The organism is Enterobacter cloacae complex sp. SHL018 (assembly GCF_049237905.1).
Lineage (GTDB): Bacteria > Pseudomonadota > Gammaproteobacteria > Enterobacterales > Enterobacteriaceae > Enterobacter > Enterobacter hormaechei_C.
On the sequence record NZ_JBMKJE010000003.1, the window covers coordinates 57672 to 514742 of the forward strand.

The window sequence follows — 457071 nt, forward strand, 5'->3', positions numbered from 1 at the left end:
GGCGTGGTTTTTGTGTCAGTCACAGGGACACTTTTCCCGCCCACGGCCAGCTCGCCAAAGGAGACGTAAAACGGCGTTGGGTTTTTCGCAATGAGCTTGTTCCCCTGGCGGCGGAAGGTGATTTTTTCATAGGCTTGTAGCGCATCGGTTTCTTTCAAATCAGCAGGACGCCAGAACAGCTTCAGACGCGTTTTCATCGCGAATTGCAGCGTATTCTTGTCTTTTAAGTCAGGTGATAACGCCGAGACGGATTTCACATTCGCCAGAAATAAAGATTCGCGATCTGCGGGCAGATTTTTTTTATCGCCGGTAAAAATGATGTGCAAAAGGGTCTGACGATTTTCCTGTAATTTATAGACAGGCGGCGTAATGATGAAAGGTGCTTTTGCATCGTTGGGGTAACTCACCCAGCTTTGCACCAGATATCGAGTATGAGGGTCTTTATTTTTGAGTGCTATTTGTACTTCGGATTTATTCGATGGATAAATAATTCGCGTGCCACCGAGAACCACACTTGCCTGTACTGAACAGCAAGAGATAATCAAACATCCACCTAACAATTTTAATAAATAATTCATACTACGTTCCAGAAGGCAGCCCTTTCAGGCTGCCAAAATAGATTTAGCGATAAACAACCTCGAACGTTGCAGATGAGGAGTAGTGACCTGCTGTTGGTTTGTTATCACCAACCTGAATAACTTTCGCGGTGTAATTAAAGACAGATGCTGTGGCGCCAGTGGCATCGTTCGCAACATCGGTACCGGCTTCCGGTTCTGATCCGTTGAAAACCACGTCCCCCTTAGTCCCATTTTCATTACTGACAATGATGCCAACGTTGGTCGCATTGCCAGCGCCGGAAAGATCGTTCTTCAGGCGCTTGTATTCCGCATCCGTTGTGGTGCCGCTGAACTTGAGGTTCAGTTTGGCAACCAGCGGATCACATTTTTTCACTTCAATCTTAAAGGCCTTCGACGTCCCGACCTGACCGTCAGTGCCAAAATCAGAAGGGTAAGTATCTGCAAATGTGACGGTGGAAGTATTGGACCCCGAGCCATCAACATCAATTTCACAGGTATCCACCACAATTTTTCCGGCGAAATTTACCGTACCAGAATCATTCGCTGCAAATACCGGCAGAGAGAGTGCAGCCATAAGCGTGCTGGCCAACACCGTTGAAACAACATATTTACTCATAACAATATCCTTATATGTGATGATGAAGATATCCATTCTTGATATATACAAAAATGTTGGGAAGTCCTCTAAGGAATATCCTGTGAGGTCAGTAAATTTCTGGAGAGGATTTAATCAGATTATTCTTCATCACGTCTAGATCGCAAAATGATAACACCCGAATAATCGGACACAACTTTCTGTTTTAGATAAAAAAAAGCAAAAATTAATAATTCTACATTTTAAATTTAATAATTTTAAATATAAATGAATGTAAACATAAAAAAAGGCCGCTTAATCATTAAGCGGCCTTTTATTCAGGAAACTAATTAGTTTCCGCCAAACATGTCCTTGATCCAGCCGGCGACACCGTCGCTGTCTTTCTTCTCATTCTGCTGCTGCGGCTGTTGCTGCTGCGGCTGCTGAGGTTGAGAAGACTGATCGAACGGGTTACCTGTCGGTTCTTCTGGCTGACTTTGCTGACACAGCGCATCCGGGTTAGTCGTCCAGACCGGCAGCGTACGCATCCCGCCACCGCAGATAAAGTTGCCCGATGCGTCCACGCCCATATCAACGATATCTTCCGGGGCAACCAGGTTCAGCGGCACCGGAGACTGGTTGGCCAGGTAGCGCTGGTAAATCGACATCGCACCGCTCGCGCCATACAGTTTGGTCGGCTGGTTGTTATCGCGCCCCACCCAGGTGATGACCACTTCACGACCATCAATACCGGCGAACCAGGTATCGACGTTGTTGTTGGTGGTCCCGGTTTTACCCGCCAGATGCAGGCCCGGATACTTCGCTCCCAGCTGACGGCCTGTACCGCGCTGGACAACCTGCTGCATGGTCCATAGCGTCATATAGGCCGCCTGCGCCGGAACTGCACGTTCTGCCTGCGGGAAGCTCTGATACAGCACGGAGCCATCTTCGGCAATCACCGAACGCAGAGCGGAAAGCGGAGCACGGTTACCGCCGCTGGCGATCGTCTGGAACGCCTGCGCCACTTCGATTGGCGTCAGGTTAAGCGCCCCCAGAATCATCGCTGGCACCGGGTGCAGCTGATCTTTCGGTACCCCCAGCTTCTGCCAGGTGTCGGTAATGGCCGGCAGGCCCAGCGCCATTCCGAGGTTAACCGTTGGCACGTTCATCGAGCGGGTTAACGCATCCACCAGCATGACCTGGCCGCTGAACTGTCTGTCATCGTTCTGCGGTGACCAAACCTGGCCGTTAGGCTGGCGCAGGGAAATTGGCGCATCGGCAATCCAGGTATTCAGGCGATAAAGATTCGGCTGGCTCAGCGCGGTCAGATAGGTCGCCGGTTTTGCCAGTGAACCAATTGAACGACGCGCCTGCATGGCACGGTTATAGCCCGCAAACTGCGGCTCAGCGCCACCCACCATGGCACGAACTTCGCCGGTGTTACGGTCAACCACTACCATCGCGGTTTCCAGATCGCTCAGCTTACGCTGCTTTTTCAGCGCCGGAATACCTTCTACCGCCGCTTTTTCTGCGGCGTCCTGTGCCACGGAGTCAAAGGTGGTAAAGATCTTCACGCCGGAGAGATCTTTCACTTTATCCCCGAGCTTAGACTGCAACTCCTGACGCACCATCTGCATAAAGGCTGGCTGCGGAGAAATCACCCCACCACGCGGCTGAACGCCCAGCGGACGCGCGCTCAGCATGTCGTACAGCTCCTGGTCAATCACCTGCTGTTGTTGCAGCAGACGCAGCACCAGGTTACGACGCTCCAGCGCCAGTTTCGGGTTACGCCACGGGTTGTAGATCGACGCGCCTTTCACCATGCCCACCAGCAGTGCCTGCTGGTCAAGGCTCAGCTCTTCTACCGGACGACCAAAGTAGTACAGGCTCGCCAGCGGGAAGCCGCGGATCTCGTTGTCACCGCTCTGACCGAGGTACACCTCGTTCATGTACAGCTCAAGAATACGATCCTTGCTGTAGCGCGCATCCATCAGCACGGCCATGTACGCTTCATTGGCTTTACGCCAGTAAGAGCGTTCGCTGGAGAGGAACAGGTTTTTCACCAGCTGCTGGGTCAGGGTACTCGCCCCCTGCACCGTACGCCCGGCGGTCAGGTTCGCCAGTACCGCACGACCAATGGAGTAAAGGCTAATACCGTCGTGCTCGTAGAAGTGGCGGTCTTCGGTTGCCAGCAGGGTATCTACCAGCAGATCCGGGAAGCCATTACGCGCCACGAACAGGCGCTGTTCGCCGTTTGCGGACGACAGCATGGTGATGAGACGCGGATCGAGACGGAAGAAACCGAACTGGCGATCGTTATCCATGTTCTCAATGGTTTCCAGGCGATCGCCGTCAAAGGTCAGACGCGCGCGCACCTGCCCTTCTTTACTGTCCGGGAAGTCGAATGGACGGCGGATCATCTCAATGCTTTTCGCCTGGACGGTAAATTCGCCCGGACGGGTCATTTTCGTGACCTGACGATACTGCGTGGCTTGCAGCAGCTTCACCATCTCGTTCTTGCTGATGGACATGTCCGGCTCAAGGTTCACCATGCGGCCGTACACTGCCGCAGGCAATTGCCAGACTTTCCCGTCGATACGGCTGCGGATCTTCTGATCCAGATAAACGCCGTAAATCGCGATCAGGACAACAAAAACAATGAACAGCTTCAGCAGCAACCAGAACCAGCCGCGCTTCCCACGAGGCTTACGCCCTTTGCCTTTCCCTTTACGTGGCATCGGTTCTTCATCCTCATAATCGTCTTCATAGTCATCGTCATACTCCTCATCTCTGAGGCGACGACGGCTTACCTTTTCTTTCGCCGGACGCGTCGGCTTTCCCTTACGTCCTATTGGCTCGCGGTCATTCCCCGCCATGCTTTTTCTCCGCAACATTCAGGCGCAAAGGCCAGATTTTCTTATCTTGCACAGGTCAGTGAAAGAAGAAATCTCTCAAAGTTTGTTTCTCCCTTTCCCCGTGGGAGAGGGCCGGGGTGAGGGCATCAGGCCGCACTCCCCTTTTCGATCCATTACGAATATTTCTTCGTGCGCCGTGTCGGCGCGGTATTCGCCGGATCGTCCGGCCAGACGTGTTTGGGATATCGCCCTTTCATCTCTTTCTGCACTTCACGATAGCTCCCCGCCCAGAACGCCCCCAGATCGCGGGTGATCTGCAAGGGACGATGCGCAGGCGAAAGCAGCTCAAGCACTAACGGCACGCGCCCTTCAGCGATGGACGGCGTGGTGGCCTCACCAAACATCTCCTGCATCCGAACCGCCAGCGCCGGCGGATTATCCTCATGATAACGAATGGCAATCCGGCTCCCGGTTGGCACAGTGTAATGCCCAGGCAGTTCACTATCCAGACGTTGACGTAACGACCAGTCCAGTAAATTCTGTAACGCTGCCTTAACATCAAGCGCCTTCAGGGCGCGCAGCGAGTGTACGCCGTTCATCTGCGGCAACAGCCACTGTTCAAGCGTCGCGAGCAGCGTCTCATCATCCACCGCTGGCCACCCCTGTTCCGGCAGCCACTTCGCGGCGCAATGCAGGCGAATGCGATACTGTTCGGCCTCCGGCGTCCAGTTCAGTACGCTCAGCCCTTTTTCCCGAATGCCGTTCAGCATCGCCTGGTGTAACTCTTCCTCCGACGGCTTCGCCAGCGGTTTCGTCCCGAGCGTCAGTTTGCCAATCTGGCTACGACGGAACGCCTTCAGCGTGCCCTGGGCATCATCCCATTCCACGATGTCAGATTGCTGAAGCAGCTGCGGGCAGGCACGCGTCAGGGCGTCAATATCCACGGCAACCGCCTGTAAAATACGCGCGTCCGGGGAGTGGCTGCCCTGGAGCAAGAGCGGCGCGATCAGCCATTCGTGACGCGTCAGGGCGTCATCGCTGTCCAGCATCGCGCCCATCCCATTTGCCAGTTGATAGCGACCATCCAGCCCGCGACGGCGCGCAATCCTGTCCGGGAAAGCCTGGGCCAGCAGAGGGATAACTTTATCGCTGTCAGGCGAACCGCCCCGGCAATTCAGGCGTTTACACAGCTGCTGCGCGCGTTGTTGCCAGTTTCCCTGATGGCGAGAAAAGGCCTGTCCCAGATCGCTGCTGCCACCGCGCGGCGGCTCCTCAAGAATAGCCGCCAGTTTTGCCGCCGTGGCAATTTCATCATCGCCCTGTGCTGCCACCAGCATTGCCGCCAGACGCGGATCGTTGCCCAGCGCCGCCATTTTCTGACCGCGCGCCGTCAGTCGCTCGCCTTCCAGCGCGCCAAGCTGGGTCAGCAGGCTGCGCGCGGCGGAAAGGTTCACGACAGGCGGAGGATTAAGCCAGGTGAGCTGGTCAGGGTCCGGGCAGCCCCACTGCATCAGATCCATCACCAGCCCGGAGAGATCGCTTTGTAAAATCTCAGGCGTGCTCTGCAATGCCGCACGCTCCGCCTGCTCGGCGCTGGTTAAATGCAGGCAAATACCCGGCTCAAGACGCCCTGCTCGCCCTGCGCGCTGCACCATCGAGGCCTGGCTGATGCGCTGCGTCAGTAGCCTGGTCAGCCCGGTACGCGGATCAAAACTGGCCACCCTCTCCTGCGTACTGTCCACCACCAGGCGAATGCCTTCGATGGTCAAACTGGTTTCCGCGATATTGGTTGCCAGCACCACTTTGCGCTGCCCCGCCGGTGCGGGAAGGATCGCCTTGCGCTGGTCAGCCAACGGCAGCGCGCCGTAGAGCGGGCACAGCATAACGTCACCGTTCACCCGGGATGCCAGCTGCTCCTGTACGCGCTGGATTTCGCCTACGCCGGGTAAAAACAGCAGCAGCGAGCCGGGTTCCTGACGGAGCAATTCGGCGGTGGCGATGGCAACCGCTTCGTCAAAACGCTGATGGGCAGGCAGCGGCTGATAGCGGCGCTCGACCGGGAACGCACGCCCTTCAGAGGAGACCATCGGCGCGTCAGGGAGCGTCTGCCGGAGCCGCTCGTTATCCAGCGTCGCCGACATAATCAGCAGCCGAAGGTCGTCGCGCAGCCCCTGCTGAACGTCGAGCAGCAGCGCAAGGGCCAGATCGGCCTGGAGGCTGCGCTCGTGAAATTCATCAAGGATCACCAGCCCGACGCCGGTCAGCTCCGGATCGTTTTGCAGCATACGGGTGAGAATACCTTCGGTGACCACCTCCAGCCGCGTGGACGGTCCAACGCAGGTTTCGGCGCGCATCCGGTACCCTACCGTCTCGCCCGGTTTTTCATTCAGCAGTTCCGCCAGGCGCTGCGCCACATTGCGCGCCGCCAGCCTGCGCGGCTCCAGCAGGATAATTTTCCCGCTGATGCTCCCTTCGCGCAGAATTTGCAGGGGCAGCCAGGTGGATTTACCCGCTCCGGTGGGCGCGCTGAGCAAAACCTGTGGCGCATGTTCTAAGGCTGCGAGAAGCTCAGGAAGGACGACGGCGACGGGCAAAGAGGACACTTACGGCTCCAGAGGGTTAACATTAATCGGCGTACATTGTAGCATCGGCGCATATCATTACCGAGTCTTGCGCATGTCTGAGTCAAAACGGCTATTCTTCGCCATTGAATTACCCACCACGCTTCAACGGCAGATTGTTCGCTGGCGCGCCAGCCACTTCCCCGCGGAAGCGGGCCGCCCCGTCGTCGCCGCCAATATGCACCTGACGTTAGCCTTTCTTGGTGAAGTAAGCGCTGAAAAGCAGCGCGCGTTAAGCGCAATGGCCGGACGCATTTCGCAGCCGGGGTTTACGCTGCATCTTGACGATGCCGGGCAATGGCTGCGCTCTCGGGTGGTCTGGCTGGGGACGCGGCAGCCCCCTCGCGGACTGCTACAGCTCGCCAACATGCTGCGGGCGCAGGCCGCGCGAAGCGGCTGTTATCAGAGCCCACAGCCGTTTCATCCTCACATTACCCTGCTGCGCGACGCGGGTCAGGCCGTTGCCATCCCGCCACCGGGCTTTCACTGGTCCTTTCAGGTGAATGAATTTGCGCTGTACGAATCTGCCTTTGTACAAGGACGCACCCGCTATACTCCGCTTCAGCGCTGGACGCTGGGCGACACGTTAAGGAATCCTGATGAAGTTTAGCCCTGCACTCCAGCCCGCCACGCTGATCCAGCGTTACAAACGCTTTCTCGCTGACGTGATCACCCCTGAGGGCGAAACGCTCACGCTGCACTGCCCTAACACCGGCGCCATGACCGGTTGCGCCACGCCGGGTGACACGGTCTGGTATTCCACATCAGAAAATACTAAACGCAAATATCCTCATACCTGGGAAATGACCGAGACGCAAAGCGGGGCATTTATTTGCGTGAATACCCTGCGCGCAAATCAGCTGGTTAAGGAAGCCCTGACAAATGGAATGCTTCCTGAACTGGTGGGTTACGGCACGCAAAAAAGCGAAGTGAAATATGGCGATGAAGGCAGCAGAATTGATTTTATGTTACAGGCGGAAGACCGCCCTGAGTGCTATATTGAAGTGAAATCAGTGACGTTAGCGGAACAGGAAAACGGCTTCTTTCCGGATGCGGTAACGCTACGTGGCCAGAAGCATCTGCGAGAGCTAATGAGTGTAGCGGCGGCGGGCAAGCGCGCCGTGTTGCTGTTTGCGGTTCTGCATTCAGCCATTGAACGGTTTTCCCCGGCCCGTCATATTGATCCTAAATACGCGCAATTGTTGAATGAGGCACAAAAGCAGGGGGTAGAGATTTTCGCTTATAAAGCGGAACTTTCTGCCGATAATATGACTCTGAGATCCTCTCTTCCCATTGTCTTATAAGGGATTAGACGATTGACTAATAAGTGTTCTGGCCGCGTGCGCAAATACGCTTTTCCTCACAGGGTTGTCAAGTGTTACGTTTAGATAATTGCCATACGGAAAAGCATCTGCTATTTATAGCGACCTGATTTTTCCCCCAACACGGGGATCGATAGTGCGTGTTAAGGAGAAGCAACATGCAAGAAGGGCAAAACCGTAAAACATCGTCCCTGAGTATTCTCGCCATCGCTGGGGTGGAGCCGTATCAAGAGAAGCCGGGCGAAGAGTATATGAACGAAGCCCAGCTGTCGCACTTCAAGCGTATTCTTGAAGCATGGCGTAATCAACTCAGGGATGAAGTCGATCGCACCGTTACACATATGCAGGATGAAGCTGCTAACTTCCCGGACCCGGTCGACCGTGCCGCTCAGGAAGAAGAGTTCAGCCTCGAACTGCGTAACCGTGACCGCGAGCGCAAACTGATCAAAAAGATCGAAAAAACGCTGAAGAAGGTCGAGGACGAAGATTTTGGCTACTGCGAATCCTGCGGTGTTGAAATCGGTATTCGTCGCCTGGAAGCGCGTCCAACAGCCGATCTGTGCATCGACTGTAAAACGCTGGCAGAAATCCGCGAAAAACAGATGGCCGGCTAACGCCTGCGCTCTCACTACTCAGCTAAGGCGGGAGTCTCTCCCGCCTTGTTACCGTTGATATGTCTGAATCTCACTATATCGGGCGCTTTGCGCCATCTCCCTCCGGTGAATTACACTTCGGCTCATTAATTGCCGCGCTCGGCAGCTACCTACAGGCTCGCGCCCGTCAGGGTCAATGGCTGGTCCGCATTGAAGATATCGATCCTCCACGTGAAGTTCCCGGTGCAGCAGAAACTATTCTGCGTCAGCTGGAACATTACGGTCTTCACTGGGATGGCGACGTACTCTGGCAGTCTCAACGCCATGATGCCTACCGTGAACGTCTGGCGTGGCTTGCTGAACAGGGCCTTTCCTATAACTGCACCTGCACGCGGGCGCGAATTCAGAGCGTGGGTGGCGTTTACGACGGCCACTGCCGTACGCGGCACAACGGTCCTGAGAATGCCGCCGTGCGGCTGATACAGCGTACTCCAGTGACGCAGTTTACCGACGTACTCTCAGGAACAATTCAGGCGGATGAACGCCTGGCGCGTGAAGATTTTATTATTCACCGTCGTGATGGTTTGTTTGCCTATAACCTGGCGGTGGTTGTCGATGACCATTTCCAGGGTGTTACGGAAATCGTGCGCGGGGCGGATCTGGTTGAGCCTACCGTGCGGCAAATATCGCTTTACCAGCAGTTTGGCTGGGCGGTGCCGGATTACATCCATCTGCCGCTGGCAGTCAATGAACAGGGAAATAAGCTATCGAAACAGAATCATGCCCCGGCGCTGCCTGACGGCGATCCGCGCCCGGTTTTGATCGACGCGCTGCGATTTCTCAACCAGAATGTAACGCAGGAATGGCAGGATCTGAGTCTGGATGAATTGCTGAAAACGGCCATTGCTGACTGGGCGCTTATGGCCGTGCCAAAAATCCAGCATTCTCAAATGCGTTGCGCTGAGCTATGATTAGCCGCTTTTTTGATAACAAAACACACTACGAGGTGTACTATTTTTACCCGAGTCGCTAATTTTTGCCGTAAAGTGCTGAGCCGCGAAGAGAGCATGGCGAACGACGCTATTGCACAGCCACACATGTCGGTCATTCCGCGTGAGCAGCACAATATTTCCCGCAAAGATATCAGTGAAAATGCCCTCAAGGTGCTCTATCGTCTGAATAAAGCAGGCTACGAGGCCTATCTCGTCGGCGGCGGGGTGCGCGATTTACTGCTGGGCAAAAAACCAAAAGATTTCGACGTGACGACCAGCGCCACGCCTGAGCAGGTGCGTAAATTATTCCGCAACTGCCGTCTGGTTGGCCGCCGTTTCCGTCTGGCGCACGTGATGTTTGGACCGGAAATTATTGAAGTGGCGACCTTCCGCGGTCACCACGAAGCGGGCGTTAACGATCGCACGACTTCCCAGCGCGGCCAAAACGGCATGCTGCTGCGTGACAACATCTTCGGCTCTATTGAAGAAGATGCTCAGCGTCGCGATTTCACCATCAACAGCCTTTACTACAGCGTGGCGGATTTTACCGTGCGCGATTACGTCGGCGGTATGCAGGATCTGAAAGATGGTCTGATTCGCCTGATCGGTACGCCGGAAACACGCTATCGCGAAGATCCGGTCCGAATGCTGCGCGCCGTGCGTTTCGCCGCCAAGCTGAACATGCGTATCAGCCCGGAAACCGCAGAGCCGATCCCGCGCCTGGCGACGCTGATCAACGACGTGCCCCCTGCCCGTCTGTTTGAGGAGTCGTTAAAGCTGCTCCAGGCAGGCTACGGGTTTGAAACCTACAACCTGCTGCGTGAATACAACCTGTTCCAGCCGCTGTTCCCGACCATTACCCGCTACTTCACCGAAAACGGTGACAGCGCAATGGAGCGGATAATTGCGCAGGTGCTGAAGAACACCGATACCCGTATTCATAACGATATGCGCGTGAATCCGGCGTTCCTGTTCGCGGCCATGTTCTGGTATCCGCTGCTGGAAACGGCGCAGCGCATTACCCAGGAGAGCGGTCTCGCCTATTATGATGCGTTCGCGCTGGCGGCAAACGACGTGCTGGACGAAGGCTGTCGCACGCTGGCGATCCCGAAACGTATTACCACGCTGGTGCGTGATATCTGGCAGCTTCAGCTGCGTATGTCCCGCCGTCAGGGTAAACGCGCCTGGAAGCTGATGGAGCATCCTAAGTTCCGCGCCGCGTTCGATCTGCTCTCTCTGCGTGCTGAAGTGGAAAGGAACCCGGAACTACAGCGCCTGGCGCAGTGGTGGGGCGAGTTTCAGGTTTCTGCGCCACCGGAGCAAAAAGATATGCTTACGGATCTGGATGATGAACCGGCACCGCGCCGTCGTCACCGTCGCCCGCGCAAACGCGCACCGCGTCGTGAAGGTACGGCATGACCCTTGCGTATATCGCCATCGGCAGCAATCTGGCCTCTCCGCTGGAGCAGGTTAACGCTGCCGTGCAGGCCCTGGGAGAGATCCCCCAAAGCCGCATTGTCGCGCTGTCCTCATTTTACCGTACGCCGCCGCTCGGCCCGCAGGATCAACCTGATTATCTGAACGCCGCCGTGGTGCTGGAAACGACCCTTGACGCAGAAACGCTGCTGGATAATACCCAGCGTATTGAGCTACAGCAGGGTCGTGTCCGCAAAGCCGAACGCTGGGGACCGCGCACGCTCGATCTCGATATTATGCTTTTCGGTCACGAGGTGATTAACACCGAACGCCTCACCGTTCCGCATTACGACATGAAAAACCGTGGGTTTATGCTCTGGCCACTGTTTGAAGTCGCGCCCGATCTCACCTTCCCTGACGGCTCCTCGCTGCAAGCCGTTCTGCAAAATCTCAACGCGGATAAACCGGCCCGCTGGTAATCCCGCCTCCGCATCGATTAACCATTCCTTATTTGCGGTTAATCGATTGCCTAAAATCATTGTTCCCTCAAATGTTACTGTTAGAATGCGCAAAGATTCGCTTTTGGGCCATCAGGAAACAGTATGAAACCAACCACCATCTCCTTATTGCAGAAATGCAAACAGGAAAAAAAACGCTTCGCCACTATCACCGCGTATGACTACAGCTTCGCAAAACTGTTTGCCGAAGAAGGGATCAACGTCATGCTGGTCGGAGACTCGTTAGGGATGACGGTACAAGGACATGATTCCACTCTGCCGGTCACGGTCGAGGATATTGCTTACCATACCCGCGCCGTGCGCCGGGGTGCCCCCGCCTGCCTGCTGCTTTCCGATCTGCCGTTTATGGCGTATGCCACCCCGGAGCAGGCCTTCGAAAATGCGGCGACAGTGATGCGCGCCGGCGCCAATATGGTCAAAATCGAAGGCGGCGCATGGCTGGTCGATACGGTGAAAATGCTCACCGACCGCGCCGTGCCGGTTTGTGGTCATTTGGGGCTGACGCCGCAGTCGGTCAACATCTTTGGCGGATATAAGGTGCAGGGCCGAGGCGATGCGGCGCAGACGCTGTTTGATGATGCCGTGGCGCTGGAAGCCGCGGGCGCGCAGCTGCTGGTGCTGGAGTGTGTGCCGGTTGAGCTGGCTAAGCGTATCACTGAGGCGCTGTCGATTCCGGTGATCGGCATCGGTGCGGGTAACGTCACCGATGGCCAGATTCTGGTCATGCACGACGCCTTCGGGATCACCGGCGGCCATATTCCAAAATTTGCTAAAAATTTCCTATCAGAAGCAGGCGACATGCGTGCTGCTGTGCGGCAGTATATTGCCGAGGTTGAGTCCGGCGTTTATCCGGCCGAAGAACACAGTTTCCATTAAGGAGTCCAGGTGTGCTAATCATAGAAACCCTGCCGCTGCTGCGTCAGCATATTCGTCGGGCGCGTCAGGAAGGTAAACGTATCGCCCTTGTCCCAACCATGGGCAACCTGCACGACGGCCATATGAAGCTGGTCGATGAAGCGAGAGCCCGGGCAGATATCGTGGTAGTTAGTATCTTCGTTAACCCGATGCAGTTCGATCGCGAAGACGATCTGGCGCGCTACCCACGTACCTTGCAGGAAGATTGCGAAAAGCTCAAAAAACGTCATGCGGATATCGTCTTCGCACCGGCACCCGCAGATGTGTATCCCCAGGGCACCACTGAATCGACCTACGTCGACGTGCCGGGTATTTCGACTATGCTGGAGGGCGCCAGCCGCCCGGGCCATTTCCGTGGCGTCTCCACCATCGTCAGCAAGCTGTTTAACCTGGTGCAGCCGGACATCGCCTGCTTTGGCGAGAAAGATTTCCAGCAGCTGGCGCTGATCCGCAAAATGGTTGCCGACATGGGCTACGACATCGAGATCGTCGGCGTGCCGATTGTACGCGCGAAAGATGGCCTGGCGCTCAGTTCCCGTAACGGCTATCTGACCGCCGAACAACGTAAAATTGCGCCGGGCTTAAGCAAAGTCATGAATACGATGGCAGAGCAACTGCTGGCAAAAGAGTTAACAGCAGAAGAGATTATCGCCCTGGCTGAACAGGCGCTGAACGAGAAAGGTCTTCGTGCTGACGACGTTCAAATTCGGGATGCCGATACGCTTCTGGCACTTACAGAGACCAGCAAACGTGCGGTAATTCTGGTGGCGGCATGGCTCGGCCAGGCCCGCCTTATCGATAACAAAGTGGTTGAGCTGGCGTAGTTTTTCTACCCGGAAGATGAAAGGTAAACGTAATGATTCGCAAAATGCTGCAAGGTAAGCTTCACCGTGTGAAAGTCACTCAGGCCGACCTGCATTATGAAGGCTCCTGCGCGATCGACCAGGATTTTCTCGACGCAGCGGGTATTCTCGAAAACGAAGCCATTGATATCTGGAACGTAAATAACGGCAAACGCTTCTCTACCTACGCCATTGCCGCTGAGCGCGGGTCCAAAATCATCTCCGTCAACGGGGCGGCGGCGCACTGCGCGGACGTAGGCGATATCGTGATTATCGCCAGCTTTGTCATGATGTCTGACGAAGAAGCGCGTCGCTGGCAGCCAAAAGTAGCCTACTTTGAAGGCGACAATGAGATGAAACGTACCGCGAAGGCGATTCCGGTACAGGTTGCCTGATAATATTTATCCCACGACCCATTCCTGCGCATTTATTAAATGAATGGGTCTTTAAAAAGCATTTATAGAATTAATATTCAAACTCTCCCCGCACAACCAGACAATCCCATCACATTGATAACAAATAATTTTAAATTTACTAAACTATTCATTTAGTTTAAATCACGCACAACATCTATATTTCATTGAGATTAACAATATAATTCGCCACGAAATTTAATTTCAAATAAAAGATTTACGGGCACTTATTATTAACTCAACGAATATGGATATTTAAATGATTTCTAAAAAATATGGTTTGGCAATTGCTATGGCAAGCGTATTGGCTGCGGGTTCAGCGGTAGCAGCAGATCCTGACACCGGCACTATTACTTTCCACGGCATGGTTTCTAACAATACTTGCCAGGTCTCCCTTGACCAGAAAATCGATCAGAACGGTAACGATTTTGACGTGACTCTGGACACTGTATTTGTGCGTGATTTCGCAAACGCACTGGGTAGCACCAGCACCCTGGGTGAAAAGAAATTCAGCCTTTCACTGACCGGTTGTGATACCGCAACTGTGAAGAAAGCATCTGCACAGTTCTCTTCCTGGGCTGGCTCCTCTTCTACCGAAGGCGGTCTGCTGGTTCCACCAAGCAATGCTCAGGGTTCAGCTAAGAACGTTAACCTGGTGCTGTCAAACGACGGTAACTCAGCTGTCGATCAGATCAAAATTGACCAGACTAACAACTCCCAGAAAGCAACCATCGATGAAACTTCTGGCGCAGGAAACCTGTACTACCGCGTAGCGTACACCCAGGGTCAGGGTTGGGATGCAACAAGTAATCCAGTTTCTGCTGGTACCGTGCAGGCACAGGTTGCCTTCACCATGATTTACGAATAAGAGATTCGTAAACTTTAAATTAAGCAATCCTTCATGATGAATGAGGGATTGCTTGTGTAATTCCAAAAGGAAGTGGAAAAAATGTCTCATTCAGTCTTCATTAAGAGTTTTCAAGCCGTATTGCTCGCAACTGCCGTTTTGGCCACATCGAATGCAAGTGCGGATATTGTTATTTCCGGCACCCGTATTATCTATCCACAGTCATCGAAGGATGTTGTTGTTAATCTCGATAACCATGGAACCAAACCGCTTTTGGTTCAAACCTGGCTTGATGATGGGCGTGATGGCGTAAATCCGGAAGAGTTAAAGCTTCCTTTTATCATTACCCCTCCAGTATCCCGTATTGACCCGAAAAAAGGCCAATCCGTACGTATTACCTACACAGGTACACCTTTACCACAGGATCGTGAATCGCTTTTCTGGTTCAATGTCCTGGAGATTCCACCAAAATCAAAAGCTGCGGATAAAGAGAATCTTAACCAGCTTCAGCTGGCATTCAGAACACGTATTAAATTCTTTTACCGTCCTGACGGGTTAAAAGGCTCGGCAGGTGAAGCAGCTGAGCATTTGACATGGACGCAGAAAAAAGAAGGAAACGCGGTTAAGCTTGTTGCCCATAATAATTCACCGTATAACGTCTCCGTTTCGGCGGTAACCATTAAAGCCAGTCAAAAAACATACGACGTTGATCATAAGGCCGTTCCACCGTTCAGTGATACCACAATGACGGTTAAAGGTTTAGCTTCTGCCGTAAATGGTAAAGTAGAGTTTGATTCTATTAATGACTATGGCGGCACAGACCATCACGAAGCGGGACTAAAATAGAGCACCCTTTAATACATATAATAATTAATAGCATTAACTCTGTGGAGAGCACCCTCTCTGCACTGATTAAGTGGATGTGCCATGTTATTTAAACGTTCTCTTTTATGTCTTACGATAAGTGCAGCATTGCCTTTTTATGCCTGTGCAGAAAATATCACGCCAGCAAAAGATCTGCCTGATAATGAAGAAGAGGTCGAGTTTAACGATCAATTTCTTTTAAATGGCAGCGCTAATATTGATATTAATCGTTTTTCACATGGCAACCCGGTTTTACCGGGGACCTATCGCACTAAGATCAACCTGAACGGTAAACTGAAGTCCACCGTGGAGGTCACGTTTAAAGATAACGGAACACCTCGTGCGACCCCGTGCATAACAAAACTGCTGCTGTCACAATCGGGTGTCGACACCAGCACATTGCCTGACGGACCGGAAGACGATGAAAGCTGCGTCGATATTAAAAAATCTTTCGCTGGCGCTACGGTTAGCTATGACAGTGGCAAGCAGGTTATGGATTTTAATTTTCCCCAGATTTATGTGCTGAAACGCCCGGCGGGATATGTCGACCCATCGTTGTGGGATAACGGAATTCCTGCCGCTCTGCTCTCTTATGACATGAACGGCTGGCGTAGCGAGAACAACGGCAGTACATCAGAAAGTGCATATGTAGGGTTACGCTATGGTCTGAATATGGGGCCATGGCGCCTGCGCTCGCGTGGCAATTTTAACTGGGACAAAGATAGCGGCACAAAATACTCCAGTCAGGATGTCTATTTGCAGCGCGATATCACACCATTGAGTGCCCAGTTTGTCATCGGCGACTCTTACACGCGTGGCGAGGCATTTAACTCTATGAGCCTTCGCGGCGCACGCATGTACAGTGACGATCGCATGTTGCCAATGGGGTCCACAGGCTACGCGCCTGTCATTCGGGGTGTCGCGAACAGTAACGCGAAGGTCAGCGTCACGCAGAGCGGCAATAAGATTTATGAAACCTCGGTGCCACCAGGCGCGTTTGAAATAAACGACCTGAGTACCACAGGTTACGGAAATGATTTACTGGTAACGATTGAAGAAGCTGATGGCAGCAAACGCTCCTTTACCGTACCCTTTTCATCCGTCACGCAGATGCTCCGTCCGGGAGCCTCTCGCTGGGACGTCGGTTTAGGTGAATTAAATGACGATTCACTGATTGATGCGCCTAAAGTGGGTTACGGTACGCTTTACTATGGCCTGAATAATACGTTCACGGGTTATATTGGCGCGCAATATACCGACATGGATTTTTATGCCGGTATTCTCGGCGTGGCAATGAACACCCCTGTTGGTGCGTTTGCATTCGACGTTACGCAATCTTATGCAGATATTGAGGGGCTGGATAAATTAAGCGGGCAAAGTTATCGTTTAACCTACAGCAAAATGATTGAGTCGACGAATACTTCCTTTAACGTTGCGGCTTATCGTTTCTCGACGGAAGACTACCTGACGCTTAACGATGCGGCGCAACTTCAGGACAGTATTAGGCACCAGAAGTACTCAAACCGTAGCTATGACTCAAACGAAGCGCTATATGCAGACTATCAGCGCACCAAAAACCAGGTGCAAATTAGTCTTAACCAACCGCTAACCTCCGGAGAAGACAATTTTGGCTCCCTGTATGTAAGCGGCACCTGGCAGGATTACTGGAACGCGACGGGCTCTACTTCCAATTACAATATTGGGTATAACAATAGCTTCACCTACGGCAGCTACAGCTTGTCATTACAGCGAACCTATGATCAGAACGGCAAGAAAGACGATAGCGTTTATTTAAGCCTAAGCATTCCATTAAGTGTATTCTCAAAAGATAGAGGGAATGCCGGTGGATTCTCAAACATCAATATGGGATTACGTTCCGACCTTAAAGGCGGCACAAGCTTTAACACGTCCGCGGGTGGAAATACGCAAGATAATAAGGTGAGTTATTCCGTTAGCGCCTCGTCAAACAGTGGTAATTATGGTGACCTGAATCAGATAAGCGGCTACGGGTCCTATAACAGTGAATATGGCCCGCTGGGTTTATCTGCCTCTTTTGGTGATGACAACAGTAAACAATATTCTGCCTCCTATAACGGTGGCATGGTCATCCATTCAGGAGGTATTGCATTTGCGCCAGGGAGTATTGGTGACAACGATGCGCTGGCACTGGTCAAAGCGAGTGGTGCGAAAGGCGCCGGTATCGGCTTTGGTAACAGCGAAATAGGCAGTTCCGGCTATGGCATTCTGCCTTATATGTCTGCCTACCGTGAAAACCGCGTATACCTTGATATCAGCACGCTGGAAAACGACGTTGAAATTAAAAACACCAGTGAAATTACGGTTCCCCGCAGTGGTTCCGTTGTGCTGGTTGATTTTGCAACCGATGAAGGTCGTTCATTAATTTTAGAACTTAAGCGCACCGATAACGGATTTATTCCTTTAGGCGCTGATGTTTTAAATGAAAAAAATGAATCTATTGGCACCGTGGGACAGGCGGGGCAAGCCTATGTCCGCGGCGTTGAGGATGAAGGCACGCTTCATGTTGTCTGGGGAAGCGATAAAGACAGTAAATGTGACGTGCATTATAACGTCTCATCACATGCTCAAAAAGTAGGACTTACAACGGTGCTCAGCAATCAAGTGTGCCAGATGTAATTATTCGGGAAAATAGACGAGAGTTTGTATGAAAAAAAATCTTTATAGCCTGTCAGTCGTTGCCGTAACGATGCTGGCGTTATCAGGTTCGGCGCTCGCCGAGGGCACGAATCTCGATGTTAACTTTACGGCCAATATCCGTGAAACCACTTGTGATATGAAACTGATGGGCGGTACGGGTTCCGATACGGATCAAACACTGCTCATTGGTAACGGCGGCCAGGTGCGTCTCGACGATGTCAAAGCTGGCACCGCAAATGCCAATTTCAAAATTGTGATTGTTGAATGCCCGGCCTCTCTGACCTCACTGAAAGCCACGGTAAAAGGAAGCCAATCGGGTTATTTGCTTAGCGGCCTTGTTAATCAAAAACCAAAAGCCGATGGAGGCGCAGATTTCTCTGCTGTTGAAATTGCCAGAGCCAGCGCACCGGAGGCCCCTTTTATCATCAACTCTGACGATGATGCTAAGCGACTGGTCTGGAGTGCAACAGAAATCCAGAATAAAGAAGTTCCTTTAGTAGCCACAATACGTGAAACCAAAGTTAATAGCATGACAGTTGGTGATTTTGAGGCTACTGCGACTTTTGAATTTAGCTACGAGTAATTGGTGCAGGAAAACGGAGCAACATTATGAAATTTAAATCTACTTTTATCGCCCTGTCCGTTTCTGCACTTCTGTATTCGGGAATGGCAAACGCAGCAATTACAGGTACTGACAGTGTTAAATTAACGATAAAATCAAAAATAGTCTCGGGCACGTGTACAGCAAAAGTGCTTAACGGTGCAGGAACTGCGTCCACTGAAATTGCGTTTGGCGACGTATATAAAACCGATCTGGTAAATAAGACTCGTGTCGAGCCGTTAAAAATTGCCTTTACAAACTGCTCTGGTGTAACTAAGGCAACGGTAGCCGCAGCGAGTGGTGCAGGTGGGGGATGCTCGGGTCCGAAAACGGACGGAGATTCTTATTCTGCTGGGTTAGCAACAGGCTTCGAAATCTGGTCAGGAGTTGTAGATACTGGCGTAATGTTGAGTTGCAAAAGGCCTCCGGCGGCACAGGAGGTCACCATTGCTGACGGTGTAGGGGAATTCCCGATGAACTCACGCATTGTGATTGCGAAAGACAGAAATATTGCCGATGTTGGCACAGGTGCCGTTACTGCGCCAGTAACCTTCACAGTCACCTATCAATAATTCCAGGAACCATTATGCAACAATCACCGTTTAATTTACACCAGCCCGGTCTTGTGTTGCTTATCGGTCTGGCTGGTAGCACTCTGCCTGGCGTAAGCCAGGCAGGTTCAGGTATGGATGTAAACCTGACAGCAAACATCGTTAATAATACCTGTCGGCTAAGCGTCGAAAACGGCGGAGAGATCATTTTGCCGACCGTGTCACGAGACTGGTTTTATAACAGCGACAAGAGCGATCGTTTATCGCCAAACGATGATGAAGCTGGAACGCCTTTTACGATCCACGTAGATGACTGCTACGCGAGCAGTGCAGAAGGCGCAACGATTAACAAACTAAAATTTAGTTTTGCTCCGCAAAATGGTTTCTGGAGTAATCACAGCCAGGTGTTTAAAAACGATGCCGCAGCCAGTGCGGCTGAAAATGTGGGTATCGTTATTTTTTCAGATACGTTCAAAACTAACGTCCTGAACAGCGACGGGACATCAAACGTTATTTACGATGTCGGTGGAAGTAGTGAGAACTATATAAAGGATTATGGCTTTTACGCACGTTATCAGAATATTGGAACGATCACCAGCGGTGTGGTTATGAGTAATGTTCTGGTTAATGTCAGCTACGAATAAAGGGATTTAGAATGAAAAAATATCTCAGCATATTAGCGTTCGCGGCGCTCGGAATGTCTGGCGCAGCAAAGGCTAATTTCGAGGAGTGCAAATTTTACGGTCATGATGACCTGCTGATTATGTCTCCGGGCGCACAACCGGTTATCACTCCTCTGCCTGTGGGCACAGTAACAACTCCCATACAGATCAGTAATACGATCATTATGGAAACAACGCCTGCGTTAAAATCCCATTGTGCAGGTGGAGCGGACGGTGAAAACACCTATCAGATTACCGACAACTCAATGCTGGAAGGCTACATAGATAACAAGGCCACCTTCCGGACGAATATTCCGGGTATTGTCTATACCCTGGCGATGTATCCCGATGGTAATGGCGTCACCGCGTGGTTCCCGCCCAACGCGGGCTCCTGGTATATGACCGCACCTAATGACGATCACGAAGAGCTGCTTGACGAAAAAACCTGGCATGTGCGCATGGAAATCTATCAAACCAACGGATTCCAGGGTGTTCCTTCGGATGTTAATTTTTTAACGGCCGGTGCAGGCCCCATTGGTCAGATCATTCTGGGTGATCCAAGCAATCCGGATACATCCGATCACCCTCGTCCCCATGTGAACATGAGCGAAATGTCATTCAGCATGCCTTTAAATCGCCCGACCTGTGTCTTACGTGCGCCCACAACGGTAAACCTTGGTGACTGGTATCCCGCAGAAGTCGAAAACGGGAATACCAGCAAAGTCGAGTTCCATGTTACGGGTACATGTGTAAATACAACCGCTGTTTACTATACGTTATCCTCCACACATACCACCGCAGATAAAAAATATTTTACCAATACCGTCGAGAATACAGGTGGTGTTACTGCGGCAGGAGGCGTCGGCGTCATGATTACGGATTCTGAAAATTCTATTTACCCCGTGCCGGCAGACAGTTACCAACGTGTCATTGCTATAGGAGAGGTTGTTGGGGATCCTGTTAGTATTATTGACAGATCACTTTGGGCCACGTTGGTCAAAACCGGTAGCGATCCGGTAACCGTCGGTGTTTTCGGTACCACCGTGACCATTCAGACCACGTACGAATAACCTACCCCTGCGGCTGATTGCTGATCAGCCGCGACATCGTCTCCAGCGAATCCGTTCTTAGAATATACAGCCGCTTCAGTAAGAACGGATTATCCCCCGGCTTCACCTTCCCTTTCACCGTTGTCACTGCCAGATGAAAACCGGCATCATTCGCGGCTTTAATCGCTTTATTGTCATACCCGCCAAACGGGTACGAAACATACAGCACGCGCGGGTTGAACTGCGCCAGTGCACGCCGTGAGCGTTCAAAATCGAACAGGATCACGTGATAGCTGCGGCTCAATAAGATGGGGTGTTTATACCCATCCACGCGATGCAGAAAGTGTGTGTGAGACTGAATGTCGAACACATCCTGGATGCCCTTGATTTCCTGAACGCTCATAAACTGTAGCGATCGGGGATCCCACTTCTGAGGGTGACCTTTGATTCGGGATGAAATAATAAACGCCGTCGCGTTGAAGCCATACTCTTTCAGCACCGGATACGCGTAGCGGCTCACCGATTTCAGGCCATCATCAAAAGTGATCACCACCGCTTTCGCGGGGAGGTTCATCTTGTTACGCACGTACCCTTCAAGCTGGTACATTGTCAGCGTGGTATAGCCTTGATCGCGTAACCAGGCCATCTGATTATTAAACGCACGTACGCTGGTTGTCGTGGAGGTATGTCGAAAACGGGTGTTCTCTTCATCACGCAGGATATGGTGGTAGGTCAGAACCGGCAGTCCGTTATCTTCCTGTGCATCCAGGCTGCTGATCCACGCCAGACGATTGCCGATGCGAATTTGAAACCAGGTCTGGTTCAGGCGATCTTTCAGCTTATTCAGAATCGGATAGCGAAGATTGGCGCTTAAGGTGCCAAAGGGCGCGCTTCCGCTGCTGGGGGCGTTATACACCGGCGTGTCTTTCCAGGTGATGAGGTTTTGATTGCTGAGCGGCTTGTTCAGATCGCCCAGACTGTCCTCAACGCGTTGCTTACCCTGCACTTTTTCCAGGTGCTCTTTATCAATAAACCCCGTACCGAATCCGAAACGAAATTCATAGTAATCCGCCGCGGCCGGAAAGACGGCGAGGATCTGCCCGGCGCGGACATTGCCCACGTTCACGACGGCATTTCCCACCTGCGCCCAGATGGCCGCATCTTCGGTGGTTTGCATATATTGGGCAGGAAGGCCTTGCTGACTGGTCAGGCTGGCAGACGCACCACCGGAGACCAGTAGCAGAAGGATAAAGATAACGCGCATGAGCATGGGATATAAATCGATACGGAAAATCAGTCGCCATTGTAGCAAAAGCGACATCAATACCAATGTTTAATGCTTATACAGATCGTGAAGCAGAACGAAAGGCGGATTCTTCTGCTGCTGGTGCCACAGGCTGCTCACGCCCGGCGAGCCCTGCGCCACAATGGCGTGACGAAACTCAGCGCTACTCAACGTTGCGCGCAGCGGATACATCGCTTCGAGTAAAGGCAGGCTGATACCGGAGATTACTTCACAGTTATCATGCTTATGGCTCATTAACGCCGCTGAACGGTAAGGCGCCGCGCCCGATCTGTCGGTGAGAAAAATCACGCCATCACCGGTGTCGGTTTCATGCAGCGCGTCGCACATCATCCGGCTTAGCATATTGGTGCTCAGCCCTCGCCAGTAATTTACCGCACGACATTGCGCCAGAGGGCCAAATCGGGCCTCCAGCTTCAGGAGCATTTCCTGTGCCTCTTCATCGTGGCAGGTGATAACCCATCCCAGCATAACGTCTCTCCTTAGCAGGCGAGTAGTTTATCCAGGTGAAGGTTAGTTTACGGTGATAACTGTCAAAGAAAGTGCCCGGCAAACAGAACGTCGCCGGGCAGAAGATTAGCTACGCAGCCCACGTCCACGCTGGATCAGATACCAGCACAGCAGATAGAACGCCACGATAAATACCGCCAGCACCACAACGGTGGTGAACAGCGGGACATCGGTAATGCCGAGGAAACCAAAGCGGAAGCCGCTGATCATATAGACAATCGGGTTCAGGTGCGACAGCGCCTGCCAGAACGGCGGCAGCAGCGTCAGGGAGTAGAACACCCCGCCCAGATAGGTTAGCGGCGTCAGCACGAAGGTCGGGATCAGGCTGATGTCATCGAACGTTTTGGCGAACACGGCGTTCAGCAAGCCAGCCAGTGAGAACAGGATCGCCGTCAGCAATAGCGTGAGCGCCACGAACAGCCACGAGTGCACCTGGAACGGCACGAAGAACAGCGAAATCGCCGTCACCAGAATACCCACGCACAGCCCGCGCGCCACGCCGCCGCCCACGTAACCGGCGATAATGACGTGCGTCGGCACTGGCGCCACCAGCAGCTCTTCAATGTTGCGCTGGAACTTGGCGCTGAAGAATGAGGACGCCACGTTCGCGTAAGCGTTGGTGATCACTGCCATCATGATCAGGCCCGGCACGATAAACTGCATATAGGTAAAGCCGTGCATCTCACCAATGCGGGAGCCAATCAGGTTGCCGAAAATGATGAAGTAGAGCGTCATGGTGATCACCGGCGGCACCAGGGTTTGCACCCAGATGCGCATAAAGCGGTTAATCTCTTTCGCCCAGATGCTTTTCAGCGCGACCCAGTAAAGATGCGTCATGCCTTGTCTCCTTGTTTATCGTGCACCAGAGAGACAAACAGCTCTTCCAGTCGGTTCGCTTTATTACGCATGCTTAATACCTGAACGCCCTGCGCGCTCAGCTGGGAGAACACGCTGTTGATTCCCTGCTCGCGCAGCACTTCTACCTCCAGCGTCGAGGTATCGACCAGGCGATAGTTATACCCCTCCAGCTTCGGCAGGGCGCTTTTCGCCGCCAGATCGAGGATAAAGGTCTCTGATTTTAGCTTGGAGAGCAGGTTCTTCATCGAGGTGTTTTCCACCAGCTCGCCGTGCTGAATGATGCCGATGTTGCGGCACAGCATCTCTGCCTCTTCAAGGTAGTGCGTGGTCAGAATGATGGTGGTGCCTTTGTCGTTCAGATCCTTCAGGAAGCCCCACATGGAACGACGCAGTTCAATATCCACGCCAGCGGTCGGTTCATCAAGAATGAGCAGCTTTGGCTCGTGCATCAGCGCGCGAGCAATCATCAGGCGGCGCTTCATCCCCCCGGACAACATCCGCGCGCGCTCGTTACGCTTCTCCCACAGGTCAAGCTGTTTGAGATACTTTTCGCTGCGCTCCAGCGCTTCTTTGCGCTCAACGCCATAGTAACCCGCCTGGTTAACAACAATCTGCTGTACCGTCTCAAACGGATTGAAGTTGAACTCCTGCGGCACCAGCCCCAGCTGGCGCTTGGCGTTGACCACGTCTTTTTGCAGGTCGTAGCCAAACACGCTAACGCGGCCAGACGTTTTATTGACCAGCGAGCTGATAATCCCGATGGTGGTCGATTTTCCCGCCCCGTTCGGCCCCAGAAGCGCGTAGAAATCTCCCGCTTCGACTTTAAGATCTATCCCGCGCAGCGCCTGGACGCCCCCCGGGTAGGTTTTTTTGAGCTGTTCAAGCTCCAGTGCAATCGCCATGAATTCAACTTACCTTAAGTTCTGACACACGTTGTGTGGTTTCATTAAAAGTCGGGTTACCCTATAGTAGCGCAACGCAATCACTTGGTTACAGGTCGCTAACCTCCATGAACGACATAGATACACTCATCAGCAACAATGCACTATGGTCAAAAATGCTGGTGGAGGAAGACCCCGGATTTTTTGGAAAACTGGCACAGGCGCAGAACCCGCGCTTTCTCTGGATTGGATGTTCCGACAGCCGCGTCCCCGCCGAACGTCTGACCGGTCTTGAACCGGGCGAACTGTTTGTTCACCGCAATGTGGCTAACCTCGTTATTCATACCGATCTCAACTGCCTTTCGGTTGTTCAGTATGCCGTTGACGTTCTGGAGGTTGAGCACATCATTATTTGTGGCCACTACGGCTGCGGCGGCGTACAGGCGGCGGTCGAAAATACAGAGCTGGGGTTAATCGATAACTGGCTGCTGCACATCCGTGATATCTGGTTCAAACATAGCTCACTGCTGGGCGAAATGCCGCAGGAGCGCCGTCTCGACACGCTGTGTGAGCTGAACGTGATGGAGCAGGTCTATAACCTGGGCCACTCGACGATTATGCAGTCTGCCTGGAAACGCGGACAGAAGGTCTCCATCCACGGCTGGGCGTACGGTATTCACGACGGCCTGCTACGCAATCTGGAAGTGACCGCCACCAACCGCGAAACGCTGGAACAGCGTTACCGCTCGGGAATTGCCAACCTCAAGCTTAAGCACGTTAACCATAAATAACAAAGCCGGGGGTTTTCACCCTCTCCCTGTGGGAGAGGGCTGGGGTGAGGGCATCAGCCCGCAATTATTCGTCCAGAATCACTACTTTCCCAACATACGGCAGATGGCGATAACGCTGTGCGTAATCAATGCCGTAACCCACCACGAATTCGTCCGGGATGGAGAAACCAACGAACTCCACCGGCACCTGCACTTCACGGCGCTCAGGCTTATCCAGCAGAGTACAAATCGCCAGTGATTTTGGTTCACGCAGGCTCAGGATCTCGCGCACCTTAGAGAGCGTGTTGCCGGAGTCGATGATGTCCTCAACAATCAACACATCTTTGCCACGAATATCTTCATCCAGATCTTTCAGGATTTTCACATCACGGGTTGTGGACATGCCGCTGCCGTAGCTGGAGGCGGTCATAAAATCGACCTCGTGCGGCACCTGCACTTCACGGCACAGGTCTGCCATGAACATGAAAGAACCACGCAACAGACCGACCAGCACCATTTCGCTGCCGCTGTCCTTGTAATGTTCGGTGATTTGACGACCCAGTTCGGCGATACGCGCTTTGATCTCGGCTTCCGGGATCATCACTTCAACAGTATGTTTCATATTACTAACCAAATGATTTTAGTGAAAATCTCTCAATGCGGATGACTCTCGCTCCGGCATCGATACGCAAGCCAGCCATTATACCAGTAAATGGATAAGCCTGGCGTATGAGTTATAAAAAGCAATATTTGTGATTCCGATCACAGTTGTTAATACCTATAATTAATTGCTAGCAAATAATTAACAAAACTGACGAGTACTTTTCTATGGCTGAAACAAAAACTAAACAGCCGCGTCTACTGGTGACATTAACAGCCGCGTTTGCCGCATTCTGCGCGCTGTATTTGTTAATCGGTGGCGTATGGCTGGTCGCGATTGGCGGCTCCTGGTACTACCCGATTGCGGGTCTGGTTATGGTTGGCGTAACCGTCCTGCTTTTACGCAGAAAACAATCTGCTCTGTGGCTGTACGCAGCGTTACTGCTCGCAACCATGATCTGGGGCGTCTGGGAAGTCGGGTTCGACTTCTGGGCGTTGACGCCGCGCAGCGACATTCTGGTCTTCTTCGGTATCTGGCTGATCCTGCCGTTTGTCTGGCGTCGTCTGATCGTCCCTTCCAGTGGGGCCGTGGCCGGTCTGGTCGTTGCCCTGCTGATTAGTGGCGGCATCCTGACCTGGGCCGGTTTTAACGACCCGCAGGAGATCAACGGTACGCTGAACGCGGAATCCACGCCGGCTGCGGCTATTTCGCAGGTGGCGGACGGTGACTGGCCTGCTTATGGTCGTAACCAGGAAGGTCAACGCTACTCCCCGCTGAAGCAGATCAACGCGGACAACGTGAAAAACCTGAAGGAAGCCTGGGTATTCCGTACCGGCGACCTGAAGATGCCAAACGATCCGGGTGAGCTGACCAACGAAGTGACCCCGATTAAAGTGGGCAACATGCTCTACCTGTGTACGGCGCACCAGCGTCTGTTCGCGCTCGACGCGGCTACCGGTAAAGAGAAATGGCACTTTGATCCACAGCTGAACTCCAACCCGTCGTTCCAGCACATTACCTGCCGCGGCGTCTCTTACCACGAAGCGCGCGCCGATAATGCCAGCCCGGAAGTCATTGCCGACTGTCCTCGCCGCATTATGCTGCCGGTGAACGATGGCCGCCTGTTTGCCATTAACGCTGAGACCGGCAAGCTGTGCGAAACCTTCGCCAATAAAGGCATTCTGAATCTTCAGACCAACATGCCGGACACCACGCCAGGCCTGTATGAGCCGACCTCCCCGCCAATCATCACCGATAAAACCATCGTGATTGCCGGTTCGGTAACGGATAACTTCTCTACCCGTGAAACCTCCGGCGTTATCCGTGGTTTCGACGTGAACACCGGTAAACTGCTGTGGGCCTTCGACCCGGGCGCGAAAGATCCTAACGCGATCCCATCGGATGAACACACCTTTACTTTTAACTCACCGAACTCCTGGGCACCAGCAGCGTATGACGCGAAGCTGGACCTGGTCTACCTGCCGATGGGCGTGACCACGCCGGATATCTGGGGCGGTAACCGTACGCCGGAGCAGGAACGTTACGCCAGCTCCATCGTGGCGCTGAACGCAACAACCGGTAAACTGGCATGGAGCTACCAGACCGTTCACCACGATCTGTGGGATATGGATATGCCGTCCCAGCCGACGCTGGCGGACATTACCGTTAACGGTAAAACCGTACCGGTGATTTACGCCCCGGCGAAAACCGGCAACATCTTCGTGCTGGATCGCAGCAACGGTAAGCTGGTTGTGCCTGCACCGGAAAAACCGGTTCCGCAGGGCGCGGCCAAAGGCGACTACGTCACCAAAACGCAGCCGTTCTCTGACCTGAGCTTCCGTCCGAAGAAAGATCTCAGCGGTGCAGACATGTGGGGTGCCACCATGTTTGACCAGCTGGTGTGCCGCGTGATGTTCCACCAGCTGCGCTACGAAGGGATTTTCACCCCGCCTTCAGAGCAGGGTACGCTGGTCTTCCCGGGTAACCTGGGGATGTTCGAATGGGGTGGGATCTCCGTTGACCCTAACCGTCAGGTCGCCATCGCTAACCCAATGGCGCTGCCGTTCGTTTCCCGCCTGATCCCTCGTGGTCCGGGTAACCCAATGGAGCAGCCGAAAGATGCGAAAGGCAGCGGTACCGAAGCCGGTATCCAGCCGCAGTATGGCGTTCCTTATGGTGTGACCCTGAATCCGTTCCTTTCTCCGTTCGGTCTGCCGTGTAAACAGCCTGCCTGGGGTTACATCTCCGGTCTGGATCTGAAGACCAACAAGATCGTCTGGAAGAAACGTATTGGTACGCCACAGGACAGCATGCCGTTCCCGATGCCTGTTCCAGTGCCGTTCAATATGGGTATGCCAATGCTGGGTGGCCCAATCTCCACCGCCGGTAACGTGCTGTTCATCGCGGCAACCGCAGATAACTACCTGCGCGCGTACAACATGACCAACGGTGAGAAACTGTGGCAAGGCCGTCTGCCAGCCGGTGGACAGGCAACGCCGATGACCTATGAAGTGAATGGCAAGCAGTACGTTGTCATCTCTGCGGGTGGTCACGGTTCGTTTGGCACGAAGATGGGCGACTATATTGTCGCGTATGCACTGCCTGACGACGCTAAGTAACGAAAAAGCCCGGTGGCGCTAACGCTTACCGGGCCTACGGGTGCCCTATGTAGGCCGGGTAAGGCGAAGCCGCCACCCGGCTTTTTTTATACGGTAAAACCGAGCATCATCCCCGTATCTTCATGCTCCAGCAGATGACAGTGGGCCATATAGGCAAACTCTTTCGGCGCCTCGTGGTCAAACTTCACCAGCACCTCGCTGACGCCGCCTTCCACCCTCACCGTATCTTTCCAGCCCGCACGATGCGCCTCCGGCGCTTTACCATTTTCAGACAGAATACGGAACTGCGTGCCGTGGATATGGAACGGGTGCAGCATCATGTCGCCTTCGCCTGAAATCACCCAGCGTTCAAACTGCCCTTTCGTGGCGGCGAACATGGGCGTGTTCATATCGAACGCTTTGCCGTTGATGCGGTTGGCGTTGTGGAAATCGAAACCATGGCCGCCGTGATCCATGCCGCCCATTTTACCGTGGTCCATATTCATATGGCCCATCATCTGCCCGTGATGCATTCCCGCCATGGCCTGATTGCCGTACTTCTTCATCAGCGCCTGCATGCCCATCATGTCTAGCATCGGATCCATAGAAAGCTGAAGTTTACGCTGCGTAAGCCCGTCCAGCGACGGGAGTGCTGGCAGCGTGGTGAGGGTCTCCGGCAGCGTGCCGGAGGCGGTGATCTGTAGCGGCTGAATGCGCAGGACCGGATGCGGCTTATCAAACGGCGCAACGGCCATCCCCATCTGGCTGACCGGCAGGGTCACCAGGTCAAACGCTTTGCCATCGCTGATATCCACCAGCACCTCGAAGCGCTCCCCCATCAGCATCGGCAGCTCGCTCACCTTCACCGGCTCCGGCAGCAGGCCGCCGTCGCTTGCCACCACGTAAAGCGGGCGTTTATCGCTGGTGGCGAAGTTCAGCGAGCGGGCGTTACAGCCGTTAAGCAGACGTAAGCGCAGCCAGCCTTTTGGCGCAGCATGCTGCGGGTAGATCGCGCCGTTGGTCAGGAGTGTATCGCCAAACCAGCCTACCGCCGCGCTCATTACGTCCAGCTGATAGTCAATTTGCCCGTCAGCGTTGAATTTTTTGTCCTGCACAATCACCGGGACATCGTCGATTCCCCACTGTTTCGGCAGGCGCAGCAGGCGGCTTTCATCGTCTTCAATCAGCACCAGGCCGGCCAGCCCCATCGCCACCTGATGGCCCGTTTTGCCATGCTGATGCGGGTGGAACCAGCAGGTCGCCGCGCGTTGTTCCGGAGTAAAGGTTACGCTGCGTTTACCACCAGGCCTGATAATGCCCTGAGGCCCTCCATCCACTTCGCCCGGGACTTCCAGCCCGTGCCAGTGCAGCGTGGTCTCTTCCGCAAGCGTGTTATGAATGTCTACCGTCACCGCCTTCCCTTTGCGTAACTGCAACGCCGGGCCGAGCAGATTGCCGTTATAGCCCCACGTCGTGGCGGCGTGCTGACCGAACGTGGTTTTACCGGCCTGCACCACAAGCTGAATGCGGCTGCGGGCATCTGCGGCGAGTAATTCAGGAATGGGTAAAGCCGGTCTGTCGGCGGCAAAAACGGCGCGGCTCCAGAGAGGTAACGCGCTGGCAACCCCCAGTGCGGCAGAAAATTTTAAAAAATCACGACGTTGCATGTGCATTTCCTTATTTCCAGCAGGCGATCTTTTGAGCATAAACCCTCCCCTTACCGGAAGGTCAAGCACGGCGGCAATAATAAAGATCGTCGGCCTGGCATCAAGTATGCTAACGTTAATTTTCCGTGATGCAGTGGTAAAGGCAATGAAGACGTTTTTCAGAACAATTTTGTTCGCCAGCCTGATGGCGATGTGTGCGAACAGTTACGCGCTAAGTGAAAACGAAGCGGAAGATATGGCCGATCTGACGGCAGTTTTTGTTTTTCTGAAAAACGATTGTGGTTACCAGAATTTACCCAATGGGCAAATTCGTCGCGCACTGGTCTTTTTTGCCCAGCAGAACCAATGGGACCTCAGCAACTACGACAGCTTCGACATGAAGGCGCTCGGTGAAGACAGCTACCGTGATTTAAGCGGTATTGGCATTCCCACTGCTAAAAAATGCAAAGCGCTGGCTCGCGATTCACTCAGCCTGCTCGCCTACGTGAAGTAACCTTCCCGACGCCCCTTGTTGACCCGTTAACCGCCTCACGGCGGTGTTGTGTTGCGCCCATCTGCCGGATGTAATGGATGTTAACGAAGGAGGTGCTCCCCATGACCGAAAAAACGGTATGGCAAGAAACACTGCATGACCAGTTTGGTCAGTATTTTGCCGTGGATAACGTGCTCTATCATGAGAAAACCGATCATCAGGATTTGATAATCTTCGAAAACGCCGCCTTTGGCCGCGTGATGGCGCTGGACGGCGTGGTGCAAACCACCGAGCGCGACGAGTTTATCTATCACGAAATGATGACCCACGTCCCGCTGCTGGCCCACGGCCACGCGAAGGACGTGCTGATTATCGGCGGCGGCGACGGCGCGATGCTGCGTGAAGTCTCTCGCCATCAGAATGTCGAAACCATCACCATGGTGGAAATCGACGCCGGTGTGGTGTCGTTCTGCCGCCAGTATCTGCCCAACCATAATGCCGGCAGCTATGACGATCCGCGGTTTAATCTGGTTATCGACGATGGCGTCAATTTTGTTAACCAGACCACGCAAACGTTTGATGTCATTATCTCTGACTGTACCGACCCTATCGGTCCGGGCGCGTCGCTGTTTACCTCGTCGTTTTACGAAGGCTGCAAGCGCTGCCTGAAGCCTGGCGGAATTTTTGTGGCGCAAAACGGCGTTTGCTTCCTGCAACAGGATGAAGCACTTGATAGCCACCGTAAGCTGAGCACCTATTTTGCTGACGTCAGCTTCTACCAGGCGGCGATCCCCACTTACTACGGCGGGATCATGACCTTTGCCTGGGCGACGGATAACGACGTTCTGCGCCATCTCTCTACCGAGATCGTGCAGGCCCGCTTCCACCAGGCCGGACTCCAGTGCCGCTACTACAACCCGGCGATCCACACCGCAGCCTTTGCGTTGCCTCAATATCTGCAAGACGCGCTGTCCTCAAAGGAGGTGAACTAATTGAAAAAGCTTAAACTGCATGGCTTTAACAATCTGACCAAAAGCCTGAGTTTTTGTATTTACGATATCTGCTACGCCAAAACAGCAGAAGAGCGCGATGGTTACATCGCCTATATCGATGAACTCTACAACGCCAACCGTCTGACCGAGATCCTGACAGAGACCTGCTCGATTATCGGCGCGAACATCCTGAATATCGCGCGCCAGGATTATGAGCCTCAGGGTGCGAGCGTCACCATTCTGGTGAGTGAAGAGCCGGTTGACCCGAAGCTTATCGACAAAACCGAGCACCCCGGCCCGCTGCCGGAAGTGGTAGTCGCCCACCTGGATAAAAGCCACATCTGCGTGCACACCTACCCGGAAAGCCACCCGGAAGGCGGGCTGTGTACCTTCCGCGCGGATATTGAAGTGTCGACCTGCGGCGTGATTTCACCGCTGAATGCGTTGAATTATTTAATCCACCAGCTGGAATCCGATATCGTCACTATTGATTATCGCGTGCGTGGTTTTACCCGTGATATCAACGGCATGAAGCACTTCATTGATCATGAGATCAACTCCATTCAGAACTTCATGTCCGAGGACATGAAGTCGCTGTACGACATGATGGATGTGAACGTCTATCAGGAGAATATCTTCCATACCAAGATGATGCTTAAAGAGTTCGATCTTAAGCACTATATGTTCCATACCAGGCCGGAAGATTTAAGTGACGAAGAGCGTAAGGTCATTACCGACCTGCTCTGGAAAGAGATGCGCGAAATTTACTACGGCCGTAACATTCCGACCGTGTAAACGTGATCCGGAGCAGGGACGCTTCGGGGAGTTACTTCTGTTTCATAAAATCGCGGTAGGCGTTCAACACGCTCAGAAAGTCTTCCACGCCGCACAGCGACAGGCTCTCTTCGTCGTAGTAGCTCATCCCCTCTTCCATCTCATCACCCGAGAACTCAAGTTGGTTGGCGCGCACCATCACCTCTTCGCCATCCATCCACAGCGTGTATTCGTGCCCGGCGCGTAGCCAGGAGCGTTCACTGCCTTTCACCGTTTCCGCCGCCTGTTCGACTTCATCCAGCAGCGCGAGGTTCTCTTTCACCTCTTCGTTAAACCAGTGTCCAACGGCTTCGTGCCCCATCGACATTCGCACTTTCACCACGCCGGTGATGTCGCGCAAAAATTCGTAATCCATAGCGTTTTCCTCTGCAAAGCCATTAGGGTAATTATCGCAGCAGAGAGGAAGAAAAAAAGCGGGAGAGGTGGGAGGAATGAAAATAAAAAACCCACCGACGTTGCGATGGGTTTTGTAGGCCCGGTAAGCGTAGCGCCACCGGGCAATAGGTCAGGTGCGGAGCGGTCTGGTGCCCTCACCCCCAGCCCCTCTCCCACGGGAGAGGGTAGTATTTATACTGCGGTCTGGAAGATCACCCCGTCAGCCTTCTCGGTGTACTGAGAGAGCTGGTCGAAGTTCAGATAACGATAAGTATCCACCGCCGTCTTATCTACCTGCGCCACAAAGGTCTGGTACTCTTCCGGCGTTGGCAGTTTGCCAATCAGCGCCGCAACCGCCGCCAGCTCCGCAGAGGCCAGGTAAACGTTCGCCCCGGTTCCTAAACGGTTAGGGAAGTTACGGGTTGAGGTGGAAACCACCGTCGCACCGTCGGCCACGCGCGCCTGGTTGCCCATACACAGGGAACAGCCAGGGATTTCAATACGCGCCCCGCTCTTACCAAACACGCTGTAGTAACCCTCTTCGGTCAGCTGCGCCGCATCCATACGGGTTGGCGGCGCCACCCACAGACGGGTCGGCAGCTGGCCTTTGTGGGTATCCAGCAGCTTACCGGCAGCACGGAAGTGGCCGATGTTGGTCATACAGGAGCCGATGAACACTTCGTCGATCTTATCGCCCTGCACGTCAGAGAGCAGACGCGCATCATCCGGATCGTTAGGCGCACACAGGATTGGCTCTTTGATATCCGCCAGATCGATCTCAATCACCGCCGCGTACTCTGCGTCTGCATCGGCTTCCAGCAGCTGCGGATCCGCCAGCCATTTTTCCATGCCCTGAATACGACGCTCCAGCGTACGACGGTCGCCGTAGCCTTCCGCTATCATCCACTTCAGCAGCACGATGTTGGAGGTCAGATACTCAATAATCGGCTCTTTGTTCAGCTTGATGGTACAGCCCGCCGCAGAACGCTCGGCAGAGGCATCGGTCAGCTCGAACGCCTGCTCCACTTTCAGATCCGGCAGACCTTCAATTTCCAGAATGCGGCCAGAGAAGATGTTTTTCTTGCCTTTCTTCTCGACGGTCAGCAGACCCTGTTTAATGGCATACAGCGGGATCGCGTGCACCAGATCGCGCAGGGTAATGCCCGGCTGCATTTTACCTTTGAAGCGCACCAGCACCGACTCAGGCATGTCCAGCGGCATTACGCCGGTCGCCGCAGCAAACGCCACCAGACCGGAGCCCGCCGGGAAGGAGATACCGATTGGGAAACGGGTGTGGGAGTCACCGCCGGTACCGACGGTATCCGGCAGAAGCATGCGGTTCAGCCAGGAGTGAATCACGCCGTCACCCGGACGCAGGGAGACACCGCCACGGTTCATAATGAAGTCTGGCAGCGTGTGGTGCGTGGTTACGTCAACCGGCTTCGGATACGCCGCGGTGTGGCAGAAGGATTGCATCACCAGATCGGAAGAGAAGCCCAGGCACGCCAGGTCTTTCAGTTCATCACGGGTCATTGGGCCAGTGGTGTCCTGAGACCCCACGGAGGTCATTTTCGGTTCGCAGTACGCGCCAGGACGGATACCAGTGACGCCGCAGGCGCGACCCACCATTTTCTGCGCCAGAGAGTAACCGCGGTTGCTCTCGGCCACGTCTTTCGCCTGACGGAATACGTCACTGTGCGGCAGACCCAGCGCTTCACGCGCTTTGGTGGTCAGGCCACGGCCGATGATCAGCGGAATACGGCCACCGGCACGCACTTCGTCGATCAGCACGTCGGTTTTCAGCTCAAAACTGGCCAGCAGTTCGTTGGTTTCGTGGTTGCGCACTTCGCCTTTATACGGGTAAACGTCAATCACGTCGCCCATGTTCAGGTTGCTCACATCCACTTCAATTGGCAGCGCGCCCGCATCTTCCATGGTGTTGAAGAAGATTGGCGCAATTTTGCCGCCGAGGCACAGGCCGCCGCCGCGCTTGTTCGGCACGTGCGGAATGTCGTCGCCCATGAACCACAGCACGGAGTTGGTGGCGGATTTACGGGAAGAACCGGTACCGACCACGTCACCGACGTAAGCCAGCGGGAAACCTTTTTGTTGCAGGGCTTCGATCTGTTTGATCGGGCCAACCACGCCTGGCTGATCCGGCTCAATGCCTTCACGGGCGTTTTTCAGCATCGCCAGGGCGTGCAGTGGGATATCCGGGCGAGACCATGCATCCGGAGCCGGAGAAAGGTCATCGGTGTTGGTTTCACCGGTCACTTTAAAGACGGTAACGGTAATTTTTTCAGCAAGCTGAGGGCGGTTCAGGAACCATTCGGCATCGGCCCAAGACTGCATCACCTGCTTCGCGTAAACGTTGCCTGCTTTGGCTTTTTCTTCCACATCGTAGAAGTTATCGAACATCAGTAGCGTTGAAGAGAGCGCTTTGGCAGCAATTGGCGCCAGCTTGTCGTTATCCAGCGCGTCAATCAGCGGATGAATGTTATAGCCGCCCTGCATGGTGCCGAGCAGTTCAATCGCTTTTTCAGGAGTAACCAGTGGGGAGGTGGCTTCGCCTTTGGCAACGGCGGCAAGGAATCCGGCTTTTACGTAGGCAGCTTCATCTACGCCAGGCGGTACACGGTTGATCAGCAGATCTAACAGGAATTCTTCTTCGCCCTCAGGCGGGTTCTTCAGCAGCTCGACGAGCGCGGCCATTTGGGTTGCATCTAACGGTTTGGGTACAATTCCCTCGGCGGCACGTTCTGCTACGTGCTTACGGTATTCTTCTAGCACGACGGTTCTCCTCGCTCTCATTGTCATATGCGGCGGGCGTTCTCTTCACGCTCCTGTGAGACAGCAGTTTGTAGGGTAAATGCCCGATACCGCGTCGGGCAGCATAGCAGGATTTCTGCACAGTGTTAATCTGTTTACAAAAAAGCAACATTAAAAAATTTGCTGAATCGTTAAGCATGGTATAGCACCCCGTCACCGGGCCCGAAAGCAGTTCCGTAAGTTTGTCGCCACCCCAGCAACTAGCTGCTGGCCGCTCGCAAGAGCGGCCTTCTGAATGTCCGTCGCCTGCTCAGCCATCCGATATAATTGTGCAATAAATACTCACACTCTTTATCCGGATGCTTCGGAGGTTTTCCCAACAAAAGTCAAAACTGTAAAACACGGGTGAATGATACTCGCGGCAACAGCAACGCCTCACGGCACTGCACTCGTCTCGTTGGAGTCAATCTATGAAGTTGCCTTTTAAACCACATCTTCTTGTTCTGCTTTGCAGTGCGGGGCTGTTTGCCGCCTCAGGCGTCATGTTCGTTAAAAGCCGCGCGACGGAACCTGCTCCCCCACCTGCGCCGGTAGCTCCGCAGCTCCCCGACCCGGCAGCACAGCCTGCCCCGGTGGCGACTCCGGCCTATACCGCCGCGCAGATCGATCAGTGGACCGCGCCCATTGCGCTCTACCCCGACGCGCTGCTGTCGCAAATTCTGATGGCCTCAACCTATCCGGCGAGCGTGATTCAGGCCGCCCAGTGGTCAAAGGACAACCCTAAAATGCAGGGCGATACCGCCATTCAGGCGGTCAGCGGGCAGCCATGGGATGCCAGCGTGAAATCGCTGGTCGCCTTTCCGCAGTTAATGTCGTTGATGGGAGAAAACCCGTCGTGGGTACAGAGCCTCGGCGACGCCTTTCTGGCCCAGCCAAAGGATGTGATGGATTCCGTGCAGCGTCTGCGCCTGCTCGCGCAGCAGACAGGCACGTTGCAATCCACCCCGCAGCAGACCGTCACCACCGTGAAAAAATCTGCGCCAGCCTCCACCAGTACAGCCGCGACGTCAACGTCGGCTAGTCCGACGGTGATTAAAATTGAGCCAGCCGATCCACAGGTGGTTTATGTCCCTACCTACAACCCTTCCACCGTTTACGGCACGTGGCCAAACGCCAGCTATCCGCCTGTGTATCTGCCCCCGTCTCCCGGCCAGCAGTTTACCAATAGTTTCGTCAGAGGCTTTGGCTATAGCCTCGGCGTAGCCACTACCTATGCGCTGTTCAGTAACATAGACTGGGACGATGACGACGAACATCATCACGATCATGATGACGATCACCACGGCGGTTATTCGCATAACGGCGATAACATTAATATTAATGTTAATAACTTCAATAAGATCACCGGCGAGCACCTCACCGATAATCATCAGGTCTGGCAGCATAATCCGGCCTACCGCAACGGCGTGCCCTATGCCAATAGCCAGCTTGCCAGCCGCTATCATCAGACTTCAGTGCCGGGCGGGTTGAGCGCTACCCGGCAGCAGCCGGTCAACCGCGATAGCCAGCGGCAGGCTGCGATGGCGCAGGTACAGCAGTCGACGGGCAAAACCCTCACACAGCTACAGCATGGCGACGCGCATTTCCCGCAACATTCAGCGTCCGCGCAGCAGCTAAAGCAGCTCTCTCAGCGCAGCAACTATCGCGGCTACGACAGCGCGCGGCCCCACGCACAACGGATGAATAATACTCTTGCGCAAACCAGACGCCCGACGCAGGTTCAGCATCAGCCGCTGCGGGCAAACGCCCTGAGCGGCAACGACAGCCGTTCGGCCAGCTGGCAGGCCCAGCACCAGCGCGGGCTGCAAAGCCGCCAGCACGCGTCGCTGAACAGTGAGCAGCGTGCCAGCTTCCGCCAGCAGCTGTCCGAACACCATACCGAACACCGTGAATTCCATCGTCGTTAAGGGAGCCGCTATGAACATGAAACCGATCGGTGGAATGCTGTTGTTGATGGTATCCACCTTCGCCTGCGCCCAGCAATCCTTCTCCACGCCTGAGCAGGCAGCCAATGCCCTGGCGAAGGCCATCAGCGAGCAGAATGAGCGCGCGATGGCCGACCTGCTGGGGGATAACTGGCGCGACTATCTGCCACCTGAAGGAGTTGATCCGGAGGCGGTGGCTCGATTCCTGCGTGACTGGAAGATATACCATCGTACCGAAATCAGCGGCGATATAGCCCATCTGTCAGTTGGCGATAACGGCTGGCAACTCCCCATACCGGTAGTGAAGAAAAAAGAGGGCTGGCAATTTGATATGCAGAAAGCGGCTGATGAGATCCTGACCCGCGAAATCGGCCGCAACGAACTCGCGGCTATCGGAGCGCTGCACGCCTACGTCGACGCACAGCAGAGCTACTACGCCATGAACCACCGCTATGCGCAGAAGATTGTCAGCACGCCAGGGCTAAAAGACGGCCTGTACTGGCCCATCTCGCCGGGCGAAGCGCCAAGCCCGCTGGGTCCCGCCTTCAGCCCGCCGGAGCCGGGTATGGGCTATCACGGCTATCGGTTCCGCATTCTGCCGGATAAAAATGGCTTTGCGATGGTTGCCTGGCCCGTGAGCTATGGTCAGACGGGGGTAATGAGCTTTGTCGTTAACCAGGATGACAAGGTGTATCAGGCAGACCTCGGCAGTGAAACCGCCAGAAAAGTCCAGGCATTGACCGTGTATAAACCTGATACATCCTGGCAGCCCGTGGCACCGTAAACGTCCGGTGGCACCTCGCCTGCCCGGTCTACGATTTTTGTAGGCCGGGTAAGCGCAGCGTCACCCGGCTATGTTTTTACAAAATATTCACCAACTGAGCTTCCAGTATAGGTTTCGCTTCTTCTAATTCAGATCAACATTGTTCGCAATGGAGACCACTCAAGAGAGAAACTTATTTCTGTTTCGCTTTCGGGGTTGGCAGCACGATCATTTAACAAAGCTATAGGTAACATTTCCCTGCAAATCTGCTGGCATCTTTGTTATATCCGTTCTGGACTCTTCGCCCCATTCTAAGAGACGATCATCGTTGCGCAAGGCGCAAAAACGATATCCACAAGAATATATTGCGCGAATATCATAAAGTTCGTTTGTGACGGGGGTTGTGTCTCCGCCCTCATCTTCATATCCCCAGGCAACAACGCTACCGTCACGACGAAGCGCCGCAAAAGCATTCCAGGCAGATGTCAGGGAGACGACATCTGACAAATCCTCGGGCATTTTTTGAGCAACATGCCCCCAACAGTACACCTTACCCTCTGAAGTTAAAAAAGCATAACTGCCATTAACAGCTGCTTGCACATCAATGATATTTCTTAGACTTGCAATTTCTGCTGGCAGTTCGGTCAAATTTCTGTTTTTCCCCCAAAAAACCACACTGCCATTTTGTCTTAAGGCAATAAAAGTTGAACTTGTACGGTATACGGAAACAATATCCGTCAGGCTAGCAATGTTATCCGGAATGTCAGCACCATATTCCATACTGCCCCAAGCAAAAATACTGCCTGACGACCTGAGCGCTACAAATGCACCCACGTTACTGTAAAGAGTGCTTACATCATGCATTTCTTTCAAATGTACAGGAATCTCTCCCCCATATGATGTGTCCCCCCAAGTGATAACATGGCCATTTTTGGTAATTCCCGCGAAGGCATATTCTGTGGTCTGGATAGCGATGAAATCCTTCCTCTCAGCAATATCTTCTGTAAAATCGTTATGTGATATTCCATCCGTCCACTGCATGACCTGGTTATTAGCTCGCAACGCCAGATAGGTATAATTTCCGTTGTCATCCCAGTATTGGGCCACGTTAATATCCACTATATCATTCAGGGCCGCAACGTCAGCTGGCAGAGGATTAATATCATCAACAGACCAGGTAAACACCTGACCATTGGCGTTTACGGCAGCGGAAGAATCCATACCACCAAAAATTGACCTGACATCATGATTACGATCACTGACGGGTGATGTACCACCATTTTCTAGCATCCCCCACGCTACAACAGTACCGTCATTTTTGATGGCAGCTAACGCAGAACCTGAACCACCAAAATTGCTGATATTAATAACATCACCCAGCCGATAAACATCAGAATTTGCCAGCAAGCGTACATTTGGGCGGGTATCGGTGAAAACAGGTCCAGTAAAGCGCGGTGCGGATTCATCTTCATACCACCAGTCAACGCTGACTGGCTGTAGGGTCTCTTTATCAAGGGCTACAAGCTTATGGGTCGCACTCGCCCAACCACTCCCTAATTGTGTTCTGGCCCCCATGACTTTTAAATCACGAATACCAGAGGTCGATTCATAACTATTCATAATAACTGGTTCCTTTTAATAGAGTAATCCCAGCGATAGTTATATTACCTTTCTATTTTAAGTCAAATTAACCAAGCCACTCCTAAAAAAAACATAAACACAGCGACTTATACAAACCCATTAAAAATTAAATGAATCATTTGATTCGCGAATACATTTAATTAACCATGTACAAATATTTTATCTATTCTGCATTTAAATTGATAATTAACACTAAGATATGGACTTTAAACCAAAAAAAACGCCTCCTTCGGAGGCGTTTCGCAATCAAGAAGAAACTTATTTCTTCTTCGCTTTCGCGTTTGGCAGGTCCGTAATGCTACCTTCAAACACTTCTGCCGCCAGGCCCACGGACTCGTGCAGAGTCGGGTGAGCGTGGATGGTCAGCGCGATGTCTTCCGCGTCACAGCCCATTTCGATAGCCAGACCGATTTCACCCAGCAGCTCGCCGCCGTTGGTACCGACAATCGCACCACCGATCACGCGGTGAGTCTCTTTGTCGAAGATCAGTTTGGTCATACCGTCTGCGCAGTCGGAAGCGATAGCACGGCCAGAAGCAGCCCACGGGAAGGTGGCGGTTTCGTAGCTGATGCCTTTCTCTTTCGCTTCTTTCTCGGTCAGACCGACCCATGCAACTTCTGGCTCGGTGTAGGCGATAGATGGGATCACTTTCGGATCGAAGTAGTGCTTCATGCCGGCGATAACTTCAGCGGCAACGTGACCCTCGTGAACACCTTTGTGCGCCAGCATTGGCTGACCGACGATATCGCCGATAGCAAAGATGTGCGGCACGTTGGTGCGCAGCTGTTTGTCAACGCGGATGAAGCCACGGTCGTCCACTTCCACGCCAGCTTTGCCCGCGTCGAGGTTTTTACCGTTCGGCACACGACCGATAGCCACCAGCACGGCGTCGTAACGCTGTGGTTCGGAAGGGGCTTTTTTGCCTTCCATAGAAACGTAAATACCGTCTTCTTTCGCTTCAACGGCAGTCACTTTGGTTTCCAGCATCAGGTTGAATTTCTTGCTGATGCGTTTGGTGAAGACTTTAACGATGTCTTTGTCGGCAGCCGGGATAACCTGGTCGAACATTTCAACCACGTCGATCTCTGAACCCAGCGCATGGTACACGGTACCCATTTCCAGACCGATGATACCGCCGCCCATAACCAGCAGGCGCTTAGGAACGGTTTTCAGCTCCAGCGCATCGGTGGAATCCCACACGCGTGGATCTTCATGTGGAATGAATGGCAGTTCGATTGGGCGAGAGCCTGCCGCGATGATCGCGTTGTCGAAGTTAATCACGGTTTTGCCGTTTTCGCCTTCCACTTCCAGGGTGTTCGCACCGGTGAATTTACCCAGACCGTTTACCACTTTCACTTTACGGCCTTTGGCCATACCCGCCAGACCGCCGGTCAGCTGAGTGATAACTTTCTCTTTCCAGGTACGAATTTTGTCGATGTCGGTTTTCGGCTCGCCGAAGACGATACCGTGTTCAGCCAGCGCTTTGGCTTCTTCGATAACTTTCGCTACGTGCAGCAGCGCTTTAGAAGGGATACAGCCGACGTTCAGACAAACACCGCCGAGGGTGCTGTAACGTTCTACGATGACGGTTTCCAGACCTAAATCCGCGGCGCGAAATGCTGCGGAGTAACCTGCCGGGCCTGCCCCAAGTACTACGACCTGAGTTTTGATTTCTGTGCTCATCATGACCTCTTAATGTATACCCGTCGTCCACCGGGTCGTTCTATCCGCCCGTATTTTACAAAATTGTTAACAATTTTGAAACAACAAACGGCTCACGAATTATCGCTTTCACCAATAACCTCAAAAACCCCATGAGATTATCAGAAAAAAGCCGGCCGACTGGCCGGCTTTTCGATTACATCACCAGGCGGCGAATGTCGCTCAGCATGTTGTTGATGATGGTGATGAAACGCGCACCATCAGCCCCGTCGATCACGCGGTGGTCGAAGGACAGAGAGATTGGCATCATCAGACGCGGCACGAACTCTTTGCCATTCCACACCGGCTCCATCGCGGACTTGGACACACCGAGGATAGCCACTTCCGGCGCGTTCACAATCGGCGCGAAGTGGGTGGTACCCAGGCCGCCGATGCTGGAGATAGTGAAGCAGCCGCCCTGCATTTCGCCGGCAGTCAGCTTACCATCACGCGCTTTTTTGGAGATGGTGGTCAGTTCACGGGACAGCTCAGTGACGCTCTTCTTGTTCACGTCTTTAAAGACCGGAACAACCAGACCATTTGGCGTATCAACCGCAACACCGATGTTGATGTACTTCTTCAGCGTCAGCTTCTGGCCGTCTTCGGACAGGGAGCTGTTGAAGCGAGGCATCTGCTCAAGGGCAGCGGCAACCGCTTTCATGATGAAGACCACTGGAGTGAACTTCACGTCCAGCTTACGCTTCTCAGCTTCGGCGTTCTGCTGTTTACGGAACGCTTCCAGATCGGTGATATCGGTCTTATCGAAGTGGGTAACGTGCGGGATCATTACCCAGTTACGGCTCAGGTTCGCACCCGAGATTTTCTGGATACGGCCCAGTTCCACTTCTTCGATTTCACCGAACTTGCTGAAGTCCACTTTCGGCCATGGCAGCATGCCCGGGATACCGCCACCGGCAGCAGCAGGTGCAGCTTCGGCGCGTTTCACCGCATCTTTCACGTAAGCCTGAACGTCTTCGCGCAGGATACGGCCTTTACGACCAGTGCCCTTCACTTTCGCCAGGTTCACACCGAATTCGCGCGCCAGGCGACGAATCAGCGGAGTCGCGTGGACGTAAGCGTCGTTTTCAGCGAACTCAGATTTTTCTGCTTTAGCAGCAGGGGCAGCAGCCGGTTTAGCAGCCTGAGCCGGTGCAGCAGCCGGTGCCGGAGCAGCCGCGGCAGCTGGAGCGGCGGCAGGTGCTGCGCCTTCCACTTCGAAGACCATGATCAGAGAGCCGGTAGATACTTTGTCGCCGGTGTTGATTTTGATCTCTTTAACGGTACCGGCGAACGGCGCAGGCACTTCCATAGAAGCTTTGTCGCCTTCAACGGTGATCAGTGACTGTTCAGCGGCAACTTTGTCGCCCACTTTTACCATCACTTCGGTCACTTCAACTTCGTCACCGCCGATGTCCGGTACGTTAACGTCTTTCACGCCGCCAGCAGCCGCTGGTGCAGCAGCCGGAGCCGGAGCAGCTTCCGCTTTCGCTGGAGCCGCAGCGCCTTCAGCGCCCGCCACTTCGAAAATCATGATCAGGGAACCCGTAGACACTTTGTCGCCGGTGTTGATCTTGATCTCTTTAACGGTACCCGCGAACGGTGCCGGCACTTCCATAGAGGCTTTGTCGCCTTCTACGGTGATCAGTGACTGCTCGGCCGCAACGGTATCGCCCACTTTCACCAGGATTTCAGTGACTTCAACTTCGTCACCGCCGATGTCAGGCACGTTCACTTCTTTCGCTGCCGCGGCCGCTGCTGGAGCAGCAGCAGGAGCGGCTTCTTTCTTCTCTTCCTGCGCAGGTGCAGCAGCTGCTGCACCGTCGGCGGAATCGAAAATCATGATCAGTTTACCGGTCTCGGTTTTATCGCCAACAGAGACTTTGATCTCTTTAACGATGCCAGCCTGAGGAGACGGGACTTCCATAGAAGCTTTGTCGCCTTCTACGGTGATCAGCGACTGTTCAGCTTCAACTTTGTCGCCCACTTTGACCAGGATCTCGGTGATTTCAACTTCATCAGCCCCGATGTCCGGTACATTGATTTCGATAGCCATTATTCTTTTACCTCTTACGCCAGACGCGGGTTAACTTTATCTGCATCGATGTTGAATTTGGTGATTGCGTCTGCAACCACTTTCTTATCGATTTCGCCACGTTTAGCCAGTTCGCCCAGTGCTGCTACTACCACGTAGGAAGCATCAACTTCGAAGTGGTGACGCAGGTTTTCGCGGCTGTCAGAACGACCGAAGCCGTCAGTACCCAGTACGCGATAATCATCAGCTGGAACGTAAGTACGAACCTGCTCAGCGAACAGTTTCATATAGTCAGTAGACGCCACCGCTGGCGCGTCGTTCATCACCTGAGCGATGTACGGAACGCGTGGGGTTTCCATTGGGTGCAGCATGTTCCAGCGCTCACAATCCTGGCCATCACGCGCCAGTTCAGTGAAGGAGGTAACAGAGTACACATCGGAACCCACACCGTAGTCTTTCGCCAGGATCTGCGCTGCTTCACGAACGTGACGCAGGATAGAACCGGAGCCCAGCAGCTGAACTTTACCTTTGCTACCTTCGATGGTTTCGAGTTTGTAGATACCTTTACGGATACCTTCCTCGGCACCTGCTGGCATTGCCGGCATGTGGTAGTTTTCGTTCAGGGTGGTGATGTAGTAGTAAATATTCTCTTGCGCTTCACCGTACATGCGCTGCAAGCCGTCATGCATGATGACTGCCACTTCGTACGCGTAAGACGGGTCGTAAGAGATACAGTTAGGGATAGTCAGAGACTGAATGTGGCTGTGACCATCTTCGTGCTGTAGACCTTCACCGTTCAGGGTCGTACGACCAGAAGTACCACCGATCAGGAAGCCGCGAGCCTGCTGGTCGCCTGCCTGCCAGCACAGGTCACCGATACGCTGGAACCCGAACATGGAGTAGTAGATGTAGAACGGGATCATCGGCAGGTTGTTGGTGCTGTAAGAAGTCGCAGCAGCCAGCCAGGATGCGCCTGCACCCAGTTCGTTGATACCTTCCTGAAGGATCTGACCTTTCTCGTCTTCTTTGTAGTATGCAACCTGCTCACGGTCCTGCGGGGTGTACTGCTGACCGTTCGGGCTGTAGATACCGATCTGACGGAACAGACCTTCCATACCGAAAGTACGCGCTTCGTCGGCGATGATTGGAACCAGACGATCTTTGATCGACTTGTTCTTCAGCATCACGTTCAGGGCACGAACGAAAGCGATAGTGGTAGAGATCTCTTTGTTCTGCTCTTCCAGCAGCTGAGAGAAATCTTCCAGCGCTGGCAGTTCCAGCTTCTCGGTGAAGTTAGGCTGACGAGCAGGCAGGTAGCCTTTCAGCGCCTGACGACGTTCGTGCAGGTACTTATGCTCTTCAGAACCTTCCGGGAAGGTGATGTAAGACAGTTTTTCTACCTGCTCATCGGTCACTGGAACGTTGAAACGGTCGCGGATATAACGCACGCCGTCCATGTTCATTTTCTTAACCTGGTGAGCGATGTTTTTACCTTCTGCGGTATCACCCATGCCGTAACCTTTAATGGTGTGGGCCAGGATCACAGTCGCTTTACCTTTGGTTTCACGCGCTTTTTTCAGTGCAGCGTAAACTTTCTTCGGATCGTGACCACCGCGGTTCAGCGCCCAGATCTGCTCGTCAGTCCAGTCTGCAACCAGGGCTGCGGTTTCAGGATATTTGCCGAAGAAGTGCTCACGAACGTAGGCACCGTCTTTGGATTTGAAGGTCTGGTAGTCGCCGTCAACGGTTTCGTTCATCAGCTGGATCAGTTTACCGCTGGTGTCTTTACGCAGCAGCTCATCCCAACGACCGCCCCACATCACTTTGATCACGTTCCAGCCAGCACCTGCGAAGATGCCTTCCAGTTCGTTGATGATCTTGCCGTTACCGGTTACCGGACCATCCAGACGTTGCAGGTTACAGTTGATGATGAAGCACAGGTTGTCCAGCTTCTCACGGGTCGCGATGGTGATCGCGCCTTTAGATTCTGGCTCATCCATTTCACCGTCGCCCAGGAAGGCGTAAACGGTCTGCTCAGAGGTGTCTTTCAGACCACGGTGTTCCAGGTACTTCAGGAATTTAGCCTGATAGATCGCACCGATTGGACCCAGACCCATAGATACGGTCGGGAACTGCCAGAACTCAGGCATCAGTTTAGGGTGCGGGTAAGAAGACAGACCCTTACCGTGAACTTCCTGACGGAAGTTGTTCATCTGCTCTTCAGTCAGACGACCTTCCAGGAAGGCACGTGCATAGATGCCCGGAGAGATGTGGCCCTGGAAGTACACCAGATCGCCGCCATCTTTCTCGTTAGCTGCACGGAAGAAGTGGTTGAAGCACACTTCGTAAATGGTCGCAGAAGACTGGAAGGACGCCATGTGGCCACCCAGTTCCAGGTCCTTCTTGGATGCGCGCAGAACGGTCATGATGGCGTTCCAGCGGATAGCAGAACGGATACGGCGTTCCAGATCCAGATTGCCCGGGTATTCCGGTTCGTCTTCGACGGCAATCGTGTTTACGTAGTTGCTAGCCCCTGCACCTGAAGCCACTTTCACGCCGCCTTTGCGTGCTTCTGAAAGCAGCTGATCAATCAGATACTGAGCGCGCTCAACACCTTCTTCACGGATGACCGATTCGATCGCCTGTAGCCAGTCGCGAGTTTCGATCGGATCCACGTCATTTTGGAGACGTTCTGACATGGGGGTATTCCTTATCTATCTAATACGTTGATTTGTCTGGAACCTGTCCCATTGTATTTTCGTCAGAAAACACAATAAGACAGGTTCTGCGTTTAGTTGCCGCGCTCTAAAAGTACCTGGCGCTTAATCCTTTCGTTGCTGTATGCGGCGTAATGAACGTTCGCGACGCGATTGTTCACGGCTGCGGTCCAGCAAGATTTCCTCAATGAAAGCCAGATGGCGGTGCGACGCTTCGCGCGCCTGCTCCGGTTCCCCGGCCATTATCGCCTCGAATACTCGGGTGCGATGGTTGCTTACCAGCGGGAGCATCTCCCGACGGGCATACAACAATTCAAAATTCTGACGAACGTTCTGGGCCAGCATCGGCTCCATGCAGCGTAGCAGATGGAGGAGCACCACGTTGTGCGCCGCTTCGGTGACGGCAATTTGATACTGGACGACGGCATTGGACTCGGCGTCTAAATCGCCGGACTGCTGTGCCCGTTCAATGGCCTGATGCAGCTCGCGAATACGTACGCGGTCTTCATCAGTGCTGCGAAGGGCGGCGTAATAAGCCGCGATACCTTCCAGCGCGTGACGGGTCTCAAGCAGATCAAACTGGGATTCTGGGTGGTCAGAGAGAAGTTCTACCAGCGGGTCGCTGAAGCTCTGCCACAGGCTGTTTTGCACAAAGGTTCCGCCACCCTGGCGACGGAGCAACAGGCCCTTTGCTTCGAGACGTTGAATCGCCTCACGCAGAGAGGGGCGTGAAACGTCGAACTGTTTTGCCAGCTCGCGTTCTGGCGGGAGCTTCTCGCCCGGGCGCAGTGTCCCTTCGAGAATCAAAAACTCCAGCTGCTGCTCAATCACATCGGAAAGTTTTGGTTGGCGAATTTTGCTGTAGGCCATATTCCCTGTCTTACGCCTTTTTGCCCGGAGTCAATTGGTCTTACCAATTTCATGTTCGTATCGCTAAAGTAACAAAGTATTCACCTTCTGTCCATATTGGTTTTGATTGAAATCAGTAAACCCGGCACATTTTAACAACCTTACAGAACTAACGTTTCAGGAATGTAACTTTGCACAAATGAAATGGTTACTACCAAAGAGGCAGTTTTAACCATAATGAAACGAGGGTTTTTGCAATCTGAAGCGATTCAACAAGGCAAAAAATGAAAATTCGCCCTCTTCTGACGCATTTCTATTCTATAGGTTGGGGTATGAGGGGTTAACGTACCGATTTACAATTGGTTTCTTTTTATTCAAGTCGTCTTCATCCCTTCATAAAGCAGGTGCATTCGCTGGCGCTTACCACTATTCTTGCGCTAACGGAAGCCATCTCCGCTTTTTTCGGTATCGTTAACCGTAAAGAAATAAATACAGAATATGGACTTTCATAATTACACACGCACAGCGTGAACATAACAACCACACACGAGGTTTCAAATGGAAGCTCAACAGCATGGCGATCAGCTAAAGCGCGGCCTTAAAAACCGCCATATTCAGCTCATCGCCCTGGGCGGTGCTATTGGTACTGGCCTGTTTCTGGGCAGTGCATCGGTTATCCAGTCGGCCGGTCCGGGCATTATTCTGGGGTACGCGATTGCGGGTTTTATTGCATTTCTGATTATGCGCCAGTTAGGTGAAATGGTTGTTGAGGAGCCGGTCGCAGGCTCATTCAGCCACTTCGCCTATAAATACTGGGGCAGCTTCGCAGGTTTCGCCTCGGGGTGGAACTACTGGGTTCTGTACGTTCTGGTTGCCATGGCCGAGCTGACCGCCGTTGGGAAATACATTCAGTTCTGGTACCCGGAGATCCCCACCTGGGCGTCTGCGGCGGCCTTCTTCGTCATTATCAATGCCATTAACCTGACCAACGTAAAAGTGTTTGGTGAGATGGAGTTCTGGTTTGCCATCATCAAAGTGATTGCCGTTGTAGCGATGATCATCTTCGGCGGCTGGCTGCTGTTCAGCGGCAACGGCGGTCCGCAGGCCACCGTGCGCAACCTTTGGGAGCAAGGCGGGTTCCTGCCGCACGGCATGACCGGTCTGGTGATGATGATGGCAATTATCATGTTCTCCTTCGGCGGTCTGGAGCTGGTGGGCATCACCGCCGCGGAAGCCGACAACCCGGAGCAGAGCATCCCGAAAGCCACTAACCAGGTTATCTACCGTATTCTGATCTTCTATGTGGGCTCCCTGGCGGTCCTGCTCTCCCTGCTGCCATGGACGCGCGTGACGGCGGATACCAGCCCGTTTGTGCTCATCTTCCACGAGCTGGGCGACACCTTCGTGGCGAACGCGCTCAACGTCGTGGTGCTGACCGCCGCGCTCTCCGTTTATAACAGCTGCGTTTACTGCAACAGCCGTATGCTGTTCGGCCTGGCGCAACAGGGCAACGCACCGAAAGCGCTGCTTACCGTTGATAAGCGTGGCGTACCGGTTAATACCATCATCGTGTCGGCGGTCGTGACGGCGCTGTGCGTTCTGATTAACTACCTGGCACCGGAATCTGCCTTCGGTCTGCTGATGGCGCTGGTGGTTTCCGCGCTGGTGATTAACTGGGCGATGATTAGCCTCGCGCACATCAAGTTCCGCCGCGCCAAGCACCAGCAGGGCGTAACCACGCGCTTCCCTGCCCTGCTCTATCCGCTGGGGAACTGGGTTTGCCTGCTGTTCATGGCAGCTGTGCTGGTCATCATGCTCATCACCCCAGGCATGGCGATTTCCGTCTACCTGATCCCGGTCTGGATTGCGATCCTCGGCGTGGGTTATATGGTGAAACAGAAAAATGCCAAAACGGTGAAAGCGCACTAAGTGTTTTCTCGCTGTACTCGCGGTTGCGGGTACAGCGTCTTGTTACCTTCCTCACAAATTCGCGCCTACAGCAAAATCCTCCATATCACCGCCTTTATATTGCAACGCATATATTCGTTTGCCAGCGAATAATTCTCTCCATACCGAAACCCGGAGAGCTGTCGATGAATAACAACAAACTGTCAGTAAAAGAAAAGATCGGCTATGGCATGGGTGACGCCGGATGCAACATTATCTTTGGCGCCATCATGTTATTTGTTAACTACTTTTATACGGATATTTTTGGTCTGGCTCCTGCACTGGTTGGCGTTTTACTCCTGTCCGTACGCGTCATTGATGCCGTCACGGACCCAATTATGGGCGCGATTGCCGACCGTACCCGCAGCAAATATGGCCGGTTTCGTCCATGGCTGCTGTGGATTGCCTTCCCCTACGCGCTGTTCAGCATTCTGATGTTCACCACGCCGGAGTGGAGCTATAACAGCAAAGTTATCTATGCCTTTGTCACCTACTTCCTGCTGTCGCTGACCTATACCGCCATCAACATTCCGTACTGCTCGCTGGGCGGAGTGATTACCAACGATCCCAAAGAGCGCGTCGCCTGCCAGTCATATCGCTTCGTGCTTGTCGGCATCGCCACGCTGCTGCTGTCGCTGACGCTGCTGCCGATGGCCGACTGGTTCGGGGGAGATGACAAAGCCAAAGGCTACCAGATGGCGATGACCGTGCTGGCGCTGATTGGTACCTGCATGTTCCTGTTCTGCTTCGCCACGGTGCGCGAGCGCGTGCGTCCGGCGGTGCAAACCCATGACGAACTGAAAAACGACCTGAAAGACGTGTGGAAGAACGACCAGTGGGTGCGGATCCTGCTGTTAACCCTGTGCAACGTCTGCCCTGGCTTTATCCGCATGGCGGCCACCATGTATTACGTCACCTGGGTCATGGGGCAAAGCACCCATTTCGCCACGCTGTTTATCAGCCTGGGCGTGGTCGGCATGATGTTCGGCAGTATGCTGGCGAAAGTGCTGACCGACCGCTGGTGTAAGCTGAAGGTCTTCTTCTGGACCAACATCGTGCTGGCGATTTTCTCCTGCGCCTTCTACTTCTTCGACCCGAAAGCGACGACAACCATTGTCGTGCTCTACGTCCTGCTGAACATCCTGCACCAGATCCCGTCACCGCTGCACTGGTCGCTGATGGCCGACGTGGACGACTACGGTGAATGGAAAACCGGGAAACGCATCACCGGGATCAGCTTCTCCGGCAACATCTTCTTCCTGAAGCTGGGTCTGGCGATTGCCGGGGCAATGGTCGGCTTCCTGCTCTCCTGGTACGGCTACGACGCGGGCGCAAAAGCGCAGAGCGCGGATGCCATCAACGGGATCGTGCTGCTGTTTACCATCATTCCCGGCATTGGATACTTAATTACCGCGGGCGTAGTACGTCTGCTGAAAGTGGACCGTGAGACCATGAAGCAGATCCAGTCCGATCTGGAAAAGCGTCGCACCAACTATCGCGAGCTGAACGATTATCAGGAACTCAAAGCCGCTGAGACTAAATAAGGAAAGCCGAATGCAAACCTGGCCAAACCCGTTTATTGAACAACGCGCCGACCCGTATATCCTGCGTCACGATGGGCAATATTACTTTATCGCCTCCGTACCAGAGTACGAGCGGCTGGCGATCCGCCGCGCGGACTCGCTGGAAGGTTTACGCGATGCCGAAGAGGTGATTGTCTGGCGCAAGCCCGACACCGGCCCGATGAGCCAGCTGATCTGGGCACCGGAGCTGCATCATATCGACGGCAGGTGGTACATCTATTTTGCCGCCACGCATACCCAGGCGCTCGATCAGCTCGGGATGTTCCAGCATCGCATGTTTGCCATTGAATGCGCAGATGGCGATCCGCTCACCGGTACGTGGGTGGAAAAAGGGCAAATCAAAACCCCGTTTGACACCTTCGCGCTGGATGCCACCACCTTTGTTCATCAGGGTAAACGCTGGTATCTGTGGGCGCAAAAAGCCCCGGACATTTCCGGTAACTCCAATCTTTACCTGTGTGAAATGGAAAATCCGTGGACGCTGAAAGGCGAGCCGGTGATGCTCAGTAAACCGGAATATGACTGGGAGTGCCGTGGGTTCTGGGTCAACGAAGGCCCGGCGGTGCTGTTCCATGGCGATAAGCTGTTTATCAGCTATTCCGCCAGCGCCACCGACGAGAACTACTGCATGGGATTACTGTGGGCAGACCTGAATGCCGATCCGCAAAACCCGGCTAACTGGCATAAATCCCCGCGCCCGGTGTTCGTCACCAGCTACGAAAACCGTCAGTATGGGCCAGGCCATAACAGCTTTACGCAGACGCCGGAAGGCGAAGATGTGCTGGTCTACCACGCGCGAAACTACACTGAAATTGAAGGCGATCCGCTTTACGATCCCAATCGCCATACTCGCCTGAAACTCGTCCGCTGGAACGAAAACGGGATGCCTGACTTCGGCATCCCGCCCGCGGATACGCCGTAACGGCTTCGGCGCGCTGGGTCAGACCAGCGTGCCGTAAATCGTCAGCAGCGCCACAATCACCACCACCACAAAGGATGTTTTCTTCGCCATCGAGACGGCAGCTTTTGGCGTTGCGACTTTGTCCGTGTGCGGCTCACGCGCCAGCGAGAACTGTGCCAGTCGGGTTAAAACCTGATACTGCGAGGTATGGCGGTCTGCAAGGGAGACAAACCACGCGGGCAGCGCCTTTTCACCGTGACCGATGAGGGCATAGACCACGCCTACCAGACGCACCGGAAGCCAGTCGAGCACGTGCAGGATGGCATCAATGCCGGACTGTAGACGTTCATGCGGCGTAAGATAGCGGGCAAGCCAGGTCTGCCAGGCGCGCAGGAACGCATAACCCATCAGCAGTACCGGCCCCCAGGGTCCGCCCACCACGAACCAGAACAGCGGCGCCAGGTAGTAACGGAAGTTGATCCACAGCAGCGCGTTTTGCAGCTCCCGCAGAAACTCGCGTTCATCGCAATCCGGCGGTACGCCGTGGATCATCGTCAACTCGCTCGCCATCGCGCCGCGCGCGTGGGCATCATCCCGGGAAGCGGCTTTCAGATACGCGTGATAGTGCAAACGCACCTTGCCCGCGCCAATACACAGCACGCCGAGCAGGATCCACACCACCAGCAGCGGCACGTTGAAAAAGAGGCCGTAAAGCGAGCGCAGCAACAGGAACGTAATCGCCATCACGCCTGCCGCCATTAGCAGCGTGCGCAGCATGGAAAAATGCCTGATGCGGCGGAATAACACCTCCAGCCGATGATCCAGATGCCAGTGCTCGCCGAGCTTAAACAGGCGTTCAGCGATCATAACCAGCAGCATGGTAAACAACGTCATGTTATCTCCTTATCTGACGACGTGGTAAGCATGGCGTGAAACCGGGACCAGTCAAACGCCGGGCCGGGGTCGGTTTTTCTTTCGGGGGCGATGTCGCTGTGCCCTGTAATATTGTCTGCAATGGCGGGATAGCGCCCGATTAACGTTTGCGTTACAGCAACCAGTTTCTCATATTGCGCATCGGTGTAAGGCGTGGTGTCCGTTCCTTCCAGTTCAATTCCAATGGAGAAATCATTGCACCGCTCGCGCCCCTGATACATCGACACGCCAGCATGCCAGGCTCGCTTATCAAAAGGAACATACTGAACCACTTCGCCATCACGACGGATCAGACAGTGCGCAGATGCGCAATCTCAGCAAAGAAGGGGTGGGCATCGGGATCTATCGTTCCAGTGAATAACGCATCGATCCACGGACCGCCAAACTCACCCGGCGGGAGACTAATATTGTGAACCACCAGCAGTGTGGGCTTTTCATCCTCCGGGCGGCAGTCGTGGTGCGGCGACGGTACATGCCGCGCGTCCACCAGCCATCCGTTTTCTAACAACATGCTGGAACTCCTTATCTATGGTGCTGTTACTCGGTTCAGAGTAGCATGTTTCAATATTATGATTCGTTACCAATTTGGAGTTTTATCATGCCGCCTCGCCGCTATAACCCCGACCACCGACGTGACGCGCTTCTGGAACGTATTAATAGTGATATCCCGGCAAGCGTTGCCCATGCCCTGAAAGAAGATCTCGGCGGCGACGTCAGCGCCGATAACGATATTACCGCCCAATTGTTGCCAAAAGAGACACGCTCGCATGCGGTGATCATCACCCGCGAAGCGGGGGTTTTCTGCGGCAAACGCTGGGTTGAAGAGGTCTTTACCCAGCTGGCAGGCGACGAGGTGCAGGTAACATGGCACGTTGAAGACGGTGATGCGGTCACGGCGAATCAGCCACTGTTCGAGCTGGACGGCCCGTCCCGCGTCTTGCTGACCGGTGAACGCACCGCGCTCAATTTTGTGCAAACGCTCTCTGGCGTTGCCAGTGAAGTACGCCGCTACGTTGACCTGCTGGCAGGCACCCGCACGCAGCTGCTGGATACCCGTAAAACCCTGCCGGGCCTGCGCACCGCGCTGAAATACGCGGTACTCTGCGGTGGCGGCGCCAACCATCGTCTGGGGCTATCCGATGCCTTCCTGATCAAAGAGAACCACATTATTGCCTCTGGCTCGGTGCGTCAGGCCGTGGAAAAAGCCTTCTGGCTACATCCGGATGTGCCGGTCGAAGTGGAAGTGGAAACGCTGGAGGAGCTGGACGAGGCCATTAAAGCGGGGGCTGACATCATCATGCTCGATAACTTCGACACGGAGCAGATGCGTGAAGCAGTCAAACGCACAAACGGCCAGGCGCAGCTTGAGGTGTCCGGCAACGTGACGTTCGACACCATCCGCGAATTTGCTGAAACCGGCGTGGATTACATCTCCGTTGGCGCCCTGACCAAGCACGTCCGCGCCCTCGACCTCTCGATGCGCTTCAAATAAATTATCCTCCCCTCTCCGCCCGGAGAGGGGAAATACGAAACCGCTCGCAATTACGCTGTCCTTCTCTGCAACACTGAATCATTTCCCTGAAAGCCCCTTCACGTTCACGCTTTTGTCCCTCGTTTCTGCATGCTGGCACTGCCACAGTAGCGCCACTTAACGTAAGGAGCAGACATGAACAGACAACACGGATTTACCCTGATTGAGCTAATGGTGGTCATTGGCATTATTGCCATCCTGAGCGCCATTGGCGTTCCGGCCTATCAGAACTACCTGCGAAAAGCGGCGCTCACCGATATGCTGCAAACGTTCATCCCCTACCGCACCGCCATTGAGCTTTGCACCCTGGATCGTGGTGGTGTGGATAGCTGCGACGCAGGCACCAATGGCATCCCCTCCCCGACAACCACACGTTACGTTTCAGCGATGAGCGTGGCAAAGGGGGCCGTATCGTTAACAGGGCAGGAAAGCCTTAACGGACTTGAAGTGCTCATGACACCGATCTGGAGCGACGGTAACGGTATGACGGGCTGGACGCGTGACTGCAAAATTACGTCCGACACGGCGCTCAGACAAGCCTGTGAAGATGTTTTCCGCTTCGACAACAACTGACAGGAGTGGACAATGAATACCGAACAGCTAATGACGCTCTGTCAGCGCCATCACGCACTGCTACTCGCAAGCGACACCGATATGATCAGCATTGCGGTGGTGGGTAATCCTGCCTCTGAGCTGATGGAAGCGTTACGCTTCGCCACGCAGAAGCGTATTGATATTGAGTGCTGGACGGCAGAACGGATGGAAAAACGGCTTCAGTCCGTCTCATCATCACACCTGCCGGGCATAGCGCCAAACTCAGCCGCTGACGTGCTCAGTACAACCTTGCAGCAGGCAGTAAACCAGCGGGCTTCTGACATCCATATTGAACCGACGGAGCACGGCTACCAGATCCGTTTGCGAATCGACGGTGTTCTCTACCCGCAACTGCCGATCTCTGCCGCCCTCGGGACGACGCTTGCCGCACGCCTGAAGGTGCTGGGTCAACTGGATATTGCGGAGCGCCGCCTGCCGCAGGACGGCCAGTTTACGGTGGAGCTGGCAAGCGTCCCCGTCTCTTTTCGTATCGCAACCCTTCCCTGTAGTGGTGGAGAAAAAATCGTGCTTCGTCTGCTTCACCAGGTACAGCAGGCACTGGAGCTTGAACAGCTGGGGATGAGCGCAGACCAGCAGGCCCGTTTTGCCGGGGCGCTTAACAGCCCTCAGGGGTTGATTCTGGTCACCGGCCCGACCGGTAGCGGGAAAACGGTGACGCTGTACAGCGCGTTACAGGCGCGAAATACCCCTGACGTCAATATTTGCAGCGTGGAAGATCCCGTTGAAATCCCGCTTGCAGGCTTAAACCAGACGCAGATTAATCCGCGCGCGGGGCTGACCTTTCAGAGCGTGCTGCGTGCCCTGCTCAGGCAGGATCCTGACATCATTATGGTGGGTGAAATTCGTGACGGCGAAACGGCAGAAATTGCCATTAAGGCGGCGCAAACCGGGCATCTGGTGCTGTCCACCCTCCATACTAATTCGACGACTGAAACGCTGGTACGGCTGCAACAGATGGGCGTCGCGCGCTGGATGATCTCTTCGGCGCTCTCGATGGTGATTGCCCAGCGACTGGTGCGCCGTTTATGTCCGTACTGCCGACAGGAAGCCAGCCGCCACACCGAATTACCCCGCACGCTGTGGCCCCGGCCGCTTCCTCGCTGGCAACCCACCGGCTGCGATCGCTGCTACCACGGTTTTTATGGTCGCGTAGCCATTTTTGAAGTGCTCGTCATCGACGACACGCTGCGGCAGGCCATCGCCAGCGGAGCAAGCACGGAGGTGATTGGGTCCAGCGCTCGTCAGGCGGGAATGACCTCTTTGTTTGAGCATGGCTGCATGGCCGTAGAACAAGGGCTGACCACGCTCGAAGAGCTGTTGCGCGTCCTGGGAATGCCCGATGGCTGCTAATTCGCTCTGGCGCTGGCGTGCCCTGAACACCGAGGGGGAGGTGCAAACCGGCACCCTCTGGGCCATCGACCGTGACGCAGCTTACACGGCTCTGGTGCTTAAACAACTGCACCCGCTGGCGCTAAAACGCTGTCAGCAGCGCCACCGATGGCAGGTGCAGCACTGCTACGATATTTTTCGCCAGCTCGCCACGCTGCTACAGGCTGGACTCACGCTATCCCAAAGCCTGCACATGCTGGCGGAACAGCATCCTTTGCAGCACTGGCAGGCGCTGCTGCACAGTCTTGCTGATGACCTGAGCGAAGGTTGCGCCCTGTCAGAGGCCATGAAGAAATGGCCAGAGGTGTTTAGCCCTCTTTATGTCTCAATGGTGAAGACGGGTGAGCTGACGGGTAAGCTCGAAGCCTGCTGCCGTCAGCTTGCGCAGCAACAAAAATCCCAGCAGCAGCTCAGTGCGAAGGTGAAGAAAGCGCTGCGCTATCCGCTGATCATCCTGACGCTGGCCGTTTTCGTGGTGCTGGCGATGGTCACGCTGGTTTTGCCTGAGTTTGCTGCAATCTACAAAACGTTCAACACCCCGCTCCCTTTGCTCACGCAGGCAGTCATGGGGCTGGCGGCCTTGGTTCAGGCGCATATCCTCACCCTTTTGACCCTGCTCGTGGCAATGGTTGTCATCGCCTGTAAGCTGCGGCGGCATCCACGCTGGCAGTATGTCTTGTTACACGTACCGGTGATGGGCACGCTGACGCGCGGGCAAAAACTGGGGCAGATTTTTACCGTGCTGTCATTAACCCAGCAGGCCGGAATTGCCTTTTTACAAGGACTGGAGAGTGTGGAGGAGACCGTTGAGAGGGGCTACTGGCAGGAGAAACTCCGTGAGATACGCAGCGATATCGAACAGGGGATGCCCGTGTGGTCCTCCTTCCAGAAGGCCTCTGTTTTTACGCCACTGTGTATTCAGCTCATTCGCACCGGAGAAGTGTCGGGTTCACTGGATGTGATGCTGATGAATCTGGCCCGCCATCATACGGAACAGACATTTCAGCAGGCAGACAATCTGGCAGCGCTTCTTGAGCCTTTGCTACTGGTCGTGACGGGTCTGATTATTGGCACGCTGGTGGTGGCAATGTATTTGCCGATTTTCCATCTGGGGGATGCAATGAGCGCGGGGTAATGCTGGCGCACGGACGCGCGCCAGCCGTAGCCGTCAGAGGCTATTGAATACGCGGTTTTCCTGCTCCTGAACGCGGATAAACGTCGTGCGTTTCGTCAGCTCTTTCAGGCGGGAAGCACCAACGTAGGTGCAGGCAGAACGCAGACCGCCGAGGATATCGCGCGCCGTGTTTTCGACCGGACCACGCAGTGGCAGCTTAACGGTTTTGCCTTCCGCCGCACGGTATTTCGCGACACCGCCCACGTGACGGGTCATCGCGGATTCAGAGCTCATTCCGTAGAACAGCATGAACTTCTCACCGTTTTCTTCCACCACGGTACCGCCGCTCTCTTCGTGACCTGCCAGCATGCCGCCGAGCATCACGAAATCCGCGCCGCCGCCGAAGGCTTTCGCGACATCGCCTGGCATGGTGCAGCCACCGTCGCTGATGATCTGGCCGCCCAGACCGTGCGCAGCGTCAGCGCATTCAATTACCGCAGACAGCTGCGGATAACCCACACCGGTTTTCACGCGCGTGGTGCAAACGGACCCCGGGCCAATGCCAACTTTCACAATGTCGGCCCCGGAGAGGATCAGCTCTTCACACATTTCACCGGTCACCACGTTGCCCGCGATGATGGTTTTGGTTGGCCAGGCCTCACGTGCCTTGCTGACGAACTGAACGAAATGCTCGGAATAACCATTTGCCACGTCAATGCAGACAAAATTCAGCGCCGGATTGGCGTTCAGGATCTGTTTGGTTTTCTCGAAATCTGCATCAGAGGTACCGGTCGAGACCATCACATGCTTCACCACGTCAGCCGAGGCGGAGGCGACAAACGCATCCCACTCTTCAGCGCTGTAGTGTTTGTGTACCGCAGTAAGGATGTCGAATTGCGCCAGTGCGGTCGCCATCTCGAAGGTCCCGACGGTATCCATGTTGGCCGCGATAATCGGCACGCCAGACCACGTCTGACCGGAATGCTTAAAGGTGAATTGACGTTCGAGTTCAACGTCTGAGCGACTTTTCAGTGTAGAGCGTTTAGGGCGGATAAGAACGTCTTTGAAACCTAACTTCAGATCTTCTTCGATACGCATGTGCGGATTCCTGGGGTTAGAGGCAAATATATTAAAAGCACAACTCCAGTGACGCTATCATACGCACTAATACCTGCTCCGCAAGACTGCGAAATTCTCTTTTTTTACGCTACAATCCTATAAATTTACCTGGTAAAAAGCGGGTAAAGAGAGCTAAACATTGGCTGTTGTAAGTTTGAATTTTAAGCAACTGATTTTAAAACTGAATAATTCCCAGGATCTGATTTAATGGGGTATATCGTCGCATTAACCGGCGGCATCGGTAGTGGTAAAAGCACCGTTGCGCATGCGTTTGCTCGTCTCGGCATCACGATTATCGACGCCGATATCATTGCCCGTCAGGTGGTAGAACCCAATACACCCGCCTTAAACGCCATCGAAGCGCATTTTGGTCGCCGTGTGATACAGGCTGACGGCACCCTGAATCGTCGGCAGCTGCGTGAGTGCATATTTTCCGTTCCAGCGGAAAAAGCCTGGCTTAATGCCCTGCTCCACCCCATTATCCACCAGGAAACTCAGCGTCAGATTGCCGCAGCCAGTTCGCCCTATGTGTTGTGGGTGGTCCCGTTACTGGTGGAAAATCAGCTTCAAAATAAAGCAGACAGAACGCTGGTGATTGACGTTTCCCGCGAAACGCAAATCCAGAGAACCATGGCGCGTGACCATGTTTCACGCGAGCATGCTGAACAAATTCTTGCCGCACAGGCCACGCGCGAAGCGCGCCTCGCCATTGCGGATGATGTTATTGATAATAACGGCGCACCAGATGCCATTGCATCGGATGTTGCTCGTCTGCACGCGCAGTATCTGACCTTCGCCGCGCAGGCCGTTGCACAGGAAAAACCATAATGTCGACTTATATCCTTTTTGAGCACCCGCTTAACGAAAAAATGCGTACCTGGCTACGCATAGAATTTCTTATTCAACAGCTTTCACAACATCTGCCTGTCAACGATCACGCCACCGCGCTGCATTTTTTCCGCAACGTGGGCGATCTGCTGGATGTGATTGAACGCGGCGACGTCCGCACTGAGCTGTTGAAAGAGCTGGAGCGCCAGCAGCGTAAATTACAGGCCTGGGCCGAAGTACCGGGCGTGGATCAAAGTCGAATTGACGCTTTACGCAAGCAGCTAAAAAACAGCAGCACGACCCTGATGGCCGCGCCGCGCGTTGGCCAGTTTTTACGAGAGGATCGTCTGATTGCGCTGGTGCGCCAGCGCCTGAGCATACCGGGCGGATGCTGTAGCTTTGACCTGCCAACGCTGCATATGTGGCTGCACATGCCGCAGGAACAGCGCGATCGCCAGGTGAACAGCTGGCTGGGCAGCCTGGAGCCGATGAATCAGACGTTATCCCTGATCCTCGATCTTGTGCGTAACTCTGCCCCGTTCCGCAAACAAACCAGTCTCAACGGTTTCTATCAGGATAACGGCGACGACGCCGATCTTCTGCGCCTGAACCTGTCTCTTGGCGAGCAGCTTTACCCGCAAATTTCCGGGCATAAAAGCCGTTTCGCGATCCGCTTTATGCCGCTGGACAGTGAACATGGCACCGTGCCGGAACGCCTCGATTTTGAACTGGCCTGTTGTTAAGGAGTGCCAATGTCTGACGTAACCACCGTAAACTGCCCAACCTGTGGGAAAACTGTCGTCTGGGGAGACGTAAGTCCATTTCGCCCATTCTGCTGTAAGCGCTGTCAGCTTATAGACCTGGGCGAATGGGCGGCGGAAGAGAAACGCATTCCGAGCGAAGGCGATCTCTCGGATAGCGATGACTGGAGCGAAAACCAGCAGTAACGTTCAAAGCCTGCTGGCGCGTCGCTTAGCAGGCCTACGGTTGTGCGGCCAGCCGGAGGATCACAGGCTCATTGGCAGGCGGGAATTTTTCCGCATCGCTGGCCTGAAGCTCAATCCAGTTACCCGGCTGCCCCTCTTTTCCCCACGGCTCACCTTCCCAGTTTTCAACCAGCCAGAACCACAGCGTGATGTGACGATCCGGAAACTGGTACTCCAGCTTATCGAACAGCGTTGCGCCAAGCGGGGTGATCCCCACCTCTTCCTGAAGCTCACGCACCAGCGCCTGCTCCGGCGTTTCACCTGATTCGATTTTTCCGCCGGGGAATTCCCATTTGTTGGCCATGTGCGCATCGGCGGCACGTTGGGTAATGAAGATCTGATTTTGCGGGTTGCGAATGATCCCGACAGCAATTTGCAGTGTTTTCATCATGTCACTTCCATAAAAAAGGCGCAGATATCTGCGCCTTTTCAGTTTGTTATGTTCTTAACTCAGACGGCCGTGGCACGCCTTGTATTTTTTGCCGGAACCGCATGGGCACGGATCGTTACGACCGACTTTACGATCGCCCGTCTGCGCTGCGATTGCCGCTGCGGCTTCGCTCTCATCGGTCTGATGGCTCAGCTGCTGCATCTGTGCCAGACGCTCAGCTTCTTCACGACGCTGCTGCTCCATCGCTTCCACTTCTTCCGGCATACGCACCTGAACTTTGCTCAGGGTGCTGATGACTTCATACTTCAGCGACTCCAGCATGGCAGCAAACATGGAGAAGGATTCACGCTTGTACTCCTGCTTCGGATCTTTCTGCGCATAACCACGCAGGTGGATACCCTGACGCAGGTAGTCCATTGCCGCCAGATGCTCTTTCCACAGGGAGTCCAGGGTCTGCAACATTACGCCTTTCTCGAAGTGACGCATCATCTCTGCGCCAACCACTTCTTCCTTACGCTTGTAGACGTCCAGCGCGGTTTCGTAGATACGCTCGCGCAGGGTCTCTTCGTGCAGCTCAGGCTCTTTGTCCAGCCACTCTTTGATTGGCAGTTCGAGATCGAAGTCGTTTTTCAGACGTTCCTGCAAACCTTCGATATCCCACATCTCTTCCAGAGACTGCGGCGGAATGTGCGCGTCGATAGTGGCTTTGAACACATCTTCGCGAATGCTGTTGATGGTTTCGCTCACGTCGGACACGTCCAGCAGTTCGTTACGCTGGGTGTAGATCGCACGACGCTGGTCGTTGGCAACGTCATCATATTCCAGCAGCTGCTTACGAATATCGAAGTTGCGGCTTTCTACTTTACGCTGGGCGTTCGCAATCGCTTTGGTAACCCACGGGTGCTCGATCGCTTCGCCAGGTTTCATGCCCAGTTTACGCATCATGCCGGACACACGGTCAGAGGCGAAAATACGCATCAGCGCATCTTCCATAGACAGATAGAAGCGGGAAGAACCGGCATCACCCTGACGACCTGCACGACCGCGCAGCTGGTTATCGATACGACGGGATTCATGACGCTCGGTACCAATGATGTGCAGACCACCGGATGCCAGCACCGCGTCGTGACGCACCTGCCAGTCGGCTTTGATCTGCGCGATTTGCTCTGGGGTTGGGTTTTCCAGCTCCGCCACTTCGGCCTGCCAGCTACCGCCGAGCATAATATCGGTACCACGACCCGCCATGTTGGTGGCGATGGTTACGGCAGCCGGGTAACCGGCCTGCGCAACGATATCTGCTTCTTTAGCGTGGAACTTGGCGTTCAGAACGTTGTGTTTGATGCCTGCTTTGGTCAGCTCGTTAGATACCACTTCGGATTTCTCGATGGAGATGGTCCCCACCAGTACCGGCTGGCCCTTCGCGGTACGTTCGCGAATATCTTCGATGATCGCCTGAATTTTTTCCGCTTCAGTCATGTATACCAGGTCCGGCATATCCTTACGGATCATCGGACGGTTGGTAGGTACTACCACGGTATCCAGCTTATAGATGGAGCTGAACTCAAACGCTTCGGTATCTGCGGTACCGGTCATCCCCGCCAGCTTCTCGTACAGACGGAAGTAGTTCTGGAAGGTGATGGAGGCCAGCGTCTGGTTTTCGTTTTGAATATCCACGCCTTCTTTCGCTTCCACGGCCTGGTGCAGGCCATCGGACCAGCGACGTCCCTGCATGGTACGGCCGGTGTGTTCATCGACGATGATGACTTCGCCGTCTTTAACGATGTAGTCAACGTCGCGGGTGAACAGGGCGTGCGCGCGCAGTGCGGCCGTTACGTGGTGCATCAGCATGATGTTGCTCGGGGAGTACAGAGACTCGCCCTCTTCCATAATGCCTTCAGCCACCAGCAACTCTTCGATTTTCACCAGGCCGCGTTCGGTCAGGTTGACCTGACGCGCTTTTTCATCCACGGAGAAGTGACCTTCACCCTGGAAGGTATCGGAGTCTTCTTTCTCCTGACGCAGCAGGTGAGGAATGATTTTGTCGACTTTACGGTACATCTCGGAGCTGTCTTCGGCCGGGCCGGAGATGATCAGCGGGGTACGCGCTTCATCGATCAGAATGGAGTCAACCTCATCCACCAGCGCATAGTGCAGTTTACGCTGGACGCGCTCTTCCGGGCTGAACGCCATGTTGTCGCGCAGGTAGTCGAAGCCGTATTCGTTGTTGGTGCCGTAGGTGATATCTGCGTTATAGGCTTCACGCTTGGCAGGTGCCGGCAGGCCGGACATGTTAATGCCTACGGTCATGCCGAGGAATTCGAACAGCGGACGGTTGTTTTCGGCGTCGCGCTGCGCCAGATAGTCGTTGACGGTAACAACGTGAACGCCCTTACCCGTCAGCGCATTCAGGTAAGCCGGCAGCGTTGCCGTCAGGGTTTTACCTTCACCGGTACGCATTTCCGCGATGCAGCGCTCGTTGAGCACCATCCCGCCCAGCAGCTGCACGTCGAAGTGACGCATGCCGAACACGCGTTTACTGGCCTCACGTACAACGGCGAAGGCTTCCGGGATCAGGCTTTCTAAGGTTTCACCTTTCTCCAGACGCGCACGGAACTCCGCGGTTTTCGCTTTCAGCTCATCATCAGTGAGCTTCTCCATCGCCGGTTCCATACCGTTGATGACGTTCACAGCTTTGCGCATGCGGCGCAGGGTACGATCGTTACGACTACCAAAAACTTTGGTTAACAATTTGATTAGCATAATAAATTCTCAAACGCCCCAGTCGGGCAGATAAATTAAGGTATTGAAAAAGGTTAATTTAGCTGAGGCGTTGAGGCCCGGCACGGATGCCGTGAACCTGGCTAATCCATGTCGAAACAGAGAAGGATGCAGGGGAAACAAAATCCGTTTGCGCCGTCTGATTTACGGTCACTGGCGGCTGGTTGTCCTGCGTCAGAAGCGCATTAAGCGTATCGAGCAGGGCAAGATGCTGAGCCTGAACCGGCAGCGTTTCTTCCGCAACAGGCATCGTCTGCGGCGCCATCGCGAACGACAGATGGCGGATAACCGTGCGAATCGCGTGCTGCTGCCAGTAATCAACGGAGAAATTAGGACGGCGGCTGGCTTCAAGCCATGCGAGATTAGTGAAGTTAACCCGTGTGGTGAGATCGTGTTTGGTCGTCGTGGAACGTGCTGGCGTGGCCGCGTCTGCGCTGTTGCTGAGCACAGGCAAGCCGAAACTCGCCGCGACCATCCCCAATAAGAGATGCGGCCAGAAGTAACGTCTGCCAAATTGTCGCCAGCGCGTCAGTATTCCGCTCACTTGCTCCACCACGTTCGCCCGCCAGTGCAGGCTGAGTTCAGTTATTCTTTTTTAGCGCCCAGATATTACCACTAAAGCCAATACACGGCAGCAGGAATGACACCTTGCAGCAGGTAAAAACGGTCAATAATGCAGCGAACACACCGTTATTCGGCACCCGACACAGGCCAGGGGTGAGGGGGACAAATTAAAGAAGGGCAGAAATAAAAACGACTGGCTTCCCTGGTCGGAGAGAGTACCAGGTGAACCAGTCGCTTTTATTAAGAAACGGCTTTAACCCTTAAGCCAGGACCCAAGTCGGGGCTTTGAACGCCAGCGGCAGTTCAGCTTCGTCTTCGAAGGTCACATATTCCCAGGCTTCCTGTTTTGCCAGGACGGCCTGCAACAGTTTGTTGTTCAGTGCATGACCGGATTTAAACGCGGTAAATGCACCAATGATGTTGTGACCACACATGAAGAGGTCGCCGATCGCGTCCAGCATTTTGTGACGAACAAATTCATCTTCAAAACGCAGGCCGTCTTCGTTCAGTACGCGATAATCGTCAACAACGATGGCACAATCGAAGCTGCCGCCCAGGCACAGGCCGCGGGATTGCAGATATTCGATATCACGCATAAAGCCGAAGGTACGTGCTCGGCTGATCTGACGCATGAACGCATCCGCAGAGAAGTTCATCGCATAGCGCTGGGTGCTGGAGTCAATCGCCGGATGGTTAAAATCGATGGTGAAATCCAACGAGAAACCATTGTACGGTTTGAATTCAGCCCATTTGTCGCCATCTTCGACGCGAACGGTCTCTTTAATGCGAACAAATTTCTTCGCGCAGTTCAGTTCTTCGATGCCGGCATCCAGCAACAAATAAACGAACGGAGCAGCACTCCCGTCCATGATCGGGATTTCTGGCGCATCGACTTCAACCATAATGTTGTCGATACCCAGACCCGCCAGGGCGGCGTTCAGGTGCTCTACGGTAGAAATCCGCACGTCATGCTCGTTCACCAGACAAGTACAGAGCATAGTATCACGCACAGATTTGGCATCGGCCGGAAAATCTACCGGTGGATTCAAGTCGGTGCGACGATAGATGACCCCGGTATTGGCCGGCGCAGGGCGTAACGTCAGTGTGACTTTCTTGCCGGTATGTAAACCGACACCCGTCGCCTGAACGATACGTTTAAGTGTCCTTTGTTTGATCATCGTATAATCTCGCCAAATTAACTATCCAACCGAGAGTGTATATCACTAACGGTGGGCCAGTTTAGCACAAAGAGCGCAAATCCCCAAATTCCAGCCAATTCTTAGTCAGCTTGCTTACGCAGGAACGCCGGGATATCCAGATAATCTGGCTCTTTTGCCGTTTGTGGAGTCGGGTCGTTCACCACTTTCGCAGCGGGTTTTTGCTCCTGAGTCAGAGGCGCCATACCGTGCTGCTGGTAACGATCCATAACCGGCTGCTGAGTCTGTTTGTTGGTCACCAGGGTGATCTCAGGACGCTTGTCCATACCGATACCGGTGGCCACAACGGTCACACGCAGTTCGTCGTTCATTTCCGGATCAAGGGACGTACCGATAACGACGGTCGCGTTGTCAGAGGCGAACGCACGGATGGTGTTACCCACGGTTTCGAACTCATCCAGACGCAGGTCAAAGCCAGCGGTAATGTTGACCAGCACGCCGCGCGCACCAGACAGATCGATATCTTCCAGCAGTGGAGAAGAGATCGCCATTTCAGCGGCTTCTTCCGCACGGTCTTCGCCGCTCGCCACGCCAGAGCCCATCATCGCGTAGCCCATCTCGGACATCACGGTGCGAACGTCTGCAAAGTCAACGTTCATAAGACCAGGACGGGTAATCAGTTCAGCAATACCCTGAACCGCGCCTTTCAGCACGTCGTTTGCCGCGCCAAAGGCGTCCAGCAGAGAGATACCGCGACCCAGCACTTTCAGCAGCTTGTCGTTCGGGATGGTAATCAGAGAGTCCACGTGCTTGGACAGCTCGGTGATACCCTGCTCCGCGAAAGCCATACGCTTCTTACCTTCAAAGTTGAAAGGCTTGGTCACGACAGCAACGGTCAGAATACCTAAATCTTTAGCGACTTCCGCCACAACGGGTGCTGCACCGGTACCTGTACCGCCGCCCATACCCGCTGCGATGAAGACCATGTCTGCACCGTCCAGTGCAGCGCGCAGCGCTTCACGATCTTCTTCTGCCGCGTTGCGGCCCACTTCCGGGTTAGCCCCTGCTCCCAGACCTTTGGTGATGCCACCACCGATCTGAATCGTCTGGCCAACAGCCGTTTTACGCAGCGCCTGCGCATCGGTGTTCACCGCGAAGAATTCAACACCTTCGATGCGCTCGCGCACCATGTGCTCTACGGCGTTACCGCCGCCGCCACCGACGCCGATGACTTTAATCACCGCGTCGTTGGTTAATTCCATAGGTTCAAACATAATCTCTCTCTCCGTTGTGCCTGTCGCCCGAGACCGCTAATTCTCTCCGGTCTCTTAAAAAAATTAAAACTCTTTTCGCAACCAGGTGTTAAGTCGTTTGACCCAAGACCCCACCGAGACGCGTTTTTCCACTTCTGCTTCACCACTCAAATGGGATTCTTTCCCGTAGTGCAGCAGGCCCACGGCCGTTGAGTAATACGGCTCCTGAGCGTAATCCGTTAAACCGGTAATATTCAGCGGCGCACCAATACGCACCTGCGTATGGAACACGCGCTGAGCGCAGGCCGCAAGACCTTCAATTTGCGCTGCCCCGCCGGTTAATACAATCCCCGCCGCGAGATGATGTTTCACACCCTGCTGGCGAAGCTGTTCCTGTAACTGCAAAATCTCTTCGTTGACCAAGTTGAGCAGCTCGGTATAACGCGGCTCAATCACCTCTGCCAGCGTCTGGCGTTGCAGGCTGCGCGGCGGTCGCCCGCCTACGCTCGGCACTTCAACGCTCTCGTCTTTGCCGACGATAGAGCCCAGCGCGCAACCATGGCGCACTTTAATCGCCTCTGCATCGCTCGGTGGCGTACCAAAGGCGTAAGCGATATCGCTGGTCACCACATTCCCGGCGTACGGGATCACTTTGGTGTGGCGTAACGCACCGCCGGTATAGACGGCCATGTCCATTGTACCACCACCAATATCGACCACACAGACGCCCAGTTCACGTTCGTCTTCGGTCAGCACGGAATAGCTCGCGGCAAGACCGGCGAAAATGAGTTGGTCAACTTTCAGGCCACAACGTTCAACGGCTTTTACAATGTTCTTCGCCATATCATTGTGACATGTGATCAGGTGCACTTTTGCCTGCATACGCACGCCCGACAGACCGACCGGATTCTTGATGCCTTCCTGGTAGTCGATCGCGTATTCCTGCGGGATCACATGCAGCACACGGTGCTCGTCGCGAACACGCACGGATTTCGCCGTGTGGACAACGTTCTCAACGTCTTCCTGCGTCACCTCTTCTTCAGAAATCGGCACCATACCGATTTCATTCTGGCAGCTGATGTGCTTACCAGACAGGGCCAGATAGACAGAGGAAATCTGGCAATCTGCCATCAATTCAGCCTGGTCGATGGCGCGCTGAACGCATTTCACCACCGACTCAAGGTCGTTTACCCCACCTTTATCCATACCACGGGAGGGGCAGCTGCCCACGCCAATGATATTGACCATACCGTCGGGCAGAACTTCCCCTACCAAAGCGGCAACCTTCGCGGTGCCAATCTCCAGTCCTACTACCAATTTTCTGTCCGTCGACTTGATCATTGTTGTTCTGCCTGTACCTGTGCCTGATTTTGTTGCTGATTAGGTTCCTCGACCGGAGCCGGCTCCCAACCGACTGCTGCGCCTGAGTCATAGCGCAAATCAACGTAGCTTATCCGTTTGCCATCCGTCTGCGCCTGCTGCTGTAAAACCGGGTAAAGTTCTACAAAACGCGCCAGACGTTTCATTGTGTCGCCGCGGCCAAGATTGAGCTTAATGCCATTCGTTAGGGTCAACTGCCAGGAACGGCGCGCCGTCATCGCAGCATCTTTTAACGTAAAGCGATCCTTAGCCAGCACCTGCCCCATCTCACGAAAACCCTGCAATACTTCGTTTTCGCTGCCTTCCGGGCCATACAACATCGGTAAATTCTGCTTGTTGACACGATCGCTCGGAACGCTGAACGAATTTCCGTCTACGTCAACCATATGCTGATCATTCCAACGCGCAATCGGCACATATTCAACCAGATGAATCTTCAATTCATCTGGCCATTGTTTTCTGACACTCGCCTGTTTTATCCACGGCAGACGTTCAATCTGACTTTGGATAATGTTGACGTCCTGCGTCATAAAGGTGCCAGGCGACCCAAGCGCCAGAACCGACTGGCGAATGTCATCGTTACGCGTGTAGTGTCGCTCCCCGGTCACCACCAGCTTCGACAGCGGCAACCGCTGCGCGTCTTCCATCCAGCCCAGCACCATCCAGCCGCTGATAAACACGGTGCACAGCACCCCGAGCAGGAAGATGATCCCTGCAAGACGCGTTCCATTACTCCGGCGCGAAGAGGAGTATTCTTCTTCGTCATCGCGGTTGCGCGTGTTCAATGCAGCCTGAGACATATCAGCCCGCCTGGTCCAGAATACGTACGACTAACTGCGAGAAGCTCATTCCCGCCTGACGCGCCGCCATCGGCACAAGGCTATGGCTGGTCATACCCGGAGACGTGTTTGCTTCCAGCAGATAAAATTGCCCGTCACCGTCAAGCATCACGTCAATGCGTCCCCAGCCACGACATCCCAGCACATTCCAGGCTTTAAGCACCAGAGACTGTAATTCGGCCTCACGCTCTGCTTCAAGACCCGCTGGGCAGAAATATTGCGTCTCATCAGAGAGATACTTCGCCTCATAATCATAGAAGACTCCGGCGGGTTGGATGCGAATTGACGGTAAAATTTCTTCGCCAAGCATCGCGACGGTAAATTCCGGCCCGCTAAGCCATTTTTCAATCAGAACTTCTTCATCATGTTGAAATGCCAGTGCTAAAGCGTCAGCCAAATTTACAGCTTTATCGACTTTGGACATTCCCACGCTCGACCCTTCACGGCTCGGCTTCACAATAACCGGTAAGCCCAGTGCCGCAATGCGTGTCTTAACGCTGTCCGACAGACCCAATTCATATTCACGACGCGTCAGTGCAACCCATGGCGCAACGGGCAGGCCCGCCCCCTGCCACAGCAGTTTGCTGCGCAGTTTATCCATGGAGATGGCGGATGCCATCACGCCGCTGCCGGTGTACGGCATGCCGATCAGCTCCAGCAGCCCCTGCAACGTGCCGTCTTCACCGCCGCGACCGTGCAACGCGATGAAGGCTTTATCGAAGCCCATCGCTTTCAGCTGCGTAACGTCCACCTCTTTCGGATCAACCGGATGCGCGTCCACGCCACCTTCACGCAGGCCCGCCAGCACGGCAGCGCCCGAATTCAGAGAAACCTCGCGTTCGGCGGAAGTGCCGCCAAACAGGACAGCAATCTTATCAGCCATGACGCTCGTCCTCCTGAGTTTGCGGCTTCAGTTTGATTTCAGCTAAGGTACGGGCGATTTTGCCGATATTTCCCGCGCCCTGAATCAGGATCAGATCGTTACCCGTCAGGACCGGGGCAAGCATTTCAGCCACCTGCGCCGGGTCGGGAACCAGAATAGGATCCACTTTACCGCGTCCACGGATGGTACGACATAAAGAACGACTGTCCGCACCCGGAATCGGAGTTTCACCCGCTGCATAAACATCCAGCATCAGCAGGGTATCAACCTGCGAAAGGACGTTGGCAAAATCGTCATACAGATCGCGGGTACGCGTGTAACGGTGCGGCTGGAAGATCATGACCAGATTCTTTTCCGGCCAACCCGCGCGTGCCGCTTTGATGGTTGCGTCCACTTCCGTCGGATGGTGACCGTAGTCGTCTACCAGCATCGCAGAACCTGGCTTACCGTTTACCGGCTCCAGCGGGAATTCACCGAGGAAGTCGAAGCGACGGCCCGTCCCCTGGAAGCTCTCCAGTGCGCGCAGGATCGCTTCATCGTCAATGCCTTCTTCTGTCGCAACAGCCACCGCCGCTGCCGCATTCAGGGCGTTGTGACGTCCCGGAGCGTTCAGGGTGACATGCAGCAGGTCTTTATCCTGACGCGCGAGGGTGAAATGCCCCTGCGCACCGATCTGCTTGTAATCTTCTACGCGTACATCCGCGTCTTCGCTGAAGCCGTAGGTCGTAATTTGACGCCCGACGCGCGGCAGCAGCTCGCGAATAACCGGATCGTCCACGCACATCACCGCACGGCCATAGAACGGCAGGTTGTGCAGGAAGTTAATAAAGGTCTGCTTTAAGTTCTCGAAGTCGCCCTGGTAAGTGTCCATATGGTCAGCTTCGATGTTGGTGACGATCGCCACCATCGGCTGTAGATGCAGGAACGACGCATCGCTCTCATCCGCTTCCGCAATCAGATAACGGCTGTGGCCCAGACGCGCATGCACGCCAGCGGCTTTCACCAGACCACCGTTAACGAACGTCGGGTCGAGACCCGCTTCCGCATAAATGCTGGAGACCATCGCTGTTGTGGTGGTTTTACCGTGCGTACCGGCCACCGCAATGCCGTGACGGAAACGCATCAGTTCCGCCAGCATTTCCGCGCGACGGATCACCGGGATGCGCGCCTCATGCGCCGCAACGATTTCCGGGTTATCCGCGGAGATAGCGCTGGACACCACAACCACGCTCGCATCGCTCACGTTTTCCGGGCGATGATTGAAATAGATAGTCGCCCCCAGCGACGCCAGCTGCTGCGTAACAGGGTTTGGCGCCAGGTCAGACCCGCTGATCTGATAGCCTTCGTTAGCTAACACTTCGGCAATACCGCCCATGCCAGCACCACCGATGCCGACAAAGTGAATGTGCCGGACGCGACGCATCTCGGGCACGATAGAACGCAGTTTTGCCAGTTGTTGTGTATTCATTCTCTAAACGCCATCGACTACTTCAAAAAAATCGTGCAGCGCAACACGCACTGCGAGAATTATGCCTGGGCTGCCAGGCTCACTTCTTTTGCCACCCGTTCCGTTGCATCCGGGATAGCGGTCGCGCGTGCGCGTTGCGCCATCTCCAGTAATACATCCCGGTTCCAGCCCGCCAGGGTAGTGGCGACCGCATCAGCGGTAAATTGTGGCTGCTCAAAAATCTTCGCTGCGCCCGCTTTCTCAAGCGGCAGCGCATTCCAGTACTGCTGTCGGTCTTTGTGCTGGAACGGCACAAACAGCGCCGGTAAACCGGCGGCGGCGATTTCGCTCACCGTCAGCGCGCCCGAGCGACAGACCACAACATCGGCCCAGGCATAGGCTGCGGCCATATCATCAATAAATTCAGTCACTTTATGCTGCGGCTGACCTTCCTGCACGTAGGCCTGCTCAACGGTCTGCTGAGCGCCCTTCCCGCTCTGGTGCCAGATGGTCACCGCATCACCCAGTTTTGCCGCAACCTGCGGCATCGTCTGGTTTAAAATACGTGCGCCCTGGGAACCGCCGACGACCAGCACGCGCACCGGCCCTTCGCGACCCGCCAGACGCGTATCTGGCAGCGGCAGCGCCAGCACGTCCACACGTACCGGATTCCCTACGACATCCGCTTTCGGGAATGCCCCGGGGAAGGCCTGCATAACTTTGGTAGCGATTTTTGCCAGCCATTTGTTGGTCAACCCGGCAATACCGTTCTGCTCATGCAGAACAACGGGGATGCCCAGTGACCACGCCGCCAGTCCGCCCGGACCGGAAACGTAACCGCCCATGCCCAGAACGACGTCAGGCTTAAAACGCTTCATAATGGCGCGCGCCTGACGCCAGGCATTGAAAATGCGCACCGGCGCCAGCAGCTGCGCCTTGATCCCTTTGCCACGAAGGCCAGAAATACGAATAAAGTCGATCTCGATACCGTGTTTAGGTACCAGATCGGCTTCCATGCGGTCTGCGGTTCCCAGCCAGCGTACCTGCCAGCCCTGTTCCATTAAATGGTGCGCAACCGCCAGTCCCGGGAACACGTGTCCACCGGTACCGCCTGCCATCACCATTAACCGCTTCGGTTGATTCATCGTGAACCTCGTGTAAACGCCTGAGCTTTCTCCAGACGCGTTTCATAATCTATGCGTAACAAAAACATGATGGCCGTCGACATGATCAACAGACTCGAACCACCATAACTGATCAACGGCAACGTCAGACCTTTGGTCGGCAGCATACCCGCTGCCGCCCCAACGTTTACCAGCGCCTGGAAGCTAAACCAGATACCAATTGAGCAGGCCAGGAAACCGGAGAAGCGGTGATCGATCTCCAGCGCTTTCCGGCCAATCGACATGGCGCGGAAAGCGACGAAGAATACCATTAATAGCGCCAATACCACACCGATATAACCCAGTTCTTCCCCAATAATGGAGAAGATGAAGTCGGTGTGCGCCTCCGGTAAATACTCCAGTTTTTGTACCGAGTTGCCCAGGCCTTGACCCCAGACTTCGCCGCGGCCAAACGCCATCAGCGACTGCGTCAGCTGGTAACCGCTGCCGAACGGATCTTCCCATGGGTTCCAGAACGAGGTCACACGGCGGATACGGTAGGGCTCGGCGAGGATCAGCAGCACCACCGCCGAAATCCCCATCCCGATGATGGCAATGAACTGCCACAGTTTTGCGCCCGCCAGGAACAGCATCGCCAGCGTAGTGACAAACAGTACGACTACCGTACCGAGGTCGGGCTGCGCCAGCAGCAGGATCGCGAGGACCAGAATCACGCCCATCGGTTTTAAGAAGCCACGAAGGTTGTTACGAACTTCGTCAACTTTACGCACCAGGTAGTTAGCCAGGTAGCAGAACAACGACAGTTTGGTGAACTCCGCGGGCTGGATACGCAGTGGCCCAAAGGCAATCCAGCGTGATGCCCCGTTAACGGAGCTCCCGACAACCAGAACGATCAACAGCATGATGATTGAGGCGATGAGCATGGCTGTACTGTGCCGCTGCCAGAACGACATCGGCAGGCGTAAGGTGATCATTGCCAGGCAGAACGCGAGAATGATGTACAGCCCGTCACGCTTGGCAAACAGGAACGGGTCGTTTGCCAGACGCTGTCCGACAGGCATTGACGCCGAGGTGACCATAATAAAGCCGATCGCTGCCAGCCCCAGCGTGAGCCAGAACAGCGTGCGGTCGTACATGATCAGGCTGTCGGAATCTTTATCCCGGGAAGCCATCACCCAGCCTTTCAGCGCCGTAAACAGCCATACCAGGATACCAAATCCTGGCAGGCGCGGCATTTTCAGGCGAGGGAGAGATAAACGCATCAGCCTAACTCCTTCGCCAGGCGGGTAAAGACATCACCCCGCTGTTCGAAACTCTTGAATTGATCGAGGCTGGCACAGGCTGGCGAGAGCAGTACCATATCGCCGGGCTTCACGCGTGGGGCGATGAGGCGCATCGCCTGCTCCATGGTCTCGGTTTGCTCGGCGACTTCAGGACGCAACGCCGCCAGCTCGCTGCCATCGCGGCCAAAGCAATACAGGCGCACGTTATCACCGTTGAGGTACTGCTTCAGCGAGGAGAAGTCAGCCGATTTACCGTCGCCGCCCAGCAGCAGGTATAGCGTGCCATCAACGTGCAAACCGTTCAGTGCCGCCTCGGTGCTACCCACGTTGGTCGCTTTGGAATCGTTAATCCAGCGTACGCCGTTGTGCTCCAGCGCCAGCTGGAAGCGGTGCGCCAGGCCGGTAAAGGTGGTGAGCGCCTTCAGGCTTGAAGATCGCGGCAGGCCAACGGCATCCGCCAGCGCCAGCGCCGCCAGAGCATTGGTGTAGTTATGCTGGCCGGAGAGCATCATCTCTTTCACGTTCAGCACTTTCTCACCTTTCACGCGTAGCCAGGTTTCGCCCTGCTGACGATTAAGGTGATAGTCACCCATGTTAATACCGAAGCTAATGCAGCGTTCGTCTGCGCCGCGCACCGGCATGGTGAGTGCATCATCGGCATTCACTACGCAAACTTTGGCATTTTCATAAACGCGCAGTTTGGCCGCACGGTACTGCTGCAAGCCGAACGGGTATCTGTCCATATGATCTTCGGTGACGTTTAGGATCGTCGCCGCCGCCGCATGCAGGCTTGAAGTGGTTTCCAGCTGGAAGCTGGAAAGCTCAAGGACGAACAGCTCACACCCTTTATCAAGCAGCATCAGAGCGGGCAGACCAATGTTACCGCCCACGCCGACATTTTTGCCCGCCGCCTTCGCCATTTCCCCCACCAGCGTGGTGACGGTGCTTTTACCGTTTGAACCGGTAATGGCGACGATCGGGGCCTGCGCCTCCCGGCAGAACAGTTCGATATCGCCGACAATCTCAACGCCCGCATCCGCGGCGGCGCTCAGGGAAGGATGCGCCAGCGCCATACCGGGGCTGGCAACAATCAGATCGGCGGCCAGCAGCCACTCATCATTCAGACCACCCAGGTGGCGTTCAACCTGCTCCGGCAGCTTGTCCAGACCCGACGGAGAGACGCGCGTATCCATCACGCGCGGCGTCACGCCACGCGCAAGGAAAAAGTCCACGCAGGAGAGGCCGGTGAGGCCTAACCCGATGATAACGACTTTTTTGCCCTGGTAATCTGCCATGATTAACGTACCTTCAGCGTTGCCAGGCCAATCAGCACCAGCATCAGCGAAATAATCCAGAAGCGCACAATGACGCGCGGCTCCGGCCAGCCTTTCAGTTCATAGTGGTGGTGAATCGGTGCCATACGGAAGATGCGCTGACCGCGCAGCTTGAAGGAACCGACCTGCAAAATCACAGACAGCGTCTCAACCACAAACACACCGCCCATGATCACCAGCAGGAACTCCTGACGCAGCAGCACGGCGATAATGCCCAGCGCGCCGCCCAGCGCCAGTGAACCGACGTCGCCCATAAAGACCTGCGCCGGATAGGTGTTAAACCACAGGAAGCCCAGCCCCGCCCCGACAATCGCCGTACAGACGATCACCAGCTCACCCGCATGTCGCAGGTACGGGATGTGCAGGTAGTTTGCAAAGTTCATGTTACCGGTCGCCCACGCCACCAGCGCGAAACCGCCCGCGACAAACACGGTTGGCATGATGGCCAGGCCGTCCAGACCATCGGTCAGGTTGACGGCATTGCCGGTGCCGACGATCACAAAGTAAGCCAGCAGAATGTAGAACAGCCCCAGCTGCGGCATCACGTCTTTGAAGAACGGCACCACCAGCTCGGTGGCCGGGGTGTCTTTTCCTGCCAGATAAAGCGCGAAGGCCACGCCCAGCGCAATCACCGACATCCAGAAATACTTCCAGCGGGCGATCAAACCTTTGGTGTCTTTGCGCACGACTTTACGATAGTCGTCAACAAAACCGATGATCCCGTAGCCAACCAGGACGGTCAGCACGCACCAGACGTAGGGGTTAGACGGATAGGCCCACAGCAGAACGGACACCACAATCGCGGTCAGGATCATGATCCCGCCCATGGTCGGCGTACCGCGCTTGCTGAAGTGCGATTCCGGACCATCGTTGCGTACAACCTGGCCGAAAGAGAGTTTTTGCAGACGGGCAATCATGCGCGGGCCCATCCACAGCGAGATGAACAGCGCAGTCAGCAGGCTGACGATGGCGCGAAACGTCAGATAGGAAAAGACGTTAAAGCCTGAGTAATATTTGACCAAATGTTCGGCCAGCCAAACTAACATGTCCCGTTCTCCTGTAATGCGTGCACAACCTCTTCCATGGCGGCACTACGTGAACCTTTAACTAAAACAGTCACAATCTGTTTTTCTGTAATCAATGCCTTCAGGCGTTCGATCAGTGCAGATTTATCGGCAAAATGTTCGCCAACTTCACTGGCATCGGAAATGGCCTTGCTCAGCGTGCCTGCGCTCAATACGCGGTCAAGCCCGGCGGCTTTCGCCGCTTCACCCACCTGAACATGGCAGGCTTCGCTTTCATCACCCAGCTCGGCCATATCGCCCACAACCATCACGCGATAGCCCGGCATCTCAGACAAGACCTGCACGGCCGCCGTCATGGAGCCGACGTTAGCGTTGTAGGAGTCATCCAGCAGAAGTTTGTTTTCAGCCAGCTGGATCGGGAAAAGACGCCCCGGCACGGCTTTTAAATTTGCCAGACCTGCTTTGATCGCCGCGTGTGAGGCACCTACCGCCATTGAGAGCGCTGCCGCAGCAAGCGCATTGGCGATGTTATGACGACCGGGCAGGGGCAGCAGCACCTCGATGTCGCCCGTTGGGGTCGTGAGGGTGAACTCGGTGCCGTGTGACGTCACATGAATGTTGGTCGCCGAAAAATCACTGTTTGCCGCATTCGGTGAGAAGCGCCAGGTTTTGCGTGAACCAATGATGCTCTGCCAGTTCAGCCAGTCGTTGTTATCGGCGTTCATAATGGCGATGCCGTCATCCGGCAGTCCGTTATAAATTTCACCTTTCGCTTTCGCCACACCGGCCAGCGAACCAAAACCTTCAAGATGTGCCGCCGCCAGGTTATTCACCAGCGCCGCTTCCGGACGCGTCAGGCTAACGGTCCAGGCGATTTCGCCCTGATGGTTAGCCCCTAACTCAATCACCGCATATTCATGCTCGTTGGTCAGGCGCAGCAGCGTCATCGGTACACCGATGTCATTATTAAGGTTGCCCGCCGTATAAAGCGTGTTACCGCACTGGCTAAGGATCGCCGCCGTCATCTCTTTAACGGAGGTTTTGCCCGACGAGCCCGTCAGCGCCACGACGCGAGTCGGTACCTGCTGGCGAACCCATGCCGCCAGCTCGCCAAACGCCAGGCGCGTATCTTTCACCACAATCTGCGGCAAATCGATATCGAGCTTACGACTGACCAGCAGCGCGCCCGCGCCGTTATCTTTAGCCTGTTGCGCAAAATCGTGGGCGTCAAAACGCTCGCCCTTCAGCGCCACAAACAGGCAGCCCGCCGTCACCTTACGGGTGTCGGTGGTCACAGCCTCAATGGTCAGATCCTGACCATGCAGCATCCCCTGCAATACCGCAGCGGCCTTGCTTAACGTAATGCTAATCATGCCACCACTCCCAGCAGACGCGCTGCCGTCACGCGGTCGGAGTAATCCAGACGACGATTGCCGACGATCTGATAATCTTCATGACCTTTACCGGCCAGCAGAACCACATCGTTCTCCTGCGCCTGCATAATGGCGTTAGTCACGGCCTCCGCACGGCCTTCGACCACGCGCGCACGACCCGCATCCAGCATGCCCGCCAGAATGTCATTGATAATGGCCCGCGGCTCTTCGGTACGCGGGTTGTCATCGGTTACCACGGGAATATCCGCGAACTGCTCAGCGATGGCGCCCATCAGCGGACGTTTGCCCTTGTCGCGATCGCCACCGCAGCCAAACACGCACCAGAGCTTGCCTGCGCAGTGCAGACGCGCCGCTTCCAGCGCTTTTTCCAGCGCATCCGGCGTGTGTGCGTAATCCACGACCACCGTCGGCTTGCCCGGCGCGCTGAACACTTCCATGCGGCCACAGACCGGTTGCAAACGCTCAGCCGTTTTCAGCAGATCCGCCATCGGGTAGCCCAGCGCCAGCAGCGTCGCCAGCGCCAGCAGCAGGTTACTGACGTTAAAGGCCCCCATCAGGCGGCTTTCAATCTCACCTTCGCCCCAGGTGGAAGCAAAGCGGATCGTCGCCCCACTATCGTGGTAGTTCACCTCGACCGCCTTCAGCCAGCGGCCACGGCAGTTCGGATTAATGCGATCTTCCATCGACACCGCCACCGCATCCGGCAGTTTTTCCAGCCAGCGACGACCGACTTCGTCGTCGGCGTTAATGATCGCCTGTCCGTGGTGGTGAGTGGAATAAAGCAGCCATTTCGCCGCTTCGTAGTGCTCCATATCACCATGATAATCAAGGTGATCGCGGCTCAGGTTAGTAAAGACAGAGGCAGCAAATTTCAGGGCCGCCACGCGATGTTGTACCAGACCATGGGAAGAGACTTCCATCGCAGCGAAGGTCGCCCCCTGCTCAGCGAGGCCCGCCAGCACGCGCTGCACGTCAACCGCCGAGCCTGTAGTATTTTCCGTCGGGCTTACTTTGCCCAGAAGACCGTTCCCCACCGTGCCCATGACGGCACCGGTTTCGCCCAGCAGCTGCGCCCACTGCGCCATCAGCTGAGTGGTGGTGGTTTTTCCGTTGGTTCCTGTCACGCCAACCAGCTTTAACTGGTCGGAAGGTTCGTTGTAAAAACGTCCTGCCAGCGCGGAGAGACGCTCATTCAGCTGGCTGAGATAGATGACCGGCACGCCGTGCATTTCACGGATCTCACCGTCTGTTGCCTCATCTTTGGCCTCAGCAATAATGGCAGCAACACCTTGCGCAATCGCCTGCGGGATATAACGACGCCCGTCCGCCTGATGACCCACTACTGCCACAAAAAGATCGCCAGAAGCCGCTACGCGGCTGTCCAGTACCATCTCTCGCAGTGCTCGCGCAGGTAGCATAGGCACCCACGGAGCAAGAAGGTCGCGCAAATTACGATCTGCCACCTGTTCCCTCGCCTTGATTAATTACAAATTCACTTTTTTCGCCCGTCGCCAGCGCATCCGGTTCAATGTTCATGGTGCGCAACACGCCGCCCATAATAGCCCCGAACACAGGCGCGGAGACGGCGCCGCCGTAGTATTTACCCGCCTGCGGATCGTTGATGACGACCACCAGTGCAAAACGCGGATTGCTTGCAGGCGCTACGCCTGCGGTATAGGCAATGTATTTGTTGATATAGCGGCCGTCCGGCCCCACTTTTTTCGCTGTACCGGTTTTAATGGCGATACGATAGCCCTTAATTGCGGCCTTCACGCCGCCACCGCCAGGTAACGCGACGCTTTCCATCATATGCACGACGGTACGAACGATAGATTCCGGGAAAACACGTTCCCCCGGAACCGGTGGATCAACTTTGGTGATCGACAGCGGACGATAAATGCCATAGCTGCCAATCGTTGCGTAGACTCGCGCTAACTGTAAGGGAGTTACCATTAGCCCGTAGCCGAAAGAGAAGGTGGCCCTCTCTATGTCAGACCACCGTTGTTTTTGAGGATATAAGCCACTGCGTTCTCCGACCAACCCCAAATTGGTCGCCTTTCCCAGCCCAAAACGTGAGTAAGTATCTACTAACGCTGAGGACGGCATCGCTAACGCCAGTTTTGACACACCGACGTTACTCGACTTCTGTAAGACCCCGGTCAGGGTCAGTTCGCTGTAACGTGCCACGTCTTTGATTTCGTGACCGTTAATTCGATAAGGAATCGTATTCAGAACGGTATTTTCGTTGACGATGCCTCGCTGTAGAGCCGTCATCACCACCATAGGTTTTACGGTTGAGCCGGGTTCAAACACATCGGTGATGGAGCGGTTACGCATTGCATCTTTTGCTGTACCGGCAAAATTATTCGGGTTGTATGAGGGGCTACTGGCCATCGCCAGCACTTCACCTGTCGCCACATCCACCAGCACGGCGCTGCCCGATTCCGCCTTGTTAAACGCGACGGCGTTGTTCAGCTCACGATAGACCAGCGCCTGCAAGCGTTCATCAATACTCAGGGCCAGGTTGTGCGCGGCCTGGCTGTCTGTCGAGGAAATGTCTTCAATGACGCGACCATAGCGGTCTTTACGCACGATTCGCTCGCCAGGCTGGCCGGTAAGCCACTTGTCGAAGCTTTTTTCAACGCCCTCAATCCCCTGGCTATCCACGTTGGTAAAACCAATCAGGTGCGCGGTGACTTCGCCCGAAGGATAGTAACGGCGGGATTCTTCCCGCAGATGAATGCCCGGCAGCTTCAGTTTCTTAATGTAGTCAGCCATGTCAGGGTTCACCTGACGGGCAAGATAGATAAAGCGCCCTTTCGGGTTGGCGTTAACGCGCGACGCCAGCTGATCCAGCGGCATTTTCAACGCGTCTGAGAGCGCCTTCCAGCGGTTATCAAGCGTGATCCCGCCTGCATCGTGTAACTCTTTCGGATCGGCCCAGATCGCCTTCACCGGCACGCTCACCGCCAGCGGACGCCCGGAGCGGTCGGTGATCATCCCACGAGAGGTGGAAACTTCCTGCACGCGCAGAGAACGCATATCCCCCTGACGCACCAGCATGTCAGGCGCGATGATTTGCAGCCACGCCACGCGTCCAAGCAGGAAACCCAGCGCCAGTAAAATGCAGCCGCAAAGCAACGCAAAACGCCAACTGACAAAGTTGGCCTGTTCTTCCTGGCGTTTTGGTTTTAGCGTTTTTGCCGCTGCTTTCATGCGTCGCGTTTTCCCTTATTTTTGTACTACGATATTTTCCTGCGAAGGATCAACATGCTGTAATTGCAGTTTTTCCGTTGCGATCCGTTCAACCCGGCTGTGATCGCCGAGCGCGTTTTCTTCAAGGATCAGATTTCGCCATTCAATATCCAGCGCATCGCGTTCCAGTACCATCTGTTCGCGCTGCGCAGTCAATAAACGGGTATGGTGAGCGGTGGTGACCACCATGACTGCCGTCACAATGATGCAAATGAACAAGCAGAGTGGCAGCTTCCCAAACCGCAAAAGATCGTCGCCGATCACGCCAGGCAAGGCATGGCGCTCGTTGCTTCCTAACGATCCCTTAACTTTGCTTAGGGTCTCTGTCACTCTGCTGATCATGCGTTCGTCCTCTCTGCAATACGCAGCACTGAACTACGGGCACGTGGATTCTCTGCCACCTCTTCTTCGCCCGGCATCAACTTGCCTAATGCTCGCAACTGTCGGCCTCCCAGCTTTCTGAGTTGTTCTTCCGTCATCGGCAGCCCAGCTGGAACCTGCGGACCGCGGCTTTGTTCACGCATAAAGCGTTTTACGATGCGATCTTCCAGCGAATGGAAGCTGATGATGGATAACCGCCCACCCGGGGCCAGCACGTCGAGCGAGCTTTTTAGCGCCAGCTCTATTTCCTCCAGTTCACTGTTTACCCAAATACGAACCGCCTGGAAGGTACGGGTCGCAGGATGTTTGTGCTTATCCTTCACCGGCGTTGCCGCCGCGATGACTTCTGCTAGCTCTTTGGTGCGGGTCATTGGCTCAACGCGGTTGCGCTCCACGATGGCGCGGGCAATACGTTTGCCAAAGCGTTCTTCACCGAAGGTTTTGATTACCCAGGCGATATCCGCTTCGTCAGCAGTTTGTAGCCACTCGGCGGCGGATTGTCCGCGCGTCGGGTCCATCCGCATATCCAGCGGCCCATCACGCATAAAGGAGAAGCCGCGTTCTGCATCATCAAGCTGTGGTGAAGAGACGCCAAGATCGAGAAGAATCCCGTCGATCTTGCCGGTCAGGCCGCGCTCAGCGACATAATCCGCAAGCGCAGAGAAAGGTCCATGCACGATGGAAAAGCGAGGATCATCGATGGTTTGCGCAACGGCAATCGCCTGCGGATCGCGGTCAATTGCCAGCAGGCGTCCTTCCGCTCCAAGCTGAGAGAGGATCAAACGCGAGTGACCACCGCGACCAAAAGTGCCATCAATATAGATGCCGTCTGGACGAATATTCAGGCCGTTAACGGCCTCATCCAGCAGCACCGTTGTATGTTTATAATTTTCCATCATATTTATAGAGACAAGTCCCGCAGCCGTTCCGATAATGTTGCGGAATCAGACTGCTCAGCGTCGATATCTTCCTTGACCTGTTGATACCAGGTCGTTTCGTCCCACAGTTCAAACTTGTTGAACTGCCCGACCAGCATCACTTCTTTAGTCAGACCGGCATGTTGCCGCAACACAGGCGCAATCAATAATCGCCCGGCGCTATCCATCTGACATTCACTGGCATGTCCCAATAACAGCCGCTGTACGCGGCGTTCCTGCGGGTTCATGCTCGACAGTCGCGACAGCTTTTGCTCAATGATTTCCCATTCAGGCAAAGGGTAAAGCAGCAGGCAGGGGGAGTTGATGTCAATGGTGCAAACCAGTTGACCCGAAGCGTTCTCAATCAGCTGGTCGCGATATCGGGTTGGTACCGATAAACGCCCTTTGCTGTCGAGATTGACTAACGTTGCTCCACGGAACATGCCAGCCTCACCCCTCCTCACCACTTTAACCCACAAATTCCCACCTGAAGGAGTTTACGGAGCGAGGGAAAAGCTTGTCAAGCCAGGACTCTCTCTATACCGGCGTGAAAGCACCGTATTTACAGAGCAAGAGTGACCTGGCTAATAACTACACAACTGGCGAGGCAAAATTAACGTTATGAATATTTGTAAGAAAAAAACCGAATATGCACACGAGCGTTAAGACTCACTCAATATCATCGCAGGGAAATATAAAGTGTCAGTTTGCGACGCGGGCAGCATTTTAAGGCATATCGCCGGGGGATAACAGCACCAGATTAAGCGCAAGGCAATATGGATTCGTTCGTGTACATTGAGGGCTGAAGGGGACAGTAAAAAATGGCTGAATATTCATCGGCTGGCGGCTGTTTGTAACAAAACAATACAAAAGAATGCCCGTTAAAAATTATAATTGCGCTTTTTAACGCCAAAACGGATTCAGAAAAATAGCCGGCTACGAATCTTAGAGATAAATCCTAATTTTTATCCGGGAATTATTTCCCGCAATAAATGCGCCGCAAAAGGGGCAGTTTTACCGCCCCTGTGGAAATATTAATGGCGGCTCAAAATCCCGCGCCGATAGAGATTACGTTTGATACGCGTAAGCCCGGGTTTCGGTTTGCGAGGTTCATCCAGGCTTGCCAGAACAATCTCAAGCACGCGCTCGGCGACGTCGCGGTGACGCTGAGCCACGGCCAGCACCGGACATTGCAGGAAGTCGAGCAGTTCGTTATCGCCGAAGGTCGCAATCGCCAGATCGGATGGCAGCTTGCCATCGCGACGTAACGTCACGTCCATCACCCCCTGCAACAGGGCAAACGAGGTGGTAAACAACGCCTGCGGCATCGGGTGCGTTTCCAGCCATTTCTCGAACAGCTGAGCAGCCGCTTCGCGCTCATAGCTGTTGGCATACAGATAATGAACGTCACGCGGATCGTCTTTCCACGCCGTACGGAACCCTTGTTCACGCAGGAAGCTCACGGATAGTTCAGGCAAAGCGCCAAGATAGAGCACCGTTTCCGCCGGGAAGGTACGCAGCTCGGCAGCCAGCATTTCTGCATCGTCCTGATCGGCGCCTACGACGCTGGTGAAATGTTCACGATCCAAAGCACGATCCAGCGCCACAATCGGGAATGGATCGTTCGCCCAGCGCTGATAGAAAGGATGCTCGGGTGGTAAAGAGGTCGACACGATGATGGCGTCAACCTGACGTTGCAGCAGATGCTCAATGCAGCGCATCTCGTTGTCGGGCTGATCCTCGGAGCAGGCAATCAACAGCTGATAGCCCCGCTGACGAGCCTGACGTTCAAGATAGTTGGCGATGCGGGTATAGCTGGTGTTTTCCAGATCCGGGATCACCAGGCCAATCGAGCGGGTGCGTCCGGCACGTAAACCTGCGGCGACAGCATTCGGATGGTAATTATGCTCACGAACGACTGCCATCACTTTCTCAACGGTCTTATCGCTGACACGATACTGCTTTGCTTTACCGTTAATCACATAGCTGGCCGTGGTTCTCGACACGCCGGCGAGCCGGGCGATTTCATCCAGTTTCACAATTGCCCCTCAAAAAAAGAAAAAAGTCCATGGCCCTGTCAAGGTTATGGTTAAATATTTTAACATCTAAACGCAGAATAGCTTTCACGGCAACCGCTTTTGTCCGCGTTGTCGGCGGATTACGCAAAAAAAAGCCCGGCTTTGGCTACCGGGCTGAAAGAGGCGAACCTTTTGCGCAACTAACGCATGATTTTATCGCCGCGCGAGAGGCCAACAACGCCAGAGCGCGCAACTTCAACAATTTTTGCCACATCCCTGACGGAGGCCAGGAACGCATCCAGCTTATCGCTCGTTCCGGCAAGCTGCACAGTATATATAGAAGGCGTGACGTCAATGATCTGCCCACGGAAAATATCCGTGTTACGCTTGACCTCTTCACGGCCATAACCGCTGGCCTGAATTTTCACCAGCATCACTTCACGTTCGACGTAAGCCCCCTGCCCCAGCTCGCTGACGCGCAACACGTCCACCAGCTTGTGCAATTGCTTTTCGATCTGCTCAAGCACTTTCGCATCGCCGACAGTCTGGATCGTCATGCGGGAGAGCGTTGGATCATCGGTCGGCGCAACGGTCAGGCTTTCAATGTTGTATCCGCGCTGCGCAAAAAGCCCAATGACGCGTGACAGTGCGCCCGACTCATTTTCCAGTAATACAGATAATATCCGGCGCATATCAGGTTCTCTCCGTTTTGCTTAACCACATTTCATCCATACCACCGCCACGGATATGCATCGGATAAACGTGCGCTGTGCCGTCGACGATGACGTCCATGAAGACGAGGCGATTGTTTTTAACGTGCTCAAGCGCTTCGCCGAGCTTCGCTTCCAGCTCTGACGGATCGGTTACCCGCATGCCAATATGACCATAGGCTTCAGCCAGACGGACAAAGTCCGGAAGTGACTTCATATAAGACTGAGAGTGACGGCCGGAATAAATCATATCCTGCCACTGCTTCACCATACCGAGGTAACCGTTATTCAGGTTAAGCACCAGCACTGGCAACTCATATTGCAGCGCAGTAGAAAGCTCCTGAATATTCATCTGTATACTGCCATCACCCGTTACGCAGATAACCGTTTCGTTCGGCAACGCCAGCTTCACCCCCAGCGCGGCGGGCAGACCAAAGCCCATCGTGCCAAGCCCGCCTGAGTTGATCCAGCGACGCGGTTTATCAAACGGGTAATACAACGCAGCGAACATCTGATGCTGGCCTACGTCAGAAGTGACATACGCCTCGCCTTTGGTCAGATGCCAGATCGTCTCGATCACCGCCTGCGGCTTGATGTTTTCACTCTGCGTGTCGTATTTAAGGCACTGACGGCCGCGCCATTGTTCGATTTGCTGCCACCAGTCACGGATCTCATCCAGCGGTTGAGAGGCGGTCTCCTGCGCCAGCAGTTCCAACATTTGATCCAGCACCTGTCGTGCGTCCCCCACGATGGGCACATCCGCCGGCACCGTTTTAGAGATAGAAGTAGGATCGATATCAATGTGTAGCACCGTTGCATTCGGACAGTATTTCGCCAGGTTATTGGTGGTGCGATCGTCAAAACGTACGCCGACGGCAAAAATCACATCAGAATGGTGCATCGTCATATTGGCTTCATAGGTGCCATGCATACCCAGCATGCCCAGCGCCTGACGGTGGGTAGCCGGGAATGCCCCCAGCCCCATCAGCGATGACGCGACAGGAAGATTCAGCTTCTCAATCAGTTCGCGTAGTTGCGTTTCACAGGCTGCATTGACGGCGCCGCCCCCCACATAGACTACGGGCTTTTTCGCAGCCAGCAGCGTTTGCAGCGCACGCTTAATCTGGCCTTTGTGCCCTTGCGTCGTCGGATTATACGAACGCATGCTCACCGACTCAGGCCACAGGTAAGGCAGTTTATTCGCGGGATTGAGAATATCTTTTGGCAGATCGACAACCACTGGCCCAGGACGACCGCTGGCGGCCAGCCAGAAGGCTTTTTTCAGCACGCCCGGGATATCTTCCGTTTGCTTAACCAGAAAGCTGTGCTTCACCACAGGGCGTGAGATCCCCACCATGTCGCATTCCTGAAACGCATCATAGCCAATCAGTGACGTCGCCACCTGTCCGGAGAGAATGACCAGTGGAATAGAGTCCATATACGCAGTCGCAATGCCGGTGATGGCATTGGTCGCTCCCGGCCCCGAAGTGACCAGCACTACACCCACTTCGCCCGTGGCGCGGGCCAGGCCGTCAGCCATATGCACAGCAGCCTGTTCATGACGAACCAGAACATGATCAATACCGCCTACCGTGTGCAGCGCGTCATAAATATCGAGAACCGCGCCTCCGGGATAGCCGAACACTTGTTTCACGCCCTGATCGATAAGCGATCGGACGACCATTTCCGCGCCAGACAACATCTCCATGCTTTGCCTCCAGGCTTTTGTTATAGACGGTCAACAGAATTCATTTCCGCGCCGTCTTCTGACAGGGTGAACCCATCTTATAATGTGCAGAGTGATGGATACCTTAACCGCTCGTTATGAGGCAGGCAATTAGCAAACGGAATGCGGGAATGGGCAATAAAAGCAGAAAAAATAGCTGTCAGACACGAATATGGTGAATTCGTCTGGTATGAGGGGAGACGCTAATAATTCATCTCTTAAAAAGAGGATGGATCAGGAAATCATCTATTTTTAAGCCGCCCTGAGCGTCTGAAAAAATGCTCACAGAACAAAATATTGCCTGCATAAAAAATCACAGAATAAACCGCATGGCACCATGCGGTTTATTCACCCTGACTTATCGACGACAAATATTGATCAGCAACTCTTCCATCCACTGGTGCCCTTTATCCCGCCCCGCCGCTTCATGCCAGGAAAGATAACAGGTACGGCTATTCAGCTTGAGCGGCAGAGGTAAAATTTGCAGGCTCAGCGAATCGGAGAACTCTTCAGCAAGCCAGCGCGGTGCAATAGCGACTAGCTGCGTCTGAGAAACGACATTTAAAACGCTGACCATCGCCATCCCCTGATAGGCCACGCTGGCTTGTTTATCGGCAGTGTCATACCACGGCTGACTGAACGAAGCATATCTGTCCAGAGCAACAACGGCATGCTGCTCGCTGTAAACATCGCTTTCACGCAGCGGCGAATTCATGCGTGGATGTTTTTTGCTGGCGACTAACACCATTTCATCTTTAAACAACGGAACACAGGCAAACTCTGGACGGCGAAACTCTTCGTAGCCCAGAACGAACTCCGTTTCCTGATAACGAAGCTGGTGCTCAGTGTTTTGATTTAAAGATGATTTAAAAACGAGATGAATATTAGGAGCAATCTGTTCAACTTTATTATATATAACAGACGTCAAATAATTGTCTAACGGACTGCAAACACAGAGATGGAAAACCCGCTCACTGCTTAAAGGTTCAAACCCTGAGCCGGGAAGCTCATTTTGAACCAGCTGTAGCGCCTGACGAATCGAACCGAATAGCTGGAATGCACGCGCCGTGGGCTGGATACCTCTTCCATACCGGACGAATAACTCGTCGTTAAACATCACCTTAAGTCTGGCTACGGCATTACTCACGGCAGGTTGAGACATTCCCAGAGATTGCGCTGCTCGCGTAATATTCTGCTCCTGCATAACTGCATCAAATACAGTTAACAGGTTGAGATCCACTGTGCGTAACTGAGGCTTAACCCCATCATAAGGCTGTGGTTGGTTAATATTATTTTCTGGCATTTCTGACTCCACTGTCACGCTAAATTCCCTTTGCCAAAGTACAGTAATAACTTCGAAAAATATGATTTACCATGCATATACAACAAGCGAAAGGAAATTATTTAAAATTCAGAATATATAAAGAACCCTCATTCAAGAGATGCCATTAAGCATCCCCTGAATGAAGAGCTAAAAATCGTTCAAATGATATCTAAAACTTTAATGCAGGCATGAAACCATAAAGCTGGCAAATACACAATCACCGCCTTAGTTAATAATAACTTAAGTATTATTAAACTATGAAGGGCATACACCACGATTTCATTAACAAAATGATATCAATATTGATAACTTTCCCGCCCATGATTCATTCATAGAACTTATAACCCAATGAAATAAAACACATTCCATTTCACAGCACATCGGTAAAAATACTGTGTTCAATTGCTACCAATTATATTCAAATTATTCCAGAGATGAATCTCAAGTCCAATAATAGACAATTAAATCGGTTAACAGCGTAAAAACCAGCACAATTAGCTAATGTGTTTATCCTGCGCTGAGTGGCCGTTTTGCCTGAGAGGGGTTGACATGAGTCAGCGTATCCAGTACCACTAAAAGCATATCGCATTCATCTGGAGCACGATTCATGATTCGCACCCTTCGTTTCACCGGTCTACTACTACTAAACGCATCCACTGTGCGCGGTAGACTGGCGGGCGAAATTCAGCGTTGAATCGTCTTCAGTAAAACTAAAAACCCGCGCCACTGCGCGGGTTTTTTTATGCTCGTAGCAAGGCGCCCTAAGACTGACAAGGACCTAACCCATGAGCCAGCAAGTCGTTATTTTCGATACTACTTTACGTGACGGTGAACAGGCATTACAGGCGAGCCTGAGTGTTAAAGAAAAACTGCAAATTGCGCTGGCCCTCGAACGCATGGGTGTAGACGTAATGGAAGTCGGCTTTCCCGTCTCCTCACCGGGTGATTTCGAGTCAGTACAGACCATCGCCCGCACCATCAAAAACAGCCGCGTGTGCGGTCTGGCTCGCTGCGTTGAGAAAGATATAGATGTGGCCGCAGAATCCCTGAAAGTTGCAGAAGCCTTCCGTATCCATACATTCATAGCCACCTCCCCCATGCACATTGCCACCAAGCTGCGCAGTACGCTGGATGAAGTGATCGAACGTGCGGTGTATATGGTCAAACGCGCGCGTAACTACACTGATGACGTCGAATTCTCCTGTGAAGATGCGGGCCGCACACCGATTGACGATTTGGCCCGTGTGGTAGAAGCCGCGATTAATGCCGGAGCCAGAACCATCAACATCCCGGATACCGTCGGCTATACCATGCCGTTTGAGTTCTCCAACATCATCACCGGCCTGTATGAGCGCGTACCTAATATTGATAAAGCCATCATCTCTGTTCACACCCACGATGATTTGGGTCTGGCTGTGGGCAATGCCATCGCTGCCGTCCACGCCGGCGCGCGTCAGGTAGAAGGGGCAATGAACGGCATTGGTGAACGCGCCGGCAACTGCTCGCTGGAAGAAGTGATCATGGCGATCAAGGTGCGCAAAGACATTATGAACGTACACACTCGCATCAATCACAACGAAATCTGGCGCACCAGCCAGACCGTGAGCCAGATTTGCAATATGCCGATCCCGGCGAACAAGGCGATTGTTGGTACTGGCGCGTTCGCTCACTCCTCCGGTATTCACCAGGATGGCGTGCTGAAGAACCGTGAAAACTACGAAATCATGACTCCGGAATCCATCGGTCTGAACCAGGTTCAGCTGAACCTGACCTCGCGCTCTGGCCGCGCGGCGGTGAAACACCGTATGGAAGAGATGGGGTATCAGGACAGCGATTACAACATGGATCAGCTGTACGACGCATTCCTGAAACTGGCTGACAAGAAAGGCCAGGTCTTCGATTACGACCTGGAAGCGCTGGCATTCATCAACAAACAGCAGGAAGAGCCAGAACACTTCCGTCTGGACTACTTCACCGTTCAGTCAGGCTCAAGCGATATCGCTACCGCCTCCGTCAAGCTGGCCTGCGGCGATGAAATTAAAGCGGAAGCCGCCAACGGTAACGGCCCTGTTGATGCCATTTACCAGGCGATTAACCGCGTCACTGAGTACGACGTAGAGCTGGTGAAATACGACCTGACGGCAAAAGGGCACGGTAAAGACGCCCTGGGCCAGGTTGATATCGTCGTCAACTACAACGGTCGCCGCTTCCACGGTGTGGGTCTGGCGACAGATATCGTCGAATCCTCCGCGAAAGCGATGGTGCATGTCCTGAACAACATCTGGCGCGCCGCCGAAGTCGAAAAAGAGTTGCAACGCAAAGCTCAGAATAAAGAGAACAACAAGGAAACCGTGTGATGTCGAAGAATTACCATATTGCTGTGTTGCCGGGTGACGGTATTGGCCCGGAAGTGATGGCACAGGCGCTGAAAGTACTGGAAGCCGTTCGTTCGCGTTTTGCGATGAAAATTACCACCAGCCACTACGACGTGGGCGGTATTGCGATTGATAACCACGGTACTCCCCTGCCGAAAGGGACTGTAGAAGGCTGCGAGAATGCCGATGCCGTTCTGTTTGGCTCAGTGGGTGGCCCTAAGTGGGAACACCTGCCTCCAGCAGAGCAGCCAGAGCGCGGCGCGCTGCTGCCGCTGCGTAAACACTTCAAACTGTTCAGCAACCTGCGTCCCGCGAAGCTGTACCCGGGGCTGGAAGAGTTCTGCCCGCTGCGCGCCGATATCGCCGCCAACGGTTTCGACATTCTCTGCGTGCGTGAGCTGACCGGCGGGATCTACTTCGGGCAGCCAAAAGGCCGCGAAGGCAGCGGTCAGCATGAGAAAGCGTTTGATACCGAGGCCTATCACCGTTTTGAAATTGAACGTATCGCTCATATCGCGTTTGAGTCAGCGCGCAAACGCCGCCGTAAAGTGACCTCTATTGATAAAGCGAACGTGCTCCAGTCGTCTATTTTGTGGCGCGAAATCGTCAGTGAAGTTGCCAGGCAGTACCCGGACGTTGAGCTGTCACATATGTATATCGACAACGCAACGATGCAGCTGATCAAAGATCCGTCCCAGTTTGACGTGCTGCTGTGCTCCAACCTGTTCGGCGATATTCTCTCGGATGAATGCGCGATGATCACCGGCTCCATGGGCATGCTGCCCTCGGCCAGCCTGAACGAAGAAGGCTTTGGCCTGTACGAACCGGCGGGCGGCTCCGCGCCGGATATCGCAGGTAAAAACATCGCCAACCCGATTGCGCAGATCCTCTCCCTGGCTCTGCTGCTGCGCTACAGCCTGGATGCAGGCGATGCAGCAACCGCAATTGAAAACGCCATTAACCGGGCATTAGAAGAAGGCGTCCGTACCGGTGATTTAGCACGCGGCACGGCGGCAGTCAGTACCGATGAAATGGGCGACATCATTGCCCGCTATGTCGCTGAAGGGGTGTAATCATGGCTAAGACGTTATATGAGAAGTTGTTTGATGCGCACGTTGTTTACGAAGCACCAAACGAAACCCCACTGCTGTACATCGACCGTCATCTGGTACACGAAGTGACCTCTCCTCAGGCATTTGACGGCCTGCGCGCGCATAAGCGCCCGGTGCGTCAGCCGGGTAAAACCTTTGCCACGATGGATCACAACGTTTCCACCCAGACCAAAGACATCAATGCATCTGGCGAGATGGCGCGTATCCAGATGCAGGAGCTGATTAAGAACTGTAACGAGTTTGGCGTGGAGCTGTACGATCTGAACCACCCCTATCAGGGCATCGTCCACGTAATGGGGCCTGAGCAGGGGATTACTCTGCCGGGCATGACCATCGTCTGCGGCGACTCCCACACCGCGACGCACGGCGCATTTGGCGCCCTGGCGTTCGGGATTGGGACCTCTGAAGTTGAACACGTTCTGGCGACGCAGACCCTGAAGCAGGGCCGCGCCAAAACCATGAAGATTGAAGTGAAGGGTAAAGCTGCGCCGGGTATCACCGCGAAAGATATCGTGCTGGCGATTATCGGCAAAACCGGCAGCGCAGGCGGCACCGGTCACGTCGTGGAATTCTGCGGCGACGCTATCCAGGCGCTGAGCATGGAAGGTCGTATGACCCTGTGCAACATGGCCATTGAGATGGGCGCCAAAGCAGGCCTGGTGGCCCCAGACGAAACCACCTTCAACTATGTGAAGGGGCGTCTGCATGCGCCGAAAGGTCAGAATTTTGACGACGCGGTAGCGTACTGGAAAACCCTGAAAACGGACGAGGGGGCAATTTTTGATACCGTTGTGACGTTACAGGCGGAAGAGATCGCCCCGCAGGTCACCTGGGGCACCAACCCGGGCCAGGTGATTTCCGTCAACGACAGCATTCCTGATCCGGCCTCCTTTGCCGATCCGGTCGAACGTGCCAGTGCGGAAAAAGCGCTGGCTTACATGGGGCTGAAACCCGGCGTACCGCTGACCGACGTGAGCATTGATAAAGTGTTCATCGGCTCCTGTACCAACTCCCGTATTGAAGATTTACGCGCAGCGGCAGAAATTGCTAAAGGCCGCAAAGTGGCGCCGGGCGTGCAGGCGCTGGTTGTGCCGGGCTCCGGGCCGGTGAAAGCCCAGGCGGAAGCGGAGGGTCTGGATAAGATCTTTATTGAAGCAGGCTTCGAGTGGCGCCTGCCCGGCTGCTCCATGTGTCTGGCCATGAACAACGACCGCCTGAATCCGGGCGAGCGCTGTGCCTCCACCAGCAACCGTAACTTTGAAGGCCGTCAGGGCCGCGGTGGGCGCACCCACCTGGTCAGCCCGGCAATGGCCGCCGCTGCGGCAGTCACCGGTCATTTCGCCGATATTCGCAGCCTGAAATAAGGAGACAATCATGGCAGAGAAATTTACCCAACATACGGGCCGGGTTGTCCCTCTGGACGCCGCTAACGTCGATACCGACGCGATCATTCCTAAGCAGTTTTTACAGAAAGTGACGCGCACGGGTTTTGGTGCGCATCTGTTCAACGACTGGCGTTTCCTCGACGATAAAGGCGAAGTGCCCAACCCGGAGTTCGTCCTGAACTTTCCGGAATACAAAGGCGCCTCCATTTTGCTGGCGCGGGAAAACTTTGGCTGCGGATCGTCGCGTGAACATGCGCCCTGGGCATTAACCGACTACGGCTTTAAGGTGGTTATCGCCCCAAGCTTCGCGGATATCTTCTACGGCAACAGCTTCAACAACCAGCTACTGCCGGTGACGCTGAGTGACGAACAGGTCGATGAACTGTTTGCGCTGGTGCAGGCGAATCCCGGGATTTCGTTTGAGGTGGATCTGGAAGCGGAAGTGGTCAAAGCCGGGGATAAGACCTACAGCTTCAGCATTGATGCGTTCCGCCGCCATTGCATGCTGAACGGTCTGGACAGCATTGGCCTGACGCTCCAGCACGAAGAGGCCATCTCCGCCTACGAGAAAAAACAGCCTGCGTTTATGGGCTAAAGGCAATGGCCCGCAGGGCGCGGGCCATTGATAAGGGTGCGTTGAGGCTCAACCACTCTGGAGAGGCGGGGCCCCCCCCGCCAATACCGCTAACGTTTTGCTTCGTAAGCCAACACTGCCGCCAGCTCTGTTTTCTCCTGTCTGAAGTGCAGCTCACACAGCGAGTCGCGCACCATCCAGGTGAAGATCAACAGCGTCGTACAGATCAGAAACAAACCTAACAGCAGAGTACGTTTTGGCATTCCAGCCTCCTTATTGCTTTTCGGCAATGAAGAGACTAACCTCGCAATGTTGGTTGTGAAGTTGGTCTCCCCATCAGTTTTTTGATGTGGGACTCTCCACTGTTTGCCTCTTGCGAAAGCCTGAGGCAAACAGCCTCAAGCACCCGTCACGCACTCTATGCGCCTTCTCTGCGCCTGTCAGAAAATCGTTTCATTTCGTGAAGCCGCCTTCCAGAATCAAACGTCTTTTACCCGGCACGTCAGCATCAGCGTGACGAGCGAAATCACTGCGATCACCCAGTACACGGATGCATGCCCATAGCTTTGCGACAGCGCCCCCTGAATCACCCCTGCCAGAATCACGCCGGTAGAGATACTGTTGGTAAACAGCGTGGTCGCGGAGCCTGCGCGCCCCGGCATTAAATCCTGGAACCAGAGCATGCCTATCCCGGCAACGATTCCGATAAACACCGCGTTAAACAGCTGTAAAGCCAGCAAGGCTTCACGCGAATGGAACAGGATCAGCCCCGCGTAGAACAGTACCCCGGCCGCCACGGCGACGACCATCATCCGACGCTTTCCGAAACGTTTGACGTAGTAACCCGCCAGAATCATCGCCGGGATCTCCAGCCCGGCAGCGGTGCCCATCAGAATACCCGCGAGCTTGTCGGGCAGTCCCAGATCGCTGCTGATCCACAGCGGCATATCAATAATGTACATGGTGTTGCAGGTCCACATCAGCGTGGAGGCGATAAACAACATGCGGACGTTTTTATCCTGCCAGCCGCTCACCTGCGTGATGGGCTTGTCCGTCACCTGCTCTACGCGCGCCACCGATGGCAGCGCAAAGGCTATCAGCGCCAGGCTGATGACAAAAATCCCCGCCGCGATGGAAAACATGGTGGTGAAGCCGTAGTTCAGCGCCAGCATAAACGCCAGCGGCGGACCGATGACCCACGCGAGAGAGAGCTGCGCACGCATCACCGAGCTGAACATCACCACTTCCCTCGCCGAGCTGTCGGCGTACTCCCGGGCCAGGGCGAACAGTTGCGGCATCGCGGTGTTCGCCAGAGAGGCCAGCAGCACGCCGCAGGTAATGAGCGTCAGGTAATGGCGGTTGAAGGCAAACAGCAGCGCGTTGCCCACGGCCATGGCGCAACAAAAGAGGATCAGCTTACGGCGATCGCCCTGGCTGTCGGATCGTTTCGCCAGCCACAGGCTGACGAGGATCCCGGCAATGGCGTTGACGGTGTAGAACAGACCCACCCAAAACGGCTGCGCCCCCACCTCGCGGCTGAGAAACAGGCTCAACGTCGGCGCCTGTAGCGCGCCGGCCACACCCATCATGAAGGCCACCAGCATAAAAGCGGCGTACACGCCATTCAGGCGTCGCCCCATCGTCATCAACCAGAGCATGCGCAAGTCCTTATGAAAGCGAATCGAAATTGGGTGAAATAGTAAACGAAAAAAGCCAGCAAAAAACATTTTGCTGGCGGGTGATTAGCACCAATACTCAGTCACACATGATCGAGGCGAGTTAGCGAGAAGAGGTCGGTTTCGTAACGTCCCACTGCATCAGATCTTCCAGTATTCTCAGCCGCTGCTCTGCGCACTGGCGGGCCAGCCAGGACACTCCCTTTGTCGCTGAAAAATAGTGCTGATAAAACTGACGTGCGGTAGACCTCTTCATAATTTACCTCCTCGCTTCATCGAAAAGGATTATTGGCTTAATATAGGGATTAATAAATTGCTGATTTTTTGTCAGGAGTTCCCCTTTTATGCCTTCCGGTCGTCTGCAACAACAATTTATCCGCCTCTGGCAGTGCTGCGAGGGGCAATCGCAGGAGACCACGCTGAACGAGCTGGCCGAGCACCTCAACTGCTCCCGGCGTCATATGCGCACGCTCCTTAATACCATGCAGCAGCAGGGCTGGCTAAACTGGGAGGCCGAAGCCGGACGCGGCAAGCGTTCGCGCCTGACTTTCCTTTATACCGGCCTGGCGCTACAGCAACAGCGGGCGGAGGATCTGCTGGAGCAGGACCGCATCGATCAGCTGGTCCAGCTGGTGGGCGACAAAGCCGCCGTGCGCCAGATGCTGGTCTCGCATCTGGGACGCAGCTTTCGTCAGGGACGCCACATTCTGCGGGTGCTTTACTACCGCCCAATGAAAAATCTGTTGCCCGGTACGGCGTTACGTCGCTCTGAAACCCACATGGCCCGGCAGATTTTCAGCGGCCTGACGCGGATAAATGAGGAAAACGGGGAACTGGAAGCGGATATTGCCCATCACTGGCAACAGGTGTCTCCGCTGCACTGGCGCTTCTTTCTACGCCCCGGCATTCATTTCCACCATGGACGCGAGCTGGAGATGCGCGACGTTATCGTCTCTTTAGAGCGCGCCCGCACGCTGCCGCTCTATTCGCATATCGCACGGATCCACTCTCCAACGGCCTGGACGCTGGATATTGAGCTTTCGCAGCCGGACAAATGGCTTCCGTGGCTTCTGGGCTACGTGCCATCAATGATCCTGCCTGCCGAGTGGCGCTCCCTGAACAATTTTTCCAGCCAGCCGATTGGTACGGGCCCCTACTCCGTTACACGAAATAACAGTAATCAGCTGAAGATCCGCGCCTTTGATGATTACTTTGGCTATAGGGCGTTGATCGACGAAGTGAACGTCTGGGTGTTACCGGATCTCAACGAAGAGCTGAGCGCAGGCCTGACCCTGGAAGGGCCAACAGCCGGTGAAAAGGCGTTCGAAAGCCGCCTGGAGGAGGGCTGCTACTACCTGCTCTTTGATAGCCGCAGCCATCGCGGGGCAAACCACGACGTCCGCAGGTGGATAAGCCATATTCTGGCGCCCGCTAACCTGATTTATCACGCAGAGGAGCAATACCAGACCTGGTGGTTCCCGGCCTATGGCCTGCTCCCACGCTGGCACCATGCGCAGCCCGTCCGCAGTGAAAAGCCTGCCGGACTGGAGACCATCACCCTCAGCTACTATCGCGATCACATTGAGCATCGTTTTCTGGCGAGGATCATGAGCACGCTGCTGGCAGCCGAAGGCGTGACGCTGGCGATACAGGAAGTCGATTATGATGAATGGCATCGCGGAGACGTCATCAGCGATATCTGGCTCAACAGCGCAAACTTTACGCTGCCGCTTGATTTCTCGCTCTTTTCTCACCTGTACGAAGTGCCCCTGATTCAGCACTGTATCAACCGGGACTGGCAGCAGGACGCCGCGCGGTGGCGCGCGGGAGAAATGGATCTGGCCGCCTGGTGTCAGGAATTACTGACCGGGCAGACGATCGTACCGCTGATTCACCACTGGCTGCTGATCCAGGGGCAGCGCAGCATGCGCGGCCTGCGGATGAATACCCTCGGCTGGTTTGATTTTAAATCCGCCTGGTTTGCGCCGCCGGAGCCATAACGCTTTCGTAATATTCACCAAATCATTACAATAGCGCCGTTCTCAACGGGGTGCTGCATCACTGATGTGCGCTGAGATAATACCCGTCGAACCTGATCCGGATAACGCCGGCGAAGGGATTTGAGGCTGTCTCTCAAAATCCTTTGCCACTCAACCCTGAGGTGCAAAGTGTTAAAAAACGTTCTTCCTCTGCTGGCGCTGTTTGCGCTGCCTGTTTTTGCTAAGCCCGTTCTGACGGTCTATACCTACGACTCCTTCTCCGCCGACTGGGGCCCCGGCCCGGTGGTAAAAAAAGCCTTTGAAGCCGACTGCAACTGCGAGCTGAAATTCGTGGCGCTGGAAGATGGCGTCTCGCTGCTCAACCGTCTGCGCATGGAAGGCAAAAACAGCAAAGCCGACGTGGTGCTCGGGCTGGATAACAACCTGCTGGAAGCCGCCACCCAAACCAGACTGTTCGCCAAAAGCGGTTTGGCGGCAGATGCCGTCAACGTACCGGGCGGCTGGAAAAACGACACCTTCGTTCCCTTTGATTACGGTTACTTTGCGTTTGTCTACGATAAAAACAAGCTGAAGAATCCGCCCAAAAGCCTGAAAGAGCTGGTCGAAAGTGACCAGAAATGGCGCGTAATTTATGAAGATCCGCGTACCAGCACCCCGGGTCTGGGGCTGCTATTGTGGATGCAGAAAGTCTACGGGGATAAAACGCCGGAAGCGTGGCAGAAGCTGGCCGCGAAAACCGTTACCGTCACCAAAGGCTGGAGCGAAGCCTACGGCCTGTTCCTGAAAGGCGAAAGCGATCTGGTGCTGAGCTACACTACCTCTCCGGCCTACCACATTATCGCCGAGAAAAAGGATAACTACGCCGCCGCGAACTTTGCTGAAGGGCATTATTTGCAGGTGGAAGTGGCCGCCCGCACCGCCGCGAGCAAACAGCCGGAGCTTGCCGAAAAATTCCTGAAATTTATGGTCTCCCCGGCATTCCAGAATGCTATTCCGACAGGAAACTGGATGTACCCGGTCACTGACGTTGCGCTGCCGGCAGGCTTTGAGCAGCTAAACAAGCCGCAAACCTCACTGGAATTTACGTCGCAGCAGGTTGCCGCCCAGCGCGCCGCATGGATTAGTGAATGGCAACGCGCCGTCAGCCGCTGATCCCCGGCTGGTTAGTTCCCGGGCTGCTCGCCGCCATACTGATGGTGGTCGTCAGCCTGGGTGCATTCCTTGCGCTGTGGTTTAACGCGCCAGAGAGCGATCTGCTCGCCCTCTGGCACGACAGCTATCTCTGGCACGTCATCCGTTTCTCCTTCTGGCAGGCGTTTCTCTCCGCGCTGCTGTCGACGATCCCGGCCATTTTCCTTGCACGCGCCCTCTATCGCAGACGTTTCCCCGGCAGGCTTGCCCTGCTGCGGCTGTGCGCGATGACGCTGATCCTGCCCGTGCTGGTGGCGGTGTTCGGTATTCTGAGCGTCTACGGTCGGCAGGGCTGGCTGGCATCCCTCTTCAACCTGCTTGGTCTGGAATGGACCTTCTCCCCTTACGGCCTGAAAGGCATTCTGCTGGCGCATATTTTTTTCAATATGCCGATGGCGACGCGCCTCTTTTTACAGGCGCTGGAAAACATTCCCGGGGAGCAGCGTCAGATTGCCGCCCAGCTTGGCATGCGCGGCTGGTCGTTCTTCCGCTTTGTCGAATGGCCGTGGCTGCGACGCCAGATTGCCCCGGTGGCCGCGCTAATCTTTATGCTCTGCTTCGCCAGCTTCGCGACCGTGCTTTCTCTCGGCGGCGGGCCGCAGGCCACCACCATTGAGCTGGCGATCTATCAGGCCTTAAGTTACGACTACGATCCGGGCCGCGCCGCGCTGCTGGCGATGGTGCAGATGGTCTGCTGCCTGGCGCTGGTGTTACTCAGCCAGCGGCTGAGTAAAGCGATCCCCACAGGCAGCAATCACTTGACAGGCTGGCGCGATCCGCAGGACAGCCTGCACAGCCGCGTCGCGGATTTTATGCTGATCGCGCTGGCCCTCCTGCTTCTGCTGCCCCCGCTGCTGGCCGTTATCGTTGATGGCCTGAATCGCAATGTGTTGTCGGTACTGCAACAGCCTGTCCTGTGGCAGGCGACGTGGACCTCATTGCGCATCGCGCTGGCAGCCGGGCTGCTGTGCGTGATCCTGACCATGATGCTGCTCTGGAGCAGCCGCGAGCTGTACGCGCGTCATGCCCGTAAAGCCGGACACGCGCTGGAACTGACGGGTATGCTGATCCTGGCGATGCCGGGTATTGTGCTGGCGACCGGATTCTTTTTACTGTTCAACAGCACCATCGGCCTGCCGGAAAGCGCCGACGGCATCGTCATTTTTACCAACGCACTGATGGCCATCCCTTACGCGCTCAAGGTGCTGGAAAACCCGATGCGCGACGTCAACAGCCGCTACAGTTTGCTGTGTCAGTCGCTGGGCATGCAGGGCTGGCAGCGTCTGAAGGTGGTCGAACTGCGCGCGCTAAAGCGTCCGCTGGCCCAGGCGCTGGCGTTTGCCTGCGTGCTGTCGATTGGCGATTTTGGCGTTGTGGCCCTCTTCGGCAACGAGGATTTCCGCACGCTGCCGTTCTGGCTTTATCAGCAAATTGGCTCCTATCGTAGCCAGGACGGCGCCGTCACGGCACTTTTACTGCTGGTGCTGTGCTTTGCGTTATTTACCGTTATCGAAAAACTTCCGGGGCGTGATGTTAAAACTGACTGATGTAACCTGGCTTTATGAGCACCTGCCAATGCGTTTTACCCTCTCCGTTCGTCAGGGAGAGCGAATCGCAGTGCTTGGCCCCAGCGGGGCCGGAAAAAGTACCCTGCTCAATCTGATTGCCGGTTTTTTGCAGCCTGCCAGCGGGTCGATCGTCATTGATAATGGCGAATATACCTACGCTCCGCCGGCTAAGCGCCCGGTGTCGATGCTGTTCCAGGAAAACAATCTGTTCAATCATCTTACGGTGTGGCAGAATATCGCGCTGGGTATGGATCCGGGGTTAAAACTCAGTGTTGCGCAGCGTCAGACGCTGGAGGCGATCGCCGAACAAATGGGCCTGGCTGCGTTTATCAACAGACTACCGGGTGAGCTTTCCGGCGGCCAGCGCCAGCGCGTGGCGCTGGCACGCTGTCTGGTGCGCAAGCAGCCGCTGCTGCTGCTCGACGAACCCTTTTCGGCGCTCGACCCGGCCCTGCGTCAGGAGATGCTCTCGCTGGTTGAGGAGGTTTGCGAGCGCGAGCAACTGACGATGCTGATGGTTTCGCATAGCATCGAAGATGCCGCACGCATCGCGCCGCGATCGGTGGTGATCGCGGAGGGACGTATTTTGTGGGATGGGGAAACAGAAGAACTTCTGAGTGGTAAGGCGGGGGCGTCTTCACTTTTAGGTATTCGTGAGGTCTGATGCCCTCACCCTTGCCCTCTCCCACAGGGAGAGGGAAAACACCTTAACGGCTCACCACCTTCAACAGGATCTCACCGTACACCGGCATCAGCGGGTGGCGAATCAGCGCCACCAGCGCCACGACAGCCACCCCCAGCGTCAGCGGGGCCAGCCAGAGCAGGCGAGAGCGCGGAAGATAGCGCGTCAGGCGATCAACACTGGCTTTCGCGCTGCGCCACAGGCGCCAGCAGAGCCAGACCGCCAGCCACAGCAGGACCGCCGTTCCCAGCAGCAGCCACTTGAACTCACCGCTTTGCATACCGTCAGGAATATCGATGGCCGCGCCCGCCAAGATCCCCGGCAGGAAGTAGAACGGCGGCCAGAAGACGCAGCCGATGATGTTCGGCACCACAAACTTCGCGACGGGCAGATCCAGCATCCCGGCCACCATCGGCACCAGCGGGCGCGTTGGGCCAACGAAGCGCCCCACGAGGATGGTGAACATGCTGTGCTGGTGCAGCGCGTGCTCGGTTTTATCCAGCAGCGCTTTATTTTTTTTCATGAACGACCAGCGGTGCAGCGGCTTCTTAAAGCGCCAGCCCAGCCAGAAGGAGATCCAGTCCCCCAGCAAACAACCGATGATACCGGCCATCCACGCCTGCCAGAAATTGACCTCGCCGCTGCCGATAAGCGCCCCAAGCCCCGCCATCATCACGGTGCCGGGCAGGATCAGCCCGACCAGCGCCAGCGACTCCAGAAACGCCACCAGCGCCACGGCGATGAGCGAATACATAACGGACTGGGTAATAAAATGTTCCAGCAATGCCTGCATAACTATTCCGGTCAGAAAACGAATCAGCGATTCTGCTTAGCGCCCTGCACCGCGTCAAGGCATCAATTGTCTGAATAGTTTACAAGATGCGCCTGAAGTTCACCTGAATGTTTACCGATTATTCACATCCCGCACGGAATTCGCTCGGGCTGGCACCGGTGCACTTCTTAAACACGCGAGAGAAATAGAGCTGATCTTCAAAGCCGACGTTACGCCCGACGGTGGCGATAGGCATTCGGGTGGTGCTGAGCAGCAGTTTCGCCTGGCTGATGCGCTGATCCTCACGCCAGCTGAGTACACTCACGCCAAGCTGCTGGCGGAACAGATGAGAGAGCCGTGACGGCGACAGACACACATGCTGGGCGACGCTGGCAATATCAAACTGGCTGTCGGCAAGGTGGTCGCTGATGTACTGGCAGGCGTCGCGGACGCGGTTGTCCAGCGGCGGATTAAGCGACTCGTTGATGGCCTCCATGCGGCGCAGCAGCACCTGTTCAAGCAGGTTGATGGCCAGCAGTTCGGCGTAGCGCCCGCCCGCCTGCCCTGCCTCAATAATCTGTGCGAACAGCTCACGGAACTGCGCCAGATGCGCCTCATCCGGGCGATATAAACCGGTATGGGCGAAAATGGCCGGCCACGAGAGCCACTCCTGCCAGTAGGCGCGCGGACGGAAATAGACCCACTGGTGATACCACTCTTTGGCATCCGGATGGCGCCCGTAGTGGTGGATCTCCCCCGGCGGGAACAGCAGCATATCACCGGGGCGGCAGATAAACTGCTGATCCCCGTTTTTGACGACCCCTTCTCCGCGTACGGTCAGGTTGAGGATATATCCCTTCATGCCAAGAGGGCGATCGACGTAAAAATCGAGATATCCCTCGGCCTCAATTGGCGTCAGCCCCGCCACCAGATGGGCGTTAAATGAGTAGCCCGGCAGTAAGGGATCGTTTTGCGGTTCGGCCATAGATTCAGTTCTCCCAAGGGTCCTGAAGGAAACCAATTGTCCATATCGATAAAAGCAGTATAAAAATGGCCCGCGAAAAGATCCAAAAAGCATCACGCCTCTTTTACGTCCGCCATGTTTCAGCCTTTTCCCCTGATTTGTCCGCCAGTACGGGCAGATAAGCAGTAACAAAAGTGTCTATAAGTGCGGCAGAAATGTCCACATAGAATATTTGCACGGCGTCACACTTTGCGTGGCTACAGCAATTTAGTCCATAAGATTAGCGGATCCTGCCTGACGATTTTTGTCCCCAGTCTCTAATGTTCTTCCATACCTGTTTTTTGGATGGAGCAACACCATGGCAATTGCAATTGGCCTCGATTTTGGCAGCGACTCAGTTCGCGCGCTGGCAGTGGACTGTACGACTGGCCAGGAGATAGCAACCAGCGTTGAGTGGTATCCGCGCTGGCAAGAGGGGCGCTACTGCGATGCGCCGAACAACCAGTTCCGCCACCACCCGCGTGATTACATTGAATCAATGGAAGCGGCGATCAAAACCGTGCTGGCGGAGTTGACGGACGCCCAGCGGGCCGATGTCGTGGGGATTGGCGTCGACAGCACTGGCTCAACGCCTGCTCCTGTCGATGCCGAAGGCCGCGTACTGGCGCTGCGACCGGAGTTTGCCGACAACCCGAACGCCATGTTTGTGCTGTGGAAAGACCATACCGCCGTGGAAGAGGCGGAAGCCATCACCCGCTTATGCCATCAGCCGGGCAAAACTGACTACTCACGGTATATCGGCGGAATTTACTCCAGCGAGTGGTTCTGGGCCAAGATCCTGCACGTTACCCGCGTGGACGCGTCGGTCGCACAGGCAGCGGCATCATGGATTGAGCTATGCGACTGGGTTCCCGCCCTGCTCTCCGGCACCACTCGCCCGCAGGATATCCGCCGCGGCCGTTGCAGCGCCGGGCATAAATCGCTGTGGCATGAAAGCTGGGGGGGGCTGCCTCCGGCAGCGTTCTTCGATGAACTCGATCCGATCATCAACAAAAACCTGACATACCCGCTGTTTACCGACACCTTCACCGCCGATATTCCGGTCGGTACGCTCTGCGAAGAGTGGGCGAAACGCCTCGGTCTGCCGCAAAACGTGACCATTTCCGGCGGCGCGTTCGACTGCCATATGGGTGCCGTGGGCGCGGGTGCGCAGCCCAACACGCTGGTGAAAGTTATCGGCACCTCCACCTGTGACATTCTGACGGCAGATAAAGCCAGCGTCGGCGACCGCGCGGTGAAAGGCATCTGCGGTCAGGTTGACGGCAGCGTGGTACCCGATTTTATCGGCCTCGAAGCGGGTCAGTCCGCCTTCGGCGATATCTACGCCTGGTTTGGCCGCGTGCTCGGCTGGCCGCTGGATCAGCTGGCTGCCGCGCGTCCTGAACTGAAAACGCAGATTGCCGACAGCAAAAAACAGCTCCTGCCGCAGCTCACCGAAGCCTGGGCAAAAAATCCGTCTCTCGACCACCTGCCGGTGGTGCTGGACTGGTTCAACGGGCGTCGTACGCCGTTTGCCAACCAGCGTCTGAAAGGGGTGATTACCGATCTCAACCTCGCGACCGACGCGCCCGCGCTGTTTGGCGGCCTGATCGCCGCCACCGCGTTCGGCGCGCGCGCCATTATGGAGTGCTTCACCGGGCAGGGCATTGACGTAAACAACGTGATGGCGCTGGGGGGCATCGCCCGTAAAAACCCGGTGATTATGCAGGCCTGCTGCGACGTGCTGAACCGGCCGCTGCAAATTGTGGCCTCCGATCAGTGCTGTGCGCTGGGCGCCGCGATTTTCGCTGCCGTGGCCGCAGGCGTCCATGCGGATATCCCGACCGCGCAACAGCATATGGCGAGCGCCGTCGAAAGTACGCTCCAGCCGCAGACTCAGCAGGCACAACGCTTTGAACAGCTTTATCAGCGCTACCAGCAATGGGCAAAAAGCGCCGAACTTCACTATCTCCCTGTCGCCGCCCCGGCCAAAAGCACCGCGGACACTACGGCAACCCTGACACATTAAGGACACGATAATGACCATTTTTAATAATTATGAAGTGTGGTTTGTGATTGGCAGCCAGCATTTGTACGGACCGGAAGCGTTGCAGCAGGTGACGAAACACGCGGAGCACGTTGTGAATGCGCTGAACGCGGAAGCCAAACTGCCGTGCAAACTGGTGCTGAAGCCGCTGGGTACCACCCCGGACGAAATCACCAACATTTGCCGCGATGCCAATTACGATGACAAATGCGCTGGCCTGGTGGTGTGGCTGCACACCTTCTCGCCAGCCAAAATGTGGATCAACGGCCTGGCTATCCTCAACAAACCGCTGCTGCAATTCCACACGCAGTTCAACGCCTCCCTGCCGTGGGACAGCATCGACATGGACTTCATGAACCTGAACCAGACCGCGCACGGCGGCCGCGAGTTCGGCTTCATCGGCGCGCGCATGCGTCAACAGCATGCCGTGGTGACCGGGCACTGGCAGGACGGTCAGGCACAAAAACGCATTGGCTCCTGGATGCGTCAGGCGGTATCTAAGCAGGATACCCGCCACCTGAAAGTGGTGCGTTTCGGCGACAACATGCGCGAAGTGGCGGTCACCGACGGTGATAAAGTGGCCGCGCAGATTAAATTTGGCTTCTCCGTCAACACCTGGGCGGTGGGCGACCTGGTGCAGGTGGTGAATGACATCAGCGATGGCGACGTTAACGCGCTGGTGGACGAGTACGAAAGCAGCTATCGCCTGACGCCTGCGGCACAGGTCAACGGTGACAAGCGCCAGAACGTGCTGGATGCCGCACGTATTGAGCTGGGCATGAAGCGTTTTCTGGAACAGGGCGGCTTCCATGCCTTCACCACCACCTTTGAAGATCTCCACGGCCTGAAACAGCTCCCGGGTCTGGCGGTACAACGTCTGATGCAGCAGGGCTACGGCTTTGCGGGCGAAGGCGACTGGAAAACTGCCGCTCTGCTTCGCATCATGAAGGTGATGTCGACCGGTCTACAGGGCGGCACCTCTTTTATGGAGGACTACACCTACCACTTCGAGAACGGCAACGATCTGGTGCTCGGCTCGCACATGCTGGAAGTGTGTCCATCCATCGCGGTTGAAGAGAAACCGATCCTCGACGTGCAGTACCTCGGCATTGGCGGCAAAGCGGATCCGGCCCGTCTGATCTTCAACACCCGTACCGGCCCGGCCATTAACGCCAGCCTGATTGACCTCGGCGATCGTTTCCGCCTGCTGGTGAACTGCGTCGATGCGGTTGAAACCCCGCATTCTCTGCCGAAGCTGCCGGTCGCCAACGCTTTGTGGAAAGCGCAGCCTGACCTGCCAACCGCCTCGGAAGCCTGGATCCTGGCCGGCGGCGCGCACCACACCGTATTCAGCCACGCGCTTGACCTGAACGATATGCGTCAGTTTGCCGAGCTGCACGACATCGAACTGACCGTAATTGATAACGACACCCGTCTGCCAGCCTTTAAAGACGCGCTGCGCTGGAACGAAGTCTATTACGGTTCAAAACGCTAAGTACGGAGTGCCCGGTGGCACTTCGTTTACCGGGCCTACGGTTCTGTAGGCCGGATAAGCGCAGCGCCATCCGGCAGGAGACGACAATGTTAGAAGATCTCAAACGTCAGGTACTCGAAGCCAACCTGGCGCTGCCAAAACATAACCTCGTAACCCTGACATGGGGCAACGTCAGCGCCGTTGACCGGGAAAAAGGGGTGTTCGTGATCAAGCCTTCCGGCGTGGATTACACGGTAATGACCGCAGAAGACATGGTGGTGGTCAGCATCGAAACGGGTGAAGTGGTTGAAGGCAATAAAAAGCCCTCCTCCGATACGCCCACTCATCGCCTGCTGTATCAGGCCTTCCCGACCATCGGCGGGATTGTGCATACCCATTCGCGTCACGCGACCATCTGGGCGCAGGCGGGCCAGCCTATACCGGCCACCGGCACCACCCACGCGGACTACTTCTACGGCACCATTCCCTGCACGCGTCTGATGACCGATGCGGAGATCAACGGTGAGTACGAATGGGAAACGGGGAACGTGATTGTCGAAACCTTCGAAAAACAGGGAATCGACGCGGCGCAAATGCCCGGCGTGCTGGTGCACTCCCACGGCCCGTTTGCCTGGGGTAAAAACGCGGAGGACGCGGTGCACAACGCGATCGTGCTGGAGGAAGTCGCCTATATGGGGATCTTCTGCCGCCAGCTGGCACCGCAGCTGCCGGATATGCAGCAAACCCTGCTGGATAAGCATTACCTGCGTAAGCACGGTGCGAAAGCCTACTACGGGCAGTAAACCCTTGCCCGGTGACGCTGCGCTTACCGGGCCTGCGGAACCTGTAGGCCGGATAAGCGCAGCGCCATCCGGCGGAACAGACACTGTATAAAACCCCAGCAAACACCCCTCAACCAGGCTATAATCAGGCCTGGTTTGTTTTATGGGATAACGGCGTGACGCAGGCGCAAGAAGGCTTTTTACTGACCAGACACTGGCGGGATACCCCTCAGGGTACTGAGGTTGAATTCTGGCTGGCAACGGACAACGGCCCGCTAAACGTTACGCTCCCGCCGCAGGAGTCCGTGGCCTTTATTCCTGAAGCTCACGTCGAGAAAGTGAAGCAACTGCTGCACAGTGAAAACAACTGGCGCCTTACGCCGCTCCAGCTGAAAGATTTCCACCGCCAGCCGGTTTACGGCCTTTATTGCCGCGCTCATCGCCAGTTAATGCGCTATGAAAAACTGCTCCGTGAAGCAGGCGTGACGCTTTACGAGGCCGACATTCGCCCGCCTGAACGCTTTCTGATGGAGCGGTTTATCACCGCCCCCGTCTGGGTAGATGGCACCGCGCAAAACGGCAGGATCGTTAACGCGCGCCTGAAGCCTAATCCGCACTATCGCCCGCCGCTAAAGTGGGTGTCGCTGGATATTGAAACCACCCGCCATGGCGAACTGTACTGCATTGGCCTGGAAGGCTGTGGGCAGCGGGTTGTCTATATGCTCGGGCCGCCGAACGGCGATGCGTCCGCGCTGGATTTTAATCTGGAGTACGTCAACAGCCGCCCGCAACTGCTGGAGAAGCTTAACCAGTGGTTTGCCGAGCACGATCCGGATGTTCTGATCGGCTGGAACGTAGTGCAGTTTGACCTGCGCGTGCTGCAAAAACATGCCGAGCGTTACCGTATCCCGCTGATTCTGGGGCGCGGCAACAGTGAGCTGGAGTGGCGTGAGCACGGTTTTAAGAACGGTGTTTTCTTCGCGCAGGCTAACGGTCGCCTGATTATCGACGGCATCGAGGCGCTGAAATCCGCCTTCTGGAACTTCTCTTCCTTCTCGCTGGAAGCGGTCGCCCAGGAACTGCTCGGCGAAGGTAAATCCATCGACAATCCCTGGGACCGAATGGACGAGATCGACCGGCGCTTTAATGAAGATAAGCCGGCGCTCGCTACCTATAACCTGAAAGATTGCGAGCTGGTGACGCAGATCTTCCACAAAACCGAGATCATGCCGTTCCTGCTGGAGCGCGCGACGGTGAACGGTCTCGCGGTCGACAGGCACGGCGGCTCGGTAGCGGCCTTCAGCCACCTCTATTTTCCGCGAATGCACCGGGCAGGGTACGTTGCCCCCAACCTCGGGGACGTGCCGCCGCAGGCCAGTCCCGGCGGGTACGTGATGGACTCCCGGCCAGGATTGTATGACTCGGTGCTGGTGCTGGATTACAAAAGCCTCTACCCGTCGATTATCCGCACCTTCCTGATCGATCCCGTCGGGTTGGTTGAGGGCATGGCGCAGCCAGACGATGCGCACAGCACCGAAGGTTTTCTTGGAGCACGCTTCTCGCGCGAAAAACACTGCCTGCCCGAAATTGTGGGAAACATCTGGCACGGCCGCGACGAGGCGAAGCGTCACGGCAACAAGCCGCTCTCACAGGCGCTGAAAATCATTATGAACGCCTTTTACGGCGTGCTGGGTACCAGCGCCTGCCGCTTCTTTGATCCCCGTCTGGCGTCTTCCATCACCATGCGCGGGCACGACATTATGCGCCAGACCAAAGCGCTGATTGAATCTCGGGGCTATGACGTGATTTATGGCGATACCGACTCCACCTTTGTCTGGCTGAAAGCGGCCCATTCAGAAGACGACGCCGCGCGAATCGGCAAAGAACTGGTCGCCTACGTGAACGACTGGTGGCGCGAAAATTTGCAAAAAGAGCGGTTAACCAGCGCCTTAGAGCTGGAGTTTGAAACCCATTTCGCCCGCTTTTTAATGCCGACCATTCGCGGGACCGATCAGGGCAGCAAGAAGCGCTACGCCGGACTGATTCAGGAAGGCGACACGCAGCGGATGGTGTTTAAAGGGCTGGAGACAGTGCGCACCGACTGGACGCCACTGGCGCAGCAGTTCCAGCAGACACTCTACCTGCGGGTGTTTCGCAATGAGCCTTATCAGGATTATGTACGCGACACCATCGCCAGCCTGATGGCGGGCGAACTTGACGCGCAGCTGGTGTATCGCAAGCGCCTGCGCCGCCCGCTGGCGGAGTATCAGCGTAACGTTCCCCCCCACGTGCGTGCCGCGCGGCTGGCGGACGAAGAGAACGTTCGCCGGGGACGCGCGCCGCAGTATCAGAACCGGGGAACAATCAAATACGTCTGGACAACTAACGGTCCGGAGCCCGTTGATTACCAGCAGTCTCCGTTCGATTACGATCACTACCTCACCCGCCAGCTTCAGCCGGTTGCGGAGGGAATTTTACCGTTCATCGATGACGACTTTGCTACACTAGTGACAGGACAACTTGGGCTATTTTGACGCGTGACGAAACCGTTGCCATCCAGTACCATAGCGCCCTTTCCATTCCCGGACCCATTTTTCGATGACCGTCTTTTTTGACGGGGTCGAACTATTGCCTGCAATTAAAGATTAGAGCCGAACAACTATGCCTTTTACACTTGGTCAACGCTGGATCAGCGATACAGAAAGCGAACTTGGATTAGGAACCGTCGTTGCCGTCGATGCGCGCATGGTTACCCTCCTTTTCCCTGCTACCGGTGAAAACCGCCTGTACGCTCGCAATGACTCCCCTGTTACCCGCGTAATGTTCAACCCGGGTGACACCGTGACCAGCCACGAGGGCTGGCAGCTAAAGGTTGAAGACGTAAAAGAAGAGAATGGACTGCTCGCCTACATCGGAACGCGTCTTGATACCGACGAGACGAATGTCATCCTGCGCGAAGTGCTGCTCGACAGCAAACTGGTTTTCAGCAAGCCGCAGGACCGTCTGTTTGCCGGGCAAATCGACCGAATGGATCGCTTCTCCCTGCGCTACCGCGCGCGTAAGTTCCAGAGTGAACAGTACCGCATGCCGTGGAGCGGCCTGCGCGGTCAGCGTACCAGCCTGATCCCCCACCAGCTGAATATCGCCCATGATGTGGGCCGTCGCCATGCGCCTCGCGTGTTGCTGGCTGACGAAGTGGGCCTGGGTAAAACCATCGAAGCAGGCATGATCCTGCACCAGCAGCTGCTCTCTGGCGCCGCCGAGCGCGTGCTGATTGTGGTGCCGGAAACGCTGCAACACCAGTGGCTGGTCGAAATGCTGCGCCGCTTTAACCTGCGCTTCTCCCTGTTCGACGACGAGCGCTATGCCGAAGCCCAGCACGACGCGGACAACCCGTTTGAAACCGAACAGCTGGTGATCTGCTCCCTGGACTTCGTGCGCCGCAGCAAGCAGCGCCTGGAGCACCTGTGCGACGCTGAATGGGATCTGATGGTCGTCGACGAAGCACACCACCTCGTCTGGAGCGAAGACGCGCCAAGCCGTGAATACATGGCGATTGAGCAGCTTGCCGAGCGCGTACCGGGCGTTCTGCTGCTGACCGCAACGCCGGAGCAGCTGGGCCTTGAGAGCCACTTCGCCCGTTTGCGCCTGCTCGACCCGAACCGCTTCCACGATTTTGAGCAGTTTGTTGAGGAACAGAAAAACTACCGCCCGGTGGCAGACGCCGTCGCGCTGCTGCTGGCAGGTAATCGTCTCTCTAACGATGAACTTAACACCCTGAGCGATCTGATTGGCGAGCAGGATATCGAGCCGCTTTTGCAGGCCGCGAACAGCGACAGCGATAACGCGGGATCTGCGCGTAAAGAGCTGATCGACATGCTGATGGACCGTCACGGCACCAGCCGCGTGCTGTTCCGTAACACCCGTAACGGCGTGAAGGGGTTCCCGAAACGCGAGCTGCACACCATCAAACTGCCGCTGCCGACCCAGTACCAGACGGCGATTAAAGTCTCCGGCATTATGGGCACCCGTAAATCTGCGGAAGATCGCGCGCGCGACATGCTCTACCCGGAGCAGATTTATCAGGAATTTGAAGGCGACACCGGCACCTGGTGGAACTTCGATCCGCGCGTGGAGTGGTTAATGGGCTACCTGACCGCGCACCGTTCCCGGAAGGTGCTGGTGATCTGCGCCAAAGCAGCCACCGCCCTGCAACTGGAACAAGTGCTGCGCGAGCGCGAAGGTATTCGCGCTGCTGTGTTCCACGAAGGCATGACTATTGTCGAGCGCGACCGCGCCGCAGCCTGGTTTAGTGAAGAGGACAGCGGCGCGCAGGTTATGCTGTGCTCCGAAATCGGTTCTGAAGGCCGTAACTTCCAGTTCGCCAGCAATCTGGTGATGTTCGATCTGCCGTTTAACCCGGATCTGCTGGAGCAGCGTATCGGCCGTCTGGATCGTATCGGTCAGGCGCATGATATTCAGATCCACGTGCCGTATCTGGAGAAAACCGCCCAGTCCGTTCTGGTTCGCTGGTATCACGAAGGTCTGGATGCGTTTGAACACACCTGCCCGACCGGTCGCACCATTTACGATCAGGTGCATGCGGATCTGATCGGTTACCTCGCGGCCCCGGAAAACACCGAGGGTTTTGATGAGCTGATCAAGTCCTGCCGCGAGAAGCACGACGCCCTGAAAGCCCAGCTGGAACAGGGTCGCGATCGCCTGCTGGAGATCCACTCCAACGGCGGTGAAAAAGCGCAGCAGCTGGCCGAAAGTATCGAAGAACAGGACGATGACACCAGCCTGATCAGCTTCTCCATGAACCTGTTCGACATCGTCGGCATTAACCAGGACGATCGCGGCGAGAACATGATCGTGCTGACCCCGTCCGATCATATGCTGGTGCCGGATTTCCCGGGCCTGCCGGAAGACGGCTGCACCATCACCTTTGAGCGTGATGTGGCGCTTTCCCGCGAAGATGCACAGTTCATCACCTGGGAGCACCCGCTGATCCGCAACGGTCTGGATCTGATCCTCTCCGGCGATACCGGCAGCAGCACCATCTCCCTGTTGAAGAACAAAGCCTTGCCTGTGGGCACGCTGCTGGTGGAGCTGATCTACGTTGTGGAAGCGCAGGCGCCGAAACAGCTTCAGCTTAACCGCTTCCTGCCGCCAACTCCGGTGCGTCTGCTGCTGGATAAAAACGGTACGAACCTGGCCGGCCAGGTGGAGTTTGAAAGCTTCAACCGTCAGCTGAGCGCGGTGAACCGCCATACCGGCAGTAAGCTGGTGAATGCGGTGCAGCAGGACGTGCATGCCATTCTGCAACTGGGTGAAGCCCAGGCCGAAAAAGCGGCCAGAGTGCTGATCGATGCGGCGCGTAGCGAAGCCGATGAGAAGCTTTCTGCCGAGCTGTCGCGTCTGGAAGCGTTGAAAGCAGTGAACCCTAACATTCGTGACGATGAGCTGGCCGCCATTGAGAGCAACCGCCAGCAGGTGCTGGAAAGCCTGAATCAGGCGGGATGGCGTCTCGACGCCCTGCGTCTTATCGTTGTGACGCATCAGTAAGCGGAGCGCAAGATGGTAATGGAGCCCTACAATCCCCCGATGGATCCGTGGCTGGTCATTCTGTATCAGGACGAGCACATTATGGTGGTTAACAAGCCGAGCGGCTTGTTATCCGTGCCGGGGCGTCTGGAAGAGCATAAAGACAGCGTGATGACGCGTATCCAGCGTGATTATCCCCAGGCCGAGTCTGTCCATCGTCTGGATATGGCGACCAGCGGCGTGATTGTGGTGGCTCTGAATAAAGCGGCAGAACGCGAGCTGAAGCGTCAGTTCCGCGAGCGCGAGCCGAAGAAACAGTATGTCGCGCGCGTCTGGGGCCATCCGGCGCAGGCGGAAGGGCTGGTGGATTTACCGCTGATTTGCGACTGGCCGAACCGGCCAAAGCAGAAGGTGTGTTACGAAACCGGCAAGGCCGCGCAAACCGAGTATGAAGTGCTGGAGTACGCGCCGGATAACACCGCGCGCGTCCTGCTGAAGCCGATTACCGGGCGCTCCCACCAGCTGCGTGTGCATATGCTTGCGATGGGTCACCCCATTCTGGGGGACAGGTTCTATGCGCCGCCGGAAGCGCTGGCGTTAGCGCCGCGCCTGCAACTGCATGCGCAGACGCTCACCATCACCCACCCTGCTTTCGGCAACGCCATGACGTTCAAAGCCCCGGTGGACTTCTGAAAAAATGGCCCGACACTGTCGGGCCATTTTTTTATTTAAAACCTTTCTGCTCTTTAATTAGCTCGTAGGCTTTCTGGATTTCCTGCGCTTTCTGTTTCGCCATCTCCATCATCTCTGGCGGCAGGCCTTTCGCCACCAGCTTATCCGGATGGTGCTCGCTCATCAGCTTACGATAGGCGCGTTTGATGGTCGTAACATCGTCAGACGGCTTCACGCCGAGGACGTTACAGGCATCTTCAAGCGTAGGGCCACGCTGCGCCTGCTGCCAGCCGCCGCCGGACGATTGCTGCTGATAACCGCCGCCAAAGTGCGCGCCGCCCTGCATCATGCGCAGGAACTGATCGAACTGCATGCGGGAAATGCCCAACTCTTCAGCAATCACATACAGGACGTCCCGTTCATTCGGATGCAGAGAGCCATCCGCGAAGGCGGCCTGGATTTGAATTTCCAGAAACATCCGAATTAAATCAAAACGCCCGAAACAGATGCTACGGAACTGCCGCATTTTTTCACGCAGCGGGTAGTGATCTGATTTACCAATCCGGAACGCATTCTGCGCCGCGATGCGGGATTCGCCGTGCAGATTCATGCGATCCATAAAGACGCTGGCCACCTGAATATCGGCTTCCGTTACGCGTCCTTTTGATTTGGTTAAGTGCCCCATCACCTCGAAGGTGGTGGAGAAAAAGAGTGACTGGCGCTCGCGCTGGTTGGCAAACCAGGCCATTTTGCGGCTGCGTGCTTTATCAAACATATGGCCGATAATGAGGCCAAGAACGACACCCCAGAATCCGGCACCCATAATAATTGCGAACGCAACGCCGATTATTTTACCCCAATACTGCATATACTCCCCGAATGGTCATGTTCCTGGCCGACGCAACGCCATCATTACAGTGGTCGCGCCACGGTCAATTGAGGGACATCGCCTATAATTTGCATTATCATACTCGTCATTCGATAGCGAGCCTAACACTCTGGCGCGCAAACGGGCAGGATTAACGCTGGTACTGCGCTGATGAGTAAGATAGTCTCTGAGCGTTTGTAAGCCGTAGCCACTGATGACGGAACAATAAAATACAACGTATGAAAAAACGTATCCCCACCCTTCTGGCCACAATGATTGGCACCGCCCTGTATAGCCAACAGGGGCTCGCAGCCGATCTCGCCTCGCAGTGTATGCTTGGCGTCCCAAGTTACAATCGCCCACTGGTGAAAGGCGATACGAATGACTTACCCGTCACCATTAATGCCGACAGCGCAAAAGGTAATTATCCTGACAATGCGACCTTTACGGGCAATGTCGATATTAACCAGGGAAACAGTCGCCTGCTTGCTGACGAAGTGCAATTGCACCAGAAGCAACCGGAAGGTGCTCAGGCGCCTGTCCGTACGGTGGATGCGCTGGGTAATGTGCACTATGACGACAATCAGGTCATCCTGAAAGGTCCGAAAGCCTGGTCGAATCTGAATACCAAAGACACCAACGTCTGGGAAGGTGATTACCAGATGGTCGGTCGTCAGGGGCGCGGTACCGCGGACCTGATGAAGCAGCGCGGCGAAAACCGCTACACCATTCTCGAAAACGGCACGTTTACCTCCTGTTTGCCAGGGTCAAATACCTGGAGCGTTGTGGGCAGTGAAGTGATCCACGACCGTGAAGAACAGGTTGCAGAGATCTGGAACGCCCGTTTTAAACTCGGCCCGGTGCCCATTTTCTATAGCCCTTACCTGCAACTGCCTGTGGGTGACAAACGTCGTTCAGGTTTCCTGATCCCGAACGCCAAGTACAGCACGTCGAACTACTTTGAGTTCTACCTGCCGTACTACTGGAACATTGCGCCCAACATGGACGCCACGATCACGCCGCACTATATCCATAAGCGCGGTAACATCATGTGGGAGAACGAATTCCGCTATCTGACCAAGGCGGGCGCGGGTCTGATGGAATTTGATTATCTGCCATCAGATAAGGTGTTCCAGGACGAGCATCCGAGCGAAGGTGATAAGCACCGCTGGATGTACTACTGGAAGCACGCCGGGGTATTGGATCAGGTGTGGCGTTTCAACATCGACTACACCAAAGTCAGCGATCCGTATTACTTCAACGACTTTGATTCTAAATACGGCTCCAGTACCGACGGTTACGCCACGCAGAAATTCAGCGTGGGCTACGCCATTGAGAACTTTGACGCGACGGTGTCGACCAAGCAGTTCCAGGTATTTGATACACAATCGCGTAGTACCTATGGTGCCGAGCCGCAGCTGGACGTGAACTGGTATCAGAACGATGTGGGTCCTTTCGACACGCGCGTTTATGCTCAGGCGGTCCATTTCGTCAACACCAACTCGGATATGCCGGAATCAACGCGTCTGCATATCGAGCCGACGATCAATCTGCCGTGGTCAAACGACTGGGCGAGCCTGAATACCGAAGCCAAAGTGATGGCCACCCACTACCAGCAGAAGAATCTGGACTGGTATAACAAACGCTATGGCACCGATCTTGAAGAATCGGTAAACCGTACGCTTCCGCAATTCAAAATGGACGGGAAGCTGATCTTCGAACGTGATATGGCTCTTCTCGCGGATGGATACACCCAGACGCTTGAGCCACGTATGCAGTATCTGTACGTGCCATATCGCGATCAGAGCAAAATTCAAAACTACGACTCGTCGTTCCTGCAATCTGACTATAGCGGTCTGTTCCGTGACCGTACCTACGGCGGCCTTGACCGTATCGCGTCTGCTAACCAGTTAACGACCGGCGTCACAACGCGCGTATATGATGATGCTGCCGTTGAACGTTTTAACGTTTCTGTTGGTCAAATCTACTATTTCACCGAGTCTCGTACCGGTGATGACGACATTAACTGGGAGAAAGACAACAAAACGGGCTCACTGGTATGGGCGGGCGACACCTACTGGCGCATGACGGATCGTTGGGGTCTGCGCGGTGGTGTTCAGTACGATACACGACTGGACAATATCGCGACGGGCAGCGCTGCCATCGAATATCGTCGTGATGAAGACCGCATGTTGCAGTTGACGTACCGTTACGCCAGCCCGGAGTATATCCAGGCGACGCTGCCAAACTATGCGAATACAGACCAATACAAAGACGGTATTTCACAGGTGGGTACCGCCGCGAGCTGGCCGATCGCCGATCGTTGGTCAGTCGTCGGGGCCTACTACTATGACACGAATGCCCAAAAACCTGCTGACCAGATGCTGGGTCTGCAATACAACTCCTGCTGTTACGCAATACGTGTCGGTTACGAACGCAAACTTAACGGCTGGGATACGCAAAACAGTCAGGGCAAATATGATAACGTGATCGGCTTTAATATCGAGTTGCGCGGCCTGAGTTCTAACTACGGTCTGGGCACGCAGCAGATGCTGCGCTCGAACATTCTGCCGTATCGTAGTTCATTGTAATGTGCTTGATTTACAACGTAATCCGCTTTGCGGTTAATTGAAATGGAAAAAGTATGAAGAACTGGAAAACGCTGCTACTCGGTGTCGCTATGGTTGCGAATACCAGCTTCGCGGCCCCACAGGTTGTCGATAAAGTCGCGGCTGTGGTTAACAACGGCGTCGTGCTTGAAAGTGACGTTGACGGTTTGATGAAATCTGTAAAGCTCAACTCGGGCGAAGCAGGTCAACAGCTTCCGGATGACGCTACGCTGCGCCACCAGATCCTGGAGCGTCTGATCATGGATCAGATTGTTCTTCAGATGGGCCAGAAAATGGGCGTGACGATCTCTGACGAGCAGCTCGATCAGGCGATCGCCAACATTGCAAAGCAGAACAACATTACCCCGGATCAGATGCGTAGCCGCCTGGCCTACGACGGCATCAGCTATGCCACCTACCGTAATCAGATCCGTAAAGAGATGCTGATTTCAGAAGTGCGTAACAATGAAGTCCGTCGCCGCGTCACCATCCTGCCTCAGGAAGTGGATGCCCTGGCAAAACAGGTGGGGAATCAGAATGATGCCAGCACTGAGCTTAACCTGAGCCACATCCTGATCCCACTGCCGGAAAACCCAACTTCCGATCAGGCGGCTGAGGCGGAAAGCCAGGCGCGCGCTATCGTTGAGCAGGCGCGTAATGGCGATGACTTCGGCAAGCTGGCGATCACCTATTCCGCTGACCAGCAGGCGCTGAAAGGCGGCCAGATGGGCTGGGGCCGTATTCAGGAGCTGCCATCCCTGTTTGCCCAGGCGCTGAGCACGGCGAAGAAAGGCGACATCGTCGGTCCAATCCGTTCCGGTGTGGGCTTCCACATTCTGAAAGTGAATGACCTGCGCGGCCAGAGCCAGAACATTTCGGTTACCGAAGTACATGCGCGTCATATCCTGCTTAAGCCGTCTCCGATCATGACTGACGATCAGGCTCGTGCGAAGCTGGAACAGATCGCCGCAGACATCAAGAGCGGTAAAACCACCTTCGATAAAGCGGCAAAAGAGTTCTCTCAGGATCCTGGCTCTGCAAACCAGGGCGGTGACCTGGGTTGGGCGGCAGCGGATATTTACGATCCGGCTTTCCGCGATGCGTTAATGAAGCTGAATAAAGGCCAGATGAGCGCGCCGGTGCACTCCTCCTTCGGCTGGCATCTGATCCAGCTGATGGACACGCGCAACGTGGATAAAACCGACGCGGCGCAGAAAGACCGTGCGTATCGCATGCTGTTTAACCGTAAGTTCTCTGAAGAAGCCGCAACCTGGATGCAGGAACAACGCGCCAGCGCTTACGTAAAAGTGTTGAGCAACTGATGAAACCGCATCGTGTTGTGATCACCCCCGGCGAACCCGCCGGGATTGGGCCTGACCTTGTGGTTCAGCTCGCCCAGCGCAGCTGGCCGGTAGAGTTGGTTGTCTGCGCAGATGCAACACTGTTACAAGACCGGGCAGCTTTGCTCGGTCTGCCTTTAACGCTCCTCCCTTACGTTGAAGGCCAACAGCCCGCACCGCAGCAGGCGGGGACTCTCACCCTGCTTTCTGTTCCGCTCCGTGCGCCTGTTGTCCCCGGTGAGTTACACACCGAAAACGGCCACTACGTTGTCGAGACGCTGGCGCGCGCCTGTGACGGTTGCCTTCAGGGCGAATTTGCCGCCCTGATCACCGGTCCGGTGCATAAAGGCGTGATCAATGACGCGGGCATTCCGTTTACCGGGCATACCGAATTTTTCGAAGAGCGTGCGCACAGCCCGAAAGTGGTGATGATGCTGGCAACCGAAGCAATGCGCGTTGCGCTGGTAACAACGCACCTGCCGATCAAAGCCATTCCGGATGCCATTACGCCTGAACTCCTGCGTGAGATCATTGGCATTTTGCATCACGATCTGCAAACCAAATTCGGCATTCCGCAGCCGCATGTGCTGGTTTGCGGCCTGAATCCGCACGCGGGTGAGGGCGGACATATGGGCACCGAAGAGATCGACACCATCATTCCGGTGCTTGAGGAGATGCGGGCGAAGGGGATGAACCTCAGCGGGCCTCTGCCTGCCGACACCCTTTTCCAGCCCAAATACCTGGATAATGCCGACGCCGTACTCGCGATGTACCACGATCAGGGTCTGCCCGTGCTAAAATACCAGGGCTTTGGCCGCGGGGTGAATATCACCCTCGGTTTACCCTTTATTCGAACGTCCGTTGACCACGGTACTGCGCTGGATCTGGCAGGCCAGGGAAAAGCGGATGTCGGCAGTTTTATTACGGCGCTTAATCTCGCCATCAAAATGATTGTTAATACTCAATGACTAATCGAGTCCATCAGGGCCACTTAGCCCGTAAACGCTTCGGGCAAAACTTCCTCAACGATCAGTTTGTGATCGACAGTATCGTTTCTGCCATTAATCCGCAGAAAGGTCAGGCCATGGTCGAAATCGGCCCGGGTCTTGCCGCGCTGACCGAGCCGGTAGGCGAACGCCTCGACGAACTGACCGTTATCGAACTCGACCGCGATCTGGCCGCGCGTCTGCAAACGCACCCGTTCCTCGGGCCGAAGCTGACGATTTATCAGCAGGATGCGATGACCATGAACTTTGGCGAACTGTCAGAAAAAATGGGACAGCCGCTGCGCGTGTTCGGTAACCTGCCGTACAACATCTCCACCCCGCTGATGTTCCATCTGTTTAGCTATACTGATGCCATTGCCGACATGCACTTCATGTTGCAAAAAGAGGTCGTTAACCGTCTGGTTGCAGGGCCGAACAGTAAAGCGTATGGTCGTTTAAGCGTGATGGCGCAATATTACTGCAACGTGATCCCGGTATTAGAAGTACCGCCTTCCGCATTCACGCCACCGCCAAAGGTAGATTCTGCGGTTGTGCGCCTGGTGCCACATAAAACGATGCCGTACCCGGTCAAAGACCTGCGCGTGCTGAGCCGTATCACGACAGAAGCCTTTAACCAGCGCCGTAAAACGATTCGTAACAGCCTTGGCAATCTGTTTACCGTTGACGTATTAGCTGAGTTGGGCATCGACCCGGCAATGCGTGCGGAAAATATTTCCGTAGAGCAGTACTGCAAGCTGGCTAATTACATCAGCGACAATGCGCCGCCGAAGGAGAGCTAAGCCATGATTGATTCGCCCCGCGTCTGTGTTCAGGTTCAAAGCGTCTACATTGAGTCCCAATCCACACCGGATGAAGAACGTTTTGTCTTTGCTTATACCGTAACCATTCGCAATCTGGGGCGGATGCCTGTGCAACTGCTCGGGCGCTACTGGCTTATCACCAACGGCAATGGCCGTGAAATTGAAGTCCAGGGCGAAGGCGTGGTCGGTGAACAACCCCATATCGCCCCTGGCGAAGAGTATCAGTACACCAGCGGCGCGGTCATTGAAACGCCGCTGGGTACCATGCAGGGCCATTATGAAATGGTCGATGCCGACGGCAATGCTTTCCGCATTGCTATTCCCGTATTCCGTCTCGCCGTACCTACACTTATTCATTAATCTAATGTCTACATATCTGATTGGCGACGTTCACGGTTGCTACGATGAACTGATCGCATTATTAAAACAGGTCGACTTCACCCCCGGGCAGGACACGCTCTGGCTGACGGGCGACTTAGTGGCGCGCGGTCCCGGTTCCCTGGACGTCCTCCGCTATGTCAAATCGCTGGGTGACAGCGTGCGCATGGTGCTGGGCAACCACGATCTGCATCTGCTGGCCGTATACGCCGGGATCAGCCGTAATAAGCCGAAAGATCGCATTACCCCCCTGCTGGAAGCACCGGATGCCGATGAGTTGCTCAACTGGCTGCGTCGCCAGCCGCTGCTACAGATTGACGAAGAGAAAAAACTGGTGATGGCGCATGCCGGCATCACGCCTCAGTGGGATCTTGAGACGGCAAAAACCTGCGCGCGCGACGCCGAAGCGGTGCTGGCGAGCGACTCCTACCCGTTCTTCCTTGATGCGATGTACGGCGACATGCCAAATAACTGGAGTGATGACCTCAGCGGCCTGGCACGACTGCGTTTTATCACCAATGCTTTTACGCGGATGCGCTACTGCTTCCCGAACGGGCAACTGGATATGTATTGCAAAGATACGCCTGAAAATGCCCCTGCGCCGCTTAAGCCATGGTTTGCGATTCCGGGCCCCGTGACAAACGAATACAGTGTGGTATTTGGCCACTGGGCATCGCTGGAAGGAAAAGGCACCCCGGAAAATATCTATGCGCTGGATACCGGATGCTGCTGGGGCGGGGATTTAACCTGCTTACGCTGGGAAGATAAAACTTACTTTGTGCAGCCATCCAACCGACAGCTGGACTTAGGCGAGGGTGAGGCAGTCGCCTCCTGAAGATGTTTATCCTCTCCCTTCGGGGAGAGGATAAAACCGTTAACGACGTTCCAGAATTTCGAAGCAGTAGCTGTGTGAGTTCTGCGCATCCGCATCGTGAAACTCACTGAATACGGACTCCCACTCGTCCGGATCGTAATCCGGGAAATGGGTATCCCCTTCCACTTCCGCATCAATGTGCGTCAGATACAGTTTCTGCGCTTTTGGCAGGAACTGCTCATACACACGCCCCCCGCCGATCACCATGATCTCTTCGGCATCGCCGCAGGCGGCAATGGCTTCATCTACGGACTTAACCCACTGAACGCGATCGTCAGTGCCCGGCTGGCTACTGATCACAATATTCTTACGACCCGGCAGTGGACGACCAATCGACTCCCAGGTCAGGCGGCCCATCACTACCGGCTTGTTTAACGTAGTACGTTTAAACCATGCGAGATCGGCAGGCAGGTTCCACGGCATGGCGTTTTCCATGCCGATAACGCGGTCTACCGCCAGCGCTGCAATCAGACTGATCATTGAAAATTTCCCGAATGCAAAAAATTGCCGCCACTATACGGAAAGCTTAATCTTTCGTCGACTGGCGGCAGGGTAAAGAATTAGAAATTTTTTAATATTGCTGGCAACTCCACTTCACGCAGAGGGTTTACTCTCCGGTTCATCCGCAGGATCACCAGTATGCTTGCCCTCTTCCGTTCCTTGCCAGCCGTGGCGCTGAACCAGCGACAGATGATTACGATCCTCGTTGATGATCTCCGTCAGCATGGTGCTGGTGCGTTTAAACACCGCAGCGCGTTCGGTTGCCGTACTGCTCGCCATCGCCACCATCTCTTCCACCATCTCATGATTAAAACGGCGGAACAGATCGGCACGCTCACGTGCCTCATACGCGCCAAGCCCCAGGCTTTCCAGCGCCATGCGGCCAGATTTGAGCGCCCCTTCGAAGGTTTCACGTTCAGGGGCTGCCACACCCGCCTGACGCAGCTGGATGTAGTGATCCACATCGCGCGCACGGGAGATAATGGTCAGATGCGGAAAATGCTCTTTAACCAGCTCAACCATCTGCATACTGGTCTCTGGATCGTCAATGGCATTAATCAACACCTCGGCTTTCGCCGCCCCGGCGGATTCCAGCAGATCAACTCGGGTCGCATCACCGTAAAACACTTTCATATCGAATTTACGCAGCGTATCGACATGGTCAGGATCGTGATCGAGGATAACCATTTTGACTCCGCTGGAGAGCAGTAAACGGCCAGTAATCTGCCCGAAGCGGCCAAATCCGGCGATGATCACCCGCGGCTGCTCCTCGTCGATCTCATCGGCTTCTCGCTCCTGTTCGCTTCCCGTTTTCTCCAGACGCGTCAGCAGCACCAGCAGGATCGGCGTTGCGGCCATCGACAGCGCAACCGCCAGCGTCAGCGCTTTTGCCCATTCCGGATCGAGTACATTTGCCATCTGCGCTGCGCCAAAGACAACGAAAGCAAACTCACTCCCCTGCCCCAGCAGCACGGCAAACCAGCGGCGTTGCGGTTTTGGCACATTTAACGGGCGGGCAATCAGCCACAGCATCGCCATTTTAATGACCAGGAAACCCACCAGCAGAATGATGATGCGCAGCGGATGGGTTACCAGCGTCCCGAAGTCGATAGACATCCCGACGCCGATGAAAAACAGCCCCAGCAGCAATCCTTTAAACGGCTCGATATCGCTTTCCAGCGCGTGACGGTATTCGGAGCTTGCCAGTAAGACCCCCGCGAGGAAGGCGCCCATTGCCATCGACAGCCCGGCCTCTTCCAGCAGCAATCCAAAACCAAACACCAGGAATAACGCAACGGCGCTGAATACTTCGCGCAGGCCAGAGCGAGCAACAAAGCGCAGCAGCGGACGCGTTACGTAGCGACCAAGCAGAACAACCAGCGCCAGCGCACCGGCAACCTTCAGCGCTGATAAGGCAAATGCCCCCAGCGTCGTTGATGCGCCGCTGGTTGCCAGCAGCGGGATCATCGCCACCAGCGGGATGGCGGCAATATCCTGGAACAACAGTACGGAGAAGGTGCTGCGCCCCATTTGCGACACCGTCAGATTACGCTCGTTCATTGCCTGCATGGCAATCGCCGTCGAGGAGAGCGCCAGCGTCATGCCGATCAGCTCTGCGACTTTCCACTCCATCCCCAGCAGAATGCAGAACCCGCCCAACAGCAGACCGCAGGCCAGCATTTGCAGGGCGCCTCCGCCAAACACCGAGGCGCGCAGTTTCCACAGCCGCTGCGGATCCAGCTCCAGACCAATCACAAACAGCATCAGCACCACGCCGATCTCCGCAAAATGCAGGATCGACTCGGCATCCGTCACCAGCCGAAAGCCCCAGGGGCCAATCACACACCCGGCAATCAGATAGCCGAGCACCGAGCCCAGCCCCAGACGAACCGCCACGGGCACAATTAATGCCGCCGCGCCGAGGTAAATCAGCGCCTGTATCAGCGTATGGCTATCCATTGTGCGTCTCCTGCCACTCAAGTAAACGTTGTTTGTAGTGACGAGCCTGCGCCTGCAAGGTTTCATCGTCGCAGACAAAGGTACAGTGCATCGCAAAAGGCGGAAGCCAGTTCAGACCGCAGTAAAGGGCAGTAGCCTGGAGCGGCTGCGCCAGCACGTCAAATCCGGGGAAGGCGCCAATCTCAAAGTGGCTTTCCCCCCCGCCGGTGGTAACAGCCCACATCAGGCTTTTGCCCTGAAGCGCGTTGCCGTTGTGCCCATATGCCCAACCGTGGGAGAAAACTTTGTCGATCCACAATTTCAGCAGCGGAGGCGTGCTGTACCACTGCATCGGATGCTGCCAGACGATCAGATCGGCACGGGAGAGCGCCTCCTGTTCGGCGGCGACATCGATATTGAAATCAGGATAGAGTTGATAGAGGGAACGTATCTCTACGTTTTCAAGCGTCCTTGCCTGCTCAAGCATCCGCTTATTCGCATGCGAGTGCTGCGGATAGGGGTGCGCATAAATTATCAGAATCATGTATATGCCCGTCTTTTACTTTTCTTGTAGCAATGAGTGTAGACAGTTACCACCCCGACTTAAAGAGGCCATCTTACGCTTCAAAGTAAAACGCAAGTATTGGCAATCATCACCACCTTAACAGCGATTACGGCGCTAAAGAAAGAAAACGACGCGTACGACAAATTCATGCCGCAAAATAATAGTAATAACTCATATTGCCAACAGATATTTTTAGAGGACCTTAAGTCATTCTTTAATAAAACAGTCTGTACATAACCCATTGAAAAAATAATAATTTTACGCTCTTTGTTTTGAGCTCATTATTTAGGCGGTCGATATACGTTTCACACACGTGTCGAATATTCCTTCTCACTCAAATGGATGTGTACATGAGCAACAAACCCTCCCAATTAAATAATACAACCAAAACTCTGGGAAAGATATTTCCTGCCTTGTTGATATGCACCCCTGCGGTTGCGTTTTCTGCAACGATTGACCAATCAACTTCTGTTCCTCAAGATTTCTCAGCCGATGCTGAATATGTTATTAATAAAGACGTGACGATATCTTCCGCAGATAGTGAAGCGGCGGTATCTGTCACTGGGTTTACTATCAATAATATCACTAACGAAGGGAATATTTCCGGTAGGGAAACTGGCCTGGATATAAATACTGCCGCGCAACGTGTTGTGGTGAATAACGAGGAAGGTGCCGCCATCACATCGAAATCGGCTACAGCTATTAGTATTGAATCAATGCAAGGTGAAATTAGCAACCGTGGGAATATAACCGCTTTTGAGGATGGTATATTCGTTAGTGAAAACTCATCGGCTGTAAGTATTTCAAATAGCACAACCGGAGTTATTAAAGGTAAAACTGGCCTGAACGCACTTGCAGGCGTTGCCATTAATAATGCGGGTACGATCACTGGCACAGCGAATGATGGAATCGCTCTGAGCGAGGGTAACACTAAGGTCATAAATACTGGTAACGTGCAGGGTGCGCAATACGGTTTTAATGTAACGAATAATGCAAAAGTAGATATCACGAATAGCGGAACGATTAGTGGTGATACAGCCGCTGTTATGTTTGCCAGCAATAAAAATAACACCCTGGTGCTTGATACGGGTTCCACTCTTATCGGTGACGTTATTTCCACCAATTCCACGGGAAACACTCTCACCCTGATCGGCACCGGTACGGAAGACAGTAACTTTGTGGGTCTGAACGAAGGCGACGGTTTTGCCAGTATAAAAATGATGGGCGAAAATTGGGCGCTGTCGGGCGATCTCGATATTATTGGCTCTGGCGATTCCTTGCTGATAGACACGGGCGCGTTAACCCTGTCAGGCGCGGTATCGAATACCGGTAATACTCGGGTGGCCAAAGATGCTTCGTTGCAACTGGGCGATGGCGAAAAAACCGCGACCCTCAGCGGTGGGCTCACCAACAACGGTACCGTCATTTTTAACCAGGGAAGCGATTTCACTTTCGCCACCGACATGACCGGTAGCGGTAACGTCGAAAAAGTTGATTCCAACACCCTGACCCTGACGGGCAAAAATAGCTATACAGGGGATACGGTTCTGCACGGCGGCACCACGCTGGTCTCCACCGACGCAACGCTCGGCGTCAAGGGCAGTAACGCCACCGTTACCGTTGAAAATGGCGCGACCTTTGCCACCGCAGGCGAAGTGAACAACAACATCGCGGTTCTTAGCGGCGGTACGCTGGCGGCATGGAATGCAGTCCAGGGTAACTCCACGCTCAGTGCTTCCGGCGTCGATACCATCAACGGCAACGTGACTAATGGCGGCACGCTGTTACTCAGTGCGGCTAATAATAGCGTTGGCAATAATTTTACGATTAATGGCGACTACACCGGCTCTGACGGTAGCCAGATCGTAATGAACAGCACCCTGGGTGAAGATAATTCACCAACTGATCACCTCACTATTACGGGTAGCAGCTTCGGTCAGTCTGGCATCAGCATCACCAACATTGGCGGCGCAGGCGCGCAAACCATTAACGGTATGGAAATTGTCAGCATCGGCGGCAGTTCCGAAGCCCAACTGACGCTGGCAAAACCGGTCGTCGCAGGCGCCTGGGAATATAACCTCTACCAGCACAGTGACGGCAACTGGTATCTGGAATCAAAGGCGACGCCTTCTGATGAGCCTTCCGACGACACCGATGACGGTGGCAATACTGATGATGGCGATAACACCGACAACGGCGGCAACACCGACAACGGCGGCAACACCGATAACGGCGGCAACACCGACAACGGCGGCAACACCGATAACGGCGATAACACCGACAATGGCGGCAATACAGACAACGGCGGCAACACCGATAACGGCGGTAGCACCGACAACGGCGGCAACACTGACAACGGCGGTAATAATACGCCGGAAGTCATGGCACCTGAAGTGGGTGCTTACTTAGGTAACTACCTTGCCGCACAGAGCATGTTCCTGCATAAGCGTGACGATCGCGACCAGATCACCTTCCGCAATGAAGACGACCTGAACACCTGGATGTACGTTAAGGGTCGCTATCACGAGAACGATGCGGGTGGCGATAAAGTCAGCTACGACACCACCACCACCGTACTGCAAGTCGGCAGCGATTTCATGAGCAAGCCAATGGATAACGGTATCCTGCGTGCTGGCGGGATGTTCGGTGCAGGCCAGGCGAAGACCCACTCTGATGCGAAGCACAACGTACTTGACGCACAGGGTAAGGTTGATGGCTTCAATGTTGGGCTGTACGCCACCTGGCAGGAAGATCAGAAATTACGTCTGGGCAGCTACGTTGATACCTGGGCCGCTTACAGCTGGTACAACAACAACGTCACCAGCAATCGCAACGATGAAGACTACGATAGTGAAGGTTTCGCCGCGTCTGTTGAAGTCGGCCACGCGTGGATAATCCAGTCTGAAAATGAACGCACCTGGAAGATCGAGCCGCAGGCGCAGGTGATCTACAGCTATCTCGATCAGGAAAATCATACCGATCGCGACGGCGTACGCGTCACTACCCTGGACAATGACAGCGTCTTTGGTCGTCTCGGCGTTAAAGCTAGCTACTTCCAGCAGAAGGACGTCAAGGCCTGGCAGCCGTACGTTGCGGTTAACTGGTTGAAAGGTGCTGGTCAAAACGATCTGGCATTCAACGACGAGACCGTCAGCAACGATACGCCGGAAGATCGTGGTCAGTTAGAGTTGGGCTTAACCGGCAACCTGAACGAAACCACGACGATCTCCCTGCGTGCCAGCGGCGAGTGGGGTGAAAACAGCTATGCCGCCTACGGCGGTCATATTTTGTTAAACCATCGCTGGTAATCGAGCATCCTGAAGCAAAAAAGCAGTGGCATGTGCCACTGCTTTTTTTTAGTTATCCAGCTCGCCCATTGATTTAACCTGGTCACGGTTAATCTGTTCAGTTTGACCGGTTTCGGCGTTTTTGTACGATACCAGACCGGTATCGTCATCCACCTGCGGTTTCCCGTCAGTAACAATCGTTTTGCCATCGGTGGTTTTTACGGCCTGATTGGACGAACAGCCCGCCACGGTGAACATTGCGGTGGCAGCCAGAACGGAAGCGATCAGTAGTTTATTTTGCATGGTGTATTCCCCTGCTCTCAGTTGAATTTTCGTTATCGACCTAACTATTTTAGGCTAACTGACTGAAAGCGGATGAAAAACCAGAAGGTTCTTAAGATGGGAAAATTGCCCGGTAACCGGATGGCACCGGGCAATGTGTGTTACTTGCTAATCTGAGCGTGCATTTCCTGTACCGAAATCACCTTCTCGGTGGCATCCGCATTCAGCGCCATGGCCGTCGCGAAACCGCCGTTCAGGGTGGTGTCGTAATGCACTTTGTACTGGAGCGCGCTGCGGCGAATCAGTTTGGAGTCTTCAATCGCCTGGCGACCTGCGGTGGTGTTAATGATGTAGGTGTACTCGCCATTCTTAATGCGGTCCTGAATGTGCGGACGACCTTCATGCACTTTGTTCACCAGACGCGGGTTGATACCCGCTTCACCCAACACAATCGCCGTACCGTGAGTGGCGTCCAGCTCGAAGCCCTGTTTCAGCAGCTTGGCGGCCAGGTCAACCACGCGCTCTTTATCGCCTTCGCGAACGGAGAGCAGCGCACGGCCAGATTTTCTCATGGTGGAGCTACTGCCCAGCTGCGCTTTCGCAAACGCTTCTGCGAAGGTACGGCCAACGCCCATCACTTCCCCGGTAGAGCGCATCTCTGGCCCTAACAGCGGGTCAACGCCCGGGAATTTGTTGAACGGCAGTACCACCTCTTTCACCGAGTAGTAAGGCGGGATAATTTCTTTCGTGACGCCCTGCTGAGCCAGCGTCTGGCCAGCCATCACGCGCGCCGCCACTTTCGCCAGCGGAATACCGGTCGCTTTGGAGACGAACGGTACGGTACGCGCCGCACGCGGGTTGACTTCAATCAGATAGACTTCGTTGTCTTTTACCGCGAACTGAACGTTCATCAGGCCGCGAACCTGAAGCTCGAAGGCCAGCTTCTGCACCTGCTGGCGCATTACGTCCTGAATCTCCTGGCTCAGGGTGTACGCTGGCAGAGAACAGGCGGAGTCACCGGAGTGCACGCCCGCCTGCTCGATGTGCTCCATGATGCCGCCAATCAGCACCCTTTCGCCGTCGCAGATGGCATCCACGTCGACTTCAACCGCGTCGTCGAGGAAGCGGTCGAGCAGCACTGGCGCATCGTTGGAAACGCTCACCGCCGTCTGGAAGTAGCGACGCAGGTCCGCTTCGTCGTAGACGATTTCCATCGCGCGGCCGCCCAGTACGTAGGATGGACGCACCACCAGCGGGTAGCCGATCTCTTTCGCTTTCTCAACGGCCATTTCAATTGCGGTCACGGTGGCGTTCGCCGGCTGTTTCAGTTTGAGACGGTCAACCGCCTGCTGGAAACGCTCGCGGTCTTCCGCACGGTCAATCGCATCCGGGCTGGTGCCGATAACCGGCACACCTGCTGCTTCCAGCGCGCGCGCCAGCTTCAGCGGAGTCTGGCCGCCATACTGCACGATCACGCCTTTTGGCTTCTCGATGCGCACGATTTCCAGCACGTCTTCCAGGGTGACCGGCTCGAAGTAGAGGCGGTCGGAAGTGTCGTAGTCGGTCGAGACGGTTTCCGGGTTACAGTTGACCATAATGGTCTCGTAACCGTCTTCGCGCAGCGCCAGTGAGGCGTGTACGCAGCAGTAGTCAAACTCGATGCCCTGGCCGATACGGTTTGGACCGCCGCCCAGCACCATAATCTTGTCGCGGTCGACGGACGGGTTCGCTTCGCACTCCTCTTCATAGGTGGAGTACATGTATGCGGTATCGGTCGAGAATTCAGCCGCACAGGTGTCCACGCGCTTGTAGACCGGGTGCAGGTCGTACTGGTCGCGCAGCTTGCGGATTTCCGCTTCACGCACGCCCGCCAGCTTAGCCAGACGCGCATCGGCGAAGCCTTTACGCTTCAACATGCGCAGGAAGTCTGCGTCCAGGCCGTTGATGCCCAGCTCCGCCACTTTCTCTTCCAGACGCACCAGCTCTTCTATCTGCACCAGGAACCAGCGGTCAATGTTAGTCAGGTTAAATACGCCGTCGACGGACAGGCCCGCGCGGAAGGCATCGGCGATGTACCAGATACGCTCTGCGCCCGCGTCTTTCAGCTCGCGGCGGATTTTGGTCAGTGCTTCCGGGTCGTCCAGGCTGACTTTCGGGTCAAAGCCGGTCGCGCCCACTTCCAGGCCGCGCAGCGCTTTTTGCAGGGATTCCTGCTGCGTGCGGCCAATCGCCATGACTTCACCAACGGATTTCATCTGGGTAGTCAGACGGTCGTTGGCACCGACGAATTTCTCGAAGTTAAAGCGTGGAATTTTGGTCACAACGTAGTCGATGGACGGTTCGAAGGACGCTGGCGTGCGGCCGCCGGTGATATCGTTCATCAGCTCGTCAAGGGTGTAACCCACCGCCAGTTTCGCCGCCACTTTCGCAATCGGGAAGCCGGTGGCTTTGGAGGCCAGTGCGGAGGAACGGGACACGCGCGGGTTCATTTCGATAACAATCAGACGGCCGGTTTTCGGGTTCACCGAGAACTGCACGTTAGAGCCGCCGGTTTCCACGCCGATTTCACGCAGTACCGCCATCGAGGCGTTACGCATGATTTGGTACTCTTTGTCGGTCAGCGTCTGAGCTGGCGCAACGGTGATGGAGTCGCCGGTGTGGATCCCCATCGCGTCGAAGTTTTCGATGGAGCAGACGATGATGCAGTTGTCGTTTTTATCACGCACCACTTCCATCTCGTACTCTTTCCAGCCAATCAGCGATTCATCAATCAGCAACTCTTTGGTTGGGGAGAGATCCAGGCCGCGCTCGCAAATTTCTTCAAACTCTTCGCGGTTGTAGGCAATGCCGCCGCCGGTGCCACCCATGGTGAAGGAAGGGCGGATGATGCACGGATAACCCACTTCAGCCGCAACGGCCAGCGCTTCTTCCATATTGTGCGCGATACCGGAACGTGCGGTATCAAGGCCAATTTTCTTCATGGCCACGTCGAAGCGGCGACGGTCTTCTGCTTTATCAATCGCGTCGGCGGTCGCACCGATCATGGTCACGCCGAACTCTTCCAGCACGCCCTGACGCTCCAGCTCCAGCGCACAGTTCAGCGCCGTCTGGCCGCCCATGGTCGGCAGCACCGCGTCCGGACGCTCTTTCTCGATAATTTTGCGTACCACTTCCCAGTGAATCGGCTCGATGTAGGTCGCATCCGCCATTTCCGGGTCGGTCATGATGGTGGCCGGGTTAGAGTTTACCAGGATGACACGGTAACCCTCTTCACGCAGGGCTTTACACGCCTGCGCGCCGGAGTAGTCGAATTCGCAGGCCTGGCCGATGACAATCGGGCCAGCGCCAAGGATCAGGATGCTTTTTATGTCTGTACGTTTTGGCATGGTCTTCTCAGCTCCTGATTATTTAGCGGTCTTACGGTATTGCTCGATAAGTTCGATGAAGTGATCGAACAGCGGCGCGGCATCGTGTGGGCCCGGGCTGGCTTCAGGGTGGCCCTGGAAGCTGAACGCAGGCTTATCGGTGCGATGGATACCCTGCAAGGTACCATCGAACAGTGACTTATGCGTCACGCGCAGGTTAGCTGGCATCGTCGCTTCATCCACAGCGAAGCCGTGGTTCTGCGCGGTGATCATCACCGTGTTGTTGTCGATATCTTTCACCGGGTGGTTACCACCGTGGTGGCCAAACTTCATCTTGACGGTGTTCGCTCCGCTCGCCAGCGCCAGCAGCTGATGGCCGAGACAGATGCCGAATACCGGGATGTCGGTTTCAAGGAAGGACTTGATGGCGTCGATAGCGTAGTCGCACGGCGCCGGGTCGCCAGGACCGTTAGAGAGGAAGATGCCGTCCGGGTTCATCTTCAGAACATCTTCAGCAGAGGTTTTCGCCGGAACCACCGTCAGGCGGCAGCCACGGTCAACCAGCATACGCAGGATGTTGCGCTTGGCGCCAAAATCGTAGGCCACCACGTGGAACGGCAGCTCGCTTTCCGGTTTCGCTTCCGGCAGGTCGCCTTCCAGCGTCCAGCTTCCCTGCGTCCAGCTGTAGGCTTCAGCGGTGGTCACTTCTTTCGCCAGGTCCATACCGTTCAGTCCCGGGAAGGCTTTCGCTTTTTCCAGCGCCAGCGTCGCATCGAGGTTATCCCCTGCGATGATACAACCGTTTTGTGCACCCTTCTCGCGCAGCAGACGCGTCAGCTTACGGGTATCGATATCGGCAATCGCCACAATGTTGTGGCGCTTCAGGTAAGAAGAGAGGTCTTCGGTGTTGCGGAAGTTGCTGGCAATCAGCGGCAGGTCGCGAATGACCAGGCCTTGCGCATGTACCTGAGAGGATTCTTCGTCAGCCGCATTGGTGCCGACATTGCCGATATGAGGATAAGTAAGAGTAACGATTTGGCGAGAATAGGAAGGATCAGTGAGGATTTCTTGATAACCGGTCATTGAAGTATTGAAAACGACTTCCCCAACCGCCGAACCCGTTGCCCCTATGGCCCGACCGATAAACTGGGTTCCGTCTTCCAGAACCAATAGCGCTGACTTAATCAAAACACCCTCCAGAGAATATTCACTCACTTTATTTGCATATTAATTCATAACCATGTCATGGATCAATGCAAATGTGTTGCCAGCGGATTTTTGGCAAACGGCGGCATTCTGGGGATTTGCCATGTAAAAGTCAACTTAAAACGGGAGTTTTGTATATTCTTTTGCAAGCCTGGCGGTCTGAAATCAGATTAAGCGGCAAAAAGATCAACTAAATCACTGTGGAAACCGCTTGCGCATGCAGTTTAATAGAAAGAAACGTCTTGCAGGAATAAAAAGTGGACCAAATGGTCAAAATTTACAGTTCAACAACAGAAATTATCGAGAAAACACTTACTTTAAATCAGTTAGACACAATAAACACCCCAAACAGACAAAATAAAAGGGCAATAAAATATTGCCCTATGCAATCAATTAATTACGACTGCAATAACCACATCACGAAGGGTAATAATGCTTACAAATTGTTGAGTTCGAGGACATCTCGCATATCAAAAAGACCATTACGCTTACCTTTCAGCCACAATGCCGAACGTACCGCCCCGTTTGCAAATGTCATGCGGCTGGATGCTTTATGAGTGATTTCGATCCTTTCGCCAATATCGGCGAACATAGCGGTATGTTCACCGACGATATCACCCGCGCGAACGGTGGCAAACCCAATGGTGCCAGGCACGCGCTCGCCAGTGTGGCCTTCGCGAGAATAGACCGCGATGTCTTTCAAATCTTTATCCATTGCACACGCAATCGCTTCGCCCATTGCCAGCGCCGTGCCTGACGGAGCATCGACTTTGTGGCGATGGTGCGCTTCGACGATTTCAATGTCGGTGTATTCGCCCATCACCTTCGCCGCCTTCTCCAGCAGTTTCAGCATGACGTTTACCCCCACGCTAAAGTTTGCCGCAAAGACAATCGCAATCTCAGTGGACGCATCCTGAATGGCTTGCTTACCGACCTCGTCAAAACCGGTGGTGCCAATCACCATCCCTTTACCGTGCTGACGGCAAAACGCCAGGTGAGCCAACGTGCCTTCAGGGCGGGTAAAATCGATAAACACGTCAAAGTCTTCTTTCACCGCCTCAAGGCTGCTCTGCACGGTAACGCCCGTCTGACCTGCGCCTGCCAGCTCGCCTGCATCGGCTCCCAAAAGCGATGAACCTTCACGCTCCAGCGCCGCGCCAAGCGCCACGCCATCCATCTGTAGTGCCGCCTGAATCAGCTGACGGCCCATACGTCCGCCCGCGCCCGCAATGGCGACGCGGATCTGTGCATCATGCATAGTTATTCTCTTACGTTAAAATGATGTAAATCGTTTTCAGATTAACCAGCCTTTGCACAGGCTGCCACAGAAAACGCCGATAATTAGAATTTAATGATAAACAGGGTGAGATATCAGTGAAAGACATGATCGTCAGCGAAAACCACATGATTCCCGCACCACCAGCGCAGGCGGCAGAATGATTCGTTTGGCGGGTTCGTCGTTGCCCTGTATGCGGCTGTAAAGTAACTCCCCTGCCTTACGACCAATCTCTTTCGCCGCCACCGATACGGTGGTCAATGCGGGCTGCACCAGAGCCGCTTCGGTAATATCATCGAAACCGACCAGCGCAAAATCACATCCCGGCTCACGGCCCATCTTGCGTAAGCTTTGCATCACCCCCAGCGCCACAACATCCTGATAGCAAATTGCCGCACTGATGTGTGGATGCTCGAGAAGTAACGCCTCTGCCACGCGCGCGCCGTCGCTTTGGCTGGCGTGAGAGGTTCTGATCCAGGCAGGATTCGGCGTCACGCCGTACTCCAGCAGCTTGCTGGTAAAGCCCCCGATACGCTGCGCCCGAGAGCCCGAATTCTGGCTCCCTCCAATGAACGCAATGTGCCGATGGCCCATTCTGAGCAGATGCTCCGTCGCCATCTGCGTGCCTAAGAAGTTATCCGTTCCGACAAAATCAAAATCCGGATCGTTCAGCGGTCGCACAACCATGATAGCCGGAATATTGCGCCGCTTCAGACCCTCAAAAAAGGCCTGGGGCGTTTCCCGAGCCGCACACAGCACCATACCGCCGACGTTATTACGCATCAGTGAATCAACAAATTTTTGCTGTCGCTCTGCCGATTCCTCGCTATTCGCCAGAAAAAGCATCAGCTCGTGGCGCTCCATTTCATGACTTAGCCCTGCCGTCATCTCGCTATAAAAAGGGTTGGTGATATCGTGCAAGAGCAGCCCGACCTGGTTACTGCTGCGGTTACGTAAATTGGCTGCCGTCTGGTTATAGACATAGCCGGATTCATCCAGCGCCTTAAGCACACGTTCGCGCGTGCTTTGCGAAATGCGGCCTTTGTTGCAGAGCACCATTGAGACCGTCGCCGTTGACACGCCGGCGCGTTTCGCAACATCGGCCAGTGTAATTCCTGTCATGTTGTCTCCTTCATCATCACTACAGGTTAATCGAATAACCTGTTTTTTGCATTTTTCCCTGTGAGACTCTTCACATTACCGCTGTTGTTCTGGATTCGATTCGCATTTATGGCGGGTTAATCGCGTTAACCACTCTTCTCAAATACGGTTAATCGAATAACCTTAAATAACGATTACGGAGGATACAATGACAACCTACGACAAATTCCCCACGGTGGCGATACAGGGTTTTGATGACAGCGCCTGGCAAGGCTGGGAAGCAATAACCCGCGTTCTTGAGTTAAAAACCCAACAGCGCAGCCGCACGGTGCTGGTGATTGACTGCTATCCGGGCGTGCGCATGACCGAGCTTGAAGAGAACGTGCTGCCGCGTCTACGCCCGACGCTGGCGATCAATGCTGAACAGGCGCGACGGGATGAGTGTGCCATTCATGAGATGCTGGCACGCAACCTCACAGACGATCGCGTCTTTGGCGTTCTCTCCTGCCACCAGCTTGGAGAGTTTTTCGATCCCGCGCGTCTGGAGGCGTTGCAGGTTCAGGTGAACCAGTGTTCCGGGGGGCTGATTGTGATCTACGGACCCGGTGCGACGCTTGTCCATCCGGGTGATGTGCTGGTGTATGCCGATCTGCCGCGCTGGGAGATCCAGCAGCGTATGCGGCGGGGTGAGACTGGGAACTGGGGCGCAGATAATCAGCAGGAAGATATGCTTCGTCGCTACAAGCGCGCCTTTTTTGTCGAATGGCGCGTCTTCGATCGCCACAAAACACCGCTGCTCAGGCGCACCGATTTTTTACTGGATACAACCCAGACGAACCAGCCCGCGATGGTCAGCGGCGAGGCCCTGCGAGCCGGGCTGAAGCAAACTACCACCCAGCCTTTCCGCGTGGCGCCCTTTTTCGATCCTGGCGTCTGGGGCGGCCAGTGGATGAAACAGCAATTCGATCTCGATCCCTCTGCACCCAATTACGCGTGGTGTTTTGACTGCGTGCCCGAGGAGAACAGCCTGTTACTGCGTTTTGGCGCAGTGCGGATCGAGATCCCCTCTCAGGATCTGGTTTTGCTTGAGCCCCGTGCTCTGCTGGGCGAGAAAGTTCACGCACGTTTCGGCGCGGAATTCCCGATCCGTTTTGACTTCCTCGACACCATGGGTGGCCAGAATCTGAGCTTCCAGGTCCACCCCATTACCGAGTACATCCAGCAGCAGTTTGGGATGCACTATACCCAGGATGAGAGTTATTACATTCTGGAAGCGGAGCCGGGTGCCGTCGTCTATCTGGGGACCAAAACCGGCACAGACCCTGAGGCCATGATGGACGATCTCAGGCGCGCGGGTAGCGGTGAAAAACCGTTTGATGACGACCGCTTCGTTAATCAGATCCCGGCAAAAAAGCACGACCATTTCCTGATCCCGGCTGGGACGGTGCACTGCTCCGGCGCGGGAACCATGGTGCTGGAGATCAGCGCTACGCCGTATATTTTCACCTTCAAACTGTGGGACTGGGGCCGCCTGGGCCTGGACGGGCTGCCGCGCCCGGTACACCTGGAGCACGGTGAAAAGGTGATCGACTGGCAGCGCGACACGCGGTGGGTACATCAGCATCTGGTGAATCAGTTCGAACCTGTCGCGGAAGGAAACGGCTGGCGTGAAGAGCGTACTGGCCTGCACGAGCGTGAATTTATCGAAACCCGCCGCCACTGGTTTAGCGAACCCGTTTTGCACCACACCGGCGGCGGCGTGAACGTGCTGAATCTGGTAGAGGGCGAAGAAGCAATTGTCGACAGCCCAACCGGTGCATTTGAGCCGTTTACCGTCCATTACGCCGAAACCTTCATCATTCCGGCAAGCGTAGGTGACTATCGCATTTCACCTTCAGCCCGTGCTTCCGGACACCCCCTCGCGACTATCAAAGCCTGGGTAAGGAGCTAACGATGATTCATTTTATTGTCGCCACTCATGGGCCGTTAGCCGCCGCGCTGCTGGAGAGCGGCCGGATGGTATACGGCGAGCTCCCCAGCGTACATGCCGTTTGTCTGACCGAACAGGCGGGAATAGAGGGCTTCCGGCAGGATTTCATCGCCACGCTGGAAGCGGCAAGCGTCAACGCTGACGGCGTGCTGGTGCTGTGCGACATGCAAAGCGGCACGCCGTGGAACGTGGCCTGTGAGGCCGCGTTTAACCCATATACGCAGCCGCCGGTCGCCGTGGTGGCTGGAGTCAACTTCCCGATGCTGCTGCAAACCGATGAGGTGATGATGGCTCGCGATGTTCATCAGGCTGCCGGGCAGCTTATCGAACTTACTCTGCCGACGCTGGTACAGGCGAAACCGGCAGATACTGCACAGACAGACGATTTTTAAGGAGCCGCATATGAGTATTTCTTTTGTACGCATTGACGATCGCGTGATCCACGGGCAGCTCATTACACGCTGGGCCAGGGAGCTGCCCTGCGACGGCATCGTTGCCATTGACGATGCCGTTGCGGCCGATCCGCTGTTATCGTCGGTCATGAAAGGAGCCGTATCAGATACTAAAGTGTGGCTGTTCGATACGGCAACCGCGATCGAAAAACTGCCAAAAGTGATTGCCAGCGAAAAGCGCTATTTCGTGATTGGCAAATCTCCACTCACGCTACAGCGCATTGAGCAGGCGGGCATTAGCCTGAAAAACAGCAACGGAAAAATTAACGTGGGCCCGATGAGCGCCCGGGCTAACACGATCACCATCGGCCCGAATCAATCGGTAACCCAGGATGAAGCGGCAGCGTTCGAGTGGCTGACCGGGCAGGGACACGCGATTGAATTCCGCCTGGTTCCCGATGCCAGTTTTTATACCTGGCAGGATGCCAGACAAAAGCTGAAATAAGGAGCAGATCATGATTATCGAAGCGGCTTTAATTGGCCTGCTGTGTTATCTGGGCGCACTCAGTAGTCCGTGGCTTTTAGGGCTGACGGGCGGCTGGTATCTCATCTCCCGACCGCTCATTTCCGGGATGCTGGTTGGCCTGATCCTGGGCGATATCAAAACCGGGATTATGATTGGCGTAGCGGTGCAGGCGGTGTATATCGCAATGGTGACACCCGGCGGCTCGATGCCAGCAGATTTAAACTTTGTGGCTTATCCGGCCATTGCGCTGGGAATACTTTCCGGCAAAGGACCTGAGGTTGCCGTCGCGCTGGCGGCGACTATTGGGATCGCCGGAACCATTCTCTTCAATGCGATGATGGTGCTGAACTCCTTCTGGAACCATCGTGCGGATGTGGCGCTGGAGAACGGCGACGAGCGCGGGATCTACCTCAACAGCGCCATCTGGCCGCAGGCGATGAATTTTGTGCTGCGCTTTGTGCCTACCTTTATCGCCGTCTTTTTTGGCGCACAGTACATTAGCGGGTTTATGGACAGCCTGCCGCACATCGTCCTCTCCACCATGAATGTGCTGGGCGGCATCTTGCCCGCCGTCGGTATTGCCATCCTGCTTAAGCAGATCATCAAAAGCTATACCATGCTCATCTACTTTCTGGTGGGCTTCGTTTGCATCGTTTTCCTGAAACTCAATATGGTCGCGCTGGTGATCGTGGGCGCCCTGCTGGCACTGATTCATTACAACTATAAACCCGAGGCACCGCAGGCCGTGGCTTCAGCACCTGTCCCTGACGACGAGGATGAATTCTGATGGAAGAACGTAAACTCACCCGCAAGGATCTGCGCCGCTGCTGGCGAGCGTGGATGATGCACAACCTCTCCTCAATGAGCTTTGAACGCCTTGAATCCTTCGGCTTTTGCCTGAGCATGCTGCCGGTCGCAAAAAAGCTCTATCCCGACCCGGTACAACGTACCGAGATGCTGCGCCGTCACGCGTCGTTCTACAACACGGAGCCACAGATTGGCGCGATCGTTAACGGTATGGCGCTGGGGCTGGAGGAGAAAAAAGCCAACGGCGAGCCGATTGACGGTGAAACCATAAATACCCTGAAGGTAGGCCTGATGGGGCCAATTGCCGGGATCGGCGATTCGATGATCCCCGGCATGCTGATCCCGATCCTGCTTAGCATTGGGATGGCGCTGGCGGCAGGCGGAAATATCCTCGGTCCACTGTTTTATACCGTTGCCTGGCTGGCCATCATTATCCCTGGCTCCTGGTTCCTGTTTCTCAAAGGCTACCAGATGGGATCAGGCTCCGTGGAGATGCTGGTCAGCAGCAAATCTACCCGGCTACGGGAAGCTCTCTCGCTACTGGGCGTATTTGTCATGGGCGGCGTGGCGGCCAGCTACGTGAAGCTCGGCACCGGGCTGGAGTTCATCACCCGGGACGGGGTTAACATTCACGTTCAGCAGATGCTGGACGGTATTTTCCCGCAGCTGCTTCCGCTGGCGGTGGTGCTGGGGACTTGGTATCTGATGGCAAAACGCGGCGTGTCGCCGGTAAAAGCCATGATATTGCTGCTTATACTGGCAGCGCTTGGCGTGGCGTCCGGTTTGTTTGCAGGATAAGAAAACCGGGGCAATGCCCCGGCTTCTTTATGGATGGAAGTTATTCCACAGTTCTGCGACTTTATCCGGACGCGAAATAAACTGGAACCGTGCGGGGTCATCAATAAACTGCTGATAAACAGGCGCATCAGTAATGCCGAATTCCGGATAACTTCTCGGCGTAATCATCTGCAAGCGCCCAGGTCTGTAGTGACAGTTATGCTGCCAGACAATATGATTACCCTGAACTAAGGGATACCAGGCCAGACCTTTTCGTGCACGAACGGCCTCATACTCAAAGCCATATTCCCGATCGCACCACGCACCAAACGTCAGCGGCTCATTGGGCGAGGCCGAAATCGTCGCATGGCCCCATCCGGGAGGGACCAGTACCTTTTCACCCGGCCCCGCGAGTACCGCAAAACAACGTCCCGGATCGTCGTCCACATACTCCTGCATGTAGATAATCGCTTTACCCTGCCAGATTTCGTACAGCTCAGGGGGCGACCATCCGCTGTGCTGGCTAATACGGTGAACATGTCCCTGGCTGCGGACCGGCTCATCGCCAAGCGTGCCTGCCGCGTAGGTGACCACACCAAAAAGCAGCATGCGTTTTTCGAGCTCCGGCCTGTCCGCCAGACGCGCCACGTCCATCGCGATGGCATACACCTGTTCAGGCCCTTCGCAGTCCGGATTGCGCAGCGACGGGCGGATCTGATCCAGCGTTCTGATCTCCGGCATCGGCCCGGTAACATCCTCTCCGTAGCAAAAACCGAGCGGCTGACGGTTGATGGTCATATCAAGGCCATAGTTAGCCATGGCGCACCTCGTAACCTTCCCCGGAGGCAAAGATCCGCAGGGTGAAGCCCTCTGCCAGCGCCGCATAGTCGTGTCCCGCAATGCTCGGCCAGACGGCAAGGGAGGATAGCGTCTCGTTGCCAGTGTTAATCAAACGATGCGCTGTAAAAGGAGGAATAATATGCACGGAGCCAGCCGTCACCTGCTCAAGCCGCGCGTCGCCCGCCTCCGTTTGCAGCAGCAACAAGCCACATCCGCGCAGGCCAAAATAGACCTCGCCCTGTTCGCGGCGCTGATGAAAATGACCGCGAGTCATAAAGAACTCATCGCCCACGTTACCCGCACGCAGGTGAGTTACCCCAACGAAGAGTGCCCCTTCCCCTACGGGCGAGCCCAGTACGTCTACGTCATACACACTTTTTTGAGGATTGCCGCACTTCCACGCCTCGCCGTCTGCGAAGATCCCAGGAAGATCCGCAAGACGAGTCGTTTTGCGGATAAGCGGCCCGCCGGCTAGCGCGCCGGTAGCCCACGTCAACTGAGGTGGCAAAAAGATGTCTGAATTCATATCGCTCTCCGGCCCGAGGAGAACAGCAATATCATGATGGCAGATTAAACGATTAACCTAGTGATAAAAGCGTCAATATTGATGGTGAATCACAGTTAACCAGAAACAAAAATGCCGGAGGCTTTCGCCACCGGCATTTTGAAGATTGAGAGGACATTATTCCACTTCGCGGGCGTCGATTCGCAGCTCTTTCGGCACTTCGAAGACAATGTTCTCTTCACGGCCTTCCAGCGGCACCGCTTCGCCACCGCCCAGCTCTTGCAGGCGGGCAATGACGTTTTGCACCAGGATATCCGGCGCTGAAGCGCCTGCGGTAACACCGACGCAGGCCGCGTTTTTCACCCACGCTTCCTGAATGTCCGTTGCGTCGTCGATCAGAAAAGCTGCTTTCCCCATACGCTGCGCCAGTTCGGCCAGTCGGTTGGAGTTAGAGGAGTTTTTCGAGCCGACCACCAGCACCACATCCGCCTGTTCAGCCAGGGCGCGTACGGCTTCCTGACGGTTGGTGGTTGCATAGCAGATATCATCTTTGCGCGGCCCGACGATTTTCGGGAAGCGCTGGCGCAGGGCGTCAATCACGTCTGAGGTGTCGTCTACGGAAAGCGTCGTCTGGGTCATAAACGACAGACGGGCTTCGTTTTTCACGTCCAGCGTAAAGACATCTTCCGGTGATTCGACCAGGTACATGCCCCCTTCCGGGTTGCTGTACTGGCCCATGGTGCCTTCAACTTCCGGGTGACCGGCGTGACCAATCAGAATTGACTCTTCACCACGACGGCTGGCGCGCGCCACTTCCATATGCACTTTTGTCACTAACGGACAGGTGGCATCGAATACGGTCAGATCGCGGCTTTTCGCCTCGTTGCGTACCGCCTGAGAGACGCCGTGCGCGGAGAAGATGAGGATTGCGCCGTCCGGCACTTCGCTGATCTGCTCGATAAAAATCGCACCGCGCTCGCGCAGGCTGTCGACCACGTAACGGTTGTGCACCACTTCGTGACGCACGTAAATCGGCGCGCCGTAAATCTCCAGCGCGTTTTCAACAATGCTGATAGCGCGGTCTACACCGGCGCAGAAGCCGCGCGGGTTAGCCAACAGGATCTGCATTTTACTCCTCCAGTGCCGGATCGATCTCCAGCACTTCGACATCAAAATGAACGGTACGCCCGGCAAGCGGATGGTTGAAATCGACGGTGATAGAATCGCCGTTGATTTCTCGGATCACGCCAGGCATTTCGCTGCCGTCCATAGCGGTAAAGAGCATAATCGCCCCGATTTCTGGTTCACCCGCATCCATAAACTCACGACGCGAGAAATACTGGATCAGGTCCGGGCTTGGCACGCCAAATGCCGCATCCGGCTCCAGCGAAAACGCTTTTTTCTCGCCCTCTTTCAGACCCAGAAGCTGCTGCTCAAGGCCTTCAGACAGGGAGGTGTCACCCAGACGAAACAGCGCTGGTTTGCCATTGTTGCGGGTGGATTCGGCCGTGGAGCCGTCATCCAGCTTCAGCGTGAAATGAACGAGAACCGCGCTGTTGCTCTGTACGGATTTAGACATGCAAATTGCTCGCTTGTTTTGGGTCACCTGTTGCCCGGTGGCGCTACGCTTACCGGGCCTACGGGGGCCACAAATTCTGTAGGCCGGGATCGCTACGCGTCACCCGGCTGGTTTTGTTACGCCTGCTCTTTCGCGGCCGGTTTAGGCAAGAAGCCTTCCAGCACGATTAACGCCGCACCAACGCATATTGCGCTATCGGCGAGGTTAAAGGTCGCGAAGTGCCAGTCGCCAACGTAGAAGTCGATCATATCGACCACAAAGCCGTGCCACAGGCGGTCAAACAGGTTACCCAGCGCGCCGCCAATGATCAGCGCGTAGGCGATATTATTCAGCTTTTGCGTGGCCTTTGAGCGGTACATCAGCACCGCCAGCACGACGCAGATACCGATAGCGATACCCGCGAAGAACCAGCGCTGCCAGCCACCGCTGTCGGCAAGGAAACTAAACGCCGCACCATAGTTGCGGGCATAGTGCAGGTTAAGCGACGGAAACAGCGGGACCGTATCCCCCAGAGCGAAATTCTGGAGGATCAGGAACTTGCTGCCCAAATCAATAATCAGCACCACCACCACCAGCCACAGCCAGCGCAGTCCTGTTGAACAGAGAGTTTTACTCATCAGGCAAACTTACGTTTTTCGCCGTCACCGGCGACGTTGCTTACACAGCGTCCGCAGATGTCTGCGTGTTCCGCCACCTGACCGACATCAGTGGTGTAATGCCAGCAACGCGGGCATTTTTCACCGTCGGCTTTGCTCAGTGCGACCTTCAGTCCTTTGAGCAGTTCACTCTGCTGAGCATCAGCAGTAGCTTCGGCATAATCCGCAACTTTCGCACCGGAGGTCAACAGGACAAATCGTAATTCATCGCCCAGCGCGGTCAGTTTGGCCGCCAGCTCCGGTTCGGCGTACAGGGTCACGGTCGCTTCCAGCGAACCACCGACTTTCTTGTCAGCGCGCGCCTGCTCGATAACCTTATTCACTTCGCCACGCACTTTCAGCAGCTCGTCCCAGTAGGCATCGTTCATTGCTTCAGTGCTGGAGAGGTCGAACAGACCTTCGTACCACTCGCCGGTGAAGACATACTTCTCGCGTTCGCCCGGCAGGTAACCCCAGATTTCATCCGCGGTGAAGGACATGATCGGCGCCATCCAGCGTACCAGCGCCTCTGCGATGTGGAACAGCGCAGTCTGGCAGCTACGACGCGCCACGCTGTCCGCTTTCGCGGTGTACTGGCGGTCTTTGATGATGTCGAGGTAGAACGAGCCCATCTCGATGGAGCAGAAGCGCATCAGGCGCTGCACCACTTCGTGGAAGTCGTAAGACTCATAGGCTTTAAGAATATCTTCCTGCGCCGCTTTCGCGCAGCCTACCGCCCAGCGATCGAGCACAACCATCTCTTCCGGCTTCACCATGTCTTTCACCGGATCGAACCCGTTCAGGTTCGCCAGCAGGAAGCGCGCGGTGTTACGAATACGACGATAGCTGTCAGCAGCACGTTTCAGGATCTCATCAGAGACCGCCATTTCGCCGGTGTAGTCGGTAGAGGCCACCCACAGACGCAGAATGTCCGCGCCCAGTTTGTTCATCACGTCCTGCGGAGAAACGGTGTTACCGATAGATTTGGACATCTTACGGCCCTGACCATCCACGGTGAAGCCGTGGGTCAATACCTGGCGGTAAGGTGCTTTACCCTTCATGGCGGTGGAGATCATCAGCGATGACATGAACCAGCCGCGGTGTTGGTCAGACCCTTCCAGATACATATCGGCAGCGTGACCAGCAAACTCCGGACGCACGTCAACCACGGAGGAGTGGGTAGACCCGGAGTCGAACCACACGTCCAGGGTATCCGGCACTTTCTCGTAGCTGTCTGCGTCAGCGCCCAGGATGTCGCGGGCGTCGAGATCCCACCACGCCTGAATGCCGTCAACTTCGACGCGCTTCGCCACTTCTTCCATCAGTTCCAGCGTGTTCGGGTGCAGCTCCTGCGTCTCTTTATGTACGAACAGAGACATCGGCACGCCCCAGGTGCGCTGACGGGAGATACACCAGTCAGGACGGTTAGCCACCATGGATTCGATTCGCGCCTGGCCCCAGTCAGGGATCCACTGCACGCCTTTGATCTCTTTCAGAGACTGCGCGCGCAGGCCTTTCTGGTCCATGCTGATAAACCACTGCGGGGTTGCACGGAAGATGATCGGGGTCTTGTGACGCCAGCAGCACGGATAGCTGTGCTGCATTTTCTCAACGTGCAGCAGCGCGCCGCTGGTGCGCAGCATGTCAACGATGATGTCGTTAGCTTTAAAGACGTTGATGCCGTCCAGCGCCGGGTACGTGCCTGGCAGGTAAGAGCCGTCCGGACCAACCGGGTTAGCGATTTCCAGACCATATTTCAGGCTGATGTTGTAGTCGTCAGGACCGTGGCCACCGGCGGTATGCACCGCACCGGTACCCGCGTCCAGCGTGACGTGGTCGCCCAGAATCGCCGGAACGTCGAAGTCAAGGAACGGGTGTTTGAAGCGCATCAGTTCCAGCGCGTCGCCTTTTACGGTGCCCAGCACGGTGTAATCGGTGATGTTCGCGCGTTTCAGCACGCTTTCGACCAGGTCTTTCGCCAGGATAACCGCACGGCCATCAATCTGCACCAGCGCATACTCAAACTCGCCAGAAAGGGAGATCGCGCGGTTAGCAGGCAGCGTCCACGGGGTGGTGGTCCAGATCACCAGAGAGATCGGGCCGCTTACACCAGGCAGACCAAATTTAGCTTTGATCGCATCCTGATCGACCGCTTCGAAGGCCACGTCGATAGAAGGCGAGGTTTTGTCGTAATACTCCACTTCCGCTTCTGCCAGCGCAGAGCGGCAGTCGACGCACCAGTGCACCGGCTTCGCGCCTTTGTGCAGGTGACCGTTGCCGATGATTTTACCCAGCGCTCGGATGATGTTGGCTTCGGTTTTGAAGTCCATGGTCAGGTACGGATGCGACCAGTCACCCAGCACGCCCAGACGGATGAAGTCAGCGCGCTGACCGTCAACCTGGGTGGCAGCGTATTCGCGGCATTTCGCGCGGAATTCTGCGGCGGTGAACTTCTCACCCGGCTTACCGTACTCTTGCTCAACTTTCAGCTCGATTGGCAGACCATGGCAGTCCCAGCCCGGAACGTAAGGCGAGTCATATCCCGCGAGTCCTTTGGACTTCACGATAATGTCTTTCAGAATCTTGTTTACAGAGTGACCAATATGAATGCTGCCATTCGCATATGGAGGGCCATCATGCAGAATGAAGGTTTTTTTGCCTTTTTTGGCTGCACGAATGATGCCGTACAGGTCATCATCGGTCCAACGCGCCAGCATTCCCGGTTCACGCTTGGCGAGATCGCCGCGCATCGGGAACCCTGTTTCCGGCAAATTCAGGGTTGATTTATAGTCACTCATCAGATTCTCGGTTCCGTATTTATCACGTAGGCAGTTAAGCCGGTTCTAAAGCCCAAAAAACTCGCGGGCCGTTAATTCATCTCGCGCGATTTGCGCTTTAAGTTCATCCAGCGAAGCGAATCGCTGTTCATTGCGTATTTTTTTACGCAGTATCACATCTATATGGCGACCGTAGAGGTCCATTACAACGTCCAGCAGGTGTACTTCTAACTGTTGACGCACACCGGCAACCGTTGGACGTGTGCCAATGTTGGCGACGCCGTAGAAAGGCTTCTCGCCCAGTCCTGCCACTTCCACCGCATAGACCCCTTTAACCGGGGAGACCTGACGACGCAGCGGTATATTCGCCGTCGGGAAACCTATCGTGCGGCCCAGCGCATCGCCATGGACCACGCGACCTGAAATTGTGAACGGGTGACCCAGCAGCGTTTCTGCCGTGTCCAGTTCATCGTTCGCCAGCGCCTGACGTACCGCCGTGCTGCTGACGCGCACGCCGCCCTCACAGAAGGTCATCGTGCTGGTGACGTCAAACCCGTACTCCAGGCCAGCCTTCTGTAATAACAAGAAATCGCCCTGACGACCAGCGCCAAAGCGGAAATCATCGCCCACGGCGAGAAACTGCACGCCAAGCTGCCTGACCAACAGGTCGCTGACAAAATTTTGTGCGGTCAGCGCGGCAAAACGACGGTCGAACCTTACGCACAGGACGTAGTCCACCCCTGACTCCGCCAGGTAGCGTAACTTCTCACGCAGACGCGTCAGCCGCGCGGGGGATTTCTCGCCTGCAAACAGCTCCAGCGGCTGAGGCTCGAAAATCATCACCACGACGGGCAGGCCTCGCGCCTCGCCTTCTTTACGCAATCCCTGCAACAGCGCCTGATGCCCACGATGCACGCCGTCGAAATTACCAATGGTCAGCACGCACCCGTGCGGGGCTTGACTGAGATTATGTATGCCGCGTATCAGCTTCATGACTGGCTCAAAACAGTGAAAATCGCCAAAGTATACCTTGTACAACGGTTAAGGTTAACCGGCGATTGTTCACGCTAAACAGAAAGCCGTATGATTTCATCACGCTGACCTTTCGCAGCAAAAAAATCTGCCCGCGAACTGCGATTTTTACGCCGAAAAGCTGTATTCACGAACGACAAGCTGGTAGAATCCTGCGCCATCACTACGTAACGTAGCGTCGCCACATTAACGGCGCTTATTTGCACAAATCCATTGACAAAAGAAGGTATAGAGGGCATATTCCTCGGCCTTTGAATTGTCCACATAGATCATATTTGGGAGTTGGACCTTGGCTAATATCAAATCAGCTAAGAAACGTGCCGTTCAGTCTGAAAAGGCTCGTAAGCACAATGCAAGCCGTCGCTCTATGATGCGTACTTTCATCAAGAAAGTATACGCAGCTATCGAAGCTGGCGACAAAGCTGCAGCGCAGAACGCATTTAACGAAATGCAACCAATCGTGGATCGTCAGGCTGCTAAAGGTCTGATCCACAAAAACAAAGCAGCGCGTCATAAAGCAAACCTGACCGCGCAGATCAACAAACTGGCTTAATCGCCACTTGTTGTTGCTTGTTTGAAAGAACCCGCTTAACGCGGGTTTTTTTATGTCTTCAGATTGCCGGCGGCGTAAAAAGCGCCGAATAGTCGCGATTGCAGATTCGCTGCACCGCCGGGTGCTGAATCATCCTTTCGGCGAATATGGCGTGATACTCTTCCATCACGTTATCCACCCTGCCGATCTCGGTTATTTTGTCGTCTGAATAGAGATCGTGCGCGTACAGCGTCGGAGCAACGAAGATAGCGTTATGCGCTTCGCCAAAGGCTTTCATCAGCGCCGCATCGTCGAACTCACCGAGAATTTCTACGTTCAGCCCCTGCGAGTTAAACCAGTTCAGCAGCTTCCGTCCGAGCATGGACCTCCGACCCGGCACCAGCAAGCGGCGCTCTTCCAGGCAGGCAGGAAACGGTTTTTCCGGTGGCGGATTGATGCACCAGAAACTGACGCCGCATTCGCCAATTTTCACCGAGAACAAGCCTTCCTGCTGCGTGGAATCGATAGGGCAATCCGAAATAATCATATCCAGCTTATGCTGGCTCAGCTGTTCCAGCAGCATCTCGTGAGTGGACTCAAAGCAGCGTAAATGGATCTGTTCATCTTCCACCACCGCCGCATCCAGCACGCCACTCACCAGCCGTTTGGACAGCGCATCCGCCACCCCCACGTCAAAAAGCAGGTTAGACTCTTTGCGGTAGTTGACGATATCCAGCATCTCCTGGCTCAGGGTGAACATCTTGTCCGCATAGCGGAATACCAGTTCACCCAGCTCGCTCGGCTCAATGCCACGCCCTTTCCGCTTAAAAAGCTTTCCCTGCAAGCGCTCTTCCAGGGCTTTGATTTGCCCGGTGATAGTCTGTGGCGTCAGGTAGAGCGCCTCTGCGGCACCCACGACCGAGCCCTGCTTGTAGACATGCCAGAAGTAATAGAGATGGTTATAGTTCAAATGAGACATCACGTTTTCACTCCCTGATAGTTTATCGGGAGAAGGCTTCCCTTCTCCCGGTTTCCTGTTATGCCTGGACAGCCTGTCCGGACAATTTCACCTTCAACAAGGTATAACCAATGACTGCGGCCAGTAATGACCCGATGAGAATGCCGAGTTTTGCCCAGACGATAAGCTCAGGCGCGTTTGCGCCAAACGCCAGCGTCGAGATAAAGATCGACATGGTGAATCCAATACCGCACAGCACGCCGACGGCCATAATCTGGCTAAAGGTGGTCCCGTTTGGCAATGACGCCAGCTTCAGCTTCAGCGCCAGCCAGCAGAACAGGCTGATACCCAGCGGCTTACCGATAAACAGACCGGCGATGATACCCAGCGGCAGCACGGAGGTGAGTCCGTCCAGAGTAACCCCGGCCAGGGAAACTCCCGCGTTGGCAAACGCAAACAGCGGCAGGATCATAAAGCCCACCCACGGATGAAGCACATGCTCCAGCTGTCTGGCTGGCGATTTGCCGTCCTGCTCCTTCAGCGGAATAAAGAAGCCAACGATGACGCCCGCCAGCGTGGCATGCACGCCAGACTTCAGCACCGCCGTCCACAGCACCATGCCCACCAGAATATAAATACCCGTACGTCGGACGTTGAAGACGTTCAGCAAGGCCAGCACCACAATAGCCACGGCCGCCACGCTCAGCGACAGAACCGACAGATCGCTGGTGTAGAACAGCGCGATAATCACGATAGCGCCCAGATCATCGATAATCGCCAGCGCCATCAGGAAAATTTTCAGTGCTACCGGGACGCGGCTACCGAGCAAGGCTAAGACCCCGAGCGCAAACGCGATATCCGTTGCAGCCGGGATCGCCCAGCCGTCACGCGCAACCGGATCCTGCCACGCAAACGCGAGAAAGAGCAACGCCGGAACGATCATCCCGCCAATCGCCGCGATCACCGGAAACGCCGCGCGCTGACGGCTGGCAAGCGAACCGATCACCAGCTCACGTTTAACCTCCAGACCCACCAGCAGGAAGAACACCGCCATCAGCGCATCGTTGATCCACAGCAGCATGTTCTTGTTAATTTCCAGCGCCCCGACTTTCAGCTCGACGGGCGTTTCCAGAAATGCGTGATAGAGATCGCGCGTCATGCCCATATTGGCGAGCAGCATAGCGGCCGCAGCAGCAATAATCAGGATGACGCCGCCGGATGCCTCACTGCTAAAGAAACGGTGTAGTAATTTCACGTTTAAACTCTCTTTTACAACAATACCTCGTTAAAACCATAATATCAGCGCAAACAGATCGGTAAAAACAGATTAATATTGGGTATATATTCAGTTTAACCGAGGAATAACGCTATAAACAAAAAGCCCGGAATTGCTTCCGGGCTTTAAAGGATAGTAACCAGCTAGCGGGTTAGCGGGTTAAATCGTCGAAGAATTTTTTGACGCCATCGAAGAAGCTTTTGGAGCGCGGACTGTTTTTCTCACCCGTCGGGCCACCAAAACTCTCCTGAAGCTCTTTCAGCAGCTGTTTCTGCTTATCGTTCAGGCCGACCGGCGTTTCCACGACCACGCGGCATAACAGGTCACCCTGCGCGCCACCGCGAACGGATTTAACGCCTTTGCCGCGCATGCGGAACAGCTTCCCGGTCTGGGTTTCGCCGGGGATTTTCAGGTTAACGCGACCGTCCAGCGTCGGCACTTCGATTTCGCCACCCAGCGCCGCCATCGCAAAGTTGATCGGCACTTCACAGTACAGGTTGTTACCTTCACGCTCGAAGATGGCGTGCTGCTTCACCTGAACCTGAACGTACAGATCGCCTGCCGGTGCGCCGTGCTCGCCGGCTTCACCCTCACCTGCCAGACGGATGCGGTCGCCCGTATCCACGCCTGCCGGGATCTTAACGGACAGCGTTTTGGTTTTCTCCACGCGACCGTGACCGTGGCATTTGGTGCACGGATCTTTAATCAGCGTACCGCGACCATGACAGTGCGGACAGGCCTGCTGCACCGCGAAGAAGCCCTGGCGCATCTGCACCTGACCGGAACCGTGACAGGTTGGGCAGGTCTGTGGCTGAGTCCCCGCTTTCGCGCCGCTGCCGTGGCAAACGTCACACTCTTCCAGCGTCGGAATACGGATCTCTTTGGTGACGCCGCGAACCGCTTCTTCAAGCGTCAGCTCCATGTTGTAGCGCAGGTCTGCGCCGCGCGCCGCGCGCTGACGACCACGTCCGCCGCCGAAGATATCGCCAAATACATCACCAAAGATATCGCTGAAATCAGCGCCGCCGCCGAAGCCGCCGCCACCAAATCCACCGCCGCCCATGCCGCCCTGTTCAAAGGCCGCGTGACCGTACTGATCATAGGCCGCACGTTTTTGTGCATCGGTCAGGACTTCGTAGGCTTCTTTAATCTCTTTAAATTTGGCTTCAGCCTCTTTGTCACCCTGATTACGGTCAGGGTGGAATTTCATGGCCAGGCGCTTATACGCCTTTTTGATTTCACGCTCTTCCGCAGTTTTCGGAACGCCTAAAATCTCGTAATAGTCTTGCTTTGCCATTGGTTTTTTTAAGCCCCTTAACATGCGAGCACGGGCGTGGAGAATTCTCCTACGCCCGTGCCGATTACTTACCCTGCATCAGGGCGATTATTTTTTGTCTTTCACTTCTTCGAACTCAGCGTCGACAACATCGTCGTCTTTCGCGTTGTTCTGGGAAGCATCAGCGCCCGCCTGCTGCTGTGCGTGCTGCTGCTGAGCGATTTCCATCAGCTTCTGAGAAACCTGTGCCAGCTCCTGCATCTTCGCTTCGATGTCCGCTTTGTCTTCGCCTTTCAGAGACGTTTCCAGCGCGCTCAGTGCAGTTTCGATCGCAGTTTTGTCTTCCGCTGGCAGTTTATCGCCCGCTTCTTCAACCTGCTTACGGGTGCTGTGCAGCAGATGGTCACCCTGGTTACGGGTCTGAACCAGCTCTTCGAACTTACGGTCGGATTCCGCGTTAGCTTCGGCATCACGAACCATTTTTTCGATTTCCGCTTCGTTCAGGCCAGAAGATGCCTTGATGGTAATCTTCTGCTCTTTACCGCTATTTTTGTCTTTCGCAGACACATGCAGGATACCGTCAGCATCGATGTCGAAGGTGACTTCGATCTGTGGCATGCCGCGTGGTGCCGGGTTAATACCGTCCAGGTTGAACTGACCCAGAGATTTGTTATCCGCCGCGCGCTTACGCTCACCCTGAATCACATGGATGGTTACCGCAGACTGGTTGTCTTCAGCGGTAGAGAACACCTGGCTGTGTTTCGTCGGGATAGTGGTGTTTTTGTTGATGAGCGGAGTCATCACGCCACCCATGGTTTCGATACCCAGAGACAGCGGGGTAACGTCCAGCAGCAGTACGTCTTTTACTTCACCCGTCAGAACACCACCCTGAACCGCAGCACCGATAGCAACCGCTTCGTCCGGGTTCACGTCTTTACGTGGCTCTTTACCAAAGAATTCAGCCACTTTCTTCTGAACCATTGGCATACGAGTCTGACCACCTACCAGGATAACGTCCTGAATGTCAGACACGGACAGGCCAGCGTCCTGCAATGCAACTTTCAGTGGCTCGATAGAACGGTTCACCAGGTCTTCTACCAGGCTTTCCAGTTTCGCACGGGTCACTTTGATGTTCATGTGTTTTGGACCGGTCGCGTCTGCGGTGATGTACGGCAGGTTCACGTCGGTCTGCTGAGCGGAAGACAGCTCGATCTTCGCTTTCTCAGCGGCTTCTTTCAGTCGCTGCATGGCCAGCGGGTCGTTACGCAGGTCAATGCCCTGATCTTTCTTGAACTCGTCAACGAGGTAGTTGATCAGACGGGTATCGAAGTCTTCACCACCCAGGTGGGTATCACCATTGGTTGCCAGAACTTCGAAGGTTTTTTCGCCGTCAACGTCGTCGATTTCGATAATAGAGATATCGAAGGTACCACCACCCAGGTCGTAAACCGCGATAGTACGGTTGCCAACTTCTTTATCCAGACCGTAAGCCAGTGCTGCTGCGGTTGGTTCGTTGATGATACGTTTTACTTCCAGACCTGCGATACGGCCAGCATCTTTGGTTGCCTGACGCTGAGCATCGTTGAAGTAAGCAGGTACGGTGATAACAGCTTCAGTTACCGGCTCACCCAGGTAATCTTCCGCGGTTTTCTTCATTTTCTTCAGCACTTCAGCAGAGATCTGCGGAGGTGCCGTTTTGGTGCCTTTCACATCAAGCCATGCATCGCCGTTATCGGCTGCGATGATTTTGTAAGGCATGATGGAAACGTCACGCTGAACTTCTTCGTCCTGGAAGCGGCGGCCAATCAGGCGTTTGATCGCAAACAGGGTGTTTTGCGGGTTTGTCACGGCCTGACGTTTAGCCGGCTGACCAACCAGAGTTTCACCATCCTGGGTATAAGCAATGATAGAAGGCGTGGTGCGATCGCCCTCGGCGTTCTCCAGCACACGTGCAGTAGTGCCATCCATAATCGCTACACAAGAGTTGGTAGTACCCAGGTCGATACCAATAATTTTACCCATCTAAACGTCTCCACTAAAAATTCAGTCAACATGTGGTTGTGTACCTGTAATAAGGGCAGAACGTGCTTTTTCAACTGCCCAGATTTGATTTTTTTCAGGTCCACACACTGCGGTTGCTTACAAGATGGGGTCACAACAGCATCCATCAAGGGGGAAGGATAAAAAATTTTTTAATTTCACCCCGGTGAGATCATAGACGGCGTCGATGCCGCCCATTATGATGCCGCGCCCCGTCAGGTAGAACTGGCGCGGGTTTAACCATTTCACCATATTAATGATGATTTTTTTGAGGACTTATGGGCAACACTAAGTTGGCTAATCCGGCTCCGCTGGGCCTGATGGGTTTTGGCATGACCACCATTCTGCTGAACCTGCACAATATCGGGATGTTCCCGATGGACGGCATTATCCTGGCGATGGGCATTTTTTACGGCGGTATCGCACAGATCTTTGCGGGCCTGCTGGAATATAAGAAAGGCAACACCTTCGGCTTAACCGCCTTTACCTCTTACGGTTCCTTCTGGCTGACTCTGGTCGCAATTCTGCTGATGCCTAAAATGGGCCTGGCAGAGGCGGCAAACGCCCATTTCCTGGGCGTGTACCTGGGACTGTGGGGCGTGTTCACCCTGTTCATGTTCTTCGGTACCCTTAAGGCGAACCGCGCACTGCAATTCGTCTTCCTGAGCCTGACCGTACTGTTCGCTCTGCTGGCCATCGGTCACCTGGCGGATAACGAAGGCATCGTTCACATTGCCGGCTGGGTAGGTCTGGTTTGCGGCGCAAGCGCAATCTACCTGGCCATGGGTGAAGTGCTGAACGAGCAGTTCGACCGCACCATTCTACCGATTGGTGAAAAACACTGATCCCTCTGTCGTGCCCGCGTCGCGGGCACGACGTCCCTCTGACTGGCGAAGCCACACCCCCAAAACCAGTCCCATCAGCGATAACGCCAGCACGTACCACGAAGGTGCAAGGGGTGACACCCCCATCAACACCGTCACCACAATCGGGGTCAGCCCACCGAAAATGGCATACGAGACATTATAAGAGAAAGAGATCCCAGTGAAGCGTACCTCCGGCGGGAAGGCGCGGACCATTACGTACGGTACGGCGCCAACGACGCCCACGCACAGCCCGACGACACCGTACAGCAGGAACAGCTGTTCAGGATGGGTGCCCGCAAGATGATAAAATGCCCAGCTCGACGCGGCCAGAAGCAAACTGCCGACAATAAAGGTCGCGCTTGCGCCGAAACGATCCGCCGCCAGCCCGGCGGCCAGACAACCAAAGCAGAGCATAATTGTCGCGATACTGTTCGCCTGTAACGTCACGGCAGGCGCAAAACCGTACTGTTTTTGCAGCCAGACCGGCGACATCAAAATGACCACCACGATCCCCGCAGACAGCAGCCAGGTCAGAAGCATCGACACCATTACCGCTTTTTTATGCCGCACTACTACGGTTTTCACCGGCAGTTCTTGCGCCAGCGCCTTCCGCTGCTGCATTTCCAGAAATATTGGCGTCTCTTGCAACCAGCGTCGCAGGTACATTGCCACCAGCCCAAACGCCCCGCCCAGCAGGAACGGTATACGCCAGCCCCAGTCGTGAACGGCCTGTTGCGTCATGCTGGTATTGATGATGGTTGCAACCACGGAGCCAAGCAGGATCCCGATCGTCAGCCCTGCGGTCAGCGTTCCGCACGCAATGCCGATGCGGCGCACCGGGACGTGCTCAGCGACAAACACCCAGGCGCCCGGCACTTCCCCGCCGATGGCCGCGCCCTGGAGAATACGCATCAGCAGCAGCAATAACGGGGCGATAATGCCCATCGACTCATAGGTAGGCAAAAGCCCAATCGCCAGCGTCGGCACGGCCATAAGCAGGATGCTGAGGGTAAACATCTTCTTGCGCCCGACCAGATCGCCAAAGTGCGCCATGACAATGCCGCCCAGCGGACGCGCCAGATAGCCGGCAGCGAAAATGCCGAAGGTTTGTACCTGACGCAGCCATTCCGGAATATCCGCCGGGAAAAACAGCGCCCCCACAACGGCGGCGAAGAAGACAAAGATGATGAAGTCGTAAAACTCCAGCGCGCCGCCCAGGGCAGCGAGCGTGAGGGTTTTGTAGTCCTGTCGATTCAGAGGTCGGGTGTTATGTGACATAGCGAACCATTGTGCATGTGTTGTGGATTATTTTTTACAGCAATCGTAAAGAAAAAATTACTATATCGTAAATCCATTTACACGCTACCGCGGCTGGCGCTAATGTCACATTTTAAAGAATTTCAGGAGATTGTTTCGCGGCGAGCGCTTTTAGGGCGAAATGCTGCTACCACATTGCCGTCAGTTTCCACATACGGACCGTCAAGCAGTTGTATACAATACGGTACACTTGCAAAGATACCGTGGACGATAACGCTGCCGTCCTCGGCTTTTACCCCTTCCAACGTTTCTTTTATCGACTTCGGCTGCCCCGGCAGGTTCAGGATCAGCGCCTGTTTGCGGATCACCCCGACCTGACGGGAAAGAATGGCCGTCGGGACAAAGTGTAGACTGATCTGGCGCATCTGCTCACCGAAGCCCGGCATTTCACGATCGGCGATAGCCAGCGTCGCGTCCGGCGTTACATCGCGGCGCGCGGGGCCGGTTCCGCCCGTCGTCAGCACCAGGTGGCAGCTCATCTCATCCACCAGTTCACACAGGGTTTGCTCGATGATCGGTTGCTCGTCCGGGATCAGGCGAGTCTGGATCTCAAACGGGGTAGTGAGCGCGCTGCCCAGCCACTCTTCCAGAGCAGGGATGCCTTTATCCTGATAAACACCGCTGGAGGCGCGGTCAGAAATCGACACTAAGCCGATGCGTAAGGTATTCATATCCATTCCATTCAAAAAGTACTGATTAAAGGGAATGATACACGCAGAGAGAAAATTCAGACAGAGGCGGGGGAAAGACGCGTGACCGGGAACCCGGTCACGCAGAATGATTACAGCAGGTCGCCGATCATTTTTTCCAGTTTTTCCTGGTCGATAGCAAACTTACGGATACCGTCCGCCAGTTTATCTACGGCCATTGGATCCTGGTTGTGCTGCCACAGGAACTCGGACTCGGTGATGCGCTCAGGGCGTGCTTTCACTTCGCCGGTGTAGGACAGTTTACGCTCGATAGCACCTTCGCTTTCTGCCAGCTCTTTCAGCAGCGCAGGAGCGATGGTCAGGCGGTCACAGCCAGCCAGCTCGATGATTTCGCCGACGTTACGGAAGCTTGCGCCCATAACAACGGTCTCATAGCCGTGCTGTTTGTAGTATTCGTAGATTTCAGTCACTGAAATCACGCCAGGATCTTCAGACGCCGCGTACTCTTTCTTGTCGGTGTTGGCTTTGTACCAGTCCAGAATACGGCCCACGAACGGAGAAATCAGGTATACGCCAGCTTCGGCACATGCACGCGCCTGCGCGAAGGAGAACAGCAGAGTCAGGTTACAGTTGATGCCTTCTTTTTCCAGCTGCTCAGCAGCGCGGATGCCCTGCCAGGTAGACGCCAGTTTGATCAGGATACGGTCATTGCTGATGCCCGCATCGTTGTACAGTTTGATCAGGCGTTTTGCTTTTGCGATAGACGCTTCGGTGTCGTAGGACAGGCGAGCATCAACTTCGGTAGAGATACGGCCAGGAACGAGCTTCAGGATTTCCAGACCGATGTTCACTGCCAGTTTGTCAGTAGCATCCACAACCTGCTGCGCGCGGTCATTGCTCTGTGCTTTTGCCCAGGTCACCGCCTCGTCGATCAGTTTGCGATACTCAGGGATCTGCGCGGCGTTAAGGATCAGAGAAGGGTTGGTTGTGGCATCCTGCGGCTGGTACAGCTTCATTGCCGCGATATCTCCGGTGTCAGCGACGACAGTGGTGAACTGACGAAGGGAGGTCAATTTATCCGTCATGATAGTGTTTCTCTTTTAACGTGCCCTGGATAATTCACACTACCGACAGCTTGCCAGCAGCGGAAAAATGACAGGTTTACTTGTTAGGGGGATGTAACCGGTCTGCCCTGATGATAACACGAGTGAGAGGCAGCGCAACCGCAGACAGTGCGCTTAGGCAGAGTATGATAAACTCAGAATATTAACAGGCTGCTAAGTAACAGCATGCACAATCAGTGGTAGCGCTTACATATTCACTTTGGCATCAACAAGAGGGACGTTAGTGCCTGATTTCTTTTTCTTTATCAACGAAGTCCTCTGGGGTTCGATCATGATATACCTGCTTTCAGGAGCAGGTATCTGGTTTACGTGGCGCAGCGGTCTGATTCAGTTTCGCTATATCCGCAAATTTGGCAGAAGTCTGAAAAACAGCGTCACCCCACAGCCGGGCGGCCTGACCTCGTTTCAGGCGCTCTGTACCAGCCTGGCCGCGCGCGTCGGCAGCGGTAACCTGGCCGGTGTCGCGCTGGCGATCGGCGCGGGCGGTCCGGGCGCGGTATTCTGGATGTGGGTGACGGCGATTATCGGTATGGCCACCTCCTTTGCTGAATGCTCGCTTGCGCAACTCTACAAAGAAAAAGACGGCAAAGGTCAGTTTCGCGGCGGTCCCGCCTGGTATATGGCTCGCGGGCTGGGAATGCGCTGGATGGGCGTTCTGTTCTCGATCTTTTTGCTGATTGCCTATGGCCTTATTTTCAATACCGTTCAGGCAAATTCCGTCGCCCACGCGCTGCGCTTTGCCTTCAATTGTCCGGAGTGGCTGACGGGCGGCGCGCTTGCCCTTCTCACCCTGCTGACCATTGTGACCGGGCTCAAAGGGGTTGCCCGCCTGATGCAGTGGCTGGTTCCGCTGATGGCGCTGCTGTGGGTGTCCACCAGCCTGATGGTATGCGCGATACATATCGACGAGGTGCCGAACGTCATCGTCACCATTTTCCAAAGCGCGTTCGGCTGGCGCGAAGCGGCTTCCGGCGCGCTGGGTTACACCCTTAGCCAGGCACTCACTGCGGGTTTTCAGCGGGGTATGTTCTCCAACGAAGCGGGAATGGGCTCCACGCCGAATGCCGCCGCAGCGGCCGCATCCTGGCCCCCACATCCCGCCGCGCAGGGCATTGTACAGATGATTGGCGTCTTCACAGACACCATTGTTATCTGCTCCGCCAGCGCGATGATAATGCTGCTGGCCGGTGCCGCTGAACAACCGTCCGGTAGTACGGCAGGCATTCATTGGGTACAACAGGCGCTGGTCTCCCTCGTCGGCGGCTGGGGCGCGGGCCTTGTCGCACTTGTCGTGGGACTTTTTGCCTTTAGTTCCATTGCGGTGAACTATATCTATGCCGAAAACAACCTTATCTTCCTGAAAGTTGACTCGCGTCTGGCCCGCAACATCCTTCGCGCGGGCGTGCTGGCGATGGTGTTTGTAGGTTGCCTGCTCAGCATGCCGATGATCTGGCAAATAGCGGACGTCATTATGGCGCTGATGGCCATCACGAACCTGACGGCCATTTTGCTGCTTTCACCGGTTGTGGCGCTGATCGCGCGCGATTATCTGCGTCAGCGCAAGCTCGGCGTACAGCCCGTCTTTGACGCCTCACGCTATCCCGAAATCGAGTCACAAATTGCCCCTGGCACCTGGGATGATTTGCCGCGGCAATAACAGCTATCGATCAATTCAGGGCGATTTTTTGTTAAAGTCGCTCTAAATTTCCTGCAAGGACTGGATATGCTGATTCTGATTTCACCTGCCAAAACGCTCGACTACCAGAGCCCGCTCGCCACTGAGCGTTATACCCAGCCGGAATTGCTGGACTACTCGCAACAGCTGATCCACGAGGCGCGTAAGCTTTCGGCTCCGCAAATCGCTTCGCTGATGAGCATCAGCGATAAACTCGCCGACCTGAATGCCACCCGTTTTCATGAGTGGCAGCCTGACTTCACGCCCGCCAACGCCCGCCAGGCGCTGTTGGCCTTCAAAGGTGACGTCTACACTGGCCTGCAAGCAGAAACGTTTAGCGAAGCCGATTTCGATTTTGCCCAGCTGCATCTGCGCATGTTATCCGGCCTGTACGGGGTGCTGCGACCGCTGGATCTGATGCAGCCGTATCGTCTGGAGATGGGTATCCGCCTGGAAAACGCTAAAGGTAAAGATCTGTACCAGTTCTGGGGCGATGTCATTACCGACAAGCTTAACGCGGCGCTGCAAGCCCAGGGGGACAACGTGGTGATCAACCTGGCCTCCGATGAGTACTTCAAATCGGTGAAACCGAAAAAGCTGGATGCGGACATTATCAAGCCGGTGTTCCTCGACGAGAAAAACGGCAAATTTAAAGTGATCAGCTTCTACGCCAAAAAAGCGCGCGGTCTGATGAGCCGCTTCATCATTCAAAACCGTCTGACGAAGCCAGAGCAGCTCACTGGCTTTAACAGTGAAGGGTATTTTTTCGACGAGGCATCGTCAGGAAAAAACGAGCTGGTGTTTAAGCGTCACGAGCAATAAAAAGACAACCCCGCCAGCTGGCGGGGTTTGTGTTAATGGTGCTTCCGGTCCGGGCCCGGGCGACGATCGTCATGACGGTGGTGATCGTCACGATCGCGATGTTCATCGTGCGGACGCCAGTGGTTATCGCGCCAGTCATAGTGCGCTTTCCACCAGTCATGGTCGCGCCAGCGGCCGCCATCCCAGTAGTGCCCGTTATTATCCCGATCGCCAATTTGCAGTTTTACCGCTGGCACGAGGGTGATCTCAGCTGCCTGCACCGCCATGGGAGCGACCAGCATCAGTGAAAGCGCGATAAGTGCAGGTTTCAGTGTAGACATAGGTGACTCCTTATTCTTCTTGCCCAACGTGGGCCGATGTAAGGAGAGTACGTGATGGGGACGGGGGATGTTATTCTCTGCAATCCTAAACGCTAAGTGACCGCATTTATTGGGAATTTCTGCTTTTTTCCTGCTGTTTTTCTCCTTAATTTCTTCACAAAAAAGCCGGGTGGCGCTGCGCTTACCCGGCCTACGATGAGTTCGCCGTTGTAGGCCCGGTAAGGCGAAGCCGCCACCGGGCAGCACAATCACGCTCGGGTCATCATCAGCTTACGCAGCGCGGCAAAGTCTGCGGGCAGCTCATGAGACAGCAGCGGCAGGTCGGCGCGATCGGCCAGCTCTTTTGGCAGCGGCAGCGTTTCCCCCAGGATCGCTTCCACGCTCTCTTTGAACTTGGCCGGATGGGCGGTGCCGAGGAACAGGCCATACTCACCCGGTTGAAGCTGATCGCGCAGGGCACGATAGGCAATCGCCGCGTGCGGCTCAGAGGTATAGCCCACCGCTTTCAGCTCGCGCATGGTGGCTTTAGTGGTTTCGTCCGTCACCGCTGCGTAACCCAGATCGCCCAGACGCCAGACCTTACGGCGGAACAGCTCTTCCACACGCGGCCAGTTGTTAGGCTGTGACACATCCATCGCATTGGAGAGCGTGGCCTGAGTCGCGTTCGGCGCCCATTTTCCGTCCTTCAGGAAACGCGGCACGGTGTCGTTGGCGTTGGTGGCGGCGATAAAGCGCTTCACCGGCAGGCCGAGTGATTTCGCCAGCAGGCCTGCCGTCAGGTCGCCGAAGTTCCCACTTGGCACGGAAACCACCAGCTGATTGCGCGCGTCCTGCGGCAGCTGCGCCACCGCTTCGAAGTAGTAGCAGATCTGCGCCAGCAGACGGCTGATGTTGATGGAGTTGGCAGAGTTCAGCCCCAGCGCCGCCTTCAGCTCTTCGTCATCGAAGGCCTGCTTCACTAGCGCCTGACAGGCATCGAAATCGCCGTCGATCGCCACGGTTTCAATGTTGCCCCCAAGGGTGCAGAACAGTTTTTCCTGAAGCGGGCTGATTTTGCCTTTCGGATAGAGGATCACCACGCGGACGTTTTTCAGGCCGTAGAACGCATGGGCCACCGCCGCTCCGGTATCGCCTGAAGTCGCGGTAAGAATGGTCACCGGTTTGTCGCCGCTAATGTGGGTCAGCATCTGCGCCATAAAGCGACCGCCGAAATCTTTGAACGCCAGCGTCGGGCCGTGGAACAGCTCCAGACAACCAACGTCAGGCTCCACCTGCTTCACCGGCGCCGGGAAAGCAAACGCCGCACGCACGCGCTCTTCGAGCAGCTCCTGCGGGATTTCGTCGCCGATAAAGGCAGACAGAATTTTGGTGCTGCGGGTGACAAAGTCCTGCTTCAGCAGCTCATCGATTTCGGTCAGCTGAAATTCCGGCAGGTCGTGGGGGAAGAACAGCCCCTGATTTTTGCCAAGCCCCTGCGTTACCGCCTGCGCGAAGCTGACCTGCTCGTTATGATCTTTAAGGTTGTAGAGTTTCATTCGTTATCCCAGTACTCGTGCGCCAGCCGTGTCCAGACGGCAAATATGAACAAAGCCTTCCTGATTTTGCAGGTAGTGTTTAGAGAGCCAGTCCGCCACGCGCTGCGCGGTGTCTGGCTTGTCGCATAAGGCGAACAGCGTCGGGCCGGAGCCGGAGATGCCGCACGCCTGTGCGCCGATATCCATGGATGCCTGTCGCGCTTCGTTAAAGCCCGGCAGCAGCTTCGTGCGATACGGCTCGGCAATGACGTCTTTCATCAGTTTCGCCGCCAGCTGCGGCTGACGGGTGTAGCAGGCGTGAATAAAGCCCGCCAGATGACGCCCGTGGGCGATACAGTCCTGACGACGATACTGCGCCGGCAGGATCGCACGCGCTTCGGCGGTAGACACTTTAATGCCCGGATAGGCCAGCACCCACAGCCACTCATCAAACCCTGGCACCTGCTGGCTGATGATGCCATTTTCTTCAATCATCAGCTGCATGCCGCCAAGGAAGCACGGCGCCACGTTATCATAATGAATGCTGCCGGAGATGCGCCCTTCCAGCTCGCCCATCAGCGCCAGCAGACGGCTGTTGTTCAGCGGCTTGCCGCAATGCTCATTCATCGCCACCAGCGCGGCGACCACCGAGCAGGCGCTCGAGCCCAGCCCCGAACCAATCGGCATGCTCTTTTCCAGCGTCATGGCGACCGGCACGTTTTTGCCGATCTCCTGACAGAAGCGTTCCCAGCACTGATAAACGATATTCTCGCGCGGTTCAGACGGCAGCTTACTGGCGAAGCGGCCGATGTTATTCAGACTGAAGCGCTCTGCCGCCTCAACCGTAACCGTATCGCCCAGCAGCGAACCGTCCACCGGCGTGACCGCCGCGCCCAGCACGTCAAATCCGACGCTCATATTGGCGCTGGAAGCCGGGGCATATACTTTAACCATCTTAAACTCCTAACTTCCATGACAGGGTACGCAGCAGATCGGCAAACACGCCTGCCGCCGTCACATCATTCCCTGCGCCATAGCCGCGAAGCACCAGCGGCAGTGGCTGATAATAATGGCTGTAGAACGCCAGGGCGTTCTCGCCGTTTTTCACCTTGTACAGCGGATCGTTGCCATCCACTTCGGCAATCTTCACCCGGCAGACGCCGTCTTCTTCAATGTTGCCAACATAGCGCAATACCTTACCTTCATCACGGGCTTTCGAAACGCGTGCGGCAAAGGCGTCGTCAAGCTGCGGCAACCTGGCCATAAAGGCGCTGACGTCACCGCTGTCATCAAATTCTGCTGGCAGCACCGGCTCAATCACGATATCCGAAAGCTCCAGCTCGCGGCCAGTTTCGCGCGCCAGGATCAGCAGCTTACGCGCCACGTCCATGCCGGAGAGGTCGTCGCGCGGATCCGGCTCGGTGTAGCCCAGCTCGCGCGCGGCGCGGGTGGCTTCCGACAAGCTCATCCCTGCGTCCAGCTTGCCGAAGATAAACGACAGGGAGCCGGAGAGGATGCCGGAGAAACGCTGTAGTTCGTCGCCCGCGTTCAGCAGGTTTTGCAGGTTCTCGATGACCGGCAGGCCCGCGCCCACGTTGGTGTCATACAGAAACTTACGGCGCGACTTACTCGCCGCCAGCCGCAGCTGATGATAGTAATCCATCGACGAGGTATTGGCCTTTTTGTTTGGCGTCACCACGTGGAACCCTTCGCGCAGGAAGTCGGCGTACTGATCGGCCACCGCCTGGCTGGAGGTACAGTCAACAATCACCGGGTTAAGCAGGTGATATTCTTTCACCAGGCGGATCAGGCGGCCCAGGTTAAATGGCTCTTTCGCCTCTTCCAGCTCCGCCTGCCAGTTTTCCAGATTCAGACCGTGGACGTTAGTCAGCAACGCTTTCGAGTTCGCAATGCCGCAAACGCGCAAATCGATATGTTTCTTCTTAAGCCACTCCTGCTGGCGCTTCACCTGCTCCAGCAGCGCGCCACCGACACCACCGACGCCCACCAGGAACAGCTCAATCACCTGGTCGGTGTTGAACAGCATCTGATGCACCACGCGCACGCCGGTAGTGGCGTCATCGTTATCCACGACAACGGAAATGGAACGCTCTGATGAGCCCTGGGCAATCGCCACGATATTGATATTAGCCCGCGCCAGCGCGGCAAAGAATTTGGCGGAGATACCGCGCAGGGTGCGCATGCCGTCGCCGACCACAGAGATAATCGCCAGACGCTCCTGAATCGAGAGCGGCTCCAGCAGCTCTTCTTTCAGCTCCAGATAGAACTCTTCTTCCAGCGCGCGACGGGCACGCAGGCAATCACCCTGCGGAACGCAGAAGCTGATGCTGTATTCGGAAGAAGACTGCGTGATCAGCACCACGGAGATCCCGTTGCGGGACATAGCGGCAAAGACGCGTGCCGCCATGCCGACCATGCCCTTCATCCCCGGGCCGGAGACGCTGAACATCGCCATGTTATTGAGGTTAGAAATGCCTTTCACCGGCAGGTCATCTTCATCCGCGCTGGCGCCAATCAGCGTGCCCGGCGCCTGAGGGTTACCGGTATTCTTAATCAGGCAAGGGATTTGGAACTGGGCAATCGGGGAGATGGTACGCGGGTGAAGAACTTTAGCGCCGAAGTAGGAAAGCTCCATCGCTTCCTGGTACGACATCGACTTCAGCAGCCTGGCGTCCGGCACCTGGCGCGGATCGCAGGTATAAACGCCGTCGACGTCAGTCCAGATCTCACAACAGTCTGCGCGTAAACAGGCCGCCAGCACGGCAGCGGAGTAGTCAGAGCCGTTACGCCCCAGCACCACCAGTTCGCCCTTCTCGTTACCGGCGGTAAAGCCTGCCATCAGGATCATATGGTCAGACGGGATTTTGCTCGCCGCAATACGGCGTGTCGACTCGGCAATGTCGACGGTGGATTCAAGGTAGTGGCCCACAGCCAGCAGTTTTTCAACCGGATCGATGACCGTCACGTGGTGACCGCGCGCTTCCAGCACGCCAGCCATGATGGCGATAGAGAGTTTTTCACCCCGGCAAATCAGCGCCGCGTTGATGCTGTCCGGGCACTGACCAAGCAGGCTGATACCGTGAAGAACGTGTTTAATCTGGGCAAATTCAAGTTCAACGGTGCTTTTCAGCTGCGCCAGCGGGAAACCAGGCTGGGCGTCGGCCAGCCCCTGAAGCAGATCGGCAAAGATACGCTCGGCGTCGCTGATGTTCGGTAGTGCATCCTGACCACCGATGGTTTTTTCAATCATCGCCACCAGGTGGTTCGTGATTTTGGCCGGGGCAGAGAGCACGGTGGCAACCTGCCCCTGCCTGGCGTTGCTTTCCAGGATATCGGCAACACGCAGAAAACGTTCTGCATTTGCCACTGACGTACCGCCGAACTTCAACACTCGCATGGTTCTACCTCATTTCCTTTAGCCGAAAAAAAAGCCCGCACTGTTCAGGTGCGGGCTTTTTTCTGTTTTTCCTGTACGCGTCAGCCCGCATCGTTACCTGTGGTAATGATGATGGTTGTAGTAATGGTGGTGATGCTGATGCGTTTCATGGATGTTGTGTACTCTGTCATTATTATCTGTCTGTGCTCTATTCTTTTAGGGTTAAAGGATCGAGCCCCTTAAGTCAATGAATTTTTAATTCGATCACAATTCGAGATATTCTCACGTCCCGCTGCGGGCAGATTTATTTTCATCGGAATACCCCAGATGCAACCCCAGACATCAGCAGGATCGGCCATAATAAAAACCTATGACACTATTTTACTCGGCTAATTTTTTTTTCAATATCATGAAGCAATCGGTGCAGCATTGCCGTGTCGCGCTGCTCAAGACGCCCCAGGCGCTGCTGTAACCAGTCCACCATTTTTTGATCGTCAGCGACGCCCAACTGCTCAAGAAGCTTATCTGCACGAACACGCAGTGCCGCCAGCTGGTTTTCATCCGAAACTGTCACCGGTGGCTGAGAAATTTGTATTAAGGATGCTAATTGATAGCAATAGACCATCACCGCCTGCCCCAGATTGAGTGACGGATAATCCGCCACCATCGGCGCGCCCGTCAGCACGTCAGCCAGCTCCAGCTCTTCGTTAGTCAGCCCGGAATCTTCTCGCCCAAACACCAGCGCGGCTTTCTCCAGCCACTGGCTTTTCTCTTCCAGCATCGGCACCAGTTCAGCAGGCGTGGCGTAATAGTGAAACTTCGCCCGGCTGCGCGCGGTCGTCGCGACGGTAAACGAAATATCGTGGAGTGCGTCGGCGAGCGTAGCGTAAGTGGTTATATTATCGAGAATATCACCCGAACCGTGCGCCACCCAGCGCGCACCAGGCTCCAGATGCGCCGTGCTGTCCACAATACGCAAATCGGTAAAACCCATAGTCTTCATGGCACGCGCCGCAGCGCCAATATTTTCAGCTCTTGCTGGTGCCACCAGCACAATCGACAGATGCATTTACGCTCTCTTTTTAATCAGTTAGCAGGTAAAAATGTGATTCAGTTCAACATATTACGCAGCACGAATTTACAATTTTGCAACACAAATCACCGAAATAGCGTTTCATAACAATTAAAAAAAGCTAAACTATTTTGTGGCTGAACAATCAGTTAGAATGTTAACAGAAGTCCATTATCCTTATGTTTTGTAATGATAATGACCATATGAATACTCTTTTCTGATTGGATTCGTACCGTTTATCAATCAATGTCCGCAACTAGTTGGTTTATTGAAAAATTGTGACAAAGGCTAGCATTCAGCTACGATGATTTCATCAAACTGTTAACGTGCTACAATTGAACTTGATATATGTCAACGAAGCGTAGTTTTATTGGGTGTCCGGTGTCACTTAGCCTGTTATGTTGCTGTTAAAATGGTTAGGATGACAGCCGTTTTTGACACTGTCGGGTCCAAAGGGAAAGTACCCACGACCAAGCTAATGATGTTGTTGACGTTGATGGAAAGTGCATCAAGAACGCAATTACGTACTTTAGTCACGTTAAGCCGATCATGTTAATTTGCGACATGCATCAGGCAGGTCAGGGACTTTTGTACTTCCTGTTTCGATTTAGTTGGCAATTTAGGTAGCAAACATGCAGACCCCGCACATTCTTATCGTTGAAGACGAGTTGGTAACACGCAACACGTTAAAGAGCATTTTCGAAGCAGAAGGCTACGATGTCTTTGAAGCGACCGATGGCGCAGAGATGCATCAGATCCTTTCTGAAAATGATATCAACCTGGTGATTATGGATATCAACCTGCCGGGCAAAAACGGGCTTCTTCTGGCGCGCGAACTGCGTGAACAGGCGAACGTCGCGTTGATGTTCCTGACGGGCCGTGACAACGAGGTTGATAAAATTCTTGGTCTGGAAATCGGCGCGGATGACTACATCACCAAGCCGTTCAACCCTCGCGAGTTAACCATTCGTGCACGCAACCTGCTGTCCCGCACCATGAATCTGGGTACGGTAAGTGAAGAGCGTCGTAGCGTCGACAGCTACAAATTCAACGGCTGGGAACTTGATATCAATAGCCGTTCGCTGATTAGCCCGAACGGTGAGCAGTACAAACTGCCGCGCAGTGAATTCCGCGCGATGCTGCACTTCTGCGAGAACCCGGGCAAGATCCAGTCCCGTGCAGAACTGCTGAAGAAAATGACCGGTCGTGAGTTGAAGCCACACGATCGTACCGTTGACGTAACCATCCGTCGTATTCGTAAGCACTTCGAATCTACGCCGGATACGCCGGAAATCATCGCCACGATCCATGGTGAAGGCTATCGTTTCTGCGGTGACCTCCAGGAGTAATTCTCCCGTCACGCAGTAAAAAACGGCGCATTTGCGCCGTTTTTTTTATCAATGCCACGGCATAATCGGTACCGCGCTTATCGCGTTTTTCGGTGAGCCGTCCACGACTTTGTCGGAATAAGCCAGATAAGCCAGGGTGTTACGCTTCGCGTCATAAAAACGGACCACCTGTAGCTTTTTGAACACCAGCGAGGTCCGTTTCTGGAATACGACGTCGCCCTGCGCTTTGCCGTTTTTGATTTTGTCACTCAATTCCACCGGGCCAACCTGCTGGCAGGAGATGGCCGCGTCAGACGTGTCTTCAGCCAGCCCCAGGCCGCCTTTAATCCCGCCGGTCTTTGCCCGGCTGACATAGCAGGTGACGTTCTTAACGTCCGGATCGTCAAAGGCTTCCACCACAATTTTGTGGTCCGGCCCAAACATTTTAAACACAGTATCCACGGAGCCAATTTGCTCCGCCTGTGCCACGCGCCCTGCCATCAGCGCCAGTGCTGTAAAGACTAAAACCTTGTATTTCATATTGTTACCATTCATAAAAATTACGCTGAGCGATTATTCAACAGGTTAGATAAAAATGTAGCAAGATCACAGCATTAGAATATATCCGCACATAAATCACTACAAAAAGCATTTATGCGCAAAAAAAACACTGAATGCTAAAACGTCAAAAAATGCTATTATCCGCTAACCTGTAAACAGGCACCTGCGGCAGTTTTAAGGATGAGGATAGTATATGGATCAGGCTGGAATTATTCGCGACCTGCTCACCTGGCTGGAAGGTCATCTCGACCAGCCTTTGTCACTGGATAATGTGGCGGCAAAAGCAGGCTATTCCAAGTGGCATCTGCAAAGGATGTTCAAGGATGTCACCGGTCATGCTATCGGTGCCTATATTCGCGCACGTCGTTTATCAAAGTCTGCTGTCGCGTTGCGCCTGACCGCGCGACCAATCCTGGATATTGCCCTGCAATATCGCTTCGATTCACAGCAAACCTTCACCCGCGCCTTTAAAAAACAGTTCTCGTTAACGCCAGCGCTTTATCGCCGCTCGCCGGACTGGAGTTCCTTTGGTATGCGTCCGCCGCTGCGTCTGGGCGAGTTTGCGATGCCAAAATATGAAATCATCACCCTGCCGGAAACGCACCTGGTCGGCACCACGCAGAGCTACTCCTGTTCCCTGGAGCAGATCTCCGAGTTCCGCCATCAGATGCGCGTTCAGTTCTGGCGCGAATTTTTAAGCCATGCTCCGGCGCTCCCGCCGATTCTGTATGGCCTGAACGAAACGCATCCCAGCCAGGAAAAAGACGACGAGCAGGAGGTGTTCTATACCACGGCGCTGACGCCTGACATGGCGAACGGTTACATTCATGGCTCGAAGCCTGTCGTGCTGGAAGGCGGCGAGTATGTGATGTTCTCATACGAAGGTTTAGGAACGGGCGTTCAGGAGTTCATCCTGACCGTTTACGGGACCTGCATGCCGATGCTGAATCTGAATCGCCGTAAAGGTCAGGACATTGAGCGCTACTATCCGGCGCAAGATGCTAAACCGGAAGAAGGCCCTATCAATCTGCGTATGGAATTCCTGATTCCGGTACGTCGTTAACGCTGCAACTCATCCAGTGCAGGGGCATCAAGATGCGAAATGTCCCCTGCCATCTCAACTACCCACCCCGATGCCAGCCAGGCACTTTCCTGATAGTCGATACGGGAAATGGAACAGTTGCGCAGACGCAAACGGCGTTCGGCGTAAGCCGGCAGTCCCAGAATGGTGCTCACCAGGCAACCCAGCGCGATACCGTGGCTTACCAGCAGCGGTCGGCTACCTGCCGGGAGTTTCAGGCACTCGGCCAGCGCGGCATGCATGCGCACGCTCAGCTCCTGCATGGATTCCCCTTCAGGGATGCGACCATCTTCAGTGCCGTTCACCAGCGTGCGACGCCAGCCTTCTTCGGTTTCCGTCAGCGTATCGATAGGACGTTTTTCCAGCACGCCCATATCCAGCTCGCGCAGACGCGGTTCGAGGGTCACGTCGCAGCCACAGGCATCGGCGATGATGCGTGCCGTCTGCTGCGTGCGGCCTAAATCACTGGAGATGACGTGAGTGATACCCAGCGTTCTGGCGCGCTCCGCCACCTGCCACGCTTGCTGCACACCTTTGTCGGTGAGAGGACTGTCTGACTGGCCTTGAATACGTCGCTCGGCGTTCCACTGCGTTTCACCGTGGCGAACAAGGTATACCTGTAACATGCTTTTTTTCCGTTATACTGCGATGAATTTTTTAAATCGAGCTTAATTATGCACCATGTTGTCTCTGCTACCACCAATCCTGCCAAAATTCAGGCAATTCTAAGGGCATTTGAAGAGATCTTCGGCGAAGGATCCTGCCATATTGACGCCGTCGGCGTCGAGAGCGGTGTGCCGGAACAGCCGTTTGGCAGCGAGGAAACACGCGCTGGCGCACGAAATCGCGTGGCGAATGCAAAAGCCGCCGCGCCAGACGCTGACTTCTGGGTCGCGATTGAAGCAGGCATCGACGAAGGGGCGACCTTCAGCTGGGTTGTCATCGAAAGCCGTGAGCAGCGCGGCGAAGCGCGTTCTGCCACGCTGCCGCTGCCGGAAGTCATACTGGAGAAAGTCCGCGCGGGTGAGGCGCTGGGGCCGGTAATGTCGCACTACACCGGCATTGATGAAATTGGTCGTAAAGAGGGGGCGATTGGCGTCTTTACGGGTGGCAAGCTTACGCGTTCAGGCGTTTACCACCAGGCCGTTATTCTGGCGTTAAGTCCGTTCCATAACGCGATTTATCGTTAAGTTTGCAGGCCGGATAAGGCGAAGCCGTCATCCGGCGTTTTTCAGCAATACCGCTTCCAGCCACTGACGCAGTTCAACCGGCGCCGACTTCAGGCTGTTTGAACCACGGGTGATGGTCGCGATGCCCGCGCCCAGCTCGTTTTTCAGCTCGCGCTGGCTCATTTCGCCGCGCAGCAGTTCCTCAATAATGCGTACCCGCGTGCCCAGCGCTTCGCGTTCATCGGGCGTCAGCATCAGCTGTAGCAACGGTAAATGCAGATCTTTGTCGTAAGACTGGCGGAGCAACTCCACAAAACGAAGCCACTCCTGATGACGCTGTTCGGCCATGGCCGAGGAATACGGGGAATGCTGGGTCATGTTATGCTGCCTCTTGTACTCATTAGCGAGTACAGCATAACACAACCCGCGCCGATCAGTAACGTCTCTGCCACTCGGCATCGCTCATCAGGGTATCTTTCTGCCCCATGAAGTAGCGATAGTAGGCGTCATAAGCCAGCACATTCTTCACATAGCCGCGCGTTTCCGAGAACGGAATGCTCTCGACAAACGCCACGGCGTCGATGCGCCCTGCGCTGTTGCCAAGCCATGTCCGCACGCGGCCAGGCCCGGCGTTGTACGCCGCTGACGCGAAGATACGGTTATTACCGAACTGCTGATAGACGTACTGCAAGTAGCTGGTACCGATGTTGATGTTAGTCTCCGGATCCAGCAGCTGGGACGGGCTGCTGTAGCCTGGAATATTAAACATCTTCACCGTGTGCGTCGCGGTACCCGGCATAATCTGCATCAGGCCGCTGGCACCCACCGGAGAACGCACTTTCGGGTTCCAGGCGCTCTCCTGACGGGCAATGGCCATCGCGTAGCTTTGCGGAATATCTTTGCCGCTGGTGTAGCGATCGAACAGATCCTTATAAGCCAGCGGGAAACGCTCTTCGAGATGATCCCACAGTTTGCCGGCGATCGTCGCCTGCACGCTCAGATCCCACCAGCGATTATCAAATGCATAGCGGGCAAGCTGCGCTTTCTCATCGGTGGTACGGCTGGTGACCAGATTCGCCCATTCGCTGCGCGCGGTATTATCCAGATTCCAGTACATCAGCTCGCGCACGCGCGCCATTTCCGGCCCCTGCGTCAGCGCCGGGTTCGCGTTGGCTGGCGCTTTGTCGATCTTCAGGGTGTACTCCTCGCCCAGACGCTGCGCCGCCGCCATCGGGTAGAATCCACGCTGCTGCATCAGGGAGTGGAGGATCTCTTTGGCTTCATCTTCACGACCACGTTCCAGCAGCATGTCCGCCTGCCAGTAACGCCATTCATCTTTCTCTTTGGCATCCATCGGCAGACGCGCCAGCCAGGTATTGAGGCCGCGACGATCGCCCGTTCCCAGTGCCATGCGCACGCGACGCTCCACCAGCGAGACAGAGTTTGAACGCATCACCGCATCATCACGCCAGCGCGCCTGTTCGTCGGTGACATCTGTCCCCATCAGTCGCCATGCCACGATATCGCGCAGCTCCTGGGTTTGATCGTCATTAAGCTGCTGGGCCTGCACCAGCTGCGGGATCATCAGCCGGGCGTTTTCCACATCATCGCGCGCCACGCTGGCAAAGGCCACCGCCGCCATCTGGCGGGTAAAATCGGTCGCGCCGGTGGTACGCGCAAACGTCAGCACAGTATTGGGATCGTTTGCCAGACTGATAACGGCAGACGCAATGGTCTGATAATCTGCGGGCATCTGGCCCGCCAGCACGGTGACCAGCCGGGTGTTTCCGGCCTTCATCGCCAGGCGAATACGTTCCAGGTAAGAGAGCGGATCCTGCTTGCCCGAGGCGCGCCAGGCGCTGAACAGCGGGTCACAGGCGTTTGGCTGGCTTTTGCCCGTCAGCCACAGCTCTTTCGCGCCGGTCCAGGCTTCCTCCTGCTGACCGGTCGCCCATTTCGCATAATAGTAATTACACTGCGCTTCCGTCGCGCCCGGTTTATCCGGGCTGAAAGCCAGCAGGCCGCGCCAGTCTTCGCGACGGGCCAGCTCGTTCACAAACCGGGACTTCAGGGTGCGCGCAGGCGGCAGGGTCGGGTTCGCCTGAATGAAGTTATTCACGGTGACGGTCGGTTGATTCATGAGATCGTCCGTGATCTGACGATACTCAAGATACGGATACAGCGGATAATCCTTCAGCGTCGGCATCAGCGCCTGCACGGTATCCATCTGCTTGTTGTCCCATGCCTGTTTAATCTGGGCATAGCGGTTACGTTGTTCATCCAGTGAATCGGCATGCACCGCCTGGCTTACCGCCATTACGCATACGCTGGCAGCCAGCAGACGCCAGACCACCCGTTTGGCTTTTTCCACAAGCTCTTCCTCATTGTTTTTCGTCAGTTGCAGCGTCTTGCCACGTCAAAGTTACATCAACTTATGCTAACCAGGCATCCCACAACGCGCCACGTCATGGACACTTTTTTACCTTTCTTGCGCGTTTTAACACTCCCGACGTTCCTGGCTGGGATTAGGGCGTGAAAAAGGCTACACTTCGAGGCTGAAATTCATTCTCATCACGATAAAAGAGGCGAAGTCCAACGTGGCTCAATTCGTTTATACCATGCATCGTGTCGGCAAAGTTGTCCCGCCGAAACGTCATATTCTTAAAAATATCTCGCTGAGCTTCTTCCCGGGCGCAAAAATCGGTGTTCTGGGTCTCAACGGTGCCGGTAAGTCCACCCTGCTGCGCATCATGGCCGGCATCGATACAGACATCGAAGGTGAAGCCCGTCCGCAGCCTGGCATTAAGATCGGCTACCTGCCGCAGGAACCTCAGCTGAACCCGGAACACACCGTGCGTGAATCCGTTGAAGAAGCGGTATCCGAGGTGGTTAACGCCCTGAAAGGTCTGGATGAAGTGTATGCCAAATACGCCGAGCCGGATGCGGACTTCGACAAACTGGCCGCTCAGCAGGGCAAATATGAAGAGATTATCCAGGCGCACGACGGTCACAACCTGAACGTGCAGCTGGAGCGCGCGGCCGATGCCCTGCGTCTGCCAGACTGGGATGCGAAAATCGCTAACCTGTCCGGTGGTGAACGCCGTCGCGTGGCGCTGTGCCGCCTGCTGCTGGAAAAACCAGACATGCTGCTGCTCGACGAACCTACCAACCACCTGGATGCGGAATCCGTGGCGTGGCTGGAGCGCTTCCTGCACGACTTCGAAGGCACCGTGGTGGCGATTACCCACGACCGTTACTTCCTTGATAACGTGGCAGGCTGGATCCTGGAGCTGGACCGCGGCGAAGGTATTCCGTGGGAAGGCAACTACTCCTCCTGGCTGGAGCAGAAAGATCAGCGTCTGGCGCAGGAAGCATCTCAGGAAGCGGCGCGTCGTAAGTCTATCGAGAAAGAGCTGGAGTGGGTGCGTCAGGGCGCGAAAGGCCGTCAGTCCAAGGGCAAAGCCCGTCTGGCACGCTTCGAAGAGCTGAATAACACTGAATACCAGAAACGTAACGAAACCAACGAACTGTTTATTCCACCTGGCGCACGTCTGGGGGATAAAGTGGTTGAAGTGACCAACCTGCGTAAGTCCTACGGCGACCGTCTGCTGATCGACGACCTGACCTTCTCCGTGCCGAAAGGCGCTATCGTTGGCATCATCGGTCCGAACGGCGCAGGTAAATCAACCCTGTTCCGCATGATGTCCGGTCAGGAACAGCCTGACAGCGGCTCTATCACCCTGGGTGAAACCGTGAAGCTGGCTTCCGTGGACCAGTTCCGCGACGCAATGGATAACAGCAAAACCGTGTGGGAAGAGGTTTCCGGCGGTCTGGATATCATGCGTATCGGCAACACCGAGATGCCAAGCCGCGCTTACGTTGGCCGCTTTAACTTTAAGGGCACTGACCAGGGCAAACGCGTGGGCGAGCTGTCCGGCGGTGAGCGCGGTCGTCTGCACCTGGCAAAACTGCTCCAGGTTGGCGGCAACGTTCTGCTGCTTGATGAACCTACCAACGACCTGGACATCGAAACCCTGCGCGCGCTGGAAAACGCCCTGCTGGAGTTCCCGGGCTGCGCGATGGTTATCTCGCACGACCGCTGGTTCCTGGACCGCATCGCAACCCACATCCTGGACTACCAGGACGAAGGTAAGGTGGAGTTCTTCGAAGGTAACTTCACCGAATACGAAGAGTACAAGAAACGCACGCTGGGCGCAGACGCGCTGGAGCCGAAGCGTATTAAGTACAAGCGTATTGCGAAATAAAAGCAAAACGGCAACTTCGGTTGCCGTTTTTTATGTTTGTAACCTCTCCCCGTGGGAGAGGGCCAGGGTGAGGGCATCAGGCCGCACAGTGTGTAGGCCGGGTAAGGCGAAGCCGCCACCCGGCTTTTTTATTTGCCCACGTAATACCGCTTCACCTCATCAAACTGCATCGCAAAGTCGATATAGCTCATCAGCGCAGGCGAATTGAGCTTACGGCTCGGGTAGGCCAGCCAGAGATCGTTTCCCTCAACGCTCCACGCCGACAGCACCTTCACCAGCGCGCCCTTTTCGATCTTATCTTCCAGCAGGAATGCGGGTAACAGCGTGATCCCCGCCCCGGCAATGGCGCATTCCCGGGCGTACACCAGGTTATCGGTCATATGGGCGTTATCCGGCAGATACCGATAATCCTCACTCTCGCTTCGCAGAAGCCACTCCGACCATGCCCGGTGCGTAATGCAGCGGTGCTCCACCAGCTGTCGGGGATGGATTAACGGCGCCCGACGCGCCAGGTAGTGGGGCGAGGCCAGCATGTAGCGCGGACAGTGCCCAATCATGCGGCCAATCAGGGAAGAATCCTGCGGTTTGCCGGTGCGCAGCGCCACGTCAAAGCCAGACTCGACCAGATCCACCACGTCGTCTGAGATCGACACATCCAGCGACACGTCCGGATAGCGAAGCTGGAACTCGGCATTCATATGCGCCAGCAGCGTCGCGCCAATTCCCGCCGGACAGGTGATCCGCAGCCGCCCACTGGGGTTTTCGCGCAGCCGCTGAATGGCATACTCCGCGCGCTCGCTGGCCGCCAGCATCTCGCGACAGTGCACCAGATAGTGCTCGCCTGCAAACGTCAGGCTGATCCTGCGCGTGGTGCGATTCAACAGACGGATCCCCACCTGCTGCTCCAGCTGGCTAATCCGCTGGCTGACACTGGATTTCGGCAGTTCCGCCTTCTGCGCCGCCGCGGTAAAGCTGCCCATCTCGGCTACCAGCGCAAACAGCGCCATATCCTGAAGCTGTTTAAACATGATTGTTCACCCTGTACGAACGCTGAGTTCTGGATTGTCCATCTTATCATGCAGCTGACCACTTAATAGACTAGCCTCAACAAAACGCATGCCATTGAGGAGCACACCATGTCAGTGAAAGCCATTGCCGTTAACCCGGAAAATCCGTCCACCTTCGTTGAAATCACTCCGCCGATGCCGCAGCCCGGTGAACACGATCTGCTGGTGGAGGTAAAAGCCGTCTCCGTAAACCCAGTGGACACCAAGGTACATGCAGGCATTGCCAAAAGCGGCCTGAAGGAGCCGCGCATTCTCGGGTGGGATGCCAGCGGTATCGTACAAGCCGTTGGGGCTGGCGTCACCGGATTCAAACCGGGTGACGAAGTGTGGTACGCGGGGGATATCACCCGTCCGGGCAGTAATACCACGCACCAGCTGATCGATGCGCGCATTGTCGGGCACAAGCCTGCAAGCCTTGACTGGGCCGCCGCGGCTGCATTGCCGCTGACGGCGCTCACCGCGTGGGAAGGCCTGTTTGAACGGCTGAAGATTCAGGATGCCGACGCAGATAAAACGCTGCTGATAATTGGCGGCGCGGGTGGAGTCGGATCGCTGGCGATCCCGTTTGCGAAGCACAACAGCAAGGTGAAGATCGTCGCAACCGCTTCACGAGAAGATTCCGCCCGGTGGTGTCGCGATCGCGGGGCTGACATTGTCGTAAATTACCGCGACCTGAAGGGAGAACTGGCGAAACAGGGGCTCACCTTTGTGGATTACATTTTTATCCTCAACGATACCGACGGGCACTGGGATGCGGTCAGCGATCTGATTGCCCCTCAGGGAGACATTTGTTCCATCGTTGAAAACGCGCATCCGCTGAACCAGGACAAGCTGAAGTCCAAATCTGCCGCCCTGCACTGGGAATTTATGTACACCCGTAGCATGTACCAGACCACGGATATGGCGCGTCAGGGTGAGATTTTAGATGAGGTGGCGAAGCTGGTGGATAACGGCGTGGTGGAAAGCTCGCTCAGCGAAACGCTGCACGGGCTAAGCGTGGAAAGCATTACCGAAGCGCACCGCAGGGTGCTGGAGGGGCATATGCGTGGGAAGGTGGTGGTTGAGTATTGAGTGTGGGCTGATTCCCTCACCCCGGCCCTCTCCCAAAGGGAGAGGGCGATTAAAGCCCCCTCTCCTGGTGGGAGAGGGGAAGTTATTAACCCTGCTCCCCCATCATCTCCTTCACCAGCTCGACGCAGCGCAGGAAGCGGGAGTCGTAGTCCGACTCTTCCACATGTACAAACTCAACGTTGTTCTCGTTAAGCATCTCTACCAGCATGGTCTGGAACTCCCGCCTGTCCACCGAGCTGCCCAGGCTGCGCATGCCGTCGGCCACCCACGGGGTATTGTTTTCCAGCAGGATCACCAGGTCAAAGCGGTATTCGTCAATCAGCGCCTGCACAAACGGGTGCTCGCGCCCTTCGTACTTTTTGCAGAACGCCTGCGTGGTGACGAAATCGGTATCAATAAAGGCGACTTTATTGGCGTATTTCACCGCAAAATCAATGTACTGGGCATGACCGAGCGCGATTTTATCGTAGTCGGAATACTGCAACGCCATCTCGTCGCCGCCAAGGTGTGAGAAGACGTAATCGCGGCCATACTCCCACGCACTGGTGGTATTGAAGATGTTAGCCAGCTTATTTACCAGCGTCGATTTCCCGCTCGACTCGCCGCCGAGGATCGCCACCGTACGCACGAAGAACGGCTTCACCTCGGTCGGGATGTAGTCCCAGTAACGGAACGGGTTCTCGCGGATCTGCGCCCCGCTGATGTTCATGAAGGTGCGTTTAGGATCGATCAGCACCGTCTCAATGTCCAGATGCTCGCGGAACTGCGGCGCGTCGGACTCTTCAGAGGTGTAGATCCAGTTAGGCGCAATGCCCTTCTCTTCCATAAACGCTTTGATGCCGTTGCTCCACACGTCCCAGCCGTGCGGGTACGGTTCCATGCCCTCTTCGTTAAAAGCATGAATGCGTATATTTTTCTGGTACTTAAAGGTCTGAAGCAGCCAGCGCAGGCGGTCCGGCACGGTGGGCTGCTGCGACATGGCGCTGTCTTCAAACAGCTGGCGATCGCGGGTTTCATCATAACCCATGATGATATGCAGCTCGTCGACCTGGCTACAGGCGCGCTGGATCAGATAGATATGCCCGGTATGCAGCGGGTAGAACTTACCGAACACCACGCCAATGTTCTTTTGCATCCGCGGAAATTCAAGCCCCAGAAAACGGTGCAGCGCTTCCAGCTTCTGCGCGCTGGGGCTTTTGATTTTGGCGTTCAGCAGTTGGCTCAGGTAGCCCTTGGTCATGCCGCTGGCGTCCGCCACCTGCTGCAACGTGCAGCCCTTCTGGCGGATAGCGGTCTTGATGTAGTCAAATGATGACATAAATTACGGTGCCTCCTGCAAAATCGAATACGTAATTATAAGTCGTCAAAGACATTTAACGCATCTGCAAGTTTTTTAACGCCAAAAACCTGCATCCCTTCCGGAATTTTTTTCGGCACGTTGGCGGCCGGAACAATCGCGCGGCGGAAGCCATGTTTTGCCGCTTCGGAGATACGCTCCTGACCGCTCGGCACCGGGCGGATCTCGCCGGCCAACCCTACCTCACCAAATACCACCAGATCCTGCGGCAACGGTCTGTCGCGCAGGCTGGAGACCATTGCCAGCAGCAGCGCCAGGTCCGCGCTGGTTTCCGTAACCTTCACCCCACCAACCACGTTGACGAACACATCCTGATCCGCCATTTGCAGACCGCCGTGACGGTGCAGCACCGCCAGCAGGATCGCCAGGCGGTTCTGTTCCAGACCGACCGCCACGCGCCGCGGGTTGCCCATCATCGATTGATCCACCAGCGCCTGAATTTCAACCAGCAGCGGACGCGTCCCCTCCCACAGCACCATCACCGAACTACCGGACGTGATCTCGTCGCCACGGCTCAGGAAGATGGCCGACGGGTTGCTGACTTCGCGAAGCCCCTGCTCGGTCATGGCAAACACGCCCAGCTCATTCACCGCGCCAAAGCGGTTTTTATGGCTGCGCAGGGTACGAAAACGGGAATCCGCATCGCCATCGAGCATCACCGAGCAGTCGATACAGTGTTCAAGCACTTTCGGTCCCGCCAGCGAGCCGTCTTTGGTCACATGACCAACCATCACAATCGCCACGCCGCGCGTTTTGGCAAAGCGCGTCAGGTAGGCCGCGGTTTCACGCACCTGCGCCACGCTTCCCGGTGACGACTGAATGTCAGCCATATGCATCACCTGAATGGAGTCAATCACCATCAGCTTCGGCTGCTCTTCTTCGGCGATCATGCAGATCTGCTCGATGCTGGTTTCCGAAAGCATATTCAGATTGCCGGTCGGCAGGCCGAGGCGGTGCGCGCGCATCGCCACCTGCTGAAGTGATTCTTCCCCCGTGACGTACAGGGTTTTCATCTGTTCGGCTAGCTTGCAGAGCGTTTGCAGCAGCAGGGTCGATTTACCCGCGCCCGGGTTACCGCCGATCAGAATGGCGCTGCCCGGCACTACGCCACCGCCGAGCACGCGGTCAAATTCTTTGAATCCGGTGGAAAAGCGCGGCAGCGCTTCCAGGCTGATATCCGAAAGTTTTTGTACCTTCGACACGCCTGCATTGCCCGCATAGCCGCTCAGCCGTTCATTGCGGGCCACGCTCGGCGAAGCCGCCACACCACGCACTTCGGTGATGGTGTTCCAGGCATGACAGGCGCTGCATTGCCCCTGCCAGCGCGGATAATCCGCACCACATTCATTACAGACAAATGCGCGTTTTGGAGCTTTCGCCACGGTTTACCTCGTTATTTCTGTGCGGTCTGCGCGCCGGGTGGCGCTGACGCTTACCCGGCCTACAAAAGCAGGCCGCTATTTTTGATTAATGCTGCCGGAGAGAATACAGAACACCCCCATCAGATCAGCATGACGGATAGTGACTTCCGTCTTTTCATTCACTTTCGGCTTGGCATGGTAGGCAATACCCAGCCCGGCAACTTTGATCATCGGCAGATCGTTCGCGCCATCGCCGATGGCGACGGTCTGCTCGACCGGAATGGCATATTTCTCCGCCAGACGCGTCAGCGTATTGGCTTTGTACTGCGCATCCACGATGTCGCCGATGACCTGTCCGGTGAGTTTGCCGTCCATGATCTCCAGCTCGTTTGCCACCACGGTGGTCAGACGCAGCTTGTCACGCAGGTAGTCGGCAAAGAAGGTGAACCCGCCGGAGGCAATCGCCACTTTCCAGCCGAGCGTCTCCAGCTTGAGCACCAGCTGCGTCAGCCCAGGCATCAGGGGCAGTTCATCGCGCACCTGACGCAAAATGTTAGCATCGGCCCCCTTCAGGGTCGCCACGCGCTGTCTCAGGCTGGCGGTGAAATCCAGCTCGCCGCGCATCGCGCGCTCGGTGACTTCCGCCACCAGCTCGCCGCTGCCCGCCAGTTTAGCAATCTCGTCAATACATTCGATCTGAATGGCGGTGGAGTCCATGTCCATTACCAGCAGGCCGGGCGTTTTCAGGTGCGGAATTTTGCCGAGGGGGGCAACGTCCAGCCCGGCGTCGTGCGCCAGACGCGTGGCGCGCTGCGTCAGGGAACCCGCCAGGCGAATAACCTGATAATCTTCCACGCACCAGGCCGCAACGATGACCATCGCTGCGCCCAGTTTGGTTTGATACTGGGTGAGGCGTTGCTTATCCAGGCCGCGTCCGTACAGCAGCCAGCCGCTACGGCCAGCGTGGTAATCGAGAGGCATCACCTCATCGCCACTTAAAGAGAGCGGCAATCCTGGCCATAAAGAGACATCCGTTGGCAGGTCGCACCAGGTAATGTTCGGCATTGAAGCTCCTGTAATTTCGTTCGCGCCGGAAGGTTCCAGAGGGAAAATAACGCATGAGGCTACCCTGTAACCATCACTTCTGGCAACATTAAGCCGTAAATTTTAAGCAGGTGGAATATGGCTCGCGCAAAACTGAAATTCCGGCTTCATCGCGCCGTGATTGTCCTGATCTGTCTCGCACTATTAGTGGCGCTGATGCAGGGGGCATCCTGGTTTAGCCAGAATCACCAACGACAGCGTAACCCGCAGTTTGAGGAACTGGCCCGGACGCTGGCGCGCCAGGTGACGCTCAACGTTGCGCCGTCTATGCGCACCGAAACGCCGGATGATAAGCGAATAGCCCAGGTATTGCGCCAGCTTACGGAAAACAGCCGCATTCTGGATGCAGGCGTGTACGATGAACAGGGCGACCTGATTGCCCGCGCGGGTGAGCATGTCGACGTGCGCGACAGGCTGGCGCTGGATGGCAAAAAAGCCGGTGGTTACTTCAACCAACAAATCGTCGAACCCATTCAGGGCAAGAATGGTCCGCTCGGCTATTTACGTCTGACACTCGACACCCACACCCTGCCAACCGAAGCCAAACAGGTGGATAACACCACCAATATTTTGCGCCTGATGCTGCTGCTCTCGCTGGCGATTGGCGTGGTACTGGCGCGCACGCTGCTCCAGGGCAAACGCACCCGCTGGCAGCAGTCGCCGTTCCTGTTAACCGCCAGCAAGTCGGTTCCCGAAGAGGAAGAGAGCGAGAAGAAAGAATAGTGATAAAGTAGGCGGATGATTCGGAAAAGGAACTCTGCCATGTCGACGTTACGCCTGCTAATCTCTGACTCTTACGATCCCTGGTTTAACCTGGCGGTGGAAGAGTGCATCTTCCGCCAGATGCCTGCCACCCAGCGCGTCCTGTTTCTCTGGCGCAACGCCGATACGGTCGTTATTGGTCGCGCGCAAAATCCGTGGAAAGAGTGTAACACCCGCCGTATGGAAGAGGACAACGTCCGCCTGGCGCGCCGCAGCAGCGGCGGCGGTGCGGTGTTTCACGATCTGGGCAACACCTGCTTTACCTTTATGGCGGGCAAGCCGGAATACGACAAAACCATCTCGACCTCCATTGTGCTTAACGCGCTCAATTCACTCGGCGTGACGGCTGAAGCCTCGGGACGTAACGATCTGGTCGTGAAAACGCCTGAAGGCGACCGGAAAGTGTCAGGCTCAGCCTACCGCGAAACGATGGATCGCGGATTCCACCACGGCACATTATTGCTGAATGCCGATCTGAGCCGTCTGGCAAACTATCTGAATCCGGACAAGAAAAAGCTCCAGGCCAAAGGCATTACCTCCGTGCGCGGTCGCGTGGCGAATCTGGTGGAGCTCCTGCCGGGGATTACCCATGAACGCATTTGCGATGCGATCCGCGAGGCCTTTTTCAGGCATTACGGTGAACGCGTAGAAGCCGAGGTGATTTCTCCGGATAAAACCCCGGATCTGCCAAACTTCGCGGAAACCTTCGCCCGCCAGAGCAGCTGGGAGTGGAATTTCGGTCAGGCACCGGCGTTTTCACACCTGCTGGATGAGCGATTTACCTGGGGCGGCGTTGAGCTGCACTTTGACGTCGAGAAAGGCCATATCTCTCGTACCCAGGTATTTACGGATAGTCTTAATCCGGCACCGTTAGAAGCGCTGGCTGCACGTTTGCAGGGCTGTCTCTATCGGGCAGATATGCTGCAACAGGAGTGTGACGCGTTACGTGTTGATTTTCCGGAACAGGAACAAGAGTTGCGGGAGTTATCGGCGTGGATTGCGCAGGCAGTACGCTAATAAAAAAGCCCGCTGGCGCTCTGCTTAGCGGGCCTGGAAAACCGCTGGCCGGGTCAGGCGAAGCCGCCACCCGGCACAACAGGTATTACTCTTTATCGCCGAGCAGAACGGATTCCAGCGCGATTTTGATCATGTCGTTGAAGGTGGTCTGACGCTCGGCAGCGGTAGTCTGCTCGTGGGTACGGATGTGGTCAGACACGGTGCAGATGGTCAGCGCTTTCGCACCGAATTCAGCCGCCACGCCGTAGATACCGGCCGCTTCCATTTCCACGCCCAGAATGCCGTATTTTTCCATCACGTCGAACATGTCGCCTTCTGGCGAGTAGAACAGATCGGCAGAGAACAGGTTGCCCACGCGCGCGTCAACGCCCAGCGCTTTTGCCGCGTCAACCGCGTTACGCACCATGTCAAAGTCAGCGATGGCCGCAAAGTCATGATCTTTAAAGCGAATGCGGTTGACTTTAGAGTCGGTGCACGCGCCCATGCCGATCACCACGTCACGCAGCTTAACGTCCATGCGCACTGCGCCGCAGGAGCCGACACGGATGATTTTCTTCACGCCGAAATCGGTGATCAGCTCTTTGGTGTAGATGGAGCAGGATGGGATACCCATGCCGTGACCCATCACGGAGATTTTGCGGCCTTTATAGGTGCCGGTGAAGCCCAGCATGCCGCGCACGTTGTTCACTTCACGCACGTCTTCGAGGAAGGTTTCTGCAATGTGCTTCGCGCGCAGCGGGTCGCCCGGCATCAATACGACGTCAGCGAAATCACCCATTTCTGCATTAATGTGAGGAGTTGCCATCTTCAGTTCCTTTTACATTGTTGTTTTTGCCGGGTGGCGGCTACGCCTTACCCGGCCTACATTCTGTTCTCCCTCTCCCGATGGGAGAGGGCCGGGGTGAGGGCATCAGGCCGCACCCAATCCGTTTAGAACATAGCCTTGCCATATTCCATGTCAGACGTACCAAAGTATTTCGCAATCGTCTGGCCGATGTCCGCGAAGGTTTCACGGTGACCCAGCGAGCCCGGTTTGACTTTCGGGCCGTACACCAGCACCGGAATGTGCTCACGGGTGTGGTCGGTACCGGTCCAGGTCGGGTCACAGCCATGGTCAGCGGTCAGGATCAGAATGTCATCTTCCCCCACCAGCTCCATCAGCTCTGGCAGACGGCGGTCAAACAGCTCCAGACCCGCAGCATACCCGGCGACGTCGCGACGGTGGCCCCAGGAGGAGTCGAAGTCCACGAAGTTGGTGAAGACAATGGTCTTATCGCCCGCTTCTTTCATCTCTTTGATGGTGGCGTCGAACAGCGCATCCAGACCGGTCGCTTTGACCTTTTTGGTAATGCCGCAGTTGGCGTAAATGTCCGCGATTTTACCCACGGAAACCACGTGGCCGTCTTTCTCGTCGACGAGTTTTTGCAGCACGGTCGGCGCCGGTGGCTCCACGGCCAGATCGTGACGGTTGCCGGTACGCTGGAAGTTACCCGCTTTGTCGCCGATAAACGGACGCGCGATAACGCGGCCAATGTTGTAGCCGCCTTCGGTCAGCTCTTCACGGGCGATCTCGCACAGCTCGTACAGTTTATCCAGGCCAAACGTCTCTTCATGGCAGGCGATCTGGAACACGGAGTCAGCAGAGGTATAGAAAATCGGCTTGCCGGTTTTCATATGCTCTTCGCCGAGCTGATCCAGAATCACGGTACCGGAAGAGTGGCAGTTGCCGAGGTAGCCCGGCAGGTTGGCGCGCTTCACCAGCTTATCGAGCAGCTCCTGCGGGAAGCTGTTCTCGTGATCGGAGAAGTAGCCCCAGTCAAACAGCACCGGCACGCCGGCGATTTCCCAGTGGCCGGACGGAGTATCTTTCCCGGAAGAGAGCTCGTGCGCCCACGCGTAGGCGCCCACCACTTCCGCGTTACCGTCCATACCGGCTGCGATCTTACCGGTAGAGCCTTCATGCGCTTTTACCAGCCCCAGACGGGTCAGGTTTGGCAGGTTCAGAGGGCCTTTACGACCGTTGTCCGCTTCGCCTTTTGCACAGGCTTCCGCGATGTGACCCAGGGTATCGGAACCCACGTCACCAAATCGTTCTGCATCTTCGGTTGCGCCGATGCCGAATGAGTCCAGCACCATAATAAATGCACGTTTCATAATTGTTCTCCGTACTTAGTGCTTCATAAAAATGCGATCAGATCAGTATACCGCTATTCAGTGATACGACGATAGACCGTCGGTGTGGTTTCCGGTGCTTTATCGTCAAGAGATATTGCCGCCTTCACCGCTTTCGCCGCGTCCTGCCAGCTGGCTTCATCTTTCGCGTGGATCACCGCCAGCGGACGTTGGCCGTCAACGCTGTCGCCCAGACGGGCCATATCGGTAAAGCCGACGCTGTAATCAATGGTGTCCGATGCCTGACGACGACCGCCGCCCATAGACACAACAGCCATGCCGAGCGCGCGGGTATCCATAGCCGAGACAAAGCCTTCGCTGTCCGCATAGACCGCTTTGCTGAGCATCGCGGTGGGCAGGTATTTCGCGTAGTTTTCCACGAAGTCGGTCGGGCCTTTCTGCGCCGCCACCATCCGACCAAAGATCTCCGCCGCTTTGCCGTTGTCCAGCACCGCCTGAAGCTTCGCGCGGGCTTCCGCGTCGTCTTTGGCCAACTTGCCGGAGATTAACATCTCAACGCACAGCGCCATGGTGACATCGAACAGGCGCGGGTTACGGTATTCGCCTGTGAGGAACTGCACGGCCTCACGGACTTCAACCGCGTTACCAGCGCTGGAGGCTAGCACCTGGTTCATGTCCGTCAGCAGTGCAGTGGTGCGCACGCCCGCGCCGTTGGAGACGCCAACGATCGCTTCGGCCAGCGCCTCAGAGAGTTCATAGGTTGGCATAAACGCGCCGCTGCCCACTTTCACATCCATCACCAGCGCATCCAGACCTTCCGCCAGTTTTTTGGCAAGGATAGAGGCGGTGATCAGCGGGATGGAGTCTACGGTCGCGGTAATGTCACGCGTCGCGTAGAAACGCTTGTCAGCCGGAGCAAGAGAGCTGGTCTGGCCGATAATCGCCACGCCAACGTCTTTAATAATGTCGCGGAAGCGGTTGTCATCCGGGAAGATATCGAAGCCCGGAATGGCTTCCAGTTTGTCGAGCGTACCGCCGGTATGACCCAGGCCGCGCCCGGAAATCATCGGGATGTAACCGCCACAGGCTGCCACCATTGGGCCAAGCATCAGGGAGGTCACGTCGCCCACGCCGCCGGTGGAGTGTTTGTCCACAATCGGGCCGTTGAGGTTGAGGCTTTTCCAGTCCAGAACGGTTCCTGAATCTCGCATCGCCATGGTCAGCGACACGCGCTCAGGCATCGACATATCGTGGAAGAAAATGGTCATCGCCAGAGCCGCAATCTGCCCTTCAGAGATGGTGTTATCACGAATGCCCTTGATAAAAAAGCGGATTTCTTCGTCGCTTAATGCATGACCATCACGTTTTTTACGAATAATTTCTTGTGCGAGAAACACGGTAACCTCCATGCGGAATCGGGTGAATGGCGGCGGATATGTTGACCCGCCCTACGATCCTGTAGGCCGGGTTAGCGTAGCGCCACCCGGCAATTCAACTTAGTAGCTGCTTGCGCTCTTACCGTCACCGTGACCCAGCGCTTTCAGCAGGCTGGCCAGCAGGCTGGACGCGCCGAAGCGGTAGTGGCGGGAATCGGCCCAGTCGGCGCCGAACAGCTCGTCGGCAATCGCCAGGAACTGCTGCGCGTCTTCTGCGGTACGCACGCCGCCCGCCGGTTTGAAGCCAACGGTTTTGGACACGCCCATATCACGGATGACTTCCATCATGATGCGTGCGCTTTCCGGAGTAGCGTTGACCGGCACTTTACCGGTAGAGGTTTTAATGAAATCCGCGCCCGCTTTGATGGAGATTTCAGACGCCTTACGAATCAGCGCCTCTTCTTTCAGCTCGCCGGTTTCGATGATCACTTTAAGCAGCACGTTTGCCGCCGCACACGCGTCCTTACAGGCTTTCACCAGGTCAAAACCGACCTGCTCGTTGCCGGCGATCAGCGCGCGGTACGGGAATACCACGTCAACTTCGTCCGCGCCGTACGCAATCGCCGCGCGGGTTTCTGCCAGCGCGATCTCGATATCGTCATTGCCGTGCGGGAAGTTAGTTACGGTGGCAATGCGCACATCCGGCGTGCCCTGCTCTTTCAGCGTTTTGCGGGCAATCGGGATGAAGCGCGGATAGATACAGACGGCGGCGGTGTTACCCACTGGCGTTTTCGCCTGATGGCACAGGGCGATGACTTTTTCATTGGTGTCGTCATCGTTCAGGGTGGTCAGGTCCATCAGTTTCAACGCGCGCAGGCTGCTTGCAGTTAAATCGGTCATAACATTCTCCAACGGCAGTGCCGTATAAATTTTACCTTGCGGGTCTGTGAGTATTCTAACATTCACCCGCATCCACACTTCGACATTCATCACAGTTAATGAAAACTGTGTGCAAATTTGCATTACTGTAATGAGATCTTCTTCAAATTTTAGTGCGTTAATTGCTGACTAAATCGGCGATATCCCCGTTCTGATCAAAAGCGCCACCAGGCTGGCTTCCTACAATTCGTTCACCATCCGCAGAACAACCAAGGAAGTGAACATGCCCGACGCCCTGCAACAACGTTGCCAGCACATTGTGACCAGCCCGGTGTTAACCCCGGAACAAAAACGTCATTTTCTGGCGCTGGAAGCGGAGAACAATCTGCCCTATCCCGCTCTGCCAGAGGCGGCCCGCGCCGCGCTGGACGAGGGATTCATCTGCGACATGTTCGAAGGCCATGCGCCTTACAAACCGCGCTACGTGCTGCCGGACTACGCTAAATTTCTGGCTAACGGCTCAGAATGGCTGGAGCTGGAAGGGGCTAAAGATCTGGATGATGCCCTCTCGCTGCTCACTATCCTTTATCACCATGTTCCGTCCGTCACATCAATGCCGGTCTATCTGGGCCAGCTCGATGAGATACTCAGCCCCTATGTTAAAATTCTAACACAGGATGAAATCGATAGCCGAATAAAACGTTTCTGGCGTTACCTGGACAGAACCCTGCCCGATGCGTTTATGCATGCCAATATCGGCCCGGCGGATACGCCTGTCACCCGAGCCATCCTTCGCGCGGATGCCGAACTGAAGCAGGTTGCGCCGAACCTGACCTTTATCTACGACCCGGATGTAACCCCCGGCGATCTGCTGCTGAGCGTGGCGGAAAACATTTGTGAATGTAGTAAACCGCATATTTCTAATGGCCCTGTGAATGATAAAATTTTCACAAAAGGTCGCTATGGCGTGGTGAGCTGTTACAACTCCCTGCCGCTGGCGGGCGGCGGCAGCACGCTGGTGCGCCTTAACCTGAAAGCGATCGCGGAACACAGCCGCTCACCGGAAGACTTTTTCACCCGTACCCTTCCCCACTACTGCCAGCAACAAATCGCGATCATCAATGCGCGCTGCGATTTTCTATATGAACAAGCCGGTTTCTTTGAGAATAGCTTCCTGGTGAAAGAGGGGCTGATTGATGCCGATCGCTTTGTGCCGATGTTTGGCATGTACGGTCTGGCCGAAGCGGTGAATGTGCTGTGCGAGAAAGCAGGCATTACGGGACGTTACGGTAAGAACGAACAGGCCAATGCTCTGGGCTACCGCATCAGTGAACAGCTTGCGGCGTTTGTTGAAAACACGCCGGTGAAACACGGCTGGCAGCACCGCGCGATGCTGCATGCCCAGTCTGGGATCAGTTCCGATTCTGGCACCACGCCGGGCGCACGTCTGCCGTACGGCGACGAACCGGACCCTGTCAGCCACCTGCTGGCCGTGGCGCCGCATCATAAACACTATCATTCGGGGATCAGCGATATTCTCACCCTGGAGGAAACGGTTAAACGCAATCCTCAGGCTGTGGTGCAGCTGTGCCTGGGGGCGTTCAACGCCGGTATGCGTGAGTTCACCGCGAATGTAGCCGGAAACGACCTGGTGCGCGTCACCGGGTATATGGTGCGGCTCTCCGATCTGGAGAAATACCGGGAGGCCGGCTCGCGCACCAACACCACCTGGCTCGGCGAGGAGGCCGCGCGCAATACCCGTATTCTGGAACGTCAGCCGCGCGTGATAAGCCATGAACAGCAGATGCGCTTTAGTTAGTCAGGTCATACCCTTCTCCTGCGTGGACGGGCCGGGCAGCCGCCTGGCGTTGTTCCTCCAGGGCTGTAACCTGCGCTGCAAAACCTGCCACAACCCGTGGACGATAGGGCGCTGCAACGACTGCGGCGACTGTGTTCCCCACTGTCCTCATGATGCGCTGGCAATTCAGGCCGGGCGCGTCTGGTGGCAGGAGAGTCACTGTCAGCAGTGCGACACCTGTCTGCACCTGTGTCAGCAGCAGGCGACGCCGATGGCGCAGCGCTATAGCGTCGAGGAGATCCTCTCCCGGGTTCGCACGTCCGCGCCGTTTATTGAGGGCGTGACCGTCAGCGGGGGTGAGGCCACCACGCAGCTGCCGTTTTTGGTTGCGCTGTTCACCGCGATCAAAGCCGATCCGTCCCTGCGCCATCTGACGTGCCTGGTGGACAGCAACGGCCTGTTAAGCGAAACCGGCTGGCAAAAGCTGTTACCGGTGTTTGACGGCGCGATGGTGGATCTGAAAGCCTGGGGCAATGAACATCACCGTTTTCTGACCGGGCGCGAAAACACGCAGATCAAGCAGAGCATCCTCTGGCTGGCCGATCGTCATCGCCTGACGGAGCTGCGCCTGCTGGTGATCCCCGCTCGGTGTGATTATCTGCACCATCTGCCATCGCTGACCGCTTTTATCCACGCGTTGGGGAACGTTCCTGTGCGGATCAACGCGTTTCATGCTCATGGGGTTTACGGGGAGGCGGCGCGATGGCGGAGCGCCACGCCGGAGGACATCGAGCCGCTGGCGCAGGCCCTGGAACGGCAGCAGATCACGGTGATCCGCCCGGCCCTTTATCTATAGCGTGATGCCGAAGACCGCGCGGGTGTTTTCCAGCAGCGCGCTGGCAATCACATCTTCAGGCTCCTGACGCAGCTCACACAGCACATCAAAAACGCGCGCCGCCTGCTCCGGGCGGTTGGGCTGGCCCTGAAAACCATTCAGCGGCATGTCAGGCGCATCCGTTTCCAGCAGGAGCGAGGTCAGCGGGAGCTGCGCCATCACATCACGGGTTTTGCTGGCACGCGGATAGGTAATGGTGCCACCGACGCCAATCTTATAGCCCAGCTCAATAAAACGTTGCGCCTGCTGAAGGCTTCCAGCGAAACCATGGACCACGCCCCTGCGCGGCACGTCGATACGCTTCAGGTGCATCGCCAGTTTGTCATGGGTACGTCTGGAGTGGAGGATCACCGGCAGATCGTGGCGCTTTGCCAGCCGGAGCTGCGCATCCAGGATCGTCTGCTGGCGCTCAAACTGCGGATCTTCACGATAGAGATCGAGGCCGATCTCACCGATGGCAACCAGCTTCGTATCCGCATTTTGCAGCGTGGCATCCAGCCTGTCGAGATGGTCATCAAGATGGTGCTCAATAACGATCGGATGCAGACCCAGCGCGGCATACAGCGCATCGTGCTCCCGGGCAAGCGCCAGAACTTTGTCGAATCTCGCCGCTTCAATAGCGGGCACAATAATGACTCTCACACCGGCCTCAGCCGCGCGCGCAATACTTGATGTTTCCTCCCCGCTAAACGGCGGGAAATCAAAGTGGCAATGGGTATCGATAAAGCAGTGCGTCACGCCAGATCCTCGTTATCGAGTAAGCCATCGTTGGCCTGCGGCGCGTCCACCAGCGGCATCGCCACCGCGTCATTGGCCACAACGGCAGGCGGCAAAATGATGCTTTTATGCCGATGAAGAGGCGGTTGCTCCGCCAGCATTTTCCCGACGGTCGCCAGGAAGTAACGCCCGCACAGCCGCCCCGTTTTGTAATCCATACGCAACGCAGGCAGCCGACTGCCCAGCGCCATGCTCAACAGCGGCTTAGGCGGATAAATTTCAAAGATGCGCAGCTTGCCCGGTGGTTTTTCAATGAAACGCTGCATCGCGCCGTAGGTGGTTTCATGCTGCTTCGCGATATTCACCAGCGGTTGCAGGCTGCTGTCGCCCAGCCAGCGTTCCATCCGCTTAAACCACTGTGGGGTGTAATACATCTGCGAAGGCACCGTGCGGATCACCACAATGGTTTTTGCCCCGCGCCGCGCCGCCTCCTGTACCGGCACCGCGTCGCTGATACCGCCGTCAAGATAGCTTATCCCCTCCAGCAGGGCGCCGGTGCGGTAGAATCCCGGGATCGCGCTGGACGCGCGGATGATATCCAGCCAGTTCTCTTTCTGCGGCGAAAAGTAACCCGGCGAATAGTCATCGCCACGGCTGGCGCACATCCAGAACTCTTTGCCGGTATCGAACAGACGTGACGCGGTATCCATGGCCAGCGGCATCTGGCTGGAGGTAGCATCCAGTAACCAGTCGAGATCGATCAGGTTCCCGCCGCGTACGAAGCGTACCGGATTGAAGAATTCTTTGGAGGTGGTGTAGCGCATAATCACTTTGCGCGCATAGCCGGGCTGGTTGCAGACATAGGCGGAGAGGTTCTGCGCCCCGGCAGAGGTACCGAAATAGAGATCGAACGGGTTGAATTGTGCGCGCATAAATTCGTCAAGCACGCCAGCAGTGAAAATACCGCGCTGCCCTCCCCCTTCACAGACCAGCGCAAGCTGGCCTGCATGAAACGGTTTTAACGTCAGCGGCGCAATATTGCCGAGCGTAACGGGAATTCGTTGCCCCACCTCTGCCTTCCTGTTTTCATTATTTTGATGAGACACAGTAACGCACTTCCCCGGTGGTTCTCAAACGAGAAAAAGCCAGTCACGAGGACTGGCTTGAGTTTGTTTAATAAATATTGCGTTTGCTACGGGCGACGTCGACCCGTAAACAGGCTGACCAGGAACAGAATAATACCGACGACGAAGACAATTTTCGCTGCCCATGCCGCGGTACCCGCCAGTCCACCAAAGCCCAATGCGGCGGCAATTAACGCGATAACCAGAAATATAATGCCCCAACGAAACATAAGCCTCTCCTTTACCATAGTTAATGTCGGCCGCTAAACGTGAGCGCTCAGGTCACTCACCGGCTTTTCCAGAATCGTTTTTATTTCGCCCGCGGTTTTCAGCCTGCGGGCGAATGGTACTGCTTTACTTCGTTTTCAGATCGTTTTTGACGCTTTTCACACCATCAATAGCTTTCGCAATTGACTCGGCACGATCGCTTTGTGCCTGATTCTCAACCGTACCGGACAGCTGGACCACACCATCGGTGGTTTCAACTTTCACCATACGGGATGGCACGATGTCGTCAGCTAACAGTTTAGCTTTGATTTCGCTGGTAGTTGCTGCATCTCCGGCATAGCCCTTCACCGACGATTCTTTGCTGTCACGTACGTGCAATTTGTCGCTGACGGAGCTTACGCCCTCAACGCCTTTTGCCACTTTAACGGCTTCTTCGGCCTGGGTCTGGCTTTCAACGAAACCGCTCAGGGTGACAACCTTGTTGTCGGTTTTAACAGAAATATCGGTGCTCTTGATGGATTCGTGATCCACCAGTGCGGCTTTCACTTTTGCTGTGATTGAGCTGTCATCCATGAAATTACCGACTTTATTCATAGAGCTATCGATTTTTTCCCCTGCGGTATTGGCGGAATTTTGCGCTTTATCCATGGTGCTGGTTTCCGCCAGAGCAGAACCGCTTACCAGGACACTACCCAATGTTACAGCCAGCAGAGTTTTAGAAATCTTCAGTCTTGTCATATTCATCGATTTATTCCTGTGTTTTGCCCATTATTTGGGCGACATACTTCCCTAATCTTGGTTTTATATATTGCGAATTAACACCGGGGCAAAATGGAGAACCAATGGACATGCATTGAACAGTTAATTCATCCACGCCCGGTGCTAAACACTGAGTTAAATATAGATCACAATCAGAGGGGTGCATTCAGAATTGGGGAAAAAACGAACGAATAGCGAAAAATTGCGGTGAATTAAGAACATTCCGCAAGGGTTTAATAACACAGGAATTAAAGAAGAGCACGGCGGCTGCCGTGCTCTGAAAGGAAATTAATGCTCGCGCGTTTTGCGGAACTGAACATCAGGATAACGTTCCTGCGTCAGGTTCAGGTTTACCATGGTTGGGGCGATATAGGTCAGGTTATCGCCACCGTCCAGCGCCAGCTGAACTTCGTTCTTACGTTTAAATTCTTCGAATTTCTTCACGTCAGAACACTCAACCCAGCGCGCCGTCGCCACGTTCACCGATTCGTAAATCGCTTCCACGTTGTACTCGCTCTTAAGACGGGCAACCACCACGTCGAACTGGAGCACACCCACCGCGCCCACGATCAGATCGTTGTTGGCGATTGGGCGGAACACCTGTACCGCGCCCTCTTCGGAAAGCTGGACCAGGCCTTTCAGCAGCTGCTTCTGCTTCAGCGGATCGCGCAGGCGAATGCGGCGGAACAGTTCTGGCGCGAAGTTAGGGATACCGGTGAACTTCATCATTTCGCCTTGCGTGAAGGTATCGCCAATCTGAATGGTACCGTGGTTGTGTAAACCAATGATGTCACCCGGATAGGCTTCTTCTACATGCGAACGGTCACCCGCCATGAAGGTCAGCGCGTCGGATATCACTACGTCTTTACCGATACGGACCTGACGCAGCTTCATGCCCTTTTCGTACTTACCGGAAACCACGCGCATAAAGGCGACGCGGTCGCGGTGTTTCGGGTCCATGTTGGCCTGAATTTTAAAGACGAAGCCGGAGAACTTCTCTTCCTTCGCTTCTACTTCGCGGGTGTCGGTTTTACGCGGCATCGGCTGCGGGGCCCACTCAACCAGACCGTTGAGCATATGGTCAACGCCAAAGTTGCCGAGTGCGGTACCGAAGAAGACCGGGGTAATTTCACCGCTCAGGAACAGCTCTCTGTCGAACTCATGCGACGCGCCTTTAACCAGCTCCAGCTCATCGCGCAGCTGGGCGGCCAGCTCTTCACCGACAGCGGCGTCCAGCTCCGGGTTGTCCAGACCTTTCACAATGCGGACTTCCTGAATGGTGTGGCCCTTACCGGTCTGGTACAGGTAGGTTTCGTCTTTATAGAGGTGGTAAACCCCTTTGAACAGCTTGCCGCAGCCAATCGGCCAGGTGATTGGCGCGCAGGCAATCTTCAGCTCGTTTTCCACTTCATCCATCAGCTCCATCGGATCACGGATGTCACGGTCGAGTTTGTTCATAAAGGTGAGGATCGGCGTATCGCGCAGACGGGTGACTTCCATCAGCTTGCGGGTACGATCTTCAACACCTTTCGCGGCGTCGATCACCATCAGGCAGCAGTCCACCGCCGTCAGCGTACGGTAGGTATCTTCGGAGAAGTCTTCGTGCCCCGGGGTGTCCAGCAGGTTCACCAGGCAGTCGTGATACGGGAACTGCATCACGGAGGTGGTAATCGAAATACCACGCTGCTTTTCCATCTCCATCCAGTCGGATTTAGCATGCTGGCTGGAGCCACGGCCTTTAACGGTACCCGCGGTCTGGATCGCCTGTCCGAACAGCAACACCTTCTCGGTGATGGTCGTTTTACCGGCATCCGGGTGCGAGATAATGGCAAAAGTGCGGCGTTTGGCCACCTCTTGCAGATAAGGAGACAACGTCATAATCAATTCTTCTTAGGTAAGCGCGGCAGCAGGCCGCGCATCATGGAATACGAAAAATGCGGCTATTTTACCCATCAACAGGGGGCAGGCAATCATTGTTTACACAGGAGCTGCTCCAGTTCGTTCAATGACGTAACGGTCCAGGTCGGCTCGATGCCTTCCGGCAGCGTGCGACCATGCGCATTCAGCCAGACGGTCGACAGGCCCGATCTCATACCTCCCAGAATATCAGATTCTGCCGTATCCCCCACCATCAGCACGCGATCGCGGTCAGGATTGCCCGCTTGCGCCAGCGCATAATCGAAAATACGCGGATCCGGCTTCGGTACGCCCACCTCTTCGGAGATCACCAGCGCGTCGAAATGATCGCGCAGGCCGGTGCGTTCAAGGCGGATCTGCTGAAGCGCGGTAAAGCCGTTGGTAATGATCCCAAGCTTCACCTTCTCTTTCAGCGAATCCAGCAGAGAAACGGCGCCGGGCAGCGGCGCGCAGATATCCGCCATCGCATTCAGGAAGGCCTCGTTCAGCGCCCCAGGACTGACGTTTAACCGTTCAGCCCACACGTCAAAACGCTGATGCTGAAGCTGTAACGCGGTGATGGCTCCGTTCTGGTAATCCACCCACAGCGGTTTGTTCACCGCCTGATAGTCCTGAAAATCTTCCGCGGTGAACGTCACGCTATAGTCGAGAAACATCCGCTGTAGGCCGCCGAACGAGTCAAACGTAAACAGCGTTTCGTCGGCATCAAAGAAAATCCAGTCCCATTTCATCGTTACAACCTTATTTTCGTTATCCAATCGGCAGAGCCATGATAATGGCGTCTTCACGTCCCTCTGCGGTGGGGTAGTAGTTACGGCGGATAGTCGCCTCGTTGAAGCCTAAGCTTTCATAGAGCGCGATGGCGGCGACATTGGACGCGCGCACCTCCAGCCACAGGGTGAAAACGTCACGGGTTTCCAGCTCACGAATGAGGTGCTCAAGCAGTTCCCTGCCCAGCCCGCGGCGCTGGTAAGCGGGATCGACCGCAATATTAAACAGCGTCGCCTCGTCCAGAACGACCTGCGTGATGGCGAACGCAGCCATCGCACCGTCAACGTCCAGGCGGAGATTTAAATAGCGTTCGCCCTGATTGCTGGCAAACGTCTTTTCGCTCCACGGAAAGGCATGGGCGCGGGTTTCAATCGCGAACGCGGTGGTCAGGTCAGCCGTCGTGAGGGAAGAAATCGTGTTCATATTCGCAAATTTGTTGCCATAGCGCGCTACGCGCTTTTGGGTTGGCTTTCAGTTCGTCCAGCGCTGGCGAACTGATCTGGCTTCCTTCAAGAGGTAGCTCGTCCACCGCCCCGATTCGCCAGCTGTTACAGCGGCTGTCAGGGGGAAGCATCGCGACGCTTTCAGGCGCCAGCTGTAATACCTGATCGCGGGTCACCTTCAGGGTGCGAAGGACATCCTCAATCAGGGGCTCGTTCAGGGCAGGCGGCGCTTCTGCCACCATCACCAGGCGGACATGCGCAGGTATGGAGATGGCTATTTCGCCCCGCAACGCCGTCGGGCGACGCAAAGCCCACTGGGTAATGCCCAGCTGCTGCAACTGCCAGTCTCGTCGGGATGTCATAGCGAAAACTCCTGTCTCTCAGGCGCGCAAATATAGCAAATGTGTCGAAACTGCGCCATCTACCTACTATAATCCCCGCCTGAGTTTATTGAGGAACAATTCATGTCTGCATTTACCCCGGCAAGTGAAGTCTTGCTGCGTCACAGTGATGATTTCGAAGAAAGCCGTATTCTGTTTGCCGGAGATATGCAGGATGACCTGCCCGCGCGTTTCGACTGTGCTGAAAGCCGTGCCCACACCCAGTACTATCACCACTGGCAGGTGCTGAGCCGCCAGATGGGCGAGCGCGCGCGCTTTAGCCTGGCGGCGGAGCAGAGCGATATTGCTGACTGCGATACGCTCATTTACTACTGGCCGAAAAACAAGCCGGAAGCCCAGTTCCAGCTGATGAACCTGCTTTCTCTGCTGCCGGTCGGCTGCGATATTTTTGTTGTCGGTGAGAACCGCAGCGGGGTGCGTAGCGCAGAGCAGATGCTCGAAGCCTGGGCGCCGCTGACGAAAATCGACAGCGCCCGTCGCTGCGGACTGTACCATGGTCGTCTGGAAAAACAGACCACCTTCGATGCCGACGCCTTCTGGGACGAGTACCAGCTTGACGGCCTGACCATTAAAACCCTGCCGGGCGTGTTCAGTCGTGATGCGCTCGATACGGGCAGCAAGCTGCTGCTGTCCACCCTGACGCCTCACACCAAGGGCAAGGTGCTGGACGTCGGCTGTGGCGCGGGCGTGCTGTCAACGGTTCTCGCCAGCCACTCACCAAAAGTGCGTTTAACCCTGTGTGACGTGAGCGCCCCGGCAGTAGAAGCCAGCCGCGCCACGCTTGCTGCGAATGGCATAGAAGGTGACGTGTTTGCCAGCAACGTTTTCTCCGACGTGACCGGTCGCTTTGACATGATCATCTCTAACCCGCCGTTCCACGACGGAATGGAGACCAGCCTTGAAGCGGCGCAAACGCTGATCCGTGGCGCAACCCGTCACCTCAACAGCGGCGGTGAGCTGCGTATCGTAGCGAACGCCTTCCTCGCGTACCCGAAAGTGCTGGATGAAACCTTTGGCTTCCACGAAGTGATCGCCCAGACGGGCCGCTTTAAGGTCTATCGCACCGTGATGACGCGCCAGGCGAAAAAGTAAACCCCCGGTCCGGCGATGGCCGACGCTGCCATCGCCCATTTTTGCAGCAATCAAAACAACGTGCGCAATTTTCTGTTGACGTAAAGCTGAAAACATCTAGAATGCGCCTCCGTGGTTACGATACTTTTACAGTGTCGATGGTATGCGAAGGTGGCGGAATTGGTAGACGCGCTAGCTTCAGGTGTTAGTGTCCTTACGGACGTGGGGGTTCAAGTCCCCCCCCTCGCACCATAAATCACGTTGATATTGCTCGCACTGGGCGAAGGTGGCGGAATTGGTAGACGCGCTAGCTTCAGGTGTTAGTGTCCTTAGGATGTGGGGGTTCGAGTCCCCCCCCTCGCACCAACGAGGCGATATCAAACCAGTAAGATGACTGTGCGAAGGTGGCGGAATTGGTAGACGCGCTAGCTTCAGGTGTTAGTGTCCTTACGGACGTGGGGGTTCAAGTCCCCCCCCTCGCACCAATTATCTTACATCCCCTCAGCAGTGCCTCCTGTTTTTCCCTTTTATTTCAAACTCATCAGAATCACCAGCAGTCCACTGATTAGCGCAACGCATGATGGCAGCAGCACGTAATGCCGTAACTGTTTGTGCCAGATCATCGCGGATGTCACCAGCAAGCCTGAAACAATCATTGCTTTCCAGACATCAATGGGGAGATCGGCAAACATTAGCCCACCGATAATGGAACCAGGCAGTAATATTCCCCACCCACTTCCCAGCGCTTTGCTCAACATGGTTTCACCTCTCGCACTGATAATGATAACCAGTATCATATGATAGTAATTATCACTTGTCAGCATGCGACGTAAGAAATTGCGCCAGCAATTGCTTTCCCATAATGACAGAGAATGTGTAAGGTGATAAATTGCCCACCTGTTAACTTCCGATAAAGTTTTTCTGATAATAAAAATTCAATTTTGTAGCGCCCAATATTACACAACAACACCTTGCTCATTGTTTTAATTGAGTTTTAATAAAAACGCATATGACATCACAATCCTGGCTGTCTTTAGTCAACAAGAAATATCAGCTATCTTTACGTTTGTTTTTATTTCTGAACGCCGCATCAGCATTGTTCTCGGTAACAAACCCTCTCTATTCCGTGCGTGTGTTATCAGTCCCGCTCTTTGCCGTACTGACTATCAGCACAGGCTTACTTATCTGGCACTGGAAAAACAGCACGCGAAAAATAAATATCCCTGTTGTTTCAGCTATTTTTGGTCTTTTATGGGCCTGGCAGATCGTCTCTAAATTTCTGTTAATCACGCACGATCACGCGACCTATTTAATGATGGCGCTATTAACAGTGCTTTTTATAGGGTCTCTGGCGTTCGCAAGTAATATTAAAGCCTTTACGTTACATTCATTTCCCGCTTTTATATCCTGCCTGTGGCTTAGTCCGTCCGAAAACTGGCTGAGAATGGCCTATTTTTTCGCGCTGCCGGTGGTCGCCATTGGTATCCATCATGTTCTTCAGCGGCGCAATGACCGTTTCGCCCAGGAGCTGCTTTCCGAGATGCTGGAGGAGCGCGAAACCCTGACCGATCTCAGCATGATGGACCCGCTCACCGGCCTATATAACCGTCGCGGGCTGCAAAGCCGGCTGGAGAATCTTCCCAGGCCTGACGCTGGCGAGCACTTCGTGCTGCTGATGGATATCGACCACTTCAAAGCCTACAACGACCATTATGGCCATATGATGGGCGATCAGGCCTTGATCAGGGTCTCGGCTGCGATACGCGACGCCGTGCGCTCACGCGATGTTGTTGCCCGGTTTGGCGGGGAAGAATTTATGGTGCTGTTGAGTAACATCCCGCTGGAGCAAGCGCGACAGACGGCTGAACGCATACGTCAGAAGGTTTACGATCTTAAAATCCCCCATATGTTTAACGAAAGCGTCGCCACTAACGTGACCATCAGCATCGGCATCGCCATGTTCGAGGGTGAAGACGTTGAAGGCGCGCTGGCGAAAGCCGATAAAGCCCTCTATGAAGCCAAGCATATGGGACGCAACAGCATTCTGCTGAGCGACGAGCTTCATACCGCCTGAAACCGCCTTCACAGCGCCAGGATAAAACGCTTGCGCTCGGTTTTATCTATAGTTAGGATTGGCAATCATTATCATTTAGATTTGTAATCCACACTATGGCGACTCGTACCGCACACATCGTTGAGCCCCTGCTCTGGCGAGCTCCACTCTCCGCCGGGGAAACGACGCTTGCGGATGCCATTCGGGAAAAAATTGCCGTAACGCGCGCCCATCTGCTGGATTTCATCAAACTGGATGAAGCACCGCCGCATCATGCTCTGACGCTGACTGAGTGGCAACGCCCTGCGGAGCTGCGGTCACTGCTGGCAACCTATTCCGACCATATTTATCGTAACCAACCTACCCTGACGCGGGAAAACAAACCGCTGTTATCCCTCTGGGCACAGTGGTATATCGGGCTGATGGTGCCGCCTGTCATGCTGGCCCTGTTGACCCAGGAAACGATGCTCGATCTCTCGTCGGAGCATTTCCATGTTGAGTTTCATGAAACCGGGCGTGCTGCCTGTTTCTGGATTGATGTACACGAAGATCCGAGCGCGAGACACCTGTCAGCGCAGGCGCGTATGGAACGGCTGATTACAAGAGCGCTGGTTCCGGTCATTGATGCGCTGGAAGCGACGGGAGAGATTAACGGCAAACTGATCTGGAGTAATACCGGGTATCTTATCCACTGGTATTTAACGGAGATGAAGCCGCTGCTCGGCGACGAGAAAGTGGATGCACTGCGTCAGAGCTGTTTCTTTGCCAGACAGCTGTCGGATGGACGGGATAACCCTCTTTACCGCACCGTGGTTCCGCGTGAGGGACTTCTGGTACGTCGTACCTGCTGTCAGCGCTACCGTTTGCCGGACGTCCAGCAGTGTGGCGATTGCACGCTTAAGTAGTCTGGCCTACCCTCTCCCGCAGGGCTAATGCCTGCACAGGCGGCCCCCCTCTCCCTTGAGGGAGAGGGCTGGGGTGAGGGGGAACATACGGCTCTGGTGGTCATTAAACGGCAACTCGCGTTGCCGTTTTGCTTTTACCTAAGCGACCTGCTGATTTTCCTCTTCTCCATTACGCTGTGCTTCTTCCGCTTCCTGCTGAAGCAACTGTTTCTCGTACACCTTGAAGAACGGGAAATAGATAATGGCGGAAACGCAGGCCAAAACCAGCACCAGAATGGCTGCACGGAAATCCCAGCCCAGCGCCCAGGCGGCACCAACCGGAGCCGGTGCCGTCCACGGCACAACGGAAATCACGCGGCCAATCAGATCAAACTTCATCGCTGCCCATGCCAGCACGGCATTAACCATCGGCGCCAGCAGGAAAGGAATAAAGAACACCGGGTTCATCACAATCGGCGTACCGAAAATCACCGGTTCATTGATATTGAAAATGCTTGGTACCACGCTCAGACGTCCAATGGAGCGCAGGTGCGCGGAGCTGCTACGCAGATAGCAGAACACCAGCCCCATCGTCGCCCCCGATCCGCCGATAACGATAAAGAACGTCCAGAAGGCTTCCATAAAGATGTGTGGCAAAGGCTGGCTCGCCGCCAGCGCGGTCTGGTTCGCCCCCAGGTTTGTCAGCCAGAACATTTGCAGCATCCCGGAGACAATCGCCGCGCCGTGGATCCCGGCAAACCACAGCAGGTGGCCAATCAGCACCGCCAGCAGGATCGCAGGCAGCGAGTCAGCCGCAGAGACCAGCGGTTTGAATATCGACATGATGGCCTGTGGGATCAGCATACCGAACTGCGACTGGATCAGCAGGCTCAGCGGGTATAGCGTGAGCACCACCACCAGCACCGGGATCAGCAGGTCAAACGAGTTTTTGATCATCGGTGGAACCTGGTCTGGAAGGCGGATCCCGATATTGTGTGCTTTCAGGAAACGCATCATCTCAACGCAATAGATCGCCACCAGAATCGCGGTGAAAATACCGGTCCCTCCCAGGCTATCCACCGGTAAAGCGCCTTTGGTTTTAGGGGCGGCGACCAGCAGGAACGCCATCAGCGACAGCATCGCGCACATGAACGGATCCAGCTGATGCGTTTTAACGTAATGTTTGCCCAGGTTGTAGGCAATAGCCGCACAGATATAAAGGGACATCACCCCCATTGTCATATCAAACGGCGTCAGAATTTGACCTTCAAACTGCTTCGCCATATCCAGCCAGGCGCGAGCAAAACCCCAGGTGGTATCAGGCGAAAAAGGCGGGTAAGCGAACACTAATAAAAACGAGCCTACAATCATAAACGGCATCGCTGAGATAAACCCGTCACGAATAGCCATAACGTGACGCTGGGAAGAAATGCGCCCGGCAATAGGGCTGACATAATTTTCAACGAAGCGGAAAATCAGATTAAATGCAGCGTGGTTGGCAGACATAGCAGATCTCCTGTCAGACGTTCGTTTTGGACGCTCTCACGTCACACGTTGTTCCATACATCAGCGTCACAACCTTGCCGGATCGTGTACCTGCGGTACTGCTCAAACGGAATGGTTTCATAATTAGCTCTTATTATTAGATACAGGGGAAGTTACACACTTAGTATTAATCTCTGCATCACGCTCTGCAACCGGTTACTGTAACCGGTTTCTGTGAATGTGAAGGCGATCCAGAAATCGCCCCTGACGGATATTTGTTACTTAAGGGATATTTACAGCGACTAAATTCTTATGACAGATTACGCAGGATATTTGTCAGGAGGAATCAATGAGTTTGCAGTCTGTACAACAGTTTTTTGCCGAACACGCTCCGGATATAGAGATCATTGAGCTTAACCAAAGCACAGCGACTGTTGCCCTTGCTGCTGCCGCGCACAACGTTGAACCCGGCCAAATTGCCAAAACGCTGTCACTGAAAATTAAAAATGACGTGATTCTGGTGGTTGCAAAAGGCGATGCGCGTCTGGATAACAAAAAGCTTAAAGAGACATTCGGCGCAAAAGCCCGCATGCTCAGCAGCGATGAGGTAGTCACCCTGACGGGTCATCCTGTTGGCGGCGTCTGCCCTTTCGGACTGGAAAATCCGCTCTCTGTTTACTGTGACATCACATTAAAACAGTACGCGGAAGTGTTACCCGCAGCGGGTGCCATCCACAGTGCGGTGCGTATATCGCCCGACAGAATGGCGGAGCTGACCGCAGCAAAATGGGTCGATGTCTGCATTTAAACGTTGCGCCAGAAGAACTCTGGCGCACCACTTAACGCTGAGAGAATGAAGGAACGGTGAGAGCTGAACGACGCACTTCCCGGGCAGGGAGATGCGCCAGGATATCCGCCGCATCCAGTAATCCCACGTCAGAATTGACGCCCAGCTTTACCATTGCGTTAAACTTATGCGCCCGGATGGTTTTAATATTGCGTTCAAGCTGCGCCGCAATTTCAGGGATTGAAAATCCCGATGACATATAACGCAGTATTGCCCTTTCGGTTGGGCTTAACATACGATTCTGGCTCACACACCAGTGATTGTACATGTTGTCATTCACCTGATGCGTTTCGCTGAGTAATGTCTCCAGCCCCTCCATTAGCTGCTTTAGCGGAACCGATTTACTGATTATCCCATGCAAGCGAGAAGGCGAAAGATGGCTGACCAGCCTCGCCTCCATTTCGTCAGAGGCCAGCACGATACGCTGGACGTCGCTGTGGGTGAAGGTGAGATCCCGTAAACAGGCCAGACAGTTTCTCCGCTCTTCACGCTCATCAGACAGTGAATAGATAACCGCATAGAATGAGATATCCGAGAGCGCCGCTTTAAAGCTGGCGAATCTGCTAAACAGGTGCACCTGGTAATGGCTCAGGGCGGGCATCGCAAAGAGATGCTTCAGCCCTACAGCGCTCATTGAGCAGCTTTCGATGACGGCGATATGTCTTGTTGCAGTGGTCTTTTCCATTCCTCAAACTCTCCATAAGCCGACATTAAACTGAGTTCTCGCATTCCCTGGGTACTGCTTATCCACGCGTACATATCGGCATTACTGCGAAGTGATAAGCGGCGCATTGCACTGTTTTTCTGTGCACTGATCGTTTTATTACTTTTATTCAGCAGCGTGGCTATTTGGTTGATTCCCCAACCTTTACCTAATAAACGCAACACCTTGCGTTCAGAGTGGGTGAGCGCAATCATTTGCTCACTCTCTTCTTCAATATCGGACGTTTCCGGTATTAATAACGTCTGGCTTATTCGCTCGGCACGTTCACTGCCCGCGCGAATAGCGTTAATAACGCCTTCGATCGGTTCCATATCCGAAAGCAGCGTGCTTTCCGGACGCATAAGAAGCTCTACTGCAAGTGGATAAAGGGGACGCGAGACAAGGAATATCCAGTGAATGTCCCGATACTGATTCATTAATCCATAATACTGCTCAAGCGTGCCGCGAGGATTACGATACTCACCTGAAGTATCGGCAATAACGACCCCAGCGCGACGCAATTGTAGTAGCGTCAACTCCTGCATCGAACGGCAGTACGTTATTTCAAAATCAGGAAAATGACGCGTCATGACGCCACCTAGCCCATTTTGCATAACCGGCACTCTACTAATCACCACTCCGTGTTTACCATTCAATGGCAACATAGACCCTCCCTGTCATAAATTCATTATTTAAGAACGAACTAACCCTACGAGTTTAAACACGCTTGCATCCCTCAGTACAAAACGGCTTAATACTCGCAAATCAGAAGAAATGTCACATGGGTTAAGAAACGCCCAATACTGGCTTAATATCGCATAAAGACCACAAAACTTTAATTAAGATTGCGTGAAAAGATTGAAAATATGAAATTAGAAATACTTAATATATTGTCTTTATAAATCTCTATTTTTATATTCATTAAATAAATAGAAAGTGCGGTTTTCTCCCCCTGCTCACGCGACTGATTGCACAAATGTTGATCTGGCCCAGCGCAAAGGGCCCGGCCCTTTGTGTTAAAAGTAAGCAATCTCTCTTCTCTTCAGGGCGTTTCATGCAGGCAGATCGGTCTACGCAACGTGCTACCACGCGGCTATGTATTCAGTGCGGGCTTTTTCTCTTACAACACGGGGCAGAAAGCGCCCTCGTGGAAGAACTTTCCACACGCCTTGGGCTGGCGCTGGGGATGGACAGCGTTGAGAGCTCCATCTCGTCAAATGCCATTGTGCTGACCACCATTAAAGACGGACAGTGCCTGACCTCCACCCGTAAAAATCATGACCGCGGCATTAACATGCACGTCGTGACGGAAGTGCAGCACATCGTGATCCTTGCAGAACACAAGCTGCTCGATCTGAGGGAGATAGAGAAACGCTTCAACCAGATCAAACCTCTCCGGTATCCACGCTGGCTGGTTGTGCTGATGGTGGGACTCTCCTGCGCCTGCTTCTGCAAGCTCAACGCGGGCGGCTGGGACGGCGCTGTCGTGACCTTCTTTGCCAGCAGCATCGCGATGTATGTCCGCCAGTTGTTGACGCACAGGCAACTGCATCCGCAAATTAACTTCTGCATCACGGCGTTCGTGGCGACAACCGTATCCGGCCTGCTTTTGCGCCAGCCTTACTTCGCCAGCACGCCTACTGTTGCGATGGCCGCCAGCGTATTGCTGCTGGTGCCGGGTTTTCCCTTAATCAACGCCGTCGCTGATATGTTCAAAGGCCACATCAACACCGGTCTGGCGCGCTGGGCGATAGCCAGCCTGCTGACGCTGGCGACCTGTATCGGGGTGGTAATGGCCATGACACTCTGGGGGTTACGCGGATGGGCGTGATGGATTTTCTGCTCGCACTGGCGCAGGACATGCTCCTGGCAGCCCTTCCCGCCGTTGGCTTTGCGATGGTGTTTAACGTCCCACAGCGTGCATTACCCTGGTGTGCGCTGCTGGGTGCCATTGGCCACGGCTCACGTATGATCATGATGACCTCGGGCTTTAATATCGAATGGTCGACGTTTATCGCCTCCATGCTGGTCGGCAGCATCGGTATTCAGTGGTCCCGCTGGTATCTGGCGCACCCGAAAGTGTTCACCGTGGCGGCAGTCATTCCTATGTTTCCGGGCATTTCAGCCTATACGGCGATGATCTCCGCCGTCAAAATCAGCCACTTTGGCTACAGCGAACCGCAGATGATCCTGCTTCTGAGCAATTTCCTTAAAGCCTCGTCGATTGTGGGCGCGCTCTCCATCGGCCTGTCGATCCCCGGATTATGGCTTTATCGCAAACGTCCACGCGTATAATAAAATCGCTTGCAATTGTATCGTGCGCTATCTATATTCATTTCATGGACGCAAAAACGAACGACACCACCAACGCGCTTCTGCTGGATAACCAGCTCTGTTTTGCCCTCTATTCGGCAAATCTGGCGCTTAACAAGCTGTATCGGCAACTGCTGGCGCCGCTTAACCTGACCTACCCGCAATATCTGGTGATGCTGGTGCTGTGGGAGAAGGATGATATTACGGTGTCAGACATTGGCGAGCGGCTGTTCCTGGATTCCGCCACGCTGACTCCCCTGCTGAAACGCCTGGAAAGCGCAGGATTAATCTTCCGCCAGCGTTCCCGTCAGGATGAGCGTCAGGTCGCCGTCACCCTGAGCGACGCGGGTCGGGCGCTACAACAGCAGGCCGTGACGATACCCCACGCCGTGGGCTGTGCAGCGCAGTGTGATACCGACACCATGCTGGCGCTCAAGCAACAGCTCGAACTTTTGCGCCAACAGCTTCATCGCGCGTAAGGCTATACTTTACGCGTCTGATTCTAACTTAATACATCGCGCGCTATTTAATAGTGCATATAAACGTAAGATGAGGAACCTGCCATGTCTTTAGAAAAAGTTGTCTACACTGCCAAAGCCAAAGCAACCGGAGGCCGTGATGGCCGCGCAACGTCTTCCGATGGCGTTCTGGATGTCAAACTGGGTGTGCCAAAAGAGATGGGCGGCATGGGGGGTGAAGTAACCAACCCTGAACAGCTGTTCGCTGCGGGCTACTCCGCCTGCTTCCTGGGCGCAATGAAGTTCGTTGCGGCACGCGACAAATTCGCTCTGCCAAAAGACGCCTTTATTGAAGGCGAAGTGGGGATTGGCCCGCTGCCAACCGGTTTTGGTATCGAAGCGAAGCTGAACATCCACGTTGAAGGGATGGACGCAGCGGAAGCCAAAAAACTGGTGGATGAAGCGCATATCGTCTGTCCGTACTCTAACGCGACGCGCGGCAATATCGACGTGACGCTGAACATCATCGCGTAAACTGCCGCCTGTGATTTTAGCCCCGGTAAGCGTAACGCCGCCGGGGAAATCCTCTCCTTTCCTCCCCCTCTCTCTGTGCTACCATAACCCTCAATCACGTCCGTAGTAATCAGTTGAGAAAGTGTTATGTCCTCCAGAATCCTGACCACCAGCATTGCTGGCATCGATGCCTTTATGCGCGATCCTCGCGGTGTGTTGACGCACGCCGAAGGCGGCACGCTCGCGGTATTTGCCGACAACGCCCCGGCGTTTTATGCGGTCACGCCGGAACGTCTGGCGCAGCTTCTGGAAATTGAAGCGAAGCTGTCGCGACCGGCGAGCGATGTCATGCTGGATAATCAGTTTTTTGACGAACCCGCCAGCGCCCCGGTGGCCGTTCCAATGGGGAAATTTCCCATGTACGCCGGTTGGCAGCCGGACGCCGATTTTCAGCGGCAGGCGGCCTTATGGGGAATAGCCCTCGCGCAGCCCGCGACGCCAGAAGAGCTGGCGGCCTTTACCGCTTACTGGCAGGCTGAAGGAAAAGTCTTCCACCATGTTCAGTGGCAGCAAAAGTTCGCGCGCAGTCTGCAAATCAACCGCGCCAGCAACAATGGCCAGCCAAAACGTGATATCAATGCCTTTTCAGAACCGGACAAAAAAATCCCTGATGGATTCCGAGGTGCGAAATGAAAAACGTCGGCGACCTGATGAAACGTTTGCAGAAGATGATGCCCGCCAACGTGAAGCCCGCCTTCACCACCGGTGAAGAGCTGCTGGCATGGCAAAAAGAGCAGGGTAAAATTCGCGCGGCTGCCCTCGCCCGCGAAAACCGCGCGATGAAAATGCAGCGCACCTTTAACCGCTCGGGCATTCGCCCTCTGCACCAGAACTGCTCCTTCGAGAATTATAAGGTCGAGTCACAGGGGCAGATGAACGCCCTCAACCAGGCGCGCCAGTACGTGGATGAATTTGACGGCAACATTGCCAGCTTCATCTTTAGCGGAAAACCCGGCACGGGGAAAAATCACCTTGCGGCCGCTATCTGCAACGAGCTGCTGCTGCGCGGGAAGTCAGTGCTGATTATCACCGTGGCCGATATTATGTCCGCCATGAAGGACACCTTCAGTAACCGCGAAACCAGCGAAGAACAGCTGCTGAATGATTTGAGTAACGTGGATTTGCTGGTCATCGACGAGATCGGCGTCCAGACGGAGTCCCGCTACGAAAAAGTGATCATCAATCAGATTGTCGATCGCCGTTCGTCGTCAAAACGCCCAACCGGTATGCTGACGAACCACAATATCGACGAGATGACCCGACTTCTTGGCGAGCGGGTGATGGATCGCATGAAGCTGGGTAACAGCCTGTACGTCATCTTCGACTGGGACAGCTATCGCAGCCGCGTTACCGGCAAAGAGTATTAAGATATTTCCAGGGAGCACCGGAAGAGCAGAGGTATATACTGAACCCACTTTTGGCCCAAAACGGACCTTGTTGAGTAAATCATTATGAAAAAACAGTTTCTTATCAGCATCCTTACTGGCGCCCTGCTGGTGACTGGCGCAGCGCAGGCCGCATCATGGCAGGAGTCGCTCTCCAGCGCAGCAAGTGAGTTAACCAAAGAGAGCGGCACTTCCCAGGGCGGGCTGTCAGCCTCGTCCCTCACCGGCCTGCTGAGTAACAGCTCCCAAAGCCTGAGCGCCGGAACGATGAACAACGCGGCGGGCATTCTGGAATACTGCGCGAAGCAGAAACTGGCTTCCGTTACCGATACCGAAAACATCAAAAACCAGGTACTGGGTAAACTGGGTCTGGACACCCAGGAGCAGAAAGCGGACACCAACTATATGGACGGTATTCAGGGTCTGCTGAACGCGCAAAATGGCCAGCAGCTGAACCTCAGCACCCTTGGAAATTCATCTCTGGCGAAACAGGTGAAAACGAAAGCCTGCGATCTGGTGCTGAAACAAGGCGTTAATTTCCTCTCCTGATCGCCTCCCATTTTCTGCCACAACACGCCGGGTTTATTACGTTAGTCTTACACCGCGGCGTGAAGTGCGTTTTTTTACCCCCTGCCACCACCTCAGCCTCCGTGTGCCACGATGCGACTGTATTCAAAAATCCGATTTTATAAACCAAATCCTAACAACAGCACACTTTCGTGACACTAAAATTGCAGCTAAGCGACATCGCAATTACATTGTATTACCCAAAAAATAAGCAATTAGTCGGCTAAGCGTCCGGCATGATGAGGATCTGCTGTTGTCAGAGTTAATGTCCCTTGTCCTTTTCCTGGCTTCCATCGGCGTTTATGCCTGGAAAGCCGGTCGTCACACCTGGTGGTTTGTGGCCACCCTGGTGGTGCTCGGCATTTTTATTGTTTTAAACATTACGTTATATGCCAGCGATTACTTTACCGGCGACGGTATTAACGACGCGGTGCTCTACACGTTGACCAACAGCCTCACCGGCGCTGGTGTGGGTAAGTACATCCTTCCGGGTCTGGGGCTGGTGGTCGCCCTGGTGGGCATCTTCGCCGCGCTGGCCTGGGTTCTGCGCCGTCGCCGTCACCGTCCGCATCATCATGGCTACAGCCTGCTGGCGCTGTGCCTGGCGCTGGCCTCCGTGGATGCCAGCCCGGCATTCCATCAAATTACCGAGCTGGTAAAATCCCAGTCGCGCGATGGCGATCCGGACTTTGCGGCCTATTACAAAGAACCCTCGAAGAAGATCGACAATCCCAGACTCAACCTGGTCTATATCTACGGCGAAAGTCTGGAACGCACCTATTTTGATAACGATGCTTTCCCGAACCTGACGCCAGAGCTTGGCGCGCTGAAAAACCAGGGCCTCGACTTCAGCCACACCATGCAGCTCCCTGGCACGGATTACACCATCGCCGGGATGGTGGCCTCTCAGTGCGGCATTCCGCTGTTCGCCCCGTTTGAAGGCAACGCCTCCGCCTCAATGTCGAGCTTCTTCCCGCAGAATATTTGCCTCGGCGATATCCTGAAAAACTCGGGCTATGAAAACTACTTTATGCAGGGCGCTAACCTGCGCTTTGCCGGGAAAGATGTGTTCCTGAAATCCCACGGTTTCGATCACCTGTATGGTTCCGAAGAGCTGAAAACCACGGTGGCCGATCCGGCCTACCGCAACGACTGGGGCTTTTACGACGATACCGTTCTGGATGAAACCTGGAAGAAATTCGAGGAGCTTTCCCGCGCCGGTAAACGCTTCTCGCTGTTTGCGTTGACCGTTGACACGCATCATCCGGATGGTTTCGTCTCACGCACCTGTAAACGTCAGGGCTATGACATTGACGGTAAAAACAACAAGTCGTTCAGCGCCGTGACCTGTAGCCAGGAGCATATCGCGGCGTTAATCGAGAAAATCAAAGCGTCGCCGTATTTCAAAAATACGGTCATCGTCGTCTCATCTGACCATCTGGCGATGAAAAACAGCGCCTGGGATGAGCTGAATAAGCTGGATCGCAGCAACCTGTTCTTTGTGCTGCGCGGCGATAAACCGCAGCAGGAGATCATTGCCGCTAAACGTAACTCGATGGATAACGGCGCTACCGTGCTGGATATTCTGGGTGGCGATAACTTCATTGGCCTGGGCCGCAGTACGCTGTCGGGCCAGTCCCTGTCGGAAATCTTCCTCAACATGAAGGAAAAAATCCTCGCCTGGAAGCCGGATATCATTCGTCTGTGGAACTTCCCGAAAGAGATAAAAGACTTCACCATCGATCAGGATAAAAAAATGATCGCGTTCTCCGGCAGCCATTTCCGCCTGCCGCTGCTGCTGCGCGTGTCGGATAACCGCGTCGAGCCGCTGCCGGAAAGCGAATACTCCGCGCCACTGCGCTTCCAGCTGGCGGAATTTGCCCCGCGCGATAATTTCGTCTGGGTCGACAAATGCTACAAAATGGGCCAGCTCTGGTCGCAACAGCTCTCGCTGTCCACCGACTGGTGCGTCTCTCAGGGGCAACTCGGCGGCGAGCAGACCGTGCAACACGTTGACAAACCGCAGTGGCAGGGAAAAACCGCGTTTAAAGATACGATTATTGATACCGCACGCTATCAGCGCAACGTAGACCTGCTGAAAATCGTCGACAACGACATTCGTTATAAAGCAGACAGCTTCATCTTTAATGTTGCCGGCGCGCCGGAAGAGGTGAAGCAGTTCAGCGGTATTTCACGGCCGGAATCCTGGGGGCGCTGGTCTAACGCGCAGTTGGGCGATGAGGTGAAAATTGAATATACCCATCCGCTGCCGGAGAAATTCGATCTGGTGATCACCGCCAGGGCATTTGGTCCCAACGCAAACCGTCCTATACCGGTGCGCGTCGGTGATAAAGAACAGACGCTGACGCTGAGCAACGATGTCACCACCAGCACGCTGCATTTCGATAACCCAACGCGCAGCAATACGCTGGTCATTGTGCCACCCGATCCGCAGTCCACTAACGAAGGGAATATTCTCGGTCACGCTCCGCGCAAGCTGGGGATCGGCATGGTGGAGATTAAAATTGTGAGCAGCGCTGGCTGATGACGGCGTTCACTCTTCGCCCGACGCGCATCGACGACGTCGCTGCCCTGCCCGCCATTGAACGCGCGGCGGGGCAGCGGTTTCGCGACGTTCCTGAGCTGGCCTGGCTGGCAGACAATGAGGTTATTTCTGTTGAAGATCACCTCGGTTACGCCGGACGCGGATTAAGCTGGCTGGCGCTGGCTGACGACAGGCCCGTGGGCTTTATTCTCGCCGAAGCTCATCCATCGACGCTGTTTATTGTGGAACTGTCGGTTCACCTGGACTGGCAGGGACGAGGTCTTGGACGCCAGTTAATCGCCCGTGCCGCCGCGCATGCCCGCAGTCTGGGGCTGAACTCGCTGACGTTAACGACGTTTCGTGATGTCCCGTGGAATGCGCCCTTCTACAGGCGATTAGGGTTTGAAATGATGACGACGCTGACGCCAGAACTGCGCCAGAAACGCGAGGAAGAGACGGCGCACGGTTTAGCGTATGGTTCCCGCTGCGCCATGCGCCTGCCTCTGTAAAATCGCCCGGTGGCGCTGCGCTTACCGGGCCTACAAAACCCAATTCCGCCGGCCGGGTAAGGCGTAGCCGCCACCCGCCAAAACGCACATCCCGTAGGCCGGGTCAGGCGCAGCCGCCACCCGGCGAAACGCACAACCCGTAGGCCGGGTAAGGCGCAGCCGCCACCCGGCGAAACGCACAATCCGTAGGCCGGGTCAGGCGCAGTCGCCACCCGGCAAAACGCACAGCGTCAGAACGTTTCCCAGTTATCGCCCGCGTCTGCGGTCGCCGGTTTACGCGCCACTACCGGTGCGGCAACGCTTTTCGCCGAGGCGAACTCGCGCGCCTTCATCTGTTCCTGCTGAATACGGAACACCGCAACGGCCTGCGTCAGACGGCTCGCCTGCTCTTCCAGTGCCGCGGCCGCCGCCGCAGACTCTTCCACCAGCGAGGCGTTCTGCTGGGTCACGCGGTCCATCTCAGCCACCGCCAGCCCAACCTGGTCGATACCGCGGCTCTGCTCGTCAGACGCAGACGCGATTTCGCCCATGATATCCGTCACGCGCGTTACCGCATTCACGATCTCACCCATGGTTTCACCCGCGCTTTCAACAAGCGTTGAACCAATTTCCACGCGCCCCACGGAGTCTTCAATCAGGCTCTTGATCTCGCGAGCCGCCTGGGCGCTGCGCTGCGCCAGGTTTCGGACTTCACCTGCAACCACCGCAAAACCACGCCCCTGCTCGCCCGCACGCGCCGCTTCTACCGCCGCGTTCAGCGCCAGAATATTGGTCTGGAAGGCAATCCCGTCGATCACGCTGATGATATCGGCGATTTTCTGCGAACTGCCGGCGATGTCACGCATGGTCTGCACCACGTTATCCACCACCTTGCCGCCTTTCTGCGCGGTTTCAGACGCGCTCAGCGCCAGGTTGCTCGCCTGACGGGCGTTCTCGGCGTTCTGCTTCACGGTGGCAGTCAGCTGTTCCATGCTGGCGGCGGTCTCTTCCAGAGAGGCAGCCTGCTGTTCGGTACGGGATGAGAGATCGTTATTGCCCATCGAGATTTCGCTCGCACCGCTGTAAATGGCGTTGGCGCCGTTACGCACGTCACCCACGGTACGCACCAGCTCGCCCTGCATATGGCGCAGGGAGTCAGCCAGTACACCCATCTCGTTGGAGCCTTCCACGTCGATGCGCTTCACCAGGTCGCCGCTGGCGATATGACGAATGCTGTCAATCAGACGGTTCAGCGGCGAAATTAGCGCCTGACGAATACCCAGCCAGACGGCAACAATCACCACCAGCACCGCAGCCAGCACGCTAATCAGCACCCAGATAGCCTGGCGGTAAGAGCTGTTGCTGTCTTCAACCGCGGTCTGATACAGCGCGTCGTTCTGTTGCAGGTAGTTGACGTACTGCTTCTCAAAGCCATCCTGATAGCTCTGGGTCGGCTGGTCGAAGAACTCATTGATTTTGCCCGCCCCCAGCAGCTGGATCAGCTCAGCCAGCGCGCCATGGTAAATATCGTAATTACGTTTGATTTCCAGTGCCGCAGCGTCGCTCTGACGCGGGTCGCGCGGCAGCGCTTCGTAATCCGCCCAGTTTTTTTCCGCCTGTTTCAGAGACGCAGAGGCAATCTGCATCAGCTCGGCGACGGTTGAGCCGCTGCCGATATTGTTCTGATCCATCATATAGCGGATACCCGCGCGGTTCAGGGTGTTACGGGTTTGCAGCAGCGCCACCCAGCTACCGTTCAGGGTGGATTGTTGCTGGCGAATGGTTTGCAGGATGGTGAAATTCTCTTTGTCATGCTTCAGGGCATTGAAGAAAAGACCACCAGACGTGAGTTGTAAAAGGCCAAATATCGCTAAAACCAGCAGTAAGCTGGTGACAATCTTGATTCGGTTTAACATGTTTTCTCTTTCCTCAGGCAGATACAGAATATTCGGCCTGGCATTAGAAAACTTTACGAAAATCATCCTGGAATTTAGGGTTTTTACGCTTCGTCCCTCGCGGCGATATGTCGGTTTCCAAGTTCAATAAACTCTTCCAGCAGCGCCGTGAGCTGCTTCATCTTCTCAGGCGTATATTCCGCCTCTATCTGCTGGTACGCCTCTTCCACCTGAGCCTGAGCACGCTGGTACAGCGCGTTGCCTTCTTTCGTCAGCGACACGTACAGCTTGCGCTGGTCAGTCACCGGTTTTAAGCGCAGCACCAGACCGTCGCGCTCCATCCGCGTCAGAATGCCGGTCAGGCTTGGGCGCAAAATACAGGTGCGGAACGCCAGATCGTGAAAATCCATGGAGGGATGCTCGGCCAGCACGCGGACGATACGCCACTGCTGCTCGGTCAGATTATGCCGCTTCACTATCGGGCGGAAGTAGCCCATCGCCGCTTCACGCGCCTGCAACAGCGCGATGGTTAATGAGTCATGCATCATCTACCCCTTACATCATTAACAAATAAACAATTAAAAACAGATGCTTTTATAGACAACACGTTTTAACCCAAAAAGTCTAACAGAAACAAAGCTATTTTTTTAAATTATTGATTTAAATATCAATTCACCCTTTTATGTAAATTTATTGTTATTTGCATCACAAATTATTCACTTCTGATTGCGAAACGAACAGCAAAAGCATAAAACCAGATCATTAACATATTAATGAAATCAAAACCGGACAGCCGGTTTGAGGAGTATGGGAATGAAAGGTACTGTTTTTGCCGTAGCGCTAAACCACCAAAGCCAGCGAGTGGCCTGGGCTGAGGCGTTTGAAAAAGCCCCCTATAACGCGCCGCCAAAAACGGCGGTGTGGTTTATCAAGCCACATAACACTGTTATCCGCGCAGGCGAACCGATTCCCTTCCCGCAGGGAGAAACCGTGTTAAGCGGCGCGACGGTGGCGCTGGTGGTGGGCAAAACCGCCAGCAAAGTACGCGTTGAAGAGGCGGCGGCGTACATCGCCGGCTACGCGCTGGCTAACGAAATCAGCCTGCCGGAAGAGAGCTTCTACCGTCCGGCGATCAAAGCCAAATGCCGGGATGGATTTTGCCCGCTCGGCGAACCTGTCGCCGTTGATAATGTGGATAATCTGACCATCATCACCGAGATCAACGGCCGCGAAGCGGACCACTGGAACACGGCCGATCTGCACCGCAACGCCGCCGAACTGCTGAGCGCCCTGAGCGAATTTGCCACCCTGAACCCCGGCGATGCGATATTGCTCGGCACTCCGCAAAGCCGCGTCGAAGTTCGCCCGGGCGATCGGGTACGTATTCTGGCAGAAGGATTTCCGCCGCTGGAAAACCCGGTGGTGGAGGAACGCGACGTTGCCATCGCTTCGCGCACGCCGCCGCTCGCCACGCTGTTCGCCCTCGGCCTGAACTACGCCGATCACGCCAGCGAGCTGGACTTCAAACCGCCCACCGAGCCGCTGGTGTTTATCAAAGCGCCAAACACCTTTAACGGCGACAACCAGACCTCGGTGCGCCCAAACAACATTGAATACATGCATTACGAAGCCGAGCTGGTGGTGGTCATCGGCAAAACCGCGCGCAAGGTCAGTGAAGCCGAGGCGATGGAGTATGTTGCGGGCTACACGGTGTGCAACGACTACGCCATCCGCGATTATCTCGAAAACTACTATCGCCCGAACCTGCGGGTGAAAAGCCGCGACGGGCTGACCCCAATCAGCCCGAACGTAGTGCCAAAAGAAGCCATTCCTGACCCGCACAACCTTCGTCTTCGCACCTACGTCAACGGTGAACTGCGTCAGGAAGGCACCACGGCAGACCTGATCTTCAGCATCCCCTACTTGATTGCGTATCTGAGTGATTTCATGACCCTGCAACCGGGCGACATGATTGCCACCGGCACGCCGAAGGGGCTGTCCGACGTGGTGCCGGGCGATGAGGTGGTGGTGGAAGTGGAAGGAGTAGGCCGTCTGGTAAACCGAATTGTCAGTGAGGAGACTGCAAAATGAAAAAGATTAACCACTGGATCAACGGTAAAAACGTCGCCGGAAGTGAGTACTTCCAAACCACTAACCCGGCCTCCGGCGAGGTGCTGGCAGAAGTGGCCTCCGGCGGCGAAGCCGAAATCCATCAGGCCGTTGCCGCCGCCAAAGAGGCGTTTCCGAAATGGGCCAACCTGCCGATGAAGGAGCGCGCGCGCCTGATGCGTCGCCTGGGGGATCTGATTGACCAGAACGTGCCGGACATTGCCGCGATGGAAACCGCCGACACCGGCCTGCCGATCCACCAGACCAAAAACGTGCTCATTCCGCGCGCCTCGCACAACTTCGAGTTCTTCGCCGAGGTGTGCCAGCAGATGAACGGCAAAACCTACCCGGTCGACGACAAGATGCTCAACTACACCCTCGTGCAGCCGGTGGGTGTCTGCGCGCTGGTGTCGCCGTGGAACGTGCCGTTTATGACCGCCACCTGGAAGGTCGCGCCGTGCCTGGCCTTAGGGAATACCGCGGTGCTGAAGATGTCTGAACTCTCCCCGCTGACCGCCGACCGTCTGGGCGAGCTGGCCCTCGAAGCGGGCATTCCGGCGGGCGTGCTCAACGTGGTGCAGGGCTATGGCGCCACGGCGGGCGACGCGCTGGTGCGTCATCATGACGTGCGCGCCGTCTCCTTCACCGGCGGTACCGCCACCGGGCGCAACATCATGAAAAACGCCGGGCTGAAGAAGTATTCCATGGAACTTGGCGGCAAATCTCCGGTGCTGATTTTTGAAGACGCAGACATCGAGCGCGCGCTGGACGCCGCCCTGTTTACCATTTTCTCCATCAACGGCGAACGCTGCACCGCCGGCTCGCGCATCTTCATCCAGCAGAGCATCTACCCGGAGTTCGTCAAACGCTTTGCCGAGCGCGCCAACCGCCTGCGCGTGGGCGACCCGACCGATCCGAACACCCAGATTGGCGCGCTCATCAGCCAGCAGCACTGGGAAAAAGTCTCCGGCTATATCCGGCTCGGCATTGAGGAAGGCGCAACCCTGCTGGCGGGCGGCCCGGACAAACCGACCGATCTGCCTGCGCACCTGAAGGGCGGCAACTTCCTGCGCCCGACCGTGCTGGCGGATGTCGATAACCGCATGCGCGTGGCGCAGGAGGAGATCTTCGGGCCAGTGGCCTGCCTGCTGCCGTTTAAGGATGAAGCGGAAGGCCTGCGCCTGGCGAACGACGTGGAGTACGGCCTGGCATCTTACATCTGGACCCAGGACGTCAGCAAAGTGCTGCGTCTGGCGCGCAGCATCGAAGCGGGCATGGTGTTCGTCAACACCCAGAACGTGCGCGACCTGCGCCAGCCGTTTGGCGGCGTGAAGGCCTCCGGCACCGGGCGTGAGGGCGGCGAGTACAGCTTCGAGGTCTTCGCGGAGATGAAGAACGTCTGTATCTCCATGGGTGACCATCCGATTCCAAAGTGGGGGATCTGATCATGGGAAAATTAGCCTTAGCAGCAAAAATCACACACGTTCCGTCAATGTATCTCTCTGAACTGCCGGGCAAAAACCACGGCTGCCGCCAGTCGGCCATCGACGGGCATAAAGAGATCAGCAAGCGCTGCCGCGAGCTGGGCGTGGACACCATTATCGTCTTCGACACCCACTGGCTGGTGAACAGCGCGTATCACATCAACTGCGCGGACCATTTTTCGGGCGTCTACACCAGCAACGAGCTGCCGCATTTTATTCGCGACATGACCTACGACTACGACGGCAACCCGGAACTCGGCCAGCTGATTGCCGACGAAGCGGTGAAGCTTGGCGTTCGCGCCAAGGCGCACAACATCCCGAGCCTGAAGCTGGAGTACGGCACGCTGGTGCCGATGCGCTACATGAACGCGGATAAGCACTTCAAAGTGATCTCCATCTCGGCGTTCTGCACGGTTCACGACTTCGCCGACAGCCGCAGGCTGGGCGAGGCCATCATCAGTGCCATCGAAAAATACGACGGCACCGTGGCAGTGCTCGCCAGCGGCTCGCTGTCGCACCGCTTTATCGACGACCAGCGCGCGGAGGAAGGGATGAACAGCTACACCCGCGAGTTTGACCGTCAGATGGACGAGCGCGTGGTGAAGCTGTGGCGCGAGGGGCAGTTCAAGGAGTTTTGCAGCATGCTGCCGGAGTACGCCGACTACTGCTACGGCGAGGGCAATATGCACGACACGGTGATGCTGCTGGGGATGCTCGGCTGGGACAAATACGACGGTAAGGTGGAGTTTCTCACCGAGCTGTTCGCCAGCTCCGGCACCGGCCAGGTCAACGCCGTTTTCCCGCTGCCCGCGTAAGGAGCCGCCATGCCGCACTTTATTGCTGAATGTACCGACAACATCCGCGAGCAGGCCGACCTGCCAGGGCTGTTCGCCAAAGTGAACGAGGCGCTCGCCGCTACGGGCATCTTCCCCATCGGCGGTATCCGCAGCCGCGCCCACTGGCTGGACACCTGGCAGATGGCAGACGGTAAGCACGATTACGCCTTTGTGCATATGACGCTAAAGATCGGCGCGGGGCGCAGCCTGGAAAGCCGGGAAGCCGTGGGGGAGATGCTGTTTGCGCTGATCAAAACGCATTTTGCAGAGCTGATGGCCGCCCGCTATCTGGCGCTGTCGTTCGAGCTCGACGAGCTGCACCCGACGCTTAATTACAAGCAGAACAACGTGCACGCGTTGTTTAAGTAGCCGTTTGCTCGCCCGGTGGCGCTGCGCTTACCGGGCCTACAACGGCCCCAAACCGTAGGCCGGGTAAGCGCAGCGCCACCCGGCAACAGCAGCACCGAACCGTAGGCCGGGTAAGCGAAGCGCCACCCGGCAACAGCCGCACAAAGGATACGCCATGCTCGACAAACACACCCATACCCTGATCGCCCACCGCCTGCATCAGGCGGAACAATCCCGGGAGCAGATCCGCGCGATCTCGCTGGAGTACCCGGAGATCACCATTGAAGACGCCTACGCCGTCCAGCGCGAATGGGTGAGCCTGAAAATCGCCGAAGGCCGCGTGCTGAAAGGCCACAAGATCGGCCTCACCTCCAAAGCGATGCAGGCCAGCTCGCAGATCAGCGAGCCGGACTACGGCGCGCTGCTGGACGATATGTTCTTCCACGACGGCAGCGACATCCCCGTGGATCGCTTTATCGTCCCGCGCATCGAAGTGGAGCTGGCCTTCGTGCTGGCAAAACCGCTGCGCGGCCCGAACTGCACGATCTTCGACGTCTACAACGCCACGGATTACGTCATCCCCGCCCTGGAGCTGATCGACGCCCGCTGCCATAACGTTGACCCGGAAACCCAGCGCCCGCGCAAGGTGTTCGACACCATCTCCGATAACGCCGCCAACGCGGGCGTGATCCTCGGCGGCCGCCCGATTAAACCCGACGAGCTGGATCTGCGCTGGATCTCCGCCCTGCTCTACCGCAACGGCGTGATCGAAGAGACCGGGGTCGCCGCAGGCGTGCTTAACCACCCGGCAAACGGCGTGGCGTGGCTGGCGAACAAACTGGCGCCATACGACGTGCAGCTTGAGCCAGGCCAGATCATCCTCGGCGGCTCGTTTACCCGCCCGGTTGCCGCCAGCAGAGGCGACACCTTCCACGTCGACTACGGCAACATGGGCTCGATTAGCTGCCGCTTTGTGTAGGAGTGCACCATGGAAAACGCATTTAAGACCGCGCTGAAAGCCGGAAAGCCACAAATCGGCCTGTGGCTGGGGCTGACCAGCAGCTACAGCGCTGAGCTACTGGCCGGGGCCGGTTTTGACTGGCTGCTGATCGACGGGGAGCACGCGCCGAACAGCGTGCAGACCGTCCTGACTCAGCTCCAGGCCATCGCCCCTTATCCCAGCCAGCCGGTGGTGCGCCCATCGTGGAACGATCCGGTGCAGATCAAGCAGCTGCTGGACGTGGGGGCGCAAACCCTGCTGGTGCCGATGGTGCAAAACGCCGACGAAGCCCGTCTGGCGGTCAGCGCCACCCGCTATCCGCCTGCCGGCATTCGCGGCGTCGGCAGCGCGCTGGCGCGGGCGTCGCGCTGGAACCGCATCCCGGAGTATCTGCATCAGGCTAACGACGCCATGTGCGTGCTGGTGCAAATCGAAACTCGCGAGGCGCTGAAAAACCTGCCGCAGATCCTGGACGTGGAAGGGGTGGACGGCGTGTTTATCGGCCCGGCGGATCTGAGCGCCGACATGGGCTTCGCCGGTAATCCGCAGCACCCGGAGGTGCAGGCCGCCATTGAACAGGCGATCGCGCAGATCCTCAGCGCGGGCAAAGCGCCCGGCATCCTGATGGCGAATGAACAGCTGGCAAAACGCTATCTCAGCCTCGGCGCGTTGTTTGTCGCGGTCGGCGTGGATACCACCCTGCTCGCCCGCAGCGCCGAAGCGCTGGCGGCCCGCTTTACCGACGTCACCACAGCAGTTGATAACAATAAATCCGTCTACTAAACGTACGATGTGGAGCGCAACATGACGACCTCAACCCTGCATAATAAAGCTGTTGAACATCGCGTTATTAATAAGCTGTTCCGTCGTTTGATCGTGTTTCTTTTTATCCTGTTTGTTTTCTCGTTTCTCGATCGCATCAACATCGGCTTTGCCGGGCTGACGATGGGCAAAGATCTGGGCCTCACGTCAACCATGTTTGGCCTGGCCGCGACGCTGTTTTACGTGACCTACGTGCTGTGCGGTATCCCCAGCAACATCATGCTGGCGAAGGTCGGCGCCCGCCGCTGGATCGCCGGGATCATGGTGGTGTGGGGCATCGCCTCTACCTGCACCATGTTCGCCACCAGCCCCGAAACGCTTTATGTCCTGCGCATGCTGGTGGGCATTGCCGAAGCCGGTTTCCTGCCAGGCATTCTGGTCTATCTCACCTGGTGGTTCCCGGCGTATCACCGCGCCCGCGCCAACGCGCTGTTTATGATCGCCATGCCGGTGACCATGATGCTCGGCTCGATCCTCTCCGGGTACATTCTGGCGATGGACGGGCTGTGGAACCTGAAGGGCTGGCAGTGGCTGTTCCTGCTGGAGGGGCTGCCGTCGGTGGTGCTCGGCGTGGTGACCTGGTTCTACCTTAACGACACCCCGGATCAGGCCACCTGGCTGGATGATGACGAAAAGCAGGCACTCAAAACGATGATCGCCCGCGAACAGGAGCTGGCCATTGCGCACGCCGCCACGCCGCGATCGACGCTGCGCGAGGTGCTGACGCCCGCCGTGCTGCTCTACACGCTGGCCTACTTCTGCCTGACGAATACGCTGAGCGCGATCAACATCTGGACGCCGCAGATCCTGCAAAGCTTCAACACCGGCAGCAGCAATATCGTGATTGGCCTGCTGGCGGCGATCCCGCAGTTTTGCACCATCCTCGGGATGATCTGGTGGAGCCGCCGCTCCGACAGGCTGAAAGAGCGAAAAAAGCACACCATCCTGCCGTATCTGTTTGCAGCGGCGGGATGGATGCTGGCCTCGGCGACCGATCACAGCCTGATCCAGCTGCTTGGCATCATCATGGCCTCAACCGGATCGTTTACCGCCATGGCGATATTCTGGACCACGCCGGATCAGGTTATTAGCCTGCAATCCCGCGCGGTGGCGCTGGCGGTGATCAACGCCATCGGCAACGTCGGGTCTGCCGTCAGCCCATTGCTGATAGGTATTCTGCGCGACGCGACCGGCAGCTTCAGCTCGGGACTGTGGTTCGTGGCGGGTCTGCTGGTGGTGGGCGCGCTGGTGCTGACGCGCATTCCGATGACGCAGCGGGATCAACAGAGGAACGATCATGTGCCAGAGCCCCATCGCCAACATTGATATCAGCAAGGATTACGACGAAAGTCTGGGCACCGACGATGTGCACTACCAGTCGTTCGCCCGCATGGCGGCCTTTTTTGGCCGCGACATGCAGGCGCACCGCCACGACCAGTATTTTCAGATGCATTTTCTCGACACCGGGCAGATTGAGCTCCAGCTCGACGACCACCGTTACTCGGTGCAGGCGCCGCTGTTCGTGCTAACGCCACCGTCGGTGCCGCACGCGTTTATTACCGAATCCGACAGCGACGGCCACGTGCTGACGGTGCGCGAGGATCTCATCTGGCCGCTGTTAGAAGTGCTCTACCCCGGTACGCGGGAAGCGTTCGGCCTGCCGGGGATCTGCCTGTCGCTTGCCGACAGGCCTGACGAGCTGGCGGCGCTGAAGCACTACTGGCAGCTGATTGCCCGGGAATCCACGGAACAACTGCCCGGTCGCGAGCATACGCTGGTCCTGCTGGCCCAGGCCGTTTTTACCCTGCTGCTGCGCAACGCGAAGCTCGACGACCACGCGTCAGGCGGCATGCGCGGTGAGCTGAAGCTTTTTCAGCGCTTTAACCAGCTGACAGATGCTCATTACCACGAGCACTGGACGGTGCCGGAGTATGCAAGCGAATTGCATCTCACCGAATCTCGCCTGACCGATATCTGTCGCCGCTTCGCCAACCGCTCGCCGAAACGGCTGATCTTCGACCGCCAGCTGCGGGAAGCCAGGCGTTTGCTGCTGTTTTCCGACAGCACAGTGAGCGAAATTGCCTGGCAGCTGGGGTTTAAAGATCCGGCCTATTTCGCCCGTTTTTTTAACCGACTGACGGGGTGTTCACCCAGTGCATACCGGGCGCAGAAAGTACCGGTATCGCCTGTTCCCCTCACCCCTGCCCTCTCCCAAAGGGAGAGGGAGTAACCGTCCCCTCTCCCTTTGGGAGAGGGTTAGGGTGAGGGAAATCACACTCTGCGATCTCTCGCGAAAAGTACCTGCCGTTGTCCCAATCGTCCCTTCACGTTCCGCCCCTCTCACGCTTCAATTAAACAACAAAAACAAAACATAAATTTAACAACCATCTTCCGATACGAGGTCCCTATGAAGCCTGAAGATTTCCGCGCTGATGCCAAACGTCCGTTAACCGGTGAAGAGTATTTAAAAAGCCTGCAAGATGGCCGTGAGATTTATATCTACGGCGAGCGCGTTAAGGACGTCACTACCCACCCGGCATTTCGCAATGCGGCGGCGTCCATCGCCCAGATGTACGATGCCCTGCACAAGCCAGACATGCAGGATACCCTCTGCTGGGGTACCGATACCGGCAGCGGCGGCTACACCCATAAATTCTTCCGCGTGGCGAAAAGTGCCGACGATCTGCGCCAGCAGCGTGACGCCATCGCCGAGTGGTCGCGCCTGAGCTACGGCTGGATGGGGCGTACGCCGGACTACAAAGCCGCGTTCGGCTGCGCGCTCGGCGCTAACCCTGCCTTCTACGGTCAGTTCGAGCAGAACGCCCGCAACTGGTACACCCGTATTCAGGAAACCGGCCTGTACTTTAACCACGCCATCGTCAACCCGCCGATCGATCGCCATAAACCGGCGGACGAGGTGAAAGACGTTTACATCAAGCTGGAGAAAGAGACCGACGCCGGGATCATCGTCAGCGGCGCGAAAGTGGTGGCCACCAACTCGGCATTGACCCACTACAACATGATCGGTTTTGGTTCTGCGCAGGTGATGGGCGAAAACCCGGACTTCGCGCTGATGTTCGTCGCGCCGATGGATGCCGAAGGGGTGAAGCTGATCTCCCGCGCCTCTTACGAGATGGTGGCAGGGGCGACAGGCTCTCCGTACGACTACCCGCTCTCCAGCCGCTTTGACGAGAACGACGCCATTCTGGTAATGGATCATGTGCTGATCCCGTGGGAAAACGTGCTGATCTACCGTGATTTCGACCGCTGCCGTCGCTGGACGATGGAAGGTGGCTTCGCCCGCATGTACCCGCTTCAGGCCTGCGTGCGTCTGGCAGTGAAGCTCGACTTCATCACCGCTCTGCTGAAGAAGTCGCTGGAGTGTACCGGCACCCTCGAGTTCCGCGGCGTGCAGGCGGATCTCGGCGAAGTGGTGGCGTGGCGCAACATGTTCTGGGCGCTGAGCGACTCCATGTGCTCCGAAGCCACTCCGTGGGTAAACGGCGCGTATCTGCCTGACCACGCGGCGTTACAGACCTACCGCGTGATGGCGCCAATGGCCTATGCGAAGATCAAGAACATCATCGAACGTAACGTGACCTCCGGGCTGATCTACCTGCCGTCCAGCGCGCGGGACCTGAACAACCCGCAGATCGACCAGTACCTGGCGAAGTACGTGCGCGGCTCCAACGGGATGGATCATGTCGAACGCATCAAGATTCTGAAACTGATGTGGGATGCCATCGGCAGCGAGTTTGGTGGACGTCACGAGCTGTACGAAATCAACTACTCCGGTAGCCAGGATGAGATCCGCCTGCAATGCCTGCGTCAGGCGCAAAGCTCCGGCAACATGGACAAGATGATGGCGATGGTTGACCGCTGCATGTCCGAGTACGACCAGCACGGCTGGACGGTACCGCACCTGCACAACAACACTGATATCAACATGCTGGATAAGCTGCTGAAATAACGCAGCGGGAGGTTTCAATGCAATCTGAAGAACGCCTGCGTTTTCGCGACGCGATGGCCAGCCTGTCGGCGGCGGTGAATGTGGTCGCCACCGAGGGCGATGCGGGTCGCTGCGGCATTACCGCCACCGCCGTCTGTTCGGTCACGGACACCCCGCCCTCGGTCATGGTCTGCATCAACGCCAACAGCGCCATGAACCCGGTCTTCCAGGGCAACGGCAAACTGTGCGTCAACGTGCTGAACCACGAGCAGGAGATCATGGCCCGCCACTTTGCCGGGATGACCGGCATGGCAATGGAGGAGCGCTTTGCTCTCTCCTGCTGGCAGAAAGGACCGCTGGCGCAGCCGGTGCTGAAAGGCGCTCTGGCAAGCCTGGAAGGTGAAATAACCCAGGTGCAAACCATCGGCACCCATCTGGTCTACCTTGTAGAGATTAAGAACATCATCCTCAGCAGCGAGGGGCACGGCCTGATCTACTTCAAACGCCGTTTCCACCCGGTGATGATGGAGATGGAAGCCGCGATCTGATCCCGTTGCACAAAAAAACGCTAAGGTTTCCGCAAAGGTGCGCCGTTAACTATCCATAAGATAAATTTTCCGGGGCGGCTGGCGACGTCGTCAGCCGCCCCCTTAACGCTGGAAAGTCTTATGGCCCCTTCACCCCGAAGCCGCTCGGCTGAACGTCTGGTTGAAATCATTATTGCCCTGCATCGCAACGGAAGCGTTAATCGCCGCGATCTGATGCAAAAATTTGGCATTACCGAACGCACGGTGTACCGCGATTTACAGGCGCTTTCCCCGATTATTGAACACGACGGCAAAGGGCGCTATCAGCTGCTGCCCGCGTATCAGCCCTGCCGCTGCGTGCACTGCCCTGAAGCGAACGACAAAAGCCCACAGGGCTAGATTATTCTCAGTGATCTCAATCACATATTTTCTCCCACCGGGGGTGAGCCTTAACCACTCACCCTCGCTTTTGACCGCTCACGCATCGCTTTCAACCACTCACCCATTTACCGTGCTTTACACGCGCGAGGATCTGGCACGATCGCTCCAGCATTAATCAATACCTCCTCACAACGAACCCTGACCCTTTTTTCTTTACATAAAAAACCAGGTCTTATTATGGATACTAAAAAACTACTTAAGCACGTGCCCTGGGCCATCCTCGGGATCATCGGTGCTTTCTGTCTGGCGGTTGTCGCATTACGCCGGGGCGAGCACGTCAGCGCCCTGTGGATCGTGGTCGCGTCGGTTTCCGTCTACCTTGTGGCTTATCGCTACTACAGCTTGTACATCGCGCAGAAGGTTATGAAGCTCGACCCGACGCGCGCCACCCCGGCGGTTATTAACAACGACGGCCTGAACTACGTGCCAACCAACCGTTACGTGCTGTTTGGTCACCACTTCGCCGCCATTGCAGGCGCGGGTCCGCTGGTCGGTCCGGTGCTGGCTGCGCAGATGGGCTACCTGCCGGGTACGCTCTGGCTGCTGGCGGGCGTGGTGCTGGCGGGAGCGGTGCAGGACTTTATGGTGCTGTTTATCTCCTCGCGCCGTAACGGTTCGTCGCTGGGCGAGATGATCAAAGAGGAGATGGGCCGCGTGCCAGGCACGATCGCTCTGTTCGGCTGCTTCCTGATCATGATCATCATCCTGGCGGTGCTGGCCCTGATCGTGGTGAAAGCGCTGGCCGAAAGTCCGTGGGGCGTCTTCACCGTCTGCTCTACCGTACCGATTGCGCTGTTCATGGGCATCTACATGCGCTTCCTGCGCCCTGGCCGCGTTGGCGAGGTGTCGATCATCGGTATCGTGCTGCTGGTCGCCTCCATCTACTTCGGCGGCGTGATTGCGCACGACCCGTACTGGGGTCCGGCGCTGACCTTTAAAGACACCACCATCACCTTCGCGCTGATCGGCTACGCATTCATCTCAGCGCTGCTGCCGGTGTGGCTGATTCTGGCTCCGCGTGACTACCTGGCAACCTTCCTGAAAATCGGCGTTATCGTCGGGCTGGCCATTGGTATTGTGATCATCAACCCGGAGCTGAAAATGCCGGCGGTGACGCAGTACATTGACGGTACCGGTCCGCTGTGGAAAGGCGCCCTGTTCCCGTTCCTGTTTATCACCATTGCCTGCGGTGCCGTGTCTGGCTTCCACGCGCTGATCGCCTCCGGCACCACGCCGAAGCTGATGGCCAACGAAACCGACGCGCGCTTCATCGGTTACGGCGCGATGCTGATGGAATCCTTCGTGGCGATCATGGCGCTGGTTGCGGCGTCGATTATCGAGCCTGGCCTGTACTTTGCGATGAACACCCCGCCGGCGGGTCTCGGCATTACCATGCCAAACCTGCATGAGATGGGCGGCGAAAATACCGCGCTGATCCTGGCACAGCTGAAAGACGCCAGCGCGCACGCGGCGGCGACCGTCAGCTCTTGGGGCTTCGTGATTTCGCCCGAGCAGATCATGCAGACCGCGAAAGACATCGGCGAACCGTCCGTGCTGAACCGCGCAGGTGGCGCGCCAACGCTGGCGGTGGGTATCGCACACGTGTTCCACAAAGTGCTGCCGTGGGCGGACATGGGCTTCTGGTACCACTTCGGTATTCTGTTTGAAGCGCTGTTCATCCTCACCGCGCTGGATGCCGGTACGCGTGCAGGCCGCTTCATGTTGCAGGATCTGCTGGGTAACTTCGTGCCATTCCTGAAGAAAACCGACTCTCTGGTGGCCGGCGTTCTGGGCACTGCGGGCTGCGTAGGCCTGTGGGGTTATCTGCTGTATCAGGGCGTTGTTGACCCGCTGGGCGGCGTGAAGAGCCTGTGGCCGCTGTTCGGTATCTCTAACCAGATGCTGGCGGCTGTGGCCCTGGTGCTGGGTACCGTTGTCCTCGTGAAGATGAAACGCACCAAATACATCTGGGTCACCGTGGTGCCTGCGCTGTGGCTGCTGCTCTGCACTACCTGGGCGCTGGGTCTGAAACTGTTCAGCACCAACCCGCAGCTGGAAGGCTTCTTCTTCATGGCTAACCAGTACAAAGAGAAGATTGCCGCAGGCGGCGCGGATCTGACCGCGCAGCAGATTGCCAACATGAACCATATCGTGGTGAACAACTACACCAACGCGGGTCTGAGCATTCTGTTCCTGGTGGTGGTGTACAGCATTATCTTCTACGGCATCAAAACCTGGATGAAAGTGCGTAACGTTGAGGGCCGTACGGACAAAGAGACCCCGTACGTACCGGTGCCGGAAGGCGGCGTGAAGACCTCCTCACACCATTAATTAAGCATGTTACTTTAGGCCCGGTAAGCGTAGCGCCACCGGGCTTCTTCTGTCTGGAACCCTCAATGTTTGGTAACTTAGGCGAAGCAAAAAAATACCTCGGTCAGGCGGCGAAAATGCTGATTGGCATTCCGGACTATGACAACTACGTTGAGCATATGAAGACCAACCATCCGGATAAGCCGTACATGACCTACACTGAATTCTTCCGCGAGCGTCAGGAAGCGCGCTACGGCGGAAGTGGAGAAGGCGGCGTCCGCTGCTGCTAAAGGAGAAACCATGACCCCGATTGCCGTTACCCTGCTGACCGGTTTCCTCGGCGCCGGTAAAACCACCCTGCTGCGCCACATTCTGAACGAGCAGCACGGCTTCAAAATCGCCGTCATCGAAAACGAATTTGGCGAAGTCTCCGTTGACGATCAGCTGATTGGCGACCGCGCCACCCAGATCAAAACCCTGACCAACGGCTGCATCTGCTGCACCCGCTCTAACGAATTAGAAGACGCCCTGCTGGACCTGCTCGACAGCCGCGATCGCGGTGACATCGACTTCGACCGACTGGTGATCGAGTGCACCGGCATGGCCGACCCCGGCCCGATTATTCAGACCTTTTTCTCCCATGAGATCATTTGCCAGCGCTATCTGCTGGACGGCGTCATCGCTCTGGTGGATGCGGTACACGCCGACGAGCAGATGAACCAGTTCACCATCGCCCAGTCCCAGGTTGGCTACGCCGACCGCATCCTGCTGACCAAAACCGACGTGGCGGGTGAAAGCGAAAAACTGCGCGAGCGCCTGACGCGCATCAACTCGCGTGCGCCAGTTTACACGGTGACGCACGGCGATATCGATCTCGCTCAGCTGTTCAACACCAACGGCTTTATGCTGGAAGAGAACGTCACCGCGAAACCGCGCTTCCACTTTATGTCCGACAAGCAAAACGACGTGACGTCGATTGTGGTGGAGCTGGACTACCCGGTGGACATCAGCGAGGTCTCCCGCGTGATGGAGAACCTGCTGCTGTCATTTGCCGACAAGCTGCTGCGCTATAAAGGGATGCTGTGGATCGACGGCGAGCCGAACCGCCTGCTGTTCCAGGGCGTGCAGCGCCTGTACAGCGCCGACTGGGATCGCCCGTGGGACGATGAGGCGCCGCACAGCGTGATGGTGTTTATTGGAATACAGCTGCCGGAAGAAGAAATTCGGGCAGCGTTTGCGGGGCTGAAGAAATAACCCCACCGATCATCCCCTCTCCCCCGCGGGGAGGGGGTTAGGGTGAGGGGGAACTTATTTCAACGCCTCCGGCAGCGTTACAATCCACAGTTCGCTGTCGGACTCCGGTTTCTTCAACGGCTTCACGCTGAGGGTGGTTTCAACCGGTTTGTCATCCAGCGTCAGCGCCCCCTGCGCGTTCACCCGATAATCCTTGAGCTTCTTGCCTTCGACTGGCTTCTGCATCGCCACCTTCACGCCAAAGTCATTATCGTTCGCTACCGCCAGCGTTTTGCTGTCAATCAGCGCCAGCCCTTCGGCCTTTTCCTGCTGCCAGCCCAGCGCACGCAGATCGACCACCTGCGTTTTTTCCGCAAGCGTGATGCCGCGCTGCGCCAGCGTTTTCTCATCATCAAACTCCGGGTATTCGCCCGGCTTGTCGAAGGCCGCCAGATCGCTCGCCTTGCTCAGATCAACCCTGTAGATGAGGTTACGCATTGCGTCATTTTTATCCTCGCCCTGTTCAATCAGCAGGATGGTGTGGTTATCCAGCGCCACTATGTCGCCGATTTTGGCGTCGCTGTTTTTGCTGTAGGCCGCGCTGTCGACAGGGTAGCCGTACATCGCGGTTTTCCCGGTCGCCGGATCGAAGCTCACCAGACGCGTAAACAGCGCCTGTTTTTTGCTCTTCCCGTCGATATCCAGCGTGCTTTGCACGGCGGCGATAATGCGTCCGTCCGGCATGCGGGTCAGCCCTTCAAAGCCCCGGTTTGCCTGACGCCATTTGATAACGTTTGGCAGACCGCCCGCGATGGATTTCTCCCCTTCCGTCGCCTGCGGACCGTGGATCGCGAGGATTTTCCCTTTACTGTCGACGTTAATCAGGAACGGGCCATACTCATCGCACAGCCAGTAACCGCCCTTCCCGTCCGGCGTGATGCCTTCCGTATCCAGCCCGCGGTTATCGCCTTTCAGCACTTTTAAGGTGTCGCTTAGCGCGACTTCATTGGTAGATCCAATCACGCCGCTTTGCAGCGGCAGGCCGTTGATCTCGCCTTTATCATCATGCAGCGGTCGCGCGTCCACGGCCTCCGCTTTGCCGTTTAGCACACGGATCGTCATCAGCAGCGGGGCGAAATCCGGGGTAGCAAAGATTTTGGCATCGCTTTTCCCCATTTTTGGCGAATCCGCGTTAGGACCGCGATCGGTCACGGTCGCAAACGTCAGCGCATCGCCCTGCTTGCCCGTGAATAACAAACCCGAACCAATCCCCACCGGGAGCCCGTTCGGGAATGCGCTGGCAAACGCACCGCTGTATTTGACATGCGCGCCTTCGGGAAAGCTGACGACGTAGCGCTCCGCGGTTGGCTGTGCCGCCAGGCCAGAGAAAGAGAGCGCACAACCGACTAGCACAGGAATAATTTTTCTTTTCATATTGTTAGCATCCAGTAAGTGAAGCCAACAACGTAATGAAGAAACGTGTCAGAAAAATGACATGTAATGTCAACGAAGCGGCGCGTACGGACGTATATCAATCACCAGAAATGTAAACCTCTGTCTTTATCTGTGTCAGCTGAAATACTTTTGGAAATTATTAGAAACCCAATTAATTCATGGCGAAGGACTATTTGCGCCTCGTTCATTTTACGTTTAGCCAGGAATGTAAACTGTCCCTAAACGCGAATGTATTGGACATTGACGATTTGCCATATAAACAATTCATCAACATTTACCATTCAAAAACCCAACAAAAACAGCATATAAATGCGAGATCTATCACATTTGCAGTCATAAACATCGCTTGTTAAGGTGCCCTCAGATTAATTTAATGACGAGGAAACGCTCATGAAAAAACTTAACATCCTGATCCTTTCTGCTCTGACCGCCGTATCGGGCTCCGCACTGGCCATGGGTGGCAGCATTGAGCAGGGTAAAAACTTTACTAACCTCAATCTGGAAATGGGGAAATCCTCATCCGGCCTGTATGCGGAGAGCAACTGGCTGAAAAACACCGATGACGGCACCCAGACCGGCGGCGTTGGGGCAGGCTACAACCTGGAAGTGGGTCCGGTGATGCTGAACGCTGGCGCGAAAGCCATCTACATCGGCCCGAAAAAAGGCGATAACGGCGTAGCATTCCCGATTGGCGGCGGCGTTAACGTTGCGCTTACGGACAGCATTCACGTGTTTGGTGAAGGTTATGTAGCGCCAGACGGCCTGAACAACAGCGTGAAGAACTATGTTGAAGCTAACGGCGGCGTAAGCTGGACGCCAGTCAAACCTGTCACGCTGAAAGTGGGCTATCGCCACGTGAGCGTAGACGGTAAAGACGGTCGTCCAAACCACACGCTGATCGACGGTGCATATGTAGGCGGTGGAGTGTCCTTCTAAGCCTGTTTGCGCGTTTCGCCCGGCGGCGCTACGCTTGCACGGGCCTACAATGAAGGGTGCAATGTATTAAAATTATTGCACATTGTAGGCCGGGTAAGCGCAGCGCCACCCGGCAAGAAAGGCGATGCGACCGTTAATAAAAAACCTGCCGGATGGCAGGTTTTTTTTATTACCGCATTACTTGCGAACGACCACCAGCTTCTGGTTCACAAACTCTTTGATCCCCAGGTCCGACAGCTCGCGTCCGTAACCCGAACGTTTTACGCCGCCGAACGGCAGCTCTGCCGCAGTGTCGGTGAGCCAGTTGATGTACACCATCCCGGTCTCAATGCGCGACGCCATTTTCTTCGCGCGCTCGATGTTCTGGCTGAACACCGCGCCGCCCAGACCGTAGTGGGAATCGTTAGCCAGTGCGACCGCTTCGTCGTCGCTTTTCACCACGTAAACCTGCGCTACCGGACCGAAGAACTCCTCGAAGTACGCCGGGTTATCGCGCGAGATATGTGTCAGGATGGTCGGCTCAAAGAAGCTTCCGTCACGCTGAACCGGCTTGCCGCCATGGTGCAGCTTCGCGCCATTTTTCACCGCCTCGTTAACCTGTTTAGTTAGCGTCTCCAGCGCGTCTTTGGATGACAAAGGCCCCAGCGTGGTGCTTTCGTCCAGCGGATCGCCAATTTTCACCTGCTTAAACGCCTCGGTGAATTTGCTCAGGAAGGCGTCTGCAATCTTTTCATGCAGGATAAAGCGCTTCGCCGCGGTACAGACCTGCCCGGCATTGTTCAGCCGCGCGTTAACGCCGATCTTCACGGCTTTATCCAGGTCGGCATCGTCCAGCACCACGAACACGTCGTTCCCGCCCAGTTCCAGGGTCGATTTTTTGAGGTGCTTCGCAGCCTGTGCCGCAACCACGCTACCCGCTTTTTCTGAACCGGTCAGCGCCGCCCCCTGTACGCGATCGTCGGCGATAATGTTCGCCACCTGTTCGGACGAGATAAACAGGTTGGTCCACGCCCCTTCCGGCGCGCCTGCTTCACGTACCAGCTGTGCAAAGGTCTCTGCACAGTGCGGCACGATGCTGGCGTGCTTGGCGATCACCGGGTTGCCCGCTGCCAGGTTTGGCGCCAGAACGCGCATCAGCTGATAGTACGGGAAGTTCCATGGCTCGACGGCCATCAGCACGCCGATGGGGTGATGTTCAACCCATGCTTCCCCGAGTTCAGAGTCATACTTCACCGGGGCCAGGAACTGCTTCGCGTTGTCCGCATAGTAGCGGGCGATTTGCGCGCACAGCTTCACTTCGCCGCGGCTTTGTTGGATGAGCTTACCCATCTCCTGACTGGCGATTTTCGCCAGATCCTCCACGCGTTCGTCGATCAGGTCCGCCAGCTTATGCAGCACCGGCAGGCGCTGGCTTATGTCGCCTTTCGCCCAGTCGGAATGATAGAGCGCATCGGCTGCCTTCAGCGCCGCTTCAACGTCTGCGTTAGTGTGAGAGGGATATTCTTTGATGAGCTGGTTCGTGGCAGGATTTACTGTCTGGTAAGCCATATCGAATCTCCTTGTTTTACCGCTTAGGGTATTAAGGGTAGTCAATCTGACTGGCTTTGAAGGTAAAGTTGGGTATATACGGAGGGTTCTTAACAAGACGCTGCCAGGCGATGCGCAGACATGGTATAAAAAATGCTCATCAATGGAGTTCCTATGACCGATACCCGCCACATCCGCCAGACCTTTAACCGCGCAGCAGGCCTTGAGCTGCGCAGTACGTGGCAAAGCACCCGGGCATATAAACGTCATTGCCATCCACAGCTCTCCATCGGCGCGATTGTGGAAGGCCAGACCTGCTGCGTAAGTCATGGCAATGCGTACGTTCTTGATCCCGGTGATCTTATCGTGATCCCGGCTTATGCCCCGCACAGCTGCAACCCCGTTGTCGGGAAGCCGCGCAGTTACCATATGCTCTATATCGACACCGATCTTCCCCTGGCGCTACAGGTTATTCGCGATCCCACGCTCTTTAAGCACTTTCTTGCCGTTGTCGGGACGATGTCCTCCGCATCCGTGGAGACCCTGCTTTCTGCCCTTCCCCGTTGCGCGGGTGAGATGAATGCACCTCGCTCAACCAGTCAGCAGGTTCAGCAGGCGTTACTCTCCGACCTTGCCGCACCGCCTTCCCTTGACGAACTCGCCCAACGATTCTCACTGCGCAAGGAGACGCTGATCCGCACTTTCAGGCAGGATACCGGCCTGACGCCGGGCAGTTTCCTCAACATTTCGCGCGTGGAGTACGCCAAAGCGCGGCTGCGTGCGGGGGATAATATCGCCGACGTGGGCTACCAGAGCGGGTTTGCCGACCAGAGTCATTTTCATAAGACCTTCGTGAATTATACCGCTGCCACGCCGCGCCAGTACGCCACGGGCCGATCAATATCAGACAATAATCAGGATACGTAACGTCGTAAGGTGACCTCAGATTTGTCACTGAGGTCGCTATGGAACTGTTATTTCCCTCCGCCTTTATTGCCCTGGCGCTGGCGCATTTTGTTGCCCTGTTAAGCCCGGGCCCGGATTTCTTCCTGCTGGTAGGCTACGCCGCCCGCTACCGGCTGCGCGGCAGCGCCGGATTGTGTCTCGGCATCGCAGCAGGTAACGGGTTGTATATCTTACTGGTGATTATCGGCTGGAGCGCGCTGCGCCAGTTTGGGTGGCTGTTTACGCTTATCGAACTGTCCGGCGCGCTGTACCTGCTGTGGATTGGCTCGCATCTTGTGCGCAGCCGCCCGCAGCCGCTGGCGCTGGAAGAAACCCGCCAGCGCTGCCCTTCTCTGCGGAAGCAAATCCTGCTGGGGCTGGGTTCGGCGCTGTTAAATCCCAAAAACGCGTTGTTCTACCTGGCGCTAATGACAGCGTTACTCGGACCGGACGTCACACTGCTTCAGCAGGCGACCTGCGGCGTCTGGATGGTGATGGTGGTGCTGGTATGGGATCTGGCGCTGATATCGCTGATGGGGTTACCGGCGGTTCAGCGAAAGCTCAGCCGTTCGCTCTGGCTGATAGAGCGCACGGCAGGGGTGGTGTTGATGGGGTTTGGTGGGTGGGTGCTGTGGCGGTTTTTGCACTTTTCCCCCGTATCCCTCTATCCTTAACCCATGGAAAAACATACCGAACTCAAACGCGCCAAGCTTCTCGCGCTGTCGCTGCTGCTGATTGCCGTCGCAGCGTTTATCACCACTCTGTTCCTGCCGCAAACCTTCTGGGTGCGCGGCGTAAAGGCCATTGCCGAAGCGGCGATGGTCGGCGCGCTGGCGGACTGGTTTGCCGTTGTCGCGCTGTTCCGCCGGGTGCCCATTCCGTTTATCTCGCGCCATACGGCGATTATCCCGCGCAATAAAGACCGCATCGGCGACAATCTCGGCCAGTTCGTGCAGGAAAAGTTTCTCGATACGCAATCCCTTGTCGATCTTATCCGTCGCTACGAGCCCGCACAGATGATTGGGACCTGGTTCAGCCAGCCCGATAACGCCCGGCGCGTGGGGCAGCATCTGGTGCAGGTGATGAGCGGTTTTCTGGAACTTACCGACGATGGGCGCATTCAGCGCCTGCTCAAACGCGCCGTCCACAAGGCTATCGACAAGGTCGATCTAACCGAGACCAGCGCCGTCATGCTGGAAAGCATGACCAAAAACAACCGTCACCAGGTGCTGCTGGACGCCATCATCAACCGCCTGATTACCCTGATTCAGCGGGAAAGCACGCGGGAATTTATTGCCGACCAGATCGTCCACTGGCTTAAGACCGAGCATCCGCGCAAGGCGATGGTGCTGCCCACCGAGTGGCTGGGCGATCAAAGCGCGGAGATGGTGTCGAACGCGGTGAACACGCTGCTGGACGATATCAGCCACGACCGCACGCACCAGATCCGTCAGGCGTTTGACCGCGCCACGATCAAGTTCATCGACAATCTGAAAAACGATCCGGAGATGACGGCGAAAGCCGAGAATATCAAACACTACCTGAAGAATGACGAAGCCTTTAACCGCTATCTGGGGGAAATGTGGGCTGACCTGCGCCAGTGGCTGAAAAATGACATGCAGAGCGATGATTCCCGCGTGAAGCAGCGTATCGCCAACGCCGGGCTGTGGTTTGGCGAAACGCTGACCAACGACGCCAGCCTGCGGGCGTCGCTGAATGAGCATCTGGAGCAGGCCGCGCACCGCGTGGCGCCGGATTTCGCCGCGTTCCTGACGCGCCATATCAGCGACACGGTGAAAAGCTGGGATGCCAAAGACATGTCACGCCAGATAGAACTCAATATCGGTAAAGATCTTCAGTTCATTCGCGTTAACGGTACCCTTGTGGGCGGAACAATTGGCCTGATCCTGTTTCTGCTCTCGCAACTGCCCGCCGTGCTGGGGCATTAATCCGCTTTTGGCGGCGCGATAACGTAGCGCGTCGCCTCGAAGCGGTTCAGGATCAGGTGCACCAGAAAGACCATCGTCAGCGTGACCACCAGCGCGAAGGTGACGGAGGTGATGCGGTACAGATCGCTGAACACCAGGTCGCTGTCCGGGTGCATGTTCTGCCCGAACATAATGCCGATGGTGGTGATACTGGCGAAGCCTACCCCGGCGCCGACCTTCTCCATTACGTGCAGACGCGCGCCAAACGCCAGTCCAAGGCCAATCAGCGGCATCATCAGCAGCATATGGCTGCTGTGATCGTAGAGGATAAGCTGGACGACAAGGATATAGAGACACCCCAGCACCACGCCGACTACGCGCCAGATGGAGCTGATAACCGAGCCGCGATAGTGCATCGGGAACAGGATCAGAATGCCCGCCATCAGCGCCGAAAGCGAATCGCTTAAGTCGCTCATCTGGAACACCACGAAAATCAGCGTCGCCACGGTGCCCGAGAGCAGAGACTCGTGGCGCACGCGGGCGTCATCTTTCTCGATCAGCGGCGGCGGCTTACGCGGCTCCACGTCCGGCAGCAGGTAGTTCATCAGCGCGCTCAGGCACACCGCCATTACGCTCGCTTCGATGTTAGAGAATAAAAGCGTGTGCCAGTTGGTGGTGGGGTAGCTCATAAAGTTGAGCATCACGCTCTGGCAAACCACGCCCATCGAGCCGAACAGGAACAGCGGCCCCTTACTCATAAAGCGAAAACGCATCACGTACAGGGCAAACACCACCAGCGTCATAATGACCGGCCACTGGGACAGATAGCCGATGATAAACACCATTTCGATGCAGTTCAGCGAGGCGCTGAAGATAAACTGCTTCGCCACGTGGCGGTTAAACACCGGCACCAGCGAGAGCAGCATGATCGGATAGACCACAAAAAACACGCCGTAGCTGGTGTTGTAGAAACTCGAAATACTGAGCGCAATCATCCCGGCAAAGACGATACGCAGGGTCTGGCGAAAGTCGTTTGCCGTATAGACGATGTTGCCGTGCGGGGTAAATACCCGCGCCAGGGTGCTAATAGACATAGTGAAGCAGGCTAACCAGATGGATTTGCATCCCGGAGAAGAATCGCGCAAACGGCCCTTCGCTATTGTAGAGCTGCACGGTGGCGCGCGCGCCGGTCGGCAGCGACTTCGGTAAGGCTTCGTCCAGCGCCACGTGAATGCGCATACGCTGGGCATCACGCACCCAGCGGTTGGAGGTTTCCGGTTCAGAAAGTTGACCGTTTACGGCCTCCTGTCCGGCGAGGATCCCCGCGTCGCTGCTGGTGACGTGGGCACGGAAAACTTGCCCCGGGAAGGCGTCGAACACCACGGCGGCGTCGGTCCCCTGGTGGGTATGCCGCAGGCTCTTCTCGCGGAAATCCGCCACGATATCGATCCGGGTGTTCACCAGCGCCAGCGCAGCCGAACCGGACGAGGCGTAAAAACCGGGGCTTAATTGCAGGTTACTGACCGTGCCGTCCGCCTCGGCGTAGACCTTCGTCCAGCCAAGATTCAGCTCCGCTTCATCCAGCGCGTTACGGTATTTTTGCAGCGTCACGTTGCGGTGCTCATCCCGCTCGCCGCGCTGAATGCGCAGGTTATGAATATTCGCCTGAATCGAGCTGACGGACTGCTCGCTGCTCTGCCAGGTGGTACGGACCTTATCCAGATCCGCCTGCGACACGCTCTGCAAGGTACTCAGTTTCTGGTAGCGGTCGAAGGTAACTTTGTCATTACGCGCCGTCAGCACCGCGGTTTTCAGGCTGGCCTGCGCCGCGGCAATCTGCGCGTCCAGCTGATCGTTAGACAGACGCGCCTGTTCCAGCGCAATCTGCGCCGCTTCGACCTTATTGCGAAACGGCGTGGCGTCGAGCTCAAACAGCAGATCGCCTCTCTTAACCTGGCTATTGTTGTGGACATGTACCGCCGCCACATACCCGGAGACGCGGGCAGACACCGGGGTCACCACGCGCATCACGGTGGAGTCCGGCGTCAGCGGGATCCAGATATCCGCGACGATAAAGTAGACAAACATCAGCAGGAAAGAGGCAATACTCACCCTTACCCAGCGGGCAAACTTTTGTTCAGGAGTCATTATTTTTCGGTCTTATTATCTTCTTCGCGGATTGTCCGCAAATTGCAGGCGATTTGATTGAGTGTGGCGCTGAAAATATTGATATGTTCCGGCGCGATGTTTTGCGATACGCGCGCCTGATACGTCTCAATCACCTGAGAGAGCCTTTCAAGAATGGCTTTTCCCTCAGGCGTCAGCGTCAGCAGCCGGATACGCTTGTCATACGGCGAGACGGTGCGCAGCAGGTAGCCCTGCTTTTCCAGCTGTGTCAGCGTACGCATTAGCGGAGGCAGTTCAATCCCCTGCACTTCCGCCAGCTCGCTGACCGAGACGTTATCCCCGAGTTGATGAAGCTGCATCATCACCGTCCAGCTCGACTGGGTTAACCCGGTGTCGAGAATGGCGTCGTCGATGACTGCGCGCCACTGACGCACGATCATCGCCATCCGCATGCCCATCGGCCTGCGGCTAAACAGATCTTCTTCACTCATGGGGAATCCTCTCGTAGTACGCCATTACGATAATAGTTATCATGGTAAGTATCAAGAAACGAGAAGTTAAAGCGCAGGAATTGCGAAACGATGTTCTCCCTCTCCCTGTGGGAGAGGGTCGGGGTGAGGGCATCAGCCCGCAACGGCGTTTAGCGGCTAAAATGCTTCCTGACGGCACTTTTCCCCGAAGCCGTCACCACCACCTCCCTGTACCCCGCCACCCGCTGGATCCAACCTTTGCTTTCCATGTGGATGAGCAGCGCCGCGCCGGCCTCTCCCCCCAGATGAAACCGCCTCTCGCTCCAGTCCAGGCAGGCGCAGCACGCCTTGCGACGGGTATTGGGATTTAACGGAATATCAAGCTTCAGAAACTGCTCGCGGCCATGTAGCGTGAGCGCTGAACCGTCTGCCTCAAGCCAGCCTTCCGCCTGCATGAATTCATAGATATGCACCGCCACCGTTCCGGCAAGATGGTCGTAGCAGGTTCGTGCTTCGCGCAGGGCTTTTGGCGCGGAGGTTTCCGGCGACGTGATGCGGCTCCAGGAGAGCCCCATCATCTGCTCGACAAGCGCCGCCACGTCGTGTCCCGCCAGGCGATAGTAGCGATGCCGCCCCTGAGACAGGCAGGTAATCAGCTTTCCCTCCACCAGCCGCGCGAGATGCCCACTGGCGGTCGACGGCGCAACGTCTGCCGCCACGCTCAGCTCTGTAGCCGTCCACGCCCGCCCGTCCATCAGAGCACAGAGCATCTTCACGCGCGACGGATCGGCCATTGTAGCCGCTACAGCGGCAATGGCCTGTTCCAGCGCCGCCGCAATTTCACCCTGCTCGCCGGGCCTGTTGTCGAAAATCACATGAACGTCATACATGCGCGTGCCCTCCCGTTTCGGAGCTGTACTCCCGCATCAGCTGCGCCACGCGAATACGGTAGAAAGAAAAAATCGACGCCCGGCCTTCGGCCTGCGCGGCCTGATGGAAGACATTCTGCTTCCAGCGGCGGACGGCCTCTTCATACCGCCACCAGGAAAGGGACAGGATTTTGCCGTCGGTCGTCAGGCTCTGGAACCGTTCGATATCAATAAAGCCGTCGATATCGGCCAGCAAAGGCTTAAGCTCTGCGGCAAGTTGAAGATAGCGCGCCTGATGCGCCGGTGCAGCTTTAGCTTCGAAAAGGACTGCAATCATGAAGGTCTCTCCGTTGTGATGATATGGAGAGAATGCGGGACTAATGGTGTGGATGCTTCGGTATGGAGCGAAGTGTTTGCCGGATGGCGCTGCGCTTATCCGGCCTACGGTGTTTTGTAGGCCCGGTAAGCGTAGCGCCACCGGGCAGGGTTTAACCCACAATCGACCTCGGCTCCATAAACGCCCGAATCCCCCACTCGCCATCGTCACGTCCCGCCAGGCTTACGGGCGCTGGTGGCGATAATCCGCGAGCGCGGGATTACTCCAGGTTAGCCTTGTTCAGCCCATATGCCGCATCCAGCGAGCCCGGCTCCATGCGGGAGGTAATGCCCAGGCGGTTCCAGGCGTTGATCGCTACGATGGCGAAGTTCAGCTCTGAAATCTCCACGTCCGAGAAGTGCTCCGCCACGCTGCGGTACAGCGCGTCGCTCACGCCGTGAACGCCAATCTGGGTCAGCGCTTCGGTGAAGGCCAGCGCGGCTTTCTCGCGGGCGCTGAACAGCGGCGACTCGCGCCATGCCGCCAGATGGTACAGGCGCAGCTCGCGCTCGCCGGCAATTTTGGCCTCTTTCGAATGCATATCCAGGCAGAAGGTACAGCCGTTCAGCTGCGAGACGCGAATGTCGATCAGGTGCTTCAGCGCCGGATCAATGGAGGTTTTCGCCACTTCCATGCTCAGGGCGGAAAGCGCGTTGGCGAGTGCAGGTGTGGCTTTGTGGTGGTTTACGCGGGTGCTCATTGTCTTTCCTCTTTTTTGTGCGGTTTTTATCATGCGATGAGGCAAATCTACGCCGTTAATGACATAGTAAAAAGACACAAAAAACCTGAAATGAGGTAGGACATGAAGCCAGGCTATCACGACATTTATACCCGCTATCGCGATAACATCACGCGCGGCGTACTGAAGCCCGGCGACAAAGTGCCTGCCATCCGCGTGCTGGCTGAAGAGCTTAAGGTCGCGCGAAAAACCGTTGAAACAGCCTATGCCATTCTGACGGGGGAAGGATATCTGGTAAGCCAGGGCGCGCGCGGCACGCGGGTGAATCCGGATCTTCTGCTGCCCGCGCAAAACGCTCCGGCAGAACAAGCGACCGGCACGCTGCCGGCGTCGTTGATTAGCCAGCGCGAACGGGCCGGTTTTCTGCGCCCCGGCATTCCCGCGCTCGACAGCTTCCCCTATAAAAAATGGCTGCTGCTGGCAGGCCAGGCGACGCGCGCCATGCGTCAGGATGAAATGCTCAACCCGCCGGTGCTGGGCTGGTATCCGCTGCGCGAGGCAATTGCCCGCTATCTCAATATCTCGCGCGGGTTGTCCTGCACCGCAGAACAGGTGCTGATCACCAGCGGCTACAGCGGCAGCCTGCGCCTGATCCTCGACACGCTCGCCAGCCGCAGCGATAAGGTGGTATTTGAGGATCCGGGCTACTTTATGGGCCAGCAGTTGCTCAAGCGTATTGTGCCCCGCCTGCACACCGTGCCGGTCGATCGCGCAGGGATGGATACGGACTACCTGCTGCGTAATCACCACGATGCCCGCTTCGCCATCGTTACCCCGTCGCACCAGAGTCCGCTGGCGGTGACGCTCTCCCTGCCGCGCAAGCAGCAGCTGCTCGACTGGGCGTCACAAAACGAGGCATGGATTATCGAAGATGACTATGACGGCGAATTTCACTACACCCGCAAAGTGCTGCCGTCGCTGAAAAGCCTCGACCAGCATGACAGGGTGATCTTTATGGGCACCTTCAGCAAAACCATCATGCCTTCACTGCGCATGGGCTACGTGGTGATGCCCGCCAGCACCGTCGGCGCGTTTACCGACAGCGCGGACATCCTCACCAGCGGCCAGCCGGTGCTGACGCAAAAGATCCTCACAGCCTTTCTCAACGAGGGGCATTTTTTCCGTCATCTGAAAAAGATGCGCGCGCTCTATCAAACCCGCCGCGACTGGATGATTGCCGCCCTGCGTGAGGTCTATTGTGATCTGTTCTTCACCGAGCAAAACGACGGTGGAATGCATATTGTCGCGTTCCTCGCAAAGGGAAGCGCTGACCGGGAGATCGCCCGCTGCTGGCAGGAACAGCAATTGCAGGTCAATGCGCTTTCGGCGTGGTATCGCGGGTCGGGCAAACGCTACGGGCTGGTGATGGGCTATAACAACGTGCGGTCATATCAGGAGGCGGTTGAGCTGCTGGAAAGGCCGAAACGGCAGACGCTTGCGCTGTTGAGCTGAAAACCGCCAGGTGGCGGCTGCGCCTTACCCGGCCTACGGTCTCCTGTAGGCCCGGTAAGCGTAGCGCCACCGGGCAACCCTATGCTCACACATCATATCGCGATAACCCGACGTCCTTGAGCTGCTCGTCGCTCATCTGGCTCAGAATACGGCGGGTACGGTTGATGCGATACCAGTTACGCAGCGTTTTCGCTACCCAGACAAACGCGATAAACGGACGTTTTGAACGATTCTCGTAGAATTCCATGATGCTCTCCTCGCTGTGCCAGTGGAGTTATCATCATGGAAAACGGCCAGTACAATACAGATTCAAAAACTGCTTTTGTTTACCATACAGATCCGCTAAAACGGTATCTGCATGGTGGTTTACCCATCAATCTGTACTGGTTTAATGCTCTGTATGGTGAAAAAAAAGGATACAGCATGACGCGCTATCAACATCTGGCCAACCTCCTGGCGGAACGTATCGAACAAGGGCTGTATCGCAGCGGTGAACGTCTGCCGTCGGTACGCACGCTGAGCCAGGAGCACGGCGTGAGCATCAGCACCATACAGCAGGCCTACCAGATCCTCGAAAACCGCCAGTTGATTACGCCTCAGCCGCGCTCCGGCTATTTTGTCTCGAAACGCAAAGCCCAGCCGCCCGTCCCGGCGATGACGCGCCCGGTACAGCGCCCCGTGGACGTCACCCAGTGGGACGAAGTGATGATGCTGCTGGACGCCCGCGCCGACAAAGAGATGATCTCCTTTGGCGGCGGCTCACCGGACATTAACCAACCGAGCCTGAAGCCGCTGTGGCGTGAGATGAGCCGCATTGCGCAGCATAATCCGGGCGAAATGCTGAGCTATGACGTGCTCGACGGGCGCCTGGAGCTACGCGAGCAAATCGCCCGTCTGATGCTGGATGGCGGCTCCACCGTGGCGGCAAACGAGATTGTCATCACCAACGGCTGCCACGGCGCGCTGTCGATCGCTCTGCTCTCGGTGTGCAAGCCGGGTGACATCGTGGCGGTCGAGTCACCATCGTTTCACGGCACCATGCAGATGCTGCGCGGCTTTGACATCAAGGCCATTGAAATTCCCACCGATCCCGAGACCGGGATCAGCATCGAGGCGTTAGAGCTGGCGCTGGAGCAATGGCCGATCAAGGCGGTGATCCTGGTGCCGAACTGCAATAACCCGCTCGGGTTTATCATGCCGGAGTCTCGCAAGAAGCAGGTCTTAGCCCTGGCACAGCGGCACGATATCGTGATTGTTGAGGATGACATTTACGGCGAGCTGGCGGCGGAGTACCCGCGTCCGCGCACCATTCATTCTATGGACATAGATGGCCGCGTGCTCTTATGCAGCTCGTTTACCAAAACCGTGGCGCCGGGCCTGCGCGTCGGCTGGATCGTGCCGGGGCGCTATTACGACCGGGTGATGCACATGAAGTACGCCGCGGGCGGGTTTAACGTGCCGGGCACGCAGATGGCGGTGGCGGCGTTTATTCGCGACGGCCATTACCATCGCCACGTGCGCCGTATGCGTCAGATTTATCAGCAGAATATGGAAACCTATACCTGCTGGGTGCGGCAGTATTTTCCGGCAGAGATATGCGTCACCCGCCCGCAGGGAAGCTTCCTGCTGTGGGTTGAGCTGCCGGAGACGGTCGATATGGTGTGCGTCAGCAAGCAGCTGTGCCGTCTGAAGATCCAGGCTGCGGCCGGGTCGCTGTTTTCCGCCTCCGGGAAGTACCGCAACTGCCTGCGGATCAACGTGGCGCTGCCGCCGACGGAGAAGAACCGCGAAGCGCTGAGGAAGATGGGCGAGGCAATTGTGATTGCGATGGAGGAGTAGTACGGCCTGTTGCCCTCACCCCGCTCCTCTCCCACAGGGAGAAAACCGCTCCCGCCCCCGGCAAAATCAACGACTCAGAACTTCCACGAAACGCTGCCCACAATGCTGCGTTCTGCACCGAAGTAGCAGTAAGAGAGCGAGTTACACGCCGCGACGTAGCTTCTGTCCGTCAGGTTATTGACGTTCAACTGCGCGCTCACGCCCGTGAGCCCCACTTTCGACAGGTCATACCCCACGGTCATATCCACCAGCGTGTACGACGGAAGCGTATGGGTGTTCTGGCGATCGCTGGCGATCCCGTTGACATAGCGCACGCCGGAGCCGACGGTCAGGCCGTCCAGAGGGCCGGTTTTGACGTCGTAACTCAGCCAGGCGCTGGCCATGTTACGCGGGGCATAAACGGCGCGCTTGCCCTCCTCTTCCGGGCTGCTCTTCTTGTAGCGAATATCCGTGTAGGTGTACGCGGCCTGCATACGCAGGCTGTCGGTCAGCTGACCAATCGCCTCCAGTTCAACGCCTTCGGATTCGATTTCACCGATGGAACGGTACGGATCGGTCGGCTCCTCTTTAGTGGCAATGTTCTTCTGGTTAATGCGGAACACCGAGGCGCTGAACTGGCTGTTCATCCCCTCCGGCTCATACTTCACACCCGCTTCCCACTGCTTGCCCTTCATCGGATCCAAAATGTTGCCCTGCTCGTCGGCAAAGCTGGTCGGCGTAAAGGCGGTAGAGTAACTGACGTACGGCGCGACGCCGTTATCAAACAGATACAGCAGCGCCGCACGGCTGCTGAAGTTGTTTTTATCCAGATCGCTGCGGGTGTGGTTGAAGTTGTCGACGTTCGACACGCTCACCTGGTCGTAACGCCCGCCCAGCGTGAGGCGCCAGCGGTCAATGGACATCTGATCCTGTAGGTAGTAGCCGGTCTGGCGCAGCTTGTGTTTTTCCCTGCTGTACTGGGTGATGTAGTCCGGCTTCGCGCCGTAAACAGGATGGAAAGCGTCAATCGGCGGGAAGCCGCCGTAGTAGCCGGTGACGTTGTTGGTGCGGTCCTGGTAGTCCATGCCGATCAGCACGCGGTGGTTTACCGCCCCGGTATCGAAGCTGCCGTCGACCTGGTTATCCAGGGTGATGGCGTTCATCTTCTCGTCGGAGCCGGAATAGCCGCGGTTCAGCTCGGTGTCATTCAGCCAGCCTGCGGCATACACCTGGTTCAGCTCGACTTTGGTGTGCAGGTAGCGCAGCTTCTGGCGCACGGACCAGCTGCTGTCAAACAGGTGCTCAATGTTATAGCCGACCATGTTTTCCCGACGATCGTACTTGTCGTAATCGTCCTCGCCCTCGAAGAAGGTGTTGGAGATTTTCTTACCGCTGTGCGGTACAACGGTGCCCTCATATGGCAGGCCGGAGTGGCTGCCGCCTTCCGGATCGCGGTGCAGGTAGGCCATTAGATCCAGACGGGTGTTGTCGGTGATACGCCAGGTCAGGCTCGGCATCAGGGCGTAACGCTCTTCCTTCAGCGGATCGAACTGGGAATCGGCATAGCGGGTCATCCCGCTGAGACGCACCGCCACGCGGTCATTATCATCAACCGGGCCAGTGACGTCGAACATCGCCCCACGCTGGTTATTGTTACCGGCGAAGAGCTTGATCTCCCCGCCAGGATCGAACGATGGCTTACGGGAGGTGAGCGCCACAATCCCGCCCGGCGATGAGCGGCCATAGAGCACGGAGGCCGGACCGCGCACGACTTCGATACTGTCCAGGAACCACGGGTCAACCACCAGCGAGCTGTGGGAGTTGGTGTCGCCCATCATCTTCAGGCCGTCGAGGTAGACGTTGTCCAGGCTGCCGTCCGAGAAGCCGCGCAGCACCATGTAGTCAAAGCGGTTTGACGCCCCGATCTGGTTGCTGTAGACCCCCGGCGTGTAGCTCACGGCCTGACGCACGCTGGTTGCGCCCTGCTCTTCGAACTGCTCGCGAGTGACGATAGAGACCGACTGCGGGGTTTCAATATCCGGTGTTTCAAGCTTGGTGGCCGCAGACTGCATCTGCGAGGTCACCACCACGGTGTCAGTTTTTTGGGCATCCTGCGCCAGTAAAGGAAAAGCGACGCTACCGGTAACCCATCCCACCAGCAGTGCCAGACGCGATTTAGCAAACATAACCCTCTCCAGAGATATTTCTTATTGTTAATAAGAATTATTACCTTTTTGAGAGTGCAAACGGCTATGCGTGCCGCCAGGTTACGTATGCGCGATGCTAAACCGCACGGGATGCATTCGCGCGACAGGAGAAATTACGTTAGCGGAGTTTGCGCACGTCACCCGGTGAAATCCCGTAATGACGACGAAACGCGGTGGCGAAGTTGGTGGCATGCTGATACCCGCACATCCACGCCGCCTGCTGCACGCTGTGGCCTTCCAGCAGATAGCGACGCGCCAGCGCAAGGCGACAGTCGCGAAGGTAATCGAAGAGCGTGCAGCCGTAGCGCTGACGGAACTTGCTGCGCAGGCTGCTTGGGCTCATTGCGGCAAGGGCCGCCAGCTGCGCGAGAGTATGATCCCGTTCAGGAGACTGTTCCAGCAGGCTCCGCACGCGTTCAAGACGCGCGTGCTCAGGGCGGCGCGGGCAAGGCTGCTGGCGCTGGTTGAGGCCATGGCCGAGCAGCTGATACATCAGCCCCTCCAGCAACAGCTTGCGTGAGAGCACGCTTCCCCCCTGCCGCTGCGCATGCAGAATACCTGACATCACAAACTCGGGAACCTGCCAGACAAACGCGGGTGCATTCAGGCTTTGCCATTCCAGAAGCAATGACTCAAGCAGGGCTTCACGTCCGGCATCGTGCGGGTAGACGCCAAACGAGAGCGTTTTCAGCGTGCTGTCGGCATCATGACGCGCGCTCATCACCTGATCTTCACTCAGACGTGAGCTGAACGCCATGCCCGGGCGGACGGGATAATTGATACCATTGAGTGTGAGCGTCACGCACCCTTCCAGCACCACCAGCATATAGAGCGGGCTGCTGTGGCGAGAGGTGGTTTCATAGGGCTGTAATACACGTACGTCGGAGTGGGTCAGCGAAATGCCGGACGAGAGCATCATCTCTTCAACATTCCCCTGCAACACGGGGCTACCGCTGACCTGCGCCTCTTTTAACTGGGGGAAACGGTAGTCGATGCCGTAGCGCTCGCCGAATACCTGAAAATCTTCAACAAAAAATATGCGTTTCGCTGATCTATTTTCACTCTGGAGCATCATTCGGGGCCTGCATCGGGGAAAGGACAGGCAAAACAGTATCATCCATTTGTAATGGCAGCAATCACCGGGCGCAGACACTATTACGCTCCGGACGAAGCCGGAGCGAAGGCATATATTTCCTTGCGAGAAATATATTTATGCTTCCTGCCACTCAGCAAAAACCTCTTTATGGTTTTTGGTCAGGACAACTTTATTATCTTCGACCTTATCAACCCAGCCGAGAGGAATAAAGTGGTGTTTGCCGCCCGATTCCGGATCGCTCTTCGCAAGCTTGATTCGCTCACCATCAAGATGGTCCACAACCCCGACGTGCGTTCCGCAGCTGGCGACAACCTGAGTGTGATCCTTAATTGCGCTTTTATCTACCATAATTATTCTCCTGTTTCGGTTATTTGCCTGTTGCACGAAATTAACTGTAGCGCATAAATTCAGGCTTAAACGTCCTGTTAGCATTTTGAAACATCATTGACAGAACTGAATATTAAGTCTACTTAATGCCGAAATGGAAAAATAAGAATGAGATGAATTATTACCGACTGATTATTTCCCGTTCATAATTAGATTATCGCAACCAACGAGGAGGTATTTATGACGATTCGCAATAATCGGGCAGAAATTTCACTGGCTCTTGGTGAAGCGGTTTTAGACATCGTGCAAAAAGGCCATGAAGTATCGCGAGAAAATCTTGCCCGGGCGATGAAAATCAAAGCGGAGAAAGAGCGCGACGATGAGCGGCTTCTTAACTACTGGAAGGCCTGTAATATGCTGGTCTGAACCTGGCGGCGTTTAGCCTGACTAAACGCCGCCTGCTGTTACTCGTCGAAGAACCAGTAGCCATGGTTAATCAAACCGGTCAGCTCTTCCACAAACGCCGGATTATTCAGCGCATCGCCCAGCTCAGCCTGGCCGAGCTCGGTGAAGCGGCACAGCGCATCCGCACCGTTCACATCCGCCGTTTCCAGCTGTTCGCTGTTGATAAAGACGCTGCCGTTGATGTTCAGCACGCGCAGCCCGCTCAGGCGGGAGAGCGTTTCGCCCCCTTGCAGCGCGTCGAGCACCTCTTCTACGGAATACGGCGGCTCGGCGGCGGCAATATCCAGCTCGTGACGCGGCGTGGAGACGAAGCTGCCAAACCATTTCGTAAAATCATCTGGCTTGCTAATCATGTCGATCATCATCTGGCGAATGCGATCGAGCTCGTACTGCTCCACGCGGCCAGGGTGTTCGCGGCAGGTCAGATCCGGATCGCTGTAATGTTCGCCGCCCAGATCGTTCTCCAGCGCGTAGTCGGCAAAGCTGCTGATCAGATCGCGACCGTTCGGCCCGCGGAAACCGACAGAGTAGTTGAGCGCGGTTTCATGGGTGAAGCCGTCATGCGGGAATCCAGGCGGAATGTAGAGGATATCGCCCGGGGCCAGATCTTCGTCGATGATCGGCTCAAACGGATCGACGTGCAGCAGGGCCGGATGCGGACAGAACTGACGCATCGGCAGCTTGTCCCCCACGCGCCAGCGGCGGCTGCCCATCCCCTGGATAATAAACACATCGTACTGATCGATATGCGGCCCAACGCCGCCACCCGGGACGGAGAAGGAGATCATCAGGTCATCGAGACGCCAGTCCGGCAGGACGCGGAACGGACGCACCAGCTCTGCTGCGGGCATATGCCAGTGGTTCACCGCCTGCGCCAGCAGGGACCAGCCGGTTTCACCGAGGTTATCGAAATGCTCAAACGGGCCATTGCTCGCCTGCCACTTGCCGTTAGCATGGCTTACCAGGCGGCTATCAACTTCCGGCTCCATCGCCAGACCCGCCAGTTCATCAGGGGTAATGGGGTCGACAAAATTCGGGAAGGCATTTTTCAGCACAACGGGTTGTTTTTGCCAGTATTTTTCAAGAAATTCCGGCCAGTTCAGGTTCAGTTGATACGCCATGGGTAGCACCAGTGAGAGGGGAGACAGGCGCGATTATAGAAGAGACAGCGAGGGGGGAACTTGTCATGGGTCAATCGAGCGCGCGTAGGTCGGGTAAGGCGAAGCCGTCACCCGACGCACACGCCGGCTTAAACTTAATCCAGGTTCAGCTCGTCATAATGGGTAATCAGTTTACCCACGATGCCGTAGTCCAGCGCTTCCGCCGGTGACATCCAGAAGTTACGGTCGGTGTCTTTCTTCACTTTCTCCAGCGGCTGGCCGGTGGCGTCAGCAATCAGCTTGTTCACGCGCTCCAGCATGCGGATGATCTCGCGCGCTTCGATTTCGATATCCGTTGCCTGACCGCGCACGCCGCCCAGCGGCTGGTGGATCATAAAGCGGGTATTCGGCAGAGCGTAGCGGTGCTCTTTTTTCGCCGCCAGGAAGATGGTGATCCCGGCGCTCGCCACCCAGCCGGTGCCGATCACATGCACTTCCGGACGGATAAACTTAATGAAGTCGTGGATGGTGTCGCCCGCTTCTACGTGGCCGCCCTGACTGTTGATGTACAGCTTGATCGGATCGTTGCTGACGCTTTGCAGCAGGATCATCTGAGTGATGACCTTCTGGGCCAGCTCCTGGTTAATCTCTCCGGAGATGACAATCGAACGGGATTCCAGCAGTTTTTGCTGTAGAGCGCCCGCGCCGTTTGTTCCTTCCGCTTTTTCCTTGTCGCTTTCTTTCAGTGTGTAGTGCATTGTTGTTTCCTCAGCTTGTCGCGCTCAAAACCAGAGTGTAGCCTGTTTTACCGGTGAAAGTCCTCACAGACAAATAACGAGGGATCTTATGAATATTGCACATGTCGCACTCTGGACCCGCAGCCTGGACGCGCAGGTTCAGTTCTGGGAAACGGTGTTTGGCGGCCGCAGTAATGACCGCTACGTCAGCAAAAATCGTCCGGGGTTTAAATCTCACTTTATTACCCTGGATGACGGGCCGACCATCGAGCTGATGACGCTGCCGGGCCTGCCCAGTGCACCTTCGCACCCGGAATTTGTCGGCTGGGCGCATATCGCCATCAACGTCGGCAGCAAAGCGCAGGTGGACAGTATGGCAGCGCAGGCGCAGGCAAGCGGCTCCCTGCTCAGCGCCCCGCGTATGACCGGGGACGGTTTCTATGAAGCGGTGATTGCGGACCCGGACGGCAACTGTATTGAGCTTGTCGGTGCATAAAAACAGCGTTTCGTTCCTTCATCGCCTCCGCTCCAGCTCGCTATACTTCATATGGTTATCATATTGCTAAATGATAATGATATTTAATGTGTTAAGATGAAAGTCAGCATAAACAGTCTCTTACGTAGCCATAGTGACTGTTTACATCCTCGACATTTAAATCAACACCGGGGCGGTGAATGGAACACATTGTTTATGTGGTTGATGACGATGACACAGTCAGGCAGTCCGTTGTCAGGCTGCTGGAATCTGCGGATATACATGCCCTTGGCTTTTCCTCAGCAGAGGCCTTTCTCAGCCATCCCTTTGAAGATCTGCCCTCCTGCGTGATCCTCGATATGCAAATGCCCACGATAACCGGGTTTGATGTCGCAGATGCGCTGAAAGACAGCGGGCGGGAAATACCGATCATCTTTCTCACCGGCCACGGCACCATCCCTATGTCCGTCCGGGCGATCAAAGGCGGGGCCTACGAATTTCTCACTAAGCCCGTTGAATCCAGCGCGCTCATCGGCTCCATCGAATCCGCGCTCAGGCTGGCACAGCACAACGCCGCCCGCGTCAAAGAGCACTACGCCCTGAAACAGCGCCATCTGTCCCTCACGCCGCGCGAGCATGAGGTGCTTGAGCTGGCCGTCAGCGGCAAGCTCAACAAGCAGATCGCCGCCGAGCTGGGCGTCAGTGAGATTACGGTGAAAGTGCACCGCCGCCGGGTGATGGAGAAAATGCAGGTCCGCTCCGTGGCTGAACTGGTCAGGGCCGTCGAGCGCCTGACCAAACATCAGCCAGCGGAATAAACGTTACATCTCCTGTCCGGCAAGCGGCAACGCGAAGGTAAACACCGTGCCGTACGGCTCTCTGCGGCGCGCGCTCAGTTTCCCCCGGTGCCGTTCAATGATGCTGGCGCTGATGGTCAGCCCCATGCCCATTCCCTGCGCTTTGGTCGAATAGAACGAGTCAAAGATCCGCTCGGTGAGCTCCGGCTCAATGCCGCTGCCGGTATCGGCGATCTCAAAAATCACCTTCCCCTCGGCGCAGTTCGCGGTGGCGATCGTGATGCTGCACGGGCGATCCGTCACTTCCGCCATCGCTTCCATCGCATTCATCACCAGGTTAAGCAGCACCTGCTGGATCTGCACGCTGTCGCCGATGATAAAGCTGTCGTCAGCGTTCAGAAGATAATCAACGCTTATGTGTCGCAGCTCAAGTTCGCTGCGGGAAAGCATAATGATGTGGTGGATCAGGAAGTGCAGATCGATTCGCGTAAACGTGGGGTCCTGTTTGCGCGTCAGAGACTGAATGCTGCGGATGATCTCCCCTGCCCGCTCGCCCTCGGCGGCGATCTCCTCCAGCCCCTCGCGCACTTTTTCCAGCCGCGCCGGATCGCGGTTGAGCCAGCGCAGGCTCGCGCCGGCGTTCGAGACAATCGACATCAGCGGCTGGTTGATCTCGTGCGCGATCGAGGAGGTCAGTTGCCCGACGGTAGTGGCTCGTGAGACCCGCGCAAGATCCGCCTGCGCCACCCGCATCGCATCCTCCGCCGCCCGCTGGCTGGTGATGTCGGTAATGATGCCGTAATACTCATTCACCTCGCTGCCCACCCCCACCGGATCGCCAATCCCGAGGATGTAACGAACGGAGCCGTCGGTGCGGATGATGCGAAACTCCGCGCGCATCGACAGCCCGTCACGCACGCTCTGATTAACGAGGGTGCTGATCCGGCCATAATCATCCTCATGCACGAAGGTCAAAAATTCCGCCATTGAGATCATCTTTTGCTGCTCCGGCAGGCCAAGGATACGGGCGTACTCTTCGGACATAAACATCAGATCCTGCACCAGTTCCCAGCGCCAGCTGCCGGTATGGCTGATCTGCTCGCCCAGCATCAGTGAGGTCTGGCTGGCGCGCAGCTCTTTCTCCACCCGTCGGCGCTGGATGTTTTCCGCCAGCAGCTCGGCGTAGAGCCGCGCCGTCTCCAGCGAAACCGCCGCCTGCGCGCCCAGCAGGCTGACCACGCGCGAATGTTCGGCGGTAAACACCTCCGGCATCAGGCGGTTTTCCAGATACAGAATCCCCACCAGCCGCGCCTGTTTGAACATCGGCACGCACATCACGGCGGCGCCGGACGTCACCAGATACGGATCCTGGCTGAACGGGTGGAACTCCTCCGGTTTGCCGGTGCGGATCTCCTGCCCGGTGCGGATCACCGCGGCCAGCACCGACAGCGGCATGTCCGTCGCCATCGGTGACGCTTTCAGGATGCGCACCCGCACGCCGTCGGTACTGGTCCAGGCGCTGGCTTCAATCTCCGGGATGTGATTATCGCTGACGCGCAGCAGCAGGCCACGCTGCGCCCCGGCCCGTTCAAGCAGCAGCGTCATCAGGTTTTCGATTAAACGTTCAAGGTTGATCTCTTCGGATAAGGCGCGTGAGGCTTTGATGACGCTCTGTAAATCGCGGATCACCTCGTTCTGGGCAAACGCCGCCGTGTCATACGCGCGGCTCTGCCCGGAGGCCAGCAGATGGGGGAAATCCTGCTCCAGCTGGCGCACCTTGGCCTGCGCCCCGACGCGCCCCCAGGCGGCAATCGCGCCGCGGAAATGGGCGTCGGAGGCGGTCGGGTAGCCGCAGGCCAGCGAGAAACGCCCGGCCAGCTCGTGCGCCAGGGCATTGATCGGGTTAAACCCGCCCTCCCGCGAGAGTCGCACCGCTTTTTCATACTGCTCCAGCGCGATGCTGTTCATGCCGTCCAGACGGACGATTTCGGCATAAATCAGCGCCTCTTTATCGGCAAATGTGCCCGGATTGATCCGCGCCCAGAGGGCAATTTTGTCGTAATGGTGATGAATACTGCGGCGATAATCCGCCGAAAAGGTTTCCGGCGTGAGCTGGCGGGAGAGCGCCAGCGCGCTGTAAAAATGGTAATCCAGCAGATGAATATGACCCGGCGCGGACCACGCATACCAGCCCGTCATTTCTAAATCCGCCTGTGCGTCGGCGTATTCGCCGCAGGAAAAGTGCGCCATCCCGCGATAGAGCCAGTACCAGAAGAGCATAGTCGAGGTCTGCTCGGGCGCCTGCTCCGGCGGCGCGGGCAGCAGATCGTCAGGCAGCGCCTGGGCGGCGCTCCATGGGCCCGTCACCGGCGTGCGTAAAAACTCCACGTAGCGGCGCTGAATGTGCAGAACGGTTTCAATGTCCTGGTAATCCGTTTTGCGCACAAAGGCCAGACCGCGATCGATGCTGGTCAGCACGCCATCCAGATGATCGCCCCGGGAGAGGAAGTTAATGATCTGATGACAGGCCGCGAAGCAGGCCATCGTCATGTCGCCGTGGGTCACCGCTGAGGTAAAGCAGGCCTTGGCGCACTCGATAGTGTACGACAGCGGCTGGGTCCAGACGCTGAGCTGGTCGAGCGGCAGCAGAGTTTTGGCTTCATAGGCATCATAGCCGTGGCGGTTCACCAGCTCACGAGCCAGCGTGCCGTACTCAAACCCGAGACGGTATTCGGCGTAGCGGTGGCCAATCAGCACGCCAAACCAGGCCATCGCCGTGGTGGAAGCACCGGTTATGCCGTGATCGAGCGTGAGGTGCATCATTCGGCACAGGAGTAAAAAGTGCAGGCGCGGGCAGGTAAAGCTGGCGAAAATACTGGCGCTGTAAAGCAGGTTCATCACCGCTTCGGTCTCTGCGTTCTCCATCAGCTTAAGCTGAGAAAACGGGTTCTGCGGCGCGTCGGCGGTGCGTTGACAGAACTGCTGCCAGGCCTCGTCACATTCGGCATTTTCCGGGTAGCGGCTGATCTGGATCCCGAACACGCCCAGCCAGCATAACGACGCCTCCAGCGCCAGGCGGATCTCCGACTGGCGCATATAAACTTCCGCCAGCAGGTTGGCGGCCAGCGCTTTCTCCGTCAGCCCGCCCGGTGAACCGAGGATCGCATCGCACAGCGCACGCGTGCGCTCCAGGTGTCCGAGCGCAAACTCACAGCCCGCCTCTTCGATATCCAGCATAAAGTCCGAGACCGGGCCCGCATTCCCCAGCGCTCTGGCGGTCTGGATATAGCTTAAAGCGGAAAGATAATCGCCGGTACGCTTCGCACGCCGCGCGGCCTGAAGGCTCAGCTCCCGGAATCGCTGCCGCTGGGGTGCAGGCTGGATGCAGTCCAGCGCGGCGCTGACGTGGTGAACCGCGCGGAACAGCAGTTCGTTGCCCGCCGTCTGCCGCGCGGCATCCGCCAGCAGGCTGGCGGTGGTCAGGTGCAGATGGCTTTTCTCGCCCTCATCCAGCAGGGCAAAGGCGGCTTCCTGCACCCGATCGTGGGTAAAAGCGTACTCTTTCTCCGTCAGCACAATCAGCTGAGCGGTCACCGCCGGATGAAGCGCGTAGCGGATTTCCGCCGCCGACCGCCCCACCACGCGGCACAGCATCTCCAGCTCGCCCGTGCAGCCGAGGCAGGCGATGCTGCCCAGCAGGCGGCGCGTCTCGTCGGGCATCTCCTTGAGCTGTTCAAGCACCAGCGTCACCACGTTCTCGGTGTAGTGCCGGGCGCGGATGGCCTGGAGATCGTAATGCCATTTCCCCTGATATTTGTTGTGCACCACCAGTCCGTCATCGACGATGCGGCGGAAAAATTCCTGCACGAACAGCGGGTTGCCGCCGGTTTTTTCATGGATCAGCGTGGCAAGATCGGCGGTACCGGTACTGCGGGCATGAAAAATCCCCCCGAGCCAGCGCGCCACGGCCTTCACCGACAGCGGCTGCGGTACAATCGTCGTGACGTGTTGCGCCGCCTCTGGCAGGCTCGCCAGCGCGGTCTGCAAGGTGGGCTCAGAAAGCGAACTGAGATCGCGGTGCGCCACCACCACCAGCAGCGGGATGGCGCCGCAGGCGCGCAGCAGGTGATCGAGCGTTTGCAGGCTGGCGGCGTCGATCCACTGCACATTATCCAGCAGCAGCACCAGCGGCGCGCCCTGGGTGGCGAAGGTTTTCACCAGCGCCAGCATCATATGGCTGAAGCGCGCCCGCGCGTCGATGGAAAAGGTATCCGCAGAGAAACGCGGTTTGTTCTCAAGGAGTAAATTCAGCTCCGGCACCAGGCTAACGGCCAGCTCCTCGAAGCCTTCCAGCGCGCGCGACAGGCGGATTTTCCACGTCGCTACCTCCCCGGCTGGCAGCCCGAGCAGGTGCAGCGTGAGCGTCCGAAACGCCGAACTCAGCACGCCGTAGGGCAGCGTGGGAGAATATTGATCGACCTTGCCCACCGCCAGCAACACCTTGCGCTGTTGCAGCGATTTCAGCGTGGTGGCGATCACGGAAGATTTGCCGATCCCCGAAGGCCCCCCAATAGTCACCAGTTCCGGCGCACCGCTCTGGCTGACCCGCTCAAACGCGGCGATGACGTCGCTGGCCTGCGGATGTGCAGAGAAAAGCGAATCGGCAAGATGGATCGCCGGAGAGCGATCCTGCTGGCCGGGAATAAAGTCGACGATCTCACCTTCGGCGGTCAGCGTCGCCTGGCAGCGCCTGAGGTCGGCAATCAGCCCGTCGACGGTCTGATAGCGATTCTCCGGATTCTTCTCCAGCAGCTTAAGGATAATGGTCGACAGCATGCCGGGTACGTCCGGGCGCACCCGCCCCGGCGCAAGCGGCTCAGAGGCAATGTGGTAATGCGCCCAGTTGGTCTGGTCATCAGCGCTCAGTTCAAACGGCAATCGCCCGGTCAGAAGTTCATAAAGCACGATACCCAGACTGTAGAGATCGCTCCGGCTGTCGACGGCGCGCCGGGTACGCGTGGTGTGTTCCGGTGACATGTAGGCGGGCGTGCCGCCAGACGCGGCAAGCCGTGACTGGGTGAACGCGTCGGAGGTGCCGCAGGAAAGACCGAAGCTGCAAAGACGGCAGGTGGCGTCGTGATGAACGAAGAACGCCCCGGGTTTGATATCGCCGTGGATCAGGTTGTGCAGATGCATCTGGCGCAGGGGACCGCAGATGCGGATCGCCATTTCGATAAAGCGGGCGATCCCGGAAATCGCCTTACCTGCCCGGCACGCCAGCAGTTCAAAGCAGAACGGCGCGTAGACCAGCGCAAAACGTCCGCGGTACTGGGTTGAAGCGACGGGCCGGATAGCCCAGCCGTCATGAAGCCGGTCGCGCAGGGCAAACTCGTTTTTCAGCAGCCGCGTTGCCCGCTCCTCTTCTTCATCGCTGACCGCGGTGGCAATAATAAACGAACCGCCGGACTGGGGATGTCGCCCGTTCATCCAGGAGATGCCGCCCTCCTGCGCCAGCACGGTAAAAATGACATCCTCTTTCAGAACAAAAGCCCGCCCTTCATGGAGACTTCCCCGGGCGGGCCAAAATGCAGGCGACGTATGTTCGTTCATCCGCGATCCTTATTGTCGGCGGGTCAGCTCCCGCTGAATATGATCCAGCAGAATATCGATGTTAATCGGCTTACGCAAAAATGCAGCGGCGCCCAGACTGAGTGCATACCGCTGCATATTTTCATCAGCATGACCGGAGATAAACAGTATTGGCGGTGGCGGCGTGGCCAGCAACCGCAGCTTCTCAAACAGCTCGATGCCGTTCATGCCGCGTAGCTTGATGTCGGTGATCACCAGCGACGCGCCGGACAGGGCTAGAGGGTGGCTCAAAAACACCTCTGCCGAATCGAAGGTATCGGTAGCATACCCTTCCGATTGCAGCAGGTTACTGAGCCCGCTGCGAACAGAGCGTTCGTCATCAATGATGGCAATGCGCCACGGCAGCGTCATGCTGTCTTTCCTCAAACAAATCGTTACGCGTCGCGGCTTTCCTTCGCGGGCGCTGGGGGCGCGGTACCGCTGATCTTCGGTACGCATTCATGACGAAACCAGGCCAGGGTCAACGGTTCGCGGCTCACCAGACGCCGTCCGATGGGGATCAGCTGTTCACCCACCAGCATGCCGAACAGGCCAAGCAGCGCGACGACCGGCGGCGCCGGGGAATGCACGTCGAGCAGGGCGTAAAGTACCCCAGCCGCGACCCCGCACACCAGCGAAATAATCCAGGCCTTCATGATGACGCTCCGGTCAGGTGCTGAACGTGGGGAACCGTCACCTGCACGCCCGCGGGATTATCGCGGGATAAAAGATGACGCATCGCCTGTTCCCCCGCCAGCATCCCCAGCAGGCCAATCAGCGCCAGCGCGGGCGGCGCGGGGGAACGCACCTTCAGCACGGCATACATCAGGCCAATCAACACGCCTGCCGCGAGGGATATCAACCCTGTACTCATTGTGAACTCCAGAGAAAAAGGCAGCGGCGAGCCGGATGAGGGACCAGCCCGCCAGCGGGACTTAGCGTGCCGGAACCGGCGCTAAGGTGCGGTGCTCGCTCTTCTGACGAGACGGCGCTTTGTGCACCATGGTGTAGGCGTAATCCACACCCATTCCGTAGGCGCCGGAGTGCTCGCGCACGATATCCATCACCGCGGTGTAGGTCTCTTTGCGCGCCCAGTCACGTTGCCACTCCAGCATCACCTGCTGCCAGGTCACCGGGATCACGCCCGCCTGGATCATGCGCTGCATCGCGAAGTCGTGGGCTTCTTTGGAGGTGCCGCCGGAGGCGTCTGCCACCATATAAATTTCGTAGTCGCCTTCCAGCATCGCGCACAGGGCAAAGCTGTTATTGCACACTTCGGTCCACAGGCCCGCGACAACCACCTTCTTCTTGCCGTTGGTCTTCAGCGCGTCGCGCACCTTCTGGTCGTCCCAGGAGTTCATGGAGGTACGCTCCAGAATGTCCTGGCCCGGGAACACGTCCAGCAGCTCCGGATAGGTATTGCCGGAGAAGCTTTCGGTCTCAACGGTGGTGATGATGGTTGGGATGTTGAACACCTTAGCCGCTTTCGCCAGCGCCACGGTGTTGTTTTTCAGCACCTGGCGGTCAATAGACTGCACGCCGAACGCCATCTGTGGCTGGTGATCGATGAAGATGATCTGACAGTTGGCAGGGGTTAAGACTTCGAGCTTAGAAGTGGTCATAAGATTATCCAGTGAGGTTAAAGGTTAAAATCGCCGCGAACAGCACGCCGATAAAATCGCGTTCATCCTATGACCCACAGCGCTGTGGTGTAATTATCTCTTCGTATAGTTAACCTTAGGTATAGTTATACTTTGGTATACCTATCCTATTGTATAACTGGATCTTTGCCGAAACCGGTTCCCATAATCCTGACCATTCCCCTCTTAGTCTGGAGCTATTATGGTTACCCTCGGTAAAGCCGATCTCATTCTGGTTAACGGCCAGTTTCACACCGTCGATCGCGAGAATCCTGTCGCGGAAGCCGTTGCCGTGCGCGACGGAAAATTTCTGGAAGTGGGTACCGTCGCCGAGGTGATGCAACACCACTGCGACGGCACTAAGGTGGTCGACTTAAAAGGCCACACCGCCATCCCCGGCCTGAACGACTCGCACCTGCATCTGATCCGCGGCGGGCTGAACTACAACCTCGAGCTGCGCTGGGAAGGCGTGCCGTCCCTGGCCGACGCCCTGCGGATGCTAAAAGAGCAGGCCCTGCGCACGCCGTCGCCCCAGTGGGTGCGCGTGGTGGGCGGCTGGAGCGAGTTCCAGTTCGCCGAGCGCCGCATGCCGACCCTGGACGAAATTAACGACGCCGCGCCTGACACCCCGGTGTTTATCCTCCACCTGTACGACCGCGCCCTGCTCAACCGCGCCGCGCTGAAGGTGGTCGGCTACACCAAAGACACGCCAAACCCGCCGGGCGGGGAGATCCAGCGCGACGCCAACGGCAACCCGACCGGAATGCTTATTGCCCGTCCGAACGCCATGATTTTGTACGCCACGCTGGCGAAAGGGCCGAAGCTGCCGCTGGAGCAGCAGATTAACTCCACGCGCCAGTTCATGCGCGAGCTGAACCGTCTGGGGCTGACCAGCGCCATCGACGCGGGCGGCGGCTTCCAGAACTACCCGGAAGATTACGAGGTGATTGCCGAGCTGCACGAGAAAAAGCAGATGACCATCCGCATCGCCTACAACCTGTTTACCCAGCGTCCGGGCCACGAGCTGGAAGACTTTGAAAAATGGACCGACATGCTGACGCCGGGCCAGGGCAGCGATTTCTTCCGCCACAACGGCGCGGGCGAGATGCTGGTCTTCTCCGCCGCCGATTTTGAAGACTTCCTCGAGCCGCGCCCGGATCTCGCACCGGGCATGGAGGACGAGCTGGAGCGCGTAGTGCGCCATCTGGTGGAGCACCGCTGGCCGTTCCGCCTGCACGCCACTTACAACGAATCCATCAGCCGCATGCTGGACGTCTTCGAGAAGGTGAACCGCGACATTCCGTTTAACGGCCTGCACTGGTTCTTCGACCACGCCGAAACCGTGTCGCAGGCCAACATTGACCGCATCAAAGCACTCGGCGGCGGCATTGCCGTGCAGCACCGCATGGCCTTCCAGGGGGAATACTTCGCCGAGCGTTACGGCATCGAAGCCACCCGCCACACACCGCCGGTGGCAAAAATGCTTGAGACCGGCGTGCCGGTAGGATTAGGTACCGACGCCACCCGCGTGGCGAGCTATAACCCATGGACCGCGCTCTACTGGCTGGTCTCCGGGCGTACCGTTGGCGGGATGCAGATGTACGACCACAGCGCCCGTCTGGATCGCGATACCGCCCTGATGCTCTGGACCCAGGGCAGCGCGTGGTTCTCCAGCGAGCAGAATCAGAAGGGGCAGATCAAAGCGGGCCAGCTCGCGGATCTGGCGGTGCTCAGCAAAGATTACTTCCGCGTGCCGGAGGAGGAGATCAAGGGCATCGAGTCCGTCCTCACCGTGGTGAACGGCGATATCGTCTATGCCGCAGGCGCTTTTGGCCCACTCGCGCCGCCCGCCATTCCGGTCCTGCCCGAGTGGTCCCCGGTGGTGAAGGTGCCGGGCCACTACCGCAGCGCGCCGCCGCAGGCCGCACGCGTGGGTATGAGTGTGGCTCACCACTGTAGCGGCCCGTGCGGGGTTCACAACCACCAGCATGACTTTGCCCGCACGTCAGAGATGCCGGTATCCGACGATAACGCTTTCTGGGGGGCGCTGGGTTGCAGCTGCTTTGCATTCTGATGAAACAAAATGACGCTTCGCCCCGGATCGATCCGGGGCTGTTCTTTCTGCGCCTGACCGGCAGTCTGCTGCTGCTTTACGTGCACGGCCTGCCGAAGGTGCTGCACTTCAGCGAAGAGCTGACGCGCATCGAAGATCCGTTTGGTTTTGGGCCGTATGCCAGTCTGATCCCGGCGATCGTCGCCGAGGTGATCTGCCCGCTGTTTATCATTGCGGGGATTTACACCCGCCTGGCGTGCCTGCCGATTATCGCCGTGCTGCTGGTGGCGATGCTGGCGGTCCACCCGAACTGGTCGATTGCCGAGGGGCAGTTTGGCTGGCTGCTGCTGATTATCTTCACCACCCTCGCCCTTACCGGGCCGGGCCAGTGGCGAGTGCAGCGTAAAACAACGGAGAGGTTCGCATGACCCAGGTAAACGACGTTCGCGACGCACACGTCGAGACGACGCCCGCCCCCGCGGTTTCACCCTGGCAGCCGCTGAGCCAGCCGGTGTTCCGCATGCTGTGGATCGCCACGGTGGTCTCTAACGTCGGCTCATGGATGAGCGACGTCGGTATCAACTGGAGCATGCTGACGCTCAGCGCCGATCCGCTGGATATCGCGCTGGTGCAGGCGGCGAGCAGCCTGCCGATGTTCCTTTTCGCCCTGCCGTCCGGGGTGATGGCGGACATCGTTGATCGACGTAAATACCTGCTCTTCTCCCAGCTGTGGGTGTTCATTGCCGCCGCCGGGCTGACGCTGCTCTCTTTTACCGGACACGTCACCCCCACCGTTCTGCTGGCGGCGACATTTCTGCTGAGCGTGGGTGCGGCCATGAGTTCGCCGCCGTTTCAGGCGATTGTCCCTGACCTGGTGAGCAAGCCCGAGCTGGGTTCCGCCGTGGCGCTTAACTCGCTCGGGGTCAATATCAGCCGGGCAATTGGCCCTGCGCTGGGCGGTTTTCTGCTGTCGCTTGCCGGGCCGTGGATGGTGTTTGCCCTGAACGCGCTGTCCGTGATGGGCGTGGCGTGGGTGCTGTGGCGCTGGCGTCCGGCACCGTCCGTGCAGCGTTTGCCACCGGAGCACTTCTTCTCTGCGGTGCGCTCCGGGATTCGCTACGTGCACGCCGCGCCGGTGCTGCGCAACGTGCTGGTGCGCACCGTGGCCTTTTTTGTTTTCGGCAGCGCGGGCTGGGCATTGCTGCCGCTGGTGGCGCGCCGCGAGCTGGGCTTAGGCCCGGCGGGCTACGGCGTGATGCTGGCGTGTATCGGCCTTGGCGCCATTGCCGGGGCCATCCTGCTGCCGCGTCTGCGCCAGCGGCTGAACGCCGATCGGCTGATGGTGGCCGCCAGCCTGACGTTTGCGATCACCATGCTGGCGCTGGCATTTGTACGTCACTTTTGGCTGCTAAACTTGTTTGAGTTCTTTACCGGCTTCGCGTGGATTGCGGTGCTCTCCACCCTCAACCTTGGCGCGCAGCGCAGCGCCGCACGCTGGGTAAAAGCCCGGGCGCTGGCGGTGTATCTGACGGTCTTTTTCGGTTCGATGACCGCAGGCAGCGCCGTCTGGGGCCAGATCGCCTCGCAGTTCGGCACTCCGGCTTCGCTGGTTGTCGCCACGCTGGGGATGGTGCTGGCGAGCATGACGGTGTTCCGCTGGAAGCTGGAGAAAGATCCGGATTTAAATCTCGACCTGAGCGGGCAGCCGCTGGACGGGGTGGAGATTGAACTCCCGAACGAGCGTGGCCCGGTGCTGGTCTCGCATGAGTACATCATCGACCCGCAGAACGCGAAAGCGTTTTTGCAGGCCGTGCACGAGCTACGCCGGGTGCGCCGCCGCGCCGGGGCGATGAGCTGGGCGGTGTACGAAGATATTGAACGTCCGGGTCTGTTTATCGAAACCTTCCTGATGGGTTCCTGGATCGAGCATCTGCGCCAGCAGGAGCGCCACACCATGAATGACCTCCTGTTGCAGAGCCGCGTTCTGGCTTTTCATCAGGGCACAACATCACCGGCAATTCGTTATCTGGTCGCGCCGGTCTGAACATAACAATCACCTGTAGAGGAACACACTATGGCAACGTTTAAGGCAAAAGATGGTACGCAGATTTATTACAAAGACTGCGGCGCGGGCAAACCGGTTCTTTTCAGCCACGGCTGGCCGCTGGATGGGGATATGTGGGACAGCCAGCTGAACCACCTGGCCGAGCGCGGCTACCGCACCATCGCCTTTGACCGTCGCGGGTTTGGGCGTTCAGATCAGCCGTGGAACGGCTATGACTACGATACCTTTGCATCCGACATTAACGACCTGATCACCACGCTGGATCTGCGCGACGTGACGCTGGTGGGCTTCTCCATGGGCGGCGGCGACGTAACGCGTTACATCAACAACTACGGCAGCGAACGCGTGGCCGGTCTTGCCCTGCTGGGCGCGGTAACGCCCATTTTCGGCAAATCCGAAAGCTACCCGGAAGGGGTCGATCAGAGCGTGTTCAGCGGGATTCGCGACGGACTGCGTAAAGATCGCGCTCAGTTCATCAGCGATTTCGCCACCCCATTCTACGGCACCAACGCCGGGCAGACCGTTTCTGCCGGTGCCCTGACGCAGACGCTGAACATCGCCCTGCTGGCGTCCCTGAAGGGCACCATCGACTGCGTAACCGCCTTCGCCGAAACCGACTTCCGCCCGGATATGGCGAAAATCGACGTGCCGACGCTGGTGATCCACGGCAGCAACGACCAGATCGTGCCGTTTGAAACGACCGGCAAGCTGGCGGCAGAGATGATCAAAAACGCCACGCTGAAAGTGTACGACAACGCGCCGCACGGCTTCGCGCTGACCCACCAGGACCAGCTCAACGAAGATCTGCTGGCGTTTGTGAAGTCGCTGTAAGTCATTAAGCGAAGCCTGATGGCGCTTCGCTTATCAGGCCTACAAGGGCTGGTCCTGTAGGCCGGGTAAGGCGCAGCCGCCACCCGGCGCTTTCGCAGACGCATTCCGCTCCGCCAGCAGCCGACAAATCTCCGCATGCTTCTCTTCGGTAAAGGTAAAGCGCGACATAAACCCCATTCGGATCAGCGAGCCTATCGCCGGTAACAAACAAATACCGAAGAACAGTCCCGCCAGTACGCTGTCGCTCTGTGACTGCGCCTGCGGCACATAGTCGATCATCGTCAGAAACACGCCGATGAGCCCGCCGCCCACCGCCACCGACATCTTGCCGGTAAAGGTCTGCCCGGAGAAGGTGATCGCCGCGCAGCGCTTGTGGGTGTGATACTCCGCATACTCGATGGTGTCGGCAATCATCGACGAGGTGAGGATGTTGGTCATCATCACGAACAGCGTGCTCAGGCCGAGCAGGACAAACAGCAACGCCGTGTGCTGATAGCCCGTGAACCACATCACCACGCGCACCGCCACGTCCAGCCCGCAGAGGATCATAAACAGCTTCCGCTTCTGCATCCGACGGGTCAGCAGCGGGGCGACCAGGCACAGCACCGCCGCCACTATCCCCATCACGCCAATTGCCATTTGCAGGCTGCCGTCGCCCATATTGTTGATAAAGAAGTAGATATAGAGACCGCCCGCCACGTTATGGAACACGCAGAAAAAGAACGACAGCAGGACAATAAACAGCGGCTTGTTCTGGCGCAGGTTGTGGAAGGTGTCGCGCATCGTCACCTTTTCCGGGCTCGGCGGCACGCGCTCTTTGATCTGCATAAAACCGTTGAGCATCAACGGCAGGCCCACCAGCATCATCACCAGCGCCGCCATAAAGTAGCCTTTATCGTTGCTGTACTGGGCGAAGAACGCTGCCAGCTTTGGGAAGAAGATGTTAGCGCAGGCAATCCCGGCGTTCACTCCGAGCATCGCCGCCGTCACCGCGCGGGTGCGCTGGCCGGAGTCGTTGGTCATCACCGATGACATCGACCAGAACGGGATATCGGAGATGGCGTACAGCGTCCCCCACAGGATATACGTCACCCCGGCGTAGAGGATTTTGGTGGTCATATCCGCTTCGATTTTATAGAACGCCAGCAGGGTGACCCCGGTGATCAGCAGCGGGGCGATCAGTAAAAAGTGGCGAAACTTGCCGAACCGGCTGTTGATGGTGTCCATAATGCTGGCAAACAGCGGATCGTGAACCGCATCCCACGCACGGGCAATCAGGAAGATAGTACTTGCCGCCAGCGCCGAGATCCCCAGCACGTCGGTGTAAAAATAGTTAATAAACGAACCCACTAAACCAAAGCTAAAACACTGACCTAAACCATAGCCAAAGTAAGACCACAACTCGCGAGACGGTATTTTCATTGTCATTGCCATAGTGCGTACCTGGTTGCCCGGCGAGAGCGCGCCGGGTCATTATTATTAGCCCTGCGGATTCGGGGCGATTTTGCGCAGCTTCTTCATCAGCGCGATTTCAGCGCGTGAGAACGGGATACCGTTCTCCTCAAACACGTCGTGGAACCACAGGCGGCAGTAGTCCGTGGACTCCTTCATCACTACCGGCCACGGCAGCCAGGTCTGGGTTTTACCGCGCACCAGCCCCCACTGATACGGCGCGACCTTCGCCATGTACATCAGCGGGAGCTGCTCTTCGATGGTGCCGCCCACGTGACGCGCCAGCCATTCGGTGCAGAAGATTGGGCGGCCCAGCGCCTGAAGCTGCTGGATAATCGCCGTCATGCGCCCGGTATTGGTGTAGGCGTGATAGCTCACCACGTCCGACAGTTCCAGCGCGGTCTGGTCCAGCGGGTGCTGATAAAATGTCTCGCCCTCCTCTTCCGCCGGCAGACGCCACGCGCAGACGGTGAGCGGCTGGGTCGGGTCTTCCTCACGCACCCAGCGGAACGCCTGCTTCATCAACTCGTGCGCGCAGGTTTCCAGCTTCTCGTCGTACAACACCTCCTCCGTGCCGGTCGCGAAAATGCCGCGGTTGCCCGGCTCGTTATACAGATCCCAGAGCAATACGCGCTTATCCTCGCGGAACTGGCGCACAACGTCGCGGATATAGCGCTCAATCTGTGGCCAGCAGTCGCGATCGCACACCTTATCGCGTCCCGGGCTCGCCGCCGCCTGGCTGTTGTGCTTGCCCGGTACGGGCGGCTTTTGCGGGCCGAGGTACGGCTCGTCGCCGGAGAACCCGCAGTCGTCCATCAGGGTCAGCATGGTGCTGAACCCGTGACCGTCGGCAATCGTCAAAAAGCGGTCGATGCGCGCCATCAGCCCGTCGCGGTCGTGCTCCCAGACGATAAACGGCAGGTTGATGCGCAGGGTGTTATAGCCCGCCTCCGCCGCCCAGCCCAGCTCGCGCTCGATAGTGGCGGCATCGAAGGTCTCTTCCTGCCAGATGTCGGTCCAGTTCACTGCCGTCGACGGCAGATAGTTAAACCCGCACAGCCAGCCTTTTTGCTGATACCACGCCTGTGCCTGCTCCCTGCTCCACTGCTCTTTCATTACGCATCCTCTTGCTGATAATATTTAGCTAATAAATATTAGTTGCAGAATAAATGCGCAAATCGCGGCGCTCAGAAAAGCGACGCCTCTCACAAAGTTCACGCTTCGATGGATGAGAAACGTGATCGACGGCGCGGAAGCGCGCGGTTAGGGTATGATGCAAATTCGCGAAAGGGAGAGGACGGATGAAGCGAAAAACAAAAGTGACGATGAACGATATTGCGCGGGCAGCGGGGGTGTCGCAGGCGACGGTATCGCTGGTGCTCAACCAGTCCCGCAACATCAAGCTCAGCGATGATACCCGTCAGCGGGTGATTGGCGTCGCCACCGAGCTCGGCTACGACCGCCTCCCCGCCGTTCACGCCCCGCGCAACCAGGAGGAGATCGCCCTGCTGGTCAGCTCCATGCAGAGCTTCGACCCGTTTATCGACGCCATCAGCCAGGCGCGGGAAGCGGCGTGGCGCAACGAGACCCTGCTCACCGTCTACGACTACGGCGACGACGTGGAGCTGGCCCTGAACATCATCCGCCAGCTGGACAAGCGCAACTGCATCGGGATTATCCTTGCCTCTCCGGTCACGAACGTCGTCGATATGACGGCATTCCAGGACTGCACCCGCATCCCGCTGGTGCTGCTCAACCAGCGCGACCCCGGCTCGCCGCTGCTGCCGTCGTTTATTCCGGACGACTACGCCAACGCTTTCCAAGTTACCAGACACCTCATCGCCTGCGGCGCCACGCGCATCGCCCACATCACCGGCGAGAGCTGGATGGAGGCCTCGCGCCAGCGTCTGGCGGGCTACCAGGCGGCGCTACAGCAGGCCGGACTCGCGTGCGACGACGGTCTGGTGCGCCAGACCAACTGGCAGTTCAGCGAGTCCTTTACCGCGACAGCTTCGCTGCTGGAACTGGCCGAGCGCCCGGACGCCATCTTCTGCGCCAGCGACTGGCTGGCGATTGGCTGCTATCAGGCGCTGGCGGTGAACGGCGTGCGCATCCCGCAGGACATGCTGCTGGCGGGCTACGACGACCAGAAGATTTCCGAGCAGCTCACCCCGCCGCTGACCAGCATCCAGTTGCCTTACAGCGAGCTGGGACGGCTGGCGGTGGAGTACCTGTGCAATCAGGAAGATGCCGCCACGCACGTGACGCTGGCGGGCAGGCTGAAGGTGCGCGCCTCAAGCCTCGTCTGAGGTAAACACCATGCCCGCGTAGGGCTTCTCGCGACACGCCGCCAGCCGCGCGGCGAGGCTGCCCACGTGCAGCTCCAGCTTGTGCCCGTCCGGGTCGAGAAAGTAAAACGACGCCCCCTCGCTTTTGTTCTGCTTCCAGACGGTGACGCCCGCCTGCTCAAACCTTTGCGAGAACGGTTCAAAATCCGCTTCCGCCACGGTAAACGCGTAGTGGGTATAGTCGCTCTCCTGCGGCGGCACGTACCGGCGCGCCTCGTCGTACGACAGGCAGACCCACAGATCGCCGCAGGTGAGATAGGCCCCGGTATTCCAGCGGGCGTGCAGCGTCAGTCCCAGCAGCTCGTGCCAGAAGGTGACGCTTTTTTGCAGGTCGCTGACCGCGAGGGTCAGGTGGTTGAGAGATTGCAGCATGACGTGCCCTTTTGTTTTTCGCGCCGGACGTGGTACGGTAAAGAGATGAACATAAACCACGCCGTGCTCACCGTAAACCGCTGGTGGCTGCCTTCTTAAAGGCGGCACGGAGTAGTTTTTCCCATTTTCAGATAGCCGCCGAAAGGCGGCTTTCTCACATCTAAGACCCCTTTCGGCAACTGCACATTAAGGAGTCTTTATGAACGCACCCACCATCCTCACCGGCGATCGCCCAACCGGCCCGCTGCACCTCGGCCACTTCGTCGGATCGCTGCGCCAGCGCGTGGCGCTGCAGCAGACGCACAGCCAGTTTGTGTTGATTGCCGACCTGCAGGGGCTGACCGACAACGGTAGCAACCCGCAGAAGATCCGCGACAACATCCCCGAAGTGCTGGCCGACTACCTCGCCGCCGGCATCGACCCGAACCTGACCACGATCTGCCTGCAGTCCGCCCTGCCCGCCCTCGCCGAGCTGATGATGCTGTATATGAACATCGTTACCGTCGCCCGCGTGGAGCGTAACCCGACGGTGAAAAACGAGATTGCACAGAAGGGCTTTGCCCGCTCGCTGCCGGTCGGATTTATGGCCTACCCCATCAGCCAGGCGGCGGACATCACCGCATTTAAGGCCGAGTGCGTGCCCGTCGGCGACGACCAGCTGCCGATGATTGAGCAGACCAACGAGATTGTGCACAAGATGAACAGCCTGCTGCCCGCCCCTGTGCTGCGCCACTGTAAGGCGATGCTGAGCGACACCAGCCGCCTGCCCGGCATCGACGGCAGCGCCAAGATGTCGAAATCGCTCGGCAACACGCTGCACCTTTCGGCCAGCGAAGAGACCATTCACCGTGCGGTGAGTGCTATGTACACCGACCCGAACCACCTGAAGGTAAGCGATCAGGGGCAGATTGAGGGGAATGTGGTGTTTACCTATCTCGACGCTTTTCATCCGGACAAAGAGAAAGTGGCGGCGATGAAGGCGCACTATCAGGCGGGCGGGCTGGGTGACCGGGTTTGTAAGAACGAGCTGGAGGCGTGCCTGCAGGAGCTAATTGCGCCGATGCGGGAACGGAGGGCGATGTACATGCAGGATAAGGGCGAGCTGATGGCGATGCTGAAGCGCGGGACGGAACGGGCGCAGGGGGTGACGCAGGGGACGTTGAGGGAGGTGAAGATTGGGCTGGGGGTGCCGGTGTTTTGATGAGGTGAGTTGACTGAGGTTGGGCGGCGGAGTGTGGGATTGGCATGACGCCGCTTGATTGTTTTAGAAAGCGGCTATGAAATATTTCATCCCTGCTTCAGGTTGCATATCTTTCTGATGATGATCATCAGTAGTACGGTAACGACGACCATCATCCCCCCCAACACCCACAGGAATGATGGGTCTGCTTCACCATCAGCAAACCCCAAACCGGTGCGATTTAAAAAATCATTGCTGGCGTGAGATAAGTAATCGAGCAAGCCTCCCAAAGGAAACAGGACGATAAAGAAGGAAGCAATGAGGCATGCCAGACCAATCAGGATATTATTTTTTAACTTTGCATGAAGCATAATCAGCCCTGCCTGTCACATCAATACGTCCATATGCCATCAACCCTTTACCACCAGGAACACGAATCTTCTTACGTGCAAGCAAAGATTGTCTGACCAGTTGAAAATCAGGGATATTATAGAACGTTATGCATCCCCACGACTCTCCCTCGCCATTCGGCCTCAATGGATGAAGTCGAAATGAGCCTCTGTCGACCCCATTCACAAATACGTTATCAGCCATGGTCGATGCATTAAACAAGCCGAACCATTCAGAATGATCGGTCCCGTTCTTGAAGTCTTTTACAAACCGCTCGACCCGATTAGCAATACTGCCTTCCGGTGCATCAACGATCCAGTACGTACCCACTGGTAACGCAGCCTTCCTGATAAAGGCGCACTCAGCAATATTGGTTACAGGTTCAATCCCTGAAAAAACGGGAAACGTCCCAACGCCATAAACGTGTAGTTTCAGCCTTCTTCCATCTACGGAGACATCGTTGTAATCCATCGTACAAATCTGCATAGCAATCCTCCCTGTTGCTTTGCGGAGAATGTTACAACCGATTTATTGGGTGCACTAGCGTAGACAGATAATTAATTTAAAAAAGAAAAAATACGGACATGTATATTCACATCCGTATTAACTTATCCTTTTACAGGATTAATGAAGGGAGACTTTAGATATTATTCTTATTCTGCCAGACCAGTTCCGCGCTTCACCATAGGTATATCTCCCGTATCATTCAACGCCCCTGGAAATGTTTTTAACCACTGCGCGACTTTCTGTTTATTTATATTCACCACGCTCATACCTTCCAGGCATCCCCATAATTCTCTTGTATGCTGTGGCGTAATCACGATGCAGTCTTTCATGGCGCGGATTTTCACGGGCATGCCGTTGATAAAGCCTGCACGGGTTAACCAGTCGCCGCCCAGAAGAAGGTATTTCATGTCTATGCGCGCATAGAGTTCGCAGCAGGCTGCACAGTCTTGCGGCGTTTCCGCGCGTGGATGGACGGGTGCCGCATTGGTCTGGTTGCCGTGCAGACGGCGGGCGCTGTTTTTGCGTACCAGCTCGCGGTTTTCAATCATGCCAGTGAAAGCGTCTGATTCTGTTTTGCAAACAGTAAACTTTGGCTTAAAATTCGTTACAGCCATTTTCAACTCCTGATTAGTTGTTTGTGGTTAGCGGTATGGGGGTGTTGCAGCACCTTCATATCGCGAATTCCTCGTTAAATTCTCTTTGATACTTCCTTTGCCATTCGGCGTAATTTCTGGTGCTCATTATACAGGACTGAATATAAATACAGTGGTTTGGTATAAAGGAAATTTGGAATTTGCGAGGGGGATTCAGGAAATAAGGTTGGATGCGGTAAGGTCATGTTTTGTTGATTGCGGGTTGATTGGTCTGGGTTTTGCGAGCATCATCGCAATTATTTACCTTCTTCCGTAACGCGATGGCTTCCAGCAAAACTCTCGAACAGGCAATTGCCGACATCACTATCTGGCGCAAAGGCGAACAGCGTGCGCCGCATAAGCCTTTATTGCTTCTGTACGTGCTGGCGAACTATCAGCAGGGGCATGCGCGACTGTTTGATTACGGTACTGAGGTCCACGAACAGTTGCTTAGCCTGCTAGAACGCTTTGGCCCACAGAGGAAGGCGTATTACCCAAATATGCCCTTCTGGCGGCTCAAAGGGGACGGTTTTTGGGATCTGAAGAATACTGAGTTCTGTTCGACCACTGGCAGTAAGCAACCGCCTGTTAAAGAACTTGTAGAACATAACGTCGCAGGCGGGTTTGATGAAGAACACTTTGCGCTGCTGAATAAGAACAAAAATCTGATCGGCTCGCTGGCGCAGCAGATTCTTGAAGCGCACTTTCCTGAAAGCATTCAGGAAGAGATCGCGGATGAGATGGGTTTTGATATTCAACAGATCCGTAAGGTTCGCGATCCGCTGTTCCGCCAGCAGGTGCTGCGAGCTTATAACTATGAGTGTGCAATCTGCGGATTCAACATGCGGCATGATAACGCCTCCGTTGGACTTGAAGCCGCGCATATTAAATGGAAGCAGTTTGGTGGACCGTGTGAGATCCCGAACGGACTGGCGCTATGTGCAATTCATCATAAGGCGTTTGATAAAGGATCGATTGGGCTGGATGAGAGTATGCGGGTATTAGTGTCCGAGGCAGTGAATGGGAATGGGGCTGTTGGGCGGCTGTTCTGGGATTTTGCTGGTAAGCAGATTGCTTTGCCGATGGTGAAAGGGAATTATCCAAGGGAGGGGTTTGTGGAGTGGCATAGGAAGGAGGTGTTTAAAGAATGAGTGCGAAGGCCGGACTCGAATTACACACCTAATAGACTGATATCAATGTTGTTTATAAACAGGGGTAAATAGTTATACCCGCACTTGTACCCACAAGTGAAAATCCGTACAAAAAATAGACATTTCGAGTGGGTATAAAGCCATATCAGTAGAACACCGATATGGCTATCAAAGCAAGATTCAGGCAGGTAGGAAAGTTTTCTTCAGAGGAACCAAAAGTTTGGTTTCGATATCGACTTGCTCGTAGTTCTCAATAAGAGCACGGACGAGATCATCAAGCGTCCAGAGCGTCAGTGGTATCGTCGAACGGTCGGCTTCATATCGAGCATCTTTCGTAAAACCCCCTGTACTGACATAAAGCCCGCGATCGTCTTTATGGCGACCGCCGATAAAGCTGCGTATCTGTTGGCTTCCCATCTGTTCCCTGCGGTGCTTTACTTCAACGATGATACGCGGATTTTCAAAACCGAACCCATCAGGTGAAGCAATGATGTCTTTACCCCGATCAGCTCCCGCAGGTGAGACCTGCGTTTTATAGCCCATACTGCGTAAAACTCCGGCAACAAGATTTTGCATCTCATCCCAGTCAAGAGAGTTGATACGATCTTTGATACCCTCAAACGCCAGCATTTCCATATCGCGAAGCGGATCAGAAACAACCTCATCTTCATCCATCGCAATTGGATTCTGAGTAATTACATCTGCAGTGGGTTTCTTATCCTGCAAAAGCTCTTCTAGCGCATATTCTGGAAGCTGGAAAACCGTCAGCGTAGAACCCAATGTGTTTTTGGTAGCAACAGACAGTCTATCGCGGTCGATTTCTTGAGTATTCCATTTAACTTGCCGAGCGATCCCCATCCCCTCTTCCACCCATTCAGGATGATATTGGAATTCTGAAGTGACTTTGCCTAGCAAATAAGTACGGTTGGCTGGCGAATAGGTAATAACCCAATCACCCTTTTGGATCTCATTCACAAAACGCCAGACCTGCGATGCACCAGAACGCGCAGTTCCCAGCTTTGTTAAGGGATCTGCCTCTTGGTATAAGGCGAGCAACTGGGCTCGGGACAGGCCGGGTTTGACTAATGGAGCCAGCTGAGACCAACCGATGCCTACAATTTGCTTATCGCGAAAATCGTCATAGAGCTTGCCGCCGTCACCGCGGATCATCCACATTCTGTTGCCCATACCAGTCCCTTCATGAGGAAAAGAAATTAAGCTGGATCATAAGCTTGTTCGCCGCATGCGTCAAAACCATCAACAACGATGGCCCAGCATTCCCGGATTGTACTTGTGATAATGTGCCCAGTTAAAATTACAGCTTCTATTTGCATGATATTTCGTCCATATAAGTAAAAGCACCAACCAGCATCGGCAGGTGCTTTTTGGAATGAGTAAATATGTAAGGAAAGCTGCAGGGTGAATCAGGAAGGCTATTCCCAATGTTCACCGTGCCGCGCTAATACGATTTCTTTTCAATAAACCAGTTGCCTGTCGCGCCCGCAGAATATCGACTGCCCGCAGATATGGGGACTGTTCTTGCCAGTCGAATCCCCTGCGATCAATACGAACCAGCCCGTACTTTTCCACCAGAAAATTAACGGCATCGGCCAAAGATATACCGGCATCGATATGTTCCTGAATTACCGTTTCATCACTGAATGGTGTGTCGTTGAGTGTCAGGCCATAATGTTGTTCCAGCAGGCGTGCAAGCAGCATTTGCCAGACTGCCACGGGTGACAGACATAGCGTCGCCGCCTGCAGATTTGTTGCAGGTAGAGTTTTCATATTTGCTCTTGTGAAAGTAGTTAACGATGAGTGGGGTAAACGGCGATGTATACGTAGCCGCAACTGCCAAGGGTATCGGCTTCGCAGGTGAAACCATTGTGGTACAGGGTGACACAGTGGGCATGGCGAGGATTCATTTCACCAGTAGTCAGCATCGATTCCATCTGGCAGATAAAATGCGGGAATGCCGCATCCAGCCTAAGACATTCTGCTTCGCTGAACTTACCGGTGATACTGGCCCGGTCAGCCAAATAGTGCAGTCGGTTTCCCTCCTGTACCAGACGAGCGCCAAAGCAAGGTGTCACATTACGATTCAGACCCCACTTGAGAAATGAATCGTTCTCTGAGTCAGTAGATTTCATTGAAGTGCCCTCACATCCAGCCTCGCTCTGCAAGAGACACAATTCCATCTGAACCGATAACCAGATGATCGAGAGTGTTCACATCAACCAGTGCCAGCGCTTCTTTAAGCCTGCCCGTAATGTTGCGGTCACATTGGCTGGGCTCCGGATCACCGGATGGATGGTTATGCGCCAGCACAACAGCAGCAGCATTGAAGCGAAGCGCTGACTTCACCACCTCACGGGGATGGACCTGGACATGGTTAACCGAACCGGCAAATAGCGTTTCACTCTCCAGTAAACGGTGTTGATTATCGAGATAGAGCACCATGAACACTTCCCGTTCTTGTCCCGCCAGCTGTAACCGAAGCCAGTCACGGGCTGCCGTACTTGAGGTAAAGGATATGCCGGGCTGACGAAGATATTTATCCAGCAGGTTGATAGCGCGGCGGATGGTCCGTTGGGCATAGGGCGTCAATCCGGATATCGCGGGGAGCAGACAACTATGCTGGTCCATAACCGTCAGCGGAAAGAGTTCAGGCTGCGATGACACCGGGGATAATGCGGTATTCATGTCAGGCATTCCTTAGTCGATAAGATGCATAATGGCGCTGCATTCCGGATGGTTTAGCGCGTAGTCGCGTAAGCGATAATAGTGTCCAGTCATAGCGTCACACTCGGTGCGGCAGGCGTGGTGGCTGTAAGCCATCAGGCAGACTGCTATACCGGCAGCCTCTCCGCTCATCTCCGCATCGTTGCCATTCATCGGGTTGAACAACGTCCATTTCTGACCGTCAGGCTCCGGAGCCATAAATGCGCCGCTATTGCTGAGTGTGTAAAAGCTCCAGACGCCGCCGCTGTAATCAGCGCACAGGCGATCCATCCAGCCGAAGATTTGGGGCTCAAGGGTTATCCATTGTGGGATGGAGCCAAAGTGCTGCGGCCAGAAGCCGATGCGTAGTAGCTCGTCAGGGACCACCGAGGCAGTAATTGCTGCCAGCTCAGCTAATTCAGGGTTGTGTGTATCCATTAAACTATCTCCTTATGCCGGAACTGTTTTTTAACGCCCGAAAAAATCGAGCATGCTTTCTGCCATTACCCACAGGGCGCGATTGAGCTTCACATCGCCATCAATACCGGTAACGGCACGGGTGCGACTGCTTTTCCCCTGTGCGGTTCGCCCTGACAATCCACCTTTCATCAGGTTCTCCTGCACGCGCTGGTAGACGGTCCACAGGTCATCGCTGTAGTCCTCCCGGCGACGCGGAGTCAGCAACTGCGATACCGTGACCGGCTGGTGGTCTTCACCAAAGCGATACTTCAGCGCGGCATTCGCCAGGGCGTTACGGGCTGGTTCTGGCAGTGCCAGTGACTGCATTGCATCGCGCTTCTCCTCCACCCGGTCAAAGACACCGAGCACTTCGTAAGCCCCTTCAATCACCTTCTCAACAACATTCCCTTTATGTGGTACCCGCACTTCGTCAAATGACTGTCCGCAGACCAGACCGTTGGTACAGACGCCACGAAATAGTCCCGGAAGCATCTGATAGCTCGAGGTGCCGTCATGACTGTTGAGCAAAATGATTTCCGGTACCTGATGCCCGGTCAGTTGACTGGCACGACGCAGGCGAAGCATGTGTTTGGTGTGCTCCCGCTTGCTCAGGTCACGGACCTTCGTCTGGCAGGCAAAGAACGGCTCAAAGCCTTCACGCTGCAGGCTTTCGAGGATGGTGATGGTCGGGATGTAGGTATAACGGTCTGAACGAGATTCATGTTTGTCACTCCCGAACACGCTGGGAACATGACTCATCAGCTCTTCGAGGGTCAGAGGCCGGTCACGGCGTATCTGGTTTATACGGCCAAAGCGGCTGGCTAATCGCATGGGTAACTCCTTATGCAGTGGGTAAAAAGACAAAAGGCCACACTTCCCGAAGGAGGTGTGGCCTGACTGTGTTTATATCGATGATTTGCTGGTGGTGGTTATGCAGGAAATTTGCGGATGCCATAACGAGTGATATACCGGTTCAGCCAGTAACCGGCTCAAAGTTCTAGGCTCGCCAGACCATGCAACGCTCATGACGGATAACCAGACGGAAATGCGTACCCTGATCGTCCTCTATAGCAATGTTGGAATATTGAGCCGCAACCGCCTCTGCCTGCTGGCGCGAAAACGGTCCCTCAGGGAGTTCAGTGAGTTCAGGCATACAGGCTCCTTAAAACAAAAAGCCCCTGTGGCATACGCGACAGGAGCTGAATCAAACGGTTAAAGAATTGGCTAAGACGCCTTACCTCCGACAACCGTGACTTGCAGCGGTTGGTAATACTGCGGGTCGAAAACAGACAGTGGCAGGTCAATCTGGTAACCATTGCGCTCTTCCGTTGCCTTCATGATTTCGACAGAGCTGACGTTTTCCACGCATTCGTTCTCCAGCGAGGCTTCCTGAGAGCGAGTCGCATCGCTCTCACCAAATGCAGACACCGCCATATTCCCCATAACTAGCGTGTTTCCGCCTTTGTCTTTCAGACGAAGGGATAGCGTCAGAGGCCCGAACCCCTCACCACTTCCTCCGTTATCCAGACGAAACTGCCACACGCAGACATTGCCCGGCACCCAGACCATGTCTGTGTTGCGGATACTGATGTAACGCTGTTCTTCGGCCTGAGCAGGTGACAGCAGACAAAGGCTCAGAGCGAAAACTGAGATAACGCCTTTCAGCTTCTTCATGGATTTTTCTCCTGATTCTCCGGCAGATAGAGTTTCCCCATTTCCTTGCCATCGTGCGAATACACCACCGATTTTTCACCCGTGTAGCTGTCGGTTTCAATCCGGAAGCTCAGGGTGATATTGTCCGCAAGACACAGGGCAGCAATCAGAGGCTGCACCGTTTTCTGCTGCATATCCGCAATGTAGTAATAATTGCCTGACTCACAGCCTTCCGGCGACTGGTTGGTTTTCATCACCGTATATTGCGGTGTGCCAAAAGCATCCTTCTTTACCCATTCCTGGGCAATATCGGATTTATGCGAGACAACCTTGCTGAACGGTGGCGGAGTCAGGTCCTTAAAACTGGCTATCGTTTTCACACCCGCATCTTCCTTGTGGTCGCAGCCAGAGGCACTCATTGCACCGATAACTGTCAGAACGGCAAGCACAGGTGGATACAATTTCTTCATGGTGCAGATTCCTTATTATTCGTCCGTTCCGTTGCTTCAGCAGTTCCCAGTTCGTCGGCACAACTCAGCCAGACTCTGTTGGGCTACCCACTGCTGCAATTTCTGCTCTGAGGCAGAACGCTTCGCCGCCAGGGCAGCCTGCTGCTGTTTGTTGACACAGTTTTCCGGAAAAGCAGCAAGCACCTGCTTGCTGTGAGGCTCATTAACCAGCTCCAGCTGATACTGGGTATCGATGATAGTGAAGTAACACCCTTTCCCCTGGTCTTCACCCTGATAGACCGATGTCAGGTCGGAATAATAACCGCTGGCAGGTTTCAGATTCAGCTTGCGCACGGTATGAGTTTTCTTGTCGGCGAGAAAATAAGCACCACCACCACGCTGACGTAGCAGGAATTGTTTAGTCCAGGGGTAATTGCCAATGACACTGGCCTGGTAGAGCGTATTGTTCAGCGTGTCGTCGTCCATGCCATCGGCCGATTTCCAGCCATCCGCCTGCATGTACTGCCAGAATTTGACGGTACCCACGACAGTTTCGGCAGACGCCGGAAAGGTAGCGCCAGCGCAGAGACTGACGGTCAGTGCCGTTGTGGTCAGTAATTTCTTCATCATGATTCCTTATGAGGTAAAAGACCGTCGCCGGTTCTGGCGAGCAGTGAGTGAAAAACGTGAAAATGGGGAAGGGCTCTGAGTAATTCCGGTTCGGCGAGAACGTTACGAATCTGAAGGTCGGGCACGAACAGTTCCGGGCGCAAGGTAACCGCATGGATATCTTTCAGCGGAAACACCGCCACGCGATGATGATGCTCTCCAGTCAAATACCAATGCCCGCCGCAGAGTACGAGGCGGTATGGTGCAAGCCCTGAGCAACGACAACCTTCAGCCAGCAGCGTCACGCGACGATGCTCTGATATGGCCCTGACAAGACGTGTAAATATGCCTGCCCTGGGCGGCGACAATGACTCCGACTCTGCCCATATGAGGCACGGAGACTCACCGGGCCCACTCAGCAGTGAGCTGACCATGTGGTTATCCATATCAGGAAACAAGGCCTCCACACCTGACTGACGAGCAAAAGTCAGCACCGCCAGTTCGCGCTGATGGCTACCTGAAAGCAGACGACAGGTGCCGTCGCGATATTCCAGGTCGAGGTACATCAGTCGCTCACGAAAATCGCGGCGGAGGGTACGGAGCGATACACCAAACTCTGCGGCAAGAAGGCCCATATCCAGTGTTTCGCCAGCAACAAGGCGGCTGATAATCAGGGACAGCCGAACCGCCAGTCGCTCATGGCGACGCTCAGTCTGAGACATTAGATTTTCTCCATCCTGTTAACAGGCTGAAAATTAAGTGATTAGTGTAACGAAGGGGTCGGACAGGGTATGGACAGGGGAAGGCGTATTTTTTCAGTACGAGGATTACAGCTGTAATGCGCCTTTGCGCGTTGATGGTGGATTAACCGTTCATTAATTGATCACAGAAAGGACAGGGAGTGTCCGTCATAAGCTGTTGTCAGAAGAAAATCCAGTCCCAGACAACACGGGCAACTGACACCACGGCTTCCCGAACAGTCCTAATCACAGCCCTTACAGGCGCTGGCAGAAAAGATGATGACTCTACAGTGCCAATCATTTCATCCACGGCATGACCAAAGCGCTCGCGTGCCTGCTTTTTTACCGGCTCGGTGCAGAGCCTTCCGTGCAGTTGTTTTGTCAGTGGGCTGGTGGCTCGGTCAGGCAGGCTGCACATCATCGTCTCTACCATCGCATCCAGCCCCCAACCCGTTCGGGCCGATACAACACAGACTGGATGGTGCGGCAGGAAGAGCTGCTGCACAGCGCTCCGCTTGGCCTCAATTGTCGATTGTTGGCTATAAGATGGTGTATTGCTGGTGGTATTCCACTGGTGACAAGGTTCGGCCTTGTCAGCCTGATTAACCACGAACAGCACCCGATGCTGATACGCCAGCATCACCTTGCGATAGAAGTGTTCATCCACTGACAGTGCCCGGTCATCGGCTTTGATTACCCATAACACCAAATCCAGTTCGGGCAAGATCCGGCGGTATAACGTGGTGTACTCCTCGTCACGTTCCTTACTTTCACCCACTCCGGGTAAATCGACCAGCAGCAGGCTGTGAGAGCCACTGCTGAGACGGAAGCGCAGCACGTCGCGAGTGCAGGCTTCAACATTACTGACCGGTGTTACCTCTCCCTGGAACAGGGCATTACAGAGCGACGACTTACCCGATCCGGTTTTACCCATGATGCCGATTACCGGCTCGTACTGAGTGAGAGTGCGAAGACGTACAAGGATAAGTTTGCGAAGCGGGTCTGGCAGTGAAGCCAGGGGTTGCTCAAAAGCCTGAAGGCCATCAGATTTTCGCATATGGAGATCTCAGCGTGAAAAATAATAAACCCCGCGATCCGGTAAAGGATGCGGGTGATTCACTGAGATAATATCTGTCTGAAATTTTTTGGAGTGAATGCTATTTATCTTCTGCATATCTGGCATCGTGCCAGGCATTCATAATGATAACTTCCAGCTCTTCGTTAATTTTTCGACCATTTTTCTTTGCCAGCATATCGAGCTTTTCTTTAATGTCCTTCTGGACATAGGTGTTAATGACTTTTTTATCAGCAATGTTTTCCCGGAATACATTCTGATTGTATGTTTTTTTCATCCGTTGCATCATCAGACGCCGAGTATCGGGATGCGCTGGCCAGGAATACAGCACGGCCGTGAGAAACGTAATCACCTGTTGTTGTCTGATTTCAGTCATAAATGCAGGCATATAATCGGGTTTGATATGCTCCATAACATATTTAAAAGCCCATGCACATTGTTTATGATTTTTAAGGTCAATCCATTTAAATGGTTCTGGTAACTCCCGGTTTCGCTGAATCCAGATATTTTTTAATGAAGAGAGTGTTTTGATCTTAAAAATTAACTCGACATCCCAGCTATCGAAACAGGTGTAGAGTACTAAAAGTGCATGCTGATAGGTTTCTGGAATAACAGCTAATGAGCCATGCCGAATAACCGGAGGCCGTTCACGATAAAAATCGACCTCAAGTGAATTGATTTCCTTAGGGCCCATGGTTGAAAGTATATTCCATGCAAAGTAAGCGGAGCTATAGTCCTTTATCCATTCAAAATTCGTCTCCGGGACGATACTGGATAATAACTCATTTTTCATTTGCCGTACGAACTTATTGTACTCATGGGTATTTTTAAATTCATTATTAAGGTCTCTCAGAATCATGTCCATAACCTCCTGATTTTTATAATCAGTTATGAGGATTAGCGGAGTTCGCTCCCGGTATCCTTCGATGTTTTTCTTCATGTATTCGATATAAAACCGGCACGCTCTTTTTGTTCTATCCGTCAGCTGTTCTTTCATAATTACATTTTCATTGATTTTAAAGTGAGTATCACTACGTAGGTTAATGCGTGTGTAATGCGTAGTCAAATGCGTTGTTTTATGCGTCGATATATGCGTAATAAAAAGTGTAGTGAAAGTTATGTTTTATGTAATGCGTAGTGATGCGGGATTAGCTGGTTTTCTATGTAAAACAAGAGGATAAGCTACTCACTGACCTTCGGAAAAGTAAGAAGGGCTTTTTCAAAGGACAGGTAGTCCGGTGACTATAAGCCCATGAAGACAAAAGAGGAAGGATAACGGTTACCTGAGCGGTTGATGTCTGCAACAGATGAGGTAACAGAAGAATGTAAGACAGTCATGCACATGAGCGCGTCGAAATACATCTCAGAACCGGTTGACCCCTAGAGGTCAACATAACCCGCTTTTTTTACGTATCTCCCCATGGGTATGCCCCGGAGCAGTGACCGCAATTAAATATCACTCATCCGGGTTACCTTTCTTAACCGGAGATACCAAATCATGACCACGCATCCCTTACTTACCGAAGACCAGTTGATTGACATGGCATTTATTACCAGCCTGCTGCAGATGACAGACAAGTGGATTTACAAGCTTATTAAGGACGGATCCTTCCCCAAACCTATCAAGCTGGGGCGAAGCTCCCGATGGCGGAAGAGCGAGGTGGAGTCCTGGCTTCAGGAACGTGTCGACCAGTCCCGTAAATAACCTCACTCTTAACTAATCCCACTGGCAAGAAAATAACTATCCGGCTCATCCGGAGGTTTTCTGCTGCCTGTCATTTGCCCCTGAAGGAATAAGCATCATGAAAGACTATAAACCGCGTTACGAAGAACTTCACAAATACTACCAGACCTGGCTGACCGACTTTACGAAGTTAACGGTCAGGTCGGGCATGTGTCACCAGAATATCTACCATCACCATACCCTGACGGTTGGCAGCCTTAAGTTTCCGGGAGAGGAAGAGGTTATTGCTGTTGTTCCCCAGTGCCTGCACCGGATTATTTATGGCAGAGCAGCAGCCCCACTGACTGTTAATGATGACCTGAGCGTCAGTTTATTTACTCAGGAACATCTGCTGGCTCACCATCCCATGCTGGAAGGTATTCTGCTGTCTGAGTGCGTGCGGTTAAAACAGCGTCCTGTGGCAAATAAACTCATCAGTTTGTTTCGGCAGTTCAGCGGTAGCGAGCTGCGTCTGAAGCTGGTCTGGCTGTGCTGGTACGATTTGATGCTGGGGAATAGTCTGGATGACTGGACTGACAATCTCAGATTCATAAAAGACCAGGAAATGGAGCTCTGGATCAATAACCGGCAGGAAGAAAACCCTGCGCTGACGAGTATGATGGACGAGTACGTCTGCTTTGCGTGGCGAACGACAGCTGAACCACTAAATTAAACTCCGATAGCTGACAGTAAATCCGGCTTCTGCAGGGTAAAACAATAGTCATTTCTGCAGAAGCTACCTTTGGAGTGGTTTTTGTTCAAAAAACACTCTGCGAAGCTGCATGCAACAAGGCTTTGTCAGTCGTTAGTGATGCTGGCTTAAGCATTAGCTGATGTCATCAGAAATGAATAATTAAGGTTAATTAATATTATTTATAGAAGTCAGTAAGTTATGTCTGTCTTATTTCTCACTGCATACCTGTTTCACTGTACAGCTCACTGATGTAGTTCCGTCAGCCCGGTAGTCGTGATCCAGCCAGTCACCATTGTAGCTGTCTGATAACAACCCGCTCATATCAAGAAGCCACTCCTGCTCTGTGAATGCTGCTGCCAGCGTATTTGCACGAGATAGCTCACCCATCTGTGAAAACGTGATTAACAACGGGCCGGGATACGTTGTCCCCATATGTCCTCTGTGGCGTGATTTCCGCTGTTGTTACCACCCGATACACCTGCACCGTGGGCTGTTCATAAATTACGTCACACCTATTTCCTTTGACTCAACACGAGGAATTCCAATGAAGCCTTACAACGCCAATCCTAACTACTTAATGAACAGTCAGATCCTGGAGGACATAAACGCCCACATGGAAGCGATGTTTCAGCGTTTCGCTAAGCTGTTACCCTTCCGGATTGATTTTGCTTACCGGAGAAACACTGCCAGTTTCGGGCATGCCTGTAAACACACTATGTGTACAGAAATCCGTCACCTGCTTGCCGAAACAGAAAACGCTCTGGCAGGTTTTTACTGGGTGATGGAATACACGCCGAAGAAAGGTCTGCATATCCATTTACTCGGTTATCTGAACGGGCAATATCACCAGAACCCTTACCTGCTCTCCCGAACGATGGGGGATATCTGGAAAAGGGCAACCGAAGGAGACGGATACCACTACCTGTGCCGTAAGAAAGAGAATTACCCGGTCCGGATCGACCAGGTTATCCACTATACCGATACCCCAGCAATTAAAGCCCTGCGCTATGCCATCAGCTATCTCGCGAAAGTTAAACAGAAAGAGAATGGCATGATTCTGGGGCGAAGTACGGTACCGGAGAAAAGTAACAGGGGCAGGCCGCGACAAGGCTGAATGACCGGGATTTACCCATACCCGCTCAGCAACGCCACCGGAACGATGGTTGACTGCTCTGTCAGAGCTATACCACGGTATACCAGCGACAGGATCACAGCCATCCGGCAAGGGATCTTCTGCTGTTGATGGACAGCCCAATGGCTGGTTGCACCGGCGTGAGTTTAAAGAGCATTACGAGGCCAATATCAACATTCCGGTACGTTACAGCGACCCGGACAGTATCGACAACATCCGTCAGGTACTGGGGTATATGACCAAAATTCAACAAAAAGAGGGGCTGCCGTTGTTTGGTTGCAATGAGGTCCCTGAGCGACCAGCAACCGGACGACCACGTAAGACTGACTTCTGAGTAAGGCAGTTTTTTACGCCAGCAATTCATAGTGTGACAACCACACCGCTATTTCCCCCGCAGCACCTTTAAACCTTCCAACCGCATGGCTTATGTCCGCCCTTCAGGGATGACTTATGCCTGCGTGTTGGCGGGCTGGATCCAACAATATGTTTGCCAAATCCTTTCTCGCTCTCGACGGTAACGGTGGTCAGCGATGCCCTTACAGCCTCTTATGATCGCTACACCTGCAAGTGTGCAGCAATATCCGTGGCAAATTATATTGCGCCTCTGAAGCGGAAAAATCACGCTGGTCGATAGCAAAGGCAAAATGTGTTTTGTCATAAGGCCATATGCTCCAATTTCGCGTATCATAACGGAGTTTTTAAACCCTGACCGTGGAGCCATTATGACCGCCAAAGAATATCTGGGTGACATCATTGGTGGCAGCCTGATGTTGCGTGAGAGCAGAGTCATCGCGGAGCTGCTGATATCCTCACCAAATGATGATCAATGGCATAATGCTATTGTAAATGACAATGTGCTGCAGAAGACCTCAGTGCACAGTGTTAAACGCATGGCTTCAACCCTGCGTAAAAGAATTCAACCGATGGGTGAGGCATTCTGGACTGAGCTACTAAAGGCCCCTGATGATGCAGCCAGACAAATGTTGCTAATGGCGACAATGTGCCAATCCCCAGTGCTGACCGATTTCATGGCAACGACACTGTCTGATGCCCGACAGATGTTTCGTGAATCATTGCGCAGCGAAGACTGGCAGGAATTTATTCTATCCCGCCAGCGTGCCATTGTCGGCTTGGATCAATATTCCGAAAGCTCAATCCAGAAAATGGGCAACAATGTATTTAAAATCCTCGCAGATAGCGGGTATCTGGAATCAGGCCGCAGTAAAAAGCTGAAAAATGTCTTCCTACTACCCCAGATAAGAGAGTGGGCAAACAGTCTCGACTGCCAAAAAGTCTACGATGTGATGGAGTCCGTCAGATGAGAGCGAAACTGGACAGTAAGCCGCAATTGTCAGCTCGTCTGGAACAAATCGAAGACCGGCTTAAAAGTGAAGGCTTCCTGAAGAACCAAGAGCTCGGTGGTGAGATCGGTTTTTATATCTTTGATTACCCACCTCAATTTGAACTTACCGTACGGGAATATCTGAGATTGACTCTGCCTCGCCTAGCCCGGCAGGGGCTGAATTTCGCTCATCTCAATCTGTTCGAAGAGGTACTGGCAATTTTGCAAGAGCGTAAATTGTTAGATAAAGCTTTTGATCTGGAACGCAAAAAAGGTACCGATGAGCTAGCCAAAGCACTTAAAGGACCTCTTGAACAAGGTCGAATTGCTAAGCATCTGATAGATAAAGTGCTTCCGGCCTCGCCTCAATTTGTATTGTTATCAGGTCTTGGCCAATGCTGGCCATTGCTACGTGGTCATAGTTTGCTTAATGCATTACATGCCCATATGGGGGCAATACCATTGGTATTGTTTTATCCGGGCAGTTACAACGGCCTCGAACTTTATCCTTTTGATCTGGACAGCGCAGAAGTGGCAACAGCCAACTACTACCGAGCTTTCCAACTGGTGCCTCACGCATCTAAGTACTGAAATTTAAACTGCTGCCGTAGCTTGTTTTTTGAGAGAATTCAAACCACTAACTTGGCCGCGAAAGAGTCATCACGTTATAGCGAGCAGAAGAGTCTCGCTGAATGATAGAGACGGAATTTTTAATGCAGATAAGAGAGCTGTTTACCAAACAACTGGATCGCCCAATCAATGGTGTGGTGAAAGCCGAGCAGCTGGATGAGCAAATCATCTGGACTGAGCTTGACGAGTATGTGGTGACCCGTGAACTTGACCGCCACCTTCGTCACTTTTTTGAGACCTACCTGCCTGGTGTCAGCCATCCAGATGATCCTAGTGTGGCGGGTAAAATTGGGATTTGGGTATCGGGTTATTTCGGTTCCGGTAAATCTCACTTTATAAAGATCCTCTCTTACCTGCTCGGTAACAAGAAAGCTGTTAACAATGGCCAAACAAAAGCTGCCATCGAGTTTTTCAAAGAGAAAATCAGCGATCCCCTTCTTTACGGTGATATCCACGCTGCAGTTAACCGCAATACTGAAGTAATTCTCTTTAATATCGACAGCCGCGCAGATACTGAAGACAAAGAAGATGCCATTCTCAAAGTTTTCTTGCGCGTCTTCAATGAGCGCCTGGGATATTGCGCTGACCATCCTCATATAGCTCACCTGGAACGTGAGTTAGATTCCCGTAGCCAATACGAGCCATTCAAAGCAAAATTTGCTGAACTCACGGGCTCAAGCTGGGAAGAACAGCGTGATGCCTATGGTTTCTGTCGTGATGAAATGGCAAAAGCCTGGGCCTATGCTACCGGCCAGTCAGATGCCTCATCGGTGCAGAGTATGGAAAATCTCGAATCCATGTTTACTCTCGACATTGCCAACTTCTGTAAATGGGTGCGGGAGTATCTCGATCGTAGCGATCCATCTGGCGACAGTAAACGCATGGTCTTTCTGGTAGATGAGGTCGGACAGTTTATCGGCAACAACACCCAGATGATGCTCAAACTGCAGACGATAACAGAAAATATCGGTACCGCTTGTGGAGGCAGAGCTTGGGTAATCGTCACTTCACAAGAAGATATCGATGCCGTACTAGGAGATCTTAGCGCTAAAAAAGGCCAGGACTTCTCCAAGATCCAAGGGCGTTTTCACACAAGGATTTCCCTCTCCTCGTCCAATACCAATGAGGTAATACAGAAACGTCTGCTCGAAAAAAGTGAAGACGCTAAAAACTGCCTGGCAGAATTGTTCAGTCAAAAAGGCGACATTCTTCGCAACCAGTTGACCTTTGATACCAGCACTACAGCTGAGCTTGCTAACTACAGTGATAATGTTGAGTTTGTTGATCACTACCCTTTTATTCCCTATCAGTATCTGCTGGTACAAAAGGTCTTCGAAGCAATCCGCAAAGTGGGGGCTACCGGTAAACATCTCTCCCGTGGTGAACGTTCTCTGCTGGATGCATTCCAGAATGCCGCACGCCAGCAGATGAACAAAGATATCGGTGTATTGGTGCCTTTCCATGCCTTTTATCCGGCAATCGAATCTTTCCTCGATACCAGCGTTAAACGCATCTTTGAACAAGCGGCTGAGAAAGCAAGCCTCGATCCTTACGACATTAATATTCTTAAATCGCTGTTTTTAATCCGCTATGTCGATCTGGTCAAATCCACCATTGATAATCTGGTCACACTCTCTATTGAAGAAATAGATACCGATAAAGTGGCACTGAAAAGCCGAATCGAAGCCAGTCTACAGCGTCTTGAAAACCAGCTATTGATTGTCAGAAATGGCGATGAATACGTATTCCTGACTAACGAAGAAAAAGAAGTCGAGCAGGAGATCAAACACACTCAGGTTGAAGCAACTGAAGAGAACCGGCAACTGGCCCGGTTGGTGTTTGAAGAGGTAATGGGCAATCGCCGTCAGTATCGCTATCCGGTAAACAAGCAGGATTACCCTCTGACTCGCTTTTGTAACGGCCACTCTATAGACGGCAGCCAACAAACAGATCTGGCGCTCAAAGTCATTTCCCCACTGGATGCCAATTTTGACAGTTATAACGAACAATCCTACAAGGCACTGAGCCAAGAAGGGAATGGTTGTATTCTGGTACGCCTGTCGAGTGAGAAGCGGATCTGGGCTGAATTTGATACTTGGTTGAAAACCGAGAAATTCCTGGCAGGGATACGAGGTAAACGACCTGAGCAAGAGAAATTGCTGGCAGAAAAAGCACTCGAAAACACCCAGCGTCGCAGCCGTCTGAAATTACTATTCGATGATCTGGTGAAACAAGCACAGATATTCGCACTCGGTAATGAGCTGCAAAGTAAATCGCCTAGTGTCAGCAATATGCTTGATGAAGCTTGTGCCTACGTAATCGAAAACTCATTCCAAAAGCTCTCTTTACTACAAAGCTGTGGTAACAACCCGGTGCAAGAGCTGAAGTCGGTGATCATGGCCGATGACATGGCACAGCTAAATGTAAATCTCGGTGAACAAGACCCCAATGCTGCTGCAAAAAAGGAGATTGAACTCTTTTTGAATGTCGCAGATGAAAAAAATCAGCCGGTCTACCTTAAAGAATTGTTAGAGCGATTCAGTGCTCGTCCCTTCGGCTGGAACCGTGACGAAGTAATGCTACAGGTGACTCATCTGGTCTTGCTTGGTAAGGCTGCGCTATCTACACCGAATGGTGATTTGCCCCTCAAACGCAGCTACGAACATTTTACCTCGGTACGTAGCCACAGCACACTGCGTATTCGTCGAGTACGTCAGCATACAGAACAGCAAGTAGCTAAAGCGGCTAAACTGGCGAAAGATATTTTTAATAAACCCTTCGAGAGCAGCGAAAAAGAGCTGGCGAATAAGCTTCTTGACGTACTAGGCGAGTGGCAGCGGTTAATTAAAGAATTTGATTTTAAAGCTAAAGATGGGAATTGCCCTGGCAAAAGCACCCTGCTTACCGGCAGTCGATTGATCGCCAGCCTGCTTGAGCTGGGCAACAACAGTTATGCCCTAATCGATGGACTCTGCCAGCAGAGCAACGAATGGCAGGATTTTGCCGAAGATTTTGAAGAAGTCGAGGAGTTTTTCACTCGTCAGTTTGATATCTGGCAACAGTTGCGTCGAGCCCTCAACGATCAATTCAAATCCAATCGCCATGCACTGGAGCAAAACCCAGAAGCGGCTAAAGCATTATCTGCACTGCAGGCTATCTACGATGATAAATCCCCGTATAGCAAACTGCGCCAGGTGGGATCGTTAATTGATCAACTCATCGCCATTAACCTGCAACTGGTAGAACAGAAACGTGCCGCGGCTTTGGAAGCGATCTATGCAACCCAGCAAGGTGTTGCACCGCTGGTTGCTGACTTACCAGCTGAGTTACAAAACCAGGCAATGCGTCCCTTTAATCTGTTAAAAGAACGGGTCAGTAACAGCTTATCCTTACATGAGATTGTTAGCCTGCAACAAGAGGCTGATGATGAAGAAGATAAGGTCTTAGAACTGATCAACCGCTACAGCGCCGAACTTCAAGCTCGTCTGGAAGCGGAGCAAGCCGCAGCACGGAAAAAAGCGGCTGAACCGCCTAATAGCGATGCGGGTACTTTGAGAGAACCGGATCCATCAGGCTCGCCAACTACTGTTGCGAATAACTCTGCTGCGACAGTGGTTAGCCACAAACCAATACCTAAACCTATCGAACTGGTTTCACCTGCAGAATTACTCGGTGCCAGCCATATCTTTATAGAAACGGAGCAGGATATCGACACCTATCTCGCGACACTTCGCAGCCGTTTACAACAGGCAATAGGTCAGGGTAAACGAGTGCGGATCAAATAGTGTTGCGCCCAAAAGCAAGGATGTAAAAAGCTCGGCCCCTTTTCTCATCAAAAGGGGCGTAAAGAGTGCTTCGAACACAACCATACGGGAAGAGATAAAACATGTACCAAACCGGTGGCACCATCGAAACGCTGCTGAACAAAGTTGAACAGCATGAATATATTTTGCCTGCAATCCAGAGAGAATTTGTCTGGCGGCCAGATCAAATCTGCCAGCTGTTTGACTCTCTACTACAAGGCTACCCGTTTGGTACCTTCCTGTTTTGGAAAATTAAAACTGAGAATCTGCGTCAGTATCAATTTTATGATTTTATGCGTGACTACCACCAGCGTGATCAAGTCCACTGTAAAAAACTAGATATCATCGGTGAAAATGATCGCATCGCGGTTCTAGATGGCCAGCAGCGAATGACGGCACTAAACATCGGGTTACGCGGTTCCTATAGTTGGAAAACTCAGGGTAAATGGTGGTCCAGTGCAGACGCCTTTATCGAACGTCGCCTCTATCTCAATCTTTTTGAATGCACAGACCCTGACAGCGGAACTCGTTATGAGTTCGAGTTCTTGAGTGAGGATGAGGCAAGCCACAACGATGAACAACACCATTGGTTTTTAGTCTCCCGTATTCTCGGTATGAATGCCTATGACGTAATGATTTCAGTCATGGAAATGAAAATGCCAGATGAACGCAAACCAGCAGCAGGTAAAGTGATTTCCCGTTTTCATGACATCATTCACAATAAACCTTTGATCAGTTACTACCTGGAAGAAGGTCAGGAGCTATCCAAGGTTCTCAATATCTTTATCCGTATGAATAGTGGCGGAACAACACTCTCCTATTCAGATCTACTGCTCTCCATCGCCGTAACGCAATGGAGCACGCTGGATGCGCGTGATGAGATTCACAAGCTAGTAGATGAAATGAACCAAATAGGTAATGGTTTTTCCTTTAGTAAGGACCTGGTGCTCAAAGCAGGTCTGATGCTGAGTGATATCGGTAGTGTTGGGTTTAAAGTAGAGAATTTTAGCAAAGAGAACATGTGCAAGCTGGAAGATAACTGGGAACGCATACGTAAAGCTTTACTTCTTGCAGTCAATCTACTCAGCAGTTTCGGCTTCAACAGTTACAACTTGGGAGCAGACAGTGCCCTACTCCCCATAGCATATTACCTCTATCATCGAGATCTGGATAATAGCTACCTATCCCGTAGCGAGTATGCTGCTGATAGGCAGGGGCTAAGAGGTTGGCTCATTCGCTCTATCCTCAAACAATCCGGTATTTGGGGAAGTGGTCTTGATACACTTCTGACTAACTTGCGAAGCAAGATCAAGGAACATGGCCAGCAAGAGTTTCCTTTGATAGAAATGTCTATTGCGATGACAGAACGCGGCAAGAGCTTACGCTTTGAAGAAGAAGAACTACAGTCTTTGGTTGAACTCGACTATGGTAACCGCCGAACTTTTGCCTTGTTATCTCTGCTCTTTCCGGGACATGACTTCTCCCACCACTTCCATGTTGATCACATATTCCCTAGAGCCCGCTTTACCAAAAGCCAACTGAAAAAGATAGGGATGACCGATGAAATACAGATTGAAGAGTGGATGAACATGGCTAACCGGCTGCCTAACCTGCAGTTGTTAGAAGGGGGCCAGAACAATGAAAAACGCGAGAAGTTACCGCATGAATGGTACGAGGTGATGTGGCCGGAGCCAACTGCCCGTGCTAATCATCTTCACTTACAGGCAATCGACTCACTTCCAGAGACTTTGGTTGGATTTGAGGGGTTCTATCATCAGCGTCGTGAAATATTATTGGCACGTTTGCGTCACATTCTGAGAGAACCTCTTACGACATAATTTCATTTTCAGGTGAGTTACGACTCATTTGACATTTTATTGTGAATGGTGGGATACCGCCAAGATAAACCAATTTGTGAGCCTTAATGAACACTGCCAATCTAGAAAAAATAGCCCCTCGGGCTCGTAAAGCATTTATCACAGCTATCAAAACACGTGCTGCAGAATTTGGTATCACTACCAAAGGCCATGTAGAGCCAGTAATTAGCGGTGAAGTGCTGCAAGTCGCTGGATTTACCCATCCAGCCAGCTGTGCCTCCGCCCTTAAGCGCCTGCAGCAACGGCTTGCAAACGATAGTTATGAGACCCTAATAGAGCATATGGCATACACTTGGTTTAACCGATTCTGTGCCATCCGCTTTATGGAACTGAAAAGCGAAGAGGGATATTTAGAACACGGTGTGCGTCTGCTATCACACCCGTCTCTGCCACTGGGCTTTGAGGTATTGGATCGTGCCCCTGAGGTGATCGATTCCCTGATAACAGAAGGTGTGCTTTTAGATAAGCCCGCTCTGCTGGACCTGCTACTGGCAGGTAATGAGCAGGAGACTCTCTTTCGTGAGCTGCTTCTGGGTCAGTGCCACCGACTGCATCAGGCAATGCCATTTTTGTTTGAAGCCATTGATGATGAAACAGAACTCCTGTTACCTACAGGCCTTACCCGCACCGATGCCTTCTGGCGCGAACTAGTAGATGCAATTCCAGAACCTGACTGGCAGCAAGTAGAGGTAATCGGCTGGCTATATCAGTTCTATATCTCGGATGAAAAAAAGAGAGTTGATAAAAAAGTTAAAACGGGAAAAACCGTTGATAGTTCAGAAATTCCAGCTAAAACTCAACTGTTTACTCCTAACTGGATCGTACAATATCTGGTGCAAAACTCTGTAGGGCATCACTGGCTGCAAACCTATCCTGAGTCCACACTCAAAAGCGCGATGCCCTACTATATCGACCAAGGCGAACAGGCTTCCGAGGTTGTGGCGCAACTGGCTGAACTTACAACCGCCAGCATCGAACCTGAATCGATACGCGTACTCGATCCAGCCTGTGGGTCCGGCCATATTCTGGTGGAAGCCTATAATGTGCTCTATCGAATTTATGAAGATCGCGGTTATCGGAGCCGCGAGATCCCAGAGCTAATACTTAAGAATAATCTTTTTGGACTCGATATCGACGACCGCGCTGCACAGCTAGCGGGTTTTGCTTTGTTAATGCGTGCCCGTCAGGATGATCGTCGTCTGTTTTCTCGTAACAATGGTTGTGGTATTGAATTAAATGTTTACTCCCTACAGGAAAGTCGACACCTCAACATTCAGAAACTCTGGCAAGCGCTTAATCTCAATGCTGATGCGCAGCATGGCCAGACTCAAGATCTACTTACAGTAGCCCAAGCTACAGATGACCCCCGTCTTACGCTTCTAAAAGACCTGCATCAGCGTTTTCTTAATGCCAAAACACTAGGTTCTTTAATTAGTATATCTACTGAGCAAGCCTCAGCTATTGAGGAGCTCTATACCACGATTCTGGAACTCACTAAAAATGGCGATAATATGCAACGACCTGAATCTAAGAAGCTATTGCCGCTGCTAGCACAAGCTCGCCTACTAGCTAAACGCTATGATGCGGTGATCGCGAATCCACCGTACATGGGCAGTAAGGGGATGAATGCGGATCTGAAAGAGTTCGCTAAGAAGCAGTACCCTAATAGCAAGTCAGATCTGTTTGCCATTTTTATCGAGCGCAATCTGAATTTAACTAAAGAGTCAGGTGTAGTAGCAATGATCACCATGCAAAGCTGGATGTTTCTCTCTTCATACGAGTCATTGCGTAACCGAATTTTGAATCAACACACTATCCTGAGTATGGCTCATCTTGGAGCAAGAGCATTCGATAGTATCGGCGGAGAAGTAGTCTCAACTACTGCATTCGTATTAGGGAATTTTCACCTTTCAAGCTATCAGGGCGCTTATCTCCGTTTAGTGGATGGTAACTCTGAAGCAGAAAAAGCAGCAATGTTTAAAGCGGCTATTGCTTAAAGAATTAGGACTTAAACAAATGATCAGTAGTGAATTGACCAATATTCGCTACCGAAAGGAGACTCATAATGAGCCCGAAAGAAAAAAACAATAAAATTACAAATTTATACAGAACATCTGCATCTGAATTGCAAAAGCTTCCGGGATGCACTATTTCATATTGGGCAAGTCATAAAGTAATAGATTTGTTTTTAAACGGTAAACATTTGGGCGACATCTCATCACCGAGACAAGGACTTGCTACTAGTGATGATCAACGATTCCTTAGGTTATGGCATGAGGTCGATTTGGAGCGTTGTGCATTACTAAGTGAGAAAGATGATCATAACAAACGAGCATCCCGAAAATGGCTCCCCTTTGTTAAGGGTGGGGCTGCTCGAAAATGGTATGGGAATAATGAATTAGTCATTAACTGGGCCAATAACGGTCTCGAGGTTAAAGATTATGCAGAATCTCTGTATGGTTCTGTCACTCGTACCATAAAAAATATTAAGTTCTACTTCAATGAGATGATTGCATGGTCCCTAATATCAGGAGGTATGCCCTCTTTCCGATGGCAGCCAACTGGACAGATATTTGGTCATAAAGGGCCTGGATTATTTTCTACTGTTGAACTTAATTTACAAGATGCAATTGCTTTTCTAAATAGTAATGTTACCCGTTACATTCTTTCATTTACCAATCAGAATTTGAGTTATGAAGTTGGTGCAATCCAGAAATTACCTGTACTGAACAAATTTCCTGCAACCAACCCATCCAGACTCATTGAGATTGCAATTGGAGACTGGGATTCTTATGAAAACTCATGGGATTTTAAAGTTCTGACTCTACTTAAATCCAATCTTCGTTGTTCATGCTTAGAGGCAGCCTATCTACAGATCCGCCAACAGTGGTATGAAGTTACACTTGAGACACAACGCCTTGAAGAAGAGAATAATCGTCGCTTTATCGAAGCCTACGACCTAGGAGATGAACTCAGTCACAAAGTACCTCTGGAAGAGATTACCCTCACCTGTAATCCGCACTATCGTTACGGTGCCAATCTCACTGACCAAGAGCGTGAAGAACGTTTGCAATCCGACACCATAGCGGAGCTAAGTTCCTATATAGTCGGTTGCATGATGGGCCGTTTTTCCCTTGACCGTGAAGGATTAGTTTATGCTCATGCCGGTAACGAAGACTTTAAAACGCTAGTAGAAGAAGGCGCTTACACAAGTTTCCCTGCCGATAGTGATGGTATTCTGCCACTGACCTCAGAGGCCTGGTTTGAAGATGATATTGCCGCTCGGGTTGAAGAGTTTGTCAGCACAGTTTGGGGTACAGAGCATCTGGAAGAGAACCTACAATTTATTGCCGATAGCCTTTGCTTAGCGGCGATCAAGCCCGTGAAAAAAGGAGGAGAAACCTCCCGCGAGACTATTCGCCGCTATCTCTCGACCCAATTCTTTAAAGATCACATGAAGACCTATAAAAAACGCCCAATCTACTGGCTATTCAGTTCAGGTAAAGAGAAAGCCTTTGAATGCTTGGTCTATTTGCATCGCTACAATGAAACAACTCTCCCGCGCATGCGCACTGAGTATGTCACTCCTCTGCTCGGCCAAATGGATAGCCGTATTGAGCGCCTGCGCCTGCAACAGAATGAAGCAGAAACAGCCGAAGCCAAACGCATCGTTAAAGAGATCGATAGCCTGACCAAACAGCTTACCGAGCTGCGTTCTTTTGACGACCAGCTCAAACACTATGCTGATATGAAGATCCAGCTCGATCTCGACGATGGTGTTAAGGTCAACTACGGCAAGTTCGGTACTTTATTAGCTGAAGTGAAAGCTATCACTGGCGATAAAGCCGAGTAAGTTCAAAAAGATAAAGCGGGAACATTTATGTTTCCGCTTTATCACTTTGTTCTCACTATCCACTTGTACAAATTAGTTAGATTAGCTATCGAATCTTTAGCATGTGGGATTCAGTCACTGATCAACGTTCAGAGTTGGTATAATCATCTTCAACATTACACACTACCGCCGATTCACAGCCATGGTGCTGATGGCTTAATTATTCCGAGACGTACTGATGGATATCACTCAGCTTCAAACCGGGCTAAACAACAAATTCACCGCAGATCGGATTGTTTTCTGGCACGACCCAGAACAGAGCTTTACTGCACAGCTTACAGAGCTCGCCATACTGTGGAACGGGTTGCCAGTAACAGTGCTCAATATGGCAGAGCAGTCACAGCTTCAAACTCGTAAACGCATTGAAATCGATGAACCCATGCAGGGATTCCTTCTCTACTGGCCCAGTTCAGAACCATCACCAGCTAAAGACTGGTTGCTCGATATACGTCGTTATAGCACCACTTTTTATGCTGATGCAGCCTCAATTCTGCTTAATGACCTCGGTCTCGCCAATATGGCGCTCCGCGACCACATCGCGTCACGTAAAAGCTTTTTCGCCAACAAAGAGCGTACTGCAGCCTTTAAACGTCGCCTGGACGGCCGTGGCGGTATAGAAGATCCGCTATCACTTGATATGAAGATGATAAGTGTCGTGCTGGCTTGTCATGCTCAGATTGCCGAAATAATGAAAAGCATTGGCGATCGATTACTTGAGAATGCTGAAACCGCTCTTGTTCCGCTAGAACAGCATGGATTGCTGCCTGGATTTTGGCATTTAATGAACCTTGAATATGGATACCATATAGTTGAAGGGACAGAACCGTCACTACGCGAACTGATTCGTAAGTTACTAGTGAGTGAATGCTACGAACAGCTTGATACCAAAGAGCGCCCTGTCTGGCTACAGTCACAACTATTAGCCACTCCCACCGGACGTGCGAATGCTATGGCTCTGCTATCTGGTTGGCGTGATTCTAACCAGTACAGCAGCAATTTTGCCGACATATCTGCACAGGTAGCGGATCAGCTCGAACTTGCTTCACGCCTGACAGCGCAAGATATCTGGCTCTGGGGAGAAGTCGAAGGCTTTGAAGCGGTCGAACAAGGTTTGATCCGTGAGCTGATTTCTGGATTAAACAACGGTGACTTGAAACTGAATCGAGTAGAGTTTGCCCAACTAATCTCTCGTCGTCGACATGGATTCTGGGCCAGAACTGTACCTAAATATGCATATATTTACCAGGCGCTGCAACAAGCTGAATTGTTGCTAGAACTACGCCGTTCGAAACCGGATGGTTTTCATTACACTTCAGCGCAAGAAATGTATCTTGCCTATGAAGCTGAATTGTTCCAGTTTGATGCAGCCTATCGCCTGTTTAATGAAGCGCTATTACATCTGCAAGGACAGTCGGTAGAAGTGCTGGCAGTACTGGCCAGTAAAATCGAAGATTTGTATGTGAACTGGTATCTGTACCAACTGGGACTGACATGGGATGGCTTGCTAGTTAAAGAGCAGTTGCTTGATAACTGGCAACTTGGCCTCCCTTCTCAGCATCGCTTCTATGATACAGTCATCAAACAACGCTTTGCCCAAAGCGGCGTCAAGCGCCAGTTTGTTATTATCAGTGATGCCTTGCGCTATGAAGTTGCTCATGAGCTCCAGGGACAGATAAATGAAGCCAAGCGCTTCACTGCGCAGCTCAAGAGCCAGCTCGGGGTACTACCTACCTACACGCAACTTGGCATGGCCGCCTTACTCCCACATCAGCAACTAGACTATGCCGCTACCAACTCAACAGTATTAGTAGATGGACAGAGCAGCGCGGGTTTAGAAAATCGCAGCACTATTCTAAGTAAGGTAGGTGGTATAGCGATTTCGGCCAAAAGTCTGCTGAGCTGGACCCGGGCAGAAGCTAACGAGGCGGTTGGTGACGCAAAGGTAATCTACGTCTATCACGATGTCATCGATGCTCAGAGTGAATCTCAGAAAAGTGAGCTCAAGACATTCATTCATGCCCGCCAGGCTATAGACGAACTGAATGGACTCATCAACAAAATTATCAATGGGTTTGGCGTTACTCGCGTAGTTATCACAGCCGATCATGGATTCTTATTCCAACAGGCCTCAGTTGAAAACGGGGTAAAATCGCCTCTGAAACACGAACCATCTGGAACTCTGGAAGCTTCAAAACGCTATCTCCTTGGTCGCAATTTACCAACAAACGAAGATGTCTGGCATGGGCAATTGCGTAATGTTGTTGGTGGTAACTCTGATGTGGAATTCTGGCTTCCAAAAGGAGTGAGCCGTTTCCATTTTGTTGGTGGAGCCCGCTTCGTCCATGGTGGTGCAATGTTGCAAGAGGTCTGTGTTCCAATACTTGAAGTACAAGAGCTGCGTGGCAAGAAACAAACTCTGCATGAAAAAACCAAAGTCGACATAGTTCCGGCATACCAACCCATTAAGCTGGTAAATGTGATCGATAAAATCCGCTTCCTGCAGACCGATGCCGTCGATGAACGTCATAAACCAAGAATGGTTCGTTTCTCGGTGGTAGATAGTTCAGAACAAACCGTGTCAGCTGTTGAGAAGCTACTCTTTGAAGCGACCTCAAGTAATCTGGATCAGCGCCAGCAAGACGTGCGTTTAAAACTGACCGGTGCTCAATTTGACCGCAAGGCGCAGTACCAATTGCTGCTCGTTGATGATGAGGATGGTATTGAAATGGCACGCTATCCAGTCACTATTGATTTGGCAATCCAGGATGAATTCGGTTTTTAATGGCTCGCAAAATAGCGATCCTGCGGATGTGAAAAGTAAATTCTAATGTTGGGTGCCAGCTAATCAGTACCCGGGAGCAATACCAGATGCCACATGATGAGATAAATCCTACTGAAGGTGAGTTTGTAGGAAAGGAAACCGCACAAGAGCCAGCGGTGAATGTCACACATATCACGAACAATGTAGTGATCCAGCAGATGGACGTTTACACGGAGAAGCTTGCCCAGCCGAGCGGAACTACTGTTGATGAGGCTTCTATGCTCAGCATTGACGATGAGTTATCTCAGCATGCCAGCATGGATCTTGATGCCCGTCTGAATCGTTACTTTAAGGGTAAAGTTGTCCGTAAGGATTTGACCAAACAGCTAAAAGAAGGGGCTAATGTCCCTGTCTATGTACTGGAGTATCTGCTCGGTATGTACTGTGCTTCAGACGATGATGAAGTGGTACGTGAAGGTCTGGAAAACGTCAAAAAAATCCTCGCTGAGAACTATGTTCGCCCGGATGAGGCTGAGAAAGTAAAATCTCTGATTCGTGAGCGTGGTAGCTTTAAAGTGATCGATAAAATCGGAGTAAAGCTCAACCAGAAGAAAGATGTCTACGAAGCTCAGCTTTCGAACCTCGGTATCAAAGATGCCGTGATCCCCGCCAACATTGTTAAAACTAACGAGAAGCTACTCACCGGGGGGATCTGGTGTATCGTTACTCTTAACTATTTTTATGAAGAAGGGCAAAGAATTTCGCCCTTCTCAATTTTCAACCTTAAGCCTATCCAGATGCCCTCCATGGATATGGAAGAGCTTTTTGCCGCCCGGGCTAATTTCTCAACAGACCAATGGCTGGATACCCTGATCCGCTCTATCGGCATGGAGCCAACCAATCTGAAGCAACGGGTGAAATGGCACCTGTTGACGCGGATGATCCCCTTTGTTGAGAACAACTATAACGTCTGCGAACTCGGCCCACGTGGTACCGGTAAAAGCCACGTCTATAAAGAGTGCTCGCCTAATTCATTACTAGTCTCAGGTGGCCAGACGACAGTCGCCAATCTGTTTTACAACATGAGTTCCCGACAGGTTGGGTTGGTAGGCATGTGGGATGTGGTAGCTTTTGACGAAGTGGCTGGTATTACCTTCAAAGATAAAGATGGTGTCCAGATCATGAAGGATTACATGGCATCGGGCTCTTTTTCCCGTGGCCGTGATTCTATCGAAGCCAAAGCATCCATGGTATTTGTCGGCAACATAAACCAAAGCGTAGAAACGTTAGTCAAAACCAGTCACCTGCTGGCACCTTTCCCGGAAGCGATGATCGATACAGCCTTCTTTGACCGTTTCCATGCCTATATCCCAGGCTGGGATATCCCTAAGATGCGGCCTGAATTTTTTACCAATAACTACGGTCTGATCACCGACTATCTGGCCGAATATATGCGAGAAATGCGCAAGCGTAGCTTCTCTGATGCTATCGACCGCTTCTTTAAACTCGGGAACAACCTCAACCAACGTGATGTAATCGCAGTACGCCGCACGGTCTCAGGTTTGCTCAAATTACTGTATCCTCATGGTGTATTTGGTAAAGAGGAGGTACGTCCTTGTCTCACCTACGCATTAGAGTTACGTCGTAGAATCAAAGAGCAGTTGAAAAAACTAGGCGGCATGGAGTTTTTCGATGTGCATTTCAGCTATCTCGACAACGAAACTCTTGAAGAGTTTTTCGTCAATGTACCTGAGCAAGGCGGGAGCCAGTTGATCCCCGAAGGTCTGAGTAAACCGGGAGTTGTGCACATGGTTACCAAGGGTGTCACAGGCCAACTGGGCCTGTATCGCTTCGAGACTCAGATGACCCCTGGTAATGGTAAACACACGACATCTGGCCTAGGCTCCAATACACCAGCAAAAGAAGCAATCCGTATAGGTTTTGATTATTTCAAAGGCAACCTAAATCGCATCAGTGCTACCGCCAAATTTTCCGAGCATGAATACCATCTACATGCCGTTGAGTTACATAACTCAGGCCCTAGTACCAAAACCAGCCTTGCCGCCTTGGTAGCCTTCTGTTCCATTTTGATGGGCAAGCCAGTGCAAGAACAGATGGTCGTGCTCGGAGATATGACACTTGGTGGTGTGGTGAATCCGGTCGAAGATCTGGCTGGTAGTTTGCAACTGGCAATGGATAGTGGGGGCAAACGTGTGCTGCTGCCGATGGCATCAGCTTCTGATATCCCAACTGTGCCTGCTGAGATTTTCTCCAAATTCCAAATCAGTTTCTATGCAGATCCGGTGGATGCTGTGTATAAAGCATTAGGTGTTCAATAACGTCTAACTCATCATCAGAAACAAATAATGGGCAAAATACCCATTATTTGTTTGAAAAATAGGTAGTTAAGATAGAACTACTTAATTCTCAATGGCGTTACTTTTTTTACTTTTTCGCAAAATCAAACGGACTAACCCCCTTCTCCCGATTCGCATCCAGATAATCCGCCCACCACTGCAGCATTAGCCTGCGCTCCCCCAGATGCTCGGCCTTATGAATGTAAGCCGCACGCACAGAGTTTCGCTCCTGATGACTCATCTGCCGCTCTACCGCATCCCTCGACCACAAGCCTGATTCAATCAAAGAGCTACACGCCATCGTTCTGAAACCGTGTCCACACACTTCCGTTTTTGTATCGTAGCCCATCACCCGCAGCGCCTTATTAACCGTGTTCTCACTCATCGGCTTACGCGGATCGTGATCGCCCACGAAAATCAGCTCTCGGTTCCCGTTCATGCTTTTGATCTTTTCCAGAATAGCTAAGGCCTGACGCGATAAGGGAACAAGATGGGGCGTCCGCATCTTCGAACCACGCTGAGAATGCTTAACTCCTTCCAGTGGTTCACGCTCTCCCGGAATCGTCCACATGGCCGTTTCAAAATCGACTTCTGACCAGCGGGCAAATCGCAGTTCACTTGAACGGATAAAGACTAACAAGGTAAGTTCGACAGCAAGCCGGGTTAACGGCCTGCCAGAGTAGTGATCAATGCGATGAAGTAATTCAGGAATGCGATTGAGTTCTAGCGCAGCACGATGCAGTCTTTTCGCCGTAGCAACCGCACCAGCAATCTCTTGCGCAGGGTTGTAATCAATTAAACCGCTCTGCACAGCAAAACGCATAATTGCGGTAGTGCGCTGCTGTAAACGGGCGGCAACTTCGAGCCGCCCGGATGACTCGACGGCTTTGATGGGGACAAGCAGATCCCGTGTCTTCAATTCAGCAATATTTCGCTTACCGACAATAGCAAAGAGATTATCTTCGAGACTTTTCAATACACGAGCGCTATGCGATGCAGACCACTTCCGATTACTGGCATGCCAGTCTCTGGCGACCACTTCAAACGTTATCGCCTCTTGTTCCTGCTCTACCTTAATAACTTTCTTATTTTCACTGGGATCAACGCCGTTAGCTAAGAGCTTACGAGCTTCATCACGCCGTGTCCTGGCATCCGCTAACGACACATCAGGATATTTCCCCAGCGCCAGCATCTTCTCTTTACCACCGAAGCGATAACGAAGCCGCCAGTATTTAGAACCATTAGGGTGAACCAACAAAACCATGCCTTCACCGTCAGTAAGTTTATAGGCTTTTGCTTCCGGCTTAGCCGAACGAACCTTCACATCACTCAGAGCCATGATGAGTATCCTTTCAAGGGTTCTGTGTGGGTACAAATATTATCGAACCGGGATATACCCGCAGTTGTACCCGCATCAGTAAGTTGATGTAGATTGAATCAGGTTGACTTAGGTTGAGTGAAAAAGCGAGGAAAGCCTTGCGGATACTGGATTTCAGGCACAAAAAAAGACGTCCATTGACGTCTATTGATGTTCCGATGGTGCCGAAGGCCGGACTCGAACCGGCACGTATTTCTACGGTTGATTTTGAATCAACTGCGTCTACCGATTTCGCCACTTCGGCACTGAAGGGGATGCGGAAACGTTGTGGATTATACCTGTCGCGCGCCGCCTTGCAAGCGACGACGCGCGAAACCCGCGCTAAGTGCCCAAAAAACCAGCGCCCTTCGTCACTCCAGCTCAGACACCGCCAGCCGAATCACCCCTGCCGCCTTCTGCTCCGGCAGCGCCAGCACCTTGGCCCACATCTCCTGCACCATGTCGCAAGAGAGCTTCTCCTTGCCCACCGCCTTCTCGGGCATCTGCAACAGCTGGATGTCCTCGCCGTACTTATCGGCTAGTTGTTTCATAATCGGCCGCACATCCTCGACAGCCGCCTCGCGTTCGGCTTGCGTCACGGTGTGGCGGTTTTTGCCGTAGGCCGCACGCATCATGTCGGCGTCGGCCTGCATGCGCCGCGTCATCAGGTCTTTATCCAGCATGCGCATCGGGTTCACGCCGCCCTTCACCATCGGGTAGAGGAAGCGGAAGCAGGCGTCATCGCTCACCTTCTGGATGGCGGCGGTCTGCTCCATGTTGATGGTCATGTAGTTCACCACGTTGGCGTCCGGGGCGTTTTGCAGGCGCGACATCTGCAAATGCAGGATCTGCGGCTGGATGGTGTCGATAATCTGCTGCTCCGGCTCGCCGGCCTTTTGCAGGGCGGCCATCTGGTCGAGGATGCGCTGATGCAGCGCGGGCTCCTGCTCCTTAATCACCTGCCAGGCAGGCATCGCGTTAAGGGTGGTATCAATCTGCGCTTCCGGAGGGCGTTGCCTGTCAAAGAACACCCAGAACGCCACGGCGGCGGCCGCGACAATAACAACGACCGTACTGATCCACGTTTTTTTCATCTCGCATCCTTATCCTTGAGTTGTGCTGGTTTACACCGGCACGCCGCTGTGGAAGCGAAACTCGTGGTCCGGTGTCGAGATAAGTGTGGCTTCAATTTCGCCAAAAAGCTTTATGCGCGGTGAGATATCGTCGTCGCTCACCCGCCGGGCCAGCGTCAGGTAGTCCTGATAATGGCGCGCTTCCGAGCGCAGCAGCGAGAGATAGAACTTCTGTAAGTCATCGTCGAGAAACGGGGCCAGCGCGGCGAAGCGTTCGCAGGAGCGGGCTTCGATGTAGGCGCCGCAGATGAGCTTGTCGATTAGCGTCAGCGGTTCGTGGGTGCGCACTTCCTTCAGCATCCCTTTGGCGTAGCGGCTGGCGGTGATTTTGACGTACGGAATGTCGCGGGCCAGCATCGCCTCACGCACCTGCCAGAAATGGTGCAGCTCCTCTTTAATCAGCAGCACCATGCTGTCGATGAGCGCCTGGCCCCACGGGTCGTCGGTTTTGGGCATCACGCTTTTGCCAATCTGCTTGTGCAGGGCGATGAAGTCCGGCTCCGGGCCGTCGCGGAAGGTGAACTGTTCGTAGGGCTTGAGCCAGTCGAGCAGCGCATCGGCACCGCTTTCGTCGGCGACGTATTTACGCACCAGCAGCAGCGCGGTCTGGGCGGCCTTGAGCTCGCACACCATGTGGTCGGTGAGCAGCAGCGGCAGGTTCGCCGGGTCGCGGGCTTTATCAATCCATGCTTGCGGGGTCGGGCACTGGAGGAAGTTAAGTACGGGGGCGAGTATCTGCGGGTAATCCATGGTTCTGCCTTGAAAAAGCGGTGGTACGCGCCACCGCCTGAAACGCTTAGTGACGCACGCCGTCGTCGTCTTCGTCGACGTAATCTTCGTCGTCGCCTTCTTCGCCGTCTTCACCGTTCGGATCTTCGAAGTAGGTTCCCCAGCCGTCGTATTCCACTTCAAACTTCTCGGCCAGGTTCATCAGCTGTTCTACCTGCGCGTCGATCAGCTCCGCCTTCAGCGCGCCTTCGCTCAGGATATCGCAGCAGATGACGGTGTCGCCCTCTTCCACTTCCAGCTCTTCCGGCTCGGTCACTTCGTAACCCAGCTTGAAGGCTTCCACGGCCATTTTTTCCAGCGCTTCAAAGTCGTCCGCAGAGAAATGGTGCTCGATGGTGTACAGCGCGTCCGGATCGCTACCGTCTTCCAGCAGTTCTTCAATAATCAGACGCGTCTCTTCGCGTTGCTCTTCCAGTAATTCCGGGTTTGCCATGGCTCAATCCTCTTTAAAGTGCGGCAGATACTTCTATTTTCACACACGGACGGGTTTGCCTCCACCTTTGTTGGAAAGATTTGTGAAACGGGGTTGCAAATGAATAATTACACATATAAAGTGAATTTTAATTCAATAAGTGGCGTTCGCCATGTGAGGATAAAATGTCTGATCTGTACAAGAAACACTTTCTGAAATTGCTCGACTTTACCCCTGCACAGTTCACTTCTCTGCTGACCCTTGCCGCACAGCTCAAAGCCGATAAAAAAAAGGGCAAGGAAGTACAAAAGCTTACCGGTAAAAACATCGCGCTCATCTTCGAAAAAGACTCGACCCGTACACGTTGCTCTTTCGAAGTTGCCGCATTTGACCAGGGCGCACGCGTCACCTATTTAGGGCCGAGCGGCAGCCAGATTGGGCATAAAGAGTCAATTAAGGATACCGCACGGGTGCTCGGGCGGATGTATGACGGCATTCAGTATCGCGGCCACGGCCAGGAAGTGGTCGAGACGCTGGCGCAGTATGCGGGCGTGCCGGTGTGGAACGGGCTGACCAACGAGTTCCACCCGACGCAGCTGCTGGCGGACCTGCTGACCATGCAGGAGCACCTGCCGGGCAAGGCGTTTAATGAGATGACGCTGGTTTACGCGGGCGACGCGCGCAATAACATGGGCAACTCGATGCTGGAAGCGGCGGCGCTGACCGGGCTGGATCTGCGTCTGGTGGCCCCGAAAGCCTGCTGGCCGGAAGAGAGCCTGGTGGCAGAGTGCAGCGCGCTGGCCCAGAAGCACGGCGGCAAGATCACCCTGACGGAAGACGTGGCGGCGGGCGTGAAGGGCGCGGACTTTATCTATACCGACGTGTGGGTGTCGATGGGCGAAGCCAAAGAGAAGTGGGCGGAGCGAATTGCGCTGCTGCGTGGGTATCAGGTAAACGCGCAGATGATGGCGCTGACCGGCAACCCGGACGTGAAGTTCCTGCACTGTCTGCCGGCGTTCCATGACGACCAGACCACGCTCGGCAAGCAGATGGCGAAAGAGTTCGATCTGCACGGCGGGATGGAAGTGACGGACGAGGTGTTTGAGTCGCCGGCGAGCATCGTGTTTGACCAGGCGGAAAACCGGATGCATACGATTAAGGCGGTGATGGTGGCGACGCTTGGGGGTTGAGTCCTCTGCGCGTTGGTGCCCTCACCCCGGCCCTCTCCCACAGGGAGAGGGAGAAAACCCAGCCCGTAGGCCCGTGCAAGCGCAGCGCCGCCGGGCAAATCAGGCGACGATGCGGCTGATGCCCTTTCTCCCACAACCCGCTCTACTCAATTGATTTTTCACCCCGAAAAAGGTACGTTTTCGCCTTAATTCCAGCGTGGACATACCAGCATTATGCCGATTATTCAGTCTGTTGAACGTGCGTTGCAGATCCTCGACCTGTTCAACGAGCAGGCCACCGAGCTTAAGATCACCGACATCAGCAAACTGATGGGGCTGAGCAAGAGTACCCTCCACTCGCTGCTGAAAACCCTCCAGCTTCACGGCTATATCGATCAGAACCCGGAGAACGGTAAGTATCGCCTCGGCATGAAGCTGGTCGAGCGCGGTCATTTTGTCGTGGGCTCTATCGATATTCGGCAGAAGGCGAAAGGCTGGCTGACGGAGCTGTCCCGGCGAACCGGGCAGACTACCCATCTGGGGATCCTGGACGGGCGTGAAGGGGTCTATATCGAGAAGATTGAAGGCAAGCTGGCCGCCATCGCCTATTCGCGCATCGGCCGCCGCCTGCCGGTTCACGCCACCGCCATCGGCAAAGTGTTGATTGCCTGGCTGGGCGAGGCCGAGCTGAACGCCCTGCTGGAGGGCTATCAGTACACCACCTATACCCCTTCTACCCTTGCCTCTCGCGAAGCCTTAATGAGTGCCCTGGCGCAGACCCGCGAGCAGGGTTACGCCCTGGATAGCGAAGAGAACGAGCAGGGCGTGCGCTGCGTGGCGGTGCCGGTGTGGAACCACGAGTCCCGCGTCATCGCCGCCCTGAGCCTGTCGACGCTGACCTCCCGCGTGGACGACGTAGAGCTGGCTGATTTCCGCGAGCAGCTTCAGCAGGCCGGGCTCCAGCTCTCACGCGCGCTGGGCTACCCGGCCTGAGCCGTCAGACCGGCTCGTAGGTGAAGTAGTCGAAGTCAGCGTGGCAGCCGTCGCCGCTGATGTCCTCGCAGTGCAGTCCCACAAACGCGCCGGTGAAGAAGCCGCGCCCGCCGATATAGTCATCCGACAGCTTCCACGCCTCATACGTCACCGGCACGGTGTGCCACGTCTCGCCGTCGAACGAGTAGCTGTAGCGGTAGACCAGCGCATCCACATCCACCCTTAGCCAGACGCTCTCCGCACTCTCCGGCACGGGAATGGGCTGCTCGTGCAGCGGCCACGACGGCACGTTGTGGTCGAGCTGAATAACCTTAATCGTTCTGCCCTGCCCCTCCTCGTAGTCCACAAAGCAGTAGCTCCAGTTTTTGCTGTTGTAGTAGCAGGTCAGCCCCGCGCTCTGCTGGAAGTGCACCGGCGAGAACTGCATCCGCGTCTCGGCCCGGAAGGTGAAGTGCTGCCAGCGGCGCGCCACGGTCGACTGGGTAAAGGTCGAGTTGAGCGAGTCGTTGCCGTATAACCGTAAATAGCCGGGGCGCGCGGTGAGCGAGCCGAGGGTGTCGTCGAACGGAATGCGCAGGGTCTGCAATTCAGGGTCAAGCGAACTGGCGTCGAAATCATCCCGCCAGCTGCCCTGAACGGCGGCGGGCTGCTCCGCCATCTGCGGACCTTTCACGGTCAGCTGCGCGTGCTTGCCGCCCTCCACGTACGGCCAGCCGTCGCACCATTCAATGCGGGCAATGCCCGTCTCGCGCCCGAGCGGACAGTAGCCGCGTCCGCCGGAGGCCAGCAGCGGCACGCCGGGCAGGCGCAGCGGGCGGCTGGTAAGGTAGGCCATATACCACTCCCCGGTGTGGGTTTGCAGCAGCGAGCCGTGGCCGCTCTTTTGCAGCGGGTTCTCCGGCAGGTGCCAGCTGGTCATCATCGTCACGTCCGGGTGAAGCTCGTACGGCCCGTCGATGGTTTTTGCACGCAGCACCACGACGGCGTGCTCGTAGCTGGTGCCGCCTTCGGCAACCATCAGGTAGTACCATCCCGCGTGCCGATAAAGATGCGCCCCTTCGGTGTAGCAGAGCGGCGTGCCGGTAAACAGCGTTTTGCGCTCGGGCGAGAGGGTGCCGGTCTGCGGGTCAAACTCCTGCATCACGATGGTGTTGTGCGGGTTGCTGTGATGGCGCGGCCCCCACGGGCGGTAGAGGTAGTATTTGCGGCCATCGTCGTCGTGGAACAGGGACGGATCGAACCCGCCGTTGCCCATCGGGACCGGCTCGCTCCATGGCCCCTCAATGGACGGCGCGGTGACGAGGAAGTTGCGGCCATTTTTCCACGGCGAATCGACAATCTTCACGTCGGTATAGAGCAGCCAGAATTTGCCGTCGGCGTAGCTCAGGCACGGCGCCCAGATACCGCCGGAGTCCGGGTTGCCCTTCATGTCCAGCATCGACACACGGTCCAGCGGCGTGCTGACCAGCGACCAGTTTTTCAGGTCGCGGGAGTGATAGATGCGCACGCCCGGGAACCACTCGAAGGTCGAGGTGGCGATGTAGTAGTCCTCGCCCTGGCGGCACAGGGACGGGTCCGGGTTGAAGCCGGTGAGTATCGGGTTAGTGATTTCCATGTTGCCTCCGGTTAATGGGATGCGGCTGTCGCGGCGTCGGGAATGGCCTCGCCCTGCGCCGCGCGGTGCTTGATCAGCTGCTGGCTGATGGCCTCCACGCGGGCGTCGGTGAGCTTATAAAACGACAGCATGATGAACATGCCCGCATAGAGCACCACGGGCACCACGCAGAACAGAATTTTGATGGTGGTGAGCACCTCGACCGGCTGCACGCTGCTGCTGGCGGAGTAGTTCACGTACGCCAGGATCCAGCCCACCACTGCCCCGCCAATTGCCAGGCCAATCTTCAGGCTGAACAGGTAGGTGGAGAACACCAGCCCGTCGAGGCGGCGCCCGCTGCGGCTCTCCTCGTAATCCACCACGTCAGAGGCCATCAGCCATTGCAGCGGCGTGGTGGTGTTAAAGACGAACAGGAACAGGATGTTGAGGGCGAAAATCAGGGCAATATGCTCCGCCGGCGTGAAGAAGATCAGCAGGCTAATCAGCGAGTAGGCGACAATGATCCACTTAAAGGCGGTGACGCGGTCGAAGCGGCCCAGCAGACGAGACGAGCAGAGCGAGCCGAACATGGTGGCGAGGCTGCCGTAGAGTAAAAACTGGGTCGCCATCTCCGGGTGATCCATCACGTATTTCACGAAGTAGAGCGTCGCCCCGCCGCGCACCACGTTGGAGCAGGTCGCCATCATCTTGAAGGCGCACATGATCCGCCACTGGCCGTTGCCCAGCAGCAGCTTAAGATCTTTCGCCACCGACGAGCCAGGCTGCACTTCAAAGGTGTAGCGCTCTTTGGTGGTGAAGAAGCAGACATAAAGCAGGACCACGCCGCTCAGACCCAGCACGCACATGGCGCCGAAATAGCCCACCTGCTCGTTCCCTTTGCCGATGATGCTGACCAGCGGCAGCGCGATGCCGCTGATAGCGAGCGACCCAGCGGCGGCGAGGAAGAAACGCCAGGACTGAAGGGCATGACGCTCTTTCGGGTCAGCGGTGATCACCCCCGGCATGGCACAGTACGGGACGTTAACGAAGGTGTAGACCAGAGTCAGCAGAATGTAGGTCACGCAGGCGTAGATGATTTTGCCCTGCGCGGAGAAGTCCGGCGTGTAGAAGGTCAGCATGCAGACGATGCCAAACGGGATGGCGCCCCACAGCAGGAACGGGCGGAACTGGCCGTAGCGGGTGCGGGTGCGGTCTACCAGCAGCCCCATCAGCGGATCGGTCACGGCGTCGAGCACGCGGGAAACTAAAAACAGCGTCCCCATTATGCCCGCGGAGAGACCGAACACGTCGGTGTAGAAATAGGCCAGCAGGAACATCGTGGCCTGCCAGACGAAGCCGCAGGCGGTATCACCCAGCCCGTAGCCAATTTTGTCTTTCATGGTTAATTGCGTCATCAGAATTACACCCTTATGTAGTGTGCTGAATTACAACATCGTGTTAATGGAGTGTAATGAGATGCTCAATTAACCAGCAATGGTCATATCTTATTTCTTAATTACGTTATTTCGCTTTTGTGACGCCAACGATATATCACAAGTCATTGTTTAAATTAGAAAATTAAAGACAAGCAAAAACCGCCCGCGGAATATTTTCCGCAGACGACTTTCTCTCACAAAATAATTAAAGGCCGAGTGCTTTTTTACCGGCGTTAATTACCTCAATGATTTTATCGGTGTCATAAATACAGCCTTTCCAGGCGCCGCCGCTCACGGACTGTAATGCCGCCCACAGCCGGGTATCGTCCGGCAAAAAGTCGTGAGCGTGCAGGTCCGGGTGCGTCTGCCGCCGCGCCAGCTCGCGCGCGCCCTCTTCCGGCGTCAGCGGGTTGTCCGCGGTACCGATGAAGTTCACGCTACCGGTCAGAGTCAGGCGGTCCACGGCAATCTCAATGATGTCGTTATCGCGCAGCTTACCAATCGGCCCTCCCGCCAGCGCCTCCGGCGATACGTGGCCGAAGCAGGCCCCCGTCGACACGCCCGAGAAGCGCGCATCGGTGATTAACGACACCGTCTTGCCCCACGAGATGTGTTTGAGCGCAGAGGTGAGCTGGTAGGTCTCTTCCATGCCAGTGCCGGACGGTCCACCGCCGATCACCACCATGATATCGCCCTGCTTAATCTCTTCCCGCTTGATGGCCTTAATCGCCTGCGCCTCCGAGACAAACACCCGCACCCGGCCGGTGTGGCGGTAAACGCCATCTTCACCCACCACCGACGGGTCGATCGCCGTGGCCTTGATCACCGATCCTTCCGGCGCGATGTTGCCCGTCGGGAAGCAGACCGTCGAGGTCAGCCCTTTCGCTTTTGCCTTCTCCGGCGGCAGGATCACGTCATCCGGCTCCACGCCGTCCTGCTCGCGCAGGCACTGGCGGAAGCGCTTACGGCGCTCCGAGCTCTGCCACCAGTCGAGGTTCTCGCCCACTGTCTGGCCAGTGACGGTCATGGCGTCCAGATGCAACAGGCCGAGATCGCGCAGGTGGAGCATCACCTCCGGCACGCCGCCCGCGAGGAAGGCGCGCACGGTCGGGTGATAGTCCGGGCCGTTGGGCAGCACGCTTACCAGGCGAGGCACCCTGCGGTTGACGCGCGTCCAGTGTTCAACGTCCGGGATCGTGCAGCCCGCCGCGTGGGCGATGGCTGGAATGTGCAGCAGTAAATTAGTGGAGCCGCCGAACGCCGCGTGGATCACCATCGCGTTTTCGATGGCTTTGTCGGTGAGGATATCGCGCGTGGTGATGCCGCGGTTATCCAGTTCACTGACCGCGCGTGCCGACTGGCGGGCGATCTCCAGCCACACCGCCTGCCCGGACGGGGCCAGTGCAGAGTGCGGCAGCGCCAGACCCAGCGCCTCCGCCACTACCTGCGAGGTGCCCGCCGTACCGAGGAACTGACACCCGCCGCCCGGCGACGCGCAGGCGCGACAGCCCAGCTCGGCGGCCTCCTGCAAGGAGAGCTCATGGTTGGCGAAGCGCGCGCCGATGGTCTGCACTTTGCCCGCATCTTCCCCCACGGTGGGCGGCAGCGTCGCCCCGCCCGGCACCAGAATGGTCGGCAGATCGTGCATGGAAGCCAGCGCAATCATGGTGGCGGGCAGCCCTTTATCGCAGGTCGCCACGCCGATCACCGCCCGGCGCGTCGGCAGGGAGCGGATCAGGCGGCGAAACACGATCGCCGCGTCGTTGCGGTACGGCAGGGAATCGAACATGCCGTGCGTGCCCTGCGAGCGACCGTCGCACGGATCGCTGACGAAGGCGGCGAACGGGATCCCGCCGTTGCGGGTGATCTCCTTCGCCGCCGCCTGCATCTGCATGCCGATCTCCCAGTGTCCGGTGTGGTAGCCCAGCGCAACCGGACGTCCGTCTCCGGCGCGGATGCCGCCCTGGGTGCCGATGATCAGCACCTCTTTGCCGGTGAGCTTGTTGGCATCCCAGCCCATCCCGGCGTTCTGCGTCATACCGAACAGGTTGCCGCTGGGGGATTCCATCAGCATCTGCGGTGTCAGCGGCAGCGTGCCCTGCGGCCCCGCCGCGTGGGTGATCACCGCATAAAACGCATCGTCCTGTGGGGTGAAAATTTTCTCAATGGTCATCGTTATCGTCCGGCTCAGCAGAGTTTGAGCTGTTGTAACAGGGTTTTCAGCTGCGCCTTGCGCGGCTCGTCCAGCGGCGAGGCTGGCGGCAGGACGTGCGTAGAAATCGGACGACCGCAGAGCACGATCGCCTCTTTAATGACGTTCACAAACGGCGTATCCAGCTGATACATCTGCGGGATTTGCAGCAGGGTCTGATGATACTCAGCCGCTTTCGCCACGTCGTTATCCCGCCAGGCTTTCAGAAGATTTACCGACACCTGTGGGGCAAAGTTGCCGCTGGCCGAGATCGCCCCGTCGCCGCCTAGCAGCAGGGTATTAAACAGATGATCGTCGTAGCCGCACAGCACGGTGAAGTGCGGATGGGCGGCTTTGACGGTGTGGATCATGCTGCGCAGGTGGGCGACGGAGTCGATGGTGTCTTTGATGCCGACGATGTTGCTGCGCGAGTCGGCCAGGGTTTTCACCAGCGCCGGGGTCAGATCCTGCCCGGTCAGCGCCGGGAAGTTGTAGAGCATCACCGGCAGCGTGACGCTGTCGGCCACCTGCTCGAAGTAGCGGATCAGATTCGCTTCCGACACTTTCCAGTAGTAGGGGTTGATCACCACGATGCCGTCCGCGCCCGCCTGCTGCGCGTGCTGGCTCAGCTCAATGGTTTCCCGGGCGTTGGTGCCGCCGGTGCCGATCAGGACCGGCACACGACGATCGACATGATCGATCGCAAACCGGGCAATGGTTTTACGCTCTTCGGCGCTGAGCTGGGAGAACTCGCCGCCGCTGCCCAGGAAAAACAGGCCGTCGACGCCTGCTTTAATCAGATCGTCGATCAGCGCGGCGGTACCCGGTTTATCGAGCTGGCCATCGGCGGTAAAAATGGTGGAGACAGGGGGAATGATACCCGTGAACAACGCGGACTGCGGCATGAGATCTCCTTATTGAATCATTTTGTTCTACATTATAGAACAGCGTTCATTATTTTAACGATCATACTATGACGCAGAAAAAGCGCAGGTAAATGGGAGATGAGGAGGGAGTGCGGGAAGTTTAAGCTGGATCACATTATGCGTGGGTGCGGTCTGGTTCCCTCACCCTAACCCTCTCCCAAGGGGAGAGGGAACTTTTACACCCTCTCCCCTTGGGAGAGGGCCGGGGTGAGGGGTTACTCTACCAGCATCTTCACCACAACCTTACGCACCTGCGCCGGCGCTCCCGCCGCGCACAGCGGCTTATGCACTTCGCCCGGCCAGAACACCACAAAATCCCCTTCGCTCAGCACCACGGTTTTCTCCTGCTCGCCTTCCGGCAGGAACGCGATGTCTTTGTCCGCCAGCCAGTCGGTGTCCGGCGTACCGTGCGGCAGGGTACTGAAGGTCATCCCTTCCTGACCTTTTAGCACAATTTGAATATCCAGATAGCGTGCATGGTATTCAGCGCGACGCTCGGCGAACGGCTGGGTCATGTCCTCCGAAACCAGATAAAACAGGCTGTTGCCATTGATGTCGTGCTTACCGGTCGGCGTTGCGTCGGTGACGTGGGCCTTAACGTGCTCAATGGCCTGGCGCAGCTCTTCTGGCAACCAGGACTGGAGATGATGAATATTGCCAATAATCATGATACAACCCTCAGATTAAAACATTGTTTCATTTTTATGTTTTATACGAGAATTGCCTCTTCCATACCAGCCCTTTTTTGACAAGATTTGCGTCAGCGCATGTTTATCGGGAAATGTGTTAATCCACTGTTAATTGCACACAGGCATTTATGCAGTGGTTATGCATAACCTCATTTCATGCACTTTGCACATAGGATCTAACTCACTGAATTTAAAACATAACTCACAAAACCTGTTGGTGTATCACACTTTACCACTTTGGTTATTTCCTTTAAAAATCCATAATTATTTATTGATTTCTCTTAAGTGAAAAATAGTTAACTGTCATTATTGCATAGCTATTCCCGTGACAACATTTTATCCATTAAAATCAACAACATAACCAAATATTTCAAAGCGTGTGATTCTACAAAATAATAACAACTTCAAATATTGCCACCCGTTCCTGCTTAGCTATTCATCCCTTAATAATATGAAATTAATCATTATCTGATACGAATCATGCAATTGAAAATAAACTACTCAATATCGGTTTTCGCGTGAGCAATGTCACAATAACCATTATTTAAGCGCCTACTATAAATCACGAAATCAATTGAGCTTAGCCGCCATGAAATTAAACACATCACATGGCGCATGCCCTTTTTATTCTGAAAAAAAGTTAAAGGAATAATTATGGAAAAGCATTACGTCGGTTCTGAAATTGGTCAATTGCGTAGCGTTATGCTGCACCGTCCTAATTTAAGTCTGAAACGGTTAACCCCCTCAAACTGTCAGGAGCTGCTATTTGATGACGTGCTCTCGGTTGAACGGGCGGGTGAAGAGCATGACATCTTCGCAAACACGCTGCGCGAGCAGGGTGTGGAAGTCCTGCTGTTGACCGACCTTCTTACGCAAACGCTTGATATTGCTGAAGCAAAAGCCTGGCTTCTTGAAACACAAATCTCCGACTATCGCCTGGGGCCAACCTTTGCCGCCGACGTGCGCGGCTGGCTGGCGGATATGCCGCACCGCGAACTGGCGCGCAGATTAAGCGGCGGATTAACCTACGGTGAAATTCCGGCGGCCATTAAAAATATGGTGGTTGATACCCACACGGCGAATGATTTTATTATGAAGCCGCTGCCGAACCACTTATTTACCCGCGATACCTCCTGCTGGATATATAACGGCGTCTCCATTAATCCGATGGCGAAACCCGCCCGCCAGCGTGAAACCAATAACCTGCGGGCAATATATCGCTGGCACCCCGCATTTGCCGACGGCGAGTTTATTAAGTATTTCGGCGACGAGAATATTAATTACGACCACGCCACTCTGGAAGGCGGCGACGTATTAGTGATTGGTCGCGGGGCGGTACTGATCGGCATGTCCGAGCGCACGACGCCGCAGGGCGTGGAGTTCCTCGCCAACAGCCTGTTTAAACATCGCCAGGCCGAGCGCGTGATTGCCGTTGAGCTGCCGAAACACCGCTCCTGCATGCACCTCGACACCGTGATGACCCACATCGACGTGGACACCTTCTCCGTTTACCCGGAAGTGGTGCGCAAGGACGCCCAGTGCTGGACGCTCACCCCGGACGGACGCGGCGGCCTGCTGCGTACCCAGGAAACCGACCTGCTGCACGCCATCGAGAAAGCCCTCGGCATTAACCAGGTCCGCCTGATCACCACCGGCGGCGACGCCTTTGAAGCCGAGCGCGAGCAGTGGAACGACGCCAACAACGTCCTCACCATCCGCCCGGGCGCGGTGATCGGCTACGAGCGCAACGTCTGGACCAACGAGAAGTACGACAAAGCGGGCATCACCGTGCTGCCGATCCCGGGCGACGAACTGGGACGCGGACGCGGCGGCGCGCGCTGCATGAGCTGCCCACTGGAACGCGACGGAATTTAAAGGAGCCATCATGGAACGAAAACCCACTCTGGTTGTGGCCCTTGGCGGCAACGCGCTGCTCAAGCGCGGCGAACCGTTAGAAGCAGACATCCAGCGCCAGAACATCGAGCAGGCCGCCCGCACCATCGCCGGCTTAACGGAACAGTGGCGCGTGGTGCTGGTGCACGGCAACGGCCCGCAGGTCGGACTGCTGGCGCTGCAAAACAGCGCCTACGACAAAGTCACTCCCTACCCGCTGGACGTTCTTGGCGCCGAAAGCCAGGGAATGATCGGCTACATGCTCCAGCAGGCGCTGAAAAACAATCTGCCCCAGCGCGAGGTCAGCGTCCTGCTCACGCAGGTGGAAGTGGACGCCGCCGACCCGGCGTTCAGCAACCCGACCAAGTACATCGGCCCGGTCTACAGCGAAGCCCAGGCCAAAGCGCTGGCCGCGGAAAAAGGCTGGGTGTTTAAGGCCGACGGCAGCTACTTCCGCCGCGTGGTGCCGTCGCCGCAGCCGAAGCGCATCGTCGAGAGTGACGCCATCACGGCGCTGATTCAGCGCGACCATCTGGTGATCTGCAACGGCGGCGGCGGCGTGCCGGTGGTGGAAAACGCCAACGGCTATCGCGGCATTGAGGCGGTGATCGACAAAGACCTCTCCGCCGCCCTGCTAGCGCGCCAGATCGAGGCCGATGCCCTGCTGATCCTCACCGATGCCGACGCGGTGTACCTCGACTGGGGCAAGCCAACCCAGCGCCCGCTGGCGCAGGTGACGCCGGAGCTGCTCAGAGGCATGCAGTTCGACGCCGGATCGATGGGGCCGAAAGTGGCCGCCTGCCGCGAGTTTGTTGAGGCCTGCAACGGCATTGCCGGGATCGGCGCGCTGAATGACGGTGCGGAGATCCTGGCGGGCGAGAAAGGCACGTTGATTCGTAACTGAGTCGTTTTCCCCTCACCCTAACCCTCTCCCAAAGGGAGAGGGAATGCACGCCCCCTCTCCCTGCGGGAGAGGGCCGGGGTGAGGGCATCAGACAGCACAAATTTTAAAAAGGATTTCCCCATGACCATTAACCTGAAAAACCGCAACTTCCTGAAACTGCTGGACTACACCCCGGCGGAGATCCAATACCTGATCGATCTCGCCATCGAGCTGAAGGCCGCCAAAAAAGCCGGACGCGAAAAACAAACCCTGGTCGGGAAAAACATCGCCCTGATCTTTGAAAAAACCTCCACCCGCACCCGCTGCGCCTTCGAAGTGGGTGCGTTCGACCAGGGCGCGCAGGTCACCTACCTCGGCCCAAGCGGTTCGCAGATTGGCCACAAAGAGTCGATGAAGGACACCGCGCGCGTGCTGGGCCGCATGTATGACGGCATCGAGTATCGCGGCTACGGCCAGGCCATCGTTGAAGAGCTGGGCGAGTACGCGGGCGTGCCGGTGTGGAACGGCCTGACCGACGAGTTCCACCCCACCCAAATTCTCGCCGACCTGATGACCATGCTGGAGCACTCTCCGGGCAAAACCCTGCCGGAGCTGAGCTTTGCTTACCTGGGCGACGCGCGGAACAACATGGGCAACTCCCTGATGGTCGGCGCGGCCAAAATGGGGATGGATATCCGCCTGGTTGCACCGAAATCCTTCTGGCCGGAGGCGGGCCTGGTTGAGCAGTGCCGCGCCATCGCCAAAGAGACCGGCGCGCGCATCACCCTCACCGACGACGTGGAGGAAGGCGTGCAGGGCACCGATTTCCTCTACACCGACGTGTGGGTTTCCATGGGTGAGCCGAAGGAAGCCTGGGCCGAGCGCGTTAGCCTGATGAAGCCGTATCAGATCAACGCGGACGTGATGAAGGCCACCGGTAACCCGAACGTCAAGTTCATGCACTGCCTGCCGGCGTTCCACAACGAGCACACCAAAGTGGGCCGCGAAATCGAAATGGCGTACGGCCTGAAGGGGCTGGAAGTGACGGAAGAGGTCTTCGAATCACCGAACTCCATCGTCTTCGACGAAGCAGAGAACCGCATGCACACCATTAAAGCGGTCATGGTGGCGACACTCGGCGACTAATCACCGCCCGGCGCGCCGCGGGGTGCGCCGGGTTCAGGAGAACATCATGGGCAAGTTCAAGTTTCCCTCCGCTTACACCATTCTCTTTTTTCTGATTGCCGTGGTTGCCGTGCTGACGTGGATTGTTCCGGCCGGGCAGTACCATATGGCAATGAACGAGGCGCTCGGTAAAGAAGTGCCGGTTGCTGGCACCTACGCGCACGTGGCAGCGCACCCGCAGGGGCTGGTTTCGGTGCTGATGGCGCCGATTGCCGGGCTCTACGATCCGGAATCCGGCCAGGCCGGGGCGATCGACGTGGCGCTGTTTATTCTGATCATCGGGGGATTCCTCGGGATCGTCACTAAAACCGGGGCGATAGACGCCGGGATCGAGCGCGTCACCACCCGACTACGCGGCCGCGAAGAGTGGATGATCCCGATCCTGATGGCGCTGTTTGCCGCAGGCGGCACGATTTACGGCATGGCAGAAGAGTCGCTGCCCTTCTATACCTTACTGGTGCCGGTGATGCTGGCGGCGCGGTTCGATCCGGTGGTTGCTGCGTCCACCGTGCTGCTCGGCGCGGGGATCGGCACCCTCGGCTCCACCATCAACCCTTTCGCCACGGTGATCGCCGCCAACGCCGCCGGGATCCCCTTCACCAACGGCATCATGTTGCGCATCGCGCTGCTGGTGATCGGCTGGATCATCTGCGTGGCGTGGGTAATGCGCTATGCCCGCAAGGTGCGCAAGGATCCGTCGCTGTCGATCGTGGCGGATAAGCAGGAAGAGAACCGCGCCCACTTCCTCGGCAACAAGGGCGAGCAGTCGCTGGAGTTTACCCCGGTGCGCAAACTCATCCTGGTGATCTTCGCCCTCGCCTTCGCGGTGATGATCTACGGCGTGGCGGTGCTGGGCTGGTGGATGGCGGAGATCTCGGCGGTGTTCCTCGCCAGCGCGATTATCGTCGGGCTGATCGCCCGCATGAGCGAAGAGGAGCTGACCTCAACCTTTATCAACGGCGCGCGAGATTTGCTGGGCGTCGCGCTGATTATCGGCATCGCGCGCGGTATCGTAGTGATCATGGATAAAGGCATGATTACCCACACCATTTTGCACAGCGCCGAGGGAATGGTCACCGGATTGTCGACGGTGGCGTTCATCAACGTGATGTACTGGCTGGAAGTGGTGCTGTCGTTTCTTGTGCCTTCTTCGTCCGGCCTGGCCGTTCTGACGATGCCGATCATGGCGCCCCTTGCCGATTTCGCTAACGTCAACCGCGACCTGGTGGTTATGGCTTACCAGTCGGCGTCCGGCATCGTTAACCTGATCACTCCCACCTCTGCCGTCGTGATGGGCGGGCTGGCTATCGCCCGCGTGCCCTACGTGCGCTATCTGAAATGGGTCGCGCCGCTGCTGGGGATTTTAACGGTGGTGATTATGGTGGCGTTAAGCCTGGGCGCCCTGTTGTAATTTGCCGGATGGCGCTGCGCTTATCCGGCCTACGGATCGGTGCAGTGCCACCGGTTATTTCGGGAACTGATATGGGAACTATGATGGATTACGAAGAGTACTCTCCCAAAGAGCAACTACAGCTAACGGTCTGCCAGCGTCTGATCGCGGAAAAGAGCTATCTCTCCCAGGAGGAGATCCGCCGCGACTTACAGGAGCGGGGTTTTGAGACCATCAGCCAGTCCACCGTTTCACGTCTGCTCAAGTTGCTCGGTGTCATAAAAATTCGCAATGCCAAAGGGCTAAAGATTTATTCGCTGAATCCCCAGCTGCGCCCGGCCCCCGACGCGGCACGTACCGTCTCTGAAATGGTGGTGAGCGTGGAGCACAACAGCGAATTTATCCTTATCCATACCGTCGCCGGATATGGCCGCGCGGTGGCGCGTATTCTGGATTATCACCAGTTACCGGAAATTTTAGGCGTGGTGGCCGGAAGCAGTATCGTCTGGGTCGCCCCCCGCGTGGTGAAGCGCACCGCACTGGTGCATAAGCAAATTAATTATTTACTCAGAACGCATTAATATTCATAAAGAACCGTTTGCATTGAGTAAAGCGTGCATTAAATCGCTTGATCCCAAAAGCGAGCTGCGTATAATGCCCGACAATTTGCCGGGAGGAAGCATGGTCAAGCGTGTACGACATATCGTCTTACCGCGTCTGAAATCAGACGCTGGCCTGCCGTTTTTCTTCCCGTTGCTAAACCTATTCCCAGAGCCCCTCATTTGAGGGGCTTTTTTTTGCCCGGCGTCAGGAGATAAACATGAATCCGCTTTATCAAAAACACATCATTTCCATAAACGACCTCAGCCGCGAAGAGCTGGAACTGGTTCTGGAAACCGCGGCAAAACTGAAGGCCAATCCGCAACCGGAGCTGCTGAAGCACAAGGTGATTGCGAGCTGCTTCTTCGAAGCCTCCACCCGCACCCGCCTCTCCTTCGAAACCTCCATGCACCGCCTGGGCGCGAGCGTGGTGGGCTTCTCGGACAGCAGCAACACGTCGCTGGGTAAAAAAGGCGAGACCCTGGCGGATACCATTTCGGTTATCAGTACCTACGTGGACGCGATTGTGATGCGCCACCCGCAGGAGGGCGCGGCGCGTCTGGCGACCGAGTTTTCCGGCGGCATTCCGGTGCTGAACGCCGGTGACGGTGCCAACCAGCACCCGACGCAGACCCTGCTGGATCTGTTCACCATTCAGGAGACGCAGGGCACGCTTGAGAACCTGAACATCGCCATGGTCGGCGACCTGAAATATGGCCGCACCGTCCACTCCCTGACCCAGGCGCTGGCGAAATTTAACGGCAACCGCTTCTTCTTCATCGCGCCGGACGCGCTGGCGATGCCGCAGTACATTCTCGATATGCTGGACGAAAAAGGCATCGCGTGGAGCCTGCACGCCAGCATAGAAGAAGTGATGGGCAACGTGGATATTCTCTACATGACCCGCGTGCAGAAAGAGCGTCTTGACCCATCCGAGTACGCCAACGTGAAGGCGCAGTTCGTCCTGCGCGCCAGCGACCTCGAGGGCGCGCGCGACAACATGAAGGTGCTGCATCCGCTGCCGCGCATCGATGAGATCACCACAGACGTGGATAAAACGCCGCACGCCTGGTACTTCCAGCAGGCCGGAAACGGCATCTTCGCCCGCCAGGCGTTACTGGCACTGGTTCTGAATCGCGAATTAGCTCTGTAAGGGGAGACGACCATGACACACGATAACAAACTCCAGGTTGAAGCCATCAAGCGTGGCACCGTGATTGACCACATCCCTGCGCAGGTGGGCTTTAAGCTGCTGACGCTGTTCAAACTGACTGAAACCGACCAGCGCATCACCATCGGCCTGAACCTGCCGTCGGGCGAAATGGGCCGTAAAGACCTGATCAAGATCGAGAACACTTTCCTGACCGACGAGCAGGTCAACCAGCTGTCTCTGTACGCGCCGGACGCCACGGTTAACCGCATCGACGATTACGACGTGGTGGGCAAATCCCGCCCAAGCCTGCCGGATCGCATCGAAAGCGTGCTGGTCTGCCCGAACAGCAACTGCATCAGTCATGCTGAGCCGGTTTCCTCCAGTTTCGCAGTGAAAAAACGCGCCAATGACATCGCACTCAAATGCAAATACTGCGAAAAAGAGTTTTCTCATTATGTGGTGCTGGCCAACTAATTGAGGTTGGTAATGAAATCCCGGCTGTTATAATGGCCGGGAACATTCTTAACGCTGTAATTCTGGAGAAAAAATGAGCAAAGTACTCGCGACGGAAAATGCACCAGCGGCTATCGGCCCATACGTTCAGGGCGTTGATCTGGGCAGCATGATCATCACTTCTGGTCAGATCCCGGTGAACCCAAAAACCGGTGAAGTGCCAGCCGACGTAGCGGCGCAGGCGCGTCAGTCGCTGGAAAACGTGCAGGCGATCGTCGAATCTGCCGGCCTGAAAGTGGGCGATATCGTCAAAACCACCGTGTTCGTGAAAGATCTGAACGATTTCGCCACCGTTAACGCCACTTATGAAGCGTTCTTCACCGAGCACAACGCCACCTTCCCGGCGCGCTCCTGTGTGGAAGTGGCGCGTCTGCCAAAAGACGTAAAAATTGAAATTGAAGCGATTGCCGTACGTCGCTAATTTATTTCAATAAAGAGAAGGCAGCTCAGGCTGCCTTTTTTATTGCGACCATTTTTACTCTCTCCAGGCAATGACGCATCCCCCACTCCATTAATAGACTGACGCTGCCTTGCTCTATTCTAATTAATGGATGATGAATGAAACTCTCTAAGATCGCGCTGGCCGTTGCCACATTAGCGGTTGCGTCTTCCGCACTTGCACACGGATATATAGAATCCCCCGCCAGCCGCGCTTATATGTGTAAGCTCGGCCAGAATATTGACTGTGGCTCTGTACAATATGAACCGCAGAGCGTAGAAAAGGCCTCCGGCTTCCCGACGGGTGCGATGCCGCCCGACGGCCAGCTTGCCAGCGCCGGTATTGCCAGCTACTCCCAGCTTGATAAGCAGAGCCTGAACGCCTGGACTAAAAGCCCCATGACGGCAGGCCCGCATGAATTTGTCTGGCACCATACCGCGCCGCATAAAACCACCAACTGGCGTTATTACATTACCAAACAAAACTGGGACCCCAATAAACCGCTGACCCGTGACCAGTTCGAATTAACGCCGTTCTGTACTATTAACGGGAATGGTCAGGCACCGTCCATGACAAAATCCATGACCTGTAATGTCCCGGAACGTACGGGCTACCAGGTTATTTATGGCGTGTGGGAAATTGCGGATACCGCAAACAGTTTCTATCAGGCCATTGACGTTGATTTCGGTAACGGCGGCAACGTCACGCCGGACGATACCCCAGCGGTAATATCCCAGTGGAGTAAAACCCTGAGCGGACAGATTGCCGGGAATAACCTGAACGTGGGCGATAAAGTGATTGCACGCTTCTTCGACGCCAACGGGGAAGTTGCCGCCCTGCGTACTGAAATGACCATCGGCTCTTCAGAACAAGGCGACGCTAACCAGTGGTCCTACGATCTGGCGCAGAAGATCAACACCACTCATAGCGATGTCCGCGTCGGTGTGAAAGATGAAGCCGGTGAAATCAGCCCGATTCACGGCGCCAACAGCGTATTCGTGAAAGATGGCAGCACGCTGAGATCCGTTGCCATCTCTTATGAAGAGCAAAAGGCGCAGGTGAGCGAGACCATCGCCGTTTCCGATCTGCAATACAGCAAAATCGAACATGGCAATGTGATTGTGACCTTCCATGTAAACACGCAGGGTGACGTTAATTTTGAAGCGCACGTGATGAACCACCACGGTGCCGAAAAAGGTTACCTGAAGCAGGATATGAATAACGTCAATCAAAACGTGACCATGACGCTGACTGACGTCACGGCGGGCCACCATATGCTGAAATACTACGCCACCAACAAAGACGGCACCCTGTTCGCGCAGGACGTGCTAAACCTGATGCTGGAAAGCGACGCGGCGGACAGCAGCGGCCCGCATGACTTTATCTTCCCGGACAGCATTGCCTCTTACAAAGCGGGCACCGTGGTGTTACAACCTAAAGACGGTAAGACCTACGAGTGTAAACCGTTCCCGTATAGCGGCTACTGCGTGCAGTACAGCCCAACCGCAAACCAGTTTGAGCCAGGCGTGGGCGCGCACTGGAGAGAGGCGTGGGTGCTGAAGAACTGAGTGGTCTGATTCCCTCACCCTAACCCTCTCCCACAGGGAGAGGGAACCGATCGAGCCCCTCGCCCCTATGGGGAGAGGGGTTGGGGTGAGGGGATATTTGTTACTGATTCCGCGTCGCCCTAAGCAGCGTCTCCAGCGGATATACCGCCGCAATCACCACCTCGTCCTGAACCTTCGCCGCGTTATCCAGTTCGCTCTGGATCGACGCGATCTCGTTGTCGTCCAGCGTGCCCTGACGCGCCACCAGATCCGTCAGCCTCAGGCCAATCGAGGCCAGTTTATCCACCTCCTGGATCACCGGCTTAATGGCCTTCAGCTGATAGCTGTTTTCACTCAAGGCCAGCGCATCGCTGGTGTTGTTCTGCCAGCGGTTAAAGACGTGGCGCAGCGCGTCGGCGCTTTCCGTGTCTTCCGCGTCGCTCACCAGACGGTCCGCCCATTTATTCATCTGACGCACGGTCGCACTTTCCGCGTTTAGCGCGTCAGCGAGCCGGTTGAGCGGCTCAAACTGATGATAGTTTCCGGCCTGGAACTTAAGATGCTGGCGGGTGTAATACTGCGCCGGTTCAAGCGCCTGGGCGAGAATTTGCAGCGGCAGGGTATCCGCATTGTTGGCGAGGCGCGTGAACTGCACCTGCTGCTGGGTATGCTGCTGTAGTCCAGCCGACACCGTGGACCAACTGTCCATCGCCTGGAGCCGGGTATACATGTTGTCGATGTCGTTGACGTCCTTTGCCGACCATAGCCGCTCCGCCACCGCAAAGGCGCGCGGCCACAGACGGATATCCAGCACCGGCGCGACCACGTTTTCCGCCCACAGCGCGGCTTCACCGCCGAGCAGATTAGCCTCGTTCGCCGGGTCCGGCACCACCGGCGGTATGCCTTTTGGCACCGCGTCCAGACGCGTGCCGTCGATCGGGTAGCGGGCGTTACCCACCAGGAAATAGCCGCTGAGCTTATCGTTCTCAACAGAAACGACCGGACGCGTTTCACCCATCCAGGTATCAACGGTAAACGTTACCTGGTTGTCGTCCCGCCACTGAATGTTATCCACCGCCCGACGCGATTTCCCGACAAAATCAATAAATCCACGCCACCCGGCATCGCCTTTCACCAGCGTAAAGCTGCCTTCCACCGGCTTGCCTTTCAGACGCGGCATGGAGAAAGCCCAGCTCTGGACGCTGTCGGTGTCCGCTATCACATCCACGCCGTTCAGCCCCTGCGGCACAATTTCATTGCGGTAGTGGTAGGCGGTGGATTGCGGCTGATCGAGGTAGAAACCGGTTGAGAGAATGCCCTTATAGCCGTTCTGCGCCACCTGCCCCAGCGCGTCCTGTCCCTGCCAGGACTGGATCAGAATGCTTTTCGGCAGATCGGGATGGTAGATCTCATCCCAGCCAACCATCTGCCGGTGGTGCTTCTCAAGGATCGTCTCCAGCTTGCGGTTGAAATACGCCTGCAACGCGTGGCTGTCCGCCAGTTTGTTGTCGCGCATAAACGTCTGGATCGTAGCGTTCGCTTTCCACTGGCTGTCGTCAACCTCATCGCCGCCAATATGCAGATACGGATCCGGGAAGATCGCCGCCAGTTCGCTGACCATCGCGTCGGCAAAGGTATAAGTTGCCGCTTTGGTTGGATCCAGCACCGGCTTCAGCACGCCCCAGTGGCGCTCCATGGCGTACGGCCCCGGCGCGCTCATCAGCTCCGGGTAGGCGACGGCAATCGCCGAGGCGTGGCCCGGCATATCAATTTCCGGCACCACGCGTATGCCGCGCTCGGCAGCGTAACGCACAATCTCGCGCATCTGCTCCGGGGTGTAGAACAGCCCATCGCTGGCAAGCTGGGTTAATTTTGGATAACGTTTCGAGGTAAAGCGCCAGCCCTGATCGTCCGTCAAATGCCAGTGCAGGACGTTGAGTTTGGCCGCGGCCATGCCGTCGATCTGGCGTTTAATATCCGGAATCGGGAGGAAGTGGCGCGCCGAATCGAGCAGCAGCCCGCGCCACGGGAAGCGCGGCGAATCTTCAATGGTCACCCACGGGATCGAGGTGTTTTCGGCGCCGTTCTGCATCAGCTGAAGTAAGGTTTCCATGGCGCGCAGCGCGCCAAAGCGGGTGTTGGCAGAGATATTTACGCCGTTGGCGTCCACCGTGAGTTTATAGCTCTCATCGCTGTCAGGCAGCGGCTGCGGCTTCACCTTTTTGGCGATGGCGATGCGGATGGTCGGCTTGTCAGGTTTTTCGGCCTGCGGCTGTAGCGTCCAGCCGGTTTGCAGCGCAATGCGCTGGCGCAGGCGGTTGACCGCATCCCCCAGATCGTCGCCGCTGACGCTCACAGAGAGTTGATTGTTAAGCACCAGCGCGCCCTGAGTGGTCGGACGTTCAACCTTCGCAGGCCAGGGCATTAAGGGAAGGTCACCTGCCGGGGCGGCAAAGGCGGAGGCGCCGAGCATGAGCCCGGCGGTTAAGAGGCTGTACCGTAACATGAATGTTCCTTATCTGACGGGCCAAATACAGGCAAAACATTCTGTTAACATGCGCTCAAATTGTCGTCAAGCGAATGCGCCGACGGAGATCACAGGTTGTTGAATTTGGGAGGAAAGCTATTGCCCGGTGGCGCTGCGCTTACCGGGCCTACGTTTCGGGAGTAGGCCGGGTAAGGCGAAGCCGCCACCCGGCAAACATAATTTACTGCCACCCATACCGACGACTATAGAACCCTTTCACCATCTGCGTCAGCACCATGTAGCCCGCGAGGATCGCCACCAGCCACGGGAAGTAGCTCAGCGGCAGCGCCTGAAGTTGCAGGTAGCTTGCCAGCGGCGAGAACGGCAGCGCGATCCCGAGCGCCATCACAATCCCCGTCATCACAATCAGCGGCCACGCGGCACGGCTCTGGATGAACGGAATACGACGGGTGCGGATCATGTGCACAATCAGCGTCTGAGACAGCAGTCCCACCACGAACCAGCCGGACTGGAACAGCGTCTGGTGTTCTGGCGTATTCGCATGGAACACAAACCACATCAGGCAGAAGGTCAGAATGTCGAAGATAGAGCTGATCGGCCCAAAGAACAGCATAAAGCGCCCCAGATCGGCGGGGTTCCAGCGCTGCGGCTTCTGGATCTGCTCGTCGTCCACGTTATCAAACGGGATCGCTACCTGAGAGACATCGTACATCAGGTTCTGGATCAGCAGATGCAGCGGCAGCATCGGCAGGAACGGCAGAAACGCGCTCGCCACCAGCACGCTGAAGACGTTGCCGAAGTTGGAGCTGGCGGTCATTTTGATGTATTTGAGCATATTGGCGAAGGTGCGACGCCCTTCGATGACGCCCTCTTCCAGCACCATCAGGCTCTTTTCCAGCAGAATGATATCCGCCGCTTCACGGGCAATATCCACCGCGCCGTCCACGGAGATACCGATATCCGCCGCACGCAGGGCTGGCGCATCATTGATGCCGTCGCCCATAAAGCCCACTACGTGCCCTTCGCGACGCAGCAGAGTGACGATGCGCTCTTTATGCATCGGCGTCAGGCGGGCAAACAGCGTGGTGCGTTGGGCAAGCTCGGCCAGCTCATCGTCGGACAGGTGCTCAATGTCGCTCCCCACGACGACGTCGCCCGCGTCCAGGCCGACTTCGTGGCACACTTTGGCCGCCACCAGCTCGCTGTCGCCGGTGAGGATTTTGACGGTGATACCGCTCGCTTTCAGCGCTTTTAGCGCCGGCGCGGTGGTCTCTTTCGGCGGATCGAGGAATGCGATGTAACCTTCGAGGATCAAATCGGATTCATCGATACGCTGGTAGTCACCTTCCCGCGCAGGCAGGAACTTGCTGGCTACTGCCACCACGCGCAGCCCCTGACGGTTCAGGTTATCGGTGACGCGTTTGATGCGGCGCAGCATGGTCTCATCCAACGGCACGATCTCGCCGTTATGGCGCACCTGCGTGGAAACATTCAGGATCTCCTGCAATGCCCCTTTGCAGATCAGCTGATGTACGTCCGCCTGCTCGCTGACCACCACCGACATGCGGCGGCGCTCGAAGTCGAACGGGATTTCATCCACCTTCTGCCAGCGACCGGAGAGCGTGCGGGCAGACTCCTCGTCCACCCCTTCCAGCACCGCCACGTCGAGCAGGTTTTTCAGCCCGGTCTGATAGTGGCTGTTCAGCCAGGCGCTGTGGAGCACGCGCTCGCTGGTTTTTCCGGCGATGTCGGTGTGGTTCTCCAGCACGATTTTGTCCTGCGTCAGGGTGCCGGTTTTATCGGTGCAAAGGATGTCCATCGCGCCAAAGTTCTGGATGGCGTCGAGGTGTTTAACGATCACCTTTTGTTTAGAGAGTTTGACCGCCCCGCGCGCCAGCGTGGACGTGACAATCATCGGCAGCATTTCCGGCGTTAAGCCAACGGCCACGGAGAGCGCGAACAGCGCCGCTTCCCACCAGTCGCCTTTGGTGTAGCCGTTGATCAGCAGGACAATCGGCGTCATGACCATCATAAAGCGGATCAGCAGCATACTGACGCGGCCAATACCTTTCTGGAACGCATTCGGCTCGCTCTCCTGCTCGCTGACGCGTCCGGCAAGCTGTCCAAACCAGGTATTGCCGCCGGTGGCGGTGACAATCGCCTGCGCGGTGCCGCTGACCACCGTGGTGCCCATAAAGCACAGGGTGTCGCACTCCAGCGGGTTCATCTGCTGCGGATCGCGGGTCCGCGCTACCTTCTCTACGGGCAGGGACTCACCGGTGAGTGACGCCTGCGCGACGAACAGATCCCGCGCCTGGATGACGCGTAAATCCGCCGGGATCATGTCCCCCGCCGCCAGCTTCACCAGATCGCCCGGCACCAGCTGGTCAATGGGAAGCTCAATCCAGGCGTTTTCGCCGAGGTCGTTAATCACGCGCGACACGGTGGCGGTGTTGCTGACCATCGCTTTCAGGGCGTCCGCCGCTTTGGTGGAGCGCGCTTCCTGAATAAAGTTCAGCAGCGTGGAGATCCCCACCATCAGGGCAATCACGCCTGCGGCAAACAGATCTTCAGTGGCGTAAGAGATAATCCCGAGCACCGTCAGCAGCAGGTTGAACGGATTGCGGTAGCAGAGCCACAGGTGGACCCACCAGGGAGAGGGTTTCTGCGCCGGGATCTGGTTATCGCCATGTTCCGCGCGGATTTTTAACACTTCTTGCGCGTTCAGCCCTTCCGGGTGGCCGCCAAAGGCGCGCCAGACTTCGTTTTCATCCATCGCCGCCACGTTCAGGCAGCGCTCGGTCAGGGAAGCGGGGATTGCCGCTCCCGCCATGGTGTTGGCATTTGGCAGCGGATCGCGCGCAATCAGGCGATGTGGCAGGTGACGGCTCAGCAGCGCTTGCAGCTGCCGGGTGATATTTTTCAGCATAGTCATTCCCCCGCATCCGCAAAGGCGGACGCAGTTTTCCCGCAGGCGTGGCAAAGCCGTACCTGTCAGGCACTTAATTTATCAAGCAGGAACGTATGAACGTTGCTGCCTCACGCCGGTGAGACAGCAAAAAGCTGGCTTACCGGTAAGAAGGTTTTCTCCGGGTCAGGAGAGGTGTGGGATCGGGATCCATGTGGCCTCCGGTAAGTAAAAAGTTGGGTATCGGCGCGCAGTATAGAGATTTATCCATACCGTTTGTGACTAATCGGGCGGTATTATAACGCCCTGCAAATAAACCGAACGTAAACCAGACTTTGCCCATAGCGAATTCGCAGGATAGCATTAGGCTCAATTGATTATTTTATCGTTGTTACAGGGAATACAGCATGCAGAACCGCCTTACGATTAAAGATATCGCGCGTTTAAGCGGCGTGGGGAAATCGACTGTCTCACGCGTGCTGAACAACGAAAGCGGTGTCAGCGAGCGCACACGCGAGCGCGTCGAGGCGGTGATGAATCAGCACGGTTTTTCCCCTTCCCGCTCCGCGCGCGCCATGCGCGGGCAGAGCGATAAAGTGGTCGCCATTATTGTCTCGCGTCTGGATTCCCTCTCCGAAAACCTCGCCGTACAGACGATGCTGCCCGCGTTCTACGAGCAGGGCTACGATCCGATCATGATGGAGAGCAAGTTCTCCGCGCAAATGGTGGAGGAGCATCTCGGCATGCTTCAGCGCCGTAATATTGATGGGGTGGTGCTGTTCGGATTTACCGGCCTAAAAGAGGACGTGCTTAAACCCTGGCAGCCGTCACTGGTGCTGCTGGCGCGCGACGCCAGCGGGTTTGCCTCTGTCTGTTACGATGACGAAGGGGCGATCGTGATCCTGATGCAGCGCCTGTATGAACAGGGCCATCGGCATATCAGCTATCTCGGCGTGCCACATGCTGACATCACCACCGGCAAGCGTCGCCACGAAGCGTACCTGGCGTTTTGTAAAAAACACAATCTTCCCGCCGTGGCCGCGCTGCCCGGTCTGGGTATGAAACAGGGATATGAACAGGTCGCCAGCGTGCTGACGTCACAAACCACCGCCCTGGTATGCGCCACGGATACCCTTGCATTGGGTGCGAGCAAATATTTGCAGGAGCAGCGCATCGGGGAACTGCAATTAGCGAGCGTGGGAAGCACGCCGCTGATGAAGTTCTTACACCCGGAGATTATCAGCGTTGATCCGGGTTACGCCGAGTCTGGCCGGCAGGCTGCCGCGCAGCTGATCGAGCAGATTACCGGGCGTACAGAGCCCCGTCAGATCGTTATTCCAGCCCATCTCTCATAATTCTTTTGAATAGATTATTGTGATCTTCGCCCGATTTCGGGAACGTTCCCATTTTCGCCGTCACGTTGAAGGAGTAGGCTTGCGCACAGGTCATAACCCCTATCACCATCTGTCATGAGGTTTCATGATGAGTAAAGTCAAACAAACAGATATCGATCAGCTGATCGTCCTGGTCGGCGGACGCGATAACATCGCCACCGTCAGCCATTGCATTACCCGCCTGCGCTTCGTGCTGAACGATCCGGCCAAAGCCAACCCGAAGGCCATTGAAGAGCTTTCCATGGTTAAAGGCTGCTTCACCAACGCCGGGCAGTTCCAGGTGGTGATTGGTACCGAAGTGGGCGATTACTATCAGGCTCTGCTGGCGACTACCGGGCACTCTTCCGCCGATAAAGAGCAGGCGAAGAAGGCCGCGCGCCAGAATATGAAATGGCATGAGCAGCTGATTTCCCATTTTGCGGAGATCTTCTTCCCGCTGCTGCCAGCGCTGATCAGCGGGGGCTTAATTCTGGGCTTCCGTAACGTCATCGGCGATGTGCCAATGAGCGACGGCAAAACCCTGGCGCAGATGTACCCGGCGCTGCAAAGCATCTATGACTTCCTGTGGCTGATTGGCGAAGCGATCTTCTTCTATCTGCCAGTCGGGATCTGCTGGTCCGCGGTGCGCAAGATGGGCGGAACGCCAATTCTCGGTATCGTGCTCGGCGTGACGCTGGTCTCTCCGCAGTTAATGAACGCTTACTTACTTGGTCAGCAAACGCCAGAGGTGTGGAACTTCGGCCTGTTTACCATCGCCAAAGTCGGCTATCAGGCGCAGGTGATCCCGGCATTGCTGGCGGGTCTGGCGCTGGGCTTTATTGAGACGCGCCTGAAGCGCATCGTGCCGGATTACCTCTATCTGGTGGTGGTCCCGGTCTGCTCGCTGATCCTGGCGGTGTTCCTGGCGCACGCCTTTATCGGTCCGTTTGGCCGCATGATTGGCGACGGCGTGGCCTTCGCGGTCCGTCACCTGATGACCGGCAGCTTCGCGCCAATCGGTGCCGCGCTGTTTGGCTTCCTCTACGCTCCGCTGGTGATCACCGGCGTGCACCAGACCACGCTGGCGATTGATATGCAGATGATCCAGAGCCTCGGCGGTACGCCTGTCTGGCCGATCATCGCCCTGTCTAACATTGCGCAGGCCTCGGCGGTAACCGGCATCATCATCGTCAGCCGTAAGCACAACGAGCGAGAGATCTCCGTTCCGGCTGCCATCTCCGCTTACCTCGGCGTCACTGAACCGGCGATGTACGGTATCAACCTGAAATACCGCTTCCCCATGCTCTGCGCGATGATCGGCTCCGGTCTGGCGGGCTTGCTGTGCGGCCTGAACAGCGTGATGGCGAACGGGATTGGCGTCGGCGGCCTGCCGGGTATCCTCTCCATTCAGCCCGCGTTCTGGCAGGTATTTGCGCTGGCGATGGCGGTGGCGATTATCATCCCAATGGCGCTGACTACTGTGGTTTACCAGCGTAAGTTCCGTCAGGGCACGTTGCAGATTGTTTAATTCTCTCTTTCGGGGCGCAGTTGCGCCCCTTCGCATTTGCAGGAACGTACTATGAATACCCTTCCTCACTGGTGGCAGAACGGCGTCATCTATCAGATTTACCCAAAGAGTTTCCAGGACACCACCGGCAGCGGCACGGGCGATCTGCGCGGCGTGACGCAGCGCCTGGACTACCTGAAAACCCTCGGCATTGACGCCATCTGGCTGACGCCGTTTTATAACTCCCCGCAGGTGGATAACGGTTACGACGTGGCGAACTACACTGCCATCGATCCGACCTACGGCACGCTGGACGACTTTGACGAGCTGGTTGCCCGGGCGCATGAACGCGGCATCCGCATCGTGCTGGATATGGTCTTTAACCACACGTCCACGCAGCACGCCTGGTTCCGTGAGTCGCTGGATAAAGCGAGTCCGTACCGCCAGTTCTATATCTGGCGCGACGGTACGCCGGATACGCTTCCCAACAACTGGCGCTCCAAATTTGGCGGCAACGCCTGGCGCTGGCACGCCGAAAGCGAGCAGTATTATCTGCACCTGTTCGCACCGGAGCAGGCGGATCTCAACTGGGAAAACCCGGCGGTGCGCGCCGAGCTGAAAAAAGTGTGCGAGTTCTGGGCCGATCGCGGCGTGGACGGCTTGCGTCTGGACGTGATTAACCTGATTTCAAAAGATCAGGATTTCCCGGACGATACCCTCGGCGACGGTCGCCGCTTCTACACTGACGGGCCGCGCATCCACGAATATCTCCAGGAGATGAGCCGCGACGTCTTTACGCCGCGTAATCTGATGACGGTGGGCGAGATGTCCTCCACCTCGCTGGAGAACTGCCAACAGTACGCGTCTCTTGACGGCCGCGAGCTGTCGATGACCTTTAACTTCCACCACCTCAAGGTAGACTACCCCGGCGGCGAAAAATGGACGAAGGCGAAGCCGGACTTCGTGGCGCTAAAAACCCTTTTCCGCCACTGGCAGCAGGGGATGCACAACAAAGCCTGGAACGCGCTGTTCTGGTGTAACCATGACCAGCCGCGCATCGTGTCGCGCTTTGGTGACGAAGGGGAACACCGCGTGGCGGCGGCGAAAATGCTCGGCATGGTGCTGCACGGGATGCAGGGCACGCCGTATATCTACCAGGGTGAAGAACTGGGTATGACCAACCCGCATTTCAGCCGTATCACCGACTACCGCGACGTGGAAAGCCTGAACATGTTCGCCGAACAGCGGGCTAACGGTCGCGATACGGATGAACTACTGGCGATTCTGGCGAGTAAGTCCCGCGATAATGGCCGCACGCCGATGCAGTGGGACGCCTCGCATAATGCGGGCTTTACCGAGGCCGAGCCGTGGATTGGCGTCTGCGACAACTACGAAACCGTGAACGCCCGCGCGGCGCTGGACGACCCCGATTCGGTGTTTTACACCTATCAGTCGCTGATTCGCCTGCGCAAAACCTTGTCGGTACTGACGTGGGGAGACTATGAAGATTTGCTTCCGGATCACCCTTCCCTGTGGTGCTACCGCCGCCAGTGGCAAGGACAAACGCTGATGGTGGTGGCGAACCTGAGCCACGCGCGCCAGCAGTGGCAGCCCGCCCCCGTAGAGGGAGCATGGCGGGTGGCACTCAGCAACTATGACGAGGTTGCCTTCCGACCCGATACGTTGCTATTGCGCCCGTTTGAAGCTATCTGGTGGGTGCAGGAATAAACCTCAGGAGATACAGCATGCTGTATCTCTTTTTTTATGTTTAGCGATACGCTAAATGTACGACGATAACTTTTACAATATGGCGCACTCAAAATAAAAATAGCCTGCCAATTAAATAACCTCGGCAGGATATTATGAAAAAGATAATTATTAAAGCAACGTGTATTAGCGCATTATTATTGAGCACACAGGGATGGTGCGGGAATACGTCCGTCGACCTTCGCTTTGGTCATAATACGCGCTCAGACGTAAATGATTCACGCATTAAGGTCATGCATCAGGCGAATAACGGTTTTTACTTCTCCGTTGAAGCCGCACAAAACCATAATGATACGTTTTTTGGTGATACCGACAGATATAATCCCGACGACAAGGGGTTAACGGAAGCGGCACAGGAAATCGAAACGCGCTGGCGTTTTGATCTGGGAAATGGTTTCGCCGTTGCGCCTGGCATGGTGACGGTTTTCACCGCCAGCAATACGCATTACCGCCCCTTCATTCAGGGCTGGAAAGCCTTCGATAACGGTCTGAATCTCTCCGCCCGTTACCGCTATAACACCGTCAATGACGCGCACAGCGATAAAGAACTCGACGGCAGCGGTTATACTCGCCGCCAGTCACACCAGTTCGACATTTGGTTCGCGTATAACATCGGCAAATTCGGTATGTCCTATAACCCGCGCTTCCGCTGGCAGGATAACGTCGATCAGGGAACCGGGGATGACACCTACTGGGAGCATACCGTCGCGTTCAACTACAAGCTCGACGATGGCTGGACGCCATACGTCGAACTGGTTTCACTGGATAAAACATACATCAATAATGACGGCAACCATGAAAATGATTATGCCGTACGTCTGGGAATAGTGAAGCAGCTCTGACGGCCTGACTACACCGTATCGTGCTGTAGCAGCCTACAGCCGATACGGTCCACGGCGCTTAACAGTTCAAGCTGCCCTTCCCGCTGATACAGCGAAACCGCATTAATGTCGATTGGTAACGGCCAGCATAGCGTTGAGATCGATGCCAGTGTCGACCCCTGACGGGTAATCGCAATAATCTTCAACCCTTTGCGCAGCGCGTTACGCGCCATTTCAATCAGCGACTGCGTCTCCCCGGATTTACTGATCAACACCAGCGTCCCCTTCGATACGCGTGTCAACTGGTGCATGTCATTCAAAATAAGGTGCGGCAGGCTCGCCAGCGACAAAAAGCGCGACAGGTAGTTGAGACTGGTGAGCGAGGCTCCCCGTGCGTAAAGATAGATATGGCTGGAATGCGTAAGCAACCTGGACACGTCTGTCACAATATCATCCGGCTGCGGCCCCACGTCGGGTGTAGCAGGTGCAGGTGTAAAATGGTCGCGTAAAAAACGGTACCGAAGCTCGGTATAGCTTTTATAGCCCATTTTTTTACATACACGATTAACGGATGTTGTCGTGGTAAAGGTATCACGGGCAATCTCTTTTGCCGATATATTAGAAATATTACACGCATGATGCTGAATGTATTCAAATATCAAACGTTCACTTCCCTGGAATGAATTCATCTATTACGCCCCGTTTAATCCCGAGATGATATTAACACAACAGAGAAATAGCCTCTGGAAGGCGCTTCACACATTGCATTTACGCGTATCACGATACGTAACTAGTATTAGCAAACATTAAAAACTGTTTTAGGTTCTCTTTATACTTCCCCTGTTTTCACATCCAGGGAATTATGACAATGACGAAACAAAAAGTTGTCGCGGTAACGGCCTGCCCGACAGGTATCGCACACACCTTTATGGCGGCGAATAAAATTATTGCATGGGCTAACGAGCACAATATCGAGGTAAAGGTCGAAACGCAGGGCAGCGACGGCGTTAAAAACCGCTTAACAAAACAGGATATCGCCTCCGCCACGGCCATTATTCTGGCAACCGACGTTCCCATTCAGGATGCCGAGCGTTTTGACAACATTCCTCACCTTCAAACCCGTACACAAGAGCTGATCAAACATACCGATCGCTATCTGCGTCAGGCGCTGGCCATGGAAAAAAACGTCACCACTGTCGCACAAGAAGACGATCTTCAGCGTTCGGCTTACCAGATTTTTATTGGCCATATTATGGCGGCCATCAGCTATATGCTGCCGGTGGTGGTGATGGGCGGGCTGATGATGGCGACGGCCAAAATAACCGGGCAGTTTATTAACATCGAACATTCGCCGTTCAGCGTGCTGGATAAAGTGGGCTTTATGACCATTAAGTTCATGTATCCCGTTTTTGCAATGTATCTGGCGTTTTCCATTGCCGGTAAACCGGCACTCATCCCCGGTCTTATTGGCGGCATCATGTCAGACGAAGTCTATAAGCGCTTCTTTGATATCGAAGGCTTTATGCCATCCGGCTTTTTCGGCGCCATTGGTATCGGCTTTTTTGTGGGCTATCTGGTGCGCTGGCTCAATGATTCGATTCACGTCCGCCAGCAGCTCACCACCATTAAAACCATGCTGCTCGTCCCGCTGATCACCGGCATTACGCTGGTGATGGTCATGGAATATTTGATTAACCCGATTTTTGGCTCGCTTAACCAGCTGATGGTGGTCTTTTTTACCTCGGCAGGTGACACCGGGCGCGGGTTCTATTCCGCGATGATCGCCGCGGGCACCGCGTTCGACCTGGGCGGTCCGGTCAACAAGGCGGCAGGCTCGGTCGCGCTCGGCCTGAATGGCATGAGCGAGACGTTTGATTTAACCGCCCGCGAACTCTCCATCGTGATCCCCTCCATTGGCGTCGGCTTTGCTGCGTTCCTCAACGGCCGCTTTGGATTACCGGATGTCTTTAGCCAGGAAGAGAAAACCGTCGGTAGCACCTCGTTGTTGCTGGGCGTGATTGGGATCTCCGAAGGCGCGATCCCGTTCATCCTGAAAAACCCACGTCTGATCCCGGTGTTCATGACCGGTGCCGTCGCCGGCGCGCTGGTCGCCATTACCCTTGGCGTGAAGCAGACGCTGCCTCTGCCAGCCGTCTGGGGCTGGCCGCTGGCAACCAACGTGGCGGGCTACCTGGCGAGCGTCTTTATTGGCGCACTGATTTGCGCCCTGGGCGTGCTCTATGTCAGCCCAAAGAACGCCAGATAAGGGGGACGTCATGAATCAGATCCACGTCATTGCCCATACGCACTGGGATCAGGAGTGGTATTTCACCCGTCAGGACAGCATGGTGCTGGCGTCATATAATTTTGCGGACGTCATCAACACGCTGGAGCAGGACTCCGCTTACACCTGCTATCACCTTGACGGACAGATGGCGGTAGTGGAGGACTTTCTCGCCATCAATCCTGATTATCGCGCCAGGCTGGAAAAGCTGGTCAGAGAAAAAAGGATCTTCGTAGGGCCATGGTATACCCAGACGGACACCTACAACGTGCATGGCGAATCGATTATCCGCAACCTGAAGTACGGCATTTTTTCTGCCCGGACGCTGGGGCATGCGATGCAGGTTGGGTATCTTCCGGATACCTTTGGCCACAATGCGCAAATGCCCACGATCTTGCAGGGCTGCAATATCGACAATATCGTCTTCTGGCGCGGTATCGATCACGACAGGCACGCCAAAAGCAGCCAGTTCCTCTGGCGCGCACCCTCAGGTGCGACCGTCATCGCCTGTGCGATGGCGCTCGGTTATGGCGCGGCTAAAAACATGCGTTCGGAAGCCTCCCATCTTCGGGGAAAAATCTACCCGATGACCACACTTTTGCGTTCACGGGCCGGTCTAAACGACCTGCTCCTGCCCTGCGGCGGCGATCAGGTCAGCATCGACCCGGCGCTGCCGAAAATCCTGGAGGTCGCCAGCGCACAGTCCCCGGATCAGGACCGTTACTTCATCAGCTCTCTGGAGCGTTATGTAGAAACCCTTCGCGCGCAGCGTGAACAGTTTGAGCTCCTGGAAGGAGAGCTGAAATCGCCGCGCTACACCCGCATCCATAAAACGATCGGCTCCGTGCGCTACGACATCAAAAAGAAAAACGATGAGGTTGAACAGTTCATCCTGCGACAGCTGGAGCCGACAATCGCAATGGCGCGTCACCAGGGGATTCCGGTCAACCTCGCGGTAGTCGACACCCTCTGGAAAAAGCTGTTGCGAAACCATGCCCACGATTCCATTGGCGGCTGTAATAGCGATGCCACCAACCGCGACATTCTGCATCGTATGGAACAAACCGAACAGCTGTGCCATAGCCTGTGGAATCTGGTGGTGAAAACCCTGGCCGCCGCCTGCGTTCAGGATGGCGACCTGCTGATTTTTAACTCGCTGGCTACCCCAACGCAGCGCGTGGTGATAGCCACACTGTATAGCCGGGCGGATAATATCGCCCTGACGCATCAGGGGCAGCCCATCCCTTTCGACGTCCTGGAAAGAGACATTCTGCCCGGCGGAACGGCGATCTCCCTTACCGCCGAGGGCGAGTGCGAGACGCCCCTTCTCCCTTATTACCGCTGGCACGTTGCGGTAAAGACACCGGTTCTGCCGCCGATCGGCTATCTCACCGTTAACGTTGAAGAAGACCCTGCGCCTTTCCTGGCGTCTGAAAAGATAAAGGGCAGCGAGATTGAGAATGCGCATTATCGACTGTCGCTGGATGCCGGAACGCTTACCCTGCATGACAAACGCAGCGGCAGACGTATCCCCTCTTTCTTTACCTTTGAAGACTGCGCGGACGCGGGCGACAGCTACGATTTCTCACCGCTTGCGGGCGACGCGCCGACGCGCTGTTCGCATTTTACGCTCGTCGACGGCGTAAAAACGCCGCTTGTCGAAAAGCTGACCGTCGAGGCCACAATGCGTCTTCCGCAGGATCTCGCCAGCCGTCAGGATACGGCCCGAACGCCGTTATCCATTCGTCTGGTCTGCGAATTACGCCACGACGATCCGAATCTGTATGTCGAGGCTTCGCTGGAAAACAGCCACTGCGATCACCGGCTACGTTTACTGATCGGCAGCGATGTTCACACCCGTCACGCTATCGCCTCACAGCCCTTCGCAATCATCCAGCGCGAAACGGGATATGACGGTGAACACTGGCAAGAACGCTATCGCGAGAAGCCCGTGGATATCGAAACCAGCGAGGGCATTATCGCTGTCACGGAACCGGGTAAAGCGCTGGTTGTGACTAGCCGTGGCATGAAAGAATTTCAGATTATCGGCAGCGAACCCGCTGCTATTGCCCTGACGATGTTTAAATCGACGGGCGTGCTCGGACGCAGCGATCTCGAATGGCGACCGGGTCGGGCCTCCGGCATCAATAATACGGTGGTTGAGACTCCTGATGCCCAGTTGCTGAAACCGTTGCGCTTTTCATTCACCGTCGCGCTGGCCGACAACGCCGACCACCTCACGCTGCGCCAGCTGGAAAATCAGGCGGCTGGACAGCCCTTCACCTACCAACGGCAAACGCTACACACGCTCGATCACCGTCTTGAGCGCTTTTCGTTGCGTCTGCCCGAGCGCAGGCTTCCGGCAGAGTTCTCGCTACTGACCGTGCCGGAGCCGCTCATCCTTTCCGCTCTGCCCCATGCGCAGCTGCTGCATGGCACCGTCTTACGCGTATTTAACGCCGGGACACAACCGGCTCCCGTCCCGGAAAGTCTGGCAGTGTTACGGCAGATCAACTATCTGGAAGAGCCGATGCAACCGGTAACGGCGATCCTCCCCTCCGCAACCTGCGATTTTTTGATTGAGGCTTAATATGAACTTGCTGGCATTGACGCATCCCGATCTGGTGTTTATCAACCCGCCCCAACGTACGCCGGAAGCAGTGATCCGTTGGCTCACCGAGCCGCTCGCCAGGCGGAAGGTCATCAACGATCGAGAGGCATTTATCGAAAGCGTTTTACAACGTGAAAGTGAAGGCCCTACCGCGCTGGGTGAAGCGCTCGCCGTCCCGCACGGTAAAACCGAGGCGGTGCAACAGGCGGCATTTTGTCTGGCGCTCTTTGACGATCCGATATGCTGGCCGGGGCTGGAGGGTGATGAAGAGGTGAGGATGGTTTTCCTGCTCGCCATTCCGCCAGCGGAAGCAGGCAGTACGCATATGCACCTGCTGACGACGCTGACCAGCAGACTCACGGATGAGCGGGTGCGTGAGCAATTGCTGGCGGCGCGTACGCGGGAAGAGGCGATGTCTGCGCTGAGTAATGAAGGTTCTCAAAAACAGGACGATGCCCCCGAAAGCTCTCTTCTCATCCCGTTGGTACTGGGCTGCATCGTTACCGTAGCCTTTTTGCAGGCAGGGTTGAGCTGGGCCTGCGGGGTGAGTTAATCGAGCAGCGCTCAGCACAGGCTCTGCTGAGCGCTTGTTTTTGTTGAATAATTAATCAGATTTTTCCTTCGAGTCTTTACAATTGCCCCAGCGCCCGCCGTTTGTACTCTCGTCTTTTTACTTTGTTCTGCATCAAAAAAATCGCAAACTTGTTTGATGCAAATCACTATATGTAGCACTTAAAATGCACGCCGACCCAACATCTTGTATTTATCGTCTACTATTCCAACAACAAGACGGCGCGAACGCTGGCCGGAATTGTGGATAACACGAGCTGGGCACGCGGGAAGTCTTTGCCGCGGCGAGGAATACGTCCGGTGAATACTTCTCCACCTTTGTGGATAACCTGTTTTTAAAATGGAGTGATCATGACACCGCATGTGATGAAACGTGATGGCTGTAAAGTGCCGTTTAAATCAGAGCGCATCAAAGAAGCCATTCTGCGTGCAGCTAAAGCAGCGGGAGTCGATGACGCAGATTACTGCGCCACCGTCGCAGAAGTCGTTAGCAGCCAGATGCATGAACGCAGCCAGGTGGATATCAACGAGATCCAGACCGCGGTTGAAAACCAGCTGATGTCTGGTCCGTACAAGCAGCTGGCGCGCGCCTACATTGAGTATCGTCACGACCGTGACGTCCAGCGTGAGAAACGCGGTCGCCTGAACCAGGAGATCCGCGGCCTGGTAGAGCAAACCAACTCGTCGCTGCTCAATGAAAATGCCAATAAAGACAGCAAAGTGATCCCAACCCAGCGCGACCTGCTGGCCGGTATCGTCGCCAAGCACTATGCCCGCCAGCACCTGCTGCCGCGCGACGTGGTGTCTGCGCACGAGCGCGGTGAGATCCACTATCACGATCTCGACTACTCGCCGTTCTTCCCGATGTTTAACTGCATGCTGATCGACCTGAAAGGCATGCTGACCCACGGTTTTAAAATGGGTAACGCCGAGATTGAGCCGCCGAAATCCATCTCCACCGCGACGGCGGTCACGGCGCAGATCATCGCCCAGGTGGCGAGCCACATCTATGGCGGCACCACCATTAACCGCATCGATGAAGTGCTGGCCCCGTTCGTGGCCGAGAGCTTCAACAAACACCGTAAAACGGCGGAAGAGTGGCAGATCCCGGATGCCGACGGTTACGCCCGTTCCCGCACCGAGAAAGAGTGCTACGACGCGTTCCAGTCGCTGGAATATGAGGTAAACACGCTGCACACCGCCAACGGCCAGACGCCGTTTGTGACCTTCGGGTTTGGCCTCGGCACCAGCTGGGAATCACGCCTGATCCAGCAGTCTATTCTGCGCAACCGCATCTCCGGCCTCGGTAAAAACCGTAAAACGGCGGTGTTCCCGAAACTGGTGTTCGCCATTCGTGACGGCCTGAACCACAAGTTTGGCGATCCGAACTATGACATCAAGCAGCTGGCGCTGGAGTGCGCGAGCAAGCGTATGTACCCGGACATCCTCAACTACGACCAGGTGGTGAAAGTCACCGGTTCGTTTAAAACGCCAATGGGCTGCCGCAGCTTCCTCGGCGTGTACGAAGATGAGAACGGCGAGCAGATCCACGACGGGCGCAACAACCTGGGCGTCATCAGCCTGAACCTGCCGCGCATCGCGCTGGAAGCTAAAGGGAATGAAGCGGCCTTCTGGACGCTGCTGGATGAACGTTTACAGCTGGCACGTAAGGCGCTGATGACCCGCATCGCCCGTCTTGAAGGGGTGAAAGCCCGCGTCGCGCCAATTCTCTATATGGAAGGAGCCTGCGGCGTGCGCCTGAAGGCGGACGATGATGTGTCGGAGATCTTCAAAAACGGTCGCGCATCGATCTCTCTTGGCTATATCGGCATTCACGAAACGATTAACGCGCTGTTTGGCGACAAGCACATCTATGACAACGACGCCCTGCGTGAGAAAGGTATCGCGATTGTGCAGCGCCTGCGCGATGCGGTAGACCAGTGGAAAGAGGAAACTGGCTACGGTTTCAGCCTGTACAGCACGCCGAGCGAAAACCTCTGCGATCGCTTCTGCCGTCTGGACACCGCCGAGTTCGGCATCGTGGAAGGCGTGACCGACAAAGGTTACTACACCAACAGCTTCCACCTCGATGTGGAGAAGAAGGTGAACCCGTACGACAAGATCGACTTTGAAGCGGCCTATCCGCCCATCGCGAACGGCGGTTTTATCTGCTACGGCGAGTACCCGAACATTCAGCACAACCTGAAGGCGCTGGAAGACGTGTGGGATTACAGCTATCAGCACGTGCCGTACTACGGAACCAACACGCCAATTGACGAGTGCTACGAGTGCGGCTTTACCGGTGAGTTCGAATGCACCAGCAAAGGCTTCACCTGCCCGAAATGCGGTAACCACGACGCAGCCCGCGTCTCCGTGACCCGCCGCGTGTGCGGCTACCTCGGCAGCCCGGATGCCCGTCCGTTTAACGCCGGTAAGCAGGAAGAGGTGAAGCGCAGGGTGAAACATCTGGGGAATGGGCAGATCGGGTAATCCGCTGCCACGTTAATGCCCGGTGGCGCTGCGCTTACCGGGCCTACGGACCGCTCTCTTTTGTAGGCCGGGTAAGCGCAGCGCCACCCGGCGTGGTTATTCGCGATGAACTATCACCAGTACTACCCCGTCGACATCGTCAACGGCCCCGGCACCCGCTGTACCCTGTTTGTATCAGGCTGCGTTCACGAGTGCCCCGGCTGCTACAACAAAAGCACCTGGCGCCTGAACTCGGGTATGCCGTTTACCGCTGAGATGGAAGACCGCATCATCAACGACCTGAACGACACGCGCATCAAACGCCAGGGGATCTCGCTCTCCGGCGGCGACCCGCTCCATCCGCAAAACGTGCCGGCGATCCTGAAGCTGGTAAAACGCATCCGCCGCGAGTGCGCGGGAAAAGACGTCTGGGTCTGGACGGGCTATAAGCTGGATGAACTGAATGCGCAGCAGATGGAAGTGGTGGATCTGATTAACGTCCTGGTCGACGGCAAGTTCGTGCAGGATCTAAAAGATCCTATGCTTATCTGGCGCGGCAGCAGCAACCAGGTTGTGCATCATCTGCGTTGAATGAAGGCGGATATCCTCTGTCCGCCTGAACGTCAAAACCGACTCAAACTCTCCATCGCCTCAGCCTTAAACGCCGCAAAATTCTCGCACTGGCACAGGCGCGCCATCGCGCGTTCACGCAGGAAGGTGACAAAGATGTCGTAAATCGCCATTGCCTCTTCGTACTCGCTTTTGCTGATGGCGAGCAGGAAGATGACATGAGCGGTTTCATCTCCCCACTGAATGCCCTGCGGCGCCAGCACGGTGTAGACCACCGTTTTTTGCGCCAGCAGCCCGAGGGAGTGCGGCAGCGCGATGCCGTCGCCGAGCATGGTGCTGACGATGGCTTCACGCTCGATAACCGATTCCAGAAACTCCGCGCCGACAAAACCTTCCCCTTCAAGCTGCCCGCACAGTTCGCGGAACAGCGTTTGCTGGTCGACAGGCTTGTCGAGAATGCGGAAATGGGCCGCGTCGAAGTATTTTTCCAGCATCCACGGGCGGGTGCGATCCACCAGCACCAGCTTGCCGATCTGCTCTAACTGATAATCGGTCGGGAACGGGGCGATCATCACCACCGGTTTGGATTTTTCGCTCACGCGGGCGGTGGAGATCACGAAGTCTTCGCCAATGGCATCGGCAAGCTCGTACTCACGAAGGGTGAGCGTGCGCGTCACCTCAATCTGCGGATATTTACGCTGAAGTACCGCCTCGATCATACGCACCATCGCGTTACCGGCGTCGCACACCAGCAGCACCCGCGGCTGGCGCTGGTAGCCGATATTGTAATGGCGCTCCAGCCCGACGCCGATATGCAGCACCAGAAAACCAATTTCGTTTTCGCTGATCACATACGGGGTGTATTTGCCCCAGCTCGACACCGCCGCGAGGGTCATATCCCACGCCATCGGGTAGTGCTGCTTGATGTTATCCAGCAGCGGATTGGGGATCATGATTTGATACCGCACGCGGGTAATCATGGTTTTGATGTGCGTGAGCAGATCTGCATGCAGTTGCTCATCGCTCAGCAGGTTGTAGTTATAGTGGGTGTTGATGTAGCGCAGAATGTAGTTGACCAGGGCTTCGTCGTCGTCGGCGTTAATCGCGCTGGGGGCGATCTCCTGGATCTGCCGCGCCGCAATGTGCACGCACAGCCAGCTCTCTTCTGACGGCGAAAGCGCTTTGCCCGCCAGCTCCTGGATAGCCACCGCGATATCTTTCGCCGCCTCACGCACGTTCTCTTCCACGTCCTCCGCGTGGAATTCCGGCAGCGGATACCCCTCGCTGATGCGCCGCACCGACACCGCGCAGTACAGGCGCAGGAACAGCTCGCCTTCATCGGTCAGGCGAATGTGATGGCGCGTCAGCGCATCGTGCAGCACCGGCACCATCTTTTCCGCCACGCCCGCGTTCAACGCCACGTCGGTCACCAGCGGGTTCAGGCTGTCCTGCTGCGCCAGCTCCCACAGAAGGTCGGTCAGGCAGGCGCGGATCGCCATCTCGCTGCCAAACAGCTTCATCCCGTGGCGCGGGCGGGTTTCCAGCGTCAGGTTGTAACGGTGAAACCACTCACGCACTTCCACCATGTCGCTCTGCAACGTGGCCCGGCTGACGAACCACTCATCGGCCAGATCCTCCAGCTTGAGGGAAAAGGCTGACGTCAGAAAACGCACCACCAGATAGTGCACGCGCTCCGGTCCGGTTCGCGGAATACGCAGCGCGCGCGGGTGGGACGCCTGCAATTGTTGATAGCGCACCACATCATTAATTTTGAGCTGATAGCCGTTGCCCCGGCTCAAAATGAACTGCGCGCCGTGGCTGGCCAGCAGCGCGTTCAGGGCGGTGATATCCGCCCGGACGGTTCGCGTGGAGACCGACAGCCGCTGCGCCAGCTCGTCCTGTGGCAGCGTCTCGTTTTGCAACAGATCGAAAAGTTGCGCTAAACGTTGGTTCGGAAATCGCACGTCGTTGTCCTCTTACTGCTCAGGGTGAAATGACCATCTGGGATGGGCTGCCGACCGGGGTATAGTCTGGCTCGGCGCTCAGCTTGCCGTCCGGCGCCACGCGGAAACGGGTAATGTTGTCGCTGCGCTGGTTCATGACGTACAGCCAGCGACCCTGCTTATCGAGCGTCAGGGTGCGCGGATAGTCGCCGCGCGTCCAGACATCATCCTGATGCGTCAGCGTACCCTCCGCCGTTACGGTAAAGTGCCCGATGCTGTTATGCAAACGGTTAGCGACATACAGCTGTTTCCCGTCGGCGCTTAGCGCCAGCCCGGCAGCAAAACTGGTGCCTTTATAACCGTCCGGCAAGGCTGAAACCGTTTTACCCTCTTTCAGCCTGCCATTACTGTCCAGCGCATAATGGGTGAGCGTAGACGCCTCTTCGTTAATCAGCCACAGGGCATCGCCTTTCGGCGTAAAGACGAAGTGGCGCGGCCCGGCCCCTTTTGAGGAGGCGCTGATAAATGGCGGATCGTTCGGAGTCAGCTTCCCGGTTTGATCGTCAAAACGGTACTGATAGATGCGATCCAGCCCCAGATCGGTGGAAAAAACGTATTTCCCGTCCGGATCGGCGGCGATCATGTGCGCATGTGGGCCGTTATGATCGCTGATGGCGAAACTGCCCTCGACGGCAACTTCCGGCTTCGCCGCGCCCGGTTCGCCTTTGTCCTGATGGGTGTCCGTTGCATCGCCCAGGCTGCCGTCTGCGTTAACGGGCAGCACCGCGACAGTTCCGCTGACGTAGTTTGCCACCAGCAGATGTTTGCCGTTCGGCGTCAGGGAAAGATACACCGGCCCCGCGCCGCCGGAGGACACCTGATTCAGCTCGCTCAGCGCGCCGTTATCACCGATGCGCAGCGCCTGCACCACGCCCTGCTCCACTTCGCTTGCCAGATACAGCGTTTTGCCGTCGTGTGAGACGGTTAACTGCGCGGCGTTCGGCAGTTTGCTCACCAGTGTTTTATCGTTCAGCGCACCGGTTTGCGGATCGACGGTAAAGCGGTACAGCCCTTCACCGTTCGGATTATAGGTGCCCACCCAGGCGTACTGGGTTTGAGCGATTGCAGAGGTAGCAAGTAAAGAGAGTGAAGCGACAAGCAGGGTACGGGTGTGCATGGTGGCTCCTTCGGGTGTGTGCGGTTTGTTTCCCCTCACCCCAGCCCTCTCCCAAAGGGAGAGGGGGTAAAGGTTCCCTCTCCCGGTGGGAGAGGGTTAGGGTGAGGGGCAGGTTCTACTTAACCAGCTTCTTCGTCATCGCCAGCAGCGTGCGCACATCTTCCGGACGCGTATCACCGCTGGCTTTATCGATAATCGAGCTGTAGATATGCGGGATGATTTTGCTCACGCCCGCATCCAGGGCGATCTGCAAGATCGCCTCGAAGTTCTCCAGATCGATTCCCCCGGTCGGCTCCAGCCAAAAGTCGTGACGGGCGCAGGCTTCCGCCACCGCCTGGTATTCGTCGCGGCATTTCAGGCCGCCCATCGGGAAGTACTTGATGGAGCTGCCGCCGAAATCTTTCAGCAGGGCGATAGCGGTTTCAACCGGCACTATGCCGTCCATAGCTGCGCTGCTCAGCGGGCCGGTGGAGATTTTCACCATGCCGACGGTGCCGGTCGGGGAGACCAGACCGTTGACCACGGACTCATTCTGCCCCAGCAGCGCGCGGCTGGTGGCCACGCCGGTAAAGACCTGGTTAACGTGCTGCGGCTGCACCTGGCGGGAGATTTCACTCACCATCGCCGACTGGTTCGGGTCGCCCGCGCCCAGCCCCACGGAGAGCGCGTTATCAATCAGCGCGGCGTATTCGCGCATGTCCGCAACCGCGCTCGCCACGTCCGGGTAATTTTTGGAGAGCACGCCCACCAGCACGTGACCTTCCGCCGCCTCGTAAATGGCGCTGGCGTTGGCCTTTGAGCCTGCCAGCACGTTCAGGCAGACGCGGTCACGGTAAAAGTTGGGGGTCAGTTTCATGCTTTTTTCTCCTGTCCTAATACTTCGCTAATGCGGCGGTACACGATGTTCAGCTGGTCAGCATTCACGCTGCGCACGTCCGCCTCGATAATCCCTTCGTTGGCCTTATAGCCACGGAAGTAAATGGCGTATTCGCCCTGTTTCAGCTTCGCCACCAGATCGCCCGTGCCGACGCCCGTAGCGGCTTCGTCGAACTTAATCTCGGTACGGGCGATATCGCGACCGGCGCTGTCCCAGACCACGCGCGCGGTCACGCCGTTCAGGGTGTTCAACGCGTCGATAAACGGCGTCATCTTCGCCACCATCTCGGCCCCGCTCTCTTTGGTCGCCGTCAGGTAGTGTTCGATGGCGCAGGTCAGGCCCAGGATACCCTCTTTGCCCACTTTCATCGCGCGACCAATGCCCGCCGTCTGGCGCTTCACCCACTCAACGTACTGGGTTTTGCCGATCACCAGCCCGCTGGTTGGCCCTTCGATCGCCTTCGCGCCGCTGTAGATCACCAGATCGGCACCGGAGCGGTAGTAGGCGTGCAGATCTTCTTCCGCCGCCGCATCGACGATCAGCGGGAGATCGTGCTTGCGCGCCACGACCGCCGCCTGCTCGACGCTGAGCATGCTTTTCTGCACGCAGTGGTGCGATTTGATGTAGAGGATCGCCGCCGTGCGCGGAGTGATCGCCGCCGCCAGCTGATCGGCAGAGCATTCGTTGGCGTAGCCCGCCTCCACCAGCTTGCCGCCGCCCAGCGCCACCATGGTGCCCACCGGCGCGCCAAAGTTCACGTTGTGGCCTTTCGGCAGGACGATTTCGTTGTTTTCAATCGGTGTGACGTGCAGGTTTTCCAGCAGCCAGTCGCTGTCTTTCACCAGCACCGCCGCCACGGACTGGGCAATGCCCGCCGACGCGCAGGAGACCACCGTCGCCCCTTCCACCTCCAGCAGCTTCGCGATGTATTCCCCGGTTTTATTGACCAGATCCTTCATCTCGAAATAGTGATTCATGCCGTCCATCGCCGACTGCACCACTTCCGGGCGCGGCGTGGAGACACCCAGCGCCGTCATGCGGCCAGAGGTGTTGATAACCTGCTTTAAGTTGTACTTCTCATAAATCGAAGGCATGTTCCGTGCTCCCTTGTTCGGTCATGTAGCCCTTGCCCGCGCGGATCGCGGCAAGCGGCATCAGAATGTGTTCAGCCTGTAGGCTGTCGTTTTCGGCATCCGTCAGCACCGTCGGCTGGCGCTTGAGCGTAAACAGCGTCAGATCGGCGTCGAGGCCAGGCTGAATGCGGCCTTTGCGCGTCAGGCGCAGGCCGTCGGCGGCGTTGGCCGTGACACAGTCAATCACCTGCGGCAATGACATGCCGATGGCGAGGAATTTCGACATCACGCTCGCCAGCGAGCCGACCGGGCCGTTGATGCGGTTGCGGCAGTAAATATCCGAGCTGATGGTATGCGGCAGAATGCCCATCGCAATGGCGCGCTTCGCCACTTCAAAGCTGAAGCTCGCCGTGCCGTGACCGACGTCCAGGCGCACGCCGCGCTTCAGGGCGGAGGTGATGGAGGCGCGCAGCTCGCCGGAGGGCGTCAGAATGCGGTTAGGCTTGCCGTTGTAGCAGTGGGTGATGATGTCGCCGGAGCTCAGCAGTTCGGCAATCTCATCGAGGTTCGGCGGGTTGTTGCCGATGTGCACCATCAGCGGCAGGTCGCTGTTCTCTTTCTGAATCGCTTTCGCGCGCTCCAGCGGGGTGATGCCGTTTTCACCGACCACGCTGCTGCTCATGCGCGCCTTCAGGCCAACGATAAAATCCGGGTGGCGCGTCACCGCCTGCTTCACCGCATCGGCGTCAATGTTCGCCATGTTGGCCAGCTCGTTCTGGGCGATCAGCCCCACGCGGGAGATGTTCAGCAGGGCAAACACCTCGGTGGAGGCTTTGCGGGTGATGGCGTAAAAATCGTCCACGTCGTCGGCTCCGGTACTGCCCGCGTCCACCACGGTGGTGACGCCGGTGGCAATGCCCACGCTGTCCGGCTCGTCGTGGTAAATCGGGGAGTTCGGGTAGCAGTGGACGTGGGAGTCAATCCAGCCCGCGCTGACGAACACGTCGCCGTTCAGCTCAACCGTTTTGCGGGCGGGAGCGTCAATGTCGCCTGTCGCGGCAATCTTCCCGTCCTGGATGGCGATATCGGTCAGGGTATCGTCGGCGAGGCGCGCACGGCGCAGGAGTAAATCAAACATGAGGATCTCCTGATAAAGCGGGCACCGAAGCGCCCGCGGGTATTAAAGGGCGACCGGGAACAGCCAGCCCAAAATCATTGCGCCGAGGATGGCGCCACCGGTAATCGGCTTCTGCCAGATGTAGAACAGCAGCGCGCCTACCAGGGAACCGACGCCGATTGGAATGGAGGCGGTCATGGCGCTGAGGATAATCAACGGCCCGAGGAAGCGGCCGGAGGCGTTACCCGCGCCCATCATCACGTCTGCGCCGTAGGTGGAGTTGCTCTGATTGATGGTGAACTTACGCGCCAGGATGATGACGTAGCCAATCGCCAGGCCAATCACCAGGCCGGTAATCAGCGCGGCAATGAAGTTGGTCACCGGGAACATGATCCCCGCGCCCAGCAGCAGCGCCGGAACGCCGAGGCCCACGCCGGTCTGGATCGCACCGCCGATATCGAGAATACCCACCAGCGAGCCTTCGATAATACGGGCGAACAGGAAGCTAGCACCGAACGCCGCCACCGCGCCGTAGACGCCGGTATCGATTCCCGCTTTCAGCATCGCCACGAAGGCCACTTCGTTAAACGCGCCGATGCCGTAGAGGTAGTACATGTGCGTCCCGGCGAAGACGCCGGAGGAGAGCAGGCCAACGAAGATCGGGAACGACCAGTCGGCATACCAAAAACCTTTATTCTGTTCCATTTAGAGGCTCCTGTTATTTACCGCTGAGCGAGTTGTGGATCATGTCGAGCCAGTTCGGCACGGTCAGATGGAAGGATTCGATCATCTTCATGTCGAAACCGCGGAAGAAGCCGCTCAGCACGAAGAGCAGGACGATCGCCGCCATCATCACTTTGGTGACGTGGTTCCAGCCACTCTCTTCAACACCTTTACCAATCAGAATACCCAGTACCAGACCCGGTACGGCGTTACCCATGATCAGCTGTGCCGCGCCGCCAAAGATGGTGGCCCAGAAGCCCGATTTTTTACCCGCGTCGATGGCCGCCAGCCAGAAGATCACCGGCATCACGGTGTTGACCAGCAGGTTCGCCGCCGGTACCAGCACCTTCACGGCGGTCACCTGAAGCGCTGCCGGAACGGAGGAGGCGGTCAGGTTAAGGAAGGTCACGACAATCATGCCGATGATGCCGCAGGCAATCGCCATTTTGCGCGGGTCATGCAGCGTTTCACCGACGTTACGGTTTTTAATCATCAGTGCAGCAGCACCCCAGTTCGGGATGATGCGGTGGTCAACGTCCTGTGTGAAGGCACCTGCGGCCACGGAAGAGGCCCAGGCGTTAAAGAAGAAACCTAACCCAAAGGAGAAGTGGGACGCCGGATCCCCTTCGCAGGAGTTCAGTTCCCCCAACGTACGAAACGCGCCCATACCCTGAGTGGTAGGCGCATGAAACATGCGTGCAGCCCCGGCGCCAACACCGACGCCAACCAGGCCGCCAATGATGAGCGATTTTATTAATATAATTAAGAACATCAGTCTGCCCTTTTATGAATAATCAGCGTTGCGTGACGAAATCCACCTGGTCGAGATTGATGGCGGTCACGTTGACGGTCACATCCAGCTCCACGCTGTAGGTGCGTCTTTCCCGGCGCAAAAAGAAGAACAGAAACGCTTCTTTTCGCACCGCTTCTTGCGCCTGAACAACCTGCACATCCTGTGGCTCAATACGCAGTAAGATATGCGGTGAGGCTTTCATCACCGCAGCCTGAACGTGGTTGAGGGCGTCGGCAAAGGCGCGCGCTTTGGCGTCGCCCTTCCCCTTCACTCTCACCGTGGTTGTGAACTGTTCTTTCATGCTTACGCGCCGTATTTCTTCTGCCACGCCTGTACCAGACGCTCGCCCAGCTCTTCTTTATCCATAAAGCCAAAGCCCAGCACGTTGCAGCCTTCGTTGATGGCGGTCACCCCCTCATCCACGGAGCGCATGCCGTATTTGGCCTTGTAGCCATATTTGGTCTGAGCGGTGATGGCGCCCGCGCCGCCGCTGCCGCAGAAGGAGATCCCGAAGGTGGCGTTTTCTGCTTTCATCACGTCACCGAGCTTCATATCCGCTGCCATGCCCGGTACGACAACCGCGCGTCCGCCGGCTTTTTCCACACCCGCAGCCACTTTCTGACCTTTACCCAGGCGATCGCCAATCACGACTGTAATCTGTTCCATGTGTTGCTCCTTAAAGGTTGTCTTTCGCGACTTCGAAGTGAACGGAGAGCAGCCAGGCCTCTTCATCAGGAAGGTTGCCGAACTGCGCTACCACTTCACGGGCGAGTTGCATTGAATCTGGTGAAATTTCGTCAAACAGCTCTGCTTCAACCTCTGGCAGCGGCTCGCCGGTCACGGACCGGTGCGCCATTGCGCGAACGTGGGAGGTCAGCATCTGCTCCTGTACCGCGTTGGGAATGATGTTGTGCCGGGCCAGCAGGGCGTAGACCTGCTGAAGCATGGTGTTCGCGAGCTGTTCTGTTTGCACCGCCTGTTCCCCAACGTCGTTCATTACCGCTCCGTTAATCACTCGTCTTACCCCGTTAATGGCTCTGGAATAAAACTAACGTCGAGGGGGAATTGTTTGTAGCGAGTTGTTTTCCACTTCGAAGTGGAAAGGCGAGCAGCGGCAGTGATCTGTGCCACATAAATGCGGTGAATCTGTATAAATCGCTGGATTTACGTGATGAATATCACGCTATTACGCGGCATTAGACTGGTAAGCGGAGTGGAAAAGATTACGAGCAGGCTCGTAGAAATGTGACGTGGATAAGGTTTTCTTATGGGGATCCGCTAGAGTGGCGGCGGGTGCTTGAGACTGACCGTCTCAGGCATGGGACGGAAAGTGGAAAGCCCCGCCTGATAAAAAATCAGGGCGGGGGCTCGAAACGACACGTCACACCGTGGAGTTCGCTACCTCGCCCGCTTTAAAGCAAGGAGGCATCCATGAAACGCAGAAACCCAAGTATCGGGGTTTTGATGATTATTTCTTTGACAATAATCATCTTAACGCTGGTGACGAGGAAAACACTGTGCGAGATCCGTTTTCGTAACGGCTCGCTTGAAGTGACAGCGCGGATGGATTGTCGCTCCGGCAAGTAGGGAGCAACGATGCGGGGGCGCATCATGCGCCTCCGCATACGGGGAGAGGACGTACAGCTCAGGCACCCAATTAACGATACTTTTTGTGGTACGTGTTGCGGGTCGCGACAAACTGATCGGCTGCCGCCTGGGCTTCCTTCACTTTGCCTTCGTTCGCCAGCTTCAGCGCGCCGTCAATCTGGCCGACCAGCACGTCAAAACCGTGGCGGTAGTCTTTCATCTCGGCGCTGTCTGCCGCTTTGCTTTCCAGCTTCGGCGGCGTCGCTTTTTGCGCATCCAGCGCGGCTTCACGCATTTTAGTCAATGCGTCTTTCATGTCCGCCGCATTGTCCGTTTTCTGCACCACCTTCAGGTTTTCACTGAGGATGTCCATGTTGTCTTCGAGATCGGCAGCAAACGCAGACGAGCCAAGAACCAGCGTTGAAGCCGCGACGATCGCTAACAGGTGTTTACGCATTGCTCACTTCCTTTTTTTTATTATTAATCACGCTTTTACGGGGATTATTGCCCGGCGATTTTCATCTCCGGCAGTAATACAGAACCACACTGAATATTGCTGCGTGTTTCAATATCGTTACCGACCGTAACAATATTGCGCCACATGTCCTTCAGGTTGCCGGCGATGGTGATTTCGCTCACCGGATACTGAATTTCACCGTTTTCGACCCAGAAGCCCGCTGCACCGCGAGAGTAGTCGCCGGTGATACCGCTCACGCCCTGCCCCATCAGCTCGGTGACCACCAGGCCGGTGCCCATCTCTTTCAGCATCTGTTCAAAATTCAGGCCCTGTCCGGCAATGCGCCAGTTATGAATGCCGCCCGCGTGCCCGGTGCTTTTCAGCCCCAGCTTACGCGCGGAGTAGTTGGTCAGCAGCCACTGGGTCAGAATGCCGTCTTTCACGATATCACGACGTTCCGTGCGCACGCCTTCGCTGTCGAACGGCGTAGAGGCCAGCCCTTTCAGCAGGTGTGGGTGCTCTTCGATGGTCAGCCATTCCGGCAGGATCTGCTTGCCCAGCGAGTCGAGCAGGAAGGTCGATTTACGGTACACCGAACCGCCCGCAATCGCTCCCACCAGATGACCAAACAGGCCGGTTGCCACTTCGTTGGCAAAAATGACCGGCGCTTTCATGGTGGAGAGTTTACGCGGCGAAAGGCGTGACAGCGTGCGTTCGGCGCACGCTTTTCCCACCCACTCCGGAGACTGCAAATCTCCCAGCGCGCGGCCAATGGTATACGCGTAATCACGCTCCATATCGCCGTTTTCTTCGGCGATGACGCAGCTGGAAAGCGAGTGGCGGGTTGAGCAGTACCCCTGCAACATGCCATGGGAGTTACCAAACACTTTAATGCCGTAGTGGCTGTTAAAGCTGCCGCCTTCGGTATTGGTGATGCGTTTGTCAGCCTGCAAAGAGGCCTGCTCGGCTCGCGCGGCCAGCTCAATGGCTTCATCCGGCGTCACTTCCGCGGGATGGAACAGATCGAGATCCGGCGCGTCAAACGCCAGCAGCTCTTTATCGGCCACGCCAGCGTAAGGGTCCGGGGAGGTGTAACGTGCGATATCCAGCGCCGCCTGCACCGTACGGGCGATGGCATCCGGGCTCAGATCGGTAGACGACGCGCTGCCTTTACGATTCTGGTGATACACCGTGATCCCCAGCGCGCCATCGCTGTTAAATTCTACATTCTCCACTTCGCCATAGCGGGTGCTCACGCTAATGCCGGTGGTTTTGCTGACCGCCACTTCGGCGCCATCTGATTTACCTGAAGCGAGCGTCAGCGCGGTGGAGACGGCTTCTTCCAGGATCTTACGCTGCGCTTCAACTTGTGAGGTTACTTTCATCGCAAATGCCATACTGTAAGAGAGAGTTAAGTGAAGTCTAACAGAGAACCGTTTTTCAGTGCGCGTCTTAACTGGTAACATTAGCCTCTTTTTTTAAGGAGCCTGACATGACTAAGCAGCCCGAAGACTGGCTCGACGACGTTCCCGGTGATGACATCGAAGACGAAGATGATGAGATCATCTGGGTCAGTAAAAGTGAAATTAAACGTGACGCCGAAGAGTTAAAACAGCTTGGCGCAGAAATGGTAGAACTGGGTAAAAACGCGCTGGATAAGATCCCGCTCGACCAGGATCTGCGTGATGCCATTGAACTGGCACAGAAAATCAAGAAAGAAGGGCGTCGCCGCCAGCTTCAGCTTATCGGTAAACTGCTGCGTCAGCGCGACGTGGAGCCGATCCGTCAGGCGCTGGACAAACTGAAAAACCGCCACAATCAGCAGGTTGCGCTGTTCCATAAGCTGGAGCAGATCCGCGATCGTTTGATCGAGCAGGGTGATGACGCAGTACCTGAAGTGCTGAATCTGTGGCCGAATGCCGACCGCCAGCAGCTGCGATCGCTGATCCGCAACGCGAAGAAAGAGAAAGAAGGGAATAAGCCGCCGAAGTCTGCGCGCCTGATTTTCCAGTATCTGCGCGAGCTGTCTGAGAACGAAGAGTAATCTGTGCGGGTTTGCGCCGGATGGCGGCGTAAACGCCTTATCCGGCCTACAAGGTCGTGCGAAAAAATGTAGGCCCGGTAAGCGCTAGCGCCACCGGGCTTTTTTTTACTCTGCGGCCGCGGCTTTCTTCGCCAGACCGTCCAGCAGCTTCTGATGGATACCACCAAACCCACCGTTGCTCATCACCAGAATGTGATCGCCAGGCTGTGCGGCTTTCACCACCATATCCGCTAAGACATCCACGTCCGCACTCCAGTGCGCCGGCTGAATGCAGGCGTCTGCCACTTCCGCCACCTGCCACGGAATATGCTGCGGTTGCAGCAGGAAGACTTCGTCGGCACGTCCTAAGGACGGCGCAAGATCGTCTTTGCAGATGCCCATTTTCATGGTGTTCGAACGCGGTTCCAGCACGGCCAGAATGCGCGCGGTGCCGCCAACTTTGCCACGCAATGCGGCAAGCGTCGCCAGAATGGCCGTTGGGTGGTGCGCGAAATCGTCATACACGGTAACGCCGTGGGCTTCACCGCGCAGCTCCAGACGGCGACGGGCGTTGATAAACGAGCCCAGCGCATTGGCGGCATCCGCAGGCAGTACGCCCACGTGACGCGCCGCGGCGATCGCCATCAGGCCGTTGTGCATGTTGTGCTCGCCCACCAGGCCCCACTTCACCTCGCCCACTTTCTCACCGTCGAGCAGCACTTCCCATTCGGAGGCATCCGCGTTGAGCTTTTTCGCCTGCCAGTGCCCCTGCTCGCCAACCAGCTCCTGCTCGCTCCAGCACCCCATCGCCATAGTCTGCTTCAGGTTGATGTCGTTCTCCGGCAGGATAATGCGGCCCTGACCCGGAACAATGCGCACCAGATGGTGGAACTGTTTCTGAATCGCTTTCAGGTCGTCAAAGATATCCGCGTGATCGAACTCAAGGTTGTTGAGGATCAGCGTGCGTGGGCAGTAATGCACGAACTTGGAGCGCTTGTCGAAGAACGCGCAGTCGTATTCATCCGCTTCAATCACAAAGAACGGGCTGTCGCCCAGACGCGCGGAGACGTCGAAATTCCCCGGTACGCCGCCGATCACGAAGCCCGGCTTGTAGCCGCAGGCTTCGAGGATCCAGGTCGCCATACCGGCGGTGGTGGTTTTGCCGTGCGTCCCGGCAACGGCGACAACCCAGCGGTCGCGCAGGACAAAATCATGCAGCCACTGCGGGCCAGACATGTACGGGATATTGCGTTCCAGCACCGCTTCAACGCATGGATTCCCACGGGTCATGGCGTTACCCACGATCACCAGATCCGGCTGCGGCTCCAGCTGGCTGGCGTCATATCCCTGAATCAGAGAAATTCCCTGCTTCTCGAGCAGCGTGCTCATCGGCGGATACACATTGGCGTCCGAACCTGTCACTTCATGGCCCAGCGAGCGCGCCAGCATTGCCAGTCCGCCCATGAAAGTGCCACAAATCCCCAATATATGAATGCGCATACGTCACTATCCTTCTTCAATGTGGCGCACATTTTACTCACATGTCAGCGGCTGTGAAACGCATTTCAGGTAAATCCGTATTTTGCTGGCGCGATTCACCTCTGCGCTAATATTTGAATGTTTGTTAAGATTGTTGGACATCAACCGCTTTACTCAACATAAGATGCAGGGAAAGTGTTATGAAAACGTTAGGTGAATTTATTGTCGAGAAGCAGCACGAGTTCTCTCATGCTACGGGTGAGCTCACTGCTTTGCTGTCGGCAATAAAGCTGGGCGCTAAGATCATCCACCGCGATATCAACAAGGCCGGTCTGGTCGATATCCTGGGTGCCAGCGGTGCCGAGAACGTTCAGGGTGAGGTTCAGCAGAAACTCGACCTGTTCGCCAATGAAAAACTGAAAGCTGCACTGCGCGCGCGCGACATCGTTGCGGGTATCGCCTCTGAAGAAGAAGATGAGATCGTCGTATTCGAAGGGTGTGAACACGCGAAATACGTTGTTCTGATGGATCCGCTGGACGGCTCCTCCAACATCGACGTTAACGTTTCTGTCGGTACCATTTTCTCCATCTACCGTCGCGTCACGCCGGTTGGCACACCGGTGACGGAAGAAGACTTCCTGCAACCGGGCAGTAAACAGGTTGCTGCCGGTTATGTGGTGTATGGCTCGTCCACCATGCTGGTGTACACCACCGGCTGCGGCGTACACGCCTTTACCTACGATCCGTCCCTGGGCGTGTTCTGCCTGTGCCAGGAGCGTATGCGCTTCCCGGAGAAGGGCAACACCTACTCCATCAACGAAGGCAACTACATCAAATTCCCGAACGGCGTGAAGAAGTACATCAAATTCTGCCAGGAAGAGGATAAAGCCACCCAGCGCCCATACACCTCGCGCTACATCGGCTCGCTGGTGGCGGATTTCCACCGTAACCTGCTGAAGGGCGGTATTTACCTCTACCCAAGCACCGCCAGCCACCCGGACGGAAAACTGCGTCTGCTGTACGAGTGCAACCCGATGGCATTCCTGGCCGAACAGGCAGGCGGCAAGGCGAGCGACGGTAAAGAGCGTATTCTGGATATCGTGCCGGAAAGCCTGCACCAGCGCCGTTCATTCTTCGTCGGCAACCGCCATATGGTGGATGACGTTGAACGCATGATCCGCGAATTCCCGGACGCGTAACGCACGAAAAGGGGAGCCAGGCAGGCTCCCCTTTTTTTCAGGCCGTTTGCATCGTCAGCTTGAAGGAGGCCATCGCTTCCATCAGCTCGCGCGACTGTTCCTCCAGGGAACGAGTTGCCGCAGATGATTGCTGGACCAGCGCCGCATTTTGCTGCGCCGTTTCATCCATCTGATTGACGGCGATATTCACCTGCTCAATACCGCGGCTCTGCTCCTGGGACGCCGTCGCAATTTCACGCATCAGTTTGGTCATACGCAGTACTTCGGTGGCGATCTCGTCCATCGTCTCACCGGCCTGCTGCGCCAGCTCGCTGCCCTCGTTCACGTGGGTTTGCGAATCGCTGATAAGCGAGCGGATCTCTTTCGCCGCATCAGCACTGCGGCTGGCGAGATTACGCACCTCACCCGCCACGACCGCAAAACCTCGCCCCTGCTCACCCGCACGCGCCGCTTCAACGGAGGCGTTCAGCGCCAGAATATTGGTCTGGAAGGCAATGCCGTCGATGACGCTCAGGATATCGGCGATGCGCGCCGAACTGCCGGAGATGTCGCGCATCTTCTCAATGACATAGCAGACCATTTCACTGCCGTGATCGGCGGTATCGGAGACCGACTTCGCCAGCTGGTGCGCCTGCTCGGCGTTATCGGCGTTAAGTTTCACCGTGGCGGTGATCTCTTCCATGCTGGCGGCCGTCTGCTCCAGCGAGGTGGCGGTGGATTCCGTGCGCTGGGCCAGGTTCATATTCCCGGCCGTCAGCTCGCGGCTGCCGGTATCAATCTGCGAGCTGGCGTCACGCACCCGCAGAACCGAGTCCATCAGCGACTGGCGCATCCCTTCGATCGCCGCGTTAAGGCGATTAAATTCCTGGCTCGCCGGCGCGTTCAGGGTATGGGTTAAATCCCCGGCCGCCACATGTTCCAGCTGGGCAATCGAGGCTGAAAGCGGCTTGAGCAGCATATGGCGCAGCACCAGCCAGGCCATCACGATAATGCCAGCCGTCAGCAGCGCCGCGACGATAATCAGGATCAGCACGCGGGTTTTACTCGCCTGCACGGCGCTCACCTCCGCTTTACCGCGCGCCTCGCTCCATGCCTGGAACGCCTGCATATCGTTATCAAACTGCTTCGCCACCGGGACCAGCTTGTTTTCCAGCAGATCGTAATAGCTGTCCGCGCTTTGCTCGTTCAGGGCTTTCAGCATCGGGCTGATACCCTGCTGGTTGTACACCGCCAGACTCGCGGCAACGTTATCCAGCAGCTTTTGCCCCTGCTCATCCGCCACGCCGCTGCCGATCACATCCTTCAGCGTTTTCTGTGCCAGCGCCACTTCCTGGTTAATGGTTTTGACCGCCCTGGCCGCATCGTCCAGCAGGCCGACCTCCATCATGCGGACGGCCTGCCCCGCTTCGTTACGCGCGCGCAGGATCAGCGTATAGCCGGCATTCAGCTGCACCATCTGTTCACCCTGAAGATGATTGATGCGCTGGAGAGAAGCGGAACTTTGTGTAAGGGCATAAATGCCGATGCCGCTGACAATCAGCAGCAGAAGGGTCATAACGGCCAGTAAAGAGAGCAAGCCGGTACGAATCGATAGCGTTTTAAGCATGATGTTATTTCCGGTAGCGAGATATTTCTGGGCATAAAAAAAGAATATCGGCCGCTACCGGAAAATGTTTAGAGTTTAAGCAATTTCAGCATGTTATCGCTCTGTTAAAGATGTATTCACCCGGGTAACAGGCGAGCTCTGGCGGTTCTCCCACAGCACCGTCAGGCCGCGCTGGAGCGCGATAAAAATAAACAGCAGAATGCCGATGGCGATTTTGGTCCACCAGGAGCTGAGCGTGCCGTCGAAGTTGATATAGGTCTGAATCAGCCCCTGGATCGCCACGCCAAACAGCGTGCCGAGCACCGTCCCCACCCCGCCACTGAGCAGCGTACCGCCAATCACCACCGAGGCTATGGCGTCCAGCTCAACGCCCACCCCCGCCAGGGCATAGCCTGCCTGGGTATAAACCGAGAATACAATCCCCGCGAGGGTGGCCAGCCCGGTCGAAAGCATGTAGATGCGGATAGTCGTGCTGCGCGTGGAAATTCCCATCAGGTTCGCGGACGTGGCGCTGCCGCCAATGGCATAAACCTGGTTACCAAATCGGGTACGGTGGGCGAGGAAGATCCCGATCACCACCACGCCCAGCATCAGCAGCCCCATTGCGCTCAGGCGCCCCCCGCCGGGGATTTTCCACGCCAGACTGGAGAGCGTGTCGTAGATCGGGTGGTTTATCGGAATTGACTCCTCCGACACCAGATAGCTCACGCCGCGCAGGAAGAACATCCCGGCGAGGGTGATGATAAAGGCCGGGATTTTCAGCGCATCGATCAAAAGCCCCATAAAGGCGCCGAACGCGCAGCCCATGACCAGCACCAGCGGAAAAGCCAGCAGCGGCGAAATCCCCCAAAAGCCAATCGCCTTGGCAAGGAACACGCCGGTAAAGGCGATCACCGACCCAACGGAGAGATCGATCCCGCCGGAGAGGATCACAAACGTCATACCGACGGCGATAATACCTAAAAAGGCGTTGTCGGTCAGAATGTTGCAAATCACCCGCGTGGAGGCGAAGCCCGGGAACTGGGTCAGGCAGTAAAGGTATCCCAGCACGAACACACCCAGCGTGATCATTAACGGCAAATTACGTTTTATCATGACCGCGGTTCCCCTTAATGAGAGTGATAAAGCGCGGCGACTGCACGATAAGTACGATAAGCACCACGACCGCTTTGACGACCTGATTCAGCTCCGGCTGGAACCCGGAGAGCAAAATACCGGTATTCATACCCTGAATAATCAACGCCCCCACCACCGAGAGCAGCAGATTAAAACGTCCGCCCATCAGCGATCCACCGCCGATAACCACCGCGAGGATCGCATCCAGCTCGAGCCAGAGTCCGGCGTTATTGGCATCCGCTCCGCGAATATCGGCGGCCACGATCACCCCGGCAATCGCAGCACAGACGCCGCTCAGCACGTAAGTCAGCATCACCATCAGCCGCGTATTTACCCCGGCGTTTTTCGCGGCCCGAATGTTAATCCCCACCGCTTCGATGAACATCCCGAGCGCCGTTTTGTGGGTGAAAAGCCAGAACACCACCAGCGTCAACAGCGCGACGATCACCGGCGTCGGGAAGAACAGAAAATTACCGCTGCCGATCCACGCCAGGCTCGGGGAGTTAAAGGTGACGATTTGACCGGAGGTGATAAGCTGCGCCACACCGCGCCCGGCCACCATCAAAATCAACGTCGCGACAAACGGCTGGATCTTGAGCACCGCAACCAGAATGCCGTTCCACAGCCCGGCAAGCACGCCGGAACCCAGCGCGGCCAGCAGGACCACCGGCAGGCTGTGCCCGGCGACGGTCATAGAGGCGGCGGTGGCGCCCGCAATCGCCATTACCGCACCGACGGAGAGGTCGATCCCGCCGGTGGCAATGACCAGCGTCATACCAATCGCCAGCAGCGCCACGGGCGCGGCACGGTTTAAGATGTCGATCGGGCTACCAAACAGGCGGCCATCCTGCACGACGATCTGGAAAAAATGCGGAGCCACCAGGCTATCCACCAGCAGCACCAGCAGCAGCGCCACGATTTGCGGCGTGCCGGTCGGCCAGGTGAAGCGGCGCTTCGCTTCGCCAGTTTGCGAAAGAGAACGGGACATCACATTTGACTCCTTACGCCGCGATGGCATTCATGATCGCCGGAACCGACAGTTTATCCAGCGGGATCTCTGCCACCTGCCTGCGATCGCGCATGATGATGACGCGATCGGCATAGCCGACCAGCTCCTCCAGCTCGGACGAGATCACCAGCAGCGCCAGACCGTCGGCGCAAAGCGTTTCGATAAGCCGGATGATTTCGGCGTGCGCGCCCACGTCGATACCGCGCGTGGGCTCGTCGAGGATCAGGAACTGCGGCTTGGTGAGCAGCCAGCGAGAGAGCAACACCTTCTGCTGATTACCGCCCGAGAGGAACTCGATGGGCTGTTCCGCGCTCGGGGTACGTATACCGAGCTGGCGGATGAAGCGCTCGGCAATCGCGTTCTGCTCGCGCTTAGGGATCGGACGCAGCCAGCCGCGCTGGGCCTGTAGCGCCAGAATGATGTTTTCCCGCACCGAGGCGGCGGCAATAATCCCGTCCGTTTTCCTGTCCTCCGGGCAGAAGCCCACGCCGAGGCATGACGCCTGATGCGGTGAACGTAGCGTTTGTGGTTTGCCTTTGATCAGCGCCGTTCCGCTGTCGGCAGGTTTGATCCCGAAGATGACTTCGGCGGTTTCGGTGCGCCCGGAGCCTAACAGCCCCGCCAGACCCACAATTTCACCGGGGCGTACCTCGAGGTTAAACGGCGCGATGGTCCCTTTTCTGCCGTAATCGTGAAACGCGGCGATCGGTTTTTCGCTCAGCAGCGTACGGCCCGCGCGCTGAAGCGCGTTGGTCTCCAGCTCGCGGCCCAGCATCATTTTGACCAGCTCTATCTGCGGCAGCTCGCGGGTTTCCCGGCAGCCGACAAAGCTGCCGTTGCGCAGCACCGTAATACGGTCGCTCACCTCGTAAACCTGATCGAGGAAATGCGTCACAAAAATCAGGCTGACGCCCTGATTACGCAGCTGGCGCATCAGGGTAAAAAGCATCTCCACTTCCTGGGTATCGAGGCTGGCGGTGGGTTCATCGAGGATCAGCACTTTCGCCGAGAGATCGATAGCGCGACAGATCGCCACGATTTGCTGCATCGCTACGGAAAAACGGTTCAGCGGTTCGCGTACGTCGAGAGAGAAGCCATACGATTCCATCAGCTTCGCGGCGCGCGCTTCCATCTCTTTGCGGCGCAGCAGGCCAAAACGTCTGGGTTCACGGCCAATAAACAGGTTATCCGCTACCGACATGTTTGGCAGCAGGTTCACTTCCTGGTAGACCGTGCCGATCCCCAGTTGCTGGGCATGCGCGGTGTTTTTGGGCGAAATGGCGTTACCTTCCAGCCAGATAGCGCCGCGATCGGCGTGATAGACCCCGGTCAGGGTTTTAATCAGCGTCGACTTCCCCGCCCCGTTTTCGCCGAGCAACGCCATGATCTCCCCACGCCGCAGGCTGAAATCAACGTTATCCAGCGCCTTAACGCCAGGGAAAAATTTACTCAGGCCCTCTGTGCGGAGGATTTCCTGGTGTTGTTCGGTGGTCATGGTTTCCCCCTGCATCAGGCCGGATGACGCTACGCTTATCCGGCCTACAAAAGAGCGTATCGTAGGCCGGGTAAGCGCAGCGCCACCCGGCAATTTCACTGGATCAGTAGCCCATATTTTTCTTCTTCTCTAACTCTTCTTTCGCCGTGTCCGGCAGGTAGAGCGTGGATTTGGTGATGGTCAACTTCTCAGGCTGGGTGCCGTCTTTCTTGAATTTCTCCAGCGCATCAAATGCCGGGCCCGCCATGTTTGGCGTCAGCTCCACGCTGGCGTTCGCTTCGCCGTCAATCATCGCTTTGTAGATGTCCGGTACGCCGTCGATCGAGCCGGTGAGGATATCTTTGCCCGGCTTCAGGCCCGCTTCTTTGATGGCCTGGATGGCGCCGATCACCATGTCGTCGTTGTGGGCATAAACCATGCAGATATTTTTGCCGTTATTTTCTGCCTTGATGAAGCTTTCCATGACCTCTTTACCCTTGCTGCGGGTGAAGTCGCCGGACTGAGAACGGATGATTTTGATGTTTGGTGCTTTAGCGATGGCCTCCGCGAAACCTTTTTTACGGTCGATAGCCACGCTCGCCCCGACGGTGCCCTGCAACTCAACCACGTTACACGGCTTGCCATCCACCTGCTTCACCAGCCAGTCACCAATCAGTTTGCCTTCCAGCACGTTATCGGCGGTGACGGTGGTCATATAGAGAGATTTGTCTTTTACGTCGATGGAACGGTCGAGCAGGAAGACCGGAATTTCAGCATCTTTGGCTTCCTTCAGCACCGGCTCCCAGCCCGTGGCGACAACCGGGGCAATAAAGATGGCATCCACGCCCTGAGCGATAAACGAGCGCACCGCTTTAATCTGGTTCTCTTGCTTTTGCTGACCATCGGCGATTTTCAGCGTAATACCGCGCTTTTCAGCCTCACTTTTCGCCACATTCGTTTCAGCGGCGCGCCAGCCGGATTCAGATCCGACCTGCGAAAATCCAACGGTTAAAGGTGCGGCCATCGCCATAGACGACATGGCTGCCGAAACTGCTGTAACAAGAAGTAAGCGCTTCCACATATGAACGTCCTCGTAGGGTAGGTTATTGTTGGTTAAAAGATGTTCCGCGGATGAACTATAGCCAATGGAATATGTTACGGATTGCGTTACATCACACTTCAGAAAAGTGAATAAAACGTTAATCACAAGTTTGTAATCGCTTTCATTTCAACATTTAAAATGCGGCTGAGTTTATGGATTATCCTGTCATGGAAACGGTCTGAAAAGTGAAGGCGCGAGGGAGAGAAGACGAAAACAGGCGGAGACTTTCAGCGCCAGTTGGCTATAATACCTGCCACTTGTTTACCATCCATTTTAAAGGACACCGACATGAGCTTACTCAACGTCCCTGCGGGTAAAGAACTGCCAGAAGACATCTACGTTGTGATCGAAATCCCGGCCAACGCAGATCCAATCAAATACGAAATCGACAAAGACACCGGTGCACTGTTCGTTGACCGTTTCATGTCTACCGCCATGTTCTATCCGTGCAACTACGGCTACATCAACCACACTCTGTCTCTGGACGGTGACCCGGTTGACGTACTGGTCCCAACGCCATATCCATTGCAGCCAGGCTCCGTCATTCGCTGCCGTCCTGTTGGCGTGCTGAAAATGACTGACGAAGCGGGTGAAGATGCGAAACTGGTTGCCGTACCGCACACCAAGCTGAGCAAAGAGTACGATCACATTAAAGATGTGAACGACCTGCCAGAGCTGCTGAAAGCGCAGATCGCCCACTTCTTCGAGCACTACAAAGATCTCGAAAAAGGCAAATGGGTTAAAGTTGAAGGCTGGGATAACGCAGAAGCGGCGAAAGCAGAAATCATCGCCTCTTTCGAGCGTGCGGCTAAGAAGTAATTCTTACTGCTGAGACTAAGCCCCGCGCGTCGGGGCTTTTTTGTGCCTGTCGATGCGCCCGGCGGCGCTACGCTTGCACGGGCCTACAATCAGCAAGAGGCGCAAAACGACAACGCCACCTTACGGTGGCGTTGTCGTTTTTCAGAACTGGTCTCTGTCTAACCAGTTACCGCTTTCAATCAACGTTAACCCGTCGACCGAACGTTGGTACACGTACATCCATGCACTGCCGTAAGGCGTCTGGATCAACTGGCGAGCGTATTCACCGCCCCTGGTGCGCAGGGCATCAAGTTCGGCCAGTGTGGCATTATCAATACGATAAACCTCACCCTGTACCGTTCCGTTCCCCGGAACCGCGCCTGGATAGTGGCCCAGACTGTACAACTGGTAGTTTTCGATTGTGTAATTTCCCAGCAACTGGGCGTTGGTCATCCAGTGGCTGTTGCCTTGCCTGGTTCGTAAACTGCCGTAAACAAATATTCGCATTGCTAAAACTCAAACTGATAGAGCAGATCAAGTGCCTGGTCTACGCCGGACACTGCTTCCAGATATAGCTTAGGCATCAGGCGATAACGTAACGTGAGTGTAGCCAGTGAGTCAAAGATCCCCACGCCATATTTTACCTGTAGACCCGGCAGTACATAGCCGCTGACCACTACCTGCGAAGAGTCACCCACGCCCTGAGTGTCCAGCGCCAGATTGCTTACGCCAAACGTCTCGCCGATTTTACCCACAACCTGACCACTTTGTGCAACCCCCAGACCGACTAACATTGATGTCATTGCCGCACCATCGCCCTGTTGGCTATCCAGACCCTGGCCGCGAAGGAGGTAAGAGAGCGCTTCCTGTTGCGACATGGCCGGGTCAGAGAAGATCTCTGCCTTAGGTTCATCGGCGGAGCCCGTCACGCGCACGCCTGCAATCACATCATCTTCGGTGGCTTCCGGGTTACGGATCGCTTCGATATTGAGTACCGGCTGATCCGGTGGACCGGAGAACAGCAGCTCGCCTTTACGCACAATCAAATCCTGCCCGTAGGCATGGAAGCGCCCTTCAGGAATATTGATTTGTCCATTGAGGCCAAGTCCCTGTTGATCCTGCGCCACTTTCAGGTCACCCGTGAGTCTCGCCTTCAGCCCAAACGCGTCCAAACGCACGTTATTCCCCACGTGCACGATAAGATTACTATTGATCGGTATGCCAGCGCTCTTCTGTTCAACAGGTTTCAGATTTTCATTGAGCATAACTTCGTCACTGGAGACGCCAACCGCGCTTTCCGGCACCTCGTGAACCACGATGCGCGCCCACGGTACGTCAACACGGCCGTCCAGGGTGAAGAGACTCGGCGTTGCCTCAAAGACCACGTCTGGCGACACGTCCAGGCGCACCATCGGCGGTACCGTGATACGCACCCTGCTGCCCTTGGCCGCAATACGGGCGCGCCAGTTGTCGAGCTGGCTCCAGTCTGCGTCACCGCTCAGGTTGATTTGTCCCTGCTGCGTCAACACTGAGCCACTGAGGGTTGAGCTTTGGCCGTTAAAGTTCATCGTCAGCTGGCTTGGCTGCATATCGAACGGCATAAAGTTACCGTCAATGTCCACACCGTTTAACCGCATCTGGCCAAACAGCTGTGGGCTTTGCGCATCCCCCGCCAGACGCAGGTTGGCGCTGAGCATCCCCGCCGCCTTTTCTCCCCGCGAGAAGATCGGATTCACCATCGCCAGGTTGAAGTTACGAATATTGACGTTGCCGCCGAGATTGCGCCGCCCTTGCGGATCGGTAATTTGCACCTGTCCGTCAAACTGACCGTTGTTGGTCAGGCGGATCAGCCATCCCAGTTCCGCACGATTGTTACGCAGGTCAGCGTTCACATTCAGGGTGTCGAACGCCACCGGCAGTGGCGCGTCATTGACCTCCTGCGTCACCTTCACGTTACGCCCGGAGAGGGTAACGCTGCCCTGCGGCAGTCCCTCTTTGGTGGTGTCCCACGCGACGTCCGCTTTACCGCTGAAGACCCCGCTGGCCTGGGTGGTTTCCGGCATAAACGGTTTCAGCATCGCCAGGTCGAAACGGTTGAGGTTGATCTGCGCGCGTCCTTCCGCGCCTGCATCAATGGTCTGCGGCACGCACAGCTCAGCATTCGGGTTGGTCCAGCAGTGTGGCCCAATGCTGATCTTTTGCTCCGCGTTGCGGTAATCCAGCGCGACAGACCGCGACAGCACCAGCGGGCCGACCGGCGTGCTGAAGCGGGTGTTATCCAGCACGCCTTTCCAGCGCGTCGCCTGGCGGTCAAAACTGCCCGTCAGGTGCAGCTGCCCGGAGACCGGCTCGCCCTGTACCCGTAGCTGGAGATCGTGCTGCTTTTCGTTGCCTTTTGCCGCCAGCGTGACCAGACTGATGTTCACGTCCGGCTGAGAGATACGCTCCACGCGCAGCTCCAGGTTTCCGCCGATCTGATCGGTGGATTTCACGTCTCCCTCGACACGCACGCGGGCAATGGAAAGTTCCTGCCAGCGCAGGTTATTGGCGGTGATGTCCGCCAGCAGCTGCGGCGCCTCCACCGTACCGCGAACCTTCACTAACCCCTTCGCCGTGCCGCCAAGACCCGGCAGGGCGTTATCAAGATTTGGCGCGTCGATGGTGGCATCCAGATTGAGGTCTTTCACGCCCAGCTCGCCTTTAATATCCGCCGTGTTGCGACCCAGCGCCACGTGCAGGCCCGGGATCACCCACTGGAGATAGCTGTTGCCCTTAAGCGAGCCCTCTACGTTGACTTTGTTCTGCTTCACGTTGCCGGTGAGCTTGAGTTCCGGCACGTCCATCTGCCAGGTGCCACCGTACAGGCTACCGCGGGTTTTGATCAGGCCATCCAGTTTTGACGGCCAGTCCGGGACCTCTTTAGCGGTGTTGATCCCGGTCAGCTTCAGCTCGCCGCGCCAGCTGATCGCCTGCTGCCAGTCGAGCAGCGCGGTCAGCTCGGTTTTTCCTTCCAGCGCCGCCACGGTCAGCTTGTCGAGGTTGACCTGCAACTCGTTACCCTTCGCGTCCAGGATGATATCGGCGGGCGGTACCCCCTGCCCCTTCACTGCCGTGCGGAACGACAGCGTGTAGTCGGTCATTTTGCCACTCAGCTTCAGCTTCAGATCGTCAGCCTGGAACTGTTTTTCGCCGGTGAACGGCCAGTAAAGCTGCTTGCTGACAACCTCAAGGTTGAGCGGTAAACCGGCCTCTGCCAGCTGGATTTGCCCGCGCAGCACCATATCCACCGGTCCGGAGAGGTTCACGCCGAACTCCAGCTTCTCGCGCAGCGCGCCGCCGACTTTCACCTTCACCTTTTCGCCTTTCAGCGGATCGATGTTCAGGGCGCTGTTCAACGTAATATCTACCGGCCAGTTGTCGCGCAGCAGCGCATTGCCTGAGGCGTTGACCGACCCCTGGTTAGTATCAATATCCAGCGCGTCGAGCTTCATGTTGCCGTCGATACTGCTGACTTTAAGCAGCATGTTGAAGACCGTCAGATCGGTATCGCCGGTCAGACGCAACTGCTCGCCCTTAAACTCTTCGATATTGAGGTTCAGCGGCAGATGCACGTCGGTCATCTCCGGCAGAACCGGTTTCGAGAAGAGATCTTTCAGCGTTTCGCCCAGCGGTTTTTCTTCCGGCTGCGGGTTCTGGATCTTCGGCTCGACGATCTCTTCCTGCGCCACGTCGGCCACCTTCGGCAGCGCAATCAGCAGCCCTTGCAGGGAGGTTGGGGTCAGGGTGAGGTTTTTCTCCTGCCAGCGCAGACCGGAGGTGAAATCCATCACGGATACCGTCGTGTCGTCGATTTTGATATTCACGTTATCCAGTGCGACCCGGTAAAGCGCAATCGGGTACGGCGTGGAGAGGTTCAGCGGGCCGCTGTCCTCTTCTTCGACAGGCTCGGACTTCGGCATTTTTTTGGAATCTATCGCCACGTTAACGTCTTTTAGCGACAGATCGTTTACGCACAGCTGGCTGTCCCGCAGGCAGCCGAGCTTGACCGCCAGATGAAACTCGCCCGCGTTCACCGCCACGCCGGGCTGTTCATAACGGATATTTTTCAGGCGCAGATCGCGCCAGCCGCCCGTGACCTGGCCGATTTCCAGCCCCGGCACCCAGCGGTTCGCGGCGTTAAACAGCAAATGCAGGCCTGTGGTGGTGCCCACCAGAAACGCCACCGTACCGAGCAGTAATACGATAAAAATCAGCACCCCGAGGCTTATCTTCTTCCATAAACTCATAATTCAGGCCCCAGACCGATGTAAAACTGTAAACCGTGTTCGTCTTTGTCGCCCACCGGAACGGCGAAATCGAGCTTGATGGGCCCGACCGGTGACTGCCAGCGCACGCCTACGCCCGCGCCGGTTTTGAAATCGCTGCGGCGGATATCGTTCACCGCTTCACCGCCGTCAACGAACATCGCTCCCCACCACTTGCCGCTGACGTTGTACTGGTACTCCAGCGAGCCAGTCGCCAGTTTTGACGCCCCGGTCAACTGGCCTTTGTCGTTTTCAGGTGAGATCGATTTGTACTTATACCCGCGAATGCTGCGGTCGCCCCCGGCGAAGAAGCGCAGATCCGGCGGGACGCGTTCGAAGTCACCGGTTTCGATCCAGCCGAGATTACCGCGCATCACAAAGCGGTGTTTGTCGTACAGCGTGCGGATCCAGACGTTTTGCGCCTGAAAGACGGAGAAGTCTACGTCGGAGCCCCAGGCGGTGTTGGAGTAATCGATGGAGTAGCGCTGAGAATCGCCCCAGGTCGGCATCAGGCCACCGCGCGAGCGGGTACGGCTGATCATCACGCCCGGATAAAGCAGCATGGTGGTGTTGGTGACGTTTGCCTGGGTAAAGTGGTCGAGGCTCCAGCGCAGGTTAATGGCGCGCTGCCAGCCGCTGGAGAGATCCCAGAAGCGTGATACCGCAAGCGTCGTCGAGTCCTGCTCGGTATCGTTCAAATCGGTACGCTTAAAGCCGCCCTGCACGAGGTAGTATTGCTCAAGCGGATTTTTCAGCAGCGGCATTTTATAGCTGAAGTCCAGCTGCTGTTCAGGCGCAGACAGGCTGACGCTGGTGGTCAGGCTGTGGCCGTAGGAGTTCATCCACGGTTTTTTCCACGAGGCTTTAACGCGCGGGCCGACGTCCGTGGAGTAGCCGACACCGGTCTCAATGGTGTTCTCGGTGCGCGGAGAGACCACGCCATGCAGCGGTAACACTTTCGTTTTACGGGATTTATCAAATTCCGGCGCTACCACCACGGAGTTAAACCAGCCCGTCGCGGACAAACGACGGTTCAGCTCGCCCAGGTCGCTGGACTGGTAGTAGTCGCCCTTTTTAAACGGCACCAGATTTTGCAGATACTCGTCACGGATTTGCGATCCTTCGAAGGTCACATCGCCAAACCGGTAGCGCTCGCCGCTGTCGTAATCGATATCCCAGAATGCCTGACGTCGCTCAAGCGCAACGCCCAGCTGGCTTTTGTTGAACCGGCTGTCGAAGTAGCCTTTGCGCAGCGAAACGCTGGTTAAGGATTTTTTAAAACGATCGTAATCCCCGTGATTGAGCACGGTGCCCACTTTCGGACGGGTGCTGAGCAGATCCAGGTAGTCCCGATCGGTGCGCGCACCGCCGCGCAGCACCACGTTCGTGCCGCCAATCAGGACGGGTTCGCCCGGCGAGACGCGGGCAATCAACACCTGGCGTCCTTTCGCCGGCGGCGGGCGTAAATCGAAATCGATGGTGGGTTCATAGTACCCCAACGCCTTTAAGCCTTCGCGGATGGCGTCATCCACGCGCGCGCGAAAACGCCGATCCGGCGTGACCTCATCGCTCTGGATGGTAGAAAGCTGCGCACGCACGTTTTTTTCCAGCGCCCCGGATAACCCCTCAACCTGCAAACGGACATTCGCCGCGCTGGCAATCCCGCTGGTCAGCATTAAACTGACTAAACATAACTGGCGGATCTTTGTCACGTTTTCTCCTGAATATCCCTGTTTCCACCCTGGAAGCAAATGCAGTGCCGCTCCGCGGCAAAATACGGCCTGAAAGCCAAAAACCCAAATTACGGGTTGAAAAAGGGTGTAACACCCAAATATTTCTTATGATTAAATCTAGACTCATTCATCGCATTTATTGTGTTCAATTAAACGCTTCGTGACAACCTTAACCGAAACAACGCTACCCCGGAGGCCCCACCGTGAGTTTATTTGATAAAAAGCATCTGGTATCACAAGCCGATGCGTTACCGGGACGCAACACCCCTATGCCAGTGGCGACATTACACGCCGTAAACAACCATTCAATGACAAACGTTCCTGATGGAATGGAGATCGCCCTGTTTGCCATGGGCTGCTTCTGGGGCGTAGAACGCCTGTTCTGGCAACTGCCGGGCGTGTACAGCACCGCTGCGGGCTACACCGGAGGATATACGCCTAACCCAACCTACCGCGAAGTCTGTTCCGGTGAGACCGGTCATGCTGAAGCGGTGCGAGTGGTGTATGACCCGAGCGTCATTAGCTATGAACAGCTGCTCCAGGTGTTCTGGGAAAACCATGACCCGGCACAGGGCATGCGTCAGGGTAACGATCACGGCACCCAATACCGTTCGGCCATCTACCCGCTCACCCCAGAGCAGGAGGCCGCCGCCCACGCCAGCCTGACGCGTTTCCAGGAAGCGATGCAGGCGGCCGGTGATAAACGTCAGGTCACGACGGAAATCGCTACCGCGAAACCGTTCTACTATGCCGAAGACGACCACCAGCAGTACCTGCATAAAAATCCGTATGGCTACTGCGGCATTGGCGGCATCGGCGTTTGCCTGCCTCCACAGCAGGCCTGATTACTGCATCAGCGCCACGCGAGCCGCGTGGCGCGTGGCATTACTCACCGAACCGTAATCAATGACTTTCCCCTGCAACAGCAGGTTAAACACTGGCGCCTGTGGTCGGTTGAGCCGCGTTTGCAGCAAATGCACCGCTTCTATACCCAAATCCCGACAGGGCACCGTGATCCCCGTAATGGGCTTTTCAAGCCGGTTTGCTAAATTCCACGCAAAATCGGTGGTGATGATGGAGATGTCTTCCGGCACGCGCAGCCCATGCCGCTGTAACGCCTTCAGCACACCCTCGGTCATGCTGGTGCTGTTGGGAAAAATGACCTCAGGCCACTGCGCTCTGTCGTGACGTAACAGCCACGCATCCAGCTCGCGCTCAGCCTCTTCAGCGGTAAACCACTCCGTGACCAGTAAATCCCGCTGCGGCTCAAACGCCACATGAAAATGCCGGTACGCTTCTTTAATTCCATCCAGCCGGGCATAGAGCGTGTCCCGGCGTAAACAGGTGATGGTCAGCACCCGGCGATGCCCCTGCTCGAAAAGATATTGCATCGTGGTAAAGCCGATTGCGCGATGATCGGGGGAGACCGAATCCAGCACCCGGTCCCGGTCAACGGAATTAATTAATACACAGGGTTTATTCAGCGTGCTGGCCAGCTTAAATATGGTGGAATCATCCGTACCAATGATAATTATTGCGTTAATATTTTTATGGCTTGCCTTTTCCATAAATAATTTCACGTCCGCATTTTGTTCCTCTAATCCGCAATAACTGATCCAGACATTATGTGGCGCGCTGGCTTCCGCAATGCCTTTGGTCACTTCCAGATAAAAAATATCCCCACGCCCCTGAAACGTTCTTTCAGGCGCAAATACAGCGATTCCGTTAATTAAAAGCCGTCCGCTCGCCATCGACTCCAGCACGCCAAGCTCCCGTGCGATGCGGACAATGGCTTCCCGGGCCTTATCGCTGGTATAAGACTTGCCGCTCAAGACCCTGGAAACCGTGCTCACGGAATATCCCGTCAGGGATGCGATCTCCTCCATTTTTAACTTGCCCGGCATAGTGTGACCTCGCTCTCAATCAGTTTTTGCAAATATTTGCAGAAACAGCGCTTTGATTTTAAAACCAAATTTCAAAATGGTTGGAGTTTACTTATTCACCTTGCGAGTATTCTCACAAAAACACATTGTCGCTACGTCTCGCCTTTCCTATTTTTCGGTCATCACGCTTTTTGACTGAAATTAAGGTGAGAAATGGAGAAGGTACGTTTTGGCATTATTGGTATAGGTAATATCGGTACGGTCCACGCACGCTATTTACTGGCCGGAACCGTCAGCGACGCCTGCCTTACGGCGGTGTGCGATAACGCGCCGGAAAAGCATCCGGCCATTCGGCAGCTGGTTGGCGGCATTCCGCTGTTCAGTGATGCGCAGGAGATGCTCCAGAGCGGGCTTATCGATGCGGTCATTGTCGCCACGCCGCATTACGATCACCCGCACCTGTCGATGCTGGCGATGCGCCACGGCATTCATACCCTGTGTGAGAAGCCAGCAGGCGTCTACACCGCGCAGGTCCAGGAGATGAACGCCTGCGCCCGGGAGTGCGACGTGGTGTTCGGCATCATGTATAACCAGCGGCCCAACCCGCTGTATCAGAAAGTGAAAGATCTGATCGACAGCGGCGAGCTGGGCGAGATCCGCCGCTCCAACTGGATCATCACCAACTGGTATCGCTCGCAGAGTTACTACAACTCCGGCGGCTGGCGCGCCACCTGGAAAGGGGAAGGCGGCGGCGTGCTGCTCAACCAGGACCCGCACCAGCTCGATCTCTGGCAGTGGCTGGTGGGCATGCCGGTTCGTCTGCGCGCGTTTTGCCAGTTCGGTAAGCATCGCGATATCGAAGTGGAAGACGAGGTGACAGCCTACGCCGAATATGCCAGTGGCGCGACCGGCGTGTTCATTACCACCGTCGCGGAAACACCGGGTACCAACCGCCTGGAGATTGTCGGCGATCGCGGCAAAGTGGTCGTCGACGAGGGCAAACTGCGCTACTGGCGGCTGCGCGAATCGGAAACCGAGTTTAACGCTCGCTGGCAGAATGGCTTCGGTGAGCCGGAATGCTGGGAGGTTTCTGTCCCTGTTGCCCCGGAATACAGCGAGCACCACGTCATCACCGCCAACTTCTGCGCCGCCGTGCTGCGCGGCGAGCCGTTGATTGCACCGGGTCTGGACGGCATTCGCGGTTTAACCCTCTCTAACGCCATGCACCTCTCCACCTGGACGGACGACTGGGTTGAGCTACCGCTAAACGAAAAGCAATACCTGCGCCTGCTTCAGCAGCGCATCAGCACCTCTGTAGATAAAGAGGCCACCAGCATCACGCTGGATGCCGCGGGTACCTGGTAACACCGGAGAAAATCGATGTTAAATGTCGCCATTGTGGGAACAGGAAATATCTCCCATAACCATATTCAGGGTTATTTGCAGTTTGGACAGCGCTGCCGGATCGTTGCGCTGGTTGATATCTATCCGGAGAAAGCGGAAGAGAAAAAAGCGCGTTACGGCCTGACGGACGCCCGCGTGTACGCCAGCCACCGGCAGTTGCTGGAGGATGCGCTTCCCATCGATATCGTTGACGTCTGCACCCCGCCCTATGTCCATGCGGAGATCAGCATTGATGCGCTTCATGCCGGCTGCCATGTGCTGTGTGAAAAACCGATGGCCGCCTCGCTGGAGGAGTGTGATGCGATGATCGCCGCCCAGCAGGCCAGCGGAAAAACGCTCTCCATTATTGCCCAGAACCGCTTTACCGATGCCTTCTGGCGCTTAAAAGCGGCGCTGGATTCCGGCCTCGCCGGAAAAATATGCCATGCGCAGGTGGATTCCTTCTGGTGGCGCGGACATTGCTACTACGACCTGTGGTGGCGCGGCACGTGGGAAAAGGAAGGGGGCGGCTGCACGCTGAACCACGCGGTGCACCATATTGACGCCATTCAGTGGATGCTCGGCTTCCCGTCTGAGGTGGTGGCGATGATGACCAACGTGGCCCATGACAACGCCGAAGTGGAAGACCTTAGCGCCGCGATATTCAAATACCCTAGCGGCGCACTCACCCAGCTTACCGCCTCGGTAGTACACCACGGGGAAGATCAGAAGATCATTATCCAGGGTGATAAAGCGCGCATCTCCGCCCCATGGCAGGCTTATGCCAGCGTGAGTGCTGAAAACGGCTTCCCGCAGGAGACCAACGATATTGAGCGAGAAGCCCTGCTTGATGCCGTTTTCCAGGCGACGCCCAGGCTCGAATGGACTCTGCACACCGGGCAGATTAACGACCTGCTTCAGAGCATTGAGCGCGGTACGGCCCCGCTGGTGGACGGCGTGCAGGGTAAGCGCTCGCTGGAGCTGATTACTGCGATGTATAAATCAGCCATTACCCGCAGTGTCGTTTCCCTGCCTGTTAGCCGCGATGATCCGTTTTACCGTACCGGCGGGACGAACGCCCTCGCCCCCCGTTTTTATGAAAAATCCGCAAGCGTCGCCAACTTCAGCGAAGTGGGCGCTATCCCTCTGGGTAAAGATCTGGATCGAGGACTGTAACCATGAACAAGAATGACGGAATGAACTACGCGCCGGTGGGCAAACCGCAGCCGGTGGTGCAGGCGGGTGAATTTGTATTTGCCGCCGCCGCGCTCGACCACGGCCATATCTACGGAATGTGTAATGGCCTGATTGAAGCAGGTGCCACGCTGAAGTGGGTTTACGATCCCGATCCGGCGAAAGTGGACACGTTTGTTCAGCAGTACCCGCAGGTGAAGGTGGCTGATTCCCTGGACGTTATTCTCGCCGATGGCGACGTGCGCCTGGTGGCCGGGGCGGCCATCCCCTCCGAACGCTGTGCGCTGGGGCTGAAGGCGATGACGGCTGGCAAAGACTACTTCACGGACAAAGCGCCGCTCACCACCCTTGAACAGCTGGCAGACGCCAAAGCGATGGTGGAGAAAACCGGGAAAAAATACGCGGTCTACTACAGCGAGCGTCTGCACGTGGAAAGCGCGGTCTTTGCCGGGCAGCTGGTACAGCAAGGCGCCATTGGTCGCGTGGTGCAAACCCTTGGCATGGGGCCGCACCGGGAAGGGACTGGCCGCCCGGACTGGTTCTACGATCGCCGCTATTTCGGCGGCATCCTGTGCGACATCGGCAGCCACCAGATCGAGCAGTTCCTGTTTTATACCGGCAACCGCGACGCCACCGTGGTCGCCAGCCAGGTGCGCAACGTTAACCACCCGCAGTATCCCGCATTCGAAGATTTTGGCGACGCCATGCTCAAAGGAGAAAACGGCGCCAGCGGCTATTTCCGTTGTGACTGGTTCACTCCTGACGGGCTCTCCACCTGGGGCGATGGTCGCCTGACGCTGCTCGGTACCGACGGGTATATCGAAATCCGTAAATATGTCGATCTCACCCGGGGTGAGCAGGATGTCGTCTACCTCGTCAATAACGAGGGCGAGTTCCGCTATCCTGTGGCCGGGCAGGTTGGGTTCCCGTACTTTGGCGAACTGATCCTCGACTGCCTGCACCGCACCGAAAATGCCATGACTCAGGCGCATGCTTTCAAAGCTGCCGAACTGTGCGTGAAAGCACAAATGCTCGCAAACGCAGCTGACTAAGGGGACGACATGAACATCCTGAACACGGCGATTATCGGTGCCGGGGCTATTCACAGTTGCCATGTGAATGCCCTGAGGCAAATCCCCAATGTCGCGCTGCGCGCGCTGGTCGATATCGACAGCGTCAAAGGACTGAAGCTGGCGATGAACTATCAGTGCCGCTTTTATCAGGATTACCGGGAAATGCTGCTGGATGACAGCATCGACGTGGTGCATATCTGCACGCCCCACTTCGAGCACAAAAACATGATTCTGGCGGCGCTGGCCGCCGGGAAACATGTCTTTTGCGAAAAACCGGTGGGCATGAACAGCAGCGAGCTTGCCGACATTGCCTCTGCCGCCGCGCAGGCACCCGGCAGGCTCGGCGTCTGCTACCAGAACCGGCTCAATCCGACCAGCCTGCGCATTCGCAAGGAGCTGGCGGAAGGCGTACTGGGAAAGATGTTAAGTATCAAAGCTGTGCTGACCTGGTCCCGCTCGGGGGCGTATTACACGGAAAGCCCGTGGCGCGGGCAGCTGGCAACGGAAGGTGGAAGCCTGCTAATCAACCAGGCGATCCATACCCTCGATCTGATGCAGTGGTTCGCGGGTGGCGTCACGCGGCTGAAGGGGGTAGTCGACAGCGGGGAACTGGCTGACGTCACGCAAGGGGAAGACAGCGCGATGGCCACGCTTCACTTTACCAACGGTGCGCGCGGTCTGTTTTATGCCAGCAACTGCCACACCACGGATTCCCCCCTCTGTCTGGAGATCCACTGCGAGCGCGGCTCACTGCTGCTCAACGACAACACGCTCTGGCGCATAACGCCCGGCGAACGATTTCGCCTGGAAAGCGATGCCTCTCCTGATGGCACCGCAAAAAGTTACTGGGGATTAGGACACCAGCAGGCGATCCGCCGTTTTTATCACGCTATTCATCACCCGGAGAGTACGGATTTTACCGATATTTGTACCGCCGGAAAATCACTCAAGATTGTGGAGGCTTTTTATCGGTCATCTCAGTTAAGACAATGGATAGATATTAATAATTAGAACGTCACGTGTAGTCCAGCAGTGCAATAAAAATACAACCTCTACATCTACCCTACACTGGATATTATTATGGTTAAACCAACTGAACGCAGAGTGGGTTATGGCGTGGCGCTTGGCTACGGCATAACCGACCTCTTTGGCGGAGGCGCTTTCGCCATTATCGGCACCTGGCTGTTATTTTTTTACACCACCTATTGCGGATTATCCGTCGTGGAAGCCGGCTCTATATTTGCTATTGCCCGCGTCATTGACGCGGTATTAAGCCCGATAATGGGTTACATCACCGACAATTTCGGCGACACCTGGCTTGGGCGTAAATTTGGCCGTCGCCGTTTCTTCTTATTACTCAGCTCTCCCTTAATGTTCCTCTATGCTCTGCTGTGGCTGACGGACATGGGTTACTGGTATTACCTGGGCACCTATCTTTCCATCGAACTGCTTTCAGCGATGGTGCTGGTGCCGTGGGAAACCCTCGCAGCGGAGATGACCAACCGCTATGAAGAGCGCAGCCGCCTGTCGGGCGTACGGATGATCTGCTCGCAATTGGGCGGTTTTCTTGCGGTGTCGGTTCCGGGCGTGATTATGCAATTTACCGGCAAAGATAATTCCTTTACCTACACGCTAACCGGACTGATATTTTCCTGCGTCTTTTGCATCGCGGTATTTATTACCTGGTACAGCACCTGGGAAGCAAAAGATGTGCATCAGGAGTATGACTTCAAAGTTGATACCCAGCGCAGCAGCGGAGTAATTAATCACCTCAAATATCTGGTGCTGGATCTCTTCTCTTCTTTTCGTATTCGCGCTTTCCGCCTGCATATTCTTATTTATATTTTCTCCTTCACCGCGATGGACGTATTTGGTTCAGTCTTTACCTATTACGTGGTGTATTGCCTGAGTCAGGATGCGGCAGCAGTGTCCGGCTGGCTAAGTATTGCGGCTTTTGCCTCCGTGCCCGGCACGTACGGATTTATGCTGTTACTCAACAGGCTGAACATGACCCCTTCCGCCGCACTGCGCCTTTCGTATAGCTGCATTTTCCTGGTGCTGGCATTCCTGTTTACGGTTTATCTCACCAAAACAGAGGTGCCAACGCTGCTGTTCTCCGCCGTCTTCATCCTGCTGGGTGCAGCCCGTTCCGGCCTCTATTACATTCCGTGGAATATTTATAGCTTTATTCCGGATATCGACGAGATCGTCACGCAGCAGCGCCGGGAAGGCATTTTCGCTGGCGTAATGGTGTTGACCCGCAAAAGCACCGTCGCCATTGCGATTATGATTATCGGCCTGGTGTTGCAGGAGTCCGGTTTTGTGAAAGGCAGTGGCGCACAGCCTGAAAGCGCGCTGGGAGCAATAATTGGCCTGATGATTTTTGCCACCGCCGCGCTGCTGGCAGTGAGCTTCTTCGCGACCTACAAATTTAAGCTGACCCGCGAGACGCATAAGGTGCTGCTCAAGGAGATCGCGCGTCGGAAGCTCGGTGGCGACTATCGCGACTGCGACGCCAGCACCCGCGTGGTCATCAAACAGCTGACAGGCTATGAGTACGATCAGGTCTGGGGCGGCGATGCCACACGCCTGGCTGTGGGCGAAAACTTATCCACCGTGAAATAGCCCTTCTCGCCGGATCGGCCCCATGCCGGTCCGGCTTTTTTTGCCGAAAACGTGACCTCTGGCAGGTTTACACGTCTTTACGCTATACTACCGCTGAAATAATCGGCTCAACGCTACGAGCTGAGTTCAATGTGTCTTCACACGAATGGTATCAACTCCCCTTCTGAGGATCTGGCGAGAAGCCGGATAAACTATGTTAAACAGTATTTTAGTAATACTTTGTCTTATTGCCGTCAGTGCATTTTTCTCGATATCGGAGATCTCGCTGGCTGCCTCCCGTAAAATCAAACTGAAGCTGCTTGCCGACGAGGGCAACATCAACGCATCACGCATTCTGAAAATGCAGGAAAACCCCGGCATGTTCTTTACCGTGGTGCAGATTGGCCTGAACGCGGTCGCCATCCTTGGCGGTATCGTGGGCGATGCAGCGTTTTCTCCGGCGTTTTATAGCCTCTTTGTTAAGTACATGTCCGTAGAGCTGGCCGAGCAGTTGAGCTTCATCCTCTCCTTCTCCCTGGTCACCGGCTTGTTCATTTTATTCGCGGACCTGACCCCGAAACGCATCGGTATGATTGCGCCAGAAGCTGTGGCTTTGCGTATCATCAACCCGATGCGCTTCTGCCTGTATGTCTTCCGTCCGCTGGTGTGGTTCTTTAACGGCCTGGCGAACGTCATTTTCCGCATCTTCAAGCTGCCGATGGTGCGTAAAGACGACATCACCTCCGACGATATTTATGCGGTGGTGGAAGCCGGGGCGCTGGCAGGCGTGCTGCGTAAGCAGGAGCACGAGCTGATTGAGAACGTTTTCGAACTGGAATCCCGTACCGTGCCGTCCTCCATGACCGGCCGTGAAAACATCATCTGGTTCGATCTGCATGAAGACGAGCAGAGCCTGAAGACCAAAGTGGCGCAGCATCCGCACTCCAAGTTCCTGGTCTGTAACGAAGATATCGACCATATCATCGGCTATGTGGACTCCAAAGACCTGCTGAACCGCGTGCTGGCAAACCAGAGCCTGGCGCTGAACAGCGGCGTGCAGATCCGCAACACCCTGATAGTGCCGGACACCCTGACGCTCTCCGAAGCGCTGGAAAGTTTCAAAACCGCCGGGGAAGACTTCGCGGTGATCATGAACGAATACGCGCTGGTGGTGGGCATTATCACCCTCAACGACGTTATGACGACCCTGATGGGCGACCTGGTCGGCCAGGGGCTGGAAGAGCAGATTGTTCAGCGTGACGAAAATTCATGGCTCATCGATGGCGGTACGCCGATTGAAGACGTCATGCGCGTACTCGACATTGACGAGTTCCCGCAGTCCGGCAACTACGAGACCATCGGCGGCTTTATGATGTTTATGCTGCGTAAAATCCCGAAACGTACCGACTCGGTGAAGTTCTCCGGCTTCAAGTTTGAAGTGGTTGATATTGATAACTACCGCATCGACCAACTGCTGGTAACGCGTATTGATAGCAAACCAACCGTGCTGGTGCCGAAACTGCCGGATGCGGAAGAGAAGGTATCGGCGTAATCCTTTGTATGCCCCACAAACATTAACGGCTCCCATCGGGAGCCGTCTTTTTAACTACTACTGCATAGCACGTTGGTTAAGCCATCTCAGTTTGCAGACGCATAACCTGACGGTTGACTTCGGACATCACAGACAAGTGCTGTTTGTCCTTCACTTTTGGGATAAGGATTTTGCCCTTATCGAACTCAAAAGCGCCAACATCCTTGATGTACAACCGTCCACGGAACAGGATCTTCACGTACTTCGCCACCTGAAGCGGGTTGTAGCGTTGGAAAATTTTCATTCTTGTATCTCCTGCGAATCATACGCTCTTGCGGTGCCACAATCGGCCCGACTGTCCTGAGCGCAAATTTTGATGCCCAATGACTATAGACCAGAACCTCGTACTTACCCAGTGTGCATAAGTTTATTTACCGTTTGATTACAATTATTCAGAATAATCTTTGCAAAGCGTGATACAGCGCAGTATATGCCGTCGTTTTTGCATGGATATGTGCGTTCGCCCGCAAACTGGCATCGGGATTGCGGGAAAAGCCTATTGATCGCACTTATGATTAAAAGCGCATGACCAAGTGGTCGGATCACCTGCTAACAATAAGGAAACACCATGACCCTACGTAACCTCCTGGCAGCAGCTTGCCTGTTGCTGCCGCTGATGGCTTCCGCACACAACATTGAAAAAGGACAACGTGTCCCGCCGGTCGGGATTGCTGACCGGGGAGAATTGATTCTCGACAATGATAAGTTTAGCTATAAAGCCTGGAATAGCGCGCAGCTTGCGGGCAAAGTGAGAGTTGTACAACATATTGCCGGACGTACATCCGCTAAAGAGAAAAATGCCACCCTCGTGGAAGCGATCAAAGCCGCAAAACTCCCGCACGATCGCTACCAGACCACCACCATCGTGAACACCGACGACGCGATTCCCGGCTCCGGGATGTTTGTGCGCTCAAGCCTTGAGAGCAATAAGAAGCTCTATCCCTGGTCGCAGTTTATTGTCGACAGCAACGGCGTGACGCGTAAGGCGTGGCAGCTGGAAGAAGAGAGTTCAGCGATTGTCGTGCTGGACAAAAACGGTCGCGTACAGTGGGTTAAAGACGGCGCGCTGACGCAGGATGAGGTGCAGCAGGTGGTTGCCCTGCTGCATAAGCTACTGACTCAGTAAAGTGATACCCGGAAGCCCGGATTCAGGAATGACTCGCGCGGGGTGTAGTCCAGTGGCTTACCCTGCCAGTCATGCACATGCGCGCCAGCGGCCGCCGCCACCGCATGCCCTGCCGCCGTATCCCAGACGTTCGTCGGCCCGAAACGGGGGTACAGCTGCGCCTGCCCTTCCGCCACCAGACAGAACTTCAGCGACGAGCCAATCGATGTCGTCTGGTGTTCACCCAGCTGTTGCAGATACTCCTCCAGCTCGCTGTCACTGTGCGAGCGGCTGATCACCACCAGCGGAGGACGGGCATCACGCACCTGGATCTGCTTACGCACGCCGCACTCTTCCTTCCAGGCTTTACCTTCCGCCGCGCTGTACATTACTTTCATCACCGGGGCGTAAACCACGCCAAGCACCGCTTTTCCTTTTTCAATCAGGGCGATGTTGACGGTGAATTCACCGTTACGCTTGATAAACTCTTTCGTGCCATCCAGCGGGTCGACAAGCCAGTAACGCTGCCAGTGCTGACGTTCATCCCAGCTCTGGGGCGCTTCTTCAGAAAGGACCGGTATATCCGGCGTCAGGGCCTGCAAACCTTTCAGGATCACCGCATGCGCCGCGATATCCGCCGCCGTCACCGGGGAGTCATCCGCTTTGCTGACAACATCCATCGGTTTCGCACCGTCGTACACCTGCATAATGGCATCACCCGCATCCCGTGCGAGCTGACAAATTTTATCTAACATTCTCCACCTCTTCGTTAACGCAGTGGGCATAACTTATTGTTTTAGTTATATCGTAATGTGAACAATTCCGCTATCTGTGAAGCAATTCTGGTTTCAGCGCCCTTTTTTCTGGCAGCATTCACACTTCTGTAAGCAACAAATACTACATACATATTCTTTTGTGGCTTGGATCGAAAAAAGGACTCCTCAGATGATTAAGTTTAGCGCAACGCTCCTGGCAACGCTGATTGCGGCAAGCGTTCAGGCAGCGACGGTGGATCTCCGTATTCTGGAAACCACCGATCTGCACAGCAATATGATGGACTTCGATTACTACAAAGATACCCCTACGGAAAAATTCGGACTGGTACGCACGGCAAGTTTGATCAACGCCGCCCGCGGTGAAGTGAAAAACAGCGTGCTGGTCGATAACGGGGACTTAATTCAGGGCAGCCCGCTCGGAGACTACATGGCGGCGAAGGGGCTGAAAAAAGGCGAGATCCATCCTGTTTATAAGGCAATGAATACGCTGGACTATGCCGTCGGCAACCTGGGCAACCACGAATTTAACTACGGCCTGAAATACCTGCACGACGCGCTGGCAGGAGCGAAATTCCCGTACGTTAACGCCAATATCATCGACGTTAAGACGAAGAAGCCGCTCTTCACCCCTTATCTGATTAAAGAGACCGAGGTTGTCGACCAGGACGGTAAAAAACAGACGCTGAAAATCGGCTATATCGGTTTTGTGCCGCCGCAGATCATGACGTGGGATAAAGCCAACCTCGACGGGAAAGTGACCGTCAACGACATTACCGAAACCGCGCGCAAATACGTGCCGGAGATGCGGGCGAAAGGGGCGGATGTGGTCGTCGTCGTGGCGCACTCTGGCCTCTCGGCCGACCCGTATCAGGTGATGGCTGAGAACTCCGTGTACTATCTCAGCCAGGTGCCGGGCGTGGATGCGATCCTGTTTGGTCACGCCCACGCCGTCTTCCCGGGCAAAGATTTCGCTGATATCAAAGGCGCGGACATCGAAAAAGGGACGCTCAACGGTGTGCCATCGGTGATGCCGGGCATGTGGGGCGACCACCTTGGCGTGGTGGATCTGGTGCTGAATAACGACAGCGGAAGCTGGAAAGTCACGCAGTCGAAAGCGGAAGCGCGTCCGATCTACGACGCAGCGGCCAAAAAATCTCTGGCAGGGGAAGATAAAAAGCTGGTCGACGTCCTGAAGCATGACCACGACGCGACGCGTGAATTTGTCAGCAAGCCGATCGGTAAATCGGCTGATAACATGTACAGCTTCCTCGCGCTGGTACAGGATGACCCGACCGTGCAGGTAGTCAACATGGCGCAGAAAGCCTATGCGGAGCACTATATTCAGGGCGATCCGGATCTGGCAAATCTGCCGGTACTGTCTGCCGCGGCGCCATTCAAAGTGGGCGGGCGGAAGAACGATCCGGCCAGCTACGTTGAGGTGGAAAAAGGCCAACTGACCTTCCGTAATGCCGCCGATCTCTACCTCTATCCCAACACCCTCGTGGTGGTGAAAGCTACCGGGAAAGAGGTGAAGGAGTGGCTGGAGTGCTCTGCCGGGCAGTTCAACCAGATCGATCCGCACAGCAGCAAACCGCAGTCGCTGATTAACTGGGACGGTTTCCGCACCTACAACTTCGACGTGATCGACGGCGTGGAATATCAGATTGACGTTACCCAGCCCGCGAAATATGACGGCGAATGTCAGGCCATTAATCCGCAGGCAGAACGTATCAAAAACCTGACCTTCAACGGCAAAGCGATTGATCCGAATACCACTTTCCTGGTGGTGACCAACAACTACCGCGCCTATGGCGGCAAGTTTGCCGGTACGGGTGACAGCCACATCGCCTTTGCCTCGCCGGATGAGAACCGTTCGGTGCTGGCGGCGTGGATCAGCGCGGAGTCGAAAAAGACGGGTGAAATTCATCCGGCGGTGGATAACAACTGGCGACTTGCGCCGATCCACAGCGACACTAAGCTGGATATTCGCTTTGAGACATCTCCGTCCGATAAAGCAGCCGCGTTTATCAAGGATAAGGCGCAGTATCCGATGCAAAAGGTCGCGACGGATGATATTGGGTTCGCGATTTATCAGGTGGATTTGAGCAGGTAGCGATGATTGTGCCGGGTGGCGGCTTCGCCTTACCCGGCCTACCCGCAATCCTCAATCCCGTAGGCCGGGTAAGCGCAAGCGCTACCCGGCATTTCACGCCGCACGCTCGTCCCTATTCGCCATCACCTGCGGCGTATTGACCTCAATCCAGTCGGCCAGCGCGGCCACCTTCTCGCTTACCTCCCGCCCCAGCGGCGTCAGGCTATACTCCACATGCGGCGGCACGACCGGATACGACACGCGATCGACAAACCCGTCATGTTCCAGCGCCTGTAAAGACTGAGCCAGCATCTTCTCGCTGACGCCGCCCATCTTGCGGCGCAGATCGCTGAAGCGATGCGTCCCCTGACGTAACGCCACCAGGATCAGCACGCCCCAGCGGCTGGTTACGTGTTTGAGCACCTCCCGTGACGGGCACTGTTCCGCAAAGAGGTTGCCATCGCGCATTTGCTCGCTGAGCGTTGGTATTGTTGTTTTCATACTTACCTTTTTGTACGTACTTACTAAAAGTTAGTTATGGTGATAGTGTGCCACAACACCAGACAAACACGAAGGAGATTCATCATGATCGCGATTACCGGCGCAACCGGCCAGCTTGGCCAACACGTTATTGAAGAACTGCTGAAAACCGTTCCGGCCAGCCAGATCGTGGCTATTGTGCGTAACCCGGCGAAAGCCGAAGCGTTGCGTCAGCAAGGGGTCGTTGTGCGTCAGGCGGATTACACCGATGAAGCCGCATTTACCACCGCGCTGAACGGCGTGGATAAACTGCTGCTCATCTCCTCCAGCGAAGTGGGCCAGCGTGCCGTACAGCACCAGAACGTGATAAACGCCGCCAAAGCCGCCGGGGTGAAATTCATCGCCTATACCAGCCTGCTGCATGCTGACAAATCTCCGCTGGGTCTGCACGTTGAGCACGTCGAAACCGAAAATGCCCTGGCGGCCTCCGGCGTGCCTTACGCTCTGCTGCGCAACGGCTGGTACACCGAAAACTACCTGGCAAGCGCGCCGCCAGCGCTGGAACACGGCGTATTTATGGGTGCCGCAGGCGAAGGCAAAATTGCCTCTGCGACCCGTGCGGATTACGCGGCGGCGGCAGCGAAAGTGATTTCTGAAGAGGGTCATGCCGGCAAGGTGTATGAACTGGCGGGTGATAATGCCTGGACGCTGAGCGAACTGGCTGCGGAACTGAGCAAGCAGAGCGGTAAGCCGGTAACGTATCAGAACCTCAGCGAAGCCGATTTCGCCGCTGCGCTGAAAGGCGTTGGTCTGCCTGCCGGGCTGGCGGAGATGCTGGCGGACTCCGACACCGGCGCGTCCAAAGGCGGCCTGTTCGACGACAGCCGTACCCTGAGCAAACTGATCGGCCGCCCAACCACATCACTGGCGGAAAGCGTCAAAGCCATCCTGTAGTTGTTAAAAATTGGTTATTTTTTGTGGCATCCCCTCGGGTCATCTCTGATAATGAAGCGATGACCCACAAGGAGGCTCACCGTGCAAGGCGTACCGGAACAGTTCACTGATGAGAGAGACAGCGCGCGCTTTCGCCATCTGGCGCAGTTGCCGGGCCTGGAGCTTTATCACGCCCATATCTCTGACTACGCCTTTGAGCCTCACACTCATGAAGCCTTCGGTATCGGCACCATCGAAACCGGTGCCGAACGCTTCCGCTATCGCGGTACCCAGCATCTTGCCGCGGAAAAATCCGTCGTGACCATGAACCCGGACGAGATCCACACAGGGGAATCCGCCACCGAAGGCGGCTGGCGCTACCGAATGGTCTACATCGAACCCGACCTGCTGGAAGAGGTCACCGGCCTGCGTCACTGGTGGTTTAATGACGTCACGCGCCACGACCCTTTGCGCTCGCGGCAGATTGGCCGGTTAATTTACGGCCTGTGGCACACCAACGATCCGCTGGCGCAGAAGGGGCTGCTACTGGATTTGATTCAGACTTTTCAGCCGCTGGCCCACCATGCGCCGGTGGTGCAGGAGGCCGCGCACCGCTTCGAACGCGTTCGCGACTATCTGCACGACAACTATATGCGCTCGCTGACCCTGGACGAGCTGGCTAACGTTGTCTCGCTCAGCCCGTACCATTTTCAGCGCCAGTTCAAAGCCCATTTCCACGTTACGCCCCACCAGATGCTGATGGCCATCCGGCTGTGGCGCGCAAAAGCATTCCTCACCCACGGCATGCCTGCCGCCGAGGTGGCCGCCGCGACCGGGCTGACCGATCAGTCGCATTTAACCCGCGCCTTCACCCGTCGCTACGGCATCACGCCCGTGCGCTACCAGAAACAGGTTATGCCGCGCTAATGCGCAACCTAATACAATACGCGCGCGTTTTGCCCTCCTACACTGATCGCAAAGTGAATCAAGATGGATGGAAAAATGATTAGCGGCGTGTTGTATGCCCTGCTTGCGGGTTTGATGTGGGGGCTGATTTTTGTCGGCCCGCTGATTGTGCCGGAGTACCCGGCAATATTGCAGTCGACCGGACGTTACCTGGCGCTGGGGCTGATTGCCGTGCCGCTGGCATGGCTGGGGCGCGCGCGTCTGCGTCAGTTGGGCCGCCAGGACTGGCTCACCGCGCTGGCGCTGACCATGATGGGTAATCTGATCTACTACGTCTGTCTGGCGAGCGCCATTCAGCGCACCGGTGCGCCGGTGTCGACCATGATTATCGGCACGCTGCCGGTGGTCATCCCGGTTTTCGCGAACCTGCTTTACAGCCAGCGTGACGGCAAACTGGCGTGGTCAAAAATGGCGCCCGCTCTGGTCTGCATCGCCGTGGGGCTGGTGTGCGTGAATATTGCCGAGCTTCGCCACGGCCTTGAAAACTTCAGCTTATGGCGTTACGGCTCAGGGATCTTTCTGGCGTTTATTTCGGTTGTCTGTTGGGCCTGGTATGCCCTGCGCAATGCACGCTGGCTGCGGGAAAACCCGGATAAACATCCGATGATGTGGGCGACGGCGCAGGCGCTGGTCACCCTCCCTGTCTCGTTGCTGGGCTATGTGGGCGCGTGTGTCTGGCTGGGTAGCCAGCAACCGGCATTTACCCTGCCCTTCGGACCGCGCCCGTGGGTATTCGTCGGGTTAATGGTCGCCATTGCCGTGCTCTGTTCGTGGGTGGGCGCGCTGTGCTGGAACATTGCCAGCCAGAAGCTGCCGACGGTGATACTGGGGCCGCTGATTGTCTTTGAGACGCTGGCAGGGCTGCTCTATACCTTCCTGATGCGTCAGAGCGTGCCGCCGCTGCTAACGGCCTGCGGGATCGCGCTGCTGGTCGTTGGGGTGGTGATTGCGGTGAGAGCGAAGCCGGAAAAACCGATGGTCGTTCCGGCGTCGGAGGGGTGAGCTTTTCGCCCAGCGGCGCTTCGCTTGCAGGGCCTACAAACCGTAGGCCGGGTAAGCGTCAGCGCCACCCGGCACAGTATCAGAACGTTTCCCAGTTCGCTTCAGACGCCGCCGCGACGGGCTGCGCTTTAGGTGCATAGGTCTTTACCGGCGCGGCTTTCACCGCCTGGTTACGGGTGATCTTAAACACCGCCACCGCGTCGTTCAGGCGTGCAGCCTGATCTTCCAGCGCCGCCGCTGCCGCCGCAGACTCTTCCACCAGCGAGGCGTTCTGCTGGGTGACGCGATCCATCTCCGCCACCGCCTGACCCACCTGGTCGATACCGCGGCTCTGTTCGTCGGAGGCCGACGCAATCTCACCCATGATGTCCGTCACGCGCGTAACCGCATTGACGATCTCCGCCATCGTCGCGCCCGCTTCATTTACCAGCTGAGAACCCGCGTTGACGCGTTCGCCGGAATCATCGATCAGCGCTTTGATCTCTTTCGCCGCCTGTGCGCTGCGCTGGGCAAGGGTACGCACCTCGCCCGCGACAACCGCGAAGCCACGTCCCTGCTCGCCCGCGCGCGCCGCTTCTACCGCCGCGTTCAGCGCCAGAATATTGGTCTGGAAAGCAATGCCGTCGATCACGTTAGTAATTTGCGCGATTTTGCTGGAACTGGTGGCGATTTCGTCCATGGTGCGCACAACGCCCTCGACCACGTTACCGCCCTTCTTCGCGGTGGAGGAGGCGTCCAGCGCCAGACGCGACGCCTGACGCGCGTTATCGGCGTTTTGCTTCACGGTGGCGGTTAACTGTTCCATGCTGGCTGCCGTCTCTTCCAGAGAAGCGGCCTGTTGCTCGGTACGAGAGGAGAGATCGTTGCTGCCCGCCGAGATTTCACCCGCGCCGGTGTAGATGGTATCTGCGCCTTCACGCACCACGCCCACCGTGTTGGCCAGCGCAGTCTGCATCTCCTGAACGTTGCGCGCCAGGATCGCCATTTCATTTTTACCCTCAGCCTGAATCGGCTGGGTTAAATCCCCTGCGGCAATGGCGCGGATATGGTTGATCACCTCTTCCAGCGGCAGCAGCAGCACACGGCGCATCGCAATCCAGCTGGAAATAATCACCGCGATCACCAGCAGCATCACCGCAGAAAGGATCCACAGAATGCGTTTGTAGTCGCTTTCATTGTCCTGGATACCTTTGGCGGTCAGCGCGGCCTGCGCCTCACGCCACTCGCGATAAACCTTTTGCATCGCGGTCTGCTTCTGTTCGGCATTTTGTTTGAACATATCTTCCAGATTGCCCTGCCCCAGCAGAACGTTCATTTGCGTCAGCGTGGCGGAGTAGACGCGGTACTGCTCTTCCAGGCGATCGGCCAGGTGCTCGTCCATACCCGGCGTTTCCGGCAGCGCGTAGTATTTATCGTAATGGGTCTGGGCATCGGCCAGCAGGTTTTTCGCGGTATTGACCAGCTCGTTCAGCTGCCCGCCGTTAATCTGCGACGCCATGCTGCTTTGCAGGCGCAGCATACCACGGTTGAGAGTGACGCGCGCCTGGTTCAGGCTGATCCAGGCGTCGGTAAACTCCGCGACGTTCTGGCTGGAAAGCTGAGAAACGGTGAAGTTCTCTTTATCGTTATTGAGTGCGTTAATGAAAATGCCGGCGGAGATCAGCTGCATGATGCCGAGCACAAGCAGCACCGAAATCAAAAGAGTAATGACTTTTATACGTTTAAACATGCGTTGCCTTTTTTATATACAGGTATTGTCTGACCTGTATCTATCGGCACGTTCGGCAGGTTGTTTACTGTTTCTCCACCTTTAAAAACTTTCGAAAGCCCTTTTCTGCATTCAATCAGCAAGTTAAAAGCACGCTTTTTTTGTGATCCCCTTCTCATTTTCACCCTTGCCTCTAAAGGGTTATAGTATCCACCTAAAGATGCATTTAAAATGCACCTTATATTTCTGATGATGAGGTAACTGCTATGGCCTTCCGCGACCAACCCTTAGGCGAGCTGGCGCTCTCCATCCCTCGCGCTTCTGCGCTGTTCCGTAAATACGATATGGATTACTGCTGCGGTGGTAAGCAAACGCTGGCGCGCGCAGCGTCGCGTAAAGAGCTGGATGTGGAGGCTATCGAAGCGGAGCTGGCTCAGCTGGCTGAACAGCCCGTCGACAAAGACTGGCGCACCGCGCCGCTGGCTGAAATCATCGACCATATCATTGTGCGTTACCACGACCGTCACCGCGAGCAGCTGCCGGAGCTGATTTTACAGGCGACCAAAGTTGAACGCGTTCATGCCGATAAACCTTCCGTACCGCGCGGCCTGGCGAAATATCTGACCATGCTGCACGAAGAACTTTCCAGCCACATGATGAAAGAGGAGCAGATCCTCTTCCCGATGATCAAACAGGGCATGGGCAGCCAGGCCATGGGGCCCATCAGCGTGATGGAAAGCGAACATGATGACGCCGGCGAACTGCTGGAAGTGATCAAACACACCACCGACAACGTCACACCGCCGCCAGAAGCGTGCACCACCTGGAAAGCCATGTACAACGGCATTAACGAGATGATCGACGATCTGATGGAACACATCAGTCTTGAGAATAACGTTCTGTTCCCGCGTGCATTATCGGGTAAATAAAAAAGCCCGGTGGCGCTAGCGCTTACCGGGCCTACAACATCCGCGAACCTAGGCCGGGTAAGCGTCAGCGCCACCCGGCAACATGCTTAACGCATGCCCGCCATACGTTTCTTACCGATAAATAGCCAGCCCAGCCCCAGCGCGATAAACCACAGCGGCGTGACCATCAGCGCCTGTCGGGTATCTTCTTCCAGCGTCAGCAGCACCAGCACGAAGACAAAGAACGCCATGCACACCCAGCACATCAGCTTGCCCAGCGGCATCTTGTAGATCGACTTCTCGTGCAGGTGTGGACGCTGCTTGCGGTACACCAGGTACGAGCAGAGGATGATGGTCCAGACGAACATAAACAGGATCGCCGACACCGTGGTGATCATGGTGAACGCGCCGATTACGCTCGGGTTGACGTAGAGCATCACCACACCACCCAGCAGACAGATGCAGGAGAAGGTCAGCCCTTTCGCCGGTACCGCGCGTTTAGACAGTTTGGCAAACGCGCTCGGAGCAACGCCCTCCTGCGCCAGGCCGAACAGCATACGGCTGGTGGAGAAGACGCCGCTGTTCGCGGAAGAGGCCGCAGAGGTCAGCACCACGAAGTTAATCAGGCTCGCGGCAGCAGGCAGCCCCACCAGCACGAACAGCTCGACGAACGGGCTCTTGGTTGGCACCACCGAGCTCCATGGCGTCACGGACATAATGACGATCAGCGCGAACACGTAGAACATGATGATACGCAGCGGAATGGAGTTGATCGCGCGCGGCAGGGATTTCTCCGGATCTTTGGTTTCCGCCGCCGTGGTACCGACCAGCTCAATCCCGACAAACGCAAACACCGCTATCTGGAAGCCGGCAAAGAAGCCGCTGATCCCTTTCGGGAACCAGCCGCCGTCATTCCACAGATGGGCAAACGAGGCCTGTACGCCGGTTGGCGACTGGAAGTGCGTCAGCACCATCACCAGCCCGACGACAATCAGCGCGATGATGGCGACGATTTTGATCATCGCGAACCAGAACTCCATCTCACCGAACATTTTAACGGTGGCGAGGTTCAGGCTCAGCAGCAGAACAATCACCGCCAGCGAAGCCACCCAGTCCGACAGGCCGGGGAACCAGAATTGGGCGTAGGCCGTAATAGCGACAACATCCGCCATGCCGGTAACCACCCAGCAGAACCAGTAGGTCCAGCCGGTAAAATAGCCCGCCCACGGGCCGAGCAGGTCTGACGCGAAGTCGCTGAAGGATTTGTATTCGAGATTCGACAGCAGCAATTCACCCATTGCACGCATCACGAAAAAGAGCATAAAACCAATGATCATATAAACGAAGATGATCGACGGGCCGGCAAGACTGATGGTTTTGCCCGAGCCCATAAACAGCCCGGTGCCGATGGCTCCACCAATGGCAATAAGCTGAATGTGACGGTTCGTGAGATTTCGCCGTAGCGACTGTTCAGACGTCGCCTCTTCTGCGGCGGCGACTTTGACCTGATCTACCATGTGATATTTTCCTGTTTATGCCTGTCTGTGTTGTTAAGGCTCTTCTGGCCTTTATATACGCCAAATAAATGACGGACCCTGTGTAAGGACTAATCGATAGTAGGTAAGAATCGGCGGGATGAATACTATGATTTGAATATTATGTTAATAATATGTTGAAAGTGAGTGTCATATCACTCATACAGCGCGAAACAGCTCACAAAAATACACGTAACAGTTTCGTTTGCAATACAAAATGTTGATTTCGTCGTAACTCCGGGTTTTATCGCTATTTTCCTCTCCCCGATCGGAGAGAGGAAAATAAGAAAAACCGATTACAGGATTTCCAGCAGCTCGACTTCAAACACCAGGGTGCTGAATGGCGGAATGGACGCGCCAGCGCCACGCTCGCCGTAAGCCAGGTTGTGCGGGATAGTGAGTTCCCATTTGGAACCTACTGGCATCAGGGTCAGGGCTTCGATCCAGCCTGCGATAACGCCGTTGACCGGGAACTCAGCCGGTTCGCCACGCGCGACGGAGCTGTCGAACACGGTACCGTCGATCAGCTTACCGGTGTAGTGTACGCGAACGTGGTCGGTACGCGCCGGGATTGCGCCATCACCCTGATTGATTACGCGGAACTGCAAGCCGGACTCGGTGCTGTTCACGCCTTCACGCTCACGGTTCTCTTCCAGATATTTCACGCCTTCTGCCGCCATCTCTTCGAAACGCGCGCGACGTACGGCGTCAGCACGTTCGTGGATTTCACGCAGCGCACGGTGCACAACGTCAACCGGCACAGCGGGCTGCTTGCCTTCCAGCGCGTCAGCGATACCCGCCACCAGCGCTTCCGGTAACAGACCTTCCAGGCCGGATTCGCTCAGCTGCTGTCCTACCTGCAAGCCGATGCCGTAGCTTGCCTGCGCTTCGATAGTGTCAAAAGTCGGGGTGGTCATGGGTTTTCCTTCCATCACATTTAAAGTAGCGGGCAGCATATCAGCCATGCCCTTATGGGTAAAACTTTGTCTTAAGTAAAGGTGACAAACTGCGACGAAACGGAAACAATAGTAGCCGTCAGGATTTTCCCTAATATATGTCACGAAAGCTGGCTTTGTTACGCCCATCAGGCAGTTAGCAAACTACACTTCTCAGGACAGGATAAAAAGACGCGGAGCAGGAGGAGAGCCATGCCCGGGCGATTTGAACTGAAACCTACCCTGGCGAAAATCTGGCATGCGCCGGATAACTTTCGCATCATGGACCCGCTGCCGCCTTTGCACCGCAGAGGCATTATTATCGGCGCGTTGCTGATCGTCATCGGCTTCCTGCTTCCTTCCGGCAGTGACAACGTTGATACCGCGCCGGTCAGCCGGAATGCTGAGCTGGATATCCAGTCGCAAAGCCAGCCGCAGCCTGATTCACAGCCGATGCAGACGCAGCTGGTCACACCGACTAACGATCCGGGCCAGGTTGCGCCGGTTGAACCTGAACCGGTTCAGGAAGATCAGGAGCAGGCCGCCGCCCCTTCAGAGCCACAGGCGCAACAGCCCACCGGCATTGAGCAGCAGTGGCGTTCGTATCGCGTAGAGCCTGGGAAAACTCTTGCCCAGCTGTTCCGCGACCACAATCTGCCAGCAACGGATGTGTATGCCATGGCGCAAGTCGAGGGGGCAGGCAAACCGCTCAGCAACCTGCAAAATGGTCAGATGGTGCAGATCCGCCAGAATGCCAGCGGGGTGGTGACCGGGTTAACGATCGATACCGGAAACGGGCAGCAGGTACTGTTTACCCGCCAGCCGGACGGCAGTTTCATCAGAGCACGTTAATGGCCCAGGCCGGGTAAGGCGATGCCGCCACCCGGCACTTTTGTTCTCAGGCACGCCGTTTATTCACCCACCCGATCCCCGAGCAGACCAGCACCAGCGCAATCGCGTATTTGATGTCCAGAATGTTTTCGCCGAGGAAGATGGCGGAGAGCACCGTCCCTGCTACAGGTATGACAAAGTTGAACGGGGCAATCATACTCACGCGGTTTACTTTCAGCAGCGCGCTCCACAGGGCGAACGCCACGGATGAGAGCAGCGTCAGATACCCCAGCACGGCGACGGCTTTCATGCTGTGCACCTCCAGCGTCCCGCCCGTGGCATAGCCTCCCGCAACCAGTGCCGCCCCGCCTATCCCCAGCTGCCAGCCAGTCATCACCGTCGGGTCAACGGTCTGGGAAATGCGTTTACCGTAAAGCGTGGCCGCAGAGAGAATAAAGGCGGCCAGCACCACAAATCCGTCACCTTTCCAGACAAACTGGAACTCACTTAACCCGCTGTGGAAGTTCACCAGCATCACCCCGGCAAAGCCCAGAACACATCCCAGCGTTTTGTTATAGCTGAGTTTGTCGTTGTGGTAGATAAAGTGCGCCAGCAGCACGCTGAAGAAGGTCCCGGTGGCATTCATGATGGAGCCGTTCACCCCGGTCGTGTAGGCCAGGCCGATATAAAAGAAGGTGTACTGGAGGGAGGTCTGCGTCAGTCCGAGGATCGTGAGCTGGCCAAACTGCGTGGGCGTGAGCCTGCCAATCGGCTTTCGCTGGGCCAGGGCAAAAAGCAGCAGCAACGCGCCGGCAAACAGAAAACGGTATCCGGCAAAGACGACTTTGGAGGGGATATCATCGGTCGCGATCTGAAAGAGTTCGTAGCCACTTTTAATGGCCGGGTACGAGCTTCCCCAAAGCAGACAGCAGAGCGTGGCGCAGGCATAGGCCACATTGCGACGGGCAAAGACGGGCGTGGGCAGAGCAGTATCCATGACAAATCTCATAAATAAAATTGCGTTTCAATTTATTATCAGAGAATGCGTCAGGAATAGCGACCTTACAAGAGCAAAAGATGACGCAGGGTCACGCTAAAAAGCAAAACGCCGGCACAAGGCCGGCGCTTCGACGCGAGCAGAGTAAAAAATTACTCAGCTACTACGTTAACAACCAGTTTAGCGAACACTTCGCTGTGAACCTGGAAGTCAACTTCGTGCTCACCAGTGGTACGCAGAACGCCGTTCGGCATACGAACTTCGCTCTTAGCCACTTTAACGCCTGCCGCAGTAACTGCATCAGCGATATCGCGGGTACCGATGGAACCGAACAGTTTACCTTCGTCGCCAGCTTTAGACGCGATAGTAACGGTGCCCAGTGCGTTGATTGCTTCAGCGCGAGCGTTAGCAGCCGCCAGAACGTCAGCCAGTTTGGCTTCCAGTTCAGCACGACGTGCTTCGAAAAACTCTACGTTTTTCTTAGTAGCTGGAACAGCTTTACCCTGTGGAACCAGGAAGTTACGAGCGTAACCCGCTTTAACGTTTACCTGATCACCCAGGCTGCCCAGGTTTGCTACTTTATCAAGCAGAATAACTTGCATTACCTTATCCTCTTAAAGTCGTATTAATGGACCGTGCCCGATTACTGATGACGATCAGTGTACGGCAGCAGAGACAGGTAGCGAGCGCGTTTGATAGCGCGAGCCAGCTGACGCTGATATTTTGCACGAGTACCGGTGATACGGCTTGGGACAATCTTACCGCTTTCGGTGATGTAGTTTTTCAGCGTTGCGATATCTTTATAGTCGATCTCTTGAACGCCTTCCGCGGTGAAACGGCAGAACTTGCGACGACGGAAATAACGTGCCATATGGCTAGTCTCCAGAATCTATCAAATCAATCTGCTCGGCATGCAGAACCATTTTGCTCAGGCCGTTCTTTGCCTTGTGGCAAGAAATGAACCCCTGAACGATTACTGCACTACCGACCGTTAAACTGTGAGTAATGGCCTGGTTTTCGTGTCCGCTAATAATCACGGGCATTTGGCACCACGCCTGCCGGTGAAACCCGGCTTCCTCTTGCACAGAACGATGCTCAAGCACGAACTGGCAATGCGGAATTCCTGATGGGCTGACCTTTCGAAGGGGGGTCCTGCACACGGTGCCGGACAACACCAGACGGTTGGTCATCAGAAATTACTCTTCAGAATCCCCAGCATCAGAATCATCTGCGGTTTCGTTTGCGAAATCATCGCGACGCTCACGGCGCTCGTCTTTCGCTTTAACCATCGGAGATGCTTCGGTCACTGCGTGTTTGGTACGCATAACCATGCTGCGGATAACGGCATCGTTGAAGCGGAAGGTAGTTTCCAGCTCATCGATCACTTCCTGCGGAGCTTCAACGTTCATCAGAACGTAGTGTGCTTTGTGCAGTTTGTTGATCGGGTAAGCCAGCTGACGGCGGCCCCAGTCTTCCAGACGGTGGATCGTGCCTTCTGCACCAGTGATGGCAGCAGAGTAACGCTCGATCATGCCCGGAACCTGTTCGCTCTGGTCAGGGTGGACCATAAAAACGATTTCGTAATGACGCATCGAATTGCTCCTTACGGATTATTCAGCCTCCTGTCTGGGTCAGCCGAGGCCCGGGGAGGCAAGGAACGTGTTAAAGGTCGGCTGAAAAATTGACGCGTCATAATACTTGCGCCCCCCAGGAAACTCAAGCTGATTGCACAAATAATTCGCACAAAGGGTAAAGCTGTTCTAAGTGGGTGATTTAAAATCGCACTCATCAGAAGCGCTGTTTTTTTGAACAACACCATCAGAAATGGTCACCCATCGCAACCCGGGTAGCGATTACACTTTAATCAGAGACACTGAACAGAGAAGGAGAACATTACCCCGTATCACAGCACGCAGTCGTGGAGCGCATATCATGAAAAGAATCGCAATCGCCATTTTGGCTGCGCTTTTGCTCAGTGCAAACGCGATGGCAGCCATCAGAATAGACAGCCAACAGGCCAGAAACATGGATGATGTGCAGAGCTTAGGCGTTATTTACATCAATCATAACTTCGCCACTGAAAGTGAAGCAGATCAGGCGCTTAATGAAGAAACCGATGCGCAGGGCGCAAAATACTATCACGTCATGCTGACACGTGAGCCCGGCAGCAACGGTAATATGCACGCCAGTGCAGATATTTACCAGTAACGCTACATCGCTAGCACCAGGAAAGCCAACGAAAATCAAAGCCATATATAATTTGCCCCCTGCCCGGGGGCTTTTTTTATGAATGGCTCCGGAATACCACCGGTTACAACTGTTTCGGTATTCCAGAGCACTTATTCACTTCTGCCCGTAATAAGCATTCGGGCCGTGCTTACGCATGAAATGCTTGTTCATCAGGTAATCATCAATGCCCTGAAGCTGTGGGTTAATGCCGCGCGCAATCCACGCCATTCTGGCCACCTCTTCCATCACCACCGCGTTATGCACGGCGTCATGCGCATCTTTACCCCAGGAGAACGGACCATGCTGGTACACCACAATACCCGGCGTATGCAGTGGTTCCGTCTCACCCAGCGTTTCGATAATGACCCTGCCGGTGTTAAGTTCGTACTCGCCTTCGACCTCAGCCTGCGTTAACGCTCGCGTGCAGGGAATATCGCCGAAGAAGTAATCTGCGTGCGTCGTACCCAAAGCAGGGATCGCCAGCCCGGCCTGTGCCCAGGCGGTGGCGTGCGTGGAATGGGTATGCACAACGCCACCCAGAGACGGGTAACGCTGATACAGCGCCAGGTGGGTTGCCGTATCTGAAGAAGGGCGCCATTTGCCTTCAACGACGTGTCCTTCCAGGTCAACCACCACCATATCGTCCGCTTTCATGGCGTCATAGGCCACGCCGCTCGGCTTAATCACCACTAGCCCCTGCTCGCGATCGATGGCGCTTACGTTGCCCCAGGTAAACGTCACCAGTCCATAGCGCGGGAGATCCATATTGGCTTCAAAGACCTGCTGTTTCAGCTTAAGCATGTTCCGCCTCCATCAGCCCTGCCCGCGCCATGCGCTCGCGCACCCAGTCCCGGGCTTTCGCCACTTCTGCCGCCGGGTCGTCCGCGGTTTCGCTCCACATCTCAATCAGGTAAGGCCCGCAATAACCTGTCTGTTTGAGCGTCTGGAAGCACCGTTCGAAATCCACCACCCCGGTGCCGAACGGTACGTTTTTAAACACGCCAGGACGGGTATCTTTAACGTGCACCGCCACGATATGCCCGATGCCCGCCTGAAGCTCCATCTGTACATCGTTATCCCATGCCGACAGGTTTCCGATATCCGGATAAAGCTGGAACCATGGGTTGTTCAGATAGTGCGCATAGCCCAGCGCCTTGCTGATGGAGTTCATCAACGGATAATCCATGATCTCCATCGCCAGCGTCACCTGCGCACGGCTTGCCATCTCAACGCTCTCTTTCAGGCCCTCCCGGAAACGACGGCGCGTTTCATCGTTGGCTTCCTGATAGTAAACATCGTAACCCGCCAGTTGGATCACGCGGATGCCGACATCCTGTGCAAAGCGAATGGCTTTACGCATGATCTCCAGCCCTTCGGCGCGTACAGCATCATCTTCGCTGCCAAGCGGAAAACGACGATGAGCGCTCAGGCACATGGATGGCACGCGCACGCCGGTTTCGGCAATGGCGCTCACCAGCGCCAGACGCTGGTCGCGGCGCCAGTCCAGGCGAGAAAGACGCTCGTCCGTCTCATCCACAGACATTTCGACAAAATCGAAACCCAGCTGCTTCGCCAGCTGTAACCGCTCCAGCCAGCACTCCCCCGCAGGGAGTGCCTTTTCATAGATGCCAAGCGGGACCTGTTTTGACAACATACCCGCTCCTTAACCCCAAAGCTGAGCGATTGAGCGTTTGAACTGACGCGCCGCTTCCACCGGAGACGCAGCATCACGAATGCTACGACCGGCAATAAAGACGTGAATCGGGATACCCTGGAACAGCGGCAGATCCTCCAGCGCCAGGCCACCGGTGACGGTCACTTTGAAGCCCATATCGGCCAGACGTTTGATCGCGCTGATATCGGCTTCGCCCCACGCCACGCCTGCGGCCTGCGCATCACGGCTACGGTGATAAACCACCTGCTGGATACCCGCTTCGCGCCACTCCTGCGCCTGCTCCCAGGTCCAGAAACCAGTCAGTTCAATCTGCACGTCGCCGTTGAACTCTTTCGCCACGTCCAGCGCGCCTTTCGCGGTGTTGATATCCGCACAGCAGATCACGGTGACCCAGTCGGCGTTGGCTTCAAAGCACATGCGAGAGAGGATTTTGCCCGCGTCGGCGATTTTGGCATCCGCCAGCACGATTTTATGCGGATAGAGCGCCTTCAGGTCACGAACCGCACGAACGCCTTCGCCCACGCACAGAATGGTGCCGACTTCGATGATGTCCACTTCTTCCGCAATCAGACGGGTGGTTTCGTAAGCGTGAGACAGAGTCTGGTTATCCAGCGCGACCTGCAACATTGGTAATGACATTTTCAATTCCTCTTAAACGGCCGCCGCAGTGGCGTTATCAATTAAATCCAGCACGTCCTGCGCGGTACGACAGGCGCGTAAACGGTCAAAATTAGCTTCATCATCAAACAGATTGACGATCTGCATGATCCCCACCTCCTGGTGGGTGTTGGCATCGACAGCCGCCATGGTGATCAGAATATCGACCGGGTCGTTATCTTCGTGGTTGAACACCAGTGGTTTTTTCAACGTCACCAGCGCAAAACCGGTTTTCTTGACGCCCTCTTCGGGACGGCCATGCGGCATTGCCAGCCCCGGGGCAATCACAAAATAGGGTCCAAACTGCGCCACGCCATCCAGAATGGCCTGGTAATAATGCGGCTCGACAACGTCCGCCTTAACCAGCAGGTCCACGCCCAGCTTCACCGCTTCCTGCCAGGTGCTGGCTTCGGCCTGTAAAAGGATGGAGTTATTCTCTGCCAGCGAATCACGTAGTTTCATGTGGCATCCTTACTTCACGTCTTGTGGGAAGTATTCTTTGATCACTTCCAGCAGCTTTGGCCCGAAATCCGCAGGCGACAGCATGTTGCGTACGCCTACCACGTATTTGTTGCCCGACACGCTAATCTCGCCGGCAATGTGCGTTGAGGCGATGATGATGTCCGCGCCGTTCAGTTCACTTTTGTATTCACCCACTGCGCAGCTGTTCACCGTGTGGTCAATGTTTGACTGGGTTAAAAACTGGTCCACTTTCATCTTCATGATCATGGAGCTACCTTGCCCATTGCCACACACAGCCAGGATACGTACGGTCATAATCGAAACTCCTTAATGAGCAGACACTTCTGCTGTTTGTTTTTCTGCATCTTCTTCAGCCCGCAGCGAACGGCCAGCGAAGAACATATAAGCCAGGGCAATCAGGATGATGACGGCCATAAAGACCAGCCCGATGGACGCAAAGCCCTGCATCATCGGCGGCGCCAGAATTGACCAGTCCGCCATGCCCATCCAGGCGCTCATGCCAGTGAGCTTGACCGCCCACACGCACCCGAAGATTTCAACCATGCCCATCACCAGGCAGATCTTGAGCGCTGCGCGCCATCCGCCGAAGTGGTTAGCAAACACGCCGATAGTGGCGTTGGAGAAGAACATCGGGATAAAGCCAGGAATAATCAGGATTGAGGAGCCACAGCCCACCAGGATGCCGACTGCAATCAGCTGGCCGATGGTGCCCCACATAAAGCCCCAGACGACGGCGTTTGGCGCAAAGCTATAGATAGCCGCACAGTCAATCGCCAGCACCGCGCCAGGGATCAGGCGCTGGGAGATGCCGTTAAACGCTTCCGACAGTTCGGCGACGAACATACGCACGCCCTGGGTGATGATGAAAATGGCCACCGCGAAGGAGAAACCGGTTTGCAGGATATAGACCGTCCAGTGGGTTTTACCCGCCATCGCCTGCACCACGTCAATGCCAAAGGAGAGCAGGATGGCACCGAAGAAGATGGTCATCACAATTGCCGTGGAGACGATGTTGTCGTGGAAGATATTCAGCCAGCCAGGCAATTTGAGGTCTTCAACACTCTCCTCTTTTTTGCCCAGGTACGGCGCAACTTTGTAAGCAATCCAGGAGGCGAACTGCTGCTGGTGACCGATGGAGAAGCCGCAGCCGTCCGTAACGTCCTGCGTTGGCTTATACATCATGTTGGAGGTGATGCCCCAGTAAAGCGAGACCAGTATTGCCGTGCAGATGACGGTGGTCCACATTGGGTAGCCGAAGATATAGAGAGAAACCGCAATCAGCCCCGCCTGCTGGAACATGATGTGCCCGGTGAGCATGATGGTGCGAATACCGGTGATGCGGCGCAGGAGCACGTAAATGATGTTCAGCGCCAGCGCGAGCAGTACCGCATACCCAACCCAGCTGTACGCATCCCCCATACGATCGATGGTGGCCATCATGGACGCGTAAGTGTCAGAGATGGCGCCGTTAATGCCGTACACCTCTGACATTTTGGCAACAACCGGCTTAAACGTGCTGGTCAGAATGCCAGACCCCGCCTGCAACAGCATAAAACCAATGATGGTTTTGATGGTGCCTTTGATAATCACGCTGACGCTTTTGCGCAGCAGGATGTACCCCAGGCACGTCACGATACCCAGCAACAGCGGGGCGTTGGTCATTACCTGATTAAAGAAAACGGTAAAGACGTTGTAGAGGATCTCCATAACTCTCTCCAGAAAATGAGAACACGAGGGGTAATCCCTGTGTGGTTGGTGCCATCACTCTATTAATCACAAATAATCATCACAAGATTGCATTTGATTATTTGTGACGGATCACGCAATTTATTTCCATGGTGTTAGTAATGATTTTCACTACCGATGAGAATAAATAAATTAACCCTTACAATTCAGTAAATTAATCATTGATAGCGGTTATCTTACCAACGTAAAAATTGTTTTTCTGTGACATGGAGAGGGGAATTTTCCGCAAATCAGCCATTGCAAATCGATTAAAACAGTGCCAGCATTAATCACAACAAGTCATATAGTGATTACTTTTGATTAAAACCAGGAGTCAAACGATGAGTAAAGTGAAAACCATCACCCGTGAATCATGGATTCTGAGTACCTTTCCGGAGTGGGGTAGCTGGCTGAACGAAGAGATCGAGCAGGAACAGGTTGCTCCTGGCACATTTGCGATGTGGTGGCTGGGCTGCACCGGGATCTGGCTGAAATCAGAAGGCGGCGCCAACATTTGTGTTGATTTCTGGTGCGGCACCGGCAAACAGAGCCACGGCAATCCACTGATGAAAAAAGGCCACCAGATGCAGCGTATGGCCGGCGTTGAAAAGCTCCAGCCGAACCTGCGCACCACGCCTTTCGTGCTGGATCCTTTTGCCATTCGTCAGATCGACGCCGTACTCTCTACCCACGATCACAACGATCATATCGACGTGAACGTGGCGGCAGCGGTAATGCAAAACTGCGCGGACGACGTACCGTTTATTGGGCCGCAGACCTGCGTGGATTTGTGGATTGGCTGGGGCGTGCCAAAAGAGCGCTGCATCGTGATGAAGCCGGGCGACGTAGTGAAAATCAAAGACATTGAAATTCACGCGCTGGATGCCTTTGACCGTACCGCGCTGATCACCCTGCCTGCCGACCAGAAAGCCGCAGGCGTACTGCCAGACGGGATGGATGAGCGCGCGGTGAACTACCTGTTCAAAACGCCTGGCGGTTCCCTGTATCACAGCGGTGACTCCCACTACTCCAACTATTACGCGAAGCACGGTAACGAGCATCAGATTGACGTGGCGCTTGGCTCTTACGGTGAAAACCCGCGCGGGATCACCGACAAAATGACCAGCGCAGACATGCTGCGTATGGCCGAAGCGCTGAACACCAAGGTGGTGATCCCGTTCCACCACGATATCTGGTCAAACTTCCAGGCCGATCCGCAAGAGATCCGCGTCCTGTGGGAGATGAAAAAAGACCGCCTCAAGTATGGCTTCAAGCCGTTCATCTGGCAGGTTGGCGGCAAGTTCACCTGGCCGCTGGATAAAGACAATCTTGAGTACCACTACCCGCGTGGTTTCGATGATTGCTTTACGATTGAACCCGATCTGCCGTTCAAATCCTTCCTCTGATTCTGAGGCCCAATCGCCAGACCTTGCGTCTGGCGATGTCATATTTATCTTAGTAATTTCACGCTATTTCAAATATCATCTTTTCAAATCAATTCTTATCGGAATAGCTCATGACGGAAGCGCAACGGCATCAAATTTTACTGGAACTCCTGGCGCAAACAGGGTTTATCACCGTCGAGAAAGTGATCGAACGTTTAGGGATCTCCCCCGCTACCGCGCGGCGGGACATTAACAAGCTGGATGAGAGCGGCAAGCTGAAAAAAGTCCGCAACGGTGCAGAGGCCATCAGCCAGCAGCGTCCACGCTGGACGCCGATGAACATCCACCAGGCGCAGAATCACGATGAAAAGGTGCGGATTGCCAGAGCGGCATCACAGCTGGTAAATCCTGGAGAAAGCGTGGTGATCAACTGCGGTTCGACGGCGTTTCTGCTGGGCCGTGAGGTGTGCGGCAAGCCGGTGCAGATCATCACCAACTATTTGCCGCTGGCCAACTATCTCATTGACCAGGAACATGAAAGCGTGGTGATCATGGGCGGCCAGTATAACAAGAGCCAGTCCATCACCCTTAGCCCGCAGGACAGTGAAAACAGCCTCTACGCCGGGCACTGGATGTTTACCAGCGGCAAAGGTCTGACGGCGGATGGCCTGTATAAAACCGATATGCTCACCGCAATGGCAGAGCAGAACATGCTTAACGTAGTGGGCAAACTGGTGGTGCTGGTCGACAGCAGCAAGGTCGGTGAACGCGCCGGCATGCTTTTCAGCCGCGCCGAGCAAATCAGCATGGTGATCACCGGCAAAAACGCCAACCCCGAGATCCTCAGCAAGCTGGAGGATCAGGGTGTCACAGTGCTGCGCGTTTAAAGGTGCTGACGGAAGAATTCCACGGTTGACTCCAGCGCGGCCGGGGTAATACGGTGCCGGACACCTGCTCCCCACAGGCAGGTCAGATTGCTGTCCAGCCCTTCACGCTGTAGCGCCTGTTGCAGGCGGAACGTTTCACCGGGCGGTACGACGTCATCGGCGTCCCCATGCCACAGAAGCAGCGGACGATCGGCCAGCTGCGAAAGCGCATGGCTGACGTCCCATTCAGACAACAGGGCCTCAATCTCCTGAGGGGCCTGCGGCGGGAACAGCGTCTTTGCCAGTGACGTAAAGTAGCCCGATCCCATCAGGCAAGCCACGGACGTCACCTCCGGATGCCTGGCCATGATCCCCAGCGCCGTCATTCCGCCCATTGATGCGCCTGCGACCGCCAGCCGTTTCCCCTCCACCAGCCCGGCCTGCAAGAGCGCGTCACGCAGCCCGGCGAACTCGGTCAGATTGCCGTGCAGCGTTTGCCAGAACAGCCCCAGCCGCGCCTGCTCATCGCCCGTAAAGCGTGCCCCATGATTCGGCGCATCAGGCATGACCACCCGGAAACCGGCCTGCGCCAGCGCGACGGCAAAATAGCTGTAGACCAGCTTCGAGGAGAGAAAGCCATGATAGAAAACTACCGTCGGCAGCGGCTGTTCACCTTTACCAGCCGAAAAAGCATGGATGATTTCATGCCCACTCAGCTGGCGAGTTTCAATTTCAATCATTGTCGATCCTGTGCTGATGAATGATTCATAATGTTGAGAGCTGGATTACGGTTTCACGATATTTTCATTCGAAATCTACGTCCCAGATAACACTTCGGGAACATTCCCCCAAAACTAAATTCGCAGACAACTACACTATGGCTATCAGGAAAAGAGACAGGTTTATGCGCAGGCTTACGGCTTTATTGCTGGTCTCACTGCTCAGCGGATGTTCCATATTGCAGGGTACGCCAGAACCGGCGCCGCCGGTTACCGATCATCCTCAGGAAATTCGTCGTAATCAGACGGAAGGATTACAACGCCTGGGTACCGTATCCGCGATGGTTCGTGGTTCCCCGGATGATGCAGAAGACGCAATTGAAGCACAGGCAGTTGCCGCAAAAGCAGATTATTACGTCATCACGATGATTGATGAAACCATTATTACGGGACAGTGGTACGCCCAGGGAATTTTGTACCGTAAGTAAGCATCATCATTTGAACGACTTTTACACTGCTTTGCGTCCGTAGACATTTTCCTGTCCACAATAAACTCCATGCCAGCAACAATGGAAATGAGTTTATTCGCGAAGGATTGCCCGGCGGATACCGGAGACACGTGAAAAGGAGCTGACGATGAAACGAACCCTTGCTTTAACGACGCTATTGCTTTCAGCGGGCCTGCTGAGCACCACGGCGCAGTCGGCCGAATTTGCCAGCGCGGATTGCGTCACTGGCCTGAACGAGATTGGTCAGATCTCCGTCAATAATATCACGGGAAGTCCGCAAGACGTTGAACGTGTCGTCGCCCTGAAGGCCGATGAACAGGGCGCATCCTGGTATCGCATCGTCCAGATGCAGGAAGATAACCATGTTAATCACTGGCGCGTGCAGGCCATTCTTTATGCATAATCCCTTCCGATAAAAGCCACTTAATTTTAGTGGCTTTTCACTTTTGCAAATTTTTTACCTCTCCCGAAACTTAATAAAAACAAACATGTAACATTCAGTTACATTAAACAGATAAACGTTCTCTTCGCTCTGCCGTTGAACAGCCATCACTTTTCAATAATGAGCAATTTATGATCACCTTTTTCCGCCGGGCAGGTCTGGGCACGAAGCTATCGCTGCTAACAGGTGCAAGTGTCGCCACGCTTTTTTTGCTGTTCACTTTTCTGTTGAGCCACAACGCCAGCCAGCAGCTTGAAGATCTTGCGGTTGAAGACCTGCATAACCAGTCCACCGGCATGGTGGATATGGTAGAGATGTTCAACACCAGCCTGAGCGAAGAGGTTGAAAGCTATACCCGTCTGTTCACCACCTTTTTGCCACAGCCGCTGAACAGCGACAGCAGCCAGAGCCGGACCATAAACGGGCTTACCGTTCCTCTGCTGAAAGGCGGCGAAACGGAGTTGCATGAAAACAATACGCTTTCTGATGACTTCCTGAGCCGAACGGGCGCCATCTCGACGCTGTTTGTCCGCAGCGGTAACGATTTTATCCGCGTGGCCACGTCGCTGCGCAAAGAGAATGGCGACCGCGCCATCGGAACCGTTCTTGATACCACCAGCCCGGCATTTGCGGCTGTCACCAAAGGGAAGGTCTATCGTGGCCTCGCGCTGCTGTTCGGCAAGCGCTATATCACGCAGTACCAGCCTGTTAAAAATGCGGAAGGCCAGGTTATCGGGATTATCTTTGTCGGTGTGGACATCACCCATTCGTGGAACGTCATGCGCGAGAAAATCCTTAACCGTCGTCTGGGCGAGAGCGGCCACTTCTTTGTACTGGATCGCAGCAGCGGCAAAACGCGCGGACAGTATCTGTTCCATGCCAGCGATGAGGGCAAACTGCCCAACTGGGACACGGCGACACAGCAGCAGCTTCTGAGTGAGAAAGCCGGCACGCTGGAGCGCGTGAGCGCAGATGGCCGTACGCTCAAAGTTGCCTACACGCCGCTGCCGGGCTGGAACTGGACCATCGTGGGTGAAGTGGATAAAGCCGTACTGCTTTCAAGCGTCACCACGCTGCGCGATCGCTTCCTGATCGCGGGCGTGGTGCTATCCGTGCTCTTCGCGGGCCTGTTCGTTATCCTCATTCGCCGGATGCTAACCCGCCCACTGCGCGCAGTGATCGCGCTTGCCCGGCAGTATGCCGCAGGCGATCTGCGCGCCAGCCTGCCGGTAACCCGCCAGGATGAGGTCGGCCAGCTGATTGATGCCATCAACGGGATCGGGGGCGGCCTGCAAAAAATTGTGTTGCAGGTCCGCGAGGCCGCAAGCGAAATCCATCTGGGGACTAACGCGCTGGCTTCAGATACCGGTGAGATTTCTGAACAGATCAACAAACAGGCCAGCAGCGTTGAGGAGACCTCCGCCAGCATGGAGCAATTAGCCGCCACCGTGCAGCAAAATGCCGCCAACATGGAGCAAACTCAGCAGCTGGTAGGTGAAACCTCGCGCGCGGTGCATCAGGGTGGAGAAACGGTGACCCACGCAGTCTCCACCATGGATGATATTCGTGATGCATCGAAACGCATTGAAGACATCACCCGCGTGATTGAGTCCATCGCTTTCCAGACCAATATCCTGGCGCTCAATGCGGCGGTTGAAGCGGCGCGGGCGGGCGAGCACGGGAAAGGTTTCGCAGTGGTGGCGCAAGAGGTACGCGCCCTGGCCGCACGCAGCGCCAACGCGGTAAAAGAGATTGAACAGCTGATTGGCGACACGCTGAACAAGGTGAGCGAAGGCCATGCGCTGTCTGAGCAGACGCGTCTGGCGATGGATGCCATCATTGTTCATATCGATAACATCAGCCAGCTTGTCACCGAGATCAACCACGCCTCCCGCGAGCAGTCTGCGGGGATTGGTCAGGTGAATCTGGCGATGACGCACATCGGTGAGGCATCGCACATCAATGCCGATCGCATCTCGCGCAGCGAGCAGACGGCACAGACGCTGCGCGAGAAGGGTTCACATCTCACCCGGCTGGTGAGCCTGTTCCAGCTGAAGGCTTAACCGACCCGGCCCGTGGCGCGCAGCAGCAGGTCGGTTTGCACCTGTTCGCTCATCAGCGTGCCGCCTCGGGTATCCAGCATCATGCGGCACCACGCCTGCGCCACGGGCGGCGATGCGTGCCGCAGCATCTGGCTTCCGGCCCCGAGTAAAAAGAGCTGCCGCGCGATCTCCCTGCCCTGCGCTTCCTGCGGTTTACGCAGCTTCTGCTGTAGCTGCCGCCAGCTGCGATCGAAGTGCCTGTCCTGACCTTTGACCTGCACGAAATCATCGGCGAGCAGGTCGAGAATGCCCGACTGCTTCGCCAGCACGCGCAGTACATCCAGGCACATAATATTGCCAGAGCCTTCCCAGATGCTGTTGACGGGCATTTCACGGTACAACCGCGGAAGTTCACTCTCTTCGCAATAGCCTGCACCGCCCAGCACCTCCATTGCCTCTGCCACAAACGGTATGCCCGCTTTGCAGACGCTGTATTTTGCCGCCGGAGTGAAAAGCCGCGCCCATGCGGCCTCCTGCGGGTCGGTGCGGTTGTCCCACGCCCGGGCGAGTCGGAACAGCAGTGCCGTGTGTCCCTCCAGCACCAGCGCCATACGGCTTAGCACGTCGCGCATTAACGGCTGGTCGATCAGATTTTTGCCGAAGGTCTGCCGCTGATGGGCATGATAAAGCGCCACCGAGAGCGCACGGCGCATCAATCCGTGGCTGCCAAGCGCACAGTCAAAGCGCGTCAGCCCGCCCATCTTCAGAATTTGCCGGACACCTTCACCCTCTTCGCCCAGCAGCCAGCCGTAAGCATCAAGGAACTCAGCCTCACTGCTGGCATTTGAACGGTTACCGAGCTTGTCCTTCAGACGCTCAAGGCGCACGGCATTACGTTGCCCGTCGGGTAAAAAACGCGGAACAAAAAAGCAGGAAAGCCCGCCCTTCGCCTGCGCCAGCACCAGATGCGCATCGCTCTGCGGCACGGAGAAAAACCATTTGTGCCCCACCAGCCGGTAACTGCCATCACTGAATTTCTCTGCTTTGGTGGTATTACTGAGTACGTCCGAACCGCCCTGCTTTTCCGTCATCCCCATGCCGATCAGCAGGCCGCGCTTTTGCGCCCCCGGTGCGAGATGGGGATCGTAGCGATCGCTCATCAGCGGCGTTAACCAGTCGTGAAACGGTTTGGGCAGCGACTGTAGCAACAGCGGCGTGGCGGCGAAGGTCATGGTCACCGGGCATAGCGTTCCCGCCTCCACCTGTGCATGAAGCACAAAACGCGCGGCCCGGGCGACGAACGATCCTTTCCGCGCCTCCTCCTCCCACGCCAGGTTGTGCACCCGGTTGGCGCAAAGCCCCTGCATCAGAAGATGCCATGCCGGATGAAAGCGGACGTCATCCAGCCTCGCTCCCGTGGCGTCATAACGCAGCAGCTCCGGCGGATTAACGTTCGCCAGCCTGCCCAGCTCCAGTGACTCCGCCGTACCCAACTGCTGTCCGATGCTGGCAAGAAGATCCACATCCCACTCAGCCCCTTCGCGCGCTACCGCATCGCGCAGGGCGCAATCAGAGAGAAAAAGGTTGCTGTTCGATAGCGGTGCAGGTTGATTAAAAACGGTATGTGTCTGCCAGTGCATGCTGTCTCCCTCCTTTCATTGGCAATAAAGGTAAGTATGGACAGAGGGCATGCACGCTGCATGGGAGGGGGGTCACACGATGACGATCGTGTTGATATCATTCGTGAAATAGCTCACAGAACATAAGAATAAACTATTTCATTACTTCACTAATGCTGAATAATTTATTCTTACCCCGTTTTTGTGAGGATCGTTATGCAACAGGATGCGCACAAGCGTGCATTAATTGCAGGCTCCATCGGTAATTTCATCGAGTGGTATGAATTTGCGGTCTACGGTTTTCTGGCAACGGTGATTGCCAGAAACTTCTTCCAGCTTGAGGGGGAAGCGGAGCTCACCAGCCTGATCCTCACCTGGGCCTCGTTCGCCATCGCTTTCTTCTTCCGTCCGCTGGGTGCGGTGGTCTTTGGCCGCATTGGCGACAGGATTGGCCGCAAACCGACGCTGATTATAGTGCTGGTATTGATGACGCTCGCCACCGCTGCCATCGGTATTGTGCCGGTCTACGCCAGTATCGGGATTGCCGCGCCGCTGATCGTTACGCTCCTGCGTATTCTGCAAGGACTGTTCGCGGGCGGTGAGTATGGCGGTGCGGTCTCATTGATGACGGAGTTCGCCCCGCGCGGCCAGCGCGGTCTTTACGGGGCATGGCAGTCCTTTACCGTGGCGCTCGGGCTGTTAGCGGGCGCAGGCATTGTCGCGTTGCTCTCTGCCCTGCTCTCCCCTGAAGCCTTGCACGACTGGGGCTGGCGCATTCCGTTCTTCCTGGCGTTGCCGATGGGTGCGGTCGCGCTATGGCTGCGGGTGAGCATGGAAGAGACGCCGAGCTTTGTGCAGCAACGGGAAAAACCGGTTGTTACTCAGGCCAGCACCGCCGCCACGTTCAAAACCATCCTGATGGGCATTGGCCGCGTGATGGTCTGGTCTGCGGCGGGTTATACCTATCTGGTGATTATGCCGACCTATCTGCAATCAGCGCTGCACACCGGTTTTAACCAGGCGTTACTGATTGCGGTGATTTCTAACATTGGGTTTGCGCTCACGATCATTCCGTCGGGCATGCTGAGCGACAGGATCGGGCGGCGCACGGTGATGATTATCGCCACCGTGCTCCTGCTGATCCTCGCCCTGCCGCTGCTGAAAATTTTGCAGGCGGAATCCAGTACGCTGGCAGTCAAAGCGATTGTGGTGCTGATTGCGGGGGGTCTGGTTGGGATGCTGGCAGGGCCGGGGCCGGCAATGCTGTCTGAGATGTTCCCGACGCGCGTGCGTTATACCGGGCTGGGGCTGGCCTATTCTCTGTCGAATGCGATCTTCTCGGGCTGTGCGGGGCTGATCATTACCGGGCTGATTAAAGAGACGGGCAATCTGGATATTCCGGCGTACTACGTGATGGCAACGGCGGTGGTGAGTATTTTCGCGCTGATGACGCTGAGAAAGGATGACCATTTACGGTCGTTAGAGGAGTGAGATTGTTGCCCGGTGGCGCTACGCTTACCGGGCCTACGGTACCATGCTTTTGTAGGCCGGGTAAGGCGAAGCCGCCACCCGGCACAACAGGCTACCCGCGCTGACGCACCGCTTCAAACAGGCAGATACCCGTCGCAACGGAAACGTTCAGGGACGATACGCTGCCCGCCATTGGGATGCTGATCAGCTCATCGCAGTGCTCGCGCGTCAGACGACGCATACCTTCGCCTTCCGCTCCCATCACCAGCGCCATACGGCCGGGCATTTTGCTCTGGTACAGGGTGTGATCCGCTTCACCGGCTGTTCCTACGATCCAGATATTTTCTTCCTGCAACAGACGCATGGTGCGCGCCAGGTTAGTCACGCGGATTAACGGGACGTTTTCCGCCGCGCCGCAGGCGACTTTTTTAGCGGTAGCGTTAAGCTGCGCGGAGCGATCTTTTGGCACAATCACCGCATGCACGCCTGCTGCATCGGCGCTACGCAGGCACGCGCCCAGGTTATGTGGGTCGGTTACGCCATCGAGGATCAGGAAGAACGGGTTCTCCAGCCCGGCGATCAGATCCGGCAGATCGTTCTCCTGATACTGACGGCCTGGCTTCACGCGCGCGATAATACCCTGGTGTACAGCACCTTCGCTTTTTTCATCCAGATACTGGCGGTTCGCCAGCTGGATCACTACGCCCTGCGCTTCCAGCGCGTGGATCAGCGGCATCAGACGTTTATCTTCACGCCCTTTCAGAATAAAAACTTCCTGAAAACGCTCCGGCGCGCGCTCCAGCAGGGCCTGCACCGCGTGGATGCCGTAAATCATTTCACTCATTGATGGTTCTCGTAATAAATATTTTCCCTCTCCCGTTGGGGAGAGGGTCAGGGTGAGGGGAAATTACTCCGCCTGCTGTTTCTTCGCCGCGCGCTTCGCTTTGGTCGCGGCCGCTATTTTTTGGGTCTTGGTCGACGGTTTTTTCGCTTTACGAGCGTCTTTTTTCGCCGCCTTGGGCTTCTGTTTCTTCTCGCCACGGAAAGCACTGTCTGGCTCAAAGTTTACTCTTTTACCTGCCTGACGTCGCTTACCGCCCGCTTTACCGTTACCGCCTTTTTTCGCTTTCTCACGCTCGGTTTTGCCGACGTTACGCGGAGCACGCTCGCTGGAGATGAGGCTGAAGTCGATTTTACGGTCGTCCATATTCACGGCTTCAACCTTCACTTCCACCCGATCGCCCAGACGGTAGGTCTGGCCGCCGGATTCGCCGATCAGACGTTGTCCGACCTGGTCGAAGCGGTAGTAATCGTTATCGAGGCTGGAAACGTGCACCAGACCGTCGATAAACAGCTCATCCAGACGCACGAAGAAGCCAAAGCCGGTGACGCTGGCAATCACGCCTTTAAAGACGTTACCCACCTGATCCAGCATAAAGTCACACTTCAGCCAGTCCGCCACGTCGCGCGTCGCTTCATCCGCACGACGCTCGGTCATGGAACAATGCTGGCCCAGTTGCAGCATCTCTTCCATGGAGTAGTGATACCCTCCGGTTTCGGTCGTGTTGCCTTTATGACCCTGCTCGTGCGCCAGCAGATACTTGATCGCACGGTGCAGGGACAGATCCGGATAACGGCGGATCGGCGAGGTAAAGTGCGCGTACGACTGTAACGCCAGACCAAAGTGGCCCCGGTTTTCAGGATCGTAAATCGCCTGCTTCATGGAGCGCAGCAGCATGGTTTGCAGCATTTCCGCGTCAGGACGATCGCTGATGGATTCCAGCAGCTCGGCGTAATCGCGTGGCTCAGGCTTATTACCGCCAGGCAGCTCCAGACCGAGTTCAGCCAGCACGGAGCGGAACGAGGTTACGGCCTCCGTGGTTGGCTTGTCGTGAATACGGAACAGCGCAGGCTCTTTGGCTTTCTCAACGAAACGTGCCGCCGAGATGTTCGCCAGGATCATACACTCTTCAATCAGCTTGTGCGCATCGTTACGCTGAGTCTGTTCGATACGCTCGATACGACGCTCAGCGTTAAAGATAAACTTCGCCTCTTCACTCTCAAACGAGATCCCACCGCGCTCTTCGCGCGCCTGATCCAGCGTTTTGTAGAGGTTGTGCAGCTCTTCGATGTGTTTGACCAGCGGCGCGTACTGTTCGCGAAGATCCTGATCGCCCTGCAACATATGCCAGACCTTGGTATAGGTCAGGCGCGCATGAGAACTCATCACCGCTTCGTAGAACTTATAGCCCGTCAGACGTCCCTTGCTGGAGATGGTCATTTCGCAGACCATACACAGGCGGTCCACCTGCGGGTTGAGGGAACACAGGCCGTTGGAGAGCACTTCTGGCAGCATCGGTACAACCTGCGACGGGAAGTAGACCGACGTACCGCGGCTGCGCGCTTCGTTATCCAGCGGCGTGTGCGGACGCACGTAATAGCTCACGTCTGCAATAGCCACCCACAGACGCCAGCCGCCACCGCGTTTTTTCTCGCAATATACGGCATCATCGAAGTCACGGGCGTCTTCACCATCAATGGTGACCAGCGGCAGATCGCGCAGATCCACGCGGCCTGCTTTGGACTCTTCCGGCACTTCTTCACGCAGGTTTTCAATCTGATCTTCAACCGCTTTCGGCCAGACATACGGAATTTCATGGGTACGCAGCGCCATATCGACGGCCATGCCGGTGCCCATGTTATCGCCCAGCACTTCGACGATTTTACCCACCGCTTTGGTGCGACGAGTTGGGCGCTGGGTGAGTTCCACCACCACCACAAAGCCCATGCGTGCGCCCATCACCTCTTCAGGCGGGATGAGAATGTCGAAGCTCAGACGGCTGTCATCCGGCACCACAAAGCCTACGCCCGCATCGGTAAAGTAACGGCCAACGATCTGGCTGGTTTTCGGCACCAGCACGCGGACCACGCGCGCTTCGCGGCGGCCTTTACGGTCTGCACCCAGCGGCTGCGCCAGGATCTGGTCGCCGTGAATACACATCTTCATCTGTTCGGATGAGAGGTACAGGTCGTCTTTACGGCCTTCCACGCGCAGGAAACCAAAACCATCACGATGACCAATAACGGTGCCTTTCAGCAGGTCGAGGCGCTCTGGCAGCGCGTAGCACTGGCGACGAGTAAAGACAAGTTGCCCGTCACGTTCCATGGCGCGCAGGCGGCGGCGAAGGGCTTCAATTTGCTCTTCACCTTCTATGTTCAGTTCAACGGCAAGTTCTTCACGATTGGCGGGTTTTTCGCGTTTTGTTAAGTGTTCAATGATGAACTCGCGGCTGGGGATAGGATTCGCGTATTTTTCGGCTTCGCGTTCCTGGAAAGGATCTTGTGACATGTCGGTTCCTCCGTTGTCAGCTCCGGTGGAAATTTTCTTCATTCCACCAGCAATAATTTATAAAGCGGTTGATTCTCTTCAACCAAATCGGCCAGCGTGTAGTTATCCAGTTCCTTGAGAAAACTTTGCACGGCCTTTGAAAGCGCCTGTTTCAGGCGGCAAGCGGGCGTAATGTGGCAGAACGCGCTGCTACAGTTCACCAGAGAGAGCGGCTCCAGTTCACGTACCACATCGCCAATACGGATACTCTGCGCCGGTTTACCGAGACGGATCCCTCCATTCTTCCCGCGGACGGCAGCAACGTATCCGGCACGACTAAGTTGATTGATTATTTTGACCATATGATTACGGGACACACCGTACACCTCTGTGACTTCAGAGATGCTGGTCATCTTCCCATCGGGTAACGACGCCATGTAAATCAGCGCGCGTAAGCCGTAATCGGTGAAACTTGTTAACTGCACATCAACCTCAGGAAAAAGGGAAAACGCGGTCAAACCGCAGAGATATTCATTAATGATGATAAACCAGCCAGATAGTTAGCGGCTAATTTATTTGACAGACGGGGCGAAAAAGCGGAGATCCAGGAGCGGTCGCCGGATGGCGCTGCGCTTATCCGGCCTACGGGTTTCCCCGCAGGCCAGCAGTCACGAAGATTATGCGTCGAACGGGTCGCGCAGGATCATCGTTTCAGTACGATCCGGGCCGGTAGAAATAATATCGATCGGCACTTCGGTCAGTTCTTCAATGCGCTTGATGTAGTCCAGCGCGGCTTTTGGCAGGCCACTACGCTCTTTCACACCAAAGGTAGTCTCAGACCAGCCCGGCATGGTTTCGTAAATTGGCTCAATGCCTTCCCAGTCGTCAGCAGCCAGCGGAGTGGTGGTCACTTCGCGGCCATCAGGCATACGGTAGCCTACGCAGATTTTTACTTCTTTCAGGCCGTCCAGTACGTCCAGCTTGGTCAGGCAGAAGCCAGACAGGGAGTTGATCTGCACTGCGCGACGTACGGCAACGGCGTCCAGCCAGCCGGTACGACGACGACGACCGGTGGTCGCGCCAAACTCGTTACCCTGCTTGCAGAGGAACTCGCCGGTCTCATCAAACAGTTCGGTCGGGAATGGACCTGCACCCACGCGAGTGGAGTACGCTTTGATGATGCCCAGAACGTAATCGACATAACGCGGGCCCAGACCGGAGCCGGTTGCCACGCCACCCGCGGTGGTGTTAGAGGACGTTACGTACGGATAGGTACCGTGGTCGATGTCCAGCAGCGTACCCTGCGCACCTTCAAACATGACGAAATCGCCACGCTTGCGCGCCTGGTCCAGCAGATCGGACACATCAACAACCATACCGGTCAGAATATCAGCAATCGCCATGACGTCATCCAGCACTTTCTGGTAGTCAACGGCTTCGGCTTTGTAGAAGTTCACCAGCTGGAAGTTGTGATATTCCATCACTTCTTTCAGTTTTTCAGCGAAGGTCGCTTTGTCGAAGAGGTCACCCACGCGCAGACCGCGACGAGCCACTTTATCTTCGTAAGCCGGGCCGATACCACGACCGGTGGTGCCGATCGCTTTCGCGCCACGCGCTTTTTCACGCGCCACGTCCAGCGCCACATGATAATCCAGGATCAGCGGGCAGGCTTCGGAGAGCAGCAGACGCTCACGAACAGGGATACCACGGTCTTCCAGACCTTTCATCTCTTTCATCAGCGCTGCTGGAGACAGCACAACGCCGTTACCGATGATGCTGGTGACGTTTTCGCGAAGAATGCCTGATGGAATAAGATGGAGGACGGTTTTTTCACCGTTGATTACGAGAGTATGGCCTGCGTTGTGACCGCCCTGGTAGCGTACAACATATTTAGCCCGTTCAGTCAGAAGATCAACAATCTTCCCTTTACCTTCGTCACCCCATTGGGTGCCCAGTACGACGACGTTGTTACCCATTTTTTTCAAAATCACCGTTTGCTTAAAAATGGATTCTACCATCGCTTTTTCAGATATACAGCACTTTTTGACCCTAAAATATGCCAATTGCGGTTAGTTTTTGATCAGCCAATCGTTTTCCTCAACATGTAGTAGATAACGATACCGGCAACCACAAGACCACCGCCAAAACGACGCAAAATATTGTCCGGGAGTTGGCTCATTGTCGCGATCATCCGGCGCCATGCGCGCGGATAAAGCATCGGGCCGAGGCCTTCCAGCACCAAAACCAGGGCCAGTGCGAGCCAGATCGTGGAATTCATTTTGGTTCCTTATAAAAGAAAACCACCGCTCCGTGAAGAGCGGTGGTTTGAATACTCAAACGAGCCTGAGTTTATCGCGTTGCGTTGGTCGGCGTCTTCATATAACGGAAGAAATCGCTGTCCGGGCTGAGCACCATCACATCCTGGTTGCTCTTGAAGCTATTCTCGTAAGCGCGAAGGCTACGGATGAAGGCGTAGAAGTCTGGATCCTGGCTGAATGCATCAGCAAACAGTTTCGCCGCTTCGGCATCACCTTCACCGCGCAGGATACGACCCTGGCGCTCAGATTCCGCCAGCGTCTTGGTGACTTCATAGTCCGCTGCCGCGCGCAGTTTTTCCGCTTCTTCCTGACCCTGTGAACGGTGACGACGGGCTACCGCTTCACGCTCGGCGCGCATACGGTTGTAGATCGCCTCGGACACTTCCGCTGGCAGGTTGATCTGCTTGATGCGCACATCAACCACTTCGATGCCCAGCGCCGCCATACTGTTCGGGTTGATCACCGGCACTTTACCGTTGGTTTCAGCCTGAACACGTTCAGCCGCTTTGGCAATCGCATCGTCTGCCGCCGGGGTTTCAACTTCATCCTCGGTGCCCGCAGAGCCGGAGTTCAGCGCATCACGCACTTCCAGCGTCAGACGACCACGGGAGTCGGTCACAATGTCTTTCACATCCAGACGACCAATTTCAGAACGCAGACGGTCAGAGAACTTACGTTTCAGCAGCACTTCTGCCTGAGAAACGTCGCCACCCCCGGTTGCCAGGAAGTAGCGGCTGAAATCGCTGATGCGCCATTTGATATAGGAATCAACGATCAGGTCTTTCTTCTCTTTAGTCACGAAACGATCGGCCTGGTTATCCATGGTCTGGATACGCGCATCGAGCGTTTTCACTGACTGAATGAACGGGATCTTGAAGTGCAGACCCGGCTCATAAATCACCGGACGCTTGTCGCCGTCACGCACGACGCTGCTGAACTGGAACTTGATCCCACGCTCGCCCTCTTTCACCACAAAGATGGAGGTGTAGAGCACGACCAGTACGATGATGATGATCGCAATAACTGACTTACGCATCCTTATTCCCCCTGACGCTGGTAGTCGTTACGCTGCGCGTTAGCACGGCGTTGGTCCATAATGTCACCATCGTTCGAAGAAGGCGTTGTGTTCGCGCTGGCGCTGCCAGACGAGGCCGGTGGCAGACGCAGCAGGTTGTTCGCACCGCTGTTGTCTTTTGCTGCCGGTGCAGAACCGCCTTTCAGCATCTGATCCAGCGGCAGGACCATCAGGTTTCCGCCTTTGTTGTCGTTAACCAGCACTTTACGCGTATGGCTCAGCACTTTTTCCATGGTCTCGATATAGAGACGCTCACGGGTAATTTCCGGCGCGGCTTTATATTCCGGCAGGATCTTCGCAAAGCGAGCCACTTCACCCTGTGCTTCCAGGATGGTCTGGGTCTTATACGCACGCGCTTCTTCCAGAATACGCTGCGCCTGACCGTTTGCACGCGGCTGAACTTCGTTGGTGTACGCTTCCGCTTCACGGATGTACTGCTGTTCGTTTTCACGCGCGGCAATCGCATCGTCAAACGCGGCTTTCACCTCTTCCGGCGGACGTGCAGCCTGGAAGTTGACGTCCAGCAGGGTGATACCCATGTTGTACGGACGAATGGTCTCTTCCAGCTCACGCTGGGTATCGCTACGAATAACGGTACGACCTTCGGTCAGGATACGGTCCATGGTGTATTTGCCGATCACGCCACGCAGGGCACTGTCGGTCGCCTGACGCAGGCTGTCATCGGCGCTGGTCACGCTAAACAGATAACGTTCCGGATCGGTCACGCGGTACTGTACGTTCATCTCAACGCGCACCACGTTCTCGTCAGAGGTCAACATCACGCCAGAGGCGGCCAGTTCACGGACGGACTCCACGTTAACCGCGGTCACGTCATCAATGAAGGTCGGCTTCCAGTTCAGGCCCGGTTCAACCAGATGGCTGAACTTACCGAAACGGGTGACCACGCCGCGTTCTGCTTCTTTAATGGTGTAGAACCCGCTGGCTGCCCAGATGATTACCACCGCAGCGGCGACAATGCCCACCACGCGGCCACCCATTGGCGGGCGCGGACTCTGAGTGGAATTGCCACCCGAGCCAGAACCTTTTCCTCCGCCAAGGCCACCAAGCTTTTTGCTCAGTTTGCGGAAGATATCATCCAGATCCGGCGGCCCCTGCTCGCGACCACCTTTGTTGCCATTTCCCCCAGAGTTGCCGCCTTGATTATTGCTGCTTCCCCACGGGTCGCGGTCTTGTCCGTTATTACCGGGCTGATTCCACGCCATGTATATGCTCCATATTTGTTATGCAAGGGCGAATTTTTCAGGCTTCCCCTTTCTGATCAGACGATATAGTCCGCCAGCGCAGGTTCTTGTTTACAGAGGCGACGCCAGTCAACGATCGGCATACGCACCTGCATCCCCACGCTGCCGTCATCCTCCATCCACTCTTTTTCTATCGCCTGAAGCTGATAAAACCGGCTGCGCAGCCTGCCTTCCTGTGGCGGCAGTCGCAGCGTGTGCTGAGCTACCTCACCGGAAAGACGTTCTGTCAAAGCCTGGAAAAGCAGTGGCACACCAATCCCGGCCTGAGCAGACAGCCAGACCCGAATCGGTTTGTTCTCTTCGTCTCGGTCGATACGCGGTTCGAAATCGTCCAGCATATCGATCTTGTTCATCACCAACAGGGTGGGAATTTCGTGGGCGTCGATCTCTTCGAGCACCACGTTCACCGCGTCGATGTTCTCCTGCACGCGTACGTCAGCCGCATCAATCACATGCAGCAGCAGGGTCGCCTGACGCGTCTCCTGCAACGTCGCTTTAAACGCCGCGACCAGATCGTGCGGCAGATGGCGGATAAACCCTACGGTATCCGCCAGCACCGTTTCACCCACGTCTGCGACGTCAATACGGCGCAGGGTTGGGTCCAGGGTCGCAAACAGCTGGTCTGCGGCATACACCTGGGCCTCGGTTATCTGGTTAAACAGGGTGGATTTACCGGCGTTGGTATAACCCACCAGCGACACCGTTGGGATATCGGCTTTCGTTCGCGCCCGACGCCCCTGTTCGCGCTGTTTCTCTACACGTTCCAGACGTGAAAGGATCTGGGTTATACGCCCACGCAGCAAACGGCGGTCGGTTTCGAGCTGGGTTTCACCCGGGCCGCGCAAACCAATCCCGCCTTTTTGTCTTTCAAGGTGTGTCCAGCCACGCACCAGACGCGTCGCCAGATGGCGCAACTGCGCCAGCTCAACCTGCAACTTACCCTCGTGGGTACGCGCACGCTGAGCAAAAATATCTAAGATCAACCCCGTGCGATCGATTACACGGCATTCGCAGAGAGCTTCCAGGTTACGTTCCTGAGCCGGAGACAGCGCATGATCAAACAGCACAACGGATGCGCCGGTTGCTTTTACGGCATCCGCAATTTCAACTGCTTTACCTTCACCAACAAAGTACTTCGGGTGCGGCGCTTTACGGCTACCGGTAATCACCTGCATTGCTTCGACACCGGCGGAAGAGACCAGAGATTCAAACTCCTGGAGGTCTTCCATATCTTTGTCTTGCGAAAAATAGATGTGTACCAGCACCGCCTGCTCACCGGCGTCATAACGGTCAAACAAGCGTAAACCTCTCTAAAAAGATCAGCGGGGAACGCAGGATCCCTGGCTCCCCGTGTGGATAACAGCCCAAAACCTTATTCGGTTTCTTCGCTGTCCTGCGCTGGTGTTGAAGAACCCTGCGCGTTGCTGCCGTGATGGTAGTTACTGCCAGTGCCGCCGCCAGCGTTATTGCTGTGATGAGATACCGGACGGGACGGAACAACAGTAGAAATCGCGTGCTTATAGACCATCTGGCTGACCGTGTTTTTCAACAGGATCACGAACTGATCGAAAGACTCAATCTGACCTTGCAGCTTAATACCATTCACCAAATAAATAGAAACTGGAACACGCTCCCGACGCAATGCGTTCAGGAACGGATCTTGTAAAGATTGCCCCTTAGCCATTCTATCTTTTCCTTATATGCTTGTTTTGTACTTAGAACCTTGCGATTCTGAAAAATTGCGCACGATACGGTTTAATTGTACACATTCAGTCAGCGATATCACCAATAACCTCAATCACTTCGTTTAACGCCTGTTGTGGTTTTTCACTGTCTAACCAGTGAACACCCTCCCAACCGCGTAACCAGGTGATCTGGCGCTTCGCTAACTGTCTCGTGGCGCAAACACCTCGATAAACCATTTCATCGTATGAAATCTCACCTTCAAGATACGACCACATCTGGCGGTATCCCACACAACGAATGGAAGGCATGTCCGTATGCAAATCTCCACGGGCAAAAAGCGCCCGCACTTCTGCTTCAAAATCTGAAGCCAACATCTGATGAAAACGCTGCTCAATTCGTTGATGGAGCAGTTCACGGCTCGCCGGGGCGATGGCGAACTGATGCACCTGATACGGCAGAGCGTCTCCTGACGTTTGCGTCAGTTCCGTTAAAGTTTTACCCGAAATGAAAAAAACTTCCAGTGCCCGGGAAAGCCTTTGCGGATCGTTTGGGTGGATCCGCGCTGCGGCAACCGGGTCAATCTCTTCCAGTTGCCTGTGCAAAGCGTCCCACCCCTGCTCTGCCGCCTGCCGCTCAATCTTCGCTCTCACTTCCGGATCGGCCGATGGCAGAGGCGATAACCCCTCCAGCAGCGCCTTAAAGTAGAGCATCGTGCCGCCAACTAACAGCGGTATGCGTCCCGCGGCGGTAATCTCGGCCATCTCGGCTAAGGCGTCGCGGCGAAAATCTGCCGCGGAGTAAGCCTGTGCCGGGTCGAGAATATCCAGTAAACGGTGCGGTGCCGCACGCAGTTCGTCTGCGTTGGGCTTCGCCGTGCCGATGTCCATCCCTCGGTAAATGAGGGCTGAATCAACGCTAATCAACTCTACTGGCAAAACTTTACGTAACTCAATGGCTAACGCCGTTTTGCCGGAGGCCGTTGGCCCCATTAAAAAAATCGCCTTTGGCAGGCTCGCCTTACTTACTTCAGTCATGTTTCAGGGCGGTCATCGCCGTTTGTAAATCAACAGGTTGTAACAAACCACCTGGAGGCGCTTTCACCAGCTGTGGACAGAGGCGCTCCACCTCCGCCAGAACGGTAATCGCCTGCGCCATACTCCACGGTGCATGCTCGCTGGCCAGATGGCGGGCGATCCACTGCGCGGTATCGGCGGCATCAAACGTCGTTTGCTGCGCCAGGTAGCCTATCAGTTCAGGAATCAAGTTTTGTAAATTTTGTTGGCGTAAGGGTAAAGGCACTGCGCGAATTGTCACATGCTGCGCGTCCAGTACGATTTCAATCCCCATTTCGGCCAGTTGCGTCTGCACGCGCCGCAAAACCCCTGTTTCTTCAGGGGATATTTTCAGGCGAACGGGGATCAACAGCGGCTGCGCGCAGGCGGCATTCACCCCCGGAGTTAACTGCGCCTGTTTGAGCCAGCGCTCCGCCACGGAAAGCGCCAGCAACAGGAGTTTACCTTCGCGTTCAAGCAATGCCATGTCGGGGGCAATAATGGTCAATACCCGACCAAAACTCTGGCTATGCCCATCCAGAGAAGGGGTTGAAACCGTGATGTGCTCTTTATGCTCCACCGCCGGCGTATCCAGCAGTTTGCGGTACAGCGCCCCCTGCTGTTTGTGATAGCCCGGCTGAGCGTTGGGATAGTTGGCGCCGGTTGGTCGCGGCGCGTTGCCCGCCGGGGATAAACGTGGAGCAGCCGTCTCGCGCGCTACCGCCGGTTCGGCAAAATGGTTACGCCCGGCCGCCACGCGGTTTTCCGGCAGTGGGCGCGGCGCGGGTTCTTCTTTTGCCAGCGGCAACTCTGGCTCTGCCTGCTGCTGCAATACAGCGGCAACGCCCTGGTAGATGAAATCATGCACCAGGCGCGACTGGTGGAAACGCACCTCGTGCTTGGCGGGGTGCACGTTAACGTCGACCTGGTGCGGGTCGATCTCCAGATAAAGCACAAAGGCGGGTTGTTGATCGGCGCCGAGCTTATCTTCGCAGGCCTGTCGAATAGCGTGGTTAATCAGGCGGTCGCGCATCATGCGGCCGTTGACGTAGCAATACTGGATTTCTGCGAACGCGGCGCTGCTGGCGTTCGGATCGGCAACCCAGCCGCGCAGGGCCAGATCGCCATGCTGCCACTCAATGGCCAGCGCTTTTTCCAGAAACGGTGTGCCGCAGATGGCGCCCAACCGACGCTCCTTTTGTCCACCCTCCGCCACTGCGCGGTACTGGCGCATCACCTTACCGTTATGGCTGAGGTTGAGGGTGACATCAAAGCGCGCCAGCGCGATGCGGCGGATGATCTCGTCGATATGTCCGAATTCGGTCTTCTCGGTTCGCATAAACTTGCGCCGGGCGGGCGTGTTATAGAAGAGATCCAGCACTTCAAGCGTGGTGCCTACCGGGTGCGCCGCAGGTTTAACCGTGACGTCCATATCACGCCCTTCGGCGTAGGCCTGCCAGGCTTCCTGCTGGTCGGCCGTGCGGGAGGTCAACGTTAAGCGGGAAACGGAGCTGATACTGGCCAGCGCTTCGCCGCGAAAACCCAGGCTGATAATCGCTTCCAGATCGTCAAGTGAGGCAATTTTACTGGTGGCATGACGCGCTAGCGCCAGCGCCAGCTCGTCCTTTTTGATGCCACAGCCGTTATCACGAATGCGGATAAGCTTTGCGCCCCCGCGTTCGATATCAATATCAATGCGGGTCGCCCCTGCATCGAGGCTGTTTTCCACCAGTTCCTTCACCACCGACGCAGGGCGTTCCACCACCTCACCGGCGGCGATTTGGTTCGCGAGCTGCGGCGGTAGAACCTGAATCGGCATGAACTCTCCTTAATTAGTCGCGGTCATCTCACCCGGCAGCGCGGCGCTTGCCGTCTGGGCGGCCCCGCCCTGCGGCGCAGACTGAAGCGGATGCGCGTCAAAGTATTTACGCAGACCGTTATAAATCGCTTCGGCAATTTGCTGCTGATAGCTGTCGCTGCCCAACAGGCGCTCTTCGCCGTTGTTACTGATAAAGCCCGTCTCTACCAGAATCGACGGAATATCCGGCGAACGCAGGACACCGAGGCTTGCATGCTCAGGGCGACGCTTATGCAGCGATCCAATGCTTTGCAGCTGACTCAGTACGTTAGTGGCGACATCATACCCGACGCGCTGAGAATGACCGAACTGTAAATCCAGCACCGCCTGGCTGAGATACGGATCGGCCTGGCTGTTTGCCAGCACATCGCCTGCCCCGCCTAACAGTTCAGACTGCTTCTCGTGCTCTTCAAGCCAGTTCGCCATTTCACTGTTGGCGCGACGGTTCGACAGCACCCATACCGACGCGCCGGTGGCGTTACGGTTCGGCGCAGCATCCGCGTGAATCGACACCAGGAAGTTGGCGTTTTGCTTACGCGCCACATCCGAGCGTCCCATCACTGAAATAAAGTAATCTCCGTCGCGGGTCATGACCCCTTTAAACATCGGATCGTCATTCAGAAGCGCACGCAGCTTACGGGCAATGGCGATAGTGACGTTTTTCTCCCGCGTGCCGCCCGGGCCAATCGCGCCAGGATCTTGCCCGCCGTGTCCGGCGTCGATGGCGATAATCACTTTGTCGCCACTGACCGGCGTACGCCGCGCGCTGACCGCCGGACGCGTCACCGTGTTGCTGCTGGTCACGGCGGTAAGTCGGTCATTTTGTGATTTAAACGGATTACGGGCTGGCTCAGACGGCCTTGGGGTATAAACCGGCGCCTCCACGCGTTTTGCTACAACAGGTGCAGGCGGTGGCGGGGGCGGAACATCAGCATTAATGGTAAAGACCACCGTATAATTGGCGCCGTTTTGCTGCTTAACCGCCTTCGTCTTGCCCTTTTCGGTGAGATCGACCACCAGACGCAGAGACTGCGCATCCTTCGGCGTCCCCGAACGGATGCTTTTCACCAGATTGTTGCCGCTGAACTGGAGCGGCAGCCCCTGGATCACTCCGGTCTGTTTAATATCGAGCGCCACGCTGCGGCTGTCGATTTGTGAGAAAGCATATTCAGGATCGCCCATAAAGCTGAACGTAATACGGGCCTGGCTATCGCCATTCGACACCTGAATATCCGAGAGGCTGGCCGCCCCGGCCTGCGCGCACAGCAGGACCGTGGCAGCCAGCACCCAACCTTTAACGCGATTAATCATCCCGTTATCCCTACGCTCAACCGGCTAAACGCGCCAGTAAGGAACAGCCTGATGAGGAAACCGCACTGATGCGCGCCTCACGCCCTTGTGCCTGGTAATCTAAGTGAATTTCGACATCCGGGTCAGGCAGCACACCCGCACCTTGTTGCGGCCACTCCACCAGGCAGATGGCGTCGTTGGCAAAGTAATCGCGGATCCCCATAAATTCCAGCTCCTCAGGATCCGCAAGACGATATAAATCAAAGTGGTACACCATGATATTTTCAAGCGTGTACGGTTCTACCAGCGTATAGGTCGGGCTTTTTACGTTCCCGTTATGGCCTAACGCCTGCAAAAAGCCACGGCTGAAGGTTGTTTTACCCGCGCCTAAATCACCATACAGATAAATGACGGTCGCCCCCTGACAGGCCTGCGCCACGCGCTTGCCGAGATCTAAAGTGGCTTGTTCATCAGGTAAAGGAATCGCTCGATTAGTCATTTTCTACGTCAATCACATCCGGGTTAACAACACGCCGCAGCGTGCAAAAAAGATCGGTGGCCAGCATTCCGCGCGTTCCGTAACGAGCAGCCAGCCTGTCAGCCGCCGCACCGTGGGCCACGCAGCCGGCACAGGCTGCATCATAAAGGGGAAGTTTCTGTCCAAGCAATGCGCCAATGATGCCAGAGAGCACATCGCCCATGCCGCCGCTCGCCATGCCTGCATTACCGGCATCAACGATGCCCATCGCACCATCGCTGGCGATAACGGTCCCCGCCCCTTTCAAAACGGCAACACCTCCGTAACGTTTTACCAGACGTTGGGCTGAAAGTAAGCGATCGCTTTCAATTTCTGCCACGCTACAGTTAAGCAGCCGTGCGGCTTCGCCGGGGTGCGGCGTCAGAATGCGATTGTGACGCTTATCCGGGTTTATTGCCAGAAGGTTAAGCGCGTCGGCATCCCAGAGCATCGGTTTACGAAAATTCTCGGCCTTTTGCAGGGCCTGTTTACCCCACTCCTGCTGACCCAGGCCCGGACCAATGACCACCACGTCCGCCCACTCAAGACCCTCTTCAATCGCCTGCGGGGTAAGCTCGTGGACCATCAGCTCCGGCCGCGCGGTAATAATGGGCGGGATGTTTTCGCTGCGGGTCAGCACGCGTATTAATCCGGCGCCGCTGCGCAACGCGGCCTCTCCGGTCATACGAATCGCACCTGCCGTGCCGCGATCGCCGCCGATAATCAGCAGTCGGCCATGGTCGCCCTTATGGGACGTGGGACGGCGCGGCGGCAGCCACTGTGCAAGCAGGGAGGCATCAAAGCGGGTGATGTGGGTATCCTGTCCGGCCAGCCAGTTTTCCAGCCCCAGGGCGTTGTGGTGTAACGTGCCCACGACATCCCGCGCTTTACCGGTCAGTAAACCCGGCTTCAGGGCGATAAAGGTCACGGTGCGCGCCGCCTCAATCGACACGCCCGGCGTCACGCCGGTTTGCGCCATCAGGCCGGAGGGAATATCCAGCGCTACCACCGGGGCGGGGTGCGCATTAGCGCGCGTAATCAGCGCGGCGACGTCATCGCGAGGCGCGCGCATCAGTCCCGTCCCCAGCAGACCGTCAACAATCACGTCGACATCCTCGGGCCAGACGATATCAGGCGCATGAATAATGCCCCCCGCATTCAGCCAGGCCTCTCTCGCCATGCCCGCTTCTTCCGGTAACGGCTTGTCGCTCTCCAGCGCCAGCAGGGTGACGCGCAGTCCCGCCGCCACCGCAAGACGAGCCACCACATAACCATCGCCACCGTTATTGCCGTGTCCGCACAGGACTAGATAGTGCGAAGCCTCCGGATAAGCCGTACGCGCCACGTTAAACGCCGCCTCGCCCGCGCGCTGCATCAGTTCGTAAAGGGTAATGCCGAGGCTATCTGCGGCCTCTTTCTCGGCCCGACGGAGGTCATCCGCATGCCAGATGGAATGTGGTATACTTGCGGGGTTTTTCTTCACAGTATGGTCCGTCATGTCACAGCCCCTCGATCTCAATGAATTAGCGCAAAAAATAAAACAGTGGGGTGCTGAACTGGGCTTCCAGAAGGTCGGTATTACTGACACCGACCTCTCTGCCAGCGAGCCTAAGCTCCAGGCATGGCTGGATAAACAATACCACGGCGAGATGGAGTGGATGGCGCGTCACGGTATGATGCGTGCCCGCCCCCACGAGCTGTTGCCGGGTACGCTGCGCGTTATTAGCGTACGCATGAACTATCTGCCTGCTAACGCGGCCTTTGCGCGCACGCTAAAAAATCCTTCGCTGGGTTACGTCAGCCGATACGCTCTGGGACGTGACTACCATAAACTTCTGCGCAACCGTCTAAAAAAGCTCGGGGAAACCATTCGGCAGCACTGTGTTTCGCTGAATTTTAGACCCTTTGTCGATTCTGCGCCTATTCTTGAGCGCCCGATCGCCGAAAAAGCCGGGCTCGGCTGGACAGGTAAGCACTCACTTATCTTAAGCCGCGACGCGGGCTCATTCTTTTTCCTGGGTGAACTGCTGATTGATTTACCCCTGCCGGTAGACGGTCCGGTGGAAGAAGGCTGTGGTCGCTGTGTGGCCTGTATGACCATCTGCCCAACGGGCGCTATTGTCGAACCGTATACCGTTGATGCGCGCCGCTGTATCTCTTATCTCACTATCGAGCTGGAAGGCGCCATTCCAGAGGAATTTCGTCCGCTTATCGGCAACCGCATCTACGGCTGTGATGACTGTCAGCTGATTTGTCCGTGGAACCGTTATTCACAGTTGACGGACGAAGAAGACTTCAGTCCGCGCAAGGCGTTACATGCCCCGCAGTTGATCGAACTGTTCGCCTGGAGCGAAGCCTGGTTCCTGAAGGTGACGGAGGGTTCCGCCATACGTCGTATCGGCCACCTGCGCTGGCTGCGTAATGTGGCCGTTGCGCTGGGGAATGCCCCGTGGGATGAAGCAAATCTTCAGGCGCTCGAAAGCCGTAGAGGTGAGCACCCACTTCTTGATGAGCACATAGAATGGGCGATTGCGCAGCAAATTGAGAAGCGAAATGCGGGTGTGGTTGAAGTGCAGTTACCGAAGAAACAGCGCCTGGTCAGGGTGATTGAAAAAGGGCTGCCGCGGGATGTGTGATATATTCACAGGCTGTGAATAAAAATAAGAATTCAGGCGCCATCAGCTCTGGCAAACAGGTCAAGTGATCTCAATAACATTTTGAAATCAAATTTTCTTCATAAATTACAGGGAATTACGAAGATATTATTCACCCTGCTAACATTTCGTACAGACTGGTTTTAACACGGTTTCTGTGGATAACTCTGTTCACAAGAGTATTTCAGACATAATAGAAAACGTCCCCAACGAAGCACTTCGCTGTGGATAATCTGGAGATGAAGAAGAATTTGGAGCGGGAAACGAGACTCGAACTCGCGACCCCGACCTTGGCAAGGTCGTGCTCTACCAACTGAGCTATTCCCGCTTGGGTGTTCTGGTGCTATGCGTATCTTGCGATACTTTCAAATTTTGGAGCGGGAAACGAGACTCGAACTCGCGACCCCGACCTTGGCAAGGTCGTGCTCTACCAACTGAGCTATTCCCGCTTGGGTGTTCTGGTGCTGGCGTATCTTGCGATACTTTTCAAATTTTGGAGCGGGAAACGAGACTCGAACTCGCGACCCCGACCTTGGCAAGGTCGTGCTCTACCAACTGAGCTATTCCCGCAAATCTGTACTGCTTTTGTTGCTGTCGTAACGTGTAATTCTCTGTCGTTACGGGAGGCGCATTATACGAGAAATCCGTTTAGCTGCAACCCCCCTCAAAGCGATTTTTTTGAAATTCAGTTCAAGTGCTTATTTAATCGGCAAGCTGAACAATTTAGCGACAAAAACCCGGCCACGCAAGGCGCCGGATCGCAAAATCAGAGCTTAATAAAGTTTTCGCGATAGTACGCCAGCTCCGCAACAGACTCACGGATGTCGTCCATCGCCTGGTGCGTCCCCTGCTTTGTAAAGCCGTCGAGAATTTCCGGTTTCCAGCGGCGGGCCAGCTCTTTCAGGGTGCTCACATCCAGATAGCGGTAGTGGAAGTAGGACTCCAGCTCCGGCATGTACTTAAACAGGAAACGACGATCCTGACCAATGCTGTTGCCACAGATAGGCGATTTTCCTGCCGGCACCCACTGCTTCAGAAATTCAAGCGTCGCCAGCTCCGCTTCGCGGTCGCCCAGGGAGCTGGCCTTCACGCGTTCTACCAGCCCGCTGCCGGTATGAGTACGCACGTTCCACTCATCCATCAGCGCAAGCTGGTCATCGGACTGGTGCACGGCAATCGTTGGGCCTTCCGCCAGAATATTGAGATTGGCATCGGTGACCAGTGTGGCGATCTCAATAATGCGATCGCGCTCGGGATCCAGGCCGGTCATCTCCAGATCGATCCAAATCAGGTTGTTTTCGTCCGCGCTCATGTTATTTTCCACCCTTCTCGCATAACCGGCAGTAGCAGGTTAACTAGTATTAATTAGAGTGTATCATAGAGGTTTTGCCCGCTACGGGCGACCAGGAGCCAGCGCGATTGAGTAAAAATAAACTCTCCAAAGGGCAGCAGCGCCGCGTGAATGCAAATCACCAGCGCCGTCTTAAAACCACTACGGAGAAGCCCGATTACGACGACAACCTGTTTGGCGAAGCGACAGAAGGCGTTGTGATTAGCCGCTTCGGCATGCACGCCGATGTCGAATCCGCCGACGGGGATATCCACCGTTGCAATATCCGTCGCACCATCCGTTCCCTGGTGACCGGTGACCGCGTGGTCTGGCGTCCAGGCAAAGAGGCGGCGGAAGGGGTAACGGTTAAAGGTATCGTTGAAGCCGTGCATGAACGCACGTCGGTTCTGACCCGTCCGGATTTCTACGACGGCGTGAAGCCTATTGCCGCCAACATCAACCAGATAGTGATCGTTTCAGCGATTTTGCCTGAGCTTTCGCTCAATATTATTGACCGTTATCTGGTGGCCTGCGAAACGCTACAGGTTGAGCCGCTCATCGTGCTGAATAAAATCGATCTGCTGGATGACGAGGCCATGGCCTTTGTAAATGAGCAGATGGATATTTACCGCAACATTGGCTATCGCGTGTTGATGGTTTCCAGCCGCACCAAAGATGGCCTGAAGCCGTTAGAAGATGCGCTGACCGACCGCATCAGCATCTTTGCGGGGCAGTCCGGCGTAGGTAAATCGAGCCTGCTTAACAACCTGCTCGGCCTTCAGCAGGAGATCCTGACCAACGATGTGTCTGACGTCTCGGGCCTGGGCCAGCACACCACCACTGCCTCACGTCTCTATCACTTCCCGCACGGTGGCGATGTGATTGACTCCCCGGGCGTGCGTGAGTTTGGTCTCTGGCACCTCGAGCCGGAACAAATCTTTAACGGATTTGTCGAATTCCATGACTATTTAGGCGCTTGCAAATACCGCGACTGTAAACATGACAACGATCCGGGCTGCGCTATCCGCGAAGCGGTAGAGAACGGAGAAATTGCGGAAACCCGTTTCGAAAATTACCACCGTATTCTCGAAAGCATGGACCAGGTAAAAACGCGTAAAAACTTTTCTGATTCTGATAACTGACAACTAAGCTAAGCGTCGCTAAAATCGTCCCCTTTTTTCAGGTTCCGGCAGCGTAATGCCGGATCAGGAACGACAAAACAATGGCCTGGAGGCTACCTTGTTAAACTCATTTAAACTTTCGCTTCAATACATTCTGCCGAAACTGTGGCTCACTCGCCTGGCGGGCTGGGGCGCGAGCAAACGAGCGGGCTGGCTGACCAAACTGGTCATCGACCTGTTCGTGAAATACTACAAGGTCGACATGAAAGAAGCGCAGAAGCCGGATACGGCAAGCTACCGCACCTTCAACGAATTTTTTGTGCGTCCGCTGCGCGACGAAGTGCGCCCGCTGAATACCGACCCGAACGTGCTGGTGATGCCAGCGGACGGCGTGATCAGCCAGCTGGGTAAAATTGAAGACGACAAAATTTTGCAGGCGAAAGGCCATAACTACAGCCTTGAAGCGCTGCTGGCCGGTAACTACATAATGGCCGATCTGTTCCGTAACGGGACTTTCGCGACCACCTATCTCTCCCCACGCGACTACCACCGCGTGCATATGCCGTGTAATGGTATTCTGCGCGAGATGATCTACGTGCCGGGGGATCTGTTCTCCGTAAACCACCTGACGGCGCAAAACGTTCCTAACCTGTTTGCCCGTAACGAGCGCGTCATCTGCCTGTTTGATACTGAATTTGGCCCAATGGCGCAGATTCTGGTGGGTGCTACCATTGTAGGCAGCATCGAAACCGTCTGGGCGGGCACCATTACGCCGCCGCGCGAAGGCGTGATCAAGCGCTGGACCTGGCCTGCCGGCGAAGAAGAAGGTTCTGTGGCCCTGCTGAAAGGTCAGGAAATGGGTCGCTTCAAGCTGGGCTCAACGGTCATCAACCTGTTCGCACCGGGCAAAGTTAACCTGGTCGACGAGCTGGAAAGCCTGTCCGTGACCAAACTCGGCCAGCCTCTGGCAGTATCGACGGAGGTCTTTGTGACGCCAGAGGTTGCGCCTGCCCCGTTGCCGGAAGAAGAGATCAAAGCCGAGCACGACGCCAGCCCGCTGGTTGACGACAAAAAAGACGAAGGCTAACAACAGAAGGATCGCTGACGTGCGCCCGATTATCGTATTACTGATGGCCTGGTGCCTCAGCATGGGGGCGTACGCAGCGACGGCCCCCGACGCCAAACAGATAACCCAGGAGCTGGAGCAGGCAAAAGCGGCGAAACCCGCTCAGCCGGAGACCGTTGAGTCGCTCCAGTCTGCACTGAACGCGCTTGAGGAACGAAAGGGTTCCCTTGAGCGCGCACAGCAGTATCAGCAGGTTATCGACAACTTCCCCAAACTCTCTCAGACCCTGCGCTCGCAGCTAAACAACCTGCGCGATGAACCACGCCAGGTCCCCGCGGGGATGACGTCCGAGGCGCTGAATCAGGAGATCCTGCAAGTCAGCAGCCAACTGCTGGAAAAAAGCCGTCTGGCGCAGCAGGAGCAGGAACGGGCGCGTGAAATTGCCGATTCCCTCAGTCAGCTTCCACAGCAGCAAACCGATGCCCGCCGTCAGTTAAATGAGGTGGAACGCCGCATCGGGACGCAGACAGGCAGCACACCACAGAATCAGGCGCAAAATCTTGGGTTGCAGGCGGAATCCGCCAGACTAAAAGCGCTGGTTGATGAACTGGAGCTGGCGCAGCTTTCCGCTAACAACCGCCAGGAGCTGTCGCGGATGCGTTCCGAGCTGGCGCAGAAGCAGAGCCAGCAGCTGGATGCGTATCTCCAGGCGCTGAGAAATCAACTCAACAGCCAGCGTCAGCGTGAAGCTGAACGTGCGCTGGAAAGCACCGAGTTACTGGCCGAAAACAGTGCTAACCTACCCGACAGCATCGTCGCCCAGTTTAAGGTTAACCGCGAGCTTTCTGCCGCGCTGAATCAGCAGGCGCAGCGCATGGATTTGGTGGCCTCGCAGCAGCGTCAGGCCACCAATCAAACCCTCCAGGTTCGTCAGGCGCTCAACACGCTGCGTGAACAGTCCCAGTGGCTTGGCTCGTCTAACCTGTTGGGCGAAGCGTTACGCGCGCAGGTGGCTCGTCTGCCAGAGATGCCAAAACCGCAGCAGCTTGATACGGAGATGGCGCAGCTACGCGTTCAGCGTCTTCATTATGAAGATCTCCTCAACAAGCAGCCGCAAATCCGCCAGATCCGTCAGGCTGACGGACAGCCGCTCACCGGCGAGCAAAGTCGTATTCTGGAAGCGCAGCTGCGCACCCAACGCGAACTGCTCAATTCCCTGTTGCAGGGAGGCGATACGCTGATCCTTGAGCTGACCAAGCTGAAAGTCTCGAATAGCCAGCTGGAGGATGCGCTGAAAGAGGTCAACGAAGCCACGCACCGTTACCTTTTCTGGACGTCCGACGTGCGGCCGATGACCTTCGCCTGGCCGATTGAGATTGTGCAGGATCTGCGCCGCCTCATTTCATTGGACACCTTCAGCCAGCTGGGCCTCGCCAGCGTAATGATGATAACCAGCAAGGAGACCATCTTCCCGCTGCTGGGGGCGCTGATTCTGGTGGGCTTCAGTATTTATTCCCGTCGTCACTTTACCCGTTTCCTTGAGCGCTCCAGCGCCCGAGTGGGAAAAGTAACCCAGGATCACTTCTGGCTGACGTTGCGTACGGTGTTCTGGTCAATTCTGGTCGCGTCTCCGCTGCCGGTGCTGTGGATGACGCTCGGATACGGCCTGCGTGAAGCCTGGCCCTACCCGCTTGCCGTCGCGATTGGCGATGGCGTGACCGCCACCGTTCCGCTGCTGTGGGTGGTGATGATTTGCGCCACGTTTGCGCGGCCAAATGGTCTGTTCATCGCTCACTTTGGCTGGCCGCGTAATCGCGTTGCGCGGGCGATGCGTTACTACCTGATGAGTATCGGGCTGATTGTGCCGCTGATTATGGCGTTGATCATGTTCGATAATCTCAATGACCGGGAGTTCTCCGGCTCGCTGGGACGGCTGTGCTTTATGCTGATCTGCGGGGCGTTAGCGGTAGTGACGCTCAGCCTGAAACGCGCCGGGATCCCGCTCTATCTCGACAAGACCGGCAGCGGCGATAACATGTTTAACCGTCTGCTGTGGAACCTGCTGCTCAGCGCGCCGCTGGCGGCGATGCTGGCGGCAGCGGTCGGTTATCTCGCCACGGCGCAGGCGCTGCTCGCCCGACTGGAAACGTCGGTGGCTATCTGGTTCCTGCTGCTGGTGGTCTACCATGTTATTCGCCGCGGCATGCTGATCCAGCGTCGTCGTCTGGCGTTTGACCGTGCCAAACACCGTCGCGCAGAAATTCTGGCCCAGCGCGCGCGGGGTGAAGAAGAGCCGAACCACGTCAACAGCACCGAAGGGACCACAGACGCCGATGACGTCGAACTGGATCTGGATGCGATCAGTACCCAGTCCCTGCGGCTGGTACGCTCAATTCTGATGCTGGTTGCCCTGCTGTCGGTGATCTACCTGTGGTCAGAAATCCACTCCGCGTTTAGCTTCCTGGAGAACATCTCTTTGTGGGATGTGACGTCCACGGTGCAGGGGGTCGAAAGTCTGGAGCCCATCACCTTAGGGGCCGTGCTGATTGCGATTCTGGTGCTGATCATCACCACGCAGCTGATCCGTAACTTCCCTGCCCTGCTGGAGCTGGCGCTGTTGCAGCATCTGGATTTAACCCCCGGCACGGGCTATGCGATCACCACCATCACCAAGTATTTAATCATGCTGTTTGGTGGGCTGGTTGGCTTCTCGATGATTGGTATCGAATGGTCAAAACTGCAATGGCTGGTTGCCGCCCTGACCGTAGGCCTGGGCTTTGGTTTACAGGAGATTTTTGCCAACTTCGTTTCTGGTCTGATCATTCTGTTTGAAAAGCCGATTCGAATTGGCGATACGGTGACCATCCGCGATCTCACCGGCAGCGTCACCAGGATCAACACCCGCGCCACCACCATCAGCGACTGGGACCGTAAAGAGATCATCGTCCCGAACAAGGCGTTTATCACCGAGCAGTTTATCAACTGGTCGCTGTCCGACTCCGTCACGCGTGTGGTGCTGACCGTACCCGCTCCGTCGGATGCCAACAGCGAAGAGGTGACGCAGATCCTGTATACGGCTGCTGAACGCTGTTCGCTGGTAATCGACAACCCGCCGCCGGAAGTGTTCCTGGTTGATTTGCAGCAGGGGATCCAGATTTTCGAGCTGCGTATCTACGCCGCCGAGATGGGACACCGTATGCCGCTGCGCCATGAGATCCACCAGTTGATTCTGGCTGGCTTCCGCGAGCACGGTATTGATATGCCGTTCCCACCGTTCCAGATGCGTCTGGAAACGCTGGACGGACGTAAGACGGGAAGAACGTTGACGTCAGCGGCGCGTACGCGCCCGGCGGGAAGTTTGTAATCCTTTCCCCCTCCCCGTCGGGAGGGGGTCAATCCTTTACGCCACTTCTGCTACACAGGCCGTCGAGCGACGACGGTAATGCTCATAAATCCCCATTGCCAGCAGCGAGAAGAAGATCGGTCCGCCAACCATCCACAGCGTGCTGTTCCAGTCATTTGCCTCAACCACGGGCTGAATGACGGTAAAGATGTTGGCGAACGCGACGACCAGCACCACAACAGTGGTCGCCAGCAGCGTCGCCGCGCGGGTTTTGAAGATCACAAACGGCCGCTCCAGATCCCGCTTCGCCTTAAAGAACGGGAACGCCAGGGTCAGGAACAGATACGGAAGCGTCATCGATACGTTCGCCATCAGGGTCAGCTTGTTATAGAACGCCGACGCGGTATCACCGCCGAAGGACACCAGCAGAATGAACACGCACACCAGCAGGCACTGCATCCACATCGCGTTGGCAGGCATACCGGCAGCGTTCAGCTGCGTCATACGTGCGGGCCACAGCGCCTTTGGCGTCCCCTGAATAATCGCTTTCAGCGGCGAGTAGATCAGCGTGAAGAATGCGCCAGTATAGGCGAGGAACATCGACAAGCCGGTAATCCGCGCAAACCAGATCCCCAGGGTGGCCGACGTTTCCGGCGCGAGATCCATGGCGTTGCCCAGCGTCACCCCCAGGCTTTTCATCAGCACGTAGGTAATGTTGCCGAGGTTGGTGGTGTTATTGCTCAACACCTGCTGCCAGTTGGTACTGACGCCCCAGAGGAAAATCGCCAGTGAGTAGCCGATGGAAATGACGATGGCGGCAAAGATAATACCTTTGGCGAAGTTCTTTTCCGGATTTTCGGTTTTGTCGACCAGCCCGCCCACGGCTTCAATTCCACCGTAAGCAAAGATGGCAAACACCACAAAGGAGAGCATGGCCAGCCCGGACTGGTAACCCGGATTAGGCGATGAAACGAAGTTGACTTCCTGTGCGAAATGCCCGCCGTTCAGGCACAGAATAGCGATGCTGACCAGCAGCAGCACCAGGTTCAGGCACATCACGGAAATACCGCCAACGGCAGTGATACGGGCAATTTTGTTGATGCCTTTCGAGGCCACCAGGGTGACCACCACCATCCAGCACACTGCCAGAATACCGACCACCTGCGTGGAGCTCAGCCCCGCCAGAGACCAGACCTGCGTTTTATCCGCACCGAAGAGAAACGTTGAGAACGGCACCCAAACCTTGGCCGCCGTGCTGACCATCCAGACGACGTAGGATGAAAACCACATGAACGTACCGATAAACGCGTAACGGGGGCCGACGCTGTTGTTCATCCACGAATAGATGCCGCCCTCTTCTTTCCTGTACGCCGAGCCCATCTCCGCCATCATCAGCGCAAACGGGATAAAGAAGAACAGAGCGGAAACGATATAAAACGGCGTCGCGCTGTAGCCCATCAGATAAAACGCGGACGGGCTATTGGCAAAGCCAAAGACTGACGTAAAAATCATCAGAATGAGCCCGGTAAGGGTCATTTTTTTGAGTGAGTGAGACATATAACCATCCGAAACGGAATTAAACTGCGCGGATGGTAGCAGATGACCAGACAAACAATGTGGCTATCCGAGTCAAATTAAGAAAAAGACCCGTATAGAGAGAAATGAGCAGTTTTTAATGTGGCAGAGTTAAATGACCGAGCAGGCCGGGTAAGCGCAGCGCCACCCGGCATTTTTTCAGGCGCGATCGACCGTAAAGGCAATCACATCGCCCAGGTGCTCGGCACCCAGCGCCAGCATGACCAGGCGATCCACACCCAGCGCCACGCCGGAGCAGTCCGGCAGACCGGCTTTAAGCGCTTCCAGCAGATGAGTATCAATCGGCTGCTGCGGCAGACCGCGCGCGTTGCGCTTGCGGTTATCCTGCTCGAAACGCTGCTGCTGTTCGCGCGCGTCGGTCAGCTCGTGGAAACCGTTCGCCAGCTCGATGCCTTTGAAATACACCTCAAAACGCTCCGCCACGCGGTGATCTTCGGTGCTGATCTGCGCCAGTGAGGCCTGGCTGGCCGGGAAGTGATAGACAAACGTCGGACGATCTTTGCCAATCTGCGGTTCAACACCAAAGGTGAACAGCAGTTGCAGCAGCGTGTCGCGATCCTCTTCGTTATCCGCCACGTTGCTCAGATCCAGTTTTGCCGCCACTTCACGCAGCTGTGTTTTATCAGCCGACAGTGGATCGATTTCCAGATGGCGCTGGAAGGCCTGCTGATAGGAGAGCGTTTCAGCTTCCGCGCAATCCAGCACCTGTTGCAGCAGATCGTCAACTTCGTTCATCAGACGATACATGTCGTAGTGCGGGCGGTACCACTCCAGCATGGTGAATTCCGGATTATGGTGTCGGCCCATCTCTTCATTACGGAAGCTACGGCACAGCTGATAGACCGGACCACACCCGGCCGCCAGCAGACGCTTCATATGGTATTCCGGGCTGGTCATCAGATACAGATTCATGCCCTGAGAGTGGCCTGGGCCAACAAAACGGGTTTCAAACGGGACCAGATGAATATCCGTGACCGTCGCCTGACTCATGCACGGCGTTTCCACCTCCAGGACGCCGCGATCGGCAAAGAAACGGCGGATCTCCGCCATAATTGCTGCGCGCTTTAGCAGGTTTGGAATGGATGCGCTCGGCTGCCAGGTGGCCGTTTCGCTCATGAGTTATTTCTCCGTTTTCAGACAAGGGCACGAAGTCTACTCGTAAGCCGGGGCAGAGACAAATTTTGCACAGTAAAAGTCCTTTTTCATTGCACAGAGAAATACTGTGACGCCATTCATTAATCACGATGATAAATCACCGCACAGAACAGCAAAAAAATCGAACACGTCAAATTTCCCTCACTTCTACGCGGTTATACTGTTTTACCCATAAAGGAGCAGTGGAATCGCTTCCGCAATCGCCCGTTCGGGCAGGTGAACGTCCTTTAGTTCATCCCGTTGCGGGAAAACAAAAATCTGGAGGAATGTCGTGCAAACTTTTCAAGCCGATCTTGCCGTAATAGGCGCTGGCGGGGCTGGATTACGCGCTGCAATTGCTGCGGCACAAGCCAATCCGAACGCTAAAATCGCATTGATTTCAAAAGTCTATCCGATGCGCAGCCACACGGTAGCCGCAGAAGGAGGATCCGCCGCCGTCGCGCAGGATCATGACAGCTTCGAATACCATTTCCACGACACGGTTGCAGGGGGCGACTGGCTTTGCGAACAGGATGTCGTTGATTACTTCGTGCACCATTGCCCAACGGAAATGACCCAGCTGGAACAGTGGGGATGCCCGTGGAGCCGCCATCCGGACGGGAGCGTCAACGTCCGCCGCTTCGGTGGCATGAAGATCGAACGCACCTGGTTTGCCGCCGATAAGACCGGCTTCCACATGCTGCACACCCTGTTCCAGACCTCCCTCCAGTTCCCACAAATCCAGCGCTTTGACGAACATTTCGTTCTCGACATTCTGGTCGACGACGGTCATGCGCGCGGACTGGTGGCGATGAACATGATGGAAGGCACGCTTGTCCAGATCCGCGCGAATGCGGTGGTGATGGCAACGGGCGGCGCGGGTCGCGTATACCGCTACAACACCAACGGCGGCATCGTCACCGGTGACGGTATGGGCATGGCGCTCAGCCACGGCGTCCCGCTGCGTGATATGGAGTTCGTCCAGTATCACCCAACCGGCCTGCCGGGCTCCGGTATTCTGATGACGGAAGGCTGCCGCGGTGAAGGCGGTATTCTGGTCAACAAAAACGGCTATCGCTATTTGCAGGATTACGGCATGGGTCCGGAAACCCCGCTTGGCGAGCCGAAAAACAAATACATGGAACTCGGCCCACGCGACAAAGTCTCTCAGGCTTTCTGGCACGAGTGGCGCAAAGGCAACACCATCTCAACGCCGCGCGGCGACGTGGTGCATCTCGACCTGCGTCATCTCGGCGAGAAGAAACTGCTGGAGCGTCTGCCGTTTATCTGCGAGCTGGCGAAAGCGTATGTGGGCGTCGACCCGGTGAAAGAGCCGATCCCGGTGCGTCCAACCGCGCACTACACCATGGGTGGTATCGAAACCGACCAGCAGTGCGAAACCCGCATCAAAGGGCTGTTTGCGGTGGGCGAGTGTTCCTCCGTCGGTCTGCACGGCGCAAACCGTCTGGGCTCGAACTCGCTGGCTGAGCTGGTGGTCTTTGGTCGCATGGCGGGCGAACGTGCGATGGAGCGTGCCGCAACGGCAGGTGAAGCTAACAGCGCGGCGCTGGATGCGCAGGTTGCAGACGTCGAAAAACGCCTGAAAGACCTGGTGAACCAGGAAGGTAATGAAAACTGGTCGAAGATCCGCGACGAAATGGGGCTGTCGATGGAAGAAGGCTGCGGGATCTACCGTACGCCAGAGCTGATGCAGAAAACCGTCGACAAGCTGGCGGAACTCCAGGAACGCTTCAAACGCGTGCGCATCACCGACACTTCCAGCGTCTTCAATACCGATCTGCTTTATACCATTGAACTGGGCCATGGCCTGAACGTCGCAGAGTGTATGGCCCATTCCGCCCTGGCGCGTAAAGAGTCCCGCGGCGCGCACCAGCGTCTGGATGAGGGCTGCACCGAACGTGACGACGTCAATTTCCTTAAACACACTCTCGCCTGGCGCGATGCGGATGGCACTACGCGACTGGACTACAGCGACGTGAAAATCACCACGCTGCCACCGGCGAAACGCGTGTACGGTGCAGAAGCAGAAGCCGCCGATAAGAAGGAGAAGGCGAATGGCTGAGATGCAAAAACTGAAAATTGAAGTGGTGCGCTACAATCCGGAAGTGGACGCCGCGCCGCACAGCGCTTTCTATGAAGTCCCTTACGACGAGCAAACCTCCCTGCTGGATGCGCTCGGCTATATCAAAGATAACCTGGCCCCAGACCTGAGCTACCGCTGGTCCTGCCGCATGGCAATTTGCGGCTCCTGCGGCATGATGGTCAACAAGGTGCCAAAGCTGGCGTGTAAAACCTTCCTGCGTGATTACACCAAAGGTATCAAGGTTGAAGCGCTGGGCAACTTCCCGATTGAGCGCGATCTGGTGGTCGACATGACCCACTTTATCGAAAGCCTCGAAGCGATTAAGCCGTACATCATCGGCAACCCGCGCACGCCGGATCAGGGGCCAAACACCCAGACGCCCGCGCAGATGGCGAAATACCATCAGTTCTCCGGCTGCATCAACTGCGGCCTGTGCTATGCCGCCTGTCCGCAGTTTGGCCTGAACCCTGAGTTCATCGGCCCGGCCGCCATTACCCTGGCGCACCGCTATAACGAAGACAGCCGGGACCACGGTAAAAAAGAACGTATGGCGCAGCTTAACAGCCAGAACGGCGTCTGGAGCTGCACATTCGTGGGCTACTGCTCCGAAGTGTGTCCGAAGCACGTCGACCCGGCCGCCGCTATTCAGCAGGGGAAAGTGGAAAGCTCGAAAGACTTTCTTATCGCTACCCTGAAACCACGCTAAGGAGTGCATGATGACGACTAAACGCAAAGCCTACGTGCGACCAATGCCGTCCACCTGGTGGAAAAAACTGCCGTTTTATCGCTTCTATATGCTGCGTGAAGGCACGGCTGTTCCCGCGGTCTGGTTCAGCCTCGAACTGCTGTACGGGGTTTATGCCCTCAAGCACGGCCCGGAAGCCTGGGCCAGTTTTGTGGGCTTCCTGCAAAACCCAATCATCGTTGTGCTGAACCTGATTGTGCTCGCCGCCGCGCTGCTTCATACCAAAACCTGGTTTGAACTGGCGCCAAAAGCAGCGAACATCATTGTAAAAGGCGAAAAAATGGGGCCAGAGCCGGTCATTAAAGGGCTCTGGGCAGTGACGGCAGTTGTCTCTGTGGTCATTCTGTTTGTCGCACTGTTCTGGTAAGGAGACTACTGTGATCAATCCAAATCCAAAACGTTCAGACGAGCCGGTCTTCTGGGGGCTGTTTGGCGCAGGCGGCATGTGGAGCGCCATTATTGCCCCGGTCATTATCCTGCTGGTCGGGATAATGCTGCCGCTGGGGCTGTTCCCGGGCGATGCGCTGAGCTATGAGCGCGTACTGGCCTTTGCGAGCAGCTTTATTGGCCGCGTGTTCATCTTCCTGATGATCGTCCTGCCGCTGTGGTGTGGTCTGCACCGTATCCACCATGCGATGCACGATCTGAAAATCCATGTGCCAAGCGGTAAATGGGTCTTCTACGGTCTGGCGACCATTCTGACGGTCGTCACGTTGATTGCCGTGGTCACCATCTGACTGAACAGGCCCGCCATCCGGCGGGCTTTTTACTTTTTCATCTTCTCCACCAGCCACCGGGAAAATTCGCGCATGGCTGGCGTTTCTGCCCGGGACTGCAATCGGGTCAGCCAGTAGCTGCCAAGCTCAATCTGCGTCGCAAAGGGCTGCACAATGCGCTCGCTGGCTAACAGATGGGTAAACATATCGACAGGCGCAATAGCAATACCCACCCCTGCCTGAGCGGCCTCCAGCATGGTCACGGACGAATCAAATACCATCACGCGGTGCGTTGGCGAAGGGGGATGCTCGCCGGCCGCCTGCATCCACGCGGTCCACTCGTCGCGTCGGTAGGAGCGCAGCAGCGTAAACCTGAGGATGTCGGCCGGACTGTGCAGACTGGCGGCAATATCAGGCGTACACAGCGGCGCGAGCGGCGCATGACAAAGAAATTCAGCCTCGGTACCGTGCCACGCCCCGCCACCGTAGCGGATCGTATAGTCAAGCCCTTCGGCAGCCGGATCAACGCGGTTGTTATGGGTGGAAAGCTGAAGATCGATGTGCGGATAGCCACGGCGAAAATCCTCCAGCTGCGAGAATAAGACCCCGGTGGCAAACGTACCCACCACGCCGATTTTCAGCTTCTCCTGCGCACGATGGTTAGCGAAGCGATCCAGCATTCCGGCTATACGATCGAACGAATCATTCAGCACCGGCAGTAAATTTTCGCCCTCGGTAGTCAACATCAGCCCGCGCGACACGCGAATGAACAGCTGACAGTTCAGGTGCTGCTCCAGCGTTTTCACATGCTGGCTAATAGCCGAATGCGTCACATTCAGTTCAATGGCCGCATGCGTAAAGCTGAGATGTCTTGCGGCGGCCTCAAAAGCCCGAAGCGAATTGAGGGGTAGATAGCTTCGCGTCATGGTCGCTTCCGTTAGAAAAATTAACAGCTAATGCTAAATTTAACCGTTTGTCAGGCACTGTCAAATCCAACAGACTACGCCTGTCTGACGGGCCCGGACATCCCCTTGACTCGCTATTACGGAAGATTACTGATGATGAAAAAATCCCTTTGCTGCGCCCTGCTGCTCGGCATTTCTTGCTCTGCTCTCGCCACGCCAGTGTCAGAAAAACAGCTGGCGGAGGTGGTCGCGAATACGGTTACCCCGCTGATGAAAGCCCAGTCTGTTCCAGGCATGGCGGTGGCCGTTATTTATCAGGGAAAACCGCACTATTACACGTTTGGCAAGGCCGATATCGCGGCGAATAAACCCGTTACGCCTCAGACCCTGTTCGAGCTGGGTTCTATAAGTAAAACCTTCACCGGCGTTTTAGGTGGGGATGCCATTGCTCGCGGTGAAATTTCGCTGGACGATCCGGTGACCAGATACTGGCCACAGCTGACGGGCAAGCAGTGGCAGGGTATTCGTATGCTGGATCTCGCCACCTACACCGCTGGCGGCCTGCCGCTACAGGTACCGGATGAGGTCACGGATAACGCCTCCCTGCTGCGCTTTTATCAAAACTGGCAGCCGCAGTGGAAGCCTGGCACAACGCGTCTTTACGCCAACGCCAGCATCGGTCTTTTTGGTGCGCTGGCGGTCAAACCTTCTGGCATGCCCTATGAGCAGGCCATGACGACGCGGGTCCTTAAGCCGCTCAAGCTGGACCATACCTGGATTAACGTGCCGAAAGCGGAAGAGGCGCATTACGCCTGGGGCTATCGTGACGGTAAAGCGGTGCGCGTTTCGCCGGGTATGCTGGATGCACAAGCCTATGGCGTGAAAACCAACGTGCAGGATATGGCGAACTGGGTCATGGCAAACATGGCGCCGGAGAACGTTGCTGATGCCTCACTTAAGCAGGGCATCGCGCTGGCGCAGTCGCGCTACTGGCGTATCGGGTCAATGTATCAGGGTCTGGGCTGGGAGATGCTCAACTGGCCCGTGGAGGCCAACACGGTGGTCGAGGGCAGCGACAGTAAGGTAGCGCTGGCGCCGTTGCCCGTGGTAGAAGTGAATCCACCGGCTCCCCCGGTCAAAGCGTCCTGGGTCCATAAAACGGGCTCTACTGGCGGGTTTGGCAGCTACGTGGCCTTTATTCCTGAAAAGCAGATCGGTATTGTGATGCTCGCGAATACAAGCTATCCGAACCCGGCACGCGTTGAGGCGGCATACCATATCCTCGAGGCGCTACAGTAAAACATTGCCGGGTGGCGCTGCGCTTACCCGGCCTACACAACGCGTGAACTTTGTAGGCCGGGTAAGGCGAAGCCGTCACCCGGCAAAACACCCTGCACAATCTCCCGCATTTTCCTTGCTGTCATCTACACTTAACAAAAAACAGTAAGGAAACTCCTATGCGCATTCTGCCTGTTATTGCCGCAGTAACAGCCGCGTTTTTAGTGGTTGCTTGCAGTTCCCCTACTCCTCCGCCTGGCGTCACGGTAGTCAGTAATTTCGACGCACAGCGCTTCCTCGGCACCTGGTATGAAATCGCCCGAATGGACCATCAGTTCGAACGGGGCTTAGAAAAAGTCACGGTCAGCTACAGCGCGATGGATGACGGCGGGATCCGGGTCATTAACCGCGGTTATAACCCGGACCGCCAGATGTGGCAGCAGTCAGTTGGTCAGGCCTATTTCACCGGCGCGTCTAACCGCGCGGCCATGAAAGTCTCTTTCATCGGCCCATTCTACGGCGGGTATAACGTCATTGCGCTGGACAGAGAGTACCGCCATGCGCTGGTGTGTGGGCCGGATCGCAACTATCTATGGCTCCTCTCCCGCACGCCAACGATCTCGACGGAAATGAAACAGCAGATGCTGGACATAGCGACCCGGCAAGGGTTTGACGTGACGAAATTAATCTGGGTAAAACAGCTGCATTAGTGCGTACTGAGTTTTAACCCGATGATACCCGCGACGATTAACGCGAGGCTGGCGATACGCGCCAGACTCGCAGACTCCCCCAGCAGCAGAATGCCGGTAATGGCAGCTCCTACCGCGCCAATTCCAGTCCAGACAGCGTAAGCCGTTCCGACTGGCAAGGTTCGCATCGCCCATGACAGCATGACGATACTGACAATCATTGCGGCGATAGTGATGACGCTGGGCGTCAGGCGGGTAAAACCGTGGGTATATTTCAGGCCAATTGCCCATACCACTTCGAGCAAACCGGCAATAACAAGAACGATCCAGGACATATCAGGCTCCTTAACTTAACGACAAGTTGGGGCCGTCCCCGATGAATGAAGCGCTTACGGGTCGTCCCGCAAGGCTGAGGTTGCGCCTTATATTTTGGTTAGCATGGAATTTTTTTTCAAACTTTTTCTGCTGAACACGTTAAGGCAAGAAATAGCCTCAGTAAGGCACGGAGTTCAGGCATTTATGACTCATCCGACTTCTCTATGATGATAGGCTTTCTGATGGCAGGAAGCCAAACCACTAGCCGACTGCGAAAATTATATGTTCAAAATTCTTTTGATTGACCGTTGTCACTTCACCCGCACGGGATTTGAAGCCTGGCTCAATCATTCAGACCTATTCTCGGGTCATTTCGTCGTAACCGGGGTAAATAATCTTTTCCTCGCCAGAGAGCATATCCTGCAATGGAAACCTGCGCTGGTCATCGCTGATTTATCGGGCTTCCGGCAGGATTTACACCATTTTCAGCAGCTATCTTCCCTGCTTATTGCCAGCGAAACATTGCCTTTTATTATGCTGCAATCGGGGCAGGAGCAGGAGATGACAGATTATCTGGCGCAGTTCCCGATATGGTCTTCACTTTCCAAAAATACCGATCTGGAAAAACTGGCGGCGGTGATAAACGACGCGCTAACGACATGCGTAAGCGCGGAGCTTCCGGAAATGGCGGCACCGTTACTGACGCGTCAGGAAGAGAGAGTATTGACCCTGTGGATGGATGGTGCGAGCAACCAGAAAATTGCCAGCAATCTGCGCATTAACGGAAAAACGGTGTATACGTACAAACGCAATATCCGCATGAAGCTGCATATGGATACGCGTTACTCCCCGTTTTTATCGCTACAGGAAGTGGAAAATTGACGGTACGGTGAAGTTTGCTGCCGTACCGTCGCTTTCATTAGTTCTGAGCTTTAGTTGCTGCGCCAGAAATCGCGTTACCACCGTCGGAGATATCTTCCCCTACGCCACGGGTGGTGTTACATGCAGTCAGTACCGAAGAAAGCACCAGAACAGAAAAGATCGCTGCAATTGTTTTCTTAACCATAATATCTTCCTTTTATAGCCAAAGTTATTTTGTGTATAGCAACTTAAGAATAGACAAGATCTTGTCGTTTGACGGAAAAGGAAGAATTTTTAGGAAAATTAGACGGAATTAGCTGGCCGCGTGGGAAATGATATGGCCGAGATCCTGAATATCTTCGCCCACGCCACGCGCGGTGTTGCAACCGGAGAGAATTGCGCTGGAGAACGCTAACAGAAGCAGAATTTTAACGGTACGTTTCATCTTCCCTGCCTGCAAAATCAGGCGCAGCGGGCGCTGCGCCTTTAATCATGACGTAAATTACTTCACGCGGGATACGTATTCGCCGGAGCGGGTATCCACTTTGATCACTTCACCGATCTGTACGAACAGTGGCACTTTAACCACCGCGCCGGTAGACAGGGTGGCAGGCTTGCCGCCAGTACCTGCGGTATCACCTTTCAGACCTGGATCGGTTTCAACGATTTCCAGCTCAACGAAGTTCGGAGGCGTAACCGCGATAGGCTGACCGTTCCACAGAGTAACGATGCACTCAGCCTGATCCAGCAGCCACTTGGCGTTGTCGCCAATCGCTTTCGCGTCCGCAGACAGCTGCTCGAAGGTTTCGTTGTTCATGAAGTGCCAGAACTCACCGTCGTTGTATAGGTAAGTCAGGTTCATATCGACAACATCAGCGCCTTCAGCGGAGTCAGTAGATTTGAAGGTTTTCTCAACACGGGTACCGGTCAGCAGGCGGCGCAGCTTAACGCGTGCGAATGCCTGGCCTTTACCTGGTTTAACGAATTCGCTGGCTTCAACCGCGTACGGTTCGCCGTCCATCATGATTTTAAGACCAGCACGAAAATCGTTGCTATAGTACGTTGCCATAAGGCCCTCTAAATTTGTTAACTGGTAGCTAAGCCACAAAATGGCGCATATTGTAACCCTAAACACCCCGTCCAGAGAAGATTGGTTATCGCAACTTGCCGATGTAATCACCAGTCCTGATGAATTGCTGCGTCTTTTAGACCTCGAACAGCACGAAGCGTTGCGTGCAGGTCGTGAGGCGAAGCGCCTTTTCGCCCTGCGCGTTCCCCGCGCGTTTGTTGCCCGAATGGAAAAGGGTAACCCTGATGATCCATTATTAAAACAGACGCTTACCTCTCAGGATGAGTTTATTACCGCCCCCGGATACAGCACCGATCCGCTGGAAGAGCAAAACAGTGTCGTACCGGGTTTGCTGCATAAATACCGTAATCGCGCCCTGCTGCTGGTTAAGGGTGGTTGCGCGGTAAATTGCCGCTATTGCTTCCGTCGCCACTTCCCGTACGCCGAAAATCAGGGCAATAAACGCAACTGGCAGGTGGCACTGGACTACATCGCGGCGCACCCGGAGCTGGATGAAATCATCTTTTCCGGCGGCGACCCGCTGATGGCAAAAGATCATGAGCTGGACTGGCTGCTGACTCAGCTTGAGACCATCCCGCACATTAAGCGTCTGCGCATTCACAGCCGTTTACCGATCGTCATCCCGGCGCGTATCACCGACGCCCTGGTCACGCGCCTGGATCAGTCCCGTTTGCAGGTGCTGCTGGTGAACCATATCAACCACGCGAATGAAATTGACGCGGACTTTCGTGCGGCGATGGCGCGTATGCGAAAGGCAGGCGTGACGCTGCTCAACCAGAGCGTATTACTGCGCGGCGTGAACGACAGCGCCCGCGTGCTGGCCGATCTCAGCAATGCCTTATTTGATGCGGGCGTAATGCCCTATTACCTGCATGTTCTGGATCGCGTCCAGGGCGCGGCGCACTTCATGGTGACGGATGAAGAGGCCCGGAAGATTATGCGCGAGCTGTTAACGCTGGTTTCGGGTTATATGGTGCCGAAGCTGGCACGTGAGATTGGCGGAGAGCCGAGTAAGACACCGCTGGATTTGCAACTGCGGCAGCAGTAAAAAGGCAGGTGGCGCTACGCTTACCTGCCCTGGAGATAAAGCGGCAGCGCCATCAAAAAGTTATATCAGTTCGGGCACTTATAGACCTGGCCGTTCATCTGGCTGGCGGTTGGCACAAAGCTGGACAGCATCCCCTGCGTCGGGCTGCTCACCCCGTAAATCACATTGCCGCCCATTGCCGCAGCCTGATTACGCAGGGCATTGGCCGCACCGCGCATAGAGCCGCCCTCTTCGCCGTGCTGCCCCGACATCCAGTTGCTTTGCTCGCCAGTGGCGGTGCCTAACAGCTGGCATTCGCTGCCCGGCTTATCTTCCACAAAGCGAACGCTCTGGCCCGCTGCCGTCAGCTCATTGCTGGTGCTACAACCCACCAGCAGCAATGCTGCACCTACAATCCCTGCACAGACTTTTATGCGCATGTTATTCCTCGTTTTCAATAAGCTGGACAGTAGTTGTCCGCGTGTAAACCTTATACTAAAAAGATGACCAAAAGAAAAATGCTGAGCATTTCTGCGAGCCAGATTCCGCTGGCACTCCTCCGACATCTTAAATGAATTCTGATAATAACCTTTGGGATATCGTGTTTTAGCCCCCGATCGTTTTTAGTGATGCGACGTACAACTTTTGTACGCGACTCAAAAAAGGGGGTTTCATGAGTGCATCATCCTCAGGAGAGGAAAAAGTAACCTGGGTGGGCTATCTGGCGTTCGTGCTCACCATCGTATTTTTCTCAGGTTTTTTCGCCAAAAGTACCGAATGGTGGCGCGTGCTGGATTTTACCGTGCTGAACGGCAGCTTTGGACCGGTGAACGGCGCGCTGACGTTTCGCGGTGAGGGCGGCACAGGAGCGAAAGACGGTTTTTTATTTGCCCTTGAACTGGCGCCCTCGGTCATTTTATCGCTCGGGATCATTGCCGTTACCGAGGGGCTGGGCGGGCTGCGTGCCGCACAACAGCTCATGACGCCCATTCTGCGCCCGCTGCTCGGCGTGCCGGGCATCTGCTCTCTGGCGCTTATCGCCAACCTGCAAAATACCGATGCAGCCGCAGGGATGACCAAAGAGTTGACTGACGAAGGGGCGATTACTGACCATGAACGCGCCATTTTCGCCACCTTCCAGACCAGCGGTAGCGCCATTATTACCAACTATTTTTCTTCTGGTGCCGCACTCTTTACCTTTATTACCGTCCCGGTGATCACGCCGCTTGCCGTCATTCTGGTGTTCAAATTTGTTGGCGCGAACTTCCTGCGACTGTGGATCGCCCACATGGAAGTTCGCCGCGTTCAGGAGGAAAGATGATCGCCCAGCCGCGTAAAAATATCATGGACCTGTTTATCGATGGCGCCCGCCGCGGCTTTACCATCGCCACCACCAGCCTGCTGCCGAACGTGGTCATGGCGTTTGTCATCATTCAGGCGCTCAAGGTAACCGGCCTGCTGGATATTGTCGGCAGGGTATGCGAGCCCATCATGGCCCTGTGGGGGCTTCCGGGTGCGGCGGCAACGGTTCTTCTGGCCTCGGTAATGAGCATGGGCGGCGGTGTGGGGGTCTGCGCCAGTCTGGTCGCTGCCGGCACGCTCAACGGTCACGATGCTACCATCCTGCTGCCCGCCATCTATCTGATGGGTAATCCGGTGCAAAACACGGGCCGTTGCCTTGGCACCGCAGGCGTCAACCCGAAGTATTATCCGCACATCATCACTATCTGCGTCATTAACGCCCTGCTCTCAATGTGGGTGATGCAGCTACTCTTCTGAGGAGATAAAAATGGATTTTTCAGTGCTGGAACCGCACCTTTTCCGCAATGCGCAGCTTTACGCTCCCGAGGAGCTTGGGCATTGCGATCTGCTGATTGCCGGAGGAAAAATCGTCGCAGTCGAAAAAGCGGGCCACGCCACAACGAGGCCAGACTGTCCTGAAAGCGATCTCGCCGGAGCGGTGGTTTGTCCGGGGTTTATCGATCAGCATGTACACCTGATTGGCGGCGGCGGTGAAGCCGGTCCCCACACCCGGACGCCAGAGGTGCGATTGTCTGCGCTGGTGGCGGCTGGCATCACCTCCGTTGTTGGCCTGCTGGGCACCGACGGCGTGACCCGCCATCCCGAGTCGCTGCTGGCGAAAACGCGGGCGCTTGAGCATGAAGGGATCAGCGCGTGGATGCTGACAGGCGCGTATGGCCTGCCTTCTCCGACGATTACCGGCAGTATCGAAAAGGATGTGGCGCTGATTGATAAAATCATTGGCGTGAAATGCGCGATTTCCGACCATCGCTCTTCCGCTCCGGCAGATGACCAGCTCGCGAATATAGCCGCCCAGTCGCGAGTCGGCGGGCTGCTGGGCGCCAAAGCGGGGATATCCGTGTTTCACCTCGGCAACAGCCCGAAACTGCTGGAGCCGCTGCTTAACATCCTGAATAACGCCGATGTGCCCCGCACGAAGCTGCTGCCAACTCACGTCAACCGCGCCCAGGCACTGTTCCACGCCGCACTGGACTATGCCCGCGAAGGGGGGTACATCGACATCACCACCAGCATCAGCGAGCCTGTTGATGCCGCCACCGCTATCGCGACGGCCCGTGAAGCACAGGTGCCGTTTAACCGGCTCACGCTCAGCTCGGATGGCAACGGCAGCCAGCCGAATTTTGATGCAAATGGTAATCTTGTTGGCATTGGCGTGGCGGGATTTGAGTCCCTGCTTGAGACGCTACAGCAGCTGGTCGGCCGGTATCACCTGCCGCTGGAGGAGGCGCTTCTGCCGTTTACGCGTAACGTGGCGGAGTTTCTCGGCCTGGAGTATAAAGGGCGGATCGCGCCCGGATGCGATGCCGACGTCCTGGTCCTGACCGATGATCTGAAGATCCGCGAGGTCTGGGCGAAAGGCCGCCAGATGGTGAGTGGAGGCGTTGTGTGCGTGAAAGGCACCTTCGAGTAGAAGACAATAAAAAACCCCGGGCATTGCTGCCCGGGGTTCGTTCTGAGAGGTTCAGAACAACATGATTACATCATGCCGCCCATGCCACCCATGCCGCCCATACCACCAGCAGCACCTAAGTCAGGCGCGTCGCCTTTAGGCAGGTCGGTCACCATGCACTCGGTCGTGATCATCAGACCAGCTACAGATGCCGCGTATTGCAGTGCAGAACGGGTCACTTTAGTTGGATCCAGGATACCGAAGTCGATCATGTTGCCGTATTCTTCAGTTGCCGCGTTGTAACCGTAGTTACCTTCACCCGCTTTCACGTTGTTCGCAACCACAGACGGCTCTTCACCGGCGTTGGACACGATCTGACGCAGAGGAGCTTCCATCGCGCGCAGCGCAACTTTGATACCCACGTTCTGGTCTTCGTTCTGAGCAGTCAGGCCAGCCAGTTTAGCGGCTACACGCACCAGCGCGACACCACCACCAGCAACCACGCCTTCTTCTACCGCAGCACGGGTCGCGTGCAGGGCATCGTCAACGCGTGCTTTCTTCTCTTTCATTTCAACTTCGGTAGCCGCACCGACTTTGATTACCGCTACGCCGCCTGCCAGTTTCGCTACGCGCTCCTGGAGTTTTTCACGGTCGTAATCGGAAGTTGCTTCTTCGATCTGCTTACGGATCTGACCAACACGGCCCTGAATAGCAGCTTCTTCACCCACACCGTCGATGATGGTGGTGGTGTCTTTGTTGATCACAACGCGTTTCGCCTGGCCCAGGTCTTCCAGGGTCGCTTTTTCCAGCTCCATACCGATCTCTTCGGAGATCACGGTACCGCCAGTCAGGGTAGCGATATCCTGAAGCATCGCTTTACGACGATCGCCGAAGCCAGGTGCTTTAACCGCTGCCACTTTCACGATGCCACGCATGGTGTTAACCACCAGAGTCGCCAGCGCTTCGCCTTCAACGTCTTCAGCAATGATTACCAGCGGCTTGCCTGCTTTCGCAACGGCTTCCAGCACTGGCAGCATTTCGCGGATGTTGGAGATTTTCTTGTCAGCCAGCAGGATGAACGGGCTTTCCAGCTCAACAGCGCCAGTTTCTGGCTTGTTGATGAAGTATGGAGACAGGTAACCGCGGTCGAACTGCATACCTTCAACCACGTCCAGTTCGTCTTCCAGACCAGTACCGTCTTCAACGGTGATCACGCCTTCTTTACCGACTTTATCCATCGCTTCAGCGATCAGTTTACCTACGGTTTCGTCGGAGTTAGCGGAGATAGTACCAACCTGAGCAATGGCTTTAGAGTCAGAGCACGGTACGGACAGCGCTTTCAGTTCTTCAACAGCAGAGGCGACAGCTTTGTCGATACCACGTTTCAGATCCATTGGGTTCATGCCCGCAGCAACGGCTTTCAGGCCTTCGGTGATGATCGCCTGCGCCAGTACGGTCGCGGTGGTGGTGCCGTCACCGGCAGCGTCGTTCGCTTTAGAGGCAACTTCTTTCACCATCTGTGCGCCCATGTTTTCGAACTTGTCTTCCAGTTCGATTTCACGTGCAACAGAAACACCATCTTTGGTGATGGTTGGCGCGCCGAAGGATTTGTCCAGCACTACGTTACGGCCTTTCGGGCCCAGAGTGACTTTCACTGCGTCTGCCAGTACGTTTACGCCGCGGAGCATTTTTACACGAGCGTCGTTACCGAATTTTACGTCTTTAGCTGCCATGTTCTTATTTCCTCAAATTCGTACAGTTTCGTGCGTTAATTACGCTTCAACAATTGCCAGAATGTCGCTCTCGGACATGATCAACACTTCTTCATTGTCGATCTTCTCGGATTTCACGCCGTAGCCATCGTTGAAAATGACGATGTCACCAACTTTAACGTCCAGTGGCTGCACAGTTCCGTTTTCCAGGATGCGGCCCTTACCGACAGCGATGATTTCGCCACGCGTTGATTTTGCTGCTGCTGAACCGGTCAGAACGATGCCGCCAGCAGACTTGGTTTCAACTTCTTTACGTTTGACGATCACACGATCATGTAACGGACGAATACTCATTGATAGCTCTCCTTTGAGAAAGTCATTATCAGTTATGGATGACGCCGGTCCGCATGCGGTTTTCCGGCTAGTGCCCTGAGAGATGGGGATAGCTTTTTACCCCTTCAAGGGGTAATCGAAAAAAAATTTGCGAAAGTGTTACCATCCACTCTCTTTTGATGGTGGCGGGACGAGGTAAATGAGTGGACTCAGGCAGGAGTTGGGGCTGGCGCAGGGCATTGGCTTACTCTCAACGTCTTTATTAGGCACGGGGGTATTTGCGGTTCCCGCGCTGGCGGCATTGGTTGCCGGCAATAACAGTCTTTGGGCATGGCCCGTGCTGATCGTGCTGGTGTTTCCGGTGGCGATTGTCTTTGCCATACTCGGGCGGCACTTCCCGAGCGCAGGCGGCGTAGCGCATTTTGTCGGCATGGCGTTTGGGCCGCGGATGGAGCGCGTCACCGGCTGGCTATTTTTGTCGGTGATACCCGTTGGCCTTCCGGCAGCCCTGCATATCGCAACCGGCTTCGGACAGGCGCTGTTTGGCTGGCACGATGAACAACTGCTGCTGGCTGAACTCGGTACGCTGGCCATTGTCTGGTGGGTTGGCTCGCGCGGGGCCAGTTCCAGCGCCAATCTGCAAACGCTGGTCGCCGTGTTAATTGTCGCGCTGATCGTCGCCATCTGGTTTGCGGGTGACATTACCGTGGCGGATATTCCTTTCCCCGCGATTAACGACATCGACCACGCACAGCTTTTCGCTGCACTATCCGTCATGTTCTGGTGTTTCGTCGGTCTGGAGGCGTTCGCTCATCTGGCATCCGAGTTTAAACAGCCCGAGCGTGATTTCCCCCGCGCCCTGATGATTGGCCTGCTGCTGGCGGGTACCGTGTACTGGGCCTGTACCGTACTGGTGCTGCACTTCAACGCGTTCGGTGAAGAGAAAGCCGCCGCCGCGTCGCTGCCGGGCATCGTGGTGCAGCTGTTTGGCGTTAAGGCCCTGTGGGTAGCCTGCGTGATTGGCTATCTCGCCTGCTTTGCCAGCCTCAACATCTATATTCAGAGCTTCGCCCGGCTGGTGTGGTCTCAGGCACTTTATAAACCGGATAGCCCCCTCTCACGCCTGTCAAAACGTCAGCTTCCGGTGAATGCGCTGAATACCGTACTGGGCTGCTGCGTGGTGAGTTCCCTGGCCATTTATCTCCTCGACATCAACCTTGACGCGCTGATTGTCTACGCCAACGGTATTTTCATCATGATCTACCTGCTGTGCATGCTGGCGGGCTGTCGGCTGCTGAAAGGTCGCTTTAAGGCGCTGGCGGCTGTCGGGTGTGTCCTGTGCCTGATGCTGCTGGCGATGGTAGGATGGAAGAGTGTGTACGCCATCGTCATGCTGGCGGGGCTGTGGGTGTTTTTACCGAAGCGGCAAGATCCGCAGGCCCGGTGAGCGAGCGCCACCGGGCCACAAACTCACCGATCGTCTTTATGATCTAACCGATCGCGCTGCTCATCCTTACGCTGGTATTCCCCTTCAAAGGTATCCCCCGGGCCGGTGCTGAAACCACCGCCTGGCATACGGCTGAAACGCAGGTGCGGCAGCAGCTTCATGGTCAGATGCTTCTGCACCGGCGGCAACAGCAACAGCAGGCCGAGGAAGTCGGTGAAGAAACCAGGCAGGATCAGCAGCAAACCAGCAATAATCAGCGACACGCTTTTGATCATCTCGGCGGCCGGGCTTTCGCCTGCGGCCATCTTCTGCTGCATTAACAGGAAATTTTTGAAACCCTGATTGCGCACCAGCGACATGCCGATGACGGAGGTGAAGATCACCAGAATCAGCGTCAGCAGGACGCCCAGCACATGGGCAACCTGGATGAAAATCGAAATCTCAATGTAAACATAAAGAAAGAAAGCAATAAATGGTATCCAGCGCACTGGCATCTCCTGTGTGGCAGGTGCCTTCAGGCCCCTGACTGAATGTGTTCGCGAAGCGCGTAGATAAGAAATGGTGACGGTTAGCCAAAATTCAATCGGTTTGCACGGATATTTTTTCTGGAAATATTAAAGCGGTGACATATTTCACAGATTAATAATTATCATGAAATCGGGTCGATAATAAGTGATCCAGCTTACGGCAATTCGCTATCATCAGCATATGATCTCGAACATCTGGCCGATTGAGGGAATAATCGTCGGTCATAAAATATTCAAAACCACATATATACTGTGTGTTTAGTACAATCCATCGGCAGCTTGAAAAGAAGGTTCACATGTTAAACAACATTCGTATCGAAGAAGATTTGTTGGGTACCAGGGAAGTTCCAGCGGATGCCTACTATGGTGTTCACACTCTGAGAGCGATTGAAAACTTCTACATCAGCAACAGCAAAATCAGCGACATCCCTGAATTTGTGCGTGGTATGGTGATGGTAAAAAAAGCCGCGGCTCTGGCGAACAAAGAGCTGCAAACCATTCCTAAAAGCGCTGCAAATGCGATTATCGCCGCGTGCGATGAGGTGCTGAACAACGGCAAATGCATGGATCAGTTCCCGGTCGACGTCTATCAGGGCGGCGCGGGCACCTCCGTCAACATGAACACCAACGAAGTGCTGGCAAACATCGGCCTGGAGCTGATGGGTCATCAGAAAGGTGAATACCAGTACCTGAACCCGAACGACCACGTTAACAAATGTCAGTCCACCAACGACGCCTACCCAACCGGCTTCCGCATCGCGGTGTATGCCTCTATCGTCAAACTGGTCGACGCGATTAATCAGCTGGGCGATGGCTTCCAGCGTAAAGCCGTTGAGTTCCAGGACATCCTGAAAATGGGCCGTACCCAGTTGCAGGACGCGGTGCCAATGACCCTCGGACAGGAATTCCACGCGTTTAACGTGCTGCTGAATGAAGAGACCAAAAACCTGCTGCGCACGTCCGAACTGCTGCTGGAAGTGAACCTGGGCGCAACCGCCATCGGTACACGCCTGAACACGCCAGATGGCTATCAGCAGCTGGCGGTACAGAAGCTGGCTGAAGTGTCCAACTTGCCGGTTGTGCCTGCGGAAGACCTGATTGAAGCTACCTCAGACTGCGGCGCCTACGTGATGGTGCACAGCGCACTGAAACGTCTGGCGGTGAAACTGTCCAAAATCTGTAACGACCTGCGCCTGCTCTCCTCCGGTCCGCGCGCTGGCCTGAATGAAATCAACCTGCCAGAGTTGCAGGCGGGTTCATCCATCATGCCAGCTAAAGTGAACCCGGTGGTGCCAGAGGTGGTGAACCAGGTTTGCTTCAAGGTTATTGGTAACGATACGACCGTCACCATGGCCTCGGAAGCCGGTCAGCTCCAGCTGAACGTGATGGAGCCGGTGATTGGCCAGGCGATGTTTGAATCTATCCATATTCTGACCAACGCATGCTACAACCTGCTGGAAAAATGCATCAACGGCATCACCGCGAATAAAGAAGTGTGTGAAGGCTACGTCTATAACTCCATCGGCATCGTCACCTACCTCAACCCGTTCATCGGCCACCACAACGGCGATATCGTCGGGAAGATTTGTGCCGAAACCGGTAAGAGCGTGCGTGAGGTGGTTCTCGAGCGAGGATTGTTGACCGAAGCCGAACTGGACGATATCTTCTCCGCCCAGAACCTGATGCACCCGGCATATAAAGCGAAACGATATACCGATGAAAGCGAACAGTAACCGTTCAGGCTAAGCTTCCGAAAGGCACGTCACTTGTGACGTGCCTTTTTTCTTTATGGGCGTTACCAAAACACAACAATTCAATATCAACTTGTTAATGAGCAAGGCAGGTCTTTATGTTTGGAGCAGAACTCGTCATCGTCCTGTTGGCGATTTATTTGGGCGCACGACTCGGGGGTATCGGCATCGGTTTTGCTGGCGGTCTCGGAGTGCTTGTACTTACCCTGATCTTTCAGATTAAACCCGGCGCAATCCCTTTTGACGTTATCGAAATCATCATGGCGGTTATTGCTGCTATCGCGGCTATGCAGGTCGCAGGCGGTATGGACTACCTGGTGAGCCTGGCGGAGCGAATGCTGCGTCGCCATCCGAAATACATCACCTTCCTTGCCCCACTGGTGACCTGGTTTATGACCATTCTCGCCGGTACCGGCCACACCGCTTTCTCCACGCTGCCGGTAATCACCGAAGTGGCGAAAGAGCAGGGTATTCGCCCGTCTCGCCCTCTTTCTATTGCCGTGGTCGCCTCCCAGATTGCGATTACCGCCTCGCCCATTTCCGCGGCGGTGGTCTTCTTCGCGGGTATCCTTGAGCCGATGGGCGTAAGTTACCTGACGCTGCTGGCAATCTGTATTCCGGTCACGCTGATTGCGGTAATGATCACTGCCGTACTGTGTAACTTCCTTGGCGCCGAGCTGAAAGACGATCCGGTTTACCAGGAGCGTCTGGCAAAAGGTGAAGTGAGCCTGCGCGGTAGCCAGGTCTTCGAGCTGAAGCCGCATGCAAAACGCTCCGTGCTGCTGTTCCTGATTGGTATCGTCGCCGTGATGTTCTACGCCACCGCCATCAGCGATACGGTAGGTCTGATCCAGAACCCGGTTCTGCCGCGTAACGAAGCCATTGTGGTGTTTATGCTGACCATCGCGACGCTGATCAGCATCACCTGTAAAATCGACACCAGCGAAGTGCTGAACGCCAGCACCTTCAAATCCGGTATGAGCGCCTGCGTGTGCGTGCTGGGCGTGGCGTGGCTCGGCGATACCTTTGTGAAAGCGCACATCAGCGATATCCAGACCGTTGCAGGCGACCTGCTGCACAACTATCCGTGGCTGCTGGCAGTAGTGCTGTTCTTTGCCGCGACGCTGCTGTACTCCCAGGCTGCGACCACCAAAGCGCTGATGCCTGCGGCACTGATGCTGGGCGTAACGCCGCTGACGGCGATTGCCTCTTTTGCAGCGGTTTCCGCCCTGTTCGTTCTGCCCACCTACCCAACCCTGCTGGCCGCGGTTGAGATGGATGACACCGGCTCAACCCGTATTGGTAAATACGTGTTTAACCACGCGTTCCTGATCCCGGGCGTGGTGGCGATTACGCTCTGCGTGATCCTCGGCTTTATCATCGGCGGCATTGTGCTGTAAACGATTAGCCGTTGTAAAAATAGTTAAAATCGGGCCGCTCTGCGGCCCGTTTCATTAATGACCAACCGCCTTGCGTGATATAGTGAAGACTTTCGTGATGAGGAGGTCGACTTGTGAACACGCCTGATGCTGTTGTTGTACTGTGCACCGCCCCTGATGAAGCTTCTGCCCAGGATCTGGCCGCCAAAGTGTTGGCCGAAAAACTGGCTGCCTGTGTCACACTTCTTCCCGGCGCCACCTCCCTTTATTACTGGGAAGGCAAGCTGGAGCAAGAGTACGAAGTCCAGATGTTGCTCAAAACCAACCTGACAAACCAGCAGGCGCTCCTCGACTGCCTCAAGTCTCATCATCCATACCAAACCCCGGAGCTGCTGGTTCTGCCAGTGGTCCACGGCGATAACGATTATCTCTCATGGCTCAACGCTTCATTACGCTGATCCTGCTGCTGTGCAGCACGTCAGCTTTTGCCGGATTGTTTGACGCACCCGGCCGTTCGAACTTTATTCCTGCCGACCAGGCGTTCGTTTTCGACTTTCAGCAAAACCAGCACGATCTCAGTCTCACCTGGCAGGTGAAAGAGGGTTACTACCTCTATCGCAAGCAGGTCAGCATCACGCCGGCAAAGGCGAACGTCGGCGCATTGCAGATGCCCGCTGGCGAGTGGCACGAGGACGAGTTCTACGGTAAGAGTGAAATTTATCGTCAGCGCTTAAGCGTGCCCGTCACGGTGAATCAGGCGGATAAAGGCGCTACCCTGACGGTGACGTATCAGGGCTGCGCCGATGCGGGCTTCTGCTATCCCCCTGAAACAAAGGTCGTTCCGCTTAGCGAAGTGAAAGCGGCGGCCTCCCCTCTCCCCTCAGGGGAGAGGGCCAGGGTGAGGGGTGAAGGCGAAACCGCTTCAGACCTTCCGTTCTCAGCGCTTTGGGCGTTATTGATTGGTATCGGCATCGCCTTTACGCCCTGCGTACTGCCCATGTACCCGCTTATCTCTGGCATCGTGCTGGGCGGTAAACAACGCCTTTCCACTGCCCGCGCGCTGTTGCTGGCCTTTATCTATGTGCAGGGCATGGCGTTAACCTATACGGCGCTCGGCCTCGTGGTCGCCGCTGCCGGGTTGCAGTTCCAGGCCGCCCTTCAGCACCCTTATGTGCTTATCGGTCTGTCAGCGGTGTTTATTCTGCTGGCGCTGTCGATGTTTGGCCTGTTCACCCTGCAACTGCCTTCTTCCCTGCAAACGCGTCTGACGCTAATGAGCAACCGTCAGCAGGGTGGCTCTGCGGGCGGCGTGTTCGCCATGGGTGCCATCGCCGGGCTGATTTGCTCCCCCTGCACCACCGCGCCGCTGAGCGCCATCCTGTTATATATTGCCCAGAGCGGCAACCTGTGGCTCGGCGCCGGCACGCTGTACCTCTACGCGCTCGGCATGGGCCTGCCGCTGATCCTGGTGACGGTGTTTGGCAATCGTCTGTTGCCGAAGAGCGGACCGTGGATGGAGACGGTGAAAACCGCGTTTGGTTTTGTCATTCTGGCGCTACCGGTATTCCTGCTGGAGCGCATCATTGGTGATGTGTGGGGTACACGTCTGTGGGCGATGCTCGGCGTGGCCTTCTTCAGTTGGGCGTTTATCGTGAGTCTGGGGGCGAAGAAACCGTGGATGCGCCTGCTACAGATCCTTTTGCTGGCGGCCGCGCTGGTGAGCGTCCGTCCACTACAGGACTGGGCGTTTGGCACCCCGGCAGGTCAAACGCAGGCTCATCTGAATTTTATACAGATTAAGAACGTGGATGACCTTAACCGCGCCCTGGCGCAGGCGAAAGGCAAACCGGTCATGCTCGATCTCTACGCCGACTGGTGCGTGGCCTGCAAAGAGTTTGAAAAATACACCTTCAGCGATCCGCAGGTACAACATGCGCTGAGCGATACCGTTCTGCTCCAGGCGAACGTTACCGCCAACAGCGCGCAGGATAAGGCTCTACTGAAGCAACTTAATGTGCTCGGGCTGCCTACCATCCTGTTCTTCAATGAACAGGGGGAAGAACAGCCGACGCAGCGTGTAACCGGGTTTATGGACGCGACGACATTCAACGCGCATTTGCGCAATCGCCAACCGTAAACAACACTTTAGACGGGACAAACCGTTGGGAATAGCGGAGGAGATAACCGTGCAACGCGAAGACGTACTGGGACAAGCCCTGCAATTGCTTGAGATTCAAGGGATCGCCAGCACCACGCTTGAGATGGTCGCCGACCGTATCGATTACCCTCTGGATGAACTTAAGCGCTTCTGGCCGGATAAAGAGGCGCTGCTGTACGATGCCCTGCGCTATCTCAGCCAGCAGGTGGATATCTGGCGCAGGCAGCTGATGCTGAATGAAGAGCTGACCACCGAGCAAAAGCTGCTGGCGCGCTATACCGCACTGACGGAGTGTGTAACCAACAACCGTTACCCAGGCTGTCTGTTTATCGCCGCCTGCACCTACTATCCGGATCCCGGACACCCCATCCATCAACTGGCAGATCAGCAAAAACGTGCCGCGCACGAGTTCACACACGAGCTGCTGACCACACTTGAAGTGGATGATCCGGCAATGGTCGCGAAGCAGATGGAGCTGGTGCTGGAAGGTTGCCTGAGCCGCATGCTGGTGAACCGTAGCCAGGCGGATGTGGATACGGCGCACCGTCTGGCGGAAGATATTTTGCGGTTCGCGCAGTGTCGTATGGGTGGTGCACTGACCTAAGCCAGCATTCCCGTCCAGGCGGAAATAAACAAGCACATCGCCATCGCGCGCTGAAATCGCACCATCGCCACGGTGGTGCGGAAAATCCGGTTCACCGCCTTCCCCAGCCACGCCCAGCACAACAAACAAGCCACGGAGATCGCCAGAAACCATAGCGCCATCAGCGCAACATCCCGAAATGCATGGTCGCTTGCCGGAGCAAACAGGCTGACAACTGCCAGCGCCATCATCCACGTTTTTGGGTTTACAACCTGTAATAACGCCGCCGCCCGCGCGGTAAACCGGACATGGCGTCTGGAGGAGAGATTCGCGGCCGGGGCGCTAAACAGCTGCCAGCTCATCCAGGAAAGCCACAGCACGCCCGCCCAGCTCATTACCTGACGTATCAGCGGATACTGGCGTAACACTTCTCCTGCCCCAGCACCTGAAACCAGAACAATAGCGCTGGCGGCAATACACCCGCCCAGGATCGCAGGAAACGTATTTTTTACGCCAAAGTGCTGACTGTTAGCCAGTACCAGAATATTGGTTGGCCCCGGTGTAATCGAGGCGACAAATGCAAACAACAGGAAGGGTAATAAATTCACAGGTGACTCCTTTTTTATTAGAGCCACGAATGTGCCGTTATTTTCTGGAAACGTCTGGAAGGTTTGTGCACAACCGACGGTAGTGTGCCGGAGAAATACGGTATGCCCGCTGGAACCAGCGACCAAGATGGCTTTGATCGGCAAAACCCACTGCCGCCGCAACATCAACAGGCAGTTCCCCACACGCCAGCATCTGTCGGGCCTTTGCCAGGCGCAGCTGGATAAGCCAGGCGTGCGGTGCCAGGTGAAATTCGCGCTTAAAACAGCGGGTGAGCGTAAAGCGGTCCGTACCCGTCTCACGGGCAAGGTCTGACAGCCCCACGTTCTCGCCGATATGCGCATAGAGATAGTCGCGGGCACGATGCGCCACGGCGGAGCTTTGTAGCTGAGACGGGAGTTTCTTACGCCAGTGGCAGTGGGCAGTGATCTGAGAGAGCAGGTTATCCATTGTGCTCTGTTGGACGATCTTCATCTCATCGTTATGCAACGAGGCAAATGTATCACCGATAGCGCGCACCAACTGAGGCTCTCGCGTCAGCGTTTGGGCAAAGTGGAGGGTGTAGCTCCCGGGAGTAGAGTCGTACAGCCCTTGAAGCGTACGGGTGAGCCAGTGTTCATCCAGATAAAAGGTAAGGTAAGTAAAGCCCCCCTCTATCGGCGCATCACCGTCATGGATCTCCCCGGGCTCAAGTAAAAAAGCATCGCCCGGCTGGCTACGGTGGCGTTCACGGCGACAGTGGAACTGCTGGGTGCCGGAAAGGGTTATTCCGACCAGATAGCTATCATGCCAGTGGGGATCAAAGGCATGTCCTTCGAAATGCGCCTTAATTGTCTCAATACCTGTTTCTGCATGCTGACGCAGCTCAAGCCAGTCGTTTGCCATACTGCCCTCCTCTTACCGTCAGCATTGTCACATCTTGCCTGAACTGTCTGGAAGATTTGTGCAATTCCAGGGCACAAACGGACAGATTGCCGCAAACTTAAGCAGTTGAACAGCTTTTCCCGAAATAATGTTGACGATCGCGCGCGATTGCGGTTTAATGCGCTCCGTTGCCCGGATAGCTCAGTCGGTAGAGCAGGGGATTGAAAATCCCCGTGTCCTTGGTTCGATTCCGAGTCCGGGCACCACTATTTAAAGAACCCAGCCTACGGCTGGGTTTTTGCTTTTCTGTATCCGCTACGCATTGAATTTTCCCTTCTGTCAGGTAATAGTGATTTTTTCCCCTGACAATGAAAATGATATGACCTTATCTGCTTTAAAAGTCGGGTCACTGCTCCTGCTGTTGATCCTGTTTTATACCGGCCTGTTCACGAGCGATCGCATCACCTGGCTGATGGAGGTGACGCCCGTCATTATCATCATCCCACTTCTGCTTGCCACGCACCGGCGATACCCCCTGACTCCCCTTCTCTATACCCTGGTTTTCTTCCACGCCATCATTCTGATGGTTGGTGGTATGTACACCTATGCAAAGGTTCCGGTTGGTTTTGAGGTTCAGGAGATGCTCGGGCTTAGCCGAAATCCGTATGACAAGCTCGGTCACTTCTTTCAGGGGCTGGTTCCCGCACTGGCAGCGCGAGAAATTCTGCTGCGCGGTGGGTATGTTCGTGGATATAAGATGACGGGATTTCTGGTGTGCTGTGTTGCTCTGGCCATTAGCGCCACCTATGAACTCATTGAGTGGTGGGCAGCTTTGGCAATGGGACAGGGTGCGGATGATTTTCTGGGGACGCAGGGCGATCCATGGGATACCCAGTCTGATATGTTTTGCGCGCTGCTTGGTGCGTTAACGACGGTGCTGATCCTTGGGCGTTTCCATCAGCGGCAATTGCTTCGTTTGAATGTTTGTCAGGGATAGTACGCTCTGAGTTGCCGGGTGGCGGCTTCGCCTTACCCGGCCTGCCGTTTTTCGACGTACAAACGCAAAAAGGCCATCCTTCCGGATGGCCTCTTCACTTGTTTGATGCCTGGCAGTTCCCTACTCTCACATGGGGAGACCC

General features: G+C 55.7%; 417 protein-coding genes, 8 tRNA genes, 6 pseudogenes, 1 riboswitch and 1 other annotated feature (1 of these 433 cut by a window edge). Of the genes and pseudogenes, 201 read left to right on the forward strand and 230 right to left on the reverse strand.

The genetic code is table 11. From position 1 onward, the window contains the following. From ACOTY5_RS13460 to hrpB, 4 genes are all read right to left on the reverse strand, one after another. Nucleotides 1–578 carry the 5' portion of a fimbrial biogenesis chaperone gene (locus ACOTY5_RS13460; RefSeq protein ID WP_032670536.1) on the reverse strand. It extends 136 nt beyond the left edge of the window, so only the first 578 of its 714 coding nucleotides appear in the window; the start codon lies at nucleotides 576–578; its stop codon lies off the left edge, out of view. Nucleotides 579–621: 43 nt separating this feature from the next. Beyond that, nucleotides 622–1230, reverse strand: coding sequence for a fimbrial protein (locus ACOTY5_RS13465; protein WP_052953322.1), 609 nt, complete (start codon nucleotides 1228–1230; stop codon nucleotides 622–624). 272 nt (nucleotides 1231–1502) lie between these two features. Beyond that, a complete protein-coding gene (gene mrcB, locus ACOTY5_RS13470; RefSeq protein ID WP_015572709.1) occupies nucleotides 1503–4028 on the reverse strand; it encodes a bifunctional glycosyl transferase/transpeptidase in 2526 nt (841 codons plus the stop codon). A 152-nt stretch (nucleotides 4029–4180) separates the two neighbouring features. Continuing rightward, a complete protein-coding gene (hrpB, locus tag ACOTY5_RS13475; protein ID WP_045141597.1) occupies nucleotides 4181–6610 on the reverse strand; it encodes an ATP-dependent helicase HrpB in 2430 nt (809 codons plus the stop codon). A gap of 73 nt (nucleotides 6611–6683) precedes the next feature. Between hrpB and thpR the strand changes: the two genes are divergently transcribed. The 16 genes from thpR to ACOTY5_RS13555 all read left to right on the forward strand — a co-directional run bounded on the left by thpR (nucleotide 6684) and on the right by ACOTY5_RS13555 (nucleotide 20910). Then, nucleotides 6684–7238: an RNA 2',3'-cyclic phosphodiesterase gene (gene thpR / locus ACOTY5_RS13480; protein ID WP_003856249.1), complete on the forward strand. Its 555-nt coding sequence runs from the start codon at nucleotides 6684–6686 to the stop codon at nucleotides 7236–7238. Next, nucleotides 7228–7932, forward strand: a complete 705-nt coding sequence (gene sfsA, locus ACOTY5_RS13485) for a DNA/RNA nuclease SfsA (protein WP_017694492.1) — start codon at nucleotides 7228–7230, stop codon at nucleotides 7930–7932. The genes thpR and sfsA overlap by 11 nt, the downstream gene beginning before the upstream one ends. A 176-nt stretch (nucleotides 7933–8108) precedes the next feature. Then, nucleotides 8109–8564, forward strand: a complete 456-nt coding sequence (gene dksA / locus ACOTY5_RS13490; RefSeq protein WP_001155232.1) for an RNA polymerase-binding protein DksA — start codon at nucleotides 8109–8111, stop codon at nucleotides 8562–8564. 59 nt (nucleotides 8565–8623) lie between these two features. After that, nucleotides 8624–9514, forward strand: a complete 891-nt coding sequence (gene gluQRS / locus ACOTY5_RS13495; RefSeq protein ID WP_017694493.1) for a tRNA glutamyl-Q(34) synthetase GluQRS — start codon at nucleotides 8624–8626, stop codon at nucleotides 9512–9514. Between the two features lie 42 nt (nucleotides 9515–9556). After that, a complete protein-coding gene (pcnB, locus tag ACOTY5_RS13500) occupies nucleotides 9557–10954 on the forward strand; it encodes a polynucleotide adenylyltransferase PcnB (protein WP_026080645.1) in 1398 nt (465 codons plus the stop codon). Further along, nucleotides 10951–11430: a 2-amino-4-hydroxy-6-hydroxymethyldihydropteridine diphosphokinase gene (folK, locus tag ACOTY5_RS13505; RefSeq protein WP_015572706.1), complete on the forward strand. Its 480-nt coding sequence runs from the start codon at nucleotides 10951–10953 to the stop codon at nucleotides 11428–11430. Before pcnB ends, folK begins: the two co-directional genes overlap by 4 nt. A 123-nt stretch (nucleotides 11431–11553) precedes the next feature. After that, on the forward strand, nucleotides 11554–12345 hold the full coding sequence (gene panB, locus ACOTY5_RS13510) for a 3-methyl-2-oxobutanoate hydroxymethyltransferase (protein ID WP_045141598.1): 792 nt from the start codon (nucleotides 11554–11556) through the stop codon (nucleotides 12343–12345). 11 nt (nucleotides 12346–12356) lie between these two features. After that, on the forward strand, nucleotides 12357–13208 hold the full coding sequence (gene panC / locus ACOTY5_RS13515) for a pantoate--beta-alanine ligase (protein WP_003856282.1): 852 nt from the start codon (nucleotides 12357–12359) through the stop codon (nucleotides 13206–13208). 32 nt (nucleotides 13209–13240) lie between these two features. Beyond that, entirely contained in the window at nucleotides 13241–13621 is a 381-nt protein-coding gene (gene panD / locus ACOTY5_RS13520; protein WP_003856284.1) for an aspartate 1-decarboxylase, read from the forward strand. Between the two features lie 277 nt (nucleotides 13622–13898). Continuing rightward, entirely contained in the window at nucleotides 13899–14507 is a 609-nt protein-coding gene (locus ACOTY5_RS13525) for a fimbrial protein (RefSeq protein ID WP_017383757.1), read from the forward strand. Nucleotides 14508–14588: 81 nt separating this feature from the next. After that, nucleotides 14589–15332 carry a fimbrial chaperone gene (locus tag ACOTY5_RS13530; protein ID WP_015572704.1) on the forward strand — a complete coding sequence of 248 codons (744 nt, stop codon included), beginning with the start codon at nucleotides 14589–14591 and terminating at the stop codon, nucleotides 15330–15332. Nucleotides 15333–15413: 81 nt separating this feature from the next. Beyond that, a complete protein-coding gene (locus ACOTY5_RS13535) occupies nucleotides 15414–18005 on the forward strand; it encodes an outer membrane usher protein (protein WP_063436972.1) in 2592 nt (863 codons plus the stop codon). A 28-nt stretch (nucleotides 18006–18033) separates the two neighbouring features. Then, nucleotides 18034–18609, forward strand: coding sequence for a fimbrial protein (locus ACOTY5_RS13540; RefSeq protein ID WP_015572703.1), 576 nt, complete (start codon nucleotides 18034–18036; stop codon nucleotides 18607–18609). A 26-nt stretch (nucleotides 18610–18635) separates the two neighbouring features. Further along, the gene (locus ACOTY5_RS13545) at nucleotides 18636–19199 is read left to right on the forward strand and encodes a hypothetical protein (protein ID WP_015572702.1); all 564 of its coding nucleotides are present in this window, start codon (nucleotides 18636–18638) and stop codon (nucleotides 19197–19199) included. Nucleotides 19200–19213: 14 nt separating this feature from the next. Beyond that, nucleotides 19214–19822 carry a fimbrial-like protein gene (locus tag ACOTY5_RS13550; protein ID WP_045141599.1) on the forward strand — a complete coding sequence of 203 codons (609 nt, stop codon included), beginning with the start codon at nucleotides 19214–19216 and terminating at the stop codon, nucleotides 19820–19822. Between the two features lie 11 nt (nucleotides 19823–19833). Further along, nucleotides 19834–20910 carry a fimbrial protein StkG gene (locus tag ACOTY5_RS13555; RefSeq protein ID WP_015572700.1) on the forward strand — a complete coding sequence of 359 codons (1077 nt, stop codon included), beginning with the start codon at nucleotides 19834–19836 and terminating at the stop codon, nucleotides 20908–20910. Between the two features lies 1 nt (nucleotide 20911). Here ACOTY5_RS13555 and ACOTY5_RS13560 read toward each other — a convergent pair whose 3' ends face one another. The 4 genes from ACOTY5_RS13560 to ACOTY5_RS13575 all read right to left on the reverse strand — a co-directional run bounded on the left by ACOTY5_RS13560 (nucleotide 20912) and on the right by ACOTY5_RS13575 (nucleotide 24462). Beyond that, on the reverse strand, nucleotides 20912–22159 hold the full coding sequence (locus ACOTY5_RS13560; RefSeq protein WP_015572699.1) for a polysaccharide deacetylase family protein: 1248 nt from the start codon (nucleotides 22157–22159) through the stop codon (nucleotides 20912–20914). Between the two features lie 63 nt (nucleotides 22160–22222). Beyond that, nucleotides 22223–22663, reverse strand: a complete 441-nt coding sequence (locus tag ACOTY5_RS13565; RefSeq protein WP_015572698.1) for a PTS sugar transporter subunit IIA — start codon at nucleotides 22661–22663, stop codon at nucleotides 22223–22225. Between the two features lie 105 nt (nucleotides 22664–22768). After that, complete coding sequence (locus ACOTY5_RS13570) at nucleotides 22769–23539, reverse strand: ABC transporter permease (protein WP_006810078.1); 771 nt, start codon at nucleotides 23537–23539, stop codon at nucleotides 22769–22771. Next, the gene (locus tag ACOTY5_RS13575) at nucleotides 23536–24462 is read right to left on the reverse strand and encodes an ABC transporter ATP-binding protein (RefSeq protein ID WP_017383763.1); all 927 of its coding nucleotides are present in this window, start codon (nucleotides 24460–24462) and stop codon (nucleotides 23536–23538) included. Before ACOTY5_RS13575 ends, ACOTY5_RS13570 begins: the two co-directional genes overlap by 4 nt. 107 nt (nucleotides 24463–24569) lie before the next feature. Here ACOTY5_RS13575 and can point away from each other — a divergent pair, with 107 nt between their 5' ends. After that, nucleotides 24570–25232 carry a carbonate dehydratase gene (can, locus tag ACOTY5_RS13580; RefSeq protein ID WP_003856301.1) on the forward strand — a complete coding sequence of 221 codons (663 nt, stop codon included), beginning with the start codon at nucleotides 24570–24572 and terminating at the stop codon, nucleotides 25230–25232. Nucleotides 25233–25296: 64 nt separating this feature from the next. Here the strand turns inward: can and hpt are convergent, their stop codons facing one another. Then, a complete protein-coding gene (hpt, locus tag ACOTY5_RS13585; RefSeq protein ID WP_003856303.1) occupies nucleotides 25297–25833 on the reverse strand; it encodes a hypoxanthine phosphoribosyltransferase in 537 nt (178 codons plus the stop codon). A 206-nt stretch (nucleotides 25834–26039) separates the two neighbouring features. Between hpt and ACOTY5_RS13590 the strand changes: the two genes are divergently transcribed. Further along, a complete protein-coding gene (locus ACOTY5_RS13590) occupies nucleotides 26040–28430 on the forward strand; it encodes a glucose/quinate/shikimate family membrane-bound PQQ-dependent dehydrogenase (RefSeq protein WP_003856304.1) in 2391 nt (796 codons plus the stop codon). 86 nt (nucleotides 28431–28516) lie between these two features. Here ACOTY5_RS13590 and cueO read toward each other — a convergent pair whose 3' ends face one another. Continuing rightward, entirely contained in the window at nucleotides 28517–30076 is a 1560-nt protein-coding gene (gene cueO / locus ACOTY5_RS13595) for a multicopper oxidase CueO (RefSeq protein WP_032652587.1), read from the reverse strand. A gap of 145 nt (nucleotides 30077–30221) precedes the next feature. Here cueO and ACOTY5_RS13600 point away from each other — a divergent pair, with 145 nt between their 5' ends. From ACOTY5_RS13600 to speD, 3 genes are all read left to right on the forward strand, one after another. Further along, nucleotides 30222–30569 carry a YacC family pilotin-like protein gene (locus ACOTY5_RS13600; RefSeq protein ID WP_003856306.1) on the forward strand — a complete coding sequence of 116 codons (348 nt, stop codon included), beginning with the start codon at nucleotides 30222–30224 and terminating at the stop codon, nucleotides 30567–30569. A gap of 101 nt (nucleotides 30570–30670) precedes the next feature. Next, nucleotides 30671–31540, forward strand: a complete 870-nt coding sequence (gene speE / locus ACOTY5_RS13605; protein ID WP_015572694.1) for a polyamine aminopropyltransferase — start codon at nucleotides 30671–30673, stop codon at nucleotides 31538–31540. After that, nucleotides 31541–32335, forward strand: a complete 795-nt coding sequence (speD, locus tag ACOTY5_RS13610; protein WP_017694500.1) for an adenosylmethionine decarboxylase — start codon at nucleotides 31541–31543, stop codon at nucleotides 32333–32335. A 31-nt stretch (nucleotides 32336–32366) separates the two neighbouring features. On the opposite strand, the gene yacL is transcribed toward speD, so the two are convergent. Further along, a complete protein-coding gene (gene yacL, locus ACOTY5_RS13615; protein ID WP_045141602.1) occupies nucleotides 32367–32729 on the reverse strand; it encodes a protein YacL in 363 nt (120 codons plus the stop codon). 212 nt (nucleotides 32730–32941) lie between these two features. Further along, nucleotides 32942–35539 (reverse strand): bifunctional aconitate hydratase 2/2-methylisocitrate dehydratase, encoded by a 2598-nt coding sequence (gene acnB, locus ACOTY5_RS13620; RefSeq protein WP_017383766.1) that lies wholly within the window; start codon nucleotides 35537–35539, stop codon nucleotides 32942–32944. A gap of 449 nt (nucleotides 35540–35988) precedes the next feature. Here acnB and ACOTY5_RS13625 point away from each other — a divergent pair, with 449 nt between their 5' ends. Beyond that, nucleotides 35989–37485, forward strand: coding sequence for a DUF3300 domain-containing protein (locus ACOTY5_RS13625; protein WP_045141603.1), 1497 nt, complete (start codon nucleotides 35989–35991; stop codon nucleotides 37483–37485). A gap of 10 nt (nucleotides 37486–37495) precedes the next feature. Next, nucleotides 37496–38287, forward strand: coding sequence for a DUF2950 family protein (locus ACOTY5_RS13630; protein WP_045141604.1), 792 nt, complete (start codon nucleotides 37496–37498; stop codon nucleotides 38285–38287). A 207-nt stretch (nucleotides 38288–38494) separates the two neighbouring features. Here ACOTY5_RS13630 and ACOTY5_RS13635 read toward each other — a convergent pair whose 3' ends face one another. The 5 genes from ACOTY5_RS13635 to pdhR all read right to left on the reverse strand — a co-directional run bounded on the left by ACOTY5_RS13635 (nucleotide 38495) and on the right by pdhR (nucleotide 47227). Further along, on the reverse strand, nucleotides 38495–39886 hold the full coding sequence (locus ACOTY5_RS13635; protein WP_421631932.1) for an RCC1 domain-containing protein: 1392 nt from the start codon (nucleotides 39884–39886) through the stop codon (nucleotides 38495–38497). Nucleotides 39887–40165: 279 nt separating this feature from the next. Beyond that, the gene (lpdA, locus tag ACOTY5_RS13640; protein ID WP_003856313.1) at nucleotides 40166–41590 is read right to left on the reverse strand and encodes a dihydrolipoyl dehydrogenase; all 1425 of its coding nucleotides are present in this window, start codon (nucleotides 41588–41590) and stop codon (nucleotides 40166–40168) included. A 175-nt stretch (nucleotides 41591–41765) separates the two neighbouring features. Then, nucleotides 41766–43661, reverse strand: coding sequence for a pyruvate dehydrogenase complex dihydrolipoyllysine-residue acetyltransferase (gene aceF, locus ACOTY5_RS13645; protein WP_017694504.1), 1896 nt, complete (start codon nucleotides 43659–43661; stop codon nucleotides 41766–41768). A 14-nt stretch (nucleotides 43662–43675) separates the two neighbouring features. Beyond that, on the reverse strand, nucleotides 43676–46339 hold the full coding sequence (gene aceE / locus ACOTY5_RS13650; protein WP_003856315.1) for a pyruvate dehydrogenase (acetyl-transferring), homodimeric type: 2664 nt from the start codon (nucleotides 46337–46339) through the stop codon (nucleotides 43676–43678). A 123-nt stretch (nucleotides 46340–46462) separates the two neighbouring features. Further along, nucleotides 46463–47227, reverse strand: a complete 765-nt coding sequence (pdhR, locus tag ACOTY5_RS13655; RefSeq protein WP_015572686.1) for a pyruvate dehydrogenase complex transcriptional repressor PdhR — start codon at nucleotides 47225–47227, stop codon at nucleotides 46463–46465. Nucleotides 47228–47764: 537 nt separating this feature from the next. Between pdhR and aroP the strand changes: the two genes are divergently transcribed. The 3 genes from aroP (at nucleotide 47765) to ACOTY5_RS13670 (ending at nucleotide 51658) form a co-directional block, all read left to right on the forward strand. Further along, nucleotides 47765–49135 carry an aromatic amino acid transporter AroP gene (gene aroP / locus ACOTY5_RS13660; RefSeq protein WP_015572685.1) on the forward strand — a complete coding sequence of 457 codons (1371 nt, stop codon included), beginning with the start codon at nucleotides 47765–47767 and terminating at the stop codon, nucleotides 49133–49135. A 164-nt stretch (nucleotides 49136–49299) separates the two neighbouring features. Continuing rightward, nucleotides 49300–50697 (forward strand): glycoside-pentoside-hexuronide (GPH):cation symporter, encoded by a 1398-nt coding sequence (locus ACOTY5_RS13665; protein ID WP_045141605.1) that lies wholly within the window; start codon nucleotides 49300–49302, stop codon nucleotides 50695–50697. A 10-nt stretch (nucleotides 50698–50707) separates the two neighbouring features. After that, on the forward strand, nucleotides 50708–51658 hold the full coding sequence (locus ACOTY5_RS13670; protein WP_045141606.1) for a family 43 glycosylhydrolase: 951 nt from the start codon (nucleotides 50708–50710) through the stop codon (nucleotides 51656–51658). A gap of 18 nt (nucleotides 51659–51676) precedes the next feature. On the opposite strand, the gene ampE is transcribed toward ACOTY5_RS13670, so the two are convergent. Further along, complete coding sequence (gene ampE, locus ACOTY5_RS13675) at nucleotides 51677–52531, reverse strand: beta-lactamase regulator AmpE (protein WP_003856320.1); 855 nt, start codon at nucleotides 52529–52531, stop codon at nucleotides 51677–51679. Then, nucleotides 52528–53081, reverse strand: a pseudogene (ampD, locus tag ACOTY5_RS13680) (1,6-anhydro-N-acetylmuramyl-L-alanine amidase AmpD). The gene ampE and the pseudogene ampD overlap by 4 nt, the downstream one beginning before the upstream one ends. A gap of 87 nt (nucleotides 53082–53168) precedes the next feature. Here ampD and nadC point away from each other — a divergent pair. The 4 genes from nadC (at nucleotide 53169) to hofC (ending at nucleotide 57240) form a co-directional block, all read left to right on the forward strand. Continuing rightward, nucleotides 53169–54062, forward strand: coding sequence for a carboxylating nicotinate-nucleotide diphosphorylase (gene nadC, locus ACOTY5_RS13685; RefSeq protein ID WP_015572681.1), 894 nt, complete (start codon nucleotides 53169–53171; stop codon nucleotides 54060–54062). A gap of 174 nt (nucleotides 54063–54236) precedes the next feature. Next, nucleotides 54237–54674 carry a prepilin peptidase-dependent pilin gene (gene ppdD, locus ACOTY5_RS13690; protein WP_421631935.1) on the forward strand — a complete coding sequence of 146 codons (438 nt, stop codon included), beginning with the start codon at nucleotides 54237–54239 and terminating at the stop codon, nucleotides 54672–54674. 12 nt (nucleotides 54675–54686) lie between these two features. Then, nucleotides 54687–56066, forward strand: a complete 1380-nt coding sequence (gene gspE, locus ACOTY5_RS13695; protein WP_015572679.1) for a type II secretion system protein GspE — start codon at nucleotides 54687–54689, stop codon at nucleotides 56064–56066. After that, nucleotides 56056–57240 (forward strand): protein transport protein HofC, encoded by a 1185-nt coding sequence (gene hofC, locus ACOTY5_RS13700; protein WP_017694511.1) that lies wholly within the window; start codon nucleotides 56056–56058, stop codon nucleotides 57238–57240. The genes gspE and hofC overlap by 11 nt, the downstream gene beginning before the upstream one ends. A 33-nt stretch (nucleotides 57241–57273) precedes the next feature. Here the strand turns inward: hofC and ACOTY5_RS13705 are convergent, their stop codons facing one another. Continuing rightward, complete coding sequence (locus ACOTY5_RS13705) at nucleotides 57274–58317, reverse strand: GMP reductase (protein ID WP_017383777.1); 1044 nt, start codon at nucleotides 58315–58317, stop codon at nucleotides 57274–57276. Between the two features lie 228 nt (nucleotides 58318–58545). Here ACOTY5_RS13705 and coaE point away from each other — a divergent pair, with 228 nt between their 5' ends. From coaE to yacG, 3 genes are read left to right on the forward strand one after another with little or no spacing between them, the layout of a single operon-like run. Next, nucleotides 58546–59166 (forward strand): dephospho-CoA kinase, encoded by a 621-nt coding sequence (gene coaE / locus ACOTY5_RS13710; protein ID WP_039271719.1) that lies wholly within the window; start codon nucleotides 58546–58548, stop codon nucleotides 59164–59166. Further along, nucleotides 59166–59909: a cell division protein ZapD gene (gene zapD, locus ACOTY5_RS13715; protein ID WP_045141610.1), complete on the forward strand. Its 744-nt coding sequence runs from the start codon at nucleotides 59166–59168 to the stop codon at nucleotides 59907–59909. The genes coaE and zapD overlap by 1 nt, the downstream gene beginning before the upstream one ends. A gap of 9 nt (nucleotides 59910–59918) precedes the next feature. After that, nucleotides 59919–60113, forward strand: coding sequence for a DNA gyrase inhibitor YacG (gene yacG, locus ACOTY5_RS13720; RefSeq protein ID WP_015572675.1), 195 nt, complete (start codon nucleotides 59919–59921; stop codon nucleotides 60111–60113). A 34-nt stretch (nucleotides 60114–60147) separates the two neighbouring features. On the opposite strand, the gene mutT is transcribed toward yacG, so the two are convergent. The 23 genes from mutT to leuO form a co-directional block, all read right to left on the reverse strand. Next, nucleotides 60148–60540 carry an 8-oxo-dGTP diphosphatase MutT gene (gene mutT, locus ACOTY5_RS13725; protein WP_026080649.1) on the reverse strand — a complete coding sequence of 131 codons (393 nt, stop codon included), beginning with the start codon at nucleotides 60538–60540 and terminating at the stop codon, nucleotides 60148–60150. A gap of 57 nt (nucleotides 60541–60597) precedes the next feature. After that, complete coding sequence (secA, locus tag ACOTY5_RS13730) at nucleotides 60598–63303, reverse strand: preprotein translocase subunit SecA (protein ID WP_015572673.1); 2706 nt, start codon at nucleotides 63301–63303, stop codon at nucleotides 60598–60600. Nucleotides 63304–63361: 58 nt separating this feature from the next. After that, nucleotides 63362–63865: a secA translation cis-regulator SecM gene (secM, locus tag ACOTY5_RS13735; protein ID WP_032103219.1), complete on the reverse strand. Its 504-nt coding sequence runs from the start codon at nucleotides 63863–63865 to the stop codon at nucleotides 63362–63364. 280 nt (nucleotides 63866–64145) lie between these two features. Next, nucleotides 64146–65063: a UDP-3-O-acyl-N-acetylglucosamine deacetylase gene (gene lpxC / locus ACOTY5_RS13740; RefSeq protein WP_421631937.1), complete on the reverse strand. Its 918-nt coding sequence runs from the start codon at nucleotides 65061–65063 to the stop codon at nucleotides 64146–64148. A gap of 101 nt (nucleotides 65064–65164) precedes the next feature. Beyond that, entirely contained in the window at nucleotides 65165–66316 is a 1152-nt protein-coding gene (ftsZ, locus tag ACOTY5_RS13745; RefSeq protein WP_003856338.1) for a cell division protein FtsZ, read from the reverse strand. 63 nt (nucleotides 66317–66379) lie between these two features. After that, nucleotides 66380–67636: a cell division protein FtsA gene (gene ftsA, locus ACOTY5_RS13750; protein WP_003856340.1), complete on the reverse strand. Its 1257-nt coding sequence runs from the start codon at nucleotides 67634–67636 to the stop codon at nucleotides 66380–66382. Beyond that, nucleotides 67633–68475: a cell division protein FtsQ gene (ftsQ, locus tag ACOTY5_RS13755; protein ID WP_421631938.1), complete on the reverse strand. Its 843-nt coding sequence runs from the start codon at nucleotides 68473–68475 to the stop codon at nucleotides 67633–67635. Before ftsQ ends, ftsA begins: the two co-directional genes overlap by 4 nt. A gap of 1 nt (nucleotide 68476) precedes the next feature. After that, on the reverse strand, nucleotides 68477–69397 hold the full coding sequence (locus ACOTY5_RS13760) for a D-alanine--D-alanine ligase (RefSeq protein WP_045141611.1): 921 nt from the start codon (nucleotides 69395–69397) through the stop codon (nucleotides 68477–68479). Further along, a complete protein-coding gene (gene murC / locus ACOTY5_RS13765; protein WP_003856345.1) occupies nucleotides 69390–70865 on the reverse strand; it encodes a UDP-N-acetylmuramate--L-alanine ligase in 1476 nt (491 codons plus the stop codon). The genes ACOTY5_RS13760 and murC overlap by 8 nt, the downstream gene beginning before the upstream one ends. A 59-nt stretch (nucleotides 70866–70924) precedes the next feature. After that, nucleotides 70925–71989 (reverse strand): undecaprenyldiphospho-muramoylpentapeptide beta-N-acetylglucosaminyltransferase, encoded by a 1065-nt coding sequence (gene murG / locus ACOTY5_RS13770; RefSeq protein WP_017383783.1) that lies wholly within the window; start codon nucleotides 71987–71989, stop codon nucleotides 70925–70927. After that, the gene (gene ftsW / locus ACOTY5_RS13775; RefSeq protein ID WP_006810115.1) at nucleotides 71986–73230 is read right to left on the reverse strand and encodes a cell division protein FtsW; all 1245 of its coding nucleotides are present in this window, start codon (nucleotides 73228–73230) and stop codon (nucleotides 71986–71988) included. Before ftsW ends, murG begins: the two co-directional genes overlap by 4 nt. Continuing rightward, entirely contained in the window at nucleotides 73230–74546 is a 1317-nt protein-coding gene (gene murD / locus ACOTY5_RS13780) for a UDP-N-acetylmuramoyl-L-alanine--D-glutamate ligase (protein WP_017694517.1), read from the reverse strand. Before murD ends, ftsW begins: the two co-directional genes overlap by 1 nt. Nucleotides 74547–74548: 2 nt before the next feature. Continuing rightward, complete coding sequence (mraY, locus tag ACOTY5_RS13785; RefSeq protein WP_003856353.1) at nucleotides 74549–75631, reverse strand: phospho-N-acetylmuramoyl-pentapeptide-transferase; 1083 nt, start codon at nucleotides 75629–75631, stop codon at nucleotides 74549–74551. Further along, the gene (murF, locus tag ACOTY5_RS13790) at nucleotides 75625–76983 is read right to left on the reverse strand and encodes a UDP-N-acetylmuramoyl-tripeptide--D-alanyl-D-alanine ligase (protein ID WP_045141613.1); all 1359 of its coding nucleotides are present in this window, start codon (nucleotides 76981–76983) and stop codon (nucleotides 75625–75627) included. Before murF ends, mraY begins: the two co-directional genes overlap by 7 nt. Further along, nucleotides 76980–78467 (reverse strand): UDP-N-acetylmuramoyl-L-alanyl-D-glutamate--2,6-diaminopimelate ligase, encoded by a 1488-nt coding sequence (gene murE, locus ACOTY5_RS13795; protein ID WP_045141614.1) that lies wholly within the window; start codon nucleotides 78465–78467, stop codon nucleotides 76980–76982. The genes murF and murE overlap by 4 nt, the downstream gene beginning before the upstream one ends. Beyond that, nucleotides 78454–80220, reverse strand: coding sequence for a peptidoglycan glycosyltransferase FtsI (ftsI, locus tag ACOTY5_RS13800; RefSeq protein WP_003856361.1), 1767 nt, complete (start codon nucleotides 80218–80220; stop codon nucleotides 78454–78456). The genes murE and ftsI overlap by 14 nt, the downstream gene beginning before the upstream one ends. A 15-nt stretch (nucleotides 80221–80235) precedes the next feature. Further along, nucleotides 80236–80601, reverse strand: a complete 366-nt coding sequence (ftsL, locus tag ACOTY5_RS13805) for a cell division protein FtsL (RefSeq protein WP_003856363.1) — start codon at nucleotides 80599–80601, stop codon at nucleotides 80236–80238. Next, nucleotides 80598–81539 (reverse strand): 16S rRNA (cytosine(1402)-N(4))-methyltransferase RsmH, encoded by a 942-nt coding sequence (rsmH, locus tag ACOTY5_RS13810; RefSeq protein ID WP_003856366.1) that lies wholly within the window; start codon nucleotides 81537–81539, stop codon nucleotides 80598–80600. Before rsmH ends, ftsL begins: the two co-directional genes overlap by 4 nt. Before the next feature lie 2 nt (nucleotides 81540–81541). Beyond that, nucleotides 81542–82000, reverse strand: coding sequence for a division/cell wall cluster transcriptional repressor MraZ (gene mraZ / locus ACOTY5_RS13815; protein ID WP_006810119.1), 459 nt, complete (start codon nucleotides 81998–82000; stop codon nucleotides 81542–81544). Nucleotides 82001–82591: 591 nt separating this feature from the next. Beyond that, entirely contained in the window at nucleotides 82592–83596 is a 1005-nt protein-coding gene (gene cra, locus ACOTY5_RS13820) for a catabolite repressor/activator (protein WP_003856369.1), read from the reverse strand. 179 nt (nucleotides 83597–83775) lie between these two features. Beyond that, on the reverse strand, nucleotides 83776–84267 hold the full coding sequence (gene ilvN, locus ACOTY5_RS13825; protein ID WP_003856371.1) for an acetolactate synthase small subunit: 492 nt from the start codon (nucleotides 84265–84267) through the stop codon (nucleotides 83776–83778). A 1-nt stretch (nucleotide 84268) separates the two neighbouring features. After that, the gene (gene ilvI / locus ACOTY5_RS13830) at nucleotides 84269–85993 is read right to left on the reverse strand and encodes an acetolactate synthase 3 large subunit (protein WP_045141615.1); all 1725 of its coding nucleotides are present in this window, start codon (nucleotides 85991–85993) and stop codon (nucleotides 84269–84271) included. A 376-nt stretch (nucleotides 85994–86369) separates the two neighbouring features. Next, the gene (gene leuO / locus ACOTY5_RS13835) at nucleotides 86370–87314 is read right to left on the reverse strand and encodes a transcriptional regulator LeuO (RefSeq protein ID WP_017383788.1); all 945 of its coding nucleotides are present in this window, start codon (nucleotides 87312–87314) and stop codon (nucleotides 86370–86372) included. A 628-nt stretch (nucleotides 87315–87942) separates the two neighbouring features. Between leuO and leuL the strand changes: the two genes are divergently transcribed. The 5 genes from leuL (at nucleotide 87943) to leuD (ending at nucleotide 92802) form a co-directional block, all read left to right on the forward strand. After that, entirely contained in the window at nucleotides 87943–88029 is an 87-nt protein-coding gene (gene leuL / locus ACOTY5_RS13840; protein WP_057979999.1) for a leu operon leader peptide, read from the forward strand. A gap of 91 nt (nucleotides 88030–88120) precedes the next feature. After that, on the forward strand, nucleotides 88121–89692 hold the full coding sequence (gene leuA, locus ACOTY5_RS13845; RefSeq protein ID WP_045141616.1) for a 2-isopropylmalate synthase: 1572 nt from the start codon (nucleotides 88121–88123) through the stop codon (nucleotides 89690–89692). Beyond that, nucleotides 89692–90783, forward strand: coding sequence for a 3-isopropylmalate dehydrogenase (leuB, locus tag ACOTY5_RS13850; protein ID WP_421631939.1), 1092 nt, complete (start codon nucleotides 89692–89694; stop codon nucleotides 90781–90783). Before leuA ends, leuB begins: the two co-directional genes overlap by 1 nt. Before the next feature lie 2 nt (nucleotides 90784–90785). Next, entirely contained in the window at nucleotides 90786–92186 is a 1401-nt protein-coding gene (gene leuC, locus ACOTY5_RS13855) for a 3-isopropylmalate dehydratase large subunit (protein ID WP_003856382.1), read from the forward strand. A gap of 10 nt (nucleotides 92187–92196) precedes the next feature. After that, entirely contained in the window at nucleotides 92197–92802 is a 606-nt protein-coding gene (gene leuD, locus ACOTY5_RS13860) for a 3-isopropylmalate dehydratase small subunit (RefSeq protein ID WP_045141617.1), read from the forward strand. Nucleotides 92803–92891: 89 nt separating this feature from the next. On the opposite strand, the gene ACOTY5_RS13865 is transcribed toward leuD, so the two are convergent. The 3 genes from ACOTY5_RS13865 to sgrT form a co-directional block, all read right to left on the reverse strand. Beyond that, entirely contained in the window at nucleotides 92892–93044 is a 153-nt protein-coding gene (locus ACOTY5_RS13865; protein ID WP_010427008.1) for a Hok/Gef family protein, read from the reverse strand. 216 nt (nucleotides 93045–93260) lie between these two features. After that, on the reverse strand, nucleotides 93261–94439 hold the full coding sequence (locus tag ACOTY5_RS13870; protein ID WP_045141618.1) for a sugar efflux transporter: 1179 nt from the start codon (nucleotides 94437–94439) through the stop codon (nucleotides 93261–93263). 121 nt (nucleotides 94440–94560) lie between these two features. Further along, the gene (sgrT, locus tag ACOTY5_RS13875; RefSeq protein ID WP_003856388.1) at nucleotides 94561–94713 is read right to left on the reverse strand and encodes a glucose uptake inhibitor SgrT; all 153 of its coding nucleotides are present in this window, start codon (nucleotides 94711–94713) and stop codon (nucleotides 94561–94563) included. A gap of 88 nt (nucleotides 94714–94801) precedes the next feature. Between sgrT and sgrR the strand changes: the two genes are divergently transcribed. The 4 genes from sgrR to thiQ all read left to right on the forward strand — a co-directional run bounded on the left by sgrR (nucleotide 94802) and on the right by thiQ (nucleotide 99880). Continuing rightward, nucleotides 94802–96457, forward strand: a complete 1656-nt coding sequence (sgrR, locus tag ACOTY5_RS13880; protein WP_045141619.1) for an HTH-type transcriptional regulator SgrR — start codon at nucleotides 94802–94804, stop codon at nucleotides 96455–96457. Nucleotides 96458–96493: 36 nt separating this feature from the next. Further along, a riboswitch (TPP riboswitch) is annotated at nucleotides 96494–96594 on the forward strand. Between the two features lie 31 nt (nucleotides 96595–96625). Continuing rightward, complete coding sequence (gene thiB / locus ACOTY5_RS13885) at nucleotides 96626–97609, forward strand: thiamine ABC transporter substrate binding subunit (protein WP_017694523.1); 984 nt, start codon at nucleotides 96626–96628, stop codon at nucleotides 97607–97609. Continuing rightward, complete coding sequence (gene thiP / locus ACOTY5_RS13890; protein WP_032670574.1) at nucleotides 97585–99195, forward strand: thiamine/thiamine pyrophosphate ABC transporter permease ThiP; 1611 nt, start codon at nucleotides 97585–97587, stop codon at nucleotides 99193–99195. The genes thiB and thiP overlap by 25 nt, the downstream gene beginning before the upstream one ends. After that, nucleotides 99179–99880 carry a thiamine ABC transporter ATP-binding protein ThiQ gene (gene thiQ, locus ACOTY5_RS13895; protein ID WP_017383795.1) on the forward strand — a complete coding sequence of 234 codons (702 nt, stop codon included), beginning with the start codon at nucleotides 99179–99181 and terminating at the stop codon, nucleotides 99878–99880. The genes thiP and thiQ overlap by 17 nt, the downstream gene beginning before the upstream one ends. A gap of 43 nt (nucleotides 99881–99923) precedes the next feature. Here the strand turns inward: thiQ and ACOTY5_RS13900 are convergent, their stop codons facing one another. Together ACOTY5_RS13900 and araC are read right to left on the reverse strand one after the other, a co-directional pair. Further along, complete coding sequence (locus tag ACOTY5_RS13900; RefSeq protein WP_015572658.1) at nucleotides 99924–100691, reverse strand: DedA family protein; 768 nt, start codon at nucleotides 100689–100691, stop codon at nucleotides 99924–99926. Nucleotides 100692–100809: 118 nt separating this feature from the next. Further along, nucleotides 100810–101655, reverse strand: coding sequence for an arabinose operon transcriptional regulator AraC (araC, locus tag ACOTY5_RS13905; protein ID WP_003856402.1), 846 nt, complete (start codon nucleotides 101653–101655; stop codon nucleotides 100810–100812). Between the two features lie 337 nt (nucleotides 101656–101992). Here araC and araB point away from each other — a divergent pair, with 337 nt between their 5' ends. The 6 genes from araB (at nucleotide 101993) to rluA (ending at nucleotide 112216) form a co-directional block, all read left to right on the forward strand. Beyond that, complete coding sequence (araB, locus tag ACOTY5_RS13910) at nucleotides 101993–103702, forward strand: ribulokinase (RefSeq protein ID WP_045141620.1); 1710 nt, start codon at nucleotides 101993–101995, stop codon at nucleotides 103700–103702. 10 nt (nucleotides 103703–103712) lie between these two features. Continuing rightward, complete coding sequence (gene araA, locus ACOTY5_RS13915; protein ID WP_015572656.1) at nucleotides 103713–105215, forward strand: L-arabinose isomerase; 1503 nt, start codon at nucleotides 103713–103715, stop codon at nucleotides 105213–105215. Between the two features lie 86 nt (nucleotides 105216–105301). Then, on the forward strand, nucleotides 105302–105997 hold the full coding sequence (gene araD / locus ACOTY5_RS13920) for an L-ribulose-5-phosphate 4-epimerase (RefSeq protein ID WP_015572655.1): 696 nt from the start codon (nucleotides 105302–105304) through the stop codon (nucleotides 105995–105997). A 155-nt stretch (nucleotides 105998–106152) separates the two neighbouring features. Beyond that, complete coding sequence (gene polB, locus ACOTY5_RS13925; RefSeq protein WP_045141621.1) at nucleotides 106153–108510, forward strand: DNA polymerase II; 2358 nt, start codon at nucleotides 106153–106155, stop codon at nucleotides 108508–108510. Between the two features lie 127 nt (nucleotides 108511–108637). Beyond that, nucleotides 108638–111544 carry an RNA polymerase-associated protein RapA gene (rapA, locus tag ACOTY5_RS13930; protein ID WP_045141622.1) on the forward strand — a complete coding sequence of 969 codons (2907 nt, stop codon included), beginning with the start codon at nucleotides 108638–108640 and terminating at the stop codon, nucleotides 111542–111544. A gap of 12 nt (nucleotides 111545–111556) precedes the next feature. Further along, nucleotides 111557–112216, forward strand: a complete 660-nt coding sequence (gene rluA, locus ACOTY5_RS13935; protein ID WP_003856412.1) for a bifunctional tRNA pseudouridine(32) synthase/23S rRNA pseudouridine(746) synthase RluA — start codon at nucleotides 111557–111559, stop codon at nucleotides 112214–112216. A 31-nt stretch (nucleotides 112217–112247) separates the two neighbouring features. Here rluA and djlA read toward each other — a convergent pair whose 3' ends face one another. After that, nucleotides 112248–113063 carry a co-chaperone DjlA gene (gene djlA, locus ACOTY5_RS13940; protein WP_015572652.1) on the reverse strand — a complete coding sequence of 272 codons (816 nt, stop codon included), beginning with the start codon at nucleotides 113061–113063 and terminating at the stop codon, nucleotides 112248–112250. A gap of 239 nt (nucleotides 113064–113302) precedes the next feature. On the opposite strand from djlA, the gene lptD reads away from it, so the two are divergent. From lptD to apaH, 6 genes are read left to right on the forward strand one after another with little or no spacing between them, the layout of a single operon-like run. Then, nucleotides 113303–115654: an LPS assembly protein LptD gene (gene lptD / locus ACOTY5_RS13945; protein WP_006810140.1), complete on the forward strand. Its 2352-nt coding sequence runs from the start codon at nucleotides 113303–113305 to the stop codon at nucleotides 115652–115654. A 53-nt stretch (nucleotides 115655–115707) separates the two neighbouring features. Further along, entirely contained in the window at nucleotides 115708–116994 is a 1287-nt protein-coding gene (gene surA / locus ACOTY5_RS13950) for a peptidylprolyl isomerase SurA (RefSeq protein ID WP_017383803.1), read from the forward strand. Next, nucleotides 116994–117980, forward strand: a complete 987-nt coding sequence (gene pdxA, locus ACOTY5_RS13955) for a 4-hydroxythreonine-4-phosphate dehydrogenase PdxA (protein ID WP_045141623.1) — start codon at nucleotides 116994–116996, stop codon at nucleotides 117978–117980. Before surA ends, pdxA begins: the two co-directional genes overlap by 1 nt. After that, entirely contained in the window at nucleotides 117977–118798 is an 822-nt protein-coding gene (gene rsmA, locus ACOTY5_RS13960; RefSeq protein WP_003856423.1) for a 16S rRNA (adenine(1518)-N(6)/adenine(1519)-N(6))-dimethyltransferase RsmA, read from the forward strand. The genes pdxA and rsmA overlap by 4 nt, the downstream gene beginning before the upstream one ends. Before the next feature lie 3 nt (nucleotides 118799–118801). Then, complete coding sequence (apaG, locus tag ACOTY5_RS13965) at nucleotides 118802–119179, forward strand: Co2+/Mg2+ efflux protein ApaG (protein ID WP_003856425.1); 378 nt, start codon at nucleotides 118802–118804, stop codon at nucleotides 119177–119179. Between the two features lie 4 nt (nucleotides 119180–119183). Further along, complete coding sequence (apaH, locus tag ACOTY5_RS13970; RefSeq protein ID WP_015572649.1) at nucleotides 119184–120032, forward strand: bis(5'-nucleosyl)-tetraphosphatase (symmetrical) ApaH; 849 nt, start codon at nucleotides 119184–119186, stop codon at nucleotides 120030–120032. Nucleotides 120033–120071: 39 nt separating this feature from the next. Here the strand turns inward: apaH and folA are convergent, their stop codons facing one another. From folA to kefF, 3 genes are all read right to left on the reverse strand, one after another. Beyond that, on the reverse strand, nucleotides 120072–120551 hold the full coding sequence (gene folA, locus ACOTY5_RS13975) for a type 3 dihydrofolate reductase (protein WP_003856431.1): 480 nt from the start codon (nucleotides 120549–120551) through the stop codon (nucleotides 120072–120074). Nucleotides 120552–120665: 114 nt separating this feature from the next. Then, nucleotides 120666–122531 carry a glutathione-regulated potassium-efflux system protein KefC gene (gene kefC, locus ACOTY5_RS13980; protein WP_015572648.1) on the reverse strand — a complete coding sequence of 622 codons (1866 nt, stop codon included), beginning with the start codon at nucleotides 122529–122531 and terminating at the stop codon, nucleotides 120666–120668. After that, complete coding sequence (gene kefF, locus ACOTY5_RS13985) at nucleotides 122524–123054, reverse strand: glutathione-regulated potassium-efflux system oxidoreductase KefF (RefSeq protein WP_017383806.1); 531 nt, start codon at nucleotides 123052–123054, stop codon at nucleotides 122524–122526. Before kefF ends, kefC begins: the two co-directional genes overlap by 8 nt. Nucleotides 123055–123425: 371 nt before the next feature. On the opposite strand from kefF, the gene ACOTY5_RS13990 reads away from it, so the two are divergent. Continuing rightward, nucleotides 123426–126383 (forward strand): autotransporter outer membrane beta-barrel domain-containing protein, encoded by a 2958-nt coding sequence (locus ACOTY5_RS13990; protein ID WP_421631940.1) that lies wholly within the window; start codon nucleotides 123426–123428, stop codon nucleotides 126381–126383. Nucleotides 126384–126431: 48 nt separating this feature from the next. Here the strand turns inward: ACOTY5_RS13990 and ACOTY5_RS13995 are convergent, their stop codons facing one another. The 5 genes from ACOTY5_RS13995 to ACOTY5_RS14015 form a co-directional block, all read right to left on the reverse strand. Then, complete coding sequence (locus ACOTY5_RS13995; protein WP_003856439.1) at nucleotides 126432–126665, reverse strand: YgdI/YgdR family lipoprotein; 234 nt, start codon at nucleotides 126663–126665, stop codon at nucleotides 126432–126434. A 140-nt stretch (nucleotides 126666–126805) separates the two neighbouring features. After that, the gene (gene carB / locus ACOTY5_RS14000; RefSeq protein WP_023295906.1) at nucleotides 126806–130030 is read right to left on the reverse strand and encodes a carbamoyl-phosphate synthase large subunit; all 3225 of its coding nucleotides are present in this window, start codon (nucleotides 130028–130030) and stop codon (nucleotides 126806–126808) included. A gap of 18 nt (nucleotides 130031–130048) precedes the next feature. Beyond that, a complete protein-coding gene (carA, locus tag ACOTY5_RS14005) occupies nucleotides 130049–131197 on the reverse strand; it encodes a glutamine-hydrolyzing carbamoyl-phosphate synthase small subunit (protein ID WP_023295905.1) in 1149 nt (382 codons plus the stop codon). Between the two features lie 454 nt (nucleotides 131198–131651). Then, nucleotides 131652–132473: a 4-hydroxy-tetrahydrodipicolinate reductase gene (gene dapB / locus ACOTY5_RS14010; RefSeq protein WP_015572643.1), complete on the reverse strand. Its 822-nt coding sequence runs from the start codon at nucleotides 132471–132473 to the stop codon at nucleotides 131652–131654. Between the two features lie 132 nt (nucleotides 132474–132605). Then, nucleotides 132606–133613 (reverse strand): LacI family DNA-binding transcriptional regulator, encoded by a 1008-nt coding sequence (locus tag ACOTY5_RS14015; protein WP_017694536.1) that lies wholly within the window; start codon nucleotides 133611–133613, stop codon nucleotides 132606–132608. Between the two features lie 187 nt (nucleotides 133614–133800). On the opposite strand from ACOTY5_RS14015, the gene ACOTY5_RS14020 reads away from it, so the two are divergent. The 5 genes from ACOTY5_RS14020 to ACOTY5_RS14040 are packed head-to-tail and all read left to right on the forward strand — an operon-like array spanning nucleotide 133801 to nucleotide 138105. After that, on the forward strand, nucleotides 133801–135543 hold the full coding sequence (locus ACOTY5_RS14020; protein WP_045141625.1) for a class I mannose-6-phosphate isomerase: 1743 nt from the start codon (nucleotides 133801–133803) through the stop codon (nucleotides 135541–135543). 2 nt (nucleotides 135544–135545) lie between these two features. After that, nucleotides 135546–135974 (forward strand): PTS sugar transporter subunit IIA, encoded by a 429-nt coding sequence (locus tag ACOTY5_RS14025; protein ID WP_045141626.1) that lies wholly within the window; start codon nucleotides 135546–135548, stop codon nucleotides 135972–135974. Nucleotides 135975–135984: 10 nt separating this feature from the next. Continuing rightward, the gene (locus ACOTY5_RS14030) at nucleotides 135985–136479 is read left to right on the forward strand and encodes a PTS system mannose/fructose/N-acetylgalactosamine-transporter subunit IIB (protein ID WP_015572639.1); all 495 of its coding nucleotides are present in this window, start codon (nucleotides 135985–135987) and stop codon (nucleotides 136477–136479) included. Between the two features lie 10 nt (nucleotides 136480–136489). After that, nucleotides 136490–137287: a PTS mannose/fructose/sorbose/N-acetylgalactosamine transporter subunit IIC gene (locus tag ACOTY5_RS14035; RefSeq protein WP_015572638.1), complete on the forward strand. Its 798-nt coding sequence runs from the start codon at nucleotides 136490–136492 to the stop codon at nucleotides 137285–137287. Next, nucleotides 137287–138105, forward strand: a complete 819-nt coding sequence (locus ACOTY5_RS14040) for a PTS system mannose/fructose/sorbose family transporter subunit IID (protein ID WP_015572637.1) — start codon at nucleotides 137287–137289, stop codon at nucleotides 138103–138105. Before ACOTY5_RS14035 ends, ACOTY5_RS14040 begins: the two co-directional genes overlap by 1 nt. A 27-nt stretch (nucleotides 138106–138132) precedes the next feature. Here ACOTY5_RS14040 and ACOTY5_RS14045 read toward each other — a convergent pair whose 3' ends face one another. From ACOTY5_RS14045 to ACOTY5_RS14080, 8 genes and pseudogenes are all read right to left on the reverse strand, one after another. Continuing rightward, nucleotides 138133–138903 (reverse strand): glucose-6-phosphate isomerase family protein, encoded by a 771-nt coding sequence (locus tag ACOTY5_RS14045; protein ID WP_045141627.1) that lies wholly within the window; start codon nucleotides 138901–138903, stop codon nucleotides 138133–138135. Continuing rightward, nucleotides 138896–139450 (reverse strand): glucose-6-phosphate isomerase family protein, encoded by a 555-nt coding sequence (locus ACOTY5_RS14050; RefSeq protein ID WP_017383813.1) that lies wholly within the window; start codon nucleotides 139448–139450, stop codon nucleotides 138896–138898. Before ACOTY5_RS14050 ends, ACOTY5_RS14045 begins: the two co-directional genes overlap by 8 nt. A 156-nt stretch (nucleotides 139451–139606) precedes the next feature. Then, the gene (gene ispH, locus ACOTY5_RS14055) at nucleotides 139607–140557 is read right to left on the reverse strand and encodes a 4-hydroxy-3-methylbut-2-enyl diphosphate reductase (protein ID WP_017383814.1); all 951 of its coding nucleotides are present in this window, start codon (nucleotides 140555–140557) and stop codon (nucleotides 139607–139609) included. A 1-nt stretch (nucleotide 140558) separates the two neighbouring features. Next, nucleotides 140559–141008: an FKBP-type peptidyl-prolyl cis-trans isomerase gene (fkpB, locus tag ACOTY5_RS14060; RefSeq protein WP_015572634.1), complete on the reverse strand. Its 450-nt coding sequence runs from the start codon at nucleotides 141006–141008 to the stop codon at nucleotides 140559–140561. A 116-nt stretch (nucleotides 141009–141124) separates the two neighbouring features. Further along, entirely contained in the window at nucleotides 141125–141625 is a 501-nt protein-coding gene (lspA, locus tag ACOTY5_RS14065; RefSeq protein WP_003856452.1) for a signal peptidase II, read from the reverse strand. After that, nucleotides 141625–144441: an isoleucine--tRNA ligase gene (gene ileS, locus ACOTY5_RS14070; RefSeq protein ID WP_017383815.1), complete on the reverse strand. Its 2817-nt coding sequence runs from the start codon at nucleotides 144439–144441 to the stop codon at nucleotides 141625–141627. Before ileS ends, lspA begins: the two co-directional genes overlap by 1 nt. A gap of 45 nt (nucleotides 144442–144486) precedes the next feature. Further along, nucleotides 144487–145413 carry a bifunctional riboflavin kinase/FAD synthetase gene (gene ribF, locus ACOTY5_RS14075; protein WP_003856456.1) on the reverse strand — a complete coding sequence of 309 codons (927 nt, stop codon included), beginning with the start codon at nucleotides 145411–145413 and terminating at the stop codon, nucleotides 144487–144489. 7 nt (nucleotides 145414–145420) lie between these two features. Then, nucleotides 145421–145626, reverse strand: a pseudogene (locus tag ACOTY5_RS14080) (DUF2575 domain-containing protein); the annotation flags it as partial. 115 nt (nucleotides 145627–145741) lie between these two features. Between ACOTY5_RS14080 and rpsT the strand changes: the two are divergent. Beyond that, nucleotides 145742–146005 carry a 30S ribosomal protein S20 gene (gene rpsT, locus ACOTY5_RS14085; RefSeq protein WP_003856458.1) on the forward strand — a complete coding sequence of 88 codons (264 nt, stop codon included), beginning with the start codon at nucleotides 145742–145744 and terminating at the stop codon, nucleotides 146003–146005. Nucleotides 146006–146063: 58 nt separating this feature from the next. Here rpsT and nhaR read toward each other — a convergent pair whose 3' ends face one another. The 4 genes from nhaR to dnaK all read right to left on the reverse strand — a co-directional run bounded on the left by nhaR (nucleotide 146064) and on the right by dnaK (nucleotide 151516). Continuing rightward, on the reverse strand, nucleotides 146064–146963 hold the full coding sequence (gene nhaR, locus ACOTY5_RS14090) for a transcriptional activator NhaR (RefSeq protein ID WP_003856462.1): 900 nt from the start codon (nucleotides 146961–146963) through the stop codon (nucleotides 146064–146066). Between the two features lie 58 nt (nucleotides 146964–147021). Next, nucleotides 147022–148197 carry a Na+/H+ antiporter NhaA gene (gene nhaA / locus ACOTY5_RS14095; RefSeq protein WP_017383817.1) on the reverse strand — a complete coding sequence of 392 codons (1176 nt, stop codon included), beginning with the start codon at nucleotides 148195–148197 and terminating at the stop codon, nucleotides 147022–147024. A gap of 172 nt (nucleotides 148198–148369) precedes the next feature. Then, a complete protein-coding gene (gene dnaJ / locus ACOTY5_RS14100; protein ID WP_014830600.1) occupies nucleotides 148370–149515 on the reverse strand; it encodes a molecular chaperone DnaJ in 1146 nt (381 codons plus the stop codon). A gap of 87 nt (nucleotides 149516–149602) precedes the next feature. After that, nucleotides 149603–151516 carry a molecular chaperone DnaK gene (gene dnaK, locus ACOTY5_RS14105; RefSeq protein WP_006810169.1) on the reverse strand — a complete coding sequence of 638 codons (1914 nt, stop codon included), beginning with the start codon at nucleotides 151514–151516 and terminating at the stop codon, nucleotides 149603–149605. 296 nt (nucleotides 151517–151812) lie between these two features. On the opposite strand from dnaK, the gene satP reads away from it, so the two are divergent. Next, complete coding sequence (satP, locus tag ACOTY5_RS14110; RefSeq protein WP_421631942.1) at nucleotides 151813–152379, forward strand: acetate uptake transporter; 567 nt, start codon at nucleotides 151813–151815, stop codon at nucleotides 152377–152379. Here the strand turns inward: satP and ACOTY5_RS14115 are convergent. The 3 genes from ACOTY5_RS14115 to tal form a co-directional block, all read right to left on the reverse strand. Next, nucleotides 152356–153678, reverse strand: a complete 1323-nt coding sequence (locus tag ACOTY5_RS14115) for an MFS transporter (RefSeq protein WP_045141628.1) — start codon at nucleotides 153676–153678, stop codon at nucleotides 152356–152358. The two genes, satP and ACOTY5_RS14115, sit on opposite strands and share 24 nt — an antisense overlap. Nucleotides 153679–153800: 122 nt before the next feature. Continuing rightward, the gene (gene mog / locus ACOTY5_RS14120; protein WP_017383820.1) at nucleotides 153801–154388 is read right to left on the reverse strand and encodes a molybdopterin adenylyltransferase; all 588 of its coding nucleotides are present in this window, start codon (nucleotides 154386–154388) and stop codon (nucleotides 153801–153803) included. Nucleotides 154389–154498: 110 nt separating this feature from the next. Next, nucleotides 154499–155452, reverse strand: a complete 954-nt coding sequence (gene tal, locus ACOTY5_RS14125; RefSeq protein ID WP_003856481.1) for a transaldolase — start codon at nucleotides 155450–155452, stop codon at nucleotides 154499–154501. Between the two features lie 262 nt (nucleotides 155453–155714). On the opposite strand from tal, the gene ACOTY5_RS14130 reads away from it, so the two are divergent. Further along, nucleotides 155715–157148 (forward strand): alanine/glycine:cation symporter family protein, encoded by a 1434-nt coding sequence (locus tag ACOTY5_RS14130; RefSeq protein ID WP_017383821.1) that lies wholly within the window; start codon nucleotides 155715–155717, stop codon nucleotides 157146–157148. Between the two features lie 66 nt (nucleotides 157149–157214). Next, complete coding sequence (gene yaaA, locus ACOTY5_RS14135) at nucleotides 157215–157988, forward strand: peroxide stress protein YaaA (protein ID WP_015572628.1); 774 nt, start codon at nucleotides 157215–157217, stop codon at nucleotides 157986–157988. A gap of 32 nt (nucleotides 157989–158020) precedes the next feature. Here yaaA and ACOTY5_RS14140 read toward each other — a convergent pair whose 3' ends face one another. The 7 genes from ACOTY5_RS14140 to yjjY form a co-directional block, all read right to left on the reverse strand. Then, nucleotides 158021–158308, reverse strand: coding sequence for a DUF2502 domain-containing protein (locus ACOTY5_RS14140; RefSeq protein WP_015572627.1), 288 nt, complete (start codon nucleotides 158306–158308; stop codon nucleotides 158021–158023). Between the two features lie 248 nt (nucleotides 158309–158556). Further along, on the reverse strand, nucleotides 158557–159843 hold the full coding sequence (gene thrC, locus ACOTY5_RS14145; protein WP_015572626.1) for a threonine synthase: 1287 nt from the start codon (nucleotides 159841–159843) through the stop codon (nucleotides 158557–158559). Between the two features lie 3 nt (nucleotides 159844–159846). After that, nucleotides 159847–160776: a homoserine kinase gene (thrB, locus tag ACOTY5_RS14150; RefSeq protein WP_022650380.1), complete on the reverse strand. Its 930-nt coding sequence runs from the start codon at nucleotides 160774–160776 to the stop codon at nucleotides 159847–159849. 1 nt (nucleotide 160777) lies between these two features. Further along, entirely contained in the window at nucleotides 160778–163240 is a 2463-nt protein-coding gene (gene thrA / locus ACOTY5_RS14155) for a bifunctional aspartate kinase/homoserine dehydrogenase I (protein ID WP_045141629.1), read from the reverse strand. A 24-nt stretch (nucleotides 163241–163264) separates the two neighbouring features. Next, nucleotides 163265–163382 (reverse strand) — a sequence feature (Thr leader region). Continuing rightward, entirely contained in the window at nucleotides 163321–163389 is a 69-nt protein-coding gene (gene thrL / locus ACOTY5_RS14160; RefSeq protein WP_015572623.1) for a thr operon leader peptide, read from the reverse strand. Its footprint overlaps the feature before it by 62 nt. Nucleotides 163390–163595: 206 nt before the next feature. Next, nucleotides 163596–164288 carry a tRNA/rRNA methyltransferase gene (locus ACOTY5_RS14165; protein WP_421631943.1) on the reverse strand — a complete coding sequence of 231 codons (693 nt, stop codon included), beginning with the start codon at nucleotides 164286–164288 and terminating at the stop codon, nucleotides 163596–163598. A 399-nt stretch (nucleotides 164289–164687) separates the two neighbouring features. Next, nucleotides 164688–164828: a protein YjjY gene (yjjY, locus tag ACOTY5_RS14170; protein WP_001541509.1), complete on the reverse strand. Its 141-nt coding sequence runs from the start codon at nucleotides 164826–164828 to the stop codon at nucleotides 164688–164690. A 95-nt stretch (nucleotides 164829–164923) separates the two neighbouring features. On the opposite strand from yjjY, the gene arcA (ACOTY5_RS14175) reads away from it, so the two are divergent. Further along, nucleotides 164924–165640, forward strand: a complete 717-nt coding sequence (arcA, locus tag ACOTY5_RS14175; protein ID WP_003856501.1) for a two-component system response regulator ArcA — start codon at nucleotides 164924–164926, stop codon at nucleotides 165638–165640. A 48-nt stretch (nucleotides 165641–165688) separates the two neighbouring features. On the opposite strand, the gene creA is transcribed toward arcA (ACOTY5_RS14175), so the two are convergent. After that, complete coding sequence (creA, locus tag ACOTY5_RS14180; protein ID WP_032103047.1) at nucleotides 165689–166159, reverse strand: protein CreA; 471 nt, start codon at nucleotides 166157–166159, stop codon at nucleotides 165689–165691. A 214-nt stretch (nucleotides 166160–166373) separates the two neighbouring features. On the opposite strand from creA, the gene robA reads away from it, so the two are divergent. Beyond that, nucleotides 166374–167243: an MDR efflux pump AcrAB transcriptional activator RobA gene (robA, locus tag ACOTY5_RS14185; RefSeq protein WP_015572620.1), complete on the forward strand. Its 870-nt coding sequence runs from the start codon at nucleotides 166374–166376 to the stop codon at nucleotides 167241–167243. Here the strand turns inward: robA and gpmB are convergent. Beyond that, nucleotides 167240–167887 (reverse strand): 2,3-diphosphoglycerate-dependent phosphoglycerate mutase GpmB, encoded by a 648-nt coding sequence (gene gpmB / locus ACOTY5_RS14190; protein WP_006810187.1) that lies wholly within the window; start codon nucleotides 167885–167887, stop codon nucleotides 167240–167242. The genes robA and gpmB overlap by 4 nt on opposite strands. A 48-nt stretch (nucleotides 167888–167935) precedes the next feature. Here gpmB and yjjX point away from each other — a divergent pair, with 48 nt between their 5' ends. After that, entirely contained in the window at nucleotides 167936–168451 is a 516-nt protein-coding gene (gene yjjX / locus ACOTY5_RS14195) for an inosine/xanthosine triphosphatase (protein ID WP_015572619.1), read from the forward strand. 27 nt (nucleotides 168452–168478) lie between these two features. Here yjjX and trpR read toward each other — a convergent pair whose 3' ends face one another. Both trpR and sltY read right to left on the reverse strand, forming a co-directional pair. Then, a complete protein-coding gene (trpR, locus tag ACOTY5_RS14200) occupies nucleotides 168479–168808 on the reverse strand; it encodes a trp operon repressor (RefSeq protein WP_003856511.1) in 330 nt (109 codons plus the stop codon). Between the two features lie 55 nt (nucleotides 168809–168863). Then, entirely contained in the window at nucleotides 168864–170801 is a 1938-nt protein-coding gene (gene sltY / locus ACOTY5_RS14205) for a murein transglycosylase (RefSeq protein WP_017694548.1), read from the reverse strand. Between the two features lie 226 nt (nucleotides 170802–171027). Between sltY and ettA the strand changes: the two genes are divergently transcribed. Then, nucleotides 171028–172695, forward strand: coding sequence for an energy-dependent translational throttle protein EttA (gene ettA / locus ACOTY5_RS14210; protein ID WP_006810191.1), 1668 nt, complete (start codon nucleotides 171028–171030; stop codon nucleotides 172693–172695). Nucleotides 172696–172823: 128 nt separating this feature from the next. On the opposite strand, the gene ACOTY5_RS14215 is transcribed toward ettA, so the two are convergent. Beyond that, nucleotides 172824–173723: a LysR family transcriptional regulator gene (locus tag ACOTY5_RS14215; protein WP_045141631.1), complete on the reverse strand. Its 900-nt coding sequence runs from the start codon at nucleotides 173721–173723 to the stop codon at nucleotides 172824–172826. A gap of 108 nt (nucleotides 173724–173831) precedes the next feature. Here ACOTY5_RS14215 and ACOTY5_RS14220 point away from each other — a divergent pair, with 108 nt between their 5' ends. Next, nucleotides 173832–174833, forward strand: coding sequence for a zinc-binding alcohol dehydrogenase family protein (locus ACOTY5_RS14220; RefSeq protein WP_045141632.1), 1002 nt, complete (start codon nucleotides 173832–173834; stop codon nucleotides 174831–174833). A gap of 85 nt (nucleotides 174834–174918) precedes the next feature. On the opposite strand, the gene nadR is transcribed toward ACOTY5_RS14220, so the two are convergent. The 3 genes from nadR to serB all read right to left on the reverse strand — a co-directional run bounded on the left by nadR (nucleotide 174919) and on the right by serB (nucleotide 178616). After that, nucleotides 174919–176151, reverse strand: coding sequence for a multifunctional transcriptional regulator/nicotinamide-nucleotide adenylyltransferase/ribosylnicotinamide kinase NadR (gene nadR / locus ACOTY5_RS14225; protein WP_045141633.1), 1233 nt, complete (start codon nucleotides 176149–176151; stop codon nucleotides 174919–174921). Between the two features lie 35 nt (nucleotides 176152–176186). Continuing rightward, a complete protein-coding gene (gene radA / locus ACOTY5_RS14230; RefSeq protein ID WP_017383829.1) occupies nucleotides 176187–177572 on the reverse strand; it encodes a DNA repair protein RadA in 1386 nt (461 codons plus the stop codon). Between the two features lie 75 nt (nucleotides 177573–177647). Beyond that, the gene (gene serB, locus ACOTY5_RS14235) at nucleotides 177648–178616 is read right to left on the reverse strand and encodes a phosphoserine phosphatase (RefSeq protein ID WP_003856524.1); all 969 of its coding nucleotides are present in this window, start codon (nucleotides 178614–178616) and stop codon (nucleotides 177648–177650) included. A 117-nt stretch (nucleotides 178617–178733) separates the two neighbouring features. On the opposite strand from serB, the gene ACOTY5_RS14240 reads away from it, so the two are divergent. Both ACOTY5_RS14240 and lplA read left to right on the forward strand, forming a co-directional pair. Continuing rightward, entirely contained in the window at nucleotides 178734–179378 is a 645-nt protein-coding gene (locus ACOTY5_RS14240) for a YtjB family periplasmic protein (protein ID WP_015572615.1), read from the forward strand. A 39-nt stretch (nucleotides 179379–179417) separates the two neighbouring features. After that, nucleotides 179418–180434: a lipoate--protein ligase LplA gene (gene lplA, locus ACOTY5_RS14245; RefSeq protein ID WP_015572614.1), complete on the forward strand. Its 1017-nt coding sequence runs from the start codon at nucleotides 179418–179420 to the stop codon at nucleotides 180432–180434. A gap of 85 nt (nucleotides 180435–180519) precedes the next feature. Here the strand turns inward: lplA and deoD are convergent, their stop codons facing one another. The 4 genes from deoD to deoC all read right to left on the reverse strand — a co-directional run bounded on the left by deoD (nucleotide 180520) and on the right by deoC (nucleotide 184843). Beyond that, on the reverse strand, nucleotides 180520–181239 hold the full coding sequence (deoD, locus tag ACOTY5_RS14250; protein ID WP_003856538.1) for a purine-nucleoside phosphorylase: 720 nt from the start codon (nucleotides 181237–181239) through the stop codon (nucleotides 180520–180522). Nucleotides 181240–181364: 125 nt separating this feature from the next. After that, a complete protein-coding gene (gene deoB, locus ACOTY5_RS14255) occupies nucleotides 181365–182588 on the reverse strand; it encodes a phosphopentomutase (protein ID WP_003856540.1) in 1224 nt (407 codons plus the stop codon). A 53-nt stretch (nucleotides 182589–182641) separates the two neighbouring features. Beyond that, nucleotides 182642–183964, reverse strand: coding sequence for a thymidine phosphorylase (gene deoA, locus ACOTY5_RS14260; RefSeq protein ID WP_045141673.1), 1323 nt, complete (start codon nucleotides 183962–183964; stop codon nucleotides 182642–182644). 99 nt (nucleotides 183965–184063) lie between these two features. After that, nucleotides 184064–184843 carry a deoxyribose-phosphate aldolase gene (gene deoC / locus ACOTY5_RS14265; protein ID WP_003856543.1) on the reverse strand — a complete coding sequence of 260 codons (780 nt, stop codon included), beginning with the start codon at nucleotides 184841–184843 and terminating at the stop codon, nucleotides 184064–184066. 262 nt (nucleotides 184844–185105) lie between these two features. On the opposite strand from deoC, the gene ACOTY5_RS14270 reads away from it, so the two are divergent. Beyond that, entirely contained in the window at nucleotides 185106–186641 is a 1536-nt protein-coding gene (locus ACOTY5_RS14270; protein ID WP_023295893.1) for a YjjI family glycine radical enzyme, read from the forward strand. Next, nucleotides 186616–187476: a YjjW family glycine radical enzyme activase gene (locus ACOTY5_RS14275; protein WP_062934000.1), complete on the forward strand. Its 861-nt coding sequence runs from the start codon at nucleotides 186616–186618 to the stop codon at nucleotides 187474–187476. Before ACOTY5_RS14270 ends, ACOTY5_RS14275 begins: the two co-directional genes overlap by 26 nt. Here ACOTY5_RS14275 and ACOTY5_RS14280 read toward each other — a convergent pair. The 8 genes from ACOTY5_RS14280 to ACOTY5_RS14315 all read right to left on the reverse strand — a co-directional run bounded on the left by ACOTY5_RS14280 (nucleotide 187471) and on the right by ACOTY5_RS14315 (nucleotide 193836). Beyond that, nucleotides 187471–188253, reverse strand: a complete 783-nt coding sequence (locus tag ACOTY5_RS14280) for a TatD family hydrolase (RefSeq protein ID WP_045141635.1) — start codon at nucleotides 188251–188253, stop codon at nucleotides 187471–187473. The genes ACOTY5_RS14275 and ACOTY5_RS14280 overlap by 6 nt on opposite strands. After that, nucleotides 188250–189302 carry a patatin-like phospholipase family protein gene (locus ACOTY5_RS14285; protein ID WP_003856550.1) on the reverse strand — a complete coding sequence of 351 codons (1053 nt, stop codon included), beginning with the start codon at nucleotides 189300–189302 and terminating at the stop codon, nucleotides 188250–188252. Before ACOTY5_RS14285 ends, ACOTY5_RS14280 begins: the two co-directional genes overlap by 4 nt. A gap of 122 nt (nucleotides 189303–189424) precedes the next feature. Further along, the gene (locus tag ACOTY5_RS14290; protein WP_003856556.1) at nucleotides 189425–189586 is read right to left on the reverse strand and encodes a DUF1328 domain-containing protein; all 162 of its coding nucleotides are present in this window, start codon (nucleotides 189584–189586) and stop codon (nucleotides 189425–189427) included. 124 nt (nucleotides 189587–189710) lie between these two features. After that, nucleotides 189711–190328 carry a molecular chaperone OsmY gene (gene osmY, locus ACOTY5_RS14295; RefSeq protein WP_015572610.1) on the reverse strand — a complete coding sequence of 206 codons (618 nt, stop codon included), beginning with the start codon at nucleotides 190326–190328 and terminating at the stop codon, nucleotides 189711–189713. 303 nt (nucleotides 190329–190631) lie between these two features. Continuing rightward, complete coding sequence (gene prfC / locus ACOTY5_RS14300; protein ID WP_045141636.1) at nucleotides 190632–192221, reverse strand: peptide chain release factor 3; 1590 nt, start codon at nucleotides 192219–192221, stop codon at nucleotides 190632–190634. A gap of 92 nt (nucleotides 192222–192313) precedes the next feature. Further along, nucleotides 192314–192991, reverse strand: a complete 678-nt coding sequence (gene yjjG / locus ACOTY5_RS14305) for a pyrimidine 5'-nucleotidase (protein ID WP_045141637.1) — start codon at nucleotides 192989–192991, stop codon at nucleotides 192314–192316. Nucleotides 192992–193010: 19 nt separating this feature from the next. Continuing rightward, nucleotides 193011–193454, reverse strand: a complete 444-nt coding sequence (rimI, locus tag ACOTY5_RS14310; protein WP_003856565.1) for a ribosomal protein S18-alanine N-acetyltransferase — start codon at nucleotides 193452–193454, stop codon at nucleotides 193011–193013. Next, complete coding sequence (locus ACOTY5_RS14315) at nucleotides 193423–193836, reverse strand: DNA polymerase III subunit psi (RefSeq protein ID WP_023295888.1); 414 nt, start codon at nucleotides 193834–193836, stop codon at nucleotides 193423–193425. Before ACOTY5_RS14315 ends, rimI begins: the two co-directional genes overlap by 32 nt. Nucleotides 193837–193938: 102 nt before the next feature. Here ACOTY5_RS14315 and rsmC point away from each other — a divergent pair, with 102 nt between their 5' ends. The 4 genes from rsmC to ACOTY5_RS14335 all read left to right on the forward strand — a co-directional run bounded on the left by rsmC (nucleotide 193939) and on the right by ACOTY5_RS14335 (nucleotide 195431). Then, entirely contained in the window at nucleotides 193939–194967 is a 1029-nt protein-coding gene (rsmC, locus tag ACOTY5_RS14320; protein ID WP_015572609.1) for a 16S rRNA (guanine(1207)-N(2))-methyltransferase RsmC, read from the forward strand. A gap of 144 nt (nucleotides 194968–195111) precedes the next feature. Then, a tRNA-Leu gene (locus tag ACOTY5_RS14325) sits at nucleotides 195112–195198 on the forward strand. A 28-nt stretch (nucleotides 195199–195226) separates the two neighbouring features. Further along, nucleotides 195227–195312, forward strand: a tRNA-Leu gene (locus tag ACOTY5_RS14330). Nucleotides 195313–195344: 32 nt separating this feature from the next. Then, nucleotides 195345–195431, forward strand: a tRNA-Leu gene (locus ACOTY5_RS14335). Nucleotides 195432–195473: 42 nt separating this feature from the next. Here ACOTY5_RS14335 and ACOTY5_RS14340 read toward each other — a convergent pair. Continuing rightward, nucleotides 195474–195743 (reverse strand): DUF1435 domain-containing protein, encoded by a 270-nt coding sequence (locus ACOTY5_RS14340; RefSeq protein ID WP_026080652.1) that lies wholly within the window; start codon nucleotides 195741–195743, stop codon nucleotides 195474–195476. 212 nt (nucleotides 195744–195955) lie between these two features. Here ACOTY5_RS14340 and ACOTY5_RS14345 point away from each other — a divergent pair, with 212 nt between their 5' ends. Further along, nucleotides 195956–197020 carry a GGDEF domain-containing protein gene (locus ACOTY5_RS14345; protein ID WP_421631945.1) on the forward strand — a complete coding sequence of 355 codons (1065 nt, stop codon included), beginning with the start codon at nucleotides 195956–195958 and terminating at the stop codon, nucleotides 197018–197020. A gap of 95 nt (nucleotides 197021–197115) precedes the next feature. Next, nucleotides 197116–197904, forward strand: a complete 789-nt coding sequence (gene fhuF, locus ACOTY5_RS14350; protein WP_003856570.1) for a siderophore-iron reductase FhuF — start codon at nucleotides 197116–197118, stop codon at nucleotides 197902–197904. Nucleotides 197905–198042: 138 nt separating this feature from the next. Here fhuF and ACOTY5_RS14355 read toward each other — a convergent pair whose 3' ends face one another. Beyond that, the gene (locus ACOTY5_RS14355) at nucleotides 198043–199389 is read right to left on the reverse strand and encodes a PTS sugar transporter subunit IIC (protein ID WP_062933999.1); all 1347 of its coding nucleotides are present in this window, start codon (nucleotides 199387–199389) and stop codon (nucleotides 198043–198045) included. Between the two features lie 328 nt (nucleotides 199390–199717). Here ACOTY5_RS14355 and ACOTY5_RS14360 point away from each other — a divergent pair, with 328 nt between their 5' ends. Next, complete coding sequence (locus ACOTY5_RS14360) at nucleotides 199718–200176, forward strand: YbaK/EbsC family protein (protein WP_003856572.1); 459 nt, start codon at nucleotides 199718–199720, stop codon at nucleotides 200174–200176. A gap of 31 nt (nucleotides 200177–200207) precedes the next feature. On the opposite strand, the gene bglJ is transcribed toward ACOTY5_RS14360, so the two are convergent. Both bglJ and ACOTY5_RS14370 read right to left on the reverse strand, forming a co-directional pair. Further along, complete coding sequence (gene bglJ, locus ACOTY5_RS14365) at nucleotides 200208–200849, reverse strand: DNA-binding transcriptional activator BglJ (protein ID WP_017383840.1); 642 nt, start codon at nucleotides 200847–200849, stop codon at nucleotides 200208–200210. Further along, a complete protein-coding gene (locus ACOTY5_RS14370; RefSeq protein ID WP_045141639.1) occupies nucleotides 200846–201583 on the reverse strand; it encodes a helix-turn-helix transcriptional regulator in 738 nt (245 codons plus the stop codon). The genes bglJ and ACOTY5_RS14370 overlap by 4 nt, the downstream gene beginning before the upstream one ends. A 389-nt stretch (nucleotides 201584–201972) precedes the next feature. On the opposite strand from ACOTY5_RS14370, the gene ACOTY5_RS14375 reads away from it, so the two are divergent. From ACOTY5_RS14375 to ACOTY5_RS14415, 9 genes are all read left to right on the forward strand, one after another. Continuing rightward, the gene (locus ACOTY5_RS14375) at nucleotides 201973–202749 is read left to right on the forward strand and encodes a threonine/serine ThrE exporter family protein (protein ID WP_017383842.1); all 777 of its coding nucleotides are present in this window, start codon (nucleotides 201973–201975) and stop codon (nucleotides 202747–202749) included. Further along, nucleotides 202740–203213 (forward strand): threonine/serine exporter, encoded by a 474-nt coding sequence (locus ACOTY5_RS14380; protein ID WP_015572605.1) that lies wholly within the window; start codon nucleotides 202740–202742, stop codon nucleotides 203211–203213. Before ACOTY5_RS14375 ends, ACOTY5_RS14380 begins: the two co-directional genes overlap by 10 nt. A gap of 44 nt (nucleotides 203214–203257) precedes the next feature. Next, nucleotides 203258–203710, forward strand: coding sequence for a MarR family winged helix-turn-helix transcriptional regulator (locus tag ACOTY5_RS14385; RefSeq protein WP_045141640.1), 453 nt, complete (start codon nucleotides 203258–203260; stop codon nucleotides 203708–203710). 84 nt (nucleotides 203711–203794) lie between these two features. Further along, entirely contained in the window at nucleotides 203795–204223 is a 429-nt protein-coding gene (locus ACOTY5_RS14390; RefSeq protein WP_045141641.1) for an organic hydroperoxide resistance protein, read from the forward strand. A 126-nt stretch (nucleotides 204224–204349) separates the two neighbouring features. Further along, the gene (gene dnaT, locus ACOTY5_RS14395; RefSeq protein WP_003856579.1) at nucleotides 204350–204895 is read left to right on the forward strand and encodes a primosomal protein DnaT; all 546 of its coding nucleotides are present in this window, start codon (nucleotides 204350–204352) and stop codon (nucleotides 204893–204895) included. Further along, nucleotides 204892–205629, forward strand: coding sequence for a DNA replication protein DnaC (gene dnaC / locus ACOTY5_RS14400; RefSeq protein ID WP_003856580.1), 738 nt, complete (start codon nucleotides 204892–204894; stop codon nucleotides 205627–205629). The genes dnaT and dnaC overlap by 4 nt, the downstream gene beginning before the upstream one ends. An 84-nt stretch (nucleotides 205630–205713) precedes the next feature. Further along, entirely contained in the window at nucleotides 205714–206196 is a 483-nt protein-coding gene (locus tag ACOTY5_RS14405) for a DUF2501 domain-containing protein (protein WP_015572603.1), read from the forward strand. Between the two features lie 271 nt (nucleotides 206197–206467). Beyond that, nucleotides 206468–208759, forward strand: a complete 2292-nt coding sequence (gene opgB / locus ACOTY5_RS14410) for a phosphatidylglycerol--membrane-oligosaccharide glycerophosphotransferase (RefSeq protein WP_017383843.1) — start codon at nucleotides 206468–206470, stop codon at nucleotides 208757–208759. Continuing rightward, nucleotides 208759–209268 (forward strand): GNAT family N-acetyltransferase, encoded by a 510-nt coding sequence (locus ACOTY5_RS14415; protein WP_045141642.1) that lies wholly within the window; start codon nucleotides 208759–208761, stop codon nucleotides 209266–209268. Before opgB ends, ACOTY5_RS14415 begins: the two co-directional genes overlap by 1 nt. Nucleotides 209269–209498: 230 nt before the next feature. Here ACOTY5_RS14415 and tsr read toward each other — a convergent pair whose 3' ends face one another. Both tsr and hpaR read right to left on the reverse strand, forming a co-directional pair. Beyond that, nucleotides 209499–211163: a methyl-accepting chemotaxis protein gene (gene tsr, locus ACOTY5_RS14420; protein WP_017383845.1), complete on the reverse strand. Its 1665-nt coding sequence runs from the start codon at nucleotides 211161–211163 to the stop codon at nucleotides 209499–209501. An 83-nt stretch (nucleotides 211164–211246) separates the two neighbouring features. After that, complete coding sequence (gene hpaR, locus ACOTY5_RS14425) at nucleotides 211247–211687, reverse strand: homoprotocatechuate degradation operon regulator HpaR (RefSeq protein WP_017383846.1); 441 nt, start codon at nucleotides 211685–211687, stop codon at nucleotides 211247–211249. Nucleotides 211688–211955: 268 nt separating this feature from the next. On the opposite strand from hpaR, the gene hpaG reads away from it, so the two are divergent. The 14 genes from hpaG to yjiA all read left to right on the forward strand — a co-directional run bounded on the left by hpaG (nucleotide 211956) and on the right by yjiA (nucleotide 226222). After that, complete coding sequence (gene hpaG, locus ACOTY5_RS14430; RefSeq protein ID WP_062933998.1) at nucleotides 211956–213233, forward strand: 4-hydroxyphenylacetate degradation bifunctional isomerase/decarboxylase; 1278 nt, start codon at nucleotides 211956–211958, stop codon at nucleotides 213231–213233. Further along, nucleotides 213230–214696 carry a 5-carboxymethyl-2-hydroxymuconate semialdehyde dehydrogenase gene (gene hpaE / locus ACOTY5_RS14435; RefSeq protein ID WP_017383848.1) on the forward strand — a complete coding sequence of 489 codons (1467 nt, stop codon included), beginning with the start codon at nucleotides 213230–213232 and terminating at the stop codon, nucleotides 214694–214696. Before hpaG ends, hpaE begins: the two co-directional genes overlap by 4 nt. A 2-nt stretch (nucleotides 214697–214698) precedes the next feature. Next, nucleotides 214699–215550 carry a 3,4-dihydroxyphenylacetate 2,3-dioxygenase gene (gene hpaD / locus ACOTY5_RS14440; protein WP_033486716.1) on the forward strand — a complete coding sequence of 284 codons (852 nt, stop codon included), beginning with the start codon at nucleotides 214699–214701 and terminating at the stop codon, nucleotides 215548–215550. Between the two features lie 9 nt (nucleotides 215551–215559). Continuing rightward, nucleotides 215560–215940, forward strand: a complete 381-nt coding sequence (locus tag ACOTY5_RS14445) for a 5-carboxymethyl-2-hydroxymuconate Delta-isomerase (RefSeq protein WP_023303044.1) — start codon at nucleotides 215560–215562, stop codon at nucleotides 215938–215940. A gap of 154 nt (nucleotides 215941–216094) precedes the next feature. Beyond that, a complete protein-coding gene (hpaH, locus tag ACOTY5_RS14450) occupies nucleotides 216095–216898 on the forward strand; it encodes a 2-oxo-hept-4-ene-1,7-dioate hydratase (protein ID WP_015572593.1) in 804 nt (267 codons plus the stop codon). 9 nt (nucleotides 216899–216907) lie between these two features. Then, entirely contained in the window at nucleotides 216908–217702 is a 795-nt protein-coding gene (gene hpaI / locus ACOTY5_RS14455) for a 4-hydroxy-2-oxoheptanedioate aldolase (protein ID WP_015572592.1), read from the forward strand. A gap of 21 nt (nucleotides 217703–217723) precedes the next feature. After that, nucleotides 217724–219067 carry a 4-hydroxyphenylacetate permease gene (hpaX, locus tag ACOTY5_RS14460; RefSeq protein WP_015572591.1) on the forward strand — a complete coding sequence of 448 codons (1344 nt, stop codon included), beginning with the start codon at nucleotides 217724–217726 and terminating at the stop codon, nucleotides 219065–219067. Continuing rightward, the gene (hpaA, locus tag ACOTY5_RS14465) at nucleotides 219039–219971 is read left to right on the forward strand and encodes a 4-hydroxyphenylacetate catabolism regulatory protein HpaA (RefSeq protein WP_015572590.1); all 933 of its coding nucleotides are present in this window, start codon (nucleotides 219039–219041) and stop codon (nucleotides 219969–219971) included. The genes hpaX and hpaA overlap by 29 nt, the downstream gene beginning before the upstream one ends. Before the next feature lie 177 nt (nucleotides 219972–220148). Continuing rightward, nucleotides 220149–221711, forward strand: coding sequence for a 4-hydroxyphenylacetate 3-monooxygenase, oxygenase component (gene hpaB, locus ACOTY5_RS14470; RefSeq protein ID WP_010427196.1), 1563 nt, complete (start codon nucleotides 220149–220151; stop codon nucleotides 221709–221711). 17 nt (nucleotides 221712–221728) lie between these two features. Then, entirely contained in the window at nucleotides 221729–222238 is a 510-nt protein-coding gene (locus ACOTY5_RS14475) for a 4-hydroxyphenylacetate 3-monooxygenase reductase subunit (protein ID WP_045141644.1), read from the forward strand. 120 nt (nucleotides 222239–222358) lie between these two features. Then, a complete protein-coding gene (locus ACOTY5_RS14480; RefSeq protein ID WP_017383855.1) occupies nucleotides 222359–222616 on the forward strand; it encodes an HTH domain-containing protein in 258 nt (85 codons plus the stop codon). Between the two features lie 219 nt (nucleotides 222617–222835). Further along, complete coding sequence (locus ACOTY5_RS14485) at nucleotides 222836–224989, forward strand: carbon starvation CstA family protein (protein ID WP_017694565.1); 2154 nt, start codon at nucleotides 222836–222838, stop codon at nucleotides 224987–224989. A gap of 65 nt (nucleotides 224990–225054) precedes the next feature. Further along, the gene (locus ACOTY5_RS14490) at nucleotides 225055–225258 is read left to right on the forward strand and encodes a YbdD/YjiX family protein (RefSeq protein ID WP_003856610.1); all 204 of its coding nucleotides are present in this window, start codon (nucleotides 225055–225057) and stop codon (nucleotides 225256–225258) included. Nucleotides 225259–225268: 10 nt separating this feature from the next. Beyond that, a complete protein-coding gene (gene yjiA, locus ACOTY5_RS14495) occupies nucleotides 225269–226222 on the forward strand; it encodes a GTPase (RefSeq protein WP_045141645.1) in 954 nt (317 codons plus the stop codon). 54 nt (nucleotides 226223–226276) lie between these two features. Here yjiA and ACOTY5_RS14500 read toward each other — a convergent pair whose 3' ends face one another. Then, on the reverse strand, nucleotides 226277–227635 hold the full coding sequence (locus tag ACOTY5_RS14500; RefSeq protein ID WP_045141646.1) for an esterase-like activity of phytase family protein: 1359 nt from the start codon (nucleotides 227633–227635) through the stop codon (nucleotides 226277–226279). A gap of 411 nt (nucleotides 227636–228046) precedes the next feature. Here ACOTY5_RS14500 and ACOTY5_RS14505 point away from each other — a divergent pair, with 411 nt between their 5' ends. Further along, the gene (locus tag ACOTY5_RS14505) at nucleotides 228047–228592 is read left to right on the forward strand and encodes a YfaZ family outer membrane protein (RefSeq protein ID WP_006810254.1); all 546 of its coding nucleotides are present in this window, start codon (nucleotides 228047–228049) and stop codon (nucleotides 228590–228592) included. A gap of 177 nt (nucleotides 228593–228769) precedes the next feature. On the opposite strand, the gene ACOTY5_RS14510 is transcribed toward ACOTY5_RS14505, so the two are convergent. After that, nucleotides 228770–230140, reverse strand: a complete 1371-nt coding sequence (locus tag ACOTY5_RS14510) for an NAD-dependent succinate-semialdehyde dehydrogenase (RefSeq protein WP_045141647.1) — start codon at nucleotides 230138–230140, stop codon at nucleotides 228770–228772. 153 nt (nucleotides 230141–230293) lie between these two features. Between ACOTY5_RS14510 and ACOTY5_RS14515 the strand changes: the two genes are divergently transcribed. Genes ACOTY5_RS14515 through ACOTY5_RS14525 form a run of 3 tightly spaced genes read left to right on the forward strand, consistent with a single transcriptional unit; the run spans nucleotide 230294 to nucleotide 233013 of the window. Further along, the gene (locus ACOTY5_RS14515) at nucleotides 230294–231046 is read left to right on the forward strand and encodes a helix-turn-helix domain-containing protein (RefSeq protein WP_033486709.1); all 753 of its coding nucleotides are present in this window, start codon (nucleotides 230294–230296) and stop codon (nucleotides 231044–231046) included. Between the two features lie 38 nt (nucleotides 231047–231084). After that, the gene (locus tag ACOTY5_RS14520; RefSeq protein ID WP_045141648.1) at nucleotides 231085–231738 is read left to right on the forward strand and encodes a LysE family translocator; all 654 of its coding nucleotides are present in this window, start codon (nucleotides 231085–231087) and stop codon (nucleotides 231736–231738) included. Between the two features lie 3 nt (nucleotides 231739–231741). Next, on the forward strand, nucleotides 231742–233013 hold the full coding sequence (locus ACOTY5_RS14525) for a DUF445 domain-containing protein (protein WP_015572579.1): 1272 nt from the start codon (nucleotides 231742–231744) through the stop codon (nucleotides 233011–233013). Here ACOTY5_RS14525 and ACOTY5_RS14530 read toward each other — a convergent pair. From ACOTY5_RS14530 to ACOTY5_RS14555, 6 genes are all read right to left on the reverse strand, one after another. Further along, nucleotides 233010–234086 (reverse strand): DUF2955 domain-containing protein, encoded by a 1077-nt coding sequence (locus ACOTY5_RS14530; protein WP_015572578.1) that lies wholly within the window; start codon nucleotides 234084–234086, stop codon nucleotides 233010–233012. The genes ACOTY5_RS14525 and ACOTY5_RS14530 overlap by 4 nt on opposite strands. Continuing rightward, a complete protein-coding gene (locus tag ACOTY5_RS14535) occupies nucleotides 234076–235143 on the reverse strand; it encodes an HlyD family secretion protein (RefSeq protein ID WP_026080654.1) in 1068 nt (355 codons plus the stop codon). The genes ACOTY5_RS14530 and ACOTY5_RS14535 overlap by 11 nt, the downstream gene beginning before the upstream one ends. Next, the gene (locus ACOTY5_RS14540; protein ID WP_023303035.1) at nucleotides 235140–235610 is read right to left on the reverse strand and encodes a MarR family winged helix-turn-helix transcriptional regulator; all 471 of its coding nucleotides are present in this window, start codon (nucleotides 235608–235610) and stop codon (nucleotides 235140–235142) included. The genes ACOTY5_RS14535 and ACOTY5_RS14540 overlap by 4 nt, the downstream gene beginning before the upstream one ends. A gap of 149 nt (nucleotides 235611–235759) precedes the next feature. After that, nucleotides 235760–236479 carry an ArsR/SmtB family transcription factor gene (locus ACOTY5_RS14545; RefSeq protein ID WP_421631946.1) on the reverse strand — a complete coding sequence of 240 codons (720 nt, stop codon included), beginning with the start codon at nucleotides 236477–236479 and terminating at the stop codon, nucleotides 235760–235762. Further along, the gene (locus ACOTY5_RS14550; RefSeq protein WP_023303033.1) at nucleotides 236472–236795 is read right to left on the reverse strand and encodes an antibiotic biosynthesis monooxygenase family protein; all 324 of its coding nucleotides are present in this window, start codon (nucleotides 236793–236795) and stop codon (nucleotides 236472–236474) included. The genes ACOTY5_RS14545 and ACOTY5_RS14550 overlap by 8 nt, the downstream gene beginning before the upstream one ends. A 259-nt stretch (nucleotides 236796–237054) precedes the next feature. Next, the gene (locus ACOTY5_RS14555; RefSeq protein WP_010427243.1) at nucleotides 237055–237534 is read right to left on the reverse strand and encodes a carboxymuconolactone decarboxylase family protein; all 480 of its coding nucleotides are present in this window, start codon (nucleotides 237532–237534) and stop codon (nucleotides 237055–237057) included. 102 nt (nucleotides 237535–237636) lie between these two features. On the opposite strand from ACOTY5_RS14555, the gene ACOTY5_RS14560 reads away from it, so the two are divergent. After that, entirely contained in the window at nucleotides 237637–239025 is a 1389-nt protein-coding gene (locus ACOTY5_RS14560) for a PLP-dependent aminotransferase family protein (RefSeq protein WP_421631947.1), read from the forward strand. A gap of 85 nt (nucleotides 239026–239110) precedes the next feature. On the opposite strand, the gene ACOTY5_RS14565 is transcribed toward ACOTY5_RS14560, so the two are convergent. Continuing rightward, nucleotides 239111–239272, reverse strand: coding sequence for a DUF1127 domain-containing protein (locus ACOTY5_RS14565; protein WP_003863073.1), 162 nt, complete (start codon nucleotides 239270–239272; stop codon nucleotides 239111–239113). Nucleotides 239273–239448: 176 nt separating this feature from the next. Here ACOTY5_RS14565 and ACOTY5_RS14570 point away from each other — a divergent pair, with 176 nt between their 5' ends. Then, nucleotides 239449–240864: a PLP-dependent aminotransferase family protein gene (locus tag ACOTY5_RS14570; RefSeq protein ID WP_026080655.1), complete on the forward strand. Its 1416-nt coding sequence runs from the start codon at nucleotides 239449–239451 to the stop codon at nucleotides 240862–240864. A gap of 74 nt (nucleotides 240865–240938) precedes the next feature. Here ACOTY5_RS14570 and foxA read toward each other — a convergent pair whose 3' ends face one another. From foxA to ACOTY5_RS14585, 3 genes are all read right to left on the reverse strand, one after another. Next, the gene (foxA, locus tag ACOTY5_RS14575; protein WP_108720787.1) at nucleotides 240939–243047 is read right to left on the reverse strand and encodes a ferrioxamine B receptor FoxA; all 2109 of its coding nucleotides are present in this window, start codon (nucleotides 243045–243047) and stop codon (nucleotides 240939–240941) included. Between the two features lie 121 nt (nucleotides 243048–243168). Then, complete coding sequence (locus tag ACOTY5_RS14580; RefSeq protein WP_017694577.1) at nucleotides 243169–244125, reverse strand: helix-turn-helix domain-containing protein; 957 nt, start codon at nucleotides 244123–244125, stop codon at nucleotides 243169–243171. 135 nt (nucleotides 244126–244260) lie between these two features. Then, complete coding sequence (locus ACOTY5_RS14585) at nucleotides 244261–244494, reverse strand: DUF2171 domain-containing protein (protein ID WP_003863067.1); 234 nt, start codon at nucleotides 244492–244494, stop codon at nucleotides 244261–244263. Nucleotides 244495–244713: 219 nt separating this feature from the next. On the opposite strand from ACOTY5_RS14585, the gene ACOTY5_RS14590 reads away from it, so the two are divergent. After that, nucleotides 244714–244899, forward strand: coding sequence for a hypothetical protein (locus ACOTY5_RS14590; protein WP_015572568.1), 186 nt, complete (start codon nucleotides 244714–244716; stop codon nucleotides 244897–244899). Between the two features lie 38 nt (nucleotides 244900–244937). Here the strand turns inward: ACOTY5_RS14590 and ACOTY5_RS14595 are convergent, their stop codons facing one another. Together ACOTY5_RS14595 and ACOTY5_RS14600 are read right to left on the reverse strand one after the other, a co-directional pair. Then, nucleotides 244938–246059 carry a cupin domain-containing protein gene (locus ACOTY5_RS14595; protein ID WP_045141650.1) on the reverse strand — a complete coding sequence of 374 codons (1122 nt, stop codon included), beginning with the start codon at nucleotides 246057–246059 and terminating at the stop codon, nucleotides 244938–244940. 134 nt (nucleotides 246060–246193) lie between these two features. Then, nucleotides 246194–246799, reverse strand: a pseudogene (locus ACOTY5_RS14600) (ATP-dependent Clp protease proteolytic subunit); the annotation flags it as partial. An 85-nt stretch (nucleotides 246800–246884) separates the two neighbouring features. Here ACOTY5_RS14600 and ACOTY5_RS14605 point away from each other — a divergent pair. Beyond that, nucleotides 246885–247271 (forward strand): VOC family protein, encoded by a 387-nt coding sequence (locus ACOTY5_RS14605; RefSeq protein WP_045141651.1) that lies wholly within the window; start codon nucleotides 246885–246887, stop codon nucleotides 247269–247271. A 179-nt stretch (nucleotides 247272–247450) separates the two neighbouring features. Next, nucleotides 247451–248068 carry a response regulator transcription factor gene (locus ACOTY5_RS14610; protein WP_017383872.1) on the forward strand — a complete coding sequence of 206 codons (618 nt, stop codon included), beginning with the start codon at nucleotides 247451–247453 and terminating at the stop codon, nucleotides 248066–248068. 3 nt (nucleotides 248069–248071) lie between these two features. Here the strand turns inward: ACOTY5_RS14610 and ACOTY5_RS14615 are convergent, their stop codons facing one another. From ACOTY5_RS14615 to ACOTY5_RS14635, 5 genes are all read right to left on the reverse strand, one after another. After that, a complete protein-coding gene (locus ACOTY5_RS14615; protein ID WP_421631948.1) occupies nucleotides 248072–253657 on the reverse strand; it encodes a trifunctional serine/threonine-protein kinase/ATP-binding protein/sensor histidine kinase in 5586 nt (1861 codons plus the stop codon). 9 nt (nucleotides 253658–253666) lie between these two features. Beyond that, complete coding sequence (locus ACOTY5_RS14620) at nucleotides 253667–254047, reverse strand: response regulator transcription factor (RefSeq protein WP_006810275.1); 381 nt, start codon at nucleotides 254045–254047, stop codon at nucleotides 253667–253669. A 23-nt stretch (nucleotides 254048–254070) separates the two neighbouring features. Then, on the reverse strand, nucleotides 254071–254331 hold the full coding sequence (locus ACOTY5_RS14625; RefSeq protein WP_003863056.1) for a XapX domain-containing protein: 261 nt from the start codon (nucleotides 254329–254331) through the stop codon (nucleotides 254071–254073). After that, complete coding sequence (locus tag ACOTY5_RS14630) at nucleotides 254328–254549, reverse strand: DUF1427 family protein (RefSeq protein WP_022646923.1); 222 nt, start codon at nucleotides 254547–254549, stop codon at nucleotides 254328–254330. The genes ACOTY5_RS14625 and ACOTY5_RS14630 overlap by 4 nt, the downstream gene beginning before the upstream one ends. Nucleotides 254550–254610: 61 nt before the next feature. Next, complete coding sequence (locus ACOTY5_RS14635; protein ID WP_015572562.1) at nucleotides 254611–255297, reverse strand: hydrolase; 687 nt, start codon at nucleotides 255295–255297, stop codon at nucleotides 254611–254613. Nucleotides 255298–255517: 220 nt separating this feature from the next. On the opposite strand from ACOTY5_RS14635, the gene ACOTY5_RS14640 reads away from it, so the two are divergent. From ACOTY5_RS14640 to ACOTY5_RS14655, 4 genes are read left to right on the forward strand one after another with little or no spacing between them, the layout of a single operon-like run. Further along, nucleotides 255518–257389 (forward strand): amidohydrolase, encoded by a 1872-nt coding sequence (locus ACOTY5_RS14640; protein ID WP_045141653.1) that lies wholly within the window; start codon nucleotides 255518–255520, stop codon nucleotides 257387–257389. Beyond that, the gene (locus ACOTY5_RS14645; protein WP_023295860.1) at nucleotides 257389–257796 is read left to right on the forward strand and encodes a DoxX family protein; all 408 of its coding nucleotides are present in this window, start codon (nucleotides 257389–257391) and stop codon (nucleotides 257794–257796) included. Before ACOTY5_RS14640 ends, ACOTY5_RS14645 begins: the two co-directional genes overlap by 1 nt. Beyond that, nucleotides 257793–259412 carry an MFS transporter gene (locus ACOTY5_RS14650; RefSeq protein ID WP_023303025.1) on the forward strand — a complete coding sequence of 540 codons (1620 nt, stop codon included), beginning with the start codon at nucleotides 257793–257795 and terminating at the stop codon, nucleotides 259410–259412. The genes ACOTY5_RS14645 and ACOTY5_RS14650 overlap by 4 nt, the downstream gene beginning before the upstream one ends. A 30-nt stretch (nucleotides 259413–259442) precedes the next feature. Then, nucleotides 259443–260264 carry an alpha/beta fold hydrolase gene (locus ACOTY5_RS14655; protein ID WP_023295858.1) on the forward strand — a complete coding sequence of 274 codons (822 nt, stop codon included), beginning with the start codon at nucleotides 259443–259445 and terminating at the stop codon, nucleotides 260262–260264. 39 nt (nucleotides 260265–260303) lie between these two features. On the opposite strand, the gene ACOTY5_RS14660 is transcribed toward ACOTY5_RS14655, so the two are convergent. Both ACOTY5_RS14660 and ACOTY5_RS14665 read right to left on the reverse strand, forming a co-directional pair. Then, on the reverse strand, nucleotides 260304–261698 hold the full coding sequence (locus ACOTY5_RS14660; protein WP_032647113.1) for an MFS transporter: 1395 nt from the start codon (nucleotides 261696–261698) through the stop codon (nucleotides 260304–260306). Nucleotides 261699–261743: 45 nt separating this feature from the next. Beyond that, nucleotides 261744–262832 (reverse strand): cellulase family glycosylhydrolase, encoded by a 1089-nt coding sequence (locus ACOTY5_RS14665; protein ID WP_045141654.1) that lies wholly within the window; start codon nucleotides 262830–262832, stop codon nucleotides 261744–261746. Between the two features lie 185 nt (nucleotides 262833–263017). On the opposite strand from ACOTY5_RS14665, the gene ACOTY5_RS14670 reads away from it, so the two are divergent. Next, nucleotides 263018–264025: a LacI family DNA-binding transcriptional regulator gene (locus ACOTY5_RS14670; RefSeq protein WP_045141655.1), complete on the forward strand. Its 1008-nt coding sequence runs from the start codon at nucleotides 263018–263020 to the stop codon at nucleotides 264023–264025. Here the strand turns inward: ACOTY5_RS14670 and fosA are convergent. After that, a complete protein-coding gene (gene fosA, locus ACOTY5_RS14675; RefSeq protein ID WP_045141656.1) occupies nucleotides 264011–264436 on the reverse strand; it encodes a FosA/FosA2 family fosfomycin resistance glutathione transferase in 426 nt (141 codons plus the stop codon). The genes ACOTY5_RS14670 and fosA overlap by 15 nt on opposite strands. Before the next feature lie 199 nt (nucleotides 264437–264635). Here fosA and trpS point away from each other — a divergent pair, with 199 nt between their 5' ends. Beyond that, a complete protein-coding gene (gene trpS / locus ACOTY5_RS14680) occupies nucleotides 264636–265637 on the forward strand; it encodes a tryptophan--tRNA ligase (protein ID WP_045141657.1) in 1002 nt (333 codons plus the stop codon). Nucleotides 265638–265723: 86 nt separating this feature from the next. On the opposite strand, the gene ACOTY5_RS14685 is transcribed toward trpS, so the two are convergent. The 3 genes from ACOTY5_RS14685 to ACOTY5_RS14695 all read right to left on the reverse strand — a co-directional run bounded on the left by ACOTY5_RS14685 (nucleotide 265724) and on the right by ACOTY5_RS14695 (nucleotide 267127). Continuing rightward, the gene (locus tag ACOTY5_RS14685) at nucleotides 265724–265987 is read right to left on the reverse strand and encodes a hypothetical protein (protein WP_045141658.1); all 264 of its coding nucleotides are present in this window, start codon (nucleotides 265985–265987) and stop codon (nucleotides 265724–265726) included. Beyond that, nucleotides 265962–266492 carry a DUF2778 domain-containing protein gene (locus ACOTY5_RS14690; RefSeq protein ID WP_421631949.1) on the reverse strand — a complete coding sequence of 177 codons (531 nt, stop codon included), beginning with the start codon at nucleotides 266490–266492 and terminating at the stop codon, nucleotides 265962–265964. The genes ACOTY5_RS14685 and ACOTY5_RS14690 overlap by 26 nt, the downstream gene beginning before the upstream one ends. Nucleotides 266493–266659: 167 nt before the next feature. Continuing rightward, nucleotides 266660–267127: a SymE family type I addiction module toxin gene (locus ACOTY5_RS14695; RefSeq protein ID WP_074132654.1), complete on the reverse strand. Its 468-nt coding sequence runs from the start codon at nucleotides 267125–267127 to the stop codon at nucleotides 266660–266662. 299 nt (nucleotides 267128–267426) lie between these two features. Between ACOTY5_RS14695 and ACOTY5_RS14700 the strand changes: the two genes are divergently transcribed. Next, nucleotides 267427–268296 carry a phosphorothioated DNA-binding restriction endonuclease gene (locus ACOTY5_RS14700; protein ID WP_045141660.1) on the forward strand — a complete coding sequence of 290 codons (870 nt, stop codon included), beginning with the start codon at nucleotides 267427–267429 and terminating at the stop codon, nucleotides 268294–268296. Nucleotides 268297–268476: 180 nt separating this feature from the next. Here ACOTY5_RS14700 and ACOTY5_RS14705 read toward each other — a convergent pair whose 3' ends face one another. The 14 genes and pseudogenes from ACOTY5_RS14705 to ACOTY5_RS14770 all read right to left on the reverse strand — a co-directional run bounded on the left by ACOTY5_RS14705 (nucleotide 268477) and on the right by ACOTY5_RS14770 (nucleotide 276999). Then, nucleotides 268477–269484: a restriction endonuclease gene (locus tag ACOTY5_RS14705; protein ID WP_032439165.1), complete on the reverse strand. Its 1008-nt coding sequence runs from the start codon at nucleotides 269482–269484 to the stop codon at nucleotides 268477–268479. 258 nt (nucleotides 269485–269742) lie between these two features. Further along, nucleotides 269743–270084: a TA system toxin CbtA family protein gene (locus tag ACOTY5_RS14710; protein ID WP_062933997.1), complete on the reverse strand. Its 342-nt coding sequence runs from the start codon at nucleotides 270082–270084 to the stop codon at nucleotides 269743–269745. 20 nt (nucleotides 270085–270104) lie between these two features. After that, nucleotides 270105–270446: a type IV toxin-antitoxin system YeeU family antitoxin gene (locus ACOTY5_RS14715; RefSeq protein ID WP_062933996.1), complete on the reverse strand. Its 342-nt coding sequence runs from the start codon at nucleotides 270444–270446 to the stop codon at nucleotides 270105–270107. Between the two features lie 10 nt (nucleotides 270447–270456). Then, a complete protein-coding gene (radC, locus tag ACOTY5_RS14720) occupies nucleotides 270457–270999 on the reverse strand; it encodes a RadC family protein (RefSeq protein ID WP_080461297.1) in 543 nt (180 codons plus the stop codon). A 12-nt stretch (nucleotides 271000–271011) separates the two neighbouring features. Further along, a complete protein-coding gene (locus ACOTY5_RS14725) occupies nucleotides 271012–271455 on the reverse strand; it encodes an antirestriction protein (RefSeq protein WP_062933995.1) in 444 nt (147 codons plus the stop codon). A 30-nt stretch (nucleotides 271456–271485) separates the two neighbouring features. Continuing rightward, nucleotides 271486–272307 carry a DUF932 domain-containing protein gene (locus ACOTY5_RS14730; protein ID WP_062933994.1) on the reverse strand — a complete coding sequence of 274 codons (822 nt, stop codon included), beginning with the start codon at nucleotides 272305–272307 and terminating at the stop codon, nucleotides 271486–271488. A gap of 98 nt (nucleotides 272308–272405) precedes the next feature. After that, complete coding sequence (locus ACOTY5_RS14735; RefSeq protein ID WP_331251230.1) at nucleotides 272406–272453, reverse strand: hypothetical protein; 48 nt, start codon at nucleotides 272451–272453, stop codon at nucleotides 272406–272408. Between the two features lie 23 nt (nucleotides 272454–272476). Further along, nucleotides 272477–272629 (reverse strand): annotated as a pseudogene (locus ACOTY5_RS14740) (DUF905 family protein); the annotation flags it as partial. Nucleotides 272630–272700: 71 nt separating this feature from the next. Beyond that, entirely contained in the window at nucleotides 272701–273150 is a 450-nt protein-coding gene (locus ACOTY5_RS14745) for an IrmA family protein (RefSeq protein WP_062933993.1), read from the reverse strand. Further along, the gene (locus ACOTY5_RS14750) at nucleotides 273147–273599 is read right to left on the reverse strand and encodes a YfjS/YafY family lipoprotein (protein ID WP_062933992.1); all 453 of its coding nucleotides are present in this window, start codon (nucleotides 273597–273599) and stop codon (nucleotides 273147–273149) included. Before ACOTY5_RS14750 ends, ACOTY5_RS14745 begins: the two co-directional genes overlap by 4 nt. A 36-nt stretch (nucleotides 273600–273635) precedes the next feature. Then, the gene (locus ACOTY5_RS14755) at nucleotides 273636–274205 is read right to left on the reverse strand and encodes a hypothetical protein (RefSeq protein WP_062933991.1); all 570 of its coding nucleotides are present in this window, start codon (nucleotides 274203–274205) and stop codon (nucleotides 273636–273638) included. Continuing rightward, entirely contained in the window at nucleotides 274205–274909 is a 705-nt protein-coding gene (locus tag ACOTY5_RS14760) for a WYL domain-containing protein (RefSeq protein WP_062933990.1), read from the reverse strand. Before ACOTY5_RS14760 ends, ACOTY5_RS14755 begins: the two co-directional genes overlap by 1 nt. A gap of 199 nt (nucleotides 274910–275108) precedes the next feature. Further along, on the reverse strand, nucleotides 275109–275984 hold the full coding sequence (locus ACOTY5_RS14765) for a GTPase family protein (RefSeq protein ID WP_062933989.1): 876 nt from the start codon (nucleotides 275982–275984) through the stop codon (nucleotides 275109–275111). Between the two features lie 100 nt (nucleotides 275985–276084). Then, the gene (locus ACOTY5_RS14770) at nucleotides 276085–276999 is read right to left on the reverse strand and encodes a hypothetical protein (protein WP_230373247.1); all 915 of its coding nucleotides are present in this window, start codon (nucleotides 276997–276999) and stop codon (nucleotides 276085–276087) included. 501 nt (nucleotides 277000–277500) lie between these two features. On the opposite strand from ACOTY5_RS14770, the gene ACOTY5_RS14775 reads away from it, so the two are divergent. From ACOTY5_RS14775 to brxL, 12 genes and pseudogenes are all read left to right on the forward strand, one after another. Continuing rightward, complete coding sequence (locus tag ACOTY5_RS14775) at nucleotides 277501–277707, forward strand: helix-turn-helix transcriptional regulator (RefSeq protein ID WP_014226758.1); 207 nt, start codon at nucleotides 277501–277503, stop codon at nucleotides 277705–277707. A gap of 97 nt (nucleotides 277708–277804) precedes the next feature. Continuing rightward, nucleotides 277805–278398 (forward strand): hypothetical protein, encoded by a 594-nt coding sequence (locus tag ACOTY5_RS14780; RefSeq protein WP_062933988.1) that lies wholly within the window; start codon nucleotides 277805–277807, stop codon nucleotides 278396–278398. Between the two features lie 565 nt (nucleotides 278399–278963). Continuing rightward, on the forward strand, nucleotides 278964–279533 hold the full coding sequence (locus tag ACOTY5_RS14785) for an inovirus-type Gp2 protein (protein ID WP_062933987.1): 570 nt from the start codon (nucleotides 278964–278966) through the stop codon (nucleotides 279531–279533). A gap of 139 nt (nucleotides 279534–279672) precedes the next feature. Next, nucleotides 279673–279885: pseudogene (locus ACOTY5_RS14790) on the forward strand (hypothetical protein); the annotation flags it as partial. A gap of 388 nt (nucleotides 279886–280273) precedes the next feature. After that, nucleotides 280274–280873 carry a DUF1819 family protein gene (locus tag ACOTY5_RS14795; protein WP_062933985.1) on the forward strand — a complete coding sequence of 200 codons (600 nt, stop codon included), beginning with the start codon at nucleotides 280274–280276 and terminating at the stop codon, nucleotides 280871–280873. After that, the gene (locus ACOTY5_RS14800) at nucleotides 280870–281484 is read left to right on the forward strand and encodes a DUF1788 domain-containing protein (RefSeq protein ID WP_001201808.1); all 615 of its coding nucleotides are present in this window, start codon (nucleotides 280870–280872) and stop codon (nucleotides 281482–281484) included. Before ACOTY5_RS14795 ends, ACOTY5_RS14800 begins: the two co-directional genes overlap by 4 nt. 101 nt (nucleotides 281485–281585) lie before the next feature. Next, nucleotides 281586–285308 carry a BREX system P-loop protein BrxC gene (gene brxC / locus ACOTY5_RS14805; protein WP_237764241.1) on the forward strand — a complete coding sequence of 1241 codons (3723 nt, stop codon included), beginning with the start codon at nucleotides 281586–281588 and terminating at the stop codon, nucleotides 285306–285308. Between the two features lie 101 nt (nucleotides 285309–285409). Continuing rightward, the gene (locus ACOTY5_RS14810; RefSeq protein WP_062933983.1) at nucleotides 285410–287164 is read left to right on the forward strand and encodes a DUF262 domain-containing protein; all 1755 of its coding nucleotides are present in this window, start codon (nucleotides 285410–285412) and stop codon (nucleotides 287162–287164) included. Between the two features lie 86 nt (nucleotides 287165–287250). Next, nucleotides 287251–289200 carry a BREX-1 system adenine-specific DNA-methyltransferase PglX gene (gene pglX, locus ACOTY5_RS14815; RefSeq protein ID WP_062933982.1) on the forward strand — a complete coding sequence of 650 codons (1950 nt, stop codon included), beginning with the start codon at nucleotides 287251–287253 and terminating at the stop codon, nucleotides 289198–289200. Between the two features lie 68 nt (nucleotides 289201–289268). Then, on the forward strand, nucleotides 289269–291056 hold the full coding sequence (pglX, locus tag ACOTY5_RS14820; RefSeq protein WP_421631954.1) for a BREX-1 system adenine-specific DNA-methyltransferase PglX: 1788 nt from the start codon (nucleotides 289269–289271) through the stop codon (nucleotides 291054–291056). A gap of 217 nt (nucleotides 291057–291273) precedes the next feature. Continuing rightward, complete coding sequence (gene pglZ, locus ACOTY5_RS14825) at nucleotides 291274–293877, forward strand: BREX-1 system phosphatase PglZ type A (protein WP_062933980.1); 2604 nt, start codon at nucleotides 291274–291276, stop codon at nucleotides 293875–293877. Nucleotides 293878–294134: 257 nt separating this feature from the next. Next, a complete protein-coding gene (gene brxL / locus ACOTY5_RS14830) occupies nucleotides 294135–296195 on the forward strand; it encodes a protease Lon-related BREX system protein BrxL (RefSeq protein ID WP_062934007.1) in 2061 nt (686 codons plus the stop codon). 106 nt (nucleotides 296196–296301) lie between these two features. On the opposite strand, the gene ACOTY5_RS14835 is transcribed toward brxL, so the two are convergent. From ACOTY5_RS14835 to rraB, 5 genes are all read right to left on the reverse strand, one after another. Next, nucleotides 296302–297552, reverse strand: coding sequence for a tyrosine-type recombinase/integrase (locus tag ACOTY5_RS14835; RefSeq protein WP_062933979.1), 1251 nt, complete (start codon nucleotides 297550–297552; stop codon nucleotides 296302–296304). A 198-nt stretch (nucleotides 297553–297750) separates the two neighbouring features. Beyond that, a tRNA-Leu gene (locus tag ACOTY5_RS14840) sits at nucleotides 297751–297835 on the reverse strand. Between the two features lie 106 nt (nucleotides 297836–297941). Continuing rightward, nucleotides 297942–298664 carry a hypothetical protein gene (locus tag ACOTY5_RS14845; RefSeq protein ID WP_045141864.1) on the reverse strand — a complete coding sequence of 241 codons (723 nt, stop codon included), beginning with the start codon at nucleotides 298662–298664 and terminating at the stop codon, nucleotides 297942–297944. 30 nt (nucleotides 298665–298694) lie between these two features. After that, a complete protein-coding gene (gene miaE, locus ACOTY5_RS14850; protein ID WP_045141863.1) occupies nucleotides 298695–299453 on the reverse strand; it encodes a tRNA isopentenyl-2-thiomethyl-A-37 hydroxylase MiaE in 759 nt (252 codons plus the stop codon). Between the two features lie 46 nt (nucleotides 299454–299499). After that, nucleotides 299500–299925 (reverse strand): ribonuclease E inhibitor RraB, encoded by a 426-nt coding sequence (gene rraB, locus ACOTY5_RS14855; protein WP_017694625.1) that lies wholly within the window; start codon nucleotides 299923–299925, stop codon nucleotides 299500–299502. A gap of 99 nt (nucleotides 299926–300024) precedes the next feature. Between rraB and argL the strand changes: the two genes are divergently transcribed. From argL to xynR, 3 genes are all read left to right on the forward strand, one after another. Next, nucleotides 300025–300120 (forward strand): putative translational regulatory protein ArgL, encoded by a 96-nt coding sequence (argL, locus tag ACOTY5_RS14860; RefSeq protein WP_213014347.1) that lies wholly within the window; start codon nucleotides 300025–300027, stop codon nucleotides 300118–300120. Continuing rightward, nucleotides 300090–301094, forward strand: a complete 1005-nt coding sequence (gene argF, locus ACOTY5_RS14865; protein ID WP_045141862.1) for an ornithine carbamoyltransferase — start codon at nucleotides 300090–300092, stop codon at nucleotides 301092–301094. The genes argL and argF (ACOTY5_RS14865) overlap by 31 nt, the downstream gene beginning before the upstream one ends. Nucleotides 301095–301307: 213 nt before the next feature. Then, the gene (xynR, locus tag ACOTY5_RS14870; RefSeq protein WP_045141861.1) at nucleotides 301308–302066 is read left to right on the forward strand and encodes a DNA-binding transcriptional repressor XynR; all 759 of its coding nucleotides are present in this window, start codon (nucleotides 301308–301310) and stop codon (nucleotides 302064–302066) included. 4 nt (nucleotides 302067–302070) lie between these two features. On the opposite strand, the gene ACOTY5_RS14875 is transcribed toward xynR, so the two are convergent. The 5 genes from ACOTY5_RS14875 to ACOTY5_RS14895 all read right to left on the reverse strand — a co-directional run bounded on the left by ACOTY5_RS14875 (nucleotide 302071) and on the right by ACOTY5_RS14895 (nucleotide 308881). After that, nucleotides 302071–303681 (reverse strand): glycoside hydrolase family 43 protein, encoded by a 1611-nt coding sequence (locus ACOTY5_RS14875; RefSeq protein ID WP_045141860.1) that lies wholly within the window; start codon nucleotides 303679–303681, stop codon nucleotides 302071–302073. Between the two features lie 11 nt (nucleotides 303682–303692). Further along, nucleotides 303693–305075 (reverse strand): MFS transporter, encoded by a 1383-nt coding sequence (locus ACOTY5_RS14880; RefSeq protein ID WP_017694629.1) that lies wholly within the window; start codon nucleotides 305073–305075, stop codon nucleotides 303693–303695. A gap of 226 nt (nucleotides 305076–305301) precedes the next feature. Beyond that, nucleotides 305302–307269 (reverse strand): xylonate dehydratase YagF, encoded by a 1968-nt coding sequence (yagF, locus tag ACOTY5_RS14885; RefSeq protein ID WP_045141859.1) that lies wholly within the window; start codon nucleotides 307267–307269, stop codon nucleotides 305302–305304. A gap of 14 nt (nucleotides 307270–307283) precedes the next feature. After that, complete coding sequence (yagE, locus tag ACOTY5_RS14890) at nucleotides 307284–308192, reverse strand: 2-keto-3-deoxygluconate aldolase (protein ID WP_045141858.1); 909 nt, start codon at nucleotides 308190–308192, stop codon at nucleotides 307284–307286. A 236-nt stretch (nucleotides 308193–308428) separates the two neighbouring features. After that, nucleotides 308429–308881, reverse strand: a complete 453-nt coding sequence (locus tag ACOTY5_RS14895; protein WP_015572526.1) for a YhcH/YjgK/YiaL family protein — start codon at nucleotides 308879–308881, stop codon at nucleotides 308429–308431. Between the two features lie 675 nt (nucleotides 308882–309556). Here ACOTY5_RS14895 and arcA (ACOTY5_RS14900) point away from each other — a divergent pair. The 5 genes from arcA (ACOTY5_RS14900) (at nucleotide 309557) to ACOTY5_RS14920 (ending at nucleotide 314834) form a co-directional block, all read left to right on the forward strand. Then, the gene (gene arcA, locus ACOTY5_RS14900; RefSeq protein ID WP_045141857.1) at nucleotides 309557–310777 is read left to right on the forward strand and encodes an arginine deiminase; all 1221 of its coding nucleotides are present in this window, start codon (nucleotides 309557–309559) and stop codon (nucleotides 310775–310777) included. Nucleotides 310778–310787: 10 nt separating this feature from the next. Next, nucleotides 310788–311699: a carbamate kinase gene (gene arcC / locus ACOTY5_RS14905; RefSeq protein WP_045141856.1), complete on the forward strand. Its 912-nt coding sequence runs from the start codon at nucleotides 310788–310790 to the stop codon at nucleotides 311697–311699. 120 nt (nucleotides 311700–311819) lie between these two features. Then, the gene (gene argF / locus ACOTY5_RS14910; RefSeq protein WP_003863360.1) at nucleotides 311820–312824 is read left to right on the forward strand and encodes an ornithine carbamoyltransferase; all 1005 of its coding nucleotides are present in this window, start codon (nucleotides 311820–311822) and stop codon (nucleotides 312822–312824) included. A 46-nt stretch (nucleotides 312825–312870) separates the two neighbouring features. Then, nucleotides 312871–314274, forward strand: coding sequence for a YfcC family protein (locus ACOTY5_RS14915; protein ID WP_421631960.1), 1404 nt, complete (start codon nucleotides 312871–312873; stop codon nucleotides 314272–314274). 80 nt (nucleotides 314275–314354) lie between these two features. Continuing rightward, nucleotides 314355–314834 (forward strand): arginine repressor, encoded by a 480-nt coding sequence (locus tag ACOTY5_RS14920; RefSeq protein ID WP_003863366.1) that lies wholly within the window; start codon nucleotides 314355–314357, stop codon nucleotides 314832–314834. A gap of 3 nt (nucleotides 314835–314837) precedes the next feature. Here the strand turns inward: ACOTY5_RS14920 and ACOTY5_RS14925 are convergent. Continuing rightward, nucleotides 314838–314955, reverse strand: a pseudogene (locus ACOTY5_RS14925) (hypothetical protein). Here ACOTY5_RS14925 and ACOTY5_RS14930 point away from each other — a divergent pair. The 5 genes from ACOTY5_RS14930 to gbpA all read left to right on the forward strand — a co-directional run bounded on the left by ACOTY5_RS14930 (nucleotide 314935) and on the right by gbpA (nucleotide 318526). Continuing rightward, nucleotides 314935–315039, forward strand: a complete 105-nt coding sequence (locus tag ACOTY5_RS14930; RefSeq protein WP_071524139.1) for a pyrBI operon leader peptide — start codon at nucleotides 314935–314937, stop codon at nucleotides 315037–315039. The pseudogene ACOTY5_RS14925 and the gene ACOTY5_RS14930 overlap by 21 nt on opposite strands. A 34-nt stretch (nucleotides 315040–315073) precedes the next feature. Beyond that, nucleotides 315074–316006: an aspartate carbamoyltransferase gene (pyrB, locus tag ACOTY5_RS14935; protein ID WP_003863368.1), complete on the forward strand. Its 933-nt coding sequence runs from the start codon at nucleotides 315074–315076 to the stop codon at nucleotides 316004–316006. Nucleotides 316007–316018: 12 nt separating this feature from the next. Beyond that, nucleotides 316019–316480 (forward strand): aspartate carbamoyltransferase regulatory subunit, encoded by a 462-nt coding sequence (gene pyrI, locus ACOTY5_RS14940; RefSeq protein ID WP_003863370.1) that lies wholly within the window; start codon nucleotides 316019–316021, stop codon nucleotides 316478–316480. A 73-nt stretch (nucleotides 316481–316553) separates the two neighbouring features. Next, nucleotides 316554–316940, forward strand: coding sequence for a 2-iminobutanoate/2-iminopropanoate deaminase (gene ridA / locus ACOTY5_RS14945; RefSeq protein WP_003863373.1), 387 nt, complete (start codon nucleotides 316554–316556; stop codon nucleotides 316938–316940). A 137-nt stretch (nucleotides 316941–317077) separates the two neighbouring features. Beyond that, nucleotides 317078–318526 carry an N-acetylglucosamine-binding protein GbpA gene (gene gbpA, locus ACOTY5_RS14950; RefSeq protein ID WP_045141855.1) on the forward strand — a complete coding sequence of 483 codons (1449 nt, stop codon included), beginning with the start codon at nucleotides 317078–317080 and terminating at the stop codon, nucleotides 318524–318526. A gap of 100 nt (nucleotides 318527–318626) precedes the next feature. On the opposite strand, the gene ACOTY5_RS14955 is transcribed toward gbpA, so the two are convergent. Continuing rightward, the gene (locus ACOTY5_RS14955) at nucleotides 318627–321011 is read right to left on the reverse strand and encodes a beta-N-acetylhexosaminidase (RefSeq protein WP_045141854.1); all 2385 of its coding nucleotides are present in this window, start codon (nucleotides 321009–321011) and stop codon (nucleotides 318627–318629) included. A gap of 202 nt (nucleotides 321012–321213) precedes the next feature. Continuing rightward, nucleotides 321214–323922, reverse strand: a complete 2709-nt coding sequence (gene mgtA, locus ACOTY5_RS14960) for a magnesium-translocating P-type ATPase (RefSeq protein WP_017383907.1) — start codon at nucleotides 323920–323922, stop codon at nucleotides 321214–321216. A 386-nt stretch (nucleotides 323923–324308) separates the two neighbouring features. Between mgtA and treR the strand changes: the two genes are divergently transcribed. The 4 genes from treR (at nucleotide 324309) to ACOTY5_RS14980 (ending at nucleotide 329390) form a co-directional block, all read left to right on the forward strand. After that, on the forward strand, nucleotides 324309–325256 hold the full coding sequence (treR, locus tag ACOTY5_RS14965; RefSeq protein ID WP_017383908.1) for a trehalose operon repressor TreR: 948 nt from the start codon (nucleotides 324309–324311) through the stop codon (nucleotides 325254–325256). A 127-nt stretch (nucleotides 325257–325383) separates the two neighbouring features. Beyond that, a complete protein-coding gene (gene treB / locus ACOTY5_RS14970) occupies nucleotides 325384–326802 on the forward strand; it encodes a PTS trehalose transporter subunit IIBC (protein WP_020480548.1) in 1419 nt (472 codons plus the stop codon). 51 nt (nucleotides 326803–326853) lie between these two features. Continuing rightward, nucleotides 326854–328509 (forward strand): alpha,alpha-phosphotrehalase, encoded by a 1656-nt coding sequence (gene treC, locus ACOTY5_RS14975; RefSeq protein ID WP_062933977.1) that lies wholly within the window; start codon nucleotides 326854–326856, stop codon nucleotides 328507–328509. Nucleotides 328510–328643: 134 nt separating this feature from the next. After that, nucleotides 328644–329390 carry an oligogalacturonate-specific porin KdgM family protein gene (locus ACOTY5_RS14980; protein ID WP_017694639.1) on the forward strand — a complete coding sequence of 249 codons (747 nt, stop codon included), beginning with the start codon at nucleotides 328644–328646 and terminating at the stop codon, nucleotides 329388–329390. Between the two features lie 8 nt (nucleotides 329391–329398). On the opposite strand, the gene ACOTY5_RS14985 is transcribed toward ACOTY5_RS14980, so the two are convergent. Further along, nucleotides 329399–330058 carry a MurR/RpiR family transcriptional regulator gene (locus ACOTY5_RS14985; RefSeq protein ID WP_015572516.1) on the reverse strand — a complete coding sequence of 220 codons (660 nt, stop codon included), beginning with the start codon at nucleotides 330056–330058 and terminating at the stop codon, nucleotides 329399–329401. A 179-nt stretch (nucleotides 330059–330237) separates the two neighbouring features. On the opposite strand from ACOTY5_RS14985, the gene ACOTY5_RS14990 reads away from it, so the two are divergent. The 5 genes from ACOTY5_RS14990 to nrdG all read left to right on the forward strand — a co-directional run bounded on the left by ACOTY5_RS14990 (nucleotide 330238) and on the right by nrdG (nucleotide 337894). Beyond that, nucleotides 330238–331635, forward strand: coding sequence for a PTS fructose transporter subunit IIC (locus tag ACOTY5_RS14990; protein ID WP_072044148.1), 1398 nt, complete (start codon nucleotides 330238–330240; stop codon nucleotides 331633–331635). 10 nt (nucleotides 331636–331645) lie between these two features. After that, nucleotides 331646–334243: a glycoside hydrolase family 38 C-terminal domain-containing protein gene (locus ACOTY5_RS14995; protein ID WP_023295818.1), complete on the forward strand. Its 2598-nt coding sequence runs from the start codon at nucleotides 331646–331648 to the stop codon at nucleotides 334241–334243. A 1-nt stretch (nucleotide 334244) separates the two neighbouring features. Beyond that, the gene (locus ACOTY5_RS15000; RefSeq protein WP_015572515.1) at nucleotides 334245–334817 is read left to right on the forward strand and encodes a PTS sugar transporter subunit IIA; all 573 of its coding nucleotides are present in this window, start codon (nucleotides 334245–334247) and stop codon (nucleotides 334815–334817) included. Between the two features lie 368 nt (nucleotides 334818–335185). Next, nucleotides 335186–337324 carry an anaerobic ribonucleoside-triphosphate reductase gene (nrdD, locus tag ACOTY5_RS15005; RefSeq protein ID WP_015572514.1) on the forward strand — a complete coding sequence of 713 codons (2139 nt, stop codon included), beginning with the start codon at nucleotides 335186–335188 and terminating at the stop codon, nucleotides 337322–337324. A gap of 105 nt (nucleotides 337325–337429) precedes the next feature. After that, nucleotides 337430–337894, forward strand: a complete 465-nt coding sequence (nrdG, locus tag ACOTY5_RS15010; RefSeq protein WP_015572513.1) for an anaerobic ribonucleoside-triphosphate reductase-activating protein — start codon at nucleotides 337430–337432, stop codon at nucleotides 337892–337894. A gap of 32 nt (nucleotides 337895–337926) precedes the next feature. Here the strand turns inward: nrdG and ACOTY5_RS15015 are convergent, their stop codons facing one another. From ACOTY5_RS15015 to ACOTY5_RS15060, 10 genes are all read right to left on the reverse strand, one after another. Then, nucleotides 337927–339837, reverse strand: coding sequence for a BglG family transcription antiterminator (locus ACOTY5_RS15015; protein ID WP_017383912.1), 1911 nt, complete (start codon nucleotides 339835–339837; stop codon nucleotides 337927–337929). Between the two features lie 19 nt (nucleotides 339838–339856). Further along, nucleotides 339857–340993 (reverse strand): lactonase family protein, encoded by a 1137-nt coding sequence (locus ACOTY5_RS15020; RefSeq protein WP_017383913.1) that lies wholly within the window; start codon nucleotides 340991–340993, stop codon nucleotides 339857–339859. Nucleotides 340994–341108: 115 nt separating this feature from the next. Then, nucleotides 341109–341849, reverse strand: a complete 741-nt coding sequence (gene dagF / locus ACOTY5_RS15025; RefSeq protein ID WP_015572511.1) for a 2-dehydro-3-deoxy-phosphogluconate aldolase — start codon at nucleotides 341847–341849, stop codon at nucleotides 341109–341111. Continuing rightward, nucleotides 341846–342964, reverse strand: a complete 1119-nt coding sequence (locus ACOTY5_RS15030) for a DgaE family pyridoxal phosphate-dependent ammonia lyase (protein ID WP_045141849.1) — start codon at nucleotides 342962–342964, stop codon at nucleotides 341846–341848. Before ACOTY5_RS15030 ends, dagF begins: the two co-directional genes overlap by 4 nt. Continuing rightward, entirely contained in the window at nucleotides 342948–344081 is a 1134-nt protein-coding gene (locus ACOTY5_RS15035; protein WP_039271920.1) for an amidohydrolase/deacetylase family metallohydrolase, read from the reverse strand. Before ACOTY5_RS15035 ends, ACOTY5_RS15030 begins: the two co-directional genes overlap by 17 nt. 42 nt (nucleotides 344082–344123) lie before the next feature. Beyond that, on the reverse strand, nucleotides 344124–344765 hold the full coding sequence (locus ACOTY5_RS15040) for a DUF4310 family protein (RefSeq protein ID WP_015572508.1): 642 nt from the start codon (nucleotides 344763–344765) through the stop codon (nucleotides 344124–344126). A gap of 13 nt (nucleotides 344766–344778) precedes the next feature. After that, on the reverse strand, nucleotides 344779–345555 hold the full coding sequence (locus tag ACOTY5_RS15045; RefSeq protein WP_006810337.1) for a DUF4311 domain-containing protein: 777 nt from the start codon (nucleotides 345553–345555) through the stop codon (nucleotides 344779–344781). A gap of 22 nt (nucleotides 345556–345577) precedes the next feature. Then, entirely contained in the window at nucleotides 345578–345877 is a 300-nt protein-coding gene (locus ACOTY5_RS15050; protein WP_006810338.1) for a DUF4312 family protein, read from the reverse strand. A gap of 2 nt (nucleotides 345878–345879) precedes the next feature. Beyond that, on the reverse strand, nucleotides 345880–346242 hold the full coding sequence (locus tag ACOTY5_RS15055; protein WP_006810339.1) for an SFCGS family glycine-rich protein: 363 nt from the start codon (nucleotides 346240–346242) through the stop codon (nucleotides 345880–345882). A gap of 10 nt (nucleotides 346243–346252) precedes the next feature. Then, nucleotides 346253–346591: a PRD domain-containing protein gene (locus tag ACOTY5_RS15060; RefSeq protein WP_026080657.1), complete on the reverse strand. Its 339-nt coding sequence runs from the start codon at nucleotides 346589–346591 to the stop codon at nucleotides 346253–346255. 416 nt (nucleotides 346592–347007) lie between these two features. On the opposite strand from ACOTY5_RS15060, the gene ACOTY5_RS15065 reads away from it, so the two are divergent. Beyond that, nucleotides 347008–347163, forward strand: a complete 156-nt coding sequence (locus ACOTY5_RS15065; protein WP_017383916.1) for a Hok/Gef family protein — start codon at nucleotides 347008–347010, stop codon at nucleotides 347161–347163. Nucleotides 347164–347233: 70 nt separating this feature from the next. On the opposite strand, the gene cybC is transcribed toward ACOTY5_RS15065, so the two are convergent. Continuing rightward, nucleotides 347234–347620 (reverse strand): cytochrome b562, encoded by a 387-nt coding sequence (cybC, locus tag ACOTY5_RS15070; protein WP_010427378.1) that lies wholly within the window; start codon nucleotides 347618–347620, stop codon nucleotides 347234–347236. Nucleotides 347621–347664: 44 nt separating this feature from the next. Then, nucleotides 347665–349017, reverse strand: coding sequence for a metalloprotease PmbA (gene pmbA / locus ACOTY5_RS15075; RefSeq protein ID WP_015572506.1), 1353 nt, complete (start codon nucleotides 349015–349017; stop codon nucleotides 347665–347667). 95 nt (nucleotides 349018–349112) lie between these two features. Here pmbA and yjgA point away from each other — a divergent pair, with 95 nt between their 5' ends. Next, entirely contained in the window at nucleotides 349113–349664 is a 552-nt protein-coding gene (gene yjgA / locus ACOTY5_RS15080) for a ribosome biogenesis factor YjgA (protein ID WP_003856072.1), read from the forward strand. 105 nt (nucleotides 349665–349769) lie between these two features. On the opposite strand, the gene mpl is transcribed toward yjgA, so the two are convergent. Further along, nucleotides 349770–351143 (reverse strand): UDP-N-acetylmuramate:L-alanyl-gamma-D-glutamyl-meso-diaminopimelate ligase, encoded by a 1374-nt coding sequence (gene mpl, locus ACOTY5_RS15085; protein ID WP_017694649.1) that lies wholly within the window; start codon nucleotides 351141–351143, stop codon nucleotides 349770–349772. Between the two features lie 179 nt (nucleotides 351144–351322). On the opposite strand from mpl, the gene fbp reads away from it, so the two are divergent. After that, nucleotides 351323–352321: a class 1 fructose-bisphosphatase gene (fbp, locus tag ACOTY5_RS15090; RefSeq protein WP_003856070.1), complete on the forward strand. Its 999-nt coding sequence runs from the start codon at nucleotides 351323–351325 to the stop codon at nucleotides 352319–352321. Nucleotides 352322–352358: 37 nt separating this feature from the next. Here the strand turns inward: fbp and ACOTY5_RS15095 are convergent, their stop codons facing one another. From ACOTY5_RS15095 to ytfQ, 5 genes are all read right to left on the reverse strand, one after another. After that, nucleotides 352359–353927 carry a methyl-accepting chemotaxis protein gene (locus ACOTY5_RS15095; protein WP_045141848.1) on the reverse strand — a complete coding sequence of 523 codons (1569 nt, stop codon included), beginning with the start codon at nucleotides 353925–353927 and terminating at the stop codon, nucleotides 352359–352361. Nucleotides 353928–354020: 93 nt separating this feature from the next. Beyond that, nucleotides 354021–355022, reverse strand: coding sequence for a galactofuranose ABC transporter, permease protein YjfF (yjfF, locus tag ACOTY5_RS15100; protein WP_017383921.1), 1002 nt, complete (start codon nucleotides 355020–355022; stop codon nucleotides 354021–354023). Continuing rightward, the gene (gene ytfT, locus ACOTY5_RS15105; RefSeq protein ID WP_162268495.1) at nucleotides 355009–356034 is read right to left on the reverse strand and encodes a galactofuranose ABC transporter, ATP-binding protein YtfT; all 1026 of its coding nucleotides are present in this window, start codon (nucleotides 356032–356034) and stop codon (nucleotides 355009–355011) included. The genes yjfF and ytfT overlap by 14 nt, the downstream gene beginning before the upstream one ends. Before the next feature lie 10 nt (nucleotides 356035–356044). Next, entirely contained in the window at nucleotides 356045–357547 is a 1503-nt protein-coding gene (gene ytfR / locus ACOTY5_RS15110; protein WP_017383923.1) for a galactofuranose ABC transporter, ATP-binding protein YtfR, read from the reverse strand. A gap of 103 nt (nucleotides 357548–357650) precedes the next feature. After that, nucleotides 357651–358607, reverse strand: a complete 957-nt coding sequence (gene ytfQ, locus ACOTY5_RS15115) for a galactofuranose ABC transporter substrate-binding protein YtfQ (RefSeq protein ID WP_017383924.1) — start codon at nucleotides 358605–358607, stop codon at nucleotides 357651–357653. 309 nt (nucleotides 358608–358916) lie between these two features. Between ytfQ and ppa the strand changes: the two genes are divergently transcribed. Then, nucleotides 358917–359447 carry an inorganic diphosphatase gene (ppa, locus tag ACOTY5_RS15120; protein ID WP_006810347.1) on the forward strand — a complete coding sequence of 177 codons (531 nt, stop codon included), beginning with the start codon at nucleotides 358917–358919 and terminating at the stop codon, nucleotides 359445–359447. A 141-nt stretch (nucleotides 359448–359588) separates the two neighbouring features. Here the strand turns inward: ppa and ACOTY5_RS15125 are convergent, their stop codons facing one another. The 3 genes from ACOTY5_RS15125 to tamA are packed head-to-tail and all read right to left on the reverse strand — an operon-like array spanning nucleotide 359589 to nucleotide 365442. Further along, entirely contained in the window at nucleotides 359589–359933 is a 345-nt protein-coding gene (locus ACOTY5_RS15125) for a gamma-glutamylcyclotransferase family protein (RefSeq protein WP_017383925.1), read from the reverse strand. A 2-nt stretch (nucleotides 359934–359935) separates the two neighbouring features. After that, complete coding sequence (tamB, locus tag ACOTY5_RS15130; protein WP_045141845.1) at nucleotides 359936–363712, reverse strand: autotransporter assembly complex protein TamB; 3777 nt, start codon at nucleotides 363710–363712, stop codon at nucleotides 359936–359938. Then, nucleotides 363709–365442 carry an autotransporter assembly complex protein TamA gene (gene tamA / locus ACOTY5_RS15135; RefSeq protein ID WP_017694656.1) on the reverse strand — a complete coding sequence of 578 codons (1734 nt, stop codon included), beginning with the start codon at nucleotides 365440–365442 and terminating at the stop codon, nucleotides 363709–363711. Before tamA ends, tamB begins: the two co-directional genes overlap by 4 nt. A 224-nt stretch (nucleotides 365443–365666) precedes the next feature. On the opposite strand from tamA, the gene msrA reads away from it, so the two are divergent. After that, on the forward strand, nucleotides 365667–366308 hold the full coding sequence (msrA, locus tag ACOTY5_RS15140) for a peptide-methionine (S)-S-oxide reductase MsrA (RefSeq protein ID WP_006810351.1): 642 nt from the start codon (nucleotides 365667–365669) through the stop codon (nucleotides 366306–366308). On the opposite strand, the gene ACOTY5_RS15145 is transcribed toward msrA, so the two are convergent. Then, a complete protein-coding gene (locus ACOTY5_RS15145) occupies nucleotides 366309–367367 on the reverse strand; it encodes a LacI family DNA-binding transcriptional regulator (RefSeq protein WP_023302973.1) in 1059 nt (352 codons plus the stop codon). Between the two features lie 192 nt (nucleotides 367368–367559). Here ACOTY5_RS15145 and ACOTY5_RS15150 point away from each other — a divergent pair, with 192 nt between their 5' ends. From ACOTY5_RS15150 to ACOTY5_RS15175, 6 genes are all read left to right on the forward strand, one after another. After that, nucleotides 367560–368711 (forward strand): Gfo/Idh/MocA family protein, encoded by a 1152-nt coding sequence (locus ACOTY5_RS15150; RefSeq protein WP_045141844.1) that lies wholly within the window; start codon nucleotides 367560–367562, stop codon nucleotides 368709–368711. A 15-nt stretch (nucleotides 368712–368726) separates the two neighbouring features. Further along, a complete protein-coding gene (locus ACOTY5_RS15155; RefSeq protein WP_045141843.1) occupies nucleotides 368727–369905 on the forward strand; it encodes a Gfo/Idh/MocA family protein in 1179 nt (392 codons plus the stop codon). 2 nt (nucleotides 369906–369907) lie between these two features. Then, nucleotides 369908–370975: a Gfo/Idh/MocA family protein gene (locus ACOTY5_RS15160; protein WP_017383930.1), complete on the forward strand. Its 1068-nt coding sequence runs from the start codon at nucleotides 369908–369910 to the stop codon at nucleotides 370973–370975. Between the two features lie 9 nt (nucleotides 370976–370984). After that, nucleotides 370985–372007, forward strand: a complete 1023-nt coding sequence (locus ACOTY5_RS15165) for a Gfo/Idh/MocA family protein (protein ID WP_032103138.1) — start codon at nucleotides 370985–370987, stop codon at nucleotides 372005–372007. Between the two features lie 69 nt (nucleotides 372008–372076). Continuing rightward, the gene (locus ACOTY5_RS15170) at nucleotides 372077–373621 is read left to right on the forward strand and encodes an MFS transporter (protein WP_017383932.1); all 1545 of its coding nucleotides are present in this window, start codon (nucleotides 372077–372079) and stop codon (nucleotides 373619–373621) included. 193 nt (nucleotides 373622–373814) lie between these two features. Continuing rightward, nucleotides 373815–375152 (forward strand): hemolysin family protein, encoded by a 1338-nt coding sequence (locus tag ACOTY5_RS15175; RefSeq protein ID WP_006810357.1) that lies wholly within the window; start codon nucleotides 373815–373817, stop codon nucleotides 375150–375152. Between the two features lie 76 nt (nucleotides 375153–375228). Here ACOTY5_RS15175 and ACOTY5_RS15180 read toward each other — a convergent pair whose 3' ends face one another. Further along, nucleotides 375229–375435 (reverse strand): DUF1107 domain-containing protein, encoded by a 207-nt coding sequence (locus ACOTY5_RS15180; RefSeq protein WP_003856054.1) that lies wholly within the window; start codon nucleotides 375433–375435, stop codon nucleotides 375229–375231. Nucleotides 375436–375759: 324 nt separating this feature from the next. Between ACOTY5_RS15180 and ACOTY5_RS15185 the strand changes: the two genes are divergently transcribed. Next, nucleotides 375760–376317 (forward strand): YtfJ family protein, encoded by a 558-nt coding sequence (locus ACOTY5_RS15185; RefSeq protein WP_017383934.1) that lies wholly within the window; start codon nucleotides 375760–375762, stop codon nucleotides 376315–376317. Here the strand turns inward: ACOTY5_RS15185 and cysQ are convergent. Then, entirely contained in the window at nucleotides 376311–377051 is a 741-nt protein-coding gene (gene cysQ, locus ACOTY5_RS15190) for a 3'(2'),5'-bisphosphate nucleotidase CysQ (protein WP_015572488.1), read from the reverse strand. The genes ACOTY5_RS15185 and cysQ overlap by 7 nt on opposite strands. A 190-nt stretch (nucleotides 377052–377241) precedes the next feature. Between cysQ and ACOTY5_RS15195 the strand changes: the two genes are divergently transcribed. After that, a complete protein-coding gene (locus ACOTY5_RS15195) occupies nucleotides 377242–379185 on the forward strand; it encodes a bifunctional 2',3'-cyclic-nucleotide 2'-phosphodiesterase/3'-nucleotidase (protein WP_045141841.1) in 1944 nt (647 codons plus the stop codon). A gap of 93 nt (nucleotides 379186–379278) precedes the next feature. Here ACOTY5_RS15195 and ACOTY5_RS15200 read toward each other — a convergent pair whose 3' ends face one another. Beyond that, nucleotides 379279–379665 (reverse strand): winged helix-turn-helix transcriptional regulator, encoded by a 387-nt coding sequence (locus ACOTY5_RS15200; RefSeq protein WP_022650268.1) that lies wholly within the window; start codon nucleotides 379663–379665, stop codon nucleotides 379279–379281. A gap of 84 nt (nucleotides 379666–379749) precedes the next feature. Between ACOTY5_RS15200 and ACOTY5_RS15205 the strand changes: the two genes are divergently transcribed. From ACOTY5_RS15205 to ACOTY5_RS15215, 3 genes are all read left to right on the forward strand, one after another. Beyond that, nucleotides 379750–380598 (forward strand): SDR family oxidoreductase, encoded by an 849-nt coding sequence (locus ACOTY5_RS15205; RefSeq protein WP_017383937.1) that lies wholly within the window; start codon nucleotides 379750–379752, stop codon nucleotides 380596–380598. Nucleotides 380599–380679: 81 nt separating this feature from the next. Then, nucleotides 380680–381504 carry an AraC family transcriptional regulator gene (locus ACOTY5_RS15210; protein WP_045141840.1) on the forward strand — a complete coding sequence of 275 codons (825 nt, stop codon included), beginning with the start codon at nucleotides 380680–380682 and terminating at the stop codon, nucleotides 381502–381504. Nucleotides 381505–381579: 75 nt separating this feature from the next. Next, a complete protein-coding gene (locus ACOTY5_RS15215) occupies nucleotides 381580–382545 on the forward strand; it encodes a DMT family transporter (RefSeq protein WP_017383939.1) in 966 nt (321 codons plus the stop codon). 79 nt (nucleotides 382546–382624) lie between these two features. Here ACOTY5_RS15215 and ACOTY5_RS15220 read toward each other — a convergent pair whose 3' ends face one another. Further along, complete coding sequence (locus tag ACOTY5_RS15220) at nucleotides 382625–384274, reverse strand: methyl-accepting chemotaxis protein (RefSeq protein WP_003856047.1); 1650 nt, start codon at nucleotides 384272–384274, stop codon at nucleotides 382625–382627. Nucleotides 384275–384519: 245 nt separating this feature from the next. Here ACOTY5_RS15220 and ytfE point away from each other — a divergent pair, with 245 nt between their 5' ends. Further along, nucleotides 384520–385182, forward strand: coding sequence for an iron-sulfur cluster repair protein YtfE (gene ytfE / locus ACOTY5_RS15225; RefSeq protein WP_017383941.1), 663 nt, complete (start codon nucleotides 384520–384522; stop codon nucleotides 385180–385182). Between the two features lie 86 nt (nucleotides 385183–385268). Here the strand turns inward: ytfE and cycA are convergent, their stop codons facing one another. Both cycA and fklB read right to left on the reverse strand, forming a co-directional pair. Then, nucleotides 385269–386678, reverse strand: coding sequence for a D-serine/D-alanine/glycine transporter (gene cycA, locus ACOTY5_RS15230; RefSeq protein WP_015572483.1), 1410 nt, complete (start codon nucleotides 386676–386678; stop codon nucleotides 385269–385271). A gap of 314 nt (nucleotides 386679–386992) precedes the next feature. After that, nucleotides 386993–387613, reverse strand: a complete 621-nt coding sequence (gene fklB, locus ACOTY5_RS15235) for an FKBP-type peptidyl-prolyl cis-trans isomerase (protein WP_008502892.1) — start codon at nucleotides 387611–387613, stop codon at nucleotides 386993–386995. 231 nt (nucleotides 387614–387844) lie between these two features. Here fklB and ACOTY5_RS15240 point away from each other — a divergent pair, with 231 nt between their 5' ends. After that, nucleotides 387845–388483, forward strand: coding sequence for an OapA family protein (locus ACOTY5_RS15240; RefSeq protein ID WP_045141839.1), 639 nt, complete (start codon nucleotides 387845–387847; stop codon nucleotides 388481–388483). Nucleotides 388484–388529: 46 nt separating this feature from the next. Here ACOTY5_RS15240 and ACOTY5_RS15245 read toward each other — a convergent pair whose 3' ends face one another. From ACOTY5_RS15245 to rpsF, 5 genes are all read right to left on the reverse strand, one after another. After that, nucleotides 388530–389459: a DMT family transporter gene (locus ACOTY5_RS15245; protein WP_045350204.1), complete on the reverse strand. Its 930-nt coding sequence runs from the start codon at nucleotides 389457–389459 to the stop codon at nucleotides 388530–388532. A gap of 152 nt (nucleotides 389460–389611) precedes the next feature. Next, on the reverse strand, nucleotides 389612–390061 hold the full coding sequence (rplI, locus tag ACOTY5_RS15250; RefSeq protein ID WP_006810372.1) for a 50S ribosomal protein L9: 450 nt from the start codon (nucleotides 390059–390061) through the stop codon (nucleotides 389612–389614). Nucleotides 390062–390102: 41 nt separating this feature from the next. Next, nucleotides 390103–390330: a 30S ribosomal protein S18 gene (gene rpsR, locus ACOTY5_RS15255; RefSeq protein WP_000135199.1), complete on the reverse strand. Its 228-nt coding sequence runs from the start codon at nucleotides 390328–390330 to the stop codon at nucleotides 390103–390105. A 4-nt stretch (nucleotides 390331–390334) separates the two neighbouring features. Next, nucleotides 390335–390649 (reverse strand): primosomal replication protein N, encoded by a 315-nt coding sequence (gene priB / locus ACOTY5_RS15260; RefSeq protein ID WP_003856035.1) that lies wholly within the window; start codon nucleotides 390647–390649, stop codon nucleotides 390335–390337. A 6-nt stretch (nucleotides 390650–390655) separates the two neighbouring features. After that, nucleotides 390656–391051 carry a 30S ribosomal protein S6 gene (gene rpsF, locus ACOTY5_RS15265; RefSeq protein WP_003856034.1) on the reverse strand — a complete coding sequence of 132 codons (396 nt, stop codon included), beginning with the start codon at nucleotides 391049–391051 and terminating at the stop codon, nucleotides 390656–390658. Between the two features lie 340 nt (nucleotides 391052–391391). Between rpsF and yjfY the strand changes: the two genes are divergently transcribed. After that, the gene (gene yjfY / locus ACOTY5_RS15270; RefSeq protein WP_017383944.1) at nucleotides 391392–391667 is read left to right on the forward strand and encodes a DUF1471 family protein YjfY; all 276 of its coding nucleotides are present in this window, start codon (nucleotides 391392–391394) and stop codon (nucleotides 391665–391667) included. A gap of 135 nt (nucleotides 391668–391802) precedes the next feature. Here the strand turns inward: yjfY and ACOTY5_RS15275 are convergent, their stop codons facing one another. The 6 genes from ACOTY5_RS15275 to ulaA are packed head-to-tail and all read right to left on the reverse strand — an operon-like array spanning nucleotide 391803 to nucleotide 396210. Beyond that, complete coding sequence (locus tag ACOTY5_RS15275; protein ID WP_017383945.1) at nucleotides 391803–392489, reverse strand: L-ribulose-5-phosphate 4-epimerase; 687 nt, start codon at nucleotides 392487–392489, stop codon at nucleotides 391803–391805. Further along, nucleotides 392482–393342 (reverse strand): L-ribulose-5-phosphate 3-epimerase, encoded by an 861-nt coding sequence (locus tag ACOTY5_RS15280; RefSeq protein ID WP_015572478.1) that lies wholly within the window; start codon nucleotides 393340–393342, stop codon nucleotides 392482–392484. The genes ACOTY5_RS15275 and ACOTY5_RS15280 overlap by 8 nt, the downstream gene beginning before the upstream one ends. Before the next feature lie 9 nt (nucleotides 393343–393351). After that, nucleotides 393352–394002, reverse strand: coding sequence for a 3-keto-L-gulonate-6-phosphate decarboxylase UlaD (gene ulaD / locus ACOTY5_RS15285; protein WP_017694667.1), 651 nt, complete (start codon nucleotides 394000–394002; stop codon nucleotides 393352–393354). A gap of 12 nt (nucleotides 394003–394014) precedes the next feature. After that, nucleotides 394015–394482 (reverse strand): PTS ascorbate transporter subunit IIA, encoded by a 468-nt coding sequence (ulaC, locus tag ACOTY5_RS15290; RefSeq protein WP_017694668.1) that lies wholly within the window; start codon nucleotides 394480–394482, stop codon nucleotides 394015–394017. 9 nt (nucleotides 394483–394491) lie between these two features. Next, nucleotides 394492–394797, reverse strand: coding sequence for a PTS ascorbate transporter subunit IIB (ulaB, locus tag ACOTY5_RS15295; RefSeq protein ID WP_045141837.1), 306 nt, complete (start codon nucleotides 394795–394797; stop codon nucleotides 394492–394494). Nucleotides 394798–394809: 12 nt separating this feature from the next. Next, nucleotides 394810–396210 (reverse strand): PTS ascorbate transporter subunit IIC, encoded by a 1401-nt coding sequence (gene ulaA, locus ACOTY5_RS15300; protein WP_045141836.1) that lies wholly within the window; start codon nucleotides 396208–396210, stop codon nucleotides 394810–394812. Between the two features lie 359 nt (nucleotides 396211–396569). On the opposite strand from ulaA, the gene ulaG reads away from it, so the two are divergent. After that, nucleotides 396570–397634 carry an L-ascorbate 6-phosphate lactonase gene (gene ulaG, locus ACOTY5_RS15305; RefSeq protein WP_006810379.1) on the forward strand — a complete coding sequence of 355 codons (1065 nt, stop codon included), beginning with the start codon at nucleotides 396570–396572 and terminating at the stop codon, nucleotides 397632–397634. A 110-nt stretch (nucleotides 397635–397744) separates the two neighbouring features. Beyond that, entirely contained in the window at nucleotides 397745–398500 is a 756-nt protein-coding gene (ulaR, locus tag ACOTY5_RS15310) for an HTH-type transcriptional regulator UlaR (RefSeq protein WP_045141835.1), read from the forward strand. On the opposite strand, the gene yjfP is transcribed toward ulaR, so the two are convergent. Further along, the gene (gene yjfP / locus ACOTY5_RS15315; protein ID WP_023302960.1) at nucleotides 398497–399219 is read right to left on the reverse strand and encodes an esterase; all 723 of its coding nucleotides are present in this window, start codon (nucleotides 399217–399219) and stop codon (nucleotides 398497–398499) included. The two genes, ulaR and yjfP, sit on opposite strands and share 4 nt — an antisense overlap. A gap of 137 nt (nucleotides 399220–399356) precedes the next feature. On the opposite strand from yjfP, the gene bsmA reads away from it, so the two are divergent. The 3 genes from bsmA to ACOTY5_RS15330 all read left to right on the forward strand — a co-directional run bounded on the left by bsmA (nucleotide 399357) and on the right by ACOTY5_RS15330 (nucleotide 402212). Next, entirely contained in the window at nucleotides 399357–399686 is a 330-nt protein-coding gene (gene bsmA, locus ACOTY5_RS15320) for a biofilm peroxide resistance protein BsmA (protein ID WP_017383949.1), read from the forward strand. 148 nt (nucleotides 399687–399834) lie between these two features. Then, nucleotides 399835–400110 (forward strand): DUF1471 family protease activator YjfN, encoded by a 276-nt coding sequence (gene yjfN, locus ACOTY5_RS15325; protein ID WP_017694671.1) that lies wholly within the window; start codon nucleotides 399835–399837, stop codon nucleotides 400108–400110. A gap of 170 nt (nucleotides 400111–400280) precedes the next feature. After that, nucleotides 400281–402212, forward strand: a complete 1932-nt coding sequence (locus tag ACOTY5_RS15330; RefSeq protein WP_045141834.1) for a methyl-accepting chemotaxis protein — start codon at nucleotides 400281–400283, stop codon at nucleotides 402210–402212. On the opposite strand, the gene ACOTY5_RS15335 is transcribed toward ACOTY5_RS15330, so the two are convergent. Then, nucleotides 402209–403831, reverse strand: coding sequence for an isovaleryl-CoA dehydrogenase (locus ACOTY5_RS15335; RefSeq protein ID WP_039271960.1), 1623 nt, complete (start codon nucleotides 403829–403831; stop codon nucleotides 402209–402211). The two genes, ACOTY5_RS15330 and ACOTY5_RS15335, sit on opposite strands and share 4 nt — an antisense overlap. Before the next feature lie 195 nt (nucleotides 403832–404026). Here ACOTY5_RS15335 and ACOTY5_RS15340 point away from each other — a divergent pair, with 195 nt between their 5' ends. Further along, a complete protein-coding gene (locus tag ACOTY5_RS15340) occupies nucleotides 404027–405301 on the forward strand; it encodes an MFS transporter (protein ID WP_047731195.1) in 1275 nt (424 codons plus the stop codon). 91 nt (nucleotides 405302–405392) lie between these two features. Here ACOTY5_RS15340 and rlmB read toward each other — a convergent pair whose 3' ends face one another. The 14 genes from rlmB to nnr form a co-directional block, all read right to left on the reverse strand. Then, the gene (gene rlmB, locus ACOTY5_RS15345; RefSeq protein WP_062933971.1) at nucleotides 405393–406124 is read right to left on the reverse strand and encodes a 23S rRNA (guanosine(2251)-2'-O)-methyltransferase RlmB; all 732 of its coding nucleotides are present in this window, start codon (nucleotides 406122–406124) and stop codon (nucleotides 405393–405395) included. 63 nt (nucleotides 406125–406187) lie between these two features. Continuing rightward, nucleotides 406188–408629, reverse strand: coding sequence for a ribonuclease R (rnr, locus tag ACOTY5_RS15350; RefSeq protein ID WP_032104769.1), 2442 nt, complete (start codon nucleotides 408627–408629; stop codon nucleotides 406188–406190). A 38-nt stretch (nucleotides 408630–408667) separates the two neighbouring features. Next, nucleotides 408668–409093, reverse strand: coding sequence for a nitric oxide-sensing transcriptional repressor NsrR (gene nsrR / locus ACOTY5_RS15355; protein ID WP_003855998.1), 426 nt, complete (start codon nucleotides 409091–409093; stop codon nucleotides 408668–408670). A 192-nt stretch (nucleotides 409094–409285) separates the two neighbouring features. Further along, on the reverse strand, nucleotides 409286–410584 hold the full coding sequence (locus tag ACOTY5_RS15360; RefSeq protein WP_003855997.1) for an adenylosuccinate synthase: 1299 nt from the start codon (nucleotides 410582–410584) through the stop codon (nucleotides 409286–409288). Nucleotides 410585–410688: 104 nt separating this feature from the next. Further along, nucleotides 410689–410886, reverse strand: a complete 198-nt coding sequence (locus tag ACOTY5_RS15365; protein ID WP_003855996.1) for a DUF2065 domain-containing protein — start codon at nucleotides 410884–410886, stop codon at nucleotides 410689–410691. A gap of 71 nt (nucleotides 410887–410957) precedes the next feature. After that, nucleotides 410958–411962, reverse strand: a complete 1005-nt coding sequence (gene hflC, locus ACOTY5_RS15370) for a protease modulator HflC (RefSeq protein WP_003855994.1) — start codon at nucleotides 411960–411962, stop codon at nucleotides 410958–410960. 2 nt (nucleotides 411963–411964) lie between these two features. Further along, nucleotides 411965–413224 carry an FtsH protease activity modulator HflK gene (gene hflK / locus ACOTY5_RS15375; protein ID WP_003855992.1) on the reverse strand — a complete coding sequence of 420 codons (1260 nt, stop codon included), beginning with the start codon at nucleotides 413222–413224 and terminating at the stop codon, nucleotides 411965–411967. A 56-nt stretch (nucleotides 413225–413280) separates the two neighbouring features. Further along, on the reverse strand, nucleotides 413281–414561 hold the full coding sequence (hflX, locus tag ACOTY5_RS15380; RefSeq protein ID WP_003855991.1) for a ribosome rescue GTPase HflX: 1281 nt from the start codon (nucleotides 414559–414561) through the stop codon (nucleotides 413281–413283). A gap of 74 nt (nucleotides 414562–414635) precedes the next feature. Beyond that, nucleotides 414636–414947, reverse strand: a complete 312-nt coding sequence (gene hfq, locus ACOTY5_RS15385) for an RNA chaperone Hfq (protein ID WP_003855990.1) — start codon at nucleotides 414945–414947, stop codon at nucleotides 414636–414638. Between the two features lie 85 nt (nucleotides 414948–415032). Beyond that, a complete protein-coding gene (gene miaA, locus ACOTY5_RS15390; protein WP_023302956.1) occupies nucleotides 415033–415983 on the reverse strand; it encodes a tRNA (adenosine(37)-N6)-dimethylallyltransferase MiaA in 951 nt (316 codons plus the stop codon). Further along, nucleotides 415976–417820 (reverse strand): DNA mismatch repair endonuclease MutL, encoded by a 1845-nt coding sequence (gene mutL / locus ACOTY5_RS15395; protein ID WP_045141832.1) that lies wholly within the window; start codon nucleotides 417818–417820, stop codon nucleotides 415976–415978. The genes miaA and mutL overlap by 8 nt, the downstream gene beginning before the upstream one ends. A 9-nt stretch (nucleotides 417821–417829) precedes the next feature. After that, a complete protein-coding gene (gene amiB, locus ACOTY5_RS15400) occupies nucleotides 417830–419170 on the reverse strand; it encodes an N-acetylmuramoyl-L-alanine amidase AmiB (protein WP_023295800.1) in 1341 nt (446 codons plus the stop codon). 16 nt (nucleotides 419171–419186) lie between these two features. After that, on the reverse strand, nucleotides 419187–419648 hold the full coding sequence (gene tsaE / locus ACOTY5_RS15405; protein ID WP_003855970.1) for a tRNA (adenosine(37)-N6)-threonylcarbamoyltransferase complex ATPase subunit type 1 TsaE: 462 nt from the start codon (nucleotides 419646–419648) through the stop codon (nucleotides 419187–419189). Continuing rightward, nucleotides 419641–421164, reverse strand: a complete 1524-nt coding sequence (gene nnr, locus ACOTY5_RS15410) for a bifunctional ADP-dependent NAD(P)H-hydrate dehydratase/NAD(P)H-hydrate epimerase (protein WP_045141831.1) — start codon at nucleotides 421162–421164, stop codon at nucleotides 419641–419643. The genes tsaE and nnr overlap by 8 nt, the downstream gene beginning before the upstream one ends. On the opposite strand from nnr, the gene queG reads away from it, so the two are divergent. Then, nucleotides 421163–422302 carry a tRNA epoxyqueuosine(34) reductase QueG gene (gene queG / locus ACOTY5_RS15415; protein WP_421631965.1) on the forward strand — a complete coding sequence of 380 codons (1140 nt, stop codon included), beginning with the start codon at nucleotides 421163–421165 and terminating at the stop codon, nucleotides 422300–422302. The genes nnr and queG overlap by 2 nt on opposite strands. Before the next feature lie 270 nt (nucleotides 422303–422572). On the opposite strand, the gene ACOTY5_RS15420 is transcribed toward queG, so the two are convergent. The 4 genes from ACOTY5_RS15420 to orn all read right to left on the reverse strand — a co-directional run bounded on the left by ACOTY5_RS15420 (nucleotide 422573) and on the right by orn (nucleotide 423632). Beyond that, nucleotides 422573–422648 (reverse strand) — tRNA-Gly (locus ACOTY5_RS15420). A gap of 45 nt (nucleotides 422649–422693) precedes the next feature. Next, nucleotides 422694–422769: transfer RNA gene (locus ACOTY5_RS15425), tRNA-Gly, on the reverse strand. 45 nt (nucleotides 422770–422814) lie between these two features. Then, nucleotides 422815–422890: transfer RNA gene (locus tag ACOTY5_RS15430), tRNA-Gly, on the reverse strand. Nucleotides 422891–423086: 196 nt separating this feature from the next. Then, nucleotides 423087–423632: an oligoribonuclease gene (gene orn / locus ACOTY5_RS15435; RefSeq protein ID WP_015572462.1), complete on the reverse strand. Its 546-nt coding sequence runs from the start codon at nucleotides 423630–423632 to the stop codon at nucleotides 423087–423089. A gap of 107 nt (nucleotides 423633–423739) precedes the next feature. Between orn and rsgA the strand changes: the two genes are divergently transcribed. The 3 genes from rsgA to mscM all read left to right on the forward strand — a co-directional run bounded on the left by rsgA (nucleotide 423740) and on the right by mscM (nucleotide 429201). After that, nucleotides 423740–424792: a small ribosomal subunit biogenesis GTPase RsgA gene (gene rsgA / locus ACOTY5_RS15440; protein WP_003855964.1), complete on the forward strand. Its 1053-nt coding sequence runs from the start codon at nucleotides 423740–423742 to the stop codon at nucleotides 424790–424792. 97 nt (nucleotides 424793–424889) lie between these two features. Beyond that, nucleotides 424890–425858, forward strand: coding sequence for an archaetidylserine decarboxylase (gene asd / locus ACOTY5_RS15445; RefSeq protein WP_026080660.1), 969 nt, complete (start codon nucleotides 424890–424892; stop codon nucleotides 425856–425858). Nucleotides 425859–425877: 19 nt separating this feature from the next. Then, on the forward strand, nucleotides 425878–429201 hold the full coding sequence (gene mscM / locus ACOTY5_RS15450; protein WP_045141830.1) for a miniconductance mechanosensitive channel MscM: 3324 nt from the start codon (nucleotides 425878–425880) through the stop codon (nucleotides 429199–429201). A 36-nt stretch (nucleotides 429202–429237) separates the two neighbouring features. On the opposite strand, the gene yjeM is transcribed toward mscM, so the two are convergent. Next, on the reverse strand, nucleotides 429238–430737 hold the full coding sequence (gene yjeM, locus ACOTY5_RS15455; protein ID WP_032646974.1) for a glutamate/gamma-aminobutyrate family transporter YjeM: 1500 nt from the start codon (nucleotides 430735–430737) through the stop codon (nucleotides 429238–429240). Between the two features lie 177 nt (nucleotides 430738–430914). Next, nucleotides 430915–431892, reverse strand: a complete 978-nt coding sequence (gene epmA, locus ACOTY5_RS15460) for an elongation factor P--(R)-beta-lysine ligase (protein WP_015572459.1) — start codon at nucleotides 431890–431892, stop codon at nucleotides 430915–430917. Between the two features lie 310 nt (nucleotides 431893–432202). Between epmA and frdA the strand changes: the two genes are divergently transcribed. Genes frdA through frdD form a run of 4 tightly spaced genes read left to right on the forward strand, consistent with a single transcriptional unit; the run spans nucleotide 432203 to nucleotide 435496 of the window. Next, nucleotides 432203–433993: a fumarate reductase (quinol) flavoprotein subunit gene (gene frdA / locus ACOTY5_RS15465; protein WP_421631966.1), complete on the forward strand. Its 1791-nt coding sequence runs from the start codon at nucleotides 432203–432205 to the stop codon at nucleotides 433991–433993. Continuing rightward, nucleotides 433986–434720 carry a fumarate reductase iron-sulfur protein gene (gene frdB / locus ACOTY5_RS15470; RefSeq protein WP_032620819.1) on the forward strand — a complete coding sequence of 245 codons (735 nt, stop codon included), beginning with the start codon at nucleotides 433986–433988 and terminating at the stop codon, nucleotides 434718–434720. Before frdA ends, frdB begins: the two co-directional genes overlap by 8 nt. A 10-nt stretch (nucleotides 434721–434730) precedes the next feature. Beyond that, nucleotides 434731–435126 (forward strand): fumarate reductase subunit FrdC, encoded by a 396-nt coding sequence (gene frdC / locus ACOTY5_RS15475; protein WP_017383964.1) that lies wholly within the window; start codon nucleotides 434731–434733, stop codon nucleotides 435124–435126. Between the two features lie 10 nt (nucleotides 435127–435136). Further along, a complete protein-coding gene (gene frdD, locus ACOTY5_RS15480; protein ID WP_000609653.1) occupies nucleotides 435137–435496 on the forward strand; it encodes a fumarate reductase subunit FrdD in 360 nt (119 codons plus the stop codon). A 29-nt stretch (nucleotides 435497–435525) separates the two neighbouring features. On the opposite strand, the gene ampR is transcribed toward frdD, so the two are convergent. Further along, nucleotides 435526–436401 (reverse strand): LysR family transcriptional regulator AmpR, encoded by an 876-nt coding sequence (gene ampR, locus ACOTY5_RS15485; RefSeq protein WP_023302952.1) that lies wholly within the window; start codon nucleotides 436399–436401, stop codon nucleotides 435526–435528. A 132-nt stretch (nucleotides 436402–436533) separates the two neighbouring features. On the opposite strand from ampR, the gene ACOTY5_RS15490 reads away from it, so the two are divergent. Beyond that, complete coding sequence (locus tag ACOTY5_RS15490; RefSeq protein WP_033487869.1) at nucleotides 436534–437679, forward strand: cephalosporin-hydrolyzing class C beta-lactamase ACT-56; 1146 nt, start codon at nucleotides 436534–436536, stop codon at nucleotides 437677–437679. 158 nt (nucleotides 437680–437837) lie between these two features. Next, a complete protein-coding gene (locus ACOTY5_RS15495) occupies nucleotides 437838–438368 on the forward strand; it encodes a lipocalin family protein (protein ID WP_023295791.1) in 531 nt (176 codons plus the stop codon). On the opposite strand, the gene sugE is transcribed toward ACOTY5_RS15495, so the two are convergent. Next, on the reverse strand, nucleotides 438365–438682 hold the full coding sequence (sugE, locus tag ACOTY5_RS15500; protein ID WP_015572453.1) for a quaternary ammonium compound efflux SMR transporter SugE: 318 nt from the start codon (nucleotides 438680–438682) through the stop codon (nucleotides 438365–438367). The genes ACOTY5_RS15495 and sugE overlap by 4 nt on opposite strands. Before the next feature lie 262 nt (nucleotides 438683–438944). Between sugE and ACOTY5_RS15505 the strand changes: the two genes are divergently transcribed. Further along, nucleotides 438945–439544: a helix-turn-helix transcriptional regulator gene (locus ACOTY5_RS15505; protein WP_032104122.1), complete on the forward strand. Its 600-nt coding sequence runs from the start codon at nucleotides 438945–438947 to the stop codon at nucleotides 439542–439544. A gap of 37 nt (nucleotides 439545–439581) precedes the next feature. Here ACOTY5_RS15505 and ecnB read toward each other — a convergent pair whose 3' ends face one another. From ecnB to efp, 3 genes are all read right to left on the reverse strand, one after another. Next, nucleotides 439582–439728 carry a lipoprotein toxin entericidin B gene (ecnB, locus tag ACOTY5_RS15510; protein ID WP_003855942.1) on the reverse strand — a complete coding sequence of 49 codons (147 nt, stop codon included), beginning with the start codon at nucleotides 439726–439728 and terminating at the stop codon, nucleotides 439582–439584. 108 nt (nucleotides 439729–439836) lie between these two features. Continuing rightward, the gene (locus ACOTY5_RS15515; RefSeq protein WP_015572451.1) at nucleotides 439837–439968 is read right to left on the reverse strand and encodes an entericidin A/B family lipoprotein; all 132 of its coding nucleotides are present in this window, start codon (nucleotides 439966–439968) and stop codon (nucleotides 439837–439839) included. A gap of 57 nt (nucleotides 439969–440025) precedes the next feature. Next, nucleotides 440026–440592: an elongation factor P gene (efp, locus tag ACOTY5_RS15520; protein WP_003855940.1), complete on the reverse strand. Its 567-nt coding sequence runs from the start codon at nucleotides 440590–440592 to the stop codon at nucleotides 440026–440028. Nucleotides 440593–440632: 40 nt separating this feature from the next. Here efp and epmB point away from each other — a divergent pair, with 40 nt between their 5' ends. After that, a complete protein-coding gene (gene epmB / locus ACOTY5_RS15525) occupies nucleotides 440633–441661 on the forward strand; it encodes an EF-P beta-lysylation protein EpmB (RefSeq protein ID WP_032652269.1) in 1029 nt (342 codons plus the stop codon). Between the two features lie 65 nt (nucleotides 441662–441726). On the opposite strand, the gene ACOTY5_RS15530 is transcribed toward epmB, so the two are convergent. Beyond that, nucleotides 441727–442080 (reverse strand): DUF4156 domain-containing protein, encoded by a 354-nt coding sequence (locus tag ACOTY5_RS15530; RefSeq protein ID WP_040117105.1) that lies wholly within the window; start codon nucleotides 442078–442080, stop codon nucleotides 441727–441729. A gap of 233 nt (nucleotides 442081–442313) precedes the next feature. On the opposite strand from ACOTY5_RS15530, the gene ACOTY5_RS15535 reads away from it, so the two are divergent. From ACOTY5_RS15535 to iadA, 3 genes are read left to right on the forward strand one after another with little or no spacing between them, the layout of a single operon-like run. Continuing rightward, on the forward strand, nucleotides 442314–442961 hold the full coding sequence (locus tag ACOTY5_RS15535) for a nucleoside recognition domain-containing protein (protein ID WP_015572449.1): 648 nt from the start codon (nucleotides 442314–442316) through the stop codon (nucleotides 442959–442961). Beyond that, a complete protein-coding gene (locus tag ACOTY5_RS15540; RefSeq protein WP_015572448.1) occupies nucleotides 442958–443419 on the forward strand; it encodes a YjiG family protein in 462 nt (153 codons plus the stop codon). Before ACOTY5_RS15535 ends, ACOTY5_RS15540 begins: the two co-directional genes overlap by 4 nt. A 10-nt stretch (nucleotides 443420–443429) precedes the next feature. Further along, nucleotides 443430–444593 (forward strand): beta-aspartyl-peptidase, encoded by a 1164-nt coding sequence (iadA, locus tag ACOTY5_RS15545; RefSeq protein WP_045141829.1) that lies wholly within the window; start codon nucleotides 443430–443432, stop codon nucleotides 444591–444593. Nucleotides 444594–444658: 65 nt separating this feature from the next. Here the strand turns inward: iadA and groL are convergent, their stop codons facing one another. Continuing rightward, nucleotides 444659–446305 (reverse strand): chaperonin GroEL, encoded by a 1647-nt coding sequence (gene groL, locus ACOTY5_RS15550; RefSeq protein ID WP_015572446.1) that lies wholly within the window; start codon nucleotides 446303–446305, stop codon nucleotides 444659–444661. Between the two features lie 39 nt (nucleotides 446306–446344). Next, nucleotides 446345–446638, reverse strand: a complete 294-nt coding sequence (locus ACOTY5_RS15555) for a co-chaperone GroES (RefSeq protein WP_003855929.1) — start codon at nucleotides 446636–446638, stop codon at nucleotides 446345–446347. Nucleotides 446639–446816: 178 nt separating this feature from the next. On the opposite strand from ACOTY5_RS15555, the gene yjeH reads away from it, so the two are divergent. Further along, nucleotides 446817–448064, forward strand: coding sequence for an L-methionine/branched-chain amino acid transporter (gene yjeH / locus ACOTY5_RS15560; protein ID WP_032646955.1), 1248 nt, complete (start codon nucleotides 446817–446819; stop codon nucleotides 448062–448064). Nucleotides 448065–448087: 23 nt separating this feature from the next. On the opposite strand, the gene ACOTY5_RS15565 is transcribed toward yjeH, so the two are convergent. Continuing rightward, complete coding sequence (locus ACOTY5_RS15565) at nucleotides 448088–448552, reverse strand: FxsA family protein (RefSeq protein ID WP_003855925.1); 465 nt, start codon at nucleotides 448550–448552, stop codon at nucleotides 448088–448090. Nucleotides 448553–448887: 335 nt separating this feature from the next. On the opposite strand from ACOTY5_RS15565, the gene aspA reads away from it, so the two are divergent. The 5 genes from aspA (at nucleotide 448888) to ACOTY5_RS15590 (ending at nucleotide 454483) form a co-directional block, all read left to right on the forward strand. After that, on the forward strand, nucleotides 448888–450324 hold the full coding sequence (aspA, locus tag ACOTY5_RS15570) for an aspartate ammonia-lyase (RefSeq protein WP_015572444.1): 1437 nt from the start codon (nucleotides 448888–448890) through the stop codon (nucleotides 450322–450324). A 116-nt stretch (nucleotides 450325–450440) separates the two neighbouring features. Next, a complete protein-coding gene (locus ACOTY5_RS15575) occupies nucleotides 450441–451742 on the forward strand; it encodes an anaerobic C4-dicarboxylate transporter (protein ID WP_003855921.1) in 1302 nt (433 codons plus the stop codon). 113 nt (nucleotides 451743–451855) lie between these two features. Then, on the forward strand, nucleotides 451856–452179 hold the full coding sequence (gene cutA / locus ACOTY5_RS15580) for a divalent cation tolerance protein CutA (protein WP_003855908.1): 324 nt from the start codon (nucleotides 451856–451858) through the stop codon (nucleotides 452177–452179). Beyond that, on the forward strand, nucleotides 452155–453858 hold the full coding sequence (locus ACOTY5_RS15585; RefSeq protein ID WP_045141828.1) for a protein-disulfide reductase DsbD: 1704 nt from the start codon (nucleotides 452155–452157) through the stop codon (nucleotides 453856–453858). The genes cutA and ACOTY5_RS15585 overlap by 25 nt, the downstream gene beginning before the upstream one ends. A gap of 49 nt (nucleotides 453859–453907) precedes the next feature. Beyond that, nucleotides 453908–454483, forward strand: coding sequence for a transcriptional regulator (locus tag ACOTY5_RS15590; RefSeq protein WP_017383972.1), 576 nt, complete (start codon nucleotides 453908–453910; stop codon nucleotides 454481–454483). Here ACOTY5_RS15590 and ACOTY5_RS15595 read toward each other — a convergent pair. Continuing rightward, on the reverse strand, nucleotides 454480–455070 hold the full coding sequence (locus ACOTY5_RS15595) for a LysE family translocator (RefSeq protein WP_045141827.1): 591 nt from the start codon (nucleotides 455068–455070) through the stop codon (nucleotides 454480–454482). The genes ACOTY5_RS15590 and ACOTY5_RS15595 overlap by 4 nt on opposite strands. Before the next feature lie 37 nt (nucleotides 455071–455107). Continuing rightward, nucleotides 455108–455953 carry an AraC family transcriptional regulator gene (locus ACOTY5_RS15600; protein ID WP_045141826.1) on the reverse strand — a complete coding sequence of 282 codons (846 nt, stop codon included), beginning with the start codon at nucleotides 455951–455953 and terminating at the stop codon, nucleotides 455108–455110. A 169-nt stretch (nucleotides 455954–456122) separates the two neighbouring features. Between ACOTY5_RS15600 and ACOTY5_RS15605 the strand changes: the two genes are divergently transcribed. Then, a tRNA-Phe gene (locus ACOTY5_RS15605) sits at nucleotides 456123–456198 on the forward strand. Nucleotides 456199–456311: 113 nt separating this feature from the next. Continuing rightward, on the forward strand, nucleotides 456312–456929 hold the full coding sequence (locus ACOTY5_RS15610) for a DUF2238 domain-containing protein (protein ID WP_045141825.1): 618 nt from the start codon (nucleotides 456312–456314) through the stop codon (nucleotides 456927–456929). Nucleotides 456930–457071: the final 142 nt, after the last annotated feature.

What these genes read in the sequence shown, in the direction of transcription:
- ACOTY5_RS13865 (WP_010427008.1), bottom strand. Translation starts at nt 93,044, where the DNA reads ATGCCAAAACGTACTCTGCTGTTAGGTTTGTTTCTGATCTGTACGACG.
- ACOTY5_RS15610 (WP_045141825.1), top strand. Translation starts at nt 456,312, where the DNA reads ATGACCTTATCTGCTTTAAAAGTCGGGTCACTGCTCCTGCTGTTGATC.
- ACOTY5_RS15095 (WP_045141848.1), bottom strand. Translation starts at nt 353,927, where the DNA reads ATGCTTAAAACGCTATCGATTCGTACCGGCTTGCTCTCTTTACTGGCC.
- ACOTY5_RS14510 (WP_045141647.1), bottom strand. Translation starts at nt 230,140, where the DNA reads ATGGCTTACCAGACAGTAAATCCTGCCACGAACCAGCTCATCAAAGAA.
- araC (WP_003856402.1), bottom strand. Translation starts at nt 101,655, where the DNA reads ATGGCCGAACCGCAAAACGATCCCTTACTGCCGGGCTACTCATTTAAC.
- rpsF (WP_003856034.1), bottom strand. Translation starts at nt 391,051, where the DNA reads ATGCGTCATTACGAAATCGTTTTTATGGTCCACCCTGACCAGAGCGAA.
- yjfY (WP_017383944.1), top strand. Translation starts at nt 391,392, where the DNA reads ATGAAAAGAATCGCAATCGCCATTTTGGCTGCGCTTTTGCTCAGTGCA.
- miaE (WP_045141863.1), bottom strand. Translation starts at nt 299,453, where the DNA reads ATGGATTACCCGCAGATACTCGCCCCCGTACTTAACTTCCTCCAGTGC.
- hpaA (WP_015572590.1), top strand. Translation starts at nt 219,039, where the DNA reads ATGTGCCAGAGCCCCATCGCCAACATTGATATCAGCAAGGATTACGAC.
- nhaR (WP_003856462.1), bottom strand. Translation starts at nt 146,963, where the DNA reads ATGTCTCATTTGAACTATAACCATCTCTATTACTTCTGGCATGTCTAC.
- rluA (WP_003856412.1), top strand. Translation starts at nt 111,557, where the DNA reads ATGGTAATGGAGCCCTACAATCCCCCGATGGATCCGTGGCTGGTCATT.
- ACOTY5_RS13545 (WP_015572702.1), top strand. Translation starts at nt 18,636, where the DNA reads ATGAAATTTAAATCTACTTTTATCGCCCTGTCCGTTTCTGCACTTCTG.
- bglJ (WP_017383840.1), bottom strand. Translation starts at nt 200,849, where the DNA reads ATGAGCGCTGTAGGGCTGAAGCATCTCTTTGCGATGCCCGCCCTGAGC.
- coaE (WP_039271719.1), top strand. Translation starts at nt 58,546, where the DNA reads ATGGGGTATATCGTCGCATTAACCGGCGGCATCGGTAGTGGTAAAAGC.
- ACOTY5_RS14015 (WP_017694536.1), bottom strand. Translation starts at nt 133,613, where the DNA reads ATGACAGGAATTACACTGGCCGATGTTGCGAAACGCGCCGGCGTGTCA.
- ACOTY5_RS13565 (WP_015572698.1), bottom strand. Translation starts at nt 22,663, where the DNA reads ATGCTGGGATGGGTTATCACCTGCCACGATGAAGAGGCACAGGAAATG.
- ACOTY5_RS15170 (WP_017383932.1), top strand. Translation starts at nt 372,077, where the DNA reads ATGGTTAAACCAACTGAACGCAGAGTGGGTTATGGCGTGGCGCTTGGC.
- trpS (WP_045141657.1), top strand. Translation starts at nt 264,636, where the DNA reads ATGAACGCACCCACCATCCTCACCGGCGATCGCCCAACCGGCCCGCTG.
- ACOTY5_RS15275 (WP_017383945.1), bottom strand. Translation starts at nt 392,489, where the DNA reads ATGCTTAAGCTGAAACAGCAGGTCTTTGAAGCCAATATGGATCTCCCG.
- fhuF (WP_003856570.1), top strand. Translation starts at nt 197,116, where the DNA reads ATGGCGACTCGTACCGCACACATCGTTGAGCCCCTGCTCTGGCGAGCT.
- ACOTY5_RS13630 (WP_045141604.1), top strand. Translation starts at nt 37,496, where the DNA reads ATGAACATGAAACCGATCGGTGGAATGCTGTTGTTGATGGTATCCACC.
- ACOTY5_RS14725 (WP_062933995.1), bottom strand. Translation starts at nt 271,455, where the DNA reads ATGGATACACACAACCCTGAATTAGCTGAGCTGGCAGCAATTACTGCC.
- ACOTY5_RS13760 (WP_045141611.1), bottom strand. Translation starts at nt 69,397, where the DNA reads ATGGCTGATAAGATTGCTGTCCTGTTTGGCGGCACTTCCGCCGAACGC.
- surA (WP_017383803.1), top strand. Translation starts at nt 115,708, where the DNA reads ATGAAGAACTGGAAAACGCTGCTACTCGGTGTCGCTATGGTTGCGAAT.
- deoD (WP_003856538.1), bottom strand. Translation starts at nt 181,239, where the DNA reads ATGGCAACTCCTCACATTAATGCAGAAATGGGTGATTTCGCTGACGTC.
- leuA (WP_045141616.1), top strand. Translation starts at nt 88,121, where the DNA reads ATGAGCCAGCAAGTCGTTATTTTCGATACTACTTTACGTGACGGTGAA.
- ACOTY5_RS14650 (WP_023303025.1), top strand. Translation starts at nt 257,793, where the DNA reads ATGACCCAGGTAAACGACGTTCGCGACGCACACGTCGAGACGACGCCC.
- priB (WP_003856035.1), bottom strand. Translation starts at nt 390,649, where the DNA reads ATGACCAACCGTCTGGTGTTGTCCGGCACCGTGTGCAGGACCCCCCTT.
- amiB (WP_023295800.1), bottom strand. Translation starts at nt 419,170, where the DNA reads ATGATTAATCGCGTTAAAGGTTGGGTGCTGGCTGCCACGGTCCTGCTG.
- thiP (WP_032670574.1), top strand. Translation starts at nt 97,585, where the DNA reads ATGGCAACGCGCCGTCAGCCGCTGATCCCCGGCTGGTTAGTTCCCGGG.
- ACOTY5_RS13670 (WP_045141606.1), top strand. Translation starts at nt 50,708, where the DNA reads ATGCAAACCTGGCCAAACCCGTTTATTGAACAACGCGCCGACCCGTAT.
- ACOTY5_RS15515 (WP_015572451.1), bottom strand. Translation starts at nt 439,968, where the DNA reads ATGAAACGTACCGTTAAAATTCTGCTTCTGTTAGCGTTCTCCAGCGCA.
- ACOTY5_RS14550 (WP_023303033.1), bottom strand. Translation starts at nt 236,795, where the DNA reads ATGATTGCAGTCCTTTTCGAAGCTAAAGCTGCACCGGCGCATCAGGCG.
- ACOTY5_RS14745 (WP_062933993.1), bottom strand. Translation starts at nt 273,150, where the DNA reads ATGAAGAAGCTGAAAGGCGTTATCTCAGTTTTCGCTCTGAGCCTTTGT.
- rlmB (WP_062933971.1), bottom strand. Translation starts at nt 406,124, where the DNA reads ATGAGTGAAATGATTTACGGCATCCACGCGGTGCAGGCCCTGCTGGAG.
- murG (WP_017383783.1), bottom strand. Translation starts at nt 71,989, where the DNA reads ATGAATCAACCGAAGCGGTTAATGGTGATGGCAGGCGGTACCGGTGGA.
- leuD (WP_045141617.1), top strand. Translation starts at nt 92,197, where the DNA reads ATGGCAGAGAAATTTACCCAACATACGGGCCGGGTTGTCCCTCTGGAC.
- thrB (WP_022650380.1), bottom strand. Translation starts at nt 160,776, where the DNA reads ATGGTTAAAGTATATGCCCCGGCTTCCAGCGCCAATATGAGCGTCGGA.
- ACOTY5_RS14240 (WP_015572615.1), top strand. Translation starts at nt 178,734, where the DNA reads ATGGCTCGCGCAAAACTGAAATTCCGGCTTCATCGCGCCGTGATTGTC.
- yjeH (WP_032646955.1), top strand. Translation starts at nt 446,817, where the DNA reads ATGAGTGGACTCAGGCAGGAGTTGGGGCTGGCGCAGGGCATTGGCTTA.
- ACOTY5_RS13465 (WP_052953322.1), bottom strand. Translation starts at nt 1,230, where the DNA reads ATGGATATCTTCATCATCACATATAAGGATATTGTTATGAGTAAATAT.
- frdC (WP_017383964.1), top strand. Translation starts at nt 434,731, where the DNA reads ATGACGACTAAACGCAAAGCCTACGTGCGACCAATGCCGTCCACCTGG.
- ACOTY5_RS15600 (WP_045141826.1), bottom strand. Translation starts at nt 455,953, where the DNA reads ATGGCAAACGACTGGCTTGAGCTGCGTCAGCATGCAGAAACAGGTATT.
- ACOTY5_RS14340 (WP_026080652.1), bottom strand. Translation starts at nt 195,743, where the DNA reads ATGATACTGGTTATCATTATCAGTGCGAGAGGTGAAACCATGTTGAGC.
- mgtA (WP_017383907.1), bottom strand. Translation starts at nt 323,922, where the DNA reads ATGCTGAAAAATATCACCCGGCAGCTGCAAGCGCTGCTGAGCCGTCAC.
- ACOTY5_RS14615 (WP_421631948.1), bottom strand. Translation starts at nt 253,657, where the DNA reads ATGAACGAACATACGTCGCCTGCATTTTGGCCCGCCCGGGGAAGTCTC.
- ACOTY5_RS14220 (WP_045141632.1), top strand. Translation starts at nt 173,832, where the DNA reads ATGTCAGTGAAAGCCATTGCCGTTAACCCGGAAAATCCGTCCACCTTC.
- pyrI (WP_003863370.1), top strand. Translation starts at nt 316,019, where the DNA reads ATGACACACGATAACAAACTCCAGGTTGAAGCCATCAAGCGTGGCACC.
- araB (WP_045141620.1), top strand. Translation starts at nt 101,993, where the DNA reads ATGGCAATTGCAATTGGCCTCGATTTTGGCAGCGACTCAGTTCGCGCG.
- rsmA (WP_003856423.1), top strand. Translation starts at nt 117,977, where the DNA reads ATGACTAATCGAGTCCATCAGGGCCACTTAGCCCGTAAACGCTTCGGG.
- murD (WP_017694517.1), bottom strand. Translation starts at nt 74,546, where the DNA reads ATGGCAGATTACCAGGGCAAAAAAGTCGTTATCATCGGGTTAGGCCTC.
- ispH (WP_017383814.1), bottom strand. Translation starts at nt 140,557, where the DNA reads ATGCAGATCCTGTTGGCTAACCCGCGCGGCTTCTGCGCCGGTGTAGAC.
- mog (WP_017383820.1), bottom strand. Translation starts at nt 154,388, where the DNA reads ATGAATACCTTACGCATCGGCTTAGTGTCGATTTCTGACCGCGCCTCC.
- rplI (WP_006810372.1), bottom strand. Translation starts at nt 390,061, where the DNA reads ATGCAAGTTATTCTGCTTGATAAAGTAGCAAACCTGGGCAGCCTGGGT.
- murC (WP_003856345.1), bottom strand. Translation starts at nt 70,865, where the DNA reads ATGAATACACAACAACTGGCAAAACTGCGTTCTATCGTGCCCGAGATG.
- ACOTY5_RS14980 (WP_017694639.1), top strand. Translation starts at nt 328,644, where the DNA reads ATGAAAAAGATAATTATTAAAGCAACGTGTATTAGCGCATTATTATTG.
- ulaG (WP_006810379.1), top strand. Translation starts at nt 396,570, where the DNA reads ATGAGTAAAGTGAAAACCATCACCCGTGAATCATGGATTCTGAGTACC.
- gspE (WP_015572679.1), top strand. Translation starts at nt 54,687, where the DNA reads ATGAATACCGAACAGCTAATGACGCTCTGTCAGCGCCATCACGCACTG.
- ACOTY5_RS14590 (WP_015572568.1), top strand. Translation starts at nt 244,714, where the DNA reads ATGACGATTCGCAATAATCGGGCAGAAATTTCACTGGCTCTTGGTGAA.
- ACOTY5_RS13575 (WP_017383763.1), bottom strand. Translation starts at nt 24,462, where the DNA reads ATGGCGATTGCACTGGAGCTTGAACAGCTCAAAAAAACCTACCCGGGG.
- thiQ (WP_017383795.1), top strand. Translation starts at nt 99,179, where the DNA reads ATGTTAAAACTGACTGATGTAACCTGGCTTTATGAGCACCTGCCAATG.
- ACOTY5_RS14345 (WP_421631945.1), top strand. Translation starts at nt 195,956, where the DNA reads ATGACATCACAATCCTGGCTGTCTTTAGTCAACAAGAAATATCAGCTA.
- groL (WP_015572446.1), bottom strand. Translation starts at nt 446,305, where the DNA reads ATGGCAGCTAAAGACGTAAAATTCGGTAACGACGCTCGTGTAAAAATG.
- arcA (WP_003856501.1), top strand. Translation starts at nt 164,924, where the DNA reads ATGCAGACCCCGCACATTCTTATCGTTGAAGACGAGTTGGTAACACGC.
- ACOTY5_RS14920 (WP_003863366.1), top strand. Translation starts at nt 314,355, where the DNA reads ATGATGGATTACGAAGAGTACTCTCCCAAAGAGCAACTACAGCTAACG.
- ACOTY5_RS14290 (WP_003856556.1), bottom strand. Translation starts at nt 189,586, where the DNA reads ATGTTTCGTTGGGGCATTATATTTCTGGTTATCGCGTTAATTGCCGCC.
- ACOTY5_RS14770 (WP_230373247.1), bottom strand. Translation starts at nt 276,999, where the DNA reads ATGAAAGAACAGCTGACGGATAGAACAAAAAGAGCGTGCCGGTTTTAT.
- ACOTY5_RS14355 (WP_062933999.1), bottom strand. Translation starts at nt 199,389, where the DNA reads ATGTCTGCCAACCACGCTGCATTTAATCTGATTTTCCGCTTCGTTGAA.
- ACOTY5_RS14915 (WP_421631960.1), top strand. Translation starts at nt 312,871, where the DNA reads ATGGGCAAGTTCAAGTTTCCCTCCGCTTACACCATTCTCTTTTTTCTG.
- ACOTY5_RS13560 (WP_015572699.1), bottom strand. Translation starts at nt 22,159, where the DNA reads ATGCTCATGCGCGTTATCTTTATCCTTCTGCTACTGGTCTCCGGTGGT.
- hpaD (WP_033486716.1), top strand. Translation starts at nt 214,699, where the DNA reads ATGGGAAAATTAGCCTTAGCAGCAAAAATCACACACGTTCCGTCAATG.
- mraY (WP_003856353.1), bottom strand. Translation starts at nt 75,631, where the DNA reads ATGTTAGTTTGGCTGGCCGAACATTTGGTCAAATATTACTCAGGCTTT.
- tsr (WP_017383845.1), bottom strand. Translation starts at nt 211,163, where the DNA reads ATGTTAAACCGAATCAAGATTGTCACCAGCTTACTGCTGGTTTTAGCG.
- speE (WP_015572694.1), top strand. Translation starts at nt 30,671, where the DNA reads ATGACCGAAAAAACGGTATGGCAAGAAACACTGCATGACCAGTTTGGT.
- satP (WP_421631942.1), top strand. Translation starts at nt 151,813, where the DNA reads ATGGGCAACACTAAGTTGGCTAATCCGGCTCCGCTGGGCCTGATGGGT.
- ulaB (WP_045141837.1), bottom strand. Translation starts at nt 394,797, where the DNA reads ATGACCGTACGTATCCTGGCTGTGTGTGGCAATGGGCAAGGTAGCTCC.
- ACOTY5_RS15040 (WP_015572508.1), bottom strand. Translation starts at nt 344,765, where the DNA reads ATGGAACAGAATAAAGGTTTTTGGTATGCCGACTGGTCGTTCCCGATC.
- ACOTY5_RS15490 (WP_033487869.1), top strand. Translation starts at nt 436,534, where the DNA reads ATGATGAAAAAATCCCTTTGCTGCGCCCTGCTGCTCGGCATTTCTTGC.
- ppdD (WP_421631935.1), top strand. Translation starts at nt 54,237, where the DNA reads ATGAACAGACAACACGGATTTACCCTGATTGAGCTAATGGTGGTCATT.
- ACOTY5_RS14895 (WP_015572526.1), bottom strand. Translation starts at nt 308,881, where the DNA reads ATGATTATTGGCAATATTCATCATCTCCAGTCCTGGTTGCCAGAAGAG.
- ACOTY5_RS14475 (WP_045141644.1), top strand. Translation starts at nt 221,729, where the DNA reads ATGCAATCTGAAGAACGCCTGCGTTTTCGCGACGCGATGGCCAGCCTG.
- dnaK (WP_006810169.1), bottom strand. Translation starts at nt 151,516, where the DNA reads ATGGGTAAAATTATTGGTATCGACCTGGGTACTACCAACTCTTGTGTA.
- ACOTY5_RS14780 (WP_062933988.1), top strand. Translation starts at nt 277,805, where the DNA reads ATGAAAGACTATAAACCGCGTTACGAAGAACTTCACAAATACTACCAG.
- orn (WP_015572462.1), bottom strand. Translation starts at nt 423,632, where the DNA reads ATGAGCGCGGACGAAAACAACCTGATTTGGATCGATCTGGAGATGACC.
- ACOTY5_RS15035 (WP_039271920.1), bottom strand. Translation starts at nt 344,081, where the DNA reads ATGTTTGATTTACTCCTGCGCCGTGCGCGCCTCGCCGACGATACCCTG.
- djlA (WP_015572652.1), bottom strand. Translation starts at nt 113,063, where the DNA reads ATGCAGTATTGGGGTAAAATAATCGGCGTTGCGTTCGCAATTATTATG.
- ACOTY5_RS14645 (WP_023295860.1), top strand. Translation starts at nt 257,389, where the DNA reads ATGAAACAAAATGACGCTTCGCCCCGGATCGATCCGGGGCTGTTCTTT.
- ACOTY5_RS13535 (WP_063436972.1), top strand. Translation starts at nt 15,414, where the DNA reads ATGTTATTTAAACGTTCTCTTTTATGTCTTACGATAAGTGCAGCATTG.
- ACOTY5_RS14875 (WP_045141860.1), bottom strand. Translation starts at nt 303,681, where the DNA reads ATGGAAATCACTAACCCGATACTCACCGGCTTCAACCCGGACCCGTCC.
- ACOTY5_RS14045 (WP_045141627.1), bottom strand. Translation starts at nt 138,903, where the DNA reads ATGGCTAACTATGGCCTTGATATGACCATCAACCGTCAGCCGCTCGGT.
- leuL (WP_057979999.1), top strand. Translation starts at nt 87,943, where the DNA reads ATGATTCGCACCCTTCGTTTCACCGGTCTACTACTACTAAACGCATCC.
- panB (WP_045141598.1), top strand. Translation starts at nt 11,554, where the DNA reads ATGAAACCAACCACCATCTCCTTATTGCAGAAATGCAAACAGGAAAAA.
- ACOTY5_RS15575 (WP_003855921.1), top strand. Translation starts at nt 450,441, where the DNA reads ATGTTTGGAGCAGAACTCGTCATCGTCCTGTTGGCGATTTATTTGGGC.
- ACOTY5_RS14360 (WP_003856572.1), top strand. Translation starts at nt 199,718, where the DNA reads ATGAGTTTGCAGTCTGTACAACAGTTTTTTGCCGAACACGCTCCGGAT.
- ACOTY5_RS14700 (WP_045141660.1), top strand. Translation starts at nt 267,427, where the DNA reads ATGGCTTCCAGCAAAACTCTCGAACAGGCAATTGCCGACATCACTATC.
- can (WP_003856301.1), top strand. Translation starts at nt 24,570, where the DNA reads ATGAACGACATAGATACACTCATCAGCAACAATGCACTATGGTCAAAA.
- rpsR (WP_000135199.1), bottom strand. Translation starts at nt 390,330, where the DNA reads ATGGCACGTTATTTCCGTCGTCGCAAGTTCTGCCGTTTCACCGCGGAA.
- ACOTY5_RS14500 (WP_045141646.1), bottom strand. Translation starts at nt 227,635, where the DNA reads ATGAAAAGAAAAATTATTCCTGTGCTAGTCGGTTGTGCGCTCTCTTTC.
- aroP (WP_015572685.1), top strand. Translation starts at nt 47,765, where the DNA reads ATGGAAGCTCAACAGCATGGCGATCAGCTAAAGCGCGGCCTTAAAAAC.
- ACOTY5_RS14625 (WP_003863056.1), bottom strand. Translation starts at nt 254,331, where the DNA reads ATGAAGGCCTGGATTATTTCGCTGGTGTGCGGGGTCGCGGCTGGGGTA.
- ACOTY5_RS14785 (WP_062933987.1), top strand. Translation starts at nt 278,964, where the DNA reads ATGAAGCCTTACAACGCCAATCCTAACTACTTAATGAACAGTCAGATC.
- lptD (WP_006810140.1), top strand. Translation starts at nt 113,303, where the DNA reads ATGAAAAAACGTATCCCCACCCTTCTGGCCACAATGATTGGCACCGCC.
- ACOTY5_RS15125 (WP_017383925.1), bottom strand. Translation starts at nt 359,933, where the DNA reads ATGCGAATATTTGTTTACGGCAGTTTACGAACCAGGCAAGGCAACAGC.
- ACOTY5_RS14705 (WP_032439165.1), bottom strand. Translation starts at nt 269,484, where the DNA reads ATGGGCAACAGAATGTGGATGATCCGCGGTGACGGCGGCAAGCTCTAT.
- ACOTY5_RS14755 (WP_062933991.1), bottom strand. Translation starts at nt 274,205, where the DNA reads ATGAAGAAATTACTGACCACAACGGCACTGACCGTCAGTCTCTGCGCT.
- yjjG (WP_045141637.1), bottom strand. Translation starts at nt 192,991, where the DNA reads ATGAAATGGGACTGGATTTTCTTTGATGCCGACGAAACGCTGTTTACG.
- frdB (WP_032620819.1), top strand. Translation starts at nt 433,986, where the DNA reads ATGGCTGAGATGCAAAAACTGAAAATTGAAGTGGTGCGCTACAATCCG.
- rapA (WP_045141622.1), top strand. Translation starts at nt 108,638, where the DNA reads ATGCCTTTTACACTTGGTCAACGCTGGATCAGCGATACAGAAAGCGAA.
- nadC (WP_015572681.1), top strand. Translation starts at nt 53,169, where the DNA reads ATGCCGCCTCGCCGCTATAACCCCGACCACCGACGTGACGCGCTTCTG.
- ACOTY5_RS15535 (WP_015572449.1), top strand. Translation starts at nt 442,314, where the DNA reads ATGAGTGCATCATCCTCAGGAGAGGAAAAAGTAACCTGGGTGGGCTAT.
- fosA (WP_045141656.1), bottom strand. Translation starts at nt 264,436, where the DNA reads ATGCTGCAATCTCTCAACCACCTGACCCTCGCGGTCAGCGACCTGCAA.
- ACOTY5_RS13665 (WP_045141605.1), top strand. Translation starts at nt 49,300, where the DNA reads ATGAATAACAACAAACTGTCAGTAAAAGAAAAGATCGGCTATGGCATG.
- secA (WP_015572673.1), bottom strand. Translation starts at nt 63,303, where the DNA reads ATGCTAATCAAATTGTTAACCAAAGTTTTTGGTAGTCGTAACGATCGT.
- ACOTY5_RS15200 (WP_022650268.1), bottom strand. Translation starts at nt 379,665, where the DNA reads ATGAAAACAACAATACCAACGCTCAGCGAGCAAATGCGCGATGGCAAC.
- ACOTY5_RS14490 (WP_003856610.1), top strand. Translation starts at nt 225,055, where the DNA reads ATGTTTGGTAACTTAGGCGAAGCAAAAAAATACCTCGGTCAGGCGGCG.
- ftsW (WP_006810115.1), bottom strand. Translation starts at nt 73,230, where the DNA reads ATGCGTTTATCTCTCCCTCGCCTGAAAATGCCGCGCCTGCCAGGATTT.
- ACOTY5_RS14580 (WP_017694577.1), bottom strand. Translation starts at nt 244,125, where the DNA reads ATGATGCTCCAGAGTGAAAATAGATCAGCGAAACGCATATTTTTTGTT.
- argF (WP_045141862.1), top strand. Translation starts at nt 300,090, where the DNA reads ATGTCTGATCTGTACAAGAAACACTTTCTGAAATTGCTCGACTTTACC.
- ACOTY5_RS15330 (WP_045141834.1), top strand. Translation starts at nt 400,281, where the DNA reads ATGATCACCTTTTTCCGCCGGGCAGGTCTGGGCACGAAGCTATCGCTG.
- aceF (WP_017694504.1), bottom strand. Translation starts at nt 43,661, where the DNA reads ATGGCTATCGAAATCAATGTACCGGACATCGGGGCTGATGAAGTTGAA.
- ACOTY5_RS14660 (WP_032647113.1), bottom strand. Translation starts at nt 261,698, where the DNA reads ATGGCAATGACAATGAAAATACCGTCTCGCGAGTTGTGGTCTTACTTT.
- gluQRS (WP_017694493.1), top strand. Translation starts at nt 8,624, where the DNA reads ATGTCTGAATCTCACTATATCGGGCGCTTTGCGCCATCTCCCTCCGGT.
- rimI (WP_003856565.1), bottom strand. Translation starts at nt 193,454, where the DNA reads ATGAACACGATTTCTTCCCTCACGACGGCTGACCTGACCACCGCGTTC.
- yaaA (WP_015572628.1), top strand. Translation starts at nt 157,215, where the DNA reads ATGCTGATTCTGATTTCACCTGCCAAAACGCTCGACTACCAGAGCCCG.
- dnaC (WP_003856580.1), top strand. Translation starts at nt 204,892, where the DNA reads ATGAAAAACGTCGGCGACCTGATGAAACGTTTGCAGAAGATGATGCCC.
- ACOTY5_RS15165 (WP_032103138.1), top strand. Translation starts at nt 370,985, where the DNA reads ATGAACATCCTGAACACGGCGATTATCGGTGCCGGGGCTATTCACAGT.
- ACOTY5_RS14765 (WP_062933989.1), bottom strand. Translation starts at nt 275,984, where the DNA reads ATGCGAAAATCTGATGGCCTTCAGGCTTTTGAGCAACCCCTGGCTTCA.
- osmY (WP_015572610.1), bottom strand. Translation starts at nt 190,328, where the DNA reads ATGAATATGACAAGACTGAAGATTTCTAAAACTCTGCTGGCTGTAACA.
- brxL (WP_062934007.1), top strand. Translation starts at nt 294,135, where the DNA reads ATGCTCAGCATTGACGATGAGTTATCTCAGCATGCCAGCATGGATCTT.
- fklB (WP_008502892.1), bottom strand. Translation starts at nt 387,613, where the DNA reads ATGACCACCCCGACTTTTGACACTATCGAAGCGCAGGCAAGCTACGGC.
- ACOTY5_RS14995 (WP_023295818.1), top strand. Translation starts at nt 331,646, where the DNA reads ATGAATCAGATCCACGTCATTGCCCATACGCACTGGGATCAGGAGTGG.
- xynR (WP_045141861.1), top strand. Translation starts at nt 301,308, where the DNA reads ATGCCGATTATTCAGTCTGTTGAACGTGCGTTGCAGATCCTCGACCTG.
- ACOTY5_RS14655 (WP_023295858.1), top strand. Translation starts at nt 259,443, where the DNA reads ATGGCAACGTTTAAGGCAAAAGATGGTACGCAGATTTATTACAAAGAC.
- deoB (WP_003856540.1), bottom strand. Translation starts at nt 182,588, where the DNA reads ATGAAACGTGCATTTATTATGGTGCTGGACTCATTCGGCATCGGCGCA.
- argF (WP_003863360.1), top strand. Translation starts at nt 311,820, where the DNA reads ATGACCATTAACCTGAAAAACCGCAACTTCCTGAAACTGCTGGACTAC.
- hpaE (WP_017383848.1), top strand. Translation starts at nt 213,230, where the DNA reads ATGAAAAAGATTAACCACTGGATCAACGGTAAAAACGTCGCCGGAAGT.
- ACOTY5_RS14730 (WP_062933994.1), bottom strand. Translation starts at nt 272,307, where the DNA reads ATGCGATTAGCCAGCCGCTTTGGCCGTATAAACCAGATACGCCGTGAC.
- hpaH (WP_015572593.1), top strand. Translation starts at nt 216,095, where the DNA reads ATGCTCGACAAACACACCCATACCCTGATCGCCCACCGCCTGCATCAG.
- lplA (WP_015572614.1), top strand. Translation starts at nt 179,418, where the DNA reads ATGTCGACGTTACGCCTGCTAATCTCTGACTCTTACGATCCCTGGTTT.
- ACOTY5_RS14530 (WP_015572578.1), bottom strand. Translation starts at nt 234,086, where the DNA reads ATGTCTATTAGCACCCTGGCGCGGGTATTTACCCCGCACGGCAACATC.
- murF (WP_045141613.1), bottom strand. Translation starts at nt 76,983, where the DNA reads ATGATTAGCATTACGTTAAGCAAGGCCGCTGCGGTATTGCAGGGGATG.
- ACOTY5_RS13555 (WP_015572700.1), top strand. Translation starts at nt 19,834, where the DNA reads ATGAAAAAATATCTCAGCATATTAGCGTTCGCGGCGCTCGGAATGTCT.
- ACOTY5_RS13530 (WP_015572704.1), top strand. Translation starts at nt 14,589, where the DNA reads ATGTCTCATTCAGTCTTCATTAAGAGTTTTCAAGCCGTATTGCTCGCA.
- ACOTY5_RS15045 (WP_006810337.1), bottom strand. Translation starts at nt 345,555, where the DNA reads ATGTTCTTAATTATATTAATAAAATCGCTCATCATTGGCGGCCTGGTT.
- brxC (WP_237764241.1), top strand. Translation starts at nt 281,586, where the DNA reads ATGATAGAGACGGAATTTTTAATGCAGATAAGAGAGCTGTTTACCAAA.
- ACOTY5_RS14760 (WP_062933990.1), bottom strand. Translation starts at nt 274,909, where the DNA reads ATGTCTCAGACTGAGCGTCGCCATGAGCGACTGGCGGTTCGGCTGTCC.
- hpaI (WP_015572592.1), top strand. Translation starts at nt 216,908, where the DNA reads ATGGAAAACGCATTTAAGACCGCGCTGAAAGCCGGAAAGCCACAAATC.
- ampR (WP_023302952.1), bottom strand. Translation starts at nt 436,401, where the DNA reads ATGACGCGAAGCTATCTACCCCTCAATTCGCTTCGGGCTTTTGAGGCC.
- ACOTY5_RS15205 (WP_017383937.1), top strand. Translation starts at nt 379,750, where the DNA reads ATGATCGCGATTACCGGCGCAACCGGCCAGCTTGGCCAACACGTTATT.
- ACOTY5_RS14670 (WP_045141655.1), top strand. Translation starts at nt 263,018, where the DNA reads ATGAAGCGAAAAACAAAAGTGACGATGAACGATATTGCGCGGGCAGCG.
- ACOTY5_RS15335 (WP_039271960.1), bottom strand. Translation starts at nt 403,831, where the DNA reads ATGCACTGGCAGACACATACCGTTTTTAATCAACCTGCACCGCTATCG.
- ACOTY5_RS13550 (WP_045141599.1), top strand. Translation starts at nt 19,214, where the DNA reads ATGCAACAATCACCGTTTAATTTACACCAGCCCGGTCTTGTGTTGCTT.
- carB (WP_023295906.1), bottom strand. Translation starts at nt 130,030, where the DNA reads ATGCCAAAACGTACAGACATAAAAAGCATCCTGATCCTTGGCGCTGGC.
- epmA (WP_015572459.1), bottom strand. Translation starts at nt 431,892, where the DNA reads ATGAGCGAAACGGCCACCTGGCAGCCGAGCGCATCCATTCCAAACCTG.
- arcA (WP_045141857.1), top strand. Translation starts at nt 309,557, where the DNA reads ATGGAAAAGCATTACGTCGGTTCTGAAATTGGTCAATTGCGTAGCGTT.
- pglX (WP_062933982.1), top strand. Translation starts at nt 287,251, where the DNA reads ATGAACACTGCCAATCTAGAAAAAATAGCCCCTCGGGCTCGTAAAGCA.
- ribF (WP_003856456.1), bottom strand. Translation starts at nt 145,413, where the DNA reads ATGAAGCTGATACGCGGCATACATAATCTCAGTCAAGCCCCGCACGGG.
- araD (WP_015572655.1), top strand. Translation starts at nt 105,302, where the DNA reads ATGTTAGAAGATCTCAAACGTCAGGTACTCGAAGCCAACCTGGCGCTG.
- ACOTY5_RS14520 (WP_045141648.1), top strand. Translation starts at nt 231,085, where the DNA reads ATGGAACTGTTATTTCCCTCCGCCTTTATTGCCCTGGCGCTGGCGCAT.
- dagF (WP_015572511.1), bottom strand. Translation starts at nt 341,849, where the DNA reads ATGAAACTGACCCCCAACTTTTACCGTGACCGCGTCTGCCTGAACGTG.
- nrdG (WP_015572513.1), top strand. Translation starts at nt 337,430, where the DNA reads ATGAACTATCACCAGTACTACCCCGTCGACATCGTCAACGGCCCCGGC.
- ACOTY5_RS15220 (WP_003856047.1), bottom strand. Translation starts at nt 384,274, where the DNA reads ATGTTTAAACGTATAAAAGTCATTACTCTTTTGATTTCGGTGCTGCTT.
- ACOTY5_RS14445 (WP_023303044.1), top strand. Translation starts at nt 215,560, where the DNA reads ATGCCGCACTTTATTGCTGAATGTACCGACAACATCCGCGAGCAGGCC.
- ftsL (WP_003856363.1), bottom strand. Translation starts at nt 80,601, where the DNA reads ATGATCAGCAGAGTGACAGAGACCCTAAGCAAAGTTAAGGGATCGTTA.
- ACOTY5_RS13540 (WP_015572703.1), top strand. Translation starts at nt 18,034, where the DNA reads ATGAAAAAAAATCTTTATAGCCTGTCAGTCGTTGCCGTAACGATGCTG.
- apaG (WP_003856425.1), top strand. Translation starts at nt 118,802, where the DNA reads ATGATTGATTCGCCCCGCGTCTGTGTTCAGGTTCAAAGCGTCTACATT.
- ACOTY5_RS14565 (WP_003863073.1), bottom strand. Translation starts at nt 239,272, where the DNA reads ATGGAATTCTACGAGAATCGTTCAAAACGTCCGTTTATCGCGTTTGTC.
- yagE (WP_045141858.1), bottom strand. Translation starts at nt 308,192, where the DNA reads ATGCCGCAGTCCGCGTTGTTCACGGGTATCATTCCCCCTGTCTCCACC.
- ftsA (WP_003856340.1), bottom strand. Translation starts at nt 67,636, where the DNA reads ATGATCAAGTCGACGGACAGAAAATTGGTAGTAGGACTGGAGATTGGC.
- ACOTY5_RS14270 (WP_023295893.1), top strand. Translation starts at nt 185,106, where the DNA reads ATGCCCGACGCCCTGCAACAACGTTGCCAGCACATTGTGACCAGCCCG.
- pmbA (WP_015572506.1), bottom strand. Translation starts at nt 349,017, where the DNA reads ATGGCATTTGCGATGAAAGTAACCTCACAAGTTGAAGCGCAGCGTAAG.
- ACOTY5_RS14560 (WP_421631947.1), top strand. Translation starts at nt 237,637, where the DNA reads ATGAAGCCAGGCTATCACGACATTTATACCCGCTATCGCGATAACATC.
- yjgA (WP_003856072.1), top strand. Translation starts at nt 349,113, where the DNA reads ATGACTAAGCAGCCCGAAGACTGGCTCGACGACGTTCCCGGTGATGAC.
- ACOTY5_RS14315 (WP_023295888.1), bottom strand. Translation starts at nt 193,836, where the DNA reads ATGACATCCCGACGAGACTGGCAGTTGCAGCAGCTGGGCATTACCCAG.
- ACOTY5_RS14370 (WP_045141639.1), bottom strand. Translation starts at nt 201,583, where the DNA reads ATGTTGCCATTGAATGGTAAACACGGAGTGGTGATTAGTAGAGTGCCG.
- dnaT (WP_003856579.1), top strand. Translation starts at nt 204,350, where the DNA reads ATGTCCTCCAGAATCCTGACCACCAGCATTGCTGGCATCGATGCCTTT.
- ACOTY5_RS15155 (WP_045141843.1), top strand. Translation starts at nt 368,727, where the DNA reads ATGTTAAATGTCGCCATTGTGGGAACAGGAAATATCTCCCATAACCAT.
- mutT (WP_026080649.1), bottom strand. Translation starts at nt 60,540, where the DNA reads ATGAAAACACTGCAAATTGCTGTCGGGATCATTCGCAACCCGCAAAAT.
- ACOTY5_RS14030 (WP_015572639.1), top strand. Translation starts at nt 135,985, where the DNA reads ATGAGTATTTCTTTTGTACGCATTGACGATCGCGTGATCCACGGGCAG.
- bsmA (WP_017383949.1), top strand. Translation starts at nt 399,357, where the DNA reads ATGGCTATCAGGAAAAGAGACAGGTTTATGCGCAGGCTTACGGCTTTA.
- thrC (WP_015572626.1), bottom strand. Translation starts at nt 159,843, where the DNA reads ATGAAACTCTACAACCTTAAAGATCATAACGAGCAGGTCAGCTTCGCG.
- panD (WP_003856284.1), top strand. Translation starts at nt 13,241, where the DNA reads ATGATTCGCAAAATGCTGCAAGGTAAGCTTCACCGTGTGAAAGTCACT.
- pyrB (WP_003863368.1), top strand. Translation starts at nt 315,074, where the DNA reads ATGAATCCGCTTTATCAAAAACACATCATTTCCATAAACGACCTCAGC.
- treR (WP_017383908.1), top strand. Translation starts at nt 324,309, where the DNA reads ATGCAGAACCGCCTTACGATTAAAGATATCGCGCGTTTAAGCGGCGTG.
- hpaB (WP_010427196.1), top strand. Translation starts at nt 220,149, where the DNA reads ATGAAGCCTGAAGATTTCCGCGCTGATGCCAAACGTCCGTTAACCGGT.
- arcC (WP_045141856.1), top strand. Translation starts at nt 310,788, where the DNA reads ATGGAACGAAAACCCACTCTGGTTGTGGCCCTTGGCGGCAACGCGCTG.
- trpR (WP_003856511.1), bottom strand. Translation starts at nt 168,808, where the DNA reads ATGACCCAGCATTCCCCGTATTCCTCGGCCATGGCCGAACAGCGTCAT.
- ACOTY5_RS14845 (WP_045141864.1), bottom strand. Translation starts at nt 298,664, where the DNA reads ATGAAAAAAACGTGGATCAGTACGGTCGTTGTTATTGTCGCGGCCGCC.
- rraB (WP_017694625.1), bottom strand. Translation starts at nt 299,925, where the DNA reads ATGGCAAACCCGGAATTACTGGAAGAGCAACGCGAAGAGACGCGTCTG.
- ACOTY5_RS15145 (WP_023302973.1), bottom strand. Translation starts at nt 367,367, where the DNA reads ATGCCGGGCAAGTTAAAAATGGAGGAGATCGCATCCCTGACGGGATAT.
- queG (WP_421631965.1), top strand. Translation starts at nt 421,163, where the DNA reads ATGTCACAGCCCCTCGATCTCAATGAATTAGCGCAAAAAATAAAACAG.
- ACOTY5_RS14635 (WP_015572562.1), bottom strand. Translation starts at nt 255,297, where the DNA reads ATGACCACTTCTAAGCTCGAAGTCTTAACCCCTGCCAACTGTCAGATC.
- ACOTY5_RS14390 (WP_045141641.1), top strand. Translation starts at nt 203,795, where the DNA reads ATGTCTTTAGAAAAAGTTGTCTACACTGCCAAAGCCAAAGCAACCGGA.
- ACOTY5_RS15160 (WP_017383930.1), top strand. Translation starts at nt 369,908, where the DNA reads ATGAACAAGAATGACGGAATGAACTACGCGCCGGTGGGCAAACCGCAG.
- ACOTY5_RS14990 (WP_072044148.1), top strand. Translation starts at nt 330,238, where the DNA reads ATGACGAAACAAAAAGTTGTCGCGGTAACGGCCTGCCCGACAGGTATC.
- ACOTY5_RS14610 (WP_017383872.1), top strand. Translation starts at nt 247,451, where the DNA reads ATGGAACACATTGTTTATGTGGTTGATGACGATGACACAGTCAGGCAG.
- dnaJ (WP_014830600.1), bottom strand. Translation starts at nt 149,515, where the DNA reads ATGGCAAAGCAAGACTATTACGAGATTTTAGGCGTTCCGAAAACTGCG.
- leuB (WP_421631939.1), top strand. Translation starts at nt 89,692, where the DNA reads ATGTCGAAGAATTACCATATTGCTGTGTTGCCGGGTGACGGTATTGGC.
- ACOTY5_RS14115 (WP_045141628.1), bottom strand. Translation starts at nt 153,678, where the DNA reads ATGTCACATAACACCCGACCTCTGAATCGACAGGACTACAAAACCCTC.
- yacG (WP_015572675.1), top strand. Translation starts at nt 59,919, where the DNA reads ATGTCTGACGTAACCACCGTAAACTGCCCAACCTGTGGGAAAACTGTC.
- folA (WP_003856431.1), bottom strand. Translation starts at nt 120,551, where the DNA reads ATGATCAGTCTGATTGCAGCGCTGGCGGTAGACCGCGTTATCGGCATG.
- treB (WP_020480548.1), top strand. Translation starts at nt 325,384, where the DNA reads ATGAGTAAAGTCAAACAAACAGATATCGATCAGCTGATCGTCCTGGTC.
- hpaR (WP_017383846.1), bottom strand. Translation starts at nt 211,687, where the DNA reads ATGCATGACTCATTAACCATCGCGCTGTTGCAGGCGCGTGAAGCGGCG.
- dksA (WP_001155232.1), top strand. Translation starts at nt 8,109, where the DNA reads ATGCAAGAAGGGCAAAACCGTAAAACATCGTCCCTGAGTATTCTCGCC.
- ytfE (WP_017383941.1), top strand. Translation starts at nt 384,520, where the DNA reads ATGGCCTTCCGCGACCAACCCTTAGGCGAGCTGGCGCTCTCCATCCCT.
- ACOTY5_RS15195 (WP_045141841.1), top strand. Translation starts at nt 377,242, where the DNA reads ATGATTAAGTTTAGCGCAACGCTCCTGGCAACGCTGATTGCGGCAAGC.
- ACOTY5_RS14640 (WP_045141653.1), top strand. Translation starts at nt 255,518, where the DNA reads ATGGTTACCCTCGGTAAAGCCGATCTCATTCTGGTTAACGGCCAGTTT.
- ACOTY5_RS13705 (WP_017383777.1), bottom strand. Translation starts at nt 58,317, where the DNA reads ATGCGTATCGAAGAAGATCTGAAGTTAGGTTTCAAAGACGTTCTTATC.
- ftsZ (WP_003856338.1), bottom strand. Translation starts at nt 66,316, where the DNA reads ATGTTTGAACCTATGGAATTAACCAACGACGCGGTGATTAAAGTCATC.
- ACOTY5_RS15030 (WP_045141849.1), bottom strand. Translation starts at nt 342,964, where the DNA reads ATGCCTTCGATTTATGAGAAGTACAACTTAAAGCAGGTTATCAACACC.
- ampE (WP_003856320.1), bottom strand. Translation starts at nt 52,531, where the DNA reads ATGACGTTGTTTACCATGCTGCTGGTTATGATCGCTGAACGCCTGTTT.
- ACOTY5_RS14165 (WP_421631943.1), bottom strand. Translation starts at nt 164,288, where the DNA reads ATGCATCTGTCGATTGTGCTGGTGGCACCAGCAAGAGCTGAAAATATT.
- ACOTY5_RS15065 (WP_017383916.1), top strand. Translation starts at nt 347,008, where the DNA reads ATGAAACGCAGAAACCCAAGTATCGGGGTTTTGATGATTATTTCTTTG.
- ACOTY5_RS14515 (WP_033486709.1), top strand. Translation starts at nt 230,294, where the DNA reads ATGACCGATACCCGCCACATCCGCCAGACCTTTAACCGCGCAGCAGGC.
- ACOTY5_RS14375 (WP_017383842.1), top strand. Translation starts at nt 201,973, where the DNA reads ATGCAGGCAGATCGGTCTACGCAACGTGCTACCACGCGGCTATGTATT.
- deoC (WP_003856543.1), bottom strand. Translation starts at nt 184,843, where the DNA reads ATGACCGATTTAACTGCAAGCAGCCTGCGCGCGTTGAAACTGATGGAC.
- ACOTY5_RS14630 (WP_022646923.1), bottom strand. Translation starts at nt 254,549, where the DNA reads ATGAGTACAGGGTTGATATCCCTCGCGGCAGGCGTGTTGATTGGCCTG.
- ACOTY5_RS15360 (WP_003855997.1), bottom strand. Translation starts at nt 410,584, where the DNA reads ATGGGTAACAACGTCGTCGTACTGGGCACCCAATGGGGTGACGAAGGT.
- yjjX (WP_015572619.1), top strand. Translation starts at nt 167,936, where the DNA reads ATGCACCATGTTGTCTCTGCTACCACCAATCCTGCCAAAATTCAGGCA.
- ACOTY5_RS15505 (WP_032104122.1), top strand. Translation starts at nt 438,945, where the DNA reads ATGTTCAAAATTCTTTTGATTGACCGTTGTCACTTCACCCGCACGGGA.
- ACOTY5_RS15280 (WP_015572478.1), bottom strand. Translation starts at nt 393,342, where the DNA reads ATGTTGTCAAAACAGGTCCCGCTTGGCATCTATGAAAAGGCACTCCCT.
- ACOTY5_RS14955 (WP_045141854.1), bottom strand. Translation starts at nt 321,011, where the DNA reads ATGTTACGGTACAGCCTCTTAACCGCCGGGCTCATGCTCGGCGCCTCC.
- tamB (WP_045141845.1), bottom strand. Translation starts at nt 363,712, where the DNA reads ATGAGTTTATGGAAGAAGATAAGCCTCGGGGTGCTGATTTTTATCGTA.
- ACOTY5_RS14665 (WP_045141654.1), bottom strand. Translation starts at nt 262,832, where the DNA reads ATGAAAGAGCAGTGGAGCAGGGAGCAGGCACAGGCGTGGTATCAGCAA.
- ACOTY5_RS13600 (WP_003856306.1), top strand. Translation starts at nt 30,222, where the DNA reads ATGAAGACGTTTTTCAGAACAATTTTGTTCGCCAGCCTGATGGCGATG.
- ACOTY5_RS14570 (WP_026080655.1), top strand. Translation starts at nt 239,449, where the DNA reads ATGACGCGCTATCAACATCTGGCCAACCTCCTGGCGGAACGTATCGAA.
- mutL (WP_045141832.1), bottom strand. Translation starts at nt 417,820, where the DNA reads ATGCCGATTCAGGTTCTACCGCCGCAGCTCGCGAACCAAATCGCCGCC.
- ACOTY5_RS15180 (WP_003856054.1), bottom strand. Translation starts at nt 375,435, where the DNA reads ATGAAAATTTTCCAACGCTACAACCCGCTTCAGGTGGCGAAGTACGTG.
- ACOTY5_RS15495 (WP_023295791.1), top strand. Translation starts at nt 437,838, where the DNA reads ATGCGCATTCTGCCTGTTATTGCCGCAGTAACAGCCGCGTTTTTAGTG.
- nrdD (WP_015572514.1), top strand. Translation starts at nt 335,186, where the DNA reads ATGACACCGCATGTGATGAAACGTGATGGCTGTAAAGTGCCGTTTAAA.
- pdhR (WP_015572686.1), bottom strand. Translation starts at nt 47,227, where the DNA reads ATGGCCTACAGCAAAATTCGCCAACCAAAACTTTCCGATGTGATTGAG.
- rsmC (WP_015572609.1), top strand. Translation starts at nt 193,939, where the DNA reads ATGTCTGCATTTACCCCGGCAAGTGAAGTCTTGCTGCGTCACAGTGAT.
- robA (WP_015572620.1), top strand. Translation starts at nt 166,374, where the DNA reads ATGGATCAGGCTGGAATTATTCGCGACCTGCTCACCTGGCTGGAAGGT.
- ytfR (WP_017383923.1), bottom strand. Translation starts at nt 357,547, where the DNA reads ATGACCACCGAACAACACCAGGAAATCCTCCGCACAGAGGGCCTGAGT.
- sgrT (WP_003856388.1), bottom strand. Translation starts at nt 94,713, where the DNA reads ATGAAGAGGTCTACCGCACGTCAGTTTTATCAGCACTATTTTTCAGCG.
- ACOTY5_RS14620 (WP_006810275.1), bottom strand. Translation starts at nt 254,047, where the DNA reads ATGACGCTGCCGTGGCGCATTGCCATCATTGATGACGAACGCTCTGTT.
- aceE (WP_003856315.1), bottom strand. Translation starts at nt 46,339, where the DNA reads ATGTCAGAACGTCTCCAAAATGACGTGGATCCGATCGAAACTCGCGAC.
- ACOTY5_RS14525 (WP_015572579.1), top strand. Translation starts at nt 231,742, where the DNA reads ATGGAAAAACATACCGAACTCAAACGCGCCAAGCTTCTCGCGCTGTCG.
- hpaG (WP_062933998.1), top strand. Translation starts at nt 211,956, where the DNA reads ATGAAAGGTACTGTTTTTGCCGTAGCGCTAAACCACCAAAGCCAGCGA.
- yjfP (WP_023302960.1), bottom strand. Translation starts at nt 399,219, where the DNA reads ATGATTGAAATTGAAACTCGCCAGCTGAGTGGGCATGAAATCATCCAT.
- hofC (WP_017694511.1), top strand. Translation starts at nt 56,056, where the DNA reads ATGGCTGCTAATTCGCTCTGGCGCTGGCGTGCCCTGAACACCGAGGGG.
- ACOTY5_RS13995 (WP_003856439.1), bottom strand. Translation starts at nt 126,665, where the DNA reads ATGCAAAATAAACTACTGATCGCTTCCGTTCTGGCTGCCACCGCAATG.
- ACOTY5_RS15245 (WP_045350204.1), bottom strand. Translation starts at nt 389,459, where the DNA reads ATGGATACTGCTCTGCCCACGCCCGTCTTTGCCCGTCGCAATGTGGCC.
- pdxA (WP_045141623.1), top strand. Translation starts at nt 116,994, where the DNA reads ATGAAACCGCATCGTGTTGTGATCACCCCCGGCGAACCCGCCGGGATT.
- lpxC (WP_421631937.1), bottom strand. Translation starts at nt 65,063, where the DNA reads ATGATCAAACAAAGGACACTTAAACGTATCGTTCAGGCGACGGGTGTC.
- ACOTY5_RS14695 (WP_074132654.1), bottom strand. Translation starts at nt 267,127, where the DNA reads ATGGCTGTAACGAATTTTAAGCCAAAGTTTACTGTTTGCAAAACAGAA.
- ACOTY5_RS14050 (WP_017383813.1), bottom strand. Translation starts at nt 139,450, where the DNA reads ATGAATTCAGACATCTTTTTGCCACCTCAGTTGACGTGGGCTACCGGC.
- apaH (WP_015572649.1), top strand. Translation starts at nt 119,184, where the DNA reads ATGTCTACATATCTGATTGGCGACGTTCACGGTTGCTACGATGAACTG.
- rnr (WP_032104769.1), bottom strand. Translation starts at nt 408,629, where the DNA reads ATGTCACAAGATCCTTTCCAGGAACGCGAAGCCGAAAAATACGCGAAT.
- ACOTY5_RS14710 (WP_062933997.1), bottom strand. Translation starts at nt 270,084, where the DNA reads ATGAAAACTCTACCTGCAACAAATCTGCAGGCGGCGACGCTATGTCTG.
- ytfQ (WP_017383924.1), bottom strand. Translation starts at nt 358,607, where the DNA reads ATGTGGAAGCGCTTACTTCTTGTTACAGCAGTTTCGGCAGCCATGTCG.
- ecnB (WP_003855942.1), bottom strand. Translation starts at nt 439,728, where the DNA reads ATGGTTAAGAAAACAATTGCAGCGATCTTTTCTGTTCTGGTGCTTTCT.
- ACOTY5_RS15000 (WP_015572515.1), top strand. Translation starts at nt 334,245, where the DNA reads ATGAACTTGCTGGCATTGACGCATCCCGATCTGGTGTTTATCAACCCG.
- ACOTY5_RS15020 (WP_017383913.1), bottom strand. Translation starts at nt 340,993, where the DNA reads ATGCACACCCGTACCCTGCTTGTCGCTTCACTCTCTTTACTTGCTACC.
- ilvN (WP_003856371.1), bottom strand. Translation starts at nt 84,267, where the DNA reads ATGCGCCGGATATTATCTGTATTACTGGAAAATGAGTCGGGCGCACTG.
- ACOTY5_RS15340 (WP_047731195.1), top strand. Translation starts at nt 404,027, where the DNA reads ATGCAACAGGATGCGCACAAGCGTGCATTAATTGCAGGCTCCATCGGT.
- ACOTY5_RS14415 (WP_045141642.1), top strand. Translation starts at nt 208,759, where the DNA reads ATGACGGCGTTCACTCTTCGCCCGACGCGCATCGACGACGTCGCTGCC.
- ACOTY5_RS15240 (WP_045141839.1), top strand. Translation starts at nt 387,845, where the DNA reads ATGCCCGGGCGATTTGAACTGAAACCTACCCTGGCGAAAATCTGGCAT.
- cueO (WP_032652587.1), bottom strand. Translation starts at nt 30,076, where the DNA reads ATGCAACGTCGTGATTTTTTAAAATTTTCTGCCGCACTGGGGGTTGCC.
- creA (WP_032103047.1), bottom strand. Translation starts at nt 166,159, where the DNA reads ATGAAATACAAGGTTTTAGTCTTTACAGCACTGGCGCTGATGGCAGGG.
- ulaC (WP_017694668.1), bottom strand. Translation starts at nt 394,482, where the DNA reads ATGAAACTACGTGATTCGCTGGCAGAGAATAACTCCATCCTTTTACAG.
- ulaA (WP_045141836.1), bottom strand. Translation starts at nt 396,210, where the DNA reads ATGGAGATCCTCTACAACGTCTTTACCGTTTTCTTTAATCAGGTAATG.
- ACOTY5_RS15540 (WP_015572448.1), top strand. Translation starts at nt 442,958, where the DNA reads ATGATCGCCCAGCCGCGTAAAAATATCATGGACCTGTTTATCGATGGC.
- ACOTY5_RS14545 (WP_421631946.1), bottom strand. Translation starts at nt 236,479, where the DNA reads ATGTATGACGTTCATGTGATTTTCGACAACAGGCCCGGCGAGCAGGGT.
- yacL (WP_045141602.1), bottom strand. Translation starts at nt 32,729, where the DNA reads ATGGATTACGAATTTTTGCGCGACATCACCGGCGTGGTGAAAGTGCGA.
- dapB (WP_015572643.1), bottom strand. Translation starts at nt 132,473, where the DNA reads ATGCATGATGCACAGATCCGCGTCGCCATTGCGGGCGCGGGCGGACGT.
- ileS (WP_017383815.1), bottom strand. Translation starts at nt 144,441, where the DNA reads ATGAGTGACTATAAATCAACCCTGAATTTGCCGGAAACAGGGTTCCCG.
- hfq (WP_003855990.1), bottom strand. Translation starts at nt 414,947, where the DNA reads ATGGCTAAGGGGCAATCTTTACAAGATCCGTTCCTGAACGCATTGCGT.
- aspA (WP_015572444.1), top strand. Translation starts at nt 448,888, where the DNA reads ATGTTAAACAACATTCGTATCGAAGAAGATTTGTTGGGTACCAGGGAA.
- mraZ (WP_006810119.1), bottom strand. Translation starts at nt 82,000, where the DNA reads ATGTTCCGTGGAGCAACGTTAGTCAATCTCGACAGCAAAGGGCGTTTA.
- kefC (WP_015572648.1), bottom strand. Translation starts at nt 122,531, where the DNA reads ATGGATAGCCATACGCTGATACAGGCGCTGATTTACCTCGGCGCGGCG.
- ACOTY5_RS14715 (WP_062933996.1), bottom strand. Translation starts at nt 270,446, where the DNA reads ATGAAATCTACTGACTCAGAGAACGATTCATTTCTCAAGTGGGGTCTG.
- ppa (WP_006810347.1), top strand. Translation starts at nt 358,917, where the DNA reads ATGAGCTTACTCAACGTCCCTGCGGGTAAAGAACTGCCAGAAGACATC.
- ACOTY5_RS14405 (WP_015572603.1), top strand. Translation starts at nt 205,714, where the DNA reads ATGAAAAAACAGTTTCTTATCAGCATCCTTACTGGCGCCCTGCTGGTG.
- lspA (WP_003856452.1), bottom strand. Translation starts at nt 141,625, where the DNA reads ATGAGTAAAACTCTCTGTTCAACAGGACTGCGCTGGCTGTGGCTGGTG.
- ACOTY5_RS13870 (WP_045141618.1), bottom strand. Translation starts at nt 94,439, where the DNA reads ATGCTCTGGTTGATGACGATGGGGCGACGCCTGAATGGCGTGTACGCC.
- ACOTY5_RS14605 (WP_045141651.1), top strand. Translation starts at nt 246,885, where the DNA reads ATGAATATTGCACATGTCGCACTCTGGACCCGCAGCCTGGACGCGCAG.
- sfsA (WP_017694492.1), top strand. Translation starts at nt 7,228, where the DNA reads ATGAAGTTTAGCCCTGCACTCCAGCCCGCCACGCTGATCCAGCGTTAC.
- leuO (WP_017383788.1), bottom strand. Translation starts at nt 87,314, where the DNA reads ATGCCAGAAAATAATATTAACCAACCACAGCCTTATGATGGGGTTAAG.
- treC (WP_062933977.1), top strand. Translation starts at nt 326,854, where the DNA reads ATGAATACCCTTCCTCACTGGTGGCAGAACGGCGTCATCTATCAGATT.
- ACOTY5_RS14810 (WP_062933983.1), top strand. Translation starts at nt 285,410, where the DNA reads ATGTACCAAACCGGTGGCACCATCGAAACGCTGCTGAACAAAGTTGAA.
- ACOTY5_RS14215 (WP_045141631.1), bottom strand. Translation starts at nt 173,723, where the DNA reads ATGTTTAAACAGCTTCAGGATATGGCGCTGTTTGCGCTGGTAGCCGAG.
- ACOTY5_RS14685 (WP_045141658.1), bottom strand. Translation starts at nt 265,987, where the DNA reads ATGCTTCATGCAAAGTTAAAAAATAATATCCTGATTGGTCTGGCATGC.
- mpl (WP_017694649.1), bottom strand. Translation starts at nt 351,143, where the DNA reads ATGCGCATTCATATATTGGGGATTTGTGGCACTTTCATGGGCGGACTG.
- kefF (WP_017383806.1), bottom strand. Translation starts at nt 123,054, where the DNA reads ATGATTCTGATAATTTATGCGCACCCCTATCCGCAGCACTCGCATGCG.
- yagF (WP_045141859.1), bottom strand. Translation starts at nt 307,269, where the DNA reads ATGACCATTGAGAAAATTTTCACCCCACAGGACGATGCGTTTTATGCG.
- argL (WP_213014347.1), top strand. Translation starts at nt 300,025, where the DNA reads ATGAATAATTACACATATAAAGTGAATTTTAATTCAATAAGTGGCGTT.
- pglZ (WP_062933980.1), top strand. Translation starts at nt 291,274, where the DNA reads ATGGATATCACTCAGCTTCAAACCGGGCTAAACAACAAATTCACCGCA.
- ACOTY5_RS14985 (WP_015572516.1), bottom strand. Translation starts at nt 330,058, where the DNA reads ATGAATTCATTCCAGGGAAGTGAACGTTTGATATTTGAATACATTCAG.
- radC (WP_080461297.1), bottom strand. Translation starts at nt 270,999, where the DNA reads ATGAATACCGCATTATCCCCGGTGTCATCGCAGCCTGAACTCTTTCCG.
- hflC (WP_003855994.1), bottom strand. Translation starts at nt 411,962, where the DNA reads ATGCGTAAGTCAGTTATTGCGATCATCATCATCGTACTGGTCGTGCTC.
- iadA (WP_045141829.1), top strand. Translation starts at nt 443,430, where the DNA reads ATGGATTTTTCAGTGCTGGAACCGCACCTTTTCCGCAATGCGCAGCTT.
- prfC (WP_045141636.1), bottom strand. Translation starts at nt 192,221, where the DNA reads ATGACGTTGTCTCCTTATCTGCAAGAGGTGGCCAAACGCCGCACTTTT.
- serB (WP_003856524.1), bottom strand. Translation starts at nt 178,616, where the DNA reads ATGCCGAACATTACCTGGTGCGACCTGCCAACGGATGTCTCTTTATGG.
- ACOTY5_RS14555 (WP_010427243.1), bottom strand. Translation starts at nt 237,534, where the DNA reads ATGAGCACCCGCGTAAACCACCACAAAGCCACACCTGCACTCGCCAAC.
- hpt (WP_003856303.1), bottom strand. Translation starts at nt 25,833, where the DNA reads ATGAAACATACTGTTGAAGTGATGATCCCGGAAGCCGAGATCAAAGCG.
- ACOTY5_RS15365 (WP_003855996.1), bottom strand. Translation starts at nt 410,886, where the DNA reads ATGAATTCCACGATCTGGCTCGCACTGGCCCTGGTTTTGGTGCTGGAA.
- efp (WP_003855940.1), bottom strand. Translation starts at nt 440,592, where the DNA reads ATGGCAACGTACTATAGCAACGATTTTCGTGCTGGTCTTAAAATCATG.
- ACOTY5_RS15185 (WP_017383934.1), top strand. Translation starts at nt 375,760, where the DNA reads ATGACCCTACGTAACCTCCTGGCAGCAGCTTGCCTGTTGCTGCCGCTG.
- thrA (WP_045141629.1), bottom strand. Translation starts at nt 163,240, where the DNA reads ATGCGAGTGTTGAAGTTCGGCGGTACGTCAGTGGCAAATGCAGAACGT.
- sgrR (WP_045141619.1), top strand. Translation starts at nt 94,802, where the DNA reads ATGCCTTCCGGTCGTCTGCAACAACAATTTATCCGCCTCTGGCAGTGC.
- ACOTY5_RS15055 (WP_006810339.1), bottom strand. Translation starts at nt 346,242, where the DNA reads ATGGAACAGATTACAGTCGTGATTGGCGATCGCCTGGGTAAAGGTCAG.
- ACOTY5_RS14020 (WP_045141625.1), top strand. Translation starts at nt 133,801, where the DNA reads ATGACAACCTACGACAAATTCCCCACGGTGGCGATACAGGGTTTTGAT.
- ACOTY5_RS15215 (WP_017383939.1), top strand. Translation starts at nt 381,580, where the DNA reads ATGATTAGCGGCGTGTTGTATGCCCTGCTTGCGGGTTTGATGTGGGGG.
- folK (WP_015572706.1), top strand. Translation starts at nt 10,951, where the DNA reads ATGACCCTTGCGTATATCGCCATCGGCAGCAATCTGGCCTCTCCGCTG.
- thpR (WP_003856249.1), top strand. Translation starts at nt 6,684, where the DNA reads ATGTCTGAGTCAAAACGGCTATTCTTCGCCATTGAATTACCCACCACG.
- epmB (WP_032652269.1), top strand. Translation starts at nt 440,633, where the DNA reads ATGGCGCATATTGTAACCCTAAACACCCCGTCCAGAGAAGATTGGTTA.
- zapD (WP_045141610.1), top strand. Translation starts at nt 59,166, where the DNA reads ATGTCGACTTATATCCTTTTTGAGCACCCGCTTAACGAAAAAATGCGT.
- ulaD (WP_017694667.1), bottom strand. Translation starts at nt 394,002, where the DNA reads ATGTCATTACCAATGTTGCAGGTCGCGCTGGATAACCAGACTCTGTCT.
- yjiA (WP_045141645.1), top strand. Translation starts at nt 225,269, where the DNA reads ATGACCCCGATTGCCGTTACCCTGCTGACCGGTTTCCTCGGCGCCGGT.
- leuC (WP_003856382.1), top strand. Translation starts at nt 90,786, where the DNA reads ATGGCTAAGACGTTATATGAGAAGTTGTTTGATGCGCACGTTGTTTAC.
- rsmH (WP_003856366.1), bottom strand. Translation starts at nt 81,539, where the DNA reads ATGATGGAAAATTATAAACATACAACGGTGCTGCTGGATGAGGCCGTT.
- ACOTY5_RS14750 (WP_062933992.1), bottom strand. Translation starts at nt 273,599, where the DNA reads ATGAAGAAATTGTATCCACCTGTGCTTGCCGTTCTGACAGTTATCGGT.
- ACOTY5_RS13625 (WP_045141603.1), top strand. Translation starts at nt 35,989, where the DNA reads ATGAAGTTGCCTTTTAAACCACATCTTCTTGTTCTGCTTTGCAGTGCG.
- ilvI (WP_045141615.1), bottom strand. Translation starts at nt 85,993, where the DNA reads ATGGAGATGTTGTCTGGCGCGGAAATGGTCGTCCGATCGCTTATCGAT.
- ACOTY5_RS15175 (WP_006810357.1), top strand. Translation starts at nt 373,815, where the DNA reads ATGTTAAACAGTATTTTAGTAATACTTTGTCTTATTGCCGTCAGTGCA.
- cysQ (WP_015572488.1), bottom strand. Translation starts at nt 377,051, where the DNA reads ATGTTAGATAAAATTTGTCAGCTCGCACGGGATGCGGGTGATGCCATT.
- ACOTY5_RS14035 (WP_015572638.1), top strand. Translation starts at nt 136,490, where the DNA reads ATGATTATCGAAGCGGCTTTAATTGGCCTGCTGTGTTATCTGGGCGCA.
- yjfN (WP_017694671.1), top strand. Translation starts at nt 399,835, where the DNA reads ATGAAACGAACCCTTGCTTTAACGACGCTATTGCTTTCAGCGGGCCTG.
- ACOTY5_RS14690 (WP_421631949.1), bottom strand. Translation starts at nt 266,492, where the DNA reads ATGCAGATTTGTACGATGGATTACAACGATGTCTCCGTAGATGGAAGA.
- cybC (WP_010427378.1), bottom strand. Translation starts at nt 347,620, where the DNA reads ATGCGTAAACACCTGTTAGCGATCGTCGCGGCTTCAACGCTGGTTCTT.
- ACOTY5_RS14385 (WP_045141640.1), top strand. Translation starts at nt 203,258, where the DNA reads ATGGACGCAAAAACGAACGACACCACCAACGCGCTTCTGCTGGATAAC.
- pglX (WP_421631954.1), top strand. Translation starts at nt 289,269, where the DNA reads ATGAGCCCGAAAGAAAAAAACAATAAAATTACAAATTTATACAGAACA.
- ACOTY5_RS14485 (WP_017694565.1), top strand. Translation starts at nt 222,836, where the DNA reads ATGGATACTAAAAAACTACTTAAGCACGTGCCCTGGGCCATCCTCGGG.
- ulaR (WP_045141835.1), top strand. Translation starts at nt 397,745, where the DNA reads ATGACGGAAGCGCAACGGCATCAAATTTTACTGGAACTCCTGGCGCAA.
- hpaX (WP_015572591.1), top strand. Translation starts at nt 217,724, where the DNA reads ATGACGACCTCAACCCTGCATAATAAAGCTGTTGAACATCGCGTTATT.
- ACOTY5_RS13990 (WP_421631940.1), top strand. Translation starts at nt 123,426, where the DNA reads ATGAGCAACAAACCCTCCCAATTAAATAATACAACCAAAACTCTGGGA.
- miaA (WP_023302956.1), bottom strand. Translation starts at nt 415,983, where the DNA reads ATGACTGAAGTAAGTAAGGCGAGCCTGCCAAAGGCGATTTTTTTAATG.
- lpdA (WP_003856313.1), bottom strand. Translation starts at nt 41,590, where the DNA reads ATGAGCACAGAAATCAAAACTCAGGTCGTAGTACTTGGGGCAGGCCCG.
- sugE (WP_015572453.1), bottom strand. Translation starts at nt 438,682, where the DNA reads ATGTCCTGGATCGTTCTTGTTATTGCCGGTTTGCTCGAAGTGGTATGG.
- ACOTY5_RS14800 (WP_001201808.1), top strand. Translation starts at nt 280,870, where the DNA reads ATGAGAGCGAAACTGGACAGTAAGCCGCAATTGTCAGCTCGTCTGGAA.
- ACOTY5_RS13635 (WP_421631932.1), bottom strand. Translation starts at nt 39,886, where the DNA reads ATGAATAGTTATGAATCGACCTCTGGTATTCGTGATTTAAAAGTCATG.
- ACOTY5_RS14275 (WP_062934000.1), top strand. Translation starts at nt 186,616, where the DNA reads ATGAACAGCAGATGCGCTTTAGTTAGTCAGGTCATACCCTTCTCCTGC.
- ACOTY5_RS14040 (WP_015572637.1), top strand. Translation starts at nt 137,287, where the DNA reads ATGGAAGAACGTAAACTCACCCGCAAGGATCTGCGCCGCTGCTGGCGA.
- ACOTY5_RS13900 (WP_015572658.1), bottom strand. Translation starts at nt 100,691, where the DNA reads ATGCAGGCATTGCTGGAACATTTTATTACCCAGTCCGTTATGTATTCG.
- ftsI (WP_003856361.1), bottom strand. Translation starts at nt 80,220, where the DNA reads ATGAAAGCAGCGGCAAAAACGCTAAAACCAAAACGCCAGGAAGAACAG.
- araA (WP_015572656.1), top strand. Translation starts at nt 103,713, where the DNA reads ATGACCATTTTTAATAATTATGAAGTGTGGTTTGTGATTGGCAGCCAG.
- ftsQ (WP_421631938.1), bottom strand. Translation starts at nt 68,475, where the DNA reads ATGTCTCAGGCTGCATTGAACACGCGCAACCGCGATGACGAAGAAGAA.
- ACOTY5_RS14585 (WP_003863067.1), bottom strand. Translation starts at nt 244,494, where the DNA reads ATGGTAGATAAAAGCGCAATTAAGGATCACACTCAGGTTGTCGCCAGC.
- ACOTY5_RS15530 (WP_040117105.1), bottom strand. Translation starts at nt 442,080, where the DNA reads ATGCGCATAAAAGTCTGTGCAGGGATTGTAGGTGCAGCATTGCTGCTG.
- ridA (WP_003863373.1), top strand. Translation starts at nt 316,554, where the DNA reads ATGAGCAAAGTACTCGCGACGGAAAATGCACCAGCGGCTATCGGCCCA.
- ACOTY5_RS14795 (WP_062933985.1), top strand. Translation starts at nt 280,274, where the DNA reads ATGACCGCCAAAGAATATCTGGGTGACATCATTGGTGGCAGCCTGATG.
- mrcB (WP_015572709.1), bottom strand. Translation starts at nt 4,028, where the DNA reads ATGGCGGGGAATGACCGCGAGCCAATAGGACGTAAGGGAAAGCCGACG.
- tal (WP_003856481.1), bottom strand. Translation starts at nt 155,452, where the DNA reads ATGACGGATAAATTGACCTCCCTTCGTCAGTTCACCACTGTCGTCGCT.
- ACOTY5_RS15585 (WP_045141828.1), top strand. Translation starts at nt 452,155, where the DNA reads ATGGCTCAACGCTTCATTACGCTGATCCTGCTGCTGTGCAGCACGTCA.
- ACOTY5_RS15150 (WP_045141844.1), top strand. Translation starts at nt 367,560, where the DNA reads ATGGAGAAGGTACGTTTTGGCATTATTGGTATAGGTAATATCGGTACG.
- nnr (WP_045141831.1), bottom strand. Translation starts at nt 421,164, where the DNA reads ATGACGGACCATACTGTGAAGAAAAACCCCGCAAGTATACCACATTCC.
- cycA (WP_015572483.1), bottom strand. Translation starts at nt 386,678, where the DNA reads ATGGTAGATCAGGTCAAAGTCGCCGCCGCAGAAGAGGCGACGTCTGAA.
- ACOTY5_RS14480 (WP_017383855.1), top strand. Translation starts at nt 222,359, where the DNA reads ATGGCCCCTTCACCCCGAAGCCGCTCGGCTGAACGTCTGGTTGAAATC.
- ACOTY5_RS14380 (WP_015572605.1), top strand. Translation starts at nt 202,740, where the DNA reads ATGGGCGTGATGGATTTTCTGCTCGCACTGGCGCAGGACATGCTCCTG.
- gbpA (WP_045141855.1), top strand. Translation starts at nt 317,078, where the DNA reads ATGAAACTCTCTAAGATCGCGCTGGCCGTTGCCACATTAGCGGTTGCG.
- yjeM (WP_032646974.1), bottom strand. Translation starts at nt 430,737, where the DNA reads ATGTCTCACTCACTCAAAAAAATGACCCTTACCGGGCTCATTCTGATG.
- ACOTY5_RS14025 (WP_045141626.1), top strand. Translation starts at nt 135,546, where the DNA reads ATGATTCATTTTATTGTCGCCACTCATGGGCCGTTAGCCGCCGCGCTG.
- ACOTY5_RS15050 (WP_006810338.1), bottom strand. Translation starts at nt 345,877, where the DNA reads ATGAAAGAACAGTTCACAACCACGGTGAGAGTGAAGGGGAAGGGCGAC.
- ACOTY5_RS14505 (WP_006810254.1), top strand. Translation starts at nt 228,047, where the DNA reads ATGAAAAAACTTAACATCCTGATCCTTTCTGCTCTGACCGCCGTATCG.
- tsaE (WP_003855970.1), bottom strand. Translation starts at nt 419,648, where the DNA reads ATGACTAATCGAGCGATTCCTTTACCTGATGAACAAGCCACTTTAGAT.
- nadR (WP_045141633.1), bottom strand. Translation starts at nt 176,151, where the DNA reads ATGTCATCATTTGACTACATCAAGACCGCTATCCGCCAGAAGGGCTGC.
- ACOTY5_RS14540 (WP_023303035.1), bottom strand. Translation starts at nt 235,610, where the DNA reads ATGAGTGAAGAAGATCTGTTTAGCCGCAGGCCGATGGGCATGCGGATG.
- ACOTY5_RS13590 (WP_003856304.1), top strand. Translation starts at nt 26,040, where the DNA reads ATGGCTGAAACAAAAACTAAACAGCCGCGTCTACTGGTGACATTAACA.
- ACOTY5_RS14880 (WP_017694629.1), bottom strand. Translation starts at nt 305,075, where the DNA reads ATGACGCAATTAACCATGAAAGACAAAATTGGCTACGGGCTGGGTGAT.
- fbp (WP_003856070.1), top strand. Translation starts at nt 351,323, where the DNA reads ATGAAAACGTTAGGTGAATTTATTGTCGAGAAGCAGCACGAGTTCTCT.
- ACOTY5_RS14595 (WP_045141650.1), bottom strand. Translation starts at nt 246,059, where the DNA reads ATGGCGTATCAACTGAACCTGAACTGGCCGGAATTTCTTGAAAAATAC.
- yjfF (WP_017383921.1), bottom strand. Translation starts at nt 355,022, where the DNA reads ATGATAAAACGTAATTTGCCGTTAATGATCACGCTGGGTGTGTTCGTG.
- ACOTY5_RS14775 (WP_014226758.1), top strand. Translation starts at nt 277,501, where the DNA reads ATGACCACGCATCCCTTACTTACCGAAGACCAGTTGATTGACATGGCA.
- ACOTY5_RS13570 (WP_006810078.1), bottom strand. Translation starts at nt 23,539, where the DNA reads ATGACGCATCTTTACTGGGTCGCGCTGAAAAGCATCTGGGCGAAAGAG.
- gpmB (WP_006810187.1), bottom strand. Translation starts at nt 167,887, where the DNA reads ATGTTACAGGTATACCTTGTTCGCCACGGTGAAACGCAGTGGAACGCC.
- hflK (WP_003855992.1), bottom strand. Translation starts at nt 413,224, where the DNA reads ATGGCGTGGAATCAGCCCGGTAATAACGGACAAGACCGCGACCCGTGG.
- ACOTY5_RS14835 (WP_062933979.1), bottom strand. Translation starts at nt 297,552, where the DNA reads ATGGCTCTGAGTGATGTGAAGGTTCGTTCGGCTAAGCCGGAAGCAAAA.
- ACOTY5_RS14930 (WP_071524139.1), top strand. Translation starts at nt 314,935, where the DNA reads ATGGTCAAGCGTGTACGACATATCGTCTTACCGCGTCTGAAATCAGAC.
- ACOTY5_RS15555 (WP_003855929.1), bottom strand. Translation starts at nt 446,638, where the DNA reads ATGAGTATTCGTCCGTTACATGATCGTGTGATCGTCAAACGTAAAGAA.
- ACOTY5_RS13525 (WP_017383757.1), top strand. Translation starts at nt 13,899, where the DNA reads ATGATTTCTAAAAAATATGGTTTGGCAATTGCTATGGCAAGCGTATTG.
- fkpB (WP_015572634.1), bottom strand. Translation starts at nt 141,008, where the DNA reads ATGTCTAAATCCGTACAGAGCAACAGCGCGGTTCTCGTTCATTTCACG.
- ACOTY5_RS14140 (WP_015572627.1), bottom strand. Translation starts at nt 158,308, where the DNA reads ATGTCTACACTGAAACCTGCACTTATCGCGCTTTCACTGATGCTGGTC.